The 422,202-nt window shown below is 69.8% G+C and carries 383 protein-coding genes, 1 tRNA gene and 3 pseudogenes; 232 read left to right on the forward strand and 155 right to left on the reverse strand.

All coding sequences use genetic code 11. The features are described 5' to 3' along the window. Positions 1-539 precede the first annotated feature (539 nt). The 3 genes from AC07PU_RS16890 to AC07PU_RS16900 all read left to right on the forward strand — a co-directional run bounded on the left by AC07PU_RS16890 (position 540) and on the right by AC07PU_RS16900 (position 2,201). Positions 540-824: a DUF427 domain-containing protein gene (locus AC07PU_RS16890; protein ID WP_093339974.1), complete on the forward strand. Its 285-nt coding sequence runs from the start codon at positions 540-542 to the stop codon at positions 822-824. After that, positions 821-1,564: a 2OG-Fe dioxygenase family protein gene (locus AC07PU_RS16895; RefSeq protein WP_495318943.1), complete on the forward strand. Its 744-nt coding sequence runs from the start codon at positions 821-823 to the stop codon at positions 1,562-1,564. The genes AC07PU_RS16890 and AC07PU_RS16895 overlap by 4 nt, the downstream gene beginning before the upstream one ends. Positions 1,565-1,760: 196 nt before the next feature. Beyond that, on the forward strand, positions 1,761-2,201 hold the full coding sequence (locus AC07PU_RS16900; RefSeq protein WP_057597897.1) for a universal stress protein: 441 nt from the start codon (positions 1,761-1,763) through the stop codon (positions 2,199-2,201). Between the two features lie 45 nt (positions 2,202-2,246). On the opposite strand, the gene AC07PU_RS16905 is transcribed toward AC07PU_RS16900, so the two are convergent. Then, positions 2,247-2,936 carry an RluA family pseudouridine synthase gene (locus AC07PU_RS16905; RefSeq protein WP_495318946.1) on the reverse strand — a complete coding sequence of 230 codons (690 nt, stop codon included), beginning with the start codon at positions 2,934-2,936 and terminating at the stop codon, positions 2,247-2,249. Positions 2,937-3,025: 89 nt separating this feature from the next. Here AC07PU_RS16905 and AC07PU_RS16910 point away from each other — a divergent pair, with 89 nt between their 5' ends. Next, positions 3,026-4,333: an MFS transporter gene (locus AC07PU_RS16910; protein ID WP_495318948.1), complete on the forward strand. Its 1,308-nt coding sequence runs from the start codon at positions 3,026-3,028 to the stop codon at positions 4,331-4,333. A gap of 1 nt (position 4,334) precedes the next feature. Here the strand turns inward: AC07PU_RS16910 and AC07PU_RS16915 are convergent, their stop codons facing one another. From AC07PU_RS16915 to AC07PU_RS16925, 3 genes are read right to left on the reverse strand one after another with little or no spacing between them, the layout of a single operon-like run. Continuing rightward, entirely contained in the window at positions 4,335-4,625 is a 291-nt protein-coding gene (locus AC07PU_RS16915) for a 2Fe-2S iron-sulfur cluster-binding protein (protein ID WP_209545440.1), read from the reverse strand. Then, a complete protein-coding gene (locus AC07PU_RS16920; protein ID WP_093339963.1) occupies positions 4,622-4,912 on the reverse strand; it encodes a VF530 family protein in 291 nt (96 codons plus the stop codon). The genes AC07PU_RS16915 and AC07PU_RS16920 overlap by 4 nt, the downstream gene beginning before the upstream one ends. A gap of 10 nt (positions 4,913-4,922) precedes the next feature. Beyond that, positions 4,923-5,072 carry a hypothetical protein gene (locus tag AC07PU_RS16925; RefSeq protein WP_177239215.1) on the reverse strand — a complete coding sequence of 50 codons (150 nt, stop codon included), beginning with the start codon at positions 5,070-5,072 and terminating at the stop codon, positions 4,923-4,925. 87 nt (positions 5,073-5,159) lie between these two features. On the opposite strand from AC07PU_RS16925, the gene AC07PU_RS16930 reads away from it, so the two are divergent. From AC07PU_RS16930 to AC07PU_RS16940, 3 genes are all read left to right on the forward strand, one after another. Then, positions 5,160-5,678: a GNAT family N-acetyltransferase gene (locus AC07PU_RS16930; RefSeq protein ID WP_093339960.1), complete on the forward strand. Its 519-nt coding sequence runs from the start codon at positions 5,160-5,162 to the stop codon at positions 5,676-5,678. A 1-nt stretch (position 5,679) separates the two neighbouring features. After that, on the forward strand, positions 5,680-6,363 hold the full coding sequence (locus AC07PU_RS16935; RefSeq protein ID WP_495318951.1) for a PepSY-associated TM helix domain-containing protein: 684 nt from the start codon (positions 5,680-5,682) through the stop codon (positions 6,361-6,363). 142 nt (positions 6,364-6,505) lie between these two features. Then, positions 6,506-7,402, forward strand: a complete 897-nt coding sequence (locus AC07PU_RS16940) for a DUF808 domain-containing protein (protein ID WP_495318953.1) — start codon at positions 6,506-6,508, stop codon at positions 7,400-7,402. Positions 7,403-7,414: 12 nt separating this feature from the next. On the opposite strand, the gene AC07PU_RS16945 is transcribed toward AC07PU_RS16940, so the two are convergent. Further along, entirely contained in the window at positions 7,415-7,633 is a 219-nt protein-coding gene (locus AC07PU_RS16945) for a hypothetical protein (RefSeq protein WP_057597821.1), read from the reverse strand. 117 nt (positions 7,634-7,750) lie between these two features. Here AC07PU_RS16945 and AC07PU_RS16950 point away from each other — a divergent pair, with 117 nt between their 5' ends. The 4 genes from AC07PU_RS16950 to AC07PU_RS16965 are packed head-to-tail and all read left to right on the forward strand — an operon-like array spanning position 7,751 to position 10,198. Next, complete coding sequence (locus tag AC07PU_RS16950) at positions 7,751-8,023, forward strand: DUF2164 domain-containing protein (RefSeq protein WP_093339951.1); 273 nt, start codon at positions 7,751-7,753, stop codon at positions 8,021-8,023. A 15-nt stretch (positions 8,024-8,038) separates the two neighbouring features. Then, the gene (locus AC07PU_RS16955) at positions 8,039-8,881 is read left to right on the forward strand and encodes a VOC family protein (protein ID WP_495318956.1); all 843 of its coding nucleotides are present in this window, start codon (positions 8,039-8,041) and stop codon (positions 8,879-8,881) included. Between the two features lie 38 nt (positions 8,882-8,919). Next, the gene (locus AC07PU_RS16960) at positions 8,920-9,351 is read left to right on the forward strand and encodes a hypothetical protein (protein ID WP_495318957.1); all 432 of its coding nucleotides are present in this window, start codon (positions 8,920-8,922) and stop codon (positions 9,349-9,351) included. Positions 9,352-9,400: 49 nt separating this feature from the next. Then, a complete protein-coding gene (locus AC07PU_RS16965; RefSeq protein WP_490876704.1) occupies positions 9,401-10,198 on the forward strand; it encodes an enoyl-CoA hydratase/isomerase family protein in 798 nt (265 codons plus the stop codon). Between the two features lie 12 nt (positions 10,199-10,210). Here AC07PU_RS16965 and AC07PU_RS16970 read toward each other — a convergent pair whose 3' ends face one another. Then, complete coding sequence (locus tag AC07PU_RS16970; RefSeq protein WP_495318959.1) at positions 10,211-11,320, reverse strand: M14 family metallopeptidase; 1,110 nt, start codon at positions 11,318-11,320, stop codon at positions 10,211-10,213. A 38-nt stretch (positions 11,321-11,358) separates the two neighbouring features. Next, positions 11,359-12,669, reverse strand: coding sequence for an MFS transporter (locus AC07PU_RS16975; RefSeq protein WP_093339942.1), 1,311 nt, complete (start codon positions 12,667-12,669; stop codon positions 11,359-11,361). A 152-nt stretch (positions 12,670-12,821) separates the two neighbouring features. Between AC07PU_RS16975 and AC07PU_RS16980 the strand changes: the two genes are divergently transcribed. Next, positions 12,822-13,724, forward strand: coding sequence for a LysR family transcriptional regulator (locus AC07PU_RS16980; RefSeq protein ID WP_261217476.1), 903 nt, complete (start codon positions 12,822-12,824; stop codon positions 13,722-13,724). Here the strand turns inward: AC07PU_RS16980 and AC07PU_RS16985 are convergent, their stop codons facing one another. The 5 genes from AC07PU_RS16985 to AC07PU_RS17005 form a co-directional block, all read right to left on the reverse strand. Beyond that, positions 13,725-14,504, reverse strand: coding sequence for an enoyl-CoA hydratase/isomerase family protein (locus AC07PU_RS16985; RefSeq protein WP_431509681.1), 780 nt, complete (start codon positions 14,502-14,504; stop codon positions 13,725-13,727). Next, the gene (locus AC07PU_RS16990; protein WP_490876738.1) at positions 14,501-15,718 is read right to left on the reverse strand and encodes a CaiB/BaiF CoA transferase family protein; all 1,218 of its coding nucleotides are present in this window, start codon (positions 15,716-15,718) and stop codon (positions 14,501-14,503) included. Before AC07PU_RS16990 ends, AC07PU_RS16985 begins: the two co-directional genes overlap by 4 nt. Positions 15,719-15,754: 36 nt before the next feature. Beyond that, positions 15,755-16,735 carry a tripartite tricarboxylate transporter substrate binding protein gene (locus tag AC07PU_RS16995; RefSeq protein WP_495318963.1) on the reverse strand — a complete coding sequence of 327 codons (981 nt, stop codon included), beginning with the start codon at positions 16,733-16,735 and terminating at the stop codon, positions 15,755-15,757. Between the two features lie 67 nt (positions 16,736-16,802). Next, positions 16,803-17,726, reverse strand: a complete 924-nt coding sequence (locus AC07PU_RS17000) for a LysR family transcriptional regulator (RefSeq protein ID WP_495318965.1) — start codon at positions 17,724-17,726, stop codon at positions 16,803-16,805. Beyond that, a complete protein-coding gene (locus tag AC07PU_RS17005; protein ID WP_495318967.1) occupies positions 17,723-18,352 on the reverse strand; it encodes a glutathione S-transferase in 630 nt (209 codons plus the stop codon). The genes AC07PU_RS17000 and AC07PU_RS17005 overlap by 4 nt, the downstream gene beginning before the upstream one ends. 142 nt (positions 18,353-18,494) lie before the next feature. Between AC07PU_RS17005 and zigA the strand changes: the two genes are divergently transcribed. Further along, positions 18,495-19,688, forward strand: a complete 1,194-nt coding sequence (gene zigA, locus AC07PU_RS17010) for a zinc metallochaperone GTPase ZigA (protein WP_093341203.1) — start codon at positions 18,495-18,497, stop codon at positions 19,686-19,688. Here the strand turns inward: zigA and AC07PU_RS17015 are convergent. Beyond that, positions 19,612-20,166: a Fur family transcriptional regulator gene (locus tag AC07PU_RS17015; protein ID WP_256222257.1), complete on the reverse strand. Its 555-nt coding sequence runs from the start codon at positions 20,164-20,166 to the stop codon at positions 19,612-19,614. The two genes, zigA and AC07PU_RS17015, sit on opposite strands and share 77 nt — an antisense overlap. Positions 20,167-20,318: 152 nt before the next feature. Between AC07PU_RS17015 and AC07PU_RS17020 the strand changes: the two genes are divergently transcribed. The 5 genes from AC07PU_RS17020 (at position 20,319) to AC07PU_RS17040 (ending at position 25,846) form a co-directional block, all read left to right on the forward strand. After that, positions 20,319-21,305 (forward strand): AraC family transcriptional regulator, encoded by a 987-nt coding sequence (locus tag AC07PU_RS17020; RefSeq protein ID WP_093339923.1) that lies wholly within the window; start codon positions 20,319-20,321, stop codon positions 21,303-21,305. Positions 21,306-21,441: 136 nt separating this feature from the next. Further along, entirely contained in the window at positions 21,442-22,392 is a 951-nt protein-coding gene (locus tag AC07PU_RS17025) for a tryptophan 2,3-dioxygenase (protein WP_495318970.1), read from the forward strand. A 33-nt stretch (positions 22,393-22,425) separates the two neighbouring features. Beyond that, complete coding sequence (locus AC07PU_RS17030; protein WP_495318972.1) at positions 22,426-23,589, forward strand: amino acid aminotransferase; 1,164 nt, start codon at positions 22,426-22,428, stop codon at positions 23,587-23,589. Continuing rightward, complete coding sequence (locus AC07PU_RS17035; RefSeq protein ID WP_495318974.1) at positions 23,586-24,746, forward strand: FAD-dependent oxidoreductase; 1,161 nt, start codon at positions 23,586-23,588, stop codon at positions 24,744-24,746. The genes AC07PU_RS17030 and AC07PU_RS17035 overlap by 4 nt, the downstream gene beginning before the upstream one ends. A 113-nt stretch (positions 24,747-24,859) precedes the next feature. Then, on the forward strand, positions 24,860-25,846 hold the full coding sequence (locus tag AC07PU_RS17040) for a Bug family tripartite tricarboxylate transporter substrate binding protein (protein WP_495318976.1): 987 nt from the start codon (positions 24,860-24,862) through the stop codon (positions 25,844-25,846). Positions 25,847-25,854: 8 nt separating this feature from the next. Here the strand turns inward: AC07PU_RS17040 and AC07PU_RS17045 are convergent, their stop codons facing one another. Next, positions 25,855-26,163, reverse strand: a complete 309-nt coding sequence (locus AC07PU_RS17045) for a hypothetical protein (RefSeq protein WP_495318978.1) — start codon at positions 26,161-26,163, stop codon at positions 25,855-25,857. A gap of 194 nt (positions 26,164-26,357) precedes the next feature. Here AC07PU_RS17045 and AC07PU_RS17050 point away from each other — a divergent pair, with 194 nt between their 5' ends. From AC07PU_RS17050 to AC07PU_RS17080, 7 genes are all read left to right on the forward strand, one after another. Continuing rightward, positions 26,358-27,023: an alpha/beta hydrolase gene (locus AC07PU_RS17050; protein WP_057595650.1), complete on the forward strand. Its 666-nt coding sequence runs from the start codon at positions 26,358-26,360 to the stop codon at positions 27,021-27,023. A gap of 44 nt (positions 27,024-27,067) precedes the next feature. Further along, entirely contained in the window at positions 27,068-27,415 is a 348-nt protein-coding gene (locus AC07PU_RS17055) for a putative quinol monooxygenase (protein ID WP_495318981.1), read from the forward strand. Positions 27,416-27,556: 141 nt separating this feature from the next. After that, entirely contained in the window at positions 27,557-29,116 is a 1,560-nt protein-coding gene (gene gshA / locus AC07PU_RS17060) for a glutamate--cysteine ligase (RefSeq protein WP_057595652.1), read from the forward strand. Positions 29,117-29,318: 202 nt separating this feature from the next. Continuing rightward, a complete protein-coding gene (locus AC07PU_RS17065; RefSeq protein WP_057595653.1) occupies positions 29,319-29,705 on the forward strand; it encodes a response regulator in 387 nt (128 codons plus the stop codon). A gap of 110 nt (positions 29,706-29,815) precedes the next feature. Beyond that, complete coding sequence (locus AC07PU_RS17070; protein WP_495318984.1) at positions 29,816-30,736, forward strand: SDR family NAD(P)-dependent oxidoreductase; 921 nt, start codon at positions 29,816-29,818, stop codon at positions 30,734-30,736. 108 nt (positions 30,737-30,844) lie between these two features. Further along, positions 30,845-31,282, forward strand: coding sequence for a nuclear transport factor 2 family protein (locus tag AC07PU_RS17075; RefSeq protein WP_093339900.1), 438 nt, complete (start codon positions 30,845-30,847; stop codon positions 31,280-31,282). Then, positions 31,269-31,769, forward strand: coding sequence for a MerR family transcriptional regulator (locus AC07PU_RS17080; protein WP_296781456.1), 501 nt, complete (start codon positions 31,269-31,271; stop codon positions 31,767-31,769). Before AC07PU_RS17075 ends, AC07PU_RS17080 begins: the two co-directional genes overlap by 14 nt. Before the next feature lie 14 nt (positions 31,770-31,783). Here AC07PU_RS17080 and AC07PU_RS17085 read toward each other — a convergent pair whose 3' ends face one another. From AC07PU_RS17085 to AC07PU_RS17095, 3 genes are all read right to left on the reverse strand, one after another. Next, entirely contained in the window at positions 31,784-32,149 is a 366-nt protein-coding gene (locus AC07PU_RS17085) for an HPF/RaiA family ribosome-associated protein (protein WP_495318987.1), read from the reverse strand. A gap of 139 nt (positions 32,150-32,288) precedes the next feature. Next, a complete protein-coding gene (locus tag AC07PU_RS17090) occupies positions 32,289-34,274 on the reverse strand; it encodes an O-linked N-acetylglucosamine transferase, SPINDLY family protein (protein WP_495318989.1) in 1,986 nt (661 codons plus the stop codon). A 144-nt stretch (positions 34,275-34,418) separates the two neighbouring features. Beyond that, positions 34,419-34,847: a CBS domain-containing protein gene (locus AC07PU_RS17095; protein WP_093339891.1), complete on the reverse strand. Its 429-nt coding sequence runs from the start codon at positions 34,845-34,847 to the stop codon at positions 34,419-34,421. A gap of 263 nt (positions 34,848-35,110) precedes the next feature. On the opposite strand from AC07PU_RS17095, the gene ylqF reads away from it, so the two are divergent. From ylqF to AC07PU_RS17115, 4 genes are read left to right on the forward strand one after another with little or no spacing between them, the layout of a single operon-like run. Then, positions 35,111-36,085 carry a ribosome biogenesis GTPase YlqF gene (ylqF, locus tag AC07PU_RS17100; RefSeq protein ID WP_093339888.1) on the forward strand — a complete coding sequence of 325 codons (975 nt, stop codon included), beginning with the start codon at positions 35,111-35,113 and terminating at the stop codon, positions 36,083-36,085. Between the two features lie 11 nt (positions 36,086-36,096). After that, positions 36,097-36,702: a Crp/Fnr family transcriptional regulator gene (locus tag AC07PU_RS17105; protein WP_495318992.1), complete on the forward strand. Its 606-nt coding sequence runs from the start codon at positions 36,097-36,099 to the stop codon at positions 36,700-36,702. A gap of 34 nt (positions 36,703-36,736) precedes the next feature. Further along, a complete protein-coding gene (locus AC07PU_RS17110; RefSeq protein WP_495318994.1) occupies positions 36,737-37,330 on the forward strand; it encodes an anthrone oxygenase family protein in 594 nt (197 codons plus the stop codon). Positions 37,331-37,387: 57 nt separating this feature from the next. Beyond that, positions 37,388-37,801 carry a PaaI family thioesterase gene (locus AC07PU_RS17115; protein WP_208512181.1) on the forward strand — a complete coding sequence of 138 codons (414 nt, stop codon included), beginning with the start codon at positions 37,388-37,390 and terminating at the stop codon, positions 37,799-37,801. Positions 37,802-37,806: 5 nt separating this feature from the next. Here AC07PU_RS17115 and AC07PU_RS17120 read toward each other — a convergent pair whose 3' ends face one another. Further along, complete coding sequence (locus AC07PU_RS17120; protein WP_495318997.1) at positions 37,807-39,036, reverse strand: acyltransferase family protein; 1,230 nt, start codon at positions 39,034-39,036, stop codon at positions 37,807-37,809. Positions 39,037-39,227: 191 nt separating this feature from the next. Between AC07PU_RS17120 and AC07PU_RS17125 the strand changes: the two genes are divergently transcribed. Beyond that, positions 39,228-40,199 carry a LytTR family DNA-binding domain-containing protein gene (locus AC07PU_RS17125; RefSeq protein ID WP_495318999.1) on the forward strand — a complete coding sequence of 324 codons (972 nt, stop codon included), beginning with the start codon at positions 39,228-39,230 and terminating at the stop codon, positions 40,197-40,199. Between the two features lie 204 nt (positions 40,200-40,403). Further along, positions 40,404-41,606, forward strand: coding sequence for an ammonium transporter (locus tag AC07PU_RS17130; protein ID WP_495319001.1), 1,203 nt, complete (start codon positions 40,404-40,406; stop codon positions 41,604-41,606). A 24-nt stretch (positions 41,607-41,630) separates the two neighbouring features. On the opposite strand, the gene AC07PU_RS17135 is transcribed toward AC07PU_RS17130, so the two are convergent. Beyond that, positions 41,631-41,972, reverse strand: a complete 342-nt coding sequence (locus AC07PU_RS17135) for a hypothetical protein (RefSeq protein ID WP_495319003.1) — start codon at positions 41,970-41,972, stop codon at positions 41,631-41,633. Positions 41,973-42,115: 143 nt separating this feature from the next. Here AC07PU_RS17135 and AC07PU_RS17140 point away from each other — a divergent pair, with 143 nt between their 5' ends. The 3 genes from AC07PU_RS17140 (at position 42,116) to AC07PU_RS17150 (ending at position 45,417) form a co-directional block, all read left to right on the forward strand. Further along, complete coding sequence (locus AC07PU_RS17140; RefSeq protein WP_495319005.1) at positions 42,116-43,180, forward strand: GNAT family N-acetyltransferase; 1,065 nt, start codon at positions 42,116-42,118, stop codon at positions 43,178-43,180. 91 nt (positions 43,181-43,271) lie between these two features. Next, positions 43,272-44,405, forward strand: coding sequence for a DUF4172 domain-containing protein (locus AC07PU_RS17145; protein ID WP_495319007.1), 1,134 nt, complete (start codon positions 43,272-43,274; stop codon positions 44,403-44,405). Positions 44,406-44,481: 76 nt separating this feature from the next. Continuing rightward, on the forward strand, positions 44,482-45,417 hold the full coding sequence (locus AC07PU_RS17150) for a M14 family metallopeptidase (protein ID WP_208512177.1): 936 nt from the start codon (positions 44,482-44,484) through the stop codon (positions 45,415-45,417). A gap of 12 nt (positions 45,418-45,429) precedes the next feature. Here AC07PU_RS17150 and AC07PU_RS17155 read toward each other — a convergent pair whose 3' ends face one another. The 3 genes from AC07PU_RS17155 to AC07PU_RS17165 all read right to left on the reverse strand — a co-directional run bounded on the left by AC07PU_RS17155 (position 45,430) and on the right by AC07PU_RS17165 (position 50,144). Further along, positions 45,430-47,178 (reverse strand): ORC-CDC6 family AAA ATPase, encoded by a 1,749-nt coding sequence (locus tag AC07PU_RS17155; RefSeq protein ID WP_495319009.1) that lies wholly within the window; start codon positions 47,176-47,178, stop codon positions 45,430-45,432. 149 nt (positions 47,179-47,327) lie between these two features. Further along, positions 47,328-48,227, reverse strand: coding sequence for a peptidoglycan DD-metalloendopeptidase family protein (locus tag AC07PU_RS17160; RefSeq protein ID WP_495319011.1), 900 nt, complete (start codon positions 48,225-48,227; stop codon positions 47,328-47,330). A gap of 102 nt (positions 48,228-48,329) precedes the next feature. Continuing rightward, the gene (locus AC07PU_RS17165) at positions 48,330-50,144 is read right to left on the reverse strand and encodes a glutamine--tRNA ligase/YqeY domain fusion protein (protein WP_495319013.1); all 1,815 of its coding nucleotides are present in this window, start codon (positions 50,142-50,144) and stop codon (positions 48,330-48,332) included. A gap of 137 nt (positions 50,145-50,281) precedes the next feature. Here AC07PU_RS17165 and AC07PU_RS17170 point away from each other — a divergent pair, with 137 nt between their 5' ends. Next, positions 50,282-50,629, forward strand: coding sequence for a hypothetical protein (locus AC07PU_RS17170; protein ID WP_093341198.1), 348 nt, complete (start codon positions 50,282-50,284; stop codon positions 50,627-50,629). 82 nt (positions 50,630-50,711) lie between these two features. On the opposite strand, the gene AC07PU_RS17175 is transcribed toward AC07PU_RS17170, so the two are convergent. Genes AC07PU_RS17175 through AC07PU_RS17195 form a run of 5 tightly spaced genes read right to left on the reverse strand, consistent with a single transcriptional unit; the run spans position 50,712 to position 54,493 of the window. Continuing rightward, positions 50,712-51,557, reverse strand: coding sequence for a LytR/AlgR family response regulator transcription factor (locus tag AC07PU_RS17175; protein ID WP_495319016.1), 846 nt, complete (start codon positions 51,555-51,557; stop codon positions 50,712-50,714). Then, complete coding sequence (locus AC07PU_RS17180; protein WP_495319018.1) at positions 51,554-52,678, reverse strand: sensor histidine kinase; 1,125 nt, start codon at positions 52,676-52,678, stop codon at positions 51,554-51,556. Before AC07PU_RS17180 ends, AC07PU_RS17175 begins: the two co-directional genes overlap by 4 nt. Beyond that, positions 52,675-52,968, reverse strand: a complete 294-nt coding sequence (locus AC07PU_RS17185) for a 2TM domain-containing protein (RefSeq protein WP_495319020.1) — start codon at positions 52,966-52,968, stop codon at positions 52,675-52,677. Before AC07PU_RS17185 ends, AC07PU_RS17180 begins: the two co-directional genes overlap by 4 nt. Further along, complete coding sequence (locus AC07PU_RS17190) at positions 52,965-53,918, reverse strand: sterol desaturase family protein (RefSeq protein ID WP_495319022.1); 954 nt, start codon at positions 53,916-53,918, stop codon at positions 52,965-52,967. Before AC07PU_RS17190 ends, AC07PU_RS17185 begins: the two co-directional genes overlap by 4 nt. A 53-nt stretch (positions 53,919-53,971) precedes the next feature. Further along, entirely contained in the window at positions 53,972-54,493 is a 522-nt protein-coding gene (locus AC07PU_RS17195; protein ID WP_398497245.1) for a DUF6622 family protein, read from the reverse strand. 332 nt (positions 54,494-54,825) lie between these two features. On the opposite strand from AC07PU_RS17195, the gene AC07PU_RS17200 reads away from it, so the two are divergent. The 4 genes from AC07PU_RS17200 (at position 54,826) to AC07PU_RS17215 (ending at position 65,262) form a co-directional block, all read left to right on the forward strand. After that, the gene (locus AC07PU_RS17200; RefSeq protein WP_495319025.1) at positions 54,826-56,541 is read left to right on the forward strand and encodes an efflux RND transporter periplasmic adaptor subunit; all 1,716 of its coding nucleotides are present in this window, start codon (positions 54,826-54,828) and stop codon (positions 56,539-56,541) included. Between the two features lie 69 nt (positions 56,542-56,610). After that, positions 56,611-59,739 (forward strand): efflux RND transporter permease subunit, encoded by a 3,129-nt coding sequence (locus AC07PU_RS17205; protein WP_495319027.1) that lies wholly within the window; start codon positions 56,611-56,613, stop codon positions 59,737-59,739. A 703-nt stretch (positions 59,740-60,442) separates the two neighbouring features. Next, positions 60,443-63,757: an efflux RND transporter permease subunit gene (locus tag AC07PU_RS17210; RefSeq protein WP_495319029.1), complete on the forward strand. Its 3,315-nt coding sequence runs from the start codon at positions 60,443-60,445 to the stop codon at positions 63,755-63,757. Positions 63,758-63,801: 44 nt separating this feature from the next. After that, positions 63,802-65,262 carry an efflux transporter outer membrane subunit gene (locus AC07PU_RS17215; protein ID WP_495319414.1) on the forward strand — a complete coding sequence of 487 codons (1,461 nt, stop codon included), beginning with the start codon at positions 63,802-63,804 and terminating at the stop codon, positions 65,260-65,262. A gap of 126 nt (positions 65,263-65,388) precedes the next feature. Here AC07PU_RS17215 and AC07PU_RS17220 read toward each other — a convergent pair whose 3' ends face one another. Together AC07PU_RS17220 and AC07PU_RS17225 are read right to left on the reverse strand one after the other, a co-directional pair. Then, on the reverse strand, positions 65,389-65,754 hold the full coding sequence (locus AC07PU_RS17220) for an SPW repeat protein (RefSeq protein WP_398497180.1): 366 nt from the start codon (positions 65,752-65,754) through the stop codon (positions 65,389-65,391). Positions 65,755-65,840: 86 nt separating this feature from the next. Next, positions 65,841-66,707, reverse strand: a complete 867-nt coding sequence (locus tag AC07PU_RS17225; protein WP_495319031.1) for a MurR/RpiR family transcriptional regulator — start codon at positions 66,705-66,707, stop codon at positions 65,841-65,843. 173 nt (positions 66,708-66,880) lie between these two features. Between AC07PU_RS17225 and AC07PU_RS17230 the strand changes: the two genes are divergently transcribed. Genes AC07PU_RS17230 through AC07PU_RS17240 form a run of 3 tightly spaced genes read left to right on the forward strand, consistent with a single transcriptional unit; the run spans position 66,881 to position 69,849 of the window. Continuing rightward, the gene (locus tag AC07PU_RS17230; protein WP_495319033.1) at positions 66,881-68,215 is read left to right on the forward strand and encodes an aspartate aminotransferase family protein; all 1,335 of its coding nucleotides are present in this window, start codon (positions 66,881-66,883) and stop codon (positions 68,213-68,215) included. A 55-nt stretch (positions 68,216-68,270) separates the two neighbouring features. Further along, the gene (locus AC07PU_RS17235) at positions 68,271-69,170 is read left to right on the forward strand and encodes an amino acid ABC transporter substrate-binding protein (RefSeq protein WP_495319035.1); all 900 of its coding nucleotides are present in this window, start codon (positions 68,271-68,273) and stop codon (positions 69,168-69,170) included. A gap of 16 nt (positions 69,171-69,186) precedes the next feature. Next, on the forward strand, positions 69,187-69,849 hold the full coding sequence (locus AC07PU_RS17240) for an aspartate/glutamate racemase family protein (RefSeq protein WP_495319037.1): 663 nt from the start codon (positions 69,187-69,189) through the stop codon (positions 69,847-69,849). Here AC07PU_RS17240 and AC07PU_RS17245 read toward each other — a convergent pair. Then, a complete protein-coding gene (locus AC07PU_RS17245; protein WP_093339825.1) occupies positions 69,841-70,749 on the reverse strand; it encodes a hypothetical protein in 909 nt (302 codons plus the stop codon). The two genes, AC07PU_RS17240 and AC07PU_RS17245, sit on opposite strands and share 9 nt — an antisense overlap. Positions 70,750-70,955: 206 nt before the next feature. Between AC07PU_RS17245 and AC07PU_RS17250 the strand changes: the two genes are divergently transcribed. After that, the gene (locus tag AC07PU_RS17250) at positions 70,956-71,783 is read left to right on the forward strand and encodes an undecaprenyl-diphosphate phosphatase (protein ID WP_093339823.1); all 828 of its coding nucleotides are present in this window, start codon (positions 70,956-70,958) and stop codon (positions 71,781-71,783) included. A gap of 17 nt (positions 71,784-71,800) precedes the next feature. Here the strand turns inward: AC07PU_RS17250 and AC07PU_RS17255 are convergent, their stop codons facing one another. Continuing rightward, positions 71,801-73,630 carry a sensor histidine kinase gene (locus AC07PU_RS17255; protein WP_495319040.1) on the reverse strand — a complete coding sequence of 610 codons (1,830 nt, stop codon included), beginning with the start codon at positions 73,628-73,630 and terminating at the stop codon, positions 71,801-71,803. Positions 73,631-73,632: 2 nt separating this feature from the next. Next, the gene (locus tag AC07PU_RS17260) at positions 73,633-74,415 is read right to left on the reverse strand and encodes a response regulator (protein WP_495319041.1); all 783 of its coding nucleotides are present in this window, start codon (positions 74,413-74,415) and stop codon (positions 73,633-73,635) included. A 100-nt stretch (positions 74,416-74,515) separates the two neighbouring features. Here AC07PU_RS17260 and AC07PU_RS17265 point away from each other — a divergent pair, with 100 nt between their 5' ends. Then, positions 74,516-75,031 carry an MOSC domain-containing protein gene (locus AC07PU_RS17265; protein WP_495319043.1) on the forward strand — a complete coding sequence of 172 codons (516 nt, stop codon included), beginning with the start codon at positions 74,516-74,518 and terminating at the stop codon, positions 75,029-75,031. Between the two features lies 1 nt (position 75,032). Here AC07PU_RS17265 and AC07PU_RS17270 read toward each other — a convergent pair whose 3' ends face one another. Together AC07PU_RS17270 and AC07PU_RS17275 are read right to left on the reverse strand one after the other, a co-directional pair. Beyond that, entirely contained in the window at positions 75,033-76,001 is a 969-nt protein-coding gene (locus AC07PU_RS17270; protein ID WP_495319044.1) for a tripartite tricarboxylate transporter substrate-binding protein, read from the reverse strand. Positions 76,002-76,017: 16 nt separating this feature from the next. Next, entirely contained in the window at positions 76,018-76,701 is a 684-nt protein-coding gene (locus AC07PU_RS17275; RefSeq protein WP_495319046.1) for a DJ-1/PfpI family protein, read from the reverse strand. A 148-nt stretch (positions 76,702-76,849) separates the two neighbouring features. Here AC07PU_RS17275 and AC07PU_RS17280 point away from each other — a divergent pair, with 148 nt between their 5' ends. After that, positions 76,850-77,845, forward strand: a complete 996-nt coding sequence (locus AC07PU_RS17280; protein WP_495319048.1) for a GlxA family transcriptional regulator — start codon at positions 76,850-76,852, stop codon at positions 77,843-77,845. Positions 77,846-77,852: 7 nt separating this feature from the next. Here the strand turns inward: AC07PU_RS17280 and AC07PU_RS17285 are convergent. From AC07PU_RS17285 to mutS, 3 genes and pseudogenes are all read right to left on the reverse strand, one after another. Further along, a pseudogene (locus AC07PU_RS17285) lies at positions 77,853-78,655 on the reverse strand (alpha/beta hydrolase). A gap of 5 nt (positions 78,656-78,660) precedes the next feature. Further along, entirely contained in the window at positions 78,661-79,500 is an 840-nt protein-coding gene (locus tag AC07PU_RS17290) for a proteasome-type protease (protein ID WP_057592829.1), read from the reverse strand. Between the two features lie 28 nt (positions 79,501-79,528). Further along, on the reverse strand, positions 79,529-82,126 hold the full coding sequence (gene mutS / locus AC07PU_RS17295; RefSeq protein WP_296776178.1) for a DNA mismatch repair protein MutS: 2,598 nt from the start codon (positions 82,124-82,126) through the stop codon (positions 79,529-79,531). A gap of 550 nt (positions 82,127-82,676) precedes the next feature. Here mutS and corA point away from each other — a divergent pair. The 3 genes from corA to AC07PU_RS17310 are packed head-to-tail and all read left to right on the forward strand — an operon-like array spanning position 82,677 to position 85,708. Further along, positions 82,677-83,654, forward strand: a complete 978-nt coding sequence (corA, locus tag AC07PU_RS17300) for a magnesium/cobalt transporter CorA (RefSeq protein ID WP_093339635.1) — start codon at positions 82,677-82,679, stop codon at positions 83,652-83,654. A 51-nt stretch (positions 83,655-83,705) separates the two neighbouring features. After that, complete coding sequence (locus tag AC07PU_RS17305; RefSeq protein WP_057592826.1) at positions 83,706-84,182, forward strand: MarR family winged helix-turn-helix transcriptional regulator; 477 nt, start codon at positions 83,706-83,708, stop codon at positions 84,180-84,182. After that, entirely contained in the window at positions 84,179-85,708 is a 1,530-nt protein-coding gene (locus tag AC07PU_RS17310; RefSeq protein ID WP_093339633.1) for a DHA2 family efflux MFS transporter permease subunit, read from the forward strand. The genes AC07PU_RS17305 and AC07PU_RS17310 overlap by 4 nt, the downstream gene beginning before the upstream one ends. Positions 85,709-85,730: 22 nt before the next feature. Here AC07PU_RS17310 and AC07PU_RS17315 read toward each other — a convergent pair whose 3' ends face one another. Together AC07PU_RS17315 and AC07PU_RS17320 are read right to left on the reverse strand one after the other, a co-directional pair. Beyond that, positions 85,731-86,558, reverse strand: coding sequence for a siderophore-interacting protein (locus AC07PU_RS17315; protein ID WP_093339630.1), 828 nt, complete (start codon positions 86,556-86,558; stop codon positions 85,731-85,733). A gap of 13 nt (positions 86,559-86,571) precedes the next feature. Beyond that, entirely contained in the window at positions 86,572-87,147 is a 576-nt protein-coding gene (locus AC07PU_RS17320) for a PadR family transcriptional regulator (protein WP_093339627.1), read from the reverse strand. Positions 87,148-87,328: 181 nt separating this feature from the next. On the opposite strand from AC07PU_RS17320, the gene AC07PU_RS17325 reads away from it, so the two are divergent. The 6 genes from AC07PU_RS17325 (at position 87,329) to AC07PU_RS17350 (ending at position 94,142) form a co-directional block, all read left to right on the forward strand. Further along, the gene (locus AC07PU_RS17325; RefSeq protein WP_495319052.1) at positions 87,329-87,793 is read left to right on the forward strand and encodes a Fur family transcriptional regulator; all 465 of its coding nucleotides are present in this window, start codon (positions 87,329-87,331) and stop codon (positions 87,791-87,793) included. A 99-nt stretch (positions 87,794-87,892) separates the two neighbouring features. Beyond that, positions 87,893-88,042 carry a type B 50S ribosomal protein L36 gene (ykgO, locus tag AC07PU_RS17330; protein ID WP_057592821.1) on the forward strand — a complete coding sequence of 50 codons (150 nt, stop codon included), beginning with the start codon at positions 87,893-87,895 and terminating at the stop codon, positions 88,040-88,042. Between the two features lie 199 nt (positions 88,043-88,241). Next, positions 88,242-88,949 (forward strand): ABC transporter ATP-binding protein, encoded by a 708-nt coding sequence (locus AC07PU_RS17335; RefSeq protein ID WP_093339622.1) that lies wholly within the window; start codon positions 88,242-88,244, stop codon positions 88,947-88,949. A 2-nt stretch (positions 88,950-88,951) separates the two neighbouring features. After that, the gene (locus AC07PU_RS17340) at positions 88,952-90,352 is read left to right on the forward strand and encodes an ABC transporter permease subunit (protein ID WP_203202004.1); all 1,401 of its coding nucleotides are present in this window, start codon (positions 88,952-88,954) and stop codon (positions 90,350-90,352) included. A 36-nt stretch (positions 90,353-90,388) separates the two neighbouring features. Continuing rightward, complete coding sequence (locus AC07PU_RS17345; RefSeq protein WP_495319055.1) at positions 90,389-91,879, forward strand: ABC transporter permease subunit; 1,491 nt, start codon at positions 90,389-90,391, stop codon at positions 91,877-91,879. Between the two features lie 43 nt (positions 91,880-91,922). After that, positions 91,923-94,142 (forward strand): TonB-dependent receptor, encoded by a 2,220-nt coding sequence (locus AC07PU_RS17350; protein WP_495319057.1) that lies wholly within the window; start codon positions 91,923-91,925, stop codon positions 94,140-94,142. On the opposite strand, the gene AC07PU_RS17355 is transcribed toward AC07PU_RS17350, so the two are convergent. The 3 genes from AC07PU_RS17355 to AC07PU_RS17365 form a co-directional block, all read right to left on the reverse strand. Further along, positions 94,139-94,999 carry a glycosyltransferase family protein gene (locus AC07PU_RS17355; protein WP_495319059.1) on the reverse strand — a complete coding sequence of 287 codons (861 nt, stop codon included), beginning with the start codon at positions 94,997-94,999 and terminating at the stop codon, positions 94,139-94,141. The two genes, AC07PU_RS17350 and AC07PU_RS17355, sit on opposite strands and share 4 nt — an antisense overlap. A gap of 37 nt (positions 95,000-95,036) precedes the next feature. After that, positions 95,037-95,825: an ATP-binding protein gene (locus AC07PU_RS17360; protein ID WP_495319061.1), complete on the reverse strand. Its 789-nt coding sequence runs from the start codon at positions 95,823-95,825 to the stop codon at positions 95,037-95,039. A gap of 163 nt (positions 95,826-95,988) precedes the next feature. Then, the gene (locus tag AC07PU_RS17365) at positions 95,989-97,356 is read right to left on the reverse strand and encodes a cytochrome-c peroxidase (RefSeq protein ID WP_495319063.1); all 1,368 of its coding nucleotides are present in this window, start codon (positions 97,354-97,356) and stop codon (positions 95,989-95,991) included. Positions 97,357-97,581: 225 nt separating this feature from the next. Between AC07PU_RS17365 and acpA the strand changes: the two genes are divergently transcribed. Next, entirely contained in the window at positions 97,582-99,804 is a 2,223-nt protein-coding gene (acpA, locus tag AC07PU_RS17370) for an acid phosphatase (RefSeq protein WP_495319065.1), read from the forward strand. A gap of 19 nt (positions 99,805-99,823) precedes the next feature. Here acpA and AC07PU_RS17375 read toward each other — a convergent pair whose 3' ends face one another. Then, positions 99,824-100,717 (reverse strand): LysR family transcriptional regulator, encoded by an 894-nt coding sequence (locus AC07PU_RS17375; RefSeq protein ID WP_495319067.1) that lies wholly within the window; start codon positions 100,715-100,717, stop codon positions 99,824-99,826. An 88-nt stretch (positions 100,718-100,805) separates the two neighbouring features. Here AC07PU_RS17375 and AC07PU_RS17380 point away from each other — a divergent pair, with 88 nt between their 5' ends. The 18 genes from AC07PU_RS17380 (at position 100,806) to AC07PU_RS17465 (ending at position 128,225) form a co-directional block, all read left to right on the forward strand. Further along, positions 100,806-101,999, forward strand: a complete 1,194-nt coding sequence (locus AC07PU_RS17380) for a CaiB/BaiF CoA transferase family protein (protein WP_495319069.1) — start codon at positions 100,806-100,808, stop codon at positions 101,997-101,999. Positions 102,000-102,018: 19 nt separating this feature from the next. Continuing rightward, entirely contained in the window at positions 102,019-102,525 is a 507-nt protein-coding gene (locus AC07PU_RS17385; protein WP_093339602.1) for a MaoC family dehydratase, read from the forward strand. Between the two features lie 83 nt (positions 102,526-102,608). Beyond that, entirely contained in the window at positions 102,609-103,619 is a 1,011-nt protein-coding gene (locus AC07PU_RS17390) for a Bug family tripartite tricarboxylate transporter substrate binding protein (RefSeq protein ID WP_495319071.1), read from the forward strand. A 13-nt stretch (positions 103,620-103,632) separates the two neighbouring features. Then, the gene (locus AC07PU_RS17395) at positions 103,633-104,640 is read left to right on the forward strand and encodes a Bug family tripartite tricarboxylate transporter substrate binding protein (protein WP_495319073.1); all 1,008 of its coding nucleotides are present in this window, start codon (positions 103,633-103,635) and stop codon (positions 104,638-104,640) included. 1 nt (position 104,641) lies between these two features. Next, a complete protein-coding gene (locus AC07PU_RS17400; RefSeq protein WP_495319075.1) occupies positions 104,642-105,892 on the forward strand; it encodes a CaiB/BaiF CoA transferase family protein in 1,251 nt (416 codons plus the stop codon). Next, the gene (locus AC07PU_RS17405; RefSeq protein ID WP_495319077.1) at positions 105,889-107,052 is read left to right on the forward strand and encodes an acyl-CoA dehydrogenase family protein; all 1,164 of its coding nucleotides are present in this window, start codon (positions 105,889-105,891) and stop codon (positions 107,050-107,052) included. The genes AC07PU_RS17400 and AC07PU_RS17405 overlap by 4 nt, the downstream gene beginning before the upstream one ends. A gap of 28 nt (positions 107,053-107,080) precedes the next feature. Further along, on the forward strand, positions 107,081-108,106 hold the full coding sequence (locus tag AC07PU_RS17410) for an acyl-CoA dehydrogenase family protein (protein ID WP_495319079.1): 1,026 nt from the start codon (positions 107,081-107,083) through the stop codon (positions 108,104-108,106). Positions 108,107-108,132: 26 nt separating this feature from the next. Further along, positions 108,133-108,930 (forward strand): crotonase/enoyl-CoA hydratase family protein, encoded by a 798-nt coding sequence (locus tag AC07PU_RS17415; RefSeq protein ID WP_495319081.1) that lies wholly within the window; start codon positions 108,133-108,135, stop codon positions 108,928-108,930. Between the two features lie 237 nt (positions 108,931-109,167). Then, positions 109,168-120,456: a two-partner secretion domain-containing protein gene (locus tag AC07PU_RS17420; protein ID WP_495319083.1), complete on the forward strand. Its 11,289-nt coding sequence runs from the start codon at positions 109,168-109,170 to the stop codon at positions 120,454-120,456. 16 nt (positions 120,457-120,472) lie between these two features. Then, a complete protein-coding gene (locus tag AC07PU_RS17425) occupies positions 120,473-120,871 on the forward strand; it encodes a hypothetical protein (RefSeq protein ID WP_490875988.1) in 399 nt (132 codons plus the stop codon). Positions 120,872-120,927: 56 nt separating this feature from the next. Further along, complete coding sequence (locus AC07PU_RS17430; protein WP_490875987.1) at positions 120,928-121,191, forward strand: hypothetical protein; 264 nt, start codon at positions 120,928-120,930, stop codon at positions 121,189-121,191. Between the two features lie 176 nt (positions 121,192-121,367). Further along, positions 121,368-121,988, forward strand: a complete 621-nt coding sequence (locus AC07PU_RS17435; RefSeq protein ID WP_495319085.1) for a hypothetical protein — start codon at positions 121,368-121,370, stop codon at positions 121,986-121,988. A gap of 11 nt (positions 121,989-121,999) precedes the next feature. Next, positions 122,000-123,739 carry a ShlB/FhaC/HecB family hemolysin secretion/activation protein gene (locus AC07PU_RS17440; RefSeq protein WP_495319087.1) on the forward strand — a complete coding sequence of 580 codons (1,740 nt, stop codon included), beginning with the start codon at positions 122,000-122,002 and terminating at the stop codon, positions 123,737-123,739. Between the two features lie 60 nt (positions 123,740-123,799). Beyond that, the gene (locus AC07PU_RS17445) at positions 123,800-124,639 is read left to right on the forward strand and encodes an AraC family ligand binding domain-containing protein (protein WP_495319089.1); all 840 of its coding nucleotides are present in this window, start codon (positions 123,800-123,802) and stop codon (positions 124,637-124,639) included. Positions 124,640-124,728: 89 nt separating this feature from the next. Continuing rightward, a complete protein-coding gene (locus AC07PU_RS17450; protein ID WP_495319091.1) occupies positions 124,729-125,625 on the forward strand; it encodes a DMT family transporter in 897 nt (298 codons plus the stop codon). Positions 125,626-125,649: 24 nt separating this feature from the next. Further along, on the forward strand, positions 125,650-126,375 hold the full coding sequence (locus AC07PU_RS17455; protein WP_495319093.1) for an alanyl-tRNA editing protein: 726 nt from the start codon (positions 125,650-125,652) through the stop codon (positions 126,373-126,375). Positions 126,376-126,382: 7 nt separating this feature from the next. Beyond that, on the forward strand, positions 126,383-127,519 hold the full coding sequence (gene argE / locus AC07PU_RS17460) for an acetylornithine deacetylase (RefSeq protein WP_495319095.1): 1,137 nt from the start codon (positions 126,383-126,385) through the stop codon (positions 127,517-127,519). Between the two features lie 55 nt (positions 127,520-127,574). Beyond that, entirely contained in the window at positions 127,575-128,225 is a 651-nt protein-coding gene (locus tag AC07PU_RS17465; RefSeq protein WP_495319097.1) for a DNA-3-methyladenine glycosylase I, read from the forward strand. A 201-nt stretch (positions 128,226-128,426) separates the two neighbouring features. On the opposite strand, the gene AC07PU_RS17470 is transcribed toward AC07PU_RS17465, so the two are convergent. Beyond that, positions 128,427-128,729 carry a hypothetical protein gene (locus tag AC07PU_RS17470; RefSeq protein ID WP_495319434.1) on the reverse strand — a complete coding sequence of 101 codons (303 nt, stop codon included), beginning with the start codon at positions 128,727-128,729 and terminating at the stop codon, positions 128,427-128,429. On the opposite strand from AC07PU_RS17470, the gene AC07PU_RS17475 reads away from it, so the two are divergent. Next, a complete protein-coding gene (locus AC07PU_RS17475; RefSeq protein ID WP_495319416.1) occupies positions 128,620-130,215 on the forward strand; it encodes an Ig-like domain-containing domain in 1,596 nt (531 codons plus the stop codon). The genes AC07PU_RS17470 and AC07PU_RS17475 overlap by 110 nt on opposite strands. Before the next feature lie 135 nt (positions 130,216-130,350). Beyond that, positions 130,351-131,421 carry a hypothetical protein gene (locus AC07PU_RS17480; protein ID WP_296776100.1) on the forward strand — a complete coding sequence of 357 codons (1,071 nt, stop codon included), beginning with the start codon at positions 130,351-130,353 and terminating at the stop codon, positions 131,419-131,421. A gap of 67 nt (positions 131,422-131,488) precedes the next feature. Here the strand turns inward: AC07PU_RS17480 and AC07PU_RS17485 are convergent, their stop codons facing one another. From AC07PU_RS17485 to AC07PU_RS17525, 9 genes are all read right to left on the reverse strand, one after another. Then, entirely contained in the window at positions 131,489-133,258 is a 1,770-nt protein-coding gene (locus AC07PU_RS17485) for a tannase/feruloyl esterase family alpha/beta hydrolase (protein ID WP_495319099.1), read from the reverse strand. Between the two features lie 137 nt (positions 133,259-133,395). After that, positions 133,396-134,298 (reverse strand): SDR family NAD(P)-dependent oxidoreductase, encoded by a 903-nt coding sequence (locus AC07PU_RS17490; protein WP_495319101.1) that lies wholly within the window; start codon positions 134,296-134,298, stop codon positions 133,396-133,398. 40 nt (positions 134,299-134,338) lie between these two features. Then, positions 134,339-135,280, reverse strand: a complete 942-nt coding sequence (gene kce / locus AC07PU_RS17495) for a 3,5-dioxohexanoate:acetyl-CoA acetone transferase (protein ID WP_093339561.1) — start codon at positions 135,278-135,280, stop codon at positions 134,339-134,341. A gap of 38 nt (positions 135,281-135,318) precedes the next feature. Then, on the reverse strand, positions 135,319-136,038 hold the full coding sequence (locus AC07PU_RS17500) for an ABC transporter ATP-binding protein (RefSeq protein WP_495319104.1): 720 nt from the start codon (positions 136,036-136,038) through the stop codon (positions 135,319-135,321). Continuing rightward, entirely contained in the window at positions 136,035-136,790 is a 756-nt protein-coding gene (locus AC07PU_RS17505) for an ABC transporter ATP-binding protein (protein ID WP_398492067.1), read from the reverse strand. The genes AC07PU_RS17500 and AC07PU_RS17505 overlap by 4 nt, the downstream gene beginning before the upstream one ends. Further along, positions 136,787-138,079, reverse strand: a complete 1,293-nt coding sequence (locus AC07PU_RS17510) for a branched-chain amino acid ABC transporter permease (protein ID WP_495319106.1) — start codon at positions 138,077-138,079, stop codon at positions 136,787-136,789. Before AC07PU_RS17510 ends, AC07PU_RS17505 begins: the two co-directional genes overlap by 4 nt. 17 nt (positions 138,080-138,096) lie before the next feature. Beyond that, a complete protein-coding gene (locus tag AC07PU_RS17515) occupies positions 138,097-139,038 on the reverse strand; it encodes a branched-chain amino acid ABC transporter permease (protein ID WP_208509039.1) in 942 nt (313 codons plus the stop codon). 116 nt (positions 139,039-139,154) lie between these two features. Continuing rightward, the gene (locus AC07PU_RS17520) at positions 139,155-140,417 is read right to left on the reverse strand and encodes a branched-chain amino acid ABC transporter substrate-binding protein (RefSeq protein ID WP_495319109.1); all 1,263 of its coding nucleotides are present in this window, start codon (positions 140,415-140,417) and stop codon (positions 139,155-139,157) included. Between the two features lie 49 nt (positions 140,418-140,466). Next, positions 140,467-141,258 (reverse strand): SDR family oxidoreductase, encoded by a 792-nt coding sequence (locus tag AC07PU_RS17525; RefSeq protein WP_093339545.1) that lies wholly within the window; start codon positions 141,256-141,258, stop codon positions 140,467-140,469. A 217-nt stretch (positions 141,259-141,475) separates the two neighbouring features. Here AC07PU_RS17525 and AC07PU_RS17530 point away from each other — a divergent pair, with 217 nt between their 5' ends. After that, positions 141,476-143,500: a helix-turn-helix domain-containing protein gene (locus tag AC07PU_RS17530; protein ID WP_398492075.1), complete on the forward strand. Its 2,025-nt coding sequence runs from the start codon at positions 141,476-141,478 to the stop codon at positions 143,498-143,500. A gap of 87 nt (positions 143,501-143,587) precedes the next feature. Here the strand turns inward: AC07PU_RS17530 and AC07PU_RS17535 are convergent, their stop codons facing one another. From AC07PU_RS17535 to AC07PU_RS17545, 3 genes are read right to left on the reverse strand one after another with little or no spacing between them, the layout of a single operon-like run. After that, entirely contained in the window at positions 143,588-144,916 is a 1,329-nt protein-coding gene (locus AC07PU_RS17535) for a sulfatase family protein (protein WP_495319112.1), read from the reverse strand. Between the two features lie 34 nt (positions 144,917-144,950). Then, complete coding sequence (locus AC07PU_RS17540) at positions 144,951-145,946, reverse strand: Bug family tripartite tricarboxylate transporter substrate binding protein (protein WP_495319114.1); 996 nt, start codon at positions 145,944-145,946, stop codon at positions 144,951-144,953. 31 nt (positions 145,947-145,977) lie between these two features. Beyond that, entirely contained in the window at positions 145,978-146,988 is a 1,011-nt protein-coding gene (locus AC07PU_RS17545; RefSeq protein WP_495319115.1) for a Bug family tripartite tricarboxylate transporter substrate binding protein, read from the reverse strand. Positions 146,989-147,131: 143 nt separating this feature from the next. On the opposite strand from AC07PU_RS17545, the gene AC07PU_RS17550 reads away from it, so the two are divergent. The 4 genes from AC07PU_RS17550 (at position 147,132) to AC07PU_RS17565 (ending at position 150,431) form a co-directional block, all read left to right on the forward strand. Next, complete coding sequence (locus tag AC07PU_RS17550; protein WP_495319117.1) at positions 147,132-147,686, forward strand: MarR family winged helix-turn-helix transcriptional regulator; 555 nt, start codon at positions 147,132-147,134, stop codon at positions 147,684-147,686. Positions 147,687-147,723: 37 nt separating this feature from the next. After that, on the forward strand, positions 147,724-148,452 hold the full coding sequence (locus AC07PU_RS17555) for a hypothetical protein (RefSeq protein ID WP_495319119.1): 729 nt from the start codon (positions 147,724-147,726) through the stop codon (positions 148,450-148,452). A gap of 76 nt (positions 148,453-148,528) precedes the next feature. After that, the gene (locus tag AC07PU_RS17560) at positions 148,529-149,191 is read left to right on the forward strand and encodes a suppressor of fused domain protein (protein ID WP_431509607.1); all 663 of its coding nucleotides are present in this window, start codon (positions 148,529-148,531) and stop codon (positions 149,189-149,191) included. Between the two features lie 16 nt (positions 149,192-149,207). Continuing rightward, positions 149,208-150,431: a DUF418 domain-containing protein gene (locus AC07PU_RS17565; protein WP_495319418.1), complete on the forward strand. Its 1,224-nt coding sequence runs from the start codon at positions 149,208-149,210 to the stop codon at positions 150,429-150,431. Positions 150,432-150,449: 18 nt separating this feature from the next. Here the strand turns inward: AC07PU_RS17565 and AC07PU_RS17570 are convergent, their stop codons facing one another. From AC07PU_RS17570 to AC07PU_RS17585, 4 genes are read right to left on the reverse strand one after another with little or no spacing between them, the layout of a single operon-like run. Next, on the reverse strand, positions 150,450-150,842 hold the full coding sequence (locus AC07PU_RS17570) for a YbaN family protein (RefSeq protein WP_093339520.1): 393 nt from the start codon (positions 150,840-150,842) through the stop codon (positions 150,450-150,452). Between the two features lie 29 nt (positions 150,843-150,871). Beyond that, complete coding sequence (locus AC07PU_RS17575) at positions 150,872-151,963, reverse strand: mechanosensitive ion channel family protein (protein WP_398492091.1); 1,092 nt, start codon at positions 151,961-151,963, stop codon at positions 150,872-150,874. After that, complete coding sequence (locus AC07PU_RS17580; protein ID WP_495319122.1) at positions 151,960-154,236, reverse strand: FUSC family protein; 2,277 nt, start codon at positions 154,234-154,236, stop codon at positions 151,960-151,962. The genes AC07PU_RS17575 and AC07PU_RS17580 overlap by 4 nt, the downstream gene beginning before the upstream one ends. Next, on the reverse strand, positions 154,236-155,294 hold the full coding sequence (locus tag AC07PU_RS17585) for an inositol monophosphatase family protein (protein ID WP_296776039.1): 1,059 nt from the start codon (positions 155,292-155,294) through the stop codon (positions 154,236-154,238). The genes AC07PU_RS17580 and AC07PU_RS17585 overlap by 1 nt, the downstream gene beginning before the upstream one ends. A gap of 194 nt (positions 155,295-155,488) precedes the next feature. Here AC07PU_RS17585 and AC07PU_RS17590 point away from each other — a divergent pair, with 194 nt between their 5' ends. The 3 genes from AC07PU_RS17590 (at position 155,489) to AC07PU_RS17600 (ending at position 157,834) form a co-directional block, all read left to right on the forward strand. Then, positions 155,489-156,220, forward strand: coding sequence for an RNA methyltransferase (locus AC07PU_RS17590; protein WP_431509603.1), 732 nt, complete (start codon positions 155,489-155,491; stop codon positions 156,218-156,220). A gap of 92 nt (positions 156,221-156,312) precedes the next feature. After that, positions 156,313-157,083 carry a serine O-acetyltransferase gene (cysE, locus tag AC07PU_RS17595; protein ID WP_093339507.1) on the forward strand — a complete coding sequence of 257 codons (771 nt, stop codon included), beginning with the start codon at positions 156,313-156,315 and terminating at the stop codon, positions 157,081-157,083. Between the two features lies 1 nt (position 157,084). Next, positions 157,085-157,834, forward strand: coding sequence for a DUF4303 domain-containing protein (locus tag AC07PU_RS17600; protein ID WP_495319123.1), 750 nt, complete (start codon positions 157,085-157,087; stop codon positions 157,832-157,834). Between the two features lie 16 nt (positions 157,835-157,850). On the opposite strand, the gene AC07PU_RS17605 is transcribed toward AC07PU_RS17600, so the two are convergent. Further along, positions 157,851-158,825 (reverse strand): LysR family transcriptional regulator, encoded by a 975-nt coding sequence (locus AC07PU_RS17605; RefSeq protein WP_296795866.1) that lies wholly within the window; start codon positions 158,823-158,825, stop codon positions 157,851-157,853. A 162-nt stretch (positions 158,826-158,987) separates the two neighbouring features. On the opposite strand from AC07PU_RS17605, the gene AC07PU_RS17610 reads away from it, so the two are divergent. Both AC07PU_RS17610 and AC07PU_RS17615 read left to right on the forward strand, forming a co-directional pair. Then, complete coding sequence (locus AC07PU_RS17610; protein WP_495319419.1) at positions 158,988-160,289, forward strand: MFS transporter; 1,302 nt, start codon at positions 158,988-158,990, stop codon at positions 160,287-160,289. A gap of 27 nt (positions 160,290-160,316) precedes the next feature. After that, positions 160,317-161,339 carry a histone deacetylase family protein gene (locus AC07PU_RS17615; protein ID WP_495319124.1) on the forward strand — a complete coding sequence of 341 codons (1,023 nt, stop codon included), beginning with the start codon at positions 160,317-160,319 and terminating at the stop codon, positions 161,337-161,339. Here AC07PU_RS17615 and cadR read toward each other — a convergent pair. Beyond that, complete coding sequence (gene cadR, locus AC07PU_RS17620; RefSeq protein WP_093339498.1) at positions 161,336-161,800, reverse strand: Cd(II)/Pb(II)-responsive transcriptional regulator; 465 nt, start codon at positions 161,798-161,800, stop codon at positions 161,336-161,338. The two genes, AC07PU_RS17615 and cadR, sit on opposite strands and share 4 nt — an antisense overlap. Positions 161,801-161,922: 122 nt before the next feature. On the opposite strand from cadR, the gene AC07PU_RS17625 reads away from it, so the two are divergent. Further along, the gene (locus AC07PU_RS17625) at positions 161,923-164,271 is read left to right on the forward strand and encodes a heavy metal translocating P-type ATPase (protein WP_495319125.1); all 2,349 of its coding nucleotides are present in this window, start codon (positions 161,923-161,925) and stop codon (positions 164,269-164,271) included. 1 nt (position 164,272) lies between these two features. On the opposite strand, the gene AC07PU_RS17630 is transcribed toward AC07PU_RS17625, so the two are convergent. Then, the gene (locus AC07PU_RS17630; RefSeq protein WP_495319126.1) at positions 164,273-164,836 is read right to left on the reverse strand and encodes a carboxymuconolactone decarboxylase family protein; all 564 of its coding nucleotides are present in this window, start codon (positions 164,834-164,836) and stop codon (positions 164,273-164,275) included. Between the two features lie 112 nt (positions 164,837-164,948). On the opposite strand from AC07PU_RS17630, the gene AC07PU_RS17635 reads away from it, so the two are divergent. From AC07PU_RS17635 to AC07PU_RS17660, 6 genes are all read left to right on the forward strand, one after another. Then, positions 164,949-165,266 (forward strand): winged helix-turn-helix transcriptional regulator, encoded by a 318-nt coding sequence (locus tag AC07PU_RS17635; protein WP_495319128.1) that lies wholly within the window; start codon positions 164,949-164,951, stop codon positions 165,264-165,266. A 46-nt stretch (positions 165,267-165,312) separates the two neighbouring features. Beyond that, on the forward strand, positions 165,313-167,160 hold the full coding sequence (locus AC07PU_RS17640; protein WP_495319129.1) for an ATP-binding response regulator: 1,848 nt from the start codon (positions 165,313-165,315) through the stop codon (positions 167,158-167,160). Between the two features lie 9 nt (positions 167,161-167,169). After that, positions 167,170-168,420, forward strand: coding sequence for a cation:proton antiporter domain-containing protein (locus AC07PU_RS17645; protein ID WP_398492109.1), 1,251 nt, complete (start codon positions 167,170-167,172; stop codon positions 168,418-168,420). Positions 168,421-168,707: 287 nt separating this feature from the next. Continuing rightward, complete coding sequence (locus tag AC07PU_RS17650; protein WP_495319130.1) at positions 168,708-169,544, forward strand: MipA/OmpV family protein; 837 nt, start codon at positions 168,708-168,710, stop codon at positions 169,542-169,544. Positions 169,545-169,559: 15 nt separating this feature from the next. After that, positions 169,560-170,237 carry a response regulator transcription factor gene (locus AC07PU_RS17655; RefSeq protein WP_093339483.1) on the forward strand — a complete coding sequence of 226 codons (678 nt, stop codon included), beginning with the start codon at positions 169,560-169,562 and terminating at the stop codon, positions 170,235-170,237. Beyond that, on the forward strand, positions 170,227-171,582 hold the full coding sequence (locus tag AC07PU_RS17660) for a sensor histidine kinase (RefSeq protein WP_495319131.1): 1,356 nt from the start codon (positions 170,227-170,229) through the stop codon (positions 171,580-171,582). Before AC07PU_RS17655 ends, AC07PU_RS17660 begins: the two co-directional genes overlap by 11 nt. A 6-nt stretch (positions 171,583-171,588) precedes the next feature. Here AC07PU_RS17660 and AC07PU_RS17665 read toward each other — a convergent pair whose 3' ends face one another. From AC07PU_RS17665 to AC07PU_RS17680, 4 genes are all read right to left on the reverse strand, one after another. Further along, entirely contained in the window at positions 171,589-172,530 is a 942-nt protein-coding gene (locus tag AC07PU_RS17665; protein ID WP_495319133.1) for a lipase secretion chaperone, read from the reverse strand. Further along, on the reverse strand, positions 172,527-173,483 hold the full coding sequence (locus AC07PU_RS17670; protein WP_495319135.1) for an esterase/lipase family protein: 957 nt from the start codon (positions 173,481-173,483) through the stop codon (positions 172,527-172,529). The genes AC07PU_RS17665 and AC07PU_RS17670 overlap by 4 nt, the downstream gene beginning before the upstream one ends. A 218-nt stretch (positions 173,484-173,701) precedes the next feature. After that, complete coding sequence (locus tag AC07PU_RS17675) at positions 173,702-175,042, reverse strand: heavy metal sensor histidine kinase (RefSeq protein ID WP_495319137.1); 1,341 nt, start codon at positions 175,040-175,042, stop codon at positions 173,702-173,704. Between the two features lie 34 nt (positions 175,043-175,076). After that, complete coding sequence (locus AC07PU_RS17680) at positions 175,077-175,754, reverse strand: heavy metal response regulator transcription factor (protein WP_057594849.1); 678 nt, start codon at positions 175,752-175,754, stop codon at positions 175,077-175,079. 162 nt (positions 175,755-175,916) lie between these two features. Here AC07PU_RS17680 and czcI point away from each other — a divergent pair, with 162 nt between their 5' ends. The 6 genes from czcI (at position 175,917) to AC07PU_RS17710 (ending at position 183,842) form a co-directional block, all read left to right on the forward strand. Continuing rightward, positions 175,917-176,294, forward strand: a complete 378-nt coding sequence (gene czcI / locus AC07PU_RS17685; protein WP_057594848.1) for a cation efflux protein, CzcI family — start codon at positions 175,917-175,919, stop codon at positions 176,292-176,294. 104 nt (positions 176,295-176,398) lie between these two features. Next, entirely contained in the window at positions 176,399-177,793 is a 1,395-nt protein-coding gene (locus AC07PU_RS17690; protein WP_495319139.1) for a TolC family protein, read from the forward strand. A gap of 8 nt (positions 177,794-177,801) precedes the next feature. Further along, the gene (locus AC07PU_RS17695; protein ID WP_495319141.1) at positions 177,802-179,247 is read left to right on the forward strand and encodes an efflux RND transporter periplasmic adaptor subunit; all 1,446 of its coding nucleotides are present in this window, start codon (positions 177,802-177,804) and stop codon (positions 179,245-179,247) included. Between the two features lie 9 nt (positions 179,248-179,256). Further along, positions 179,257-182,520, forward strand: a complete 3,264-nt coding sequence (locus AC07PU_RS17700; RefSeq protein WP_495319143.1) for a CusA/CzcA family heavy metal efflux RND transporter — start codon at positions 179,257-179,259, stop codon at positions 182,518-182,520. Then, a complete protein-coding gene (locus tag AC07PU_RS17705) occupies positions 182,510-183,412 on the forward strand; it encodes a cation diffusion facilitator family transporter (RefSeq protein ID WP_495319145.1) in 903 nt (300 codons plus the stop codon). Before AC07PU_RS17700 ends, AC07PU_RS17705 begins: the two co-directional genes overlap by 11 nt. A gap of 58 nt (positions 183,413-183,470) precedes the next feature. Next, a complete protein-coding gene (locus AC07PU_RS17710; protein ID WP_495319147.1) occupies positions 183,471-183,842 on the forward strand; it encodes a hypothetical protein in 372 nt (123 codons plus the stop codon). Here AC07PU_RS17710 and mog read toward each other — a convergent pair. Next, complete coding sequence (gene mog / locus AC07PU_RS17715) at positions 183,839-184,429, reverse strand: molybdopterin adenylyltransferase (RefSeq protein ID WP_495319149.1); 591 nt, start codon at positions 184,427-184,429, stop codon at positions 183,839-183,841. The two genes, AC07PU_RS17710 and mog, sit on opposite strands and share 4 nt — an antisense overlap. Before the next feature lie 61 nt (positions 184,430-184,490). After that, positions 184,491-185,147, reverse strand: a complete 657-nt coding sequence (yjgA, locus tag AC07PU_RS17720) for a ribosome biogenesis factor YjgA (RefSeq protein WP_296775977.1) — start codon at positions 185,145-185,147, stop codon at positions 184,491-184,493. Positions 185,148-185,252: 105 nt separating this feature from the next. On the opposite strand from yjgA, the gene pmbA reads away from it, so the two are divergent. From pmbA to AC07PU_RS17775, 11 genes are all read left to right on the forward strand, one after another. Beyond that, entirely contained in the window at positions 185,253-186,623 is a 1,371-nt protein-coding gene (pmbA, locus tag AC07PU_RS17725) for a metalloprotease PmbA (protein ID WP_093339457.1), read from the forward strand. A gap of 70 nt (positions 186,624-186,693) precedes the next feature. Continuing rightward, positions 186,694-187,665, forward strand: coding sequence for a helix-turn-helix domain-containing protein (locus tag AC07PU_RS17730; protein WP_398492136.1), 972 nt, complete (start codon positions 186,694-186,696; stop codon positions 187,663-187,665). A 166-nt stretch (positions 187,666-187,831) separates the two neighbouring features. Next, the gene (locus tag AC07PU_RS17735) at positions 187,832-189,124 is read left to right on the forward strand and encodes an ABC transporter substrate-binding protein (RefSeq protein WP_208513027.1); all 1,293 of its coding nucleotides are present in this window, start codon (positions 187,832-187,834) and stop codon (positions 189,122-189,124) included. 34 nt (positions 189,125-189,158) lie between these two features. Continuing rightward, positions 189,159-190,028 carry a carbohydrate ABC transporter permease gene (locus tag AC07PU_RS17740; protein ID WP_208513026.1) on the forward strand — a complete coding sequence of 290 codons (870 nt, stop codon included), beginning with the start codon at positions 189,159-189,161 and terminating at the stop codon, positions 190,026-190,028. Further along, entirely contained in the window at positions 190,025-190,924 is a 900-nt protein-coding gene (locus tag AC07PU_RS17745; protein ID WP_256222232.1) for a carbohydrate ABC transporter permease, read from the forward strand. Before AC07PU_RS17740 ends, AC07PU_RS17745 begins: the two co-directional genes overlap by 4 nt. Before the next feature lie 36 nt (positions 190,925-190,960). Further along, positions 190,961-192,064: an ABC transporter ATP-binding protein gene (locus tag AC07PU_RS17750; RefSeq protein WP_495319154.1), complete on the forward strand. Its 1,104-nt coding sequence runs from the start codon at positions 190,961-190,963 to the stop codon at positions 192,062-192,064. Between the two features lie 39 nt (positions 192,065-192,103). Next, entirely contained in the window at positions 192,104-193,150 is a 1,047-nt protein-coding gene (locus tag AC07PU_RS17755; protein ID WP_495319156.1) for an NAD(P)-dependent alcohol dehydrogenase, read from the forward strand. A gap of 106 nt (positions 193,151-193,256) precedes the next feature. Next, positions 193,257-194,105, forward strand: a complete 849-nt coding sequence (locus tag AC07PU_RS17760; RefSeq protein ID WP_495319158.1) for an SDR family oxidoreductase — start codon at positions 193,257-193,259, stop codon at positions 194,103-194,105. Positions 194,106-194,113: 8 nt separating this feature from the next. Further along, positions 194,114-195,442 (forward strand): flavin-containing monooxygenase, encoded by a 1,329-nt coding sequence (locus AC07PU_RS17765; RefSeq protein ID WP_495319160.1) that lies wholly within the window; start codon positions 194,114-194,116, stop codon positions 195,440-195,442. Between the two features lie 26 nt (positions 195,443-195,468). Further along, positions 195,469-196,371, forward strand: coding sequence for a bile acid:sodium symporter family protein (locus AC07PU_RS17770; protein ID WP_495319162.1), 903 nt, complete (start codon positions 195,469-195,471; stop codon positions 196,369-196,371). Continuing rightward, positions 196,368-197,369, forward strand: a complete 1,002-nt coding sequence (locus tag AC07PU_RS17775; protein WP_495319164.1) for an NAD-dependent epimerase/dehydratase family protein — start codon at positions 196,368-196,370, stop codon at positions 197,367-197,369. The genes AC07PU_RS17770 and AC07PU_RS17775 overlap by 4 nt, the downstream gene beginning before the upstream one ends. On the opposite strand, the gene AC07PU_RS17780 is transcribed toward AC07PU_RS17775, so the two are convergent. Further along, entirely contained in the window at positions 197,366-198,262 is an 897-nt protein-coding gene (locus AC07PU_RS17780) for a LysR family transcriptional regulator (protein WP_208513308.1), read from the reverse strand. The genes AC07PU_RS17775 and AC07PU_RS17780 overlap by 4 nt on opposite strands. A gap of 102 nt (positions 198,263-198,364) precedes the next feature. Here AC07PU_RS17780 and AC07PU_RS17785 point away from each other — a divergent pair, with 102 nt between their 5' ends. Then, entirely contained in the window at positions 198,365-199,138 is a 774-nt protein-coding gene (locus AC07PU_RS17785) for a sulfite exporter TauE/SafE family protein (RefSeq protein ID WP_495319166.1), read from the forward strand. Positions 199,139-199,154: 16 nt separating this feature from the next. On the opposite strand, the gene AC07PU_RS17790 is transcribed toward AC07PU_RS17785, so the two are convergent. From AC07PU_RS17790 to AC07PU_RS17815, 6 genes are all read right to left on the reverse strand, one after another. Next, positions 199,155-199,646, reverse strand: a complete 492-nt coding sequence (locus AC07PU_RS17790; RefSeq protein WP_093339434.1) for an NUDIX domain-containing protein — start codon at positions 199,644-199,646, stop codon at positions 199,155-199,157. Between the two features lie 5 nt (positions 199,647-199,651). Continuing rightward, positions 199,652-200,101, reverse strand: a complete 450-nt coding sequence (locus AC07PU_RS17795) for a GatB/YqeY domain-containing protein (RefSeq protein WP_093339432.1) — start codon at positions 200,099-200,101, stop codon at positions 199,652-199,654. A gap of 127 nt (positions 200,102-200,228) precedes the next feature. Next, a complete protein-coding gene (gene rpsU, locus AC07PU_RS17800; protein WP_007833691.1) occupies positions 200,229-200,441 on the reverse strand; it encodes a 30S ribosomal protein S21 in 213 nt (70 codons plus the stop codon). 112 nt (positions 200,442-200,553) lie between these two features. After that, positions 200,554-201,786, reverse strand: coding sequence for a BaiN/RdsA family NAD(P)/FAD-dependent oxidoreductase (locus AC07PU_RS17805; protein ID WP_495319169.1), 1,233 nt, complete (start codon positions 201,784-201,786; stop codon positions 200,554-200,556). A gap of 61 nt (positions 201,787-201,847) precedes the next feature. Then, a complete protein-coding gene (locus tag AC07PU_RS17810; protein WP_495319170.1) occupies positions 201,848-202,636 on the reverse strand; it encodes a YaeF family permuted papain-like enzyme in 789 nt (262 codons plus the stop codon). Then, entirely contained in the window at positions 202,636-203,760 is a 1,125-nt protein-coding gene (locus AC07PU_RS17815) for a sterol desaturase family protein (RefSeq protein WP_495319172.1), read from the reverse strand. The genes AC07PU_RS17810 and AC07PU_RS17815 overlap by 1 nt, the downstream gene beginning before the upstream one ends. Before the next feature lie 217 nt (positions 203,761-203,977). On the opposite strand from AC07PU_RS17815, the gene AC07PU_RS17820 reads away from it, so the two are divergent. After that, entirely contained in the window at positions 203,978-207,718 is a 3,741-nt protein-coding gene (locus AC07PU_RS17820; protein ID WP_495319174.1) for a M48 family metalloprotease, read from the forward strand. A gap of 12 nt (positions 207,719-207,730) precedes the next feature. On the opposite strand, the gene AC07PU_RS17825 is transcribed toward AC07PU_RS17820, so the two are convergent. From AC07PU_RS17825 to AC07PU_RS17880, 12 genes and pseudogenes are all read right to left on the reverse strand, one after another. Beyond that, complete coding sequence (locus AC07PU_RS17825; protein ID WP_495319176.1) at positions 207,731-208,621, reverse strand: ABC transporter permease; 891 nt, start codon at positions 208,619-208,621, stop codon at positions 207,731-207,733. A 296-nt stretch (positions 208,622-208,917) separates the two neighbouring features. Next, positions 208,918-209,835 (reverse strand): ABC transporter permease, encoded by a 918-nt coding sequence (locus tag AC07PU_RS17830; protein WP_093339420.1) that lies wholly within the window; start codon positions 209,833-209,835, stop codon positions 208,918-208,920. Between the two features lie 4 nt (positions 209,836-209,839). Next, positions 209,840-211,108: an ABC transporter substrate-binding protein gene (locus AC07PU_RS17835; protein WP_093339417.1), complete on the reverse strand. Its 1,269-nt coding sequence runs from the start codon at positions 211,106-211,108 to the stop codon at positions 209,840-209,842. Positions 211,109-211,166: 58 nt separating this feature from the next. Then, positions 211,167-212,270: an ABC transporter ATP-binding protein gene (locus AC07PU_RS17840; RefSeq protein ID WP_495319178.1), complete on the reverse strand. Its 1,104-nt coding sequence runs from the start codon at positions 212,268-212,270 to the stop codon at positions 211,167-211,169. A 102-nt stretch (positions 212,271-212,372) separates the two neighbouring features. Then, the gene (gene cobA / locus AC07PU_RS17845; RefSeq protein WP_495319180.1) at positions 212,373-213,185 is read right to left on the reverse strand and encodes a uroporphyrinogen-III C-methyltransferase; all 813 of its coding nucleotides are present in this window, start codon (positions 213,183-213,185) and stop codon (positions 212,373-212,375) included. Beyond that, complete coding sequence (gene ybiB, locus AC07PU_RS17850; RefSeq protein WP_495319182.1) at positions 213,182-214,087, reverse strand: DNA-binding protein YbiB; 906 nt, start codon at positions 214,085-214,087, stop codon at positions 213,182-213,184. Before ybiB ends, cobA begins: the two co-directional genes overlap by 4 nt. A 206-nt stretch (positions 214,088-214,293) precedes the next feature. Continuing rightward, positions 214,294-217,023 carry a nitrate reductase gene (locus AC07PU_RS17855; protein WP_495319421.1) on the reverse strand — a complete coding sequence of 910 codons (2,730 nt, stop codon included), beginning with the start codon at positions 217,021-217,023 and terminating at the stop codon, positions 214,294-214,296. Beyond that, positions 217,009-218,321 (reverse strand): annotated as a pseudogene (locus AC07PU_RS17860) (FAD-dependent oxidoreductase); the annotation flags it as partial. The gene AC07PU_RS17855 and the pseudogene AC07PU_RS17860, both read right to left, overlap by 15 nt. A gap of 90 nt (positions 218,322-218,411) precedes the next feature. Further along, positions 218,412-219,221, reverse strand: coding sequence for an ABC transporter ATP-binding protein (locus AC07PU_RS17865; RefSeq protein WP_093339406.1), 810 nt, complete (start codon positions 219,219-219,221; stop codon positions 218,412-218,414). Further along, complete coding sequence (ntrB, locus tag AC07PU_RS17870) at positions 219,218-220,141, reverse strand: nitrate ABC transporter permease (RefSeq protein WP_495319184.1); 924 nt, start codon at positions 220,139-220,141, stop codon at positions 219,218-219,220. Before ntrB ends, AC07PU_RS17865 begins: the two co-directional genes overlap by 4 nt. 10 nt (positions 220,142-220,151) lie before the next feature. Beyond that, positions 220,152-221,396, reverse strand: coding sequence for a CmpA/NrtA family ABC transporter substrate-binding protein (locus AC07PU_RS17875; protein ID WP_208510835.1), 1,245 nt, complete (start codon positions 221,394-221,396; stop codon positions 220,152-220,154). 339 nt (positions 221,397-221,735) lie between these two features. Continuing rightward, positions 221,736-223,028: a nitrate- and nitrite sensing domain-containing protein gene (locus AC07PU_RS17880; RefSeq protein ID WP_495319187.1), complete on the reverse strand. Its 1,293-nt coding sequence runs from the start codon at positions 223,026-223,028 to the stop codon at positions 221,736-221,738. A gap of 80 nt (positions 223,029-223,108) precedes the next feature. On the opposite strand from AC07PU_RS17880, the gene tsaD reads away from it, so the two are divergent. Next, positions 223,109-224,161, forward strand: coding sequence for a tRNA (adenosine(37)-N6)-threonylcarbamoyltransferase complex transferase subunit TsaD (gene tsaD, locus AC07PU_RS17885; protein ID WP_296775896.1), 1,053 nt, complete (start codon positions 223,109-223,111; stop codon positions 224,159-224,161). 70 nt (positions 224,162-224,231) lie between these two features. On the opposite strand, the gene AC07PU_RS17890 is transcribed toward tsaD, so the two are convergent. Further along, positions 224,232-224,606: an Hsp20/alpha crystallin family protein gene (locus AC07PU_RS17890; RefSeq protein ID WP_495319189.1), complete on the reverse strand. Its 375-nt coding sequence runs from the start codon at positions 224,604-224,606 to the stop codon at positions 224,232-224,234. A gap of 388 nt (positions 224,607-224,994) precedes the next feature. Here AC07PU_RS17890 and AC07PU_RS17895 point away from each other — a divergent pair, with 388 nt between their 5' ends. From AC07PU_RS17895 to AC07PU_RS18025, 27 genes are all read left to right on the forward strand, one after another. Next, a complete protein-coding gene (locus AC07PU_RS17895; RefSeq protein WP_495319191.1) occupies positions 224,995-226,275 on the forward strand; it encodes a branched-chain amino acid ABC transporter substrate-binding protein in 1,281 nt (426 codons plus the stop codon). After that, complete coding sequence (locus tag AC07PU_RS17900; RefSeq protein WP_495319423.1) at positions 226,272-227,480, forward strand: pyridoxal phosphate-dependent aminotransferase; 1,209 nt, start codon at positions 226,272-226,274, stop codon at positions 227,478-227,480. The genes AC07PU_RS17895 and AC07PU_RS17900 overlap by 4 nt, the downstream gene beginning before the upstream one ends. Continuing rightward, on the forward strand, positions 227,481-228,278 hold the full coding sequence (locus tag AC07PU_RS17905; RefSeq protein WP_495319193.1) for a helix-turn-helix transcriptional regulator: 798 nt from the start codon (positions 227,481-227,483) through the stop codon (positions 228,276-228,278). It begins immediately after the preceding gene. An 85-nt stretch (positions 228,279-228,363) separates the two neighbouring features. Beyond that, positions 228,364-229,281: a DMT family transporter gene (locus tag AC07PU_RS17910; RefSeq protein WP_495319195.1), complete on the forward strand. Its 918-nt coding sequence runs from the start codon at positions 228,364-228,366 to the stop codon at positions 229,279-229,281. 90 nt (positions 229,282-229,371) lie between these two features. Further along, positions 229,372-229,638, forward strand: a complete 267-nt coding sequence (gene rpsO / locus AC07PU_RS17915; protein WP_007837783.1) for a 30S ribosomal protein S15 — start codon at positions 229,372-229,374, stop codon at positions 229,636-229,638. Positions 229,639-229,844: 206 nt separating this feature from the next. Further along, entirely contained in the window at positions 229,845-232,181 is a 2,337-nt protein-coding gene (gene pnp / locus AC07PU_RS17920; RefSeq protein ID WP_495319197.1) for a polyribonucleotide nucleotidyltransferase, read from the forward strand. A gap of 96 nt (positions 232,182-232,277) precedes the next feature. Further along, a complete protein-coding gene (locus tag AC07PU_RS17925; RefSeq protein WP_398501045.1) occupies positions 232,278-233,276 on the forward strand; it encodes an NAD(P)H-quinone oxidoreductase in 999 nt (332 codons plus the stop codon). Between the two features lie 13 nt (positions 233,277-233,289). Next, positions 233,290-234,051, forward strand: a complete 762-nt coding sequence (tpiA, locus tag AC07PU_RS17930) for a triose-phosphate isomerase (protein WP_495319199.1) — start codon at positions 233,290-233,292, stop codon at positions 234,049-234,051. Between the two features lie 37 nt (positions 234,052-234,088). Beyond that, complete coding sequence (gene secG / locus AC07PU_RS17935; protein WP_057592163.1) at positions 234,089-234,493, forward strand: preprotein translocase subunit SecG; 405 nt, start codon at positions 234,089-234,091, stop codon at positions 234,491-234,493. Between the two features lie 117 nt (positions 234,494-234,610). After that, positions 234,611-234,695 (forward strand) — tRNA-Leu (locus tag AC07PU_RS17940). Positions 234,696-234,758: 63 nt separating this feature from the next. Beyond that, a complete protein-coding gene (locus AC07PU_RS17945) occupies positions 234,759-235,118 on the forward strand; it encodes an NADH-quinone oxidoreductase subunit A (RefSeq protein WP_012748607.1) in 360 nt (119 codons plus the stop codon). A gap of 12 nt (positions 235,119-235,130) precedes the next feature. Then, positions 235,131-235,610, forward strand: a complete 480-nt coding sequence (locus AC07PU_RS17950) for a NuoB/complex I 20 kDa subunit family protein (protein ID WP_057592164.1) — start codon at positions 235,131-235,133, stop codon at positions 235,608-235,610. Positions 235,611-235,622: 12 nt separating this feature from the next. Beyond that, positions 235,623-236,234, forward strand: a complete 612-nt coding sequence (locus AC07PU_RS17955; RefSeq protein ID WP_093339376.1) for an NADH-quinone oxidoreductase subunit C — start codon at positions 235,623-235,625, stop codon at positions 236,232-236,234. Between the two features lies 1 nt (position 236,235). Then, the gene (locus tag AC07PU_RS17960) at positions 236,236-237,489 is read left to right on the forward strand and encodes an NADH-quinone oxidoreductase subunit D (protein ID WP_093339373.1); all 1,254 of its coding nucleotides are present in this window, start codon (positions 236,236-236,238) and stop codon (positions 237,487-237,489) included. A 10-nt stretch (positions 237,490-237,499) separates the two neighbouring features. Beyond that, on the forward strand, positions 237,500-238,039 hold the full coding sequence (locus AC07PU_RS17965; protein ID WP_296775874.1) for an NADH-quinone oxidoreductase subunit NuoE family protein: 540 nt from the start codon (positions 237,500-237,502) through the stop codon (positions 238,037-238,039). Beyond that, the gene (nuoF, locus tag AC07PU_RS17970; RefSeq protein WP_203201910.1) at positions 238,039-239,379 is read left to right on the forward strand and encodes an NADH-quinone oxidoreductase subunit NuoF; all 1,341 of its coding nucleotides are present in this window, start codon (positions 238,039-238,041) and stop codon (positions 239,377-239,379) included. The genes AC07PU_RS17965 and nuoF overlap by 1 nt, the downstream gene beginning before the upstream one ends. A 15-nt stretch (positions 239,380-239,394) precedes the next feature. Then, complete coding sequence (gene nuoG / locus AC07PU_RS17975) at positions 239,395-241,572, forward strand: NADH-quinone oxidoreductase subunit NuoG (RefSeq protein ID WP_495319204.1); 2,178 nt, start codon at positions 239,395-239,397, stop codon at positions 241,570-241,572. After that, entirely contained in the window at positions 241,569-242,645 is a 1,077-nt protein-coding gene (gene nuoH, locus AC07PU_RS17980) for an NADH-quinone oxidoreductase subunit NuoH (protein WP_208513594.1), read from the forward strand. Before nuoG ends, nuoH begins: the two co-directional genes overlap by 4 nt. Positions 242,646-242,662: 17 nt before the next feature. Next, entirely contained in the window at positions 242,663-243,181 is a 519-nt protein-coding gene (gene nuoI / locus AC07PU_RS17985) for an NADH-quinone oxidoreductase subunit NuoI (RefSeq protein WP_208513593.1), read from the forward strand. A 34-nt stretch (positions 243,182-243,215) separates the two neighbouring features. Further along, a complete protein-coding gene (locus AC07PU_RS17990) occupies positions 243,216-243,875 on the forward strand; it encodes an NADH-quinone oxidoreductase subunit J (protein ID WP_093339360.1) in 660 nt (219 codons plus the stop codon). Beyond that, positions 243,872-244,180: an NADH-quinone oxidoreductase subunit NuoK gene (nuoK, locus tag AC07PU_RS17995; protein WP_093339357.1), complete on the forward strand. Its 309-nt coding sequence runs from the start codon at positions 243,872-243,874 to the stop codon at positions 244,178-244,180. The genes AC07PU_RS17990 and nuoK overlap by 4 nt, the downstream gene beginning before the upstream one ends. A gap of 18 nt (positions 244,181-244,198) precedes the next feature. Continuing rightward, a complete protein-coding gene (gene nuoL / locus AC07PU_RS18000; protein WP_093339355.1) occupies positions 244,199-246,238 on the forward strand; it encodes an NADH-quinone oxidoreductase subunit L in 2,040 nt (679 codons plus the stop codon). A gap of 27 nt (positions 246,239-246,265) precedes the next feature. Beyond that, positions 246,266-247,744, forward strand: a complete 1,479-nt coding sequence (locus tag AC07PU_RS18005; protein ID WP_093339352.1) for an NADH-quinone oxidoreductase subunit M — start codon at positions 246,266-246,268, stop codon at positions 247,742-247,744. Between the two features lie 24 nt (positions 247,745-247,768). Next, the gene (nuoN, locus tag AC07PU_RS18010) at positions 247,769-249,256 is read left to right on the forward strand and encodes an NADH-quinone oxidoreductase subunit NuoN (RefSeq protein ID WP_093339349.1); all 1,488 of its coding nucleotides are present in this window, start codon (positions 247,769-247,771) and stop codon (positions 249,254-249,256) included. Positions 249,257-249,283: 27 nt separating this feature from the next. Then, entirely contained in the window at positions 249,284-249,586 is a 303-nt protein-coding gene (locus AC07PU_RS18015; RefSeq protein ID WP_208513591.1) for a DUF2818 family protein, read from the forward strand. A gap of 31 nt (positions 249,587-249,617) precedes the next feature. Continuing rightward, positions 249,618-250,217, forward strand: a complete 600-nt coding sequence (locus AC07PU_RS18020) for an NUDIX domain-containing protein (RefSeq protein ID WP_495319209.1) — start codon at positions 249,618-249,620, stop codon at positions 250,215-250,217. An 8-nt stretch (positions 250,218-250,225) separates the two neighbouring features. Beyond that, on the forward strand, positions 250,226-250,690 hold the full coding sequence (locus AC07PU_RS18025) for a DUF1178 family protein (RefSeq protein WP_093339342.1): 465 nt from the start codon (positions 250,226-250,228) through the stop codon (positions 250,688-250,690). 50 nt (positions 250,691-250,740) lie between these two features. Here the strand turns inward: AC07PU_RS18025 and AC07PU_RS18030 are convergent, their stop codons facing one another. Further along, on the reverse strand, positions 250,741-252,528 hold the full coding sequence (locus AC07PU_RS18030) for an ABC transporter transmembrane domain-containing protein (RefSeq protein WP_495319211.1): 1,788 nt from the start codon (positions 252,526-252,528) through the stop codon (positions 250,741-250,743). 82 nt (positions 252,529-252,610) lie between these two features. Between AC07PU_RS18030 and AC07PU_RS18035 the strand changes: the two genes are divergently transcribed. From AC07PU_RS18035 to AC07PU_RS18055, 5 genes are all read left to right on the forward strand, one after another. Next, positions 252,611-253,147, forward strand: coding sequence for a MarR family winged helix-turn-helix transcriptional regulator (locus tag AC07PU_RS18035; protein ID WP_093339337.1), 537 nt, complete (start codon positions 252,611-252,613; stop codon positions 253,145-253,147). Further along, positions 253,140-254,642, forward strand: a complete 1,503-nt coding sequence (locus tag AC07PU_RS18040; protein WP_495319213.1) for an efflux transporter outer membrane subunit — start codon at positions 253,140-253,142, stop codon at positions 254,640-254,642. The genes AC07PU_RS18035 and AC07PU_RS18040 overlap by 8 nt, the downstream gene beginning before the upstream one ends. Before the next feature lie 29 nt (positions 254,643-254,671). Then, positions 254,672-256,012 (forward strand): HlyD family secretion protein, encoded by a 1,341-nt coding sequence (locus tag AC07PU_RS18045; RefSeq protein WP_093339332.1) that lies wholly within the window; start codon positions 254,672-254,674, stop codon positions 256,010-256,012. A 41-nt stretch (positions 256,013-256,053) separates the two neighbouring features. Next, a complete protein-coding gene (locus tag AC07PU_RS18050) occupies positions 256,054-257,619 on the forward strand; it encodes a DHA2 family efflux MFS transporter permease subunit (protein ID WP_093339330.1) in 1,566 nt (521 codons plus the stop codon). A gap of 79 nt (positions 257,620-257,698) precedes the next feature. After that, positions 257,699-258,592, forward strand: a complete 894-nt coding sequence (locus AC07PU_RS18055) for a LysR family transcriptional regulator (protein ID WP_495319215.1) — start codon at positions 257,699-257,701, stop codon at positions 258,590-258,592. Here the strand turns inward: AC07PU_RS18055 and AC07PU_RS18060 are convergent. Beyond that, positions 258,577-259,197, reverse strand: a complete 621-nt coding sequence (locus AC07PU_RS18060) for a cysteine hydrolase family protein (protein ID WP_495319217.1) — start codon at positions 259,195-259,197, stop codon at positions 258,577-258,579. The genes AC07PU_RS18055 and AC07PU_RS18060 overlap by 16 nt on opposite strands. 428 nt (positions 259,198-259,625) lie before the next feature. Between AC07PU_RS18060 and AC07PU_RS18065 the strand changes: the two genes are divergently transcribed. From AC07PU_RS18065 to AC07PU_RS18090, 6 genes are all read left to right on the forward strand, one after another. Beyond that, positions 259,626-260,396, forward strand: a complete 771-nt coding sequence (locus AC07PU_RS18065; protein ID WP_208513586.1) for an ABC transporter ATP-binding protein — start codon at positions 259,626-259,628, stop codon at positions 260,394-260,396. Then, the gene (locus tag AC07PU_RS18070) at positions 260,396-261,103 is read left to right on the forward strand and encodes an ABC transporter ATP-binding protein (protein WP_431509544.1); all 708 of its coding nucleotides are present in this window, start codon (positions 260,396-260,398) and stop codon (positions 261,101-261,103) included. Before AC07PU_RS18065 ends, AC07PU_RS18070 begins: the two co-directional genes overlap by 1 nt. A 76-nt stretch (positions 261,104-261,179) precedes the next feature. After that, entirely contained in the window at positions 261,180-262,376 is a 1,197-nt protein-coding gene (locus AC07PU_RS18075; RefSeq protein WP_492714555.1) for an ABC transporter substrate-binding protein, read from the forward strand. A gap of 56 nt (positions 262,377-262,432) precedes the next feature. Further along, a complete protein-coding gene (locus tag AC07PU_RS18080; protein ID WP_093356153.1) occupies positions 262,433-263,629 on the forward strand; it encodes an ABC transporter substrate-binding protein in 1,197 nt (398 codons plus the stop codon). A gap of 45 nt (positions 263,630-263,674) precedes the next feature. Further along, on the forward strand, positions 263,675-264,550 hold the full coding sequence (locus tag AC07PU_RS18085) for a branched-chain amino acid ABC transporter permease (RefSeq protein ID WP_203201892.1): 876 nt from the start codon (positions 263,675-263,677) through the stop codon (positions 264,548-264,550). A gap of 11 nt (positions 264,551-264,561) precedes the next feature. After that, positions 264,562-265,548 carry a branched-chain amino acid ABC transporter permease gene (locus AC07PU_RS18090; RefSeq protein ID WP_431509542.1) on the forward strand — a complete coding sequence of 329 codons (987 nt, stop codon included), beginning with the start codon at positions 264,562-264,564 and terminating at the stop codon, positions 265,546-265,548. Between the two features lie 22 nt (positions 265,549-265,570). Here the strand turns inward: AC07PU_RS18090 and AC07PU_RS18095 are convergent, their stop codons facing one another. Continuing rightward, positions 265,571-266,641, reverse strand: a complete 1,071-nt coding sequence (locus AC07PU_RS18095; protein WP_495319222.1) for a lipocalin-like domain-containing protein — start codon at positions 266,639-266,641, stop codon at positions 265,571-265,573. A 101-nt stretch (positions 266,642-266,742) separates the two neighbouring features. On the opposite strand from AC07PU_RS18095, the gene AC07PU_RS18100 reads away from it, so the two are divergent. From AC07PU_RS18100 to AC07PU_RS18110, 3 genes are all read left to right on the forward strand, one after another. Continuing rightward, entirely contained in the window at positions 266,743-269,292 is a 2,550-nt protein-coding gene (locus AC07PU_RS18100) for a penicillin acylase family protein (RefSeq protein WP_495319224.1), read from the forward strand. 50 nt (positions 269,293-269,342) lie between these two features. Further along, on the forward strand, positions 269,343-270,050 hold the full coding sequence (locus AC07PU_RS18105) for an O-methyltransferase (RefSeq protein WP_495319226.1): 708 nt from the start codon (positions 269,343-269,345) through the stop codon (positions 270,048-270,050). Positions 270,051-270,296: 246 nt separating this feature from the next. Further along, on the forward strand, positions 270,297-271,919 hold the full coding sequence (locus AC07PU_RS18110) for a carboxypeptidase regulatory-like domain-containing protein (protein WP_490878602.1): 1,623 nt from the start codon (positions 270,297-270,299) through the stop codon (positions 271,917-271,919). A gap of 156 nt (positions 271,920-272,075) precedes the next feature. On the opposite strand, the gene AC07PU_RS18115 is transcribed toward AC07PU_RS18110, so the two are convergent. Beyond that, positions 272,076-274,685, reverse strand: coding sequence for an FtsX-like permease family protein (locus AC07PU_RS18115; RefSeq protein WP_495319228.1), 2,610 nt, complete (start codon positions 274,683-274,685; stop codon positions 272,076-272,078). Between the two features lie 80 nt (positions 274,686-274,765). Here AC07PU_RS18115 and AC07PU_RS18120 point away from each other — a divergent pair, with 80 nt between their 5' ends. Next, complete coding sequence (locus tag AC07PU_RS18120; protein ID WP_495319230.1) at positions 274,766-276,208, forward strand: serine hydrolase domain-containing protein; 1,443 nt, start codon at positions 274,766-274,768, stop codon at positions 276,206-276,208. Here AC07PU_RS18120 and AC07PU_RS18125 read toward each other — a convergent pair. Together AC07PU_RS18125 and AC07PU_RS18130 are read right to left on the reverse strand one after the other, a co-directional pair. Next, on the reverse strand, positions 276,205-276,771 hold the full coding sequence (locus tag AC07PU_RS18125) for a DsbC family protein (RefSeq protein ID WP_495319232.1): 567 nt from the start codon (positions 276,769-276,771) through the stop codon (positions 276,205-276,207). The genes AC07PU_RS18120 and AC07PU_RS18125 overlap by 4 nt on opposite strands. 76 nt (positions 276,772-276,847) lie before the next feature. Next, positions 276,848-279,118 (reverse strand): aminotransferase class V-fold PLP-dependent enzyme, encoded by a 2,271-nt coding sequence (locus tag AC07PU_RS18130; RefSeq protein WP_495319234.1) that lies wholly within the window; start codon positions 279,116-279,118, stop codon positions 276,848-276,850. 101 nt (positions 279,119-279,219) lie between these two features. Here AC07PU_RS18130 and AC07PU_RS18135 point away from each other — a divergent pair, with 101 nt between their 5' ends. Continuing rightward, entirely contained in the window at positions 279,220-279,681 is a 462-nt protein-coding gene (locus AC07PU_RS18135; protein ID WP_064262233.1) for an Lrp/AsnC family transcriptional regulator, read from the forward strand. 8 nt (positions 279,682-279,689) lie between these two features. Here AC07PU_RS18135 and AC07PU_RS18140 read toward each other — a convergent pair whose 3' ends face one another. Genes AC07PU_RS18140 through AC07PU_RS18150 form a run of 3 tightly spaced genes read right to left on the reverse strand, consistent with a single transcriptional unit; the run spans position 279,690 to position 281,846 of the window. Then, positions 279,690-280,604, reverse strand: coding sequence for an ADP-ribosylglycohydrolase family protein (locus AC07PU_RS18140; RefSeq protein WP_495319236.1), 915 nt, complete (start codon positions 280,602-280,604; stop codon positions 279,690-279,692). A 4-nt stretch (positions 280,605-280,608) separates the two neighbouring features. Beyond that, a complete protein-coding gene (ybiA, locus tag AC07PU_RS18145) occupies positions 280,609-281,178 on the reverse strand; it encodes a riboflavin biosynthesis intermediates N-glycosidase (RefSeq protein ID WP_495319238.1) in 570 nt (189 codons plus the stop codon). Further along, positions 281,175-281,846, reverse strand: a complete 672-nt coding sequence (locus AC07PU_RS18150) for a DUF4291 domain-containing protein (protein WP_495319240.1) — start codon at positions 281,844-281,846, stop codon at positions 281,175-281,177. The genes ybiA and AC07PU_RS18150 overlap by 4 nt, the downstream gene beginning before the upstream one ends. A gap of 162 nt (positions 281,847-282,008) precedes the next feature. Between AC07PU_RS18150 and AC07PU_RS18155 the strand changes: the two genes are divergently transcribed. Then, positions 282,009-282,674 carry an NUDIX hydrolase gene (locus tag AC07PU_RS18155; RefSeq protein WP_371269417.1) on the forward strand — a complete coding sequence of 222 codons (666 nt, stop codon included), beginning with the start codon at positions 282,009-282,011 and terminating at the stop codon, positions 282,672-282,674. Between the two features lie 12 nt (positions 282,675-282,686). Here AC07PU_RS18155 and AC07PU_RS18160 read toward each other — a convergent pair whose 3' ends face one another. From AC07PU_RS18160 to AC07PU_RS18180, 5 genes are all read right to left on the reverse strand, one after another. Next, the gene (locus AC07PU_RS18160) at positions 282,687-283,919 is read right to left on the reverse strand and encodes an RNA polymerase sigma factor (RefSeq protein ID WP_495319242.1); all 1,233 of its coding nucleotides are present in this window, start codon (positions 283,917-283,919) and stop codon (positions 282,687-282,689) included. A gap of 19 nt (positions 283,920-283,938) precedes the next feature. Beyond that, the gene (locus AC07PU_RS18165; RefSeq protein WP_093354525.1) at positions 283,939-284,301 is read right to left on the reverse strand and encodes a YciI family protein; all 363 of its coding nucleotides are present in this window, start codon (positions 284,299-284,301) and stop codon (positions 283,939-283,941) included. Between the two features lie 282 nt (positions 284,302-284,583). Beyond that, the gene (locus tag AC07PU_RS18170; RefSeq protein WP_296777170.1) at positions 284,584-285,945 is read right to left on the reverse strand and encodes an NAD(P)H-dependent oxidoreductase; all 1,362 of its coding nucleotides are present in this window, start codon (positions 285,943-285,945) and stop codon (positions 284,584-284,586) included. A gap of 37 nt (positions 285,946-285,982) precedes the next feature. Further along, the gene (locus tag AC07PU_RS18175; protein ID WP_209543393.1) at positions 285,983-286,855 is read right to left on the reverse strand and encodes a phytanoyl-CoA dioxygenase family protein; all 873 of its coding nucleotides are present in this window, start codon (positions 286,853-286,855) and stop codon (positions 285,983-285,985) included. Further along, on the reverse strand, positions 286,852-287,583 hold the full coding sequence (locus AC07PU_RS18180; RefSeq protein WP_495319244.1) for a GntR family transcriptional regulator: 732 nt from the start codon (positions 287,581-287,583) through the stop codon (positions 286,852-286,854). Before AC07PU_RS18180 ends, AC07PU_RS18175 begins: the two co-directional genes overlap by 4 nt. A 211-nt stretch (positions 287,584-287,794) precedes the next feature. On the opposite strand from AC07PU_RS18180, the gene AC07PU_RS18185 reads away from it, so the two are divergent. From AC07PU_RS18185 to AC07PU_RS18200, 4 genes are all read left to right on the forward strand, one after another. After that, on the forward strand, positions 287,795-289,396 hold the full coding sequence (locus AC07PU_RS18185) for an efflux transporter outer membrane subunit (protein WP_495319246.1): 1,602 nt from the start codon (positions 287,795-287,797) through the stop codon (positions 289,394-289,396). Between the two features lie 74 nt (positions 289,397-289,470). Then, complete coding sequence (locus AC07PU_RS18190; RefSeq protein ID WP_495319248.1) at positions 289,471-290,670, forward strand: efflux RND transporter periplasmic adaptor subunit; 1,200 nt, start codon at positions 289,471-289,473, stop codon at positions 290,668-290,670. 10 nt (positions 290,671-290,680) lie between these two features. Further along, positions 290,681-293,755, forward strand: coding sequence for an efflux RND transporter permease subunit (locus AC07PU_RS18195; protein WP_495319250.1), 3,075 nt, complete (start codon positions 290,681-290,683; stop codon positions 293,753-293,755). 122 nt (positions 293,756-293,877) lie between these two features. Beyond that, complete coding sequence (locus AC07PU_RS18200; RefSeq protein WP_093354542.1) at positions 293,878-294,843, forward strand: threo-3-hydroxy-L-aspartate ammonia-lyase; 966 nt, start codon at positions 293,878-293,880, stop codon at positions 294,841-294,843. A 110-nt stretch (positions 294,844-294,953) separates the two neighbouring features. Here AC07PU_RS18200 and AC07PU_RS18205 read toward each other — a convergent pair whose 3' ends face one another. The 4 genes from AC07PU_RS18205 to AC07PU_RS18220 are packed head-to-tail and all read right to left on the reverse strand — an operon-like array spanning position 294,954 to position 298,269. Continuing rightward, entirely contained in the window at positions 294,954-295,682 is a 729-nt protein-coding gene (locus AC07PU_RS18205; protein WP_495319252.1) for a hypothetical protein, read from the reverse strand. Between the two features lie 3 nt (positions 295,683-295,685). Then, the gene (locus AC07PU_RS18210; protein WP_495319254.1) at positions 295,686-296,339 is read right to left on the reverse strand and encodes an ABC transporter ATP-binding protein; all 654 of its coding nucleotides are present in this window, start codon (positions 296,337-296,339) and stop codon (positions 295,686-295,688) included. After that, positions 296,336-297,310 (reverse strand): tRNA (adenosine(37)-N6)-dimethylallyltransferase MiaA, encoded by a 975-nt coding sequence (miaA, locus tag AC07PU_RS18215; protein WP_495319256.1) that lies wholly within the window; start codon positions 297,308-297,310, stop codon positions 296,336-296,338. Before miaA ends, AC07PU_RS18210 begins: the two co-directional genes overlap by 4 nt. 41 nt (positions 297,311-297,351) lie before the next feature. Then, on the reverse strand, positions 297,352-298,269 hold the full coding sequence (locus AC07PU_RS18220) for an AraC family transcriptional regulator (protein WP_495319258.1): 918 nt from the start codon (positions 298,267-298,269) through the stop codon (positions 297,352-297,354). Between the two features lie 217 nt (positions 298,270-298,486). On the opposite strand from AC07PU_RS18220, the gene AC07PU_RS18225 reads away from it, so the two are divergent. The 3 genes from AC07PU_RS18225 to AC07PU_RS18235 are packed head-to-tail and all read left to right on the forward strand — an operon-like array spanning position 298,487 to position 301,590. Next, complete coding sequence (locus AC07PU_RS18225; RefSeq protein ID WP_495319260.1) at positions 298,487-298,828, forward strand: c-type cytochrome; 342 nt, start codon at positions 298,487-298,489, stop codon at positions 298,826-298,828. A 31-nt stretch (positions 298,829-298,859) separates the two neighbouring features. Continuing rightward, a complete protein-coding gene (locus AC07PU_RS18230) occupies positions 298,860-299,333 on the forward strand; it encodes a (2Fe-2S)-binding protein (protein WP_057596845.1) in 474 nt (157 codons plus the stop codon). 10 nt (positions 299,334-299,343) lie between these two features. Further along, positions 299,344-301,590: a xanthine dehydrogenase family protein molybdopterin-binding subunit gene (locus AC07PU_RS18235; protein WP_495319262.1), complete on the forward strand. Its 2,247-nt coding sequence runs from the start codon at positions 299,344-299,346 to the stop codon at positions 301,588-301,590. 52 nt (positions 301,591-301,642) lie between these two features. Here the strand turns inward: AC07PU_RS18235 and AC07PU_RS18240 are convergent, their stop codons facing one another. Together AC07PU_RS18240 and mutL are read right to left on the reverse strand one after the other, a co-directional pair. Then, a complete protein-coding gene (locus AC07PU_RS18240; protein WP_093354797.1) occupies positions 301,643-302,611 on the reverse strand; it encodes an alpha/beta hydrolase in 969 nt (322 codons plus the stop codon). 226 nt (positions 302,612-302,837) lie between these two features. Next, the gene (mutL, locus tag AC07PU_RS18245) at positions 302,838-304,766 is read right to left on the reverse strand and encodes a DNA mismatch repair endonuclease MutL (RefSeq protein ID WP_495319264.1); all 1,929 of its coding nucleotides are present in this window, start codon (positions 304,764-304,766) and stop codon (positions 302,838-302,840) included. 160 nt (positions 304,767-304,926) lie between these two features. On the opposite strand from mutL, the gene AC07PU_RS18250 reads away from it, so the two are divergent. After that, the gene (locus tag AC07PU_RS18250) at positions 304,927-306,714 is read left to right on the forward strand and encodes an IlvD/Edd family dehydratase (RefSeq protein ID WP_495319266.1); all 1,788 of its coding nucleotides are present in this window, start codon (positions 304,927-304,929) and stop codon (positions 306,712-306,714) included. A 45-nt stretch (positions 306,715-306,759) separates the two neighbouring features. Then, the gene (locus tag AC07PU_RS18255) at positions 306,760-308,112 is read left to right on the forward strand and encodes an MFS transporter (RefSeq protein ID WP_495319268.1); all 1,353 of its coding nucleotides are present in this window, start codon (positions 306,760-306,762) and stop codon (positions 308,110-308,112) included. A gap of 7 nt (positions 308,113-308,119) precedes the next feature. Here AC07PU_RS18255 and AC07PU_RS18260 read toward each other — a convergent pair whose 3' ends face one another. From AC07PU_RS18260 to AC07PU_RS18270, 3 genes are all read right to left on the reverse strand, one after another. After that, positions 308,120-309,058: a LysR family transcriptional regulator gene (locus AC07PU_RS18260; protein ID WP_495319270.1), complete on the reverse strand. Its 939-nt coding sequence runs from the start codon at positions 309,056-309,058 to the stop codon at positions 308,120-308,122. A 13-nt stretch (positions 309,059-309,071) separates the two neighbouring features. Beyond that, positions 309,072-310,286 (reverse strand): dienelactone hydrolase family protein, encoded by a 1,215-nt coding sequence (locus AC07PU_RS18265; RefSeq protein WP_495319272.1) that lies wholly within the window; start codon positions 310,284-310,286, stop codon positions 309,072-309,074. Between the two features lie 61 nt (positions 310,287-310,347). Beyond that, entirely contained in the window at positions 310,348-310,845 is a 498-nt protein-coding gene (locus AC07PU_RS18270) for a GNAT family N-acetyltransferase (RefSeq protein ID WP_495319274.1), read from the reverse strand. 46 nt (positions 310,846-310,891) lie between these two features. On the opposite strand from AC07PU_RS18270, the gene AC07PU_RS18275 reads away from it, so the two are divergent. Then, positions 310,892-311,554 carry a DedA family protein gene (locus AC07PU_RS18275; protein ID WP_495319276.1) on the forward strand — a complete coding sequence of 221 codons (663 nt, stop codon included), beginning with the start codon at positions 310,892-310,894 and terminating at the stop codon, positions 311,552-311,554. A gap of 79 nt (positions 311,555-311,633) precedes the next feature. On the opposite strand, the gene AC07PU_RS18280 is transcribed toward AC07PU_RS18275, so the two are convergent. The 3 genes from AC07PU_RS18280 to tsaE form a co-directional block, all read right to left on the reverse strand. After that, entirely contained in the window at positions 311,634-311,918 is a 285-nt protein-coding gene (locus tag AC07PU_RS18280) for a YMGG-like glycine zipper-containing protein (RefSeq protein ID WP_057597702.1), read from the reverse strand. Positions 311,919-312,096: 178 nt separating this feature from the next. Then, positions 312,097-313,689: an N-acetylmuramoyl-L-alanine amidase gene (locus AC07PU_RS18285; RefSeq protein WP_495319279.1), complete on the reverse strand. Its 1,593-nt coding sequence runs from the start codon at positions 313,687-313,689 to the stop codon at positions 312,097-312,099. Further along, the gene (tsaE, locus tag AC07PU_RS18290; RefSeq protein WP_057597919.1) at positions 313,686-314,174 is read right to left on the reverse strand and encodes a tRNA (adenosine(37)-N6)-threonylcarbamoyltransferase complex ATPase subunit type 1 TsaE; all 489 of its coding nucleotides are present in this window, start codon (positions 314,172-314,174) and stop codon (positions 313,686-313,688) included. Before tsaE ends, AC07PU_RS18285 begins: the two co-directional genes overlap by 4 nt. Here tsaE and queG point away from each other — a divergent pair. After that, complete coding sequence (gene queG, locus AC07PU_RS18295) at positions 314,160-315,233, forward strand: tRNA epoxyqueuosine(34) reductase QueG (protein ID WP_495319426.1); 1,074 nt, start codon at positions 314,160-314,162, stop codon at positions 315,231-315,233. The two genes, tsaE and queG, sit on opposite strands and share 15 nt — an antisense overlap. A gap of 44 nt (positions 315,234-315,277) precedes the next feature. Here the strand turns inward: queG and AC07PU_RS18300 are convergent, their stop codons facing one another. Beyond that, positions 315,278-316,186 carry a LysR family transcriptional regulator gene (locus tag AC07PU_RS18300; protein ID WP_495319282.1) on the reverse strand — a complete coding sequence of 303 codons (909 nt, stop codon included), beginning with the start codon at positions 316,184-316,186 and terminating at the stop codon, positions 315,278-315,280. An 89-nt stretch (positions 316,187-316,275) separates the two neighbouring features. Here AC07PU_RS18300 and msuE point away from each other — a divergent pair, with 89 nt between their 5' ends. The 3 genes from msuE (at position 316,276) to AC07PU_RS18315 (ending at position 319,010) form a co-directional block, all read left to right on the forward strand. After that, a complete protein-coding gene (gene msuE, locus AC07PU_RS18305; RefSeq protein WP_495319428.1) occupies positions 316,276-316,857 on the forward strand; it encodes an FMN reductase in 582 nt (193 codons plus the stop codon). Between the two features lie 49 nt (positions 316,858-316,906). Beyond that, entirely contained in the window at positions 316,907-317,890 is a 984-nt protein-coding gene (locus AC07PU_RS18310) for a DUF1852 domain-containing protein (RefSeq protein ID WP_495319284.1), read from the forward strand. 94 nt (positions 317,891-317,984) lie between these two features. Continuing rightward, entirely contained in the window at positions 317,985-319,010 is a 1,026-nt protein-coding gene (locus AC07PU_RS18315) for a methionine synthase (protein WP_490876999.1), read from the forward strand. 339 nt (positions 319,011-319,349) lie between these two features. Here the strand turns inward: AC07PU_RS18315 and AC07PU_RS18320 are convergent, their stop codons facing one another. Beyond that, positions 319,350-320,267: an AEC family transporter gene (locus tag AC07PU_RS18320; RefSeq protein WP_495319286.1), complete on the reverse strand. Its 918-nt coding sequence runs from the start codon at positions 320,265-320,267 to the stop codon at positions 319,350-319,352. Positions 320,268-320,369: 102 nt separating this feature from the next. Between AC07PU_RS18320 and AC07PU_RS18325 the strand changes: the two genes are divergently transcribed. Then, positions 320,370-321,344: a tripartite tricarboxylate transporter substrate binding protein BugE gene (locus AC07PU_RS18325; RefSeq protein ID WP_495319288.1), complete on the forward strand. Its 975-nt coding sequence runs from the start codon at positions 320,370-320,372 to the stop codon at positions 321,342-321,344. Positions 321,345-321,465: 121 nt separating this feature from the next. Continuing rightward, positions 321,466-322,377 carry a site-specific tyrosine recombinase XerD gene (gene xerD, locus AC07PU_RS18330; protein WP_495319290.1) on the forward strand — a complete coding sequence of 304 codons (912 nt, stop codon included), beginning with the start codon at positions 321,466-321,468 and terminating at the stop codon, positions 322,375-322,377. Between the two features lie 9 nt (positions 322,378-322,386). On the opposite strand, the gene AC07PU_RS18335 is transcribed toward xerD, so the two are convergent. Beyond that, the gene (locus tag AC07PU_RS18335) at positions 322,387-323,286 is read right to left on the reverse strand and encodes a LysR substrate-binding domain-containing protein (RefSeq protein WP_495319292.1); all 900 of its coding nucleotides are present in this window, start codon (positions 323,284-323,286) and stop codon (positions 322,387-322,389) included. A gap of 223 nt (positions 323,287-323,509) precedes the next feature. Here AC07PU_RS18335 and phnD point away from each other — a divergent pair, with 223 nt between their 5' ends. The 9 genes from phnD to AC07PU_RS18380 all read left to right on the forward strand — a co-directional run bounded on the left by phnD (position 323,510) and on the right by AC07PU_RS18380 (position 331,668). Further along, positions 323,510-324,373 (forward strand): phosphonate ABC transporter substrate-binding protein, encoded by an 864-nt coding sequence (gene phnD, locus AC07PU_RS18340; protein WP_296777240.1) that lies wholly within the window; start codon positions 323,510-323,512, stop codon positions 324,371-324,373. After that, positions 324,370-325,200 (forward strand): phosphonate ABC transporter ATP-binding protein, encoded by an 831-nt coding sequence (gene phnC, locus AC07PU_RS18345; protein WP_495319295.1) that lies wholly within the window; start codon positions 324,370-324,372, stop codon positions 325,198-325,200. The genes phnD and phnC overlap by 4 nt, the downstream gene beginning before the upstream one ends. Beyond that, positions 325,197-326,018: a phosphonate ABC transporter, permease protein PhnE gene (gene phnE, locus AC07PU_RS18350; protein WP_143129334.1), complete on the forward strand. Its 822-nt coding sequence runs from the start codon at positions 325,197-325,199 to the stop codon at positions 326,016-326,018. Before phnC ends, phnE begins: the two co-directional genes overlap by 4 nt. Before the next feature lie 28 nt (positions 326,019-326,046). Then, positions 326,047-327,150, forward strand: coding sequence for an iron-containing alcohol dehydrogenase PsrA (gene psrA, locus AC07PU_RS18355; RefSeq protein ID WP_495319297.1), 1,104 nt, complete (start codon positions 326,047-326,049; stop codon positions 327,148-327,150). Positions 327,151-327,229: 79 nt separating this feature from the next. Beyond that, positions 327,230-328,210 (forward strand): Bug family tripartite tricarboxylate transporter substrate binding protein, encoded by a 981-nt coding sequence (locus AC07PU_RS18360; RefSeq protein WP_495319299.1) that lies wholly within the window; start codon positions 327,230-327,232, stop codon positions 328,208-328,210. Positions 328,211-328,242: 32 nt separating this feature from the next. Then, positions 328,243-329,238: a Bug family tripartite tricarboxylate transporter substrate binding protein gene (locus AC07PU_RS18365; RefSeq protein ID WP_495319301.1), complete on the forward strand. Its 996-nt coding sequence runs from the start codon at positions 328,243-328,245 to the stop codon at positions 329,236-329,238. A 74-nt stretch (positions 329,239-329,312) separates the two neighbouring features. Continuing rightward, the gene (locus tag AC07PU_RS18370) at positions 329,313-329,903 is read left to right on the forward strand and encodes a TetR/AcrR family transcriptional regulator (RefSeq protein ID WP_208513316.1); all 591 of its coding nucleotides are present in this window, start codon (positions 329,313-329,315) and stop codon (positions 329,901-329,903) included. Positions 329,904-329,993: 90 nt separating this feature from the next. After that, complete coding sequence (locus AC07PU_RS18375; protein ID WP_296799282.1) at positions 329,994-331,127, forward strand: thiolase family protein; 1,134 nt, start codon at positions 329,994-329,996, stop codon at positions 331,125-331,127. 70 nt (positions 331,128-331,197) lie between these two features. Then, positions 331,198-331,668: a MaoC family dehydratase gene (locus AC07PU_RS18380; RefSeq protein WP_495319304.1), complete on the forward strand. Its 471-nt coding sequence runs from the start codon at positions 331,198-331,200 to the stop codon at positions 331,666-331,668. A gap of 9 nt (positions 331,669-331,677) precedes the next feature. On the opposite strand, the gene AC07PU_RS18385 is transcribed toward AC07PU_RS18380, so the two are convergent. After that, the gene (locus AC07PU_RS18385; RefSeq protein ID WP_495319306.1) at positions 331,678-332,496 is read right to left on the reverse strand and encodes a ferritin-like domain-containing protein; all 819 of its coding nucleotides are present in this window, start codon (positions 332,494-332,496) and stop codon (positions 331,678-331,680) included. Between the two features lie 50 nt (positions 332,497-332,546). Here AC07PU_RS18385 and AC07PU_RS18390 point away from each other — a divergent pair, with 50 nt between their 5' ends. Together AC07PU_RS18390 and hslO are read left to right on the forward strand one after the other, a co-directional pair. Continuing rightward, on the forward strand, positions 332,547-333,071 hold the full coding sequence (locus AC07PU_RS18390) for a gamma carbonic anhydrase family protein (protein WP_057595925.1): 525 nt from the start codon (positions 332,547-332,549) through the stop codon (positions 333,069-333,071). A 37-nt stretch (positions 333,072-333,108) separates the two neighbouring features. Continuing rightward, the gene (gene hslO, locus AC07PU_RS18395) at positions 333,109-334,107 is read left to right on the forward strand and encodes an Hsp33 family molecular chaperone HslO (protein WP_057595926.1); all 999 of its coding nucleotides are present in this window, start codon (positions 333,109-333,111) and stop codon (positions 334,105-334,107) included. Between the two features lie 15 nt (positions 334,108-334,122). Here the strand turns inward: hslO and AC07PU_RS18400 are convergent, their stop codons facing one another. Both AC07PU_RS18400 and AC07PU_RS18405 read right to left on the reverse strand, forming a co-directional pair. Beyond that, positions 334,123-334,992 carry an NAD(P)-dependent oxidoreductase gene (locus AC07PU_RS18400; protein ID WP_495319309.1) on the reverse strand — a complete coding sequence of 290 codons (870 nt, stop codon included), beginning with the start codon at positions 334,990-334,992 and terminating at the stop codon, positions 334,123-334,125. Between the two features lie 31 nt (positions 334,993-335,023). After that, complete coding sequence (locus AC07PU_RS18405; protein ID WP_296799279.1) at positions 335,024-335,815, reverse strand: SDR family oxidoreductase; 792 nt, start codon at positions 335,813-335,815, stop codon at positions 335,024-335,026. A gap of 94 nt (positions 335,816-335,909) precedes the next feature. Between AC07PU_RS18405 and AC07PU_RS18410 the strand changes: the two genes are divergently transcribed. Further along, positions 335,910-336,695 carry a helix-turn-helix domain-containing protein gene (locus AC07PU_RS18410; RefSeq protein WP_495319311.1) on the forward strand — a complete coding sequence of 262 codons (786 nt, stop codon included), beginning with the start codon at positions 335,910-335,912 and terminating at the stop codon, positions 336,693-336,695. On the opposite strand, the gene AC07PU_RS18415 is transcribed toward AC07PU_RS18410, so the two are convergent. Next, the gene (locus AC07PU_RS18415; protein WP_495319313.1) at positions 336,692-337,582 is read right to left on the reverse strand and encodes a LysR family transcriptional regulator; all 891 of its coding nucleotides are present in this window, start codon (positions 337,580-337,582) and stop codon (positions 336,692-336,694) included. The two genes, AC07PU_RS18410 and AC07PU_RS18415, sit on opposite strands and share 4 nt — an antisense overlap. A gap of 123 nt (positions 337,583-337,705) precedes the next feature. Here AC07PU_RS18415 and AC07PU_RS18420 point away from each other — a divergent pair, with 123 nt between their 5' ends. Continuing rightward, the gene (locus AC07PU_RS18420) at positions 337,706-338,578 is read left to right on the forward strand and encodes an NAD(P)-dependent oxidoreductase (protein ID WP_495319315.1); all 873 of its coding nucleotides are present in this window, start codon (positions 337,706-337,708) and stop codon (positions 338,576-338,578) included. Between the two features lie 2 nt (positions 338,579-338,580). Next, entirely contained in the window at positions 338,581-339,510 is a 930-nt protein-coding gene (locus AC07PU_RS18425) for a DMT family transporter (RefSeq protein WP_495319317.1), read from the forward strand. Here the strand turns inward: AC07PU_RS18425 and AC07PU_RS18430 are convergent. The 7 genes from AC07PU_RS18430 to pyrG form a co-directional block, all read right to left on the reverse strand. Further along, entirely contained in the window at positions 339,507-340,484 is a 978-nt protein-coding gene (locus tag AC07PU_RS18430; RefSeq protein WP_495319319.1) for a hypothetical protein, read from the reverse strand. The genes AC07PU_RS18425 and AC07PU_RS18430 overlap by 4 nt on opposite strands. Before the next feature lie 110 nt (positions 340,485-340,594). Further along, positions 340,595-341,290 carry an AAA family ATPase gene (locus tag AC07PU_RS18435; RefSeq protein ID WP_495319321.1) on the reverse strand — a complete coding sequence of 232 codons (696 nt, stop codon included), beginning with the start codon at positions 341,288-341,290 and terminating at the stop codon, positions 340,595-340,597. After that, positions 341,287-341,907, reverse strand: coding sequence for a nicotinamide riboside transporter PnuC (gene pnuC, locus AC07PU_RS18440; protein ID WP_495319323.1), 621 nt, complete (start codon positions 341,905-341,907; stop codon positions 341,287-341,289). The genes AC07PU_RS18435 and pnuC overlap by 4 nt, the downstream gene beginning before the upstream one ends. A gap of 55 nt (positions 341,908-341,962) precedes the next feature. Further along, the gene (gene ftsB, locus AC07PU_RS18445) at positions 341,963-342,241 is read right to left on the reverse strand and encodes a cell division protein FtsB (RefSeq protein ID WP_093354631.1); all 279 of its coding nucleotides are present in this window, start codon (positions 342,239-342,241) and stop codon (positions 341,963-341,965) included. 116 nt (positions 342,242-342,357) lie between these two features. Beyond that, complete coding sequence (eno, locus tag AC07PU_RS18450) at positions 342,358-343,641, reverse strand: phosphopyruvate hydratase (protein ID WP_057595934.1); 1,284 nt, start codon at positions 343,639-343,641, stop codon at positions 342,358-342,360. Between the two features lie 28 nt (positions 343,642-343,669). Further along, on the reverse strand, positions 343,670-343,960 hold the full coding sequence (locus AC07PU_RS18455) for a DUF1330 domain-containing protein (RefSeq protein ID WP_296777275.1): 291 nt from the start codon (positions 343,958-343,960) through the stop codon (positions 343,670-343,672). After that, on the reverse strand, positions 343,957-345,639 hold the full coding sequence (gene pyrG, locus AC07PU_RS18460; RefSeq protein WP_208513325.1) for a CTP synthase: 1,683 nt from the start codon (positions 345,637-345,639) through the stop codon (positions 343,957-343,959). Before pyrG ends, AC07PU_RS18455 begins: the two co-directional genes overlap by 4 nt. A 179-nt stretch (positions 345,640-345,818) precedes the next feature. On the opposite strand from pyrG, the gene coaBC reads away from it, so the two are divergent. The 4 genes from coaBC (at position 345,819) to AC07PU_RS18480 (ending at position 348,654) form a co-directional block, all read left to right on the forward strand. Next, positions 345,819-347,042, forward strand: a complete 1,224-nt coding sequence (coaBC, locus tag AC07PU_RS18465) for a bifunctional phosphopantothenoylcysteine decarboxylase/phosphopantothenate--cysteine ligase CoaBC (protein WP_057595937.1) — start codon at positions 345,819-345,821, stop codon at positions 347,040-347,042. Beyond that, positions 347,042-347,506 carry a hypothetical protein gene (locus tag AC07PU_RS18470; protein WP_208513326.1) on the forward strand — a complete coding sequence of 155 codons (465 nt, stop codon included), beginning with the start codon at positions 347,042-347,044 and terminating at the stop codon, positions 347,504-347,506. The genes coaBC and AC07PU_RS18470 overlap by 1 nt, the downstream gene beginning before the upstream one ends. Then, the gene (gene dut, locus AC07PU_RS18475) at positions 347,503-347,949 is read left to right on the forward strand and encodes a dUTP diphosphatase (protein ID WP_495319328.1); all 447 of its coding nucleotides are present in this window, start codon (positions 347,503-347,505) and stop codon (positions 347,947-347,949) included. The genes AC07PU_RS18470 and dut overlap by 4 nt, the downstream gene beginning before the upstream one ends. Positions 347,950-348,153: 204 nt before the next feature. Then, on the forward strand, positions 348,154-348,654 hold the full coding sequence (locus AC07PU_RS18480; RefSeq protein ID WP_057595940.1) for an outer membrane lipoprotein: 501 nt from the start codon (positions 348,154-348,156) through the stop codon (positions 348,652-348,654). A gap of 78 nt (positions 348,655-348,732) precedes the next feature. On the opposite strand, the gene AC07PU_RS18485 is transcribed toward AC07PU_RS18480, so the two are convergent. Further along, positions 348,733-349,257: an FKBP-type peptidyl-prolyl cis-trans isomerase gene (locus AC07PU_RS18485; RefSeq protein WP_495319331.1), complete on the reverse strand. Its 525-nt coding sequence runs from the start codon at positions 349,255-349,257 to the stop codon at positions 348,733-348,735. A gap of 14 nt (positions 349,258-349,271) precedes the next feature. Here AC07PU_RS18485 and AC07PU_RS18490 point away from each other — a divergent pair, with 14 nt between their 5' ends. From AC07PU_RS18490 to AC07PU_RS18500, 3 genes are all read left to right on the forward strand, one after another. Continuing rightward, a complete protein-coding gene (locus AC07PU_RS18490) occupies positions 349,272-350,414 on the forward strand; it encodes a JmjC domain-containing protein (RefSeq protein ID WP_495319333.1) in 1,143 nt (380 codons plus the stop codon). Next, positions 350,404-350,919, forward strand: coding sequence for a hypothetical protein (locus AC07PU_RS18495; protein ID WP_495319335.1), 516 nt, complete (start codon positions 350,404-350,406; stop codon positions 350,917-350,919). Before AC07PU_RS18490 ends, AC07PU_RS18495 begins: the two co-directional genes overlap by 11 nt. Positions 350,920-351,019: 100 nt before the next feature. Beyond that, positions 351,020-351,286, forward strand: a complete 267-nt coding sequence (locus AC07PU_RS18500) for a hypothetical protein (RefSeq protein WP_495319337.1) — start codon at positions 351,020-351,022, stop codon at positions 351,284-351,286. Between the two features lie 99 nt (positions 351,287-351,385). Here the strand turns inward: AC07PU_RS18500 and AC07PU_RS18505 are convergent, their stop codons facing one another. The 8 genes from AC07PU_RS18505 to AC07PU_RS18540 form a co-directional block, all read right to left on the reverse strand. Further along, positions 351,386-352,162: an MBL fold metallo-hydrolase gene (locus AC07PU_RS18505; protein ID WP_093354658.1), complete on the reverse strand. Its 777-nt coding sequence runs from the start codon at positions 352,160-352,162 to the stop codon at positions 351,386-351,388. Positions 352,163-352,167: 5 nt separating this feature from the next. Beyond that, positions 352,168-353,250, reverse strand: a complete 1,083-nt coding sequence (gene bamC, locus AC07PU_RS18510) for an NlpB/DapX family lipoprotein (protein WP_093354660.1) — start codon at positions 353,248-353,250, stop codon at positions 352,168-352,170. 159 nt (positions 353,251-353,409) lie between these two features. After that, positions 353,410-354,300, reverse strand: coding sequence for a 4-hydroxy-tetrahydrodipicolinate synthase (gene dapA / locus AC07PU_RS18515; protein ID WP_082322177.1), 891 nt, complete (start codon positions 354,298-354,300; stop codon positions 353,410-353,412). Between the two features lie 91 nt (positions 354,301-354,391). Further along, a complete protein-coding gene (locus tag AC07PU_RS18520; protein WP_495319340.1) occupies positions 354,392-354,973 on the reverse strand; it encodes a class I SAM-dependent methyltransferase in 582 nt (193 codons plus the stop codon). A gap of 31 nt (positions 354,974-355,004) precedes the next feature. Next, positions 355,005-355,145, reverse strand: coding sequence for a hypothetical protein (locus AC07PU_RS18525; protein ID WP_172705632.1), 141 nt, complete (start codon positions 355,143-355,145; stop codon positions 355,005-355,007). A 34-nt stretch (positions 355,146-355,179) separates the two neighbouring features. Beyond that, the gene (locus tag AC07PU_RS18530; protein ID WP_495319343.1) at positions 355,180-356,409 is read right to left on the reverse strand and encodes an MFS transporter; all 1,230 of its coding nucleotides are present in this window, start codon (positions 356,407-356,409) and stop codon (positions 355,180-355,182) included. A gap of 86 nt (positions 356,410-356,495) precedes the next feature. Next, positions 356,496-357,704 (reverse strand): MFS transporter, encoded by a 1,209-nt coding sequence (locus AC07PU_RS18535; protein ID WP_495319345.1) that lies wholly within the window; start codon positions 357,702-357,704, stop codon positions 356,496-356,498. Next, entirely contained in the window at positions 357,697-358,884 is a 1,188-nt protein-coding gene (locus tag AC07PU_RS18540; protein WP_495319347.1) for a serine hydrolase domain-containing protein, read from the reverse strand. Before AC07PU_RS18540 ends, AC07PU_RS18535 begins: the two co-directional genes overlap by 8 nt. Before the next feature lie 88 nt (positions 358,885-358,972). Between AC07PU_RS18540 and AC07PU_RS18545 the strand changes: the two genes are divergently transcribed. The 6 genes from AC07PU_RS18545 to AC07PU_RS18570 all read left to right on the forward strand — a co-directional run bounded on the left by AC07PU_RS18545 (position 358,973) and on the right by AC07PU_RS18570 (position 366,660). Then, positions 358,973-359,905, forward strand: a complete 933-nt coding sequence (locus AC07PU_RS18545; RefSeq protein WP_495319349.1) for a LysR family transcriptional regulator — start codon at positions 358,973-358,975, stop codon at positions 359,903-359,905. A 15-nt stretch (positions 359,906-359,920) separates the two neighbouring features. Beyond that, positions 359,921-361,915: a DNA topoisomerase IV subunit B gene (locus AC07PU_RS18550; protein WP_495319351.1), complete on the forward strand. Its 1,995-nt coding sequence runs from the start codon at positions 359,921-359,923 to the stop codon at positions 361,913-361,915. Between the two features lie 11 nt (positions 361,916-361,926). Next, entirely contained in the window at positions 361,927-362,835 is a 909-nt protein-coding gene (locus AC07PU_RS18555) for a lytic transglycosylase domain-containing protein (protein ID WP_495319353.1), read from the forward strand. 64 nt (positions 362,836-362,899) lie between these two features. Beyond that, positions 362,900-364,018, forward strand: coding sequence for a Kelch repeat-containing protein (locus AC07PU_RS18560; RefSeq protein ID WP_093354678.1), 1,119 nt, complete (start codon positions 362,900-362,902; stop codon positions 364,016-364,018). 45 nt (positions 364,019-364,063) lie between these two features. Beyond that, a complete protein-coding gene (gene parC / locus AC07PU_RS18565; protein WP_495319355.1) occupies positions 364,064-366,472 on the forward strand; it encodes a DNA topoisomerase IV subunit A in 2,409 nt (802 codons plus the stop codon). Beyond that, positions 366,472-366,660: a hypothetical protein gene (locus AC07PU_RS18570; protein WP_093354683.1), complete on the forward strand. Its 189-nt coding sequence runs from the start codon at positions 366,472-366,474 to the stop codon at positions 366,658-366,660. Before parC ends, AC07PU_RS18570 begins: the two co-directional genes overlap by 1 nt. 14 nt (positions 366,661-366,674) lie before the next feature. Here AC07PU_RS18570 and AC07PU_RS18575 read toward each other — a convergent pair whose 3' ends face one another. Next, positions 366,675-367,790, reverse strand: a complete 1,116-nt coding sequence (locus tag AC07PU_RS18575) for an MBL fold metallo-hydrolase (RefSeq protein WP_495319357.1) — start codon at positions 367,788-367,790, stop codon at positions 366,675-366,677. A 152-nt stretch (positions 367,791-367,942) separates the two neighbouring features. Between AC07PU_RS18575 and AC07PU_RS18580 the strand changes: the two genes are divergently transcribed. Then, positions 367,943-368,479 carry a cysteine hydrolase family protein gene (locus AC07PU_RS18580; protein ID WP_093354688.1) on the forward strand — a complete coding sequence of 179 codons (537 nt, stop codon included), beginning with the start codon at positions 367,943-367,945 and terminating at the stop codon, positions 368,477-368,479. Positions 368,480-368,494: 15 nt separating this feature from the next. Here the strand turns inward: AC07PU_RS18580 and AC07PU_RS18585 are convergent, their stop codons facing one another. After that, positions 368,495-370,111: a hypothetical protein gene (locus AC07PU_RS18585; RefSeq protein ID WP_495319431.1), complete on the reverse strand. Its 1,617-nt coding sequence runs from the start codon at positions 370,109-370,111 to the stop codon at positions 368,495-368,497. A gap of 273 nt (positions 370,112-370,384) precedes the next feature. On the opposite strand from AC07PU_RS18585, the gene AC07PU_RS18590 reads away from it, so the two are divergent. The 8 genes from AC07PU_RS18590 to AC07PU_RS18625 are packed head-to-tail and all read left to right on the forward strand — an operon-like array spanning position 370,385 to position 377,114. Continuing rightward, the gene (locus AC07PU_RS18590) at positions 370,385-371,056 is read left to right on the forward strand and encodes an amino acid ABC transporter permease (RefSeq protein ID WP_057595383.1); all 672 of its coding nucleotides are present in this window, start codon (positions 370,385-370,387) and stop codon (positions 371,054-371,056) included. A 27-nt stretch (positions 371,057-371,083) separates the two neighbouring features. After that, a complete protein-coding gene (locus AC07PU_RS18595; RefSeq protein WP_495319360.1) occupies positions 371,084-371,737 on the forward strand; it encodes an amino acid ABC transporter permease in 654 nt (217 codons plus the stop codon). Positions 371,738-371,795: 58 nt separating this feature from the next. Beyond that, positions 371,796-372,593, forward strand: coding sequence for a transporter substrate-binding domain-containing protein (locus AC07PU_RS18600; RefSeq protein ID WP_093354693.1), 798 nt, complete (start codon positions 371,796-371,798; stop codon positions 372,591-372,593). A 19-nt stretch (positions 372,594-372,612) separates the two neighbouring features. Continuing rightward, a complete protein-coding gene (locus AC07PU_RS18605) occupies positions 372,613-373,365 on the forward strand; it encodes an amino acid ABC transporter ATP-binding protein (protein ID WP_495319362.1) in 753 nt (250 codons plus the stop codon). Further along, positions 373,365-374,108, forward strand: a complete 744-nt coding sequence (locus tag AC07PU_RS18610; protein ID WP_495319364.1) for a sugar phosphate isomerase/epimerase family protein — start codon at positions 373,365-373,367, stop codon at positions 374,106-374,108. Before AC07PU_RS18605 ends, AC07PU_RS18610 begins: the two co-directional genes overlap by 1 nt. A 17-nt stretch (positions 374,109-374,125) precedes the next feature. Further along, positions 374,126-375,079, forward strand: coding sequence for a sugar kinase (locus AC07PU_RS18615; protein ID WP_431509490.1), 954 nt, complete (start codon positions 374,126-374,128; stop codon positions 375,077-375,079). A gap of 5 nt (positions 375,080-375,084) precedes the next feature. Beyond that, positions 375,085-376,083, forward strand: a complete 999-nt coding sequence (locus AC07PU_RS18620; RefSeq protein ID WP_495319367.1) for a 2-hydroxyacid dehydrogenase — start codon at positions 375,085-375,087, stop codon at positions 376,081-376,083. Continuing rightward, a complete protein-coding gene (locus AC07PU_RS18625) occupies positions 376,080-377,114 on the forward strand; it encodes a LacI family DNA-binding transcriptional regulator (RefSeq protein WP_057595376.1) in 1,035 nt (344 codons plus the stop codon). The genes AC07PU_RS18620 and AC07PU_RS18625 overlap by 4 nt, the downstream gene beginning before the upstream one ends. Here AC07PU_RS18625 and AC07PU_RS18630 read toward each other — a convergent pair. Beyond that, entirely contained in the window at positions 377,005-378,750 is a 1,746-nt protein-coding gene (locus AC07PU_RS18630; RefSeq protein ID WP_495319369.1) for a GMC family oxidoreductase, read from the reverse strand. The two genes, AC07PU_RS18625 and AC07PU_RS18630, sit on opposite strands and share 110 nt — an antisense overlap. Before the next feature lie 239 nt (positions 378,751-378,989). Between AC07PU_RS18630 and AC07PU_RS18635 the strand changes: the two genes are divergently transcribed. Both AC07PU_RS18635 and AC07PU_RS18640 read left to right on the forward strand, forming a co-directional pair. Next, positions 378,990-380,570, forward strand: a complete 1,581-nt coding sequence (locus AC07PU_RS18635; RefSeq protein ID WP_495319371.1) for a serine hydrolase domain-containing protein — start codon at positions 378,990-378,992, stop codon at positions 380,568-380,570. Positions 380,571-380,720: 150 nt separating this feature from the next. Then, positions 380,721-380,903, forward strand: coding sequence for a hypothetical protein (locus tag AC07PU_RS18640; RefSeq protein ID WP_143129335.1), 183 nt, complete (start codon positions 380,721-380,723; stop codon positions 380,901-380,903). A 29-nt stretch (positions 380,904-380,932) separates the two neighbouring features. Here the strand turns inward: AC07PU_RS18640 and AC07PU_RS18645 are convergent, their stop codons facing one another. From AC07PU_RS18645 to AC07PU_RS18675, 7 genes are all read right to left on the reverse strand, one after another. Beyond that, the gene (locus tag AC07PU_RS18645; protein ID WP_398499661.1) at positions 380,933-381,262 is read right to left on the reverse strand and encodes a Rieske (2Fe-2S) protein; all 330 of its coding nucleotides are present in this window, start codon (positions 381,260-381,262) and stop codon (positions 380,933-380,935) included. A 14-nt stretch (positions 381,263-381,276) separates the two neighbouring features. Continuing rightward, positions 381,277-381,654: a c-type cytochrome gene (locus tag AC07PU_RS18650; protein ID WP_495319432.1), complete on the reverse strand. Its 378-nt coding sequence runs from the start codon at positions 381,652-381,654 to the stop codon at positions 381,277-381,279. Next, the gene (locus tag AC07PU_RS18655; protein ID WP_057595370.1) at positions 381,618-382,076 is read right to left on the reverse strand and encodes a RidA family protein; all 459 of its coding nucleotides are present in this window, start codon (positions 382,074-382,076) and stop codon (positions 381,618-381,620) included. Before AC07PU_RS18655 ends, AC07PU_RS18650 begins: the two co-directional genes overlap by 37 nt. Then, on the reverse strand, positions 382,073-383,128 hold the full coding sequence (locus tag AC07PU_RS18660) for a transglutaminase family protein (RefSeq protein ID WP_495319374.1): 1,056 nt from the start codon (positions 383,126-383,128) through the stop codon (positions 382,073-382,075). The genes AC07PU_RS18655 and AC07PU_RS18660 overlap by 4 nt, the downstream gene beginning before the upstream one ends. 15 nt (positions 383,129-383,143) lie before the next feature. Next, positions 383,144-383,953 carry a basic amino acid ABC transporter substrate-binding protein gene (locus tag AC07PU_RS18665; protein ID WP_093354723.1) on the reverse strand — a complete coding sequence of 270 codons (810 nt, stop codon included), beginning with the start codon at positions 383,951-383,953 and terminating at the stop codon, positions 383,144-383,146. 65 nt (positions 383,954-384,018) lie between these two features. Then, positions 384,019-386,808: a circularly permuted type 2 ATP-grasp protein gene (locus AC07PU_RS18670; protein WP_495319377.1), complete on the reverse strand. Its 2,790-nt coding sequence runs from the start codon at positions 386,806-386,808 to the stop codon at positions 384,019-384,021. A 143-nt stretch (positions 386,809-386,951) separates the two neighbouring features. Beyond that, positions 386,952-390,512, reverse strand: coding sequence for a transglutaminase family protein (locus tag AC07PU_RS18675; protein ID WP_495319379.1), 3,561 nt, complete (start codon positions 390,510-390,512; stop codon positions 386,952-386,954). 121 nt (positions 390,513-390,633) lie between these two features. On the opposite strand from AC07PU_RS18675, the gene AC07PU_RS18680 reads away from it, so the two are divergent. The 5 genes from AC07PU_RS18680 (at position 390,634) to AC07PU_RS18700 (ending at position 397,251) form a co-directional block, all read left to right on the forward strand. Continuing rightward, a complete protein-coding gene (locus tag AC07PU_RS18680) occupies positions 390,634-393,111 on the forward strand; it encodes a DNA internalization-related competence protein ComEC/Rec2 (protein ID WP_495319381.1) in 2,478 nt (825 codons plus the stop codon). Between the two features lie 145 nt (positions 393,112-393,256). Continuing rightward, entirely contained in the window at positions 393,257-394,114 is an 858-nt protein-coding gene (locus AC07PU_RS18685; RefSeq protein ID WP_495319383.1) for an oxepin-CoA hydrolase, alternative type, read from the forward strand. A gap of 88 nt (positions 394,115-394,202) precedes the next feature. After that, positions 394,203-395,699, forward strand: coding sequence for a circularly permuted type 2 ATP-grasp protein (locus tag AC07PU_RS18690; protein WP_093354736.1), 1,497 nt, complete (start codon positions 394,203-394,205; stop codon positions 395,697-395,699). Positions 395,700-395,722: 23 nt separating this feature from the next. After that, complete coding sequence (locus AC07PU_RS18695) at positions 395,723-396,679, forward strand: alpha-E domain-containing protein (protein WP_093354738.1); 957 nt, start codon at positions 395,723-395,725, stop codon at positions 396,677-396,679. Positions 396,680-396,708: 29 nt separating this feature from the next. After that, a complete protein-coding gene (locus AC07PU_RS18700; protein ID WP_495319385.1) occupies positions 396,709-397,251 on the forward strand; it encodes a prolyl hydroxylase family protein in 543 nt (180 codons plus the stop codon). Between the two features lie 25 nt (positions 397,252-397,276). Here AC07PU_RS18700 and AC07PU_RS18705 read toward each other — a convergent pair whose 3' ends face one another. Then, positions 397,277-398,968: a sulfatase-like hydrolase/transferase gene (locus AC07PU_RS18705; protein ID WP_495319387.1), complete on the reverse strand. Its 1,692-nt coding sequence runs from the start codon at positions 398,966-398,968 to the stop codon at positions 397,277-397,279. Between the two features lie 106 nt (positions 398,969-399,074). Next, positions 399,075-399,551 carry a hypothetical protein gene (locus tag AC07PU_RS18710; protein WP_296777378.1) on the reverse strand — a complete coding sequence of 159 codons (477 nt, stop codon included), beginning with the start codon at positions 399,549-399,551 and terminating at the stop codon, positions 399,075-399,077. A 211-nt stretch (positions 399,552-399,762) separates the two neighbouring features. On the opposite strand from AC07PU_RS18710, the gene AC07PU_RS18715 reads away from it, so the two are divergent. After that, positions 399,763-400,179 (forward strand): SH3 domain-containing protein, encoded by a 417-nt coding sequence (locus AC07PU_RS18715; protein WP_296794242.1) that lies wholly within the window; start codon positions 399,763-399,765, stop codon positions 400,177-400,179. 16 nt (positions 400,180-400,195) lie between these two features. On the opposite strand, the gene glpK is transcribed toward AC07PU_RS18715, so the two are convergent. Further along, complete coding sequence (glpK, locus tag AC07PU_RS18720) at positions 400,196-401,695, reverse strand: glycerol kinase GlpK (RefSeq protein WP_093354745.1); 1,500 nt, start codon at positions 401,693-401,695, stop codon at positions 400,196-400,198. Between the two features lie 7 nt (positions 401,696-401,702). After that, positions 401,703-402,488 (reverse strand): DeoR/GlpR family DNA-binding transcription regulator, encoded by a 786-nt coding sequence (locus tag AC07PU_RS18725; RefSeq protein ID WP_093354748.1) that lies wholly within the window; start codon positions 402,486-402,488, stop codon positions 401,703-401,705. 157 nt (positions 402,489-402,645) lie between these two features. Here AC07PU_RS18725 and glpD point away from each other — a divergent pair, with 157 nt between their 5' ends. The 16 genes from glpD to AC07PU_RS18805 all read left to right on the forward strand — a co-directional run bounded on the left by glpD (position 402,646) and on the right by AC07PU_RS18805 (position 418,071). Then, positions 402,646-404,340 (forward strand): glycerol-3-phosphate dehydrogenase, encoded by a 1,695-nt coding sequence (glpD, locus tag AC07PU_RS18730; RefSeq protein ID WP_398501307.1) that lies wholly within the window; start codon positions 402,646-402,648, stop codon positions 404,338-404,340. After that, positions 404,340-405,413 (forward strand): ABC transporter ATP-binding protein, encoded by a 1,074-nt coding sequence (locus AC07PU_RS18735; RefSeq protein WP_431509470.1) that lies wholly within the window; start codon positions 404,340-404,342, stop codon positions 405,411-405,413. Before glpD ends, AC07PU_RS18735 begins: the two co-directional genes overlap by 1 nt. Before the next feature lies 1 nt (position 405,414). After that, complete coding sequence (locus AC07PU_RS18740) at positions 405,415-406,494, forward strand: ABC transporter ATP-binding protein (protein ID WP_495319391.1); 1,080 nt, start codon at positions 405,415-405,417, stop codon at positions 406,492-406,494. Next, complete coding sequence (locus AC07PU_RS18745; protein WP_203201731.1) at positions 406,491-407,381, forward strand: carbohydrate ABC transporter permease; 891 nt, start codon at positions 406,491-406,493, stop codon at positions 407,379-407,381. The genes AC07PU_RS18740 and AC07PU_RS18745 overlap by 4 nt, the downstream gene beginning before the upstream one ends. Then, on the forward strand, positions 407,378-408,190 hold the full coding sequence (locus AC07PU_RS18750) for a carbohydrate ABC transporter permease (protein ID WP_296777404.1): 813 nt from the start codon (positions 407,378-407,380) through the stop codon (positions 408,188-408,190). Before AC07PU_RS18745 ends, AC07PU_RS18750 begins: the two co-directional genes overlap by 4 nt. A 13-nt stretch (positions 408,191-408,203) precedes the next feature. Continuing rightward, positions 408,204-408,512: a DUF2160 domain-containing protein gene (locus tag AC07PU_RS18755; RefSeq protein WP_093354762.1), complete on the forward strand. Its 309-nt coding sequence runs from the start codon at positions 408,204-408,206 to the stop codon at positions 408,510-408,512. Positions 408,513-408,615: 103 nt separating this feature from the next. Continuing rightward, positions 408,616-410,346 (forward strand): ABC transporter substrate-binding protein, encoded by a 1,731-nt coding sequence (locus AC07PU_RS18760; protein WP_093354765.1) that lies wholly within the window; start codon positions 408,616-408,618, stop codon positions 410,344-410,346. Between the two features lie 234 nt (positions 410,347-410,580). Further along, on the forward strand, positions 410,581-411,564 hold the full coding sequence (locus AC07PU_RS18765; RefSeq protein WP_495319394.1) for a dialkylresorcinol condensing enzyme: 984 nt from the start codon (positions 410,581-410,583) through the stop codon (positions 411,562-411,564). Further along, the gene (locus tag AC07PU_RS18770; protein ID WP_495319396.1) at positions 411,554-412,696 is read left to right on the forward strand and encodes a beta-ketoacyl-ACP synthase III; all 1,143 of its coding nucleotides are present in this window, start codon (positions 411,554-411,556) and stop codon (positions 412,694-412,696) included. Before AC07PU_RS18765 ends, AC07PU_RS18770 begins: the two co-directional genes overlap by 11 nt. A gap of 32 nt (positions 412,697-412,728) precedes the next feature. Beyond that, complete coding sequence (locus AC07PU_RS18775; protein ID WP_495319398.1) at positions 412,729-413,124, forward strand: DarG family dialkylresorcinol biosynthesis protein; 396 nt, start codon at positions 412,729-412,731, stop codon at positions 413,122-413,124. Continuing rightward, complete coding sequence (gene darH, locus AC07PU_RS18780) at positions 413,121-414,134, forward strand: BtrH-related acyltransferase DarH (RefSeq protein ID WP_495319400.1); 1,014 nt, start codon at positions 413,121-413,123, stop codon at positions 414,132-414,134. Before AC07PU_RS18775 ends, darH begins: the two co-directional genes overlap by 4 nt. After that, complete coding sequence (locus tag AC07PU_RS18785; RefSeq protein ID WP_495319402.1) at positions 414,134-415,042, forward strand: ABC transporter ATP-binding protein; 909 nt, start codon at positions 414,134-414,136, stop codon at positions 415,040-415,042. The genes darH and AC07PU_RS18785 overlap by 1 nt, the downstream gene beginning before the upstream one ends. 6 nt (positions 415,043-415,048) lie before the next feature. After that, positions 415,049-416,206 carry an ABC transporter permease gene (locus tag AC07PU_RS18790; protein ID WP_495319404.1) on the forward strand — a complete coding sequence of 386 codons (1,158 nt, stop codon included), beginning with the start codon at positions 415,049-415,051 and terminating at the stop codon, positions 416,204-416,206. Beyond that, positions 416,203-416,487 carry an acyl carrier protein gene (locus tag AC07PU_RS18795; RefSeq protein WP_296777425.1) on the forward strand — a complete coding sequence of 95 codons (285 nt, stop codon included), beginning with the start codon at positions 416,203-416,205 and terminating at the stop codon, positions 416,485-416,487. Before AC07PU_RS18790 ends, AC07PU_RS18795 begins: the two co-directional genes overlap by 4 nt. 7 nt (positions 416,488-416,494) lie before the next feature. Beyond that, the gene (locus AC07PU_RS18800; RefSeq protein WP_495319406.1) at positions 416,495-417,583 is read left to right on the forward strand and encodes a beta-ketoacyl synthase N-terminal-like domain-containing protein; all 1,089 of its coding nucleotides are present in this window, start codon (positions 416,495-416,497) and stop codon (positions 417,581-417,583) included. After that, positions 417,580-418,071: a hypothetical protein gene (locus tag AC07PU_RS18805; RefSeq protein ID WP_495319408.1), complete on the forward strand. Its 492-nt coding sequence runs from the start codon at positions 417,580-417,582 to the stop codon at positions 418,069-418,071. Before AC07PU_RS18800 ends, AC07PU_RS18805 begins: the two co-directional genes overlap by 4 nt. Positions 418,072-418,087: 16 nt before the next feature. Here AC07PU_RS18805 and AC07PU_RS18810 read toward each other — a convergent pair whose 3' ends face one another. The 3 genes and pseudogenes from AC07PU_RS18810 to AC07PU_RS18820 all read right to left on the reverse strand — a co-directional run bounded on the left by AC07PU_RS18810 (position 418,088) and on the right by AC07PU_RS18820 (position 422,102). Continuing rightward, positions 418,088-418,729, reverse strand: a complete 642-nt coding sequence (locus AC07PU_RS18810; protein WP_495319410.1) for an HD domain-containing protein — start codon at positions 418,727-418,729, stop codon at positions 418,088-418,090. A gap of 190 nt (positions 418,730-418,919) precedes the next feature. After that, positions 418,920-420,014: pseudogene (mltB, locus tag AC07PU_RS18815) on the reverse strand (lytic murein transglycosylase B); the annotation flags it as partial. Positions 420,015-420,071: 57 nt separating this feature from the next. Further along, positions 420,072-422,102 carry a transglutaminase TgpA family protein gene (locus AC07PU_RS18820; protein ID WP_495319412.1) on the reverse strand — a complete coding sequence of 677 codons (2,031 nt, stop codon included), beginning with the start codon at positions 422,100-422,102 and terminating at the stop codon, positions 420,072-420,074. Between the last annotated feature and the right edge of the window lie 100 nt (positions 422,103-422,202).

Genomic DNA, 422,202 nt, shown 5'->3' on the forward strand with positions numbered 1-422,202 from the left:
ATCCGCGAAACGCTGCGCTCCTCGGCGCAGCCAGAGGGGGTGGGTCGGGCCATCGCTGCGCTCGGCCGAGCAAGCCCAACGGGCCTTCGCTTCGCTCGGCCCAGTTGGAAGAAGACCCAGGGCCTACGCATGCGCACACCCCACACAAGGACGCGCCATGGCGCGTTGACCCTAGTCCCCTCTGGCTGTGCCGAGGAGCGCAGGAGAAAGCGGGATAAGGGCCGCAGCTGTCTGAGCGCAGCGCAGCGGAGCGAGTTCTGCGGACCCCCGCTTTCTCCGAGCACCGCAGGTTGCCCGTAGCGAAGCGGAGGGACACAGACAGCGGGGTCGCCTTTCTTTGCTTACTTTCTTTGGCGAGACAAAGAAAGTAAGTCGCCCGCCGGGGCGAGACCCGGCCAACGGCTTAAAGCAAAGAAAACAACCCCCATCCAACCTCAGCCTCAAAGAGCAAAAAAACCACCCCCACAAAACACCAGAAACCAAACAGTCACAATACCCCTCCGGCCAAACAAATCCCCCAGTCGGAGATCCAAATCCAAATGAAAGCCACCTGGAACGGCGCCACCATCGCCGAAAGCGACGACACCGTCCTCGTCGAGGGCAACCACTACTTCCCCATGTCGTCGCTCAACCGCGACGTCGTGACCTTCAGCAACCACAAGACCACCTGCCCCTGGAAGGGCAGCGCGAACTACTACTCGCTCCTGGTCAACGGCGAACTCAACACCGACGCCGCCTGGTACTACGCCGACCCCAAGCCCGAGGCCGAGATGGTCCGTGACCGCGTCGCGTTCTGGAAAGACGTGAAGGTCACGGCGTCGTGACCACCCCGGCCTTCGATCCGCCGTTCATCCATCCCGCGGAACTGCCGGCCGCACTGCGCGACCAGGGCTATGCGGTGCTGGGGCCCCAGGCCGTGGGCGACTGGCTCGGCCTGCCGGTCGCGCAGCTCGAGGCGTTGCATGCCGACTGGAACGATCTTCCGCCCGACGAATACCTGAAGGACGGCGGCCGCTATCGCACGCGGCGCCACGAATGCTTCACCGTCGACGGCGAGGCGATGCGGCAGGTGCCGCGCCGCGCGCACTGGCAGCCGGTCGAATACAACGCGCTGCATGGCGGCATGCAGCGCTGGTTCGCGCCGATGCTCGCGGCCACGATCGCGCAGCCGGCCTGGCAGCGATTGATCGTGCGACTGGGCGAAGCGGCGAGCCAGCTGCGCGGCGCGCAGCGCTGGTACGTGGAAGCGCATCAGTTCCGCATCGACACCGCGGGCGGCATCGGCCGGCCGACGCCCGAGGGCGCGCACCGCGATGGCGTGGACCTGGTGGCGGTGGCGCTGGTGGGCCGCCACGACATCAAGGGCGGCGAGACGCGCGTGTTCGAGGCCAACGGGCGGCGCGGCGAGCGCTTCACCATGACCGAGCCGTGGACGCTGCTCTTGCTCGACGATGCGCGCGTAATCCACGAATCGACGCCGATCCAGCCGCTCGAGGAGAACGGCACGGGCTGGCGCGACACGCTGGTGATCACCTGCCGCGCCCAGGGTTTTCAGGGCGACTGAAACCCGCGCCGCGAGGCGCTGCGCGGCCTGCAGGCGCGGGCCGCGCGCACGCGGTATCCGCGATTTCCCTGGCTGGGAGGCGTCCTACAGTTGTGTCGCAGCCTTGCGGTTAAATTCGGGGCCCGGTCTTCGGCCATCTCCAACGGCCCGTGGACTGGACCCTGTCTGCCTGCGAACGAAGAAAGCGAGGTCCGCCATGTTCAATCACATCCTGGTCCCCATCGACGGCTCCGAAACTTCCATGCTCGCGGTCAGCAAGGCCAGCGGATTGGCGCTGGCCTTCGGAAGCCGCATCACCCTGATCCACGTGATCGACAACTACCCCTTCATCGGCGTGGGCGCGGACTATGCGCTCGGCCAGAACGAGTACCTCGCCGCGGCCACCTCGAGCGCCAATGCGGCGCTCGCGCGCGGCGTGGCCGCGCTGGCGGCCGAAGGCCTGCACAGCGACCAGCGCGTGATCGACGGCCACGTGGTGCACGAAGGCATCGTGGACACGGCCATCGCCATCGCGGCCGACCTGATCGTGATGGGCTCGCACGGCCGCAGCGGCATCGAGAAGCTGCTGCTCGGCAGCGTGACGCAGCGCGTGCTGCAGGACTCGATGGTGCCGGTGCTGGTGGTCAAGGGCGGCTGAGAAGAACGCCGCGCCACCCCTTCGAATCCCGCCGATTCCCGCCGCTCACGCCGAGCCTTCTCCCGCCTCCCGCAACGCCTCGAAGCGCGGCCCGAAATCGGGCCGGCTCGCGAAGCGCATGCGCTCGCGCGTGGCCGGGTGCTCGAAGCCCAGCGCGCTCGCATGCAGCAGCAGGCGTGGCGCGCGCGCCTGCACTTCGGGACTGCCATAGAGCGCATCGCCGAGGATCGGATGGCCGATCGACGCGAGGTGCACGCGCAGCTGGTGCGAGCGGCCGGTGAGCGGCTCCAGCAGCAGGTAGCTGCAGAGCGCCTCGCCGTCGATGCCGCCCAGGGCGCGCCAGCGCGTGAGGCTGGGCTTGCCGGCGGGATCGATCTTCTGCAGCGGGCGGCGCGGCCAGTCGGCCATCAGCGGGGCGTCGATGCTGGCCCACTCTCGTGCCACGGGCAGCAGGCCGTCGACCACCGCTTCGTAGCGCTTGTCGACTTGGCGCGTGGCGAAGGCATCGCTCAGCGCGCGCTGCATCTCGAGGCCGCGCGCCATCAGCACCAGGCCGCTGGTCGCCATGTCGAGCCGGTGCACGATCAGCGCATCGGGCCACTGGCGCTGGGCACGCGCGCTCAGGCAGTCCTGCTTGTCCTCGCCGCGGCCGGGCACGCAGAGCAGGCCGGCGGGCTTGTCGAGCACCAGCAGGTGGGCGTCTTCGTGAACGGGTCGTAGCGGGGTCGGGGCCATGGGAGGGCCCGAGTGTAGAAGCGTGGCCGGGCAGGGGCGTTGGCGGGCGCTCATGCGCGGCTCACGGTGGGTGGGCTATCCTCGGACGGATGTCCGGCCCCGCCACTGGCTCCTCAGCCTCCGCCTCCTCCCCCCTCGATGCCGCCGCCGGCGCGGTGCCTTCCCCACCGAGTTTTTCCGACCTCACGCGCGAACGCCCGTTCATGCAGATGTGGGTGGCGCGCCTGTTCGGCACCGCCGCCTCGCAGATGCTGCTGGTGGCCATCGGCTGGCACATGTACGACCTGACCAACAGCGCCTGGGACCTGGGCCTGGTCGGGCTCTACCAGTTCGTGCCGGCGCTGCTGCTGGCGCTGCTCGCGGGCCACGTGGTCGATCGCCACCACCGCGGCCGCATCGTCGCGGCCTGCTTCGCGGTGCAGGGGCTGGTGGCGCTGGCGCTGCTGTTCGCGGTGCTGCGCGGCCACGACAGCCGCGCGCTGCTGCTGGGGCTGTCGCTGGTGCTGGGCGCGGTGCGCGCGTTCCAGATGCCGGCCCAGCAGGCGCTGACGCCGATGCTGGTGCCGCCGGTCATGCTGGCGCGCGCCATGGCCTTCAGCTCGGCCGGCATGCAGGGCGCGATCATCGGCGGGCCGGCGCTCGGCGGCCTGCTGTTCGTGGCGGGCATGGCGGTGGTCTACGGCGCGAGCGTGCTGTTCTTCGTGGTGGCCTGCGCGCTGGTGCTGCGGCTGCGCTATGCCTACGTGCCCAAGGCGCGCGAGCCGGTCACGCTCGGCACGGTGTTCGCGGGCGTCAACTTCATCTGGAACCGCAAGCCGGTGCTCGGCGCGGTCTCGCTCGACCTGTTCGCGGTGCTGCTGGGCGGCGCGGTGGCGCTGCTGCCGATCTATGCCAAGGACATCCTGCACACCGGCCCCTGGGGCCTGGGCCTGCTGCGCGGCGCGCCCGCGGTCGGCGCGCTGGTGATGTCGATCGCGCTCACGCGCCGGCCGATCGAACGCCGCGTGGGCCGCGCGCTGCTGATGGCGATCGCGCTGTTCGGCCTGTGCATGGTGGTGTTCGGCATCTCGCGCAGCTTCATCGTCTCGCTGGTCGCGCTCGCGGTCTCGGGCGGCGCCGACATGGTCAACGTGGTGATCCGCCAGACGCTGGTGCAGCTCGAGACGCCCGATGCCATGCGCGGGCGGGTCAGCGCGGTCAACTCGATCTTCATCGGCGCCAGCAACCAGCTCGGTGAATTCGAATCGGGCGCCACCGCGGCGCTGCTCGGGCCGGTGGGCTCGGTGGTGGTGGGCGGTGTCGGCACGATGCTGGTCGCGCTGACCTGGTTCAGGCTCTTCCCCTCGCTGGCGCAGCGCGACCGGCTGGTGGTGGCGGCGCCGGCCGTGCGCGGCTGAGTCAGGCGTCGTCGAACAGCGAGAAGGCCTGCGGCGCGTCGATCGCGATGTCGCCCAGCGCCTCGGCCACGCAGGGCAGGATCCAGCGCTCGGCCTTTTCCTCGGCGCTCAGGCCCGGCCATTCGATGGTGTGGCGCGCCTCGCCTTCGAGCAATTGGCAGATGCAGGTGCGGCAGGTGCCGTTGCGGCACGAGCTCGGCATCTCTATGCCGGCCGCCTCGGCCGCCTTCAGCACGCTGGTGCCGGCCTCGGTCTCGAAGACCAGGCCCGAGGGCTCGAGGCGGACCTTCATGGCCGCGGCGTCGACGTGCCCTGGCGGCGCTGCTCGCGCAGCATGAAGAGGTAGAGGCTCTCGACCTTCTCGCGCGCCCACGGCGTCTTGCGCAGGAAGCGCAGGCTCGAGCCCACGCTGGGTTCGTGCGTGAAACAGCGCACCGGCACCAGCTCGCCCAGCTGCTGCCAGCCGTAGTGCGCCTGCAGCGCCGTCACGATGGCTTCGAGCGTCAGCCCGTGCAGCGGATTGCGCGGCTGGGCCGGGGGCGCGGTGGGGGAGGGCGGCGAGGCCGGTGCGTCGCTCACGGGTGGCGGATCACTTGTTCTTGAGCTTGCCGCGCGGAATCACCGCCGTGGTGACGACCGCGCGCACCGGCTCGCCGCCGAGTGCCGGGGCCTTCGGCGGGGAGGTGTCCTTCTTCGGTTTCTTGCTTTCCTTGTTGGAACGTTGCTGACCCTTGGCCATGAGGTTTCTCCTGAGCTGCTGCGATGATGGGCTGGGAGTTTAGCGGTGCGGCGACAATAGGCGGTTCCATCCGTTTTTCCCGCATTCATGTCCGACCACGAAGTTCGCCCCGCCACGATGCGCGATGCCAAGGCCATCGCAGAAGTCCACGCCGCCGCCGCCAAGGCCGCCTACGAAGGCATCCTGCCCGAAGAGGAGCTGCGCGCGCTGGCGCTCGCCTCGCGCGAGGCCAAGTGGCGCGAAGCCATCGAGTTCAGCGAACCGCAGGTCCACGTGGCCGAGCTCGACGGCAAGGTCGTCGGCTTCGTCGGCTTCGACCGCTCGCGCGACCCCAAGACCCCGTCCACCGCGGGCGAGATCTGGGCCCTCTACGTCCGTCCCGAGCACTGGGACAAGGGTATCGGCGTCGCCCTCTGGGACGCCGCGCGCGAAGGCCTCGAGGAAGAGGGCTGCACCACGGTCACCATCTGGGTGCCGATCCGCAACGACCGCGCGATGCGTTTCCACGAGCTGGCCGGCTTCAAGCGCGAGATGAAGACCGCCAAGACCACGCAGATCGGCAGCGTGCGCATCGAGGAAATCCGCCTCAAACGCAACGTCGCCTGACATGGACGCCGGACACGCCCCGGGCCACGCCCGCCGGGTGCCATCGCACCAGCGCCGCACGCTCGCCGTGCAGTGGATCCGCCGCACCCATGGCTGGTTCGGCCTCTGGGGCGCGGTGCTCGGGCTGCTGTTCGGCTTCAGCGGCATCTGGCTCAACCACCGCAACGTGCTGAAGCTGCCGCAATCGCAGGAACGCAGCCGGGCCCAGCTCGCGCTGCCCGAGCCGGCGCCGGCCACGCCCGAGGCGATGGCCGCCTGGCTGCAGCAGGCCTTGCGCACCGACGGCCCGCCGCGCTCCACGCGCATCGAGCCCGCGAAGCCGGTGGCCTGGGTCGACCGCAAGGCCGATCCCGAGGCGCCCGCGCTGACCCAGCCCGCGCACTGGACCTTCAACTTCGGCGGCCCGAACCAGACCGTGCAGGCCGACTACTGGCAGGGCAACCGCTCGGTGGGTGTGGCCACCACCCACAACGGCCTCGTCGCCACCCTCACCAACATGCACAAGGGCGGCGGCATGCCGCTCGCGTGGATCCTGCTGGTCGACACGCTGGCCGGCAGCCTGATCTTCCTGTCGCTCTCGGGCGTGGCGCTGTGGATGCTCACGCACCGCCGCCGTGCCGTCGGCCTCGCGGTGTTCGGCGTCTCGCTGGCCACGATGCTGGCGATCGCGCTGAGCGCGCTCTGACGGCCCAGGGCTTCGGCCGACTGCTTTCGGCGTACATCGCGTGGCCGCGGCCGAAGGCGCGGGCCCGGCATGTGCGGATATTCACGGACCCTGCACACGGCAGCGGCTAAGCTCGCGCCTTTCATTTTCCTTTCGCCCATCCATGGCCTCCAGCCTGCTCCTGCTGCTCGACGACATCGCGACCGTGCTCGACGACGTATCGGTCCTCACCAAGGTCGCCGCCAAGAAGACGGCCGGGGTGCTCGGCGACGACCTCGCGCTCAATGCCCAGCAGGTCGCCGGCGTCAAGGCCGACCGCGAACTGCCCGTGGTCTGGGCGGTGTGCAAGGGTTCGCTGGTCAACAAGGTGATCCTGGTGCCGGCCGCGCTGGCCATCGGCACCTGGCTGCCCTGGCTGGTCACGCCGCTGCTCATGGTGGGCGGCGCCTTCCTGTGCTTCGAAGGCTGCGAGAAGCTGGCCCACAAGTTCCTGCACAAGGAAGAACACGCGGCCGACACCGCGCGCCACGAACAGGCCGTGGCCGATGCCGCGGTCGACGTGGTGGCGGTCGAGAAGGACAAGATCAAGGGCGCGGTGCGTACCGACTTCATCCTCTCGGCCGAAATCATCGCGATCACGCTGGGTACCGTGCAGGGCCAGCCCTTCACCACCCAGCTCAGCGTGCTGGTGGGCATCGCGCTGATCATGACGGTGGGCGTCTACGGCCTGGTGGCCGGCATCGTGAAGCTCGACGACGCGGGCCTCTACCTGAGCCAGCGCGGCAGTGCCGCCGCGCGCAGCGTGGGCCGCGCGATCCTCGCGGGCGCGCCCTGGCTCATGAAGGGGCTGTCGATCGCCGGCACCGCCGCGATGTTCCTGGTCGGCGGCGGCATCCTGGTGCACGGCGTGCCCGCGCTCGGCCATGCGGTCGAGGCCTGGGCCGCGACCTCGGGCGTGTTCGGCACGCTGGGTTCGATGCTGGTCAATGCCGGCGTCGGCATCGTCGCGGGCGCGGTGGTGCTCGCGGTCGTCGAACTGGTCAAGAAGCTGCGGCGCTGAGCGGCGCGCGGCTCAGCGCCGTTGCGAATCCTTGCCGCGCTTCACCAGCTCGACCACCACCAGCGCCGCGCCCAGCGCGAGCGCGAACCAGCCCACCACCGAGGCGCCCGCCACCATCTCGAACCAGCGCGTTCCCTGCAGGAAGTGCGGGCCCAGCAGCACGGCGGCGCCGATGAGCAGGCACAGGATGCCGCGTTCGAGCATGCGGGGCTGGCGGGAGGGACGGGCCATGGAGATCGATCGGTTCGGTTGGGGGAGCGGCCGCCGCATTCGCGCCGCGGCCGGGGGCCCGATTCTCCACGCATCGGCACAATGCCCTTTTCGAGCATCCAGCAAGGACCCCGCCGCATGACCATCGAGATTTCGCGCGAGCTGCGCCAGCAGGCCATCACCTCGATCGAGCGCTATTTCCGCGAGAACATGGAAGAGCCGATCGGCAATGTCGCCGCCGGCGCGCTGCTGGGCTTCTTCCTCGAGGAGGTCGGCCCCACGATCTACAACAAGGCCGTGGCCGACGTGCAGGAGCGGCTGCAGGCGCGCGTGTCGGAGGTCGACCTCGAGGTGCACGAGGACGAGTTCCGGTACTGGCACAAGTTCGACAAGCAGAAGAAGGGGCGGTAGGCCCGCGGGGCGGCCATGGCAGCGTACCGCGCGCTCGACCACGTGGTGATCCGCCTGCGCGCGGTCGAACCGCTGTGGTCGCTGCTCGCCGGCGAGTTCGGCCTGCCGGTGAGCTGGCCGCTGCAGCACAGCGCCTTCGCGAGCTTCGGCTGGATCAACGTCGGCAACACCAACCTCGAGCTCTGGGCCGCGCGCGACGACGCCGACATGCCGCCCGAGGCGCAGCCGCCGCGCGTGCAGGGCCTGGCGCTCGACCCGGCCGACCTGGAAGCGAGCATCGCCGAACTGACCGCGCGAGGTATCGCCTGCAAGCCGCCGCGCGCCTTCCGCACGCAGGACGCATCGGGCGCGTCGGTCACCAACTTCACCAACGCGGTGCTGCTCGACCTGTCCTCCGATGCCTGCTGCGTCTTCTTCTGCGCCTGGGATGCGGCCGGCACGATCTACCCGTGGCCGGAGAAGCTCGATGCGCCGCAGCGGCGTGCTCGCGATGCGGAGGTCTTCCAGGCCAGCGCGGGCGGGCCGCTGGGGATGATCGGCCTGCGGCGGATCGGCCTGGCCGTGCCCGACCAGGCCGAGGCGAGCGTGCGATGGCGCGCGCTGACGGCCTCGCCGCGGGGCCCGCTCGCGCTGATGCCCGACATCGCCGTGGCGCTGGCCCCGGGCCGGCATCCGTTCGCGACCATCGAATCGCTGTGCTTCGGCGTGCGCTCGCTGCCGCAGGCGCGCACCTTCCTGGCCGAACGGCAACTGCTCGAGGCCTCGTCGCCCGACGAGCTGGTGCTCGCGCGCCACGCCTGCGCGGGCCTCGACCTGCGCTTCGTGGAAGCGCCGCGTGGCGCCGGCGCATCGGACTGAATTCAAAACTGTCAGCAAACGTTGCAGAATCGACGGCCATGCCTCGCCATCGCACCGCCCCTTCCTCGCCGACCCACTCGCGCCCGTTGCGCGCCGCCTGCCTGCTGCCGCTGCTGCTGGGCGCCTCGCTCGCCTGTGCGCAGTCGCAGAATCCGGCCGACTTCCCGCTCGAATCGGTCGGCTACCTCAACGAGGAACTGCCGCGCATGGAGGCCGCCGTCGCCTCGAGGAACCGCGAGTTCTTCCATGGCGCGATGGCGCGCACCATCGAGTTCTCGGAACGCTGGGGCTTCAAGTCCCGGGCCAATCCGCAGCTCGCCAAGTACCCGATGTGCACCGACGCCGTGATGGACTACGTGGTGGTCGGCCTGTGCCGGCTCGATCCCGCGGGCGATGTCTGCGAGCCCGGGCTCGCGCCGCGGCTCGATGCCAACGTGAAGCGCTGCCGCGAGGTGGCGGCGCAGCGCTGAAAGAACAACGAGCGTGCGCGATCGGCGCGCACCGGAGACAGGAAAGACCATGGACTACGCCCGCTACCAGACCCTCGCCATCACGCGCCGCGGCGCCAACGGCACCGTGCTCGACATCCAGATGCGCGCGGCCAACGGCAAGCTGCCCACGGCCGGCCACGACGGCCACCGCGAACTCGCCGAGATCTGGCGCGATGTCTCGGCCGACGATTCGGTGCGCTGCGCCGTGCTGCGCGGCGAGGGCATGGGCTTCTCGGGCGGCGGCGATCTCGGCATGGTGCAGGACATGACGGCCGACGACGCGATCCGCCAGCGCGTGTGGCGCGAGGCGCGCGACCTGGTCTACAACATCATCAACTGCGACAAGCCGATCGTGAGCGCGATGCACGGCCCGGCCGTGGGCGCGGGGCTGGTGGCGGGCCTCTTGGCCGACATCTCGATCGCCACGCGCGGCGCGAAGATCGTCGACGGCCACACCCGCCTGGGCGTGGCGGCCGGCGACCATGCGGCGATCGTCTGGCCGCTGTTGTGCGGCATGGCGAAGGCCAAGTACCACCTGCTGCTGTGCGAGCCGGTCAGTGGCGAGGAGGCCGAGCGCATCGGCCTGGTGTCGCTGGCGGTCGAGGACGCGGAACTGCTGCCGCGCGCCTACGAGGTGGCCGACCGCCTCGCGGCCGGCAGCCAGAGCGCGATCCGCCTGACCAAGTACGCGCTCAACAACTGGCTGCGCCAGGCCGGGCCCACCTTCGACGCCTCGCTGGCGCTCGAATTCATGGGCTTCGCGGGCGCCGACGTGCGCGAGGGCGTGGCCTCGCTGCGCGAGAAGCGCGCGCCGAACTTCGGCTGACGCGCCCCGTCTTCAGGCCTTGCGCAGGCCCTGCAGCGTCTGCAGCAGCACCACGCGCGTCTGCCCCAGCACCATGCCTTTCCACTCGTCGTTGTCGCAGTAGAAGGCATCGCGCAGCTGGCGGCGGATCTCGCGCTGCTGTGCGTCGGAGGCTTCGGGATGGCGGCGCAGCCAGGTGTCGGCGCGCAGGCGCGTGAGCACCTCGTTGTCGGGCAGGGTGCCGAACTCGAGGCCCATGGGCGCGACGCGCGCGTTCGGGCATTCGTCGTAGGCGGTCGAGATCACCGGGCCCGAGACGTCGGCCGAGGCCGAGTCGCCCGCGAAGGGCGCGAACACGTCGGCGCCCCACCAGGCATGGGCCATGGCCAGGTCCTCGGGCGTGTTGCGGCCCGGGTAGATCTTCTCGCCGTGGCCGTAGGGGCCCAGGCCCGTGTGCACGTCGATCCAGCCGATGTGCGTGGCCGAGGCCGCGTACTTGCGCAGGATCGACCGGATGGTCCTGTTGCTCCACGAAGGCGCGGTGCCGCCGTAGAACAGGCCGTCGGGCGAAACGTACTGGCCCTTGGTGACGGCGGCGCGGAAGGCGCGCATGCCGTGCTTGTCGATGTAGGCGGCCACGGCCGCCTCGTCGGCCGGCGTCGGCGGCCAGCTCGCGGGCAGCACCAGCGGTTCCACGTCGGTGTACTCGGCGTTCACCGGCAGCGGCGCGCCGAAGTCGATGTGGTTGCGGTTGAGGTCGATGTTGTCCTCGTTGGTGCGGTGCAGGTGCGAGAAGCCGTGCGGATTGACGGCATGCACCAGCAGCAGCGCCACGCCGGCCTGCTGCAGGCGCGCGAGCAGGTCCTCGTCGTGCAGGGTCGCGACCTGCGCGCCCGAGCCGCAGAAGCCCTCGGGGCCGTGCGTGCCCGAGGTCACGAGCAGCAGCTTCTTCGCGTCGATGGCGCCGAGCAGCGCGACGTCGGTCGCGAGTTCCTCGCCGAGCGCGCCGCGATGCACTTCGTTGACGAAGGACTCGATCGAAGCGCCGCGAGCGCGCGCGGCCTCGAGGAACTTGGCGCGGGCCTCGACATAGGTGCCCGAGAAATGCCGCGTGGCGGCGGTGCTGTGGGTGAGAGCGGTCATGGAGGGATCGTGGGGAGGAATGTTCGAGACGACGGAGATCAGGCGTGCGCGCCGGCCGCGTCGATGTCGCGGCCCGTGTGGTCGCGCAGCCAGAGCAGGCCCAGCAGCGAGACCAGGGTCATGATGACCAGGTACCAGGCCGGCGCGAGCTTGCTGCCGGTGGCGTTGAGCAGCCAGGTGCTGATGAAGGGCGCGAAGCCGCCGAACAGCGCCACGCCCACGCTGTAGACCAGCGACATGCCGCTGGCGCGCACCGCCTTCGGGAACATCTCGGGCAGCATCGTGATGCCGGGCACGGTCTGGCCCACCAGGCCCAGGCTCAGCACGCCGAGCACGATGAACAGCACGGCGGGCGTGGGCGAGGCATTGAGCCAGAGGAAGCCCGGGTAGATCAGCACCACGAGGAAGACGCGGCTCCAGAGGATCAGCGGCTTGCGGCCCACGCGGTCCGACAGCAGGCCCACGAAGGGCGCGAAGGCGAACGAGATCAAGCCCGTGAGCGCGGCGCCGAACAGCGCCACCGAGGGCGTGAGGCCGAGCTCGCGCACCGCGTAGGTCGGCATGTAGAAGGTGACGACATAGGCCGCCGTGGTGCCGCCGACCAGCGCGAGGATGGCGGCCAGCACGGTCTTGCCGTGCTGCGAGCAGACGATCTTGAGGCTGCTCTCGCGGCGCGGCGCGGTGGCCGATTCGGGCGCGATCTGCAGCGATTCCTCGAGGTGGCGGCGGATGTACATGCCCACCGGCGCGATCAGCATGCCGAGGACGAAGGGCACGCGCCAGCCCCAGCTCTGCATGTTCTCGGGCGACAGCGTGAAGGTGAGCGCGCCCACCACCACCGCGCCGAGCATCACGCCCAGGCCCTGGCTCGCGAACTGCCAGCTCGCCATGTAGCCGCGGTTCTGCGGCGTGGCGTGCTCCACCAGCAGCGTGGTGGAAGCACCGACCTCGCCGCCGGCCGAGAAGCCCTGGATCAGCCGCGCCAGCACGATCAGCACCGGCGCCGCGACGCCGATGCTCGCGTAGGTGGGCGTGAAGGCGATCACCGCGCAGCCCAGCGCCATCAGGAAGATGGTCAAGGTCATGGCCTTCTTGCGGCCCGCGCGGTCGGCATAGGCGCCGATCACGATGCCGCCCAGCGGCCGCATGATGAAGCCGACACCGAAGGTCGCGACCGTGAGCAGCAGCTGGCCGTAGCCGCTGAAGGTGGGAAAGAACAGCTTGCCGATCACCAGCGCGAGGAAACCGTAGACGGTGAAGTCGAAGAACTCGAGGCCGTTGCCGATGGTGGTGGCGACGATGGTCTGGCGCCGGCTGGCGGCGCTGTGCGCGGGACGGGTGGGGCTCATGTCTCGGGGTGTTGGTGTGGTTCTGTGGGAATGCGGGTAGGTCGAAGGTCTTCGGCCGCGACGGATGCTAGAGAGTCGGTTGCTCGCTGAAAAGACAATAATTGGGCCAGTACGATAACTTTTGGTTGTCGCCCGTCCGGCACCCGTCCTCCATGAAACCCAACCAGTTGCACGCCTTCGTCGCAGTGGTCGAGCAGATGAGCATCCGCGCCGCGGCGCGCGTGCTCGGCATCTCGCAGCCCGCGGTGACCAAGATCGTGCGCGAGCTCGAGCGCGAGGTCGACGCGCCGCTGGTCGAGCGCAGCGTCAAGGGCGTGCGGCTCACGCCCTTCGGCGAGGCCTTCGCGCCGCGCGCGCGCATGCTCCTGGCCGACATGCAGCGCGCGCGCGAGGAGATCGCGCAGATCCGCGACGGGCTCACGGGCCGGGTCGCGCTGGCCGTCAGCACCTCGTTCGCGCAGACCATCCTGCCGGCGGCCTTCAAGGACTTCCATGGCCGGTTGCCGGCCGTCGACGTGCAGTTCAGCGAGGCGGTGCTGCCCTGGATGCTGGCTCGGCTGCGCGAGGGCTCGCTCGACTTCGCGGTGGCCCACGTGGTGCCGGGCCGGCTCGATCCGCAGTTCGAGGCGATCGAGCTGTTTCCGGTGAAGCTGGTGGTGGGACTGCGCGAGCGCCATCCGCTGCGCGCGAGCCGCTCGATGGCCGAGCTCGCGACCGCCGAGTGGATCCTGCCGGGCGACGATCACTTCAGCGGCCGCGAATCGATCTCGGCGCTGCTGCCGCTGGGCCTGCCGGCGCCGCAGCGCGTGATCCAGGGCCATTCGGTCACGGTCGCGCTGTCGCTGGTCGGGCAGATGGACCTGATCGGCCTGTTCGTCGAGCCGCTGGCCGCGCTGAGCTTCAAGCGCCACGGCATCCGGCGCGTGGACGTGGTCGAGACGCTGCCGACGCTCAACGTCTGCGTGGTCAAGCGCCGCGGCCAGTTGCTGACGCCGGCCGCGCAGCACTTCGTCGAATGCATCCAGCGCGCCTCGGCGCGCGCGGTCGCGACCTGATCAGCGGCCGCGCCAGGCCGGCGGCCGCCCCTCGGTGAAGGCCGCCACGCCCTCGGCGAAATCGGCGCTGCCGTAGCAGCGGCGCACCAGGTCGTCGGTGTCGGGCGCGCCCTGCGTCGTGCCGCGGCGCAGCGCCTCCTTGGCGGCCGCCTGCGTCACGGGCGCCAGCGCGGCCAGCCGTGCGCACAGCGACTGCAGCGCGCCGTCGAGCGCCTCGCTCGCGCAGACCTGCTCGAGGAAGCCGCAGGCCAGCGCCTCGTTCGCATCGAGGATCTGCGCCAGCAGCAGCATGCGCCGCACCGGCTGCAGGCCCCAGGCCGCGCGCAGCCGCGCGAAGTTCAGCGACGACAGCGTGTTGCCCAGCGTGCGCGCGATCGGCACGCCGAAGCGCGCGCCCGGCGTCGCGAGGCGGAAGTCGCAGGCGGTCGCGATCGCGAGCCCGCCGCCCACGGCCCAGCCCTCGACCACCGCCACGGTCGGCATCGGCAGCGCCTCGATCAGGCCGATGCCGGCATCGATGCGCCGCTCGTAGGCCACGCCGTCGTCGCCGCCCGCGAAGTCGCGGAACTGCGCGATGTCGGTGCCGGCCACGAAGGCCTGGCCGCCCGCGCCGCGCAGCACCGCCACGCGCACCTCGCCGGCGCGCGCGGCCAGCGATTCGCAGTGCGCGGCGAGCGACTGGTACATGGCCCAGGTCATGGCATTGCGCGCGGCCGGGCGGTCGAACACCAGCGTGGCGATGCCCGCCGTCACCGAGAGATGAACGCTGCCTTCGCTCATGATCCGAAGGCTCCGGCCGCGGCCAGCTCGCGCTGCGCCGGCGCATCGATGCCGAGCTCGGCCAGCACCTCGGCCGTGTGCTGCCCCAGCAGCGGCGGCGCGCGCCGCACCTGCTGCGGCGTGCCGCCCATCTTCACCGCGAAGCCGATGTTGGGCACCTTGCCCTCCACCGGGTGGTCGATCTCGATGCGCATGCGGCGGTGCCGGCCATGCTCGCTCTCGAAGGCCTCGGGGTAGCTGAGGATCGGCCCGGCCGGAATGCCCACGGCCAGCAGCCGGTCGATCCAGTGTTCGCAACCCTGTTGCGCGAAGCTGCGCTCGAGGCTCTCGATCAGCGCATGCCGGTTCGCGAGCCGCAGCGACACCGTCGCGAAGCGTGCGTCATCGAGCAGGTCGGGCCGTTCCAGCGTGGCGCACAGCGTCTGCCAGAGCTTCTGGTTGGTCGCGCCCATCACGAAGTGGCCGTCGGCCGCCTTCATTGCCTGGTAGGGCGCGCTCATGCGGTTGGCGGTGCCGAGCTGCTCGGGTTCGCGGCCGGTGCCCCAGTACTCGCTGATGTCCCAGATCGAGAAGGCCAGCGCGGAATCGAACAGCGAGGCATCGACGTACTGGCCGCGGCCCGTGGCCTTGGCGCCGATGTAGGCCGACAGCATGCCGTAGGTGGCGAACAGCGCGCAGCCGATGTCGGCCACCGGCACGCCGGCCTTGGCGGGCGGGCCGTCGGGATGGCCGGTCACGCTCATGATCCCCGACATCGCCTGCGCCATCAGGTCGAAGCCCGGCCGGCCGGCCCAGGGCCCGGTTTGGCCGAAGCCCGAGATGCTCACGTAGACCAGCCGCGGGTTGATCGCGCTGAGCGTCTCGTAGTCGGTGCGCAGCCGCTTCATCACGCCGGGGCGGTAGTTCTCGACCAGGATGTCGGCCTGCGCCACCAGCTTGTAGAGCACCTCGCGCCCGCTGTCGGACTTGAGGTCGAGCGCGATCGAGCGCTTGTTGCGGTTCATGTTGAGGAAGCCCATGCTGTCCGTGCCCTTGAGCTTGAAGCCCATGGCGCCGCGCGTCTGGTCGCCGCCCTGCGGCGGCTCGATCTTGATGACGTCGGCGCCGAGGTCGGCCAGCAGCATGCAGGCATAGGGGCCGGCCATGACCTGGCTCACATCGAGCACGCGCACGCCGGCCAAGGGGAGGGGACGGGAGGAGGAGGTGTCGCTCATCGGTTGGCGTCTTTCAGGGGGGAAAGGAAAATGGTCTCAAGCGTCGGCGCGCACGCCGGCTTCTTTCACGATGCGGCCCCACTTGGCGTATTCGCTCGCGATGAAGGCGCCGAACTTCTCGGGGCTGCCGCCCGCGTCTTCGGCGCCGAACTCGTCGAGCCGCTGCGCGATGTCGGGCAGGGCCAGCACGCGGTTGATGTCCTCGCTCATGCGCTGCACCATCGGCGCGGCCATGCCGCGCGGGCCGACCAGGCCGTACCACGAGGCCGCGTCCAGCCCCGGAAAGCCCGACTCGGCGAGCGTGGGCACGGTGGGATGGCTGCGCGCGCGCTGCAGCCGCGTCTGCGCGATCGCGATCACCTTGCCCTGCTTCACGAAGGGCGTGGCGGCGGTCATGGTGTCGAAGGCGTAGTCGATCTGCCCACCGAGCAGGTCGACGATCAGGGCGCTCGAGCCCTTGTAGGGCACATGAACCGCATCGACCCTGGCCTGCAGCTTGAACATCTCGAAGGCCAGGTGTTGCGCCGAGCCGATGCCCGAAGAGCCGAAGGACACGCGGCCCGGCCGCTCGCGGCACAGGGCCACGACGTCGGGCAGGGTGCGCGCCTTCTGCGCGGGCGCACAGGTCAGCATGTTCGGCGTCACCCCCACCAGGGTCAGCGGCGTGAAGTCGCGCCGCGGGTCGTAGCGCACGCCGGTCAGCAGCGCCGGCGCGATCGCGTGGCTGTTGACGTGCGCCATCAGCAGGGTGTTGCCGTCGGGCGGCTGCTTGCTCACGTAGTCGGCCGCGATCGCGCCGGTGGCGCCGGGCTTGTTCTCGACCAGCACCGAGGCGTTCCACATCGCGCCCAGCTTCTGGCCGATGACGCGCGCCAGCACGTCGGTGCCGCCGCCGGGCGCGAAGCCCACCACGATCTTCACGGGGCCGGCCGGTGGCGCCGCCTCGTTCGCGGCGCGCACCAGTGCCGGTGCGGCGAGGGCGGCCGCGGCCGCCAGGGTGAAGCTTCTGCGTTGCATGCTGCGATGTCTCCGTCGTTCTTTAGGGTCGACGGATGGTGCGCAAGGCCCGCGCCGGGCGCCATCGCTATTTGGGCGAGGCTGGATTCGCGTTTTGCGTATCCGCGAGCACGCGCGCCACGCTGGCCGCGGCACGCGACAGCGAATCCCCGGCGCGATGGCACAGCACGAACTGGCGCCGCGCCCAGTCGCCGCGGATCGGCAATCGCGCGAAGCGGCTGCCCGCTGCCACGTGGCGCGCGATCGCCGCCGGCATGACGCCGATGCCCAGGTCCTGCGCCACCAGCGCCGCGATGCTGTCGAAGCCGCCCACGCGCATGCGCATGCGCAGCAGCTGGCCGGTCTCGTCGGCCAGCCGCGCGAGCATGAGCGAGATCGCCGAGCCCTCGTTGAGCACGATCAGGTCGCAGGCCAGGATGTCCTCGAGCACCACCTCGCGCCGGCCGGCCAGCGCATGGCCGCGCGCGGTGACGGCCACCAGCCGGTCGCCGCGGTAGGGCAGCATCGGCAGGTCGATGGCGCCGAGGCTGGCCTCGTAGATGCCGATGTCGACCGTGCCGCGGCGCAGCGCCTGCTGCACCACCTGGCTGTTCATCTCCTGCAGGTCGATGCGCACGCCGGGGCAGGAGACGGCGCAGCGCTCGATGTCGCGCGGCACGAACTGGATCACCGCCGACTTCGGCGCCGCCACGCGCACCACGCCCTGTTCGCCGCCGAGGTAGGAGGCCGCGTCGTCCTGCATGCGCAGCACGGTGTGCGTGATGTTGCGCGCATGCGCGAGCATCGCGCGCCCGGCATCGGTCAGCACCATGCCGTGCGGGCGGCGCTCGAACAGCGCCACGCCGAACTGCGATTCGAGCTCGAGGATGCGGCGCGAGGCCGCGGCCGGCGCCATGTGCATGCGCTCGGCGCCGCGCGTGACGCCGCCGAGCTCGGCGGTGGCGATGAAGAGCTGGACCGTCGTGAGGTCGAAATGCAGGCGCGTGCTCATGGGAAGGCGATGCCGGCCTCGCCGCTGCGCCAGGGCGGGTTCTTGCGCATGACGCTGTCGAACAGCGGCGAGGCGATCCAGTCCGCGAGCCAGGCGCGCAGCCGTGGCCAGGGCTGGGCCTCGAACCAGGCCGGCTCGACCATCGCGTACTGGCGTACGAAGGGCATCAGCGCGGCGTCGGCCAGGGTGGCGTGGGCGCCGAGCAGGAAGGCCGAGGCGGCCAGTCGCGCCTCGAGCTCGCGCAGGAAGCGCGCGCCTTGCTCGCGGGCCTCGGCCTGCACCGCGTCGGCGAAGCGGCCCGGGTACTTGTAGCGGTCGAGCTGTGGCTTGAAGCCCTCGTCGCAGGCGGCGATCAGCGCCTCGGTGTCGCCGGGCTGCAGCCAGCGCAGCGGATCGTGGGCCGCGAGCGCCCAGCGCATGATGTCCAGGCTCTGGTCGATCACCGTGCCGTCGGCCAGCACGAGCACCGGCACCGTGCCCTTGGGCGAGGCGGCCAGCATCTCGGGCGGCTTGCGCTTGAGCTCGACCTCGCGCAGCTCGCAGCGCTGGCCGCTCGCCGCCAGCGCGAGGCGGGCGCGCATCGCATAGGGGCAACGGCGGAAGCTGTAGAGCACGGGCGGGGTCATCGGCGGCGGGAAGGCGGAGGCGGCCCCCGAGTCTATCGGCGCGGCCGGAGGCGGGAGCGGCGGGCGCTTTTCCGCTTTACATGCAACCGTGTTGCGTCGTTCATATAATGCAATGCAGTTGCATATCAACGAGACCCACGCCATGCCCCAACGCCTTCCCGTCACCGTGCTGTCCGGCTTCCTCGGCGCCGGCAAGACCACGCTGCTCAACCACATCCTGCACAACCGCGAGGGCCGGCGCGTGGCGGTGATCGTCAACGACATGAGCGAGGTCAACATCGACGCCGCGCTGGTGCGCGAGGGCGGGGCCGAGCTGTCGCGCACCGACGAGCGGCTGGTCGAGATGAGCAACGGCTGCATCTGCTGCACCTTGCGCGAGGACCTGCTGATCGAGGTCGGCCGGCTCGCGAAGGAGGGCCGCTTCGACCAGCTGGTGATCGAGTCGACCGGCATCTCCGAGCCGCTGCCGGTGGCCGAGACCTTCACCTTCGCGGGCGAGGACGGCAAGAGCCTGGCCGACGTGGCGCGGCTCGACACCATGGTCACGGTGGTCGATGCCTTCAATTTCCTGCGCGACTACGGTTCGGCCGACAGCCTGCGGCAGCGCGGCCAGTCGCTGGGCGACGAGGACGCGCGCACCGTGGTCGACCTGCTGATCGAGCAGATCGAGTTCTGCGACGTGCTGGTGCTCAACAAGACCGACCTGGTGAGCGCGGCCGAGCGCGAGCGGCTGATGGCGATCCTCAAGAGCCTGAATCCGCGCGCGCGCATCGAGCTGTCGCAGTTCGGTCGCATTTCGCTCGACCGGGTGCTCGACACCGGCCTGTTCGACTTCGCGCAGGCCGAGCAGGCACCGGGCTGGCTGGCCGAGCTGCGCGGCGAGCACCTGCCCGAGAGCGAGGCTTACGGCATCCGCAGCTTCGTCTACCGCGCGCGGCTGCCGTTCAATCCGCAGCGCTTCTGGGACCTGGTGCAGGAGGAATGGGAGGGCGTGGTGCGCTCCAAGGGTTTCTTCTGGCTCGCGAGCCGGCCCACGCGCGCGGGCAACTGGTCGCAGGCCGGGGGCGCCTGCCGCTACGGCGCGGCGGGTTTCTGGTGGGCGGCGGTGCCGCGCGAGCACTGGCCCAGCGATCCCGAGGGACTGGCGCTGATCCAGAGCCACTGGGACCCGGCCACGGGCGACGCGCGGCAGGAACTGGTGCTGATCGGCATCGGCATGGACGAAGCCGCGCTGCGCGCGCGGCTCGATGCCTGCCTGCTCACCGAGGAAGAGATGCGCTACGGCGCCTCGTGGTGGCAGAACCTGCCGGACCCTTTCCCGTCCTGGAACGTGTAGGGCGGGCGGCGGGCCGGGCCGCGGGTGCGGCTTCGGCCGGCACGCAGTCGCCGCAGGTGCCGTGCAGCGTGAGCGCGGTGCGGCGGGTGTCGATGCCCTGCTTGCGTAGCGCGCGGCCGAGCCGGCCCATGACCTTCGGCAGCTCGGGGTCGGAGGGCAGGGCCAGCACCTTGTGGCACTGGTCGCACTCGAAGGTGTTGCCCGAGGCGGCCTCGACGTGGCGCGCGAAGCGGTTCACGCGGTCGGCGCCGACGCGGCGGTCGCACAGGCCGACCTCGACCAGCCGGTCGAGCACGCGGTAGATCGTGACCCGGTCGGGTTCCTCGCCGGTGGCGGTGGTGTAGGCCGCGGCGACTTCGTCGTGCGTGAGCGGTTGGGAGGTGTGCTCGAGCAGCTCGAGCACGGTCTGGGCGGCGCGCGTGACGCGCAGTCCGCGGTCGCGCAGCTGGCTTTCGCTGTCGAAGGTTGCGTGGGCCATTCGGGGCTTCGGTTGCGAGGTCGTTGTCTTCATGCGAGCCGCCATTGTGTTGCATACCGCGCCGTCGTGGGCGCGCCGCGGCGAATCGCCCGGCTTCCATGCCAGATAATCCGCGCGAATCGGACAGACCACGGACGCCACGACGCAACAGCATGGACACGGGACGCGACGGCGACGCACTGAGCCACCTGCTCGCGGGCTACAAATCCGAGCGCGCCGTCACGGCGCGCTTCTCGCTCTCGGCGCCCTGGGCGCTGCACTCGACCGGCGTGGACGGCCCGCTGATCCGCCTGTGCACCGGCGCCCCCTACTGGATTTCGGTGGCCGATGCCGAGCCGGTGCAGGTGGCGCCGCACGACATCGCGATGCTGCCGCAGGGCGGCGCGCACACCGTGTCGTCGGCGCCGGGGCTCGAGGCGCGGCCGTTCCGCGAGCTGATCGCCGCGCATTCCACCGGCCGCCATGGCGACCACCCGATCGTGTTCTCGCACGGCGGCGGCGGTCCGGTCACCGAGCTGTTCTCGCTGCACCTGTGGCTGCCGGCCCAGGGGCTGGGCTCGATCATCGCGAGCCTGCCGCCGCTGATCGTGCTGCGCCAGGCGCAGATTCCGACCACCGCCTCGCTCGCGCTGGCGATGGAGACGCTGGTCAACGAGACCGTGGCCCAGCGCCCGGGCTGGCAGCTCTCGGCCGCGCGCATGGCCGACCTGCTGCTGGTCCACATCCTCTGCGAGCACCTGTACGCGCAGCCGTCGGCGGCGCCGGCCGGTCCCGCCGCGCCGGCCGAGCGCCTGGGCACCCTGCGCGGGCTCGACGACGAGAGCATCGCGCGCGCCATGGCGCTGATGCACGAGCGGCCCGCCCATCCGTGGTCGGTGGCGACGCTGGCGCAGGCCAGCTACCTGTCGCGCACCATCTTCAGCGAGCGCTTCCGCACGCTGGTGGGCGTGACGCCGATGCACTACCTGGGTTCCTACCGCATGACGCTGGCGGCCGAGAAGCTCAAGAACCGGCAGCTGAGCCTGCACCAGGTGGCCGAGTCGGTGGGCTACGAGTCGGAAAAGGCCTTCTCGCGCGCCTTCCAGCGCTGGACCGGGCTCACGCCCAGCGCCTACGCCCGGCGCCACGGCGCCGCCTGAACGCTGTCATCGTCCGGTCACGGACGAACGGTGACCAAATCCGGCGCGCCGGAGGTTGAGCCGCCGGCCCCGGGGCCGAAGAATCGCCGCATCCCCATCACGGTCCGCGCAGCACGCGGGCCAGAGAGACGACGACATGACGGCTTCCCCCTCGCGCCCCCGGCGGCAGCGCGTGATTCCCGCGGTGCGCGATCCCGCGCTCGAGCTGTCGCTGGTCAAGCCGATCGCGACCGGCGACAACCACCAGCGCGCGGCCACGGTGCAGGACACCGACGGCGAGCCGCTGCTGCAATTCGAGGGCCGCAGCAACCCCTACCTCGAGCACCAGCGCAACGACTTGCTGCTGAGCCTGCAGCACATGCGCAGCGAGGGCCACGACGAGATGGTCTTCATGTGCATCACCCACTGCAAGGAGCTGAGCTTCAAGGCGATCCACTACGAACTCTCGAACATGCAGCTGCGCGTGCGCGCCGACGACGTGGCCGGCGCGCTGCAGCTCGCGCCGCGGGTGCGCGCGCTGCTCGAGTTCCTGGCCAAGACCTGGGATGTGCTCTCGACCATCACGCCGCACGAGTTCAACCAGTTCCGCAACACGCTGGGCATCGCCTCGGGCCAGCAGTCCTACATGTACCGGCACGTGGAATTCATCCTCGGCAACAAGTCGATTCCGCTGGCGCGCGCGCATGCCAACAACCCCGAGGTGTGGCCCTACATGGAGCGTGCGCTGAATGCGCCCAGCCTCTACGACGACGTGCTCGCGCTGCTGCACCGGCGCGGCGTGCCGGTGCCGGCCGAGGCGCTCGAGCGCGACTGGTCGGCCAGCTATGCGCCGAACGCGGACGTGGAGGCCGCATGGCTGCAGGTCTACGGCGACCCGGCACCCGAGAACGATCTCTACCGGCTCGGCGAGGCGCTGATGGACATCGCCGACGTGTTCTCGCAATACCGCTGGCGCCATTTCGTCTCGGTCGAACGCATCCTGGGCTTCAAGCCCGGCACGGGCGGCTCGGCCGGCGTGGGCTGGCTGCGCAGCGTGGTCGACCACCGCTTCTTTCCCGAGCTGTGGTCGGTGCGCACGCGGCTCTGAGCCTTTCCTTTCGTTTTTCTTTCTGGAGCACGCGTGTTCGATCAACTGCCGGCCCATGCCGACGATCCCATCCTCGGCCTGTTCGAGGCCTACAAGGCCGACCCGCGGCCGCACAAGGTCAACCTCGGCATCGGCATCTATTGCGACGAGCAGGGCCGGGTGCCGGTGCTGGCTTCGGTGCGCGCGGCGCGCGCGCTGCTGGCCGAGGCCGATGCGCCCAGCGTCTATGCGCCGACCGAGGGGGCGCAGCCCTACCGCGACGCGGTGCGGCGGCTGGTGTTCGGCGAGGTGGCAACGGCGCCGCTCGTGGTGGTGCAGACCGTGGCCGGCACCGGCGCACTCAAGACCGGCGCGGACCTGCTGAAGGACCTGTCGCCCGAGGCCACGGTGTGGATGCCCGACCCGACCTGGGCCAACCATGCGGCGATCTTCGAGGGCGCGGGGCTGCGCGTCGATCACTATCCCTACTACGACGGCAGGACCGGCGGCTTCGACCTCGACGGCGCCATCGCCACGCTCGGCAAGCTTCCGGCCGGCGATATCGTGCTGCTGCATCCCTGTTGCCACAACCCGACCGGCGTGGACCCCTCGCACGAGGAGTGGCACGCGCTGTTCGACACCATCGCGCAGCGCGGCCTGCTGCCCTTCTTCGACACGGCCTACCAGGGTTTCGCGCAGGGCGTGGACGAGGACGCCTGGGCGGTGCGCGAATGCGTGCGGCGCGGCATCGCCTGCCTGGTGGCGAGCTCGTTCTCGAAGATCTTCTCGCTCTATGGCGAACGCGTGGGCGCGCTCGCCGTGCATGCGCCGGGCGCCGACGCGGCGCGGCTGCTGGGCCGGCTCAAGCTCGGCATCCGGCGCAGCTATTCGTGCCCGCCGGGGCAGGGCGCGGCGCTGGTGCAGGCGATCCTGTCGGACCGCGCGCTCGAGGCGCAATGGCGCGCCGAGCTCGAGGCGATGAGGCTGCGCATGCGCGCGATGCGCACGGCGCTGCATCGCGCGCTGGGGCCGGGCTCCGACTACCTGGTGGCGCAGCACGGCATGTTCAGCTACACGGGACTGGCGCCCGCGCGGATCGATGCACTGCGCGAACGCTTCGGCGTCTACCTCGTGGGCTCGGGGCGGCTGTGCGTCGCGGGGCTCAATGCCTCGAACATCGAACGGGTGAGCGCCGCGCTCGCGGCGGTGCGCGCATGACGCGGCCCGAACGCATCCTCGTCGTGGGCGCCGGCATAGCCGGCTGCTCGGCGGCGATCGCGCTGGCGAGCCGGGGCTTCGGCGTCACGCTGGTCGAGAAGCAGGTCGAATGGCGCTTCCAGAGCTCGGGCATCTTCATCTACGGCAACGGGCTCGAGGCGCTGCGCGCGGTGGGCGTGCTGCCGCGCATCCTCGAGGCCGGCTTCGCGATCGAGGACGGGCGCAACGTCTACCTCGACCACCTCGGCGCGCCGATCGTCGACGTGTTCTATCCGCGCTCGCAGGGCGGCGCGGCGCCGATCGTGGGCATCAAGCGCTCGGAGATGCATCGCGTGTTGGCAGACCAGCTGTCGGCGCTGGGCGTGGAGATCCGGCTCGCGACCACGGTGGAACGGGTCGACCCCGAGGGCGAGCGCGCGCAGGTGCTGCTGTCCGACGGCACGGCGCAGGCCTTCGACCTGGTCGTCGGTGCCGACGGCATCCGCTCGCAGCTCCGCGAACAGGTGACGGGACCGCTCGCGCCGCGCTACACCGGCTTCGGCGTCTGGCGCAGCGTGCACGAGCGGCCGCGCGCGCTGGTGGCCAAGATCATGATGATGGGCATCGGCAAGCGGCTGGGCATCATGCCGATCGCCGACGACCGGCTCTACCTGTTCGGCACCGTGGCCGAGCCGGCCGGCCGCTGGTATCCGAAGGAGGACTGGCCCGCGCGCATGCGCGAGCGCTTCGCCGAGTTCGGCGGACCGGCGCGACCCTTCCTCGACCAGCTCGGCGCGGACTCGGAGCTGCTCTACACCGCGGTCGAGGAGGTGCAGGCGCCGCTGCCCTGGCATGCGGGGCGCCTCCTGCTGATCGGCGACGCGGCCCATGCCTCGACGCCGTTCATGGGGCAGGGCGGGGCGATGGCGGTGGAGGACGCGGTGGTGCTGGCCGAGATGCTGGCCGACCACGGCATTTCCGATGCCACCTTGCGCGCCTTCGGCGAGCGCCGCTATCCGATGTGCCGTTTCGTGCAGGACGCCTCGCGCCAGGTGGGCGAGGCCGGCGCGGTGGAGGACGCCGCGAGCTGCGCCTTGCGCAACGCGGCGATGCGCGAGGGCGCGCAGCGGCAGGTCGATGCGTTCTACGGCCGACTGGACGCGCTGCGCGCGGCTTGAACCGGGCGCTTATGCCCGGATCGGCCTAAGCATCTGACGAATGGGTCGTTCGCGCGCGGGCGGCGGCGCGACAGAATCGCGCGCGTTCTCCAGCCCGTACCCGAAAGTTCTCCATGCGCGTCCCCTCCCTGTTCAAGCCGGCCCTCCTGTTGTGGGCCGGCGCGTCGATCGCCCTGGGCGCGCAGGCGCAAACCCCCGCCGCTTCCTATCCGGCCAAGGCCGTCCACATCACCGTGGCCAACACGCCCGGCAGCTCGCCCGACGTGCTCGCGCGCTACCTCTCGACGCGGCTGTCGGAGCAATGGAAGCAGCCGGTGGTGGTCGACAACAAGGCCGGCGCGGCCGGCATCCTCGCGGCCGACGGGCTCGCCAAGGCGCAGCCCGACGGCTACTCGCTGCTGGTGGGCGCCGACGGCCCGATCACCATCCTGCCGAACCTGCAGGCCAGCCTGCCCTACGACGCGCGGCGCGACCTGCTGCCGGTGGTGTCGCTGGGCCAGATCGACTTCGTGCTGGTGGCGAATCCCAAGACCGGCTATCGCAGCGTGGCCGACTTCGTGCGCGCCGCCAAGGCGCAGCCGGGCCGCATCAACTACGCCTCGGCCGGCAACGGCAGCCCGCAGCAGCTGGGCATGGAGCTGTTCAAGCAGAAGGCCGGCATCTACGTGACCCACATCCCCTACCGCGGCGGCCCGCTGGGCATGCAGGACGTGATCGCGGGCCAGGTCGACGTGATGCTGATCGCCGTGGGCCCGGCGCTGCCGCACATCCGCAGCGGCCGGCTGGTGGCGCTGGGCACGGGCGGCGAGAAGCGCCATCCGCTGCTGCCCGAGGTGCCGACCCTGGGCGAGAGCTACCCCGGCTACCGCGCCGGTACCTGGTTCGGCCTGTTCGCGCCCGCGAACACGCCGCAGCCGGTGGTCGACGCGATCGCGCAGGAGGCCGGCCGCATCGTGCGCACGCCGGCCGCGCGCGCCGACCTCGCGGCCCAGGGCATCGAGGCCACCGGTTTCGCGCAGCGCCAGTTCCAGGGCCAGGTGGCGGCCGAGTACGAGCGCTATGCGCAGATCGTGAAGGCGAACGGGATCAAGGCGGAATAAGGCGCCGGTCAGCGCACCGACTTGGCCAGCGCCCGCGCGAAGGCCGCGACATCCTCGTCGCGGCAGACCTCCGCGACCAGCGGCGCATGGCCCTGCGCCACGGCCGCCAGCGCCATCGCCTTCTTCGGGCACAGGCCCAGGCAACTGGACTGCACCACGCGCAGCCGGATCGGCACGTCGCGCAGCTCGTGCTTGAGTTCCTTGCGCACCGGCTTCGCCTGCAGCTTCGCGGGGCCGTCCTTGCGCGCCTCGCATTCGCCGCAGACCAGCACGAGGCCGCCGAGCTTGGTGTCTACCAGGGGTGGGGAATGGCTCACGCGGGGTCCTTCGCTGGGGTTCTTGCGAACCATCTTGGGGGCGTGGCCGCGCCGCGCAAGTCGGCCGAGCGGCCGTCCGGGTGCGCGGGATGCACCGGATCCCTGCGCTGGATCAATGTCCCGGGCCGCCCGAATGCGCTAAGGTCCGGCCATCCGCGCCTGTTTGGCGTACTTTTTCACGACTTTCACCGACCATGTCCCGTCCCCCCATCGAGATCGAAACCGCCCCCCATCCCACCGCCACGGTGATCGTGATGCATGGCCTGGGCGCCGACGGCAACGACTTCGTGCCCATCGCCAACGAGCTCGACCTCTCGAGCGTGGGCCCGGTGCGCTTCGTGTTCCCGAACGCGCCCGTGATCCCGGTCACCATCAACGGCGGCTACCAGATGCCGGCCTGGTACGACATCGCGGTGGCCGACCTGGTGGCGCGCGAGGACGAGGCCGGCCTGCGCCGCTCGCAGGCCACGATCGAGGCGCTGATCGCCAACGAGAAGGCGCGCGGCATCGCGGCCGAGCGCATCGTGGTGGCCGGCTTCTCGCAGGGCTGCGCGATGGCGCTGATGACCGGGCTGCGCCACGGCGAGCGGCTTGCGGGCATCGTCGGCCTTTCGGGCTACCTGCCGATCGCGGCCACCACCGCGGCCGAGCGCCATGCGGCCAACCACGACACGCCGGTGTTCCTGGCCCATGGCCGGCAGGACCCGGTGGTGCCGATCGCGCGCGCCCAGCAGTCGCGCGACGCGCTCGCGGCACTGGGCTACACCATCGAATGGCACGAGTACGCGATGGCGCACTCGGTCTGCATCGAGGAGATCGGCGACCTCAACGCCTTCCTGCTGCGCGTGCTCGCACGCTGAACCGGCGGGCCGAGGCGCCCGCGACACTCGAAAGGAGACACCCCATGATCCTCGTCATCGGCCATGCCACCGCCAAGCCCGACACCCTGCAGGCCATGCTGGCGATCAGCGTCGAGCACGTGCAGCGCTCGCGCGCCGAGCCCGGCTGCCTCTCGCACGAGGTCTCGACCGACGCGCTGCAGCCGCTGCGGCTCACCTTCGTCGAGCGCTGGAGCGACATGGCGGCGCTGCAGGTGCATTTCCGCGTCGAGGCCTCGCGCGCCTTCGGCAAGGCGCTGGCCGCGATGGCCGACGGGCCGCCGCGGATCCACGTCTACCAGTCCGAAGAGATCGACCTGGCCGGCCTCGCGGGTCGCTCGGGCGCTGCGCCACGGACCCCCGAAAAGAGCTGATCGCGTCAGCACGTCGAAAGGTGATGCTATGGAAAAAATAGCGGACCGCAGCATAGCCGGCAGCGGGTTTCCCTGCACGAGCAGCGCCCGCGCCGCCGTGCTACCTTCCAGCCCCTCAGAAGATTGATGGGTCATAACAATATGAGCAACAGATTGCAGGAGAGGCTGGGTTCGCTCTCGGCCGGGCGGTTGAAAGGCATGCGGCGCGGCATCGAGAAGGAAAGCCTGCGCGCGCTGCCCGACGGCAAGCTCGCGCTGACGCCCCATCCGCTCGCGCTCGGCTCGGCGCTGACCCATCCGCACATCACGACCGACTTCAGCGAGTCGCAGCTCGAGCTGATCACGGGCGTGCACGGCGACGCCGAGGCCGCGCTCGACGAGCTGACCCGCGTCCACCAGTTCACCTACCGCGTGCTCGACCAGCTCGGCGACGAGCGCATGTGGGTCTCGAGCATGCCCTGCGGCCTGCCGACCGACGAGACCATTCCGATCGGCCGCTACGGCTCGTCGAACGTGGGCCGCGCCAAGAGCGTCTACCGCATGGGCCTGAGCCACCGCTATGGCCGCCGCATGCAGACCATCTCGGGCATCCACTACAACTGGTCGCTGCCCGAGGTCTCGAGCGAAGCGTATTTCGCGCTGATCCGCAACTTCCGCCGCCACGCCTTCCTGCTGCTGTACCTGTTCGGCGCCTCGCCGGCGCTGTGCTCGAGCTTCGTCGCGGGCCGCCCGCACGAGCTGCAGCCGCTGGGCGACGGCAGCATGTTCATGCCGCACGGCACCTCGCTGCGCATGGGCCGCCTGGGCTACCAGAGCGACGCGCAGGCCTCGCTGGCCGTGAGCTACAACAGCCTCGAGGGCTACGGCGCCTCGCTGCAGGACGCGCTCACGCGCCCCTGGCCGGCCTACGAAGCCATCGGCATCCGCAACCTCGGCGGCGACTACAACCAGCTCGGCACCAGCCTGCTGCAGATCGAGAACGAGTTCTACGGCACGATCCGCCCCAAGCGCGTGATCAATCCCGGCGAGCGCCCGCTGCATGCGCTGCGCGAGCGCGGCGTCGAGTACGTCGAGGTGCGGCTGATGGACCTCGATCCCTTCGAGACCGTGGGCATCAACGCCCAGACCATGCGCTTCCTCGACGTGTTCCTGCTGCACTGCCTGCTCAGCGACAGCCCCGACGACACGCCGCAGGAGATCGCCGACCTGGCGCACAACCAGCACCTGACGGCCGCGCGCGGCCGCGAGCCGGGCCTGGCGCTGCTGCGCGGCGGCCAGCCGGTGTCGCTGGTCGACTGGGGCCTGGAGCTGGTCGAGCAATGCGCGCCGATCGCCGAGCGGCTCGATGCCGCGCACGGCGGCACGGCCCATGCCGAGGCGGTGCGCGCCGCGCGCGAGGCGCTGGGCAACCCCGACAGCCTGCCCTCGGCGCGCGTGCTCGCGGCCATCGAGCACGAGCATGCCAACTCCTTCATCGGCTTCATCCGCGCGCGCTCCGAGCAGACCCGCGCCGCGCTGATGGCGCTGCCCTTCTCCGACGCCCAGCGCGCCGTATTCGCGCGCATGACCGAGGACTCGATCCAGGAGCAGAAGCGCATCGAGATGGCCGACACCATGCCCTTCGAGATCTACCGCGAGCAGTACGTGTCGCCCACGCGCCTGGGCGTGGGCAAGGGCCAGCGGGTGGCCGTCGCGGCCTGACGGCGGGCCGCCCGGCCGCCGGCTGACGACAGCCGTCTTGGCCCGTGGCCTACAGGCGGTCGGTGCCGCTGGCTCACGCTGCACCGCCGCATGGCTGAGAGGATCGGACCATGCAAGCCGTCGCCCGCCAGCCGTTCCCTCCCGCCTCGTTCCGCGCCCTGGCCGATCCGCAACGGTGCGGCACTGCGCGGGGCGGGCGATCATGAGTCTCAAGGCCTATCTCGTCGAAGACAGCCCCGTGATCCGCGAGAACCTCGTGGGTTTCCTCGAGGACGTGACCGAGACCGAGGTGCTGGCCGTGGCCGGCAGCGAGGACGAGGCGGTGGCCTGGCTGCAGCGCCACCGCGACGACTGGGACCTGACCATCGTCGACCTGTTCCTCGAGCGCGGCAACGGCCTGGGCGTGCTCGACGCCTGCCGCCAGCGTTCGCCGCACCAGAAGGTGGTGGTGCTCAGCAACTACGCCACCGCGGAGATGCGCGACCGCTCGCGCCTGCTGGGCGCCGACGCCTTCTTCGACAAGTCGGCCGAGCTCGACCAGCTCGTCGCCTACTGCGAAACCCTGCACGAAACCTCGTCGCACGAGTGACTGGCGGGACCGCCCGGGTGCGTCCGCGCGGTACTTTCTGAGGTAAAACGCGCCGCGGCGCGTGCGGTTTGGACGCGTCCTCCATCCATCCTCCGAGAGACCGAGACGACATGAGCATCGACAGCAGCATCGACTTCCAGGGCCGCGTGGCCATCGTGACCGGCGCCGGCGGCGGCCTGGGCCGCCAGCATGCGCTGGCCCTCGCGGCGCGCGGCGCCAAGGTGGTGGTCAACGACCTCGGCGGCGCGCGCGACGGCTCGGGCGGCTCGGTGAGCGCGGCGCAGGCGGTGGTCGACGAGATCAAGGCCGCGGGCGGCGAGGCGATCGCCAACGGCGCCTCGGTCACCGACTTCGAGGCCGTGCAGGCCATGGTGCAGCAGGCGGTCGATGCCTGGGGCCGGGTCGACATCCTCGTGAACAACGCCGGCATCCTGCGCGACAAGAGCTTCGCCAAGATGGAACTGGCCGACTTCAAGCTGGTGGTCGACGTGCACCTGATGGGCGCCGTCAACTGCACCAAGGCCATCTGGGCGCTGATGAACGCGCAGAAGTACGGCCGCATCGTGATGACCACCTCCTCGAGCGGCCTGTACGGCAACTTCGGCCAGAGCAACTACGGCGCCGCCAAGCTGGCGCTGGTGGGCCTGATGCAGACCCTGAGCATCGAGGGCGCGAAGAACGACATCCGCGTCAACTGCCTGGCGCCCACCGCGGCCACGCGCATGACCGAGGACCTGTTTCCGCCCGACATGCTCGAGGCCTTCCAGCCCGAGGCCGTGGTGCCGGCGATGCTGGTGCTGGCGGCCGAGAACGCGCCCACGCGCGCCATCCTGTGCGCGGGCGCCGGCACCTTCGAGGCCGCGCACATCACGCTCACGCAGGGCGCCTGGATCGGCATCGGCGGCGACACGCCCGAGCAGCTGGCCGCGCGGCTCGACGAGGTGCGCGCGCGCGAGGGCGAGCAGGTGCCCCAGAGCGGCACCGCGCAGGGCGCGAACGAGGTCGCGAAGGCGAAGGCGGCGCGCGGCTGAATTCCACCCGGGCGTTCATGGCGCTTGACCTCGAGTGCACGCGAGCACTTCCAATGAAATCCACCGGGCCCTCCGGTGCTTTCCATTGACGCTCAAGAGGACATCGCCATGAACACCACCACCGCCAGCAACAAGGCGCTCATCCAGCACATCCACGCCCAGCTCGACCAGGGCAACAGCCGGCCCTTCCTCGAGGGCTTCGCCGACGACGCGACCTGGAAGCTCGAGGGCAGCACCGCCTGGTCGCGCACCTATCGCGGCAGGAAGGCGATCCGCGAGGAGCTGCTGAACCCGCTGTTCGCCCAGTTCGCCACCCCCTACACCAGCCGCACCGAGCACGTCCTGGCCGACGAGGACCGGGTGGTGGTGCAATTCAGCGGCGACGTGCTGACCCATGCCGGGCGCCGCTACAACAACCGCTATTGCTACGTCTACCGACTCGAAGGAGGCCTGGTGAAGGAACTGATCGAGTATTTCGACACCGGCCTGGTGGCCTCGGCGCTGGAAGCGCCCGGGGTCGCGGCCCCGGCCGATGCCGGCGGCTGAGGCCCGGCGCGGCGTCGCGCAGGGCACGCCGTTCCTGATCGGCGAGCTGGCTCAGCGCACCGGCCGCAGCGTGCATGCGATCCGCTGGTACGAGAGCCAGGGGCTGGTGCCCGGCGTGGTGCGCGACGCGGGCGGGCGGCGCCTGTACGGCGAGCCCCACATCGGCTGGCTCGACCTGATGGACCGGCTGCGCCGCACCGGCATGTCGATCGCCGAGATGCGCGAGTACACGGCGCTCGCGCTGCGCGGCCGCGCCACCCTGGCCGAGCGGCGCGCGCTGCTCGCGGCGCACCGCGAGCGCGTGCAGCAGACCATCGCCGAATGGAAGCGCGCGCTGTCGCTGGTCGATCGCAAGATCGACTTCTACGACGCCTGGATCGAGAGCGGGCAGCGCCCGCCGCTCATCCCCACCGGCGCGCCCGAGCCGGCGAGGCCGCCGCGCCAGCCGGACACGCCAGCGCCTTCGCGCCGCGCGCGTCGAAGCTGAAGGGCGCCGAAGGCTTATTCGGCCGCCAGCCCCATGCCGCCGTCGCGGCGGATCGACTCGCGGTCGCGGTGGTTGTGCAGCCGGCCCAGGGTGCTGTCGAGCAGGCGCTTGAGCTTGTCGGATGCGCCGCGGAAGGCCTCGTCCATGCTGGACGCGTGCTGCTTCACCGCCAGCGGCTGGTGGTGCGCGAGCCGCGCTTCCATCACGCAGCACTTGTCGCGTTCGCCGGCCTTCTCGTGGTTTTCGTCGCTCAGGTGCACTTCCACGCGTGTCACGTCGTCGGCGAAGCGCTGCAGCTGCTGCTGGATCTCGGTGTCGGCCCAGCGCTCGAGCGCTTCCTTGTTGTCGATGCCGTTGCTCGTGTTGACCTGTATCTGCATGTCCAGTGTCTCCTTCTTGGATGTCAGGTTGGAGGATCGAAACGAGTCTTCACTCTGAACGCTGGAACCGTGGCGCGCGTAGGCCAAGGCCCTGCCGGCGGGCCGGGCAGGGTTGGCGATCCGCGGGCGAAGAAACGGGCTACGCGCCCAGGCGCGGCACCACGATGTGCTCGGGCGGCAGTTGCGCGCAGTGGCGTTCCCAAGCCGCGGCGAAACCGTTTTCGAGATGGCGCGTGTAGGTCGCGGTATCGAACAGCGCGCAGTGCGCGCGCGCGGCGGCCAGCTCGGCGCGCAGCGCCGCAAGGCGCGGCGGGTCGGTGGCGAGCGCCAGGGCCAGCGCCTCGTAGGCGGCCGGGGAGTCGGTCGCGAGCTGCGGGAAACCGGCCGCGCCCAGCAGGCTGCCCGCCACGCGGCCGGCGAAGGTCTGGCCCACGCAGCTCACGAGCGGCAGCCCGGCCCACAGCGCGTCGCTGGCGGTCGTGTGGGCGTTGTAGGGCAGGTTGTCCAGGCACAGGTCGGCCAGCGCCAGGCGCTGCAGGTGAGCCGACTGCTCGGCCCAGGGCGCGAACACCAGCCGCTCGGAGGCGATGCCGTGCGCGGCGGCGCGCTCGCGCAGGTTCCGTTCGTAGGCTTCTGTGCCGCCCTTGAGCCAGAGCACGCTGCCCTCGACGCGCGCGAGCAGCCGCAACCAGATGTCGAAGAACGCGGCCGTGAGCTTCTGGCCGTTGTTGAAGTTGCAGAAGACGAAGGCCCCTTCCGGCAGGCCGGCATCGGCGCGCGACAGCGGCCCGGTGGCCGTCTCGCGGCGCGAGTCGTTGGGCTGGTAGGCGTCGGGCAGGTAGAGGATCTTCTCGCTGTAGTCCGCGCGCGCCGCCTCGGGGATCAGGAAGGGGTCGGCCACCAGGTAGTCGATGAAGGGCGCGCCCAGCGTGCCCGGGAAGCACAGGTAGCTGATCTGCAGCGGCGCCGGCCGCAGCGCCAGCACCGAGGGCCGGGCGTCGATGGTGTAGCCGCCGAGGTCCACCAGGATGTCGATGCCGAGGTCGGCGATGGCCTGCGCGGTCTCGCTGTCCGACAGCTCGTGCGCGTCGACGAAGCGGTCGAAGGCCCGCTCGAGCCGCTCGCGCATCGCGCTGCCGTCGCTCTTGCGCAGCGAGATCGCCGTGACCTCGAAGCGTTCGCGGTCGTGGCGCTCGAACACCTCGGCCACCAGGAAGGAGGTGGCGTGGCGCCCGAAGTCGGCCGAGATGTAGCCGACGCGCAGGCGCTCGCCCTCGGCGCGCACCGGCGCGTGCAGCGGTTCGGCCGCCATCGGGTAGTGGCGCTGCGCATGCAGCCGCGCCACCTGCAGCTGCTCCTGCGGCGTGGAGGGCAGGATCAGCAGCGCGAAGGGTTCGATGCATTCGCGCTGCGCGCGGATGTCCTCGCGCAGCAGCGCCATCTGGGCGTCGAAGTCCTGCCAGTCGGCGATGGCCGCGCGCGCATAGAGCAGGCCGCCGCGCGCGAAGGCGTAGTCGGCGTCGCCGGGGTGCTCGCGCAGGGTCCGGTCGTACAGCTGTGCCGCGTCCGCGAAGCGCCGCGCCTGGCATAGCGCGGTGCCGTAGTTCTCGATCAGCGTGGGATGCGCGGGCTGCAGCGCCAGCGCGCTTTCGTAGCACTGAAGTTCCTGTGCATGCAGGCGCAGCTTGCCGCAGGCCGCGCCGCGGTTCATGTGGGCCTCGAAGGCGCCCGGGCGCAATTGCACCGCGCGGTCGAAATGGGCCAGCGCTTCGGTGGCCTTGCCGAGCGCGAGCAGCGCGAGGCCCAGGTCGTGCTCGGCCTCGAACAGGTTCGGCTGGCGCTGCAGCAGCGTGCCGAAGGCCTCGGCCGCGGCGCGGTGCTGGCCCGACTTCTGGCAGGCCATGCCGAGGTAGTACCAGCTTTCGAGGGAATTCGGGTCGTAGCGCAGCGAGGCGCGCAGCCGCTCGATGGCTTGCGGGAAGTCCTGCGTCTGGCCCGCGATGAAGCCCAGCAGCCGGTTCGCGGCGGCCATGTGCTGGCCTTTTTTCAGCAGCTGCAGCAGCACTTTCTGCGCAGCGGAATACTGGCCCTGCCGGAAAAGCAGTTCGGCCGACTGCAAGCTCATTGCAGACCCTTGTGGTTCGGTGATCTTGGGGGGAGGGCCACGAGGTGGCGCCCGGCCGCGAGGGGCGGGCGCGCGCAGTCTAGCGTCGTCCGGTCGCGCCTGCCTGACGCGGGGGCCGAAAAAGGGCGGCGGCGCCGCCTTCGCTCAACTCTGGATGTAGTGCGTCAGCTGCTCGATGGTCTGCTCGTGGTCGGCAATGATGTCGTCCATCAGGTCCTGGATCGAGATCATGCCCACCACCCTGTCGCCATCGACCACCGGCAGGTGGCGGAACTTGCGCTGGCTCATCAGCGCCATGCAGGTCTGGGTGGGGGTCTGCGGGTTCACGGTCATCACGTCGGGCGTCATGATCTCCGAGACCTTGACCTCCTTGGAGTTCTTGCCCTGCAGCGCGACCTTGCGCGTGTAGTCGCGCTCGGAGAGGAAGCCGACCAGCCGGTCGCCCTCCATCACCATCAGGGCACCGACCTCGAAATGCGCCAGCGTGGCCAGCGCATCGAACACCGTGGTGCCCGGCGAGGTCCGCCAGGCCGCGGAGTCGTGACGTTTGAGCAGTTCGGAGACGGGTTTCATCGCGGCAACTCCTTGAAAAAAGTCTGGATTCGACCGACGCCGGAAGGCGCGCTCTGCGACAAATCATAGGGGCTGGCACGCGAGAGCGGCGCAAGACTTTGCAAGCGTGCGGCCATGCGCCGCGCGGCAAAGACCCCGGTATCCCCGCGCGGCGGGGGCGTATCGATCGATTCAGGTTCGCGGTTCACAATGCGCACCCCGGACCGGTGCATGCACCGTCCCATTCCATCCCGCAGCCACAAACACAAGAAAGACACGCACCGATGGCGATCCAGTGGTTCCCCGGTCACATGCATCTCACGCAGAAGGCGATCACCGAGCGCGTGAAGGACATCGACGTGGTGATCGAGCTGCTCGACGCGCGGCTGCCCGGCTCGAGCGCCAACCCGATGCTCGCGCGGCTGACCGCCAACCGGCCGGCGCTCAAGGTGCTCAACAAGCAGGACCTGGCCGACCCCGAGCGCACCGAGCGCTGGCTCGCGCACTACAACGGCCTGCCGGCCACGCGCGCGATCCCGCTCGACGCCAGCCTGTCCACACCGGCGCAGCAGATCGTGCGCGCCTGCCATGCGCTCTCGCCCAACCGCGGCGGGCTCGCCAAGCCGATGCGGGTGCTGATCTGCGGCATTCCGAACGTGGGCAAGTCGACGCTGATCAACACCCTGACCGGCGGGCGCAAGGCCAAGACCGGCGACGAGGCCGGCATCACCAAGCTCGAGCAGCGCATCACGCTGGCCGACGACTTCTACCTCTGGGACACGCCCGGCATGCTGTGGCCGCGCATCGTGGTGCCCAAGAGCGGCTACAACCTCGCGGCCAGCGGTGCGGTGGGGCGCAATGCCTTCGACGAGGAGGAGGTGGCGCTCGAGCTGCTCGGCTACCTCAAGCAGCACTACGCGGCGGGGCTGGTGGCGCGCTTCAAGCTGGTCGAGCACGAGCATGCGCCCGGGGAGCTCGCCGAGATGCGCGACGAGGCGCTGCTCGACACCATCGGCCGCAAGCGCGGCGCGCTGCTCGGCAAGGGGCGCGTGAACCTGCAGAAGGCGGCCGAGATCGTGATGCACGAGTTCCGCGCCGGCAACCTCGGGCGCATCACGCTCGAGACGCCCGAGGAGTTCGCCCAGTGGCTGGCCGAGGGCCAGCGCGCCGATGCCGAGCGCGAGGCCAAGAAGGCCGCGCGCAAGCAGCAGCGCAAGGGCGGCAAGGCCGCGGCCGCCGAGGACGACGCGGTCGCCTGAGGCAACGGACGATGCAGCAGCCGGCCGCCACCGATCCCGCCTGGCACGCGGCCCTGGCACGCCGCTTCCCCGAACTCGGTGCCGGCCCGCTGGCCGCGCTCGCCGGCGCGGCCCGCCGCGAGACGCTGGCGCCGCATGCCGTGCTGCTGGCTGCGGGCAACGCCTGGCGCCATGCCTTCTGGGTCGAGCGCGGGCTGCTGCGGCTGTACTACCTCGATGCCGAGGGCCGCGAGTCGAACAAGAACTTCCATGCCGAGGACGCCTTCGTCTGGCCCGTGACGCCGCTGCTGCGCGACGAGCCGGCGGCCTTCTTCATCGCGGCGCTCGAGCCCGCCGTGGTGCGCTGCCTGCCGTGCGACCTGCTCGAAGCGGCGGTCGCGGCGCTGCCCTCGTGGACCGCGCTGCGGCTGGCGGCGCTGGCGGGCCTGTTCGACGACAAGCTGCGGCGCGAGCAGGCCTTCCTGCAATGCGACGCGCGCGCCCGCTACGAGGCGCTGCTGCGCGAGCGGCCCGACTGGGCGCGGCGCATTCCGCTGCGCCACCTGGCGTCCTACCTCGGCATGACCGATGTCTCGCTGTCGCGGCTGCGCGCGGAGATGGGGCTTATCGCAGGTTAAGGCGGGCCGGGGCGGTGCGCGCCACAGTCGGCGCATGTCGCCACGTACCTCATCGATCTCCTTCGCGCTGTCTTTTGCTGGCTGGGGCCTGCATGGCCTCGCCGTCTTCGCCTTCGGCCTCATGGCCGGCTTCTTCTGGGCCTACGGCTTCAACGTCAGCCTCGCCACGCTGCAGATGGACGGCGCGAGCTATGCCGCGGTGCAGTCCAGTCTCAACCGCCATGTGCGGCACGCGATGTTCTTCGGCTTCTTCTTCGGCCCGCCGCTGCTGTGCGCGCTGGCGCTCGCGGCCACCTGGCGCGAATGGCGCGAATGGCGATGTGGCTGGTTCGGCCTGCTCGCGTTCGCGGGTGTGCTCTATGCGCTGGGCATCGTGGTGTTCACCGCGCAGGTGAACCTGCCGCTCAATGCCTACACCGAGTCGTGGGATCCGCGCGCGTTGCCGCCCGACTGGGCCGAGACGCGCGCACGCTGGCATGCCGCCAACCTCTGGCGGTGCGCGGCCAGCGCGCTGGCCTTCGCGCTGTCGATCGCGGCGCTCGCGCTGCGTGCGCGGGCTGTCGCCGATGCAACTGCCGCGCGCGTTCCGGTCACGGACGCGACGGGCCGGGCCGGGGGCGCTTCGTAGAGTGGGCTCGACCCATTCTGGTCGACAAGGAGAGTCCCCCTCTCGAAGGAGCATCCGATGCTAGACACCATCCAGGCCTTGAATCGAACGGCCGCATTCAACCGCTGGGCCGGCTTCGAAGTCGTGCGCGCGGAAAAGGGCGAGGCCGAGCTGCGCATGGCATGGCGCGAGGCCGACATGGGCCAGTACGCCGGCTTCCTGCATGCCGGCATGATCGGCGCGCTGCTCGACACCGTCTGCGGCTTCGCGGCCGCCACCGTGGCGGGCCGCGTGCTGGCCTCGCACTTCTCGGTCGATTGCATGGCGCCCGCGCTGGGCCGTGTCTTCGTGGCGCGCGGGCGCGTCGTGAAGGCCGGGCGCAAGCAGGTCTTCACCGCGGCCGAACTGTTCGGCGAGGCCGGGGACGGCACGCTGAAGCTGCTGGCCACGGGCAGCACGATCCTGGTGCCGGTGCCCGACGACAAGGGCTGAGGCCTTCAGCGCGCGGCCGTCAGGGCCGCCGCGGGCGCCCGATCCGGCGTCCGCTTTTCCTGCATCGGCAGGCCGAACAGCGGCCGCAGCCAGCGCACGCGGCGGATCAGCGCGTCGTTGAGCAGCCAGCAGCCGCCCAGCGTGGCCGCGAGGATCAGCGCCGGCTCGAGCACCGGGCCGAGCGCCAGCGGCGCCAGCCAGACGATCGCCAGCACGATCAGCGTCTGGTGCAGCATGTACCAGGGATAGACCGAGGCATTGGCCCAGCGCAGCCAGGGCCAGGGGCGGTTCAGGTAGCGGTGGCCATGGCCGAGGAGGGTGGCGACCGCGGCCCAGAGGTAGAGCGAGCGCAGCACGGCGTTGACTTCGTTCGGCACGCTGCCGGCGCCCAGCGTGCGCGCCGCGATGTAGGCGGCGACCACCGCCACGGCCAGCGCCAGCGACACGCGGCGCAGCCGCTCGAGCTCGCGCCAGATGCCGCTGTCGGCGCCCATCCAGTAGCCGTAGAGGAAGACGGTGAAGTAGATGCTGTGCAGGAAGGGGTCGCGCACCAGGTTGTGGGTCGGCGGGTAGTGCGGCGCCAGCAGCAGCGTGAAGGCCGCGAGCGGCAGCACCGGCAGCAGCAACAGCCAGCCGCCGCGCAGCCCGTTGAAGGCCCGGCGCAGCGCCTGGCCCGCGGCCGAACGCCACAGCGGCAGCGTGAGCGCCACCGCGGCCGTGTAGACGAACAGGTACGGCAGGTACCAGAGGTGGTTCCAGGTGATGCCGAACTCGGCGCCCGCGAAGGCGCCTTTGGGCCAGGGCTGGCTCATCGGCAGGTAGCGCAGCAGGAAGGCGCCGAAGCCCGGCGCCACCAGGCCGTTGGCCACGCCTTCGGCATAGGCCTGCCAGGGCACGACCACCGCCATGCCGAAGGCCAGCGGCAGCATCAGCCGCAGCCCGCGGCCGCGCAGCAGCGCCGCCGTGCCCTGTTGCCGGCTCAGAAAGGCCAGCGAGACGCCCGAGATCAGGAACACCAGGTCCATGCGCCAGAGGTTCAGGATCCGCATCGGCCACTGCAGCCATTCGGCCGCATGCGGGCTCTTGAGGTGCCAGGGCCAGTCGGCCACGTAGTACATCGCCACGTGGTAGACGATGACGAGCAGGAAGGCGAGGGCGCGCAGGGCGTCGATGTCGTGCCGGCGCGCTTCGGCGGCCGGCGGGACGGAGGGGCGTGGAAATCGGTCGGCGGGCATGGGGGCTCCTGGATCGGGGTGGACGAGCGGCCATGGTCCGGGCGCGGCGCGGTGGCGGCGCGGCCGGGGGGACGGACCGCCGGCACTTTGTGACGAGCGGTGGTCCCGGTGGGACGAAACAGGGGGCGAAATCCGTCCCCGGGCCGCCGCTGTCGCCCCATTCGCCACGCGGATCGCGACAATCGCCCGCCATGGCCGGCCCGCGCAAAGACCTCTACCACCGCTACGAGCCGATCCGCCGCCATGTCGAGGTCGGCTTCTGGATCGTCGTGATGGCGCTGCAGGCGCTGTTCAACACCACGGTGGCGATGGTCGACGCGCGCTCGCGCGCCGTGCCGCGCGAGACCTGGGAGATCGTGGTCTGGGAGGGCTCGAGCCACCTCGTGCTGCTGCTGCTGGTGCCGGCCATCGTGGCGCTGGAGCGGCGGCTGTCGCCGCTGGCCTCGCTCGCGCCCGGCAGGCTGGTGCGCTACCTGGGCTGGCATCTCGCGGCCAGCGTGGTGTTCAGCGTGGTCCACGTGATGGCGATGTTCGCGTTGCGCTCGCTGGCCTATGCCGCCGCCGGCGAGCACTACGCCTTTGGCGGCTGGGCCGCCCAGTGGGGCTACGAGTACCTGAAGGACGTGCGCGCCTACGTCTCGATCGTGTTCGGGATCTGGGCCTACCGGCTGTTCATGCTGCGCTGGCAGGGCGAGGCGCGGGTGCTCGACGCGCCGGACGAGGCGCCTGAAGGGCCGCAACGGCCGTCACGCCCGGCCGATGCCGAGCCAGCACCGGCCGCGGACGCGCCGCCGCCGCCGCCCGCCGAACCCGCGCCGCCCCCGGCGCCCGCGCGCCCCGAGCGCTTCCTGGTGCGCAAGCTGCGGCGCGAATTCCTGATCGCCGCCGGCGACATCGACTGGCTGCAGGCCGAGGGCAACTATGTCGGCCTGCACGTCAATGGCCACGACTACCTGCTGCGCGCCACGCTGACAGACTTCCTGACCCAGCTCGATCCCGCGCTGTTCGTGCGCGTGCACCGCAGCCATGCGGTCAATCTCTCGCGGCTGCGCGAGATCGAGCCGCTCGACGGCGGCGATGCCCGGCTGCACATGCACGACGGCAGCACCGTGCCGTGCAGCCGGCGCTACCGCGAGGCCCTGCGCGGCGCGACCGCCGCCTGAGCCGCCGCGAGGGTGCGTCATGCACCGTCAGGCGGCATCCGTTCCGGTGCGCCACGCCCGCCCATCGGGCTCACTCAGCCCCATCTCGGCCCGTTTCGCACCATTGATGAGCTTGTAGGCACCATTTTTGCTTCATTGGCCCGCCGTCCTGCTGAATTCAGGTGCGGTGCACCAAATCAATCCAAAAACCAGCAAGAAGCTCCAATGGACGCACTCAAACAGGGCGCAGACGCGCTGTTCATCCTTCTAGGCGCGATCATGGTGTTGGCCATGCATGCGGGATTCGCCTTCCTCGAACTCGGCACGGTCCGCAAGAAGAACCAGGTCAATGCGCTCGTGAAGATCCTGGTCGACTTCTCGGTCTCGACCATCGTCTACTTCCTCGTCGGCTACGGCGTGGCCTACGGCACCCACTTCTTCGTCAGCGCCACCGAGCTGTCGGCCCGCAGCGGCTACGACCTGGTGAAGTTCTTCTTCCTGCTGACCTTCGCGGCCGCCATCCCGGCCATCATCTCGGGCGGCATCGCCGAGCGCGCCAAGTTCTGGCCGCAGCTGATCGCCACCGCGGTCATCGTCGGGCTGATCTATCCCTTCTTCGAGGGCATCGCCTGGAACAAGCACTTCGGCGTCCAGGACTGGATCGCCTCGGTCACGGGCCATGAATTCCACGACTTCGCGGGCTCCGTGGTGGTGCATGCCGTGGGCGGCTGGCTCGCGCTGCCGGCCGTGCTGCTGCTGGGCGCGCGGCGCAACCGCTACCGCGGCGACGGTTCGCTGGCCGCGCATCCGCCGTCGAACATCCCGTTCCTCGCGCTCGGCGCCTGGGTGCTGTGCGTGGGCTGGTTCGGCTTCAACGTGATGAGCGCGCAGACCATCGACAAGATCTCGGGCCTGGTCGCGGTCAACTCCGTGATGGCGATGGTCGGCGGCACGCTGGTGGCGCTGGCCATGGGCAAGAACGACCCCGGCTTCGTCTACAACGGCCCGCTGGCCGGCCTGGTGGCGGTGTGCGCGGGCTCCGACCTGATGCACCCGATCGGCGCGCTGGTGGTGGGCGGCGTGGCCGGCGCCATCTTCGTCGCGATGTTCACGCTGACGCAGAACAAGTGGAAGATCGACGACGTGCTCGGCGTCTGGCCGCTGCACGGCCTGTGCGGCACCTGGGGCGGTATCGCGGCCGGCATCTTCGGCACCCAGGCACTGGGCGGCATCGGTGGCGTGAACCTCGGCGCGCAGCTCATCGGCACCGCCATGGGCGTGGTCTGGGCGCTGCTCGGCGGCGCGCTGGTCTACGGCGTGCTCAAGAAGACCGTCGGGCTGCGGCTGTCGCAGGAAGAGGAGTTCGACGGCGCCGACCTCTCGATCCACCACATCTCGGCCACGCCCGAGCGCGAAGTCAACTGGTGAGGCCGGCCGGGGCGCGTCCGCGCTTCAGCATGTCTGGAAGCGCGGGCACTCGGCCACCGCGCGGATCGCCACCACCGTGTTCTCGCCGTCGAGGTGGCGCGAGACGAACTCGACCGGCGTACCGTCGGCGATGTCGGCCGCGAGCTTGCGGTCGGCCAGCCTGAAGGTCTGGGTGGTGAACGGCAGCTTCGAGCGCGGCGGGATCTTCAGGTGCAGGTACAGCTTGCCGCCGGGCTCCTCGTGCGAGGACATCAGGCGAGCGCGCGTGTAGACGGGGTCGGTCTTCGTTTCCTCTGCGGCGGCGCCCGCGAGTGCGAGCAGGGCCGCTGCGGCCAGGACCATGCGGGACAGCGGCGGGAAGGGCATGTGCGAACTCCTCGTCGAAGGGGGCGGAAATGCCATTGTGAAGCGCCAACCTTCGGCCAAGCCAAAGATGCGCTCGCCCGCGCGCGCGACGCGACCGCGCTTCGGCACAATCGCGCCCCCGACAAAAACATGGAGGACGGGAGATGGCGAACGACACGATCGAGATCCGGCGCTTCGATGTCCATATGGACGATCCGTCCGAATGGGCGCGCTTCCACCGTTACCGGCGCCTGCGCGACGAGGAACTGCACCCCGGCGAGCCGCAGGCGGCCGATGCCGACTTCGAGCACGACGCGCGGCGCCGCATGCCCTTCCACGAGGCCGAGCGCTTCGTCGCGCGCGAGGGCGACGAGCTGGTCGGCAACCTCATCCTCTGGCGGCGCCGGCCCGACGCACCGAACAGCGAGCCGTTCGCGTTGCACGCGGAGGCCTGGCTCGGCGTGCTGGGCACGCACCGGCGTCGCGGCATCGGCAGCCGGCTGCTCGTGCCGCTGCTGGCCTTCATGCGCGAGCACGGCAAGACCGTCGCCACGATGAACACCTTCTACCCGCCGGGCCATGCCTTCCTCGAGGCCTTGGGTGCAGTCCTCAAGCACCGCGTGGTCGAGAACCGCATGCGGATCGACGGCCTCGACGCGGACGAACTCGCGCGCTGGAAGGCGCAGGGCACGGCCGGTGGCGCGCTGCGTTTCGAGATCCATCCCGGCCGCACGCCGATGGAGCGCCTCGCGCAACTGCTGGCGCCGTTCTCGGACCTGTTCAACGACATGCCGCTCGGCGAACTCGAACTGCCGCCCGCGCGCTACGAGCTCGACGGCTACGCCAACTGGTACCGCGAACTCGACCGCAGCGGCGGCGAGCACCACCTGGTGCTGCTGGTCGACGCCGACGGCACGCTGGCCGCGATGTGCGAAGCGCACTGGGACCCGCGCACCCCCGACCGCCTGCACCAGCGCCTGACCGGCGTGGCGCGCGCCTGGCGCGGCCGCTCGCTGGCCAAGGCGGTGAAGGCCGTGATGCTCGACAGCGTGCGCGCGCTGCATCCCGAACTGCGCACCGTCGTGACCTACAACTCGGAAGCCAACGCGCCGATCCTCGCGATCAACCGCCGGCTGGGGTTCGAGGTGCATCGGCGTCAGGGGGTCTATCAGCTGGGGGTCGATGCTTTGGCGGCGTGCCTCGCGCGGCGCGGGGAATCGGTGGCCTGAAGCGCGGATCCGCTGTCATCGCTTCACGGCTGAAGCGTAAATCCAGAAAATACGCTTCATTTTTGAAGCGTATTTTTCTAGAATGCGCTTCATGTGGATCTGGCAAGCCCCTCGCTGGCCGCGCTTCGAGTTCGATGCGCAGGCCTTGCAGCCTGCACTGGCCGCAGCCCGGCTGGCCCAGGGGCGGATGCTCGGCGTCGCCGGCAACCTGCAACTCGTAGACCTGACCGCGCTGCAACTGGACGAGTGGACCCAGGAGGCCATCGCCACCGCGCAGATCGAGGGCGAGACGCTGCAGCTGAATTCCGTGCGCGCCTCCGCGGCGCGCCGGTTGGGGCTCGTGCCGGCGAACCGCGCACCGAAGGACGCCCGCACCGAGGCCGTGCTCGATATCGTCGAGTCGGCGGTCGCCGACTGGGACCGGCCGCTGACCGAGGACGTTCTGTTCGGCTGGCATGCGGCCCTCTTTCCCAACGGTCGCAGCGGTATCGCGCGCATCGTCACGGGGGCCTATCGGACCCACGAGGACCCGATGCAGATCGTCACGCCGCGCCTCGGAAAGCCCGACGTGGTTCACTACGAGGCACCCCGCTCGCGCGACGTGCCGGCCCAGATGAAGGCCCTGCTCGAATGGTTCGAGGAGGGGCGCGAGCGGCCTCGCATCGACGGCATCGTGCGCAGCGCGATCGCGCACCTGTGGTTCGAGCTCGTGCATCCCTTCGAGGACGGCAACGGCCGCATCGGGCGCGCGCTCAGCGATCTCGCGCTGGCGCAGGACCTGCGCAGCAGCCAGCGGCTGTTCAGTCTCTCGCAGCAGCTCTGGCTCGACCGCGGCGGCTACTACGCGCAGTTGCAGGCCGCCTGCGCGCAGGACGGCATGGACGTCACCGAATGGATCCGCTGGTTCGCCGGCCGGGTCGAGCAGGCCTGCCTGCGCACGCTCGCGCAGATCCAGGCGGCGGGCGCCAAGGCCGGATTCTGGGCGCGGCTCGATGCGGCGCATCCGGCGCTCACGCCGAGCCAGCGCAAGGTGCTCAACAAGCTCTACGACGCGGAGAACGGCGGCTTCGTGGGCGGCATGAGCACCGAGAAGTACGCCGCCATCGCGGGCGTGTCGCGCGCTACGGCCTATCGCGAGTTGACCGACCTGGCGACCTCGGGCGTGCTCGAGCGTTCGGGTCAGGGCAGGGGCACGCGCTATGCGCTGGTGCGCGAAGGCGCATAGTGCGCGCCCAGCAAGAACGCGCCGCCTGTAGCAAACTCGCGCGACCCCGTTCCCGCCCGAGCCGCCACACCCCACCATGACCCAATCTCCACCCGCCCTCGAAGTCCTCCCGCGCGATCTCTCCGCCTACCGCCAGGGCAATGTCGGCGTCGACTACGTGCACCGCTTCGAATCGGGCAAACCGGGCCCGCACGTGCTGATCAACGCCCTGACGCACGGCAACGAGATCTGCGGCATGACGGCCGCCACGCACCTGCTCGACCACGGCGTGCGGCCGAAGATCGGCACGCTCACCGTGAGCTTCGCGAACATCGACGCCTACGAGTCCTTCACCGAGGCCGCGCCCTACGACAGCCGCCAGATCGTCCACAACCTCAACCGCATCTGGTCGCCCGAGTGGCTCGATGGCAGCGAGGACAGCCCCGAGCTGCGCCGCGCGCGCATCCTGCGGCCCGTGGTCGATGCGGCCGACCACATCCTCGACATCCATTCCACCAGCCAGCCGGTGGTGCCGTTCTGGGTCTACCCGTCCTTCGAGCGCAATGCCAAGGTGGCGATGGCCATCGGCCGGCCGCCCGTGCACCTCGTGATGCCCGACGGCCTGGGCTCGGGCACGCCGCTGATCCAGTACGGCAGCCATGGCGGACCCGACGGGAAGGGCGTCGCGATGGTGGTCGAGTGCGGCCAGCATTTCCTGCGCTCGGCCTCCGACCTGGCGACCGCCGTCACCTACGACTTCCTCGCCTACTTCGGCCTGGTCGACAAGGACCCGGCCGCTCCCGCGCCCGAGCCGCAGCGCCGCTTCAAGCTGCTGCAGACGCACGTGATCCAGAGCGAGGACTTCGCCTTCGTGCGCCCGCTGATCGGCTTCGAGACCTTCGCCAAGGGCGAGCTGATCGCCACCAACGGCCCCGACGAGATCCGCGCGCCGGTCGACGACTGCACCGTGTTCATGCCCGCGCAGCGCGTGATCGTGGGGCGCGAGGCGCTCTACCTGACGCAGCCGATCTGAGCCGGGCGCCGCTCAAGCCGCCAGCGCACTGCGCGCCGGAATCTTCTCGAAGCAGTGGTTGCACAGCGACTGCTTCACGAAGGCCGCGTGCGTGGTGTCGACCGGCTTCTTGCAGTGCTCGCACATGAAGGCCTCGCCGACCGCGAGCTGGAATTTCTGGAAGAAGGCGTCGCTCAGGTGGATGCGGCGGATGTCGCGGATGTCGTCGCGCACCTTGAGGTTCTCGAGCGTGTTGTTGTCGAGCGCGGTGCGCGTGATGTTCAGGTGGTTGTAGCAGCCGTAGTCGATCGAGTAGACGTTGAAGGTCTCGCCCGCCATGTCCTTGTGCGAGTAGCCTTTCTTGCGCAGGTGCAGTACGCGGAAATCCACAAGACCGAGGATGTGCGGATTGGCCGAGTACTTCTCGCTGATCATGAAGTGGCTCGAGTTCTTGCCGACCACGATCTCCTGCACGATCTTCTCGAGCAGGTTCTTCTCGACCGAGTGCTCGTCGACCTGCTTCTTCTTGTCGGTCTCGTACCAGCCCGAGGTGGCGGCGCGCACGTTCTTGATCGAGATGTGCTTGGAGCCCGAACTCTTGAACTGCGCGTATGAGTGGATGAAGAGGTTGATGAAATCGCGCGGGATGCCCGCGCTCGCGATCAGCAGTTCGCCCAGCGCCTTGTTGGTGAGGAAGGCGTTGATGAAGGCGTCGTTGTTCTTGCGCGAGGGCAGCAGCAGCTCGTCGGACAGGCTGGGGCTGTGCTGCTCGAGGTGCTTGCACAGCAGCTGGTTGAAGAAGTTGCGGGTCTTGGCCTTGTCGATCTCGAACACGTAGCGGTTGTCGAGCTGGTAGCCGAAGATGTCGCCGCCGTCCTCCAGGCCGTAGAACTTCTCGTCGGTCTTGTGGCCGAGGTCGGTGCGGTTCGGGATCGCGGCGATCTTGAAGCTGAAGCGGCTCGCGATGAAGGACTTCTTGACCAGTTCGGCCAGGTGCTTCTGGGCCGAGTTCGGGATCTCGGACCATTCGTCGATCAGGCAGAAGACGCGGTTCAGTTGCAGTTCCTCGCTCAGGTCCTGCAGCAGGTTCGCGATGTCGAAGACGCTGATGAACTGATCCTTGAGCCTCGACTCCTGCGACTTGGTCTGCAGGCTGCCCGAGACCTGCAGCTCGGGCGCCTTCGAGAGCTTGAGCGAGGCGCCGGCCTGCGAGATCGACTCGACGGCGAGGGCCGTTTCCTTGAGCTTGTTGAGCGAGCTGCCGTCGAGTTCGCGCTGGATGGCCTCGAGCCGGTGCTGCAGCTGGCGCTCGGCCTCGTCGTCGAGCGGATCGCGGCGCAGCGGGATGATGTCGTCCCGGCCGTGGATGGCGCGCAGGTTGGTCGAGAACGCATTCACCAGGCTGCGGATGACGTTCTTGAACAGGATGACCGCGTACTGCTCCCAGCTCAGGCCGTCGGCCTCGGCATGCGGAAGGATGGTGCGGGCATCGATGTAGACCGCGATCCGCCGCGAGGCGGGGAAGTCGTTGTTGATCTTCTCCTGCAGCGCCTTCAGCAGGTGGGTCTTGCCCGAGCCACGCCGGCCATAGATGACCTGGTTGTTGAGGTTGTGGATGTCGTGCAGCGCGTCCTCGCCCACGTACAGGCCGAGGTAGCTCTGGTCCTGGATGTTCTCGGCGCGCAGCGCGTTCGAGAGCGTCGCGACGGCCTTCTGGATCTGGACGTCGCTGATGGGCATGGCATTGCCGTTCCGGGGCGCGCTGGTCGTGTTCTTCTGCATGAGGGCTGGTGCAAGTGAAACGGACCGGCGCGCGTCCCCGAGATGGGGCCTCCCGGCGCGCGGTCTGAAAACGAATTGTTACTTGCGTCGAGCGCCTTGCCAACAGAGGCGCCCCGGCCCGGACCGCCGGCGAGGTGCCGGCGCAACGTTCAGGCGGAAATGAACAGCGCCGGATCGACCATCGCGCGGTTGAGCATCACCGACCAGTGCAGGTGCGGGCCGGTCACGCGGCCGGTGGCGCCGACCGCGGCGAGCTTCTCGCCGGTCTGGAGTACGTCGCCGACCTTCACGTCGACGCGGCTCAGGTGGCAGTACATGGTCAGCAGGCCGCCGCCATGGTCGAGCCAGACGGTGCCGCCATTGAAGAAGTAGTCGCCGGTATCGATGACCTTGCCCGGCAGCGGCGCGAGCACCGGGGTGCCGGTGCCGGCCGCGATGTCCATGCCGCTGTGGGGATTGCGCGACTGGCCGTTGAAGACGCGGCGCAGGCCGAAGGAGCTCGAGCGGCGGCCCGGCACCGGCACGCGCATCTGCAGCGCGGCATCGGGGCGAAGCTCGGTGCGGGTGGCGGTCACGGTGGCGAGGTGGTCGCGCTCGCGCTCGTAGCGCGCCTGGTCCTCGGGCGAGAGGTCGACGGTGCGCGGCGCCACGTTCAGGCGCTGCTCGCGGTACTGCTTGGGCGCGATGCTGTAGCCGAGTTGGCGCGGCGCGGCGTCGGGCCGGGCCTGCACCGAGATGCTGGCCTCGCCGGGTTCGGCCGCGAGAGGAATGCCGACGAGGGCGGTCCATTCGATGGCGTCGCCGAGCACCAGCACGGGCTGGTTGCCGTCGCCGCCGGTCGTGGCCAGCGGGCGCGCGGCCGCTGGGCCGAGCGAGAGGCGCGCGATGCCGCCCGGGACCTGGGAGGCGCGGGGCCAGACTTCGGGCGGCTGGGGCTTGGCGGCACCGGCCTTTTTGGTCGCCGCCGTGGCGGGCAGGGCGAGCAGGGCGGCGGTGCCGATCAGGAGCGTGCGGCGGCCGGAGAGCGGAGCATGAAGGATGCGTGACATGGGCCGCATTGTGGCGTCATGGCCCGCGCCCGATTGTCGGAAAGCACCATGAAAAACCGGGGCACGCAGCCCCGGTTCATGGTGCGGCAAGAGCGCCGGGGCCTACTTGCCCCAGCTGTCGCGCATGCCCGCCGCGCGGTTGAACACGCGCCGGCCGTCCTCGGCCGCCTTGGCGTCGAGCACGAAGTAGCCATGGCGCTCGAACTGGAAGGCCGCTTCGGGCTTCGCGTCGGCGAGCGAGGGCTCGACATAGGCCGCGCAGACCTCGAGGCTGTGGCGGTTGAGCTCCTCGAGCAATTCGCCGCCGCCGGGGTTGGCTTCGGAGAACAGCCGCTCGTAGAGCCGCACCTCGGCCTGCACCGCATCGGCCACGGCCACCCAGGTGATGTTGCCCTTGACCTTGATCGCGTCGGCGCCCGGGGTGCCGCTCTTGGTGTCGGGCACCAGCTTTGCCTGCACCTCGATGAGCTTGCCCTCGGCATCGCGCGTGGCGCCGGTGCACTCGATGACATGGCCGTACTTGAGCCGCACCTTGTTGCCGGGGAACAGGCGGAAGAAGCCCTTGGGCTGCACGTCCTCGTAGTCGGTGCGCTCGATCCAGACCTCGCGGCCCAGCTTGAAGGCGCGCTTGCCGAGTTCGGGATGGTGCGGATGGATCGGTGCCGAGCAGTCGTCGAGCGCAGCGTCGCCGCCCATGAGTTCACCCCAGTTGCTGATGACCAGCTTGACCGGGTCGAGCACCGCCATCGCGCGCGGCGCCACGGGGTCGAGGGTGTCGCGCAGCGCGGCCTCGAGCGCGGCGTAGTCGATCCAGCCGCCCGACTTGGTGGTGCCGCTGCGTTCGCAGAACAGGCGCAGCGCCTCGGGCGTGTAGCCGCGGCGGCGCAGGCCGGCCAGCGTGGGCATGCGCGGGTCGTCCCAGCCGTCGACATGCTTTTCCTCCACCAGCTGGCGCAGCTTGCGCTTGCTGGTGAGCACGTGCGTCACGTTGAGCCGCGCGAATTCGTACTGGCGCGGATGCGGGCTGGCGATCAGGCCGCCTTCGGCGAGGCGGTCGAGCAGCCAGTCGTAGAACGGGCGCTGGTCCTCGAACTCGAGCGTGCAGATGCTGTGGGTGATCTGCTCGAGCGCGTCCTCGATCGGGTGCGCATAGGTGTACATCGGGTAGATGCACCACTTGTCGCCGGTGTTGTGGTGCGTGGCCCGGCGGATGCGGTAGAGCGCCGGGTCGCGCATGTTGATGTTGGGGCTCGCCATGTCGATCTTGGCGCGCAGGGTGGCGGCGCCGTCGGCGAGCTTGCCGTCGCGCATCTCGCGAAAGCGCGCGAGATTCTCCTCGGGGCTGCGGCTGCGGTACGGGCTGTCGGTGCCGGGCTTGCCGAAGTCGCCGCGGTTGGCGCGCACCTCGTCGGCCGATTGCTCGTCGACATAGGCCAGACCGGCGCCGATCAGGTATTCGGCCGCGCGGTACATGAAGTCGAAGTAGTCGCTCGCGAAGTACTCGTGCGGCTGCATCACGCCGGGCGCGCTGGGGCGGTCGGCCAGGTAGGTCTCGTAGCCGAGCCACTCCACGGCGTCGCGGATCGAGTCGACGTACTCCTGCTCTTCCTTCTCGGGGTTGGTGTCGTCGAAGCGCAGGTGGCAGACGCCGCCGTATTCGCGCGCCAGCTCGAAATTCAGCCAGATGCTCTTGGCGTGGCCGATGTGCAGGTAGCCGTTGGGTTCGGGCGGAAAGCGCAGGCGGACCCGGGCCGGGTCGCTCATGCCATGGGCGTGGTGTTCGGCATCGCCCGGAGCCCCGCCCCAGCGGCGGCCGCTGTAGGCGCCCTGGGCGAGGTCGTTTTCGATCACGTGGCGCAGGAAATTGCTGGGTGCGGCGGGTGTTTTTGCGACGTCTTTGTCGGTCGGGGAGGTCATCGACGCATTCTAATTTGGGGGATCTTCAGGTTACCTTTGGCAACGCTCTTCACAATGCGGCGGGCAACCACTTTGCATTTGGCGCGTTCAATACGTACATGGGCAGTGAATGCCTTCCCTACAAGGAGTCCAACATCATGAGCGTCACCCGTTCTACCTTCTTCAAGTGGGCCGCCGCAGGCGTCGTCGCCGCCGGTGCCCTGTTCGCGGCCACCTCGGCCAGCGCTCGCGGCGACGTGAGCTGGTCCATCGGCGTCGGCGTCCCCGGCGTGGCGGTGGGCGTGGGCGGCCCCGCCTACTACCCGGCACCGGTCTATGCGCCGCCGGCCCCCGTCTACTACGCCCCGCCGCCGCCGGTGTACTACCGCCCGCCGCCGGTCTATTACCGTCCGGCCCCGGTGTACTACGCGCCGCCGGCCTACTACGGCCCGCGCTATTACGGTCGCGGCTACTACCGCGGTCATGGCCACGGCCACTGGCGCTGAAATGCCACGCTGAATGTGAGCAAATGAAAAAGCCGGTTCTTTGGAACCGGCTTTTTCTTTGGGCGACGCATCGGCCCGGATTTCACATCGCGCGAAACAGGTGGGCGTAGAGCCGGCTGACCGGTATCCGCTCGGGCCGTCCGCGCAGGTCGAGGGCGAGCTTGCCGGCCTCGTCGCGGTGCACCGCCTCGATGGCCGAGGCGCGTACCACCACCGCCCGGTGCACCTGCCAGAAGGTCTGCGCATCGAGCTGCGGCAGCAGCTGTTTGAGCGGCGTGCGGATCAGGTATTCGTGGTCCGCGGTCAGCACCCGCAGGTACTTGTCGGCGGCCTCGAAATACAGCACCTCGTCGATCGGCACCATGCGCACCGTGCTGCCGCCGGCGTCGCTGGCGGCGATCATGCGCAGCGGCGCGGCCGAGGGTTCGGGCATCGGCGCCCCGGCGCCGCCCGCGGCGGCCAGCACCTCGCGCCAGCGCGCCAGCGTGCGGTCCAGCGCCTCGTCGGCCGGGGTTTCGGCCGCCGGCCGCGCGGCCAGGGCCTGCTTCAGCCGCGCCACCGTCTTGCGCAGCCGCTCGGGTTGCACAGGCTTCAACACGTAGTCGATCGCCTGGGCCTCGAAGGCGCGCGCCGCGTACTCGTCGTAGGCGGTCACGAAGACCAGCTGCGGCATCGGCGCTTCGTCCGTGGGCCAGGCGTCGGCCAGTTCGGTGGCGGCGCCCAGGCCGTCGAGGGCCGGCATGCGGATGTCGAAGAACAGCACCTGCGGCAGCAGCCGCAGCGCCTCGCGCACGGCGCTGCGGCCGTCGCCCGCGATGGCGGCGATCTTCAGCTCGGGCCAGGCGGCGGCCAGTTCGGCCTTCAGCGCCTGCGCGAGCAGCGGTTCGTCCTCGGCGATCAGCGCGGTGGGGATGGCGGCAGTGTTCATGGCGTAGGGGCAGCGGCCGGCGCGTCGCCGGTGGAGGAAGCCTGCAGCGGAAAGCGCAAGGTGGCGCGGGTGCCCGTGTGCTCGCCGGGCGCGAGCGTCAGGGCGGCACGCGGGCCGTAGACCGTGGTCAGCCGCTCGCGCACCTGTTCGAGGCCGAAGCCGCCGCCGTCCCGCGACGTCGACGTCGACGGCAACGCGGCATCGAGCCCGATGCCCGTGTCGCTGAGTTCGATCACCAGCAGGTCGCCCTCGCGGCGCGCGCGCACCGCGATCTCGCCGCCCTCGACCTTGGGCTCGAGGCCGTGGCGGATGCTGTTCTCCACCAGCGGCTGCAGCAGCAGCGGCGGCACCGGCACCTCGCGCAGCTCGGGCGGCAGCTCGAGCGCGTAGCGCAACCGCTCGCCCATGCGCACCGACATCAGCTCGAGGTAGTCGGCCAGCCGGTCGAACTCGGCCCCCAGCGGATGCGCGAGCGTGCGCGAGCCGCTGAGGGTGACGCGCAGGTAGCTGTTGAGCCGGTCGAGCATGGCCACGGCGCGCGGCGGATCGAGCGTGATCAGCACCCGCAGGTTGGCCAGCGTGTTGAACAGCATGTGCGGTTCGAGCTGGGTCTCGAGCAGCTTGAGGCGCGCTTCGGTCGCGTCGCGCCTGGCTCTTTCGATCTGGCCCTGCAGGTGCTTGCTCTTGCCGAGGCTGTAGAAGAAGAAGCAGGCGCCGGCCGTGGCGACCAGCGTGATGGTGAGCGTGGTGGCCAGCTTGTGGCCGCGGTAGTCGAGGAAGTCGAGCAGGGGGGCGCCGCTCCAGGCGTCGCCGATCAGGTTGCCGAGCAGGAAGCCGGCGGTCACGCCGAAGCCGATCAGCGCGATGCTCTGCGTGCCATGCGGCCAGAGCACCTCGCGGTGGCCGCTCATCAGCAGCCGGCCGCCGTCGATGCACAGCCAGCTGATCAGGCCGATCGCCATCGAATAGACCATGTGGTTGGCCCAGCTGCGGCCGCTCGAGATGCTGAGCGCGGCCGCGATCAGGCAGCAGAAGACGGCGGTGATCAGCCCGTGCCGCAGCAGGTCGCGCAGGTTCTCGATGCCGAACCTGGGGCGGGCGGCGGCAGGGGCCTGGTTCAACGGCGCTCCCCGGCGGCCAGCGCGCGGCGTTCGCGTTCGACCAGGCGCTCGTAGAAGTCGCCGCCCGGCGCGATGAACCAGATCACGGCGCCGTGCACCAGCAGCCCCAGGCCCCAGCCCATCAGCGGATAGACGGCCCAGGTGTGGCCCTTCGACGCCGACAGCGCGACCAGGCCGAGGTTGACCAGCACGTAGACGAAGGCATGGATGTACCAGCCCATCTTGGCGCCGGCGCGGCGGCGGGCGCGCTTCTCGAGTTCTGCGAGAGAGGGGGAAGAGGACGTGTTCATGACAGCTCCTTGATCTGAACGGGAATGAAATCGGCAGGTGGGGAGGCGACGGGCGCCGGGGCCTCGACGGCTGCGCGCCGGCGCAGTTCCTCGGTGGTCTCGCCGGGCCCGTCGGGGTTCCAGCCCGGCGGCTTCACGAGGTAGCCGACGAAGGCGCGCACCGAACGGGCCGAGGCCAGGTCCTTGAACAGCGCGCGCCATTGGCTGAACTCGATCTCGAGCAGGTTGTACGAGGTGATCGGCTTCACGAGGCCGTAGCGGCAGGGCAGGTCGGCGCGTTCGGGGATGTAGGTGCCGAACAGGCGGTCGAACACGATCAGCACGCCGCCGTAGTTGCCGTCGAGGTACTCGAGGTTCGAGGCATGGTGCACCCGGTGCGCCGAGGGCGTGTTGAGCACCCATTCGAGCGGCCCGAGCTTCGGGATCCAGGTGGCGTGGATCCAGAACTGGTAGAGCAGGTTCAGGGTCAGCATGATCAGCACCACGCGCGGCGGCATGCCCAGCAGCGGCGCCAGCATGAAGAAGGCCAGCGTGCCGGTAAGCTTGCCGGTCCAGCCGAAGCGGTAGGCGGCCGACAGGTTCAGCTCGTTGGGCGAGTGGTGGATCGCATGGGTGCACCAGAACCAGCGCACCCGGTGCGCGGCGCGGTGGTACCAGTAGTAGCAGAACTCCTGGCCGATGAAGCAGGCGGCCCAGCCGGTCCAGTGGTCCATCGGCAGGGTGAGGAGGCGGTGCGCGTAGAGCCAGTCCATGGCGCCGGCCCAGAAGGCCAGCGGCAGCAGCCAGCGCAGCGGGTATTCGCGCACCAGGAAGTCGAACACCGAGATGCCGGCCGCCTTCCAGTTGTAGCTGCGCCAGCCGTTGCGCCACGAGAGCACCAGCGCTTCGGCCAGCGAGGCGATCAGCACCACGGACACCGAGATCTTGAGGATCAGCACGAGGACGGACATGGCGCTTCCTGCAGGCGTGGGGGAATGGGCGGGCGAAAAGGGCGGCGCCGATCTTAGGCGGCGCCGGCTTCGCTGGCCATGGCGTCGGTGGCGATCGCCAGCTTCCACAGGCGCAGGGCGCGGGCCGCGAAGACGCCGCTGAAGGCGCCGTAGAGCACGGGGATCGCGACCGCGAACACGCTGTCGTGGCGCAGCTCGGGGTGCATGACCAGCGCCACGCCCACCACGTACTTGGTGAAGAAGATGCCCATCATCAGCGCCAGCGGCACCGCGCTGCCGGCCAGGTGGAAGCGGCGCGTGGCGGCGTCGTAGCGGGTGCTCGCGGGCAGCGGGCGCCGCAGCACCAGCGCGATCATCACGGCCGCGGCGGCGGCCCAGCCGAGCAGGGCGCCGAGCGAATCGCCGAAGGCCGAGGCCACGCCCATCAGCGACAGCGCGCCCATCGCGATCGGCATCAGCGTGATGCGCGTCAGGCTCACGCTGCCCGACAGCAACTGCTTGCTGCCGAGCCAGACCAGCAGCACGAAGACGGCGAACACCCACTTGGGCGTGTGAAGAAGGATCTGGATCAGCATGGGGTGGCTCCTTGATCGGTCGAGGGTGGAAAGGCGGCCGGAAAATCCGGGAGAAACGATGGATGCCCGAGGGCGTTGGAGCGGACTTTGCCGGCGCGCTCGCAGGGCCGCCACGGCCGTGCGATGAAATGCGGGGGCGCGGCGCGAAGTGCGCGCCGGCGGCGCCAAATGCGGCCGGACGCGGCGCGCGGGCGGCACGGAATCCGGTGGGCCGCGGCCCGCCGCACCCGAAGTCGAAAGCTTTACCGTCGCTTTACGGCACAGCAAACTCTGCATACACCTTTCGGCGCTGTACTCTAGGCCGCAACCCGTTCAGGCTCTACTTGCTTCCCATGGACCCCCACACCCCTGTTCCCCCGCCGGCCGCCGCATCGCCCACGCATCCCCCGGTCCGACGCCGCCGCTGGGTCGGCAGCCTGATCGCGCTGTTATTGCTCGTGGCCCTGGGCGGCGGTGCCTGGTACCTGGTGCAACGCGCGAAGACGCCGGTGGCCGGCCCCGGTGCCGGACCGGGCGGCCCCGGTGGGCCGGGCGGTCCTGGCGGCCGGCGCGGCGGCGGTGGCGGCGGTGCCGCGTCCAGCACCGTCGGCATCGCGACCGCGCGGCAGGCCGACATCCCGATCCAGCTCGAGGCGCTCGGCACCGTCACGCCGCTGGCCAACGTCACGGTGCAGCCGCAGGTCTCGGGCGTGCTCACGCAGGTGCTGTTCCAGGAAGGGCAGATGGTCAGGAAGGGCGACGTGCTCGCCACCATCGACCCGCAGCCCTACCAGAACGCGCTGGCCCAGGCCACCGGCGCGCGCCAGCGCGACGAGGCGCAGCTCGCCGCGGCGCGCGTCACCCTGCAGCGCTACCAGACCCTGCTGGGCCAGGACTCGATCGCGCGCCAGGACGTCGACACCCAGAGCGCGCTGGTCAAGCAGCTCGAGGGCACGGTCGCTATCGACCGCGCCAACGAGAACAGCGCGCGGCTGAACCTGACCTGGACCCGCATCGCGGCGCCGGTCGGCGGCCGCATCGGCCTGCGGCCGGTGGACGTGGGCAACTACGTCTCGACCGGCACCAGCGGCGGCATCGCCGTCATCACCCAGATCGCACCGATCGACGTCGTGTTCTCGGTGCCGCAGGACCGCGTGCCCGAGGTGCAGGAGCGCCTCGCCGCCGGCGCCAAGCTGCCTGCCACCGCCTTCGACCGCACGCGCGTCAAGCAGCTCGCCACCGGCAGCTTCTCGACGCTCGACAACCTGGTCGACACCCAGACCGGCACGGTCAAGGCCAAGGCCCGCTTCGTGAATGCCGACGGCGCGCTGTTCCCGAACCAGTTCGTCAACCTGCGCCTGCTGCTGCGCACCGTGACCAGCGCCGTGGTGGTGCCGGTGACGGCGATGCGCAACGGCCCGAACGGCGACTACGTCTACGTGCTCAATGCCGACAACACGGTGTCGCAGCGCGTGGTGACGCGCGGCGAATCGAGCGTCGACAACATCGCGGTGACGGCCGGCCTGAATGCCGGCGAGGTGGTCGTGACCGAGGGTGGCGACCGCCTGAAGGATGGCGCGCGCGTGCAGACCCAGGCCGACCGGCCCGCGGTCGCGCCCGGTGCCGCCGCCAATGGCCAGCACCGTGGCGGGCGGCGCCAGCGCGAGGGCGCGCAGGGCGGCGCCCAGGGCGGGCAGGCACCGGCCGGTGGCGCCGCGTCGTCCGCCGCGCCCGCGGCCGGTGGCAACGCCGCGCCCGCGCCAGGCACGGCGCCCGCTGCTCCCGCAACGACCCCGGCCCCTGCGGCCGCGCCCGCCACTGGTGCCCAGCCGGCCGCCCCCGCCGCCGCACCCACGGCGGCCGCCCCCAAGCTTCCCACCGCCGAGCAGCGCCAGCGCATGCTCGACGCCGCCAAGGACGACCCCGAGCAGCTCGAGCGCCGCAAGCGCTTCCTCGAACAGCTCGACCGTGGCGATCCGGCCGCGCTCGAACGCTGGCAGCGCATGGCCGAGCGCCAGGGCCAGGGCGGGCAGGGCGAGGGCCGCCGCCAGGCGCCGCAAGGCCAATGACGCGCCGGCCTTCCGCCTCGGCATCCACCGCCGCGCCGCCCGCAGCGCCCTCGACGACGAATTGATCCCATGAGCCCTTCACGCCCGTTCATCCTGCGGCCGGTGGCGACCTCGCTGCTGATGGTCGCCATCGTGCTGGCCGGCCTGGTGGCGTTCCGCTTCCTGCCGCTGTCGGCGCTGCCGCAGGTCGACTACCCGACGATCCAGGTCCAGACGCTCTACCCGGGTGCCAGCCCCGAGGTGATGAGCAACACCGTCACCGCGCCGCTCGAACGCCAGTTCGGCCAGATGTCGGGGCTCGACCGCATGAGCTCCACCAGCGCGGCGGGCGTGTCGATCATCACGCTGCAGTTCACGCTGGGCCAGACGCTCGACGTCGCCGAGCAGGAGGTGCAGGCCGCGATCAACGCCGGCGGCTCGCTGCTGCCGGCCGACCTGCCGGCGCCGCCGGTCTATGCCAAGGTCAACCCGGCCGACGCGCCGGTGCTCACGCTGGCGATCACCTCCGACACCCTGCCGCTGACCGAGGTGCAGAACCTCGTCAACACGCGGCTCGCGCAGAAGATCAGCCAGGTCTCGGGCGTGGGGCTGGTGTCGCTCAGCGGCGGCCAGCGGCCGGCGGTGCGCATCCAGGCCAACACCCAGGCACTGGCGGCCAACGGCATCGGCCTCGACGCGCTGCGCACCGCGATCAGCGCGGCCAACTCCAATGGCGCCAAGGGCAGCTTCGACGGCCCCAAGCGCGCCTACACCATCAACTCGAACGACCAGCTGCTCACGGTCGACGACTACAAGAACCTGATCGTCTCGTACAAGAACGGTGCGCCGATCCGCATGGTCGACGTGGCGCGCGTGGTCAACAGCGCCGAGAACAACCAGCTTGGCGCCTGGGCCGGCACCAAGGCCACCGGCGATGCCGAAGGCACGCTCACGCCCGCGATCATCCTCAACGTGCAGCGCCAGCCCGGCGCCAACGTGATCGCCACCGTCAACGCCATCAAGGCGCAGCTGCCCGAACTGCAGGCCGGCATGCCCGCGGGCCTCAAGGTCGAGGTGCTGAGCGACCGCACGGCCGGCATCCGCTCGTCGGTCGAGCACGTGCAGATGGAGCTGGTGCTCGCCGTCGTGCTGGTGGTGCTGGTGATCTTCGCCTTCCTCGGCAGCCTGCGCGCCACCGTCATCGCCAGCATCGCGGTGCCGATCTCGCTGATCGGCACCTTCGGCCTGATGTACCTGCTGGGCTACAGCCTCAACAACCTGAGCCTGATGGCGCTGACCATCGCCACCGGCTTCGTGGTGGACGACGCGATCGTGATGATCGAGAACATCGCGCGCTACATCGAGGAGGGCGAGAAGCCCTTGCAGGCCGCGTTCAAGGGCGCCACCCAGATCGGCTTCACCATCATCTCGCTGACGGTCTCGCTGATCGCGGTGCTGATCCCGCTGCTGTTCATGGGCGACGTGGTCGGCCGGCTGTTCCGCGAGTTCGCGGTCACGCTGGCGATCACGATCCTGATCTCGGCCGTGGTGTCGCTCACGCTGGTGCCGATGATGTCGGCGCGTTGGCTCAAGCACGAACCCAAGCGCGACCCCGCCAGCCACGGCATCGCCGCGCGCGCGCAGCGTTTCTTCGACGGCGTGATGACGCGCTACGACCGCTCGCTGCACTGGGTCATCGATCACCAGGCGCTCACGCTGCTGGTCGCGCTGCTCACCCTGCTGCTGACCGTGGCGCTCTATCTCTCGATCCCCAAGGGCCTGTTCCCGACCCAGGACACGGGCCAGCTGCAGGCACGCATCGAGGCCGCGCAGGACGTCTCGTTCGACCGCATGTCGCAGCTGCAGCAGCAGGCCGCGCGCGCCGTGCTGGCCGACCCCGACGTCGAGAACCTCAGTTCCTTCGTCGGCGTCGATGCCGCCAACAACACCATGCTGCACACCGGCAGCATGCTGATCAACCTGCGCCGCGGCCACGACAGCCAGCAGGCCGTGATGGACCGCCTGCGCGAGCGCGTGCGCGGCGTGGCCGGCGTGACCCTCTACCTGCAGCCCACGCAGGACCTGACCATCGACGCCGAGACCGGCCCCACGCAGTACCGCGCCTCGCTCGAAGGCGTGGACGGCGCCGCCATCACCGACTGGATGCAGCAGCTGGTGGCCAAGCTGCAGGCCGAGCATGGCGACAAGGTGCGCAACGTCAGCAGCGATGCCGGCGCCCAGGGCCTGGCGGCCTTCGTCAACGTGAACCGCGACACCGCGGCGCGGCTGTCGATCACCGCGAGCACGGTCGACGACGCGCTCTACAGCGCCTTCGGCCAGCGCATCGTCTCGACCATCTTCACCGAGACCAACCAGTACCGCGTGATCCTCGAGGCCCAGCCCGGCATGGTGAACACGCCGCAGACGCTGGGGCAGCTCAACCTGATCGCGGGCTCGGGCACCGCGACGCCGCTCTCGGCCATCGCCGACATCAGCGAGCGACAGGCGCCGCTGCAGATCACGCACGTGGCGCAGTACCCGGCGAGCACGCTGAACTTCGATACCGCGCCGGGGGTGGCGCTGGGGTCGGCGGTCGACACGATCCGTGCGACGGCGAAGGAGATCGGGTTGCCGAAGAGCATCACGATGACCTTCCTCGGGGCTTCGGGGGCTTACGAGAAATCGTTGTCGAACCAGCTGTGGCTGATCCTGGCGGCGGTGGTGTGCGTGTACATCGTGCTGGGGGTGCTGTACGAGAGCTACGTGCATCCGCTGACGATTCTGTCGACCTTGCCTTCGGCGGGGGTGGGGGCGTTGCTGGCGTTGATGGTGACGGGCAACGACCTGGGGGTGATCGGGATCATTGGGATCATCCTGCTGATCGGGATCGTGAAGAAGAACGCGATCATGATGATCGACTTCGCTATCGATGCGGAGCGCACGGAGGGCAAGTCACCCCGGGAAGCGATTCATCAGGCGGCGTTGTTGCGGTTTCGGCCTATCTTGATGACTACGCTGGCAGCCTTGTTTGCTGCTGTGCCTTTGATGTTCAGCTTTGGGGATGGGGCTGAGCTGCGGCGTCCTTTGGGGTTGGCTATTTTTGGGGGGTTGATCGTTAGTCAACTGCTGACTTTGTTCACTACGCCGGTTATCTATTTGGCGTTTGATCGGTTGGGTGGGACTCGGCGGTCGGGGGTGGTTGAGGAGGAGGCGGTTTGAGTTTCCTCTCTCGTTCGGCTGCTTTGTGTTCTTGTGCTGCTTCTCCTGCGGGGGCTGTTGGCCGGGAATTCGCCCCGGCGGGCGAGTCACTTTCTTTTGCTTCGCCAAAAGAAAGTAACCAAAGAAAAGGCGACCCCACTGTCTGTGTCCCTCCGCTTCGCTACGGGCAACCTGCGGTGCTCGGCTACGGCGGGGGTCCGCAGAACTCGCTCCACTGCGTTCCGCTCAGACAGCTGCGGCCCTTATCCCGCCTACGCCTGCGCTCCTCGGCACAGCCAGAGGGGAGTGGTTCGGGCCATCGCTGCGCTCGGCCCAGCATGCCGAACAGGCCTTCGCTTCGCTCGGCCGGAGTGAAAGACCCAGGGCCGGCCCGTCCCTACACACCACACAAGGACGCGCCATGGCGCGTTGACCCTCATCCCCTCTGGCTGCGCCGAGGAGCGCAGCGTTTCGCGGACAAGGGCTCGCAGCTGTTTGAGCGAAGCGAGTTCTGCGAGACCCCGCGAAACGCGAGCACCGCAGGTTGCCCGCAGCTTCGCTGCGGGTCGCAGACAGTGGGGTCGCCTTCTTTTGCTTACTTTTCTTGGCGAGACAAGAAAAGTAAGTCGCCCGCCGGGGCGAGACCCGGCCAACGCCCTCTGCAAGAGGCAGACCGGCAGCAAGCCAACACACCAAAGCAGGGAATCAAAGAAGGAGGCAAGAGATGAACCTCTCCCGCCCCTTCGTCCGCCGCCCCATAGGCACAGTCCTCCTCACCATCGGCATAGCCCTGGCAGGCATCGCAGCCTTCTTCGTCCTCCCGGTCTCCCCGCTACCGCAAGTCGACTACCCCGTCATCTCGGTCCGCGCCTCCATCCCGGGCGCCAGCCCCGAGACCATGGCCACGAGCGTCGCCACGCCCCTCGAACGCCACCTGGGCACCATCGCCGGCGTCAACGAGATGACCTCGACCAGCTCGGTCGGCTCCACCCGCGTCACCTTGCAGTTCGACCTCAGCCGCAACATCGACGGCGCCGCGCGCGAGGTGCAGGCCGCGATCAACGCGAGCCGCGTCGACCTGCCCGCCACCCTGCGCAGCAACCCGACCTACCGCAAGGCCAACCCGGCCTCGTCGCCGGTCATCATCCTGGCGCTGACCTCCAAGACCAAGACCCCGGGCCAGATCTACGACGCCGTGTCGAACATCGTGAGCCAGCGGCTGTCGCAGGTCGACGGGGTGGGCGACGTGGAGATCGGCGGCGGATCGCTGCCGGCGGTGCGCATCGAGCTGCTGCCGTTCGCGCTCAACCGCTACGGCATCAGCACCGAGGACGTGCGTGCCGCGATCCAGGCCTCGAACGCGAACCGGCCCAAGGGCATGGTGCAGGGCGAGGGGCGCAAGCTGCAGGTCTACACCCAGACGCCGGCGCTGCGCGCGAGCGACTACGCCTCGATGCTGGTGGCCTGGCGCAACGGCGCGGCGGTGCGGCTGGCCGACGTGGCCGAGGTCTACGACGGCGTCGAGGACACGCGCACGCTGGGCCTGTTCAACGGCGAGCCGGCGGTGATCGTGCTGATCACGCGCCAGCCCTCGGCCAACATCATCGAGACGGTCGACGGCGTGCGCGCGCTGCTGCCCGAGCTGCAGTCGCAGCTGCCGCCCGACGTCGAGCTGCGCGTGGCCTCCGACAGCACCAGCTCGATCCGCGCCTCGCTGCACGAGGTCGAGTTCACGCTGGTGGCCTCGGTGCTGCTGGTGGTGCTGGTGGTCAGCCTGTTCCTGCGCAGCGCGCGCGCCACCGTCGTGCCTGCCGTGGCCACGGTGGTCGCGCTGCTCGGCACCTTCGGCGTGATGTACCTGCTGGGCTTCAGCCTCAACAACCTGAGCCTGATGGCGCTCACGGTGGCCACGGGCTTCGTGGTCGACGACGCGATCGTGGTGCTCGAGAACACCAGCCGCCACATCGAGGCCGGCATGACGCGCATGAAGGCCGCGCTGCTCGGCGCCAAGGAAGTGGGCTTCACGGTGCTGTCGATCAGCGTGTCGCTGGTGGCGGTGTTCATCCCGCTGCTGTTCATGGGCGGCCAGGTCGGGCGGCTGTTCCGCGAGTTCGCGGTCACGCTGTCGGCGGCGGTGATGATCTCGCTGGTCATCTCGCTGACCACCACGCCGATGATGTGCGCCTGGCTGCTCAAGCGTGGCGGCGAGGCTGACAAGACCAAGCCGCCGGGCCGCTTCGCGCGCTGGTCGGAACGCGGCTACGAGTGGGTGCTCAAGCGCTACGAGGTCATCCTCGACTGGGCGCTCGGCAGCAAGGCGCTGGTGGCGCTGATCCTGCTGGCGGTGATCGGGCTCAACGTCTACCTGTTCAGCGCGGCGCCCAAGGGCTTCTTCCCGCAGCAGGACAGCGGCCAGCTCAACGGCGGCCTGCGCGCCGACCAGAGCATCTCCTCGCAGGCGCTCGCGGCCAAGCTGCGCGAGGTGGTCGACATCATCCGGCGCGACCCCGCGGTCGACACGGTCACGGGCTTCATCGGCGGCTCGCGCGCGGGCGGCGGCTTCATGTTCGTCAACCTCAAGCCCGCGAGCCAGCGCACCGAGAGCGGCCTCGCGGTGATCGCGCGGCTGCGCCCGCAGCTCAACCAGGTGACCGGCCTGCGCGTGTTCCTGAGCCCGGTGCAGGACGTGCGCTCGGGTGGGCGCTCGAGCAACTCCACCTACCAGTACACGCTCAAGAGCGACAACCTGGCCGACCTGCGCACCTGGGCCGGCAAGCTGGCCGACGAGCTGCGGCTGCAGCCGAATCTCACGGACATCGATACCGACCAGGACCAGAACGGCGTGGAGACGGTGGCCGAGGTCGACCCCGACAGCGCGCGCCGGCTCGGCCTGACCTCGCAGGCGGTGGACAACGCGCTCTACAACGCCTTCGGCCAGCGCCAGGTGGCGACCATCTACACCGAGCTCAACCAGTACCACGTGGTGATGGAGTGGGCGCCGCGCTACACGCGCAGCCCGAATGCGCTGCGCGACGTCTACGTGCCGGCCACGCGCACCTCGGTGGTGGCGGGCCAGACCGTGACCACGCAGGTGGCGGCCAACGGCACCACCAACCAGTCGACCTCGGTGGCCACCAGCAACACGGCCACGGGCTCGAAGACCGGCACCGCGTCGACCGCCTCGAGCACCACGCCCACGGTGCCGGTGTCGGCCAACGCGGGCTCGCGCAACGCCTCCACCGGCAACGTGCTGAGCAACACGCCGACCACGCTGGTGCCGCTGTCCTCGGTGGCGAAGTTCGTCGAGCGCTCGGTCGCGACCTCGGTGAGCCACGAGGACGGCGAGCTCGCGACCACCATCTCGTTCAACCTGGCCGAGGGCGCCAACCTCGGCGATGCGCGCGAGGCGATCGCCAAGGCCGAGGCCAACATCGCGATGCCGATCAACGTGCGCGGCGCCTTCGCGGGCACGGCGCTCGCGGCGCAGCAGTCGCAGGGCCAGCAGGCGATGCTGATCCTGGCCGCGCTGGTGGTCATCTACATCGTGCTGGGCATCCTCTACGAGAGCCTGGTGCACCCGATCACCGTGCTGTCGACGCTGCCCTCGGCCGGCGTGGGCGCGGTGCTGGCGCTGCTGATGTTCCGCATGGAGTTCTCCATCATCGCGCTGATCGGCGTGTTCCTGCTGATCGGCATCGTGAAGAAGAACGCCATCCTGATCATCGACTTCGCGCTCGAGGCCGAGCGCTCGCGCGGCCTGAGTCCGCTGGAAGCGGTGCGCGAGGCCTGCCTGCTGCGCTTCCGCCCGATCCTCATGACCACCATGGCGGCCGCGCTCGGCGCGCTGCCGCTGGCGATCGGCTTCGGCGAGGGCGCCGAGCTGCGCCGGCCGCTGGGCGTGGCGATCATCGGCGGGCTGATCGCCAGCCAGGTGCTGACCCTGCTCACCACGCCGGTGGTCTACCTGCTGCTCGACAAGCTGCGCCGCCGCGGCGCCGACGAGAGCCACCTGAGCCGCACCATGGAGGTCCAGCCATGACCGCAACGACAAAGACACCACGGCCCGCACGCGCCGTTCGAAGAATGCCCGCCTCCCTGTTCCAGACTCCCTTCTTTCCGCAGCGCATCGCGCTGGCCGCGACGCTCGCCGCGCTGCTCGCGGGCTGCGCCGTCGGCCCGGCCTACCAGGTGCCGGCCGCCGTGTCGCCCGCGGGCTGGAAGGAACAGAAGACCGCCGAGGGCTGGCTGCCGGCCGCGCCGGCCGACACGCTCGAGCGCGGTGAATGGTGGAAGTTGTTCGGCGACCCGGTGCTCGACGAGCTTGCGGGCCGGGTGCAGGTGTCGAACCAGAACATCGCGGCCGCGGTCGCCAACTACGCGCAGGCCCAGGCGCTGGTGCGCGGCGAGCGCGCGGCGCTGTTCCCCTCGGTCTCGCTGAGCGGCAACGGCAAGCGCAGCGGCAACATCGGCGGCGACAGCAATGCCTCGAACGCCTTCTCGGCCACGCTCGCGGCCGACTGGTCGCCCGATGTCTGGGGCCGGCTGCGCGCGGCGGTCAGCAGCGCCCAGGCCAATGCGCAGGCCAGCGAGGCCGACCTCGCGGCGGCGCGGCTGTCGGCGGTGGGCGAGCTGGCCACCAACTACTTCTCGCTGCGCGAGGCCGATGCCGAGATGGTGCTGCTCGACGAGACCATCGAGGGCTACCAGCGCGCCTACGAGATCACCAACAACCGCTACCAGGCCGGCATCGCCGCGCAGACCGACGTGCTGCAGGCGCAGACCCAGCTCGTGAACGCGCGCGCCGACCGCGTCGGGCTGCAGCGCACGCGCGCCACCTACGAGCATGCGATCGCGGTGCTGGTGGGCGCGGCGCCGGCCGACTTCAGCCTGGCGGCCGCGAAGTGGACGCCGACGGTGCCGGGCGTGCCGACCGGCGTGCCCTCGACGCTGCTGCAGCGCCGGCCCGACATCGCGGCGGCCGAGCGCTCGGTGGCCGCGGCCAATGCGCAGATCGGCATCGCGCGCGCGGCCTACTTCCCGAACTTCGGCCTCAATGCCTCGGTGGGCAGCAACGCGAGCAAGGTCAAGGACCTGTTCAATGCCTCGAACACGCTGTGGGCGCTCGGGCTGTCGGTGGCGCAGGTGGTGTTCGACGCGGGCGCCATCGGCGCCAACGTCGATTCGGCCAAGGCCGGCCACGAAGCGGCCGTGGCGCGCTACCGCCAGACCGTGCTGACGGCCTTCCAGGCGGTCGAGGACCAGCTCAGCGCGGGTGCCACGCTGGCCCAGCAGGAAGGCCTGCGGCGCGAAGCCTCGGCCGCGGCCGACAAGACCGAGCAGCAGCTGCTCAACCGCTACCGCGCGGCGCAGGTCAGCTACACCGAGGTCGTGACCGCGCAGGTCGCCGCGCTCAATGCGCGGCGTTCGCTGGTGCAGCTGCAGGTCAACCGCCAGTCGTCGGCGATCGCGCTGATCCAGGCGCTCGGCGGCGGCTGGCAGGCCGAGTGGCTCGCGGACGCGGGCACGCAGCCGGCCACGCGCTGATCGCGTCGGCAAGGCGGCTCGGGGAAAGGTCGCGGACGCACGCGGCATCGCGCGCGTCCCTGGAGTCGCCGCCGCGCCGCAATTGATCCGGCGGCCGGCGGCGTTCGGGAAAGGACCTTCAGGGCCTCAATGGGCCGGGCGGTCCGTCATGCCGCCCAGGTAGTCCTTGTCGGTCACCAGCACCCACAGTGCCAGCACCAGGATCGCCGCGGCCACGAGCACCGCGTTGACCAGCGCCACCTCGAGCCCGCCGAAGCCCAGCACCCACGGCGACACCGCGAGCCAGACCGCGAGCGCGACCTCGGTCCACTCCTCCCAGGCCTGCGGCACGAAGGTCGCGCCCAGTGCCACGGCACCGAGCACGAGGCCGGTACCGATCGCGCTCCACATGGCGAGCGTGTGGCCCTGGAAGCCCAGGACCCAGGGCGAGACGATCAGCCAGACGCCGAGGACGGCGTTGACCGGGTCTTGCCAATGCTTCACTTGCTTCATGGTCTTTACCTCCTGTCGCGGCAACAGCAGGACGCGCGACCGCGACCGGGGTTGGACTGCCCGGCCTCGCCAGTGGTTCCGCGCGATCAGCCGCCGCGCGCCACCGGTGGCACCAGGTAGGCCCCCGACTCGAACAGCTGCGTCTCGGCCTGGTCGATGCGCCGGATCACGGCCTTGCCCGCGCGGCTCGCGAGCAGCTCGACCAGCGCCTCGGCCACGGCCACGCCGGCAGCCACCGAGGGAAAGAACGAGGGGCTGTGGATGGTGAACAGCAGGGTCTCGTCGGCGCGCAGCGAGAGCGGCGAGCCGAGGCTGTCGGTCAGCGCCACGATGCGGCTGCCCGCGGCCTTGGCGGCCTCGGCCACCTGCAGCGCCTCGCGCGAGTAGGGCGCGAAGCTCGCGATCAGCACCACGTCGCCGCGCCCGAAGGCGCGTTGCTGCATCTCGAGCGTGCCGCCCTGGCCGTCGACCAGGTGCACGCTGCCGCGAAAGAGCCGGTACACGTAGACGAAGGAGAAGGCGATCGGGTAGCAGGCGCGAAAGCCGGCCGCGTGCACCGCGGGCGCCTTCTCCATCAGCGCGCAGACCTTCTGCAGCGCCTGTTCGCTCTGCTGCTGCGTGGTCTCGAGGTTGCGGCGCTGCACCTCGAACATCTCGCCGGTCAGGCCCCGGTCGCGCGCGCGGCCCACCAGCTGCTGCGCGCGCGCGCCGTAGGCCTCCGTGCCCAGGCCCATGTCGGTGGCGAAGGCCGCCTTGAGCTGCGGCCAGCCGTCGAAGCCCAGCGTCTGGGCGAAGCGCACCAGCGTGGCGGGCGTGCTTTGCGCGCGCGTGCCGATGCCGCGCATCGAGCCCGTGACCACCTCGTTCGGATGGTCGAGCACGTAGCGCGCCACCTGCTGCAGCGCGGGGCTCAGGTCGTCGAAGCGCTGGCGGATCTGGTCTCTGGCGCCCATGGCGTCGTTCCTCTTGGTCTCTGGCGTTGGAACGAATGTACCGGAGGCGTGCCCGCTGTTCCGGGCCGCGGCTGGAACGGGTGAAACGAGCGGAACGGTTGACGGAACAAATGTTCCAAGAAATAATTCGCCCGAAACGTTGGTTCCAGTCCCCATCCGCCTGTCCTCACGCCATGACGCACGTCTTCCACCGCCATCTCCGTCAGACCCCGCCCGTCGCCACGGGCTCGCACGGCCTCTACATCCGCGACGCCGAGGGCCGCGAATACCTCGACGCCTCGGGCGGCGCGGCCGTGTCCTCGCTGGGCCATGCGCATCCCGAGGTGCTGGCCGCGATGCATGCGCAGATCGACCGGCTGGCCTATGCCCACACCAGCTTCTTCACCAGCGAGGTGGCCGAGCGCCTGGCCGAGGAATTGATCGGCGCGGCGCCCGAAGGCATGAGCCATGCCTACCTCGTGAGCGGCGGCTCCGAAGCGGTGGAGGCGGCGCTCAAGATGGCGCGCCAGTACTTCGTCGAGATCGGCCAGCCGCAGCGCACCCATTTCATCGCGCGGCGCCAGAGCTACCACGGCAACACGCTGGGCGCGCTCGCGGTCGGCGGCAATGCCTGGCGGCGCGAGCCCTTCGCGCCGATCCTGGTGCCGGCCACGCACGTGTCGCCCTGCTATCCCTACCGCGAGCAGCGCGCCGACGAGAGCCCGGCGCAGTACGGTCAGCGGCTCGCGAACGAGCTCGAGGCCGCGATCCTCGCGCAGGGTGCCGACCGCGTGATCGCCTTCGTTGCCGAGACCGTGGGCGGTGCCACCGCGGGCGTGCTGGTGCCGGTGCCGGGCTACTTCCAGGCGGTGCGCGCGGTCTGCGACAAGTACGGTGTGCTGCTGATCCTCGACGAGGTGATGTGCGGCATGGGCCGCACTGGCAGCTTGCATGCCTGCGAGCAAGAGGGCGTGGTGCCCGACCTGATGACCATCGCCAAGGGCCTGGGCGGCGGCTACCAGCCGGTGGGCGCGGTGCTCGCGCAGCGCAGGGTGGTCGAGGCGATGTCGCAGGGCAGCGGCTTCTTCCAGCATGGCCACACCTACCTCGGCCATCCGATGGCCTGCGCCGCCGCGCTCGCTGTGCAGCAGACGATCCGGCGCGAGGGTTTGGTCGCGAAGGTGCGCGAGGACGGCATCGCCTTCGGCGCGATGCTGGCCGAGGCGCTCGGCGCGCATCCGCATGTGGGCGACATCCGCGGCCGCGGCTTCTTCTGGGGCCTCGAGCTCGTGGCCGAGCGCGCGGGCAAGACGCCTTTCGATCCCGCGTTGAAGCTGCATGCGGCCGTCAAGAAGGAGGCGATGGCGCGCGGGCTGCTGTGCTATCCCTTCGGCGGCACGGTCGACGGCCGCCAGGGCGACCACGTGCTGCTCGCGCCGCCCTTCGTCGCCACGCGCGACGAGCTGCGCGAGATCGCCGCGCGGCTCGCGGATGCCATCGACGCGGTCACGTGCCGCGCCGCGGGCTGAGCCTACGCTTCTTCCTTCCCTTTTTCTTCCACCCACCGCCTCGAGGAGCACCTCCATGCCCAAGCCACGCCTGCCGTTTTCCTTCCTGCTCGCTGCCGCCCTCGTGCTGCCGGCGCTCTGCGCGAGCGCGCAGGAGAGCGACACCCTCGCCAAGATCAAGGCCAGCGGCGCCATCACCTTCGGCTACCGCGAGTCCTCGTTCGGCTTCTCGTACCTCGATGCCAACCTCAAGCCCGTGGGCTACAGCATCGAGATCTGCAAGCGCATCGTGGAGGCGGTGAAGAGCGAACTCAGGATGCCGGCGATCGAGATCCGCTACCAGGCCGTGACCTCGGCCAACCGCATCCCGCTGGTGCAGAACGGCACGGTCGACATCGAGTGCGGCTCCACCACCAACCTGGTCGAGCGCCAGAAGCTGGTGGCCTTCTCTCCCGACATCTTCCGCTACAACGTGCGCATGCTGGTGAAGGCCGATTCGGGCATCAAGAGCATCGCCGACCTGCAGGGCAAGACGGTGGTGACCACCACCGGCACCACCTCGTTCCGGCTGCTGCGCGAGGCCGACAAGGGCAAGAACCTCGAGGTCACGAGCCTCGGCGGCAAGGACCACAGCGATTCCTTCCTGCTGGTGGAGAGCGGCCGCGCGCAGGCCTTCGTGCTCGACGACATCCTGCTGGCCGGCCAGCTCGCGAACGCGCGCAACCCGAAGGACTTCCTGATCACCGGCGAGAGCCTGCGCACCGAGAACCAGTCGCTGATGTTCCGCAAGGACGATCCGGCCTTCAAGGCCATCGTCGACCGCGTGGTCTCGGGCATGATGAAGTCCGGCGAGATGGAGACGCTCTACGGCAAGTGGTTCACCTCGCCCATTCCGCCCAAGGGCATCAACATCAACTACCCGCTCAACGCCGAGACGAAGGAAGCCTTCGCCAATCCCTCGTCGAAGGGCATCTGAGCCGCATCACGTCCCCATGACCCGCATCGCCCTGATCCACGCGCTCGCGCATTCGGTCGCGCCCATCAACGACGCCTTCGCGCGCGACTGGCCGCAGGCGCTGCGCATGAACCTGCTCGACGACAGCCTGTCGGCCGATCTCGCGCGCGACGGGCGCGGGCTCGACGCGGCCATGCACGAGCGCTTCCAGCGGCTCGCGCAGTACGCGGTCGACACCGGCGCCGAGGGCATCCTTTTCACCTGCTCGGCCTTCGGTTCCTGCATCGAGGCGGTGGCGCGGCGCCATGCGGCGCTGCCGGTGCTCAAGCCCAACGAGGCGATGGTGGAGGAGGCGGTGCAGGCGCTGCGCGAGGCCGGCCCCGGCGCGCGGCTCGGGCTGATCGCGACCTTCGCGCCCACGCTGGCTTCGATGCCGCCCGAATTTCCGAGCGGCATCGCGCTGGTGCCGGCACTCGCCGAGGGCGCGCTCGAGGCGCTCAATGCGGGCGACGGGGAGCGGCACGATGCGTTGATCGCCAGGCAGGCCGAGGCCTTGCGCGCGCAGGGCTGCAGCCACATCGCGCTCGCGCAGTTCAGCATGGCCCGCGCACGCGCGGCCTGCGAACGGGCCTCGGGGCTGCCGGTGCTGACCACGGTCGACAGCGCGGTGCGCGCGCTGCGCCGACGCACCTCAGGCTGAACGGTCGCCGCGCAGCAGCGTGTAGATCGCGGTGGCCGCGATCTGCGCCGCGTCGCTGCGGCCGAGCGCGCGCATCCGGCCGGTCTCGCGGTCCACGGCCTGCAGGCCGGCGGCCATGCGGCGGTAGATCTCGGCCGAGGGCATGGCGCCGCTGGTGCCCAGCGCATCGCAGTAGGTCTCGACCAGCAGCTCGTTGAGGCGCTCGCACTCGGCGTTCGAGAGCTTCATCGCGTCGCCGTCGAACAGCGTCGCCACCGCGTGCATCAGGTAGGCCTGGGTCTCGAGAGAGAAGCCCTGCTGCCGCACGCAGTCCTCCATCGCGCTCCAGAAGTACGGGCCCGAGGTGCGGCGCCAGCTCTCGAGGATGCGGCGCGCGCGCGCCGTGAGGTCGGCCTGCGGGTCGCGCGGGCCGCAGGGCCGCAGCGCCAGGCCCTGCAGCGCCAGCGCATGGGCGGCGTCGGCACCGCCGAGCAGGAAGCTCCAGAGCTGCCAGCGCGCATACCACTTGTGGTCGTGGGCGGGGTCGAGCGCCTGCGTCAGGCCGCGTTCGATGTATTCGGCGGCGCCGGCCATCTGCCAGGCCATGTGGCCGTCTTCCAGGTCCAGCGGCTGCAGCCGCTGCGACAGCCGGTCGGCCGCGACCTGGCCCTCGGCCACCAGCGTGGCGCCGCGGCCGCAGCGGTCGATCTCGCCGAGGCAGCGCGCGAGCCGTTCGAGTTCGCCGGTCGAGGCGCCGGTGGCGCGGGCGGCGCGGCACAGCGCGGCCTGGCGTTCGGCTTCGCGGCGGCGCGCATCGTGGCGCGCATGCGCCGCATGGTCGTCGGCGGTCGACGCGTGCTCTTCGAGGCACAGCAGGTGTTCGTCGGCGTCTTTTTCGCGCTCGGGCGCGGGGGCGAGCATGCAATGTCCTTCGGTTGGCCGCCGGCGTGGGGCGTCGGCGCGGTTGGACTGTGACCGCGCCCGACGGTAGGCGCCATCCCCCAAACTAGGTATGTCATAGAACGATACGAAAATCGGCCGGAGACCGGCACCCGCGACCCTCCGGAGCCTGAACCGGACCTGACCGGCTCCCTCGCGATAATTGCCGCTCTTTCAAGGAGTACGCGTTGGATATCGTTCTGTTGGTCAAGGCCGCCGTCATGGGCATCGTGGAGGGGCTGACCGAATTTCTCCCGATCTCGTCGACCGGCCACCTGATTCTTGCGGGCTCGTTGCTCGGCGGCTTCGACGACGAGCGTGGCAAGGTGTTCGAGATCGCGATCCAGACCGGCGCGATCTTCGCGGTGATCATGGTCTATTGGCAGAAGATCCGCTCGACCGTGGTGGCGCTGCCGCGCCAGGCCAAGGCGCAGCGCTTCGCGCTCAACGTGCTGATCGGCTTCCTGCCCGCGGTGGTGCTGGGCCTGCTGTTCGGCAAGGTGATCAAGGAACACCTGTTCACGCCGGCCGTGGTGGCCAGCACCTTCATCATCGGCGGCTTCATCATCCTGTGGGCCGAGAAGCGGCCGCCGGGCTCGGTGCGGGTCGAGAACGTCGACGACATGACGCCCTGGGACGCGCTCAAGGTCGGCCTGGTGCAGTGCTTCGCGATGGTGCCGGGCACCAGCCGCAGCGGTTCCACCATCATCGGCGGCATGCTGCTGGGGCTGTCGCGCCAGGCGGCCACCGACTTCTCGTTCTTCCTCGCGATCCCGACGCTGATCGGCGCCGGCGTCTACAGCCTCTACAAGGTGCGCTCGCTGCTGTCGGTGGCCGACATCCCGCTGTTCGCGGTCGGCCTGCTGTTCTCGTTCCTCAGTGCCTGGCTGTGCGTGCGCTGGCTGCTGCGCTACATCAGCTCGCACAGCTTCATCCCGTTCGCCTGGTACCGCATTGCCTTCGGCATCCTGATCCTGGTCACCGCCTGGCAGGGCTGGATCGTCTGGGCCGAGTAAGGCCCTGGCTTTTCACCTCAGGTCGCGCCGACGGGCATCCGCAGCCCGACGCGCGTCGCGCCGGGCGCCGAGGCGATCTCGAAGGCCCCGCCCAGCCGCCGCGCCCGCGTGCGCAGGCTGCGCAGGCCGGTGCCTTCGGGCCGCGGCGGCGCTTCGGGCTCGAAGCCGCGGCCATCGTCGCGCACCTCGAGCCGCAGCTGGCCGTTCTCTTCCACCAGCGACACGTCGACCCGCCGCGCGCCGCTGTGGCGCAGCACGTTGGTCAGCGCCTCCTGCAGGAAGCGCAGCAGGTCGAGGTTCTGCGAGGGCGCGAGCGTCAGCGCCTGCAGGCCTTCCACGCGCCAGCGGCATTCGATGCCGTTGGCCTCGAGCAATTGCGTGAGCCGATGCCGCAGCGGCGCGACCAGGTCGGCGAGCGCATGCGCGCCGTCGTCGCGGCCGTTGGCGTCGATGATCAGCCGCAGGTCGTCGCGCAGCCGCTTGAGCATGGCCAGCAGCTGCGGCGCGCTCAGGTGCTCGGGCGTGCGCTCCAGCGTCGCGATGCTGCCCACCAGCATGCCGCCGAGGCCGTCGTGCAGGTCGCTCGCGAGGTTCACGCGCTCGCCGATGCGCGCATGCGCGAGCTCCAGCGCATGGCGCTGCGACAGCGTGGCCGCGAGCTCGTCCTTGGCCGCGTTCACTTCCTGGATCAGCTCGGTGTTGAAGTTCTCGATGCGGCGCAGGCTTTGCACGAAGCGCCCGGCCTGCGTCAGCGCCATGCCCAGCAGCAGCACGTACGAAGACATGGTCGTGTAGTAGAGGTTGCTGTCGATCACCTGGGTGAACACCAGCAGGTCGTGCGCGCCGGTGAGCCCCGACACCGCCATGAAGGGCGCGAGCGAACGCATCGGGCTGCCGCGGTGGCGCCAGGCGTGGACGATGGCGGCGCTGTTGACCACGATGATCGTCAGCCCGCCCACCAGCGTCCAGATCGCGCGGTGCAGCGGCAGCGCCGCGGGCGCGGCCAGCCACAGGTCGAGCACGCCGATGGCCGCGGCCAGCAGCGAAACGCCCTCGAGCAGCGGCATGCGGCGGTCGCAGAAGCGCAGCGCGAACACCGCGTAGGCGGTGCTGAAGACCAGCAGCAGCGAGGTGTTGAGCGCCTGCCAGGCCGAGGTGGTGGCGAAGGGCCAGGGGCTGGTGGCGATCTGGTTGTAGCCGAACAGCAGCCACAGCATTGACATCAGCGCGAACCAGCCGTAGGCCGTTTCGCGCCGCCGCAGCAGCCACAGCGCCGCGAAGAAGGCCGACACCGCCGCGCTGACCGCGAGACCCAGCACCTGCAGGTCGCGCCGCACCACGCGCTCGCGTTCGTAGGTGGCCTGCAGCACGGCCGGCGGCCCGACCACGACGGGCCCCAGCCCGGCCTGGTAGACCGCGAGCCCGGAGACGCGAACCAGCAGGGTGTTGGTGCCCGCGCGCAGCAGCGGCGGCGCCAGCAGCCAGTAGCGCGGCGTGTTCCAGGCCCGCGTCAACGGCTCGACCAGGCTGGCGTCGCGCGAGATCGGCGTGCCGTTGAGGTAAACCGCGCCGGCCATGTTGAGGTAGTGCAGCAGCAGGCCGGTCTCGCGCTGCTCGGCCGGCTGTTCCCAGCGCAGCCGGTACCAGGCCACGCCGTCGAAGCCGCTCCAGCGGTCGGCCCAGTTGTCGGGCAGGGCGGCGACCGGTTCCCAGCCGTCCTCGGGCGGACGCGTGTCGTGCCAGCCGGCGGCGCGCACGGCCTCGATGCGCAGCGCGGGGAAGTCCTGGGCCAGCGCGCCATGCGCGCACAGCAGCAGCGCCAGCGCCGCGGCCAGGCGGCGCAGCAAGGTCAGCGCAGCAGCCCGTGCAGCCGCGCCTGGTAGACCGCCTCGGTGCGCGATCCGACGGCCAGCTTGCGGTAGATGTTCTTGGTGTGGCATTCCACGGTCAATCGGGAGATCGAGAGCATTTCGGCCATGTCGCGGTTGCTGAGGCCCTGCGACACCAGTTCGAGGATGCGGTGCTCGCGCCGGCTCAGCAGCGCGGCGGCGGGCGCTTCCTCCTTGCGCGGCGCGAGGCCCGAAGCGGGCAGCAGCTCGCCGGGCTGGGTGTCGGCGGTCATGGCCGGGATCGGCAGCGGCGCGGGCATGGTCGCGGGCGCGGCGTTCGGCTGGTGCGTGAGCCAGCCCAGGATGCGCCGCGCGATCGCGGGATCGATCGGCGCGCCGCCCTGCTCGATGCTGCGCAGCGCGATGCTGAGCTCGAGGTCGTCGCGCTCCTTGAGCAGGTAGCCGATGGCGCCGGCGCGCAGCGCCGCGAAGATGGTTTCCTCGGTGCGGTAGGCCGAGATCACCACCGCCGGCAGCCGCGGGTGGTGCTGTTGCAGCCAGCCGATCAGGTCGACGCCGCTGCCGTCGGGCAGCCCGATGTCGACCAGCGCCACGCCGAAGCTGCGCTCGGCCAGCAGCGCCCGTGCCGAGGCCACGCTGTCGGCCCAGGCGATCTGCGGCGCGGTGCAACCCAGCGTGCCGAGCACATAGGCCAGCCGCTGCTGCATGGCCGGATCGTCCTCGACCACCAGCGCGGGGGTCAGCGACACGGGTTCGGGGGGTTCCGGAAGAGGCGTGGACATGGCGGCGGGGCGATTTCCCTGGATTGTCGCCAGTTATTGCAATTTGTATCGCCGCCGTGGTTTTGCTGGCGCGTGCGCGGTGCCACGGACAATCGCGCGCATGCCCGACCTTCGCGAACTCATGCGCCAGTTTCCGCGCGCCGGCCGCCTCGAGGCCGTCTACCTGCGGCCCGCGCGGCGCGTGCCGGTGCAGGCCGTCGAGGGCGCGCAGGCGCTCGCGGGTTTGGGACTGGAAGGCGACCGCGCGAGCGCGGCCCGGCCCGGCGGCAAGCGCCAGGTCACGCTGATCCAGGCCGAGCACCTGGGCGCGATCGCCGCGCTGGCCGGCCATGCGGCCGTCGACGCCGCGCTGCTGCGGCGCAACCTCGTGGTGTCGGGCCTGAACCTGATCGCGGCGCGCTCGCTGTTCCGCGACCAGCCGCTGGTGCTGCGGCTCGGCGACTGGGTGCGGCTCGAGATCACGGGCCCGTGCGAGCCCTGCTCGCGCATGGAGGAGCTGCTGGGCCCGGGCGGCTACAACGCGATGCGCGGCCACGGCGGGCTGACCGCGCGCGTGCTCGCGGGCGGCCCGCTGCGCACGGGCGACGCGGTGCGCTGCGAGCCCGCGGACGTCTGACTCAGAGCTTGAAGCCCGAATCCTTCACGAGCTGCCCGAGCATGCGGTCGATCTTCGCGAGCCGCTCGCCCTGGTCGGCCGGCGTGCCGGGCACGGTCGTCATGTCGAGGCCCCTGAACTTCTCCACCACCTCGGGTTGCGCCAGCACCTGCGCCAGCGCGGCGTTGTAGCGCGCCACCGTGGCCTCGGGCACGCCGGCACCCGCGTAGAGGCCCAGCAGCTCGGTGAGCTCCATGCCGGACAGGCCGGCCTCCTCGAACGACGGCACCTCGGGCAGCAGCGGCGTGCGCCGCGTCGACGCGAGGATGCGCAGCCGGCCGCTGCGGTGGTAGGGCAGGAAGTCCGACACGCTGGTGATCGCGCCGTGCAGCGTGCCGCCGAGCAGGTCGGGCAGCATCGGCGCCGAGCCCTTGTAGGGCACGGGCAGGCTCTCGACCTGGAAGTGGCGCGCGATCCGGCTCGCCATGAACTCGGGCGCGCTGGCCGCGGCCGGCACGCCGATGGCGGCATCGCCGCGGTGCGTGGCCAGCCAGCGCCCGAAGGCCGCGAGGTTCGAGGCGTTGGTGGTCGTCGGGTTGGTCGCGAGCGCCAGCTCGAAGGTGGCGACGCTGCCCACGGGCCGGAAGTCGCGCGTGGTCGAGAAGCCCGGGTTCTTCACCGTCAGCGGCACCGTCGCCACCGTGTGGGTGTTGGTCAGCATCAGCACCGAGCCGTCGGCCGGCGCGGCCTTGAGCGCGATCGCCGCGAGCTGGCCGCCGGCGCCGGGCCGGTTGTCGACCACCACCGGCTGCTGCAGCTGCAGCGCGAGCTTCTCGGCCACGATGCGCGCGGCGATGTCGGCCGGGCCGCCGGCCGCGTAGCCGACGAGGATGCGGATCGGGTTGCCTTCGGCCCGCGCGCGCAGGAAGGGCGCGGCCAGCAGGCCGGCGCCGAGGGCCAATGCCGAGCGGCGGGGCAGGGACGTGGTCATGCAGTCCTCCCCCGGTTCAGGCGGCCACCGGCGCCGCGCGCCCGATGCGCGCCAGGATCGCGCGCCGCTCGGCCACCACGCCGGCCACGCGCGCGCGCGCCGCCTCGACGATGTGGGCCGGCGCCTTGGCTGGCGCGCCGCTGTCGAACGGCGGCTGCGGGTCGTACTCGGCGAACAGCTGGATCGCGCGCGCCGTGTCGTCGTCGGTGGCCTGCGCGATCGCGCGCAGCGCGCAGTCGATGCCCGAGGTCACGCCGGCGCCGGTGATGCGGTTGCGGTCGACCACCACGCGCTGGTCGCGCGGCGTCGCGCCGACCATCGCCAGCAGTTCGTGCGAGGCCCAGTGGCAGGTGGCCTCGTAGCCCTCGAGCAGGCCGGCCACGCCCAGCAGCAGCGGGCCGGTGCAGATGCCGACCACCCAGCGCGCGCCGCGGCCCTGGCGCGCGAGGAAGTCGACCGTCTCGCGGTCCTCGAACAGCGCCGCGACGCCGGGGCCGCCGGGCACCACGAGCATGTCGAACTGCGGGCAGTCGGCCATCGCCTGCGTGGCGCGGAACTCCCAGCTGAGCTCGGTGCGGATCGGGTCGGTGTGCTTCCACACCAGCGAGAGGCTGGCGCCGGGAATGCGCACCAGCAGGTCCGCGGGCGCGACGTAGTCGGTCGCGGTGATGTCGGGAAAGACGAGCATGCCGATCTTCATGGGGAAACTCCAGGTGGGGGGATCGGCCCAGTCTAGGAAGCGAAGGGCTGGCATTCGAGACAATTGCCCCATCATTCCTGCCAGCCCTGGCGCGGCCCGCCGGCTTCGGTTCTGCTGCGTCTTTCTCCTTCGCGAAGGCAACGTCTCCATGTCGATCCTGCCCGTCTGGTTCGTGGTGTTCGAGCGCTTCCAGCTGCTCGACGTGTCGGGTCCGCTGCAGGTGTTCGCCACCGCCAACGACGAGCTGCGGCTCGCGGGCCGCGCGCCGGTCTACCGCACGCGCGTGCTGGCCGCCGAGGCGGGGCCGGTGGCGAGCTCGAGCGGGCTCGCGGTGCAGGCCGAGGCCTGGCCCGCGCGCGTGCGCCATGCCGAGGCGGGCACCAGCACCGTGGTCGCGCCCGGCGGGCCGGCCGCATGGAACCCGTCGACGCAGCTCGGCGGTGGCGGCACCGAGGCCGCCGAGGCCTGGCTGCGCCGCCATGGCGCGCGCTTCGACCGCGTCGCCTCGGTCTGCACCGGCGCCTTCGTGCTGGGCCGCGCGGGCCTGCTCGACGGCTGCCGCGCCGCCACCCACTGGGGCGCCTGCGACGCGCTGGGCGCGGCCTTTCCGCGCATCGAGGTGCAGCGCGACGCGATCTACTTTCGCGACGGCCGCCGCTGGACCTCGGCCGGCGTCACGGCCGGCATCGACATGGCGCTGGGCATGGTCGAGGCCGACCTCGGCCGCGCCCTCGCCATCGGCGTGGCGAAGAAGCTGGTGGTGTTCTACAAGCGCCCGGGCGGGCAGTCGCAGTTCAGCAGCGCGCTGCTCGCGCAGGAGGCCGAGGACCCGCGCGTCGAGTCGCTGCATGGCTGGATCGAAGAACACCTGCACGAGACGCTCGACGTGGCGCGGCTGGCCGACCGCATGGCGATGGCGCCGCGTACCTTCGCGCGCTTCTACCTGCAGCGCACCGGCGTCACGCCCGCGCACGCGGTCGAACGCATGCGGCTGGACCGCGCGACGCGGCTGCTGGAATCGTCGGGCGCGACCATCAAGGCGGTGGCGCAGCGCTGCGGCTTCGGTTCGGAGGAGATCATGCGGCGCGCGTTCCAGCGGCGCTTCGGGGTGCCGCCGCTCGATTACCGGGCGCGCTTCCGCTGAGGCCTTGTCAGCCCATCAGGTTGCGCAGCGCCGCCTCGATCGCGGCCGCCGTCGCCAGCGGCTTCTCCATCGGGAACAGGTGCGTGCCGTCGAGCATCGCGATGCGGCCCTTGGTCACCTGCTGCGTCATCGCCATGCCCACGCGCTTCATCTCGGCCGACTGGCGCCCGCCGATGAAGGCCGCCTTGCACTTGAGCGGATGGCTGCGCAGCAGCGCGCCGAGGTTGTGCGGCAGCGTGTTGTAGATGGCGGTCTCGACGTCGCGGTCGAAGCTCAGTGCGCGCGTGTCCTCGCTATCGAAGGTGCCGTGGTCGATGTAGTCGTGCAGCACCTGCTCGTCCCACTTCGCGAAGGCCTTCTTGCTGCGAAAATGCTCGAACACCGCCTCGCGGTGCTCCCAGCTGTGCGGCGCCGGCGGCTGATCGCGCCCGGCGAGATGCTCTTCATGAGCGGCGTGCGCTTCACCATGTTGAGCGTGTTGGCGCGCCAGCCGCCGAGGATCGGCGAGTCGACCAGCACCACGCCGCGCGCCAGCTCGGGATGCCGCGCGGCGCACATCAGGCTCAGGAAGCCGCCGAGCGAATGGCCGACCAGGAACACCGGGCCGCCCGCGCGTTCGGCGCGCGGCCGCGCGAAGTCGGCCAGCTGCTCGACCAGGTGCGGCCAGTTGTCGGTGACGGGATACTTCGGGTCGTGCCCGAATTTCTCGATGGCATCGACCTCGAAGCCGCGGTTGCGCAGGCTGTCGAGGACGACGCGGTAGGTGCTCGCGGGAAAGCTGTTGCCGTGCGAGAAGACGATCGGCGGCACGGGGGTCAGATGAGCTTTTCGTCGGGCGTGGAGATCTTGCGCAGCGCGCCGTGCCGCGTCGCCGGCATCTTCAGCGGATGCTCGGTGGCGCTGTCGTCCCACACCGGGTCCTCGATGCTGTCGAACACCTCGCGCAGCTTCTGGCCCCAGCTGTTGTGCACCATGCGGTAGTAGGGGTTGTCGGCGTCGATGCAGATCACGCGGTCGGTCTCGAGCTTGTTGGCCTCGTAGACCACGAGGTCCAGCGGCAGGCCGACCGAGAGGTTGGACTTCATGGTCGAGTCCATCGACACCAGCGCGCACTTGGCGGCCTCGTCGAGCGGTGTCTCGGGCGTGAGCACGCGGTCGAGCACGGGCTTGCCGTACTTCGATTCGCCGATCTGGAAGTAGGGCGTCTCGGTCGTGGCCTCGATGAAGTTGCCGGCCGCGTAGACCAGGAACAGGCGCATGCCCTCGCCCTTGACCTGGCCGCCGAAGATGAACGAGACGTTGAAGTCCAGGCCCGCGTGCTTGAGCGCCTCGGCATCGCGGTCGTAGACGTGGCGCACGGCCGAGCCGAGCACGCGCGCGGCATCGAACATGCTCTTGGCGTTCCAGATCGTGGTCGGCGTGCCGGGCTCGCCGTTCTCCTGCGTCTCGCGCAGTTCCTCGATCTGCAGGATCTCGCGCACCGACTGCGAGATGCTGAGGTTGCCCGAGGACAGCAGCACCATGACGCGGTCGCCGGGCTGTTCGTAGACGATCATCTTGCGGAAGGTGCTGATGTGGTCCACGCCCGCGTTGGTGCGCGAATCGGACAGGAACACCAGGCCGGCGTTGAGTTTGATGCCTACGCAATAAGTCATTTTTTCGTCTCGCAAGAGCAGTGCCTGCTCATGGGGCTCCGCGGTCGCGTGCATTCAGTTTCTGTAAGGCGTAGAGCGCGTCGAGGGCTTCGCGCGGGGTCATCGCGTCGGGGTCGAGCGCGGACAGCGCGGATTCTACGGCGCTGACCATGGGGGTTTCGGAGGCCGGGGGCGGTGCGAACAGGTCCACCTGTGCACGAGTTTGCGCATGCTGCGACTCGAGCGCTTCCAGCGCCTGGCGCGCATGGTTGACCACCGCGGCGGGCATGCCCGCCAGCCGCGCGACCTGGATCCCGTAGCTCTTGCTGGCCGGGCCGGGCTGCATCTCGTGCAGGAACACGATGTCGCGGCCGGCCTCGGTGGCGCTCACGTGCATGTTGACCGCGCCATGGTGCGTGGCCGGGAATTCCGTGAGCTCGAAGTAGTGGGTGGCGAACAGCGTGAAGGCCTTGGCGCGGTCGTGCAGTTGGGCCGCGATGCCCGCGGCCAGCGCCAGCCCGTCGAAGGTGCTGGTGCCGCGGCCGATCTCGTCCATCAGCACCAGCGACTGCGCGGTGGCGCCGTGCAGGATCTGCGCGGCCTCGGTCATCTCGAGCATGAAGGTCGACTGCGCGTTGGCCAGGTCGTCGGCCGCGCCGATGCGGGTGTGGATGGCGTCGATCGGCCCCAGGCGGCAGGCCGCGGCCGGCACGTGCGAGCCGATGGAGGCCAGCAGCACGATGATCGCCACCTGCCGCATGTAGGTCGACTTGCCGCCCATGTTGGGGCCGGTGATGACCTGCATGCGCTGCTGCGGGCCGAGCTGGGTGTCGTTGGCGATGAAGCCGCCCGAGGACTTCTCGGCCAGCCGAGCCTCGACCACCGGATGGCGGCCCTGCTGGATTTCGATGCACGGGTGCGAGACGAAGCTCGGCGCGCGCCAGTGCAGCGTGTGCGAGCGCTCGGCCAGCGCGCACAGCGCGTCGAGCGTGGCGAGCGCCGTGGCCAGCCGCGTGAGCGCGGGCACCGAGGCCTGCAGCGCGTCGAGCAGCTGCTCGTAGAGCCACTTCTCGCGCGCCAGCGCGCGGTCCTGCGCGCTCAGCGCCTTGTCCTCGAAGGCCTTGAGCTCGGGCGTGATGAAGCGCTCGGCGTTCTTCAGCGTCTGGCGGCGGCGGTAGTTGTCGGGCACCTTCGAGAGCGCGCTCTGCGTGACCTCGATGTAGAAGCCGTGCACCCGGTTGAACTGCACGCGCAGGTTGCTGATGCCGGTGCGCTCGCGTTCGCTGACCTCGAGCTTGAGCAGGAAGTCGTCGCAGTTCTCGCTGATCTCGCGCAGCTCGTCGAGCTCGGCGTCGTGGCCGGTGGCGATCACGCCGCCGTCGCGCACCAGCGCGGCCGGGTCGGGCTTGATCGCGCTCGCGAGCAGCTCGGCGCAGCCCGGCGGCGGCGCCAGCCGTTCGGCGATCTGCGCCAGCAGCGCCGCGGCGCCGGGCAGGGCGGGCGCGAGCTGCTCGGCCTTGGCCAGCGCCAGCCGCAGCGCCAGCAGTTCGCGCGGGCGCACCTGGCGCAGCGCGATGCGCGCCGCGATGCGTTCCACGTCGCTGGTGTTCTTGAGCTGCTCGCGCAGCGTGCGCCAGGGCGCGCCGGCGCCGCCGAGCACGGTGGCCTGCAGCGCGCCGATGGCCTCGAGCCGCGCCTGCGCATCGCCGCGCTCGCGCCGCGGCGCCAGCAGCCAGCGCTTCAGCAGGCGGCTGCCCATGCCGGTCATGCAGGTGTCGAGCAGCGAGAACAGCGTGGGCGAGTCCTCGCCGCGCAGCGTCTGCACCAGCTCGAGGTTGCGCCGCGTGGTCGGCGGCAGCTCGATCAGGTCGCCGTCGCGCTCGACCGTGAGCCGCTGCAGGTGCGACAGCGCGCGGCCCTGCGTGTGCTCGGCATAGCCCAGCAGCGCGGCGGCCGCCGCATGGGCGTTGGTCAGCGATTCGGCATTCCAGGCCGCCAGGCTCTGGCTGCCCATCTGCTCGCTGAGCTTGCGTTCGCCCAGGCCGCCGTCGAACTGCCAGGCCGGCCGCACCGACAGCGTGAAGGGCGTGGCGCTGCGCGCCGCCTTGAGCCGCTGCTCGAAGGCCGGCGTGACCTCGGCGCCGTAGAGCAGTTCGCTCGGCGCGATGCGCGCGATCCAGGCCTCGAGCGCGTCGGCCGGGCATTCGGCCAACCGCAGCTCGGCACCGGTCACGCTGAGCCAGGCCAGGCCGCAGAAATTGCGCGTGCCGGCATGCACCGCCAGCAGCGTGGCATCGGCCTTGTCGTTGAGCAGCTCGGCATCGGTCAGCGTGCCGGGCGTGACCACCCGCACCACCTTGCGCTCGACCGGGCCCTTGGAGGCGCCGACCTCGCCGACCTGCTCGCAGATCGCCACCGATTCGCCGAGCTTGATGAGCCGCCCGAGGTAGGTGTCGACCGAGTGGAAGGGCACGCCGCACATCACGACCGGCTGCCCGGCCGACTGGCCGCGCTGGGTCAGCGTGATGTCGAGCAGGCGCGCGGCCTTCTCGGCGTCGGCCCAGAAGAGTTCGTAGAAATCGCCCATCCGGTAGAAGAGCAGGGTGTCCGGATGGTCCGCTTTGAGCCGGAGGTACTGCGCCATCATGGGCGTATGACCGGCGTAATCGGGGGCGGCTGCGGCGGGGGTATCTGTCACGGAATGGGCGCGTAAGCCATTGCTGGCGTTGGAGAAAGTGCTGTCTGAGAGTTCGGGCATGGACGCATCGTCGCGGGATCCCGGCCAGGCCATGGCGCGGGGCGCCCGGTATTGTGGCCGACCCGCAAGCCGGTGGGCGGCGTGAGGCGGGATGTGGGGGAAGAGGATGCGAGCGGGCAAAAAAACACCCGCACGTGGGCGGGTGGAGTTCTTCCCTGATGGCTGTGGGCGGCTGCTCTTCTGTTTGGTGGGCGCCCCCTTTTGCGTGACAGCGAAGCGATGTTCGTGTATCGCCCGCACAACGCCTGTCAGTCTTTGCGCGGTAAGACTTGTAGGCGGGTGAAAGAAATGAGCAAAAAGTCACGCAACTAAACCCTTCGGCCGCTTGCGAGTAGCAATGTTTTAACTTTTGCGCTCCCTCTCGCGGCGGTCAGGCAGCGGAATGCGGCCCCGTGGCACCATCGGCACCCCTCAATCCAACCGCGATCCTGGAGCGCCGATGCTGATCAACTGCGTGGCTTACGAGAACGGCGCCAAGCTGGCCGACATTCCGGTCGAGAGCATCAGCGAATACATCTCGCGGCCCGGCTGCTTCGTCTGGGTGGCGCTCAGCGACGCCACGCCCGAGGAACTGGCCGTGATGCAGCTCGAGTTCGGCCTGCATCCGCTGGCCGTGGAAGACGCCCAGCACGGCCACCAGCGGCCCAAGGTCGAGGAGTACGGCAACTCGCTGTTCGTGGTGATGCACCTGGTCGAGCCCTCGGACGCCGGCGAGCAGTGCATCCATGTGGGCGAGGTCGACGTGTTCGTGGGCAGCAACTACGTGCTGTCGGTGCGCAACCGCAGCCGGCAGGGTTTCCTCGGCGTGCGCGAGCGCTGCGAACGCGAGCCCGAGCTGCTGAAGAACGGCGCCGGCTTCGTGCTCTATGCGCTGATGGACGCGGTGGTCGACCGCTACTTCCCGGTGATCGACGCGCTCGAGGACGAGCTCGAATCGATCGAGCAGCAGATCTTTGCGCAAAGCGGCGCGGCGCGCGACAAGATCAAGCAGCTCTACGAACTCAAGCGTCGCAGCATGGTGCTCAAGCGCGCCGTGGCGCCGCTGACCGAGGCGGCCGGCAAGCTGCACGGCGGGCGCGTGCCGCAGATCTGCATGGGCTCGCAGGAGTACTTCCGCGACGTGGGCGACCACCTGGGGCGCATCAACGGCTCGATCGACGCCATGCGCGACACGGTGGCCACCGCGATCCAGGTCAACCTCTCGATGGTCACGATCGAGGAGAGCGAGGTCACCAAGCGCCTCGCGGCCTGGGCCAGCATCTTTGCCGTGTGCACCGCCTTCGCGGGCGTCTGGGGCATGAACTTCGAATTCATGCCCGAGCTGAAATTCCGCTGGGGGTACCCCACGGCGCTGGCGCTGATCGCGGGCACCTGCGGCTATCTCTACTACCGGTTCCGGCGCGCGGGCTGGCTCTGAGAGCGGGCCGCTAAGGCCCAACTAATAAACATGTAGATAATCAAGTCCCTTATGAAAAGGGACTTCAGCCAGCGTTTCGGCTTCATCGTGAAGGACGTGGCCAAGCGCTACGGCGAGGCCTTCGACCGCCTCGCGCGCGAGCGCATCGGCCTGAGCAGCGCCCAGTGCCGGCTGCTCGGCGTGCTGGCCATGGAAGGCGAGGAGGCGCCGCTGTCGCAGGCCGAGCTCGCGCAGCGGCTGGAGCTCACGCCGATGGCCGTGGGCGGCCTGTGCGACCGCATGGAGGCGGCCGGCTGGATCCGCCGCGAGGCCAGCGCCACCGACCGCCGCGTGAAGCTGATCCACCTGCAGCCCAGCGCCGAGAAGGCGCTCGATGCCGCGCTCAATCTCAGCGACGGGCTCAATGCGCGCGTGATGGCGGTGCTGGCGCCCGGCGAGCGCGCCCAGCTGCTGGCGCTGCTCGGCAAGGTGCGCGGCAGCCTGCTCGAGATCACGGGCGGCAACGGCCCCGAGGGCGAGGGCAAATGACCGCCGCGCCCGGAACCGCGGTGCCGCACCGCGGGATGATCACCGTCTCGATCATGCTCGCGACCATCATGCAGGCGCTCGACACCACGATCGCCAACGTCGCGCTGCCGCACATGCAGGGCAGCCTGCAGGCCTCGCAGGACCAGATCACCTGGGTGCTGACCTCCTACATCGTGGCCTCGGCGATCGCGCTGCCGCTCACGGGCTGGCTCTGTGGTCACTGGGGCCGGCGGCGCGTGTTCATCATCTCGGTGATCGGCTTCACCATCGCCTCCGCGTTGTGCGGCCTGGCGACCTCGCTGGTGGGCATCGTCGGCGCGCGGCTGCTGCAGGGCATCTTCGGCGCGGCGCTGGTGCCACTGTCGCAGGCGGTGCTGCTGGACATCAACCCGCGCGAGAAGGTCGGCCAGGCGATGGCGATCTGGGGCGCCGGCATCATGGTCGGGCCGATCCTCGGGCCGCTGCTGGGCGGCTGGCTCACCGACAACTTCGACTGGCGCTGGGTCTTCTTCATCAACCTGCCGGTGGGCGTCTTCGCCTTCTGGGGCATCGCGCGCTACCTGCCAGAGAGCCGGCCGCAGGGCGAGAAGCTCGACATCTTCGGCTTCGTGACCCTGAGCCTCGCCATCGGCATGCTGCAGCTGTTCCTCGACCGCGGCGAGCAGCTCGACTGGTTCGACTCGTGGGAGATCCGGCTCGAGGCCGCGGCCTCGCTGGTGGCCTTCTGCTTCTTCGTGGTCCACACCTGGACCGTGCGCGGCGTCTCCTTCTTCGACCGCGACCTGCTCAAGGACCGCAACTTCGTCACCGGCCTGCTGTTCGCCTTCATCGTCGGGATGATCCTGTACGCGACCATGGCGCTGCTGCCCAACTTCCTGCAGGGGCTCATGGGCTATCCGGTGGTCTACACGGGGCAGGTCACGGCGCCGCGCGGCATCGGCACCATGATCGCGATGCTGGTGGTGGGGCGGCTGGTGCAGCGCGTGGACGTGCGCGCCATCATGGCGCTGGGCTTCGGGCTCACGGCCTTCTCGCTCTACCAGATGACGCGCATCACGCTGCAGATGGACAGCACGCTGATCATCGTCTCGGGCTTCGTGCAGGGCCTGGGCATCGGCTTCACCTTCGTGCCGCTGTCGACCGCCACCTTCGCCACGCTGGCGCCGCGGCTGCGCAACCAGGGCACGCCGATCTTCAGCCTGCTGCGCAACATCGGCAGCAGCGTGGGCATCTCGATCGTGCAGGCGCTGCTCACCGAGGGCTCGAGCGCCGCCCATGCGCAGATCGCGACCACCGTGGCGCCCGGCAATCCGGCGCTGGCCACGCTGCCTTCGATGATGTCGCCCGACAACCCGTTGGGCCTGGCCCTGCTCAACGCCGAGGTCACGCGGCAGGGCGCGCTGGTCGGCTACCTCGACGACTTCGCGATCATGATGGTGATCACGCTGGTGGCGATCCCGCTGCTGCTGCTGATCCGCAGCCCGAAGCGCGCGGCGGCCTCGGGGCCGGCGGAAGTGCCGCACTGAGCGGCACCGCGCGCGAGGCCGCTCAGTCCTCGATCGCGTCGTGCGTCGCGGCCGTGCCGCGGCGCCAGTAGCCCGAGGCCCGGATCCACTTCGGGTTGGCGCCGCGCTCGCTCACCAGGTGCGCGCGCACCGCCTTCGCCACGCCGGTCTCGCAGCCGACCCAGGCGTGGTAGTCGCCCTCGGGCAGCGCCTGCTTCTTGAGCGTCTCGAGCAGCATCGGGCTCAGGCCCGCCGACACGCCGCGGCGATGCACCCACACCAGCGTGAGCGCGGCCCGGGTCTCGAACGGGATCTCGTCCTCGGGGCCGTCGACCTCGGCCAGCACCACCACGCGCGCGCCCGCGGGCAGCTCGGCCAGCCGGCGCGAGATCGCGGGCAGCGCGGTGTCGTCGCCGATCAGCAGGTGCCAGTCGAACTCGGTCGGCACGATGAACGAGCCGCGCGGGCCGCCCACGCCGATGCGGTCGCCGGGCCTGGCGTTCTCGGCCCATTGCGTGGCGGGGCCGGCCTCGTGCAGCGCGAAGTCGATCTCGAGCGTCCTCGCGGCCGCGTCGTGGCGGCGCGGCGTGTAGTCGCGCATGGTGGGCCGGCCCTCGGGCCAGACCGGGCCTTCGGGGCCCATGGTCGGCAGGGTCAGGCGGCCGGTGGCCGGGTCGGGGAAGAACAGCTTGGCGTGGTCGTCGAAGCCAGGGCTGTGGAAGCCCTCGAGCTCGTCGCCGGTGAGCACGACGCGCAGAAGGTGCGGCGTGACGCGCTGCACGCTCTTCACCGTGAGCTGGCGAAAGCGCAGGTCGTGGCGCACGCGGCGCGGCAGGCGGTCGGGTTGGGAGGCGGTGGAGAAGTCGGTCATGTGCGGTTGACTTTCAAAGACGTTCGATCTGTTGTGCGGCGCTGTCGAGCACCGCGGCGAATTCGTGGGCTTGTTGTTCGGTGAGGGGCGTGCCCGAGAGGCGCAAGCGCATCGCGAGCTTGAGGTTCTCGATGGCGCGCGTGACCTGCGGCGGCCGGCCGCCGCGCGCGCCGGCGCCGTCGACGCCGCCGTTGAGGCGTTCCATCATCGATTCGGCGGTCTCGCGGTTGGCCGCCAGGTACTCGCGCCCGCTGTCGGTGAGGGTGTAGCGCTTGCGGCCGCCGCCCTCGGCACTGCTCTCGACGCTGAGGTGGCCCAGCTCCTCGAGCAGCGTCAGCGTGGGATAGACCACGCCGGGGCTCGGCGCATAGCTGCCGCCCAGGCGTTCCTCGATCAGCTTGATGAGCTCGTAGCCGTGCGAGGGCTTGTCGGCGATGAGCTGCAGCAGCACGAAGCGCAGGCCGCCATGGCCGAACACCCGGCCGGCGCCGAAGCCGTGGCGTCCGCCGCGGCCCCGGCCACCAGAGAGGCCGTCCTCGTGCTCGCCGCGCGGGGTGCGGTGGCAATGGTCGAAGTGGAAATGGCGCATGGGAGCCTCTCTTTCTGAATCGATATCTGTTTGTGTCTAAATTATTTTAGATATATCTAAATCGACGAGTCAAGAGGGGAGAAAGGCAAGACCGGGGCGCCGGCAGGGGCAATTTAGATAGCCTGCGCCGCAGTCCCCGGGCACCGCGAGGCGTTGTTCGCGCCGCCTTACCATCGAGGCCATGGAACGTCTTACCCGCCAGCGCGCCGCCGTGTTCTCGGCCTTCAGCGATGCCAGCCGCGTGCTCACCGCCCCCGAAATCCATGCGCATGCGCGCGAACTCGTGCCCGAGATCAGCCTGTCGACCGTCTACCGCCAGGTGTCGGCGCTGCTCGCGGACGGCGAGATCGCCAAGGTCGAGCTGCCCGGCGAGCCCGCGCGCTACGAGGTCTCGTGCCGGGAAGAGCCGCACGCGCACGGCGACCACGCCCACGAACACGAGAAGGGGCAGGGCCGCGCGGGCGACCACCACCATCACTACTTCCATTGCCTGTCGTGCGGCCAGGTGTTCCTGCTGCACGCCTGCCCGGGCCCGATGGACGACCTGGCGCCGCCGGGCTTCCAGGTCGCGAGCCACGAAGTGACCCTGCACGGCAGCTGCGCGGCCTGCGTGGCGAAGGCGGCACCGGCCGGCCGATCGCACTGAACAAGGCACCCGCGCGGGTGCTCATTCTTCTTTACAAAGTTATTGCGAATGAATTCGCAATAACTTAGACTGCTGGTTTCCATCCAACAGCGCGACGCCATGCAAGTCCTGTCCTCCCTCAAAGAAGCCAAGAAGCGGCACCGTGATTGCCAGGTGGTCACCCGGCGCGGACGCACCTACGTGATCTGCAAGTCCAACCCGCGCTTCAAGGCGCGGCAGGGCGGCGCGAAGAACAAGCGCGCCCGCTGACCGCCTGAGACCCGCGGCCCGGACGATCCGGCCGCCTCCCCGATCCGCCACGGCACCGGCCCCCGGCGCCCAGCCAATCCCCTTTTCGAACGTCACGGCATGCACCCGCATGCGCGTGAGCCTGCGCGCGTCCACCGCGGATGCATGCGGGCGTGCGCGCGCCGTTTCACCGCTTCCTCTCTTCGACCGGAACCCTCCCATGCTCAGAGCACAGGGCCTCACCAAGCAATACGGCAGCCATGTCGCGCTCGACCGCCTCGACCTCGACATCCGCGCGGGCGACATCTACTGCCTGCTCGGCGCCAACGGCGCGGGCAAGACCACCACCATCAACCTGTTCCTCCACTTCATCGCGCCCAGCGCGGGCACGGTGGAGATCAACGGCGTCGACGTCACGCGCCATCCGCTCGCGACCAAGCAGGACGTGGCGTACATCCCCGAGCACGTCACGCTCTACGGCACGCTCTCGGGCCTGGAGAACCTGCGCTTCTTCGCCGGCCTCGCGCTGGGTCGCGCGCTGCCGCGCGAACGGCTGCTCGAGCTCATGACGGCGGTGGGCCTCGACCACGCGGCGGCCGACAAGCGCGTGTCGGCCTATTCCAAGGGCATGCGCCAGAAGGTGTGGATCGCCGTGGCGCTGGCCAAGGAGGCCAAGGCGCTGCTGCTCGACGAGCCCACCTCGGGCCTCGATCCGCATGCGGCCAGCGAGTTCTCCGAGCTGCTGCGGCGCGCGGCCGACCAGGGCGTTGCCGTGCTGACCACCACGCACGACCTGTTCCATGCGCAGCAGACCGCCACGCGCGTCGGCATCATGAAGAGCGGCCGCCTCGTCGACAGCCTCGAGGGCGCGCAGCAGATCGCGCGCATCGACCTGCAGTCGCTGTACCTGCAGCACATGAGGGCCTGAGCATGTGGCGCTGGATCGCGAACCGCGAATTCACCGAACGGCTGCGCGACGGCCGCCTGCTGTGGGCCGGCGGCCTGGTGCTGGTGCTGCTGTTCACCGCGCTCGGCGTGGGCTGGGCGCACCAGCGCGAGGCGCGCGCCGAGCAGCAGGCCGCGCAGGCGCTCGACTACCGCGACTGGCTGGCGCAGGACCGGCGCCATCCGCACGACGCCGCGCACCAGGGCATGCATGCCTTCAAGCCAGAGGCGCCGCTGGCCATGGTCGACGCGGGCATCAATCCCTACATCGGCAGCACCGTGTGGCTGCAGGCGCACCGCCAGAGCGAGGTCAAGTTCAATCCCGCGCAGGACGCCACCGGCCTGCAGCGCTTCGGCAACCTCTCGGTCGGCTGGATCCTGCAGGTGCTCGGGCCGCTGCTGGTGATCGTGTTGGGCTTCAACGCCTTCGCGGGCGAGCGCGAGCAGGGCATCCTGCGCCAGACCCTGAGCCTGGGCGTCTCGCCGCTGCGCCTGCTGGCGGGCAAGGCGCTCGCGCTCGCGGCCTCGCTCGCGGTGCTGCTGGTGCCGGCCGCACTGGTCGCCGCGCTCGCGGTGGGGCTGGGCGCCGCGCCCGGCGAGCGCGCCGATGCGCTGCTGCGGCTGGCGGCCTGGAGCCTGGGCTATGCGGTCTACCTCGGCGCTTTCGTGTTCGTCGTGCTCGGCGTGTCGGCGCTGTGCGCCACCTCGCGCGCGGCCATCACCGTGCTGCTCGCGCTGTGGGTGGCGCAGGCCGTGATGGCGCCGCGCGTGCTGTCCGAGGCGGCGCGCGCGGCCTATCCGAGCCCGACCCGGCTCGAGTTCAACCAGGCGCTGCAGGCCGAGCTCAAGCAGGTCTCCGACCGCACCTGGCTGCAGGCCTTCGGCACCACCGAGCGCTGGGGCCGCGACGTGCCGCTCAGCCAGTGGGGCATCGCGCTGCGGCTCGACGACCAGGCCTCCTACCCGGTCTACGACCGCCACTACGGCCGCCTCTGGGACACCTGGGAGCGCCAGCAGCGGCTGCAGGAATGGAGCGGCCTGCTGCTGCCCCTGCTCGCGATGCGCAGCTACTCGATGGGCATGGCCGGCACCGACTTCGCGCACCACCGCAGCTTCACCACCGCGGCCGAGCTGCATCGCCGGCGGCTGCAGGACCTGATGAGCGAGGACCTGGTCGCGCATGCCGATCCGCTCGGCGACCGCCACTTCGCCTACCAGTCGGGCCCCGAGCTGTGGGCCAAGGTGCCGCCGTTCGTGCACCGGACGCCGCGCGTGGGCTGGGCCCTGCGCCACCAGCTGCGCAGCCTGGCCGTGCTGTGCGCCGGCCTGCTGCTGGCCGCGGCCTTCGCGGCCGTCGCCGTGCGCCGCCAACGCGCGCTGGCCTGAGCGCGCCTTTCAGAAAGAGCCAAGCAAGAGGAAGCCATGTCCGTCTCCATCGTCAACCCGCCCCAGGGCTTCCGGCTGCGCGCCGTCATGCGCCAGGAGCTGCGCCTGCTGCTGGCCGACCGCAGCGTCTGGGCCGTGGCCCTGCTGTTCCTGCTGCTGGTCGGCTACGCGCTCGGCAACGGCCTCGCGCAGACCGCGCAGCGCGACCGCGCGCAGGCGGCCGTGGCCCAGGCCGACCGCGACACCCGCGCGGCGCAGCGTGCGCAGCTCGAGGCCATCCTCGCGGGCCGGGCCCAGCCCACGCCGTTCGAGAACCCGGCCGATCCCTCGCGCATGGCCAGCAGCTACGGCGCGCAGCACGCGATCCTGCCGAGCGCGCCGCTCGGGCCGGTCGCGCTCGGGCGCAGCGACCTGTTCCCGAGCCAGTTCCGCGTCACGCACCAGAGCCGCGTGGCCTTCATGAACCCGAGCGACATCGAGAACCCCTGGTACTTGCTGAGCGGCCAGTTCGACCTGGCCTTCGTGCTGGTCTACCTGCTACCGCTGCTGATCTTCGTCCTCGGCTACAACCTGCTGTCGGCCGAGCGCGAGAACGGCACGCTGCGCCTGCTGCTGTCGCAACCGCTGCGCCTGCGCACGCTGCTGGCCGGCAAGCTCGCGGTGCGCGCCGCCGCGCTGCTGGTGCCCGCGGTGCTGCTGCCCGTGGGCGTGCTGCTGCTGGCGCGGCAGGCGGGCTTCGCACCTTCCGCGCCGGGCGCGGGCGCCGTCACCTTCTGGTGGGCGCTGCTGGTGGGCGCCTATGCGCTGTTCTGGTTCGCGCTGGTGGTGGCGGTCAATGCCTTCGGCGCGCCCTCGGCCACCAATGCCATGGTGCTGATGATCGCGTGGGTGCTGCTGGTGCTGGTGGCGCCGGTGCTGCTCAACCTCGCGGTCACGCAGGCCAGCCCCGCGCCCTCGCGCACCGAGCTCGCGACCCAGACGCGCACGCTCACGGCCGCGGCGATGAAGCGCCATGCCGAGCTGCTGAGCACCGACTACAAGCACGTCGGCCAGGGCGCGCTGCTGCTGCCGCGCGACGGCAAGATCGAGATCAGCGCGCGCGGCCTCGCCAACTACCGCATCGAGCGCGAGATCGACGAGGCGATCGCACCCGAGCTCGAGCGCTTCGAGCGCCAGCACGTGGGCCAGCAGCGGCTGCTCGAGCGCTTCGGCGCGCTGTCGCCCGCGGCCGTGGCCTACGAGGGCATGACCGGGCTGGCCGGCACCGGCGCGCGGCGCCATGCGCAGTTCGTCGCGCAGACGGTGGGCTTTCATCTCGCGTGGAAGCACTTCTTCTTTCCGCGCATCGAGGAACGCAGCGCGCTGATGCCGGCCGACTTCGACCGCATCCCCCGCTTTGCATGGCGCGAGGAATCGCCGCGCGAGCTGCGCGACCGTGCGCTGGCGGCCGTGCTGCAACTGCTGCTGCCGAGCCTGCTGCTGTTCGGCCTCGCGGGCTGGCGGCTGCGCCGCTTCTCGGTGGCCTGAGCACGCACGCCAAAGAACGATCAATCTCCGGAGGGAATTTCAGATGAAACACACGATGTCGGGCGTGGCCGCGGCCATCGCCGCGCTGTCCATGGCGGGCGCGCAGGCACAGGAACAACCGACGCAACAAGCGCAACAGGCGCAACAGGCGCAACAGGCATTGGGCGCGATCACGGTCGAGGGCAACCGCGACGCCGAGGGCCTGCACCTCGAGGGCAGCAGCGGCAGCGCCTCGCGCCTGGGCCTCACGGTGCGCGAGACGCCGGCTTCGGTCGAGGTGCTGTCGCAGGACCTGATCCAGCAGCGCGGCGCGCGCACCTTCAGCGAGGCGCTGCGCGGCGTCACCGGCCTCGCGGGCGGCGGGCCGCCGTCCTCGCCGACCACGCTGTCGACGCGCGGCTTCACCAGCCTGCTCTATCTCTACGACGGCGTGCGCACCTCGGGCGCGGGCGTCACCAACCGCGTGCAGGACACCTGGAACTACGACCGCATCGAGGTGCTCAAGGGCCCGGCCTCGGTGCTCGACGGCGAGGGCGCGATCGGCGGCGTCGTCAACTTCGTGACCAAGCGGCCCGACCGCAACAACCCGAACCGCGAGCTGTCGGTCGGCTACGGCAGCTTCGGCGCCACGCGGTTGGGCGTGGGCTTCGGCGGGCCGGTGGGAGAGTCGGGCGCCTACCGCCTCGACTACAGCCACAACGACAGCCGCGCCGGCAACGTGCCGGGCAGCGGCGAGCGCATGGACCACTTCACCAGCGGCCTGGCCTTCGACCTCGGCGGCTCGGTCAAGCTCGACCTGAGCTTCGACTACCTGAAGGACGACAACAAGGCCTACTGGGGTACGCCGCTGGTGCCGGCCTGGTTCGCGACCGAGCCCACGGGCGTGGTGCGCACGCCCGACGGCCGCGTGATCGACCGGCGCATCGCGCGCATCAACTACAACGTGCTCGACAACGAGAACACCTCCGAGACCTACTGGCTCAGCGCGCGCCTGAGCGGCCGCCTCGGCGACAACTGGTCGTGGCGCAACACGGTGGCGGCCAACAAGTCGCAGCGCCTGTTCCGCAACTCCGAGAGCGCCGTATTCGTCGCGCCCGCGAGCATCGCGCGCGACCAGACCCGGATCACGCACGACCAGGACTTCTGGCTCGAGCGCTTCGACGCCACCCACCATGGCACCTTCGGCGGCATGGACAACCGCTTCGTGGTCGGCGGCGAACTCAGCGGCACCCGCTTCGACAGCCAGCGCCGCTTCTCCGACGGCCAGGCCTCGACCGCCGCCGCATTGCGCGTGCCGGCGCTCGCGCCCTTCACCGGCTTCTACAGCGACGATCCGCGCCTGAGCGCCACCGGCGCGGGCAACCGCACCGACACCACCTCGCGCGTCGACGTGAGTTCGGTGTTCGTCGAGGATGCGCTCAAGCCGCTGCCTGGCCTCACGCTGGTGGGCGGCTGGCGCCACGACCGCACCAAGGTGCAGCGCGGCATCGCCGACCTCAACACCGGCGGCTACAGCCGCTTCGACACCAGCTACCGCACCGACTCGGGCCGGCTCGGCGCGGTCTACGACCTGTCACCACAATCCAGCGTCTACGCGCAGTACACCAACGCCACCGTGCCCGTGGGCTCGTTCTTCCTGCTGTCGCAGTCGAATGCCAACTTCCCGATGTCGCGCGGCAAGCAGGCCGAGATCGGCTTCAAGCACAGCCTGCCCGAGGCGCGGCTCGAGTGGACCGCCGCGCTCTACAAGATTGAGCTCGACAACGTGCTCTCGCGCGATCCCAACAAGCCCGGCGACACCGTCAACAACGGCCGCCAGTCCTCGCGCGGCGTCGAGCTCTCGGCCGTATGGCGGCCCACGCGCCAGCTCACGCTGGCGGGCAATCTCGCGGCGCTCGATGCGCGCTTCGACACGCTGGTGGAGGCCGGCGGCGTCTCGCGCGTGGGCAACACCCCGCCCAACGTGCCGCGCCACGTGGCCAACCTGTTCGCCACCTGGCGGCCCGACAACTCGAACTTCGAGTGGTTCCTCTCGCTCAACCATGCCGGCCACGTCTTCACCGACACCGCGAACCAGATCCGCATCGAGGGCTACACCACCGTCGACGCGGCCGTCAGCTACCGCCTGAAGCCTGCCCTGCTGACCTTCCGCGTGCGCAACCTCACCGACCGGCTCTACGCCACCTGGGGCGGACGCGCGGTGAGCCAGGTGCTGCTGGCGCCGGGACGCAGTTTCGAGGTGTCGGCGCGCTTCGACTTCTAGCCCGCGCCCAGGCCCGCGAAGCCGCCCGGCATCTGGCCGATCGCGGTGCGCAGGGCGTCGGCCTGGCGCCGCGACTGCATCAGCGCCAGCCCGTTGGCGCCGAGCGCTCGCCGCCGCGCATCGTCGCGCAGCAGCTCGACGCAGGTGGGCACGATGCCGTCGTACGAGGTGAAGGCCACGGCGCCCGCGTACGCGCGTTCCGCCTCGGGATCGTCGCCGGTCTCCGACACCACGCAGCAGCCATTGGCCAGCAGGTAGGACACGCGCACCACCTCGAACAGCCGGCCCTCGTAGTGGTGCAGGTTCAGCACGATGCGGCTGCGCGCGATGTAGTCGTCGCGCGCGGCGCCGTAGACGCCGAACAGCGCGACCACGCGCAGCCCGGCGTCCTCGAGGGCCCGCAGTGCGTCGCGCCGCCGGGCGTTGACCGAGCCGTAGAACAGCACGTCGATGTCCTGCGTCTCGCGCGGCACGATGCGCCGCAACGCATCGGCATGGCCCACCTCGCACAGCGTGGCCGCGATGCCCATCGAACGCAGCAGCGCCACGTTGCGCGCGCTGTAGTCCCACACCGGGCGGCGGCGCAGCAGGTCGAGGTAGCGCTCGGACCACCAGGGCGAGCCGGGCGACAGCTGCTCGAGGTTGAACAGGATCGCGCGGCGTGGCGGGCGGTCGGCGATCGCGGGCAGCAGGTTGGCGCCGAGCACGATCGTCTCGCCCTCGGGGCGGCGGTGCACGATCGGCGCGGCCACGCCGAGTTCGCGCAGGCCTTCGCTCAGCGCGAGCGCGAACTCCTCGAAGGCACCGCTGTGGGCATAGCCGGGCGGCGTGACGATCCAGATGCTGGCAGGGGGCACGCGGCGTGCTCCTTGGCGGAAAGGAGACCGATGATAGTCAGCGGTCCCCGCGGAAGCGTCCCTCGATCGACGCGCCGGCCACGAGGCGCAGTTCGCCGCGGTGCGCGTTCGCGATGGCACGCAACAGTGCCTGGCGGTGCGCGCGGGCCAGATGCTGGCCCGGCGTTTCGATGGCGTCCCGTGCTGGCGCATCGCCCGCATGCACGGCGATGCGGAAGCGCGCGCCGTCGATCTCGCTGACCACGATGCAACGGGACTTCGCCCGCGGCGCGAGCTCCTCGAGCGCGAGCCGCACGAACTGCGCGATGCGTGCCGGATCGCCGAAGCCCTCGCCATGGCCGAGCCGGTCGTGCTCGATCGCGATCGCCTCGTGCGAGGAGCGCCGCGCCTCGATCGCCTCGCCGACCACCTGATGCAGCGGGAAGCGCTTCGCGACCGTGGCGATGGGCCGCCCGGCCGCGAGCCGGCAGAAGTCCGCGAGCTCCTCGGCCTGCTCGTGGGCGCGCACGGCCGCGCTGTCGATGTGCTCGAGCACCGCGTCGGCCTCGTTCAGGTCGCCGCGCCGCGCCAGCAGGTCCACGCCGAGGCGGATCGCGGACAGCGAGTTGCGCACGCCGTGCATGGCGGCGTCCATGAGGCTGTCCATCGATGGGGCCGACGGTCGGCCGCCGGGGCCCAGGGTGGTGGCGCTCCAGGTGGACAGCGCCCAGTTCACGGCGGAGGAGCGCCGGCTGCCGGTGGAGGCCGCGGGGACAGCAGGCGGGGAAGCGGGCGGAGCACGGGGCGATGGCGGCTGCGCATCGCCGTTCGGAAGAAGGTCGGGCATGTCGTCACGCAAGGGCGCCGTCGGGAGGAATCCGGGCGGCCGACTTGGCGCGCTCGCGATGTCGGCGCGCATGCGGCGGGCGATCCGACCCGAGAATGATGCGCTGCCGCATGACGGCCCGCTGTCGGGCGAAGCGGCAGCGCGTGTAGGCGGATGCCGACGTTCAGGGCCTGCGCGCGGCCGTGCGCACCGTGCCGGGATCGGGCGCGTCGTGCTGGTCGGCATCGGTCAGCGTGCGCAGGAAGGCCGCCACATCGCGGATCTCGGCCTCGCTGAGCGCCGGCTTGCCGCCGGGCTTCTGGCCGAAGGGCGGGTCGGTGTTGACGTTGGCGTGGTACTGCGCGGGCAGGTCGTCGTACGGGTGCACCTTGCCGTCCTTGCCGCGCCCATACCAGCGCTGCGGCGCCGTGTCGCGCTGCGCATAGAAGCGGATCACTTCCTCGAGCGAATGGAACACGCCGTTGTGGAAGAAGCTCTGGCGCACCGCCACGTTGCGCAACGAGGGCGTGCGGAACAGGCCGCAGTACTCGGGATGGTCCTTCATGTCGGTACGGATCGGGCCGCACACGCCCATGTCGTGATAGTCGGGGTCGGCATTGGCCGCGAGCTTGCGGTTGCGCGGCACGCCCAGCGCGATCTGGCCGAAGTCGCTGAACAGCGGGAAGGCGCCGTCGGGCGTGCGCTCGCTGATGTGGCAGGAAGCGCAGTTGCCCTTGTCCTCGGCGTTGAAGAGGGCGAGGCCGCGCATCTCGGCGGGGCTGAGCGCCGCCTTGCCGCGCAGCGCGGCGTCGTACTTGCTGCTGAACGGGTAGAAGTCCGTCGGCGACTGCTGGAACGCTTCGAGCGCTAGTCCGGCTGCGCGAAACGCCATCTTCGGATCCGCGAACACCTCGTCGCCGAAGGCGGCGCGCATGTCACCCGCATAGGCCGTGCGTTCGAGCTTGCGCACCACGTCCTCGACCGAGGCGTTGGCCATCTCGGCCGGCGACAGCAGCGGCAGTGCCGCCTGCTCGTGGGCCGAGCCCGCGCGGCCGTCCCACATGCGCCCGCCGGTGGGACCGGCATCGACGCTGTCGTCGCCGTCGTTGTCGTGGTGGTGTTCGGTGAAGGCGGTCAGCGTCTGCAGGTAGCGCAGCGAAGGCACCGCGCGCGGGCCCTCGGTGCGGCCATCGGGGCCGGCCAGTTGCACCGACAGGGCATTCGGCGGTCCCCAGGCGTGCTTCGGGTCGTGGCAGCTCGCGCACGAGGCCTTGCCCGAAGCCGAGAGGCTGCCGTCGAAGAAGATGCGTCGGCCCAGTTCGCCGAGCTGCGCCGGCGTGGGCTGCTTGCGGCCCGGCAGCACGGCATAGGGCGCGTCGAGGTAGGCCGGGTGCGCGGGCTCGGTGGAGACCGTGGGCACCGGCGCGACTTCGGCGGGCGTTGGTGCTGGTGTCGGTGCGCTCGTGGTGGGCGCGCGCTCGCAGCCGCCGAGCAGCGCGACGAGCAGGGCGGCCGCGGCCAGCAGGGCCGCACGGCGAGGAAGACGAGACATCGGGAACACGTGGAACGGGGCAGGAGGCGCGTGCAGGGCAGGGCCGCAGGCGAGGCTAGAAGTGACGCATGTCAGAACCATGACATGCCGGCCGGAGATTTCTTAGCCCTGAATTAGGAAGGCAATTGAAAGCTTTCGCTGCAACGTCGCTGTCATCTGCCCCCGGGAGCATCGCCCGGCCGGGCTTCCGCCCTGGTTCATCCACACCTCATAACAGCACACATGATGACCGCCTCCACTCGCAGCAGCGGTGCGCTCGCCTCGGCGCGCACCTTCGTCAGCCACTTCAAACCCTGGCCCACGGCCATCGCGGCGGCGGCGCTGGTCGTCGCCTGCGGCGGCGGTTCGGACGGCGGCGGCTTCTTCCCCTTCCTCGGTGGCGCCACCACCGCGGGCGTGGTCACGGGCAGCTACTACCGCAATGCCAAGGTCTGCATCGACGCCAACAACAACGGCCGTTGCGATGCCGGCGAAGCCAGCACCGCCACCGATGCCAACGGTGCCTTCACGCTCGCGGGCCAGGGCGCCGTGGTGGCCGAGATCGGCACCGGCAGCAAGCGCTTCGATCCCGACACCGGCGTCGAGAGCGCCGTGACCCGGGCGCTGGTGTTCCGCGCACCGGCCGGCGCGAACGGCGTGGTCAATGCGATCAGCACCGAGCTCGCCGCGCTGATGGATGCCAACGGCGGCAACCTCGCCGCCGCACGCACCGCGCTCGCTACCCGCCTGGGCGTGAGCGAAAGCCAGCTGCTGACCGACCACAACAAGGTCGGAGATGCCAAGGTCAAGACCGCGCTGCAGACCGAGATCGACCAGTCGATCGAACGCATCGCCGAAGCCGTGGCCGAGGCCGGCAGCGGCGGCGACATCGTCGCGGCACTGCGCAACCGCTTCGCGCTCGACGACATCACCAACGTGGTCGTGATCTATGCCGAGAACCGCGGCTTCGACAACCTCTATGGCCTGTACCCGGGCGCCAACGGCATTCCGGGCGTGAACCCGACGTCGTCGACCAGCACGGCCGAGCCGCAGAAGGACTTCGATGGCGCGACGCTGCCGAACCTGCCGCCGGTGTGGACTGGCGTGACAGCGAGCGGGCAGACCACGGTGATCGAGCAGGGGAAGACCGTGGGCATGCCGAACCGCATGTTCCAGATCGACGACCCGAAGGGCTTCTACAACACCGGCACGGTGGTGTCGCAGAGCATCATCACGCGCGACCTGGTGCATCGCTTCTACAACAACCAGATGCAGATCAATGGCGGCAAGAACGACAAGTTCAGCGCCTATTCGGACGCCGGTGGCCTCAGCATGGGTTACTACGACGGCAGCAAGATGCAGCTCTGGCAGGTGGCGAAACAGTACACGCTGGCCGACAACTTCTTCATGGGCGCGTTCGGCGGCTCGTTCCTGAACCACCAATACCTGGTGTGCGCCTGCGCTCCGCTGTATCCGAATGCCGACGCCGACAGCTCGCCGGCCAAGGCCACCATCTCGGCCATCGATACCGATGCCAACGGCAATTTCGTGCGCCTCACCCCGGCCGACAACGCGCCGAGTTCGGTGCTCGTCGGTGCGCCCACCTACAAGAACGACAACACGCTGACGCCGAAGGATGCCGCCGGCAACTTCTACGCGGTCAACACCATGCAGCCGCCGTACCAGCCGAGCAACAACGCACCGGCGGCGAACGACGCGACCCATCACTACGCCGACACCACCAAGTCCAACACCCTCCCGCCGCAGACCCAGGCCACCATCGGCGACCTGCTCACCGCCAAGGGCCTGAGCTGGGCCTGGTACGGCGGCGCATGGAACAGCACCACCGCCATCGCCGAGGGCGACCGCAAGTTCCCGGCAGCCGTGCCGCCGGCCGCGCAGACGCCGAACTTCCAGTTCCACCACCAGCCCTTCAACTACTACGCCGCCTTCGACCCGGTGCAGCATCCCGATGCTCGCGCCGCCCACCTCAAGGACTTCGACGCCGACTTCCTGAAGGACGCCGCCAACGGCACGCTGCCGGCCGTGAGCTTCTACAAGCCGCAGGGCAACCTGAACCAGCACGCCGGCTATGCGAGCGTGGCCGACGGCGACGCCCACATCGCCGACGTGATCGCCAAGCTCAAGGCCAGCCCGCAGTGGAAGCACATGCTGGTGGTCGTGACCTACGACGAGAACGGCGGCTTCTACGACCATGCGCGCGTGCCCAAGGCCGACCGCTGGGGCCCGGGCACCCGCATCCCCGCGCTCATCGTGTCGGACTTCGCGAAGAAGGGCTTCGTCGACAAGACGCAGTACGACACCGCCTCGACCCTGCGCTTCATCACGCACCGCTGGTCGCTGCCGGTGCTGCCGGGGCTGGTCGAGCGCGACAAGGCGCTGGTGAAGAACGGCCTGCCGGCAATGGGCGACCTGACGAGCGCGCTGGACTTCAAGCAGAAGTCCTGAGTGCAACGGCACGGCGCTTCTAGGCGCCGGGCTGCTCGAGCACGCTCTCGAGGAAGCGCTGCGCCGCCGAGGTCTGCGCGCCCGGCGGCAGCGCGAGCGCGATGCCGATCACGACCTGCGCGCCCGCGCCCGAGAGCGGCTTGAACACGACGTTGCGCGCCACGTGGCGCGTGGCGACCGAGGGCACCAGCGCCACGCCCAGGCCGCTCTCGACCAGGCTGATCAGCGTCTGCACCTGCACCGCTTCCTGCTGCACATTGGGGATGAAGCCCGCCTGCTGGCAGGCCAGCAACGCCGCCGCATGCAGGCCCGGTACCTCCATCGCGCCGTACATCACGAAGGGCTCGTCGGCCAGGTCGGCCAGCGCCAGGCGACGCCGCCGCGCGAGCGGATGGTCGGCCGCGATCGCGGCCACGAACACGTCGCGCTCGGCCGGGAAGATGCGCGCATGGCAGGCGCGCCCGATCGGGAAGCGCACCAGGCCCACGTCGACATCGCCGGCCTCGACCATCTCGACGATGCGCGCGGTGGTCGATTCGCCGAGCTGCAGCTGCACGCCCGGATAGCGCGCGCGAAAGCGCGGCAGCACGCGCGGCATCAGCGCATAGGTGGCCGAGCCCACGAAGCCCACGCGCAGGATGCCGGCCTCGCCGCGCGACGCGGCCTGCGCCGCGCGCGCGAACTGCTCGGCATGGAAGACCGCGCGCCGCGCCTCCTCGAGCGCCGCCGCGCCCGCGGGCGTGAGCTCGGTGCCGCGCCGGTTGCGCACGAACAGCGGCACGCCCACCTGCTCCTCGAGCCGGCGTATCGAGGCCGACAGCGGCGGCTGCGCCATGTGCAGCCGCTCGGCCGCGCGGTGGAAGTTGAGGGTCTCGGCAAGGGCCACGAAGTGGCGCAGCTGGCGGGTGTCCATGATCTGTAAACGGTATCACAGAGCAGGTAATTGATATTGGACGGCATCCAGTCCCCTTCGCAGAATCGGCGCAGGAGACAAACAGACGATGCTTCCCCTGCAGGGCGTGAAGGTGCTCGACCTCTCGAGCGTGGTGTTCGGACCCTTGGCCAGCCAGACGCTGGCCGACTACGGCGCCGAGGTGATCAAGGTCGAGCCGCCCGAAGGCGATTCCACGCGCCACACCGGCCCCGCGGCCGAGCCCGGCATGGCGGCCGTGTTCCTGGGCAGCAACCGCAGCAAGAAGAGCGTGGCGCTCGACCTCAAGCAGAGTGCCGCGCGCGAGGCGCTGATGGCGCTGGTGGCGCAGGCCGACGTGTTCATGCACAGCATGCGGCCGCAGAAGCTCGGTGGCCTCGGCATCGATCCACAGACGCTCATCGAGCGCTTCCCGCGCCTGGTCTACGCGGGCCTGCACGGCTTCTCGCAGCACGGCCCCTACGCGGGCCGGCCGGCCTACGACGACGTGATCCAGGGCATGTCGGGCCTGGCCTCGCTGATGCAGATGCAGTCGGGCGAGGCGCGCTACCTGCCCACCATCGCGGCCGACAAGACCTGCGCGCTGGTCGCGGCCCAGGCCATCCTGGCCGCGCTGTTCCGGCGCGAGCGCACGGGGCAGGGCGGCTTCGTCGAGATCCCGATGTTCGAGACCATGGTGTCCTTCAACCTCGTGGAGCACCTCTACGGCAACCACTTCGAACCGCCGCTGGCCGAGGCCGGCTATCCGCGCGTGCTCACGCCCTGGCGCCGCCCGTGGCGCACCGCCGACGGCCACATCTGCATGATGCCGTACACCTCGCTGCACTGGCGCCGCTTCTTCGCCGAGGTGGGCGAGCCCGCGCTGGCCGACGATCCGCGCTTCGCCGATATCGCCGCGCGCACGCAGCACATCGGCGAACTGCTCGCGCTGGCCGGCGGCTTCGTCGCGCGCGGCAGCACCGCGCACTGGCTCGCCACCTGCGAGCGGCTCGAGATCCCGGCCGCGCCGGTCAGCCGCCTCGAGGACCTGCCGCGCGACCCGCACCTGGCGGCCACCGGCTTCTTCGCCGAACTCGACGACCCGCGCATGGGCCGGCTGCGCTTTCCGGGCGTGCCGGTGCGCTTCGACGGCGAGCGCGCACCCGTGCGCATGCCGCCGCGCCTGGGCGAGCACACGCGCGAGAGCCTCGTGGCGGCCGGCGTGCCGGGCGCGCATGTCGATGCGCTGATCGCCGACGGCGCCGCGATCGTCCCTTCCGCCTGAACAACGCAGCGAGAACCGCATGAACGACAAGACCGACACCTTGCCCCGCCTCACCGCCGAGGACGCCGCGCTGCCGCGCCTCGGCCAGGGCTTCGTCTGGCAGGACCTGGCGCTGGGCCAGCGTCTGCGCACCTTCCGCCGCACCATCACCGAGGCCGACCTCGTCGCCTTCATCGGCGTGACCGGCATGGTCGAGGCGATCTTCATCGACGCCGACTACGAGGCCGGCGCGATCGCCGGCCGCCCGGTGCCGGCCGCGCTGACTTACACGCTGATCGAGGGCTTCATCCTGCAGACCATGATCCAGGGCACCGGCCTCGCGATGCTCGAGCTGGTGCAGAAGATCCATGCGCCGGTGCGCGTGGGCGACCGCATCGAGGCGGTGGTCGAGGTCACCGGCATCCGTCCGACCTCGAAGGGCGGCCGCGCCATCGTCGATTCGCGCATCACCGTCTTCAACCAGCACGGCCAGTGCGTCATGCACTACGACGCGCGCCGGCTGCTCGCGGGCCGCGACCCGTCCTGAGCCCTGGCGGGGCGAGCGCTCGCAGAGCGCGATCCCGCCGCACCACCCGTTCCCAGTTCCAACGACAAATCGGAGACAAGCCCATGCATTCCAGAACCCCTGGCGCCGCGCGCCCGCCCCAGCGGCGATCGCTGCTGCTCGCCACCGCGGCCGCCATCCTCGTCGCGTCGGCGGCTCCCGCCTTCGCGCAGGGCGGCAGCTACCCGAGCAAGCCGATCACCATGGTCGTGCCCTTCCCGCCGGGCGGCCCCACCGACCTGGTGGCGCGCGTGCTCGCGCAGAAGCTCTCGGAGCAGCTGGGCCAGAACGTGCTGGTCGACAACCGCGGCGGCGCCAACGGCAACATCGGCGCGCAGCTGGTGGCGAAGGCGCCGGCCGACGGCTACACGCTGCTCTACAACACCTCCTCGATCACGCTGAGCCCCGCGCTCTACAAGAGCGTGTCGTACGACGTGCAGAAGGACTTCGCGCCCGTCGCGCTGGTGGCCGTGGTGCCGCTCGCGCTGGTCACCCATCCCTCGGTGCCGGCCAGCAACGTCAAGGAATTCGTGGCCTACGCCAAGGCGCATCCCGGCAAGCTCTCGTACGGCTCGGCGGGCAACGGCAACGTCACGCACCTGGGTGCCTTCCAGTTCGTGCAGGCCAACGGAATCGATGCCGCGCACGTGCCTTACAAGGGCAGCGCGCCGGCCGACGTCGACCTGGTCGGCGGCCAGATCCAGTTCATGACCGACACCGTCAACTCGGTGATGGCCTTCGTGCGCGACAAGCGCATGAAGATGCTCGCCGTGACCACGGCCAAGCGCATGTCGCTGTTCCCCGATGTGCCCACGCTGGCCGAGTCGGGCATGCCGGGCTTCGAGGTCGGCGCCTGGCAGGGCGTGATGGTGCCCGCCGGCACGCCCGCGCCGGTGGTCGAGCGGCTCAATGCCGAGATCGTCAAGGCGCTGAAGGCGAGCGACGTGCGCGAACGGCTCGCGCTGCAGGGCGCCGAGCCACTGGGCTCGACCCCCGCCGAGTACGGCGCCTACGTGCGCAAGGAGCTCGCGCGCTGGGCCGGCGTGGTCAAGGCCACGGGCGTGACGCTCGATTGACCGGAGACGCACCATGAGCACCACACCACGCAAGACCCGCACCGCGCGCCGCCGCGCCTTCGGCATCGCACCCGCGCTGCTGCTCGGCTGGGGCCTGCTGGGCAGCGCCGCCCCGGCCGCCGCGCAGGACTTTCCGTCGAAGCCGATCAAGTTCGTCGTGCCCTTCCCGCCGGGCAGCGGCACCGACACCTCGGCGCGCTACTTCGCGCGCAAGCTCAACGAACTCACGGGCCAGCCCGTGGTGGTCGAGAACAAGCCCGGCGCCAACGGCTTCATCGCCGTGAAGGCCGTGCTCGCTGCACCGGCCGACGGCTACACCGTGTTCGTCGGCAGCAACTCCACGCTCGCGGTCAACGTCGCGCTGTTCAGGCAGTTGCCCTACGACCCCGTTGCCGACCTCGCGCCGCTCACGATGATGATGCGTTCGCCCGCGCTGGTCGTGGTGCCCGGCAACTCCGAATACAAGACGCTGCCGGCGCTGATCGCGGGCGCCAAGGCCAAGCCCGGCGTGCTCAACTACGGCGCGGGTTCGGCCGGCTACCAGCTGATGTCGGAACTCTTCAACGACGCGGCCAGGGTACAGACCGCGCACGTGCCGTTCAAGGGCGCGGCCGAGGCCGTGATCGCGGTGGTCTCGGGCACGGTGAACTTCGCCTTCGCCGAGATCACCAGCGTGCAGGAGCTCGCGCGCTCGGGCAAGGTGCATGCGCTGGCCGTGGCCTCCGACCGGCGCGTGCCCGCGCTGCCCGAGGTGCCCACGGCGGCCGAGGCCGGCCTGCCGGGCTTCACGGCCTACACCTGGGTGGCAGGCATGGTGTCGGCGAAGACACCGAAGGCCGAGACCGAGAAGCTCGCAGCACTGCTCACGAAGATCGAGAAGATGCCCGAGACGCGCGAGTTCTACGAGCGCATCGGTGCCGAGGTGATGCAGGGCGGCCCCGAGGAGATGCGCAACTTCCAGAACGCCGAGATCCAGCTCTGGAAGCGCATCGCGGTGACGGCCCGTGTCGAGCAGCAGTGAGATGAAGAAGCCAGTTGCCGATGCGCCCGTGCCCGGCGCGCTCTCGCACATCCGCGTGCTCGATCTCTCGCGCGTGCTGGCCGGCCCCTGGGCGAGCCAGACGCTGGGCGACCTGGGCGCCGAGGTCATCAAGGTCGAGCGTCCCGGCCGTGGCGACGACACCCGCCTGTGGGGCCCGCCCTTCCTCAAGGACCGCGAGGGCGCCGACACGCGCGACTCGGCGTACTACCTGTGCGCCAACCGCAACAAGAAGTCGGTGGCCATCGACTTCACCACCGCCGCCGGCCAGGCGCTGGTGCGCGATCTCGCCAAACGCTGCGACGTGCTGATCGAGAACTTCAAGGTCGGCAGCCTCGCGCAGTACGGCCTCGACCATGCCTCGCTGCTCGCGCTCAATCCGCGGCTGGTGTATTGCTCGATCACCGGCTTCGGCCAGACCGGCCCCTATGCCGAGCGCGCCGGCTACGACTTCCTGATGCAGGGCATGGGCGGCCTCATGAGCATCACCGGCCGCGCCGACGGCGAGGAGGGCGCCGGCCCGGTCAAGGTGGGCGTGGCGCTGACCGACATCCTCACCGGCCTCTATGCGAGCACCGCCATCCTGGCCGCGCTGCAGTCGCGCGACCTCAGCGGCGTGGGTCAGCACATCGACCTCGCGCTGCTCGACGTGCAGGTGGCCTGCCTCGCCAACCAGGGCATGAACCACCTTTACGGCGGCCAGCCGAAGCGCATGGGCAACGCGCATCCCAACACCGTGCCCTACCAGGACTTCCCCACGGCCGACGGCCACATGATCCTGGCCATCGGCAACGACGGCCAGTTCGCGAGCTTCTGCCGCGCCGTGGGCCAGGCCGAATGGGCGAGCGATGCGCGCTTCGCCACCAATGCCGACCGCATCGCGAACCGCATCGCGCTGATCGCGCTGATGCGCGAGATCACGGCCACGCGCGGCACCGCCGAATGGGTGGCGCTGTTCGAGCGCGTGGGCGTACCCTGCGGTCCCATCAACACCATCGCCGACGTGTTCGAGGACCCGCAGGTGAAGGCGCGCGGCACGCAGATCCGCATGGCGCATCCGGTGGCGGGCGAGATCCCGCTGGTGGCCAGTCCGTTGCGGCTGTCGCAGACCCCCGTGCAGTACCGGCGCGCGCCGCCCACGCTCGGGCAGGACACGCGCGAAGTGCTGGGCGATCTGATGGGCCTGTCGGCGCAGCAGATCGGCGACTTGACGAACCAAGGAGTGATTGCATGAGTGGAGCCCTGAGCTCGCTGTCGATGACGGCGATTCCGCCCGAGGACGAGGCGCTGCGCGCGCCCGTGCGGGCCTTCCTGGCCGATGCGTTGAAGGACGTGCCGGCCCCCGTGCGCGCGCGTTCCTGGTCGGGCCACGACGGCGCCTTCAGCCGCGCGCTCGGCGCCAGGGGCTGGCTCGGCATCACCTTGCCGACCGAGTATGGCGGTGGCGGCCGCAGCGCCTTCGCGCGCTACGTGCTGGTGGAGGAGTTCCTCAACTTCGGCGCGCCCGTCGGCTCGCACTGGATCGCCGACCGCCAGAGCGGCCCGCTGATCCTCAAGTACGGCACCGAGGCGCAGAAGCGCTTCCACCTGCCGCGCATCTGCCGCGGCGAATCCTTCTTCTGCATCGGCATGAGCGAGCCCAACGCCGGCTCCGACCTCGCGAGCGTTCGCACGCGCGCCGTGAAGGGCGCCGACGGCTGGACGCTCAACGGCCAGAAGATCTGGACCACCAATGCGCATCACTGCCAGTACATGATCGCGCTGGTGCGCACCTCGGGCGAGCCCGAGGACCGGCACAAGGGGCTGTCGCAGCTCATCGTCGACCTCTCGCTGCCCGGCGTCACCGTGCGGCCGATCGAGGACCTCTCGGGCGACTCGCATTTCTGCGAGGTCTTCTTCGACAACGTGCAACTGCCCGCCGATGCGCTCATCGGCGCGGAGGGCCACGGCTGGGAGCAGGTCACGGCCGAGCTGGCCTTCGAGCGCAGCGGCCCCGAGCGCCTGTTCTCGAGCATCGTGCTGTTCGACGAGTGGCTGGCCTTCGTGCGCACCGAGGCCGGCCGCACGCCATCGGCGGTGCGGCTGGCGGGCCGCATCATGGGCCAGCTCGCGCCGCTGCGCGCCATGTCGCTCGCTGTCACCCGGAAGGTGGCCGAGGGCGGCAGCCCGGTGGTCGAGGCCGCGCTGGTCAAGGACTTGGGCACCGGCGTCGAGCAATTGATCCCGGCCGCCATCGCCGACGACCTCTATGGCCGCGCCGACGGCACGCCCGTGCCGCTCGAGCTGCTGCTCACCCTTGAATACGTGACCCAGGTCGCGCCCTCGTTCTCGCTGCGTGGCGGCACGCGCGACATCCTGCGCGGAATGATCGCGCGCGGCCTCGGCCTGCGCTGAGCCCGCAGCGCCAATAAGGAACCAAAGCATGGAAGACATCTACGCCGACGCCCTGCGCGGGCTGCTCGAGGACTGCTGCACCCTGCGCCATGTGCGCGAGATCGAGGCCGGCGGCCCGGCGGGTGCGCTGTGGGAAGCGATCGAGGGCTCGGGCTTCGCCAATGCGCTGCTGCCCGAATCGGTGGACGACGGCGCGGGCCTCACGCTGGCCGACGCCTTCGCGCTGCTCGAACTCTGCGGCCGCTTCGCCGTGCCCGTGCCGCTGGCCGAGACCATGACCGCGCGCGCCCTGCTCGCGCAGGCTGGCGTGCGGCGCCCCGGCGGCAGCATCGCGCTGGCCACGGGCCGGCTCCAAGCCGATGGCGCGCTGCATGGCGAGCGCGTGGTCTTCGGCCGCGTCGCCGACTGGGTGCTGGTGCAGGTCGAGGGTTCGCCGTCGCGCTGCCTGCTGCTGCCCGTCGATGGGGCCGAGGCCACGCCGGCCGTCGCGCCGCTCGATGCCGGCCTGCGCTGGCCGGCCGATGCGCTGGCGGCCGCGCCTTCCTTCGAGGGCGGCGAGGCCCTGCGCCTGCACCAGGCACGGCTGATTGCGGCCCAGCTCGCGGGCGCGCTGTCGGCCGTGTTCGAATGCACCCTGCAGTACGCCAACGAGCGCCAGCAGTTCGGCCGCGCCATCGGCAAGTTCCAGGCGATCCAGCACCAGCTCAGCGTGATGGCCGAGCATGTGTTCGCCGCGCGCATGGCCGCGCAGATGGGCTGCACCGCCGGCGGCGAGCAGGCGTTCGCGCCCGATGCGCTGCGCGTGGCCGTCGCCAAGGCGCGCACCAGCGAGGCCGCGCTCGAGGTCGCGGCCCTGAGCCATTCCATCCACGGCGCCATCGGCTTCACGGCCGAGTTCGACCTGCAGGTCTACACGCGCCGCCTGCATGCCTGGCGCCAGGCGGTCGGTGCCGAATCGCACTGGCACGATCTCATCGGCACCTTGCTCGTCGACGGCCGCTTCGAGTGCTCGCTCGACCTGCTGCGCGCCGCCACCGATCCCGTCGCGGCCTGACCGCCCTTATCCGGAGACATCACCCCATGGACAGCTTCCTCAAATCCGAGCGCGACGGCGCCATCCTCGTGCTCACCATGAGCCAGCCGCAGACGCGCAATGCGCTCACCGGCAACAGCGCGGTCGAGGAGATCGTGCAGGCCTGCGCGCAGGTCACGCGCGACCGCGGCATCCGCGTCGTCGTGCTGACCGGCGCCGACCCCGTCTTCAGCTCGGGCGGCAACGTCAAGGACATGCAGCGCTACGAAAAGGAGGGCCTCTCGCCCGAGGTCATCCGCGAGGAGTACCGCAACGGCATCCAGCGCCTGCCCAAGGCGCTCTACAACCTCGACGTGCCCGTGATCGCCGCCGTCAACGGCCCCGCGGTCGGTGCCGGCCTCGACCTCGCGTGCATGTGCGACATGCGCGTCGCCTCCGAGAAGGCCACCTTCGCCGAGAGCTTCGTCAAGGTCGGCATCGTGCCGGGCGACGGCGGCGCCTGGCTGCTGCCGCGCGTGGTCGGCATGTCGAAGGCCTCGGAGATGGCCTTCACCGGCGATGCCCTCGACGCGCAGGAAGCGCTGGCCTGCGGCCTGGTCTCGCGCGTGGTGCCGCACGAGCGATTGATGGAAGCGAGCCTGAAGCTCGCCGCGCGCGTGGCCGCCAACCCCGGCGGCGTGCTGCGCATGACCAAGCGGCTGCTGCGCGAGGGCGAGCGCAGCACGCTCGAATCGCTGCTGGAGATGTCGGCGGGCTACCAGGCCATTGCGCACATGACGAGCGATCACCGGGAAGCGGTGCGGGCGTTCATCGAGAAGCGAAAGCCGGTGTTCGGGAACGAGTGACGGCCGCCTCCATCCGGGCGACGTGCGTACGATCGCACGTGTTCACGACAGCTTTCCTGTCAGTCAATAAAGGTTCGCTCACATTCATTAGAAGAGTAGTCGATCTCTCTGAGCAATCAGTGCCATTTTTGCAACTCGGTGGCTTTACCAGAATGCTCCGATCCTGATAATCGGCACCCCCGATGAATGCGCCGACAAAAGAGCGCTGGGGGTTTGATTCAGGGAAGGACACAAGAGATGAATCGCCAGTTGCATCGCGTCATCTTCAATGCCGTCAGGGGCATGCGGATGGTGACGCAGGAGACGGCCAGGAGCACCGGCAAGGGCTCCAGCAAGGCCACATCGACCATGGCCTGCGGCGCACCGGAGGGCGCGAGCACCTGGGGCGCCAGGCTGGCCGCTATCGCGCTGGCCGGCATGTTGGCGACGCTATCGGCGCAGTCCCAGATCGTCGGAGCGCCCAACGTTCCCGGCAATCTGCGCCCCACCGTGCTGGTCGCACCCAATGGCGTTCCGCTCGTCAACATACGAACTCCGAGCGTCGCCGGCGTCTCGCGCAACGTCTACAACGCCTTCAACGTCGGTGCCAACGGCGCCATCCTCAACAACAGCCGGGGGAACGTGCAGACCCAGCTCGGCGGCTTCGTGCAGGGAAATCCCAACCTGGCCACGGGGCCCGCGCGCATCATCGTCAACGAAGTGAACGGCGGCAATCCGAGCCTGCTTCGCGGCTATCTGGAAGTCGCGGGCCAGCGCGCCGAGATCATCATCGCCAACCCGGCGGGCATCAGTGTCGATGGCGGCGGCTTCATCAACGCATCGAAGGCGACGTTGACGACAGGGACGCCACAGTTCAACGCGATCGGTGGGCTCGACAGCTTCGTCGTGCGTGGCGGCACCGTGAGCATCGATGGCGCGGGCCTCGATGCAAGAAGAACCGACTATGCGGCCATTCTCGCGCGCGCCGTGCAGGTCAACGCCGGCATCTGGGCCAGCGAGCTCAAGGTGGTGACGGGCACCAACCAGATCGGTGCCGATCATGCGCAGATCGCGCCGGCGACTGGAGCGGGCGCGACACCCGCTTTTGCTCTGGACGTCTCCCGGCTCGGCGGGATGTTCGCCCATCACATCTTCCTGAAGGGCACGGAGGCCGGCCTGGGCGTGCGCAATGCCGGCAACATCGGTGCGAGCGTCGGCCAACTGGTCGTCACGACAACGGGCCGGCTCGAGAACACCGGCACGCTCGAAGGCACGCGCGTGGAAATCGCCGGGGCAGGCGATATCGACAACCGCGGTGGGACGATTCGGCAAACCAGCGGCATAGGGCTTGTGATCGCTTCGCCGACGCTGTCCAACACGAACGGGGGCGTGATCGGTGTCGAACGGTTGCCGGCCTCGACGACTGGCGGCGCGGATGGCGGCGCGGGCGGCACCACAGGCGGCACCTCCGAACCGGGTGCGCCGGCCAATGGCTCCGACTCCGGTGGCGCTGCGGCTGCACCCGTGTCAGCACCAGCACCAGCGCCCTTCATACCCACCTCGCCCGGTGCCCTCACGGCCACGGGCGCCATCCTGAACGACGGCGGGAAGATCTACGCTGGCGGACCGATTGCGTTGCAGACCCCACGGATCAGCAATGCGGGTGGCGCGCTTTCGGTGGCCAGCATGGCGGTTATCGGCCCGGATTTCAGCAACGCGGGCGGCACACTCCATGTCAGCGACAGCTTCAGCGCCAACGTCGGTCGGTTCGACAACACGGGCGGCAAGCTGAACGCAGGCGCGTTGAACATTGCGACCAGCAACGACCTGCTCAACAACGACGGCGTATTGGCGAGCGCCACGCATGCCAGCCTCACGGTCGGTGGCAAGGCAGACAACCTGCGCGGAAGCATCTCCGCGGCAGGGGCCTTGGGTGCGACCGTGGCGGGTGCCATAAACAACAGCAGTGGCATCCTGACTTCCAACGAGGCGCTGACGCTCGATGCCGGTTCGCTGGACAACACGCAGGGCCGCATCCAGTCCGCCCAGGCCGGCGTGCGGCTCGGCGTGACTCACGTGCTGGACAACGGCGGTGGTGGCAGCATTCAGGCAGCCAGCGACCTCGGCATCCGCTCGGGCTCGCTGACCAACGGAGGGAGCCTGCGCGGCGGCAACGATGCCGATATCGTGGTCGTCGGCGCGATGACCAACGATGGCAGCGTGACCGCGAGACGGCACGCCACCATCGCGGCTGGCAGCGTGCGGAGCAGTGGCACCGCTGTGCTCGGCGCCGGCATCCGCGAAGACGGCAAGCTCGGCGGAGCCGGCGATCTGCGCGTGACCGCCGCCGGTGCGCTGGTCGCCAACGGCACCAGCCTGGCGGCCGGCGATGCAGTGCTCCAGGGGGCGAGCGTCGATCTCTCCGGCAGCCAGACCCATGCAGCCGACATCACGATCACGGCCACGCAGGGCAATGTCGTCACTACCAACGCCGCGGTGACCACTCCCGGCACGCTGGCGATCGGCGCCAACGGCAATGCCGCGCAAACCCTCGTCAACGACGCCGGCAAGCTCGGTGCTGCCCGGTTGCGGATCGGGGTCTCGAACATCGCCAATACGAACAAGGGCGAGATTGTGCAGACCGGCAACGGAGTCACCCGGATCGTGGCTTCCGGCGCCATCGACAACAGCGGCGGGACGTTGGCGAGCAACGGTGGCTTCGATCTCGTCGCGGCGAGCCTGAGCAACAGGAGCGGCATCCTGCGGGCGGCTCAGGCGTCGGACCTGGTGGTCGCGGTGGCGGGCCTCGTGAACAACCGCCAGGGCGAAATGAGCGCGGGCGGCAACGCCGCGCTTCGAGCGGGCGGTGTCGACAACGAGAACGGACGCATCGCGGTCGCTGGCGATGTATCGAGCGCCACGAGCGGCGAGATCAGCAACCGCGGCGGCACGATGGCCGCGAACGGGCGTGTCACGCTGAACGCCGCAAGCCTGGACAACACGGGCGGCAAGGTGTCCGCGCTGGACTCCTTGACGGCCAGTGTCCAGGGCGCGGTGAACAACGCCTCGGGCACGTTGGTCGCCGATCGGGAACTCGTACTCGATGGGGGCTCGCTGGCCAACGACAAGGGTGCCATCCAGTCGACGCAGGCCTCGACCCGCTTGAACGTGAGCGGTGCGTTGGCCAATGGCTCGGGCTTCGCGGGGGGCGCGACCGACCTGCGCATCGAGGCGGGCAGCCTGTCCAATGCAGGCAGCCTGCGCGCTGGCAACAATCTCGCCGTCGCGGTGGCGGGGCTGTTGGCCAACGATGGCAACATCACCGCGGGACACAACACCACCATCGCGGCTGGCAGCGTGCAAGGCGGCAGCTCGGGGGTGGTCGGCGCCGGCATCCAGAGCGACGGCAAGCTCGGTGCGGCGGGAGGCCTCGTGGTGAGCGTTAGCGGGGCGCTCGTGGCAACGGGAACCCATCTCGCGGCCGGCAACGCCACCTTGCAAGGGGCGAGCGTCGACCTCTCGAACAGCCAGGCCAGTGCCGCGAGCATCGCGCTCGTTGCAACGCAAGGCGACGTCACCACCAGCAGGGCCAAGGTACTCACCGCGGGCACGCTGGCGATCCGCGCCAACGGCAACGCCGGGCAAGCGCTCGTGAACGATGCGGGCCTGCTCAATGCCGGCCGATTGCTGATCGATGTTTCGAACCTTGCCAACACCAACGGTGGCGAGATCGTGCAGACCGGCTTAGAGGCGACCACCATCGCCATGGGTGGCACGCTGAACAACGATGGCGGGCGCCTTGCCAGCAACGGACGCGACCTCAGCCTGCGCGCCGGCGCGATCACGAACAAGGCGGGCGCCATCGAGCATGCAGGCAGCGGCGCGCTGGGCATCGCGGGCGGCAGCTTTGATGGCGAAAACGGGCGGATCACGACGAACAACGCGCTGACGGTCGAAATGTCGGGAGCCTTCGACCAAGGCGGCGGCACGACCAGCGCCAAGCGGATCACGATCGACGCCGGCTCGCTGGACAATCGCGGCGGCCAGATCCTCCAGACCGGCACCGATGCCACGCATATCGCCGTGGCCGGTACGTTCGACAACGGCAATGCGGGCGTCATCGCCAGCAATGGAGACACGACCATCGTGGCCGGCAGCCTGTCCAACCGGGGCGGCTCGATTCGTGCGGCACAGGCTGCCGGCCTCGCCGTGAACGTGAGCGGCCTGCTCGACAACGGCGACAAGGGCTCGATCGGCGCTGGCGGCGACGTTGCCGTCCGGGCCGGCAGCCTCGCGAACGACGCGGGCAGCCTGACGGCCATCGGCAACCTCGATGCCACTGTGTCGGGCGTGGCCACCAACGTCGGCGGCACGCTCGCGGCCAATGGCAACACAACGCTCACGGCCGACAGCCTGGACAACAGCGCGGGGACGGCTGCGGCCGTCAACGGCAACCTGAGCGTGATGACCACCGGGCCGACGCTCAACGTCGGCGGCATGTTGCAGGCGGGTGGCGGCACCACGCTGAGCACTGACGGCTTCGTCAATCGGGGCGGCAAGGTCTTCGGAAAGACCTTGTCCGTCGACACGCACGACAACACGCTCGATAACAGCGCGAACGGCACCATGGCCGCGACCGCCACGGTGGTCATTCGCTCCGGCACGCTCCTCAACGATGCCGGCCTGGTGCAAAGCGGCGGTGCGATGACCCTCGACACGAATGGCCGAAGCCTGAGCAATACCAACGCCGCGGGCCATGGCAGCAAGCAGGGTGGCATCGTCAGCGCCAGCACGCTCACGCTCGACACCGGCGCGCTCGACAATGCGGCCGGGTTCATCGGCGCGAAGAACGCGCTGGCGGCCAGCACGGGGGACTTTTACAACACGCGGGGCGGCATCGTTCTCGGCCAGTCCAGCGTCGCGGTCGTCACCCATGGCGCCACCTACGACAACAGCGGCGGCAAGACGCAGGCGGTGGGCGATCTCAGAATCGAGGCCGCGGATGTCCGGAACTCGGGCGGCCTCGTGCGCTCCGCCGCAACGACGACGCTGAGAGCCGGCACCGTCATCAACACCACCACGCAGGGCCAGGATCAGGGCATCGAGGGCAGGAACGTCGTTGTCGATGCCATCAACCTGGACAACGACGGGGGAGCGATCCGTGCCGACGTCGACGTCACCATTGGCAGCAGCGGCACGGTCAGCAACAGGAATGGCCTGATCTCGGCTGGTGACACGCTCGTCATCGTCGACCCTCATGCAGCGAATCCCGGCGCGAAGACACTCAATCTCATCAACACCGATGGCACGCTGGTGGCCGACAAGGGCCTGAAGATCGATGCCGCCGCGTTCAGCGGAGACGGCAAGGTCGTCTCGGGCAAGGACCTGCGCCTCGCGCTCACACAGGACATCGTCAACAACGGCGAGGTGGCTGCCAACGGAGACCTCAGCTATACCACCACCGGCCATCTCACGAACAACGGCAAGCTGCTGGCGGGCCAGACCCTCACGGTGGGCGGCAACACCATCGACAACACCGCCAATGCGGAGATGTCGGGGCAGCACACCGTCGTCCAGGCCAGTGGAACGCTCACCAACCGAGGCTTGATCGACAGCCGGGGAACGACCCGGATCGATGCGGGCGTGCTGACCAACACCGGCACCGGACGCATCTACGGCGATGCTGTCTCCATCGGCGCCGGTACGCTCGACAACGCGGCCGAAACGGTCGCAGGCGTGACCAAGGCGGGGACCATCGCGGCGCGTGGCGACCTGAACATCGGCGCGGCGAACATCCGCAACCGCGAGCATGCACTGATCTTCAGCCAGGGCAACATGTCCATCGGTGGAGCGCTCGATGCCGAGCGCAAGGCCACCGGGCAAGGTGCCGTGCTCGACAACCTCAGTGCCGACATCGAGTCCATCGGCAACATGCGCATCGCGATGGCGCAGGTCAACAACCGCGATGTGCACATCCGCAAAGGCACGCCCACGGTGACGCCCGGCGGCGCCATAGGCATTGCGCCGACGACGCCCGTGGGCAGCGGCATCGGCAGGACGACGCTCTACACCCTGGACGAGGTCAACGTCGATGCCGCCAACGGCCTTGTCTTCCGCAAGGACACCGGCGAACTCGTGGGCATCGGCGGCTATGGCATCTGGCAGAACGTCACCACGACCACGGAAGACACGGCGGCCGACGCCGCTCCCGCGCGACTCGTCGCGGGCGGCAACATGAACGTCGACGGCCGTCTCTACAACGAGAACAGCCAGGTGCTGGCCGGCGGAACGATCACCGCCACCAGCTACCAGTCTTCCCAGCTGTCGGGCACGCGCTCTGTCGTCGGCTCGGTCACTGTGATCGACAACACAGGGCAGTTGCAGACGCCGGTCCCCATACCGATCGTCATACCACCGCAGACGATCTCGCTGGGTGGCTACAAGTACCAGTCGAACCTGAACGCGACCACGGGCTACGACGCCGGGACAGCACCGGTCGGTGGCGCCACGGGCGGCGCGGCCGGCACGGGCGGTGTGAGCGGTGGCAGCGGCCCTGGCGCCATCGTCGAGGTGGCCGCCAGCGTGGGCGAGGTGATCAAGACCGATGGTCGGAGCGTGGGCAGTTCGGCGGGCTCGAGCGGACCTGGAGGCACCGCGCCGACGGAGGCCGGCGTGGGCACCACGACCGTTGCCGCGAATGGATCGGCACAGGGCACAGCGTCCTCCGCCCAGGCCGGCGCAAGCCGGACCATTCCGATGGTCGTGCGCACCAGCGCGCCGAGCACGGGCATTCCCAACGCCAGCCTGTTCAGCCTGCGCACGAGCGGCGGCTACCTGATCGAGACCGACCCGCGCTTCGCGAACTACCGCAACTGGCTCAGCAGCGACTACCTGCTGAACAACCTGGGCCTCGATCCGAACAACACGCTCAAGCGCCTGGGCGACGGTTTCTACGAGCAGAAGCTCATTCGCGAACAGGTGGCCGAGCTCACGGGCTATCGCTACCTGGAGGGCTTCAGCAACGACGACGACCAGTACACCGCGCTGATGAATGCCGGTGCGACCTTCGCCAGGCAGTACGGGTTGCGGCCTGGTGTCGCGCTGAGCGCGGCGCAGATGGCGCAACTGACCAGCGACATCGTCTGGCTGGTCGAACAGACCGTGACGCTGCCCGACGGCAGCACCCAGCGCGTACTGGTGCCGCAGGTCTATGTGCGGGTGCGGCCCGGGGACATCGATGGTTCGGGGGCGCTGCTGAGCGCCGACACCACCGTCATCGAGGGCCAGGACGACCTGGTGAACACCGGCACCATCGCCGGTCGCAGCCTGGTCAGGATCGACGCTGGAAACGTCGGCAACCTGGGTGGGCGGATCGACGGCGGCGCCATCGGCATCAACGCCCGCAACGACCTGAGCAACATCGGCGGCAGCATCACCGCGCGGGACGCCGCGGTGCTCACGGCCGGGCGCGACATCGACATCCGGACGACGACGTCGACAGCCGCTGGCAACACGGCCATCGACCGCGTGGCCGGCGTCTATGTGACCAACCCAGGCGGTACGCTCGTCGCCTCCGCAGGCCGCGACGCGAACCTCGTCGCGGCGGCCCTGGTCAGCGCCGGCGATGTGTCCGTGGACGCCCGGCGCAACATCGACCTGAGCACCGTGACCGAAGGCCATGGCATCGCGATCGTGGGCCGCAACGGCGCGGGCATCGCGTCCGAGAGCCGGGAGGTGGGTTCAGTCGTGCAGGGGCAGGGCAATGTGCGGCTCGCCGCCGACAACGACCTTCGTATTCGCGCGGGCGCGGTGGCCAGCACCGACGGTGCTCTGGTGGCCACCGCCACCAACGACATAGACGTCTCGGCGGGCCAGGCGACGAGCAGCGTGTCGACCGCCACGCAGAGGTCTTCGAAGAGCCTGTTCAGGAAGAGCAGCTCCAGCACCTTCGACAGCACCACCACCACCGAAGTGCTTTCCAGCAGCCTGAGCGGAAAGAGCGTGGTGTTGGTGGCTGGTAACGACGTCAACCTGCAGGCCGCGCAGCTTCGCTCCGAAGATGCCACCAGCCTGTCGGCGGGGCGGGACATCAACCTGAGCACGGCAAGTCGCAGCACCGTGGAACTGCATGCGGCGCAAAGCCGCAGCAGTGGCACCGTTTTCGGGCAGGCACTCGCTGCCGCGACCTTCGCCGGCGATCCGACAGCCGTGGCCATTGCCGGCAACAAGAAGTCCAGCAACAGCGCCGGCGCCAGCGTCGATACCCAGACCGTCGGCACCCAAATCTCGGCAGGCAGCCTGCAGGCCGTGAGCGGACGCGACATCGGCCTGAAGGGCGCCACGATCGTCGCGGACAAGGACGTCACCCTGATGGCCGGGCGCGATCTGCGCATCGAGAGTGCGCAAGGCACCCGTGTGGAGAACCGCTACGACGCCAGCAGCAGTTCCGGGATGATCGGCCAGTGGTACAACCCGGCCATCGGCAACGTCAAGGGCTCGCAGGCCAACGCGACCACGGGCACGACGCAGCAAGCCAGCCAGGTGGCCAGCCTGCAAGGCAACGTGACGCTGGTGGCCGGCAATGAATACCGGCAAACCGCGAGCAGCGTGTTGGCCGCCGGGCAAGCCGGTGCGCTGGCGGGCGGCGACGTCAACATCCTCGCGAAGAACGTCGTCATCAACGAGGCGTACGACACCACGCAGTCCGTCACGCTGGACAGGAGTTCCAGCACCATCGTGGGCGGCAGTGCGAACTTCATGGGGATGGGTACCGACACCATCAAGGGCGCATCCAGCACTATCAGGGCCATTGGCGAAACAAGCGACGGGCGGACGAAGGCGTTAGGCGCCATCAATCTGGCCATGAGCGGCAAGCAGACCTATGACGCGCTTAGTACCGTGGCCAACGGGTCGAAGCTGAGCTATGGCGTGAGCGTGAACGTCAGCCGCAACAGCAGCCAAAGCACGAGTTTCACCAATAGCACCCAAGCCGTAGGCTCGGGCATCGTGGGAGCAAACAACGTCAACGTCGTCGCCACGGGCGACGGCAAGAACTCCAACATCAGCGCTGTTGGCTCCACGATCACTGGGGGCAATACCGTCAATCTCGTGGCCGACAACGACATCTCGCTTAGGGCGAGCCAGAACACGGTCGTGACGGCTGGCCAGAATTCCAGCCGCGGCGCCAACGTCGGCGTGACCTTGGGTGGCGGTGCGCAAAACGGATTCAGCATCCAATTGGGTGTGAACAGCGGCAAGGGCGGGAACAACCAGAACGATGTCAGCTACAACGCCACCAACGTCAGCGGCAAGGCTGTCAACGCCATCAGCGGCGGCGACCTGAACATGCGCGGCGGCATCATCGAGGCCAACCGCATCGTGGCCGATGTGGGGCGCAACCTGAACATCGAGTCCTTGCAGGACGTGAGCGTGGGTCGGTCCCGCCAGGGCAGCTCGGGCTTGAGCCTGAACCTGTGTATCCCGCCGTTCTGCGGCGGGGTTTCCACGGTGGGTGGCGGTGCAGCCGGGGCCAAGGCCGACGGCGTCTTCGTCAGTCCGAGTGTGCAGGCGGGTATCAAGGCCGGGGATGGCGGCTTCGACGTGAAGGTGAAGGGCGACACGAATCTCATGGGCGCCGTGATCGAGAGCACGCAGGCCGCTGTTGACGATAAGAAGAACAGTTTCGATACCGGCGGCACGCTAACCACGCGCGACCTGCAGAACCTAAGCCGGTCCAGCGGCAGCAGCTACTCGGTCAGTGGGGGAGTGGGCTTCTTCGCGGGGGACGAGCAATCCCATCGGCAGGTCTTGCGCGAACGTGGTATGAGCGAAGAGGACATCAACGCATTGAGGCGCCCCTCCGGTGGTGCGGGCGTGAGCAGTTATATCGGGAAAAATCAGACCAGCACGACGAAGTCGGGCATCTCCGGCATTGCGGGCGATCAGGGCGTACGCACCGGCGATCACAACAGCACGGGCACGCTCGTGAAGGACTGGAACACGCAGACGATTCTCAAGGATGCGCAGGCGCGAGCCCAGATCGCGCAGGCTTACAACACCAACGTCGCGCGCGAGATCGGGGTCTATGCAAGCCGCCAGACGACCAAGTATCTGGTCGCCAAGGGGGTAGCCGAGTCGGCCGGCAAAGTACTGAACGATCCGGACACCAGCCCCACTGAACGGGCCCAGGCTCAGGCTCAGTTTGAAGCGGCAAGCCGGACCATCCTGACGGAGCAGCAGAACTACGACAACTGGAAGGAGGGAGGGCCCTTGCGGGCTTCCCTGCACGCAGCTGCTGCAGCGCTGAGCGGGGGCGTCGGCGGTACGCTCGGCGCCGGTCTGAGCTCGACATTGATGGGAAGCCTGGGGCCGGCGATCGACGAATTGGGGCTGTCCTCTCCGGTCAAACAAGCCCTGAGTGCCGTGACTGCCGCTGCCGTCGGGGCAACGGTCGGGGGAGCATCCGGAGCCGCCAGTGGTTTGAGCATCGATATCAACAACCGGCAACTGCGAGAGAGCGAAATCCGAAAGCTGGCGGAACTCAAGAAGGGCCGCTCAAAGGAGGAACAGGCCAGGCTGGATGACGCCGCCTGTGCCCTCATCCGCTGCGCGGCCGATCTCGACCCCAACGACCCCGAAGGCACCCAGACGCTGCAGTCGCAACTGCGCGGAGCCACCTACACCGCCGAGAAAGAGGAACTGCAAAGAACCGGCCTGTTTACATACACCCAATGGGACCAGGTGGGGGATATCGGAGGAAGGGTTCGGAATGCGGTCAGCAAGGATTCGCTGAGTGCCTATCGTGGCGCCAAGAACCTGGTGGCAATGGCCGAGAAGGAAATCGGGCTGGCACTTCAAGCCCAATCCGGCCCCAATCCTGACCTGCCGCCCGATCTCCAAGACGGCTCGAGTCCGGGTACCGGTGGGACGGCGGTTGTGACGCCGCCAATCGCTGTGCCGTGTGGGGTAATGCTTTGCTTGGTACCAGGAGTGCCCGTTCGCTCTGGGCAATATGTTCCAGACAACTTGACGTATTCGTCGTCACATACCTCTGGAGGAACTGGGGCTACGGGGGCAGGCGGTGGGTCGTCGGGGAGTGGTCCGAGTAGCCCTGTTACTACGGCGCCAGTTAACGTAACGGGTGTTCGCGCAATCGATGCTGCCCAAAGTTATGAAGTGGGCGTTCGTGGAATGTACGGGCCGACATCATTTCAACAGCGAAAATTTACCGCCATCGTCAACGGGCAGCAAGTTAATGGAATTGCGGACACCGTCACCACAGTTGCTGGAAGAGATATAGCGGTGGAGGCGAAGTTTGTGGACGATTGGGCGAGTTCTCTTAGAAACCCCAACAGTCCGGAAGGTGGTCAGTCGTGGGCCTTGGTAGAGCAGCAAAAAATGATTGACCAAGCTGCGAAATATACGGCTGCCTTTGATGGTGGCGTTGTTTATCATACCAATAGCATAGATTTGGCGCGGTATTATACCGGTCGGTTTAATGATGCTGGCATCTCTAATTTTCGTTTTGTGATTACTCCGACTAGATAATCTTAAAAGGATATATATGGCGACAGAAATGGAAAAGATTCTTGGCGGTCCAATTGGAAGAGAGGGGAATATTCCCGGTCAAGTTGATGTTGTGGGCAAAGAGTTTATTTATTTTCAGGATAGCGGAAATGACTCGGTGCATCATCAATTTGATGAATTGACTAAATTCGATGGCAATGCCGGCGCTAAGAGTGGAGGTGCAAGCACTCAAGGGGTTCGTATTGTTTTTCCTGACATGTCGATATTTCATGCAATTGGATATCGCGGAGATGTTTCGGGGTGGAGGCGGGTTATTCGAGAGAGGGCGGAAATCCTTGGAATTTTGCTGGGGAAAATTGAAGGAGAGGATATTGTGCTGTCCAATGGGCGAGTTGTCTCCCTAAAGGATTGTCAAGTGGTTTTTGAAAATGCTTGACCTGATTGGCGTTGAGTTGGCGTTTGAGAGAGCGGGGATGATTCACGAAACAGGAAATGGGCGAGATGTACGACCGGCGCGAGGCGCTGTTCAGCATTGGCGTTGAGAAATTGGAGGAGGGCTATCCTTACGTTCGTCCGGATCTCCCAGAATTGTTCGAGTCGGCAACGGTAGAGCGCCTGGCTTCGGATCCATGGCTTGATATGTCGCTGCTGGACCGAGCCGAATTTCTCGGCCCAGACTGCGGCGGCATGCGCCATGACCTGTGGGTAGACCGCAGCGCTCGCCGGTCGGTGGAATGGCGAGCGTTCTGCGACTAACTCACCTCGATCGATGGGGCCCCGACGAACAGTTGGGAGGAATCGACACTTCGTTCCGAGTCGAGGTTCTACCGATACAAGGATGAAAAGAATCCCTAACGGGGCGATATCTTGAGAAAACCGTTCTCGCCCGCGTGCGGGCCAGGGATCAGGTTTCGATTTTTACAGGGAGCAGAATGAAAAAATCTAAATGGAGTGTTGGGCTTGCCGCGATGGCAATGTGCTTGACTTCGATGGCGGTCGGTGGCTGTACCTATTCGCAAATCAACCCAGAAGCCGCGCTGGAAGACGTCCGCACCAACAACGGCTACTACGAACTGAAAAGCGTCGAGCCCGGCAGCGCGAAGCTTGTCTTGCGCACACCCGGCGTCGCTGCCGCATCGGCCGCGGCCCAGTACGCAGTCAGCACCGCCGAGGCGCCTTGCGAGGGCTTCCAGCACCTGGGCGCCGCGGCAAGTGCGGGCCACGGCGTCGTCTATCCGTGGATCGCGCGGGCCACGCGCGTGGGCTCGGGAGCCGAGCCCTTCCTGGTTCACGAGGCGACGCCGGGGCAGCCGATCCAGGTTCGCGGCATCGGTAAATGGAGCACGGGCGGCGCGAACATCGCCTTTCAGCACGGCAGTTGCGGACCGGAGGTCGTGCGCTTCACGCCTCAGGCGGACCGCGCCTACGCGGTGGAGTTCATCTGGGGCAAAGGCATGTCCTGCCGCCTCGCGGTGATGGACGCGACAGACCCCGACGCGCCTCAACCGGTGGCGTCCAGGCCCGTCCCCGGTTGCCCGGCACCCGCGCGCTGAGCGCCATCGCCATGAAGAAGCATCTGTCGGCGGCGGTGGCCGCCACCTTGCCCTTGCTCGCTTCCGCGCAGCTCGCTGCCACGCCGCAACCCTTCGTCGAGCAGCAGCGTCAGCAGGAGCGTGAACGCGCCCTGCGCGAGCAGAACGAACGCAGCGTCGACCAGCGTTCGCAGGCGGCTCCTCCAGCGCCCACGCAACGCATCCCCGAGGCCGAGGCTCCGTGCTTTCGCATCGATCGTGTGCTGCTGGCGGGCGAGCAGTCCGAACGCTTCCAGTGGGCCATCGCCGACCTGTCCGGCCCCGAGGACAACGACCCGCCGCTGGGCCGCTGCCTCGGCACGGCCGGCGTCAACGTCGTGCTCGCGCGCGCGCAGCGGGCCGTCATCGCGCGCGGCTTCGTCACCAGCCGTGTGCTGGCCGCGCCGCAAGACCTTTCCACCGGCACCCTGACGCTGTCGCTCGTGCCCGGCCGCATCGCCGCCATCCGCCTCACACCGGATTCCTCGTCGACTCTGCTCGGCGGGGGCGCCCTGCTGGCCACCGCGATCCCCGCGCGCGTCGGCGAACTGCTGAATCTGCGCGACATCGAGCAGGGGCTCGAGAACCTCAAGCGCACCCCTACCGCCGAAGCCGACATCCAGATCGAGCCTTCGACCGCGCCCAACGCCAAGCCCGGCGACAGCGACCTCGTCGTCAAGTACGTCCAGTCGAGGATATGGCGCCTGAGCTTCAACCTCGACGACAGCGGCACCGAGGCCACGGGCCGCAACCAGGCCGGTGTCACCTTGTCGCTGGACAACCCCCTGGGACTCAACGATCTCTTCTACCTCAACGCCAACCACAGCATCAACGGCCACTTCCTTTCGGAGCCGCGCTACGGCACCGAAGGCCAGACGGTGCACTACTCGCTGCCCCATGGCTATTGGATGCTGGCCTTCACGGCCTCCAACAGCCAGTACCACCAGACCGTGGCCGGCCTGAGCCAGGACTACATCTACGCCGGCAAGACCAACAACGCCGAGATCAAGCTCTCGCGCCTGATCTACCGCGACCAGCAGCGCAAGACCACGCTGGCGATCAAGGGCTGGCGTCGCGAGTCGCGCAACTTCGTCGACGCCACCGAGGTCGAGGTGCAGCACCGCGTGGTGGGCGGCTGGGAGGCCAGCCTGAACCACAAGGAGTTCATCGGCGAGGCGACACTCGACGGTACGCTGGCCTACAAGCGCGGCACCGGCGGCTTCGGCTCGCGCACCGCGCCGGAGGAGGAGTTCGGCGAAGGCACTTCGCGGCTGAAGCTCTACACGGCCGAGATCGGCCTCAGCGCTCCGTTCAAGCTCGGCGAACAGAGGCTGCGCTATTCGGGCCTGGTGCGCGCCCAATGGAATCGCACGCCGCTGACGCCGCAGGATCGCTTCGCGATCGGCGGGCGCTACACGGTGCGCGGTTTCGACGGAGAGACCAGCCTGATGGGCGAGCGCGGCTGGCTCATCCGCAATGACATCGGCTGGGCCATCCCCTGGGGCGACGGCCCGAGCGGCGTTGAACTCTACGCGGGCATGGACTACGGTCATGTGGGCGGACGCTCGACCGTCGATCTCCTGGGCCGCAGCCTGGCGGGCGCGGTCGTCGGCGTGCGCGGCCAGTGGGCCCGGCTGAGCTACGACTTCTTCGCCGGCGCGCCCATCCGCAAGCCGCAAGGCTATCGCACCGCCAAGGTGGCGCTGGGGTTCAATCTCAACGCCAGCTTCTGATGCCGGGACATGGGCCCGCGTCTCGACTTTCTTCGCCGGAGGTGATCGAATCTCGCGCAGATGGCCAAGCTCGATCCCCTGAACACCTCGCGCTACTGGCATGCCCCCGACCTGCCGGGCATGGACCTGCTGCATGCGGACTTCAGGACCCACGAGTACGCGCCGCATGTGCACTACTCCTTCGTGATCGCGGTCACCGAGGCAGGTGGCTCCGAGTTCACGAGCCGGGGCCGCACCGGCATCGCGCAGCCGCGCTCGCTGCTGGTCTTCAATCCGGCCGAGCCGCATTCGGGGCGCATGGCGGGCAGCGAGCGCTGGCGCTATCGCTCCTTCTATCTGGCCGATGCGTGCATCAGGCATCTGATGAACTCGCTGGGTCTGGACCAGACTCGCTACTTCGCATCGAACACGCTCGATGATCCGCAGCTCGTCGACAGCTTCCTCGCGCTGCACCATGCCTTCGACGGCGACGGCCTGCCCGGTGATTCGCTGCGCCGGCAGGAGTTGTTCGTGCAGGGCTTCGGCACGCTGTTCGAGCGCCATGCCCTTGCCGGGCAGCGCGCGCTGCCGATGCCCGGAGGCGCACGCGTGCTCGCGCCGGTGCTCGAACTGCTGCACGACGCCTATGCCGAGAACCTGAACCTCGAACGGATGGCGGCCGTTGCCGACCTCACGCCGTTCCAGCTGATCGGCGCCTTCAACCGCACGATCGGCCTCACGCCCCATGCGTACCTCACGCAGTTGCGGATCCGGGCCGCCATCGGCCATCTCGCGGCGGGCCGGCCGCTGACCGATGCGGCGATCGCGAGCGGCTTCTACGACCAGAGCGCGCTCACGCGGCACTTCAAGCGCACCTTCGGCATGACGCCGTTGCAGTACGTGCACGCCCGCAAGGGCTGAGCGCTTCCCGCAATTTTCGCCAATACGCCGGCGCGAACGCCGGCCAGGATGCGTGCCACGGCTTCGGCCTTTTCGCCACGGCACGCTCCATGACCACGACCCTCGCGCTTCCCGCCGCCACCCGCGGCCAGTTCCTCTCCTTTGCCGCGCTGCTGCTCGGCGCGGCCGCGCTGGCGTTGGGCGGCGTGTTCCTGCGCCACAGCGAGCTGCAGCCCACGGCCAGCGCGGTCTACCGCGTGGCGCTCGCGATCCCGGTCTTCTTCCTGCTCGATGCACTGGCGGCGCGCGCCGAACCGGCGCCCCGGGCCGCGTCGGCGTTTCCGGTCAAGCTGGTGCTGGTCGGCTTCATCTTCTCGGGCAACCTCGCGCTCTACCACTGGTCGATGACCCTGACCACGCTGGCCAATGCGAACCTGCTCGCGAACCTTGCGCCGATCTTCGTGGTGCTCGGGGCGCGGCTCTTCCTCGGCAAGAAATTCAAGCGCGGCTTTCTCGCCGGCATGCTGTGCGCGCTGGCCGGCGCCTTCCTCCTGATCGGCCACCGGCTCGACTTCGGCTCGGGCCGCATGGCCGGCAATCTGCTGGGCCTGCTGTCGGCGGTGTTCTACGGCAGCTACCTGCTCGCGGTCAGCCTCGTGCGCTCCAACCACCGCACCATGAGCGTGATGGCCTGGAGCAGCCTCGGCACGCTGGTCCTGCTGCTGCCGGTCGCGTTGCTGCGCGGCGAATCGCTGCTGCCGCACACGTTGCATGGCGTGCTGATGCTGCTCGCACTGGCGCTGGTGTCGCACGTGGGCGGGCAAGGACTGATCGCCTATGCGCTGGCCAAGCTGCCCGCGGCGCTGTCCTCGATCACGCTGCTGGTGCAGCCCGTGATCGCGACGGTGCTCGGTGGCTGGCTGTTCCACGAGTACCTGAGCCTCACCGAGTTCGCCGGCGGCGCGATCATCCTGATCGGCATCGTGACCGCGCGGCGATTTTCCTAGTCCCTCCGTCAGACCGAAGATCCGATGTCACCCTATCTCTGCCATCTAGACCCCGATTGCCTGCACTTCGAAGCCGGCGTGATTGCGCGCCGCCCCAACGCCGTGCTGCTCGACCGCTCGTATTTCTATCCGGGCGGTGGCGGCCAGCTGAGCGATCGCGGCACGCTGCAATGGAAGGGCAGCGAATTGCGTGTGGAGCGCATCGAGACGGAAGGCGCCAACGCCTGGCACTGCCTCGCCGAGGGCGAGATCGCTCCCGAGTCCGGCGAGCGTGTCGTTGCGAACGTCGACCCCGCGTTCCGCTTCCTGATGAGCCAGCTGCACACGGGCCTGCACATCCTCAATGCGCTGGTCTACCAGCGCTTCGAGGGCTCGCTGGTGACCGGCGTGCAGATGGCGGCCGACGGCACGGCGCGCATCGACTTCGACCTGCCCGCGGCCGACAACAACGCGCTGCGCGCGCTCGAACCCGAACTCAACACGCTGATCGGCGACGGCCTGCCGGTCAACGTGCTGTACCTCGATGCGGCCGCACTCGCGCGCGAGCCCGGCCTGCTGCGCAGCCGCTCGGTCGCGCCGCCGCGCCAGGACGACGGCATGACGCGCATCATCGAGATCGCGGGCCTCGACCGGCAGGCCTGCGGCGGCACCCACCTGACGAAGACCTCGCAGTCGGCGCCGCTGCGCATCCTGAAGATCGAGAACAAGGGGCAGCACAACCGGCGCATCCGCATCGGCCTGGCCGGATAGGGCCGGCATGACCACGGTCGAGATCCTGCGCGCGCTGGTCGCCTTCGACACCACCTCGCAGCGCTCCAACCTCGACCTGATCGACTGGGTGGCCGACTACCTCGCGGCCCACGGCGCGGATGTGCACCTCGTGCGCAGCGACGATGGCCGCAAGGCCAACCTGCTCGCGCGCATCGGTCCCGATGCGGCGGGCGGCATGGTGTTGTCGGGGCACAGCGACGTGGTGCCGGTGGCGGGACAGTCGTGGCGCTCCGAGCCCTTCGCGCTGGTCGAGCGCGAGGGCCGCTTCCATGGCCGTGGTGCGGCGGACATGAAGGGCTTCATCGCGGCCTGCCTGTCGGCCGTGCCCGCATGGCAGCGCGACAGGTTGAAGCGCCCGATCCATCTCGCGTTCTCGTACGACGAGGAGATCGGCTGCCTCGGCGTGCCGCGCCTCGTCGACAGCCTCAAGGCGCGCGTGCAGGCGCCCGCGCTCGCGATCGTCGGCGAGCCCACCGGCATGAGCATCGGCGTGCGGCACCGCGGCTTCTTCGGCCATCGCGCGCTGTTCAGCGGGCTGGCCGCGCATTCGAGCGATCCCTCGCTCGGCGCCAGCGCGATCGAACCCGCGGCGCATCTGGTCACGCGTCTGGCGCGGCTGCGCCGCAGCCTCGATCGGCAAGGGCAGCGGGCCACGCTCAATGTCGGGCGCATCGATGGCGGCAGCGCGATCAACATCGTGCCCGGTTGCTGCGAGGTGCTGTGGGAATTCCGCCCCGAGGACGAAGCCGCGGCCGAGCGCGTGCGCACTGCGGTGCACCGCATCCTCGCGGCCCTGCCCGCGGGCGTGAAGGTCGAGGCCGAGCAGGTCGCGGGCGTGCCCGCGTTGTCGGCGCGGGGCAACGAGCCAGCGGTCTCGATCGCGCGCACGCTCGGCGCGCTGTGGCCCGAAGCCGAATTGCCCTTCGGCACCGAGGCGGGCTTCTTCCAGCAGGCCGGCATTCCGACGGTGGTGTGCGGGCCGGGCTTCATCGCGCAGGCGCATCAGCCCGACGAATGGATCGCGGCGGATCAGTTGCGTGCGGCCGATGGCTTCATGGCCTCGGTGGGTGCGTGGGCGATGCGCGACGTGGCCGAACGGTGGCGCGCGAGCCGGGGTGAATAGAAAGACCGGAACCGGCGAGGCACGCGCGAGCGCACTTCGCGACAATGCCACCCCCATGGACCTCGCACCCGATGCCTCCCCCGCCGCCGACGACGGCCTGATCCAGTCCGCCGACGGCCAGCGCCATTGCGCCTGGCACCCGCAGATGCCCGATTACCACGCCCACGAGTGGGGCCGCCCGGTCGGCGACGATCGCGCGCTGTTCGAGAAGATCTGCCTCGAGGGTTTCCAGTCGGGCATGGCCTGGATCACCATCCTGCGCAAGCGCGAGGCCTTTCGCGCGGCCTTCGCCGACTTCGAGATCGACAAGGTGGCGGCCTTCGGCGAGAAGGACATCGAGCGGCTGATGGCCGATGCCGGCATCGTGCGCAACCGCGCGAAGATCGTCTCGGCGATCAACAACGCGAAGCGCGCGCAGGAACTGATCGCCGAGGCCGGCTCGCTGGGGGCATGGTTCTGGCGCTTCGAGCCCGCGCCGAAGGATCGGCCGGCCGTGGTCGACATCGCCTACTACCGCGCCAACCCGACCACGCCGGCGTCGGAACGCATGTCGAAGGAATTGAAGCAGCGCGGCTGGACCTATGTCGGCCCGACCACGCTCTATGCGCTCATGCAGGCGATGGGGCTGGTCAACGACCACATCGAGGGTTGCGCCTGCCGCGCGGCGGTGGAGGCGGCGCGGGAGTGCTTCAAGCGGCCGGGCTGAATCGCGCGTCGACCCAGACCTCGCCGCCCGGGCAACGTCAATCCGGGTTTGCCGCTCGGCCGCCATTTGGTTGTTTATTGCAAACAGGCGGCTTGCAATAGATAAGAAAAATCCGCTGATCTGCACACATCGGATTAATGACGTGGACTTACGCGATTACCATTCGCGACGCGCTCCGGAGAGGGAGGCGCGGTTTTCGAATTAAAAAAGAGGAGCCTTCATGTTGAAGAAGTCATTGGCGATCGCCTGCGTGGCGACGTTGCTTTCTGCCTGCGGCGGTGGTGGTGGCGGAGGCGGCGGGGCTTTTCCGCCATTCCCGGCACCTGCACCGGCACCTTCCCCGGCACCCGCGCCCGCACCGGCGCCTGCAGCCGACACGACACCGCCAAGCGTCGTGGCTTTCAATCCCACGACCAGTACCGACGTTCCCCGCAACACCGAGATATCGGCCACCTTGAGCGAAGCCTTGCTGGCAACGACGGTGACCGACAGCAATCTGCGCATTACCCGTTTGGGGGTTGCAGTTCCAGGCTCGTTGAATTACGACGCCACGAAAAACAAGATTTCCTTCGCTCCGACGAAGGCGCTGGACCTGTTGGCCAATTACACGGTGACGGCGGGGACGGGCCTGAAGGACCTGGCGGGCAACAGCCTGGCCGCGGAGAAGTCCTGGTCGTTTCGGACGGCCGATGGGAGTTGGGACGCCCCGCATGAGCTTGAAGCGGCGACGACCAACCCTGGCAATCTCGTTGCGGTCCAGGATGGTCAAGGAAATACGGTGGCGATCTGGGCTAGCCAGGTCGCAGGTGCTTTCCAGATCCGCACTGCGGTGCAGAACGCGAGTGGTGATTGGGGTGATTCCAGCAGATTGAGCACGCCCGGAAATTACCAGGCCCTGGTTCCGCAGATCCGCTTCGACAGCCAAGGCAATGGCTTGGCCATCTGGATGCAATTGGATCAAACAGGCGCTGAGGTGTGGTCATCACGCTTCGTGAAAGGAACCGGATGGCAAGCGCCGATACGACTGGACCGCACTCGCAACACAGGCTTTGGCGCGTCGCTCGCGATCGACACCGAAGGAAATGCCTTTGCTGTCTGGGGCAAGGGGGAAACGGAATACGGCAATTCGGATATCTGGGCCTCCCGCTTCACGCCGGCCGGCGGTTGGCAGGCACCGGTCAGAGTGGGCAGTTCGGCCAACATCGGCATCTACGATCAGGCCGAGCAGCCGCAGGTGGCCGTGGATGCCGCAGGCAATGCCTATGTGCTGTGGGTTCAAAGGGCCAGCGAATCGCCGGTCTGGGTCGCGCGCTATCAAGTCGGCAGCGGCTGGCAGCCTGCGGTTTCGCTGGGTGCTGCTCGACGGGGCGATCCCTACGCTCCGAGGCTCGCCGTTTCCGGCTCGGGTCAGGTGATGGCGCTGTGGAACGCTTTTGTTCCCTCGGGCACGTGGTATCGCTTCGACCTGTGGTGGAGCGCTCTCGCAACACCGGGCGGCAGTTGGACTTCGCCGGCCCTGCTGGAGAACGACGATGTGGGCGATGCCATGAATCAGGTGCTGACAGTCGACGGTGCGGGCAACTTCCATGCAATCTGGCAGCAGCAAGACGTTTCCAACTACCGCAGCGATCTCGTTCATCGCCGGTATACGCCCGGCGTGGGTTGGGAGGCGACCACGACCGTCAGTACGGCGAATGGCACCTATTTTCAGAATCGCTTCCCCAGCCTGGTGGCAGACCGCAATGGCAACTTGATGGCGCTGTGGGGCGTTTACAAATCGGGTAGCGGCGGAGCAGAGGAGGGCACGTTCGCCAGGCGCTACGTGGCCGGTGAAGGATGGCGCGCCACCGTTCGCGTAGGCGCCACGGGAGCCGCAGCAGCGGCAACCACCTCGCTGGATGTGCAAGCGGATGGCTCCATTGCAGCGACCTGGATGGAGCCTGTGGAAAACCGTGGCAACGGGCCGATATTTGCGGCTCGGTTCAAGTAACAAGCGCCCGTCCTGACGCTTCCCGAAGCGCGTTCGCGGAGCTGTCTGTCTGACGCGCAGTGCGTCCCTCGGGGTTGATGCGACCCCGGGGATGCCCCCCAAAGCACTTTGCAAAACAACCAAGAGGAGAAGAGGATGAGGAACAACACGTACCGCGCGCTAGGCATCGCGCTGCTTGCCACGTTGACCGCATGTGGAGGCGGCGGCGGTGGTGGAGGAGGCGGCGGTTTCCCGATCGCGCCGATCGCGGTCACGCCGCCACCGGCAGCCAATCCCGACCCGGTGCCCCAGGATCCCGTTCTGCCGGCCCTGTCGCTGGACTTCGAGCTGCTGACCAACGAATTCGATCCGGTGAAGCTGCTCGCCGCGCTGAATGCGGAAGGAAGCAAGGGATTCCGCTGGGTCACCTCGCCCAACTTCAAGAACGACCCGAGGCATGTGCTGTCGAAGGACACCAAGGCGACGGACAAATACATCTACGAATTCCTGGATGTGGGGCTGTCGCAGGACGACTACCTCACGCAGATCAATGCCAGGGGCGCCCATGGCTTCAAGCTGCTCAACGACGGGGCGGTGGTGCGCAACAGCGCGGTGAGCGCCTGGTACAGCTACACGCTGGAAACGAGCTTGCGAAGGAACAATTCCAATACCGATCCCAACAACGATCCGGTGAGCCTGGATGGCTTCCTGGCGCAGCTCAACGCGAAGGGCGCGCAGGGCAATCGATACGTCGGGCAAGTGCATTTCGCACCGCTGCCGGACGGCCGCTTCAACATCCAGAGCGTGTATGAGAATGCCGGCAACGGTGCCTTCCAGTACGAGATGCTGCCGAGGGCTGGAAAGGACGCCGACTTCATCGCGCAGTTGAATGCGCAGGGCGCGAGGGGATACAGGTTCAACTTCATCGCCTTCCTGAAGAGCGGCGAGGCGAAGGCCTTCTACGTGAAGGACAAGGCGCAGACGCCGAAATTCACCTACTGGATCGTCGATCGCCCCGCCGATGCGTCGGCATTCCTGGCCCAGTTGAAGGACAACGCGAGCCGCGGCAGGGCTTTCTTCATCGACAACTACGCCTCGGGGACCGACAGGGTCACGGGCCCGGGTTCGTCGGAGCCGGTGCAGAAGGTCATCTACTCGGCTTCCGCGCAATGCCAGGGCGTTCTTTGCGGCGACCTGTATGCGTTCTCGATCATGAGCATCTACTGAAGCCGACCACCGCTTCCACGCAGAAATGGCCCGACATCGGGCCATTTCCTTTTGGAGCCTCAGCGCCTCAATTCACGCACTGGAACGACCCCGCCAGATTGACGTCCCCCGACCCCTTGTACTGCGGCCACTTCGGGTAGTCGCACAGCGGCCGCGTGCGGCCCGGCACGCCGGCGGTGTCGGTCGTGACCTGGTTGCTCGGCGCGGTGCCCTTCTCGACCCAGCCCTCGAGCGCGGTGAGCGAGTCCCAGGTGGCGTTGAACACGCTGCTGACCGCATGGCCCAGGCCCGCGACCTCGTAGTAGCGCACGAAGCCGTCGACCTCCGACGGGCCCCAGCGCGACTGCAGGCGCTGGTAGTACTGCTCGGTGGCGCGCGTGCTCACGAGCACGTCGGCGAGGCCGTGGGCGAGCAGCAGCTTGCCGCCGCGGGCCTTGAAGGCCGAGATGTCGGTGCTGGCGTCGAGCTGGGTGCTCAGCGCGCTGATGCGGCTGGCCCAGGGGCCCGGGTCCTCGGGGTCGAGCGAGAGCGAATCGAAATTCGCGTCGCGCGTCACCGAGTACTTGATCCACTGGTCGGTCAGCACGCTGATGTAGGGCGCGTTGGCCGGCATCGGCCGCGTGGGCTGCGTGCTGCCGAAGGCCAGGAAAGTCACGGTGGGCTCGAGCGGCGAGGTCCAGGTGCTGATGCCGGGATCGGCGCCCCAGATGTTGTAGCCCGGGTACTGGGTCTCGCCGCTGGCCAGCGCGAAGCGGAAGTTGGTCGCGGTGTTGATGCTCTTCATGGCCGCGATCTGCGCATCCGACAGGCAGCTGTTGCCGGTGTCGGCGCCGCCCGCGCAGCGCACGGGCGCGCCCTTGAGCATGGCGGTGGCCGGATCGAAGCGCGCGTTGCACAGGGTCTGGTTGCTGATCAGGCCGTCGGCCACGCCGTCGAGCGCGTCGCAGGCCTCCATGGCGGCGTTGTAGAGCAGCTCGCGCTTGGCGGCGTTGGGGTAGGCGCCGGGCTGCGCCAGGGCGCGGCTCATGCGGTGGCCGCCGAGCAGCGCGGCGGCGTCGTTCCAGGCCGGGTACCAGGCGATCGCGCCGTCCCAGTCGGCGGGCCAGCGCTGGATGGCGGTGACGGCCTCGCGCCCGCCGGTGGAGCCACCCGCGAAGTAGGACTTCGAGGGGCTGGCCGCGTAGCGTGCCTGGACGATCGCGAGCGCGGCGTCGTGCGTCTTCTTGAGCGCATCGCCGCCGAAGTTGCGCACGGCCTCGTCGCTGAGGCCGAAGCGGCCGTCCTGCGAGCCGAGCGCATTGGCCTGGTGGCCCGAGTCGCTCGCGAAGGTGGCATAGCCGCGGGCCAGCGGCACGGGCTGGTCGACCGGGCCGTTGGGCACGTTGCCCTTGACGCTGGGAATGCTGCCGTTGAAGCCGCCGCCGCCGAACATCACGACCTTGCGGTTCCAGCTCGTGGGCAGGGCCACGGTGAAGCGGATGTCGGGCGCGCTGGCGTCGACCGGCGAAATCTTGCCCGACACCTCGCAGTACTCGGGCAGCGCGGCCACGCCGGTGCCGGCGGCCGGCACGGTCTTGGTGGCCGTGACGGTGGCGCCCGAGGTCGGCAGGCCGATGGCCGCGGCCGGCACGCTCAAGCCCGGCAGCTGCTCGCAGCTCAGCGCGGCGCTCGATGGCGGCGGAGCGGGGGGTGGGGGCGGCGGCGCGGGCGGCGGGTTGCCCGAGATGGGCAGCAGGAAGCCGTTGCCGCCACCGCCTCCGCCGCAGCCCACGAGCGTGGCGCTGACGGCGATGCAGGCGGCGACGGCCAGGACGATGTCGCGATGGCTGGATGTCATGGGTCTCCGATGTCGTTGGTGTTGGGACGCGGCACAGTCTCTCGCGCGCGGGTCCCGAATCCAATGTGCGGGCCGGACACAGCAGGCCGCGTTCCTGTGTGCGCGGCCCATGCCGCGTAAACCCTGAGCGGCGGCCTTCAGTGCGGCAGCGGTACCTCGAAGCCGGCCTTCGAAAGCTCCCACTGGTACTGCTCGAAGCCCGTGCCCGGCACGCGCTCGTCGGCGCGGTCGCGGATCTCGTCCATGCGCGCCGCGACCTCGGCCGCGGTGTCGGCGCTGCCGTCGATGAAGATGCCGCGCGTCATCGTGAGGTGGGCGCTCTCGAAGCTGCCCGCGCCCGCGAGCAGGATGGTGCGCGTGGGCGCGTTCTCGCCCACCAGCGCGACCAGCCCGGGGCTCACGTAGTCGGGCTGCAGCCGCGCCAGCGCCTCGGGCGGCAGTACGCCCTCGGTCATGGCGGTGGCGGCGGTGGGCGCGAGGCAGTTCACGCGGATGTCCTGCCGCTCGCCCTCGAGCGCGAGGGTCTGCATCAGGCCGACCAGCGCCATCTTGGCCGCGCTGTAGTTCGACTGGCCGAAGTTGCCGTACAGGCCCGAGGAAGAGGTGGTCATCACGATGCGGCCATAGCGCTGCGCGCGCATGGTCTCCCACACGGCCTTCACGGCATGTACGCTGCCCATCAGGTGCACGTCCATCACGCGGCGGAAGTCCTCGAGCGTCATCTTCGAGAAGCTCCTGTCGCGCAGCACGCCGGCGTTGTTGACGAGGATGTCGACGCGGCCCCATTCGGCCACGGCGCGCGCGGCCATCGTCTCCATGGCCGCGAAGTCGGTGACGTCGCCGCCGTCCGCGATGGCGCTGCCGCCCGCGCGCACGATCTCGTCGGCCACGGCGCGGCCCGGCGATCCTTCATGCGCGCCGGCCACGTCGTTGACCACCACGCGCGCACCGTGGCGTGCGAGCGCCAGCGCATGGGCGCGGCCGAGGCCGCTGCCCGCGCCGGTGACGATGGCCACGCGGCCGTCCAGTGTCTTGTTCATTGCTGTTCCCGATGAATGAAGAAAAAAAGAGGAGCGGGGCTCAGAACGCGACCGCGTCCCTGCCCTTGAGGCCCAGCATCGCGCGCGCCTCGTCGGGGCTCGCGATCTCGAGCGAGAGCTCCTCGAGGATCCGGCGGATCTTGCGCACCTGCTCGGCGCAGGACTTCGCGAGCTGGCCGCGGGCGAGGTAGAGGCTGTCCTCGAGGCCCACGCGCACGTTGCCGCCCATCACCGCGCCCATGGTCAAGAGCGGCATCTGGTGGCGGCCCGCGCCGAGGATCGAGAAGCGGTAGCCGTCGCGGCCGAACAGCCGGTCGGCGGTGGCGCGCATGGTCACGAGGTTCTCGGGATCGGGCCCGAGGCCGCCGAGGATGCCGTAGATGCTCTGGATGAACAGCGGGCCCTTGACGAGGCCCTCGTCGACGAAGTGCGCGAGGTTGTAGAGATGGCCGACGTCGTAGCACTCGAATTCGAAGCGCGTGCCGCAGTCCTCGCCGAGCACCTGCAGGATGTGCTTGATGTCGCGGAAGGTGTTGCGGAAGATCAGGTCCTCCATGCCCTCGACATAGGGCTGCTCCCAGTCGTGCTTCCACTCCGGGATGCGCCGCGCCGCCGTGTGGATCGAGAAGTTCATCGAGCCCATGTTGAGCGAGCACATCTCGGGCTTGGCCTGCAACGGGTAGGCCAGCCGCTCGGCCAGCGTCATGCGCGTGCTGCCGCCGGTGGTGATGTTGATCACCGCATCGGTGGCGGCCTTGATGCGCGGCACGAACTGGTCGAAGACCTTGGGGTCGGCCGAGGGGCGGCCATCGACGGGATCGCGCGCATGCAGGTGGAGGATGGCCGCGCCGGCCTCGGCCGCTGCTATCGCCTGCTCGGCGATCTGGTCGGGCGTGAGCGGCAGGTGCTCGGACATGCTCGGCGTATGGACCGAGCCGGTGACCGCGCAGGAAATGATGACTTTGTCTTGGGTGCTTGCCATGGGATGTGTGGAAGGGATGAAGGATGGGTGGCGCCGCGTCAGACCGCGAGCCACTCCGAGACGAGTTGCTGGTCGGCCTTGAGCGCCTGCGGCGTGCCCTCGAACACGATGCGGCCGTGGCCCATCACGCAGACCCGGGTCGAGACCTTGAGCGCGATCGCGAGCTTCTGCTCGACCAGCACCACCGACAGCCCCTTGCGGTGCATGTCGACGATGCATTCGCCGACTTGGGCCACGATCTTGGGCGCCAGGCCCTCGGTGGGCTCGTCGATCAGCATCAGGAGCGGATTGCCCAGCAGCGAGCGGCACATGGTCAGCATCTGCTGCTCGCCGCCCGACATGCTGCCGGCCTTGGTGTTGCGGCGCTCCTTGAGACGCGGGAAGTAGTCGAACATCTGCTCGACGGTCCAGCGGTGCGCGCCGGGCACGGCACGCTGCTCGCCCATGCGCAGGTTCTCGTCGACCGTGAGGTTGGCGAACACCTCGCGCTCCTCGGGCACGTAGCCGATGCCGGCGCGGCACACGGCATAGGGCCGCGCGCCGGCCAGTTCGCGCTCGCGCAGCCGGATGCTGCCCGCGGATGGCGGCACCAGGCCCATGATGGCCTTCATGGTGGTGGAGCGGCCCGAGCCGTTGCGTCCGAGCAGGCTGATGACCTCGTTGCGTCCGACGCGCAGGTCGACGCCATGCAGCACGTGGCTCTTGCCGTAGTGGACGTGGAGGTCCTCGACGCTCAGCAGCGTGTCGCCGGTGTTCATGCCGCCACCTCCTCGCCGAGGTAGGCCTCTTTCACGCTGGCATTGGCGCGGATCTCCTGCGGCGTGCCGGTGGCGATCACCTGGCCGTAGACCAGCACGCTGATGCGGTCGCTCAGCGAGAACACCACGTCCATGTCGTGCTCCACGATCATCAGCGCGCGGCCCTTCGTGACCTCGCGGATCAGCTCGGCCGTGTAGTGCGTCTCCTCGGTCGACATGCCGGCCATCGGCTCGTCGAGCAGGATCACCTTGGGGTCGGAGGCCAGCGTCATCGCGATCTCGAGCGAGCGCTGTTCCGAATAGGCCATCTCGCCCGCGATCGTCGCGGCGCGCGCCTGCAGGCGCACCAGCTCGAGCAGCCGCTCGGTCTCCTCGCGGATGGCGCGGTCGCGGTCGATGAAGCGCCAGAAGACGTACTGCAGCCCATGGCGGCGCATGACCGCGAGGCGGATGTTCTCGAACACGGTGAGCTTGGGAAAGATGTTGGTGATCTGGAACGAGCGCGCGAGCCCGAGCCGGTTGATGGCCTGCGGCGTGCGCCCGGCGATCGACTGGCCGTCGAAGTGGATGCTGCCGGCCGTCGGCGCGAGCTGGCCCGAGATCAGGTGGAACAGCGTGGACTTGCCCGCGCCATTGGGGCCGATCAGCGCATGGCGCTCGGCGCCCAGCAGGTCGAGGTCGACGCCGCGCATGATCTCGGTGGGGCCGAAGGACTTGCGCAGGCCGCGGATGCTCAGGATCGGGTCGTTCATGCGGCGCCTCCGGTGCGCTCGGTGAGGGGCGCGGCCTGCGCCGCGGTGGGGCCGTCGGCTTCGCGCTGGGCCAGGGTTCGCAGCCGTTGCCGCGCGAAGCGCGCGAGCAGCCCGCCGACGGCGAGCAGCGCGAGCGGCACGGCCCAGGTCGCGAACGACAGCGGCAGCCAGGCGCGACCCAGGAACTGGATCGGCGGCCAGCCGCCACCCGGTTGCAGGTTGGCGAGCGAGCGGTAGTCCTGCGAGAAGGCGCGCTGCAGCATCTCGATCGCGAAGGCGCCGCCGAAGCTCAGCAGCAGCGCCGCGCCGATCGACAGCGCCGCCACCGGCAGCAGCGGGGCCAAGCCGAAGCGCTGGCGCAGCCGCGCGGTGGTGCCCACCAGGCCCGCGAGGCCGGCCGGCATGAACATCATCACCAGCACGAACAGGATGCCCTGGTAGAGCAGCCACGAGCGCGTGAGGTCCGACACGGCGTAGCCGAAGAAGGTCATGAGCGCGGCGCCCAGCGCCGGGCCCAGGAACACCTGCACGCCGCCGATGTAGGTGTTGAGCACCACCGCGGCCGACAGCGCGGGATCGAACACCACGTAGTTCGCCGATTCGTTCGACACCACCTGCAGCCCGCCCGCGATGCCCGAGAACATGGCCGAGACCGCGAACACCAGCACGCCGAGGCCGTGCACGTTGTAGCCGAGGAAGCGCAGCCGGTGGCTGTTCTCGCGCAGGCCGCAGGTCAGCCGGCCCAGCGGCGTGCGGGTGTAGAGGTAGAGCAGCGCGAGCGACAGCAGCACCCAGCCCAGCGTGAGGTAGTAGACCTCGGTGGTCGTGCCGAAGCCGAAGCCCCAGGCGGGCATGCGCATGGTCGACACGCCGGCCTCGCCGCCGAACAGGCCCTTGAGGTGCGGCGCCAGCGAATGGATCAGCTCGGCGATGGCCAGCGTGATCATCGCGAAGTAGGTGCCGCTGCGCTGGGTGGCGAACCAGCCCGCGATGCCGCCGATGGCCAGGCCGCAGACCGCGCCGGCCAGCGGCATCAGTGGGGTGGGCAGCAGGCCGGCTCCGCCGAGCGCGTTCATCGCATGCACGGTGCCGAAGGCGCCGACGCCGAAGTAGGCCGCATGGCCGAAGGACAGCATGCCGGCCTGGCCGCACAGCAGGTTGTAGGCGCTGGCGAACAGCGCGGCGATCAGCATCTGGATGGCCGCGTTGAGCAGCCCCTGCGACAGCAGGAAGGGCAGGGCCAGCAGCAGCGCGACGCCGGCGGCGAGCAGGGAGAGGGTGGTCTTCATCGTTTCGGCCCTCCCGCTCAGTTCTTCTCGCCCATCAGCCCGCTCGGGCGCACCAGCAGAATCAGCAGCATCAGCGCGAACGGAATGGTGGCCGACAGGCTCGAGAGCTTGAGCGTCATCAGCCCGCCGACGCCGCGCGCCCAGTCGCCAGCGCCGACCAGCGCGAACAGGTCGGCCAGGCTGCGGTCGATGCCCACGGCCAGCGAGGTGATGACGCCGATCAGCAGCGAGGCCAGCATCGCGCCGCCCAGCGAACCGAGGCCGCCGACCACCACCACCACGAACACCATCACGCCGAGCTCGAGCGCCATGTTGGGGTTGGTGGTGTAGAAGGCACCGGCCACCGCGCCCGCCAGGCCCGCGAGGCCGGCGCCGACGCCGAACACGCCCATGAACACCAGCGGCACGTTGTGGCCCAGCGCCTCGGCCATGCGCGGCTTGTAGATCGCAGAGCGCACCACGATGCCGACGCGGGTGCGCGTGAGCAGCAGGTAGATGGCCACGAACATCGCGATCGCGATGCCGCCCATCAGCAGGCGGTAGGCCGGGTACTGCGCGCCGCCGATGGCGAAGGCCGGCACGTCGAGCGTGGGCGGGATGCGGTAGTCGACCGGGAAGTTGCCGAAGAACAGCTTGATGGTCTCGGCGATGATGAACGACAGGCCGAAGGTCAGCAGCAGTTCGTGCGCATGGCCGTGGTGGTGCACGCGGCGCAGGAAGAAGCGCTCGACCACCACGCCGATCAGGCCGACCAGGATCGGCGCGGCGATCACGGCGGCCCAGAAGCCGATGGTGCCCTGCAGCGTGTAGGCGAAGTAGGCGCCCAGCATGTAGAACGAGGCATGCGCGAAATTGAGCACGCCCATCATTCCGAAGATGAGCGTGAGGCCGGCCGACACCATGAACAGCAGCAGTCCGTAGACGATGCCGTTCATGAGCGAGACGATGAGCTGGTCCATGGGTGTCCTTGCGAGCAGCCGAGGCTGCGCCGGCGGGACGCGCGCGTCCCGCCGGGGAGGGGATTCAGGGAACGGGGCCGCGCGGCGCGGCCCCGGGGAGAGGAGCGCGCGGGCGCTCAGCCCGGACGCTTCATCGCGCAGCTCGACTGCGCGGGCGTCGAGGCTTCCTCGGCCGTGAAGCGCTTCACCGGCTTGAAGCCCATGTCGGTGTCGTCGGCCTTGTAGCGCGCGTCCTTGGTCACGGTCGACACCACCATCGGCAGCAGCGCCTGGTGGTCGGCCGCGCGCATGCTCATCTCGCCCATCGGGGTCTTGATCTTCGCGGTCTCGATCGCGCGGGCCAGCGCATTGACGTTGAGCGCGCCGTTCTCGGGCTTGGTGCGCTTGAGCGCATCGGCCACCATCGCCATGCCGAACACGGTCTGCGGCTCGATGAAGGCCGGCGCGTGGCCGGTCTTGGCCTTGTAGTCGGCCACGAAGCGCTCGCCCTCGGCACCGGCGGCTTCGGCGTTGAAGGTGTGGGCCACGAAATGGCCGACCGCGAGATCGCCCGCGTTCGCGATGTTGCCGGGCTGATCGAGGAACACCGTGCCGAAGCGCACCTTGAGGCCGGCCGACTTCGAGGCTTTCATCAGCAGCAGCAGGTCGTTCGACCAGTTGCCGGTGAGCACCGAGTCGGCCTTGGCGGCGCTGATCTTCGCCACGTAGGGCGCGAAGTCCTGCACCTTGTTGACGTCGTGCAGGGTCTTCTCCACCACCTGGTAGCCGCCGGCCGATGCGTTGTCGACGATGGCGCGCTCCATGTCCTGGCCCCAGGAGTAGTTCTGGTTGATCGCATAGACGCGGGTGCCGAGTGCGTTGGCCTGCTTCATCGCGCTGACCAGGGCCTTGGTGCGGATCTGCGCGTCGCCGCTGAAGCGGAAGTGGTGGAAGTTGCACTTCTCGCCCGTGAGCTCCAGCGCCTCGGCGCCCACGTTGATGTAGATCATCTCCTTGCCGGGATTGCGCAGGTTGTACTTGCGGATGTCCTCGGTGATCTGGCCGCCGATGGCCGAGGAGGCGCCCTGCACGATCAGCTGCACGCCGTCGGCCGCGGCCGCCTTGAGCTTGTCGGCCGCGCCCGCGGGGCCGCCCTGGTTGTCGTACTCGAGCAGCTGCACCGGCTCGCCGTTCCAGCCGCCGGCCGCGTTGATCTGGTCGATCGCGAAGCGCACGGCCGTGCGGTAGGCCTGGCCCGACGAGGCCTGCGGGCCCGACAGCGTCTCGAGCACGCCGATCTTCACGGGCGCGGCGGAGGCGCCGGCCGACAGCAGGGCCAGCGAGCAGGCCAGGGCCGACGCGGCGGCGTTGAACGAGAGGGGGAAGGGGGATGTGCGCATTGATGTCTCCATGCTTCTTGAAAAAAAGGGGTGGGCCGCTCGTCGGCGTTCAGAGGTATTCCATGTTCCCGTCGACGCTGATCGCCTGGCCCGTGAGGTTGCGGGCCGCGCTCGAACAGAGGAACAGCGCCATCGCCGCCACGTCGTCGAGCGTGACCATGCGGCGCAGCGAGATCTTCTGCAGGTACTCGGCGCGCATGGCCTCGACCGACACGCCCGCGGTGGCGGCGCGCGCGCCGATCACGCTGTTCATGCGCTCGCCCTCGACCGTGCCCGGCAGGATCGCGTTGACGCGCACGCCATGCGGGCCGAGCTCGATGGCCAGCGACTTCATGAGGCCGACGATGGCCCACTTGGTCGATGCATAGGGCGTGCGGAACGGATAACCGAGCCGGCCCGCGACCGAGCTCATCGCGATCAGGCTAGGGTTGGCCTGCGAGCGCTTGAGCAGCGGGATCGCGCGCTGCGCGAAATAGAACTGGCTGTGCAGGTTGACAGCCACCGTGCGCTCCCAGTCGCCGCGCTGCAGGTCCTGCAGCGCGCCGGTGGGGCCGGCGATGCCGACGTTGTTGATCAGCACGTCGAGCCCGCCGAGCGCGCCTTCCACGTCGTCGAACACGCGCGCCACGTCCTCGGGCACCGAGGCGTCGGCCATGCTCGAGGTGATCTCGGGCGCCTCGCGTGCCATGCGGTCGAGCGCGAGGCGGTCGATGTCGCAGACATGCACGCGCGCGCCGGTCTCGCGAAAGGCCAGCGCGATGGCCGCGCCGATGCCGGACGCGCCCGCGCTGATCAGCACCCGCAGGCCCGGCGCGGGCCGCAGTGAATCGATGATGCTCATGGGTTCCTGTGGTGTCTCGTTGTGTCCATGCGGGCGCCATGGCGCTCTCGCTTCATCGGCAGTGTCTTGAAAGCCCCGCGTCAAAACTATGTGCGTCGCGCACACTGGCAACCCCCTGTCGATGTGATGCGGTGTTCGCGATCGCCATCGCGGCGCCAGGGGAGAGGGATCGGACCCATGGGCATGGCCGCATCGTTCTGCTAGCCTTCGCGGCCCTATGTCATCCCTGTCCACCGAACGACCGCGCGCGGCGGGCTCCTCGCGCGATGCGAGCGAGCAGGCGGCCGACGAGATCGCCGCCGAACTGATCGGCCTGCTGCACCGGAATGCGCCCGCGGAAGAATTCGCCGGCCGGCTCGCGGCCGTGGAGGCCCTGCCCGATGCATTGCGGCGCAAGTCCAGCCTGGTCGAGCTGGTGCGCATGGCGATGGCGCTGCGCAACCGGCTCGAGCTGCACGAGCAGCGCGAGCGCGGCATGCTCGCCGTGATCGAATCGGCGCAGGACCTCTCGGGCCGGCTCGACCTCACGGGCCTGCTCAAGACCATCGTGAAGCGCGCGCGCCACCTGATGGGCTCGCACCTGTGCTGGCTCACGGTCTACGACACCGCGACCGGCGCGTTCCAGGTGGTGGTGGCCGACGGCGCGATCTCGGACCGCACCGGCCGCATGACCGTGGGCCGCAACCTCGGCATCGCGGGCATCGTGATGAGCACGCGGCTGCCCTTCTTCACGCCCGACTACCTGCACGACAACCGCTTCGTGCACGACCCCACGCTCGACGACATCTTCCGCGACGAGGGCGTGGCCGCGCTGGTGGGCGCGCCGCTGATGCGCGACGACGAGGTGATCGGCCTGCTGTTCGTGGCCGACCGCTACCACCGCACGCACACCGCGCTCAACGTGTCGATCCTCTGCACGCTGGCCGCGCATGCGGCGGTCGCGATCGAGAACGCCAAGGCCTTCGCGGAGGCGAAGGATGCGCTCGCGCATGCCGACCAGGCGCGCGGCGAACTCGAGCGGCATGTGCGCGACGTGCAGGGCGCGGCCGAGGCGCACGAGCAGCTGACCTCGCTGCTGGCCAAGGGCGCGTCGCTGGGCGCGCTGTGCGAGTCGATCGCGCAACTGCTCAACGGCGGCGTGCTGGTGCTCGACGAGGCCCACCAGGTCATCGGCCGCGCGCTGGCGCCGGGCTACGAGGGCACGGCGGCCGACGCTTATGCACCGAACGACGAACACAGCGCCGCGCTCGCGAAGGCGCTGCGCGAGAGCCGGCAGGCTGGCCGCTCGGTGGTGGCCTACGAGCGCGACGGCGAGCTGTGCCGCGCCATCGCGGTGCTCGGCGGCAACGAGGTGCTGGGCGCCGTGCTGCTGTTCCGGCACCAGGACCTGCGCGAGACCTCGCTGCGCACCTTCGAGCGCAGCTCCAGCATCATCGGCATCGTGCTGCTGTCACAGGAGCGCGTGGAGGCCGGCAAGAGCCGCGAGGTGGCGGCGCTGCTGCGCACCCTGATCTCGCCGCGCCAGGACGAGCCCGCGCTCACGCGCGACCGCGCCGAGCGCTTCGGGCTCGACCTGTCGCAGCCGATCTCGCTGATGGTGGTCGAGATGGCCGAGCCCCGGCCCGGCTTCTGGGCCCGGCGCCTGCGCGCCGGCGCGCCGATGTCCGAGCAGGTGTTCGACGAGGTCGACGGCGCCCTCGCCATCGTCTGCGCCGCGACCCGCGCGCAGGACGTGCTGGAGGCCGTCACCGCCTTCGCGCGGCGCGAGCTCGGCGATGCCTACCGCGGCGTGCTGTCGCGTCCGGTGCAGTCGCCGGCCGAGATGCCCGCGCTGTATGCCGCGCTGCGCCGCGCGCTGCCCGTGCTGGGGCGGCTTGGCATGCGCGGCGCCATCGTCGGGCAGAACGAGATGGCGCTCTATTCGGTGCTGTTCGAGACCCACGACCAGGGCAGCCTCAACACCTTCCTCGACGCCACCATCGGCGCGCTCACGAGCCATGATCGCAAGCGCGGCGCGGAACTCACGTCGACCCTGCTGGCCTACTTCGACTGCAACCAGAACGCGAAGACCACCGCGGCGCGCATGGGCATCCATGTGAACACCGTGCGCCAGCGGCTCGCGAGCGTGGAGGAACTGCTGGGGCACTGGGGCAGCGCGAGCCGGGCGCTGGAGATCCACGTGGCGCTGCGGTTGTGGAGCCTGGGGATGTCCAGCGCGCGCGGCGACGCCGGGAGCGAGTAGCGGGCGTGGCCTCGGACCCGCATTTGAATTTGTCCGAGTTGTCGTAGCGGGACTACGACAACCGGGACAAATCGAAGCGCGCAGCGCTCAGCGCTGCGGCATGTCCTTCACCGAATACCCCAGGCTCACCGTCGCATCCTCCGGAATCGGCGGCATGGTCGCGTTCCAGGCCAGCCAGTCCTCGCGCATCGCCGCCAGCCGTTCGGGCTCCTGCTTCGCGCGGTTGGCGCGCTCGCGCTCGTCGGACGGGATGTTGAACAGGTACTCGTTGCCGTCGACCTTCAGGTACTTCCAGTCGCCGTCGCGCAGCGCCTGCTGGCCGCGGTGGTTCATGCGCCAGTGCAGCGGGCGGCGGAAGCCGTGCTTCGCGTCTTTCAGCACGGGCATCAGCGAGACGCCGTCGAGCGGATAGGCCGGGTCGGCCTGCACGCCGGCCGCGTCGAGCATGGTGGCCGACCAGTCCATGGTCAGGCAGTGCTGGGCGCTCTCGCCGCCGGGCGCGATGACGGCGGGCCAGTGGGCGATCCATGGCACGCGGATGCCGCCTTCGGTCAGGTCCATCTTGCCGCCGACCAGCGGCCAGTTGTCGGAGAAGCGTTCGCCGCCGTTGTCGCTGGTGAAGACCACCAGCGTGTTCTCGGCCATGCCGTGCTTCTCGAGCGCGGCCATGATCCAGCCGATGCCCTCGTCCATGTGATGGATCATGCGGCGGTAGACGTGGATGTTGCCGCCCGCGAGGTCGAACAGGTTGTCCTTCACCAGCGGCGCCTTGTCGGCATCGTCGCGCGTTTCCCACGGCCAGTGCGGCGCGGTGTAGTGCAGGCTCAGGAAGAAGGGCTTGGCCTCTTCCGAGGGCTGTTGCGCCATGCGCTCGACGAAGTCGACGGCGCGCTTCGAGAGGATGTCGGTGAGGTAGCCCTCTTCCTGCTTGTCCTCCTCGCCGTACCAGAGGTCGTGGCGGCCGCTCGAGTCGCAGTGGGTGAAGTAGTCGACCCCGCCCGACATCGGGCCGAAGAACTCCTCGTAGCCCGAGCGCAGCGGGCCGAAGCTCGGCGGATAGCCGAGGTGCCACTTGCCGATCAGCGCGGTGCGGTAGCCGCTGTCCTTGAGCAGCGAGGGCAGGGTGGGATGGTCGACCGGCAGGCCCAGCGTGCTGCTGCCGCGGCTCTTGCTGTTGATCGGCTCCTCGGCCGCGCCGCGCAGCCGGTACTGGTAGCGCGCGGTGATCATCGCGAAGCGCGTGGGCGAGCACACGGGCGAGTTCGCGTAGCCCTGCGTGAGCTTGAGGCCCTTGGCGGCCAGGCCGTCGAGCACCGGCGAGACCGGGCCGAAGACGGCGTCGCGGCCGCCGTAGCAGCCGAGGTCGGCATAGCCGAGGTCGTCGGCGACGATGAAGATGATGTTGGGTCTTGTCATGGTGTCTCGAGGGCCTGCAGGGCCGGGAAAAAGGTCAGGGCTGGTAGCCCGATTTCTGCACCACCGGACCCCATTGCAGCCGGTAGGCCTTGAGCATCGCGGCGGTCTGCGCCGGGGTGCTGACCACCGGCGTCATCTTCGAGTCGGTGAACTTGCGCACCGTGTCGGGGTCCTGCATCACCTCGCGGATCGCGGTGGCGAGGCGCTCGACCTTCTCGCGCGGCATGGTGGCGGGCGCGAAGAAGGTGTTCCAGCCGCTGGCCGAGAGGTCGAGGCCGGCTTCCTTGAAGGTGGGCACCGAGGGCGCGAAGGGCGAGCGCTTGGCGCCCGAGATCGCGAGGATGCGCAGCTTGCCGCCCTCGTGCTGCGGGATCACCACGTCCTCGGTGTCGACCGCGATCGGCACCTGGCCGCCGATCAGGTCGTTGAGCAGCGGCGCCGAGCCGCGGTAGCCGATGACCTGGGTCTGGACCTTGGCCTTCTCGCCGACCATGAGGCCGAAGAAGTGCGGCAGGCTGCCGGTGGCCGGCACGCCGACGTTGGCCTGCTTGGGATTGGCGCGCATCCAGGCCAGCAGGTGGTTGAGCTCGCGCACCGGCAGCGTGGGCGATACGGCGAGCGCGAAGTCGTAGTCGTTGACGTGCGAGACCGGCACGAAGTCGCGCTCGGGGTCGTAGCCGTTGTCCTTGAACACCAGCGGCGCCACCACCATCACGGCGGGGTTGGCGAGCATCAGCACGTTCTGGTTCGCGGGCGTGGCCCTGGCCTGCTGCGCCGCGAGGCGACCGCCCGCGCCGGGCTTGTTGTCGACGATGACCGGCACGCCGAGCTTGGGCGCGAGCTTGTCGCCGACGATGCGCGCGACGCGGTCGGTGGCGCCGCCGGGCGCATAGCCGACGACGATGTGCAGCGGGCCGTCGAGCGCCTGCGCGGCGGCGCCGGTGGCCGTCAGGGCCGTCAGAGCCGTCATGAGGCCGGCGATGGCCATCAGGCCGGCGAGGCGGCGGGTGATCGGGTGCGTGGGTTGCATGGGTTCCTCCTTGCGTTTCATGTAATGGGGTTCAGTCGTTGGCCTGGAAATTCACGGCCTTCATGATGCCGGCCCAGCGTGCCGTGTCCTCGCGCATGGTCTTCACGAGCGCGTCGCCCGTGTCGGCCACCGGGTACATGCCGTTCTGCAGCAGCATCTGGCGCACCTCGCGCTTGTTGACGGCGCGCGCGAACTCGGCGCGCAGCTTCTCGACCACGGGCTGCGGCGTCTTGAGCGGCGCGTAGTAGGCGAACCAGGCGGTGGCGACCACGTCCTTGTAGCCGGCCTCGACGAAGCTCGGCAGGTTGGGCATCAGCGGCGAGCGCTTCTCGCCGCTGGTGGCCAGCACCTTGACGCGGCCCGAGGGCAGCATCTGCTGCGCGCCGCCCACGGTGTCGAAGTAGACCGGCACGGTGCCGCCCATCACGTCCTGCCGCGCGGGCGTGGAGCCGCGGTAGGGCACGTGCACCATCTTCAGCCCGGCCGCGCGGTTGAGCATCTCGCCGAGGAAGTGCGAGGGCGTGCCGGCGCCGTACGAGGCGAAGCTGGCCTTGTCGCCCTGCGCCCTGGCCCAGGCGATGAACTCGGGCAGCGTGTTCGCGGGCACGTCCTTGTTGAGCACCAGCGCGAGCTCGAAGCGCGCCGCGTTGAGGATCGGCACGAAGTCCTTAATCGGGTCGTACGAGAGGTTGCGGTAGGCGCTCGGGAACATGGTCATCATGCCGGCCGTGCCCAGCAGCAGCGTGTGGCCGTCGGGCGCCGCGGTCTTGACCGTCTCGACCGCGATGCGGCCGGCCGCGCCCGAGCGGTTGTCGATGATCAGCGGGCCGAGGCTGTCGCGCACCTCGTGCGCGATGGCGCGCGTGAGCACGTCCTGCGTGCCGCCCGCGGGCACGCCGATCAGCACCTTGATCGGCTGGCCCGGCGCGAAACCCTGGGCGCGCGACAGCGCGGGCGCGAGCGCGAGGCCGCCGAGCGCGGCGACCAGCCGGCGGCGGCCGGGGGCGGGCAGGTGGGAAGCGTGCGAGGGGCGGGAAGGCATGGGGCGAAGTCTCCGAAAGGCGCCGGGTCGGCGGGGCGTGGTCCCGCGGCTGCGGACGATTCTGGAGACGCTACAGTCGATTGATCAAATCAACCATTCCCCGGATTAACCCGAGCGCGATGCCCCAGCCCATCGATGTGCCCGTGAAAGCGACCGCTCGCAAGACGGCCAAGGCCACCATCAAGGCGGCCGAGGACGCCAGCCTCGCGTTGCCGCGCCGCCCGCTCGACGACCTGCTGCTCTACCGCCTCTCGCGCCTGCTCGCGGTGGCCGGCAGCATGGTGATCCGCCTGTGCGAGGGCCGCTTCGGCATCACGCGCCGCGAATGGCGGCTGATCGCCACGCTCGCGAGCCGCGGCGAGCTCGGCTCCTCGCAACTGGCCGAGCATGCGCAGCTCGACCGCGCGCGCACCTCGAAGGCCGTGGGCTCGCTGGTCGAAAAGAAACTGCTTTCGCGCGTGGCGCGCGCGGGCGATCGGCGCCATGTGCAGCTGCGGCTCACCGACAGCGGGCAGGCGCTGTACGACGCGCTCTTTCCGCTCGTGACGGCGATCAACGGCGAGCTGATGGGCGCGCTCGATGCCGGCGAGGCCGAGCGCTTCGATGCGGCGCTGCATCGCTTGCAGGAGCGGGCCGAGCGCATGGTGGCGCAGGCGGTGCTGCCGAAGGCGGACCGGGGCAGGCACGCGGTGCGTTGAGACCGGGCACCGGGATCCAACGAGAGAAGAGGACATCATGTTCGAGAAGATCAAGGCGCTGTTCGGCGCGCGACCGGCGGCGGTAACCACGCAGGCGCCCACACCAACCCCAGCGCCGGCAGCGGCGGCGCCCCAGGCCCCCGCCCCGCCCGACGAGGCGGTGCGGCTGCTGTCCGCCGACGATCCAGCGAATCCGTTCGTCTTCGAGGGCTACGACTGCGCGGCCTTCGCGCGGTCGATGATCTCCACCACGAAGGACCCGGGCATCGCGGCCCAGTTCTCGGCCGGGCGGACGGACCCGGGTTCGGCCCACATCGGCCAGCTTCCCGCGCAGCCCGTAGCACTGGAATGCAGCCTGGCCTACGACTCGAAGGAGTCTCCGACCGAAGGCGTGCTGTTCAAGGCCTCGGCCATGGAGGAGAAGTGGGACATCTATCTCTACGGCGGCCGCCTCTATTTCGCGCGCAGCTGGACGGCCGCGCTGGCTTTCGTGGCCGAGTTCGAGATGGGCGAGGGACGGCTGAGGATCCCGCGTGTGTGGGCATCGGCCGGCAACGAGGAGCTCGCGGTTCGGCAAGTGGACTACCTGATCAAGAGCCACCTGCAACGGCGCGTCGTGCCGCATCCGCTGCCGGCCGGCTTCGAGCGCGATCCCCACACGGTGGGGCTCTATTCGTTCAGCCAGTACGGCCGCGTCTGCTGGTTCGGCACCTTCGCCGACACGCTGGTCGACCGGCCGTTAAAGGCCACCGGCGCGACGGCCTGAGTCACTTTCTGTCTTGGACGCGGGGCAGAATGGCCCGAGACCGAGACCCGGTCGGCAAACCACGAGGAGCAGCCCGATGAGCTCGATGGAAGAAGTCTGGAAATACCGCGAGGAAGTGCTCTATCCGCAGCTCTTCGGCGAGAAGCGCAAGGGCATCTTCGTGCTGGGCGCCGATGACTTCTCGGCGCTGGGCGCGCAGGACATCGATCCGCGCTGGCTGCACCTGGGCGTGTTCGAGTTCGAGCCGACGCCCGTGCGCAACTCCTGGCTCTACGTGACCTCGGGCGGATCGACGCCCTGGGAGGGCGAGCCCGCCGACTACGACCCCGAGGACTACTCGTGGATCGGCTCCGAACTGGTGCTCGAGGTGCCGTCGCAGGCCGGCGAGACCTGGCCGATCAAGCTGCTGCAGAAGCTGCTGGCCTACAACGTGCTGCTCGCGCATGGCCGCTTCGGCGAGGACAAGCCGCCGCTGGACTACGGCGACCGCATCCCGCTGGGCGGGCCGATCGGGCAGAAGGCCGCGTCGGCGCTGCGCCACGTGCTGCTGGCGCAGCCGAAGCACTATCCGGCGACGGCGCAGCTCGACTCGGGCAAGTTCGATTTCCTGCACGTGGTGGGCATCACGGACACCGAACGCGACTGGGCCAAGGCGCGCAGCTCCGAGGACCTGGTGCGGCTGCTCGAGGTGCATGGCCACTGCCCGGTGACCGACCCGAAGCGCGCGCCAGTGGCCTGAGCGCCGCATGCAGGGAATGGACGAGGCCGAAGCGCCTTCCTCACCGCCCGCGCCACCCGCGCCTCATGCGCCGCAGCGCCAGACCACGGTCGATGCATTGCGCGGCTTCGCGCTGCTGGGCATCCTGGTGGTCAACATCGCGACCTTCGCCTCGACCTACTACGGCATGGGGCTGCCCGATCCGCTCGCGAACTCGCTGCCCGAGCGGCTCGCGGTGTTCGTGCGCACCTTCGTCTTCGAGACCAAGTTCTACCTGCTGTTCTCGTTCCTGTTCGGCTACAGCTTCCTGCTGCAGAAGGAGGCCGCGCAGCGCGCAGGCCGCGCGTTCGCGCCGCGCATGGCGCGCCGGCTGCTGGGGCTGTGGCTGCTGGGCGTGGCGCACGGGGTGCTGCTCTACCAGGGCGACATCCTCACGACCTATGGCGTGATCGGCATGGTGCTGCTGATGCTGCACCGGCGCGGCGACCGCTTCCTGCTGGGCGCCGGCATCGCGCTGGTGGTGGGCACCGCGCTGCTGTGGGCGGCCTTCAGCGCGCTGCTGTCGTTCGCGCTGGGCGGCGGCCCGATGGACCTGCGCAGCGCCTATGCGGAAGCCGTCTCCGCGTTGGCGGCCTACCGCGGCACGCCGATGACGGTCATCGTGCAGCACCTGCGCGAGCTGTCGCAGATCTGGTGGCTCACGGCGCTGGTGCAGGCACCGACGGCGCTCGCGATGTTCTTCGCGGGCTTCGTCGCGGGGCGGCATGCGCTGCTGGCCGATACCGGCGCGCACCTGCCGCTGTTCCGGCGCATGCTGGCCTGGGGTCTGGTGGTGGGACTGCCGGGCGCGGCCTTCTATGCCCAGTCGGCGATGCGCGTCGATGGCTCGGTGCGCGACTTCCTCGGGCTCTCGGCCACGCTGCTCACGGCACCGTTCCTGAGCGCCGCCTATGCCTGCGCGCTGGTGCTGCTGTTCCGCACGCCGCGCGGCCGCGTGCTCGAAGGCTGGCTCGCGCCCGCGGGGCGCATGGCGCTGTCGAACTACCTGCTGCAGTCGGCCGTGTGCGCGTGGCTGTTCCTGGCCTACGGGCTGCGCTGGATCGGCGCGACGCCGCCGCTCGCGGCGATGGGAATCGCCTTCGCGATCTTCAGTTGCCAGCTGCCGCTGAGCCGCTGGTGGATGGGGCGCTTCGCCTACGGGCCCGTCGAGTGGCTGCTGCGGGCGTTCACGAACCTCGCATGGCCACCGCTGCGGCCCTGAGCCCGCGGCGTACGCCGATCAGGGCGGCGGCAGCGGCCGCGACCACAGCCAGGCCAGCACCACCGCCATGCAGCCGATCGCGAGCACAGCGGTCCAGGCCCGGTGCGCGGTGTACGAGATGATCACGGCGCACAGCGCCATGGTGACGGTGGCGCTCCACTTGGCGCGCCGGCTCACGGTGCGGCCGTGGGCCCAGTTGTGCAGCAGCGGCCCGAAGATGCGGTGGCCGAGCAGCCAGGCATGCAGCCGCGGCGAGCTGCGCGCCGCGGCCCAGGCGGCCAGCAGGATGAAGACGGTGGTCGGCATGCCCGGCACCACCACGCCGATGAGCCCGAGCACCAGGCACAGCACGGCGAAGGCATAGAGCAGGGCGCGTACCAGCGGGCCTCTGGGTTCGGGATCGGGCTTCAACGCGGCACGCTCGGGACGAAGGAGGCCGCTCAGGCCACGGCCTGCGGCTGCAGCGGCCCGGGCTCGCGCTCGGCCGGATGGTCGTTGCCCACGCGCACCTTCGGCAGGTGCTGCGGGTACTCGCGCTGCATGAAGTCGATCAGCCCCTCGCGCACGTTGCAGCGCAGGTCGAAGGCCAGGCCCGAGGTGGCGGCGGTGCACAGCACGCGGATCTGCATGGTGCGTTCGGTGGCGTCGGTCACGCGCAGGTTGAAGAAGCGGCCGTCCCATTCGGGCGAGGCCTTCACGATGCGCTCGACCTCGGCGCGCAGCGGTGCCAGCGGCATGCCGTAGTCGGCATAGACGAACACCGAGCCGAGGATCTGCGACGAATGGCGGGTCCAGTTCTGGAACGGCTTCTCGATGAAGTAGGTCAGCGGCAGGATCAGCCGGCGCTCGTCCCAGATCTTGAGCACGACGAAGGTGCCGGTGATCTCCTCGACGCGGCCCCATTCGCCCTCGACCACGAGCACGTCGTCGATGCGGATCGGCTGCGCGAGCGCGAGCTGCAGGCCGGCGATGAGGTTGCTGAACACCGGCTTGGCCGCGAGGCCGGCCACGATGCCGATCACGCCGGCCGAGGCCAGCAGGCTGGCGCCGACCTGGCGCGCGCCCGGGAAGGTCATGAGCATCATCGCGCCGCCGGCCACCACCACCACGGTCATGGCGGTGCGCGCGAGCACGCGGGTCTGCGTGAGCACGCGGCGCGCCTGCAGGTTGTCGGCCACGTCCGACGGATGCTGCGCGAGCACGCCGTCGGCGAAGCCGCCGATGGCCTTGAGCGCGAGCCAGGTGGTGGCCGCGATCAGCAGCAGGCCGTTGAGGTGGCGCACGCTCGCGATGTAGCGCAGGTCTTCGGGCGTGGCCTGCCACACCATCTGCAGCGCGATCAGCGGCAGCACCACGCGCGCGGGCGCATGGCAGGCCAGCACCATGGCATGGATGGCGGGCGCGGGGCGCGTGATGCGCTTGAGCACCATGCCGCCGATGCGGTGCACGGCGAGGGCGACGGGAATAGCGATGACGGCGGCCAGCCAGGTGCCGAACCAGGGATGGGAGAGGATGGATTGCAACAGGGTCATGCCGATGCGAGTCCCGAAGCTTCCTGTTCGTTCAATGCCTGGAGGATCCGGGCCGCATCGTCTCGCAATTGGGTCGACAGCGCGGTCGCCAGGTCGAGCCGGCGCAGCAGCCAGGGACTGATGTCGTTGTCGAAGGGATCGGGCAGCGGGATCGGGCCGCCGACGGCGGTGGAGGCCGTGCTCTCGGGCTGCGAGGGCCCCGAGGTGGGCACCGCGCCGATCGCGGCCTCGATGCGCTGCGTGGTGCGCGCGAGCGGCCCCTCGACCTCGCCGGGCGTGAGGCGGTCGCGCCGCAGCACCAGCATCGACTTGACCGCGCTGAGCTGCGCCAGCAGCTGGTAGCTGTGGGCCTGCAGGTGCTCGAGCGGCTCGACCGGCGGCTGCACCGCGCGCGGTTCGGACAGCGAACGCTGCGTGGCCTGCACCAGTGCCGAGAGGCTGTCGAAGGCCTCGCGGCGCGCCAGCCGCCATTCGAGCTCGGGGCTGCTGTCGACGGTCTGCAATTGGCCCAGGCCGAGCGCGAGCCGCGCATGGCGTGCCTGCGCGGTCAGCACGCGCGCCACCAGCGCCGGGATCTGGCCGCGCTCCCACGAGGGCAGCACGTAGCAGAAGGCCCAGGCGAGCGCGGCGCCGATCAGCGTGTCGGCGATGCGCTCGAACAGCGCGAACAGCGGTGCCGCGCCGGTGTTGAGCATGTGGGCCTGCAGCAGGCCCAGCACGGTGGCGGCCACCGCGGTGATCAGGTAGCGCCGCACCGCGAAGCTGTGGGCGATGGCCTGCGCCACGGTGAGCACGGCCAGCAGCCCGAGCGCCGAGAGGTGCGCCGACAGCAGCCCGACCGCGAGCACGCAGCCCAGCAGGGTGCCGGCCACGCGGTGGTTGCGCCGCTCCAGCGTCTGCGAGAGGCTGCCGCGCAGCACCACCACGATGGTCAGCAGGATCCAGTAATCGTGCGAGCCCCAGGGCATCGACACCGCGACCGCGTAGCCGGCCGCGATCGCGAGCGCGGCGCGGATCGCGTGGCGCAGCGGCGGCGCGTCCCAGCGCCACAGGGTGAAGAAGGGGCGCCACGACCAGTCGGTGGGGCTCACGAACATCTGCCAGTTGGCGCGCACCACGGCGAGGTTGGGCTCGGCGTCGCCGCGCGCCATGGCCGACAGGCGCAGCACCTCGTCGTTGATGTGGCCGATGCGGCTCGCGAGGCCACGCGCGAGCATGGCGGCGTTGGGGCCGGGCAGCATGGGATGCGGGTGGCCGGCCGAATCCTCGCCGTCGACGTGGATCGCCGCGAGGCGCGGCCGGCGGTCGGCCACGAGGTGCGGGTGGCGGCCCATGAGCAGCGCGTCGGCCAGCGCGATGGTGTCCTCGGCCAGTTCCTCGAGCACGCAGCGCATCTCGACCAGCGCATCGGCATGGGCGGGGTGGGTCTTGAGGGCATCGAGGTCGAGCTCGCTCGCGAGCAGCTGGTCGCGCATCTCGAGCACGATCACCAGCATCGCGGCCAGCCGCTGGCGGCGCGGCGTGCGCGGCGACTCGAGCACGATGTCGCGCGTGGCCTGCAGCTGGTCGGCCAGCGCGGCCTGCTCGCGCAGCAGGCGGCCCAGCATCGGCGCGGGGGTCTCGCGCACGTCGCCGGTCTCGTCCTTGGGCGTGAACTGGCTGGCCTCGGTGCGCATCAGCGCGGCCAGCGAATACAGCACGTCGGCCACCGACTGCACGCGAAAGCGCGTGTTGAGGATCAGGTTGGCGAGCACCGACCACACCACGTACAGCCCGGCGCCGAGGCCGAAGTGCCAGGTGCGCTCGATGGCTTCGGCCATGCCGTGCGGCGTGGGCGTGGCCATCGAGAAGATCATCGAGAACATCACGGCGATCGCGATCGGGATGCCGCGCTTGCCCCAGGCCATGGCCAGGAAGGCGAAGAAGGTGGCCGGCACCAGCAGCAGGCCGAGCCGGATCGGCGCGGCGTGCAGCAGCTGCACGGCGAAAAACAGCGGCAGCCCGATCAGCGGCGCCGGCAGCATCTGCCAGAACTTGCCGCGGCGCGGGCCCGGCAGGTCGGGCGGCGCGGTGACGATCACGCCGACCGCGGCCGAGGAGGCCGCGATGGTGCCGAGCCAGAAATGCACGCCGCCCGAGATGAACAGCAGGCCGAGCGCGACCGTGAGGCCGCTGGCGACGTAGTGGCTCAGCGCGATGCGCAGCGCGGCGCGCAGGCGCTGCTGCAGCACCGAGGCCTGGGTCTCGCCGCCGATGGCGCGGGCCCCTGCCATCACTTGGCGGAAGCGTCGCCCTCGAACGGGCCGGTGGCGGCGGGGGCGTCGCGGCGGATGCGGGTGAGCTTGCGCTTGGCCGGGGCGGCGGTGGCGGCGGGTGCCTCCGCGTTCTGGTCGTCCTCGGCCGGGCCCATCTCGGTCACGGTGCTGCGCGCGTAGATGTAGTCCGAGCCCTCGGTCTGGGGCTTGCTCGCGGCGGCGATCGCGCGCACGCGGTCGCTGGCGCGCAGCTTGTCGTCGACGCTCGCGAACTTCGAGTACTTGGCCAAGAGCGGCACCAGCTGGCCGTAGATGCGCGGCGCGCCGGCCAGGCATTCGCGCTGGTCGATGAAGTCGGGCTCGCCCGTGAAGTTGCCGATCAGGCCGCCGGCCTCGGTCACCAGCAGCGAGCCGGCCGCCACGTCCCAGGGGTTGAGGCCGGTCTCGAAGAAGGCATCGGTGAAGCCGGCCGCCACGTAGGCGAGGTCGAGCGCGGCGGCGCCGGGGCGGCGCAGGCCGGCCATGCGCGGCATCAGGTCGGCCATGATGGCCAGGTACTGCTTGAAGTTGTCGCCGGTGCGGAACGGGAAGCCGGTGGCCACCAGCGATTCGGACAGCCGGGTGCGCTTGGACACGCGGATGCGGCGGTCGTTGACATAGGCGCCGCGGCCCTTGGTGGCGGTGAACAGGTCGTTGCGCGTGGGGTCGTAGACCACGGCCTGCTCGATCTTGCCGCGCACCGACAGCGCGATCGACACGCAGTAGAACGGGAAGCCGTGGATGAAGTTGGTGGTGCCGTCGAGCGGATCGATGATCCAGACGTAGTCGGAATCCTTGGCGCCGTGCTCGGAGCCCGATTCCTCGGCCAGGATGCCGTGCCCCGGATACGCCGTGAGAAGCGTTTCGATGATGGCCTGCTCGCTCGCGTGGTCGATCTCGGTGACGAAATCGTTCACATGCTTCTGGGAGATGCGCACGGCCTCGACGTCGAGCGCGGCGCGGTTGATGATGGCGCCGGCGGCGCGAGCGGCCTTCACGGCCACGTTGAGCATGGGATGCAGGTTGGGGGACGACATTCTGAATTGTGAGCGTGAGCGGAACGCCTGCGCGGACCCGGCAAAGGCCCGGGTGGCCACGGCTGTCGTTCCTGACTGACTGGAAGAACTGGGGGTGGGACCCTGAAGGACCCGGAAACCGGCCCGGCGATGCGGGCGGCGAGAATCGGGGGATTTTAACGGCTCGGCCGGTCCCTGTCTCCCCACCCCTTTTCATGCGCACCCGTTTCATCCTGATCCAGACCAGCCACGCCGGCAACGTGGGCGCCGCCGCCCGCGCCATGAAGACCATGGGTTTCGGCGAACTCGTGCTGGTGGCGCCGCGCTGGGCCAACGTGCTGCGGCGCGAGGAAACCATCCAGCGCGCGAGCGGCGCGCTCGACGTGCTGGCCAATGCGCGCATCGTCGAGACGCTCGACGAGGCCCTCGACGGCGTGACCCACCTGTGCGCCACCGCGATGGTGCCGCGCGACTTCGGCCCGCCCACGCGCACCCCGCGCGAGCACCTCGGAGCGCTGGCCGCGCAGGGCGAGGCGCACGTGGCCTTCCTGTTCGGCTCCGAGCGCTTCGGCATGCGCAACGAGGACGTCTACCGCTGCCATGTCGCCCTGAGCATTCCCACCGACCCGAACTTCGGCTCGCTCAACCTCGGCGCCGCGATCCAGGTGATCGCCTACGAATGGCGGCTCGCGCTCGGCGGCTTCGAGGTGCGCGACGCGGTGGCGCCGCCGCCGGCGGCCGATGCCCAGGCCGTGGCCGGCATGCTCGAGCACTGGGAGCGCTCGCTGGTGGAGGTGGGCTTTCTCGACCCCGAGGCGCCCAAGAAGCTGATGCCGCGGCTGCAGCAGCTGTTCAACCGGGCCCAGCCCACGGCCGAGGAGATCCACATCCTGCGCGGCATCGCCAAGGCGATGAGCGAGGCTGCGGCCGGCAAGATCCGGCGCTGAGCGGACCTAAAACCCCATCGCCCGTACGCGATGAGGGCCGGCTATAGACTGCGCGGCCCCCATCGTCATAACCAAAATATCCGAAGGCAGCGATGTTCTCTCGCCTGCGCGCCGACATCCGGTGCATCCTCGAACGCGACCCGGCCGCGCGCAGCGCCTGGGAGGTGCTCACGGTCTATCCGGGCCTGCATGCCGTGGTGCTGCATCGCTGGGCGCATGCCTGTTGGAACCATGGCTTCAAGTGGCCCGCGCGTTTCATCGCGCACATGGCGCGCTGGCTCACCGGCATCGAGATCCACCCGGCCGCCAAGATCGGCCGCGAGGTGTTCTTCGACCACGCCATGGGCGTGGTGATCGGCGAGACCGCCGAGGTCGGCGACGGCTGCACCATCTACCAGGGCGTGACCCTGGGCGGCACCTCGCTCTACAAGGGGACCAAGCGCCATCCGACGCTGGGCCGCAACGTGGTGGTGAGCGCCGGCGCCAAGGTGCTGGGCGGCTTCGTGGTGGGCGACGGCGCCAAGATCGGCAGCAACGCGGTGGTCATCAAGCCGGTGCCGGCCGGCGCGACCGCGGTCGGCATCCCGGCGCGCATCATCCCCTCGAAGGCCGGCGAGAGCGCCGACGTGACCGTGCCGCAGAAATTCAGCGCCTACGGCATCACGCAGGACGACGACCCGCTGAGCCAGGCGATGCGCGGCCTGATCGACAACGCCTCGAGCCAGGAGCACCAGATCGCGCTGCTGTGGCAGGCGATCGAGAAGCTCTCGGCCCATCCCGGCACCAAGGACTGCGTGCCCGGCGACGCGGCGCGCGACGAGTGCTTCGAGGCCGAGAAGCTCACGCAGCTGGTGGGGAAGTGACGTGAGCTGGGCGCTGTTCCATCGTTTCGAGGACGAGCGGCCCACAGACTTCCACGAGCTGCGCCAGTTCGGCAATTCGCTGTGGGCCGCGAGCGGCAAGGTGCAGACCTGGGGGCGCTCCAGCGTCGCCGAGTTCGCCAGTCCCCAGGCCGCCGAGGAGGCCCTGGCGCAGCGCGGCCGCGAGATCGAGGCCCAGGGCTACGTGCGGGTGCGCCAGGGCATCCACGACCCGGCCCGCGTCGACTTCGCGCTGCTCACGGACGAGATTCGCGAGGGCGCGCGCCGCGCCTTCGGGGCCATTCGCGCGGCCGAGCCCGAGCGGACCTTCCGGCTTTTCGCGCTGGGCAGCGACGAGAGCGCGATGACCATCGTGCATGCCGCCAGCGACCTCGCCCTGGGCGAACCGGGCGAGATGGAGGACGAGAGCGAGATCTGGAGCTCCGGCGAGTGGTCCCACGACGATGGCGGCGAGTTCTTCGACATCGCCTACCGCATGATCCTGGCCTGCCATCGCGAGGACCTGCCCTGCGGCGTCGATTTCGACGTGCTGCACGACGGCCTCTTCGAGGCCTGCATCGCCGCGATGGCACAGCTCGATGGCGAGGGATTCTTCGGCACCGGCGTCGCACGCGAAGAGGTGGTGCTGCTGTGCCAGGTCGAGGGCGGCGAGGACATGGAAGGCTCGGTCGCCCGGCTCAACACCGCGCGCGTGGCGGGTCGGCTCCAGCGCTGGATCAAGCTCTGCGAATGAGCGCCGGGCCGGGCCTTCAGCCCGGCACCATGCTCAGCCGCTCGGTCAGCGAGTAGCGCTGCATCGTGCGCTCCATGGCCTCGAGGAAGGCCTGCTCCGCGGCGTTCATCTTGCGCGCGCGCAGCCACATCAGCTGGATGTCGACGTCGGTCACGCCCTCGTCGGGCGGCAGGCGCCACAGGCGCTGCTGCGCGAGGTCCTCGCGCACGATGTGCTCGGGCAGGCAGCCGATGCCGAAGCCCGCGAAGATCATGCGCCGCACCTCGTCCAGGCTCGACGAGGCGGCCACGATGCGGCCCGTGAAGCCGCGCGTGTCGCGGAACACCGTGAGCGGCGAGAGGCTGTCGCCGAGCTGGTCGCTGGTGAAGGAGACGAAGTTCTCGGCCAGCAGGTCGTTCGTCGTCAGCCCGTGGCGGCCGAACAGCCGGTGGTGGCGGCCGCAGAAGATCGCATAGCGCTGGCGCATGAAGCAGCGCAGGTTCAGCCGCTCGTCGGGCGCGCGGCACAGCCCGAGGCCGACGGTCGCGGTCTTCTGCAGCAGCGAGGAGATGATGTCCGAGGAGCGCATGACCTCGATCTGCAGTTCGATGCGCGGATAGGTCTGGTGGAAGTCGGCCAGGAACTGGTCGTAGACGGCCGACTGCATGCGGCTGAGCGACAGCAGCCGCACCGAGCCCGCGACCTCGTCGCGCCGCTCGTCGAGCTCGCTCTCCAGCCGCGACACGTGGCCGTAGATGTCGCTCGCGATGCGAAACACCTCCTCGCCCGCGCGCGTGGGCTCGAAGCGCGCGCCGTGGCGCTGGATCAGGCGGCAATCCAGCGACTCCTCGAGCCGCTTGAGCGCCTGGCTTACCGCGGGCTGCGTGACGTGCAGGCGCGCGGCGGCCCGGCTCACGCCGCGCTCCTGCACGATCACGAGGAAGGTGCGCAGCAGGTTCCAGTCGAGCCGGTCGTTGAGGAAGCGGGCCTTGTCGAGGGTGGGCGAGGTCATGGGCGGGGGTTCTCCGCCTTCAAGATTAGCTCAACTTATGTGAAAAATAAAAAACAGAAATTTGACTGATATTTGGGCGCTGACGATAGTCCGGGCTCGCCTGCGGCCTTCGCCGCGGCACCCGGAGGAGACACCTTGAACACAGCCAACCCGGCGGCCTCGATGCCGTCCGCCGCCCCGGTCCGTCAACCCGCCCGCGCGGCGGCCGCGGCCTTCGTCGGAACCATGATCGAGTGGTACGACTTCTACATCTACGCCACGGCCGCCGCGCTGGTCTTCGGCGCGCTGTACTTCCCCTCGCAGGACCCGTTTCTGAGCACGATGGCCTCGTTCGGCACCTTCGCCGTCGGCTTCTTCGCGCGACCGCTGGGCGCCGTGGTCTTCGGCCACATCGGCGACCGGATCGGCCGCAAGAAGGCGCTGATGGCCACCATCGTGATGATGGGCATCGCCACCGTCTGCATCGGCCTGCTGCCCACCTACGGCCAGATCGGCGTGCTGGCGCCGGTGCTGCTGATCGTGCTGCGCGTCGTGCAGGGCATCGCGGTCGGCGGCGAATGGGGCGGGGCGGTGCTGATGGCCGGCGAACACGCGCCCAAGGGCCGCCGCACCTTCTTCGCCTCGTTCGCGCAGCTCGGCAGCCCGGCCGGGCTGATCCTCTCGCTGGTCGCGTTCCGCCTGGTCTCGACCATGGACCCGGCCGACTTCCTCTCGTGGGGCTGGCGCCTGCCGTTCCTGGCCAGCGCCGTGCTGCTGCTGGTGGGCGCCTGCATCCGCCTCGGCGTGCACGAGTCGCCCGAGTTCGAACAGGAGAAGCGCTCGCGGCTCACGGTGAAGCTGCCCATTGCCGAGGTGTTCCGTTCCTCGGGACTGCTGGTGGCGCTGTGCATCGGCGCCAACACGCTCGGCGTGGCCGGCGTGTACTTCACCAACACCTTCATGATCGCCTACACGACCACCTACCTGGGCGTGACGAAGTCGGTGATCCTCGACTGCCTGTTCCTGGTCGCGATCATCCAGTTCGTGGCGCAGCCGCTGGCCGCGCTGCTGGCCGAGAAGATCGGCGGCGCGCGCTTCCTCAAGCTCAGCGCCTTCCTCGCGATGCTCTCGCCCTATCCGATGTTCCTGCTGGTGCAGGGCGCCAGCGTGCCGTCGATGGTGCTGGGCATCGCGCTCGCGGTGGTCTGCCTGTCGAGCTTCTATTCGGTGATCGCGGGCTTCGTGAGCGGCGTGTTCCCGACGCGCGTGCGCTACTCGGCGATCTCGATCGGCTACCACGTCTGCGGCGCGATCGCGGGCGGCCTGACGCCGCTGGTGGGCACCTACCTGGCGCACCGCTTCGTCGGCCAGTGGTGGCCGCTGGCCGTCTTCTTCACGGGCCTGGCCGGCGTGTCGCTGCTCTGCGTGGTGGCGCTCGATGCGCTCAAGCACCGCCGCGCCGATGCCGGCGCGCCCGAGCACTGATCCCGCAACGACACCGACCCGATTCCGATGCTGACCTACTTCCATCCCGAGCAACTGAAGCACCATCCGCAGAGCTACCTCTCGCGCGGCCGCATGCGCACGCCGCAGGAGGTGCCCGAGCGCGCGCTGCGGCTGCTGCGAGCCGTGCGCGCGCTGGGCTTCGAGGTGCGCGAGCCCGCCGACCACGGCACCGCGCCGCTCGCGGCCGTGCATGGCATGAACTACCTGCGCTTCCTCGAGGAGGCCCATGCCGAGTGGCGGGCCGTGGGCCCCGACTGGGGCGACGAGGTGATGTCGAACATCTACGTGCGCGAAGGCAACGCGCTGCGCGGCGTGCTCGCGCAGGCCGCGCGCTACCTGACCGACGGCAGCTGCCCCGTGGGCGCGCAGACCTGGCGCTCGGCTTACGGGTCCGCGCAGTCGGCGCTGGCCGGCGCGCAGGCGCTGCTGGCGGGCGAGCGCGAGGCCTATGCGCTGTGCCGCCCGCCCGGCCACCATGCGCGCGCCGAGGGCGCCGGCGGCTTCTGCTACCTGAACAACGCAGCCATCGCGGCGCAGGCGCTGCGCGCGCAGCATGCGCGCGTGGCGGTGCTCGACACCGACATGCACCACGGCCAGGGCGTGCAGGAGATCTTCTACGAGCGCGCCGACGTGCTCTACGTCTCGATCCATGGCGACCCGACCAATTTCTACCCGGTGGTCGCGGGCCACGAGGACGAGTGCGGCGCCGGTGCCGGCCTGGGCTTCAACCTCAACCTGCCGATGCCCCATGGCGCCAGCGAGGCGCTGTTCTTCGACCGGCTCGACGCGGCGGCCCGCGCGCTGCGGCGCTACCAGCCCGATGCGCTGGTGCTGGCGCTGGGCTTCGACATCTACCACGAGGATCCGCAGTCGCGCGTCGCGGTGACCACGCCGGGCTTCGCCCGCCTGGGCGAGGCGATCGGCGGGTTGAAGCTGCCGACCCTGATCGTGCAGGAGGGCGGCTACCACCTCGACAGCCTCGAACGGAACGCGGCCGCGTTCTTCGGAGGCTTCGCGCGCGAGCGCTAGCGCCGCGCGGGCGCGTGCAGCGCGCCGTGCACGTGGCCCGCGTGCTGGCCGAAGCCCTCGGGCTCGAGCGCGACCGCGTCGAGCTCCTGGATGATCCCGCAGGGCTGGGCCGAATCGGCGCCGCCGCATTGCTGGCGCAGCGCCTTCAACTGCTTCTCGAGCGTGCGCAGCTCGGCGATGCGCGCCGCCACGTGGCCGATGTGGTCGTCGAGCAGCTGGTTGACCTCGCCGCAGTCCTCCTGCGGCGCATCGCGGAATTTCAGCAGGCTGCGGATCTCGTCGAGCGTCATGTCGAGCGAGCGGCAGCGGCGCACGAAGCCCAGGCGCTGCGCGTGGTCCTCGCCGTAGATGCGGTAGTTGCCCTCGGTGCGCGCGGGCGCGGGCAGCAGGCCTTCGCGCTCGTAGTAGCGGATGGTCTCGACGGGCGTGTTCGCGGCCTTGGCCAGATCACCGATTTTCATGATGCGGCAGATGGATGAAGGGCTGGCGGGCGGGCCGGGCCGTGGTGGTCGGCGAAGCCCCGCCAGCGGGTGGGGGAACTGCGTTTGACTCTACACCTGCTTCAGGGTTTTCAATCGAGCCCATGACGAACCAGAACACGCTCGACAGGGATATTCGGGGGGGCACGGCGCCCGCCGACGCGCACGGCCACGACCATGGCCACGCGCACGATCACGGCCATGCGTCCGCGGCCGCGCCGCCCGCGCACGACGCCTGCTGCAGCCACACGGGCTGCGGCTCGGCCTCGGTGTCGGCCTTCGTGTCGGCGCCGGAGCCGGCCGACCTGCCCAAAGGCGCGACGCTGTTCCGCATTCCCACCATGGACTGCGCGGTCGAGGAGTCCGAGATCCGCCGCGCGCTCGAGCCCGTGGCCGGCATCGGCGCGCTGCGCTTCCGGCTCGGCGAACGCACGATGGCGATCACCGCCGACGCAGCGGCGCTGGCCGAGGCCCTGGCGGCGATCCGCAAGGCCGGCTTCAAGCCCGAGCCGGTGGCCGCGCCCGCGCCGGGGGCGGCGCGCAGCATCGAGCCCGCGGGCTGGAAGAGCGCCGGCCTCGCGCGCCTGGTCGCGGCGCTGGTGCTCGCCATCGGCGCCGAGTCCGTCTCCTTCCTCGCGCTCGAGGGCCGGGGCTTCATGGTCTTCGAGATGGGGCTCGCGCTCGCGGCCATCGCGCTCGCGGGCCTCGACACCTACAAGAAGGGCTTCGCGGCGCTGGTGCGCGGCCGGCTCAACATCAATGCGCTGATGGCGGTGGCCGTGACCGGCGCCTTCTTCATCGGCCAGTGGCCCGAGGCCGCGATGGTGATGGCGCTCTATGCGATCGCCGAGCTGATCGAGGCGCGCGCCGTGGACCGCGCGCGCAACGCGATCCAGAGCCTGCTGGCGCTGGCGCCCGAGCAGGCCGAGGTGCGCCAGCCCGATGGCGGCTGGCAGACCGTGGCCGCGAGCGAGGTGCCGCTGGGCGCGGTGGTGCGCATCCGCCCCGGCGAGCGCGTGGCGCTCGACGGCGTGGTCACGGCCGGCAGCAGCGCGATCGACCAGGCGCCGGTCACGGGCGAGAGCATCCCGGTCGACAAGACCGTGGGCGACACCGTCTTCGCCGGCACCATCAACCAGACCGCGGGGCTCGAGTTCCGCGTCACCGCGGTGGCCGCCAACACCACGCTGGCGCGCATCATCCACGCGGTGGAGGAGGCGCAGGGCACGCGCGCGCCCACGCAGCGCTTCGTCGACCGCTTCGCCGCGATCTACACGCCGGCCGTGTTCGCGATCGCGCTGGCCATCGCGCTGTTCACGCCCTGGGCCATGGGCTGGACCTGGCTCGAGGCGATCTACAAGGCGCTGGTGCTGCTGGTCATCGCCTGCCCCTGCGCGCTGGTGATCTCCACGCCGGTGACGGTGGTGAGCGCGCTGGCCTCGGCCGCGCGGCGCGGCATCCTGATCAAGGGCGGCACCTACCTCGAGGAGGCGCGCAAGCTCAAGGCGGTGGCACTCGACAAGACCGGCACCATCACCGAGGGCAAGCCCAGGCTGGTCGAGTCCGAGGTGCTCGGCGCCACGGCCGGCGGCGACGCGGCCGTGCTCGCCATCGCGGCCAGCATCGCGGGGCGCTCCGACCACCCGGTGTCCAAGGCCATCGCCGAGGGACTGAAGTCGGTCGACCATGCGCTCGAGGAGGTGCAGGACTTCGCCGCGCTGCCCGGCCGTGGCGTGGAAGCCGTGCACGGCGGCCAACGCTATGCGCTGGCCAACCACCGGCTGATCGAGGAACGTGGCCTGTGCACGCCCGCGATCGAGGCCGCGCTGAAGCGCCACGAGGAAGCCGGCCGCACCGTCACCCTGCTGGCCTCGGAACAGGCGGTGCTCGCGCTGTTCGCGGTGGCCGACACCATCAAGCCCTCGTCGCAGGCCGCGGTCGCCGAACTGCGCGCGCTCGGCGTGGTGCCGGTGATGCTGACCGGCGACAACGCCGCCACCGCCCGGACCATCGGCGCGCATGCCGGCATCGAGGACGTGCGCGGCAACCTGCTGCCCGAGGAGAAGCTCGATGCCGTGAAGGCGATGCAGCAGCGCTACGGCATGGCCGCCATGACCGGCGACGGCATCAACGACGCGCCCGCGCTCGCGCAGGCCGACATCGGCTTCGCGATGGGCGGCGCCGGCACCGACACCGCGATGGAAGCCGCCGACGTGGTCATCATGAACGACGACCTGCGCCGCATTCCCGAGACCATCCGGCTGTCGCGCCGCGCGCATGCGGTGCTGTGGCAGAACATCACGCTGGCGCTCGGCATCAAGGGCGTGTTCTTCGTGCTCGCGGTGTTCGGCAGCGCGACCATGTGGATGGCCGTGTTCGCCGACATGGGCGCGAGCCTGCTGGTGGTGGCGAACGGGCTGCGCCTGATGCGCGCCGAGAAGAACAACGCCTGAGCTACCAGCGCGCGCCCCAGCGCTCGAGCGGCACGCGCGCCGCGTTGCAGACGTAGCTCACCGCGTGGTACCAGCCCGCGAGCATCATCAGCTCGAGGCACTGCGCATGGTCCCAGTGCTCGCCGAGAGCGAGCCACAGCGCATCGTCGATGTCGCCCGTGTCGTGCAGCTGGTCGACCATGCGCAGCAGCAGGGCGTCGCGCGGCTGCAGCGCGCCCAGGTCCGCATCGCGCTCGGCGGTCGCGCGCCGCTCGGCCTCGCCGAGGCCGGCCGCGTCGGCGAAGCCGCTCCAGTGCACGCCCCATTCGTACTCGGCGCCGCAGCGCGCACACACGCGCAGGATCACGAGCTCGCGCTCGCGCAGCGAGATCGAGGCCTTGCGGCCGAGGAAGTGGCGGCCCAGCTCGAGCGTGCGCTCGGCGAGCCGGGGATTCACGGCCATCACCCGGAACAGGCTCAGCACCTCGGGGGCCTGCGGTGGCGTCATGCGCGTGAGCAGTTCGGCGATGCCTTCGGGGTAGGGCGCCTCGAGCGGCGGGATGCGGGGCGCGGTCTCTGCAGTCATGGGGACTCCTTGCATAGAATGGCTTGAAATCGCTACGAAATCCGTAGCGATGATCCAGTCTATCGCTACGAAATGCGTAGCGCAGTAACGCACGCGACTCGCCCGCCGAACCATGCAAGAGAACGATCCCGCCGAAGCCCCCACGGTGCACCGCCGTCCCGTCATGCGGCTGCTCGAGCAGCTCGGCCGCAAGGGCACCCTGCGCGTGCTGTGGGAGCTGCGCGACGGCCAGCCGCAGAGCTTTCGCGCGCTGCGCACCAGCTGCGGCGAGATGTCGCCCTCGGTGCTCAACGATCGCCTGAAGGAATTGCGCGCCACCGAAATCGTGGCGCTGGTCGACGCGGGCTATGCGCTGACCGAGTCGGGCGCCGAGCTGGTGCGGCGGCTGAAGCCGCTCAACCAGTGGGCCGACCGCTGGTTCGTCCCATGACTTAGGGCACTTCCGAGCGCCGGGGTCGGTCCCCAGAATCGCCCCGATGACCAGCGCCGCAGCCCGCGATCCGAACGGCGAGCCCCTCGACCGTGCCCTCGCGCAGCGTGTGCTGCGCGAGCACCTGGCGTCGTTCTATGCCTCGCGCAACGTCTCGGTCGCCACCCACATCGGCTTCGCGATCGCGCTCGGCGTCGCGACCTTCGAGCGCAGCTCGATCCTCGCGCTGCTGTGGCTGGGGCTGGTGGTCGCCACCGATCTCGCGGTGCTGCTGGCGCCGCGCTGGCATGCCGGCATCCCCGATGCCATGAGCGCGACCTGGGCGCGCCGCTATGCCGCGCAGGTCACGCTGCTGAGCGTCGTCGCGGCGCCGGTGCCGGCCTTCTTCATGGCGCGCGACGACCTGGTGACGACCACGCTGCTGGTGGTGGTCATCATGAGCGGCTGGACCCGCTCGATGCAGTCGCTGTGCTCGCTCAAGCCCGCCTTGTTCGGCTACGGCATCCCGATGATGGCGGGGCTGGTGCTCGCGCTGGCCTGGCAGGGCGACGGCGTGCACCTGTTCCTCGCGGTCTTCGGCGCGGTGCACCTCGTGCTGACCTTGCGCATCGCGACGCGCCAGCACCGCGTGCTCGACGAGGCGCTGCGGCTGCGCTTTCGCAACGAGGTGCTGGCCGCGCGCCTGGGCGAGCAGGTGGTGGCCACCGAGCGCGCGAGCCAGGAGAAGAGCCGCTTCCTCGGCACCGCCAGCCACGACCTGCGCCAGCCGCTGCATGCCATCGCGCTGTTCGGTGCCGCGCTCGAGAACGAGCTGCGCAACCGCCCCGAGGGCCGCAACGCCGAGCGGCTGATGCGCGCGGTGCATGCGCTGGGCCATTCGCTCGACACCATGCTCGACGTCTCGCGGCTCGATGCCGGCGTGGTCGCGCCGGCGCTCGACGCGGTGCCGCTCGATGCGCTGTTCCTGCCGCTCAACCACACCTTCTCGGCCCAGGCCGAGCAGCGCCAGCTGCAGCTGCGCGTGCGCGCCAGCGGCCTGTGGGTGCGCAGCGATCCGCAACTGCTGCACCGCATGCTGTCGAACCTGATGGACAACGCGCTCAAGTACACCTGGCGCGGCGGGGTGACGGTGATCGCGCGCGACCGCGGCGAGGTGGTGTGGATCGAAGTGCGCGACACCGGCATCGGCATCGCGCCCGAGCAGTCGGGCCGGATCTTCGAGGAGTTCTACCAGATCGACAACCCGGGCCGCGACCGCTCGCGCGGGCTCGGCATCGGGCTGGCGATCGTGCAGCGTCTGTCGCGCCTGCTCGGTCATCCGGTGCAGGTGCATTCGCGCCTGGGCCGCGGCACGCACGTGCGCGTGGTGGTGCCCGCCGCGCCGGCGCGCGACGAGGCCTGCGCGCCCGCCGCCGCGGCCGCGCCGCCGTGGCGCCAGTCCTTCACGCCCGCGCCTTCGTTCGGGCCGCGCGCGCCGATGCCGCGCATGGAACCGATGCCGCGCCGCGTGCTGCTGGTCGACGACGAGGCCGACATCCGCGATGCCATGACCGGCCTGCTGCGCCAGCACGCGATCGACCTGCACGCGGTGGCCGACGAGGCCGCCGCCGCGCAGGCGCTGGCGCGCGCCGGCGCCGAGGGCCGGCCCTACGACCTGCTGCTGTGCGACTACCGGCTGGCCGACGGCTCCGACGGCCTCGATGCCGGGCTGCGCCTGCGCCGGAGCCAGGGCGGCCGGCTGCCGCTGCTGCTGGTGACCGGCGAGACCGCGCCGCCGCGGCTGCAGCGCGTGCGCGAGTCGGGCGTGCCGGTGCTGTTCAAGCCGGTGGTCGAGGAGTCGCTGCTGCGCGCCATGGCCGCGCTGTGGACCGAGGCCGAGCGCGGCGGGACTTAACATCCGGCCATGTCCGCCACGACGCTGCTGCTGCAACTGATCGTCATCCTCGGCACGGCCCGCGTCTGCGGATGGGTGCTGCGCCACCTCGGCCAACCGGGCGTGGTCGGCGAGATGGCCGCCGGCCTGATGCTGGGGCCGGCCGTCATGGGCGCGCTGTTCCCCTCGCTGCATGGCCAGATCTTCGCGAAGGAGTCGCTGGGCGGCCTGTCGGCGCTCGCCACCGTGGGGCTGGTGCTGTTCATGTTCGTGGTCGGCCTCGAGCTGCGCGCCTCGCAGGGCGTGAAGGCGCAGCTCAAGTCGGCCGGCTGGGTCGGTATCGCCAGCGTGATCGCGCCGCTGGGCCTGGGCCTGGCGATCGCGCCCGCGCTGCATCCTTCGCTGGCACCGGCCGGCGTGGGCTTCTGGCCCTTCGCGCTGTTCATCGCGGCGGCGCTGTCGATCACCGCGTTCCCCGTGATGGCGCGCATCCTCAAGGACCGCGGCCTGACGCGCACCCCCTTCGGCCAGCTCTCGCTGGGCGCGGCCGCGGTGGTCGATGTCTTCGCCTGGGTGCTGCTGGCCTTCGTGGTGGCGCTGGCCGGCGCGGGCGAGGGCTACCTCGGGCTGCTGCGCACCGGCGGCGGCGCGGTGGCGCTGTTCGCCTTTTTGTTCCTCGGCCTGAAGCCGGCCTATGCCTGGCTGCTGCGCACCCGCGCGCCCGACGGCGAGCCCTCGACCACGGTGCTGGCCTCGCTGATGATCGGCCTGCTGGTCTCGGCCCTGCTCACCGAATGGCTGCACCTGCACGCGGTGTTCGGCGCCTTCCTGTTCGGTGCCTGCCTGCCGCGCGACGACCGCCTGCTGCGCTCGCTGCAAGAGCGCATCGAGCCGCTCTCGATCGTGCTGCTGATGCCGCTGTTCTTCGCGCTCGCGGGGCTGGGCACCACGGCCAGCGCCTTCTCGGGCGCGGGCATCGGCGCGCTGCTGCTGATCGTCGCGGTCGCCAGCATCGGCAAGCTGGCCGGCGGCGCGATCGGCGCGCGCCTGGCCGGCTACGGCTGGCGCGACAGCCTCGCGACCGGCGCGCTGATGAACGCGCGCGGGCTGATGGAGCTGATCGTCATCAAGATCGGCCTCGACGTCGGCCTGATCGGCCCCGAGCTCTTCACCATGCTGCTGGTGATGGCGCTGGCGACCACGGCGATGACGGGGCCGCTGATCAACCTCGTGATGGGGCGCAAGGCGCGCGCAGCCGAGGCGGCGCGCGTGGAGTCCTAGGCGCAGGCGGGGGCGCCGGTGCGGCCGGGGGCACGCGCGCCGGCGCCTTGCGCGCGGACCAGGGCGAGGGCACCCAGGGCGCGGGCATCAGCGCGGCGTGCTGCATCGCGCAGCCGGGTGTGGGTTCAACAAAAGCATGGGCATCGGCGGCTCCGGTTCGAAGAGGCGCGCATCCTCGGCCCGCCCGTCTTTCCGCGGGCTTACCGTACGGACGCGGGCCGGTAAGACCGCGGTAAGACTGCCGCATCGAGCATCCGGGCTTCCCTGACAACCCGATTGGCTCCGCCATGCCGCGTGCTTCCTCGCTCTCTTCCTTCTCCCGTTGCCTGCCCGTGCTCGCGGGCCTGTCGCTGACCCCGTGGGCCGTGCCCGCCTGGGCGCAGGACACGGCCCTCGAACAGCCGCTCGCCGAGCCTTCCGCCGCCCCGTCCGACGACCGCGCCCGCTGGGGCCTGGGCCTCGCTGCCGGCGTCAGGCAGCAGCCCTACACCGACGCCGGCAACAAGTCGCAGGGCCTGCCGCTGGTCTACTTCGAGAACCGCCATGTGCGCGTGTTCGGCACCGGCGCGGAACTCAAGCTGCCGGCGCTCGAGCTGGGCGGCCGCTCCTCGCTGTCCTTCGGCCTGCGCGCCCGCTACGGCCTGGGCGGCTACAAGCCCGACGATGCGCCCGTGCTCTCGGGCATGGAAGAGCGCAAGGGCAGCATCTGGCTCGGCGCCGGCCTCGTCTGGCGCAACGAGCTGGCCGACGTCTCGCTCGAATGGCTTGGCGATGCCTCGGGCAAGAGCAAGGGTCAGCACCTGCGCCTGGGCATGCAGCGCGACTTCCGCGCCGGCCGCTTCACCTTCACGCCGCGCCTCGAGGCCGTGTGGGTCGACGACAAGTACGTGGACTACTACTACGGCGTGCGCGCGCAGGAGGTCCGCATCGGGCGTCCGCTCTACCTGGGCCGCTCGAGCGTCAACACCGAGATCGGCCTGCGCGTGGGCTATGCGATCGACCGCCACCAGTCGGTGTTCCTCGACGTCGGCTCCACCCAGCTGGGCAAGCAGATCAAGAACAGCCCGCTGGTGAACCGCTCGAGCCTGGGTTCGGCCTCGGTCGGCTATCTCTACCGTTTCTGAGGCATCCTCGGGCGCATGAACCGGATCGCGCTGATCGAAGACCACGAACGCATGGCCGCGCTGGTCTGCAAGGCGCTGTCGGGCGCGGGCATCGAGGCCGATGTCTTCGGCCGCATCGACAGCGCCGCGCATGCGCTGCGCGACACCGCCTATGCGGCGCTGGTGGTCGACCGCGGCCTGCCCGATGGCGACGGCCTGGAGCTGGTGCGCCGGCTGCGCGCGGCCGGCACGCGCACGCCGTGCCTGATGCTGACCTCGCGCGATGCGCTGCACGACCGCGTCGATGGCCTCGAGTCCGGCGCCGACGACTACCTGGCCAAGCCCTTCTCGATGGAGGAACTGGTGGCGCGCGTGCGCGCGCTGCTGCGCCGGCCGGTGCAGCTGCAGAGCCTGTCGCCGGCCCATGGCGACATCCGCATCCAGCCCGACAGCGGCACGCTGGCCTGCGGCCCCGAGGCGGTCACGCTGGCGCCGGCCGAGCTGCAGATCATGCTGTGCCTGGTGCGCGCCGGCGGGCAGACCGTGCGGCGCGGCGCGCTCGAGTCGGCCGCCTGGGGCCTGTCGGAAGCGGTCACGCCCAATGCGCTCGACGTGGCCCTGCACCGGCTGCGCAGGAAGCTGCAGGCCGTGGACTCGCGCTTGCAGATCGCCAACGTGAGAGGCCACGGCTATGCGCTTCGCGATGCCGCGTAGCCTCGGCACGCGCCTGCTGGTCACCTACGTGGCGGGCGTGCTCGTGTGCATCGTGCTGATCGCCGCGGGCGGTGCCGTGGCGTTCGCGCTGCGCGGCCAGGTGTTCAACGAGAGCATCGCCAACCATGCGCGCCTGATCGCTCGCGCGCTGCGCTTCGACGCGGCCGGGCAGCCGGTGGGCCTGGACGAATCCCGCCTCACGATGTGGCTCTATGCGGGCCTGGGCCGCGAGACCTCGGTGCGCGTGCTCGACGCGGCGGGCCGGGTCGTGCTGCCCGCGGGGCAGGGCCTGGCGACGCTGCGCGCGGACAACGGCAGCTTCGAGCCGGAAGGCCGCTCCTTCGACGCGGTGGCGGACGGCCTGCCGATGCGGGTCGCGACCGAGGCCATCGAGCATGGCGGCCGGCGCTGGTACGTGCAGGTGGCGATCAGCCGGCGCTTCATCGAGGTCATGGAGCGCGCCGTCGGCCTGCCGGCGCTGGGGCAGGGCATGCTGTTCGCGAGCCTGGCCTCGGTGCTGGTGTTCGCCGTCGCCATGTACTTCACGCTCGGCCGCATGCTGCGGCCGCTGCGCGCGGCGTCCGACAGCGCCGCCTGCATCACGCCGCGCACGCTCGATGCGCGGCTCGAGGTGCGCGGGCTGCCGTCCGAGATGCTGCCGCTGATCGAGGCCTTCAACCGCGCGCTCGACCGGCTCGAGCGCGGCTATGTCGCGCAGCAGGATTTCCTCGGCACGGTGGCGCACGAGCTCAAGACCCCGCTGGCGCTGATCCGCGCCCAGATCGAGCTGCATGGCGCGGGCGATGCCGGCTTCGATCGCGAGGCCCTGCTGCGCGACGTCGACCAGATGGCGCGGCACGTGAACCAGCTGCTGCACCTGGCCGAGGCCACCGAGCTGCGCAACTACGAGATCGGCCTGGTGCACCTGGCCGCGCTGGTGGACGAGGTGGGCGACTACCTGGCCCGCCTGGCCGAGCGCCGCCAGGTGCGGCTCGACCTGCGCGTGGCCTCCGAGTCGCTCGGCTGGCGCGCCGATCGCGGCGCGCTGTTCACGCTGCTGAAGAACCTGCTCGAGAACGCGATCCAGCATTCGCCGCCGAACGCGACGGTGCGGCTGGTGGCCGATGAGCAGCGAATCTCGGTGTGCGACCAGGGACCCGGGCTGAGCGCCACCGAGTTGCCGAAAGTCTTCGAGCGCTTCTGGCGCGGCGCCGGACGGCGCGACGAAGGCTCGGGCCTGGGGCTCGCGATCTGCCAGGAGATCGCGCTCGCGCATGGCTGGCAACTGACGGTGCGCAGCGCGGCGCCGGGCGCCGAGTTCGTCGTCGCGCGCGAAAGCGCCTAGCGTGCCCTAGCGCGGTGTCATCGACGGCGCCGCGGCCGCCGCCTGCGCGCGCAACTGCAGCGCCGCTTCCAGCCGCAGCCGTTCCTCGGGCGTGAAGAGCTGCTGCTTCATCTGCTCGAGCGACTGCGCATCGGCCTTGCCCGACTGCAGCGCCGCGTACTGCGCGAGCCGTCCCTGCCAGTCGCGTTCCTCGCGGTCGAGCTGCGCGAGCTGCTGCGCGGCCGGCGCGCCGTACTGCGCGCTGCGTTCGGCGAAGCGTTCCTGGTCGCTGGCGCCACGCGCCTCGAGCGCCGCGGTCTGCGAGGCCACCTGGAGCTGGGCCACGGTCTGGGCGCGCTGGGCGCGCTGCGTCTCGCCGAGACTGCGCTCGTTGTCCTCGAGCGCGGCCTGGCGCTGCGCGGGCGTGAGGGCGGTGTTGCGCTCGATCTCGAGCCGCGCGAGGCTGTAGCGGTCGAAGTCGTCGTCGGCACCGAACAGCGCCTGGTACTCGTCGGGCATGAAGTGTTGTTCGCGCACCCGGCGGCGCGCCTCGACCGTGTCGCGCAGCGCGCGCGGGTCGCCGAGGTCGGCCGGCAGCTGCAGCGCGCCGAGCGCCACGCGGTAGTCGACGTAGCGGCCCAGCAGCGCGCGGGCACGGGCCGCCTCGTGCGGCGCGAAGTGCGCGGGCACCAGCGCCTCGACGCGGCGCTTGAGGTCCTCGGGGCTCGCGGCCTCGCCGGCCTCGAGCAAGAGCGCCTCGATGCGGTCGCGCAGGTGCGGCGTGAGGAAGCTGTCGGCGATGGCGGCGGGCTCGGTGGCCGCGGGTGCCTGCGGCAGCGGCGCGGGGCCGGCCGATGTCGCCTCGCCTGTGCGCGCCTCGCTGTCCGCCGGGCCCGACGCGCCGAACCACCAGCCGCCGAGCGCCACCACCGCGGCCGCGGCCAGAACCAGGGGCCAGCGGCGCGTCACAGGCCGATCTGCTTGAGGCGGGTGGCGTGCTGGCGGTACAGCGCGACCGGATCGGGCGCAAGCCAGTCGCGCACGCCGAGCAGCTGGTTCACCTCGTCGAGGTGGTTCTGGCGGTAGTCGCCCAGGTGCTTGCCCAGGCGCGAGGAGCACACGGCCACCAGGCCGTCGTTGGTCTCGCCGAAGCTCAGGCTCAGCAGGCCGAGCGAAGCGTCGCTGGGATCGAGCAGGTTGGTCACGGGCTGCTTGCCGGTCCACGAGTAGTAGCGCACGCCACCGACCACCTCGGCGCCGTCGCCGCAGCCCGTGGGCACGGCCTGCGGGAAGCGGCGCGTGAAGTCGGCCGAGCCGGCCGCGGTCAGCGAGTTCAGCGCGGCCACCGGCATCTGCGGCAGGCCGGTGCCGCCCGAGCCGAGGTTGATGAGCGCGACGAAGGCATTCACCGCGCCGTTGAGCACGGTCTCGCTGAGCGAGCCGGCCGGCACGGTGCCGCGCAGGATGTCGGCCACGCGCGAGCCCTTGTTCGGGCCGGCCACCGAGGTGACCGAGGCCACGAGCTGCGGCGCCACGCCGGCCACGTAGCGGATGGTCGGACCGCCATGCGAATGGCCCACCAGGTTGACCTTGGCGGCCCCGGTGATCGCCATGATGTTCTTCACCTGCGCGAGCAGCTGCTCGCCGCGCACCTCGGTGCTGTTGGCGGCCGACACCTGTGCCACGAACACGCGCGCGCCGCTGCGCTGCAGTGCCGAGGGAATGCCGTACCAGTAGTCGACGCCGAACAGCGAATCGAAACCGAACAGGCCGTGCACGAGCACGATCGGGTAGCGGGTCTGCGTGGCGTTGTCCTGCGCCTGCGCGGGGGCCGCGAGGCCGAGAAGGCTCAGGGGGCCCAGCAGGGCGAAGACCGTCGTAAGCGCCAGGCGGCGCAGCAGACCACCGAAAAATCCATTCATGCTCATCTCCTTGAGTGCCGGTTAATAAAACGAACGTCCGTGCTTTTTATTGAGGGCGGATTCTTGGGGGAGCAACGCCTGCGCCGTATCGGGATAAACCCGGCTCGGCCGACGAAAGGTACGCGCAGTTCCGCGAAGGAAGCCCAAAGTTCTCGGGCGTTGCGTGCGCGATGAAGAAGAAAGGCGTCAGCGGCCCGCGGCGGCCGGACGCCCGCGCATCACGGGTGCGTTGGCACCGTGAAGCCGATGCGCGTCGTGCCGTCCTGGCTGGAGGCGAACACGCGGCCGCCGTGCATGCGCGCGATCGCCTCGACGATAGCCAGGCCCAGCCCATGGTGGCGGGCCGAGCCGTCGCGCGCCGGGGCCGCGCGGTAGAAGCGCTCGAACAGCCGCGGCAGCACCTCGGGCGCGATGGCGGCGCCGCGGTTGACGAGCACCAGCGCGATCGCGTCGCGCTGGCTGCCCGGGCCGGTGTCGGGCCCGATCTCGATCGCGATGGCCGAGCCCGGCGCCGCGAAGCGGATGGCATTGCCCAGCAGGTTCGACAGCGCGCGGCGCACCAGTGCCGCATCGACATCGACCCTGGCATCGCCTTCGACGCGCGCCTGCAGCCCGGCCTCCTCGAGCATGGCGTCGTGGAAGTCGATCACGTCCACCGCCTGCGCCGCCAGGCTCACGGTCGCGCGCGAGCGCGTCGCGCCGCCGCGCTCGGCCTGCGAGAGGAACAGCATGTCGGTCACGATGCCCGAGAGGCGGCCGATCTCCTCGAGGTTGGAGGCCAGCACGGCCTGCAGCTCCTCGTTGCCGCGCGGCCGGGTCAGCGCGAGCTCGGTCGAGCCGATCAGGTTGGCCAGCGGCGTGCGCAGCTCGTGCGCCACGTCGGCATTGAAGGATTCGAGCTGCACGTAGGCGCCCTGCACACGCAACAGCAGTGCGTTGAACTGCGTGATCCAGGGCCGCAGCTCCTCGGCGAAGGCCAGCGCGTCGATCGGCTCGTTGGGCCGGTCGGGCGCCATCGCCGCGGTGCGCTCGGCCAGCGCCTTGAGCGGCCGCAGACCGCGCCGCACCAGCCAGAAGCCGGTCAGCGAGACCAGCGCCGTGCCCAGCAGCACCGCGCCCAGCAGGGTCCAGGCCAGGCGCTCGAGCAGGCGCGCGTCGTTGGCCACGCTGATGCCGATGGAGACCGTGAGCGGCGCAGTCTGCGCGCCCGGCGCGCGCCACGGCATCTGCCGGTCGCTGCGCACCCAGCGCCCGCCCGTGGGCGGCGCGGAGCGGAAGATGGTGTCGCCCGTGGCCGTGACGATGGAGAGGCTGAACTCGTCCTCCATCGAGAAGAAGTCCTCGAGCTTGTGCCGCAGGGTCGAGAGATCGCCGGCCTTCTCGCCCTCGGCCAACAGGTGCTGCACCAGCTCGGCCTTGTGCGCGATCTCGGTGTCCTGCTTGGCGCCGAAGTTCCAGGCCGTGACCAGGTAGACCGCGAGGCACACCACGCTGAGGCCGAAGAAGGTCTGGGCCGCGAACCAGAGCGAGAGCCTGCGGCGTATCGAGGGGGCACGCATGCTCGCCGGAGAGAAGGGAGCGGGGACCGGGCCCTCAGGCCCAGGAGCGGTCTTCGAGCACGTAGCCCATGCCGCGCACCGTGTGCAGCAGCTTCACCTCGAAGGGATCGTCGATCTTGCCGCGCAGCCGGCGGATCGCCACCTCGACCACGTTGGTGTCGCTGTCGAAGTTCATGTCCCACACCTGCTCGGCCAGCGTGGTGCGCGAGAGGATCTGGCCGCGCCGGCGCAGCAGCACCGTCAGCAGCATGAATTCCTTCGAGGTCAGGTCGACGCGCTTGCGCGCGCGCTGGCACTTGCGGCTCGCGAGGTCGAGCTCGAGATCGGCCAGACGCAACACGGTGGCGTCTTGGGCCTGGCCGCGGCGCAGCAGGGCCTGGATGCGCGCGAGCAGTTCCGAGAACGAGAAAGGCTTGACCAGGTAGTCGTCGGCGCCCTGCTGCAGGCCGTTGACGCGGTCCTCGACCTTGTCGCGCGCGGTCAGCACCAGCACCGGGACGTTCTTGGTGCGGCGTATCGCCTTGAGCACCGCGAATCCGTCGATGCCCGGGAGCATCACGTCGAGCAGGATCAGGCCGTAGTCGCCCTCGGTGGCCAGGTAGCGGCCTTCGATGCCGTCGCGCGCGATGTCGACGACGTAACCGTTCTCCTCCAGGCCTTTCTTGAGGTAGTCGCCCAGCTTGGGCTCGTCCTCGATGACAAGAATTCGCATCGCCGGATGGTAATGAAACAGGGGCTCCGCAGGGGGTTACAAATTCGTAATCCGCTTGACGGACAAAGCCCTGTCGAGGCGTCGTACAGTGCGCTGCACCCGCGTTCCGTGGGGTCTTGAAAGCCTCGGTGCCGCAGGTGCCGTCGATATACTCCCGCTCCCATGCGCCGCTGGCTGTTGATCTTCCTGGTGTTCCTGCTTCCGCTCCAGTACAGCTGGGCGATGTCGGCCGCCTATTGCGCGCACGAGCAGGACGCGCAGACACAGCACTGGGGCCACCACGAGCATCCGGGCAACGCGGCCGAAGACCGCAGCCACGCCGATGCGGGTACGTCGAAGGACGCCGGCAACGTGCCGAATCCCGCGATCGGCGACTGTGCCCTGTGCCACTTCGGTCATGCGCAGCATGCGGTGGCGGCGCCTGCCGAAGTGCCCGGCATCGCCTTCGTTCCGCAGGGCCCGCGCGCCGTGCTCGCCGAGTCCTTCGACTCCCACATCCCCGAAGTGCCCGTGCGCCCCGCATGGACTCTCGCCGCCTGATCCGGCGAGAGCACGCCTTCATTCCCTTTTCGCACTGACACCGTTCATGCACTGAGCTCTCGCCGGATTTTCCCGTTCGTTGTTTCGCAACCCAGGAGAATCCGATGCGCACGCTCTTCGTGCCGCTGGCCGTGTTGGCCTTGGCGGTACCCCCGGTCTTCGCCCAGCCTTCGCTGCCCACGCAGCAGGCCGCGACCGGCACTTCCACTTCTGCTGCCTCATCGCAGGCCTCCGTCAGCCTCGAGCCCGCGGGCCCGCTGACCCTGCGCAGCGCGCTCGCGCTGGCGTTCCAGGCCAACTCGGGCCTGTTCGCGGCCCGGCGCGAGCGCGAGGCCACCGATGGCGCGCTGGTGCAGGCCGGCGCCTGGCCCAATCCCACGCTCGACGTGACGCTCGAGGACACGCGGCGCGACAACCGCACCACCACGGTCCAGCTGAGCCAGCCGATCGAGCTCGGCGGCAAGCGCGCGGCGCGCGTGAGCGCGGCCGAACGCGCACGCGACCAGGCCGAATCCGCGCTCGCGGCCAAGCGCGCCGAGCTGCGCGCCACCGCGATCACGCTGTTCTTCGAGGTGCTCTCGGCGCAGGAGCGGCTGCGGCTGGCGCAGGACTCGGTCGGCCTCGCGCAGGCGGCCACGCGCGCCGCGGCCAACCGCGTGGCGGCCGGCAAGGTCTCGCCGCTCGAGGAAACCCGCTCGCGCGTGGCCGAGGCCGGCATCCGCGTCGAGCTGATGCAGGCCGAGGGCACCCTGCGCACGGCGCGCCAGCAACTCGCGGCGCTGTGGGGCAATCCGGCGCCGCGCTTCACGCAGGTCGACGGCGCGGTCGACCGCCTGCCGCAGCCCCTGGGCGAGCAGGAGGTGGCGCTGCGCCGTGCCGAGGCACCGGCGCTGCGCCAGGCGCGGCTCGAGGTCGAGCGCCGGCGCGCGCTGTCCGAGCTGGAGCGCGCCAAGCGCATTCCCGACGTGACCGTGTCGCTGGGCGCCAAGCGCGTGCCGGCCTCCGAGGGCGAGGGCGGTGCCGGCAGTTCGCGCCGTGACCAAGTGGTGCTGGGCCTGTCGGTGCCGCTGCCGATCTTCGACACCAACCGCGGCAACCTCGCCGAGGCCCTGAGCCGCGAGGAGAAGGCGCGCGACGAGCTCGCCGCGGCCGAACTGCAGCTGGGCGCCGACCTGGCCCAGGCGAGCGAACGGCTGCGTTCGGCGCGTGCCACCGCCGAGACCCTGCAGCGCGACGCGCTGCCCGGCGCGGCCGAGGCCTGGCGCGCGGCCACCAAGGGCTTCGAGCTCGGCAAGTTCAGCTTCCTCGAGGCGCTCGATGCGCAGCGCACGCTGTTCCAGGTGCGCGCGCAGTACCTGCTGGCGCTGGCCGAGGCGCACCGCGCCGCGGGCGAACTCGACCGGCTGCTCGGCACCGAGGGCCTGTCCGACGACCTCGCCACCCCGGCCCCCATGGCCGCCATTCCCGCCGCCACCCCCCATTCCGCTGTCACCCGCTGAGGTTTCCCATGAGCATCGAACAAGAACGCAAGAACGCCGCGCCCGCCGTGGGCCGCAAGCAATGGATCGCGATCGCCGTCGTGCTGGCCGTGGGGCTGGCCGTCGGCGCGCTGATCCTGCGCACCGGAGGACCGTCGAAGCCCGCCGGCGGCCACGCCGAGTCGGCCGCGCATGCCGACGAGGAGCACCACGAGAGCGGCAAGGAGGCCGCCGGCCATGGCCATGACCACGAGGAGGCGAAGGGCCATGCCGATGGCGAGCACCACGAGGAGGAGGGCAAGGGCGAGAAGAAGGCCGAGGCCGGCGATGACGGCCACGGGCACGGGGCCAAGGAGGAGGCCAAGGGCGAAGCAAAGGGCGAAGCGAAGGGCGAGATCAAGGCCGAGCCCAAGGCCGCCGCCGGCGGGCACGAGGGCGAGGACCGCAGGATCGCCTTCACCGAGGCCCAGATCAAGGCCGCCGGCGTGGCGATCGAGACCACCGGCCCCGCGAACATCCGCACCGCGCTGCAGCTGCCGGGCGAGATCCGCTTCAACGAGGACCGCACGGCGCACGTGGTGCCGCGCGTGCCGGGCGTGGTCGACAGCGTGCCCGCCAACCTCGGGCAGGAGGTCAAGCGCGGCCAGGTGCTGGCGGTGATCTCGAGCCCGGCGCTGTCGGAGCAGCGCAGCGAGCTGCAGTCGGCGCAGCGCCGGCTCGAGCTGGCGCGCAGCACCTACGAGCGCGAGAAGAAGCTGTGGGAGGAGAAGATCTCGCCGCAGCAGGACTACCTGCAGGCGCAGCAGCTGATGCAGGAGGCGCAGATCGCGGTCGCCAACGCGAACCAGAAGCTGCTGGCGCTCGGCGCCGTGCCGGGCTCGGGCGGCGGCTCGCTGGGCCGCTACGAGCTGCGCGCGCCCTTCGACGGGCTGGTGGTCGAGAAGCACATCTCGCTCGGCGAATCGGTCAAGGAAGACGCCAACGTCTTCACCGTGTCCGACCTGTCCACCGTCTGGGCCGAGATCAGCGTGCCGGCGCAGCACCTGCCGCTGGTGCGCACCGGCGAGACGGTCCGCATCCGTTCCACCGCCTTCGACCAGGTGGCGCAGGGCAAGGTCTCGTACGTGGGCGCGCTGCTCGGCGCGCAGACGCGCACCGCGACCGCGCGCGTGACGCTGACCAACCCGCAGCGCGTGTGGCGCCCGGGGCTGTTCGTCAATGTCGAGCTGGTGGCCTCCGAGCTGCAGGCGCCGGTCACGGTGTCGGCCGAGGCGGTGCAGAGCGTGGAGGACAAGCCCACCGTGTTCCTGCGCGTGCCGGGCGGCTTCCTGCCGCAGGCGGTGCAGACCGGGCGCAGCGACGGACAGCGCATCGAGATCACCGGCGGGCTGAAGCCGGGCCAGGCCTATGCCGCCGCGGGCAGCTTCGTCGTCAAGTCGCAGCAGGGCAAGGCCTCTGCGACCCACACCCACTGAGGACGCACGATGTTCGAACGTGTGATCCGATTCGCCATCGAGCAGCGCTGGCTGGTGCTGCTCGCGGTGCTGGGCATGGCCGCGCTCGGCGTGTTCAGCTACCAGAAGCTGCCCATCGATGCGGTGCCCGACATCACCAACGTGCAGGTGCAGATCAACACCGCCGCGCCCGGCTACTCGCCGCTCGAGACCGAACAGCGCGTGACCTACCCGATCGAGACCGTGATGGCCGGCCTGCCGGGCCTGCAGCAGACGCGTTCGCTGTCGCGCTACGGGCTGTCGCAGGTGACCGTGATCTTCAAGGACGGCACCGACATCTACTTCGCGCGCCAGCTCGTCAACGAGCGCATCCAGTCGGCGCGCGAGAAGATGCCCGAGGGGATCTCGCCGGTGGTGGGGCCGATCTCCACCGGCCTGGGCGAGATCTACCTCTGGACCGTGGAGACGGAGGAGGGCGCGAAGCGGCCCGATGGCCAGCCCTACACGTCCACCGACCTGCGCGAGATCCAGGACTGGATCATCAAGCCGCAGCTGCGCAACGTGCCGGGCGTGACCGAGATCAACTCCATCGGCGGCTATGCCAAGGAGTTCCAGATCGCGCCCGATCCCGCCAAGCTGCTCGCGCACGGCCTCACGATGACCGACATCGTGACCGCGCTCGAGCGCAACAACGCCAACGTGGGCGCGGGCTACATCGAGAAGCGCGGCGAGCAGTACCTGATCCGCGCGCCGGGCCAGGTGAAGTCGGCCGAGGACATCGGCAACGTGATCCTCGGCAACGCGCAGGGCGTGCCGCTGCGCGTGTCCGACGTGGCGCAGGTCGGCATCGGCCAGGAGCTGCGCACGGGCGCCGCCACCGACAACGGCCGCGAGGTGGTGCTCGGCACGGTGTTCATGCTGATCGGCGAGAACAGCCGCAGCGTCTCGCAGGCGGTCGACCGCAAGATGCAGGAGATCAACCGCACCCTGCCCGAGGGCGTGAAGGCGGTGACGGTGTACGACCGCACGGTGCTGGTCGACAAGGCCATCGCCACCGTGAAGAAGAACCTGCTCGAGGGCGCGGTGCTGGTGATCGCGATCCTGTTCCTGTTCCTCGGCAACATCCGCGCGGCCATCATCACCGCGCTGGTGATCCCGCTGTCGATGCTGTTCACCTTCACCGGCATGGTGAACCAGCGCATCAGCGCCAACCTCATGAGCCTGGGCGCGCTCGACTTCGGCATCATCATCGACGGCGCGGTGGTGATCGTGGAGAACTGCGTGCGGCGCCTGGCCCATGCGCAGGCCCACAAGGGCCGGCCGCTCACGCGCAGCGAGCGCTTCCACGAGGTCTTCGCGGCCTCGCAGGAGGCGCGCCGGCCGCTGCTGTTCGGCCAGCTGATCATCATGATCGTGTACCTGCCGATCTTCGCGCTCACCGGCGTCGAGGGAAAGCTGTTCCACCCGATGGCCTTCACCGTGGTGATCGCGCTGCTGGGCGCGATGATCCTGTCGATCACCTTCATTCCCGCGGCCGTGGCGCTGTTCATCGGCAGCAAGGTCGGCGAGAAGGAGAACCGGCTGATGTCGTGGGCGCGCCGCGCCTATGCGCCGCTGCTGGCGCGCGTCATGAACGCCAAGCCGCTGGTGATCACGCTGGCCTCGGTGGCGGTGGTGCTGTCGGGCCTGCTGGCCACGCGCCTGGGCACCGAGTTCGTGCCCAGCCTCAGCGAGGGCGACTTCGCGATCCAGGCGCTGCGCATCCCGGGCACCAGCCTCACGCAGTCGGTCGAGATGCAGCAGCAGCTCGAGCGCACGCTGAAGGCGAAATTCCCCGAGATCGAGCGCGTGTTCGCGCGCACCGGCACGGCCGAGATCGCTTCCGACCCGATGCCGCCGAACATCTCCGACGGCTACATCATGCTCAAGCCCGAGAGCGATTGGCCCACGCCCCGGCGCAGCCGCGCCGAGCTGCTGGTGGCGGTGCAGGAGGAGGTCGAGAAGCTGCCGGGCAACAACTACGAGTTCTCGCAACCGATACAGCTGCGCTTCAACGAGCTGATCTCGGGCGTGCGCAGCGACGTGGCGGTGAAGATCTTCGGCGACGACATGGCGGTGCTCGAGAAGACCGCCGCGCAGGTGGCCGGCGTGCTCAACGGCATCGGCGGCGCGGCCGAGGTCAAGGTCGAGCAGACCACGGGCCTGCCGATGCTCACGGTGGAGATCGACCGCGGCAAGACCGCGCGCTACGGCCTCAACGTGGGCGACGTGCAGGACGCGGTCTCGACCGCGGTCGGCGGCCGCGAAGCGGGCATCCTGTTCGACGGCGACCGGCGCTTCGGCATCGTGGTGCGCCTGCCCGAGAACCTGCGCACCGACCTGGAGGCGATCCAGCGGCTGCCGATCGCGCTGCCGCGCGGCACGGCGGCGCCCGCGGGCATCGCCGGCAGCACGGTGCAGGGCGCCACCGGCGCCGCGCCCGAGGGCCAGCGCCTGAGCTTCATCCCGCTCGGCGAGGTCGCCACCCTGTCGGTCGCGCCCGGTCCCAACCAGATCAGCCGCGAGGACGGCAAGCGCCGCATCGTGGTCAGCGCCAACGTGCGCGGGCGCGACCTCGGCTCCTTCGTGGCCGAGGCCGAGCAGGCGATGCAGTCGGTGCGCATTCCCGTGGGCTACTGGACCGACTGGGGCGGCCAGTACGAGAACCTCGAGTCGGCCACCCAGCGGCTGCAGATCGTGGTGCCGGTGTCGCTGCTCCTGGTGTTCGTGCTGCTGTTCGCGATGTTCGGCAACCTCAAGGACGGCCTGCTGGTCTTCACCGGCATCCCGTTCGCGCTCACCGGCGGCATCGTGGCGCTGTGGCTGCGCGACATCCCGCTGTCGATCTCGGCCGCGGTGGGCTTCATCGCGCTGTCGGGCGTGGCGGTGCTCAACGGGCTGGTGATGCTGTCGTTCATCCGCAACCTGCGCGAGGGCGGCCTGCCGCTCGATGCCGCGATCCGCGAGGGTGCGCTGACCCGGCTGCGGCCGGTGCTGATGACCGCGCTGGTGGCCTCGCTGGGCTTCGTGCCGATGGCCATCGCCACCGGCACCGGCGCCGAGGTGCAGCGGCCGTTGGCCACGGTGGTGATCGGCGGTATCCTGTCCTCGACCGCGCTCACGCTGCTGGTGCTTCCGCTGCTCTACCGCATCGCGCACCGGCGCGACGAGGAAGAGACCGAGGAGGAAGCCCGCGAACGGCAGCAGGGCGCGCCGATCGACCCCGAACCGCGAGCCGCATCCCATGGCCCATGAGCATTCGCACGGCGCCGGCGCGAACGAGAAGGCACTGCGCTGGGCGCTGCTGCTGACCTCGACCTACCTCGTGGCGGAGGTGGTCGGCGGGCTGGTCTCGGGCAGCCTCGCGCTGCTGTCCGATGCCGCCCACATGTTCACCGACACGGTGGCGCTGGCGATCTCGCTGGCCGCCATCCGCATCGGCCAGCGGCCGGCCGACCGGCGCCGCACCTTCGGCTACCACCGTTTCGAGATCCTCGCGGCGGTGCTCAACGCGGTGCTGCTGTTCCTGGTGGCGATCTACGTGCTCTACGAGGCCTGGCGGCGCATCGCGGCGCCGGCCGAGATCCAGTCGACCATGATGCTGCTGGTGGCCGCGGGCGGGCTGGTCGTCAACCTGATCGGCATGCGCCTGCTGGCCAGCGGCAAGGACAAGAGCCTCAACGTCAAGGGCGCCTACCTCGAGGTCTGGGCCGACATGCTCGGCTCGGTGGGCGTGATCGTCGGCGCCCTGGCGATCCGCTACACCGGCTGGGCCTGGGTCGATTCGCTGATCGCGGTGGCCATCGGCCTGTGGGTGCTGCCGCGCACCTGGCGCCTGCTGCGCGAGAGCCTCAACGTGCTGCTCGAGGGCGTGCCCGACGAGGTCGACCTGCCCGAGGTCGAGCGCGCGCTGCTCGCGAGCGAGGGCGTGGCCAGCCTGCACGACCTGCACGTGTGGGCGCTGTCCAGCGGCAAGGTGAGCCTCAGCGTGCACGTGGTGAGCGCGCCCGGTGTCGACGACCTCGCGCCGCTGGTGCAGCGGCTGCGCGCGCTGCTGGCCGAGCGCTTCGACATCCACCATTCGACCGTGCAGGCCGAGCGCGTGCCTTGCGAGCAGGCGGGGGAGACGCACGGCTTCGGCGCCTGAGCGGTTCGTGACTCGCGGATGGCGCACAATCCGCCGCGAATCACAGCACACAGGACCGATGAGCCGCAGCCACCGCCAGTCTTATTCGCCCGCCATCGAGGCCGCCGCCCGCGCGCCGCGCCGCCGCAAGGCCAGCCCATCCGCGCATTCGCCGATGGCCTTCGACGCGGCAGCGGCGCCCGCGGATTCCGCTCCCTCCACGAGGACCTGGCGCTCGACGGTGGTCGGCGCCGCCATCGGCTTCGGCATCGTGCTGGCGCTGGCCATGCAATGGCTCATGACCTGGCAGATCGACAACGCGCAGCAGCGCCGCGAGCAGCAGAAGCAGCTGCGCGCGGCCGCCTCGCGCTGCTACGAGCAGGTTTCGAATGCCGCGGTGCAGGCCTGCCTCAAGGAGGTCGAGGCCCGAAGCGCGGCGGCCCAGCCCTAGCGCGCGGGCCGGATCGCCGATTTGGGCCGGAAGGCCTTGCAGACCGAATCGTCGGTCTCGAGGTAGGGCCCGCCGATCAGGTCGATGCAGTAGGGCACGGCCGCGAAGATGCCGGGCACGAGCTGCGTGCCCTCGGCGTCCTTCAGGCCTTCGAGCGTTTCCGCGATCGACTTGGGCTGGCCCGGCAGGTTGATGATCAGGCTCTTGTCGCGGATCACCGCGACCTGGCGCGAGAGGATCGCGGTCGGCACGAAGCGCAGGCTGATCTGGCGCATCTGCTCGCCGAAGCCCGGCATCTCCTTGTGCGCCACGGCCAGCGTGGCCTCGGGCGTCACGTCGCGCAGCGCGGGGCCGGTGCCGCCGGTGGTCAGCACCAGCGAGCAGCCGGCGTCGACCAGCTCGATCAGCGCGGCGCTGATGCCGGGTGCTTCGTCGGGAATGAGCCGGGGCTCGAAGTCGATCGGATTCCTGAGCGCGCGGCGCAGCCAGTCCTGCAGCGCGGGCAGGCCCTTGTCTTCATAGGCGCCGCTCGAGGCGCGGTCGCTGATCGAGACGATGCCGATGCGTACCGGATCGAAACCGCTCATTGAAACACCTCCGTGCTTCGCACTGCGGTGCGAGCTTGCTTGGGGCGGCCCGGCGCGGCGCTCATGCATCCTCCTCCCGGCCCTGTTCCGCCGCGGCCGCCGCATGGTCGTCGCCGCCATGCACCGCGAGCTGCTCGCGCACGAGCTGGAACACCTCGCGGTAGGCCTTGCCCTGGCGCGGCGCCTCGCCGGCCGGGCCAGCCTTGATGTCCTTGCGCGCCTGGCGCACGAGGGCGCGCAGCTGCTGGGCATCGGTGGCCGGGTGGGTCTCGATCCAGCCGCCGAGCGCATCGTCGTCGGCGATCAGGCGGTCGCGCCAGCGTTCGGCCTCGTGCAGCAGCGCGGTCTCGGCGGCCGGGCCGCTGGACTGCTCGGCCAGCGCGGCGCGGATCGCCTCGATGGTGGGCTCGTCGAGCTTGCGCATCAGCTTGCCGATGAACTGCATCTGGCGGCGCTTGCCCTCGAAATTGGTGATGCGCTTGGCCTCGTGGATCGCCTCGACCAGCTTCTCGCCGAGCGGCAGCGCGTCGAACAGCGCGGCGCGCAGGGTCATGAGCTCTTCGCCGAGCTTCTGCAGTTCGGCGCTCTCGCGCTTGAGGTCGGTGCGGCTGGCATCGTCGGTGCCCTTGAGCTCGCGCTTGAGCTCCAGGTCGAGTTCGCTGCCTTCGGCGACGAACTGGCCGCGGACGAAGTAGCCTTTTTTGGGTTTGCGGGACATGGGGATGGATTCTGTGCCGCGCCGCGCGGCGGTGCAACGCGGCGGGACCGAGGGGAAAACGGTGCCAAACGGGAAACGGGGGGCGCAAGTATCATAGCCACCCACATGACGACCTCTTCCTCGCGCGCCGACTCCGGCTTCGCCTACAGCCGCTCCTTCTTCGAAAACCTGGTCGATTCGGCCCTGGCCCACGCCAAGAAGCTGGGGGCCACCAACGCGGGGGCCGAAGCTTCCGAGGGCTGCGGCCTCAGCGTCTCGGTGCGCAAGGGCGAACTCGAGAACGTCGAGCGCAACCGCGACAAGTCGCTGGGCGTCACCGTCTACGTCGGCCACCGGCGCGGCAATGCCAGCACCTCCGACTTCTCCGAGGCGGCCATCGCGCAGACCGTGCAGGCGGCCTACGACATCGCGCGCTTCACGGCCGAGGACCCGGTCAGCGGCCTGCCCGACGAGGCCGACATCGCCAAGGAGCATCCCGACCTCGACCTGTTCCACCCCTGGGAGGTCACGAGCGAGCAGGCCGCCAAGCTGGCGCTCGAGTGCGAGGCGGCCGCGCTGTCGACCGACAAGCGCATCACCAACAGCGAGGGCGCGGGCGTCTCGGCCCAGCAGAGCCACTTCTTCAGCGCCCATACCCACGGTTTCCGCGGCGGCTACGCGAGTTCGCGCCACTCGATCTCGGTGGCGCCGATCGCCGGCAAGGGCGACAACATGCAGCGCGACGCCTGGTACAGCTCGATGCGCTCGGCCGACGAGCTCGCGAGCCCGCAGGCCGTGGGCCGCTATGCCGCCGAGCGCGCGCTGAGCCGCCTGAAGTCGCGCAAGATCAAGACGGTGGAATGCCCGGTGCTGTTCGAGTCGCCGCTGGCCGCGGGCCTGCTCGGCGGGCTGGTGCAGGCCACCAGCGGCGGCGCGCTCTACCGCAAGAGCACCTTCCTGCTCGACTCGCTCGGCAAGCCGGTGCTGCCTTCGCACGTCGACGTCAGCGAAGATCCGCACGTGCTGCGCGGCAAGGGCAGCTCGCCCTTCGACGACGAGGGCGTGGTCACGCGGGCGCGCAAGGTGGTCGACGCGGGCCGGCTCGAGGGCTACTTCCTCTCGACCTACTCGGCGCGCAAGCTCGGCATGAAGACCACCGGCAATGCCGGCGGCTCGCACAACCTGGTGCTGAGCTCGCGCCTCACGCAGGCCGGCGACGACCTCGACGCCATGCTGCAGAAGCTGGGCACCGGCCTGTTCGTCATCGAGCTGATGGGGCAGGGCGTGAACTACGTGACCGGCGACTACTCGCGCGGCGCCAGCGGCTTCTGGGTCGAGAAGGGCCGCATCGCGTTCCCGGTGGAGGAGATCACCATCGCCGGCAACCTCAAGGACATGCTGATGGGGATTGAAGCCATCGGGGCCGATGCTTACACTTTCGGCGCCAAGACGACGGGCTCGCTGCTGGTCAACCGCATGAAGGTCGCTGGCGCCTGAGCCCACGCGGCACGGGCGCCGCGGCGGCGGCACCGGGGTTCGAGCCTCGTCGATCCCCGGGGAGACAACAATGAGCAGAACACAGCGCGCCGCCCGCAAACCCGAACTCGAACACGAACTGCTGCGCGACCCGCGCCTGGGCTTCGAGCCCGCGGGCGGCGGCACCGTGCGCTGCCTGCAGCACGGCGTGCCCTGGCCCTTCGACTGCTGGCACTACCACGACGAGTACGAGCTGCAGATCATCAACCGCACCACCGGCCAGGCCTTCGTGGGCAACCACATTGGCCGCTTCGAGCCCGGCTACGTGGCGCTGGTGGGTTCGCGGCTGCCGCACACCTGGATCTCCGACGACGTGCCGGCCGACGGCATCGCCGACCGCAGCATGGTGATCCACTTCCGCGAGGAGCCGCTGCGCAAGGGCTCGGCGCTGTTCCCCGAGATCGACGCGGTGCTGCCGATGCTCGACCGCGCGCGCCGCGGCATCGAGTTCTTCGGCATCGGCGAAGTGGCGCGCGAGCGCTTCCAGCGCGTGCAGGCGCACGAGGGCATGGCGCGGCTGGCGGAGTTCATCGGCCTGCTGCACGAGCTCGCGCGCTGGGAGGACTGGCGCCTGATCTCGAGCGAGGACGAGCCCTCCGACGGCGACCCCGCCACCAGCACGCGCATGCGCCGCGTGCTCGACCACCTCGACGAGCACCTGGCCGAGGAGATCTCGCTGGCCTCGGTCAGCGCCATCGCGAACATGGCCGAGAGCAGCTTCTCGCGCTACTTCCACCGCCAGATGGGCAGCACCTTCACCGAGTTCGTGACCCGGCTGCGCATCGCCAAGGCCTGCCAGATGCTGCAGACCTCGGACCGCCTGGTCAGCGACATCTGCTACGAGGTCGGCTTCTTCAACATCGCCAACTTCAACCGCCGCTTCCTGCAGCACAAGGGCATGACGCCCAGCGCCTACCGCCAGCAGGCGCAGGAGCGCTTCGGGCTGCGCACGGTCCACTACCCGCCCACGACCCCGGTAAAACCCCAGTCGGCCTGGTCATGAAAGTACCAGTACCCCGGTTGGGGGGTACGCGGCACCGCTGAGCCGCTGCATACGCTTCACCCCGTCCCGTCGCTGTCGCGCCGCCCCCCGAAAAGGGCGCCCGGCACGGCGGGCTTGTTCCCCGGCTTCGGCCGGCGATCCGCAACAAGTTCAACGGAGACAAGCGATGTTCAAAGAATCCGCAGGGAGGCGCGTCCGGGTCCGCACGCTGCTCGTGGCGCTGCTGGCGGCCGGTGCCGCCGGTGCCGCACTGGCGCAGGCCGCGTCGTGCAAGGAGGACGTGCGGGTGCTGGCGCAGCCGCGTGACGGCCTGACCCTGCTCGAAAAGTACAAGGACGAGTTCAAGACCCTGGCCGGCGCCTCGTTCAGCATCGACAACCTCAACGAGAACGACCGCCGCACCAAGACGCGCGCCGATGCCTCGACCGTGGGCAAGTACCACGTCTACTACGTGGACGAGGCCAACGTGCCGCTGTTCGCGCAGTCGAAGTGGATCGTGCCGCTCGCGAAGTACTACCCGGCCGACTACGACTACGCCGACTTCGATCCCGGCCGCCAGAAGGTCGCCACCTACGCGGGCGAGGCCTGGTTCGCGCCGCTGACCGGCGGCGGCGACCTGATGGTCTACCGCAAGGACCTGCTCGAGAAGGCCGGCATCAAGCCGCCGGCCACGCTCGAGGAGTTCGTGGCCGCCGCGAAGAAGCTCAACGACCCGGCCAACGGGGTCTATGGCGTGGCGCTGCGCGGCCAGCGCGGCTCGGGCGCCAACGTGTGGCGCTGGATGCCCTACTTCCGCGGCTACGGCGGCCAGTGGTTCGACGGCGACAAGCCGGTGTTCGACTCGCCCGCCGCGCTCAAGGCCACGCAGACCTACCTCGAGCTCTTCAAGTACTCGGCGCCCGGCACCAAGACCGGCGGCTGGGACGAGGCCACCGGCGCCTTCCTCGCGGGCAAGGTCGCGATGCTGGTCGAGTCGACCCCGCTCGCGGGCAACGCGCTCGATCCCAAGATGTCGACCGTGATCGGCAAGATCGCCTATGCCACGCCGCCCGCGCCGCTGACCGGCGGCGGCTACGGCCACGGCCTGGCGATCGGCGCCAAGGCCAACAAGAGCGAGGAGGCGAAGAAGTGCGCCGGCCTCTTCATCGCCTGGGCCACCTCGAAGAAGAACGAGCAGCGCCGTCTCGCCGAGGGCCAGTTCGGCGAACTGAACCGCACCAGCGTGCTGGGCAGTCCCGAGTTCTCCAAGCGCTATGGCGCCGACCTCGGCAAGGCGCTGGCCGACACCGGCAAGCTCACCGCGGTCAACTTCTGGCAGGACCCGGCCTGGCCCGACCTCGGCGACCGCTGGGGGATCATCCTCGAGGAGCTGATCACCGGTTCGCGCACCGACATCCAGGCCGGCCTCGACGAGCTCGACGGCTACGCCAAGCAGCTGATCGCGCGGCGCCGCAAGTGAGCCGCCCGGCCCCGCGTTCCTTGCGAGTCCTGCGATGACCCTTCACAAGACCCGACTGCCGCTCGTCTTCATCGGCCCCGGCCTGCTCGTGCTCGCGGTGCTGGCGCTGGTGCCCACCGTGTTCGCCATCGCCGTGTCGCTGCAGGACCGCGAGCTCGGCCAGTCCGACATCGGCTGGGTGTGGTTCTCCAACTACCTGCAGCTGTTCTCGGACCGGCGCTTCCTCAACTCGGTCGGCGTCTCGCTGACCTGGGAGCTGCTGACCGTGAGCGCCACCATGGGGCTCGCGGTGCTGCTCGGCGTGCTGCTGTTCCAGAGCGCCACGCCGCGCTGGCGCAACCTGCTGTGCATGCTGTTCATCGTGCCGGTGCTGCTGCCGCGCGTGTCGGCCGCCTTCGTCTGGAAGTTCGCCTTCCATCCGCTGTTCGGGCTCTTGACCTGGCCCTACAAGGCGATCACCGGCGAGCCGCTGGACCTGCTCGCGCAGCCGCTCACGGCGCTGCTCACGGTGGCCTTCGTCGACGTCTGGCAGTGGGGCCTGTTCTTCGCGGTGATCGTGCTCAAGCTGCTCGAGACCCTGCCGCCGCAGCCCTTCGAGGCGGCGCGCATGGACCATGCGAAGCCCTGGGAGGTCTACGCCTTCGTCGCGCTGCCGATGCTGCGCGCGCCGCTGATCAGCCTGACGTTCGTGAAGATGATCGAGTCGCTGCGCGCCTTCGACCTGATCTACGTGATGACGCGCGGCGGCCCCGGCATCTCGACCGAGACCCTCGACATGTACGCCTTCTCGCAGGGCTTCATCGAGTCGGGCCGCATCTCCTACGCCTCGAGCATGGCCGTGCTGATGATGGTGGCCTCGACCGTGGCCTTCACCTACCTCTGGAAATGGACCCGGCCCGCATGACCCCCGCCACGACTTCCGCCGCGCCCGTCTTGCGTGCCGGCGATGCGCCCGCCATCCGCCCGGCCGCGCGCCGGCGCCCGGGCCTCGGCACCCTGGTGGCGCGGCTGGTGCTGGCCGCCGCCGCGCTCTCGGCGCTGGTGCCGGTGCTCTGGACCTTCCTCAACTCGTTCAAGAACCGGGTCGACATCGTCTCGGCGACGCCGAAGTTCCTCTTCACGCCCACGCTCGAGAACTACGCCTACGTGCTGGGCCGCGAGGCGGTCGCGCAGGGGCTCGTCAACTCGCTCGTGGTGGTGGGCTCGGCGGTGCTGATCGGCGCGCTGCTGGGCCTGCCCGCGGCCTATGCGCTGGCGCGCTACCCGGTGCGGCGCGCCGACGACATCCAGTTCTTCGTGCTGTCGATGCGCTTTCTGCCGCCGGTGGCGGTGGCGATCCCGCTGATGGTGATCTGGCTGCAGCTCGAGCTCTACGACACGCGCATCGCGCTGATCGTGACCTACACGCTGCTCACGCTGTCGACCGTGATCTGGCTCGCGATCCCGGCCTTCAAGGCGGTGCCCCGGGAGGTGGAGGAGGCCGGCCGCGTCGACGGCTACGGTCCCTACGCGATCTTCTTCAAGGTGGCGCTGCCGATCGCCGCGCGCTCGCTGGTCGGTGCCATCGCCTTCGGCTTCGTGCTGGTGTGGAACGAGTTCCTGATCGCGCTGATGCTGACCACCTCGGACGCCAAGACGCTGCCCATCGTGGCCTCGGAGCTGAGCCAGCTCGGGCGCGACGTGCCCTGGGGCATCTTGAATGCCTCCGTGATCCTGCTGTCGCTGCCGCCGCTCCTGATGATCGGCGTGCTCAGCGGCTTCCTCAACGCGGCCTTCAAGCGCAAGCGCGACGCCGCATGAAGACCGCGCGCCCCCCTTTCCGAGAGAAGCAACAACATGTCCGCAATCAGCTGTCACAAGATCATCAAGCGCTACGGCGACACGCAGGTGGTGCACCAGTTCGACCTCGACGTCTCGGACAACGAGTTCGTCGTCTTCCTCGGCCCCTCGGGCTGCGGCAAGTCGACCATCCTGCGCATGCTCGCGGGCCTGGAGGACATCAGCGGCGGCGAGCTGCTGATCGGCGGCACGCGCGTCAACGACCTGCCGCCGCAGGAGCGCGGCATCGCGATGGTGTTCCAGAACTACGCGCTCTATCCGCACATGAGCGTGCGCGACAACATCGCCTTCGGGCTCAAGCGCCTCAAGGTGCCGAAGAGCGAGATCGCGCGCCGCGTCAAGGAGGTGTCGGACACGCTGGGCCTGGAGCGCTACCTCGAGCGCCGGCCGACCGAGCTCTCGGGCGGCCAGCAGCAGCGCGTGGCGATTGCGCGCGCGATGATCAAGACGCCCAAGGTGTTCCTGTTCGACGAGCCGCTGTCGAACCTCGACGCCAAGCTGCGCAACCACATGCGCGTCGAGATCGCGCGGCTGCACCAGACGCTGCGCACCACCACGGTCTACGTCACGCACGACCAGCACGAGGCCATGACCCTGGCCGACCGCATCGTGCTGCTGCGCGACGGCCGCATCGAGCAGGTGGGCTCGCCGCGCGAGATCTACGAGAACCCGCGCTCTGCCTTCGTGGCCGGCTTCATCGGCACGCCGCCGATGAACCTGCTCGAGATGACGGTGGCGCACGGAGACGGCGGCGCCGTGCTGCGCGGGCACGGCGGCACGGTGCGCGTGGATGCGCGCCGCTTCGCGCTCGAGGGGCGCGAGCGCGTCACGCTCGGCATCCGGCCGGCCCACCTGCTGGCGCTGCCCGACGACGCGGGCGCCTTCGTGGGCGAGGTGCAGCTGGTGGAGTACCTGGGCAACGAGGTGCTCGTGAGCATCGGTGACGAACCCGGCAGCGAGATCGCCGCGCTGGTGCATTCGGCGCGCGCGCCGCGGCTCGGCGAGCGCGTGCGCTTCGGCATCGACGCGGCCCAGCTCCACCTGTTCGACGCGCAGACCGGCGGCTCGCTGCGGCGCGACGCGGTGGCGCCGCTGCACTGAACCCCTTCATCGACTTCCCCTCAGAAACACCCGTTCTCCATGAAAGCCCTTGTCCTCGAGAAAGCCCACGAACTCGCGCTGCGCGAGATCGAGCTGCCGCCGCAGCCCTTCGGTCCGCGCGACGTGAAGATCCGCATGCACACGGTCGGCGTCTGCGGCAGCGACGTCCACTACTACCAGCACGGCGGCATCGGGCCCTACGTGGTCGACGCGCCGATGATCCTCGGCCACGAGGCCTCGGGCACGGTGGCCGAGGTCGGCTGCGAGGTCACGCACCTGCGGCCCGGCGACCGGGTCTGCATGGAGCCCGGCATTCCGCAGCTCGACTCGCGCGCCGTGCGCGAGGGCATCTACAACCTCGATCCGGCCGTGCGCTTCTGGGCCACGCCGCCGATCCACGGCTGCCTCACGCCCTACGTGGTGCATCCGGCGGCCTTCACCTTCCGCCTGCCCGACAACGTGAGCTTCGCCGAGGGCGCGATCGTCGAGCCGCTGGCGATCGGCCTGCAGGCCGCGAAGAAGGCCGCGCTCAAGCCCGGCGACGTGGCGGTGGTGGTGGGCGCCGGCACCATCGGCGCGATGACCGTGCTGGCCGCGCTCGCGGGCGGCGCGGCGCGCGTGATCCTGGCCGACCTGGTGCCCGAGAAGCTCGCGCTGTTCGCCGGCAACCCGGCCGTGAGCACGGTGAACATCCGCGAGCGCAAGCTGGCCGACGCGGTGCGCGAGCTGACCGACGGCTGGGGCGCCAACGCGGTGTTCGAGGCCAGCGGCAGCGTGCGCGCCTTCGAGGGCATCTTCGAGCTCGCCTGCCCCGGCGGCTGCGTGGTGCTGGTGGGCATTCCACCGGCGCCGGTGGCCTTCGACATCGTCGCGATCCAGGCCAAGGAGCTGCGCATCGAGTCGGTGTTCCGCTACGCCAACATCTTCCCGCGCGCGCTCGCGCTGATCGCCTCGGGCCAGGTCGACGTCAAGCCCTTCATCTCGCGCACCTTCGCGTTCGAGGACGGCATCCGCGCCTTCGAGGAGGCCGCGGCGGGGCGGGCGACGGACGTGAAGATCCAGATCGAGTTTCCGGCCGAGGCTTGAGCGGCGCCGGCCCCCGCGGCCCGGCGTGCAAGGGAAAACGCCGGGGCGGCGCGGCAAAACGCGCCGCTACATTGGGGCGCATCTTTTTTCGAGCTGCGCTTCCCCGATGCCCCCTCGCTTTCGCAATGCCGTGCTGACGGGCGCCTGTGGCGGCCTGGGCCAGGCCTTGGCGCGCGGGCTGATCGCCGACGGCACGCAGGTGGCGCTGGTGGGGCTCGACCGCGAACGGCTGCGCGCGCTCGAGGCGCTGGCGCCCGAGCGCTGCGCGGTCTACACGCCCGACGTGGCCGACACGGTGGCGATGCAGGCCATGGCCGCCGACTGGATGGCCCGGGCCGGCACGCCCGACCTGGTGATCGCCAACGCGGGCGTGGCCGGCGGCTTCGACACCGCGCAGGCCGAGGACCTCGCGGTGCTGCGCCGCATGCTCGAGATCAACCTGCTGGGCGCCGCGACCACTTTCCAGCCCTTCGTGGCCGCGATGCGCGGCGAGGCGCGCGGCGCGCTGGTCGGCATGGCCAGCATCGCGGGCTGGCGCGGCATGCCGGGCAACGGCGCCTACTGCGCGAGCAAGGCCGGGCTGATCCGCTACCTCGAGAGCCTGCGCGCCGAGCTGCGCGGCACCGGCGTCGGGGTGCACACGGTGAGCCCGGGCTACATCCGCACCGCGCTGACCGCCGGCAACCGCTTCGCGATGCCGGGGCTGCTCGAGCCCGAGGAGGCCGCGCGCCGCACGCTCGCGGCGGTGGCTGCGGGCCGCGAGCGCATCGTGCTGCCGCGGCGCATCGGCTGGCTCTCGAAGGCGCTGGCTTGCCTGCCCGAGGCACTGCACGACCGGCTCTTGCGCGGCCAGCCGCGCAAGCCGCGCGCGGGCGAGGCCGGCGCCACGCCGATCCCCGGGCTGCCACCTTTTTCATCACCGCCCTCGCCGAAGGAAGGCTCGCCGCCAACGTGACAGTGACAGTGCCTACCCACGAACAGATCGCGCTGATCGGCGCCGGCCCCTCGGGCCTCGCCGGTGCCCGCAACCTGCAGAAGCACGGCATTCCCTTCCAGGGTTTCGAGGCGCACAGCGACGTGGGCGGGCTGTGGGACATCGCGAACCCGCGCTCCACGGTCTACCACTCGGCGCACCTGATCTCGAGCAAGAGGACCACCGAGTTCAGCGAATTCCCGATGCCCGACACGGTGGCCGACTACCCGAGCCACCGCGAGCTGCGCCGCTACTTCAGCGACTTCGCCACCCGTTTCGGGCTGCGCGAGCACTACCGCTTCGGCACGCGCGTGCTGCGCGTGGAGCCGACCTCGGACGCGCCCGACACCACCTGGCAGGTGAGCGTGGGCCCGGCCGACGGCGATGGCGAGGAGGGCGTGGAGACCTTCGAATTCAAGGGCGTGGTGATCGCCAACGGCACGCTGTCGGAGCCCAAGCATCCGCGTTTCGACGGCCACTTCGAGGGCGAGCTGCTGCACACCAGCGACTACAAGCATGCCGAGATCTTCAAGGGCAAGCGGGTGCTGATCGTGGGCGCGGGCAACTCGGGCTGCGACATCGCGGTCGACGCGGTGCACTACGCGAAGTGCGTGGACATCTCGGTGCGGCGCGGCTACTACTTCGTGCCCAAGTACGTGTTCGGCAAGCCGGCCGACACGCTCGGCGGCAGCAAGCCGCTGCCGCCATGGCTCAAGCAGCGGCTGGACGCCAAGGTGCTGCAGTGGTTCACCGGCGACCCCACGCGCTTCGGCTTTCCGAAGCCCGACTACCGCATGTACGAGTCGCACCCGATCGTCAATTCGCTGATCCTGCACCACATCGGCCATGGCGACATCGCGGTGCGCGCCGACGTCGAGCGGCTGGCCGGCCACACCGTCTACTTCAAGGACGGCGGCACGCACGACTACGACCTGATCCTCACCGCCACCGGCTATGCGCTGCACTATCCGTTCATCGACCGCGCGCTGCTCGACTGGCAGGGCATGGCGCCGCGGCTGCACCTCAACATCTTCTCGCCGCGCTTCGAGAACCTCGCGGTGCTCGGCATGATCGAGGCCAGCGGCATCGGCTGGCAGGGGCGCTACGAGCAGGCCGAACTGGTGGCGCGCTACCTGCGCGCGCAGGCGGCGGGCTCGCCCAAGGCCGCGGCGCTGCGCGCGGCCGCGAAGGGACCGCCGCCCGACCTCTCGGGCGGCTACAAGTACCTGCAGCTCGAGCGCATGGCCTATTACGTGCACAAGGACACCTACCGCGCCGCGGTGCGCGGCGCCTCGGCGGCGCTGGCCGATCCTTCCTGAGCTGACGAAAAAAGGACACGCGCCCCATGCTGCCCGTCGACGAGATCCGCCTGCACTTCAATCCGGCCTCGCTGGTGCTGCTCAACGTGGTGCTGGGCTTCCTGATGTTCGGCATCGCGCTCGATACGCGCATCGAGGACTTCAAGCGCGTGGCGCGCATGCCCGGCGCGATGGCGGTGGGCATCGGCGCGCAGTTCATCGTGCTGCCGGCCGTGACCTTCGCGCTCACGCTGGTCCTGAAGCCGGCCCCGAGCATCGCGCTCGGCATGATCCTGGTGGCCTGCTGCCCGCCAGGCAACATCTCGCAGATCCTCACGCACCGCGCGGGCGGCAACGTGGCGCTGTCGGTGTCGATGACCGCGATCTCGAACGCGCTGTCGATCGTGCTGATGCCGCTGAACTTCGCCTTCTGGGGCGGGCTGCATCCGACCGCCGCGCCGCTGCTCCAGACCATCGCGCTCGATCCGCTCGACATGCTGGGCCACATCGTGATGATCATCGGCATTCCCTTCGTGCTCGGCGTGGCCTGCGCGCACCGGCTGCCGGGGCTCACGGCGCGCATCAAGAAGCCGGCGCGGATCCTGAGCTTCCTCGCGCTGATCGCCTTCATCGTCGGCGCGATCGCGGGCAACTGGCGCTACTTCCTCGACTATGTGGGGCTGGTGCTGCTGGCCGTGGTGCTGCACGACGCACTGGCCTTCGGCACCGGCTACCTCTGCGCGCGGCTGTCGAGGCTGGCCGACTACGACCGGCGCGCGGTGGCGATCGAGGTCGGCATCCGCAACGCGGGGCTCGGGCTGGTGCTGATCTTCAGCTTCTTCGGCGGGCTCGGCGGCATGGCGGTGGTGGCCGGCGTCTGGGGCTTCTGGGACATCATCGCGGGCCTCGCGCTCGCGAGCTGGTGGGGCCGCCGGCCCGCCGTGCCATGACGGCCGCCGCGCGCCGCGTGCTGGTGACGGGCGCCGACGGCTTCCTGGGCCGCGGCGTGCTGGCCGCGCTCGCGCCGCGGCTCGGCCATGGGCAGCTCGAGGGCCTGGTGGCGCTCGACGTGCGCGAGGTGCCGCCCGCGCGCCGGCTGCCGGGCGTGGCCTACCTGGCGCAGGACGTGCGCGAGGCCGGCATCGGCAAGGCCTTCGCCGACCATGCCATCGACACCGTGGTGCACCTGGCCTCGATCGTCACGCCGGGCAGGGACTCGAACCGCGACTTCGAGCATTCGGTCGACGTGGGCGGCACGCGCAACGTGCTCAAGGCCTGCACCATGTACCGGGTCGCGCACATCGTGGTGTCGTCGAGCGGCGCGGCCTACGGCTACCACGCAGACAACCCGGCCTGGATCGACGAGCGCCAGCCGCTGCGCGGCAACGCGGTGTTCGCCTATGCCGACCACAAGCGCCAGGTCGAGGAGCTGCTGGCCGACTGGCGCGCGCGCCATCCCTCGCTGGCGCAGACGGTGCTGCGCATCGGCACCATCCTCGGCGAGCGCGTCGACAACCAGATCACGGCGCTGTTCGAGAAGCGGCGGCTGATCGCGATCCGCGGCAGCGCGAGTCCCTTCGTCTTCGTCTGGGACGAGGACGTGACCGGCGCCATCGCCCATGCGCTCGAGGGCGGCGCGCCGGCCGGGTGCTACAACCTCGCGGGCGATGGGGCGCTGCCGATCCACGAGATCGCGGCGCGCCTGGGCAAGCGCACCATCGACTTTCCCGCGGGCGTGCTGAAGACGGCACTGTCAGTGGGCTCGGCGCTCGGCGTGAGCCGCTACGGGCCCGAGCAGCTCGACTTCTTGCGCTACCGGCCGGTGCTGTCGAACACCGCGCTGAAGGAGCGCTTCGGCTACCGCCCGCGCAAGACCAGCGCCGAGGCCTTCGAGGCCTTCGTGGCGGCGCGCGCGGCGCAGGGGCGGCCGGTCACGCGCGGGGCTTAAGGCTTCTCCACCGGCTCCAGCAGGTAGGCGAGCATGCGCCGCGCGTTCAGCGGCAGCTCTTCGGAATTGCGCACGCAGGCCATCAAGGTGCGCTCGGCCCAGGCATCGGCCAGCGAGGCGCGCGCGATCTTCATCGAACGCGCGCAGCGCGCGGCCGCGGTCTGCGGCAGGATGCCCACGCCGATGCCCTGCTCGACCATGCGGCACACGGCCTCGAAGTTGCGCACCCGCACGCGGTAGGACAGGTGGCGCCCGAGCGCGCGCGCATGCATGGTCACGAGCTGCTGCAGCGCGCTGTCGGCGGGCAGGCCGACGAACTCGCTGTCGACCACCTCGGCCAGCTTCACGCGCCGGCGCCCGGCCAGCGCATGGCCGCGCGGCATCACCAGCACCAGGTCGTCGCGCCGGAACGGATGGCATTCGAGGCCCTCGGTGTCGATGGCGTCGGAGACGATGCCGATGTCGCACAGGCCGGCGCGCAGCGCCTCCACGGTGTCGGGGCTGGGCCGTTCCTCGAGGTCGATCGACACCCGCGGATGCTGCGCCAGGAATCGCGCCAGCACCTCGGGCAGGTGCTCGGTCAGCGCCGAGGTGCCGCAGAGGAAGCGCACATGGCCCTTGAGGCCCTGGCCGTATTCGCCGAGTTCGCCGCGCAGCCGCTCCATCTGCTGCAGCACCACGCGCGCATGGTGCAGCAGGGTGCGGCCGGCCTCGGTGGGGCGCACGCCCTGCGCATGGCGCGTGAGCAGCGGGGTGCCGAGCGCATCCTCCATGCCGCGCACGCGCTGGCTGGCCGAGGCCAGCGTCATGTGCGAGCGCTGCGCGCCGGCGGTCAGGCTGCCGGCCTCGACGACGTGGAGGAAGAGCCGCAGGTCGGTGAGATCGAATCGCATGGTGAGCCCGCAAGGTAGCACGCCGGCCTCAGTCTGTGCCTGAGGCTCGCTGCGCGAATGCCGGATTCCCGGCCGGCGCCACGGCCGGCAGACTGCGCGCCGATGACGTCTTCCTCCTTCTCGAACGAACTGGCCGGCCTCGCGGGGCATGGCATCGCCGCCGCGGCGGTCTTCCTGCTGGCCGGCGTGATCAAGGGCGTGATCGGCCTCGGGCTGCCCACGGTGTCGATGGGGCTGCTTGCGCTGTGGATGCGGCCGGTGCAGGCGGCGGCGCTGCTGATCGTGCCCTCGCTGGTGACCAACGTCTGGCAGACCGGGCCGCGCGCGACTTTCCTGCCGGTGCTGCGGCGCATCGGCGGCATGCAGGCCGGCATCGTGGCGGGCACGCTGGGCGGCGCCTGGTGGCTGGGCGTGCCGGCCGGCGCCTGGGCCTCGGTGGCGCTCGGCGTGGCGCTGGTGGCCTATGCGCTGTGGGGGCTGACTGGGCGGCAACTGAAGGTGGCGCCCGCGCACGAGCGCTGGCTCGGGCCGCTGGTCGGCATCGCGACCGGGCTGGTGACGGCAGTGACCGGGGTGTTCGTGGTGCCGGCCGTGCCCTACCTGCAGGCGCTGGGCTTCCAGCGCGACGCGCTGATCCAGGCGATGGGCATCTCGTTCACCACCTCGACCGTGGTGCTGGCGATCGGGCTCGCGGGCAACGGCGGCTACCCGCTGGCGGTGCTCGGCGGCTCGGCGCTGATGCTGGTGCCGGCGATCGTGGGGATGGTGCTGGGCACCTGGCTGCGCCAGCGGCTGCCGGTGCCGGTGTTCAGGCGCTGCTTCCTGGTCGGGCTGGGGCTGCTGGGCGCCTACATGGCCGTGCGGGCCATGGGATGAGCGCGCGGGGGGTCGTTCAGCCCGCGGCCACGGGCTGGGCGGCTGCCAGGGCCTGCGCGGCGCGCACGCGCTCGATGGCCTGGCGGTAGGGCAGGGCGTAGCCGTCGATCGGATCCTCGGGCGCCAGCCAGCTGAACGAGAACACCAGGCCGTCCTCTTCGGGGCTGCCCATGGCCACGTGGTCGAAGTGCTCGGGCAGCGGCCCTTCGGCGTGGATCAGGAACAGGTGCCACAGCTGCGGATGGCGGTGGGTGTTGCCCTCGACGCCGGCCTCGCAGTCGCGCTGCAGGGTGCCCAGCGAGACCAGCGCGCCGGCATGGTCGATGCCCGATTCCTCGAGCAGCTCGCGCCGCACCGCGAACTCTGGCGATTCGCCCGGTTCGATGGTGCCCTTGGGCAGCTGCATGTTGCCGTCCTCGGGATGGCGGAACACCAGCAGCCGGCCGCGCGCGTCGACCAGGCAGGCGCAGGCCTTCGGGATCGCGGCGGTCTCGGTGCCGGCGGTCATGGCGATCAGGCGCCGGTCAGCGCGGCCTTGACCGCGGCGCTCACCAGGCCCATGTCGGCCTTGCCGGCCAGGCGCGTCTTGACCGCGCCCATCACCTTGCCCATGTCGCCCGGGCCCGCGGCACCGAGCTCGGCCACGATGGCCTTGACCTCGGCGGCGATCTCGTCGGCGCCCAGGCGCTGCGGCAGGTAGACCTCGAGCACCTTGATCTCGGCGGCTTCCTTGTCGGCCAGGTCGGTGCGGCCGCCCTGGGTGAAGGCGGTGACCGAGTCCTTGCGCTGCTTCACCAGCTTGTCGACGATGGCCACGACCATGGCGTCGTCGAGCTCGACGCGCTCGTCGACTTCCTTCTGCTTGAGCGCGGCCAGCAGCAGCCGGATCGTGCCCAGGCGCTCGGAGTCCTTGGCGCGCATCGCGGTCTTCATGTCTTCGGTGATCTGTTCTTTGAGGCTCATGGGGTCTCCTGCGGGAAAAAACAAAGCCGCGGCAGGTTTCCCTGGCGCGGCTGGAAGGCAGTTGGCGGGGCGGAGGGCGGCGGGTTCGGGTTGTCGAATCGGCCGCTGTCTCCGGTGCCAGGGTGCGTCAGTACAGCTTCTTGGGCAGCTGCATGCTGCGAACGCGCTTGTAATGGCGCTTCACGGCGGCTGCCTTCTTGCGCTTGCGCTCGGCAGTCGGCTTTTCGTAGAACTCGCGGGCGCGCAGGTCGGTCAGCAGGCCGAGCTTTTCGATGGTGCGCTTGAAACGGCGCAGGGCGACGTCGAAGGGCTCGTTTTCTTTAACGCGGATGGTGGTCATCAGGAATCGTTGATTTGAAATTTGGCCGGGGGAGGATCGAGAGCCCCAGGCCGGGGTTCCTCAACAAGAAAAAGTGTGTGGCCGTTGAGGGAAGGCCAAAGTTAGCCGGCGATTATAGCGCGTTTGCGCAGGCGTGGGCACTCGCCCAGGCCCATTGGAAGTTGTAGCCGCCCAGCCAGCCGGTCACGTCGACCACTTCGCCGATGAAATACAGGCCCGGATGCTTCGATTCCATCGTCTGGGACGACAGGTCGCGCGTGTCGACGCCGCCGGCCGTGACCTCGGCCTTCTTGTAGCCCTCGGTGCCCGAGGGCACGATCTGCCAGCGCGCGATGCGCTCGGCCAGCGCGGCCAGCGCGCGGTCGGCCGCCTCGTTGATCGGCCGCTGCAGCGCGCCGTCCTGGCCGACCCAGGCATCGGCCAGCCGCGAGGGCACCAGGGCGGCGAGTTCGTTGGCGATGCGCTTCCTCGAGCGCAGCTTGGCCTCGGCGAAGGCCGCGGCCACGTCCACGCCGGGCGCGAAATCCAGCGTGAGCGGCGCGCCGGGCTTCCAGTAGCTCGAGATCTGCAGCACGGCCGGGCCCGAGAGGCCGCGGTGGGTGAACAGCAGGTCCTCCAGGAAGGCCATCTTCTCCTTCTTGGCCCCGGTCTCGATGCGCACCGGCAGCGCCAGCCCGGCCAGTTCGGCATAGGGCGCCCAGGCCTCGCCGCCGAAGGTCAGCGGCACCAGCGCCGGGCGCGGCGCGACCATGCGCAGGCCGAACTGCTCGGCGATGCGGTAGCCGAAGTCGCTGGCGCCGATCTGCGGAATCGACAGGCCGCCGGTGGCGACCACGATCTTCGGCGTCTCGATCGGGCCGCGGCTGCTCTCGATTCGATAGCTGCCGACGCTCGTCCCATCTGCGTTTTCGGCCGAAAACGTGATCTGCCCGATGCGGCAGGGCTGCCAGCGCTCGACCCCGCCGGCCGCGCATTCGGCCAGCAGCATGTCGACGATCTGCTGCGAGGAGCCGTCGCAGAACAGCTGCCCCTTGTGCTTCTCGTGGAAGGCGATGCCGTGCTTCTGCACGAGTTCGACGAACTGCTGCGGCGCATAGCGCGAAAGCGCCGAGCGGCAGAAATTCGGGTTCTCGCCGATGAAATGGCGCTGCGGCGCGCGCACGTCGAGGTCGCGGTTGGTGAAGTTGGCGCGGCCGCCGCCCGAGATGCGGATCTTCTCGCCCACCTTCTCGCTGTGGTCGAGCAGCAGCACCCTGAGCCCACGCTGGCCGGCCACGCCCGCGCAGAACAGGCCGGCGGCACCGGCGCCGATCACCACGGCGTCGAAACGCGAGACCTCGCTCACTGAAGTACCTCCGTGCTTCGCACTGCGGTGCGAGCTTGCTTGGGGCGGCCCGGCGCGGCGCTCATGGCCCGTCGGCCGCCAGCACCGGCGGCGGGTTGTACTTGAGGTGGCCCACGTAGCGCAGCGGCTGGGTGGCGGCGATCGAGGGCACGTCGCCCTCGCGCATGTGCAGCAGGTCGGCCGGGCTGACCCAGCGTGGGTCGGCGCTGGTGATCGGCAGGCCGGCCTGGTTGTAGGCCTCGAGCACGAACTGCGAGCAGAAGAACTGGTCGTCGCGGCTCGCGCCCAGCTGCACCATGGCCATGCCGCTCATGCAGTAGTGGCTGACCGCGCCCGGCATCAGCGGCAGCTCGCACAGCCGGCGGTTCAGCACGAAGGGGGCGTTGAGCAGCACGCCCACGGTGTTGTAGCGCACGCCGACCTGCGACAGCGCCCAGGCGCGCATGCGTTCGGCGCCGGCCGCGTCCACGCCGGGCACGCGGAAGGCCACCACCATCTGTTCCTCGTCGACCACCTCGGCCAGCGCCCGCGCGCGCACGCCGGTGCCCACGGCCTCGGCGATCTGGCCGTCGCCGAGGTAGAGCACCGCATGGCTCACGGGCGAGAAGGTGCCCAGCCGGATGCCGAAGGAGTTCACCGTGGCGATCGAGGTCAGCAGGATGTCGCCGGGCTCCAGCGCATCGGCCGCGATCAGCTCGCCACCATTGCCCGGCGCGATCACCGAGCTCTGCACCCGCAGGCGCAGGCCGCTGTCTTGCGAGGGCAGGTCGAGGCGGGTGGCGCAGGCCCCGAGCAGCAGGGCGGCGCCCGCGGCAGCGAGGGCCGCGCAGGTCTGGCGGAACACGCGCATCAGCCCTTCCAGAGGAACGGGAACTTCAACTGCTTGAAGAAGCCGTTGGGCACGTAGTCGCCCAGCACGCCGTACTTCTCGGGCCACAGCTTGGTGGTCTTCACGGCCGTGCCGAACAGGTAGTCGAGGAAGGCGTAGTGCGCCGCATAGTTCTTGTCGAGCGCTTCCTGGTCCTGGCTGTGGTGCCAGTGGTGGAAGTTGGGCGTGACGATCACGTAGCGCAGCGGGCCGAGCCGCACGCTCACGTTGCAGTGGTTGAACACCGCCTGGAAGCCCACCACCACGATGTAGGCGTCGATCACTTCCTTGCTGAAGCCCAGCACGTAGATCGGCGCCAGCACCAGGGTGCGCGTGATCAGCAGCTCGAGGATGTGCTGGCGCGAGCCGGCCATCCAGTCCATGCTCTTCACGCTGTGGTGCACCGCGTGCAGCCGCCACAGCACGGGCACCTCGTGGTAGGCGCGATGGGTCCAGTACTGCACCAGGTCGGCCACCAGGATGATCAGCAGCAGCCCGGCCCAGAACGGCAGGTTGCCGACCCAGCCGCGGATGCCGTCGTTGGCGGCCCAGCCGAACAGCTTGTGCACCATGAGGTTGGTGGCCAGCAGCACGAAGCCCACGATCATGTGGTTGACCACGAAGTGGTGGAAGTCGGTCTGCCACTCGGCGCGGAACACGGGCTGGTCCTTGCGCAGCGCGAACAGCTTCTCGATGAAGATGAAGATCAGCGAGGAGCCGAGCAGGTCGAGGATGAACCAGTCGAGGCCGATGTAGGGGGTGTTGTCGGCGAAGTCGTTGACCGGGACCTTGTGGCCGCCGAGCAGGGCCGAGGCCGCCACCAGCAGGAACGCGGCCGACGACAGCCAGCGCGAGCGGTTGAAGATGATGTTGACCAGTGAGAGCCCGCCGGAGATGACGAGCGCCGCCAGCAGGATCAGCCGCATCACGTCGACGTTGTAGCTCTTGCGCAGCTCGGGCGTGCTCAGGTACTGGGGAAAGTGGAACACCAGCACCCCGAGAAAACACAGGATGCCCAGGCTCAGCGCGATGGTCCCGGTGACCAGCCCCCGTCCGCGGCGCAGCTCGCCATGGCTCTCCGTGAATTCGTTGAGTTTCTCGAGCACGTTTCCCCTCTTGATGTTTTGTTTGCAAATGTAAGAATCTGCCAGGATTGAGGATTATCGGTCGCAAGGATCGATGGGTGTCGAACACCGCGGCGAACAAGAGAGAAACCTGAGGGAGGAACACATGTCGGATGCGCTCTATCCAGCGGGCCCGGGAGGGGCCGCGAGTCAACTTGCGAAAGCGTCGCCGGCCTACCGCCGCCATGCATGGTTCGCCATGCTGGCGCTGCTGGGATTCGTGGCCGCCTACCTGCTGTTCTCGGGCTGGCTCGCCTGGAAGGCCTATCTGTCGATGCGCGCGGCGATCTATGGTTCGCGCGACGGCTTCCTGCTGCTCGCGGTCGGCCTGGGCGCCGGCTTCCTCGCGGTGTTCATGCTGAAGGCGCTGGTGTTCGTGCGGCGCGGGCAGCATGGCGGGCTGACGGAGATCACGGCCACCGAGCAGCCGCGGCTGTTCGCCTTCCTCTACAGGCTGGCCGACGAGGCGCGGGCACCTCGGCCCGCCAGGGTCTACGTGTCCTCGCGCGTCAACGCGGCGGTCTTCTACGACCTGTCGCTGCTGAACTTCTTCCTGCCCTCGAAGAAGAACCTGGAGATCGGCCTGCCGCTGCTCAACGTGCTGAGCGTCTCCGAGTTCAAGGCCGTGCTGGCGCACGAGTTCGGGCATTTCGCGCAGCGCAGCATGGCGGTGGGGCGCTGGGTGTACCTGGCGCAGCAGATCGCCGGCCACATCGTGGCCAAGCGCGACGGGCTCGATCGCTTCCTCGAGGGCCTGTCGCGCACCGACGTGCGCATCGCTTGGGTCGGCTGGCTGTTCTCGCTGCTGGTGTGGTCGATCCGCTCGGTGGTCGACACCTTGTTCCGGCTGGTGGTGCTGGCCGATCGCGCGTTGTCGCGCGAGATGGAATTCCAGGCCGATCGGGTGTCCGTGAGCCTGGCGGGCAGCGACGCCCTCATCGACGCGCTCTACCGCATCCAGTCGGCCGACGCGGCCTGGGACCGCACGCTGGCCTTCGCCAACCAGCAACTGCACAAGGGCACGGCGGTGCCCGACCTGTACGAGCTGCAGTCTGCGGTGCTGCGCAAGCTGCGCGTCATCTACGACGATCCGGACTACGGGGTGCCGCCGGCGTCGGCCGGCGACCGTGCCGCCCACCGCATCTTCAAGCGCGACCGGGTTTCGGTCTCGCGCATGTGGGCAACCCACCCGGCCAGCCACGAGCGCGAGGAGAACGCGAAGAAGGTCTACCTCGCCGCCGAGGCCAGTGCCGACCCCGCGTGGAACCTGTTCGACGACGCGCAGGCCTTCCGCGAGCGCATCTGCGGCCAGCTGATCAGCCACATCGTGCCGCCGCCGGCCACGGCGACGCGCGAGGCCGCGTTGCAGACGCTCCATGCCGAGTACGACCGCGAGTCCTACAAGCGGCGCTATCGCGGCGTCTACCTCGGGCGGGCCGTCACGCGTTCGCAGCACACGGCCGAGCAGTTGTTCGACCGCATCGGTGCTTCGGAGGCCGCGGCGGCGCTGCCGGGGCTCTATCCCGAAGCGCTGTCGGGCATGCTCGAGCGGCTCGATGCGCTGCGGCACGAGCGGGCCGCCCTGCAGGCCGTGCGCGACGGCATCGCGAGGAGCGAGGGCCCGCGCCTGGAACATCGCGGCAAGGCCATCCGCAAGCGCGACATCGCCGGCGCCATCGAAGAGGTCGCCCGCGACATCGTGGCCGCCGAGCGCGATCTCGATGCCCACGACCGGCGCTGCCGCTCCACGCTGCGCGCGCTGGCCGCGGTACTGGGCTCCGAGTGGGAGGCCGGCTGGCTGGCGCAGCTGCGGCTGCTGCACTACGCCGAGCACACCGAGGCGAACCTGGTCGACCTGCAGGCCGCGATGCTCAACACCTTCGCCATGGTGACCGCCAAGCGCAAGACCAGCGAGGCCGAAGCGCAGCGCGTGCTGGCGCATGCCAGCGCGCTCTTCACCGGCATGGCCGAGATCGCGAAGGACGCGCCGGCGATCGATGTCGGGCCGCAGGCGCTCGCGCTGATGGGCAGCCAGAGCTGGGCGGCCATGATCGGTGAATTCAGCTTCGGCTATCCGACGCGCGAGAACATCAACGAGTGGCTGCGCGCCTCCGACAGCTGGGTGCGCCCGATGGTGGAGGCGCTCGGCGCGCTGCGCCGGGCCGCGCTCGACCAACTGCTGGGCACCGAGGCGCGCCTGGCCGATGCATCGGGCCGGCCCGATGCCGTGGGCGAGGCACCGGCGGCGCCGGCGGTGCAGGGAAGCTACCCGACGCTGACGAACGGGCAGGAGCGCCCGCGGCAGAAGAAGCTCGATGCCTGGTCGAGATTCCAGACCGCCGACGGCTGGTGGGCCGGTGGCGCGCGCCTCGTGGTCGCGGGCGGCGTGATCGCCGCGCTCATGGGCGTCAGCACCACCCTCGGCAGTGCCACGGTGATCGCCTACAACGGGCTCGACCGCGAGGTGGAAGTCTGCGTGGGCGGGCGCAGCGCGGTGGTCGCGCCGGGCGCCAAGCGGCACTTCGAGGTGGAGGCCGACAAGACGATCGAGATCGCCGCGCGCACGACCGAAGGGCGCCAGATCGAATCGTTCTCGGCCAACCCCGAACTGATCGGCATGCACTACGTCTACAACGTGGCCGCCGCGGCGCCGCTGGTGGCATGGACGGCGGTGTATGGACAGAGCAGCGCGCCGCCCGAAAGGAAGCTCGGCGCGCCGCGCTGGTCGGCGCAGTCGGCCGACGCGCTGTTCGAGCCGCCGCCCCGGCAGATCACGACCAGCAAGGGCAGCAGCGGTGGCACGCGTTCGGTCATCAGCGGACCCGATACACGATCGGCGAGCAATGTGCTGACCATGGTCGATGGCGATGACGAGCGCAAGGCGCTCATCGAGGTGCATGCCAGCTGGGATTCGGGACAGTCGGCCCACCTGCTCGAATGGTTCGCGGCGGCCGACCAGCACGCGCCCGACAGCCGCGCGAGGATCGTCGCCGCGCGGCTGGCGAGCGCGCCGCTCGAGATCGCCTCGCTGCGCGAACAGCAGAACCAGGCCGCCACGCCCGCGGACCGCGAGCGGGTCTGCGCCCAGCATCGCGCGCTCGCCCAGGCGCATCCGGCGCAGGCGGACCTCGCCTACCTGGTGGTGCGCTGCATGAGCGATGGCGCGCAGAAGGACGCGGCGTTCAAGAAGGGCGCGGCGCAGTATCCGGACAGTGCCTGGTTCGCCTACGCGGCCGGTCACGCCTGGGCCGGCGAGCAGTCCTGGGCGGAGGCGCGCCGTGCCTACGAACGGGCCGGAGCCAAGGCGCCATTGCTGACCACCGCCACGGTCGACGACCTGGCGCGCATCCGGCGCATCGAGCAGGGCGAGAGCGCGTCGCTCGACGACCTGGCGGCCAAATCGACCTTCCTGCAGATTCAGCAGATGCTGAACTCCGGCAAGGGCATCCCCGCGGACAGCTCGGCGTTCGGCTATCTCGAGATGAGCCGCGGCAATCTCGAGAAGGCCTCCGGCATCGCGAACGCGGGCACCGCGCCGCCCGTTCGCCTGCTGGTGTTCATCGGGGCGTCGGAAGGGGCGAACCAGAGGCAGGTGGCGAAGGCGCTCGAGGCCTCACGCGCGATGACGGCGCAGGATTTCGAGGCGCTGATGCCCGGCGTGGGCCTGGCCATCCGGCACGGGCAGCCGGTCGACAGGCTGCTGGAGCTCCTCAAGTACATGTCGCCCGAGGATGCGCAGCGCCTGCGCGCCTTCGTGACCGTGCTGCAGACCAGCAAGGATCCGCGCCAGGCCGAGCAGGCGGCCGAAGGATTGACGCCGCAGTACCGCGCGCATGCCTACAGCGCGGGCCTGGTCGTGCTGGGTGCGCGCGCGCCGGCGCAGTGGCGCAGCTTCGTGAAGCGGGCGCTGTTTCCGGTCGAGCACCCTTATTTCGGGTGAGGCCCGCCGTGCTCAGCGCTGCCGCACCGACCGCCGCCGCAGCAGCGCAGCCGCGCCCAGCGCCGCCGCCATGACCAGCAGCGACACCACGGTCGTCACCGTGCCGAGGGCATAGATCGAAGGGGTGGTCACGGTCGAGGTCAGGCCCTGCAGCTCGAGCGGCAGGGTGTTGACGTCGCCGATGGCCTGCGAGGTGCGCGCGATCTCGTCCCACGAGAGGGTGAAGCCGAACATGCCGATGCCCACGATCGAGGGGCCGATCAGCGGCAGCACGACGAAGCGGAAGGTCTGCCAGGGCGTGGCGCCAAGGTCGCGCGCGGCCTCCTCGTAGGCCGGGTTGAAGCGATTGAAGACCGCGAACATGATGAGCAACCCGAAGGGCAGGGTCCAGGTGAGGTGGGCGCCGAGGGCGGAGCTGAACAGGCCGAGCGCGGTGCCGTAGCCCTCGAGCAGGGTGGTGGCGTCCATGGCGGTCAGCAGGGCCTTGATGCCGGTGTCGAGCAGCCGGAACTGCAGGCCGATGCCCAGCGAGATGATGATCGACGGCATGATCAGGCTCGCGACCGTGACGAAGAACAGGGTGTTGCCGCCCGCGAGCTTCTTGCGGAACGCGAGGCCGGCGAGCACCGAGAGCACGACGGTGAAGCCCATGACCACGGCGCCCAGCGCGAGCGAACGCCGGAACGCGGCGCCGATGTCGACCGTGCCCAGGCCCTCGGCGAGCTTGTAAAACCAGTGCAGCGAGACGCCCCGCAGCGGGAAGGTCAGGCCGCCTTCGGGGCCCTGGAAGCTCAGCACGAAGATCGTGATCATCGGGCCGTAGAGGAACAGCACGAAGAGGGCGAAGACGGTGGCCAGGGGCCAGAAGCCCTTAGGGCGTTTTTCTCGGATGTGGTCGGTCATGGCATGTCTTTTTTCGGGGCGGATGCACGGGGCACCGGGTACTCCCCTCCGCGAATGTCCCCCGCCCTTCGGGCTCCTCCTTGATTTCGCTGCGGGGAGTACCCGGTACCCCGTGCATCTGGACGCGACCGTGGAGCCTGGCCCGTCATCACGGCCGTGCCTCGCTCGCGTCGATGGGGTGCTCTGCGCAGCGAAATCAAGGAGGAGGCCGAAGGCCGGGGGACATTCGCGGAGCAGAGCACCCCGTCGGCGCGAGCGCGCCCCGCAGGTCGAAATCGGCAACGCAAGAACACCACCTAGAGCTCCTTGCGTATGTCCACCAGCCGCGTCAGCCCCCAGATGATCATCAGCACCACGGCCAGCAGGATCATCGCGTTGGCCGCCGCCAGCGGGAACTGCAGGTACGAGGTCTGCACCTGGATGATCTTGCCGATCGAGGCGATCTGCTGGCCGCCCATCACGCCGATGGTCACGAAGTCGCCCATCACGATGGTGATGACGAAGATCGAGCCGATCAGGATGCCGGTGCGCGACAGCGGCACCACCACGTTCCACAGCGTCTGCCAGCCCGAGGCGCCCGCGTCGTTCGCGGCCTCGAGCAGCGAGCGGTCGATGCGCATCATGCTGTTGAAGATCGGCACGATCATGAACATCGTGTAGAGGTGCACGAAGGCCAGCACCACCGAGAAGTCGGAGAACAGCAGCCACTCCACCGGCTGCTGCACCAGCCCCAGGCCCATCAGCGCCTGGTTCACCAGCCCGTTGCGGCCCAGAAGCGGCACCCACGAGATCATGCGGATCACGTTCGAGGTCCAGAACGGCACCGTGCACAGCACGAACAGCACCGTCTGCATCGTCGAAGAGCGCACGTGGAAGGCCAGGAAGTAGGCCACCGAGAAACCGATCAGCAGCGTGATGCCCCAGACCAGCAGGCAGAACTTGAAGGTGCTCAGGTAAGTGTTGAGCGTCACGCAGAGGTCGCCGTTGTCAGTCAGCCGCGAACAGCCCTCGAACAGGCTCAGGTAGTTGCGCAGCGTGAACGCCGGAATCAGCTCGTACTCGTTGAAGTTCCACAGGCTCACCATCGCCACCAGCGCCAGCGGAACCAGGAAGAACAGCAGGAACACCAGCGCGAACGGCGCCGCCTGCCACCATGCCTTCACGGCATGCAGCGGCTCGGTGGCGGCGTTCGCGCGGGCGGTGGGTGCACTCACGGGATCAGGCCGCGACGAACTCGTTCCACTTCCTCACCATGTACTCGTTCTCGTCCATCACCGCGTTCCAGCAGGCGATGCCGCCCATGCGCTGCTCGTAGCTGCCGCCGTCGCGCACCGCGCCGGCCTTGGCGATCACGTCGCCCTGCGGGCTCTTGATGTCCTGCGCCGCGGGCTTGCCCTCCATCCAGTAGGCCCACTCGTAGGCTTCCATCTTGGCCTTCGCCGTGTCGAGCACCGCGCTGTAGTAGCCCTGGCGGTTGAGGTAGGCGCCGGCCCAACCGTCGAGGAACCAGTTGATGAACTCGTAGGCCGCGTCGAGCTTCTTGCCCGACAGCGTGGCCGGCAGGCCGAAGCCCGAGGCCCAGGCGCGATAGCCTTCCTTGAGCGGCTGGAAGGTGCAGTCGATGCCCTTGCTGCGCACGGCCGTCACGGCCGGCGACCACATCGACTGGATCACCACCTCGCCCGAGGCCATCAGGTTCACCGACTCGTTGAAGTCCTTCCACAGCGCGCGGAACTGGCCGGCCTTCTTGGCCTCGATCAAGGTCTTGATCGTGAGGTCGATCTCGGCCTTGGTCATGTTGCCCTTGTCGGCGTACTTGTGGATGCCCTTGGCCTCCACCACCATCGCCGCGTCCATGATGCCGATCGAGGGGATGTTGAGGATCGCGGTCTTGCCCTTGAACTCGGGGTTCAGCAGCTCGGCCCAGGAGCCGATCGGGCGCTTGATGAGGTCGGGGCGGATGCCCAGCGTGTCGGCGTTGTAGGTGGTCGGGATCAGCGACATGAACTGCGTGGCCGACTTGGCGAAGGCCTTGCTCTTCTCGCCCTCGAGGTAGATCACCTTCACGGGCGCCGTGCCCTGGTCGCCGACCTTCTTGCCCGCGACCTCGCCCTTGGTGAACAGCGAGGTGATCTTGTCGGCGTTCTTCACGCGCTTGCTGTCGATGCCCTTGAGGTTGCCGGTCGGCACGATCTTCTTGAGCGAGAAGAACTCGGTGTCGATCAGGTCGAAGCTGTTGGGCGCCGTCACCGCGCGCTTGGTCACGTCGTCGGTGGTCACGGCCACGTACTGGATCTCGATGCCGGTGTCGGCCTTGAACTTCTCGGCGATCGCCTTGTCCTGGTTCACGGCCGTGCCGAGGTAGCGCAGCACCACCTTGTCCTGCGCATGCACGAAGGGCGCGATGCCCGTGGCCAGGATGCCGGCCGTGCCTTGCAGCAAGGTGCGGCGCTTGAGTCCGAGGGTCGGGTCGATGATGTCGGTCATGCTGAGTCTCCTGAAAGAAAGGGGAGGAACGCGGAAGGGAAGAAAGAAAAGAGGGGGCTCAGAGCGTCATCGCGAGCGCGGCCGTGTCGTCGCGCAGCGCGGCGGCGGGCTCCGGCGCGCGTTCGCCCGGCGGCTTGGCGCCCGGCCCGAGCACGCGCGCATCGGCGTCGGCCCACGACAGCCGCACGGCCTCGCCGAGCGCGTAGGGCTGCGCGAGGAAGGCGGCCTCGCCGAGCTGCACCGAGACGTTCGCGCGCCCGGGCGCGGCCGCGTCGAGCGCGAGGCCCAGCAGCACGTAGGTGCCCTGGTATTCGACGTCGGTCACGGTGGCGGCCAGGCCTTCGGCCGTCTCGGCGGCCGGCGCGATCCGCATGCGGTCGTTGCGCACCGCGATCGGGCCGGCGGGCGTGTCGAGCACGTTGTGTCCGCCCATGAAGCGCGCCACGAATTCGCTGGCCGGATGGTTGTAGACCGCGTGCGGCGAACCGACCTGCTCGATCACGCCGTGGTTCATCACCACCATGGTGTCGGCCAGCGCCATCGCCTCCTCCTGCGAGTGCGTGACGTGCACGAAGGTCAGGCCCAGCTCCTTCTGCCAGCGCCGCAGCTCGGCGCGCATCTGGATGCGCAGGAAGGGGTCGAGCGCCGACAGCGGCTCGTCGAGCAGCAGCACGCGCGGCTCGGTGATCAGCGCGCGCGCCAGCGCCACGCGCTGCTGCTGGCCGCCCGAGAGCTCGCCGGGCTTGCGCGCGGCCAGGTGGCCCATCGCGACGCGCTCGAGCAGCGCATTGGCGCGCTGCTGGCGCTCGGCCTTGGCCACGCCCTTCATCTTGAGGCTGAAGGCCACGTTGTCGGTGGCCGACAGGTGCGGGAACAGCGCGAAGCTCTGGAACATCATCGCCGTGCCGCGCGCGGCGGCCGGCAGGTCGGTGATGTTGCGGTTGTCGAGCAGGATGTCGCCGCTGGTCACCGACTCGTGGCCCGCGATCATGCGCAGCGTGGTGCTCTTGCCGCAGCCCGAGGGGCCGAGCAGGCAGCAGTAGCTGCCGCTGGCGATGCGCAGGTCGATCCGGTCGACGGCGGCCGGGGTGCCCGGGGCGTAGCGCTTGCTCAGCGCGACGATCTCGATGGCGGCGGGGACGGGCGTGGCGACGGCATTCATTGCCCGTGGCCGAGCACGATCCATGCCACGCGCTCGGGCGCGCGGGCCGCCTGGTTCGCCGCTACGCCTTAGGGCGTACGGCGCGCACGGCCCGTGTGGGGATCAGGTGCCGAAGCGGTCCGCGTCCGCCGGCAGGCCGGCGGCGGCCAGGCCGCGCAGCACGTCCCCCACCACGATCACGGCCGGGCTCGCGAGGCCGGCCTCGGCGATGCCGCGCTGCAATTGGCCCAAAGTGGTCGCGACGTGGCGCTGCTGCGGCAGGCTTGCATGCTGGATCACGGCCACCGGCGTGCCGGCCGGCAGGCCGTGCAGCAGCTCGCGCTCGATGCGGGCCGCGCCCGATACGCCCATGTAGATCACCAGCGTGAGCCGCGCTGCATGCGCGGTCGCGGCCAGCGTGCGCCAGTCGGTCGGATCGTCGGCGGCGCCGGCACCCGTCTTGGCATGGCCGGTGACGAACACCACGCCCTGTGCATGGTCGCGGTGCGTGAGCGGCACGCCCAGCGCGGTGACGGCCGCGAGGCCGGCCGTGATGCCGTTGACCACCGCGCATTCGATGCCGGCCTCGCGCAGGTGCTCGACCTCCTCGCCGCCGCGGCCGAAGATGAAGGGGTCGCCGCCCTTGAGCCGCACCACCGTCTCGCCCTCGCGCACCGCGGTGATCATCAGCCGCTCGATGAAGGCCTGCGGCGTGCTCTTGCAGCCGCCGCGCTTGCCCACATGCACGATGCGCGCATCGGGCCGGGCATAAGCCTGCACGATGGCGTCGTTCACGAGGTCGTCGACCAGCAGCACCGTGGCGGCCTGGATCGCCTTCACGGCCTTGACGGTCAGCAGCTCGGGGTCGCCCGGGCCGGCGCCCACCAGCGTGCAGCGGCCGGCGATGAGGGAAGGGGTGGGGGCGTTCGTTGTCATGCGTGGGATGCCAGTTGCGTGATGTACCGGACCTGCGTGGCGATCGCCTCGGGCACGGGGAGCTCGCCCGCCAGCACGCGGCGCGTGTAGTCGGCCGTGGTCGCGACGTCGATGTCCTTCGGCAGGCCGGGCACCTCGGGGTCGGTGCCGGGCTGCTGGGCCTGCAGTTCGGTGCGCACGCCGCGCACGAAGCCGTCGATCTGGGCCGTGCGGCGCGGGTCCGACACCACCTCGCCCTCGAGGCCGCGCGACAGCAGCGCCGTCATGCCGGTGAGCTCGAAGGTGTCGGCCATGACGCGCGCGTATTCGGGATGGGTGTAGCTGCCGACCACCACGCAGGCACCGGCGCCCGGCTGCATCAGCTTGACCACGCTGTGGCCCGGGTTGCGCAGGCCGACCACGCGGCGCACGTCGAGCAGCCGCTTGAGGCCCGGGCTCATCAGCTCGGTGGCGGCGAAGGCGGCCTCGCCGGCGGCGATTTCGCGCACCGCGGCCAGCGGCGCGATGCCCAGCGCCTCGAGCACGTTGGAGGCCAGCACGCGCGCGGTTTCGGTGGCGCTGCCGTGCACCAGCACCGGCAGGCCCTCGCGCGCCAGCAGCAGCGCCAGCAGCGGCGTGAGCACCGGCAGCTTGCGCGCGCCGTTGTAGCTGGGCAGCACGACCAGCGGGCGTTCGGTGGCGGGAAAGCGCACCAGCCGCGCATGCGTGGCATCGAGGAAGCCGGCCATCTCCTCGGGCGTTTCGCCCTTGATGCGCATCGCGAGGCAGAAGCCGCCGATCTCGAGGTCGGTGACGGTGCCGTCGAGCACCTGGCCGAACAGGTCGCAGGCCTGTTCGCGCGACAGCGGCCGGGCGCCGCGCGCGCCCCGGCCGATTTCCTTGATGTAGTGGCTGATTCCCATGGGTAGGCGGATTGTCCCGCAAGGCTTATGCCGGAATGAGAGTTCGCTTATGCCTGTCCTGGGCACGGGGGCTTGTGCTCCCTCCCCCGCTGGGGGAGGGTTGGGGTGGGGGCGCCGGGCGCTGGATGCGTGCCCGGCGATGGCACGGCCCGCTGCCCCCATCCCCGCCTTCCCCCAGCGGGGGAAGGAGCAAGGCAGGGCACGGCTCACGCCAGCGCCTCCACCGGCGTCGAGCGCACCCGCCGCTTGAGCTCGGGAATGCACGACCCGCAGTTGGTGCCGCATCTCAGCGCCCCCTGCAGCGCGGCCAGCCGTTCCGCGGGCGAGCCGTCGCAGTGCCGCAGCTGGCGCTCGATCGCGAGGTCGGTCACGTTGAAGCAGGTGCAGACCGGCTTGCCGCGCGACTGCACCGCCACCGGGGCGCGCGCGCCGGGCGACAGCAGCAGCCGGCCGTAGTCCTGCGCCGGCAGCTCCTCGCGCAGCACGGTGGCGATCCAGGCCTCGGCGCTGGTGTCGCCGCCCAAAAGGAAGGCCTCGAGCCGCGCGCCGTCGGCCCGGCGCGCCAGCCGCGCCGCGCGGCGCTGGCCGCGGCGGCGGTCGGCATAGCGCAGGGTGTCGGGCGCCTGCAGGCCCAGCAGGCCCTCGATGCGCGAGAGCAGGGCGTCGTCGGGCGCCTCGTGGGCGGCGGCGCGGAACAGCAGGCCGCCGCGGCTGCCGTCGGCGCCCGAGAAGGGCACGCAGGCCGCGAACGGGAAGGCCGCCATCAGCGCCTGCAGCGCGCGGCGCGCGGCCAGCGCGTCGTCGTCGGGCAGCCAGGCCATGGCCAGCAGCGACCAGGGCAGCTCGGCCTTGAGGATCTTGACCGGCACGTGCTTGAGCTCGGGCTGCTTCGAAGTTGGGCAGTAGGCCGGCGTGGTCAGCGCGTTGATGCCCGCGAGCGGCGTACCCGTGGAGGACGAACCGCCCAGGTACTCGCCGCCCCAGTGCATCGCGACGAAGGCCTGGTCGGGCGCAATCTCCTCGCTGGCGCGCGCGGGCAGCAGGATCGAGCCGCGCCGCGAGCTCAGGTGCACCAGGTCGCCCTCGCGCAGCGCGCGCCGCGCCATGTCCTGCGGATTCATCTGCACCGCGGGCTCGGCCACGTGGCCGAACAGCCGGCCGACGTTGCCGGTGCGACTCATGCCGTGCCACTGGTCGCGCAGCCGGCCGGTGTTGAGCGAGAACGGCCAGCGCGGCTCGCGCGGCTCGGCCAGCGGGCGGAAGACGGTGTCGACGAAGCGCGCGCGGCCGTCGGGCGTGGGGAACACGCCGTCCTCGTAGAGGCGGGCGCGGCCGACCGTTTCGCCCTCGCGCAGCGGCCATTGCTGCGGGCCGGCATGCTCGAGCATCGTCCAGCTCAGGCCGGTGATGTCGAGGTCGCGCCCGCGCGTCGATTCGCGGTGCTCGTTCCAGACCGACTCGGCGTTCTCGTAGGCGAACAGCGTGGCCGCGCGGCCCAGCCTCGCCTCGAGCCGGCGCGCGAATTCGGCAGCGATCGACCAGTCGTGGCGCGCCTCGCCGGCCGGCGGCACGGCGGGGCGCACGCGCGAGATGCGGCGTTCGCTGTTGGTGACCGTGCCTTCCTTCTCGCCCCAGGTGGTGGCCGGCAGCAGCAGGTCGGCGTAGGCGCAGGTGGCGGTGGTGGCGAAGGCTTCCTGCACCACCACGAACTCGGCGCGCTCGAGCGCGCGGCGTACCGTGGCCTGATCGGGCATCGACTGGGCCGGATTGGTGCAGGCGATCCACAGCGCGCGGATCTCGCCGTCGGCCGCGGCCTGGAACATCTCGACCGCCGTCTTGCCGGGCCGCGCGGGCACCGAGGGCACGCCCCAGAGCGCCGCCACCTCGGCGCGGTGCGCGGGGTTCGCGAGATCGCGGTGCGCGCTCAGCAGGTTCGCGAGGCCGCCGACCTCGCGCCCGCCCATCGCATTGGGCTGGCCGGTCAGGGAGAACGGCCCCGCGCCCGCGCGCCCGATCTGGCCCGTGGCCAGGTGCAGGTTGATCAGCGCGGCATTCTTCGCGGTGCCGCTCGAGGACTGGTTGAGGCCCTGGCAGTACAGGCTCAGCGTGGCCGGCGAGGTGGCGAACAGCCGGGCCGCCTCGAACAGCTGCGCGGTCGACAGGCCGCAGACCCGTGCCACCGTCTCGGGCGTGCAGTCGCCCACCGTGGCCTTCAGCGCCTCGAAGCCGCTGGTATGGGCCGCGATGTAGTCGGCGGCGATCCAGCCTTCGCGCAGCATCAGGTGCAGCATGCCGTTGAACAGCATCACGTCGGTGCCTGGCTGCAGCGGCAGGAACAGGTCGGCGATCTCCACCGTGTCGGTGCGGCGCGGGTCGGCCACCACGATCTTCAGCGCCGGGTTGGCGGCCTTCGCGTCCTCGATGCGCCTGAACAGGATCGGATGGGCCCAGGCGGTGTTGCTGCCGACGATGAACAGGCACTGCGCATGCCGCAGGTCGTCGTAGCAGGCAGGCGGCGCGTCGGCGCCCAGCGTCTGCTTGTAGCCGGCCACCGCGCTGCTCATGCACAGGCGCGAGTTGGTGTCGATGTTGTTGGTGCCGACCAGGCCCTTGGCGAGCTTGTTGAAGACGTAGTAGTCCTCGGTCAGCAGCTGGCCCGAGACGTAGAAGCCGACCGCGTCGGCGCCGTGCGCCTGCACGATACCGGCGAAGCGGCCGGCCGCATCGTCGAGCGCCGCGTCCCAGCCCAGCGGCTGCGGCGCCTCGCCGCGGCGCGCGCGCTGCATCGGGCGCAGCAGCCGCGTCTGGCGCGTGATCGGCGCGCTGGCCGTCAGGTGCAGGGTCGAGCCCTTGGTGCAGAGGCGGCCGAAGTTGGCGGGGTGATCGGGGTCGCCGCGCACGCCCGTGATCTGCGCGCCCTCGGACTCGATGATCACGCCGCAGCCGACACCGCAGTAGGGGCAGGTGGAACGGGTGTCGGTCATGAGGCCGCCTTGGGTTCGCCCTCGCCACCGGCATCGCCGGCCAGGGCTTCACCGAACATCAGCCGGTCGCGGATCTCCTGCACGCTGCGTCCCTCGCGCACCAGCGCGTAGTACCAGCTGCCGTCCACCGTGTCGCCGTAGAGGCAGGCGCCCACCAGCTTGTCGTCCTTGAGCACCAGCTTCTTGTAGACGCCGCCGAAGGGATCGCTCAGCACGATCTCCTCGGTGCCTTCGCCGCCCATGAACTCGCCCGCGCTGAACAGGTCGATGCCCGTGACCTTGAGCTTGGTCGAGGTCAGCGAGCCCTGGTAGCGGCCGATGCCGAACTGCGCGAGGTGGTTGGCCGCCACCTTGGCCTGCTCGAACAGCGGCGCCACCAGGCCGTAGGCGATGCCGCGGTGCGCCGCGCATTCGCCGACCGCGTAGATGCGCGCGTCGGTCACGGTCTGCAGGGTATCGGTGACCACGATGCCGCGGTGGCAGTGCAGCCGCATGCGCTCGGCCAGCTCGACGTTGGGGCGGATGCCCACGGCCATCACGACCAGGTCGGCCGGGACCTCGCTGCCGTCCTTGAAGCGGATCGCGGTGACGCGGCCCTGCTCGCCGCCGACCAGTTCCTGCGTCTGCGCGCCCATCCTGAACTTCAGGCCGCGTTCCTCGAGCGACTGCTGCAGCAGCCGGGCCGCGGCCTCGTCGAGCTGGCGTTCCATGAGCCAGGGCATGACGTGCACCACGGTCACCTCCATGCCGCGCCGCATCAGGCCGTTGGCGGCCTCGAGGCCCAGCAGGCCGCCGCCGATCACCACCGCATGGCGGTGCGTGCGCGCGGTCTCGATCATGCAGTCGGTGTCGGCGATGTCGCGGTAGGCGATCACGCCCTCGAGCTCCTTGCCGGGCACCGGCAGCATGAAGGGGGTGGAGCCGGTGCAGACCAGCAGGCGGTCGTAGGCGGCCTCGGTGCCGTCGTCGGCGCGCACGATCCGCTTCACGCGGTCGACCTCGACCACCTTCTTTCCGGCATGCACCGCGATGCCATGGTCGCGGTACCAGTCCCAGCCGTTGAGCACGATCTCGTCGAGCGTCTGCTCGCCCGCGAGCACCGGCGACAGCATGATGCGGTTGTAGTTGGGATGCGGCTCGGCGCCGAACACCGTGATGTCGTAGAGGCCGGGCGCGATCTTCAGCAGCTCCTCGAGCGTGCGCACGCCGGCCATGCCGTTGCCGATCAGCACGAGTTTCATCTTCTTCATGGGGCCCTGCCTTTCTGCGACCGAGCGGATATCGAGCGGGCGAGGCGCTGGTGCGCACCCATGCGCCGGGCGGCCCGGCGCGCACCCGAGTCAGGCCGCGGCCTTCTCCACGTGCCCCTGGCGCGTGTAGAGGAAGTCGATCACGGCCTTGCGCGCATGCACGTAGGCCGGGTCCTCCGCGAGCTCGACGCGGTTGCGCGGGCGGGGGATGTCGACCGTGAGCACCTCGCCGATGGTGGCGGCCGGGCCGTTGGTCAGCATCACGATGCGGTCGCTCAGCAGCACGGCCTCGTCCACGTCGTGCGTGACCATCACGACCGTGCTGCGGGTCTTCTGCACGATCGCCAGCAGCTCGTCCTGCAGCTTGGCGCGCGTGAGGGCGTCGAGCGCGCCGAAGGGCTCGTCCATCAGCAGCACCTTGGGTTCCATCGACAGCGCACGCGCGATGCCCACGCGCTGCTTCATGCCACCCGAGATCTCGCCGGGGCGCTTCTGCGCCGCCGGCGTGAGGCCGACCAGCGCCAGCGCCGCGTCGGTGCGCGCGCGCAGCTGCGCCTTGTTCTCGGTGGCGGCGAACACGCGCTCGACCGCGAGGTAGACGTTCTCGAAGCAGGTGAGCCAGGGCAGCAGCGAATGGTTCTGGAACACCACCGCGCGCTCGGGGCCCGGGCCCTTGATCTCCTTGTTGGCGCACAGCAGCGCGCCGGCGGTGGGCGTGGTGAGGCCGGCGATCAGGTTCAGCAGCGTGGACTTGCCGCAGCCCGAATGGCCGATCAGCGTGATGAACTCGCCCTTGGCCACACCGAGGTGGACGTCGCGCAGCGCGACGAAGCGGCCCTTGGGCGTCTTGAAGGCTTGCTCGACGCCGTGGATCTCGATGTACTTCGATTCGTCGATCATGATTTCACCTCTTCGAACGTGAAGGCCGTCGCGAGCTTGATCAGCGCGAACTCGAGCACCAGGCCGACGATGCCGATCACGAAGATCGCGATGATGATGTTGGCGACGTTGAGGTTGTTCCACTCGTCCCAGACCCAGAAGCCGATGCCCACGCCGCCGGTCAGCATCTCGGCCGCCACGATCACCAGCCAGGCGGTGCCCACGGCCAGCCGCACGCCGGTCAGCATGTAGGGCAGCACGGCGGGGAACAGGATCTTGGTGAGGATCTTCCATTCGCTGAGGTTCAGCACCTTGGCCACGTTCATGTAGTCGCTCGGCACGCGCTGCACGCCCACGGCGGTGTTGATCACCATCGGCCAGATCGAGCAGATGAAGATGGTCCAGATCGCGGCCGGGTTGGCGCCCTTGAACACCAAGAGGCCGATCGGCAGCCAGGCCAGCGGCGAGACCGGGCGCAGCAGGCTGATCAGCGGATTGAACATGCGCGAAAGGAACTCGAAGCGCCCGATCGCGAAGCCGGCCGGAATGCCGACCAGCGCCGCGAGGCCGAAGCCCAGCGCCACGCGCTGCAGCGAGGACAGCACGTTCCAGCCCACGCCCTGGTCGTTGGGTCCCTTGCTGTAGAAGGGATCGCTGAACACTGTGAGCGCCTGCTGCCAGACCGCCAGCGGCGAGGGAAAGCCGGTGGTGCTGCGCATGGCCACGATCTCCCACACCAGCAGCAGCAGGCCGAAGCCCGCGAGCGGCGGCAGCACGCGCATCCAGAAGGCGCGCAGGTCGAGCGGGGTGCGCGCCTTGGGCTCGCGCGCGGGCACGGGGCGAACGGGTGCCGCGGTGGCGGCGGCGGGCTTGGCCGCGATGGCTGGAGCCGAGGGCGCTGCGACCGCCTCGAGCGGCGAATGGAAGACTGCGCTGACCATGGTGTTCTCCCTATGCATGAAGCTTGAAGGACTCGGCGTACTTCTTCGGGTCCTTGCCGTCCCAGACCGAACCGTCGAACAGCTTGCTGCTGCGCATCGGGTCCTTGGGCACCGGCGTCTGCGTGGCGGCGGCCGCCTGCTTGTAGATGTCGATGCGGTTGATCTCGGTGGCGACCTTGAGATAGTCGGGATGCTCCTTGAGCAGGCCCCAGCGCTTGTGCTGCGTGAGGAACCACATGCCGTCCGACAGGTAGGGGAAGGTGACCGCGCCGCCGTTGTAGAACTTCATGTGGTTGGGGTCGTCCCAGCTCTTGCCCAGGCCGTTGACATAGCGGCCCAGGATGCGCTGGTTGATCGCGTCCACGCTGGTGTTGACGTAGCTCTTGTCGGCGATGGTCTCGGCCATCTTGTTCTTGTTCTGCAGGCCGGTGTCGATCCACTTGCCGGCCTCGAGCACGGCGGCGGTCACGGCGCGCGCGGTGTTCGGGTACTTCTTCGCGAACTCGGCCGTGGTGCCGAGCACCTTCTCGGGATGGTCCTTCCAGATGTCCTGCGTGGTGATGGCCGTGATGCCGATGCCGTCCATGATCGCGCGCTGGCCCCAGGGCTCGCCGACGCAGTAGCCGTCCATGTTGCCCACGCGCATGTTGGCCACCATCTGCGGCGGCGGCACGGTGATGTTCTTGACGTCCTTGAACGGGTCGATGCCGGCCGAGGCGAGCCAGTAGTAGAGCCACATCGCGTGGGTGCCGGTCGGGAAGGTCTGGGCGAAGGTGTATTCGCGCTTCTCGCTGGCGATCAGCTTGGCGAGCGAGGCCGCGTCGACCGCGCCCTTGTCGGCCAGCTTCTTCGACAGCGTGATCGCCTGGCCGTTGTTGTTGAGGGTCATGAGCACGGCCATGTCCTTCTTCGGGCCGCTCAGGCCGAGGTGCATGCCGTAGACCAGGCCGTAGAGCACGTGGGCCATGTCGAGGTCGCCGTTGGCCAGCTTGTCGCGCACGCCGGCCCAACTGGCCTCCTTGCTCGGCACGATCTTCACGCCGTACTTCTTGTCGATACCCAGCACCGAGGCCATCACCACGCTGGCGCAGTCGGTCAGCGGGATGAAGCCGATCTTGACTTCCTCCTTCTCGGGCTTGTCGGAGCCCTGGGCCCAGACGGCGGCGCGCAGCGCGGGATCGATCCCGACGGCGCCGATGGCGGCGGCCTGCAGCACGCGGCGCCGGCTCAGTTTGGTTTGCAGCGGATCGGACATGGGGCGGACTCCTGCGAAGAGAAAGGCGGAAGACAAAAACGAAAAGGCGTCCTCACCACCGCAGGGGGCTGCTCGCAAACGAGCCAGCCCCGCGGGATAAGGACGCCTTTGTCCGGGTCGGTGGACGGCCCCCGCCATTGGGGGCCCTCTGCCTGGAGGCCCGAAGGCCTCATGCACTGTCTTGAGCAAAGCGCGTGCCAGCCTCGGCGCGCGTGGTTTTGCTATGGCTTTGCTAGCTCGATGCGCCGTATGGGTGCGCCCGGGCCTTCGATTCGGTGGGGAAGGGCGGCCGGCGCCTCAGAAGGCACGGTTGTTGTGCACTGCACCAGAGCGGACCGATCAGCGTGGCAGGTAGTCGGCCATCGCGAGCACCGACTCGGCCACGTCGACCAGCCGGCGGTTCTGGTTCATCGCGGTCTGGCGCAGCATCTTGTGCGCCTCTTCCTCGCTCATCCGGCGGTGCGCCATCAGCAGGCCCTTGGCGCGCTCGACCAGCTTGCGCTCGTTGAGCGAGGCGCGCACGGTCTCGAGCTCGTCGCCCATGGCCTGCAGCCGGCGCGACTGGGCCTGCACCATGTCGAGCACCGAGCGCTCGAGCGTGCGGCCGTAGAGCGTGGCGGCCTCGGGCGCGGCGAGACGCGCGGCGGCCGGTACCGGCGCCAGCACGTCGTCGAAGAAGCGCTCGCCGTCGTCGCGCGGCGCCAGGGTGTCGAGCAGGCGCCGGTAGTCCTCGAGCTCGCGCCGCGCCTGTTCGGTCTTGTGGCCGCACTGCAGCCGCAGGTCATCGGCCAACCGGTCTTCGACGGTGCGCATGGCGTCGATGCGCGCGCTGCAGCAGTCGAACCAGGCCTGGCTCAGCCGCGGGTCGGGCAGGCCGCCCGCGGGCGCCGCGCCCGGATGCACGGTGCCGATGCGGCGCATGCGCTCGAGCCCGGCCAAGGTGCTGTCGCTCTGGCTCTGGCGCCACAGCGCGAGCAGCGCGGGATTGGAGAACTCGGTGAAGACCTGGAAGCAGCGCTCCTGCGACTCGACCAGGTGCAGCCACTGGGCCCGCTGCGCGTCGTCGACGCGGCCCGTGGCGAGGGCGGCGGCGCCGAGGGCGCGCTCCTGGCCCGCGAACTCCTTGCCCTGCATGAAGTTGAACAGCGCCACCAGCAGGCGCGAGATCTCGGGGTCGGTGGCGCCGTCGGCGGCCTCGAACACCACCGACAGCAGCCCCGCGACCAGCTTGGCGAAGGCCGCGGTGGCCTGCGCGGGCTGCAGTTCGAGCGCGCCGATGCGCCGGCGCAGGGCCGGCAGGCCATCGAGGCCCGGCAGCACCCAGGCGATGCGGCTGAACAGCCGCGTGTGGTTGCCGTCGCCCGCGCGGCCTTGCGCCTCGGCCTCGAGCCGGTCGAAGCCCAGCCGCACCGCCTGCTCGAGCGCCACGCACTCGGCGATCTGCGGATCGCGCTGGTCGCGGAAGCGCGCGCCGCGCGAGGCCAGGAAGACATTCGACAGGCCGCGCTCGCGCTGCAGCGCATGCACGAGCCGGCCGACGGCGCCGACCAGCTCGCTGGTGCGCGCGAGCTGCTCGAGCGCGTCGATCTCGCTGCGCCGCGCGGCGATCAGGAAGTGCAGTCCGGATTTCATGGGGTGCCGGGCGAGCAGCAACATCCGTGCCGTACCCCCGCGCCAGCACCCCCTACCGCCCGCCGCCTACACTCGCGGCCATGCTGCTTCTAGGAATCGAATCCTCCTGCGACGAGACCGGCGTGGCGCTGGTCGAGTCGCATGGCGACGCGCTGCCGGTGCTGCGCTCGCATGCGCTGCACAGCCAGATCGCGATGCACCAGGCCTATGGCGGCGTGGTGCCCGAACTCGCGAGCCGCGACCACATCCGCCGCGTGCTGCCGCTGACCGATGCCGTGATGGCCGAGGCCGGGCGCACGCTGGCCGAGGTCGACGTGGTCGCCTACACGCGCGGCCCCGGCCTCGCGGGCGCGCTGCTCGTGGGCGCGGGCGTGGCCTGCGCGCTGGGCGCGGCGCTCGGCAAGCCGGTGCTCGGCGTGCACCACCTCGAGGGCCACCTGCTGTCGCCGTTCCTGAGCGCCGACCCGCCCGAGTTCCCCTTCGTGGCGCTGCTGGTCTCGGGCGGCCACACCCAGCTCATGCGCGTGGACGGCGTGGGCCGCTACGAGCTGCTCGGCGAGACCATCGACGACGCGGCCGGCGAGGCCTTCGACAAGAGCGCCAAGCTCATGGGACTGCCGTACCCCGGCGGCCCCTGGCTCGCCAAGCTGGCCGAGGGCGGCGATCCGGCGGCCTTCAAGCTGCCGCGCCCGCTGCTGCACAGCGGCGACCTCGACTTCTCCTTCGCCGGCCTCAAGACGGCCGTGCTCACGCAGGCCAAGAAGCTCGGCGACGCGCTCGAGGCGCGCAAGCCCGACCTCGCTGCTTCCACGCAGGCGGCGATCGTCGAGGTGCTGCTGAAGAAATCGCTGGCCGCGCTCGACCAGGCCGGTCTCAAGCGGCTGGTGGTGGCCGGTGGCGTGGGCGCGAACCGCATGCTGCGCGAGCAGTTGAATGCGGCCTGCGCCAAGCGTGGCGTGCGCGTGCACTACCCCGAGCTGCACCTGTGCACCGACAACGGCGCGATGATCGCGATGGCCGCGGCGATGCGGCTGCAGTCGGGGCTGTCGCAGCCTACCGAGCGCTATGCCTTCGACGTGAAGCCGCGCTGGCCGATGGCCTCGCTGTCGGCGGACCTGCCCGCCACCGCCTGAGAGCGCCCATGAAAAAGCCCGCGCGGCTCGTCGCTGCGCGGGCTTTTTCGCAGGTCGGTTGCGTCTGTGATCAGTTGATCTGCAGCTGCGAGACCTGGCTGACCGGCACCACCTTGGCGAGCTTCAGGGTCAGCACGCCGTTCTCGAGCTTGGCTTCGCTGGCAGCCGCGTCGATGTCCAGCGGCAGCTCGTAGGCGGCCTTGAACTGGCGCTTGGCGTCGGCCTTGCTCTCGATGCGGACCACGGCGCCTTCGATGCCGATGCCCAGGTCTTCACGGGCGAAGCCGGGCACGTCTAGCGACAGGGTCCAGCTCTTGTCGTCCTGCTCGACCAGCGGCGAGCGGCGCGCGGTGCCGGCGAAGGCATCGTTCACGAAGCGTTCGAAGGCGCGATCATGGGCGCGGGGGGTGAAGCGGGTGGCGCGGAGAGCGGGTGCGAAAAACATGGAAGTACTCCTGAATGAACACAATGGGGACATGGAATGTGTGTCCCTTACACTGCGCGGCCGTTCAATCCTGAGTGCCGCTTGAAACCTCATCTGGGGGCCTGCTATCACTATGCAAGGGGTCGCGAAGCTCGCCAATGCCCGCCCGTCAAGGCGCGTGACGACGCGTGTGCGTCCGCACACGCTAGGAGCGCAACGCCGAGGGGCGGGCATTGGCGAGCTTCCCTCCGGGCTGCTGCGCCAAGGGGCCGTCTGCGGCGTTGCCCGCGCTTGCAAGGCATGAGCCTTGCTGCGCACGGGCGCCTTGCATCCAGCCCCTTGGCGCATCAGCGCGACCCCTTGCATAGTGATAGCAGGCCCCGAGCCCAGCGGCGCGCGTTTCAAGTCAATGAATTCCAGCTTTTTCGAGCGCCGCCAGGCCTTGAAATTCGCGGCACTGTCGCTATGCGCGAGGCCCTTCGCGGCGCTCGCGCAGACCCCGCCCGCACCCATCCGCCTCGCGCTGATCGAGAGCATGAGCGGCCCGTTCGCCAACACCGGCGAGGCGGTGTTCCGCAACCTGCTGTGGGCCGTGGAGCGCGTGAATGCGCGCGGCGGCATCAGGCTGCCGGGCGGCGCGCGGCCGCTGCAGCTCGACCGCTACGACAGCAAGGGGCAGAACGAGGAAGCGCTATCGGCGCTGCGCGCCGCGATCGACGATGGCGCGCGCATCGTGCTGCAGGGCAACTCCTCGGCCACCGCGGCGGCGCTGATCGATGCGATCGACAAGAACAACGAGCGCGACCCGCAGCGGCGCATGCTGTTCCTCAACTACGCGGCGGTCGAGCCCTCGCTGACCAACGAGCGCTGCAGCTTCTGGCACTTCCGCTTCGACGCCCATGCCGACATGCGCGTGGCCGCGCTGATGGACGTGGTGAAGGACGATGCCGCGCTCAAGCGCATCTACCTGCTGGGACAGGACTACAGCTTCGGCCAGGCGGTGCTGCGCGAATCGCGGCGCCAGCTCGGCGCGCTGCGGCCCGACGTGGAGATCGTCGGCGACGAGCTGCATCCGTTGGGCAAGGTGAAGGACTTCGCGCCCTACGCCAGCAAGATCATCGCGAGCGGCGCGCAGGCGGTGGTCACGGGCAACTGGGGCAACGACCTCACGCTGCTCGTGAAGGCCGCGCGCGAGGCCGGCTTCAACGGCACCTTCTACACCTTCTACGGCAATGCGCTGGGCGCGCCCGCGGCCATCGGCGATGCCGGCATCGGCCGCGTGATCGCGGTGGCCGACTGGTTGCCGAATGTGCAGACGCCGCAGTCGGAGGCCTTCTACCGCGCTTTCCGCACGCGCTTTCCGAAGCCCGCGGACGATTACGTCCACATGCGCATGCAGCTCTTGATCGAGTCGCTGGCGCAGGCGCTCGAGCGCGCGGGCAGCACCGACACCGTGGCGGTGGCGCGCGCGCTCGAGCAGGCCGACGTCACGCTGTATGGCCAGCGCGGGCGCATGCGCGCGGCCGATCACCAGTTCCAGCAGCAGCTCGTGGTCGGCGTGATGGACAAGCAGGGCCGTCCGGGCGTGCAGTTCGACGTCGAGGGCTCGGGCTACGGCTTCCGCGTGATCAAGACCATTGCCCCCGAGCGCGCGGAGCTGCCGACTTCGTGCAAGATGAAGCGCCCCTGAAGGCACGAAGCGAAGACACGACGACAACGAAAGAAAAACACAGCATGCGCCAAGCCATCCACAACCTCGAAGCCTCCAAGATCCGCGAAGTCGCCAATGCCGGCCTCGGCCGCAGCGACGTGCTCGCCTTCTGGTTCGGCGAGAGCGACGAGGTCACGCCCGAAGTCATCCGCCAGGCGGCGATCGATTCGCTGCAGCGCGGCGAGACCTTCTATGCCCACAACCTCGGCCTGCCCGAGCTGCGCGCGGCGATCGCGCGCTACACCAGCAGCCTGCATCCCGCGGTCGATGCTTCGCGCATCGCCGTCACTTCGGGCGGCGTGAGCGCGCTGATGCTCGCGGTGCAGGCGCTGGTCGATGCCGGCGACGAGGTGGTCGCGGTGACGCCCGTGTGGCCCAACCTCACGGCACAGCCCGCGATCCTCGGCGCGACGGTGCGCACGGTGCCGCTGGTGCCGGTGCAGGGCGAATGGACGCTGGACCTGCAGGCGCTGCGCGCGGCGGTCACGTCGACCACCAAGCTGCTGATAGTCAACGCGCCGAACAATCCGACCGGCTGGACGATGACGCGCGAGGAGCAGCAGGCCGTGCTCGACCATTGCCGCGAGACCGGCACCTGGATCCTCGCGGACGAGGTCTACGAGCGCCTGTACTTCGAGCCCACGGCCAACGGCTGCGCGCCGAGCTTCCTCGACATCGCCCGGCCCGACGACCGGCTGGTGGTCACGCACAGCTTCTCGAAGAGCTTCCTGATGACCGGCTGGCGCCTGGGCTGGCTGGTGCTGCCGCCCGCGCTGGTCGATGGCATCGGCAAGCTGATCGAGTTCAACACCTCGTGCGCGAGCGTGTTCACGCAGCGCGCCGGGGTGGTGGCGATCGAGCACACGGCCGAGATCACGCCGCGCGTGGTGGCGCACCTCAAGCACTGCCGCGACACGCTGGTGCCGCTGCTCGCGGCCGTGCCGGGCGTGCAGGTGGCACCGGCCAAGGGCGGCATGTATGCCTTCTTCCGGCTCGAGGGTTTCGACGATTCCTTCGAGGTGGCGAAGCGGCTGGTGGTCGAGGCCGGGCTCGGGCTCGCGCCCGGCAATGCCTTCGCGCCCGAGGGTCAGGGCTGGCTGCGCTGGTGCTTCGCCTCGAAGGATCCGCAGCGGCTGGTGCAGGGCGTGGAGCGCCTGCGCGGCTGGCTCGCCAAGCAGGGCTGAATGACGCCGAGGCCCGTGCCCGTCGACGCCGTGCGCGTCCGCGGCTCGGCGCTGCCGGGCCTGCAGACGATCGCGGCCGAATCGGCGCGCAGCTTTCCGCGCCACATGCACGACGTCTACGGCATCGGCGTGATCGACCGCGGCGGCCAGCGCTCGGCCAGCGGCCGCGGTGCGGTCGAGGCGGTGCGCGGGGACGTCATCACGGTCAACCCCGGCGAGGTGCACGACGGCGTCGCGCTGCGCGGCGAGGCGCGCGCCTGGCGCATGCTGCACCTGGCGCCCGCGTTGCTGGCCGATGCCGCGCCCGGGCTCGAGCTGACGCGGCCGGTGCTCAACGATCCGGCGCTGCGGCACGGGGTCGAGCGGCTGTTCGCGGGCGTGGCCGAGGGCGCCGATGCGCTGGCGCTCGAGCAGGGCGTGCTCGAGTTGCTGCGCGATGCACCGGGCGCGCTGGCGCCGGAGCCCGTGCCTCGCATCGCCTCCGTGGCGCTGGAGCGCGCGCGGGCACGCATCGCCGACGACTGCGTGGCCGCGCCCACGCTCGCCGAGCTCGCGCACGAGGCCGGCCTGAGTCGCTGGCAACTGCTGCGCGGCTTCGCGGCCGCCTTCGGGCTGCCGCCGCATGCCTGGCTGCAGCAGTGCCGGTTGTCGCGCGCGCGGCGGCTGATCGCGCAGGGCCGGGCGCTGGCCGATGCCGCGGCCGGCGCCGGCTTTGCCGACCAGAGCCACATGACGCGGGCTTTCGTCCGTTTCTTGGGCTTCACGCCTGGCGCATACGCGGCCGCGCACGGCGCCTGAGCCGGTCCTGCAATTTCGTTCAAGACCGCCGTGCCGCCGGCGGGAGACGCTCGCTCTTTCTGCAAATGAAAGAAGGGCGAAAAGCATGTCGGAACGCAGCAAGGGGATGTGGCTGTGCGCGCTCGCGATGGTCACGGTCGGCAGCACGGTGGTCGCGAGCAAGCTGATCGCGAGCGGCCTGCCGCCGTTCACGGCGACCGCGCTGCGCTTCGCGCTGGCGCTGCCGGTGTTCGTGGTACTGATGCGGTGGATGCGCGTGCGCTGGCCGCGCCCGGACCGGCACGATGCCTGGCTGCTGCTGTGCCAGGCGGCCGCGGGCAGCGTGGGCTACACGGTGCTGCTGATCCTGGGCCTGCGCTGGGCGCCGGCGGCCGACGCGGGCGTGGTGGCCGGCACCCTGCCGGCCATCGCCGCGCTGGTGGCGGTGCTCGCGCTGCGCGAGCGGCCCGGGCGCTACCTGCTGGGCGGGATCGTGCTCGCGAGCCTGGGCGTGCTGGCGATCACGCTGCGACCGGGCGGGGAGGGCGGCGCGCGCACGCCGGCCGCGCTGCTCGGCAACCTGCTGGTGCTGGGTGCGGTGGCCTTCGAATCGCTGTTCATCCTGCTCAACAAGCGGCTGCGCGTGCCGCTGCCGCCGCTCGCGCAGTCGAGCGCGATGACCGCGCTGGGGCTGCTGCTGTCGCTGCTGCCCGCGCTGCTGGAGCGTGCCTGGCTGCAGCCCGTGCCGGCCGCGGCGCTGACCGGTGTGGCCTACTACGCGCTGGTGCCGACGGTGGCGGGCTTCCTGCTCTGGTACGCGGGCGCGGCCCGGCTGAGCGGCGCCGAGGCGGCGCTGTTCACGGCGCTGATGCCGGTGTCGGCACTGGCCCTCGCGGCCTGGTGGCTCGGCGAACCGGTGGGCTGGCCCCAGATCGCCGGCGCGATCTGCGTGCTGGGGGCGGTGGCGCTGGTCTCGCTCGACGGGCGGCACCGGGAAGGGGCGCCCAGGACGGCCGATGTATAATCCCAAGGCTTTGCATGCCGCAAGGCGCACGGTGAGCGCAGTTCCAGCACCCACCGCAAGTCAAACACCACCGGAACAAAGGAAAAACCAATGATCGCAGCCTCCATCAAGGCCGAAGTCGTCAAGGACAACGCCCGCGCCGCCAACGACACCGGCAGCCCCGAAGTGCAAGTCGCACTGCTGACCGCCCGCATCAACGAGCTCACCCCCCACTTCAAGACGCACGCCAAGGACCACCACGGCCGTCGCGGCCTGCTGCGCATGGTGAGCCGCCGTCGCAAGCTGCTCGACTACCTGAAGTCCAAGGACGCCGACCGTTACACCGCGCTGATCGCCAAGCTGGGCCTGCGCAAGTAAGCCGAATCGCATGAAAAAACGCCTGGGTTAGTCCGCTAGCTCAGGCGTTTTTTACTTCGCGAACCACTTTCGGGGTGCCCTACAGAGCGAAGCTGTGTCATTCCAGGGAAGTTCGAATCGAGCTTCGCTGGAATGGCATCGTGTTCTGAAAAAGCCCTCCGAGCCGTGCGGATCTTCGATGATCTGCTACTAAAACAGGAGCAAACATGAGCCTCTTCAACAAAGTCACCAAGTCCTTCCAATGGGGCGACAAGACCGTCGTCATGGAAACGGGCGAAATCGCCCGCCAGGCCACGGGCGCCGTGCTGGTCGACATCGACGGCACCGTCGTGCTGGCCACCGTGGTCGCTTCCAAGACCGCCAAGCCGGGCCAGGACTTCTTCCCGCTGACCGTCGACTACATCGAGAAGACCTATGCCGCCGGCAAGATCCCCGGCAGCTTCTTCAAGCGCGAAGCCAAGCCCAGCGAGCACGAAACCCTGACCAGCCGCCTGATCGACCGCCCGATCCGTCCGCTGTTCCCCGAGGGCTTCCTCAACGAAGTGCACGTGGTGATCCACACCGTGTCGCTGAACCCCGAAGTCGACGCCGACATCGCCGCGATGATCGCCGTGAGCGCCGCCCTGTCGGTCTCGGGCATTCCGTTCGACGGCCCGATCGGCGCCGCGCGCGTGGGCTACATCAACGGCCAATACGTGCTGAACCCGGGCCAGACCGCGCGCAAGGATTCGCAGATGGACCTCGTCGTGGCCGGCACCGAAGCCGCCGTGCTGATGGTCGAGTCCGAAGCCCAGCAGCTGGCCGAAGACATCATGCTCGGCGCCGTGGTCTTCGGCCACGAGCAGGGCAAGCTGGCGATCAACGCCATCCACGAACTGGTGCGCGAAGCCGGCAAGCCGCTGTGGCTCAAGGAAGGCACCTGGGCGCCCGAAGCCAAGGACGAGGACTTCATCGCCAAGGTCAACGGCCTGGCCGAAGAGAAGCTGCGCGCCGTCTACCAGATCCGCAGCAAGCAGGCCCGCACCCAGGCCCTGCGCGAAGCCAATGCCAGCGTCTACGAGGCCCTGAAGGCCGAAGGCGCCGCATTCGACGCGGGTAAGGTCAGCGACCTGCTGTTCGCGATCGAGGCGCGCATCGTGCGCAGCCAGATCCTGCAAGGCGAGCCGCGCATCGACGGCCGCGACACGCGCACCGTGCGCCCGATCGAGATCCGCAACTCGGTGCTGCCGCGCACCCACGGCTCGGCGCTGTTCACGCGCGGCGAGACCCAGGCGCTGGTCGTGACCACGCTGGGTACCGAACGCGACGCGCAGCGCATCGACGCGCTGGCCGGCGAGTTCGAAGACCGCTTCCTGTTCCACTACAACATGCCTCCCTTCGCCACCGGTGAAGTCGGCCGCATGGGCTCGACCAAGCGCCGTGAAGTCGGCCACGGCCGCCTCGCCAAGCGCGCGCTCGTCGCCGTGCTGCCGAACAAGGAAGAATTTCCCTACACCGTGCGCGTGGTGTCGGAGATCACCGAGTCGAACGGCTCCTCGTCGATGGCTTCGGTCTGCGGCGGCTGCCTCTCGATGATGGACGCCGGCGTGCCGATGAAGGCCCACGTGGCCGGCATCGCCATGGGCCTGATCAAGGAAGACAACCGCTTCGCGGTGCTGACCGACATCCTGGGCGACGAGGACCACCTCGGCGACATGGACTTCAAGGTGGCCGGCACGACCAACGGCATCACCGCGCTGCAGATGGACATCAAGATCCAGGGCATCACCAAGGAAATCATGCAGGTGGCGCTGGCGCAGGCCAAGGAAGCGCGCATGCACATCCTGGGCAAGATGCAGGAAGCGATGGGCGAGGCCAAGGCCGACGTGTCGCAGTTCGCACCGCGCCTGACCACGCTGAAGATCAATCCCGAGAAGATCCGCGACGTGATCGGCAAGGGCGGCGCGGTCATCCGCGGCCTGCAGGAAGAAACCGGCACGCAGATCAACATCGACGAAGACGGCACCATCACCATCGCGTCGACCGATCCGGCCAAGGCCGAAGAGGCCAAGAAGCGCATCGAGCAGATCACGGCCGAGGTCGAGATCGGCAAGATCTACGAAGGCCCGGTCACCAAGATCCTGGACTTCGGCGCGCTGATCAACCTGCTGCCCGGCAAGGACGGCCTGCTGCACATCAGCCAGATCGCGCACGAACGCGTCGAGAAGGTGACCGACTACCTGAGCGAAGGCCAGATCGTGAAGGTCAAGGTCCTCGAGACCGACGACAAGGGTCGCGTCAAGCTGTCGATGAAGGCGCTGACCGAGCGTCCGGCCGGCATGGAATACAGCGAGCGCCCGCCGCGCGAAGACCGTGGTGACCGTGGCGGCGAGCGCCGTGACCGCGGCGACCGTGGTGGTGATCGCGGCGATCGCGGTGATCGCGGCGGCGACCGTGGCGAGCGCGCTCCGCGCTTCAACAACGACCAGCAGCAGCCGCGCAACGACCAGGCTCCGGCCGGCGAGTCGCAGCAGCCGCAGGCTCCGCGCGAGTCGCAGGAGTAAGAAGGCCATGGCGGCCGCGGCATGCGCCGCGCGCCGCCTTTGCCTTTCCGATTGCTGAATGCGCCCGTCGCACGGGCGGCTGGAGGCCAGGAGACCATGAAAGCCATTGAAATCGCTTCGTACGGCGCCCCCGAGGTGCTGCGCGTCACGGATCGTCCCGATCCGGTCGCCGGCGCGGGCGAGTTGCTGATCCGCGTGTCGGCCAGCGGTGTCAACCGCCCCGACGTGCTGCAGCGCATGGGCCACTATCCGGTGCCGCCCGGCGCTTCCGACCTGCCGGGCCTCGAAGTGGCCGGCGAGATCGTGTCGGGCGATGCCGCGGCATTGGCCGAGGCGGGCTTCGCGATCGGCGACCGCGTCTGCGCGCTGATCGCCGGCGGCGGCTATGCCCAGCTGTGCGTGGCGCCCGTGGCGCAGTGCTTGCCGGTGCCCAAGGGCTGGAGCGACGTCGAGGCGGCTTCGCTGCCCGAGACCTTCTTCACCGTCTGGAGCAACGTGTTCGAGCGCGGCCGCCTGCAAAAGGGCGAAACCCTGCTGATCCAGGGCGGCTCGAGCGGCATCGGCGTCACGGCGATCCAGATCGCCAAGGCGCTGGGCGCGACCGTGATCGTCACGGCCGGCAGCGACGACAAGTGCGAGGCCTGCCTGAAACTCGGCGCCGACCACGCGATCAACTACCGCACGGCCGATTTCGTCGAAGTGGCGAAGTCGCTGACGGGCGGCAAGGGCGTGGACGTCATCCTCGACATGGTCGCGGGCGACTACGTGGCGCGCGAGGTCGAATGCCTGGCCGAGGACGGCCGGCTGGTGATCATCGCGGTGCAGGGCGGCGTCAAGAGCCAGATCAACGCGGGTCTGGTGCTGCGCAAGCGGCTCACGATCACGGGGTCGACGCTGCGTCCGCGGCCGGTGGCATTCAAGGGTGCGATCGCCAAGGCGCTGCGCGAGAAGGTGTGGCCGCTGCTCGAGAGCGGCGCGGTCAAGCCGGTGATCCACAGCACCTTCGCGGCGGCCGGCGAGCCCAGCGGTGCGGCGCAGGCGCATGCGTTGATGGAATCGAATCAGCACATCGGCAAGATCGTGCTGACCTGGTGACGAGACGAGCACGATGACGACCCACAAGAAACTGATCGCAGGGAACTGGAAGATGAATGGCAGCCTGGCTGCCAACGAGGCGCTGGTGACGGCGCTGCGGCAGGGGCTCGCGGCGAATGCGCCCGCGTGCGACATCGCGCTGTGCGCGCCCGCGCCGTATTTCGCGCAACTGCAGTCGCTGCTGGCGGGTTCGCCGATGGCGCTGGGCGCGCAGGACATTTCCGCGCAGGCGCAGGGCGCCTTCACGGGCGAGCAGTCGGCGGCGATGCTGAAGGACTTCGGTGTGCGCTATGCCATCGTCGGCCATTCGGAGCGCCGCCAGTACCACGGCGAGACCGACGACGCCGTGGCCGCGAAGGCTGCGGCCGCGCTGGCCAACGGCATCACGCCGATCGTCTGCGTCGGCGAGACGCTGGCGCAGCGCGAGGCGGGCCAGACCGAGGAAGTGGTGAAGCGCCAGCTGGCGGCCGTCATCCACGTGAACGGCCACTGCATCAGCGAGATCGTGGTCGCCTACGAACCCGTGTGGGCCATCGGCACCGGCAAGACCGCCACGCCCGAGCAGGCGCAGGCGGTGCACGCGGTGCTGCGTGCGCAACTGCACCATGCCGCGAGCGAGCACGCGGCCGGCATCAAGATCCTCTACGGCGGCAGCATGAATGCCGCCAACGCGGCCGAACTGTTGGCGCAAGCCGACATCGACGGCGGCCTGATCGGCGGCGCTTCCCTGAAGGCCCCCGACTTTTTGCAGATCATTTCCGCCGCCGCCCGCTGAAGCGGGCAGGGCAGGCATCAATTAGGAGTAAGAACGAATGAACGTGGTCCTCAACCTTCTGGTCGGCGTGCAGATGCTGTCGGCGCTGGTGATGATCGGGCTGATCCTGATCCAGCACGGCAAGGGCGCCGACATGGGCGCGGCCTTCGGCAGCGGCAGCGCCGGCAGCCTGTTCGGCGCCAGCGGCAGCGCGAACTTCCTCTCGCGCACCACGGCCGTGCTGGCCGCGGTGTTCTTCGCCTGCACGCTGCTGCTGGCCTACTTCAGCCATGCACGCCCCACGGGCGGCGGCAGCCTGCTGGAGCGCGCAGCCATCGGCGTGCCGGCCACGCCGGCTTCGGGCGCGGCAGGCCAGATTCCTTCGGGCCAGTCGGGCGCGGCACCTGCTGCGGCACCCGCGAGCGCGCCCGCGGCTGGTGCGGGACAGATTCCCAGCAAGTAACTCTGATGTTTTCAGAGTGACCCGTAAGAAATGGCTTCATTTCAGGGTAAACTCTAAAGCTGTTCGGAAAGCCAAACCTCTTCGTAGGAACCTCATGCCATCCGAACAGAAAAAACCGCGGTCGTGGTGAAATTGGTAGACACGCTATCTTGAGGGGGTAGTGGCGAAAGCTGTGCGAGTTCGAGTCTCGCCGACCGCACCAAATCTCACCGACAGGACGCCTCATGAAGGTGCTTCTGTCGGTGGCAAGCGGTGAAAGCTCCCGATGAACCTCGATTCCTACCTTCCCGTCCTTTTGTTCATTCTGGTCGGGGTCGGCGTAGGCGTCGCTCCACAGGTCATCGGATACATCCTCGGCCCCAATCGGCCTGACGCAGCCAAGAACGCACCTTACGAGTGCGGCTTCGAGGCCTTCGAGGATGCGCGCATGAAGTTCGACGTGCGCTATTACCTGGTTGCCATTCTCTTCATCCTGTTCGATCTGGAGATTGCCTTTCTCTTCCCATGGGCCATTGCGCTCAAGGAGATCGGTGCTGTCGGCTTCTGGGCCATGATGATCTTTCTCGCCATCCTCGTCGTGGGCTTCGCCTACGAGTGGAAAAAAGGCGCGCTCGACTGGGAATAAGGAAGCTACACGATGGCCATTGAAGGCGTTCTCAAGGAAGGCTTCGTCACGACCACCTACGACTCGGTGGTGAACTGGGCGAAGACCGGATCTCTGTGGCCGATGACGTTCGGTCTGGCCTGCTGTGCGGTCGAAATGATGCACGCCGGCGCAGCCCGCTACGACATCGACCGTTTCGGCATGCTGTTCCGCCCGAGCCCGCGTCAGTCCGATCTGATGATCGTGGCCGGCACGCTGTGCAACAAGATGGCGCCGGCGCTGCGCAAGGTCTACGACCAGATGCCCGAGCCTCGCTGGGTGCTCTCGATGGGTTCGTGCGCCAACGGCGGCGGCTACTACCACTACAGCTATTCGGTGGTGCGCGGCTGCGACCGGATCGTTCCGGTCGACGTCTACGTGCCGGGCTGCCCGCCCACCGCTGAAGCGCTGCTCTACGGGATCATCCAGCTGCAGCAGAAGATCCGCCGCACCAACACCATTGCGCGTGCCTGAGGAATTGCCGAGATGACCGACTTTGCAATTTCTCCGGAGGCGCTGCAGGCGACTCTGGTGCAGACCCTGGGCGACAAGGCCAGGAGCGTGACCGTCGCGCTCGGCGAGGTGACCGTGGTGGTGAGTGCCGCGAACTACATCGACGCGGCGCTGCTGCTGCGCGATGCGCCGGGTTGCCGCTTCGAGCAGCTGATCGACCTCTGCGGCATGGACTATTCCGACTACCGCGAAGGCGAGTGGGAAGGCGAACGCTACGGCGTCGTCTCGCACCTGCTGTCGGTGAGCCTCAACCAGCGCGTGCGCCTGCGGGTGTTCGCGCCCAGCGAGGACCTGCCGGTGGTGGATTCGCTGCAGCCCGTGTGGAACGCGGCAACCTGGTTCGAGCGCGAAGCCTTCGACCTCTACGGCATCGTGTTCGAGGGTCACGACGACCTGCGCCGCATCCTGACCGACTACGGCTTCATTGGCCATCCGTTCCGCAAGGACTTCCCGGTGTCGGGTCACGTCGAGATGCGCTACGACGAAGAACAGAAGCGCGTGGTCTACCAGCCGGTATCGATCGAGCCGCGCGAGATCACGCCGCGCGTGATCCGCGAAGACAACTACGGCGGCGGACTCCACTGACATGGCCGAAATCAAGAACTACACCCTCAACTTCGGTCCCCAGCATCCGGCCGCGCACGGCGTGCTGCGCCTGGTGCTCGAGCTCGACGGCGAAGTGATCCAGCGCGCCGATCCGCACATCGGCCTGCTGCACCGCGCGACCGAAAAGCTCGCCGAATCGCGCACCTTCATCCAGTCGCTGCCCTACATGGACCGTCTCGACTACGTGTCGATGATGTCCAACGAGCACGCCTACTGCCTCGCCATCGAGAAGATGATGGGCCTCGAGGTGCCGATCCGCGCGCAGTACATCCGCGTCATGTTCGCCGAGATCACCCGGCTGCTGAACCACCTGCTGTGGCTCGGCGCGCACGGCCTCGATTGCGGTGCGATGAACATGCTCATCTACTGCTTCCGCGAACGCGAAGACCTGTTCGACATGTACGAGGCGGTGTCGGGCGCGCGCATGCACGCGGCCTACTTCCGTCCGGGCGGCGTGTACCGCGATCTGCCGGACGTGATGCCGCAGTACAAGGTCAGCAAGATCAAGAACGCGAAGGCGATCGAGAAGCTCAACGAGAACCGCCAGGGCTCGCTGCTCGACTTCGTCGACGATTTCTGCAAGCGCTTCCCGAAGATGGTCGACGAGTACGAGACGCTGCTCACCGACAACCGCATCTGGAAGCAGCGCACCGTGGGCATCGGCGTGGTCACGCCGGAGCGTGCGCTGAACCTCGGCTTCACCGGCCCGATGCTGCGTGGCTCGGGCGTCGAATGGGACCTGCGCAAGAAGCAGCCCTACGACGTCTACGACCGGATGCAGTTCGACATTCCGCTCGGCAAGACGGGCGACTGCTACGACCGCTACCTGGTGCGCGTCGAGGAGATGCGCCAGGCCAACAAGATCATCCAGCAGTGCTCGGCCTGGCTGCGCGCCAACCCCGGCCCGGTGATCACCGACAACCACAAGGTCGCCGCGCCCGCGCGCGAATCGATGAAGGCGAACATGGAGGAGCTGATCCACCATTTCAAGCTCTTCACCGAAGGCTTCCACGTGCCCGAAGGCGAGGCCTATGCCGCCGTCGAGCATCCGAAGGGCGAGTTCGGCATCTATCTCGTGAGCGACGGCGCCAACAAGCCGTACCGCCTGAAGATCCGCGCCCCTGGCTTCCCGCACCTCGCCGCCCTCGACGAAATGTCGCGCGGTCACATGATCGCCGACGCTGTCGCGGTGATCGGCACGATGGACATCGTGTTCGGCGAAATCGACAGGTGAGAAAGAGCGAATGACTTCCTCTACCCATGACACTCACGCGGCGCCTTCGGCGCCGCTGAAGCCTGCGACCCTCGAACGCTTCGCGCGCGAGGTGGCCAAGTACCCCGAGGCCGGCAAGCAGTCGGCCGTGATGGCCTGCCTGGCGATCGTGCAGCAGGACGAGGGCTTCGTGAGCACCCAGCGCGAGCGCGAGATTGCCGAGTACCTCGGCATGGCGCCGATCGCGGTGCACGAGGTCACGACCTTCTACAACATGTACAACCAGCATCCGGTGGGCAAGTACAAGCTCAACGTCTGCACCAATCTGCCGTGCCAGCTGCGCGATGGCGTCACCGCCCTCGTGCATCTCGAGAAGAAGCTCGGCATCAAGATGGGCGAGACCACGGCCGACGGCCTGTTCACGCTGCAGCAGAGCGAATGCCTGGGCGCCTGCGCCGATTCGCCGGTGATGCTGGTCAACGACCGCACGATGTGCAGCTTCATGAGCAACGACAAGCTCGATCAGCTCGTCGATGGCCTGCGCAGTGCAACCTCCGGGGAGGCTTCGTGATGACGCCCGATCAGGTTCTTTCGCAGTTCCGCGCCACCGGCGTGCAGACCTGCTTCCATGACCGCCACATCGGCGCGCAGATCTATGCCGGCCTCGACGGCACCAACTGGCACCTCGCCGACTACGAGGCGCGCGGCGGCTACCAGGCGCTGCGCAAGATCCTCACCGAGGGCCTGACGCCCGACCAGGTGATCGCCGAAGTCAAGGCCTCGGGCCTGCGCGGCCGTGGCGGCGCCGGTTTCCCGACCGGCCTGAAGTGGAGCTTCATGCCGCGCCAGTTCCCGGGCCAGAAGTACCTGGTCTGCAATTCGGACGAAGGCGAGCCGGGTACCTGCAAGGACCGCGACATCCTGCAGTTCAACCCGCACATCGTGATCGAAGGCATGGCCATCGCCGCTTACGCGATGGGCATCAGCGTGGGCTACAACTACATCCACGGCGAGATCTTCCAGAGCTACGACCGCTTCGAGGAAGCCCTCGAGGAGGCGCGCGCCGCCGGTTATCTCGGCGACAAGATCATGGGCAGCACGTACAACTTCCAGTTGCACGCCGCCCACGGCTTCGGCGCCTACATCTGCGGCGAGGAAACCGCGCTGCTCGAATCGCTCGAGGGCAAGAAGGGCCAGCCGCGCTTCAAGCCGCCGTTCCCGGCCAGCTTCGGCCTGTACGGCAAGCCGACCACCATCAACAACACCGAGACCTTCGCGGCGGTGCCCTGGATCATCCGCAACGGCGGCCCGGCCTACCTCGAGTGCGGCAAGCCGAACAACGGCGGCACCAAGATCTACTCGGTCAGCGGCGACGTCGAACTGCCGGGCAACTACGAAGTGCCGATGGGCACGCCGTTCTCCAAGCTGCTCGAACTGGCCGGCGGCGTGCGCAAGGGCCGCACGCTCAAGGCCGTGATCCCCGGCGGCTCGTCGGCACCGGTGCTGCCGGCCGACATCATGATGCAGTGCACGATGGACTACGACTCCATCTCGAAGGCCGGCTCCATGCTGGGTTCGGGCGCGGTGATCGTGATGGACGACAGCCGCTCGATGGTCGAGTCGCTCAAGCGCCTCTCGTACTTCTACATGCACGAATCCTGCGGCCAGTGCACGCCGTGCCGCGAAGGCACGGGCTGGCTCTACCGCGTGGTCGACCGCATCCACAACGGCCAGGGCAAGCCCAGCGACCTGCAGTTGCTGGACTCCGTCGCCGGCGACATCATGGGCCGCACCATCTGCGCCCTCGGCGACGCGGCGGCCATGCCGGTGCGCGCCATGATCAAGCACTTCCGCCACGAGTTCGAAGCCTTGATCCCGGGCTACGTCCCGAAGGCAACGGTCCAGGCCTGAGCGCGAGAAAGACATATGGTTGAAATCGAACTCGACGGCAAGAAGGTCGAAGTGGCCGAAGGCAGCATGGTCATGCATGCTGCCGACAAGGCCGGCACCTACATCCCGCACTTCTGCTATCACAAGAAGCTCAGCATCGCGGCCAACTGCCGCATGTGCCTGGTCGACGTCGAAAAGGCGCCCAAGCCGATGCCGGCCTGCGCCACGCCCGTCACGCAGGGCATGATCGTTCGCACCAAGAGCGAGAAGGCGATCAAGGCCCAGCAGTCGGTCATGGAGTTCCTGCTGATCAACCACCCGCTGGACTGCCCGATCTGCGACCAGGGCGGCGAGTGCCAGCTGCAGGACCTGGCCGTGGGCTACGGCGGTTCCTCCTCGCGCTACGAGGAAGAAAAGCGCGTCGTGTTCCACAAGGACGTGGGCCCGCTGATCAGCATGGAAGAGATGAGCCGCTGCATCCACTGCACGCGCTGCGTCCGCTTCGGCCAGGAAGTGGCCGGCGTGATGGAGCTCGGCATGTCGCACCGCGGCGAGCACTCCGAGATCGAGACCTTCCTCGGCGACTCGGTCGACTCCGAGCTCTCGGGCAACATGATCGACATCTGCCCGGTCGGCGCGCTCACGAGCAAGCCGTTCCGCTACAGCGCCCGCACCTGGGAACTGTCGCGCCGCAAGTCGGTGAGCCCGCACGACTCCACCGGTGCCAACCTGATCGTCCAGGTCAAGAACAACCGCGTGATGCGCGTGGTGCCGCTCGAGAACGAAGACGTCAACGAATGCTGGATCGCCGACCGCGACCGCTTCTCGTACGAAGCGCTCAACGGGACCGAGCGCCTGACGCAGCCCATGCTCAAGCAGGGCGGCCAATGGCAGCAGGTCGACTGGCAGACCGCGCTCGAGTACGTGGCCAACGGCCTCAAGCAGATCAAGGCCGACCATGGCGCGCAGAGCATCGGCACGCTGGTCAGCCCGCACAGCACGCTCGAGGAGCTGCAGCTCGCCGCACTGCTCACGCGTGAGCTCGGCAGCGACAACATTGACTACCGCCTGCGCAACGCCGAATTCACGGCCTTCGAAGGCATCCGCTGGCTCGGCACCTCGATCGCCTCGCTGACGCAGCTGCAGCGCGCCTTCGTCGTCGGTTCGAACCTGCGCAAGGACCATCCGCTGTTCGCGCAGCGCATCCGCCAGGCCGTGCGCAAGGGCGCCGCGCTCAGCGTGCTGACCTCGAAGAAGCTGATGGCCGACGCCGAAGCCTGGGCCATCCAGCCCGCGCAGGCCGCCATCGTCGATGCCGGTCAATGGATCGAAGTGCTGGCCGCGATCGCGACCGTGGTGGGCCAGTCCACCGGCGCCGCCGCGCCGCTGGCACCCGCCAACGAGCCCGACGCCACCGCGCAGGCCATCGCCGCGTCGCTGCTGAGCGGCGAGCGCAAGGCCATCCTGCTGGGCAACGCCGCCGCGCACCATGCGCAGGCCGGCAGCCTGCTCGCGCTGGCCAACTGGATCGGCGCGCAGACCGGCGCCAGCGTCGGCTACCTGACCGAAGCCGCCAACACCGTGGGCGCGCAACTCGTGGGCGCGTTCCCGAAGAACGGCGGCCTCCACGCCGGCCAGATGCTCGCCGCCGGCTCCGGCCTCAAGGCCGTGCTGCTGCTGAACACCGAGCCGGTGTTCGACTCGGCCGCCGGCGCCGCCGCGGCCGACACCATCGGCAATGCGCAGATGGTGGTCACGCTGAGCCCGTTCAAGGCCAACCTCGAATTCAGCGACGTGCTGCTGCCGATCGCGCCGTTCACCGAAACGCCCGGCAGCTTCGTCAATGCCGAAGGCCGCCTGCAGAGCTTCCACGCCGTGGTGAAGCCGCAGGGCGAAGCCCGTCCGGCCTGGAAGGTGCTGCGCGTGCTCGCCAACCTGCTGGGCCTGCAAGGCTTCTCGTTCGAGTCCACCGCCGACGTGCTGCGCACGGTGGGCGACAACGGCGCGCTGCCGGCCGATGCGCTGCGCAACGCCACAAGCGCTGCCGCCGTGGCCGCCAACGGTGCGCCCGCGCCCGTGGTCGCGAGCATCTACCAGCTCGATTCGATCGTGCGCCGCGCGCCGTCGCTGCAACTGACCGCCGACGCACGCAACGCGGGCCACGGCATCGGTGCCGCGCCCGCCAGCGTGCAGGCCGAGGAGGTGTCGGCATGATCGACGCCATTCACGGCTTCGGCCAGGGTCTCGTCGCCGCCGGCTGGTGGACCGGCGTGGTCTGGCCCGTCATCTGGACGCTGATCAAGATCATCGTCGTGGTCATCCCGCTGATGCTGGCGGTGGCCTACCTCACGCTGTGGGAACGCAAGGCCATCGGCTTCACGCAGATCCGCGTGGGCCCGAACCGCATCGGGCCGCTGGGCCTGCTGCAGCCGATCGCCGACGCGCTCAAGCTGATGACCAAGGAAATCATCGTTCCGACGGTCGCCAACAAGGGCCTGTTTCTGCTCGGCCCGATCATGACCATCATGCCGGCGCTCGCCGCCTGGGCCGTGATTCCCTTCGGTCCCGACGTCGCGCTTGCCAACATCAACGCCGGCCTGCTGTTCGTGATGGCCATCACCTCGCTCGAGGTCTACGGCGTGATCATCGCGGGCTGGGCCTCGAACTCGAAGTACGCCTTCCTGGGCGCGCTGCGCGCCTCGGCCCAGATGGTGAGCTACGAAATCGCGATGGGCTTCTGCTTCGTCGTGGTGCTGATGGTCACCGGCAGCCTGAACATGAGCGAGATCGTGAACGTGCAGGGCAAGGGCATGTTCGCCAACCTCGGCGTCGGCTTCCTGTCGTGGAACTGGCTGCCGCTGCTGCCGATCTTCGTCGTCTACTTCATCTCGGGCCTGGCCGAGACCAACCGCCACCCCTTCGACGTGGTGGAAGGCGAATCGGAAATCGTCGCGGGCCACATGATCGAGTACTCGGGCATGAGCTTCGCGATGTTCTTCCTGGCCGAATACGCGAACATGTGGCTGGTCTCGATCCTGACCGTCGTGCTGTTCCTCGGCGGCTGGCTGCCCCCGTTCGAGTTCCTGAGCTTCATCCCGGGCTGGATCTGGCTCGGCGCGAAGACCTTCTGCGTGGTCACCATGTTCCTGTGGGTGCGCTCGACGTTCCCGCGCTTCCGCTATGACCAGATCATGCGTCTGGGCTGGAAGATCTTCATTCCCGTCACCCTCGTGTGGCTGGTCGTGGTCGGTGGCTGGATGCAGACGCCGTTCAACATCTGGAAATAACTGGAAGCGCCAACACCATGTCTGCGCACACCGCAACCCCGTCCGCGCCGTTCTCGCTCAAGGACTTCCTCGGCAGCTTCATGCTGTTCGAGCTGTTCAAGGGCCTGGCCATCACGGGCAAGTACGCCTTCAGCCGCAAGATCACGGTGCAGTTCCCCGAAGAGAAGACGCCGCTGTCGCCGCGCTTCCGCGGCCTGCATGCGCTGCGCCGCTACGAGAACGGCGAGGAACGCTGCATCGCCTGCAAGCTCTGCGAGGCCGTGTGCCCGGCGCTCGCGATCACCATCGAATCCGATGTGCGCGACGACGGCTCGCGCCGCACCACGCGCTACGACATCGACCTGACGAAGTGCATCTTCTGCGGCTTCTGCGAAGAGAGCTGCCCGGTCGACTCGATCGTGGAAACCCACATCTTCGAATACCACGGCGAAAAGCGCGGCGACCTGTACTTCACCAAGGACATGCTGCTGGCCGTGGGCGACCGTTACGAAAAAGAAATCGCGGCGAACAAGGCGGCTGACGCCAAGTACCGCTGACCCGGCCTGGCCTGAACCCTACGAATTCGAACTCATGGACGTCAAGACCGGTCTGTTCTATCTGTTTGCCGCGGTGCTGCTGTTCGCATCGTTCCGCGTCATCACCGCCCGCAACCCCGTGTACGCGGCGCTGTACCTCGTGCTGGCCTTCTTCCAGGCTTCGGCCATCTGGCTGCTGCTGCGCGCCGAGTTCCTCGCGATCTCGCTCGTGCTGGTCTACGTGGGCGCGGTGATGGTGCTGTTCCTGTTCGTCGTGATGATGCTCGACATCAACGTCGACAGCCTGCGGCAGGGCTTCTGGAAGCACTTCCCTCTGGCCGCGGCCGTCGGCGCGCTCATCGCGCTCGAAATGGCGGCGGTGCTGATGGGCGGCTTCCGCCTCGGCGAGGCACCGCGCGCGGTGGCGGCGGCCAACAGCTCCAACACGCTCGAGCTGGGCAAGCTGCTGTATTCCGAATACCTCTATCCGCTGGAAATCGCGGCCGTCATCCTGCTGGTGGCCATCATCGCCGCCATCGCCCTGACCCTGCGCACCCGCAAGGACAGCAAGTACGTCGACCCGGCCGACCAGGTGCGCGTGAAGGCGCGCGACCGCGTGCGCGTGGTGCAGATGCCGGTCACCCGCGCGGCGGAGCCCGTGGTGGAAGCCCCGGCCGAAGCGGCCGCGACGGCAGCAAAGGAGAACAAGGCATGACGCTCACCCTCGGACACTTCCTCTCGCTGGGCGCGATGCTGTTCGCGCTGTCGGTGATCGGCATCTTCCTGAACCGCAAGAACCTGATCGTGCTGCTGATGGCCATCGAGCTGATGCTGCTCGCGGTCAACATGAACTTCGTCGCCTTCTCGCACTTCCTGGGCGACATGCACGGACAGATCTTCGTGTTCTTCATCCTGACGGTGGCCGCGGCCGAGTCGGCCATCGGCCTCGCGCTGCTGGTGCTGCTGTTCCGCAACAAGTCGAGCATCAACGTCGACGAACTCAACTCGCTCAAGGGCTGATCCAAGGCTGACACCAGAATGAGCGCAACCCTTTCTGCATCCACGCTGCTGGCCGTTCCGATGGCCCCCCTGGTCGGGGCGGTCCTGGCCGGCATCTTCGGCACCAAGTTCGGCGGCAACCACATCGGCCGCAAGATCACGCACTCGCTGACCATCCTCGGCGTGTTCGTGGCCTTCGTCATCTCGGCACTGACGCTCAAGTCGGTCATCGTCGACGGCGCCCGCTTCAACCAGACCCTCTACGAATGGATGGTCGTCGGCGGCCTCAAGATGGAAGTCGGCTTCATGGTCGACGGCCTCACCGCGATGATGATGTGCGTCGTGACCTTCGTGTCGCTGATGGTCCACATCTACACCATCGGCTACATGGAAGAGGACGAGGGCTACAACCGCTTCTTCTCGTACATCTCGCTGTTCACCTTCTCCATGCTGATGCTCGTCATGAGCAACAACATGCTGCAGCTGTTCTTCGGCTGGGAAGCGGTGGGCCTGGTGTCGTACCTGCTGATCGGCTTCTGGTTCAACAAGCCGACCGCGATCTTCGCCAACATGAAGGCCTTCCTGGTCAACCGCGTGGGCGACTTCGGCTTCATCCTCGGCATCGGCCTGATCGCGGCCTACGCCGGCACGCTCAACTACACCGAAGCCTTCGCCAAGGCCGGCACGCTCGGCGGCATCACCTTCCCGGGCACCGACTGGATGCTGATCACCGTGATCTGCATCTGCCTGTTCATCGGCGCGATGGGCAAGAGCGCGCAGTTCCCGCTGCACGTGTGGCTGCCCGACTCGATGGAAGGCCCGACCCCGATCTCGGCGCTGATCCACGCGGCGACCATGGTGACGGCCGGCATCTTCATGGTGGCGCGCATGTCGCCGCTGTTCGAACTGAGCGACACGGCCCTGAGCTTCATCCTCGTGATCGGCGCCATCACCGCGCTGTTCATGGGCTTCCTCGGCATCATCCAGAACGACATCAAGCGCGTGGTGGCGTACTCCACGCTGTCGCAGCTGGGCTACATGACGGTGGCGCTCGGTGCCTCGGCCTACTCGGTCGCGGTGTTCCACCTGATGACCCACGCCTTCTTCAAGGCGCTGCTGTTCCTCGGTGCCGGCTCGGTGATCATCGGCATGCACCACAACCAGGACATCCGCTGGATGGGCGGCGTGCGCAAGTACATGCCGATCACCTGGATCACCTCGCTGCTGGGCTCGCTGGCGCTGATCGGCACGCCGCTGTTCTCGGGCTTCTACTCGAAGGACAGCATCATCGAGGCGGTGAAGGAAAGCCATCTGTGGGGCGCGAACTTCGCCTACTACGCGGTGTTGATCGGCGTGTTCGTCACGGCCTTCTATTCGTTCCGCATGTACTTCCTGGTCTTCCACGGCAAGGAACGCTACGACCAGAACCCCGACGCGCACCACGACGATCATCACGCGCACGACGACCACGGCCATGGCCACGGTCACGACGACCACAAGCCGCACGAATCGCCCTGGGTGGTGTGGCTGCCACTGGTGCTGCTCGCGATCCCCTCGGTGGTCATCGGCTACCTGACGATCCACCCGATGCTCTACGGCGAATTCTTCAAGGACGCGATCTTCGTCGACGCCACGAAGCACCACGCCATGAAGGAGCTCGAAGAGGCCTTCCACGGTGCCGGCGCGATGGCCATCCACGGCCTGCAGACCATGCCGTTCTGGCTCGCGCTCGCGGGCGTGGCGCTGTCCTACTACATGTACATGGTCAACCCGGCGCTGCCGGCCGCGATCAAGCGCGCCTTCGGCCCCGTGTACCGCCTGCTCGAGAACAAGTACTACCTCGACTGGATCAACGAGAACATCATCGCGCGCGGCGCTCGCGCCCTGGGCATGGGCCTGTGGAAGGGCGGCGATCAGGCACTGATCGACGGCGCGGTCGTCAATGGCTCGTGGAAGCTGGTGGGCCGCATCTCTGGCGTGGTCCGCTGGCTGCAGTCGGGCTACATCTACCACTACGCCTTCGCGATGCTGCTCGGGATCTTCGTCCTGATGACGTACTTCGTCTGGTTCAAACGCTAAGCCGCAAAGCGCTGGAGTAAAAGAAAAATGGGTTTGTTGAGCCTTGCCATCTGGGTGCCGATCGCATTCGGTGCCGTGCTGCTGGCGTTCGGTCGCGACGAGCACGCCAAGGGCGTGCGCTGGGTGGCGCTCGTCGGGTCGATCGTGAGCTTCCTGGTCACGCTGCCGCTGATCTCGCGGTTCCAGAACGGCAGCGCCGCGATGCAATTCGTGGAGAAGGCGCCCTGGATCGAGCGCTTCAACATCAACTACAACCTGGGCGTCGACGGCCTGTCGGTGTGGTTCGTGCTGCTGACCGCCTTCATCACCATCATCGTGGTGATCTCGGCCTGGGAAGTGATCACCGAGCGCGTCAACCAGTACATGGGCGCGTTCCTGATCCTGTCGGGCCTGATGATCGGCGTGTTCTCGGCCATCGACGGCCTGCTGTTCTACGTCTTCTTCGAAGCCACGCTGATCCCGATGTACCTGATCATCGGCATCTGGGGCGGCCCGAACAAGATCTACGCGGCCTTCAAGTTCTTCCTCTACACGCTGCTCGGCTCGCTCTTGATGCTGGTGGCGCTGATCTACCTGTACAACACCTCGGGCGGCAGCTTCGACATCCTGACCTGGCACAAGCTGCCGCTGAGCGGCCACGCCCAGACGCTGCTGTTCTTCGCCTTCTTCGCGGCCTTCGCGGTCAAGGTGCCGATGTGGCCGGTCCACACCTGGTTGCCCGACGTGCACGTCGAGGCCCCGACCGGCGGTTCCGCCGTGCTGGCCGCGATCATGCTGAAGCTCGGTGCCTACGGCTTCCTGCGCTTCTCGATGCCGATCGCGCCCGATGCCGCGCACGAATGGGCCTGGCTCATGATCGCGCTGTCGCTGATCGCCGTGATCTACGTCGGCCTGGTCGCGATGGTGCAGCAGGACATGAAGAAGCTCGTGGCCTATTCGTCGGTCGCCCACATGGGCTTCGTGACGCTCGGCTTCTTCATCTTCAACGAACTCGGCGTGTCCGGCGGCATCGTGCAGATGATCGCCCACGGCTTCGTGTCGGGCGCCATGTTCCTCGGCATCGGCGTGCTCTACGACCGCGTGCATTCGCGCCAGATCGCCGACTACGGCGGCGTGGTCAACACCATGCCCAAGTTCGCCGCCTTCATGCTGCTGTTCGCGATGGCCAACTGCGGCCTGCCGGGCACCGCCGGTTTCGTCGGCGAGTGGATGGTGATCCTGGGCGCGGTCAAGGCCAACTTCTGGATCGGCCTGGCCTCGGCCACCGCGCTGATCTTCGGCGCCGCCTACACGCTGTGGATGTACAAGCGCGTCTACCTCGGCCCGGTCGGCAACGACCACGTGAAGGAACTCAGCGACATCAATGCGCGCGAGTTCGTGATGCTGGCGCTGCTGGCGATCGCGGTGCTGTGGATGGGCCTGTTCCCCAAGCCCTTCACCGACGTGATGGACGCCTCCGTGACCCAGCTGCTGCGTCATGTCGCGGTGTCGAAGATCCCCTCCTGATGGCTGGCTGAAGAAGAGAACGAGATGATTGACAAACTCAGCTGGGTCACGATCTACCCTGAAATCGTGTTGCTGGTCATGGCCTGCATCATCGCGCTGGTCGACCTGTCGGACACCAGCGCGCGCCGCACCCGCACCTACGTCCTGACCTTGATCACGCTGGCCGTGGTGGCCGCGATGACCGGCATGGCCGCGAGCGGCGGCAAGACCATCTACGGCTTCGGCAACATGGTCGTGAGCGACCCGATGGGCAACTGGCTCAAGTGCTTCGCCTCGCTGGCGCTGATGGTCACGCTGGTCTACGGCCGTCCCTACGCGGCCGACCGCGACATGCTGCGCGGCGGCGAGATGTTCACGCTGGGCATGTTCGCGCTGCTGGGCATGTTCGTGATGATGTCGGGCAGCAACTTCCTGCTGATCTACCTGGGCCTCGAACTGCTGACGCTCTCGAGCTACGCGCTGGTGGCGCTGCGCCGCGACAACGCGGTCGCCAGCGAAGCCGCCATGAAGTACTTCGTGCTCGGCGCCATGGCCAGCGGCTTCCTGCTCTACGGCCTGTCGATGATGTACGGCGCCACCGGTTCGCTCGACGTGAACGAGGTGTTCAAGGCCATCGCGAGCGGGAAGGTCAACCACCAGGTGCTGGTGTTCGGCCTGGTGTTCATCGTGGCCGGCCTGGCGTTCAAGGTCGGTGCCGCTCCCTTCCACATGTGGGTGCCCGACGTCTACCAGGGCGCGCCCACGGCGATCACGCTGATGATCGGCGCCGCGCCCGAGCTCGCGGCCTTCGCGATCATCATCCGCCTGCTGGTCGAAGGCCTGCTGCCGCTGGCGATCGACTGGCAGCAGATGCTCGCGCTGCTGGCCATCGCCTCGCTGCTGGTCGGCAACCTGGCCGCCATCGCGCAGACCAACCTCAAGCGCATGCTGGCCTACTCGACCATCTCGCAGATGGGCTTCGTGCTGCTCGGCCTGGTGGCCGGCGTGGTCAACGGCAACACCTACAACGCCCAGTTCGCCTACAGCGCCTCGATGTTCTACATCGTGACCTACGTGCTCACGACGCTGGCGAGCTTCGGCACCATCCTGCTCTTGGCGCGCGAAGGCTTCGAGAGCGAGGAGATCACCGACCTGGCCGGCCTCAACCAGCGCAGCCCGCTGTATGCCGGCGTGATGGCGATCACCATGTTCTCGCTCGCGGGCATTCCGCCGCTGGTCGGCTTCTATGCCAAGCTGGCGGTGCTGCAGGCGCTGATCGCCTCGGGCCAGGCCCTCTACATCGGCCTGGCCGTGTTCGCGGTGCTGATGTCGCTGGTGGGCGCCTTCTACTACCTGCGCGTGGTCAAGGTCATGTACTTCGACGCACCGGTCACGGCCAGCACCGTGTCGGCGCCGCGCGACGTGCGCACCGTGCTGACGATCAACGGGGCGCTGATCCTGATCCTCGGCATCGTGCCGGGCGGCCTGATGACGCTGTGCGCCAAGGCCATCGTCGCCACGCTGGCGAACTGACGCGCCGCGCGCCAGGGCCCGCACAAGGTGTCGCAGACGGCTTCGGTCTGGGTGGTGTTGCTGCTGGCCCTGCTGGCGGCCAACCTGCCGTTCCTCAACGACCGGCTGTTCGGCGCCGTGGCGATCGGCATGCGCAAGACGCTGGCCATGCGCTTCGGCGAGCTGGTGGTGCTGTACTTCCTGGCCGGCGGCATCGGCCTGCTGTTCGAACGCAGGGCAGGGCAGATCGCCACGCAGGGCTGGGAGTTCTATGCGGTGACCGGCGCGCTGTTCATCGTGCTGGCCTTCCCGGGCTTCACCTGGCGCTACCTGATGAAGCATCGGCACTGAGCGCGCCACCCACCCGACCACGGAGCGGACCATGACATCCAGCATCCCCGCAGACGCGCACCTGCGCGAAGAACTCACCTCGCGCGAATCGCTTGCCAAGGGCAACTTCCTCGAAGTCCGCCGCGACACCGTGAAGCTGCCCGATGGCCACAGCGCCACGCGCGAGTACGTCGTGCATCCGGGCGCGGTGGTGGTGATCCCGCTGCTCGACGATGGCCGCGTGGTGCTCGAGCGCCAGTTCCGCTACCCGGTGGGCCGGGTGATGATCGAGTTTCCCGCGGGCAAGCTCGACGCGGGCGAGGATCCGCTGGTCTGCGGCCAGCGTGAGCTGCTCGAGGAAACCGGCTACCGCGCGCGCGAATGGGCGCGTGCCGGCGCGATGCACCTGGCCGTGGGCTATTCGACCGAGATCATCCACATCTACTTCGCGCGCGGCCTCTCGCTCGGCGAGCGCCAGCTCGACCACGGCGAATTCCTCGACGTGTTCACCGCCACGCCCGAAGAGCTTCTGGGCTGGTGCCGCGACGGCTCGGTCACCGACGCCAAGACCCTGGCCTGCGCGCTGTGGCTGCAGAACACGGGCTCGGGCGCATGGGCCCTCGACTGGCAGGGCGACTCGGCCCAGGGATAATCGCGCGCATGAAGGTCCTCGATCTCCAATGCGCGCACGGCCACGGCTTCGAAGGCTGGTTCGGGTCCAATGAGGACTTCGAGAGCCAGCTCGCGCGCGGACTGGTCGAGTGCCCGGTCTGCGCCGACACCGCGATCGTCAAGCTGCTGAGCGCGCCGCGCCTGAACCTCGGCAACGCGAAGGCGCCCGAGGCCGAGCGCTCGAACCCGGCGGCCGCATCGGCGCCTGCCCACCTGCCGGCCGAGATGTCGCCCGAGGCGCGCTGGATGCGCGCCGTGCGCGAGGTGCTGGCCAAGACCGAGGACGTCGGCGACCGCTTCGCCGACGAGGCCCGCCGCATGCACTATGGCGAGACCAAGGAGCGCGGCATCCGCGGCCAGGCCACGCCCGAGCAGACCGAGGCGCTGCTCGACGAGGGGATCGCGGTGATGCCGCTGCCGATCCCGGCGGGGCTCAAGGAAACCCTGCAATAAAAAAGGAGAGCCTCGGCTCTCCTTTTTGCTTTCCGGGACCCGGGTCGCTCTCAGCTCGTGAACTGCAGCGCCGCCAGCCGCGCATAGACGCCGCCCTGCGCCACCAGCGCCGCATGCGTGCCCTGTTCGACGATGCCGCCGTGGTCGAGCACGACGATGCGGTCGGCCTTCTGCACCGTGGCCAGCCGGTGCGCGATCACCACCGTCGTGCGGCCTTCCATCGCCGATTCGAGCGCGGCCTGCACCATGCGTTCGCTCTCGGCGTCGAGCGCGCTCGTGGCCTCGTCGAGCAGCAGCAGCGGTGGGTTCTTGAGCATTGCGCGCGCGATCGCGATGCGCTGGCGCTGGCCACCCGACAGCCGCACGCCGCGTTCGCCTAGGAAGGTGTCGTAGCCCTGCGGCAGCGCCTGCAGGAAGTCGTGCGCGAAGGCGGCGCGGGCGGCCGCGTGCACCTCCTCGACGCTGGCCTCGGGCCGGCCGTAGCGGATGTTCTCGAGCGCGCTGGCCGAGAAGATCACGGCGTCCTGCGGCACCAGGCCGATGCGCGTGCGCAGGTCGTGCAGCGCCAGCGAGGCCAGCGGCGCGTCGTCGAGCAGCAGCTGGCCCGACTGCGGGTCGTAGTAGCGCAGCAGCAGCTGGAACACGGTGCTCTTGCCGGCGCCGCTCGAGCCGACCAGCGCCACCGTCTCGCCCGGCGTCACGGCCAGCGAGAAGTCCCGCAGCGCCGGCGTGTCGGGCCGCGAGGGGTAGTGGAAGGTGATCCTGTCGAACACGATCGCGCTGCCCGCGGCGGGCACGGGCGAGCGCACCGGCGCGGCGGGCGAGACGATGGCCGCGGGCGCATGCAGCAGCTCCATCAGGCGCTCGGTGGCGCCGGCGGCGCGCAGCAGGTCGCCGTAGACCTCGCCGAGCACCGCGGTGGCGCTCGCGAGGATCGCCACGTAGACCACGGTCTGGCCCAGGTGGCCGGCCGTGATGTCGCCGCGCAGCACCGCCTGCGTGCCTTGGTACAGGCCCCACAGCAGCGCCGCCGAGGTCGCGATGATGATGAAGGCGACCAGCACCGAGCGCGCCTTGGTGCGGCGCACGGCGGTGCGGAACGCGCTCTCGGTCGAGCCCTCGAAGCGGCCGGCCTCGCGGTCCTCGGCGGTGTAGCTCTGCACCACGGGGATCGCGTTCAGCACCTCGGCCGCGATCGCGCTCGAGTCGGCCACGCGATCCTGGCTGGCGCGCGACAGCCGGCGCACGCGGCGGCCGAACCACATGCTCGGCAGCACCACCACCACCAGCAGGCCGAGCACCTGCACCATCACGTAGGGATTGGTCCAGATCAGCATCGCGAGCGCGCCCACGCCCATCACCGCGTTGCGCAGGCCCATGCTCAGCGAGGAGCCGACCACCGTCTGCACCAGCGTCGTGTCGGCCGTCAGGCGCGACAGCACCTCGCCGGTCTGGGTGGTCTCGAAGAACACCGGGCTCTGGCGCAGCACCCGGCTGTAGACCGCGTTGCGCAGGTCGGCCGTGACGCGCTCGCCGAGCCAGCTCACCGTGTAGAAGCGCGCCGCCGAGAACAGCCCGAGCGCGACCGCGACCGCGAACAAGGCGCCGAAGTGCTCGCGCAGCGCCATCGTCTGGGCGCCCTTGTCGGGGTTGACCAGACCGCCGTCGATCAGGCTGCGCAGGGCCATCGGGAAGATCAGCGTCGTGACCGCCGCCATGACCAGGAAGACGGCGGCCAGCGTGATCTGCACACGGTAGGGACGAAGAAAAGGGCCCAGTCCCGACAGCGATCGGGGCGAGCCCTTGGCCGTGGAGGCCGGCGAGGGGGAGGATGCCATGGGCCGCGATTCTAGCGAGAGAACCTTTGCCTTCACAAAGGTCGCCTTGACAATAATTGCCATGGCAGCTAATATTCGGGCCATGAACGATGCCACTGCTCCCGATGACGCTCCGGTTGCACCGGACGAGGTGCGTCGTGCGCCCGATTTCTACCGGGCGGAGTCGTATTCGACCGAGGAAAGCATCGGCTACCTGATGCGCCGGATCGTCACGACGGTGGCGCAGTCGGTGGAAACCCGCATGTGCGAGCCCGGCAGCCCGACCTATCCGCAGTGGGTGCCGCTCTACAAGCTGCACATCGGCGCGGCCACCACGGTGGCCGAACTGGCGCGCGCCTGCGAGCTCGACACCGGCGCCATGACGCGCCTGCTCGACCGGCTCGAAGCCAAGGGCCTGTGCCGGCGCGTGCGTTCGCTCGAAGACCGGCGCGTGGTCAACATCGAGCTCACCGACGAAGGCCGCGCGGCCGCCAAGGAAGTGCCCCACGTCCTGAGCCGCGTGCAGAACGAATTGCTGGCGGACTTCACCGCCGATGAATGGGGGCAGCTCAAGTCCTACTTGCGCCGCATCCTCGACAACGCACAGGCCCTCGCGGCCCGTGGAGGAAAAAATGACTGATTCATTCGCCGTGCGTGCCCTGCGCCGCACCCCCGTCGTCGCCGCCGCGCTGCTGGTGGTCGCGCTGGCCGGCTGTGCCGACATGGCCGGCATCGGCGGCCATGCCAAGCTGCGCGATGCCGGCTCGCTGGGCATCGCCTCGGCCGACAAGGCCGCCGCTCCCGCCCTCGACAGCCAATGGTGGCTGGCCTTCGGCGACGCGCAGCTCAACGGCCTGGTCGACCAGGCCGTGGCCGGCAACCCCAACCTGCAGGTCGCGCAGGCCCGCCTCGCGCGCGCGCAGGCCAACGCCGGCGTCGCGGGCGCGGCGCTCAAGCCCCAGGTCGGGCTCGACTTCGACGCCACGCGCCAGAAGTTCAACACCAACTACATCTACCCCGAACCGCTGGGCGGCTCGATCCAGAACGTCGGCCTGCTGCAGCTCGGCGCGAGCTGGGAGCTCGACTTCTTCGGCAAGAACCGCACCGCGCTCGACGCCGCGATCGGCGCCGCCAATGCGGCCGCCGCCGATGCCGACGCGGCCCGCGTGCTGCTCGCGAGCAACGTGGCGCGCAGCTACTTCCAGTGGGCGCGCCTCAACGACCAGCTCGCGGTGGCGCAGCGCACGCTTGCGCAGCGCGACGAAACCCTGAAGCTGGTGCGCGACCGCGTGTCGGCCGGCCTCGACACCCGGCTCGAACTGCGCCAGAGCGAAGGCGGCCTGCCCGAGGCGCGCCAGCAGATCGAGGCGCTCAACGAGCAGATCGCGATCGCCAAACACGCGCTCGACGCGCTCGTGGGCCAGCCCGGCGCCAGCGACGCGCTCAAGCCGCCGCTGATCGCGGGCGTCAAGCCGATCGGCCTGCAAGCCTCCATTCCGGCCGACCTGCTGGGCCGCCGCGCCGACATCGCGGCCGCGCGCTGGCGCGTCGAGGCCGCCACCAGCGACGTGGCCAATGCCAAGACGCTGTTCTATCCCAACGTCAACCTCACGGCCTTCGTCGGCTTCCAGAGCCTGGGCTTCGGCAAGCTGCTGAAGTCGGGCAGCGAGCAGTGGGGCGTGGGTCCGGCGATCCACCTGCCGATCTTCGAGGGCGGCCAGCTGCGCGCCAACCTGCGCGGCAAGTCGGCCGACCTCGATGCCGCGGTCGAGAGCTACAACGCCACCGTGATCGACGCCGTGCGCGACGCGGCCGACCAGGTCACCAGCATCCAGTCGATCGCGCGCCAGCAGGCCGAACAGCGCGCCGCGCAGACGGCCGCCGAGGGCGCCTACGACATCGCCGTGCAGCGCTACCGCGCGGGCCTCGGCAACTACCTCAACGTGCTGACCGCCGAGACCTCGGTGCTGGCGCAGCGCCGGCTCGCCGTCGACCTCGCCGCGCGCGCGCTCGACACCCAGGTCGCGCTGGCGCGGGCGCTCGGCGGCGGCTGGCAGCCGCCGTCGAACACCGCGAGCGCCGCTTCCGGCGCCACCACCACGGCATCCGCGACCCCGTCGGCCGCGACCCACTGAATCTCTCTTTCGAATCCGGAAAGACCATCATGAGCGACAACAACACACAGACCACCGCTGCTCCTTCCTCCGCCGCGGTCCCCGAAGCAGGCAACGGCAAGCGCCGCCGCGCACTCACCGCGCTCACCGCCGCGGTGGTCGTGGTCGGCGGCGGCTGGGGCCTCTACGAATGGCTGGTGGCCAGCCACTACGAGGACACCGACAACGCCTACGTGCAGGGCAACGTGATCCAGATCACGCCGCAGATCGGCGGCACCGTGATGGCGATCAACGCCGACGACACCGACTACGTGAAGGCCGGCCAGCCGCTGGTGCAGCTCGACCCGGCCGATGCCAAGGTCGCGCTCGAACAGGCCGAGGCCGCGCTCGCGCAGACCGTGCGCCAGACCCGCACGCTGTACGCCAACAACGGCTCGCTGGCCGCGCAGGTCACGCTGCGCCAGAGCGACATCGTCAAGGCGCAGAGCGACATCGCCAAGGCCCAGGACGACCTGCAGCGCCGCCGCGCGCTGTCGGGCAACGGCGCGGTGTCGAAGGAAGAACTCAACCATGCCGAGACCACGCTCGCCAACGCCAAGAGCGCGCTGGCCGCGGCGCAGGCCGGCGTGATCGCCGCGCGCGAGCAGCTCGCCAGCAACCAGTCGCTGACCGAGGGCACCAGCGTGGCCGAGCACCCGAGCGTGCTGGCCGCCGCCGCCAAGGTGCGCGAGGCCTACCTCGCCACGCAGCGCGTCGCCATGCCCGCGCCGGTCGACGGCTACGTCGCCAAGCGCACCGTGCAGCTCGGCCAGCGCGTCGCGGCCGGCACGCCGATGATGTCGATCGTGCCGCTCAACCAGCTGTGGGTCGACGCCAACTTCAAGGAAGTGCAGCTGCGCAACATCCGCATCGACCAGCCGGTGAAGCTCACCGCCGACGTCTACGGCAAGAAGGTCGAGTACACGGGCAAGGTCGCCGGCCTCGGCGTGGGCACCGGCAGCGCGTTCGCGCTGCTGCCCGCGCAGAACGCCACCGGCAACTGGATCAAGGTGGTGCAGCGCGTGCCGGTGCGCATCGCGCTCGATGCCGAGCAGCTCAAGGCCAACCCGCTGCGCATCGGCCTGTCGATGGACGTCGAGGTCGACATCACGCAGAAGGCCGGCAAGATGCTGGCCGACGCGCCGCGCGCCGCCGCGCTCACGCAGACGCAGGTCTACAGCCAGCTCGATCGCGGCGCCGACGCCGAGGTCGACCGCATCGTGGCCGCCAACCTCGGCAACAGCGCGACCGCCAAGGCGGTGCACGTGCCCTCGGTGCCCGCCAACCGCGCCGCGCCCGCGATCTCGCCGGCCTCGGCCGCGCAGATCCCCGCACAAGGCCAGCCCGGTTGATCGCCACGGCGCTTTCGTTCCGACCGCTGTCGCGCTGAACCATGGCCACCGCCGCCGCACCCGCCTACGTCGCACCGCCTCCGCTCGAGGGCTCCGCCCGCGTGTGGGGGACGATCGCGCTTTCGGCCGCCACCTTCATGAACGTGCTCGATTCGTCGATCGCGAACGTGTCGCTGCCGGCCATCTCGGGCGACCTTGGCGTGAGCACCACGCAAGGCACCTGGGTCATCACCAGCTTCGCGGTGGCCAATGCCATCGCGGTGCCGCTCACCGGCTTCATGACGCAGCGCTTCGGCCAGGTCCGCCTGTTCGTGGCGAGCGTGATCCTGTTCATGATCAGCTCGCTGCTGTGCGGCCTGGCGCCGAACATGACCACGCTGATCGCGTTCCGCGCGTTGCAGGGCTTCGTCGCGGGACCGATGATCCCGCTGTCGCAGACGCTGCTGCTGTCGAGCTATCCGCGCGCCAAGGCCGGCCTCGCGATGGCCATGTGGTCGATGACCACGCTGGTCGCGCCCGTGATGGGGCCGCTGCTCGGCGGCTGGATCACCGACAACATCTCCTGGCCCTGGATCTTCTACATCAACATCCCGGTGGGCATCGTCGCCGCGGCCATCACCTGGGTGCTGTACCGCAAGCGCGAGAGCCTGACCCACAAGGTACCGATCGACGCCATCGGCCTCGCGTTGCTGGTGATCTGGGTCGGCGCGCTGCAGCTCATGCTCGACAAGGGCAAGGAGCTCGACTGGTTCCACTCGGCGCAGATCGTCACGCTCGCGGTGGTGGCCGTCGTCGGCTTCGCCTTCTTCCTGATCTGGGAGCTGACCGAGAAGCATCCGGTGGTCGACCTGTCGCTGTTCAAGCGCCGCAACTTCTGGTCGGGCGCGGTCGCCACCGCGGTGGCCTACGGCCTGTTCTTCGGCAACGTGGTGCTGCTGCCGCTGTGGCTGCAGCAGTGGATGGGCTACACCGCGACCCAGGCCGGCATGGTGATGGCGCCGGTGGGGCTGCTGGCGATCTTCCTGTCGCCGGTGGTGGGGCTGACCATCGCCAAGGTCGACCCGCGCCGCTACGCCACCTTCTCGTTCCTGGTGTTTGCGCTGGTGCTGTGGATGCGGTCGAACTTCAACACCCAGGCCGATTTCGGGACCATCATGATCCCGACCTTCATCCAGGGCATCGCGATGGCGTTCTTCTTCATCCCGCTGGTGACGGTCACGCTCTCGGGCCTCACGCCCGACCGCATCCCGGCCGCCTCGGGCCTGTCGAACTTCCTGCGCATCACGGCCGGCGCCATGGGCACCTCGATCGCCACCACGCTGTGGGAGAACCGCGCGACGCTGCACCACGCGCAGCTCGCGGAGTCGATCAACCAGGGCAACATCGCCGCCACCAGCGCGATGTCCGGCCTCGCGAGCAACGGCTTCAGCACCGAGCAGGTAATGGGCCAGATCAATCGCCTGGTCGACCAGCAGTCCTTCATGCTGGCCTCGAACGACATCTTCTATGCATCGGCCGTGCTGTTCCTGCTGCTGATTCCGCTGGTGTGGTTCGCACGGCCGCAATCGGGCGGCGCGGGCAGCGACGCGGCGGCCGGCGCGCACTGAGCCCGCTTTCACCGCATCACCCACGGACCCCCAGGTTTCGCAAGAGGCCTGGGGGTTTCGTTCGCATACAGTCGCGCGCATGGATCAGTTCGCCGCCTTGAAGGCATTTCGCGCCGTGGTCGAGGCCGGCGGCTTCACGGCCGCGGCCGAGGCCATGGATGTCTCGCACACCGTCGTCTCGCGCCAGGTCAAGCAGCTCGAGGCCGCGCTCGGCGTGCAGCTGCTCAACCGCACCACGCGCCGCTTCGCGCTCACCGAGGCCGGCCAGACCTACTACCAGCACAGCCGCCAGATCCTCGACCAGCTCGAGGCTGCGGCGCTGGCCGTCGCACGGCACCAGGTCGAGCCCACGGGCCTGCTGCGCATCAACGCGCCGATGTCCTTCGGGCTCGAGGCGCTCGCGCAATGGCTGCCGGCTTTTCTCGAAGCGCATCCGCAGCTCAGGGTCGACCTGGTGTGCAACGACCGCTTCGTCGACCTGATCGAGGAGGGCTTCGACGTGGGCCTGCGGCTGGCCTATGGGCTGTCGGACTCGACGCTGGTCGTCAAGCGGCTCGCCAGCTTCGAGGAGTGGTGGGTGGCCTCGCCCGACTACCTGCGGCGGCGCGGCACGCCGGTCGTGCCCGCGGACCTCGCGGCGCACGAGTGCCTCAACTACTCGCTCGCGGGCAAGGCGGGGCAGCCGAGCTTCACGGCGCGCGACGGCAGCGTGCACACGGTCGAGGTCGGCGGCCGCTTGCAGGCCAACAGCGGGATCGTGCTGCGCACGGCCGCGCTGGCCGGCACCGGGCTCGCGCTCTCGCCGGCCTTCCTGCTGCGCGACCACCTCGCGCGCGGCGAGCTGGTGCGCGTGCTGCCGGACTTCAGCCAGCCGGCGTTGAACCTCTATGCGCTCTATCCGCAGAACCGGCACCTGTCGCCCAAGGTGCGCGCCTTCGTCGATTTCGCGGCGGAGCGTTACAGCGCCGGCTGATCGAGCAGCCGCAGCAGCTCATCGGTCGAGCGCACCTCGGCCACCACGTCCGACACGCCGCGCAGCGCCGCACGATGCAGTTCGCGATGGCCGAGCACGCCGCCGTCCTCCAGGTCGAGGTCGCGCGTCGCGCAGGCATCGCCCGCGATCAGGTTCTGGTAGCCGCGCGGCGCGGCATCGAAGGCGGTGGCCGACACGCACATGTGGGTCATGAGGCCGGTGAGGATCAAGGTGCGGATGCCGCGTGCCTGCAGCTCGGTGTCGAGCGAGGTGCCCGCGAAGGCGCTCGGCGTCGCCTTCGTCAGCACCGCGTGCCGCGCGTCGGGGCGCAGCTCGGAATGGATGTCGAAGGCCGCGCTGCCCTGCGCGAAGATCGGGCTGTCGGCGGGCGCGAGGTGCTGCACATGGAACACCGGCATCGCATGCCGGTCCGCCGCCTCGATCAGCCGCCGGGCCTGGCGCAATGCCGGAAGGCCATCGGGGATCGGCATGCGGCCGTCGAAGTACTCGTTCTGGAAGTCGATCGCGATCAGCGCCGTGGTGGCGGGATCGAGGCGGGTGGTCGGCTGCGCGCCGGTGAGCGTGCGGATGCTGGGATGCTGCATGGACTTCTCTGTGTGACTGAAGAAGACCGAAGCGTACGAAGCACGGGCGTGCCGGTGTAGATGCGCCGCCGCACAAGACTTGTGCGAATCGCGAAGGTCGGCGCGCGCGGGCCGAAGCCACCTGCCTGTTGCCGATGGACCGCGGGCGATGCAGCCGCGATGTAGTTCGGAAGTGCGCGCGAAAAAGCAGCGATCGCGTGCGCGCGCCATGCTGCGGTGCACATGCTTTGTCGTTGCGGCGACAGTGTGCCGATGGCATGCATGCCGGACATGCGTCACCGTTCGAGAAGGTTGCACTGCAGCATAGGCATTTGCCCCAGTATGCAAGCGAGAGGCGCCCCCCAACAATCGGTCCGCGCTCGATGGTGGCGCTGTGAGAACAAACGCATGACAGACTTTTTCGGTCACTACCCGGGCGGCTTCGCGAGATGAGCGACGTCATTCTCGAAACACGCCAGCTCACCAAGGAATTCAAGGGTTTCACCGCGGTCAGCAAGGTCAATCTCTCGGTCGTGCGCGGTTCGATCCACGCGCTCATCGGCCCCAACGGCGCAGGCAAGACGACCTGCTTCAACCTGCTCACGAAGTTCCTCGAGCCCACCAGCGGCACGATCCTGTTCAACGGCCAGGACATCACGGGCGAGCGCCCCGCGCAGATCGCGCGGCGCGGCATCATCCGCTCGTTCCAGATCTCGGCCGTGTTCCCGCACCTCACGCTGCTGGAGAACGTGCGCCTGGGGCTGCAGCGCCGCCTGGGCACCTCGTACCACTTCTGGAAGAGCGAGAAGTCGCTCGAGCCGCTCAACGCCCGGGCGCGCGAGCTGCTCGCGGAGGTGGGCCTCGAAGAACTCGCCGAAGAGCAGACCGTGAACCTGCCCTATGGCCGCAAGCGCGCGCTCGAGATCGCGACCACGCTCGCGATGGAGCCCGAGCTGATGCTGCTGGACGAGCCCACGCAGGGCATGGGCCACGAGGACGTGCACCGCGTGGCCGAGCTGATCAAGCGCGTGTCGGCGGGCCGCACCATCCTGATGGTCGAGCACAACATGAGCGTGGTCTCGACCATTGCCGACACCATCACCGTGCTGCAGCGTGGCGCGGTGCTGGCCGAGGGGCCCTACGCCGAGGTCTCGAAGAACCCGCAGGTCATGGAGGCCTACATGGGCACCACGGACGGCCAACTGCAAGGGGCTCACTGATGACCGCCGCACTCGAGATCAAGGGCCTGCAGGCCTGGTACGGCGAATCGCATGTGCTGCATGGCGTCGACATGGTCGTGCAGCCCGGCGAGGTCGTGACGCTGCTGGGACGCAATGGCGCGGGCCGCACCACCACGCTGCGCGCGATCATGGGCCTGACCGGCGCGCGCAAGGGCAGCATCGAGGTCAATGGCCGCGAGACGATCGCGATGCCCACGCACCGCATCGCGCACCTGGGCATCGGCTATTGCCCCGAGGAGCGGGGCATCTTCGCGAGCCTGTCGTGCGAGGAGAACCTGATGCTGCCGCCGGAGCTGAAAGGCGCGGGGCAGGGCATGTCGGTCGACGAGATCTACGCGATGTTCCCGAACCTGGCGGAGCGCCGCCACAGTCAAGGCACGCGGCTATCGGGTGGCGAGCAGCAGATGCTGGCCGTGGCGCGCATCCTGCGCACGGGCGCCAAGCTGCTGTTGCTCGACGAGATCTCCGAAGGCCTGGCGCCGGTGATCGTGCAGGCGCTCGCTCGCATGATCACCACGCTGCGTTCCAAGGGCTACACCATCGTGATGGTGGAGCAGAACTTCCGCTTCGCGGCGCCGCTGGCCGATCGCTTCTACGTGATGGAGCACGGCCGCATCGTCGAAAAGTTCGGCGCCGCGGAACTCGAAGCCAAGATGCCCGTGCTCAACGAGCTGCTGGGCGTCTGAATCCCTTTCCCCTTCCGTCCACAAGACCCCGACGTTCCCGTCCTCATCTCACAAAGATTCTTTCAGGAGACTTCGCATGCAAAAGAAACTCGGCCTCATCGCAGGTGCCATCGCCGTCCTCGCCCTCGCAGCCACCGGCGCGCAGGCCCAGGAAAAGGTCAAGATCGGTTTCGTCACCGACCTGTCGAGCCTGTACGCCGACCTCGAAGGCAAGGGTGGCGCCACCGCCATCCAGATGGCCATCGACGACTTCGGCGGCAAGGTGCTGGGCCAGCCGATCGAGCTGCTGACCGCCGACCACCAGAACAAGGCCGACATCGCCGCCTCGAAGGCGCGCGAATGGATCGACACCGCCGGCGTGACCATGGTCTTCGGCGGCACCAACTCGGGCGTGGCGCTGGCCACGGCCAAGGTGGCCGAAGAGAAGAAGCGCGTGTACTTCAACAACGGCGCGGGCAGCTCGGTGCTGACCAACGAGCAGTGCAGCCCCTACACCATCCACTACGCCTACGACACGGTCGCGCTGGCCAAGGGCACGGGCGCGGCGGTGGTCGACCGCGGCGGCAAGAGCTGGTTCTTCCTGACGGCCGACTACGCCTTCGGCCATGCGCTCGAAGCCGACACCACCAAGGTGGTGAAGGAGAAGGGCGGCTCGGTGGTGGGCTCGGTGCGCCATCCGCTCAATGCCTCGGACTTCTCGTCCTTCCTGCTGCAGGCGCAGAACTCGAAGGCGCAGATCCTCGGCCTGGCCAACGCCGGCGGCGACACCATCAACGCGATCAAGGCGGCCAAGGAATTCGGCATCAACAAGACGATGAAGACCGCCGGCCTGCTGGTGTTCCTCAGCGACATCCACAGCCTGGGTCTCAAGAACACCGAAGGCCTGCTGCACACCACGAGCTGGTACTGGGACCTCAACGACGACACGCGCAAGTTCGCCAACCGCTTCTTCGAGAAGACCAAGCGCATGCCGACCGACGTGCAGGCCGCCGACTACTCGGCCACGATGACCTACCTGAAGGCCGTGGCCGCCGCCAAGACCACCGATTCCGACAAGGTGATGGCGCAGCTCAAGAGCATGAAGATCGACGACTTCTACGGCAAGGGCCAGATCCGCGCCGACGGCAGCTTCATCCACGACATGTACCTGGTGGAAGCGAAGTCGCCGGCCGAGTCGAAGAAGCCCTGGGACTACCTGAAGGTGCTCAAGACCCTGCCGGGCGACCAGGTCTTCACGACCAAGGCCGAAACCAAGTGCGCGCTCTGGAAGTGAAGAGCGCCTGAGACCGCCCCGCCGAAGAACACGAGACCACCACGAGGATCACCACCATGAAACGCAGCGCCATCGCTTCCGCCTGTCTGCTCGCCACTGCCTTCGTGGCGGCGGGCGCCGCCCAGGCGCAGGACAAGGTCAAGATCGGTTTCGTCACCGACATGTCCAGTCTCTACGCCGACGTGGAGGGCAAGAATGGCGCGGTGGCGATCCAGATGGCCATCGACGACTTCGGCGGCAAGGTCAACGGCCTGCCGATCGAGCTCTTGACCGCCGACCACCAGAACAAGGCCGACATCGCGGCCTCGAAGGCGCGCGAGTGGATCGACACGCAGGGCCTGACCATGCTGTTCGGCGGCACCAACTCGGGCACGGGTCTCGCGATGGCCAAGGTGGCGCAGGAGAAGAAGCGCGTGTTCGTGGTCAACGGCGCCGGTACCTCGGCGCTCACCAACGAGCAGTGCAGCCCCTACACCGTGCACTACGCCTACGACACCGTCGCGCTCGCCAAGGGCACCGGCGGCGCCGTGGTGGAGCAGGGCGGCAAGAACTGGTTCTTCCTGACCGCCGACTACGCCTTCGGTGCCGCGCTCGAGGCCGACACAGCGAAGGTGGTGAAGGAGAAGGGCGGCACCGTGGTCGGCGGCGTCAAACATCCGCTCAACGCCTCCGACTTCTCGTCCTTCCTGCTGCAGGCGCAGAACTCCAAAGCGCAGATCCTGGGTCTTGCCAACGCGGGCGGCGACACCATCAACGCGATCAAGGCGGCCAAGGAATTCGGCATCACCAAGTCGATGAAGATGGCCGGCCTGCTGGTGTTCATCACCGACATCCACAGCCTGGGCCTGAAGAACACCGAGGGCCTGCTGCTCACCACCAGTTGGGACTGGAACCTCGACGAACGCACGCGCGCCTTCGGCCGCAAGTTCTTCGACAAGACCAAGCGCATGCCCACCGACATCCAGGCCGCCGACTACTCGGCCACCATGACCTACCTGAAGGCGGTGCAGGCGGCCAAGACCACCGATGCCGACAAGGTGATGGAGCAGATCAAGAAGATGCCCATCGACGACTTCTACGCCAAGGGCACCGTGCGTGCCGACGGCCGCTTCGTGCACGACATGTACCTGATGCAGGTCAAGGCGCCGTCCGAGTCGCGCCAGCCCTGGGACTACTACAAGGTCGTGGCCAAGCTGCCGGGCGACCAGGTCTTCACGACCAAGGCCGAGAGCAAGTGCGCGCTCTGGAAATGACCGACCCCCGCGGGCCCGCTCGGGCCCGCGCCTGCTGAATCCCCTATGACCATTTCCCTTCCCGCCTTGTTGAGCCAGCTCCTCCTGGGGCTGGTCAACGGCTCCTTCTATGCCATCCTGAGCCTCGGGCTGGCCGTCATCTTCGGCCTGCTCAACGTCATCAACTTCGCGCACGGCGCGCTGTTCATGCTCGGCGCGGTGCTCACCTGGATGGCGATGGAATATTTCGGCATCAACTACTGGGTGATGCTGATCGCCGCACCCATCGTCATCGGTCTGTTCGGCGTGCTGATCGAGCGGCTGCTGCTGCGCTGGATCTACAAGCTCGACCACCTCTACGGCCTGCTGCTCACCCTGGGCCTCACGCTGCTCATCGAGGGCGTGTTCCGCTCCATCTACGGCGTCTCGGGCCTGGCCTACGACGCGCCGGAGGCGCTGTCGAGCGCCACCGACCTGGGCTTCATGGTGCTGCCCAACTACCGCGCCTGGGTGGTCGTGGCCTCGCTGGTCGTGTGCATCGCCACCTGGTTCGTGATCGAGAAGACCCGCATCGGCGCCTACCTGCGCGCGGGCACCGAGAACCCGCGCCTGGTGGAGGCCTTCGGCGTCAACGTGCCGCTGATGATCACGCTGACCTATGCCTTCGGCGCGGGCCTGGCGGCCTTCGCGGGCGTGCTGGCCGCGCCGGTGATCCAGGTCTCGCCGCTGATGGGCCAGAACCTGATCATCGTGGTGTTCGCCGTCGTCGTGATCGGCGGCATGGGCTCGATCATGGGCGCCATCCTCACCGGGCTGGGGCTGGGCGTGATCGAGGGCTTCACCAAGGTCTTCTATCCCGAGGCCTCGTCCACCGTCGTGTTCGTGATCATGGTCATCGTGCTGCTGGTGCGTCCTGCCGGCCTGTTCGGCAAAGAGAAGTGAGAGCAGGCGGCATGAACATGAAAAAGATCTCCACCGTCTTCTACGGCCTGCTGCTCGTCGCGCTGGTGCTGGCGCCGTTCTTCGGCGCCTACCCGGTGTTCGTGATGAAGCTGCTGTGCTTCGCGCTGTTCGCCTCGGCCTTCAACCTGCTGCTGGGCTTCACCGGGCTCCTGTCCTTCGGCCATGCGGCCTTCCTCGGCGGCTCGGCCTACGTGGCCGGCCATGCGATCAAGGTCTGGGGCCTCACGCCCGAGCTGGGCCTGATCGCGGGCACGCTGGTGGGCGCGCTGCTGGGCTGGCTGTTCGGCGTGCTGGCCATCCGGCGCCAGGGCATCTACTTCGCGATGATCACCCTGGCGCTGGCGCAGATGATGTTCTTCGTCGCGCTGCAGGCGAAGTTCACCGGCGGCGAGGACGGGCTGCAGGGCGTGCCGCGCGGCAAGCTGTTCGGCCTGCTCGACCTGAGCAACGACCTGACGATGTACTACGTCGCGCTGGCGATCGTGGCGGCCGCCTTCCTGCTGATCGTGCGCACCATCCACTCGCCGTTCGGGCAGGTGCTCAAGGGCATCAAGGAGAACGAGCCGCGCGCGCTGTCGCTGGGCTACGACGTGGCGCGCTTCAAGCTGCTGGCCTTCGTGATCTCGGCGGCGCTGTCGGGCCTGGCGGGTTCGCTCAAGACGCTGGTGCTGGGCTTCGCGACCCTGTCGGACGTGCACTGGACGGCCTCGGGCCAGGTGATCCTGATGACGCTGGTGGGCGGGCTGGGCACCTTGTCGGGTCCGCTGGTGGGCTCGGCCGTGGTCGTGCTGCTGGAGAACAAGATCGGCGAGCTGGGCAACCTGCTCGCGCGCATCACCACCATCGACTGGTTCAACACGCTGGGCGAGTCGGTGACCATGGTCACGGGCCTGATCTTCGTGATCTGCGTGCTCGCCTTCCGCAAGGGGATCATGGGCGAGATCATCGCCTTCATCGATCGGCGCAAGGCCCGATGAAGGCGCGGGGTCGGGCGCTCGCCTAGAGCTTCAGCGGCGCCACGTACCCCGTCATCTCCAGGTAGCCGCGCCCCAGGCGCTTGCCCTGGCCGTCGAGCAGGTCGCTCAGGCCTTCCCAGTACACGCCGCCGGTCGAGCCGCGGCTGTCGAGTTCCTGGTCGTCGAGCAGCGCGCGCACCTCGAACTCGCCCGCGGGCGTGCGCACGCGCCACTGCACGGGGTAGCGCGCCTGCGTGCGCGGGCTGTTCCAGGAGCGGCCGGCCTCGAAGCGCACCTCGTCGGGTCCGAACACGCGCAGCGTGCCGTCGCCCGCGCGGAACGAACCGCCCGACCACAGCGCGCTGCCGTCGGCGCGGCGCAGGTGGAAGGCCGTGAGCGCGCCGCCGTCGTCGAGGTTCATGCCGATCCAGTCCCAGCCCACGGCCTCGGGGTGCAGCAGCGCCTCGCTCCATTCGTGGTCGAGCCAGGCCTTGCCGCGCACCGCGAAGGGCCGGCCGTCGAGCACGATGCGGCCCTGCGCCGCGAGCTGCGGTTCGCTGTAGTAGTAGCTGGCCTGGGCCTCGTCGGGCCCCTTGCGCGAGAGGCCCGCGCGGCCCTGCAGCAGCACCGGCTGGGTGGGCGCGAAGCGCAGCTCGAGCGTGAAGCCGCTGGCGGGAATGCGCGCCGTGTAGCCGTCCGCGGCGCGCAGCAGCGACCAGTCGCGCAAACGCAGCGCGGTGTCGGTTTCGCTGGCCGAAGCCCCGCCGAGGCCCGCGCGCGCGATGCGCTGGTCGTGTCGCAGCGCGCGGCCCTCGAGGTCGGTGACGGCCGCGTGCGCGAACACCAGCTGCTGCGCCGCGAACTTCGAGCGCATGCCCTGCGTGGCGTCGACGCGCGAGCGGAAGAAGGTGACCTGGAAGCCGAAGGCGCGATCGCCCTCGGCCTGCGCATGGCCCGTGATGTACCACCACTCGGTGCGCAGCTCGGGATGGCTGCCGAAGTCGCGCGGGAACTGCAGCGTGCGCGGCGGCAGGGCCCAGGCGGGCGCGAGGCCTGAAGAGGCAGCGAGCGCCGCGAGCAGGAGGTCGCGGCGCGACAGGAGGGCGGGTGGCATGGCCGCACGAGTCTACAAGCGCCCTCGTCACGCGTTGTAACCCACGCGCGTGCGAAAGCGATTACCGTGGGCCGGCCCATAAAAAGAAGGAGACGAGATCCATGAAGCGCACGCCCAGCCCGCGCCCCGTCGCGCGGCGCATCGCATCCCCCCGTTCCGGTTCCCTCGCCCCGAGGCTCGTGCCGCTGGCCGTGCTGCTCGCGCTCGCGGGCTGCGCTTCTGGACCGCCCGCCGAAGCGCCGCCGTCGGCGAGCACGCCGCCACGCGCGCCCTCGTCCTTCGCCGTGCCGGGCCTCGAGAAGCCGGCCGAGGTGCTGGTCGACCGCTGGGGCGTGCCGCACCTCTACGCGGGCACGCTCTACGACGCCTTCGTCGCGCAGGGCTTCATCGCGGCGCGCGATCGGCTCTGGCAGATGGACCTGTGGCGCAAGCGCGGCCTCGGCGAGATGGCGCAGGACTTCGGTCCCGCCTGGGTCGAGAGCGACCGCGCCGCGCGCGCCGTGCTCTATCGCGGCGACATGTACCGCGAGTGGTTGGCCTACGGCTCTGACGCCAAGCGCGTGGCCGAGGCCTTCACGGCCGGCGTCAATGCCTACGTGGCGCAGGTGCGCGCGCAGCCCGACCTGCTGCCGCCGGAGTTCAGGCTGCTCGGCTACCAGCCCGCGACCTGGTCGCCCGAGGACGTGGTGCGCATCCGCCACCATGGCCTCACGCTCAACCTCACCTCCGAGATCGAACGCGCGCGTGCCTACTGCGCGGGCGGCCCCGGCATCAAGGCCGACTGGCTGCGACGCGAGCTCGACCCGCCCGTCAACCCGCGCGTGCCGCCCGGGCTCGATCCCTGCACCGTGCCCGCCGCCGAGCTGCGCGCGGCCTATCTGCGCGCCACCGAGGCACCGCAGTTCACCAAGGCCAACACGCCGTTGCCGCAGCAGGGCGCGGGCCCCGGCAGCTTCGCGGTGTCGCAGGCAGGCGACGAGGCACAGGCCGACAAGGCAGATCAAGGCGACCCCACGGCCGCCTACGGCAGCAACAACTGGGTGATCGCGCCCAAGCTCAGCGCCACCGGCCGGCCGATCCTCGCGAACGATCCGCACCGCGCGCACGGCGCGCCGAGCCTGCGCTACATGACGCACCTGAGCGCGCCGGGCATGGATGCCATCGGTGCCGGCGAGCCCTTCCTGCCGGGCCTGTCGATCGGCCACAACGGCACCATCGCCTTCGGCCTCACGCGCTTCTACATGGACCAGGAGGACCTCTACGTCTACCAGCTCAATCCGCGCAATCCCAACGAGTACCGCTACCAGGGCCGCTGGGAGCCGATGGTGCGCGTGACCGAGCGCATCGCGGTCAAGGGCGAGCGCGTGCCGCGCGAGCTGGTCAACAGCTTCACGCGCCACGGGCCGGTGCTGCTGTCGGAGCCCGGCAAGCGCCGCGCCTATGCGTTGCGCGCGGCCTGGCTCGAGCCCGGCATGGCGCCGTACTTCGGTTCGATGGACTACATGCGCGCGCAGAACTGGGACCAGTTCCGCGCCGCCATGAACCGCTGGGGCGCGCCCGGCGAGAACCAGGTCTATGCAGACCGCAACGGCAACATCGGCTGGATTCCCGGCGGCCTCACGCCGATCCGCCCGAACTGGGATGGCCTGATGCCGGTGCCGGGCGACGGCCGCTACGAGTGGTCGGGCTTTCGCAACGGCGACGAGCTGCCCTCCGAGTTCAATCCCGCGCGCGGCTACGTGGTGACCGCGAACGAGAACAACATCCCGAGCGAGCATCCGGCCGCGAAGAAGGGCATCGGCTACGAATGGAGCGACGCGGCGCGCGCGCGGCGCCTGAAGGAGTTGTTCGCGGGCAAGGTGGCCGCGGGCCAGCGTTTCACGCTCGAGGATTCGCAGCGCATGCAGAACGACATCGTCGCCACGCCGGCGCAGCGCCTGCTCAAGCTGCTCGCGGGGCTGGGCAGCAGCGATGCGCAGACCGCGGCCGGCCTCGCGCTGCTGCAGGGCTGGGACGGCACCATGGACCGCGACAGCGCGGCCGCCGCGCTCTACGAGGTGTGGAGCAGCAAGCCGCTGCGCCAGGCCGTGCTCAAGGCCGGCGCGGGCGAGTCGGCCATGCAGTACGCGCTGCCGGGCGACAACACGCGCATGGTCCTGCTGCTCGAGAACCCGTTCGGCTGGGTCAGCAACGCGCAGCGCGATGCGATCCTGGTGCAGACCATCGCGCCCGCCATGCAGGAACTGAGCAACAAGCTCGGCCCCGACCCCGCGGCCTGGAAGTGGGGCGCGCTGCACCGTGCCGAGTTCCGCCATCCGCTCGGCGGCATCGTCGATGCGGCCACGCGCAGGAAGCTCGACGTGGGCGACTGGCCGATGTCGGGCTCGGCCTTCACGCCGATGGCCGCGAGCTACCGCGCGAGCGACTATCGGCTGACCTCGGGTGCGTCCTTCCGCATGGTGCTCGACGTGGGCAACTGGGATGCCTCGCGCGTCATCAACACGCCGGGCCAGTCGGGCAACCCCGACAGCCCCAACTACCGCGACCTCGCGCCGCTGTGGCTCGAAGGCAAGTACGTGCCGCTGGTCTACAGCCGCGCGGCCGTGGAAAAGGAAACGGTGGAGCGGATTCGTTTGACGCCCGCGCCGTGAAGCCGCGCAGCGGGGCCTAGACTGCGCTTTTCTTGCATCGGGCCCGCACCATGACCTTCGACGAACTCCAGCGCCGACTCGCCGAGGTACCGGCGCGCCACAAGGAGATCTCGGTCATCGCGAGCCTCGATGACGAGCCCGCGCGGCCCAGCGCGCGCCTGCTCGACATCGCGCTGCGCGCCGCCTCGGCCGCGCGCGAGATCGCGCTGAGCGTCTACGACGGCCGCACCTCGAGCGAGCCGCACTGGTTCGACACCTGGCCCGGCGAGCACTACCGCCTGCTCGCCGCGTTGGTGCGCACGCTGAAGCCGATGCGCGTCGTCGAGATCGGCACCTTCACCGGCATGGGCACGCTCGCGCTCGCGCAGGAATTGCCCGCGGGCGGCAGCGTGACCACCTTCGACCTGCATCCCTGGCACGGCTTCGAACAGACCTGGCTCGCGCCCGGCGATTTCGAGCAGGGGCGCGTGCGCCAGGTGCTGCACGACATCTCCGCGCCCGGCGGCATCGAGGCGCATCGCGCGCTGTTCGAGGCGGCCGACCTGGTCTTCGTCGACGGACCCAAGGACGGCCACACCGAGGCAAGGATGCTCGACAACCTCGCCACGCTGAACTTGCCCGCGCATGCGCTGGTCGTGTTCGACGACATCCGCGTGATGAACATGGTCGCGACCTGGCGCCGCATCGCACGGCCCAAGCTCGATCTCACGTCGTTCGGCCATTGGAGCGGCACCGGCCTGATCGACTGGAACGCTTAGCGCAATCGGGTTGCATTGCCTGCGCGCGGCGATGCACGCATGCCGCGAAGTCTTCCGTATTCACTTCCCCTTGTCGCATGCAACGCCCGTTGCATGCGCATGACTTTTGGCACTGTTGGATGCGATCCGCGATGCATACGCTCGGTCCCCTTCGATGCATGGCCTGCGATGCCGCGCATCGGAATCCGACGCCGCTGCATTGCAGCCGCATTCATCGACCAGTTGCTACAGAGGGGGAGAGAACCCATGAGATTCAAATTTGCAGTGGCCGCCGTGGCGGTCGCATTGGCTGTTGCCGCGTGCGGCGGCGGGGGCGGAGGCTCGGGCTTCGGGTTCCTGCCGCCCGGCCAGAACGGCGGTGACCCGGGTGACCCGGGCGGCCCTGGCGGTCCCGGCACGCCCGCACGCAAGGATGCGAAGGTCACGGGCCGCGTGACCAATGCGCTCGACGGCGCCGGCATCGCGCAGGTCAAGGTCACGGCCGGCGGCGTCAGTGCCACGACCGCGGACGATGGCTCCTACACGCTCGAGGGCATCACCAACGGCGCCTCGGTGCTGCTGAGCTACGAGAAGAACGGCTTCGCACCGCAGAGCCGTTCGACCGCCGCGCTCGCGCCGGCCGAAGCCAGCACCGTCATCAACATTCCGATGCTGCCGGTGGCGTTCAGCGACACCTTCAACCCGGGCGCCGCGCGCGACCTCGCGGTGCCGGGCTCGACCGCCATGGTGCGCCTGCCCGCCAACGCGCTGCGCCGCGCCGACGGCAGCACGCCCACCGGCCAGGTCACCGGCCGCCTCACGCCGATCGCACCCGCGACCAACGTCAACCTGATGCCCGGCAACTACCTCGCGGCCACCAGCGGCGAGCCGGCGGCGATGGAGAGCTTCGGCGCGCTCGACGCCAGCTTCGTCGATGCGGACGGCGCCCCGCTGCAGCTCGCGCAGGGCGTGAGCGCCACCGTGCGCATCGCGCCGTCGTCGCGCAGCGCCGCGCTGCCGCCGACGGTGCCGCTGTTCTTCTACAACACGGCCACCGGCCTGTGGGTGGAAGAGGGCAGCGCGAGCCTGCAGGGCACCGCGCCCAACCAGTACTACGAAGGCACGGTCACGCACTTCACGACCTGGAACGCCGACCAGATCTACAACACGGTGCGCGTCAACGGCTGCGTGCAGAACGCGGCGGGCGAACGCGTCGCGGGTGCGGTGGTTGCGTCGGAAGGCAAGTCGTACAGCGGTGTCGGCTCGGCCGTCACCAATGCCAACGGCGAGTTCTCGGTGCCGGCCAAGCGCAGCAGCGAAGCCTTCGTGGTGGCGAGCAAGAATGCCGAACTCTCCAATGCGGCGAATGCGACGCTGGGCGACCAGGACATCACGCTCGGCGGGTGCCTCACGCTGACGAGCTCGGCCATGTCGATCAAGCTGACCTGGGGTGAACGGCCCTACGACCTCGATTCCCACACGATGGGCGCGAATGTCGGTGAAGAGGTCTACTACGCCAACAAGGGCTCGCTCGCGGCCGCGCCGTTCATCGGCCTTGACGTGGACGACGTGGACAGCTTCGGTCCCGAGTACACGACCTTCGCGAAGCTCGCGCGCAATCGCACCTACCGCTTCTTCGTCTACAACTTCTCCGACACCTACGACCCAGGTCAGACCGGATCGCCCGCGCGCGTGGAACTGAGCAACCGCGGCGCCCAGTCGGTCTTCTCGCCGCCGGCAGGCGAGGTGACGGATTCGACGCGCTACTGGCACGTCTTCGACCTGCGCACCGACGACAACTGCAACGCCACGGTCGTGCCGGTCCAGAAGTTCCTGGCCAACAAGCCGCCGGAAGTCAACACCGACGCGAACGCCCAGTACTGCAACTGAGCGGCATGAACGATGGCCGGCGCGAGCCGGTCGTCTTCAGCCGAAGAAGAAAAGGGAGCAGGGGGAAAAGGCGCGCAGACAAAGCGCCGGCAGGCACGGGACCGCGGACATCCGCAGGTCGCGTGCCTGCTTTTTTTTGCCCGCGCGAAGCGGCGCCTACCAATCTTCCTTCACCGCCAGCACCGCATCCTTGCCGGCCGCGGCCCGCCCCGCCATCCACGCGGTGACGGTGCCCGCGGCCACCACGGCCGCGCACAGCGCGAGCAGCCGGCCCCAGGGCAGCAGCAGGTCCATGGTCCAGTGGAAGCTCTGCGGATTGACCACCTTCACCAGCACCACCGACACCGCGAGGCCCAGGCCCAGTCCGGCCACCGCGCCGATGGCGGTCCAGGCGGCGCCTTCGCCGGCCACCACCGCGAGCACCTGCGCGCGCGTGAAGCCCAGGTGCGCGAGCAGGCCGAACTCCTTGCGCCGCGCGAGCACCTGCGCGCTGAAGCTCGCGGCGATGCCGAACAGCCCGATCGCGATCGCCACCGCCTGCAGCCAGTAGGTGACGGCGAAGCTGCGATCGAAGATGCGCAACGAGACCGCGCGGATCTGCCCCACGGATGCGATCTCCACGTCCGAACCCCCGCGTTGCGCCGCCAGTGCGCGCACCGCTTCCTGCACCGCGCCTTCCGAGGCGCCGGGCGCGAGCCACAGCGCGACGTCGCTGACGTCGCGATCGCCGGTCAGGCGCTCGAAGTCGCGCGCCTCGATCGCGATGGCGCCGAACTGCCGCGCATAGTCGCGCCATACGCCGGCCACGAAGAAGGTGGCCGGTGCGCCGCCCGCGGCGGGCGCCAGCGCGTTCGACAGCGGCGCGAAGACGCTGCCGGGCCTGGCGCCGTAGAGCTCGACCATCGGCTCGCTCACGTAGATGCCGATCTGCCCCTCGGGCACCGGCAGCGCGCGGCCCACCAGCGGCAGCGCCTGCGCCACGCCGCCTTCGAGGTGGCGCGAGATCAGGGTCACCGCGGGCTGCGCCGTATCGAGCTGCAGCGAGCGCGTGCGCAGCGTGCCGCTGCGTTCCACGCCGGGCAGCCGCGACATCGCCTGCACGAGCTCGGGCGCGAAGGTCGCGGTGTCGGTGCTGCTCTCGGCACCGCTGTTGCCGCCGCGCCCGCTCGAGGTGGCGCGCACATAGAGGTCGGCCGGCAGCACGATGTCGAGCCAGTGCGTGACCGAATCGCGGAAGCTCGCGACCATCACCGTGAGCGCGACCGCGAGGCTCAGGCTCGCGACCACGCCGCTGACCGCCACCGCCGCGGTGCCTCGCATGCGGCGCGCGCGCTCGATCGCGAGCATCGGCAGCACGCGGCGCGACAGCAGCGGCGCGATGCGGTCGTAGAGCAGCGCGATCAGCCAGGGCAGCGCGGTGATGCCGCCGACCAGCAGGCAGGCCACCGACAGGTAGGCCGCCACCGGCACGCCGCGGATCGCGGGCAGGTTGGCGAGCGCCACGCCCAGCGCGATCAGGCCCAGCGCCAGCCAGTGGCTGCGGCCCTGCGCGGGCGGCGCGCCCAGGCCCTTGAGCGTCTGCGCCTCGGGCAGCGCCTGCGCCGCGCGCGCGGGCCACCAGCCGCCCACCAGCGCGGCCGCCACGCCGAGCGCGCCGTAGAGCAGGGCCGAGGCGCTGCTCCAGTGCAGCGTGGGCGCCACGCCCTCGAAGTAGCCGCCGCCGAGGTCGCCGCCGAGCACGCGCAGCGCGACATCGGCCAGCGCGGTGCCGAGCGCGAGCCCGGCCATGCTGCCGATCAGCCCGAGCACCAGCGACTCGGCCAGCACCAGCCGCAGCCGCTGGCGTGGCGTGAGGCCCAGCACGCCGAGCAGCGCGAACTGCTGCGCGCGCTTGGCGACGCTGAGCGCGAGCACCGAGAACACCAGGAAGGCGCCGGTGAACAGCGCCACCAGCGCCAGCACCGTGAGGTTGACGCGATAGGCGCGCGAGAGGTTGCTCACGCGCTCGGCCGAATCGCCGGGCTCGGCGAACTGCAGGCCGGCGGGCCAGCCCGGCGTGGCCTGCAGCGCCGCGATGAAGGCCGCGCGGTCGGTGCCGGCGGCCAGCCGCAGGTCGATGCGGCTGAGCTGGCCGAGGCGGCCGAAACGCTCCTGCGCGGTGGCGATGTCCATCACCGCGATCGCACCGCCGCCGGCCGCCACATGCCCGGCCACGCGCAGCCGCTGCCAGTCGGCGCCGCTGCGCAGCTGCACGCTCTCCTCGGCACCGGCCGGCGCCTGCGCGGGCAGGCCGAGGGCACTGCGCGCGGCGGCATTGAGGAACACCAGGCCGGGCGCGAACAGCGCGAAGCGTTCGGCGTTCGCATCGGGCTGCGGCATCAGCGCCGGCGCGATCGCGGGCAGCGCGAGGGCATCGACGCCGATCGCGCGCAGTGGCACCTGCCGTTCCTCGCCATCGGGCGTTGCGACGACCAGCGCGAGCGCCTGGAACTCGAGCACCGGGCTCGCCAGCGTCACCTGCGGATGGCGCGCCAGCGTCTCGAACACCGCCTCGTCGAAGCCGCCCTGCGGCGCGCGCAGCTCGAGGTCGGGCTGGCCGTTGACCGAGCGCACCGCGCTCGAGAACTCATCGAGCGCCGAGGCGTTGATGAGCTGCACCGAGAACGCGAGCGCCACGCCCAGCATCACGGCCAGCACCGCCGCCGCGTTGCGCCAGGGGTGGTGGCGCAGTTCCTGCCAGGAGAAGGTGGTGAGCAATGCACGCATGGGGCGATTGTGGCGGGGCGGGGCAAGGCCTTCGCGGCGTGGCACCATCCGGGCCTGTGTCCCTGCCCGAGGAATCGACGATGCGGCTTCTCTCCCGCGGCCCCCAAGCCTCGCTCCGGCGCCTGGCGCTGCTGTCCATGGCCTCGGCGCTGGCGCTGTTGCTGGCCGGCCCCGCCGCCGCGCAGTCGCCGCCCGGCGCCGCGCTCTCGCTCGCGAGCGACCCGGCCCTGATCGCGCGCACCGCGCTCGACGCCGAGCGCGGCACCGTGGTGGTGGGCCTGCTGCGCGGCGGCAAGGCCAGCTACGGCGCGGCCTACAACCCCGAGCCGCCCACGCCGCCGCGCGCGCTGTCTTCCGAGAGCGCCGAGCAGCCGATGTTCGAGATCGGCTCGGTCACCAAGGTCTTCACCGGCCTGCTGCTCGCGCAGGCGGTGGAGCGCGGCGACATGAAGCTCGACGACAACCTGGGCCAGCTGATGGCCGGCAGGATCAAGGCGCCGCTGTCGCCGGCGGTGGCCTCGGTCACGCTGCGGCAGCTGGTGACCCACACCGGCTGCATGCCGGTGATGGCCGACGGCGTGACCGGCGGCCCGGCGCTGGCCTCGCAGATGCGCGCCTTCGAACGCCAGGAGCTCTACGACGCGCTGCCGCGCATCAAGCTGCTGGGCGCCGCGCCGCCCTGCGCGGGCGCGTACAGCAACTACGGCATGGCGCTGGTCGGCCTGCTGGTGGCCGACCGCTACAACACCACCTGGAGCGAACTGGTGCGCGCGCGCATCACCGAGCCTTTGGGCATGAACGACACCGTGATCCTGCTCGGCGACAAGGCCTCGCGCATGGCGCCGGCCTTCGCGGGCGACCGGCGCCAGTCGCTGCTCGACATGAAGGCCTATGCGCCGATCGCCGCGCTGCGTTCCACCGCGGCCGACATGATGGTCTTCAGCCGCGCCATCCTCGCCGGCGCCAGCGGTCCGTTCGGGCCGGCCGCGGTGCGGCTGCTCACGCCGCTGGCCAGTTACGAGGGCGCCGAGATCGGCTATGCGGTGATGGTGCGCGGCGCCGAGGGCGCTCGTCGCACCTACTACCACGCGGGCGTCACCGAGGGCTACCGCACCCTGTGGCTGCTCGCGCCCGACACCGGCGAGGCCATGATCCTCCTGAGCAGCAACACGCGCGCGCCGCTGCAGCGCGTGATGCTGGCGATCGGCAAGAGCCGCTACCCGGTGCCCACGGTCGAGGTGCCGGTCGATGCCGACAAACTGGCCGAGTACCGCGGCGAGTACCGCGTCACCAAGTCCAAGTCGCTCGACTTCACCGTGCGCGGCGGCCGCCTGCTGGTGCGCGAGAGCGGCCGTGGCTACAACCCGCTCAAGCCGATCGGCACCGACCGCTTCACGGTGGGCGAGATCGGCGCGCAGGTCGTGTTCCAGCGCGAGGGCGGGCAGGTGGTGGGCGTGACGCTGTCGCAGGGCGGCGCGCAGGTCGTCGGGCGCAGGGTGCGCGAAGGCGCGCTGGTGGACTAGCTGGTGGGCTGAGGTCGGTCGGCGGCGTCGAGCAACTGCTCGATCCACGCCGCCCGTATCGCGCCCGGCACGCGCGTGCCGTCGCCGAAGATCAGCGTGGGCGTGCCGCTCACGTCGTAGCGCTTGCCCAGCGCCGCGTTGCGCTGCAGCGCCGAGGCATCGCAGCGGCCCGCGGGCGCTCCGGGGTCGATGCCCTTCTCGATCCATTGCTCCCAGTTCATGGCCGGTCGGGCGCTGCACAGGATGTTGCGCGCCTTGGCCACCGATTCCTCGCCGAGCACCGGGTAGGGGAAGACATGGACAGTGACGTTGCCGATCGCCTTCAGGTCCTTGTCGACGCGCTGGCAGTGGCCGCAGCGCGGATCGGAGAACACCGCGATGCGGCGCTTGCCGTTGCCATGGACCAGCGTGATCGCGTCCCGGAGCGGCAGCTTGTCGAAGTCGAAGCCCTCGATCTTCTTGAAGCGGCCCACGACATCGTCGCGCCGCGTCTGGGCATGGCCGATGGTGGCGGTGGCGCCCCAGGTGCAGGTGGCGAGCAGAAGGCGGCGGCGGAGGTTCATCGAGACGGTCCCTGACATCGTTGTGAGCGTGGATGCGGTTCGGGCAAGCGGCGAAGGTTCCCCGACCGCGCGCGCATCAATGCACTGCGTCGTGCAAGGTGCGCACTTCGTCCGCGCCATGGCGCGGCCACAGCGCGAGACCGCCCGCAAGGCTCCAGGCCTGCGCATGGCCGAGGCGGCGCAGCGCGCGTGCCGCCTGCGCGCTGCGGTTGCCGCTGCGGCAGAAGAACAGGATCGGCGTTTCGTTCGGCAGCGCCAGCCAGTCGGGCAGGGCGTTGAGCAGCCGCGAGAGCGGCACGGCCTGGCGTCGCGCGGCATCGAGCACGCCCGGCTGGCCGAGCCGCTGCTCGTAGGGCTCGCGCACGTCGACCAGCAGCAGGCCCGGATGCTTGCGCAGCAGCGCGGCCGAGGCCTCGGGCGACAGCTCGGGCGTGCCGCTGCCGGCGCAGCGGTCGACCCGCGCGCCGCAGGCCATGGTCCGGTACTCGGTGAGCCCGAGGTCGCGCTCGAGCGCCGCCTTCGCGCTCGCGAAGCCCTCCGCGTCGAGGTGGCCGTCGAGCACGTCGTCGAGCAGCGGCTGGGCCATGCGCTCGGTGACCAGCGTGCTCGCGAAGCGGTCGTCGTAGTCGTGGCCCGGCAGCAGCAGCGTGTCGGGCTTGAGGGCGCGCTGCAGCTTCAGCAGCGACGGGCCGAAGGCCAGCGGCCGGCTCTGCGCGAAATCGCTGCGGCCCAGCGCGCCGGGCATCACGGTGTCGCCGACGAAGGCCAGGCGCAGCCCCTTGGCGTCGCGCAGCAGGTAGACGGTGGAGTCGGCGGTGTGGCCCGGCACGGCCAGTCGCGTGAGGCGCAGGGCGCCGAGCGCGATCTGCGTCGCGCCTTCGGGCCAGCCGAGCGCATCCACCGCGCCCGGTGCCAGTTGCTGCGCCGGCACGGCGGCGCGCAGTTCGGGCCCCGAGGAGGCATGGTCGCCATGGCTGTGGGTGTCAAGCACGGCCGCCAGCGTGTAGCCGTGGCAGCCCAGCCATTGGGTCAGTTGCGCGTTCAGTTCGGGCAGCGGATCGATGACCACGCAGCGCCGGCTCTCGGCATCGGCCAGCAGGTAGCAGCAGGCGCCGTCCACCACGAAGCGGGTCAGGCGCTCGGGTGGCTGCGCCTCGTTCTGCGGCACCGGGCCCAGGCAGCTCTGGCGCAGCGACTCGCCGCAGGCGCGGATGCGCGCGCAGGCCTCGTCGATGAAGGCATCGTCGCTGGCCGGGCCGAAGGACAGCCGCACCGCCGACGCGGTCTGCCAGGCGGGCAGCCCCATCGCCTCGAGCACGTAGCTGGGCCGGGCCTTCGCCGCGCCGCAGGCCGAGCCGCCGCTCACGCGCATGTCGGCCGCGTCGAACAGGTCCAGCAGCAGCTTGGAGCTCAGGCCCGGCACCGAGAAGTTCAGCGTGGTCGGCAGGCTGAGCGCGCTCGGCGCGTTGAAGACCAGGCCCGGGAAGGCCTCGGCCAGCGCGGCGGCCAGCCGGTCGCGGCAGGCCGCGAGCGCGTCGGCGCGGCGGAAGGTGAAGCCTTCTTCCAGCGCGGCCAGCACCGCGCCGAGCGCGGCGATGCCCGACATGTTCTCGGTGCCCGAGCGCAGCGAATCCTCCTGGCCGCCGCCGGCCATCAGCGGCGTGAAGGGCGCGCCCTCGCGCACGTAGAGCAGGCCGATGCCCTTGGGCGCATAGAGCTTGTGGCCCGAGAAGGGCGCGTAGTCGATCGGCCGCTCGCCCAGGCGCAGCGGCAGCTTGCCGAGCGCCTGCACGCTGTCGACCATCCACAGCGCCGGGCTGCAGACCAGCGCGGCCGCGATGCCGTCGAGGTCGCTGACCACGCCGGTCTCGTTGTTGGCGGCCATGGTGCAGACCATGCCGGCGCGCGGTGCGTGCGCGCGCAGCCAGTCCAGGTCGTGGCGGCCGTTGCGGCCCACGGGAATCGCCAGCACCTCGAGGTCGAGCCCCAGCAGCGCGTTCCAGTGGCGCAGCGCCTCGGGCACGGCCTTGTGCTCGGTCGCGCCGTAGAGCAGCAGCTCGGGCACGCTCTCGCCGGCCTGGCGCCGCGCGCGCAGCGCGTTCAGGGCCGACAGCACGGCGGTCTGGATGCCCTCGGTCGCGCCGCTGAGGAACAGCAGCCGCCCCGTGGGCGCGCCGATCGCGCGGCGGGCGCGCTCACGCACCGCGTCCATCAGCGCCCGGGCCTTGAGGCCGGTGTTGTGGATGCTGCTGGGGTTGCCGAAATCGCCGGCCATGGCGGCCAGCGCGGCCTCGCGGGCCTGGGGCAGAACGGGGGTGGTGGCGTTGGCGTCGAGGTAGATGTCCATGCCTCGATTCTGCGAAGCCGCGACAGGAAAAGGCTTGCGTTGTAGACTTGATTTCCCTGTATTTTGAGAATCAAATTCTATTTTTTATGGCAAAGATAAAACTGGACGCCATAGACAGGAAGATTCTCGAGCTGCTGCAGCTCGACGCCGGGCGCCAGATCGCCGATCTCGCGAGCCAGGTCGGCCTGTCGCAGACGCCGTGCTGGCGCCGCATCCAGCGGCTCAAGGAGGCCGGCGTGATCACGCGCAACGTGATGCTGGTCGATCCGCAGAAGGTCAACGTCGGCGTGACGGTGTTCGTCGCCGTGCGCACCAGCACCCACACGCAGGCCTGGTTCGATCGCTTCAAGGCCGTGGTCGACGTGATCCCCGAGATCGTCGAGTTCTATCGCATGAGCGGCGAGATCGACTACCTGCTGCGCGTGGTGGTGCCCGACATCGCGGCCTACGACAAGGTCTACAAGCGGCTGATCGCCGACACCGAGCTGTTCGACGTCAGCTCCAGCTTCGCGATGGAGGAGATCAAGTTCACGACCGCGCTGCCGCTGTCTTACGCGCAGTAGCGAAGGGATCAGGCCGGGTGGGCGAGCGCGAGCAGCGCGCGCGCCATCGCGTCGATCTCGTCGCGCATCGCGAGCGTAACCAGCCATGGTGTCGGAATGCCCGCCACGCCGTGGAACGCGCCCGCGAGCTGGCCGCAGATGGCGGCCGTGGTGTCGGCGTCGTCGCCGAGGTTGGCGGCCGCGAGGATCGCTTCCTCGAAGGAGTCGGCCTGCGCGAAGCACCACAGCGCCGCCTCGAGCGATTCCACGCAATAGCCCGAGCCCTTGATCGCGTCGCGCGGCTTGTCGCGCCAGCGGCCGGCCGCGAGCGCGGCCACGCCGGGGCTCGGTGCTTCGCCGATGTCGCGCGGCGCGAGGATCGACGCCTTGTCCTCGCCGCGCAGCGCGGCCTGCAGCTGCAGCGCGAACAGGCGCGAGCAGGCGATGGCTTCGGCCGCGCCGTGCGTGGTGCGCGTGCTGTCGGCGGCAAGCCGCAGCAGTGCGGGCGTCTCGGCCACGCCGAACATCGCGACCGGCGCGAGCCGCATCAGCGCGCCGTTGCCGGCCGTGCGCGGATCCGGATCGCCCGCGAAGGGATCGCCGTTCGCGAGGTAGCGCGAGAGCGCGTTCGACACCGTGATGCCGATGTCGAAGCAGCGGCCGTTGCTGCTCATGTAGCCCACGCTGCGCCAGTTGCAGTAGCGGTTCATCTGGTCGACGGCATCGAAGCCGCGGCAATGGATCAGGCTGGCCGCGAGGCACAGCGCCATCGAGGTGTCGTCGGTCCATTCGCCGGGCGCGAGGTCGAAGGGCCCGCCGCCCTGCATGCCGGTGACGGGCACGAAGCTGCCGCGCGGGCTGAATTCCACGCGCGTGCCCACGGCATCGCCGCAGGCCAGGCCGAGCAGGGCGCCGCGGAAGCGGTCTTCCATCGAGGTCGTCATGGTTTCAGCCCGCCCGCAGCCGGTCGCGCACGGCCATGAGCGCGAAGCCCAGCAGGTTCTGGCCGCGCCAGCGCGCCGGCTCGCGCGCGTCGGCATGGCTCGCGGCCATGCCGATGCCCCAGATCGCGTCGTAGGGACTGGCCTCCACCAGCACCTGCTCGCCGGTGCGCAGCAGGAATTCGCCCATCGCTGCGTGCTGCGAGAACTTCGCGAGGTTGCCCTGCACGATCAGGTCGAAGGCCGCATTCGTCCATGCGGCGTCGTCGAAACCGCGCACCGCGCGGCCCAGCTTCTTGGCCTCGGCCGGCGTGCACGCGGCGAGCACCTGGCCCAGGACCTCGGTGTCGCCGAACAGCCGCGCCTTGCCGGCCATCATGAAGTGCTCGGCCGTCGCGTAGCGCACGCCCTCGATCTCGAACGGCGCCTCGAACCATTGGCTGAAGCAGCCTTTGCCGGCGCTGCCGTCCTTCTCGGGCTGGTGGCCCCAGAACAGCAGGTAGCGGGGTTCGAAGCCTTGGGCGATGCGCTCGATCAGGGCGGTGCGGGTGTGGCGGTGGGCGGTCTCGTTGCTCATCGTGTTTCCTCGTCGGTGGCTTTCTGCAGGCTCCGGCCGTCGTCGGGCAGGAGGTCGAGGGGGTGCTCCTCGGGTGTGCGCAGTTCGGGGTCCTGGTTGTGTTGTGCATGCGGCCGCTGCGCGTCCACGAAGGCGCGCATGTCGATCACCTCGAGCAGTTCCTCGTGCGCGAAGGCCGCGAGCGTGCGTCCGCGCAGGCCCAACTGGATCGCGCGGCGTTCGAGCTTCGCGCCGTTGGGCGCATGGTCGGGATCCCATTGCAGCCGCACCTCCGAACGTCCCACCGCGGCCTGCCAGGCATCGCGGTCGGCGAAGCGCGCGGGATCGAAGGTCGAGGGCACGGCCTCGCGCACCACCCGTTCGAAGAACGCGCGTCGCAGCCGCAGGCCGAGCGTGACTTCCTGGCCCGGCTTCGTGCCCCAGCCCGAGCGGTACATCATCCAGAGGAAGTTCGGCTTGATCCAGCTCATGCGCGCGAGGCTGAAGTCGGGGCCGTCGAGCCGGCCGTGCGCGATCGCGTACTCGCCGATCGCGGGCCGGTAGGCCTGGTAGACGACGACCGATCGCGCGTCGTGGTGGGCGAGGATGACGCGGCCGTTGCGGGGCCAGCGTTCGCATTGTTCGAGGTGTCGCTGCACGGGCAGCGGAGTGATGCGGATGTCGTTCATTCTTGATTTCCCTTGTTGTTGTTCTGATGGTTGCTCTGTACAACTAATTGAGGGTTGTATAGTACAACTAATCGATCTAGAGTCAAGCCACCCGTGTCCACATTCCCGTCCACATTCCCCGCGCTGACTTTCCCCCGCCCCCTCGTCACCGTCGACGTGGCGATGTTCACCGTGCTCGACGACGCGCTGCAGGTCCTGCTGGTGCGCCGCCCCGCCGACAGCGCCGAACCCTATCCGGGACGCTGGGCGCTGCCTGGCGGCTTCGTGAACGTCGACGAGGACGCGACGCTGCTCGACTGCGCGCTGCGCAAGCTGCGCGAGAAGACCGGCGTGGTCACGCCCTACCTCGAGCAGCTCGGCAGCTGGGGTGGGGCGAAGCGCGATCCGCGCGGCTGGTCGGCCACGCATTGCTTCTATGCGCTGATCCCGGCGCAGGCGATGCAGCTGCGTGGCGGTGCCAACGCGGCCGAGGTGGCGTGGTTCGAGGTCGAGGCGGCGCTGCGCAAGCGGCTGGCCTTCGACCATGGCGAGCTGCTCGCGGCGGCGGTGGCGCGGTTGCGCAGCAAGGTCGAATACACCTCGCTGCCGGCCTTCCTGCTCGAGGAGCCGTTCACGCTGCCGGCGCTGCAGCACACCTACGAGGTCGTGCTCGGGCGCCCGGTCGACAAGAGCGCGTTCCGCAAGCGCATGCTCGACGGCGGCTTCATGGAGGAGGCCGGCATGCTCGCGGGCGGGCCGGGTCGCCCGGCGATGAGCTACCGGCTGCGCGACCGTTCGCAGGCGGCGCTGTTCCCGCGCACCTTCAATGCCCGGCCCGACGCGGGCTGAGCGCACCGCGCCTCACAGGCGCAGCATCATCGCGCCGAGGTAGGTGCGCACCGCCGCGCTGCTCGCGAGGCCGATCGCGCGCTCGTAGGCCTGGCGCGCCGCGGCACGCGCGCCGCCGGCCGCCAGCAGGTGCGCGCGCGCGGCCCAGAAGGGCTGGTAGTTCGCGACGTCCTCGGCGGGGATGGCATCGAGCGTGCGCAGGCCCGCGTCGGGTCCGCGCGCGTTGGCGAGCGCGCAGGCCAGGCTCACCTGCGCGCCGATGCTCGGCCGCAGCGCGAGCAGGCCCTCGTAGAGCGACACCAGCGCCTCGGGCGGCACCGGCGCGCCGACGCGGCGCTCGCAGTGCGCCGACTGGATCGCGGCCTCGAGCTGGTAGGCGCCCAGGCGCTGCATGGCCGAGGCGCGGCGCAGGCAGGCCTCGGCCTCGGCGAGCAGGTCGGGGTCCCAGCGCGCGGTGTCCTGCTGGTCGAGCGGCACGTAGGCGCCGGTGTCGCTGCGGCGCGCCTCGGCGCGGCTCTCGCAGAACAGCATCAGCGCGAGCAGACCCAGCGGCTCGGGCTCCTCGGGCATCAGCGCGCAGAGGATGCGGCCGAGGTCGATCGCCTCGGTGGTCAGGCCGTCGGGCCGCGCGTCGGCGCCGTCGACGTCGTCCCAGCCGGTGCCGTAGGCGGCATAGATGCCGTCGAGCACGTCCTGCAGCCGCTGCGGCAGCTCGCGCTGCTGCGGGTATTCGAAGGGCACGCGGGCGCTGCGGATGCGCGTCTTGGCGCGCACCAGCCGCTGGCTCAAGGTGGCGGGCGAGGTGAGGAAGGCGCCGGCCATGCGCGCGGCGTCGAGGCCCAGCACGGTCTGCAGCATCAGCGGCGTGCGCGCGGCGGCGTCGATGGCCGGATGGGCGCAGACGAAGAACAGGCGCAGCCGGTCGTCGGGCACCGCATGGCCCTCGGCCTCGGCGGTGTCCATCTCGCCGGCCAGCAACAGCAGGGTCTGGGTGGCGTCGTCCTGCACTCGGGTGTGGCGCCAGGCATCGAGCCGGCGGTTGCGCGCGACGCTCAGCAGCCAGGCGTCGGGCCGCTCGGGCACGCCATCGGACGGCCAGCGCTCGAGCGCGCGCGCGAAGGCATCGGCCAGCGCGTCCTCGGAGCCGGCGATGTCGTGCGTGCGTGCCGAGAGGATCGCGAGCAGCCGGCCATAGGACTGGCGGGCCGCTCGCTCGGCAGCCTCGCGGGCGGCCGTGTCGTTCATGGCGCGTGCCTCGGCGGCCTCAACCGCCCTGGGCGCTGGCGGTGAAGGCCGGACGGACTTCCACGCCGCCGGTGGCGGCGCAGGGCGCGCGCGCGGCCCATTCGAGCGCGGCGTCGAGGTCGGGGACGTCGATCACGAAGTAGCCGCCGAGCTGCTCCTTGGTGTCGGCGAAGGGGCCGTCCTGCACCTGGCGCTTGTCGCCGCGGATGCGCAGGGTGGTGCCGGTCATCGGCGGCATCAGGCCGTGGCCGCCGAGCGCGAGGCCCGACTGGCGCACCGCGTCGGCGTAGGCCACCCAGCTCGCGCGCCGGGCCTGCGCGGACGCATCGTCGCGCTGCTCGAATTCGGCAGGCGTCTGATAGAACAAAAGCATGTACTGCATGGTGCAACTCCGTCATGAAAAGCGGACCGAGCAAGATCGCTCACACCAATGACGGCCGGCCAACCGGCATTTCGACAGCGAGTTGCATATTCTTTTACGACCCGGCCGGCAGCGCAATGCCGGTCGCCCGTACCTTCAGCCTGGGCGCGATGCGGCCGGCCGAATCGATCTTCGACGCGAAGTTGCTGTTGCTGCTGCGGTTCGGCGCGCTCGGCGGGCTCGTGCCGTGGCACGAGGTCTGCCTGCCGGTGGCGGACGCGGCCCGAGCCGCGTCGCTCGGGTTCAGGCCGCCCGGGCCTGTTCCTTCGGCGCGAACATCGCCTCGAGTTCGCTGCGCAGCTTGAAGGCGTGGGTGCCGGTGTCCATCGCCACGTCGGCCCAGGTCAGGCTCTGGCCCTTGCGCACCGGGCGCACCAGCTTGATGCCGTGCGCCAGCCCCAGCGGCAGGCCGCCGATGCGCAGCGAGCGCTCGGCCGGCAGCAGCTTGCCCCAGACCGTGTAGCCGCCTTCGCCGTCGAGCAGCTCGCCGGGCGCGAGGTCGCGCTTGGCGGTGGCGACCACGTCGGCGTTCCAGCAGGTGGCCACGCCCGTGGGTTCGCCGCGCAGCGCCACGCTCGCGACCGACAGGCCGACCTCGAGCCCGATCAGGTGCCAGCGCTTGTAGAGCGTGAAGTAGCGCCCGCTCGGGTCGGTGTGGGCGTTGTATTCCTCGAAGCAGTTCTTGATGTAGTCGGTCTCGGCCTCGACCGTGACCCACACGCCCATGCGGATGTCGTAGGGGATCCTGCGGCCGTCGGCCTCGAGCGAGGAGACCACCTCGACCATGCCCTTGCGCTCGAGCACGCCGCCCTCGCTGCGCGGGCGGGTCACGAACGGGATGTCCTCCACGCTGGCCGGCGGATAGAGCAGGCCGTCGGAGGGCACGCCCAGCCCGGTGGCATTGGCCACGGCCGAGCTCTCGATCGAGGGCTTGGAACCGTCGAGGAAGCTGTTGAACATCTTCGGGTTGAGCCCGCCGCGCTGCGCCTGCTCGGGCGTGAGGCCGTAGTTGCCCCACACGGTCTCGGGCGTGGATTCGCTGAAATGCGGCAGCCACTTGTGGCCGCGCCCGGCCGCCACCACCGGAAAGCCGCAGGTGCGGGCCCAGTCCACCAGGTCGCAGATCAGCGCGGGCTGGTCGCCGAAGGCCAGCGAATAGACCACGCCGGCCTGCTGCGCGCGGCGTGCCAGCAGCGGGCCGCAGAAAGCATCGGCCTCGACCGTCACGTTGACCACGTGCTTGCCGTGCGCGAAGGCATCGAGGCAGTGGTCGACCGCGGCCACGGGGTTGCCGGTGCACTCGACCACGATGTCGATCGACGGCTCGCGCGTCACGGCCTGCCAGTCCTCGGTGATCCAGGTGGCGCCGGACTTCAGCGCCTCCTGCACCGAAGTTGCGTTGGCGCGCGCGGCCTCCCAGCCCACGCGCTCGAGGTTGGCGCGCGCGGCCGCGGGCGAGAGGTCGGCGATCGCGACCAGCTGCACGCCCGGCGTGCGCGGGATCTGCGCGAGGTACATCGAACCGAACTTGCCGGCGCCGATCAGGCCGATGCGGATCGGGCGGCCTTCGGCGGCGCGCTGCTGGAGTTTCTGGTGGAGGCTCATGGAAGGGGCTTGGTCTCGGTGGTTCTTCTGGACGGAATCAGGCGACGGCTTCGAGCGTCTCGGTCGAGGTGCGCAGCGCGCTCTCGGGCAGGCCGTTCTTCCACGGCAGGTCGACCGGGTAGGGCCGCAGCAGGCAGTCGTCGGGCAGCATTTCGATCGGCGCGAAGTCGCGGTGCGCGATGTATTCGGGGCGCTTGTGGCGGCGGATGTGGTTGCTGACCGCGCACAGGCTCAGGTAGACGGCCACGCGGTTGAACGGCGACAGGTTGCTGCCCGAGGCATGCACCAGGCAGCTGTGGAACAGGATCATCGAGCCGGCCGGGCCCTTGGGCGAGACGATGCCGCCGTCCTTGCCGCCGGCGCGATCCACGAGCTGGCGGATCAGCGCGTTGTCGACCGTCCACAGCGGGTAGCTGGTGGTCGTGAGGTCGTGCTTGGCGTCGACCACGCCCTTGCGGTGGCTGCCCGGGATGAACATCAGCGGGCCGTTGTGCTCGTTCACGTCGTCGAGAAAGATCGCGACGTTCATCGCGCGCTCGGTCGGCATCAGGTCGTCGTTGAGCCAGGTGCCGTAGTCCTGGTGCCATTGCCAGACGTCGCCCTCGAAGGCCATCTTGCCGTTGATCTTGAACTGGTGCATGTAGACCTCCTCCTCGAAGAGGTCGCGCACCGGGCCCACCATGCGCGGATGGCGCGCGAGCTTCGCGAAGGGCTCGCTGTAGAGGTGGGCCGCGAAGTTCGTGCGCACCGCGTCCGATCCCTTCTCGCGCACGTTGAAGGCCTCGCGGCGGCCGTAGAGCTCGGGCACCGCGTCGGTCAGCACGCGGGTCTCGTCGGGGGAGAAATGGCCGGGAAAGAACAGGTAGCCGTCGCGCTCGAACTGCGCGCGTTGCTCGGGGGTCAGCTTCATGCGGTGTCTCCTTGGGTCGTGCGGGGGTGGGAAGGGGAAGAGGGGGCCGATGCGGGTGAGGCTGCGCGCGCGAGTTGCGCGGCCAGGCGCCGGCCCAGCGCCTCGCTGGCCCGCGCCACGTGCTCCTCGCTCAGGCGCGCGGCCTGCTCGGCGTCGCCCGCGGCGATGGCGGCCGCGATGGCCTCGTGTTCGTCCCACAGCGATTCGCGCTGCGGCTCGGCCTGCAGCACCGCGCCCATCGCGCGGCGCAGGTGGCGCCAGTGCTGGTCGGCGCTCTGCGCGATCAGCGGATTGCCCGAGGCCGCGTAGATGGCCTGGTGGAAGGCCATGTCGGCATCGATCATGGCCTCGACGTTGCGCCCGCGCGCGGCGCGGCGTCCGCGCTCCATCAGCTTGGGATCGATGCGAAAGCGCTCGGCCGCCGCGAGCCGCGCGGCCAGCACGTCGAGCGCGCCGCGCACCTGGTAGACCTTGCGCATCCAGTCGGCGTCGAGCGGCGCCACCAGCACGCCGCGGCCCGGCGCGTCGTGCACGAAGCCGTCCTTCTTGAGCAGCCGCAGCGCCTGCAGCACCGGCTGGCGCGACACCGAAAGCCGCTGCGCGATGTCCTCCTGCGTGAGCCGCTCGCCGGGCGCGAGCTCGCCGCTGCTGATCGCGCCGAGCAGGGCGCGGTACACCTGGTCGACGAGGTCGGGCGCGACCTCGATGCTGACGAGCTGGGCGGGCATGGAAGGACTCCGTTTCTGAACTCTGTATACAGAGTACGAAATCCGGAGCGGCTGCGCAGCTAGGGTTTTCACCGGAACGGCCGGCAGCGTTCGCAATGCTCGCGTAACGCCGGGCCAGACAATCCGGCCCGGTTCCGCCCCGGTTCCGGCCGGCCTTTCTTTCTTTTCAGGTCAGCTTTTCGTGACGTTCCGGGTGTACAACCCTCGCCCAATGCAAAACCAAGAAAACAACGCACCGCAGGATCCTCCCCCCCGCCGCTGGCAGGCCGACCCGGTGCGCAGGCGCGCAGGCTGGCCCCGCCAGGGCGCCGTTCTCGGGGCTGCCTTGCTGCTGAGCGCCTGCACGCTCGGCCCCGACTTCAAGACACCGGGCCTGCCGGCCGCCGCGCAGGGCGCCGACTACACGCCCTCGCCGATGCCCGAGCGCACCGCGCAGGCGCCGGTTCCGGGCGGCCAGTCGCAGCAACTGCTGCCGGGCCGCGACATCCCCGCGCAGTGGTGGGCCGTGTTCCGCTCCGAGCCGCTCGACCGCCTGATCCGCGACGCGCTCGCGCAGAGCCCCACGCTGGCCTCGGCCCAGGCCACCTTGCGCGAGGCGCAGGCCAACTACGAGGCGCAGTCGGGCAGCCTGCTGTGGCCGCAGGTCAACGGCACGCTGGGCGGCACGCGCCAGCGCGCCTCGCAGGTCTCGACCCAGGTGCCGGGCGGCCAGCTGCTCACGCTTTACAACGCGCAGGTCAACGTCAGCTATGCGCTCGACGTCTTCGGCGGCAACCGCCGCGCGCTCGAGGGCGCGCAGGCCACGCTCGAGGCGCAGCGCTACCAGGTCGAGGCGGTCTACCTGACGCTGACTGGCAACCTCGTGACCACCGCGATCCGCGAGGCCGCGCTGCGCGCGCAGCTGCAGGCCACGCGCGAGGTGCTGCAGGCGCAGCAGCAGCAGCTCGACGTGATCGAAAAGCAGTTCGACACCGGCGCGATCCCCAAGTCGACCGTGCTGCAGCAGCGCACCCAGCTCGCGCAGACGCTGGCCACGATTCCCGCGATCGAGAAGTCGCTCGCGCAGACGCGCCATCAGCTCGCGGTCTACGCGGGCCGGCTGCCGAGCGAGGCCGGCCTGCCCGAATTCGATCTCGCGAGCCTGAGCCTGCCCGCCGAGCTGCCGCTGTCGCTGCCCTCCGAGCTCGCGCGCCAGCGGCCCGACGTGCGCGCCAGCGAGGCCCGGCTGCACGCGGCCAGCGCCGAGATCGGCGTGGCCACCGCCAACCTCTATCCGAAGTTCAACCTGACCGGCAGCTACGGCAGCAGCGCCACGCGCACGCGCGAGCTGTTCCGCTCGGCCAGCGACTTCTGGAGCGTGGGCGCGGCGCTCGCGCAGCCGATCTTCGACGGCGGCTCGCTGCGCGCGCAGAAGCGCGCGGCGGTCGCGGCCTACGACGCGGCGGCGGGCCAGTACCGCGACACCGTGCTCGGTGCCTTCCAGAACGTGGCCGATGCCCTGCGCGCGCTCGAGATCGACGCCACCGCGCTGCAGACCCAGGCCACGGCCGAGTCGCTCGCGCGGCAGTCGCTCGACCTGACGACGACGCAGTTCCGCGCCGGCGCCGTCAGCTACGTGCAGCTGCTGACCGCGCAGCAGGCCTGGCTGCAGACGCACACCGCGCTGGTGCAGGCCCAGGCCGCGCGCTATGCCGACACGGCGGCCCTGTTCCAGGCGCTGGGCGGCGGCTGGTGGAACCGCGGCGAACTCGCCGACGCCACCATCGCCCCGGCCGCCGACGCCACGCCCGCAGCGGCGCCGGCGCAGAACTGAACCCCGCCGCGGCACGACGTCATCCTGCCGCGGCACCTCACCCCTTCATCCATAACTCGAAGAGAAGCCTACCCATGACCCGGAGAATGATCATCATGATCGGCTGCGTGCTGCTGCTGGTCGCCGCCCTGGCGCTCGGCAAGTTCCTGCAGATCCGCGCGTTGATTGCCGCCGTGCCCAAGCCGGGCCCGCAGACCGTGTCGACGGTCGAGGTGCAGAAGCTGCAGTGGCAATCGCAGTTCTCCGCGGTCGGCACGCTGAACCCGGTGCGGGGTGCCGACCTCAGCACCGAGGTGGCCGGGCTGGTGCGCCAGGTGCACTTCAAGTCCGGGCAGGACGTGAAGGCCGGCGCGCTGCTGGTCGAGCTCAACGCCGACTCCGACATCGCGCTGCTGCATGCCGCCGAAGCCGCGGCCGCGCAGGCCGCCACCGTGCTCAAGCGCGACCAGGCGCAACTCGCGGTGCAGGCCGTGAGCCAGGCGCAGATCGATGCCGACACCAACGACCTCAAGGCCAAGCGCGCGCAGGTCGAGCAGCAGGTCGCCGTGGTGGCGAAGAAGTCGATCCGCGCGCCGTTCGCGGGCCGCCTGGGCATCACCACGCTGAACCCGGGCCAGTACGTGAACGCGGGCGACAAGCTGGTCACCTTGCAGACGCTGGACCCGATCTATGTCGACTTCACGCTGCCGCAGCAGCAGCTCGCTGGCCTCGCTGTCGGCCAGATGGTGAACCTCGGGGTCGATGCCTTCACTGGCCAGGCCTTCAGCGGAAAGATCAACGCGATCAGCCCCAAGGTGGACGCCACCACGCGCAACGTGCAGGTGCAGGCCACCGTCTCGAACCCGAAGCAGCAACTGCTGCCGGGCATGTTCGCCACCGTGAAGATCGACATCGGCGGCGCGCGCGAACAGCTCACGCTGCCGTCCACCGCCGTCACCTACAACCCCTACGGCTCGACGGTGTTCGTCGTGAAGACGGCCGATGCCTTCAAGGCCGCGACCGCGCCCGCCGCCTCGGCATCGGGCGCCGCACCGGCCGCGCCGGCGGCAGCGGCCAACGCCAATGCGCCGAGCGGACAGCAGCTCGTCGCGCAGCAGGTCTTCGTCGAGACCGGCCCGACGCGCGGCGACCAGATCGCCATCGTCAAGGGCCTGGAGGCCGGCCAGGTGGTGGTGAGCAGCGGACAGAACAAGCTGAAGAACGGCACGCCGGTCACGGTCGACAACAGCGTCCAGCCGACCAACAGCCCGAACCCGACGCCGCAGGAAAAATGAGGTCGCACGCATGAACTTCACCGACATCTTCATCCGCCGGCCCGTGCTGGCGATGGTGGTGAGCCTGCTGATCGTGGTGCTGGGGCTGCGCGCGCTGTCCGGCCTGCCGGTCAACCAGTACCCGAAGACCGAGAACGGCGTGGTCACCATCAGCACCGCCTACTACGGTGCCGACGCCGCCACGGTCGCGGGCTTCATCACGCAGCCGCTCGAGGCCGCCGTGTCGCAGGCCCAGGGCATCGACTACCTGTCGTCGTCGAGCAGCCTGGGCGTGTCGACCATCACCGCCACCCTGCGGCTGAACTACGACTCGAACCGCGCGCTGACCGAGATCAACACCCAGGTCAACTCGGTGCGCAACCAGCTGCCGCCGCAGGCGCAGCAGCCGGTGCTGACCGTGGCCACCGGCCAGACCACCGATGCCATGTACATCGGCTTCTACAGCGACACGCTGCCCAACAACAACGTCACCGACTTCCTGGTGCGCGTGGTGCAGCCCAAGCTCAATGCCATTCCCGGCGTGCAGACCGCCGAGATCCTGGGCGCGCGCACCTTCGCGCTGCGCGCCTGGCTCGACGCGCAGAAGATGGCCGCCTACGGCGTGACAGCCACCGACGTGAGCGCCGCGCTGGCCGCCAACAACTACCTCGCCGCCGTCGGCCAGAGCAAGGGCCAGATGGTGAGCGTGCCGCTCACCGCGGGCACCTCGCTGCACAGCGTGGACGAGTTCAAGCAGCTGTCCATCAAGAGCAGCAACGGCGCCATCGTGCGGCTGCAGGACGTGGCCAACGTGACGCTGGGTTCCGAGAACTACGACTTCAACGTCGCCTTCAACGGCGTGCGCTCGGTGTTCATCGGCATCAAGGTCGCGCCCGAGGCCAACATCCTCGACGTGGCCAAGCAGGTGCGCACCACCTTCCCCGAGCTGCAGGCCCAGCTGCCCAGCGGGCTGACCGGCAAGATCGTCTACGACTCGACCGACTTCATCAACACCTCGATCAGCGAGGTGATCAAGACGCTGGTCGAGGCGCTGCTGATCGTGACGGTGGTGATCTACCTGTTCCTGGGCAGCCTGCGCGCGGTGCTGGTGCCGGTGATCGCGATGCCGCTGTCGCTGATCGGCACCTTCTTCGTGATGCTGGTGCTCGGCTACTCGATCAACCTGCTCACCTTGCTGGCGCTGGTGCTGGCGATCGGGCTGGTGGTGGACGACGCCATCATCGTGGTGGAGAACGTCGACCGCCACATGCGCGAGGGCAAGACGCCGATGCAGGCCGCGCTGCTCGCGGCGCGCGAGCTCGGCGGGCCCATCCTCGCGATGACCGTGGTGCTGGTGGCGGTGTACGTGCCCATCGGCTTCCAGGGCGGGCTGACCGGCTCGCTGTTCACCGAGTTCGCCTTCACGCTCGCGGGCGCCGTGGTGGTGTCGGGCGTGGTCGCGCTCACGTTGTCGCCGATGATGTGCTCGCGCATCTTCAAGCCCGAGCAGGACAGCGGCAAGTTCGCGTCGAAGATCGAGCACGTCTTCGAGCGCGTGCACCACCGCTACGAGCTGATCCTGCGCGGCGTGCTGCGCACCTGGCCGGTGATGATCGTGATGGGGGTGATCCTCATCGGGTTGCTGTTCGTGATGTTCAAGATGTCGAAGTCCGAGCTGGCGCCCGAGGAGGACCAGGGCATCGTGCTGTCGCAGGTGGTGGGCGCGCCCACGGCCACCATCACGCAGATGCAGACCTATGCCGACCAGATCTTCAAGGTCGCGCACGACACGCCCGAGTACGCGCAGCTGTTCCAGCTGACCGGCGTGCCGAGCACCAATGCGGGCATCGCCGGCGTGCTGCTCAAGCCCTGGGACGAGCGCACGCGCAGCGCGCACGACATCCAGGCCGACCTGCAGCGGCGCTGGAACGGCATCGCCGGCGCCAAGGTGGTGGCCTTCCAGTTCCCGGCGCTGCCGGGCGCCTCGGGGCTGCCGGTGCAGTTCGTGATCAAGACCACCGAGCCGTTCGAGAACCTCAACACGCTCGCGCAGCAGATCATGGACAAGGCGCGCGCCGAAGGAAAGTTCTACTACATCGACGCCGACCTGAAGATCGACCTGCCGCAGGCCACCGTGGTGGTCGACCGCGACAAGATCGCCTCGCTCGGCATCACGCAGCAGGACGTGGGCAACGCGCTGGGCGCGGCGCTCGGCGGCGGCTACGTCAACTACTTCTCGATCTCGGGCCGCTCCTACAAGGTGATCCCGCAGGTGCAGCAGGTCGACCGGCTCAACCCCTCGGACGTGCTGAACTTCTACATCAAGACGCCCAACGGCGTGGTGCCGGCCAGCACGGTCGCGAGCCTGAAGTACAGCGTGCAGCCCGAGACGGTGAACCACTTCCAGCAACTCAACTCGGTGACCATCCAGGGCGTGCCCAGCGGCACGCAGGGCGAGACGCTCGAGTACCTGCGCGGCGTGGTGCAGCAGCTCGCGCCCAGCGGCTACACGGTCGACTACGCGGGCCAGTCGCGCCAGTTCGTGCAGGAGTCGGGCAACTTCGCGATCACCTTCGTGTTCGCGCTGATCATCGTGTTCCTGGCGCTGGCGGCGCAGTTCGAGAGCTTCCGCGACCCGATCGTGATCCTGGTGTCGGTGCCGCTGGCGCTGTTCGGCGCCATGATCTTCATCTTCTGGGGCTTCGCCTCGATGAACATCTACACGCAGGTCGGGCTGGTCACGCTGATGGGCCTCATCAGCAAGCACGGCATCCTGATCGTGGAGGTAGCGAACCGGCTGCAGAAGCAGGGCCTGAGCAAGCTCGACGCCATCGTCGAGGCCTCGGGCACGCGGCTGCGCCCGATCCTGATGACGACCGCCGCCATGGTGTTCGGCGTGCTGCCGCTGGTGATCGCCTCGGGCGCCGGTGCCGCCGGCCGCCAGGCCATGGGCATCGTGATCTTCAGCGGGCTGTCGATCGGCACGCTGTTCACGCTGTTCGTGGTGCCGGCGATGTACCTGTTCATCGCGGCGCGGCACGAGAAGGAAGAGACGCGCCAGGCCGACGTCGTCGCGCCGCAGGGGCAGGTGGCACCCGAGGCCTGAGCCTCGCGCCCCTGCGATGAAGCGCCCGCGGTCGTGACGACCGCGGGTTTCTTTTTTTGGGGGCTGCCTTCCCGCCTCCGACAGCCTTGCCCGCGCGCTTTCAACTGCGCGACACTAGGCCCATGCAACTCCCCACCTACGACGACGTCACCGCCGCGGCCGCGCGGCTCGAAGGCCATGCCCACCGCACGCCGGTGCTGCGATCCAGCACTGCCGATGCCCGCTGGGGCGCCCAGTTCTTCTTCAAGTGCGAGAACTTCCAGCGCATGGGCGCCTTCAAGTTCCGCGGCGCCTTCAATGCCTTGTCGAAGTTCGACGCCGAGCAGCGCAAGGGCGGCGTGATCGCCTTCTCGTCGGGCAACCATGCGCAGGCCATCGCGCTGGCCGCGCGCCTGCTGGCCATGCCCGCGGTGATCGTGATGCCCAAGGACGCGCCGGCCGCCAAGCTTGCGGCCACGCGCGGCTACGGTGCCGAGGTGGTGCAGTACGACCGCTTCACCGAGGACCGCGAGGCGCTGACCCGCCGGCTCGCCACCGAGCGCGGCATGACGCTGATCCCGCCCTACGACCATCCCGACGTGCTCAGCGGCCAGGGCACGGCCGTGAAGGAACTGATCGAGGAGACGGGCCCGCTCGACCACCTGTTCGTCTGCCTCGGCGGCGGCGGGCTGCTGTCGGGCTCGGCCCTGTCGGCGCGCGCGCTCGCGCCCGGCTGCAAGGTCTACGGTGTCGAGCCCGAGGCCGGCAATGACGGCCAGCAATCGTTCCGCGCGGGCAGCATCGTGCACATCGACACGCCCAAGACCATCGCCGACGGCGCGCAGACGCAGCACCTGGGCGAGTACACCTTCGGCATCATCCGGCGCGACGTCGACGACATCTTCACGGTGAGCGATGCGCAGCTGGTGGAGGCGATGCGCTTCTTCGCCGAGCGCATGAAGATGGTGGTCGAGCCCACGGGCTGCCTCGCGTTCGCGGCCGCCTGCGCGGCGGGCCCGCTGATCGCCGGCCAGCGCGTGGGCGTGCTGATCAGCGGCGGCAACGTGGACCTGGGGCGCTACGCGGCGCTGCTCGGCGGCACGGCCTGACAAGGTGTGAATAAACCTACTGCGCGCCCCGATCTCGCACCTGCGGTCCTCACCGTACAAGGTACGGCTCCGGTCCTCGGCGCGACCTCGGGGCGCTCGCTACGGTTTCTTCACACCTTGTGAGGCCTGCGCCAGACGACGCGGCGCGCGTTCTCTCCGCATTCGAGCAACTGCCGGTAGGCCGGCGCATCGAAGCCCGGCAGCTCGAACAGCCAGGCCTCGAAGCGCGCGAAGCCGCCGGCCAGCGTGGTGACCGCCGTCAGTGGCTGCGTGCCGTCGCGCTGCGCACAGGGCTCGATCCACACGCGCGGCAGGCCCTCGGCCATCGTTTGCGAGCGCACCGCGATGGCATCGATGGACGCGAGCTCGACACGGGTCTGCACGCTGCCCTGGCGCACCAGCATCAGCGCATCGCTGCCGAGCGCGATGCGCGCGCCGTCATAGGGCGATTGCGACGGAGCGGCCGGCCCCTTGCCGCGCAGCGCGCCACGCGCCTGCTGGAACGCCCGCAGTGAGCGGCTGCCGAAGATGTAGGCCGTGCCCACCGCATAGAAGACGGCCTGGAAGCCGATGAAGGCGATCGTCGCCGGGCCCACGCCGTTGGCGTTGCGCGTGGAAATCAAGGTCCAGAGCGCGAAGGCGCTGGCGACGGCCGCGACCGCGCTGATCGCGCCCCAGAGCCAGGCCGCCGCGCGGCTGCCGCGCAGCGCGGCCAGGAACACCAGCGCATAGACGGCCAGCCGGATGCCGATCATCGAACTGGGCCGCGCGGCCACCTGCCACAGCTCGGTGGCGACGTAGATCGCCGCGATCGCGGCCAGCGGCCAGGGCGCGCGCACCGTTCAGCCGACGCGGATGCCCGCGGCCGTGAGGTGCAGCAGCCGGTCGGCGCGCGCGGCCGCGCTCTCCGAATGCGTGACCAGCACCAGCGAGGCGCCATGCTCGCGTGTCTGCGCGATCAAGAGTTCCATGACCTTGGCGGCGGTCGAGGGGTCGAGGTTGCCCGTGGGCTCGTCGGCCAGCAGCAGCGCGGGCCGGTGCACCAGCGCGCGCGCGATCGCCACGCGCTGCAGCTGGCCGCCCGAGAGCGTCTGCGGCAGCCGCGCGCCCATGCCCGGCAGGCCCACGGCCTCGAGCATGCGCGCGATGCGCTCCTCGTCGCGGCGCTCGCCGAGCAGCATCAGCGGCAGCGCGACGTTCTGCGCCACGTCGAGGTGCGGCAGCACGTGGAAGGCCTGGAACACGAAGCCCACGTGGCGCCGGCGCCAGAGCGCGCAGGCCTCGCCGTCGAGCGCGCCGATGTCGGTGCCGTCGTGCACCACGCTGCCGGTGTCCCAGCGGTCGAGGCCGGCCATGCAGTTGAGCAGCGTGGACTTGCCGACGCCCGATTCGCCGACGATGGCGACGAACTCGCCGGGCTCGATCGCGAGGCTGACGTGCTCGAACACCGGCGCCTGGCCGTAGTGCTTGCCCAGATCGGAGATGCGCAGGGTCATGGGATAAGCGTGGGCGCGATGAGGCGCACCGCGGCCTGCAGCGCGTCGGGCGCGTCGCAGGCGATCACGGTGCGGTGGGGCATGCCGCGCAGCCAGGTGACCTGGCGCTTGGCGAGCTGGCGCGTGGCGGCGATGCCGCGCTCGCGCAGGTCCTGCAGGGCGGCGGCATCGGGCGGGTCGGCGGCGTCGAGGGTCTCCCAGGCCTGCCGATAGCCCACGCAGCGCATCGAGGGCAGCTCGGGCGAGAGGTCGCCGCGCGCGCGCAGCGCACGCACCTCGTCGAGCAGGCCCGAGGCCAGCATGGCGTCGAAGCGCTGCGCGATGCGCGCATGCAGCCAGGCGCGGTCGGCGGGCTCGAGCGAGAACAGCCGGCCGCCTTCGACCCCGCGCGTGGACTTGCTGTCGCTGGCGTGGAAGTGCGACAGCGGCTGGCCGCTGCTCTCGTAGACCTCGAGCGCGCGCTGGATGCGCTGGCTGTCCTGCGGCGCGAGCCGCGCGGCCGTGACCGGATCGACCTGCGCGAGCCGCGCATGCATCGCGGGCCAGCCGAGTTCGGCGGCCTCGGCATCGATGCGCGCGCGCACCGCGGCATCGGCCGCGGGCATCGCGTCGATGCCGTCGAACAGCGCCTTGAAATACAGCATCGTGCCGCCGACCAGCAGCGGCATCGCGCCGCGCGCGCGGATCTCGTCGATCAGCCGCGCCGCATCGGCCACGAAGGCCGCGGCGCTGTAGCTCTCGCGCGCATCGAGGATGTCGATCAGGTGGTGCGGCGCCGCGCGCAGCTCGTCGGCGCTGGGCTTGGCGGTGCCGATGTCCATGCCGCGGTAGACCAGCGCCGAATCGACGCTGACGATCTCCACCGGGTGTTCGCGTGCGAGCGCCAGCGCGACGGCGGTCTTGCCCGAGGCGGTGGGGCCGGCGAGGGCGATGAAGCGCGGAGGACCGGGAGGCGAGGAAGAAGAACCCATGAGGGGTCGAGCGTAGCAAATGGCCCGACCCCGATTCCGTGTCAGCTCGTCTCGCGCATGCGCCGTATGTCGCGCAGCGGCGGCGCCCCGAACAGCCGCGCGTACTCGCGGCTGAACTGCGAGGCGCTCTCGTAGCCCACGCGCACGCCCGCGGTGCCGGCGTCGATGCCCTGGTTCAGCATCAGCTGTCGGGCTTCCTGCAGCCGCAGCTGCTTGAGGTATTGCATCGGGCTCATGCCCGCCACGGCGCGGAAGTGCTGGCGGAAGGTCGAGGGGCTCATGTTCGCGGAGGCGGCCAGTTCGTCGGCCAGCACGTTGCGCGTGAAGTTGAGCTTGAGCCAGGCCATGCTCTGCGCCACCTGCTGGCTCGGCGAGCCGATCGCCACCAGGCGCTGCAGCTGCGGTCCGTGGCGGCCCGCGAGCAGCCGCACCATGATCTCGCGCTGCAGCAGCGGCGCGAGCTGCGGGATCAGCCGCGGCTCGGCGAGCAGGTCGACCAGCCGCGTCACCGCGCCGAGCAGCGTGGGGTCGAGGTCGCCGAGCGACATGGCGCGCTGGTTGCCGTCCCGGGTCGGCGGGGGCAGCGCCATCTCGGCGGCCAGTTGCACGACCGCGCGCGGATCGAGCTGCAGCGCCAGGCCGACGAAGGGCTGCGCCGCGCTGGCGCGGGTGATGTGCGAGACCACGGGCAGGTCGGCCGTCGTCAGCAGCGACTGGCCCGCCGCGTAATCGAACACCTCGCCGCCGAGCGCCACCCGCTTCTGCCCGCTGACCGTGATGCCGAGGCCGAAGCCGTAGAGGCAGTGCAGCGGCGCGGTCGCGGCGCTGCGGCGGTGCAGCGAGAGCGCGGGAATGGCCGTGAGGTAATCGCCGTCGGCATGGGCGGTGCGCGCCACGGCGCGCTGCAGGTCGTCGAGCACGGCCGGGGAATCCAGCCGCGCGGGTTCTGCGAGGTCCATCTGGATCCTTTCGAAGTACAGGTCGCGAAAAGTCTAGCCCGCCGCTTTCGCGTGGCGCGCATTTCCGTCGCAGTCTCGGTGTTTCAGGCAAGAACGCGAGCGAATCAGGCAAACGCGCGGCCGGTCTTCGCCCCACACTCGCCGGCGGTGGGCCCGCGGTCATGCGGCGTCATGCGCCACGGGCCCGCCGTCGAATCAGGCAACCCTCCTTTCCACGATGAACACAGAAAAGATCACCTCCATCGCAGCACCGCTCGTGCTGGCCCTGGCCGTCGGCGCCGGCGCGCTGTGGCCGCGGCAGGCCGATGCCAGCCTCGCGCTGGCCCAGAAGTACGCCTGCGTCGCCTGCCATCAACCCGCCACCAAGGTGGTGGGCCCGTCCTGGAAGGACATCGGCGCGAAGTACGGCGACGGCAAGGGCACGGCCGCGCAGCTCGCGGCCAGCATCAAGGCCGGCAGCTCGGGCAAATGGGGCCCGATGCCGATGCCGCCGCAGGCCCAGGTGCCCGACGCTGACCTGCAGGCGCTCGCGCAATGGCTGCTCGACGGCGCCAAGTGAATTCCATCCACCCCCCACGGAGAAAGAAGCAATGACAGCGCTCCACGTCAATGGCCGTGACCACACGGTCGATGCCGACCCCGGCACGCCCATCCTCTGGGCCCTGCGCGACACGCTGGGCATGACCGGCACCAAGTTCGGCTGCGGCGCCGCGCTGTGCGGCGCCTGCACCGTGCACCTCGACGGCCAGGCGATCCGCTCGTGCATCACGCCGATCGCCGCCGCCGACGGCAAGAAGATCACCACCATCGAACGCATGACCGACGGCAGCGACCGCGTCGGCGCCGCCGTGCACGCCGCCTGGGTGCGGCACGACGTCGCGCAGTGCGGCTACTGCCAGAGCGGCCAGATCATGAGCGCGACCGCCTTCCTGCAGTCGCTGCCCGCGGGCAAGCAGCCCAGCGCCGACGAGATCGACTCGGCCATGGCCGGCAACATCTGTCGATGCGGCACCTATGCGCGCATCCGCGCCGCCGTGGCCGATGCAGCCCGCAACCTCGCCTGAAGGAAAAGCCATGCTGCCCCACATCGACTACCACGACCTGCCGCGTTCGCTGCAACGCCTGATGGCCCGCCCCGCGGCCGACGAGCCCGCCGCGCTGCCGCGCCGCAGCTTCCTCAAGATCGTCGGCGCGAGCGGTTTCGCGCTCGGCACCTTCCCGCACCTCGCCCTGGCGCAGGCCGGTGGCGCGGCCCCGGCGGCCGGCGGCCTCAAGCCGACGCAACAGCCGCTGGCCTTCGTGCAGATCGCGCCCAACGGCGAGGTCATGGTGACCATCAACCGGCTCGAGTTCGGCCAGGGCGTGCAGACCGGCCTGCCGATGATCCTGGCCGAGGAGCTCGACGCCGACTGGGCCCTGGTGCGCAGCCGCAGCGGCACGAACGACGCCGCCTACGCCGATCCCTTCTTCGGCATGCACCTGACCGGCGGCTCGAACACCATCAAGAACAGCTTCGTGCAGTACCGCGAGCTCGGCGCCCGCGCGCGCGCCATGCTGCTGTCGGCCGCGGCGGCGCGCTGGAAGGTCGATGCCTCCACCTTGCGCACGCAGGCCGGCACGGTGCTCGGCCCGGGCGGGCGCAAGGCGAGCTATGGCGAACTGGCCGAGGCGGCGATGGCGCTGCCGGTGCCCGAGAAGGTGGTGCTCAAGGACCCGAAGGACTTCCGCATCATCGGCCGCCCGACCCAGCGCCTCGACGCGGCCGCCAAGAGCAGCGGCCGGCAGGACTTCGGCATCGACGTCAAGCATCCGGGCCAGCTCACGGCGGTGGTGGCCCATCCGCCGGTGTTCGGCGCCCGCCTGGCTTCGGTCGACGACAGCGCCGCGCGCGCCGTCAAGGGCGTGAAGGCCGTCGTGCGCATTCCGCTGGACCGCGGCGCCGAGGGCGTGGCGGTGGTGGCCGACGGCTACTGGCCCGCCAAGCTGGGCCGCGACGCGCTCAAGCTGCAATGGGACACGGCGGCCGTCGAGAAGGTCGACTCCGACAAGCAGCTGGCCCAGTACCGCGAACTGGCAGGCCGCCCCGGCCCGCGCAAGTTCGACGCCGACATGGCGCCGCTGGCCAATGCGCCGCGCAAGCTCGAGGCCGAGTTCGTGTTTCCCTACCTGGCGCACGCGCCGATGGAGCCGCTGAACTGCACGGTGAAGCTGTCGGACGGTCGCGCCGAGCTGTGGGTCGGCACCCAGTCCGCCGACCTCGACGGCTTCGCCGCGGCGCGCGCGCTGAAGCTCGAGCCCGCGCAGGTGAAGGTCAACGTGCAGATGGCGGGCGGCGGCTTCGGCCGGCGCTTCGTGAGCACCAGCGACTTCGTGGTCGAGGCCTGCGAGATCGCCAAGGCCACGCGCGCGGCCGGCCTCGACGTGCCGGTGCGGCTGCTGTGGAGCCGCGAGGACGACATCAAGGGCGGCTACTACCGGCCGATGCACCTGCATCGCGCGCGCATCGGCTTCGACGAGCGCGGCAAGATCCTCGCCTGGGACCACGTCATCGTGGGCCAGTCCATCACCGCGGGCACGGTGTTCGCCGGCGCCATGGTGAAGGACGGCATCGACGCCACGGCGGTCGAGGGCATGCGCGATCCCTATCCGCTGCCGATGCGCCTGACGGTGCACCATCCGCAGCTCAACGTGCCGGTGCTGTGGTGGCGCAGCGTGGGTTCGACCCACACCGCCTTCGTGATGGAGACGCTGATCGACGAGATCGCGCGCAGCACGAAGCAGGATCCGGTGGCCTACCGCATGCAGCTGTTCGGCGACAAGCATCCGCGCCATCGCGCCGCGCTGCAGCTTGCGGTCGACAAGAGCGGCTACGGCAAGAAGAAGCTCGCGGACGGCCGCGCCTGGGGCGTGGCGGTGCACGAGTCCTTCGAATCGGTGGTGGCCTACGTGGTGGAAGCCTCGGTCAAGGACGGCCAGCCGGTGCTGCACCGCGTGACCAGCGGCGTGCACTGCAACCTGGCCGTCAATCCGCGCAGCGTGGAAGCGCAGGTGCAGGGCGCGGCGGTGATGGGGCTGTCGACCTGCCTGCCGGGCAGCGCGATCACCCTGAAGGACGGCGTGGTGCAGCAGGGCAACTTCGGCGACTTCACGGTGGCGCGCATCACGCAGGTGCCGGAGTTCGACATCCACATCGTGCCGAGCGCCGATGCGCCCAAGGGGATGGGGGAGCCGGGCCTGCCGCCGCTGGCGCCCGCGTTCGCCAATGCCGTGGCGCAGCTGACGGGCAAGCCGCTGCGGCAGTTGCCGTTCGACCTGGCCTGAAAACGGTGCGGTGAGAAAGGTCCGTGCCCTCGGGCACGGACCGGCGACGCTGCTAGATCGCCGCGGGCGCGGTGCTCGCGCGCGCTTCGCCGCGCACGTCCTGCGGCGACACCGCGGGCGGCAGCGCCGGCGAGGGCGGCGACAGCTTGGGCTGGTTGCGCGCCACCATGTTGTCCGGCTTCATGCGGAACAGCTGCGTGAGCGCCGCGCGGTACTGGGCCTCGCCGACCGAGTTGGTGTTGTGGTGCGAGCCGCCTTCCACCAGCACGAAGAGCTTGGGCACGGTGGCCGCGTCGTAGAGCTTGCGGCCCAGGGTCGGGTTGATCAGGCTGTCGGCGGTGCCGTGCACCACCAGCAGCGGCGCGCCGATGTCCTTGACCTTGTCGATGGCCTCGAAGCGCTGGGTGATGAAGGGCCGGAAGGGCAGCCAGCCCCACTTGAAGCTGCCGACCACGTCGGCGATCGAGGTGAAGGTGCTCTCGACGATGGTGCCGCTCTCGTCGTTCACGCGTGCGGCCAGGTCGATGCCGATGGCGCCGCCCAGCGAGTGGCCGAAGATGTAGCGGTGCTGGCGCGGATGGCGCGCGGCCAGCCAGGTCCAGGCGGCGCGGGCGTCCTCGCGCGCCGATTCCTCCGAGGGCAGGCCCTTGGAGCTCTTGCCGAAGCCGCGGTAGTCGATGGCCAGCACCGAGAAGCCCAGCTCGTGCATGCGCTGGATGCGCGGGGCCGAGCCGGCCACGTTGTAGCGTGCGCCGTGTAGGTACAGCAGCACCGGGGTGTCGGTGGTCTCGGGCTCGCCGCCGAGCCACAGGCCGTGCAGGCGCGCGGGCTCGCCCGTGATGGAGGACTGGAAGTCGATCCACACGTCCTGCATGCCCTGGGCCATGGTGGCGGTGTTGCCCCAGCTGCGGTCGCTGGGCTGGAAGATCCATTCACGCTGCTGCTCGTCGAAGGTCGAGCAGCCGGCGGCAAGAATGGCGCAAAGCGAAAGGACTGACGCGAGGAGGGTCCAGCGTTTCATCATGGGAATGAGGGACAGCGAAGCCGGCGAAAAAGTTCATCTGCTTTCTGCCGAAACACGCCGACGTGCATTTCGACACCTCCCTGGCCAGCGCTTCATGGCGTCTTTGGCGAACTCACCATGCAACGTGCGTGCCCGCCATGCGGATGACGGCCCGAAACCCGGAAAAACCCTCAAAAAGCCGCCAGTTGGCGGCTTTTGGGATGGCTTTTGGTGCGGATTTGGCTCAGCGACCGCGCATGAACAGGGCGTCGAGTTCCCGGATCGAGAGCTGGCGCCAGGTCGGACGGCCGTGGTTGCACTGGTCCGAACGCTCGGTCGCCTCCATCTGGCGTAACAGGGCGTTCATCTCGTCGAGCGTGAGCTTGCGGTTGGCGCGCACCGCGCCGTGGCAGGCCATGGTCGACAGCAATTCGTTCTGGGCCCGCTGCACCACGGTGCTTGCGTCGTGCTGCGACAGCTCGGCCAGCACGCTGCGCGCGAGCTCGACCGGGTCGCCGTCGGCCAGCGTGCCGGGCACCGCGCGCACCGCCAAGGTGCGCGGCGAGAAGGGCGTGATCTCCAGGCCCAGCGTGGCCAGCACGCCGGTGCAGGCCTCGGCCGTGGCCACTTCCTGGGGCGTGGCGGCGAAGGTGGCCGGGATCAGCAGCGGCTGGCTCGAGATGGCGGCGCCGTCGAGCTGGGTCTTCAGGCGCTCGTAGACGATGCGCTCGTGGGCCGCGTGCATGTCGACCACGATCAGGCCCTGGCTGTTCTCGGCCAGGATGTAGATGCCCTGCAACTGCGCCAGCGCGCGGCCCAGCGGCCAGGCTTCGTCGTTGTGGGCCAGCGCCTGGGACTCGGCCGCGAGGCCCGCGGGAGCCTGGAACGGCGCGGCCGGGGCCTGGGTGCCGAAGGTGGCGGCGGGCGCCGCGCCGACGCCGGAATCGGACAGCACGGGCCAGTGGGCCGAAGACGATTCCGGCGCCAGCAGGGTCTCGCTGGCGCGTCGCGGCCACATGGCCTCGAAATCGCCGGCGCCGCGCTCGGCGGCCCTGAAATTGATGGCGGGCTGCGACCACGAGCCGGTCGTGACCGGCGACACCGGCTTGAAGAAGGGCTGCTGCGCCTGGGCCGCCTGCGTGGCGTCGCCGGCGCGGGGCGCGGCCAGCGCGTTCTCGACCGCATGGCGCACCGCCTGGTGCACCTCGCGGCCGTCGCGGAAGCGCACCTCGATCTTGGTCGGGTGCACGTTCACGTCGACGCGCGCGGGGTCGATCTCGAGGTAGAGCACGTAGACCGGCTGGCGCTGGCCGTGCAGCACGTCCTCGTAGGCACTGCGCACCGCGTGCGACAGCACCTTGTCGCGCACGAAACGGCCGTTGACGTAGAAGAACTGGTGGTCGGCGCGCGAGCGCGCGGCATCGGGAATGCCGGCGCGGCCGACCACGCGCACCGGGCCGCCGACGTGCTCGACGACCACGCTCTGCGCCACGAAATCCTCGCTGAGCGCATCGCCCAGGCGCTGTTCGCGCTGCTCGCTGGCGCGCCACTGCTCGACCAGCTTGCCGTCGTGCCAGACCGAGAAGCCCACGTCGGGTCGCGCCAGCGCATGGCGGCGCACCGCCTCGATGCAGTGGGCGAGCTCGGTGGCATCGGTCTTGAGGAACTTGCGCCGCGCCGGGGTCGCGAAGAACAGCTCGCGCACCTCGACGGTGGTGCCGCGCGAACGCGCCACCGGGCGCAGCTCGCCGGTGCGGCCGTCGAGCGACCAGGCGCCGTCGGCACCCACCGCGCGCGACTGCAGGCTCAGCTCGGCGATCGCGTTGATGGCGGCCAGCGCCTCGCCGCGAAAGCCCATGGTGCCGACCGTCTCGAGGTCGTTGAGGCTCGCGATCTTGCTGGTGGCATGGCGCCGCAGCGCCACCACGAGTTCCTCGCGCGGGATGCCCAGGCCGTCGTCCTCGATCGAGATCAGCCGCACGCCGCCGGCCGCCAGCCGCACCGTGACCTGCGTCGCGCCCGCGTCGAGCGCGTTGTCGAGCAGCTCGCGCACCACCGAGGCCGGGCGCTCGACCACCTCGCCCGCGGCGATCTGGCTGATCAGCTCGTCGGGGAGTTCGCGGATCGGGCGGCGTTCGGCGGGCGGGAGGGAGGAGGTGGGAAGGGCGCTCACCGAACCATTCTAGAAGCTGGCCCGGACCGGACCCCCGGGCGGGGCATCGGCTGTATTTGCAGCGCTTATACGGCCTCGCAACCGATCTCATTGGCGCTCGCGCGGCGCTCTCCCTAAGCTCCGGCCGCTCCACGAGAACGCCCTTCGAGAAAGACCTCCAATGACCACCCGCCCCCTCCGTTCCGCCGCCTGGTTCGACAACCCCGAGCACAGCGAACTCTCGGTCCTCCACCTGGCCTGGTACCTCAACTACGGCCTGACGCGCGAGGAGCTGCAGTCCGGCCGGCCCATCATCGCGATCGCGCAGAGCGGCTCCGACCTGACGCCGTGCAACCGGCACCACCGCGAGCTCGCGCAGCGGGTGCGCGACGGCATCCGCGAGATGGGCGGCATCGCGATGGAATTCCCGATGCACCCGATCCAGGAGAACGGCCGCCGGCCCACGGCCGCGCTCGACCGCAACCTGGCCTACCTGGGCCTGGTCGAGACGCTGACCGGCTACCCGATCGACGGCGTGGTGCTGACCACCGGCTGCGACAAGACCACCCCGGCCGCGCTGATGGCCGCGGCCACCGCGAACATCCCGGCCATCGTGCTGTCGGGCGGGCCGATGCTCAACGGCTGGCACGACGGCCAGCGCACCGGCACCGGCACCACGCTGTTCAAGGCGCGCGAGCTGTTCGCCAAGGGCAGCATCGATTTCCCGGGCTACATCGACCTGGTCGGCTCCACCGTGCCCTCGATCGGCCATTGCAACGTGATGGGCACGGCCTCGACCATGAACGCGCTGGCCGAGGCGCTGGGCATGAGCCTGCCGGGCTGCGCCGCGATTCCGGCGCCGTACCGCGAGCGCGGGCAGATGGCTTACGAGACCGGGCGGCGCATCGTGCAGATGGTGCGCGAGGACCTCAAGCCCTCGGACATCCTCACGCGCGCGGCTTTCGAGAACGCGATCGTCGTCAACTCGGCGATCGGCGGCTCGACCAATGCGCCGATCCACCTGATCGCGATCGCCAAGCATGCGGGCGTGGACCTGGTCATCCAGGACTGGGAAGGCGTGGGGCTCGAGGTGCCGCTGCTGCTCGACATGCAGCCGGCCGGCAAGTACCTGGGCGAGGAGTTCTACCGCGCCGGCGGCGTGCCGGCCGTGGTGGCCGAGCTGCATCGCCACGGCCTGATCCGCGAGGGCGCGCTCACGGTCACGGGCCGCACGCTGGCGCAGAACTGCGCGCAGGCGCCGGTGAAGGACACCGACGTGATCCGCCCCTTCGAGGCGCCGCTGCGACAGAACGCCGGCTTCCTCGTGATGTCGGGCAACCTGTTCGACAGCGCGATCATGAAGACCAGCGTGATCTCCGACGAGTTCAGGGCGCGCTACCTGAGCGCGCCCGGCGACCCCGATGCCTTCGTCGGCCGCGCCATCGTGTTCGACGGCCCCGAGGACTACGAGCGCCGCATCGAGGACCCGGCGTTGGACATCGACGCCTCCTGCATCCTCTTCATGCGCGGCGTGGGACCGATCGGGCACCCGGGCTCGTCGGAGGTGGTGAACATGCGCGCGCCCGCGCACCTGCTCAAGAGCGGCGTCTCGGCGCTGCCCTGCATCGGCGATGGCCGGCAGTCGGGCACCTCGGGCTCGCCCTCGATCCTCAATGCCTCGCCCGAGGCCGCGGCGGGCGCGGGCCTGGCGCTGCTGCGCACCGGCGACCGCGTGCGCGTGGACCTGAAGGCGCGTCGCGTCGACATGCTCGTGGACGACGAGGAACTGCGCTCCCGCGCGCGCCAGCTCGAGGCCGCGGGCGGCTACCCGATCCCCGCGAGCCAGACGCCGTGGCAGGAGATCCAGCGCGCGATGGTCGACACGCTGTCCGAGGGCATGGTGCTCAAGCTGGCCGTCAAGTACCAGCGCGTGGCGCAGACCGCGGGGATTCCGCGCCGCAACCACTAGCCAGAACGCGCTTCATCCCGAGAATTTTTTCAGGAGACAACAACGATGAATCCCTACAGCCCCCTGGTCGGCGCCGCCGTCCACAAGGCGCGCTGGCGCCTGCTGCCGATGCTGATCCTCATGTACATCATGTCGATCCTCGACCGCGTCAACGTCGGCTTCGCGAAGAACGCGCTGCAGATCGACACCGGCCTCAGCGACGGCGCCTTCGCGCTCGGCGCCGGCATCTTCTTCGTGAGCTACGCCATCTTCGAGGTGCCGAGCAACGTGATCATGACGCGTGTCGGCCCGCGCATCTGGCTCAGCCGGATCATGGTGAGCTGGGGCCTGGTGGCCTCGGCCATGATGTTCGCGACCACCGAGACCTCGTTCTACCTGCTGCGCTTCCTGCTCGGCATCGCCGAGGCCGGCTTCTATCCGGGCGTGCTGCTCACGCTGACCTACTGGTTCCCGGCCAAGGTGCGGGCGCAGGCCAACGGCATCCTGCTGTTCGGCTTCGCGGGCGCGCTGGTGATCGGCGGGCCGGTGTCGGGCGCGCTGCTCGAGATGCACGGCATCGGCGGGCTCAAGGGCTGGGAGTGGATGTTCCTGATCGAGGGCGCGATGGCGGTGGTGGTCGGCATCGCGGCCTTCTTCGTGATCGTCGACCGGCCGCATGCCGCGAAGTGGCTCGCGCCCGCGGAGCAGGATGCGCTGCAGGCCGTGCTCGACCAGGAGGCGGCACAGAAGGCGGCCGGCAGCCCGCACACCGTGATGCAGACGCTGCGCAACCCGAAGGTGATGTTCTTCGCGCTGAACTTCTTCATCGTGCAGATCGCGGCCTACGGCCTGATCTTCTACCTGCCGAGCCAGGTGTCGCAGATCCTCGGCCAGAAGATCGGGCTGATGGTGGGCTTCGTCACCAGCATCCCGTGGCTGCTGGCGTTGTTCGTCGTCTATTTCGTCACGCGCTGGTCGGACCGGCACCACGAGCGGCGGCGCCTCACGGTGGCCTCGCTCTACACGGTGTTCGGCGTGTGCGTCTGCCTGTCGGCGCACGGTTCGCCGATCTTCGCGATCGCGGCCTTGTCGATCGGTGCCTCGACCTATCTGTCGGGCACGCCGATCTTCTATGCCTTCCTGTCGGAGCGCCTGTCGGGCCTGGGCATCGCCACCGGCATTGCGCTGGTGAATTCCATCGGCAACCTCGGCGGCTTCGTGGCGCCGAGCCTGCGCACCTACGTCGAGCAGAACCATGGCGGCTCGGCCGCCGGCCTCTACACGCTGGGCGGCGCGGCGCTGCTCGCGGCCTTGATGCTGGCGCTGATGCCCAGGGGCTGGCGCACGGTGGCCGCCGCGCCGCGCGAGGCCTCGCGGCCCGGCACGGCGCTCGAAGGCTCGGCGCTGCCGCGCGCCTGAGGCCGGTTCAGAGCGACAGCCGCCAGGCGCGCGCGAGCGCCTGCATCGCGCAGTCGACCTCGGGGCGCCGCAGCGCGCCCGCGAGGCAGACGAAGCGCAGGTCGCTCTCGATGCCGACCTGGTCAGCGATCACCAGCCCGTCGCGCTGGCTGGCGCGCAGCGCCACCGCGTCGCGCGCCAGCGAGATGCCCACGCCCGCGCGCACCAGCGCGAGCATCGACGACTCCTGGTCGGCCTGCGCCGCCTTCTTCAGCACCAGCCCGCGCGCCTGCAGCACCGGCGCCAGCAGCCGCGAATGCGAGGAGGTCGCCGGCGCCAGCACCCAGGGCAGGCAGCTCAGGTCGGGCCAGTCGCGGCCCATCACCTGCGGTCCCCAGCCCGGCGGGCCGATCACCTGGTAGCTGAAGCGCGTGAGCACGATCGAATGGAAGGCCTTGCCCTCGCTGCGGCGCGAGGCCGAGCTGGCCTGCGGCAGGTCGCTCGCGTCGGGATCGCCGAGGTAGAAGCCGACGTCGACTTCCTTGTTCAGCAGCTTGGCGAGCACCTCGCCGCTGGTGCCGTGGTGCAGCTCGGTCTCGAGCTCGGGCGCCAGCGTCACCAGCTCCTTGAGCAGGCCGCTCAGGCGCGTGAACTCGGGGTCGAGGATGGTGCCGATGCGCAGCGCGCCGCGCACGCCACCCTTCATGCGCTCGGCGGCGATCGCGAAATCGTTGAGGCCTTCGAGCGCGTGTTCCGCGTGGTTCAGCAGCGCCGCGCCGTCGCGCGTCAGCAGCAGGCCGGTGGGCGTGCGCTGGAACAGCTCGAGCTCGACCAGCGCGCCGAGCTCCTTGAGCTGCAGGCTGACCGCCGGCTGCGTGAGGAACAGGCGTTGCGCGCCTTTGGACACCGATCCCTCGCGCGCGACGGCCACGAAGGCCTGCAGCAGCCGCGGGTCGATCTTCTTCATGCGGCGCGCGTGCTCAGGGCATGAGCGTGTTCGAGGGCAGGGTCTCGTCGAGCAGCTTGCGCGCCGTCTCGATGCCGGCCACCGGCAGCAGCTTCGGGTCGAGCAGCCCCACCTGCACCAGCACGCTGGCCTGGTCCCAGTAGATGTGCTCGTGGTAGAGCTTGTCGCCGCGGAACTTGATGACCGCGAGCAGCGGCACCTCCACGCGCCGGCCCGTGGGCGCCACGCCCGGCAGCATCCACGGGATCTCGGTGGTGTGGGTGAACGAGAACAGCAGCTCGTCGACCACCTGCGTCGCGCCGACGGTGCGCGAGATCGAGGTCAGCGCGGTGTCGGGCGGATTGCTGTTGACGAAGTGGTTGGTATAGAAGGCATGCAGGTTCCTGTAGCCCACGCCGCCGGTCATGGTCGGGATGTGGTTGACGTAGGGCTCGGCCACCATGGTCGACATGGTGTCGTCGACGTTGCGGGTGCCGAACTCGTACTCGCAGTGCTTGTCCCACAGCGCCGAGAGGTCGTAGTGCGGGCCGATCGCGGCCTTGAGCGCGGCGATGCTGCGCTCGTGCGCCATCAGTGCCGAGGGCTTGTGGAAGTGGTCACCGCCCGCGCGCGCGAAGGCGTGGTCGACGCCCGGATAGACGTGCAGCGCCACCTTCGGATGGCCCTTGAGCGCCTGCACGATGCGCTCGCGCGCCTCGGGCGGGCAGAACTTGTCGAGCTCGGCCACGTGCAGCAGCAGTGGCTTGCGGATGTTCTTCGCTTCCTCGAGCGCCGCGTCGATGCCCACGCCGTAGTAGCCCACCGACACGTCGGCATCGGTGCGGCAGGCCGCGAGGTAGGCCAGCTTGCCGCCGAGGCAGAAGCCCAGCACGCCAGCCTGGCGCTCGACCACCTCGGGCCGGTCGCGCAGCACGTCGAGCGCGGCCTGGATGTCCTCCATGCCCTTGGCCTCGTCGAAGCCGCCGTAGAACTTGAAGGCCTGCTGCCAGTCGGCCTCGCTGTAGCCCAGTTCCACGTCGGGCTGCTGGCGCCAGAACAGGTCGGGCACCAGCGCCACGTAGCCTTCCTCGGCGTAGTAGTCGGCCACGTCGCGCATGGTCTTGTTCACGCCGAAGATCTCCTGCGCGATCACCAGGCCGGGCCCGTGGCCCGAGGCCGGCACGGCGAGGTAGCCGCGGAAGCTGCCGCTGCCGTCTTTGGCGGCGAGCTGGATGTATTGACCTGTCATGGGTGTCTCCAAGTGGGGGTGGGTGAGTGGCGCTGCATGCCGCGCGCCCGGGCCCGAAGGCTCAGGCCGGCTGCAACTGCTTGTACATGACGAAGGCGTCGACGAAACCTTGTCGCGGATGCCGGAAGGCTCCTGGCAGCGTGCCGACGATGGCGAAGCCCAGCTTCTGCCAGAGATGGACTGCGGGCGCGTTGGCCGAGACCACGAAGTTGAACTGCATCGCGAGGAAGCCGCGTGCGACGGCCTCGCGCTGCGAGTGCTCGCACATCGCCGAGGCGACGCCCAGGCCGCGCGCCGCGTCGGACACCACGTAGCCGCAGTTGGCCACGTGCGCGCCCTGGCCCGGCTGGTTGGCCTTGAGCACGTAGGTGCCGAGCACCGCGCCCTGCGCATCGCAGGCCACGTAGGTGGCCAAGCGCGGGTTGAGCCACAGCGAGTGCGCTTCGTCCTCGGGAATGTCGGTCGCGAAGGTGTAGGTGTCGCCGCGGCGGAAGGTGGGCTCGAGCACCGACCAGATCGCGGGCCAGTCGGCGGGTTCGGCGAGGCGCAGTTGCAGCATGGGGTCTTCGGTCGGGGGGCGGACGCTGCAAGGATAATCCGCCCCCATGGAAATCATCAGCTTTCTCGTCGACTTCATCCTGCATGTCGACAAGCACCTCGAGGCCTTCGTCATCGCCTACGGCCCCTGGGTCTACGCGCTCCTGTTCCTGATCGTGTTCGTCGAGACGGGGGTGGTGGTGATGCCCTTCCTGCCCGGCGATTCGCTGCTGTTCATCGTGGGTGCGCTGTGCGGCGTGGGGCTGATGAGCTTTCCGATCGCCTGCACCTTGCTGTTGATCGCGGCCATCCTCGGCGACCAGTGCAACTACAGCATCGGCCGCTACTTCGGGCCCAAGGTGTTCCAGTGGGAGAGTTCGCGCTTCTTCAACCGCAAGGCCTTCGACCAGGCCCATGCCTTCTACGAACGCTACGGCGGCATCACCATCGTGCTCGCGCGCTTCATGCCCTTCATCCGCACCTTCGCGCCCTTCGTGGCCGGCGTGGCCGAGATGAGCCGCGCCAAGTTCAGCATGTTCAACGTCGGCGGTGCGCTGCTGTGGGTGCTGGGCATCGCGACCGCGGGCTACTTCTTCGGCAACCTGCCGCTGGTGCGCCAGCACCTCGACAAGATCATCTGGGCGCTGATCTTCGTGCCGGGCCTGCTCGCGATCTTCGGCGCCTGGCGCGCGGCGCGGGCCGAGAAGGCGCGCGCGCAGCAGGGCGCCTGAGGCCGCGTCCCACGAAAAAAGAGCGCCCCGCGGGGCGCTCTTTTCGTTCAGGCAGTGCGGGTGGCAAGCACCCGGCCGATCAATAGTTCGGGCCGTTGCGCGGGTAGTAGTTGCCCTGCGGGTAGCGCTGCTGGTTGTAGTAGTTGCGTTCGTCGGCATTGCGGCCGACCTGATTGCCGATGATCCCGCCGATGGCGGCACCACCCACGGTGCTGGCGGTGTTGCCGCCGATCGCATTGCCGACCAGCGCGCCACCGACCGCGCCGACGCCCGTGCCCAGGTTCTGGTTCGGGCCCGACGCGCAGCCTGCCAGCGCCATCACGGAGGTGGCCGCCGCAGCGGCAATCCAGATGCGTGCTTTCATGATGTCCACCTTTCTGTTTAAAAATCGATGGAGTGATCTTCTGCAAAACGGCGTTCCATCCTGTGTAGGAGCCCGCCGCGCCTGCCTGTGCGGGGCGCCGGGCCGCAGCGTGGGAAGGGGAGCCTGCGCGGGGTCGGCGCTGCCCACGCCGCCCTCTGAAAACAGGGCCGCAGACCGCTCAGAGCTGCCGGCTGCGCGCCAGCGGCGGGTTCTGCGCGAAATAGCGCTGGATGCCGCGCATCAGCGCGTCGGCCAGGTCTTCCTGGTACTGCACGCGGCGCAGGTTGGCTTCTTCCTCGGGGTTGCTGATGAAGGCGGTCTCGACCAGCACGCTCGGGATGTCGGGCGCCTTCAGCACCGCGAAGCCGGCCTGCTCGACCTGGCCCTTGTGCAGCCGCGCGCCGATGCCCTTGATCTCGCCGAGCATCGCGCCGCCGAGCTTGAGGCTGTCGTTGATCTGCGCCGTGGTGCTCATGTCGAGCAGCGCGCGCTGCACCTGCGCCTCGTGGTTGCCCACGTTCACGCCGCCGACCTTGTCGGCGTCGTTCTCCTTGTTGGCGAGCCAGCGCGCGGCGCTGCTCGAGGCGCCGCTCTGGCTCAGCGCGAACACGCTGGCGCCGCGCGCGGCCGGCGTGGTGAAGGCGTCGGCGTGGATGCTCACGAACAGGTCGGCCTGCACGCGCCGCGCCTTCTGCACGCGCACGCCCAGCGGCACGAAGAAGTCGGCATCGCGCGTGAGGAAGGCGCGCATCGGGTTGCCGTTGATGCTGCTGGCGTTGATGCGGTCGCGCAGGCGGAACGCGACCTGCAACACGATGTCTTTTTCGCGCGTGCCGGCCGGGCCGATGGCGCCGGGGTCCTCGCCGCCATGGCCGGGGTCGAGCGCGACGATGATGATGCGGTCGGTGCGGCTGGTGGTGGCACCGCCGCGCGCGACCGCCACCGGCGGCGGTGGAGCCACGGGGCGGGGCGCTGCCGCGGGCGGGCTCGGCGGCATCGGCAGCGGGCGGTTCTCCGCGACCACCGGCGGCGGCGTCGCGGGACCGGGCCGCATCGACTGCTGCGCCATGAGATCGCCCAGCGGATCCTGCACGGGAGGCGGCGCGGTCGCGACGACGGGTGGGCGCGCGGGCGGCGCGACGGGCGTGGGAACGGGCCGCGGGGCCGGCACGTTGGGCGAGGGCCGCACGAGGATCGGCGGCCCGCCATCGGGTGCCAGGCCCGAGGGCGGCGTCGCAGGCGGCGGCACCGCGGGCGCGCTGGCCACCGAGGTGTCGTTGCTGCCGCTGGTGCGCGGGGCGTCGCGCAGGCGCTCGGTGATCAGCGCCTCCATCGGGTCGATGGCCTTCTCGGGATAGAGGTCGAGCACCAGCCGGTGCTTGTAGGCGGCGATGGGCGCCAGCGAGAACACCTGCGGCGCCACGGTCTGCTTGAGGTCGAACACGATGCGCACCACCTTCGGTGCGTTCTGTCCCACGCGCAGGCCGTTGATGTAGGGGTCGCCGGGCTTGATCTTGCCGACCAGCTCGCGCAGTTCGCTGCTGAGGTCGATGCCCTCGATGTCGACCGCGAGCCGCGGCGGGTTGCCGACCACGAGCTGCTGCGAATGCAGGCGCACGTCGGACTCGATGGTCACGCGCGTGTAGTCGGCCGCGGGCCAGACGCGCACCGCGAGGATGCTGGCGCCGCGCGCGATCTGATGGACGCCGAGCACCAGCGCGAGGCTGCCGCCCTGCAGCAGCACGCGCCGCTTGAGGCCGCCCGCCTTCATGCGGCGGCGTGGGACAGCAGGTCGCCGCCGCGAGGTGTGTTCGCCAGGAGTGTCACGCTGCGTGTGTCGTCGGTCATTGCTTCGATTTTAATAGCTAGGTCCGCAATTGGAGTGCGCCCCGCCGCGTTTTCGGGCCATTCCGCCAGCTTGAGGCCCGGGCCCGCGAAGATGTCACGGAAGCCCGCGTCCTCCCATTCGCGCGGATCGCTGAAGCGGTAGAAGTCGAAGTGGAAGATCGCGAGGCCGTCGGGCGCCTCGTGCGGCTCGACCACCGCATAGGTCGGGCTCTTGATGCGACCCGTGATGCCGAGCGCGCGCAGCAGGTGCCGCACGAAGGTGGTCTTGCCGGCCCCGAGGTCGCCGTGCAGTTCGACGAAGGCATCGCGCAGGGCGGGGGAGGCCGCGAGCGAGCGAGCGAAGGCCTCGGTGTCGGCCTCGTCGCGCCAGCGCATTTCTACAATCGGCAAGTGATCGTCAGCAGCCATCCACTCGTTGTGCGTATTCAGGCCTTGGCCCGGGAACTCGGATTCTCCCAAATCGGAATCGCGGGCGTCGATCTGTCGAGCGCCGAGGACGGTCTGATGCAATGGCTGGCCCATGGGTTCCATGGCGAGATGGATTACATGGCCGCGCACGGCACGCGGCGCGCGCGGCCCGCCGAGCTGGTGCCCGGTACCGTGAGCGTGATCACCGCGCGCATGGACTACCTGCCGCGCGACACCGATCCCGACTGGCAGGCGATCGAGTTCGAACGCCTGCGCCGGCCCGGCGAGGCGATCGTCTCGGTGTATGCGCGCGGCCGCGACTATCACAAGGTGCTGCGCAACCGGCTCGCGAAACTGGCCGAGCGCATCGCGCAGGAGGTCGGGCCTTTCGGGCATCGCGCCTTCACCGATTCGGCGCCGGTGCTCGAGGCCGAGCTGGCCTCGCGCAGCGGCCAGGGCTGGCGCGGCAAGCACACGCTGGTGCTCGATCGCAACGCGGGCTCGATGTTCTTTCTCGGCGAGATCTACGTCGACATGGTCCTGCCCGAGAGCGAGCCGGTGAGCTCGCACTGCGGCAGTTGCAGCGCCTGCATCGACGTATGCCCGACGCAGGCGATCGTGGCGCCACGGCGGCTCGATGCGCGGCGGTGCATCTCCTACCTCACGATCGAGCATGGGGGAGCGATCCCGGTCGAGCTGCGGACGTTGATGGGCAACCGGATCTATGGTTGCGATGACTGCCAGCTGATCTGTCCGTGGAACAAGTTCGCGAAGAAGAGTTCGTTGCCGGACTTCGATGCGAGGGAAGGGTTGACGGGGCGCGGCCTGGCCGAGTTGTTTGCCTGGACCGAGGAAGAGTTCCTGCGCAGGACCGAGGGCAGTCCGATTCGCCGGATCGGCCATGAGCGGTGGCTGCGGAACATCGCGGTGGCGCTGGGGAATGCGCTGAGGGCTGGCGAGGAGGGGGCTCGCGAGGCCCTGGTGTCCCGCAAGGACGGCTCCAGTGCCCTGGTTCGGGAGCACGTGGAGTGGGCCTTGGGGGCCATCGCTCCCGAGTAGGTTCTTTCTTTGGAGTGGCCGGCTGCGTTCGACCTTGGTGTTCGTCAGCCGGCTTCTCGCGCCACGGCGATGGCGGGCTGACGGGCCAGCTCGATGAATGCCCGCACGTAGTCGATGGCGGTGTCCGCCTCGCGTGCCCCGAGGAAGATCTGCTTGGCGATGCCGCGCGGGCCGAGCCGCACCGGCACCACGTCCATCTTGGCCGCGTATTCCTCGACCAGCCAGCGCGGCAGCGCGGCCACGCCGCGGCCGCTGGCCACCATCTGCAGCATGATGTCTGTGGTCTCGATGGCCTTGTGGCGCTTGGGCGTGACACCGGCCGGCAACAGGAAGTGGTTGTAGATGTCCAGGCGCTCGACGTCCACGGGATAGCTGATGAGCACCTCCTCGGTCAACTGCCGCGGCTTCACGTAAGGCGCCGAAGCCAGCGCATGGCCCCGGGCCACGACCAGCACCTGCTCGTAGTCGAACACGGGCTCGAACTTCAGGCCCGGCTTGTAGAGCGGGTCGGGCGTGACCAGCAGGTCGATCTCGTAGCCGAACAGCGCGCCGATCCCGCCGAACTGGAATTTCTGCTTCACGTCCACATCCACGTCGGGCCATGCGGCCAGATAGGGTGAAACCACCTTGAGCAGCCACTGGTAGCAAGGGTGGCATTCCATGCCGATGCGCAACGCACCGCGCTCGCCCTGCGCGAACTGGCCCAGGCGCTCCTCGGCCAGGTCCAGTTGCGGCAGCACGCGGTTCGCCACCGCCAGCAGGTATTGGCCGGCCTGCGTCAGGCGCAGGCTTCGGCCTTCGCGCAACCAGATGTCGGTGCCCAGCTGCTGCTCCAGCTTCTTCATGCTGTGGCTCAGGGCCGACTGGGTCAGGTTCAGCACGCCCGCGGCGGCCGTCAGCGACCCTTGCTGTTCGACCTGCCGAACGATGCTGAGGTGGAGGCGTTCAAGCATTCACATGACTCCCGCTCATGGATTGTTGAAATAAAACCATTTTACGTCATCGATTCCCCTGACTAGCATCCATCCAGATGAAAGAAGAAATGACACGTCCACTCCGTCTCGTCGCTGTTTCCGGCGGACTGCAACGCCCATCGAAGTCCGCCGCGCTGGCAGAGCACCTGATGGAGCTGATCGCCGACGCGTTCCCTTGCGAACAGCGCCTGATCGAACTCGGCCCCCTCGCGCCGCAGTTCGCCGGTGCGCTCTGGCGTTCCCAACTGCCCGAAACGGTGGAGCGGGAACTGACGGCGATCGAGCGGGCCGACGTGCTGGTCGTGGCAACGCCGGTCTATCGCGGCTCCTACACGGGACTGTTCAAGCACTTCTTCGACTTCATCGATCAGGACGCCCTGATCGACAAGCCCGTGCTGTTGGCCGCCACCGGCGGCAGCGAGCGCCACGCCCTGGTGATCGACCACCAGCTGCGACCGTTGTTCAGCTTCTTTCAGGCGCGCACCTTGCCGTTGGGTGTCTACGCGACCGACAACGACTTCGTCGACCACCGCCTGCGGAACCCGGCCCTCATCGAGCGGTCGAGGCTGGCGGTCCAACGGGCCTTGCCATTGCTCGAATTGCTGCGCCACACCTCGCCCTCCGCCGCCGAGGAAGTGGCTCTGGCCTGAAACAGGAATTCGTCTTCTCTCTCAAAAAAAATCAGATCGCCGGATCCCAATGAACAAAGAACTCGCCTTCAACCTCAAGAGCATCCGTTTCGATGAGAACTACCAGCCATCGGACAGCACGCGCATCACCACCAACTTCGCCAACCTGGCCCGGGGAGCGAGCCGGCAACAGAACCTGCGCAACACCTTGAGGATGATCGACAACCGCTTCAACGACCTGGCGCACTGGGACAACCCAATGGGAGATCGCTACGCCGTCGAGCTCGAGATCATCTCCGTGGAGATGAGCATGGATGCCGAAAGCGGCAATGCCCTGTTTCCGCTGATCGAGATACTGAAGACCTGCGTCCTCGACAAGAAGACGAACAAGCGCATCGACGGCATCGCGGGGAACAACTTCTCTTCCTACGTGCGCGACTACGACTTCAGCGTGCTGCTCCCGGAATACAACGCCCATCGGGCGGAATTCGGCACGCCGGAGGATTTCGGTGACCTGCACGGAAAGCTGTTCCAGCAGTTCGCCAACTCGCGCATCTACAAGGAGCGTTTCGGCAAGCCGCCTGTCATCTGCATCAGCGCCTCGACCAGCAAGACCTATCAGCGGACCGGAAACCAGCACCCGGTACTGGGTGCCGAGTACCAGCAGAACGAACTGTCCTCGACCGACCAGTACTTCGCCAAGATGGGGATGCAGGTTCGCTTCTTCATGCCGCCCAATGGCGTGGCGCCCCTGGCTTTCTATTTCCATGGCGACCTGCTGGGCGACTACACGAGTCTCGAGCTGATCGGCACCATCAGCACGATGGAAACCTTCCAGAAGATCTATCGCCCCGAGATCTACAACGCGAATTCCTCGGCCGGAACAATCTACAGCCCGAGCCTGAAGAACCAGGACTACTCGTTGACGCAGATCGTCTACGACCGGGAAGAACGCAGCCAGCTGGCGGTCAAGCAGGGGAAGTTCGCGGAGGAGCATTTCATCAAGCCCTACAGGAACGTTCTCGAGCAGTGGGTTGCCGATCGCGTTGTCTGACCCCCATCCCCATGCCATCGAGCGGCTGCGCGGCCCCACAGGCCCCGCAGTACGCTCGCCATCCCGTCTTCGCTTGAAAAAAAGGAAAATCCAGATGTTCGAAACCTCCATCGCCGGCAGCCTGCCGAAGCCAGCCTGGCTCGCTGAAACCAACAAGCTGTGGCCTCAATGGGCCGCCGAAGGCGATGCGCTCCGCCAAGCCAAGGCCGACGCGACCCTGCTGTGGATCAAGGCCCAGGAGGATGCGGGCCTGGACATCGTGTGCGACGGCGAGCAGTCGCGCCAGCACTTCGTGCACGGCTTCCTCGAGCAGGTCGAGGGCATCGACTTCGAGCACAAGGTGAAGATGGGCATCCGCGACAACCGCTACGACGCGATGGTGCCGCAGGTGGTCTCGGCCCTGCGCCTGAAGGGCCGCGTGCATGCCTTCGAGGCACAGCTGGCGCGTGCGCACACGAAGAAGAAGCTCAAGTTCACCCTGCCGGGCCCGATGACCATCGTCGACACCGTCGCCGATCGTTTCTACGGCGACAAGGTGAAGATGGCCTTCGCTTTCGCCGAGTTGCTCAACCAGGAGGCCCTGGCGCTGCAGGCCGATGGCGTGGACATCATCCAGTTCGACGAGCCCGCCTTCAATGTCTACATGAAGGATGCCGCCGACTGGGGCGTGCAGGCGCTAGAGCGCGCGGCGCAGGGCCTGACCTGCACGACGGCGGTGCATATCTGCTACGGCTACGGCATCAAGGCCAACACGGACTGGAAGAGCACCCTCGGCGAAGAATGGCGCCAGTACGAGCTGGTGTTCCCCGCACTTGCCAAGAGCCGAATCGATCAGGTGAGCCTGGAATGCATCCACTCCCACGTACCGCCCGACCTGATGAGCCTGTTGGCCGGCAAGGACGTGATGGTCGGCGTGATCGATGTGGCCAGCGAGGCGATCGAGACCCCCGAGGAAGTGGCCGACACCATCGGCCGCGCCCTGCAGTTCGTCCCGAAGGAGCGCCTGTTCCCGTGCACGAACTGCGGCCTGGCCCCGATGGGCAGGGACGTCGCATGGCGCAAGCTCAAAGCCCTCGCAGAAGGCACCAAGCTGGCAAAGGAGCGGCTAGCCACGGCGTAACACCAACCAGAAGGACGCGCCACACAACGCTCCCCCACACACAAGGACGCGCCACGGCGCGTTGACCCTCATCCCCTCTGGCTGTGCCGAGGAGCGCAGGAGAAAGCGGGATCAGGGTCGCAGCTGTCTGAGCGGAACGAAGTGCAGCGAGTTCTGCGGACCCCCGCTTTCTCCGAGCACCGCAGGTTGCCCGTAGCGAAGCGGAGGGACACAGACAGTGGGGTCGCCTTCTCTTTGGTTACTTTCTCTTGGCGAGACAAGAGAAAGTGACTCGCCCGCCGGGGCGAGACCCGGCCAACAGCGCAACCAAAGCAACCCATCGAAGATCGACCAAGAAGATCAACGAGGCAAAGCCAAGGCAAACGGCAAACTCACCACCCCCAACACCGTAGACATAGTCACCAACCCCGCCACAAACGCCCCGTTGTACCCCATCCTCTGCGCCAACACATAAGCACTCGAAGCCGTAGGAACCGCAGAAAAAGCCATCAACACAGAAGCCTGCGCCGCATCCAGCCGCAACCACCGAGCCAGCCCCCAAGCCACCAGCGGCAAGATGAAGTGCCGAATCGAAAGCACCGAAGCGGCCAGCACCTTCCCCCGCCCCAACGTGGCGAACTGCATCCCCGCCCCCGCCGCCAGCAGCCCGAGCGCCAACGAAGCCGCCCCGATCCGCGACAAGGTCGGCGTGAGCCAGCCAGGCACCGTGAACCCCAGCACGTTCGCCAGCAACCCCGCCACCGTCGCCACGATCAGCGGATTGCGCACCAGCTGCCGCGCGAACCCGGTCTGCGCATGCCGCGTCATCGGCCACACCGCCGCGATGTTCATCATCGGCACGCACACCCCGATCAGCACCGCGATCAGCAGCAGGCCTTCGGGTCCCGCGAGCCGCTCGGCCATCGCGAGGCAGATGAAGGAGTTGAAGCGGAACGCGACCTGCACGCTCGCCGCGTGGTCGCGCCGGTCGAGGTGCGAGCCGATGCCCGGCACCCAGGGCAGGGCATAGGCCAGCGCCACGCCGCACAGGCTCACGCCCACGCCCGCAATCAGCAGGCTCGAGGTCGCACCGAAATCGAGCGGGCTGCGCACGATCGAATGGAACAGCAGCGTGGGAAAAAGAAAGTAGTAGACGAGGCTCTCGACCTGGTCCCAGACCTTGCGGTCCAGCGCGGTGTAGCGGCACAGGAGCCAGCCGATGGCGATCAGGGAGAAGTCGGGGAAAAGCAGCTGCGCGTAGTTCACCGCGCCGAGCATAAACCGCCCAAACCATGGGTATTCCACAGCCCGGGTCGCAGCGGCGAGCCGCTAGCATCGCTGCTTTCGCAATTTTCGTCCCCATCGTTCAAGGAGTAATCGATGCAACGTCGTCAATGGAGTGCCTTCGTCGGTGCCGCCGCGCTGGTCGCGGTCGCGGGCCCGGCCTTCGCCCAGGGCTATCCCAACAAGCCGGTCGAACTGAGCGTTCCCTTCGCCCCGGGCGGTACGACGGACATCGTGGCGCGCGTGGTGGCCGATCCGCTGGGCAAGGTGCTGGGCCAGCCGGTGGTGGTGATCAACCGCGCCGGCGGCGGCGGCATCGTGGGCGCGGCCGAGACGGCGCGCTCGGCGCCCGACGGCTACAAGCTCGGCGTGGCCACGGTGTCGAGCACCGCGGCCAACCCGGCCATCAACCCGAAGACGCCGTACGACCCGATCAACGACTTCACGCCGATCATCAACATCGCGGCCACGCCGAACATCATCGCGGTCAACCCGAGCTTCCCGGCGAAGAACTACGCCGAGTTCGTGGCCGAACTGAAGAAGAACCCCGGCAAGTACTCGTACGCCTCGTCGGGCACGGGCGGCATCGGCCACCTGCTGATGGAGCTCTACAAGAGCCTCACCAACACCTTCGTCACGCACATCCCGTACCGCGGCGCGGGCCCGGCACTCAACGACGTGGTGGCCGGCCAGGTGCCGATCATGTTCGACAACATCCCCTCGGCCATGCCCTTCATCCAGAGCGGCCGCCTGATCCCGATCGTGGTGTCGGCGCCGCAGCGCCTGGCCGCGCTGCCGAACGTGCCGACCTTCAAGGAAGTCGGCCTCGAGCCGGTCAACCGCATGGCCTACTACGGCATCCTCGGCCCGAAGGGCCTGCCGAAGGAAGTGGTCGACAAGATCAGCGCCGGCGTGAAGAAGGCGGTGGAAGACCCGGCCGTGAAGAAGCGCATCGAGGAAACCGGCTCGCTGATCGTGGCCAACACGCCCGAGCAGTTCTCGGCCCAGATCAAGGCCGAGTACGAGGTCTACAAGGACGTCGTGGCCAAGCAGAAGCTCAAGCTCGACTGATCCTGCCCGATCCCGAAGGGGCCGTTCCCTGCAGAGGGGAGCGGCCTTTTTTCATGGCCATCGCCATGGTTGTCGCCCAGGCTCGGCGCGGGGCCCGCGCTTTTTGCTATCTTGCCCACCCATGACCGAGGCCGCCGCCGCACCCACCTCCGACATCGACGAATTCATCGACGCCCTCTGGCTCGAGGACGGCCTGTCGAAGAACACGCTCGCCGCCTACCGGCGCGACCTCGCGCTGTTCGCGCACTGGCTCGACCAGCAGCGCGGCGGCATGAAGCTCGGCGCGGCGCAGGAGTCCGACCTGCAGGCCTACATGGGCGTGCGGCTGTCGGCCAAGGGCAAGGCCACCTCGGCCAACCGGCGGCTCACGGTGTTCAAGCGCTACTACCGCTGGGCGCTGCGCGAGCGCCGCATCGTGGCCGACCCCAGCCTGCGGCTGATGCCCGCGCGCCAGATGCCGCGCGCGATCAAGCTGCTGTCGGAGAAGCAGGTCGACGACCTGCTCGGCGCGCCCGACGTCGACACGCCGCTGGGCCTGCGCGATCGCGCGATGCTCGAGCTGATGTATGCGAGCGGGCTGCGCGTGAGCGAGCTGGTGTCGCTCAAGGTGATCGACATCAGCCTCAACGACGGCGTGCTGCGCGTGCTCGGCAAGGGCAGCAAGGAGCGGCTGGTGCCCTTCGGCGGCGAGGCGCGGCGCTGGATCGAGCGCTACATCGAGGAGTCGCGCCCCGTGATCCTCGACGGCCAGCAGACGCCCGACCTGTTCGTGACCGCGCGCGGCGCGGGCATGACGCGCGTGATGTTCTGGGTCATCGTGAAGAAGCAGGCGGCCGCGGCCGGCATCCACGTGCCGCTGTCGCCGCACACGCTGCGCCATGCCTTCGCGACCCACCTGCTGAACCACGGCGCCGACCTGCGCGCGGTGCAGATGCTGCTGGGCCATGCCGACATCTCGACCACCACCATCTACACCCACGTGGCGCGCGAGCGGCTCAAGCAGCTGCACGCGCAGCACCATCCGCGCGGCTGAGTCCGCCGGTCAGTGGCTCCTGCGGCGCCGGCCCTCGGGCGCGGCGGAGAGCGCGGGCGAGAGGGTGTCGAAGAAGGCGCTGACCATGCGCATGTCGCGCCGCTCGGCCAGGCACAGCGCATGGGCCGAGGTGAAGATCTCGGTGTCGCTGATCGCCACGCGGTGCAGGTCGGGCGCGGGCACGTACTCGACCTCCGACACCGCGGCGATGCCCAGGCCCTGCAGCACGGCTTCGCGGATCACCTCGCGGCTGCCGATCTCCATCACCACGTCGGCCCGGATGCGCGCCTTGTCGAGCGCGAGCTCGAGCGCCTTGCGCGTGGTCGAGCCCTGCTCGCGCATGATCAGCCGCTCGCCCTCGAGCTCGGCCAGCCGGATCGCGCGGCGGCGCGCGAAGCGGTGCGAGGAGGGCACGAAGACCACCACCGGCTGCTTCATGAAGGGCACCGAGAGGAAGCGCTCGTCGCGCACCATCTGCGCGAGCACGCCCACGTCGGCGCTGTAGTCGAGCAGCTGGTTCAGCACGTCCTGCGAGTTGCCGGTGCTCACCGTCACCTTGATGCCGGGATAGCGCTGGTTGAAGTCGACCAGCATCTTCGTCACGTGGTAGGGCCCCACGGCCGCCACGCGCAGGTGGCCGGTGCGCAGCTCGCCCGCGTCGCCCAGCAGGTTCACGGCGTCGGCCTCGAGGCTGAAGATCTGCTGCGCGAGCTGCATCAGCTGCTCGCCCATCACCGTGAGCTGCACGCGCCGGCCGCGGCGGTGGAACAGCTCCACCTTGTAGGCCTCCTCGAGAAAGCGCACCTGCGTCGTGATGGTGGGCTGGCTCACGTGCAGGCTCTCGGCGGCGCGCGTGAAGCTGCCTTCGCGGGCCACCGCGAAGAAGGAACGAAGCTGGGTCAGGCGCATGCGGCGGCTCCGGAAAAAGCGGGATTCTCGATGAATCCGACTATAGGTTCATTGAATACATCGACGAAAAAATTTGAATTGGATCGATGTATGGGCCGGTGATGTACTCGCCGCCAGGCGCTCCAGGTCGGCATCCAAAAGACGACCGGAACGCCACGAATCCCCGGGCCGCCACGACGGCGGCGCGGGGGACCGGAACCGCAGAAGACTGGAGACACAGATGATGAAACGCAGAAGCTTGCTGTTCGGAGCTGCCGCCGGCGTGGGCGCGGCCTTCCTTCCACCGGCGCGGGCGCAGCAGGCGCTCACGGTCGGGCTGATTCCTTCCGAGGATTCGCGCGCGATGATCGCCAACAGCCAGCGCATGATGGACATGCTGGCCCAGGGCCTCGGCATGCCGGTCAAGCCCTTCGTGGCGGCCGACTACAACGGCGTGATCGAGGCGCTGCGCTCGAAGCGGCTCGACGTGGCCTACCTCGGCCCGTTCTCGTACGTGCTGGGCACCACGGTGGCCGACATCGAGGCCTTCGCGGTCGCCGAGACCAAGAAGGCCGGCCGCACCTTCTATTACAGCCAGGTGGTGGCCCACAAGGACAGCGGCATCAAGAGCGTGAAGGACTTGAAGGGCCGCACCTTCGCCTTCGTCGACCCCAGCTCCACCTCGGGCCACCTGTTCCCCAAGGCGGGGCTGATGAAGGCCGGCTTCGATCCCGACAAGGACTTCGGCCGCGTGATCTTCTCGGGCTCGCACGACTCGAGCGCGATCGCGGTGCAGAACCGCAAGGTCGACGCGGCCGCCATCGCCGATCGCATCCTCGATGCCGCGGTGGCGAAGGGGCTGGTCAAGCGCGAGGACCTGGTCGAGGTCTGGCGCTCGGATCCGATCCCCGAGTCGCCCACGGTCTGGCGCAAGGACCTCGGTGCCGATCTCAAGCAGCGCGTGCAGGCGGCCTTCCTGCAGGTGAAGGACATCCCCTGGTCCGACCAGGGCCTGCTCAACGGCTTCCATCCGACCAACGACGCGGCCTACAACGTGATCCGCGACACGGCCAAGATCCTGAAGCTCGACCTGGGGAAGATGAAATGATCGAGATCCGCGGCCTTTGCAAGCGCTACGGCGACTTCACCGCGCTCCACCAGGTCGACCTCGCGGTCGGCAAGGGTGAGTTCGTCGTCATCCTCGGTGCCTCGGGCGCCGGCAAGTCGACCCTGCTTCGCTGCATCAACCAGCTCGCCGAGCCCACGCAGGGCGAGGTGCGCGTGGACGGCGCGCCCGTGCGGCGCGATCGCGCGGGGCTGCGCCGCGTGCGCCGCGACGTGGCGATGATCTTCCAGCACTACAACGTGGTGCCGCGCCTGTCGGTGCTGAAGAACGTGCTGACCGGGCGCCTGGGCTCGATGCCGGCGCTGGCCTCGTGGTTCCAGGTCTTCCCGGCGCGCGACATCGCGATCGCGCGCGAACGCCTGCGCCGCGTCGAGCTCGACCACAAGGCCGACCTGCGCACCGACACGCTCTCGGGCGGCCAGAAGCAGCGCGTGGGCATCGCGCGGGCGCTGGCGCAACGGCCCAAGGTGATCCTGGCCGACGAGCCGGTGGCCAGCCTCGATCCGAAGACCTCGCGCAAGGTGCTGAACTACCTGCGGCAGGCCAGCCGCGAGGACGGCATCACCGTGATCTGCAACCTGCACCAGGTCGACTACGCGCGCGAGTTCGCGCAGCGCGTGATCGGCGTGGCGGGCGGGCGCGTGGTGTTCGAGGGCCGGCCCGATGAGCTCACGGACGAGGTGCTGCAGCGCATCTATCCGGGCGGCCTCGAGCCCGACCCGGGAGAACCGAAGGAAGACGCGGCCGTGGCCGCGGTGCACGCGCCGGCGATGCCGCCGGTCCAGCAACTCGCCCTGGAGCAGCCATGATCGCGATCGGACGCTACAACCTGTTGATCGCCCGCAGCGGCGGCAACCCCGGCTGGTGGAAGTACCTGGTCGCCGCGGCGGCCGGGCTCGGCGTGCTCTGGTGGGCCGCGATCGGCGCGCAGGTGAGCTTCGGCGAACTCGCCAAGGGCATGCCCTGGATCGCCGACTTCCTCGGCCGCATGCTGCCGCCCAACTGGGAGTTCATGGGCAAGCTGGTGAAGCCCGCCATCGAGACGGTGCAGATCGCGCTCTGGGGCACGCTGCTGGCGGTGGTGCTCGCGGTGCCGCTGTGCTTCTTCGCGGCGCGCAACATCTCGCCGAACCCGGCGGTGTTCCATGCGATGCGGCAGGTGCTCAACATCACGCGCGGCATCAACGAGATCATCCTCGCGCTGATCTTCGTGGCGGCCGTCGGCCTCGGGCCCTTTCCGGGCGTGCTGGCGCTGGCGCTGCATGGCGCGGGCATGCTCGGCAAGTTCTTCGCCGAGTCGATCGAGGAGATCGACCAGGGGCCGATCGAGGCGCTGCGCTCCACGGGCGCGGGCCCGATCCAGACCATCGTCTTCGGCGTGATCCCGCAGGTCGTGACGGCATGGATCGGCGTCATCGTCTACCGCTTCGAGACCAACCTGCGCCAGGCCACCGTGCTGGGCATGGTGGGCGCGGGCGGCATCGGCTTCGAGCTGGTGGGCAGCATGAAGCTGTTCCAGTACCAGGACACGGCGACCTGCATCCTGGTCATCGTGGTCATGGTGATGACCGCCGACTACCTCTCGACCCGGCTGCGCGCCTGGATCCAGCAGGGCAGCCGTTCCTGAGGCCGCGCGCCGACGACCGACCCCGACCATGACCTTCCACTACTTCAACCCCGTGCAGAGCACGTACGGGGCCGGGGCCCTGTCGTCCCTGCCGAAGCTGCTCGCGGGCCGCCGCGCTGCGCTGGTGACCTTCCAGGAGGCCCGCGCGATCGGGCTGCTGGGCCGGCTCGAGGCAGTGCTCGGCGATGCGCTGGCCTGCGTGATCGACAAAGTGCGGCCCAACCCCGACGTGGCCGAGCTGGCCGCGACCTACGCGCAGTTCTGGCGCGCGCATCCGCAGGTGGAGGCGATCGTGGCGGTCGGCGGCGGCAGCGTCATCGACACCGCGAAGGCGCTGATGGTGGCGGGCGAGGGCGCGCGCTTCGACGACCTGGTGGCCGGCCTGGCCGGCGAGCGGCCCTTCGTGCCGGTGCACGCCAAGATGCTGATCGCCGTGCCGACCACCGCGGGCACCGGCAGCGAGGTCACGCCCTGGGCCACGATCTGGGACCGCGGCCGGCAGCGCAAGTATTCGCTGCACCTGGCGCAGACCTGGCCGCGCCATGCGCTGATCGATCCCGAGCTGATGCTGTCGCTGCCCGCGGCGGTCACCTTGCAGAGCGGGCTCGATGCGCTCTCGCATGCGCTCGAGTCGATCTGGAACGTGAATGCCAACCCGGTGTCGGACACCTTCGCGGTGGCCGCGGTGCGCGACACGCTCGAGGTGCTGCCGCAGCTGATGGGGCGGCTCGACGACGTGGCGCTGCGCGGGCGCATGGCGCTGGCCGCGCTGAAGGCGGGCATGGCCTTCTCCAACACCAAGACCGCGCTGGCGCACTCGATCTCCTACGAGATGACGCTGCGCTACGGCCTGCCGCACGGCATCGCCTGCTCGTTCCCGCTGCCGCTGGTGCTCGAGCGCGCGATAGGCCGGCGCGCCGACCGCGACGCGGTGCTGGCGCAGGCGCTGGGCCTGCCGCTCGCGGAGGCGCCGCGCCGGCTCGCGGCCTTCATCGAATCGCTGGGCGTTAAGACCCGCTTCGCCGACTACGGCGTGGGCGAGGACGAGGCGCAGCGGATGCTGCTGCAGGCCCTGAGCGGCGCGCGCGGGCGCAACTTCATCGGCGGCGCGATCGCGCAGGACACCGCCTGAGCGGGCGGGGCGCGGCGAATCCCGGGTCGCTCGCGGCTTGCCGCAGAATCGGCGGCTTCCGAACACGAGAGACATCGACATGAGGATCCACCGCGTCTTCCTCGCCGGCCTCGCGCTGGCCGCGACCGCCGCCACCATCGGCCCCGCCCTGGCCCAGGGCTACCCTTCCGCCAAGCCCATCCGCCTGATCGTCGGCTACCCGCCCGGCGGCGGCATCGACTTCGCGGCGCGCACGGTGCAGGTGCCGCTGCAGGAGGCGCTCAAGCAGCAGCTGGTGGTCGACTACAAGCCCGGCGCGAGCGGCATGATCGCGGCCACCGAGCTCACGCGCCAGCCGGCCGACGGCTACACGCTGCTGCTGGCCAACACCGGGCCGTTCGCGATCGCGCCGTACCTGCAGAGCAAGCCGCCCTACGACCCCATCAAGCAGTTCACCTACATCGGCCAGATCAGCCAGGGCAGCTACATCGCGGTGACGCGGCCCGACCATCCGGCCAAGGACCTCAAGGCCTTCGTGGCCTGGGCCAAGGGCCAGCCCGGCAAGGTCAACTTCGCCTCGGGCGGCAACGGCACCTCGACGCACCTCAACGGCGAGCTGATGAACCAGGTCACGGGCCTGGACATGACGCACGTGCCCTACAAGGGCAGCGCGCCCGCGGTGCAGGACCTGATCGGCGGGCAGACGCAGATCCTGATCGACGCCGGCAGCGTGCTGCTGCCGCAGGTGAAGGGCGGCAAGCTCAAGGCGCTGGCCGTGACCGGGCCGCAGCGCGATCCGCAGCTGCCCGACGTGCCGACCGTGAAGGAACTGGGCCTCGCGGGCATGGAGTCGGTGGGCTTCCAGGGCCTGGTGGGACCGGCGGGCATGCCGAAGGAAGTGGTGGACCGTCTCGCGGGCGAACTCGCCAAGGCGCTGGCGCAGCCGGCGATCCGCGCCAAGTTCGCCGCGGCGGGCGCCGAGGTCCATTCGCTGGGCCCGGTGGAGTTCGCGGCCTTCGTGAAGGCCGACAACGAGAAATGGTCGAAGCTGATCCGCGAGCGCAAGCTGCAGCTCGACTGATGGAGGCAGACTCGAGCGCCATGACGAATCCGATGCATTCCTTCCTCTTCCCGACGCGCCGCACCGCGGTGCTCGCCTCGCTGGCCGCGGCCGGCGCCTTCCTCTGCGGCATCGCGGCGGCCCAGACCCCGGCCGTGCCCAAGACCCTGCGGCTGATCGTGGCCTATCCGGCCGGCGGCGTCAGCGACGTGGTCGCGCGCGCGCTCGGCGACCGGCTCGCGGCGCAGCTCGGCACCACGGTGGTGGTCGAGAACCGCGCGGGCGCCAGCGGCGCGATCGGCATGGACGCGGTGGCCAAGGCCGCGCCCGACGGCGCGACCCTGGGCTTCTCGGCGATCAGCCCGCTGGTGCTGAGCCCGCACCTGGGCAAGCTGCCCTTCGATCCGCTGAAGGACGTGGCGCCGGTGGCCAGCGTGATGTATTCGCCGGTGCTGCTGATCGCCACGCCCGCGAGCAAGGCGAAGGACTTCCGCGCGCTGCTCGACGACGCCAGGGCCCATCCGGGCGCGGTGCGCTGGGCCACCTCGGGGCCGGCCTCGCTCGGGCACATCGTGCTCGAGCAGCTGCGCTCGGCCGCCAACGTCGACATCACGCACGTGCCCTACAAGGGCGGCGGCCAGCAGCTCAACGATGCGCTGGGCGGGCAGTTCGAGATCCTCTCGACCAACGCCAGCCCCACGCTGGGCGCGCACATCCAGTCGGGCAAGCTGCGGCCGCTCGCGGTGGGCGCGCCGGCGCGGCTCGAGAGCCTGCCGCAGGTGCCCACGCTGGGCGAGCTGGGCTACAAGGCGGCCAACATCAACTCGCTGTTCGGCGTGTTCGCGCCGGCCGCCACGCCGCCGGCGCTGCTCGCGCGCTATAACGCGGAGATCAACAAGGCGCTGGCCAGCCCCGAGCTGCGCGCCAAGCTCACGGCCACCGACAACGTGCCCACGGGCGGCTCCGCGGCCGACTTCGCGAAAGAGATCGCCAGCGAGTTCGAGAGCAATGGCAGGATCGTGAAGGCGGCCGGCATCAAGGCCGACTGAGAACCCCACCGGCCGCGCGGGCTTGTCGCCCGCGCGATAGCCACTCCGATTTCCCTACCTTATAGTAGGTAGCCATGCGCAGCGTTTCCTCCGCAGCCCTCGCCACCGGCAGCACGCGCGACCAGATCCTGGGCGCGGCGCGCGAGCTCATCGCCACGCGCTCCTACCTGGGCTTCAGCTTCCAGGACGTGGCCGACGCGGTCGGCGTGCGCAAGGCCAGCCTCTACCACCACTTCCCGTCCAAGGAGGCGCTGGGCGTGGCCGTGCTGCGCGACGCGATCCAGGGCTTCCGCCGCTGGGACGAGGCCAAGGCCCGCACGCCGCGCGAGTCGCTCGACGCCTATTTCCGCATGTACCGCAACGGCCTGCGCGCCGGCTCGGCGGTCTGTCCAGCGGGGGCGCTGGCGCCGGGCTGGGACTGCATCAACGACGAGCTGCGCCGCACGGTGCAGGAGCTGCGCCAGATGCAGGTGCTGTGGCTGACCGGCGTGCTCGGCGCGCTGGTGTCCGAGCGCGCCCAGGGTGCCGGCAGCGCGGGCCCCGCGGCGCTCGCGGCCTATGTGTTCGCGGTCTGCCAGGGCGCGCTGATCGCGGCGCGCATGACCGGCCGCGTGGAGGATTTCGACGACGCGGTCGCGCAACTGAGGAGTTCGCTGCCCGTCTGACGCCCCGGCATCCACCCGAAGGCACGCCCCGCGTGCCTCTTTTTTGACCTGTCAGCCTACCGATTGGATGGTAGTTTTTAGGAGCACACCATGAAAGCCGTCATTTCCGCCTATGCCCGTTCGCCGTTCCATTTCGCGAAGAAGGGCGCGCTGGCCGAGGTGCGTCCCGACACGCTGGCCGCCGGCGTGGTCCGGGGCCTGCTGCAGCGCACCGACCTCGATCCCGCGCTGCTCGAGGACATCGTCCTGGGCTGCGCCTATCCCGAGGCCTCGCAGGGCAACAACCTCGCGCGCATCGTCGGCCTGCTGGCCGGCCTGCCGCACGAGGTGGGCGGCATGACCGTCAACCGCTTCTGCGGCTCGTCGATGCAGGCGGTGCACATCGCGGCCGCGCAGATCGAGGCCGGCATGGGCGAGGCCTTCCTCTGCGTGGGCGTCGAGTCGATGAGCATGGTGCCGCAGGGCGGCTTCAACTTCTCGCCGAGCCCGGAGCTGCTGGCCGACACCGATGCCTACATCTCGATGGGCGAGACCGCCGAGAACGTGGCGCAGCGCTGGAACGTGAGCCGCGCCGACCAGGAGGCGCTGGCGGTCGAGTCGCACCGCAAGGCCGCGGCCGCGCGCGAGCAGGGCCGCCTGGCCGGCGAGATCGTGCCGGTGCGCCTGGCCTCGGGCGAACTGGTCGAGGCCGACGGCTGCATCCGTCCCACCACCTCGGCCGAGGCACTGGCCAACCTCAAGCCGGCCTTCCGTCCCGATGGCGTGGTGACGGCCGGCACCTCGTCGCCGCTGACCGACGGCGCGGCCGCGGTGCTGGTGACCAGCGATGCCTTTGCCGCGCGCCATGGGCTGAAGGCGCTGGCGCGCATCAGGTCCTTCGCCACCGTGGGTGTCGACCCGGCCATCATGGGCATCGGCCCGATCCCCGCCACGCGCAAGGCGCTGGCGCGCGCCGGCCTGACGGTGGCCGACCTCGACGTGGTCGAGATCAACGAGGCCTTCTCCTCGCAGGCGCTGGCCTGCATCCGCGACCTCGGGCTCGACCCGGCCACGGTCAACCTCGACGGCGGCGGCCTCTCGATCGGCCATCCGCTGGGCGCGACCGGCGCGCGCATCACGGGCAAGGCGGCCTCGCTGCTGGCGCGCGAGAACGGCCGCTATGCGCTGGCCACGCAGTGCATCGGCGGCGGGCAGGGCATCGCGACCATCCTCGAGCGCGTCTGAGCGCCGGCGCGACACGACGCGGCACGGTGGCGACAATGCCGCCGTGCCATCAGCGAAGGAGGAACGCACCATGACCGACACCACCACCCCCCGCGCCAAGCTCTACCTCGACGACCTCTCCGTGGGCGACCGCTTCACCAGCGGCGAATACGCGCTCGACGCCGAGAAGATCAAGGCCTTCGCGCTGCAGTTCGACCCGCAGCCCTTCCACACCGACGAGGAGGCCGCCAAGCGCACCTTCTTCGGCGGCCTGGCCGCGAGCGGCTGGCACACGGCGGCCGTGACCATGCGCCTGCTGGTCGACAGCGGCATCCCGCTGGCCGACGGCATCATCGGATCGGGCGGCGACGAGATCCGCTGGCCGCAGCCCACGCGGCCCGGCGATGTGCTGCACGTGGTCAGCGAGATCGTCGAGATCGTGCCTTCGCGCTCCAAGCCGGGCCGCGCCATGGTCCGCGTGCGCTGCGAGACGCGCAACCAGCGTGGCGAGGTGCTGCAGCACTTCTCGCCCAAGCTGGTGGTGATGAAGAAGCCGGATTGACTTCGGGCGCTAGGGGGCTGAGCCGCTGCCGCCGCCCAGCGCCTTCAGCTCCTCGTCGCTGAAGCCCGCGCGCGTGCGCGCCTCGAGGTTGAACGGCGGCTTGAGCCGCGGCGCCTCGTAGCGCGCCACGAGCCCGGGGTAGGCGGCCTCGGCGTCGATGCCCGCGCGCTCGCAGAGCCAGCGGTACCAGTGGTTGCCGATCGCCACGTGGCCCACCTCGTCGCGCAGGATGATGTCGAGGATCTCGACCGCGCGCAGCGCATCGGGCGTGTTCACGCGCTTGAGCTTGGCCTGGATCAGCGGCGTGGCGTCGAGCCCGCGCGCCTCGAGCGTGCGCGGCACCAGCGCCATGCGCGCGAGCACGTCGTCGCGCGTCTTCTCGCACATGCTCCACAGGCCGTCGTGGCCCGTGAAGTCGCCGTAGCGCCAGCCCATGGTCCGCAGGTGCGCATGCAGCAGGGTGAAGTGCTGCGCCTCCTCGTCGGCCACGCGCAGCCAGTCCTGGTAGTAGCGCGCGGGCATGCCGTCGTAGCGCCAAACGGCGTCGAGCGCGAGGTTGATGGCGTTGAACTCGATGTGGCAGATCGAATGGACCAGCGCCGCGCGGCCCTCGGTGTTGAACGGCGAGCGCTTGCCCACCGCCATGGCCGACACGCGCAGCGGGCGCTCGGGCCGGCCCGGCACGCCGAGCTCGTCGCCGGGCACGCGCACGGGTTCGTCTGCTATGGTTTCGCTAGCGATGTGCGTTGCCAGCGCGCGGGTTGCCGCCACTTTCTCTTCGGGATCGGTGAGGCGCAGCGCGGCCAGGGCGCTCAATCGGGGGTGCATCCCTACAATTCTAGGTTTCACCCCTCTTTCCCTTTCCGGAGACTCCCACGATGGCCCTCTATGAACTCGACGGCGTGGCGCCGCAACTCGGCGACGGCGCCTGGGTCGCCGACAGCGCCGAGGTGATGGGGCGCGTGACGCTGGCCGAGAACGCGAACGTCTGGTTCGGCGCCGTGCTGCGCGGCGACACCGAGGCCATGACCATCGGGCGCAACAGCAACATCCAGGACCTGTCGGTGCTCCATTGCGACATCGGCTGCCCGCTGACCGTGGGCGAGAACGTCACCGTGGGCCACCAGGTCATGCTGCATGGCTGCACCATCGGCGACAACACGCTGATCGGCATGCAGGCGGTGGTCTTGAATAACGCGAAGATCGGCCGCAACTCGATCGTCGGCGCCGGTGCGCTCGTGACCGAGGGTTCGGAATTCCCCGACAACTCGATGATCCTGGGATCGCCCGCCAAGGTGGTGCGCACGCTCGACGAAGCGGCCGCCGCCAAGCTGCGCCAGGGTGCGGAGCACTACGTCAAGAACGCCCGCCGCTTTGCGGCCGGCCTGAAGAAGATCGCCTGAGCCTGCGCGCGAGGGCACCCGAAGAAAGAACCCCGTTGTGAGCGAGCTGCATAAATTCCTGTTCGATGGCCTGCCGGTGCGCGGCATGATCGTGCGCCTGACGGACGCCTGGCAGGAGATCCTCGCGCGGCGCGCCTCCAACACCGCCACCGGCGCCTATCCGCCGCCGGTGGTCGAGCTGCTCGGCGAGATGACGGCCGCGGCCACGCTGATGCAGGCCAACATCAAGTTCAACGGCGCGCTGATCCTGCAGATCTTCGGAGACGGCCCGGTGAAGGTGGCCGTGGCCGAGGTCAAGCCCGACCTGAGCCTGCGCGCCACCGCCAAGACCATCGGCGAGCTGCCGGCCGATGCGCGGCTGCCCGACATGGTCAACGTGAACAACAAGGGCCGCTGCGCGATCACGCTCGACCCCAAGGACAAGCTGCCCGGCCAGCAGCCCTACCAGGGCGTGGTGCCGCTGTTCGGCGACGAGGGCGAGAAGCTCGGCAAGCTCAGCGAGGTGCTGCAGCACTACATGCTGCAGAGCGAGCAGCTCGACACCACGTTGGTGCTGGCGGCCGACGACAAGGTGGCCGCGGGCCTGCTGATCCAGCGCCTGCCGGTCAAGGGCGAGGGCAACCTCGAGGGCACCTCGCCGGCCGATCGCGACCAGGCGAACGAGGACCAGATCGGCCGTAACGAGGACTACAACCGGATCTCGATCCTAGCCTCGACGCTCACGCGCGAGGAACTGCTTACGCTCGACGTCGAGACCATCCTGCGGCGCCTGTTCTGGGAAGAGAAGCTGCTGCGCTTCGAGCCGCAGCGCGGCATGCTGGGCCCGCACTTCGCCTGCACCTGCGGCCGCGAGCGCGTCGCGCAGATGATCCGCGGCCTCGGCGCCGAGGAGGCCGAGAGCATCCTCGCCGAGCGCGGCGACATCGAGGTGGGCTGCGACTTCTGCGGCAAGCAGTACCGCTTCGACGCGGTCGATGCGGCGCAGATCTTCCGCCCGCCGGGCGACCAGATTCCCGGCACGCCGGTGGTGCAGTAAGTCGGTGCCGGGCGCTCAGCCCGGCTGCCGCAGCACCTTGACCATCGCCGCGAGCCGCTCGTTCGCATAGCCGGCCGCGAGCGCGCGGTCGAACCAGCCCATCAGGAAATCGGGAAAGCCCGTGTCGAGCCGCGCCTCGCGTGCCTGCCGCACGAACAGCCGGCCCGAGCCCGCGCAAGTCGCCATCGAGCTCTCGGGTTCGCCATAGCTCCGGTCGTGGATGCTCTCGCCCTCGGCGCGGATCATCTCGCCGAGCACGGGCGAGATGGTGCCGATCATTTGTGCAAAGTCCCGCACCGGCAACTGCTCCGATTCGAAGATGCGCACGCCGTGGAAGAAGCCGGCCATCGCGCCGAACATGCACGAGAGCGTGGCCAGGTCCCAGGCGGCGGCGTTGCCGATCGGCTCGCCCAGGTAGGCGATGTGGCCCGCGATGGCCTCGAGCACCGGCCGGCAGGCCGCGAGCGCGCGCTCCTCGCCCGAGACGAACAGCGGCGTGTCGGGCCGGCCGATCTGCGAGGGCGTGGCGAGCAGCGCGCCGTCGAGGTAGGCCACGCCGTCGAGTCGCGCCCAGTCGTCGCGCGCATCCTGCGGCGTGCCGGTGCTCAGCTGCACCAGCACCTTGCCGCGCAGTGCCTCGGCCACGCCCGGCTGCGCGAGGATCGCGCGCCAGGCCGCGTAGTCGGCCACGCAGACCAGCACGATGGGGCTCGCGGCGACGGCGGCGCGCGCATCGGCGGCGAGCACGGTGCCCTGGCCGAGCAGCGCTTCGGCGCGGCTCGGCGTGCGGTTCCACAGCGTGAGCGTGTGGCCACGCTGCAGGGCGCGCGCGAGCGCGATGCCCATCGGGCCGAGGCCGATGAGGGAGACGTCGGTGGGGGTCATGGTTGCTTCCTGCATGGATCGGGGATGCGGTTCAGTCGTGCGCCGGGCTGAGGTTCTGGCCCAGGCCGCCGTCGACCGTGAGCCGCGCGCCGGTGGTGAAGGTGGCGTCGAAGGCCAGGAACAGCACCGCGCGCGCCACTTCCTCGGCGCTGCCGTGGCGCCGCATCGGCGTGATCTGGTCGCCCAGGCGCACGAACTCCGCGCGCTCGGCGGGCGTGGCATCGGCCACGCCGAGCGTGGGCGTGTCGATGAAGCCCGGGCTCACCACGTTGACGCGGATGCCGCGCCCGACCAGCTCGGCCGCGAAGCCCGAGGCGAAGGAGCGCAGCGCGGCCTTGGTCGCGCTGTAGACGCCCATGCCGTGCATGCCGCCCTCGTCGGCGATCGACGAGGTGAAGACGATGGACGCGCCGGGCTTCATCAGCGGCGCGAGCTTCTGCACCGTGAAGAAGGCGCCCTTGGTGTTGATCGCGAAGGCGCGGTCGTAGCCGGCCTCGGTGACCTGCTCGAAGGGCTCGAGCGTGGCGATGCCGGCGTTGATGTGCAGCAGGTCGACGTGGCCCAGCGTCTCGCGCGCGGTGGCCGCGAGCGCATCGATGTCGGCCAGCGAGGCGGCGTCGCTCGCCAGCACCTGCGCCTGCGGGCCGAGCGCGTGTCGCGCGGCCTCGAGGTTCTTCGGATTGCGCCCGGTCAGGATCACGCGGGCGCCGCCCGCGAGCAGGGCCTGGGCCGTGGCCAGGCCCATGCCGATGGTGCCGCCCGTGATGACGGCGGTCTTGCCGCGGTAGCGGGTGTTGCTGTCTTGGTGGAGAGTGGTGTTCATGGCCACGATGATTCCGCGCGCATCGCGCACGGTCGCGCACGATCGGGCAGCCCCGAGCACGAACGGACGACGGCGCGCGGCCGATAATGGCCCGATGAGCGACACCGACCTGCGCATCGAACTGCGGCAGACGCCCGCCGGCATCGTCGGCTACGAGCCGCTGCCCGAGCACCGCATCAAGCTCCACGTGGGCGCGCCGGTGGCCGGCGCCTGCCAGTTCCACCGCTTCCTCTACACGCGCGGCGACCTCGACATCGTGCCCGCGGGCGTGAGCGACGTGTGGCACGAGGAGGCAGCGAGCACCTCGCTGATGCTGCGCGTGTCGACCGTGCTGCTGCGTCGCACGGCCGACGAGATGGGGCTGCCCGCCGAGTGCGCCACGCTCGCGCAGCGCCACCAGTTCCGCGATGCCCACATCGAGCACATCGCCTGGGCCCTCGACGCCGAACGCCGCGCGGGCTTTCCCAACGGCACCCTGTACGCCGACAGCCTCGGCACCGCGCTCGCCGTGCACCTGCTGAGCGGCCAGCGCCGCCCCGAGCCCGTGCTCGCGCGCGGCCTCACGCGGCCGCAGCTGCGCCGCGTGACCGAGCACATCGAGGCTCACCTCGACGGCGATCTTTCGCTGTCCTCATTGGCCGACGTGGCGGGCCTCAGCGCCTCGCACCTCAAGACCCTGTTCAAGCGCTCGACCGGCCTGCCGGTGCACGAGTACGTGGTGCACCGCCGCGTCGACCGCGCGCGCGGCCTGCTGCTGCGCAGCGACCTGCCCGCGAGCCAGGTGGCGCTGGAGAGCGGCTTCTCGCACCAGAGCCACATGGCGCGCTGCATGCGGCGCGTGCTCGGCGTGACGCCGGGCGAGGTGCGGCGCGCGGGCTAGGCGTCGTCCGACGGGGCGTTCTTCGTCGCGTTGCTTTCCAGCAGCACGGAAGACAGCGCGAGGATCTTGGTCTGGGGCGCGTCGCGCAACCAGACCAGTCTCGTCTTGGCACGGCCGAACTTCGCTGGCAGCGGATGGACGCTGAGCCGGTCGCGCTCGGCGTAGCTGTAGAGCACGCTGTGCGGAATCAGCGCGATGCCCATGCCGACCGCGACGCAGCCCAGGATCAGGTGGTAGGAGCCCGCCTCCACGATCCGGCCCGGCGTGACGCGGCCGCGCAGGAACCAGTCCTCGAGCCGCTTGCGGTGCGGGCAGCCGGGGTGGAAGGCGAGGATCGTCTTCGACGACAGGTCCTTCGGCGATGCGATGCTGCCGTGCTTTGCTTCGGCGACGATCACCAGTTCCTCGTCATAGATCGCGAGGGTTTCCAGTCTGCGGTCCGGGATCGGATCGGTGATGAGGGCCGCGTCGAGATCCGTGCAGAGGACCTGCTTGATCAGCTCGCGCGGATCGCCCGAATAGAGTTCGAGGGCCACGTCCGGATAGCGATCGTGGAAGCGCCCCAGCGGCTCCGGCAGGCGGGCAGCGGCCGTGCTTTCCATCGCGCCCAGGCGCAGCACGCCGCTGGGCCGATCGGACTGGATCGCCTGCACCGCTTCCTTCGCGAGATCGAGCATGCGGTCCGCGTAGCCGACCAGTATCTTGCCCGCGGGCGAAAGCTGAAGGCGGCGCCCTTCGCGCAGGAACAGCTGGACGCCCAGTTTTTCTTCGAGCACCTGGATGCGCGCGGTCACGCTCGACTGTGCGCGGTGAAGGGTTTCCGCCGCCCGCACCACGCCGCCGGTGCGGACCACGGTCCTGAAGATCTGCAGATCCGAGAACTCCATACATCGCCCTCCCTGAACGGTTCGTTCTCTATTTGTCGTTTTCTTGTGAGCGTCATTCTCTTTAGAGTTCTCTGCAACTTCAACAAGGCAATGGTTTCCTGAACCGGGAGGCGATGAAGCATCATGAAAATCGGAGTCATTGGAATCGGGGTCATGGGAGAGCCCATTGCGAGGAATCTCGCAAAGGCCGGGCATGGCGTGACAGTCTTCAGTCGCACACTGGCGCGCTGCGATGCGTTGCGCCCGCTCGACATACAGATCGCCGAGACCGCGAACCAGGTATTTGAAGCGGCGGAAACCGTAGTCATCATGGTGCCCAGCCACCTGGAGGTCGATGAGGTCCTCGGACGCATCTGCCCGGGAAGTATCTCGGCGCCGGTGGCAGGGCGTACGGTCGTCCTGATGGCAACGGTCGCGCCGGCTTATTCGGAAGCGCTAGGTGCCGATCTCGCGCTTGCAGGCGCCCGGTATGTGGAGGCACCGGTTTCTGGATCTAGACAGCCTGCTGAGGCGGGGCAACTCGTGATTCTTGCCGCCGCCAAAGAGCAGGGGCATATCGACGAGGTCCAACCGCTGTTCGACGCGATCGGCAAGAAGACGGTTCGTTGCGGCTTGGTGCCGATGGCAATGCGAATGAAGTTGGCCAACCAGCTCTTGCTGATTGCGTGTTTCGAAGCCGTTTCCGAGGCAACGCATTTTGCGACGGGCATCGGCCTCGACGCGCAAGCATTTCTCGACATGGCTCAAGCGGGGCCACTTGCCAACGATGTGCTTCGTTCGAAGGTGGCCAAGCTGGTCGCCGACGATTTCACCCAGCAGGCTCCGATTCGCCACGTTGCCAAGGATATTGGACTGGTTTGTGATGAGGCGGAGCAGCGCGGTGTATGGCTTCCTATCGCGTCTGCCAATCGAGCACTTTTTTCCGAAGCGATGCGGGCCGGACAATCCCAGGACGATGTCATCGGCATCATCAAGATCTTGCGGCGGGGCCGCTGATCGTGGCCACCGCACCCATTGCGCTGGCAACGCCGGCGGGGCATCAGTCGCTGGCCATCGGCGCACTCTGCGGCCTTGCGGTTGCGTTGATCTGGTCGAGCTGGTCGGTCGCCACGCGGTTCGCCGTAACCACCAGCCTTGGGCCGCACGATGTGACCTTCCTGCGCTTCGGCGTCTCGGCGCTTTTCTTGTGGCCGGTGCTCGCCCGGAAGGGGTTGGGCGTTGCACAGATCGGCATGGTTCGCCTGTCGATCATGGTCCTCGGCGCGGGCGTGCCCTTCATGCTGCTGGGTTCGGTGGGCATGCAGTTCGCACCGGCCTCGCATGTCGCCACGCTCATGATCGGAACGATGCCGATCTGGGTGGCGGTGCTGTCGGGCCTGCTGTTCGGTGAGCGATTCACGCGGCGGCAACTGGGCGGGATGTCCGTCGTCGTCGCCGGTGTGCTGTGCATCGGCGGCTATGCACTGCTGGCCGATCGCGCTGCGGGAGAGTGGCGAGGAGACCTGCTGTTCCTGCTCGCGGGCCTTTGCTTCGCGAGCTTCACAGTCGCGCAGCGCCGTTCGGGCATCAGTCCCTGGCATGCGACGGCGCTCGTCAACGTGTGCTCCGCCGTGCTGTTCACGCCGGTCTACTTCTTCGGGTTCACGCCGAACATCTTCACGGCGCCGCCATCGGCCGTCGGCTTCCAGGTCGTCGCGCAAGGGATCCTGGTTGCGATCCTCGGGATGTATTTCTACACGGAGGCCGTGCGTCGATTGGGGGCGCCCAGGGCCGCCATCTTCGGTGCGCTCGCGCCCGCGCTGGCCGTGCTGATCGGCGCGGTGTTCCTCGGGGAGGTACCGGCCTGGCTCACGCTGGTGGGAATCGGGCTCGTGATGAGCGGTGTTGCTCTGGTGGTGACGGGCGCGGCGCGGCGCGTCGCTAGCTAGCGAAGGCTGCTGTCGAAACCCCCGAAGAAGATGTCCGGCGCGCTCGTGTTGTGCTTCGATGGCAGGCTGCGGCCGAAGCGGAACTGCGTGCCCTCGAGCGTCTTCACCTCGGGCAGCGGCGTCGCGACCGGCGGCGCATCGGGCGTGGCCTGCCAGCGTACTTCGCTGACGTCGGCGTTGTCGGGCGTCACGTACATCGAGCGCAGCACCGCGAAGGGCCGCGCCTCGCGCGTGGGGGCCGAGAAGCGCACGTCGAGCGCGGTGCGTTCGCGGCTGATCTCCTCGACGTTGGCGACGGCGCTGCCGCCGCGCGCGAAGCGCAGGTGGATCGACAGCGGCTTCGGCACGATGCGGATCGAGGCGATGTCGACCACCGGCCGGCCGGCCTGCTCGACCGGGCCGAGCAGGAACGAGGAGCCGTAGACGCCGTCGCCGAAGCGCGCCTCGGGCAGGGGCTTGATGCGCCAGTAGCCGTCGGAGGGATAGAGCACCAGCGCCTCGAGCGCCTTGCCGTTTTCCTTACGGAACACCTGCAGCAGGTGGACGCCGCGGTCGCTGACGGTGCCCACGCGCACCGGCACGCGTTGCGGTCGCCAGAAGCTCGCCAGCGTCATGCCGACAATGCGCCACTGCGCGTTGTCGAGCAGCACCACGGTGCGGGGCTCGAAGCGGTGCGCGGGGTCGGTGGGATGCTCGCCGCCGTCGAAGTTGCAGCCCGAGAAGTCGGGCTCGGTGACGTCGTTGCCGATGCTGTCGAGGTAGGACGGCTGCAGCGCCTCGATGCGCAGCCGCCGTATGCCTTCGCCGCGCAGCACCAGCGAGACGTTGTCCTCCTCGGCGCAGGCGGTGGGCGTGGTGCCGTTCTCGACCGCGGCGCGCAACGGGGCCGCGCTGGCGGCGGCGCCGACCAGCACCGAGGCCGCGAGGGCGGCGGCGAGGAGGGCGGCGGTGCGGAAGCGGCGGCGAAGAGGCATCGGGTCTCCAGGCAAGAGGAAGAGGAAAACGGCAACGGACGCCGAAGCTTAGAGGATGGCGCAGCGCCAGCCGGCCCCATGTCGGAGGGCACCGCGCGGGCGCGGCGGCCTCACTCGCGGCGCGCGAGCAGGTCGGTGAACAGGCGGTGCTCGCATTCGGGATCGGAGCACTTGTCGCAGGACCAGGTCCAGCCTTCTCCCGCCGTGGCCGTGCCGCGATCGGGCACCACGGCATCGCGTCCGCCGTCTCGGGCCAGGCCGCCGCGGTCGGCCACGCTCTGGATCGCGCGCCATGCGCTTGCCAGCCGCTCGCTGCCGCTGCCGTGCACCACGGTGTAGGCCACGCCCGCGCTGGCGAGCGCGCGGCGCACCATCGCGTCGACCGGTTCGCGCACATGCGGGCCGTCGCGCATCTCGTCGGCCACCCAGGGCAGGTCGAGCGCGGTCAGCAGGGTGATCGCGCAGCGCTGCTGAGCCGCGAGCGCATCGGGGTAGAGGGTGGTGTCGGCGAACAGCAGCTCGCTGTAGACGGCGGTCATGACGGCCGTAGTGTCGGCCACCGCCACGCCGAGCGCGGCCGCGGCATCGATGCGGCGGGTCTGCTCCTCGGCGATGGCCTGCTGCTCGTCGGCACGCGGCGTGCGGCCTTCGCGCTCGCACCATTCGCGCAGGTACTCGCCGACGAAGATGGAGTGGATGCCGCGCTCCTTCATGCGCTGCACGAGGGCGCGCGCGAGCTCGGTCTTGCCGGTGCTCTCGGCGCCGAGCAGCGCGACGATGCAGCCGGTGGGCAGCACGGGCGTCATGCGGCGGCGGCCTTCGGCAGCCGCTGGCGCCAGGCCAGGTAGCCGGCCACGCTGAGCGCCGCGAACACGGCGTACAGCCCGACCGTGAGCCACAGGCCCTTGTGGACGAAGAGGCCGATGCTGACCAGGTTAACGGCCAGCCACACGACCCAGTTCTCGATGAACTTGCGCCCGAGCAGGAACTGGCCGACCAGGCTCAGGCCGGTGGCGAAGCCGTCCCACCAGGGCACGTCGGTGTCGGTGAAGCGGCGCAGGAAGAGGGCTACCGCGGGCCAGGCCAGCGCGCAGGCCAGCAGCGCGAGCGCGAGGCCGCGGCGCGAGAGGCGGCTCACGCGCAGCGCCGAGCCGTCGGCCCGGTGGCCGCGCAGCCATTGCAGCCAGCCCCAGAAGGCGACGACGGCGAAGAAGACCTGCAGCGAGGCGTCGCCATAGATCTTCGCCTGCGCGAACACGCCCACGTAGAGCAGCGAGCTGACGATCGCCAGCGGCCAGCCCCAGTGGATCTCGCGCATGTTGCAGCCGACCATGGCCAATGCCAGCACGGCGGCCACGCATTCGAGCCAGGTGACGGGAGAGCCCCAGAGCGCGAAGGCGGGGGCGGAGAGGAGTTCGGGCATCGGCTGGGCGGCGTGCGCGGCGCGCCGAGGGCTCGGCGAGAGCGGCCCGCGTGGATCAGTGGGCGATCTGGACGAAGACCTCGTTGGGCTTGACCATGCCCAGCTCCTGGCGGGCACGTTCCTCGACCATCTCGAGGCCGTCCTTGAGGTCGTTGACCTCGGAGGCCAGCCGCTCGTTGGTGATGGCGGCCTTGGCGTTCGACTCCTTCTGCGAGGCCAGCTTGGCCTGCAGCTGCGCCACGTCGCGCACGCTGCCGCGCCCGTTCCACAGCTGCCACTGGAGGATGGCCAGCAGCACGAGCAGAACGATGGGAGGAATGAAGCGCGCGCGCATGGTCCGCGGACTTTACCCGCGCTCCCCGCACGGCCCGCCAGGGACGGCGCATCGCCGATCCGCGAAATGCGGAAAAAGCGGCAATGCGTGCGGCTCTTCGGGCCGGGGAGGGGGCATCACTTGAGGTTGTAGAACGCGCCGCGGCCCGGGTAGACGGCGATGTCGCCGAGGTCTTCCTCGATGCGCAGCAGCTGGTTGTACTTGGCGATGCGGTCCGAACGCGAGAGCGAGCCGGTCTTGATCTGGCCGGCGTTGGTGCCCACGGCGATGTCGGCGATGGTGCTGTCCTCGGTTTCGCCCGAGCGGTGCGAGATCACGGCCGTGTAGCCGGCGCGCTTGGCCATCTCGATCGCGGCGAAGGTCTCGGTCAGGGTGCCGATCTGGTTGATCTTGATCAGGATCGAGTTGGCGATGCCCTTCTCGATGCCTTCCTGCAGGATCTTGGTGTTGGTGACGAACAGGTCGTCGCCCACCAGCTGCACGCGCTTGCCCAGGCGTTCGGTCAGGTGCTTCCAGCCGTCCCAGTCGCCTTCGTGCATGCCGTCCTCGATGCTGATGATCGGGTACTTGTCGACCCAGGTCGCCAGCATGTCGGTCCAGTTCTCGGCCGACAGCGAGAGGTTCTCGCCCGACAGCACGTACTTGCCGTCCTTGTAGAACTCGCTGGCGGCGCAGTCCAAGCCCAGCGCGATCTGCTCGCCAGCCACGTAGCCGGCCTTGTCGATGGCTTCGAGGATCAGCTGGATCGCCGCTTCGTGGCTCTCGACGCTCGGCGCGAAACCGCCTTCGTCGCCCACGGCGGTGCTGATGCCGCGGTCGCCCAGGATCTTCTTGAGCGCATGGAACACCTCGGCGCCATAGCGCACGGCTTCGCGGAAGCTCGGCGCGCCCACGGGGATGATCATGAACTCCTGCAGGTCCAGGCTGTTGTTGGCGTGCGCGCCGCCGTTGATGACGTTCATCATCGGCACCGGCATCTGCATGCCGCCCATGCCGCCGAAGTAGCGGTACAGCGGCAGGCCCGATTCCTCGGCGGCCGCGCGGGCCACGGCCATCGACACGGCCAGCGTGGCGTTGGCGCCCAGGCGGCCCTTGTTGTCGGTGCCGTCGAGGTCGATCATCGTGCGGTCGAGGAAGGCCTGTTCGCTGGCATCGAGGCCGAGCACGGCTTCGGAGATCTCGGTGTTGATGTTCTCCACCGCCTTGAGCACGCCCTTGCCGAGGTAGCGCTTCTTGTCGCCGTCGCGCAGCTCGATGGCTTCGCGCGAACCGGTGGATGCGCCCGAGGGCACGGCCGCGCGGCCCATGGTGCCCGATTCGAGCAGCACGTCGCACTCGACGGTGGGATTGCCGCGGCTGTCGAGGATCTCGCGGCCGACGATGTCAACGATTGCACTCATCTTCTTTTCTTTCTCCAGTAAAAACGGATCACAGACCTTCGACGACGACCATGCGCATGATCGCGGCGCCCTGGCGCGATTCGCGCGCCTTGCCGTATTCGGGCGAACTGTTGAACTGCTTCGCGGCCTCGACGCTCGGGAACTTGAGGATCACGATGCGCTGCGGCGCCCAGTCGCCCTCGAGCACCTCGACCTTACCGCCACGCACGCAGACCTCGGCGCCATGCGCCTGCATGGCGGCGGTCGACCACTTCTTGTACTCCTCGTACTGGGTCGGGTTCGTGACTTCGACGTTGGCGATGATGTAGGCGCTGGTCACGCAACGGCCTTCAGTGTCTTGCCCGCATTGCCGGCGCCCTGGCCCTTGTGGTCGAGCGCGGCCTTGATGAAGGCGTTGAACAGCGGATGGCCGCTCCACGGCGTGGACTTGAACTCGGGGTGGAACTGCACGCCCATGAACCAGGGGTGCACGTCCTGCGGCAGCTCGACGATCTCGGTGAGCTGCTCGCGCTGCGTGAGCGCGGAGATCACGAGGCCGGCCTTGCGCAGCTGGTCGAGGTAGTTGACGTTGGCTTCGTAGCGATGGCGATGGCGCTCGGTGACCACGTCGCCGTAGATGCTGTGGGCCAGCGTGCCGTCGGTCACGTCGGAACTCTGCGCGCCCAGGCGCATGGTGCCGCCGAGGTCGGACTTCTCGTTGCGCACCTTGATCGTGCCGTCGGCGTCCTTCCACTCGGTGATCAGCGCGATCACGGGGCAGGAGGTCTCGGGGTCGAACTCGGTGCTGTTGGCATCGGGCAGGCCGGCCACGTGGCGCGCGTACTCGATGGTGGCGACCTGCATGCCCAGGCAGATGCCGAGGTAGGGCACCTTGCCTTCGCGCGCGAAGCGGGCCGCGAGGATCTTGCCCTCGACGCCGCGCTGGCCGAAGCCGCCGGGCACGAGGATGGCGTCGTACTTGGCCAGGCGCGAGACGTCCTGCGCGGTGATGGTCTCGGAGTCGACGTAGTCGATCTTCACGCGCGCATGGTTCTTCATGCCGGCGTGGCGCAGCGCCTCGTTGAGCGACTTGTAGCTGTCCGACAGGTCGACGTACTTGCCGACCATGGCGATCGCCACTTCCTGCTGCGGATGCTCGACCTCGTAGACCAGTTCGTCCCAGCGCGAGAGCTTGGCCGGCGGCGTGTTGATGCGCAGCTTGTCGCAGATCAGGCCGTCGAGGCCCTGCTCGTGCAGCATGCGCGGCACCTTGTAGATGGTGTCCACGTCCCACATCGAGATCACGCCCCATTCGGGCACGTTCGAGAACAGCGAGATCTTGGCGCGCTCGTCGTCGGGGATCGGGCGGTCGGCGCGGCACAGCAGGGCGTCGGCCTGGATGCCGATCTCGCGCAGCTTCTGCGCCGTGTGCTGCGTGGGCTTGGTCTTGAGCTCGCCGGCGGCGGCGATCCAGGGCACGTAGCTCAGGTGCACGAAGGCCGAGTTGTTCGGGCCCATGCGCAGGCTCATCTGGCGCACGGCCTCGAGGAAGGGCAGCGACTCGATGTCGCCCACGGTGCCGCCGATCTCGACGATGGCCACGTCGACCTCATGCGCGGTGCCGATGCCGGCGCCGCGCTTGACGTATTCCTGGATCTCGTTGGTGATGTGCGGGATCACCTGCACCGTCTTGCCGAGGTAGTCGCCGCGGCGTTCCTTCTCGAGCACGGTCTTGTAGATCTGGCCGGTCGTGAAGTTGTTGGCCTTGCGCATGCGCGTCGTGATGAAGCGCTCGTAGTGGCCGAGGTCGAGGTCGGTTTCAGCGCCGTCGTCGGTGACGAACACCTCGCCGTGCTGGAACGGCGACATCGTGCCGGGGTCGACGTTGATGTAGGGATCGAGCTTGATGAGGGTGACTTTGAGGCCGCGCGATTCGAGGATCGCGGCCAGCGAGGCGGAGGCGATTCCCTTGCCGAGGGAAGACACCACACCACCGGTGACGAAGACAAATTTGGTCATGCCAGTTCCGGACGCGAGGACCGGGCAGTGGGAAATTGAGATTATAGGTGTGCCCCCGGCGACACCCGGCGCGGGTGGACACTGTTACCTCGCCCGGCGCGGGACATCGGGGGCGCCGCGAACGACCGTTCGCCCCAGGGCGCGGCGGGGATGCGCGGGTCATTACACTCCGCCCCACCATGCAAGACCTCGCCGGCAAACACATCGTTCTGGGACTCACGGGCGGCATCGCCTGCTACAAATCGGCCGAGCTGTGCCGGCTGTTCGTGAAGGCGGGGGCCACGGTCCAGGTCGTCATGACCGAATCGGCCGAGCAGTTCATGACGCCGGTCACGATGCAGGCGCTGTCGGGCCGCCCCGTCTACACCTCGCAGTGGGACGCGCGCGAGCCCAACAACATGCCGCACATCAACCTGAGCCGCGAGGCCGACGCGATCGTGCTCGCGCCCTGCAGCGCCGACTTCATCGCGCGCCTGGTGCAGGGCCGCTCCGACGAGCTGTTGAGCCTGCTGTGCCTGGCGCGTCCGCGCGACCGCGTGCCGCTGCTTCTCGCGCCCGCCATGAACCGCGAGATGTGGATGCATCCCGCGACCCAGCGCAACCTGGCGCAGGTGGCGGCCGATGGCGCCACCGTGCTCGGCGTGGGCAACGGCTGGCAGGCCTGCGGCGAGACCGGCGACGGCCGCATGCTCGAGCCGGCCCAATTGCTGGAAGACATCACCGCCTTCTTCCATCCCAAGCTGCTCGCGGGCCAGCACCTGCTGGTGACGGCCGGACCGACCTTCGAGGCGCTCGACCCGATCCGCGGCATCACCAACCACTCGTCGGGCAAGATGGGTTTTGCCATCGCCCGCGCCGCGCGCGAAGCCGGCGCCGAGGTCACGCTGGTGGCCGGGCCGGTGCACCTGCCGACGCCGCGCGGCGTCACCCGCATCGACGTGCGCTCGGCGCAGGAGATGCTCGCGGCGACCGTCGGTGCATCCTCGCGTGCTAGCGTTTTCGTAGCAACGGCGGCGGTCGCCGACTGGCGCCCCGCGACCCAGAGCGACCAGAAGATCAAGAAGGACGGCAGCGGCAAGACGCCGGTGCTCGAGTTCGTCGAGAACCCCGACATCCTGCTGACCGTGGCGCGCAGCGAGCGCGCGCAGGCGAAGAAGCTGTTCTGCGTGGGCTTCGCGGCCGAGAGCGAGAACCTCGTCGCGCATGCCAAGGCCAAGCGCGAGCGCAAGGGCATCCCCTTGCTGGTGGGCAATATCGGCCCGCTGACCTTCGGCCAGGACGACAATGCGCTGCTGCTCGTGGACGCCGATGGCGTGCGCGAACTGCCTCGCGCGCCCAAGCTCACGCTGGCGCGCGAGCTCATGACGGAGATCGCGGCGCGGCTGCCCGACTGGAGGGTCTGATGAAGGCTGAATGGAACACCCCGCCCAATGGCGACTTCGTGCGCTATGTCGAGGGGCTGACGGCCCAGGCCGCGAGGAACCTCGGGCGCGGCCAGACGGACGTGACCGGCGAACACGGGCTCGACGTCGGCATGACGCCGAGCGCGGGACCGGGCGCGGTGGTGCCGCCGGCACAGGCCCGCGCGCGCGCCGCGGCCACCAATGCCGCCAAGTCCGAATCTGCGCAGGGCGGGCCCTTCGGCGCGCTCACCAAGCCCCTGCTCGGCGCGGCCGGCGTGGCCTTCGTGATCCTGTGGTCGGTCGGCGTGCCGATCTACGTGCTGGTGGTGCTGGCCGGCCTGGCGTTCTGGTTCGCCGGCAAGCTCAAGACGCTGGCCTTCCCGGGCGCGGCCAAGTGGCAGCAGGTGCTCGAGCAGGCGAACCGCCGCGAGACAGAATCTCAACAAGGAAAAGCAAGCAAGTGAAAGTCGACGTCCGCATCCTCGATCCCCGCATGGTGGAGCAGTTGCCCACCTACGCCACACCCGGCAGCGCGGGGCTCGATCTCAGGGCCTGCATCGATGCGCCCGTCACGCTGGAGCCCAATGCCTGGCAACTGGTGGGCACCGGCATCGCGATCCATCTCGGCGACCCGGCCTATGCGGCGATGATCCTGCCGCGCTCGGGCCTGGGCCACAAGCACGGCATCGTGCTGGGCAACCTGGTCGGGCTGATCGACAGCGACTACCAGGGCGAACTCAAGATCAGCGCCTGGAACCGCAGCGGCACGCCCTTCGTGCTGCAGCCGATGGAGCGGCTCGCGCAGCTGGTCATCGTGCCGGTGGTGCAGGCGAAGTTCCATGTCGTCACCGAGTTCGCGCCCACGCAGCGCGGCGAGGGCGGCTACGGTTCCACCGGCAAGCACTGACCGGCAGCTGACTGCAGCGATGCGCAACCGCGCGCAACGGCGCGTATCGCGGCGGTAAAGAAAGGAACCTCGGAAGCGGGGCGGGGCTCACAGGTTTCAGCTTGTGTCCTTGCGTCATCGCCGTGGCCACTGCGGCGTTGAACACACAGGCGGGTGCGCCGCTCCATCGCATGGCGCACCGTTCTTTCCGAGGAGCCTTTCAACATGAAGATCTCAATGCGCTTCGTTTCCGTCACCGCATCCGTGCTGGCCCTGGCCACGCTCACCGCCTGCGTGGCACCCGCACCGGTCTACCAGACCTCCCGCTATCCCTACCAGCCGCCGCCGCAGGCCGTGCCCTACCGCGAGGCCGCCTACGTCGAGTACGGCCACGTGGCGAACATCGAGGTGCTGCGCAGCGAGACCGCCGGCACCGGCACCACCGGTGGCGGTGCCGTGGCCGGTGGCGTCATCGGCGGCGTGGTGGGCAACCAGTTCGGCCGTGGCAACGGCCGTGCGGCCGCCACCGCGCTCGGCGTGATCGGCGGCGCGCTGCTGGGCAACACCATCGAGGCGCAGCAGAACGGTCCGCGTGCCTACGAGAGCTATCGCATCTCGGTGCAGACCGACCGCGGCGGCTACCGTGCCTTCGACGTGCAGCACCCGGGCGACCTGCGCATCGGCGACCGCGTGCGCATCGACAACGGCCAGCTCTCGCGCATGTAGGTCGGCATCGGCGTCACGTCGCGCCAGCCAAGGAAAAGCCGGGCAATGCCCGGCTTTGTCGTTGATACGCCGAGGGACTCAGTGCAGCGTGTCGTTGCCCGGCGAGAGCGGCTGCACCTTGAAGAAGGCCGTGCCCGCGGTGCCGCGGCCGATCTCTTCCTCGGTGGCTTCGCGCACCGAGCGCACGAGGATGTCGAGCCGGATCGCGATGCCCGCCAGCGGATGGTTGCCGTCGAGCACGAGGTGCTCGGGGTAGATCTCGGACACCGTGTACATCGCATCCTTCGGGATGTTCTCGCTCACGCCCGCGGGCAGCGCGCTGCCCTCGAAGCTCATGCCTTCCTCGGTGCCCTCGGGGAAGAGGGCGCGCGGCTCGAGGAAGAGCAACTGGTCGTTGAAGTCGCCGAAGCCCTGTTCGGGCTCGACCTGCAGCTGGATGCGGTCGCCGGGCTCATGGCCCTGCAGGGCCGCCTCGATCACGTCGAACAGATCGTCGCCACCGATCAGGAATTCGACCGGTTCGTCGAGCACGTCCAGCACATCGCCGAGCGTGTCTTTCAGGGTCCAGGTCAGGCCGACCACGCATTGTTCAGAGATTTCCATTGCAGAATTCTCCCATGGAGATCACAACACCGCTGCCCCTGCTGGGCGGCCTGAGCGCCGCGCAGTTCATGCGGCGGCACTGGCAGAAGAAACCGCTGCTGGTGCGACAGGCGGTACCCGACATGGTGCCACCCATCGACCGTTCCGCGCTGTTCGCGCTGGCCGAACGCGAGGAGGTCGAGTCCCGGCTGATCCGCCATGGCAAGACCGGCTGGAGCCTGAAGCACGGCCCGCTGCCGCGCCGCTCGCTGCCCTCGCTGAAGCAGGCCGCCTGGACCCTGCTGGTGCAGGGCGTCGACCTGCACCACGAGGGCATCCATGCGCTGCTGCGGCAGTTCAGCTTCCTGCCCGACGCGCGGCTCGACGACCTGATGATCAGCTACGCGAGCGACGGCGGCGGCGTGGGCGCGCATTTCGACAGCTATGACGTGTTCCTGCTGCAGGCGCAGGGCCGGCGCCGCTGGTCCATCGGCAAGCAGGGCGACCTGCGGCTGCAGCCCGGCGTGCCGCTCAAGATCCTCGAGCGCTTCGAGCCCGAGCAGAGCTTCGTGCTCGAACCCGGCGACATGCTCTACCTGCCGCCGCGCTATGCGCACGACGGCGTGGCGGTCGGCGGCGACTGCATGACCTTCTCGATCGGGCTGCGTTCGCCGTCCGCGGGCGAGCTCGGCGCCGACCTGCTGGCGCGCATCGCGCAGGCCCATGCCGACGAACTCGAGGACTCGGGCCCGTCGGCCGCCGTGCGCTACCGCGACCCCGCGCAGCCCGCGGTCGAGGCGCCCGGCGCCATGCCCGCCGCGCTGCAGGCCTTCGCGCGCAAGGCGGTCGAGATGGCGCTGCGCGATCCCGATGCGATCGACCGCGCGCTCGGCGAGTCGCTGACCGAGCCCAAGGCCAGCACCTGGTTCGACGAAGGCGGCGAGGCGCCCGACGCGTTGCGCGCGGTGCGGCTGGACCGCCGCACGCGCATGCTCTACGACGCGCGTCATCTCTACATCAACGGCGAGAGCTTTCGCGCGGGCGGGGCCGATGCCACGCTGATGCGGCGCCTCGCCGACCGGCGCGCGCTCGGGCCGCGCGAGCTCGCGAAGGCCAGCGACGATGCGCTGTCGCTGCTGGCCGAATGGTGCGAGGCGGGCTGGCTGCATGCCGAGTGACGCCGCGTTGCCGTCGCCGCTGCCCGAGGGCCGCTTCGACGGCCGCGAGGATTTCGACCGGCTGCTGCGCACCGCGCTCGCGTCGGCTGCGCAGCAAGGCTGGAAGGAACTGATCTTCAGCGACCCCGACTTCGCCGACTGGCCGCTGGGCGAGCGCGCGAGCATCGAGGCGCTGCAGGCTTGGTCGGCCAGCGGCCGCAGGCTGGTGCTGCTGGCCGAGCGTTTCGATGGCGTGGAGCGCCGGCATGCGCGCTTCGTCGGCTGGCGCCGAACCTGGGACCACATCGTCGAATGCCGCGCGTTGCGCGTGTCGCCGGCGCAGGCCGGCAGCGGCGTGCCGAGCGCGCTGTGGACACCGTCGTGGTTCCTCCATCGCATCGACGTCGAGCGCGGCCGCGGTCTCGCCAGTGCCGATGCGCGCACGCGCAGCGCGCTGCGCGAATCGATCGAGGAATGCTGGCGCCAGGCCCGGCCCGCCTTTCCCGCGAGCACGCTGGGCTTGTAAGCCAATGCCGCGAATCCCGCGGCCAGACATAAGAGGGACAGCATGCGGGTCTAGAATTTTTTTCGTCCCTCAAGACCTTCATTGCCAAAGGAGCCTTTTCATGAAGAAGACAACGTCCGTCCTGCTCGCCTCGCTGCTCGCCGCTTCCGCCCTGGTGGCTTGCGGCAAGAAGGAGGATGCGGCGCCCGCCGTGACCACGCCGCCGCCCGCGCCCGTGACCGAGCCCGCACCGGCCCCCGCGCCCGCACCTGCCGCATCGGCGCCGTCGATGGGCGCCTCGGCACCATCGGCCGCCGCATCGTCGGCACTCGATGCGGCCAATGCCGCGACCGAAGCCGCCAAGAAGAGCGAAGCGCCGAGCAAGTAAGCCGTCGCCGCACACGAAGCAAAGCCGCCTCCAGGGCGGCTTTCTTCATGGGGCTTTCAATCGCCTTTCAATCGGCTGCCGATCGCGCGGCGCGCGCGCTCAGACGTCGAGCCAGGGTGAGCCTTCGGCCGCGCTCGCGGTGAGCATCTCGGCCTCGTTGCCGCCGAGCGCCTGTGCCATCAGCTGGCGCACGATCTCGGGCCGGTTGTTCTGCTCGCTCAGGTGCGCCGCGACCACGTGGCGCAGCCCGTCGTGCAGCACGGCGCGTGCAATCTCCGCGGCGGCCTGGTTCGAGAGGTGGCCGTAGTTGCCGCCCACGCGCATCTTCAGGAACGGTGGATAGGCCGAGTTGGCCAGCAGCTCGCTGTCGTGGTTGAACTCCAGCAGCAGCGAGTGCGCGCCGCTCAGGCGCGCGAGCACGTGGGCGGTGGCATGGCCGAGATCGGTCAGCACGCCGAGCGTGCGGTTGCCGTCGGTGCAGCGCAACTGCAGCGGCTCGCGCGCGTCGTGCGGCACGGTGAAGGGATGCACCGACAGCTCGCCGACCGCGAAATCCTCGTCGTCGCGCGCGATGTGCAGCTGCCCTTCGAAGTCGCGCCCGCCCGTGGCCAGCCAGGTGCCTTCGCTCATCCAGACGGGAATGCGGTTGCGCCGCGACAGGGTGTGGGCGCAGCCGATGTGATCGCCGTGTTCGTGCGTGACGAAGATGGCATCGATGTCGCTCGCGGCGAGCCCGGCGCGGGCCAGCCGCTGATCGAGCTGGCGGATGCCGAAGCCGCAGTCGATCAGGAGCCGGGAGGTGCGGCCGCCGCTGGTCGCCTCGACCAGCGCGGCATTGCCCGTGCTGCCGCTGCCGAGGCTTCGGAAGCGGAGCATGGGACTTACTTCAGGTCGTCGGCGATGACCTTGACGATGCGCTCGGCATTGGCCGAGGTCTCGGGCGCGCCGGCTTCGTTCTGCACCGACACCGTGCTGCTCTCGCCCTGGCTCTTGATCAGGATGCGGAACTTGAGCGGCGACTCGGTCTTGCTCGAGCTGAACAGCTTGCCGAAGAAGCCGGGCTCCTTCTTGTCGGGGTTCGGCGGCACGTAGCGCACGAAGTAGACGCCGGCGCTGCGGTCGCGGTCTTCCACCGTGAAGCCGGTGCGGTCGAGCGCGAGGCCGACGCGGCGCCATGCGCGGTCGAAGCCGTCGCTGAGCTGCACGATCGGCTGGCCGCCGACGTTGGCCACGCGCGCGGTCTGCACCGGTGCCGCGGCGGCGGTGGCCGCGACCTGCTTGGCCTGCTCCTGCGAGACGCCGAGCTTGACCATCAGGCGGCGCAGGAATTCGGCTTCGAGCTCGGGGTCGGACGGACGCGGCTGCCAGACGGTCTGGTCCTGGCGCGTGTTGGTGTAGACCTCCTGCATGCCGCGGTGGCTGATGTAGATCTCGGTGCCGTTCGCCGTGCGCTCCATGCGGGTGCGGAAGCGGTCGAGTTCGCCGGTGGAGTAGATCGAGTCGACCAGCTTGCCCAGCGTGCCGCGGATGATATCCTGCGGCAGCTTGGCGCGGTTCTCGGCCCAGTCGGTTTCCATGATGCCGAGGTTGCGCTGCTCGGTGGTCAGCAGGAAGCCGCTTTCCTGCCAGAAGTCCTTGACCGGCTCCCAGAGCTGGTCGGGCGAGCGGTTGACGACCAGCCAGCGCTGCGTGCCGGTGCGTTCCAGGCGCACGTCGCCGAGGTTCGAGACGGCGGTGGGCACGCCCGGCGCGTTGGCGACGCCGGTCTGGTAGGCATTGGCGGTCACGGCACCGCCGGGGATGTTGTAGCGGTTGTCACGCGAGAGCTGCGACAGGTCGGGCGGCACTTCGAGCGTCGGGGCCTTGCCGGCGCTCTTGTAGTCGATCTTGTCGCTCTCGAGAACGGAGCAGGCGGCGAGGCTGGCGACGAGGGCCAGGAGTGCGAATCGCGAGAGGTACTTCAACGTCGTCTTCCTTGTTGGAATGGTTCGGTCAATCGATGGGCCGCTGTGCCCGCCCGTTCTGAGCTCGGTTCAGGCAAAAGGTTGCTTAACCTCGGACGCGGCAGGGTAAAAGAAGATCGTGGAGGGAATGTGGAGGTGGCGAGGGCGCGGTGGCGCGCATCAGTCCTTGAGCAGCCCGGTCGCGCGCAGCGCGGCCTCGACCGCCGGACGGCTGGCCTCGGAGAGCTCGGTCAGCGGCAGCCGCAGCGCACCGCCGCAGAGGCCGAGGCGGGACATGGCCCACTTGAGCGGAATCGGATTGGGTTCGACGAACAGGTTGCGGTGCAGCGGCATCAGTTCGAACTGGATCTGCATCGCGCGCTTCACGTCGCCCGCGAGCGCGGCCACGCACAGCTCGTGCATCTTGCGCGGCGCCACGTTGGCCGTGACGCTGATGTTGCCCTTGCCGCCGCACAGCATGAGCGCCACGGCGGTCGGGTCGTCGCCCGAGTACACGGCGAAGCGCTCGGGCAGGTCGCGGATCAGCCACTGGGCGCGTTCGATGTTGCCGGTGGCTTCCTTGATGCCGATGATGCCGGGCACCTGGGCCAGGCGCAGCACGGTGTCGTGCGCCATATCGGCGACGGTGCGGCCGGGCACGTTGTACAGCACGGTGGGCAGGTCGCCCACGGCTTCGGCGATGGCCTTGAAATGCTGGTACTGGCCCTCTTGCGTGGGCTTGTTGTAGTAGGGGACGACCTGGAGCTGGGAATTGGCGCCCACGCCCTTGGCGAACTTGGCGAGCTCGATCGCTTCCTTGGTCGAGTTGGCGCCGCAGCCGGCCATGACGGGCACGCGGCCCCGGGCCTGTTCGACCGACACGCGGATGATTTCGCAGTGCTCTTCCACGTCGACCGTGGGCGATTCGCCGGTGGTGCCGACGACGCCGAGGCAGTCGGTGCCTTCGTCGATATGCCAGTCGATCAGCCGGCGCAGCGCGGGATAGTCAACGCTGCCGTCGTCGTGCATCGGCGTGGCCAGCGCGACGATGCTGCCTGTGAGTTGCTCCAAGGGGGAATCTCTTTGTCGTGGACGAAAGCACGCATTCTAATAGCGCACCCCCTGCCCGCCACCCGGGCGGCCCCGGGTCCCGAGGGGGTGGTCAGGCGGCCTTCAGCGGATGGCGCGCCGGCAGGTCCGCCGCGGCGGCGGGCGCCCGGACCGCCGCGATGCGCTGCACGAAACGCGCCGGCTCGCTCAGGAAGCCGTCCTCGTAGGCCACCACGCGCAGCCCGTCGCAGGCGGTCAGCAGCTCGCCCGGGCGCAGCAGGAAGTCGGGCCGCGAGGGCTTGCCCACGCTCTCGTTGCCCGCCGCGAAGGTCTCGTAGAGCAGCACGCCGCCGGGCGCCACGGCCGCGACGATGTCGGGCAGCCGCGCCCGCCACAGGTAGTTGGTGACGACGACCGCGCCGAAGCCCCGGCCGGCGAAGGGCCAGGGGCCGTCCTCGATGTCGGCGGTGACGACCGTGCCGAAGGCGGCTGCCGCGGCGGTGGCCTCGGGCGAGCGGTCGACGCCCGTGACCGGGTGCCCGCGCTGCGCGAACCAGTGCATGTGGCGCCCGGCGCCGCAGGCCACGTCGAGCACGGTGGCGCCCGGCGCGAGCAGGTGGCTCCAGCGCACGATCCATTCCGAGGGCGCCGACAGGCCGTGGACCGGGGAAAGGGGATTGGTTACATCTTTCATGGCGCCTTGCGCCCGCCGGGCGCGCGATCGGTCAGAAGCACGACCAGATCTGGTCGACCAGCATCACCGCGAATTCGGGGTGGGTGTAGAGGCTGAACACGCCCGCCAGCGCCAGCGCCGCGGCGGCGAACCAGCCGGTGCGTGCGAGCCGTTGGCGCGAGAGGGGTGTCATGGCCGCCATTGTGATCCCGGCATCAGCCCGCGTATCAGCCCGCGTGCGCGGCGGGCCGGCCCACCGGCCGCGCGATCGCGGTCTCGCGCACCGGCAGGTTGACCAGCGCCGCGAACACGCCGAGCGCGATCGCCAGGTACCAGACCACGTCGTAGCTGCCCGTGGTGTCGTAGAGATAGCCGCCCAGCCAGACGCCGAGGAAGGAGCCGACCTGGTGGCTCAGGAACACGAAGCCGCTGAGCATCGAGAGGTGGGCCACGCCGAAGATGCCCGCCACGATCGCGTTGGTGGCCGGCACGGTCGAGAGCCAGAGGAATCCCATCGCGGCCGAGAACAGGTAGACGCTCAGCGGCGAGGTCGGCACCACGAGGAACAGCGCGATCGATACCGCCCGCGCGAAGTAGATCGCGGCCAGGATCTTGCGCTTGGCGAGCTTCTGGCCCAGCAGCCCCACGGTGTAGGTGCCGAACACGTTGAACAGGCCGATCAGCGCCAGCGCATAGCCGGCCACGTCGGCCGGCAGGCTCTTGTCGCGCAGGTAGGTCGGCATGTGGATGCCGATGAAGGCGAGCTGGAAGCCGCAGACGAAGTAGCCGGCCATCAGCAGGCCGAAGCTCGGATAGCGGAAGGCCTCGCCCACGGCCTGCAGCACCGACTGCTCGCGCTGCGCGGCCGCCGCTTCGCGCCGGGGCTCGCGCAGGCCGAAGGCCAGCGGCACGATCACCAGCACCAGCACCGCGACCACCGCCAGCGCGGTCTGCCAGCCGAACTGGCCGATCAGCCGGCCCTCGACCGGCGCCATCAGGAACTGGCCGAAGGAGCCGGCCGCCGCCGCCACGCCCATCGCCCACGAGCGCCGCTCGGCCGGGATCTGCCGCCCGATCACGCCGTAGATCACCGCGTAGGTGGTGCCGGCCTGGGCCGCGCCGATCAGCAGGCCCGCGCTCAGCGTGAACAGCAGCGGCGTCGGCGAATGCGCCATGCCCAGCAGGCCCAGCGCATAGAACACCGCCCCGCCGATCAGCACCCGGAACGCCCCGAAGCGGTCGGCCAGCATGCCCGCGAACACCCCGAAGATGCCCCACGAGAGGTTCTGTATCGCCAGCGCGAACGAGAAGGTCTGCCGGCTCCAGTCCTGCGCCTGCGTGATCGGCTGCAGCCAGAGCCCGAAGCCATGGCGGATGCCCATCGAGAGCGTGACGATCATGGCGCCGCAGAACAGCACCTGCCTGATCGAGAGGGTGGGAGTGGAAGGCGATTGCATGCGGCGACTGTAGCCAAGAGCCGGCTTTGGCATGCGCGCCGCCGGCGACAGCCATTGATGATTTATCGGCGGCGTTTCAATGCGTTTCAGGCATCAAAGCCGGCCGGCGCGATGGCCCGCGCGCCTGGAAAGCCATGGGCGCAGGCGCGCCAGGCCAGCCACAGCGCCGGCACCAGCAGCACGAGCAGCGACCATGGCAGCGCGCCGGCGCCGCGGCCCTGCAGCAGCAGGCCGCCGATCAGCCCGCCGCCCGCGATGGCGCTGTTCCAGGCCGTGACCACCATTGACTGCGCCACGTCGGCGGCCTCGCCGGCCGCCTGCGCCGAAGCGGTCTGGAACAGGGTCGCGGCGCCGCCGAAGCTCAGTCCCCAGACGGCGACGGCGAGGAACACCGCCGGCGCGGAAGCCGTGGCCACGCCCAGCAGCAGCGCCGCCCCGCCGAAGGCCGCGGTGCTCGCCAGCACCAGCTCGCGCAGCCAGCAGTCGATCAGCACGCCGGTGAGCCAGATGCCCGCCAGCGAGGCGGCGCCGAAGGTCAGCAGCACCAGGTCGACCCGTTCGCCGAGCCCCGCATGGGCGAGAAAGGGCGCGATGTAGGTGTAGAGGATGTTGTGCGCCAGCACGAAGGCCAGCATCACCGCGAGCACGGGGCGCACGCCCGGCAGCACGAACACCTGCTGCACGCGCTGCCGGCGACCGGCCGCCTGGCCGGGGAAGTCGGGCACGCGCCAGCGCACCCAGGCCAGCAGCAGCACGGACAGCACCGACATGCACAGGAAGGCCGCGCGCCAGCCCACGCTGTGGCCCAGCAGCGTGCCGGCCGGAATGCCCAGCGACAGCGCCAGCGGCGCGCCGAGCATCGCCACCGCGGTTGCGCGGCCGCGCAGCGCGGGCGCCACCATGCGGCCCGCATGGCCGGCGACCAGCGCCCACAGCAGGCCCGCGAACACGCCGGCGAAGAAGCGCGCGACCAGCGTCAGCGCGTAATCGTGCGACAGCGCGGTCACCGTGTTGACGACCGCGAAGCCGCCGATGGCCAGCATCAGCAGCGGCCGCCGCCGCCAGCCCTGGGTCAGGGCGACCAGCGGGATCGCCGCCACCAGCGAGCCGATCGCATAGACCGTGACCCACTGGCCGACCAGCGCGGGCGCGATGTCCAGGCTGGCGCCGATCTGCGGCAGCAGGCCGGCCGGCATGGCCTCGGTCAGGATCGTGACGAAGCCGGCGGCGGCCAGCGCCAGCAGGCCGGACAGGGGCAGCCGGGCCTCGGGCGAAGGGGTGGTGCGCTCAGCCATGGACGGCGTCCCGCAGTTCGTTCACGAAGCCGCCCGACACGCCTTCGTAGAGCGTGTTGGTGAAGGCCACCACGCTGAGGCCGCGGGCGCGGTCCACGAACCACGAGTGCCCGTAGGCGCCGCCCCAGCGCCAGGTGCCGACGGACTCGGGCGAGGCCGCCGCCACCGGATCGTGCAGCACCGAGAAGCCGAGCCCGAAGCCGTAGCCCGGCGCGTCGGCCGGGCCCCAGGCGCCGGTGTGGTTGCGGCCCATCTCGTCGACCGAGGCGCGCGGCAGCAGCGGCGCGCCGCCCTCGCGCAGGGTCTCGAGCAGGCGCAGGAAGTCGTGCGCGCTGCCGACCATGCCCGCGCCGCCCGAGGGGAAGGCATCGGGGTCGAAGGCGCGCGCGGGATCGAAACGGATGCCGATGGCGCCGTCGAACGGCGTCGCGACGATCGGGCCGTCCATGCGCCGCGGTGCCGCGCCGGGAACGTTGACGTAGGGCACGGCGAGCCGGGCTTCGTCCGGCGCGACGCCGAAGCCGGTGTCGCGCAGGGCCAGCGGAGCGGTCACGAGCCGGCGCACCGCCGCGGCCAGCGGCTGGCCGCTCGCGGCCTCGATCACGCCGCCGAGCACGTCGATCGCCAGCGAATAGAACCAGCCCGTGCCCGGCGCATGGAGCAGCGGCACCCGTGCGATGCGACGCAGGTTCTCGGCCAGGTCGATGCCGCTGCGGTCCATGCCGTCGGACACGCCGGCCCGCGCGTAGGGACCGTCGTCGCTGGCCTCGAAGAAGCGATAGCCGAGCCCGGCGGTGTGGGTGAGCAGCTGTCGCAGCGTGATGACCGGCTCGCTGCCGTCGGGCAGGCGCGGGCGGAAGTCCGGCAGCCAGCGCGTGACCGCGTCGTCGAGCGCGAGCCGGCCCTGCGCCGCGAGCACCATCGCGGCCGTCGAGACGATGGGCTTGGACACCGAGGCCAGCCGGAACAGCGCGTCCTCGCGCATCGGGCGGCCGGCCTCGCGGTCCGCCAGGCCGGCTGCGCGGCGGTGCACGGGGCGCCCGTCGTGGGCCACCAGCACCACCGCGCCGACCAGCCGCTGCTCGGCCAATGCGCGATCGATGGCCGCGTCGATGCGCGCCGGGTCGGGGCCGCGCCAGCGGGCGGCGGAACAGGATGGTTTTTCGTGGGCGAATGACATGGCGCCAACGATAGGAACAAGCCGACTGCGGAAAAAGGGGGATAGAGTTCCGCTCAGTGCGGACGTCGGTGTCCGCAATGGAGCCTTTATGGACAGCCTCAGCGGCTTTTCCGTTTTCGTCCAGGTCGCCGAGACCCGCAGCTTCGTCGCCGCCGGGCGTGCCCTCGGCGTGTCCGCCTCGGCCGTGGGCAAGCGCGTGGCGCGGCTGGAGGAGCGCCTGGGCGTGCAGCTGTTCCACCGCAGCACGCGCAGCATCACGCTCACGGCCGAGGGCACGCTGTTCCTCGCGCACAGCCGGCGCGTGCTGGCCGAGATCGAGGCCGCGGAGCAGGAGCTCTCGCACTCGGCGCTCGCGCCGCGCGGCAAGCTGCGCGTCAGCCTGCCGCTGATCAGCTCGCTGGTGCTGCCGGTGCTGGCCGGCTTCATGCGCGAGCACCCGGCCATCGAGCTCGACCTGGACTTCAGCGACCGGCTGGTCGACGTGGTCGAGGAGGGCTTCGACGCCGTGGTGCGCACCGGCGAGCTGGCCGATTCGCGGCTCTCGGTGCGCCGGCTGGGCGCGTTCTCGCAACTGCTTGTGGCCTCGCCCGACTACCTCGAGCGCCACGGCACGCCGGTCTCGATCGCCGAACTCGCCGCGCACGCCTGCCTGCACTACCGCTTTCCCGCCACGGGCAAGGTGGAGGTCTGGCCGCTCGTGCCGCTGCCCGACGGCAGCGAGTTCAAGCCGCCGGTCGCCATGATCTGCAACACCATGGAAGCCCGCCTGTGCTTCGCCGAGCGCGGCCGCGGCATCGCCTGCCTGCCCGACTTCAGCGTGCGCGAGGCCCTGGCCGCCGGGCGGCTGCGCAGCGTGCTGCCCGAATCCGTGCGGCCCCACACCATCGGCCTGGGCGTGCTGTGGCCGTCGGGGCGCCATCCCGCGCCCAAGCTGCGGGCCTTCATCGACCACCTGAGTGCCCACCTGTTCACGCCGCCGCCGGCTTCCTGTACGGGCATCCAGTTGTTTGGCGGCGACTGACTACAATCCGCCCCCATGGCGACTCCCCCCAAGACTCCAACCAGTTCCTCCGACGCCTCCGGCTACTCCGAAGGCTCGATCCGCGTGCTCAAGGGCCTCGAGCCCGTCAAGCAGCGCCCGGGCATGTACACCCGCACGGACAACCCGCTGCACATCATCCAGGAAGTGCTCGACAACGCGGCCGACGAAGCGCTCGCGGGCCACGGCAAGAAGATCAAGGTCACGCTGCACGCCGACGGCTCGGTCAGCATCGAGGACGACGGCCGCGGCATTCCGTTCGGCCTGCATCCCGAAGAGAAGGCGCCCGTGATCGAGCTGGTCTACACCCGGCTGCACGCGGGCGGCAAGTTCGACAAGGGCTCGGGCGGCGCCTACAGCTTCTCGGGCGGCCTGCACGGCGTGGGCGTGTCGGTGACCAATGCGCTGTCGAAGCGGCTCGAGGTGGCGACGCACCGCGAAGGCTCGGTGGCGAAGCTGGCCTTCAGCGGCGGCGACGTGATCGAGGCGCTCGAGGTCCGCAAGCTCGAGGCCGGCGAGCGCAAGCAGGGCACCACGGTGCGCGCCTGGCCCGACTCCAAGTACTTCGAGACCGTCGCGCTGCCGATGGGCGAGATCACCCACCTGCTGCGCAGCAAGGCGGTGCTGATGCCCGGCGTGAGCGTCACGCTGGTCAACGAGAAGACCAAGGAAACGCAGCAGTGGCTCTACAAGGGCGGCCTCAGCGACTACCTGATGCAGACGCTCAACGGCGATCCGGTGATCCCGCTGTTCGAAGGCAGCGGCCATGCCGACAAGAACGCCGACAACTTCGCCGAGGGCGAGGGCGCCGACTGGTGCGTGGCCTTCACCGAGGACGGCCAGCCGGTGCGCGAGAGCTACGTCAACCTGATTCCCACCAGCGCCGGCGGCACGCACGAGAGCGGCCTGCGCGACGGCCTGTTCACGGCGGTCAAGGGCTTCATCGAGCTGCACTCGCTGCTGCCCAAGGGCGTGAAGCTGCTGCCCGAGGACGTGTTCGCGCGCGCTTCCTACGTGCTGAGCGCCAAGGTGCTCGATCCGCAATTCCAGGGCCAGATCAAGGAGCGGCTGAACTCGCGCGACGCGGTGCGGCTGGTGTCGAGCTTCGTGCGCCCGGCGCTCGAGCTGTGGCTCAACCAGCACGTCGACTACGGCCGCAAGCTCGCCGAACTGGCGATCAAGGCCGCGCAGACGCGCCAGCGCGCGGGCCAGAAGGTCGAGAAGCGCAAGGGCTCGGGCGTGGCCGTGCTGCCCGGCAAGCTGACCGACTGCGAGAGCAAGGACATCAGCCACAACGAGGTCTTCCTGGTCGAGGGCGACTCGGCCGGCGGCAGCGCCAAGATGGGCCGCGACAAGGAAAGCCAGGCCATCCTGCCGCTGCGCGGCAAGGTGCTCAACACCTGGGAGGTCGAGCGCGACCGGCTGTTCGCCAACACCGAAATCCACGACATCTCGGTGGCCGTGGGCGTCGATCCGCACGGCCCCGACGAAACGCCTGACCTCAGCGGCCTGCGCTACGGCAAGATCTGCATCCTTTCCGATGCCGACGTGGACGGCTCGCACATCCAGGTGCTGCTGCTCACGCTGTTCTTCCGCCACTTCCCGAAGCTGATCGAAACCGGCCACGTGTATGTCGCGAAGCCGCCATTGTTCCGGGTCGACGCGCCCGCGCGCGGCAAGAAGCCGGCCTCCAAGGTCTATGCGCTCGACGAGGGCGAACTGACCGCCACGCTCGACAAGCTGCGCAAGGACGGCGTGCGCGAAGGCGCCTGGAGCATCAGCCGCTTCAAGGGCCTGGGCGAAATGAGCGCGGAACAATTGTGGGAAACCACGCTCAATCCAGACACCCGGCGCCTGATGCAGGTCCAATTGGGCCGTTTCGACTTCAGCGCCACCCAGGGCGAGATCACCAAGCTCATGGGCAAGGGCGAAGCGGCGGCGCGGCGCGAACTGATGGAACTGCGCGCCGACGACGTCGACATCGATGTTTGATTCCACCCCGCATGTCTCTCCTCAAGCCTTCGCTGCTCCTGGCCTTCCTGCTGCTCGCGCTGCAGGGGCCGGCGCGCGCCGCTGACGTCTACGGCTACATCGACGCCAACGGCGTGGCGCACTTCGCGGCCGAGAAGGTCGACGAGCGCTACCAGGTGTTCTTCCGCGACGGCCAGAGCTTCGACACCACGCAGGGCATCTCGCCGTTGAGCCGGTTGGGCCGCGGCGACCGCAAGCTCGATGGCAAGGTGTCTCCGGCCTCGCAGACGCTGCTGGCCATGTTCGAGGCCTCGCCGAGCTACAAGATCGCCAAGAGCGCGCTGCGCGATGCCTCGAACAAGCATGCGATCGACTACGAGCTGCTGCAGGCGCTGATCGCCACCGAGTCGGGCTTCGACGCGCAGGCCGTCTCGCCCAAGGGCGCGCGCGGGCTGATGCAGCTGATGCCCGGCACCGCGCAGCGCTACGGCGTGGCGGGCGACCAGCGCGCGAGCCTCGAGAAGAAGCTGTTCGACCCGCGCATCAACATCGCCGCCGGCTCGCACTACCTGCGCGACCTGATCGCGATGTTCCCGGGCCAGATCGAGCTGGCGCTGGCGGCCTACAACGCGGGCGAGGGCGCGGTGCAGCGCGCGGGCAACAAGATCCCGAACTACAAGGAAACGCAGAACTACGTGCAGACGGTGCTGCAGCTCTATGCCTACCTCAAGCCCTCGGTGGCCCGGGGCGGCGGCCTGCGCGGCGGCAAGACGCCGGGGCGCATCCGCATGGAGATGACGGTGCCCGCCGGCGGCGCGATCGGCCGCGGCAACATGCCCCCGGATTCGCCGCGCAGCCTGCCGGCGATGCCGGTCGTGCCCGAGTCGGCCGCGCCGCCCGCGGCCGATGCCGGCGAGCGATCCGCCGCGCCGCTCTCGTGAGCACGGCGTCCCGCGAGCGAGCGCCTTCGCCCGCCCCGACCACCCCAAGAACGAGGAGACCGCGATGCAACGCCGAGATTTCGTCCTGGCCGGCGCCGCCGCGCTGAGCGGCGCCGCGCGCGCCCAGCATCCGGCCTCGCACGCGGCGCCGCAGCCCGTGCCGTCCTCGGCCGAGCCCTATGCGCGGCTGCAGGGCGGCGTGCCGCATCACATGACGCCCGAGCAGGAGGCGCAGCGCGTCACCGACAGCCCCGCGCCGCGCGGCCCGCAGGGGCGCTGGGCGGCGCGCGCGGCGCTGCCGATCCCGCGCAGCGAGATGGCCTGGGCCACGGCCGCGCAGGGCCGCATGCACGTGGTGGGCGGTTACGGCGAGGGCGCGGTCAACCGCGACTACCACCACATCTACGATCCGCAGGCCGACCGCTGGCTCGACGGCGCACCGCTGCCGCGCGGCGCCAATCACGTGGCCGTGGCGGCCGATGGCGGCCGGGTCTATGCGCTCGGCGGCTTCGTCGAGCAGAACCGGCGCTCCGACACGAATGCCTACGTCTACGAGATCGCGGCCAATCGCTGGACCGCCATCGCGCCGCTGCCGCGCCCGCGCGGCGCGGCAGCCGCGGTGGTGCTCGACGGGCAGCTGCACCTGATCGGCGGCGCCTCCGAGCCCGCGGCCGAACGCGCCAGCGTGGGCTGGCACGAGGTCTATGACCCGAAGGCCGACCGCTGGAGCGCGCGCAAGCCGCTGCCCGGCGCGCGCGACCACGTGGGCTGCGTGGCGCACGGCGGCCTGATCCACGTGGTGGGCGGCCGCTTCAACACCTTCGAATACAACACCGACCTGCACCACGTCTACCTTCCCGCGCGCGACACCTGGGAGCCGCGTTCGCCGCTGCCCACCGCGCGCTCGGGCCATGGCCTGGTGGTCTATCGCGACCGCTTCTTCGCCATGGGCGGCGAGGGCGGTTTCCTCGTCGGCGGCGTGCCGCGCCAGGCCAAGGTCTTCGGCCAGATGGAAAGCTACGATCCCGTGGCCGATAGCTGGCAGCGCCATGCGCCCATGACCACGCCGCGCCATGCCGTCGGTGCCGCCGTCATCGGCGACTGGATCTACGTGGCCGGCGGCGGTGCCGTGCTCGGCGGCTCGGTGCAGTCGGCGGTGCACGAGGCCTTCACGCTGGGCTGAGCGCCTTCGTCGCCCCTTCTTTTTCGTTTTCTCACCCGCTCTTTCATGGACTCCCAACCCCCGCTCGATCTCCTGCCTCCCGGCGACGACAACAACGGCGGCGACGACACCTCGCTCACGCTCGCCGACTATGCCCAGACCGCCTACCTCGAATACGCGCTGAGCGTGGTCAAGGGCCGCGCGCTGCCCGACGTGTCGGACGGCCAGAAGCCGGTGCAGCGGCGCATCCTCTATTCGATGTCGCGCATGGGCCTGGGCTTCGGCGGCACCAACGGCACCGTGGGCGCCAAGCCCGTGAAGAGCGCGCGCGTGGTCGGCGACGTGCTCGGCCGCTTCCATCCGCACAGCGACCAGGCCGCCTACGACGCGCTGGTGCGCATGGCGCAGGACTTCTCGCAGCGCTATCCGCTGGTCGACGGCCAGGGCAACTTCGGCAGCCGCGACGGCGACGGTGCCGCGGCCATGCGCTACACCGAGGCGCGCCTCGCGCGCATCACCAGCCTGCTGCTCGACGAGATCGACGAAGGCACGGTCGACTTCATCCCCAACTACGACGGCAGCACCGAGGAGCCGCGCCTCCTGCCCGCGCGGCTGCCGTTCACGCTGCTCAATGGCGCCAGCGGCATCGCGGTCGGCCTGGCCACCGAGATCCCGAGCCACAACCTGCGCGAGATCGCCGATGCCTGCGTGGCGCTGATCAAGTCGAACGGCAAGCTCAGCGAGGAAGAGTTGTTCGCCATCGTGCCCGGCCCCGACTATCCGGGCGGCGCGCAGATCATCAGCAGCGCGGGCGACATCGCCGATGCCTACCGCAGCGGCCGCGGCTCGCTCAAGGTGCGCGCGCGCTGGAAGATCGAGGATCTCGCGCGCGGCCAGTGGCAGCTGGTGGTCAACGAGCTGCCGCCGGGCGTGAGCACGCAGAAGGTGCTCGAGGAGATCGAGGAGATCACCAACCCCAAGGTCAAGGCCGGCAAGAAGGCGCTGAGCACCGAGCAGACCCAGGTCAAGGCCGCGATGCTCTCGGTGCTCGACGTGGTGCGCGACGAGTCGAGCAAGGACGCCGCCGTGCGCCTGGTGTTCGAGCCCAAGACCTCGCGCATCAGCCAGGAGGAATTCATCACCACGCTGCTGGCGCAGACCTCGCTCGAGACCTCGTCGTCGATCAACCTCACGATGGTGGGCATCGACGGCAAGCCGACGCAGAAGTCGCTGCGCCAGATGCTCAACGAGTGGATCGCGTTCCGCGAGATCACCGTCGAGAAGCGCACGCGCTTCCGCCTCAACAAGGTGATGGACCGCATCCACATCCTCGAAGGCCGGCAGCTCGTGCTGCTCAACGTCGACGAGGTGATCGCGATCATCCGTGCGGCCGAGGACCCGAAGGCCGCGCTGATCGAGCGCTTCAAGCTCAGCGAGATCCAGGCTGAGGACATCCTCGAAATCCGCTTGCGCCAATTGGCGCGGCTCGAGGCCATCAAGATCCAGCAGCAGCTCGACGAGCATCGCATCGAGCAGAAGAAGCTCGAGGACATCCTCGCCAACCCTGCCACGCTGCGCCGCCTGCTCGTCAAGGAGATCGAAGCCGACGCCAAGACCTTCGAAGACCCGCGCCGCACGCTGATCCAGGCCGAGAAGCGCGCCGTGGCCGAGGTCAAGGTGGTCGACGAGCCGGTCACCGTGATCGTCTCGCAGAAGGGCTGGGTGCGCGCGCAGAAGGGCTGGGCCAGCGAGAAGGCCACGGGCAACGGCGCCGCGGCGCCCGAGTACAGCTTCAAGTCGGGCGACTCGCTCTACGGCGCCTTCGAATGCCGCAGCGTCGACACGCTGCTGGTGTTCGGCTCCGCCAAGGACAAGAGCGTGCGCGTCTACACCGTGCCCGTGGCCTCGCTGCCGGGCGCGCGCGGCGACGGCCAGCCGGTCACCACGCTGATCGAGCTCGATGCGGGCACGCATGTCACGCACTACTTCGCGGGCCCGGTCGCGGCCAGCCTGCTGCTGGCCAACTCGGGCGGCTACGGCTTCATCGCCACGGTCGAGAACATGATGTCGCGCCAGCGCGGCGGCAAGGCCTTCATCGACGTGGGCGAGGGCGAGCAGCTGTGCCGACCCTCGCTGGTGGGCGGTGCCGGCGGCGCCGAGCCGATGCCCATGGCCACGCACGTGGCCTGCGCCTCCACGGGCGGGCGCATCCTGACCTTCGAGATCGCCGAGCTCAAGAGCCTGCCCAAGGGCGGCCGCGGCCTCACGCTGATCGACCTCGAGCCCAAGGACACCCTCGCGGGTGCCGCGGCCTACACGCGCAGCGTGAAGATCGAGGGCATCGGCCGCGGCGGCAAGGAGCGCGACGAGACGCTCGAGATCCGCACCCTCAACAACGCACGCGGCGCCCGCGCGCGCAAGGGCAAGGCGGCCGACCTGGGCTTCAAGCCGACCAGCATCGTGCGGGTACTCTGATGGGCGGCCTCGACATCAGCACCATCGGCTTCGTCATCGCGATCGTGACCGGCATCGGGAGCTTTCTCGTGGGCCGGCACTTCCGCGGCAAGCGCGCCGAGAAGAAGCGCGCGAAGGACCGCGTGGCGGCGCAGGCGCTAGAGACGCGCCAGCAGCGCCGCGCGCGCGAGCGGCGCGAGCGCGGCTAGCCGCTCGCTGCCCGTTACTTCAGGCCTTCCCACCAGCGCACGTTGGTGCGCGCCTGGCCCACCGTCAGCACCTCGCCGATCACCGGCGTGGCCAGTTCGATCTTGCGCTCCTGCGTGAGCTTCGCGATGCGGTCCAGCGGGTCGTGCCAGCTGTGGAAGGCGAGGTCGAAGGTGCTGTTGTGCACCGAGTACAGCACCTTGCCGCGCAGGTCCTGGAAGGCCTGCACGCTCTGCTCGGGCGTCATGTGGACCGCGGGCCAGTAGGCGTCGTAGGCGCCGTTCTCCATCAGCGCGAGGTCGAAGCCGCCGAAGCGCTCGCCGATCTGCTTGAAGCCCGGGAAGTAGCCCGAGTCGCCGCTGTAGAAGATGCGCTGCTCGCCGCTTTGCACCACCCACGAGGCCCACAGCGTGCGACCGCGGTCGGTCAGCGAGCGGCCCGAGAAATGCTGCGCCGGCGTGGCCGTGAGCTTCACGCCGTCGTGCTCGCCGCCCTGCCACCAGTCGAGCTCGCTGATGCGCTCGGGCGGCACGCCCATCGCGACCAGCCGGGCCTTCACGCCCAGCGGCACGAAGTAGTGCTGCACCCGCTTCGCGAGGTACTCGATGGTGTAGACGTCGAGGTGGTCGTAGTGGTCGTGCGAGAGGATCAGGCCCTCGATCGGCGGCAGGTCCTGCAGCGCGATCGGCGGCTGGTGGAAGCGCTTGGGCCCCGCGAACGAGAACGGCGACACGCGCTCGCCGAACACCGGGTCGATCAGCCAGTACTTGCCGCGCAGCTTGAGCAGGTGCGAGGAATGGCCCAGGCGCACCACGTGGTTGGCCTGCGCATCGAGCGCCGCCAGCGCGGCCGGCGTCAGCGGCTTCACGGGGATCGCATCGGTGGGCACCGAGTCGGTCTTGGTCTCGAAGAAGAAGCGGGTCCAGATCTTCCACGTGCTCTGGTTGGGCAGCACGTCGGGGTTGTCCATGTTCTCGAAGGTGCAGCCCTTGAACTGCGGCGAGGCGTCGTAGCGGACCTCGCAGCCGCTGTTGCTGCTGCAGCCGGCCAGCAGCGCGCAGGCGGCCGCGAAGGCGGCGGTGGCGCGCCTGCGCAGGCGCTGCGAAAGGGAAGGAGCGTTGGGGTCGGTCATGGCAGGTGTTGTGTGGTTCTGCGGGCGGCGCGAGCTTAGCGGCGGGTGCGCGGGCAATGGTTTCAACGTCAGAAACATTCGCCGGGCAGGGGCATTGGTGCGTCCTGTGCGATCCTTCGGCCCTGCCGTCCCGCGCACCAGAAAGGGTTCCCATGACACTCGCCGTCCTCGTCATCGACATGCAGCGCGGCCTCGTCGACGACGCCCCGCGTCCGCACGAAGCCGCCGCGGTGATCGAGCGCATCAACGCGCTCACCGAGCGTGCCCGCGCGGCCGGCGTGCCGGTGGCCTTCATCCAGCACGAGAACGAGGTCGACCTGGTGTTCGACTCCGAGCGCTGGCAGCTCGCCGGCGCGCTCAACACCGACACGCGCGACGCGCGGCTGCGCAAGACCACGCCCGATTCCTTCCTGCGCACGTCGCTCGATGCCTGGCTCTCGGAGCGCGGCGTGAAGCGCGTGGTGGTCTGCGGCTATTCGTCGGAGTTCTGCGTCGACACCACGGTGCGCCGCGCGGCCGGGCTCGGCTACGCGGTGACGCTCGCGGCCGACGCCCACACCTCGCACGACAAGCCGCATGCCACGGGCGCACGGATCCGCGCCCACCACAACGCCACGCTGGCGGACATCACGAGCTTCGGCGTGCCGATCCGCGCGGTCGACAGCGCGCAGGTGTCGTTCGGCGGTTGAAGCCGGCGCGGGGCTTCAGTCCGCTCCCGGCCGCCACACCCGCACCAGCGCCCCGAGCTTCTCCCGGAAGCTCATGCGGTCGTTCGACAGCACGTCGATGAAGTCCGACAGCCGCTGCGACTTGACCATGGTGTAGACCGTGAGCCAGGTCGTGAACACCAGCACCACGCCGAACCAGATCGCCTTGCGCCACAGCGGCGCCTCGGCCTCGGCCAGCAGGTTCATGCCGAGGAAGCCGGTGGTGATGGTGCCGATCAGGCCGAACAGGGTCACGACCGTGAGCCGCACCACGGTGTTGGCCTGGCGCCGCAGGCTGTCGGCGTCGAGGTAGGTGTTCATGTCGGCGATGCGCTCCTTGACCTCGTCGTAGAGCGGATCGAGCCCGAGGTGGGTGGCGCACAGGTGCGACAGCGCGCGCACCTGCGCCTGCTCCGAGATCTCGTGGAACCAGTAGCGGTGCGTGAAGCGCAGGAAGCGCTCGAAGCTGGCGCGGATCGCGCGCTTGAAGCGCTTCACGCTCGGCGTGCTGCGGATGTCCAGCCGCTTGAGCGCCTCCACCAGCTGGTCCGAGAACATCAGCAGCGAGGCCTTCTGGAAGTGCGCGATCAGGAACAGCAGGAAGTGCTGGTGGCGGAACTGCGCGAGCACGCCGCGGTCGCGGCAGCAGAAGAACTCGGAGCGCGCATCGCCCACCACGATCAGCGCATGGCCGTTGCACAGGTAGCGCGTGTTCGGGGCCGCGCCGGCATCGACCCAGAAGCGGTCGTAGCAGTAGCGGCTCTCGAAGTCGGCGAGGTGGTGGTCGGCGTAGGGCAGGTGGTCCTGGCGTCCCGCGAGCGCCGCCTCGGCCTCGCCCGCGCCCGTGACCAGCCCGAGGCGGATGAAGTCGTTGCGCGTGAGCCGCTTCGGATCGTCGAGCGACAGGTAGGCCATCACCGGCATGCGGTAGTACTCGATCTGCCGGTAGCGCAGCGCGCCCTTGTCCTCCGAATGGTCGCTCACCAGCGGCTGCATCAGGTAGGCCCAGTGGGCCGCGATGCGCGGCGCGCGGTGCTGCGCCACGTGCGAGATGAAGGCCTCGCTGTGCTGTGCGTCCGAGCTGGCGAGCACGCGGCCGTCGGCGGCCAGCCATTCGACGCTGGCCATGCAGTGCAGCGCGCCGCCCTCGGCATCCCAGCCCGCGGGATAGGCGCGGCCGAAGCGGTAGAGCAGCTCCTGCGCCTGCGCCAGGCTCAGGTCGTTCACGCCGACCTCGAGGTTCAGCAGCACCACGTCGACGTCGAAGAAGAAGTAGAGGTCGCAGTGCACCACCTCGAGCGTGATCGGCGCCTCGCCGGCGCGCGTGACCACGCGCACCGCGGCGATGTCGTGGCGGCGGAAGATGCGCATCGGCGAATCGCCGTCGCTGCCCGATTCAGGCCCGCCGGCCTGCGCGCGCGAGCGGCCCTCGCCGTAGAGGAAGCGCTGCACATAGGGCAGGAAGCTCACGAACTCGTTGTAGTGGCGCTGGTGGAAGCGGCTGCTGTCGCCGGTGTATTCGTCGATCTCCTCGCGCCACGGCGAGGCCTCGCCCATCTCGCGCAGCAAGTGCCATGGCGCCTGGTGCGCGGACTTCGCATCGCGCACCGGCATCAGCCGCACCGGCCACAGCAGGGCCTGCCGCAGGTGCTTCACGGCGGGGGCGTGGGCGGAGGTCTCGGCAAGCATGGCGCCGGGGTCTTCGGCCATGTCGTCCAGCTGCGCGGTCGTGGGGTTGGCCAGGGGTGTGAGCATCGCGGAAGTGTAGGCAGCGGCCCCCCGCAAAGGCCGACTAGGGTAATCCCTGGGTCATCGTGAAACCGGTTTCATATAAGCTGCAAGCATTGCTTTTCCACTGTGCGCGTGCACCCGCGCCGCAGCCGGACCATGAACTACCAGTTTCAATTCGACGCCGTCTTCGCCGCCTGGCCGCTGCTGCTCAAGGGCACGTGGATCACCGTCCAGCTGTCGCTGGTCGCCACCGTGCTCGGGCTGGTGGTGGCCATCTTCTGCGCCTGGGGCAAGACCTCGGGACCGGGCTGGCTGCGCTTCGTGATCAACGCCTACATCGAGGTGATCCGCAACACGCCGTTCCTGGTGCAGCTGTTCTTCTTCTTCTTCGCGCTGCCGGCCATCGGCCTGCGCTGGTCGCCGCAGACGGCCGCGCTGGTGGCGATGGTGGTGAACCTCGGCGCCTATGCCACCGAGATCATCCGCGCCGGCATCGAATCCATTCCCAAGGGCCAGATCGAGGCGGGCCGCGCGCTCAACCTCAAGTCCTGGGAGATCTTCCGCTTCATCATCATCAAGCCCGCGCTCAAGGCCATCTACCCGGCGCTCACCAGCCAGTTCATCCTGCTGATGCTGAGCTCGGCGGTGGTCTCGGTGATCTCGGCCGACGACCTGACCTCGGTGGCCGCCAACCTGCAGTCGCAGACCTTCCGCAGCTTCGAGATCTACATCGTGGTCGCGGCCATCTACCTCGCGCTGGCGCTCGCCTTCTCGGCGATGTTCAAGCTGATCTACAAGCGCACGCTCAACTACCCGGACCGCCGGTAAGCGTCGACCGACGGAGACCACCACACCATGCGCACCTTCGGCTTTCCCGAATTCCTGTTCATCCTCGAAGCGGCCCAATGGACGCTCGCGCTGTCGGCCATCGCCTTCGTGGGCGGCGCGATCCTGGGGCTCGCGATCGCGCTCATGCGCACGTCCGAATCGGCGTGGGCACGCGGCGTCTCGACCACCTTCATCCAGATCTTCCAGGGCACGCCGCTGCTGCTGCAGCTGTTCCTGGTGTTCTTCGGCGCGCCGGTGCTGGGGCTGGACATCAACCCCTGGGTCGCCGCGGGCGTGGCGCTGGTGCTCAACAGCGCGGCCTTCCTCGGCGAGATCTGGCGCGGCTGCATCGAGGCCATTCCGCGCGGCCAGTGGGAAGCGGCGCAGGCGCTGAGCCTGAGCTACAGCGCGCGCATGCGCGACGTGGTGCTGCCGCAGGCCTTCAGGATCGCGCTCGCGCCCACCGTGGGCTACCTGGTGCAGATCATCAAGGGCACCTCACTCGCGGCCATCATCGGCTTCGTCGAGGTCACGCGCGCCGGCCAGATCGTCAACAACGCCACCTTCCAGCCGCTCATCGTGTTCTCGGTGGTGGCCGCCCTCTACTTCGTCATCTGCTGGCCGCTGTCGCTTTTGGCCGCGCGCATGGAGCGCAAGCGCGCACGCGCGCTGGCCCGCTGATTTCCCGTTCGCTTTCGTTTTTTCCGTCGCTTCCTTTCTTTTTCAGGAGACACATCCCATGACCCGCACCACCACCCGCCGCGCAGCGATCGCAGCCCTCGGCCTCGGAGCCGCCCTCACCGTGTTCGCCCCCTTCGCCTCGGCGCAGAGCGTGGCCGACATCAAGAAGAAGGGCGAGATCACCATCGGCATGCTGGTCGACTTCCCGCCCTACGGCACCACCGATGCGAAGAACCAGCCCGACGGCTACGACGCCGACGTGGCCAAGCTCTTGGCCAAGGACTGGGGCGTGAAGGCCAACATCGTGCCGGTGACCGGCCCGAACCGCATTCCCTTCCTGCTGACCAACAAGGTCGACCTGCTGGTCGCCTCGCTGGCCATCACGCCCGAGCGCGCGAAGCAGGTGCAGTTCTCGCAGCCCTACGCGGCCGCCACCATCGTGCTGTACGGCGCGACCAAGACCCCGATCAAGGCTGCCGGTGACCTCAAGGGCCTGCGCGTGGGCGTGGCCCGTGCGTCGACCCAGGACGTGGCCGTGACCAAGGCCGCGCCCGAAGGCACCGAGATCCGCCGCTTCGACGACGACGCCTCGGCCATGCAGGCACTGATCTCGGGCCAGGTCGACGCCATCGGCTGCTCGGTGACCGTGGCCGCCCAGATCGCCAAGCGCGTGCCCGCCGGCACCTACGAAAACAAGTTCACGCTGGTGCAGCAATCGATGGGCATCGCGCTGCGTCCGGGCCAGGACGAGCTGACCAAGGCCGTCAACGACTTCGTGGCGAAGAACACCGCCAACGGCGAGCTCAACAAGCTCTACCAGAAGTGGCTGCAGGCCGACCTGCCGAAGATGCAGTAAGCCGGGAGCGGAACACCTCATGACCGACCCCATCATCCGCATGGAAGCCATCAACAAGTGGTACGGCGACTTCCAGGTGCTGACCGGCATCGACCTCAGCGTGCGCGCGGGCGAGCGCATCGTGATCTGCGGGCCCTCGGGCTCGGGCAAGTCGACGCTGATCCGCTGCATCAACCGGCTCGAGACGGTGCAGAAAGGCCGCATCGAGGTCGACGGCATCGATCTCACGGCCGGCGGCAAGAACGTCGACGCGGTGCGGGCCGAGGTCGGCATGGTGTTCCAGCAGTTCAACCTGTTCCCGCACCTCACGATCCTGCAGAACTGCACGCTGGCGCCGATGCGCTCGCGCGGCATGACGCAGGCGCAGGCCGAGGAGGTGGCGATGAAGTACCTCACGCGCGTGCGCATTCCCGAGCAGGCGAACAAGTACCCGAGCCAGCTCTCGGGCGGCCAGCAGCAGCGCGTGGCGATCGCGCGCGCGCTGTGCATGACGCCCAAGATCATGCTGTTCGACGAGCCCACCTCCGCGCTCGACCCCGAGATGGTCAAGGAAGTGCTCGACACCATGATCGGGCTGGCCGAGGACGGCATGACCATGCTGTGCGTGACGCACGAGATGGGCTTCGCGCGCAGCGTGGCCGACCGCGTGATCTTCATGGCCGAGGGCAAGATCGTGGAGCAGGCGCCGCCCGAGGAATTCTTCGGCAATCCCCAGAACGAGAAGACCCGGCAGTTCCTGGGCCAGATCCTCAGCTCGCACCAGGCCCACTGATGTCCTTCGAGGTCCTGATTTCCTTGTCCTCCTTCGGCGCGGCCGAGGTGGGACGCCATGGCCAGCTCTGGTGCTCGCAGCTGTCGAAGCGCGCGGGCGCCGATTCTGTGGAAGTGCGCGGCGAGATGCTGCGCCACGCCGAGACCGAACTGCCGGCGCTCAACGGCCTGGCCTCGGTCTACTCCAGCCCCGAGGGCCTCTGGGCCCAGGGCGGCTGGCTCGACAGCGCCGCGCTCAAGCGCGGCATCGCGGCCGCCACGCGCGTGGGCGCGAAGCGGCTGAAGATGTCGATCGGCGACTTCCAGCCGTCCTCGCACGGCTCGCTCTGGGGCCTCAAGGTCGAGCTGGCCGAAACCCGCGTCGAGCTCGTGATCGAGAACGACCAGAGCGTGCGCGCCGGCACCGTGCCCGCGCTGCTGGCCTTCTTCGAAGCCGCCGACCGCGCGGGCGTGTCGCTGGGCATGACCTTCGACATGGGCAACTGGCACTGGGTCGGCGAATGTCCGCTGCAGGCCGCGCAGGCGCTCGGCCAGCGCGTGCGCTACGTGCACTGCAAGGGCGCGCAGCGCCTGCCGCACAAGTGGGTGGCGGTGCCGCTCGGCGACTCGGTGGCACCCTGGCGCGCCGTGCTGCGCGCGCTGCCGGCCGACGTGCCGCATGCCATCGAATACCCGCTCGTGGGCGACGACCTCGAGGCCGTCGTCCGCACGCAGATCGACTTCATCCGCGCCGCGCGCGCGTAGCGAAACCACTCACACCGATGACAGAACCCACCGCCTTCGACGTCGCCCTGTTCGGCGAGGCCATGCTGCTGCTCGTGGCCGACCGGCCGGGGCCGATCGAGGATGCGCAGTCCTTCCACAAGCGCACCGCCGGCGCCGAGACCAACGTGGCCATCGGCCTGTCGCGCCTGGGCCTGAAGGTGGGCTGGGCCAGCCGGCTCGGCACCGACTCGATGGGCCGCGCGCTGCTCAATGCGATGCGCGCCGAAGGCATCGACTGCTCGCACGTGATCGCCGATGCCGCGCAGCGCACCGGCTTCCAGTTCAAGGGCCGCGTCACCGACGGCAGCGACCCGCCGATCGAATACCACCGCAAGGGCTCGGCCGCGAGCCACATGGGCCCGGCCGACATCGACGAGCCCTGGCTGCGCTCGGCGCGCCACCTGCATGCCACGGGCGTGTTCGCGGCCATCTCCGAGACCAGCCTGCAGGCCGCGCTGCGTTCGATGGACGTGATGCGCGCCGCGGGCCGCACCATCTCCTTCGACACCAACCTGCGCCCGACGCTGTGGTCCTCGAAGGAGACCATGCGCCACTGGATCAACGAGCTGGCCGCGCGCGCCGACTGGGTGCTGCCCGGCATCGAGGAGGGCCTGCTGCTCACCGGCCACGACCAGCCCGAGGACGTGGCGCGCTTCTACCGCGAGCGCGGCGCGAAGCTGGTGGTGGTCAAGCTCGGCGCCGAGGGCGCCTACTACGACAGCGACGTGGCCGGCACCGGTCGCGTCGAGGGCTTCCCGGTCAAGGAAGTGATCGACACCGTGGGCGCGGGCGACGGCTTCGCGGCCGGCGTGGTCAGCGCGCTGCTCGAGGGCCGCAGCGTGCCCGAGGCGGTACGGCGCGGCGCCTGGATCGGCGCGCGCGCGGTGCAGGTGCTCGGCGACACCGAGGGCCTGCCGACGCGGGCCGAACTCGAAGCGGCGGGGCTGTGAACGCCATGGCTTCCTCTTCGTCTTCCTCCCGCAAGAACGTCCTCGTCTTCCGCACCCTGCCCGAGGACCAGCTGGCACGCCTGCAGGCCGCGCACGAGGTCGTCGTGGCCGACGCGCGCCAGTCGCCCGAGGCCTTCGCGGCCGCGCTGCCGGCGGCGCAGGGCCTGATCGGCTCGAGCGTCAACTTCAATGCCTCGATGCTCGACGCGGCGCCCCGGCTCGAGGTGATCTCGAGCGTCTCGGTCGGTGTCGACAACTACCCGCTGACCGAGCTGCGCCGCCGCAACATCGTGCTGTGCCACACGCCCGACGTGCTGACCGAGACCGTGGCCGACACCATGTTCGCGATCCTCCTGGCCACCCAGCGCCGCGTGGTCGAGCTCTCGACGCTGGTGCGCGAGGGCCGCTGGACGAAGAACATCGGCGAGGACCTGTTCGGCACCGACGTGCATGGCAAGACGCTCGGCATCCTCGGCTTCGGCCGCATCGGCCAGGCCGTGGCGCGCCGCGCCGCCCTGGGCTTCGGCATGCCGGTGCTCTACCACGCGCGCCGCGCGGTCGACCTGGCCGCGCAGGCGCCCGAGCTGCAGGGCCGCGCCACGCACACGCCGCTCGACGACCTGCTGGCGCGCGCCGACATCGTGCTCGCGATGCTGCCGCTGACCGAGGCCACGCGCGACATGGCCGACGCCGCCTTCTTCGCGCGCATGAAGCCCGGCGCCGCCTTCATCAACGGCGGCCGCGGCGCGACCGTGAACGAGCAGGCGCTGCTCGACGCGCTCGACAAGGGCACGCTGCGCGCGGCCGGCCTCGACGTGTTCGCCAAGGAGCCGCTGCCGGCCGATTCGCCGCTGCGCACCCATCCGCGCGTGACGCCGCTGCCGCACATCGGCTCGGCCACGCACGAGACCCGGCATGCGATGGCCGAGCTCGCGACCACCAACCTGCTGCAGGTGCTGGCCGGGGAGAGGCCGACCGCGCCCTACGACACGGCCAGCGCATGAAACCCACGGGCCGCGCCACCATCGCCGACGTGGCGCAGGCCGCGGGCGTCTCCAAGGCCACGGTCTCGCGCTTCCTCAACCACCGCGAGCGGCTGCTGAGCCCCGACATCGCCGCGCGCGTCGAGGCCGCGATCGCCCAACTCGCCTATTCGCCGAGCCCGATGGCGCAGGCGCTGAGCCACGGCCGCTCGCGCCTCATCGGCCTGATCGTGGCCGACATCACCAACCCCTATTCGGTGGCGGTGCTGCGCGGCGCCGAGAAGGCCTGCCAGGACGCCGGCTACCTCGTGATGCTGTTCAACCTCGGCAACGAGAGCGAACGCGAGCGCGAGGCCATCGACGCGCTCGCGGGCTACCAGGTCGACGGCTTCATCCTCAACACCCTGGGCCGCGGCAGCGGCGTGTTCGACGCGGTCGCGCTGCACGGCAAGCCCGCGGTGCTGGTCGACCGGCGCCACGCGGGCATGCACACCGACTTCGTCTCGCTCGACAACGAGGCCGCGATGAAGGCCACCTGCGACCACCTGGTCGAGGGCGGCTTTCGCGAGTTGCTCTACGTGACCGAGCCGCTCGCGGGCGTGAGCTCGCGGCGCGAGCGGACCGCGGCCTTCGGCGCCTGCGTGACCGCGAACGGGCCGCGCATGGCGGGCGAGGTGTTCGAGAGCGTGGAGGGCGAACAGCAGGCGCTCGACGATGCCCTGGCGGCGCTGCGCAAGCGCGCCAGGCGCGGCCGGCGCGCCGCCGTGGTGGCGGGCAATGCGGTCGTCACGCTGCGCGTGGCGCAGGCGATGGCGCGGCTGGGCTGGCAGTTCGGCGCCGACCTCGGCTTCGTCGGCTTCGACGATCCCGAATGGGCCTCGCTGATCGGCCCGGGCTTGAGCACCGTGGCCCAGCCCACCGACGACATCGGCCGCGCCGCCGCTAGCTGCCTGATCGACCGGCTGCGGGGGCTCGAAAGCCCGCCGCGGCAGTTGCTGCTGCCGGGGCAGTTGCAGGTGCGGGGCTCGTCGAAGGCGCCTGTCCCCGCGTAGCCGGATCGGCTTCGGCCGCGAAGCGCGCAGGCCCGCGCATCCAGTCGGCCGCGCGCTCGGCGATCATCACCGTGGGCGCGTTGGTGTTGCCGCCGATCAAGGTCGGCATCACCGAGGCATCGACCACGCGCAGGCCCTCGATGCCGCGCACGCGCAGCCGAGGATCGACCACCGCCCCCGCGTCGTTGGGCGCGCCCATGCGGCAGGTGCCGACCGGGTGGTAGATGGTGTCGGCGCGCGCGCGGATCTGGCGCACCAGGTCCTCGTCGCTGCGCGCATCGGCCGTGTAGAGCTCGCGCTGGCGGTACCTGGCGAGCGGCGCCGCCTCCATGATCTCGCGCGTCTTCTTCACGCCCTGCAGCAGCAGCGCGAGGTCCTCGGGGTCGGACAGGAAGCGCGGATCGATGCGTGGCGCCGAGGCCGGGTTGGCATCGGCCAGCCGCACCTCGCCGCGGCTCTTCGGCCGCAGCACGCAGACGTGGCACGAGAAGCCGTAGCCCACATGCAGCTTGCGCGCATGGTCGTCGGTGATGGCGATCACGAAGTGCAGCTGCAGGTCGGGCCGGCGCAGCTCGGGCGAGGACTTCACGAAGGCACCGCCCTCGGCGAAGGGCGTGGCGACCAGGCCGGTGCCGGTCCTGCGCCACAACAGCGCCTGGCGCAGCAGGGTCCAGCTCGCGCCGAGGCCGATGCCGAACAGGTCGCGGTGCTTCGAGCGGTAGGCGAGGATGAAGTCGAGGTGGTCCTGCAGGTTGCGCCCCACGCCGGGCAGCGTCTGCTGCACCGCGATGCCGTGCTGCTGCAGCTGCGCGGGGTCGCCGATGCCCGAGAGCATCAGCAGCTGCGGCGAATGGAAGGCGCCGCCGCACAGCGCCACCTCGCGCCGCGCATGGATGCGCTCGACGTTGCCGCCGCGGCGCACCTCCACGCCCACGGCGCGGCCATGCTCGATCACCACGCGCAGCGCCTGCGTGTGCGTGAGCACCGCGAGGTTGGGGCGCGTCATCGCCGGGTGCAGGTAGGCGGCCGCGGCCGAGCAGCGCTCGCCGTTCCTCGCACCGCCATGGAACTGCGTGACCTGGTAGAGGCCCGCGCCTTCCTGCTCGATGCCGTTGAAGTCGTCGTTGAAGGGCACGCCCGACTGCACCGCGGCGCGCACGAAGTCCTCGCTGATGGCGCGCGGCGTCTGCTGGTCGGCCACCTGCAGCGGACCGTCGGCCCCGTGCAGCGGGCTCGCGCCGCGCTGGTTGCCCTCGGCGCGGCGGAACCAGGGCAGCACGTCGCCGAAGGACCAGCCGCTGCAGCCGGCGCGCTCCCAGTCGTCGTAGTCCTCGCGGTGGCCGCGCACGTAGAGCATGGCGTTGATCGCGCTCGAGCCGCCGAGGCAGCGTCCGCGCGGCTGGTAGCCGCGGCGGCCGTCCAGGCCCGGCTGCGGCTCGGTGCGCAGCGCGTAGTTGTTGATCGGCGGGCGGCCCGGCAGCATCGCCACCGTGGCGGCCGGCGCGCGCACCAGGATGCCGCGGCCGTCGCCGCCGGCCTCGATCAGGCACACGCGCACGCGCGCGTCCTCGCTGAGCCGCGCGGCGAGCGTGGCGCCCCCGGAGCCGCCACCGACGATCACGTAGTCGAACTCCATCGCCCCGCGTCCTTTCCTGCTTCTTCTTCGATTGCGCCGATGCCGGCCCGTGGACTGTAGGAACGAAACGGGGCAGGGCGCCTAGCGTTTTCCCGTCGGACCAAAGTGGCACTGTCGCGTGCGCGACGCGTGTAATAGGAACCTCCGACGGGGTTTCCCCTGGCGGGGCCGACAGGCGAATGACAGTTGCGCGGTCCACACTCGGCGAAGAACAACGACAGCTCCCGGAGACCGCCGCCATGCCGCCACTTTCTTCTTCCTCCTCCTCTTCTTCCTTCCCCGCGCTCTCGCGCCGCGGCGCGCTGCGCCTGTCGCTCGGCGGCATGGCGATGGCCTCGGTGCCCGGCCTCGGCTGGGCCGCCACCGGGCTGGCCGCGCCGGTGCCCGCCGACGGCCTGCCGCGCGGGCGGCCCGAGGCGCAGGGCGTATCGTCGGCGGCGATCCTGGCCTTCCTCGACGAGGCCGAGCGCGGCGCCTTCGAACTGCACGGCTTCATGCTGTGGCGCCGCGGCCAGGTGCTGGCCGAGGGCTGGTGGGAGCCCTACGGTCCGCAGCGCCGCCACATGACGCATTCGCTGACCAAGAGCGTGACCGTCTGCGCGGTCGGCATGGCGGTGGCCGAGGGGCGCTTCGGGCTCGACGACAAGGTGGTGTCCTTCTTCCCCGAGCACCTGCCGCCGGTGGTGAGCCCGAACCTCGCGGCGATGACGGTGCGCGACCTGCTGACCATGCGCACCGGCCATGCCGCCATGACCTCGGGCTCGGTGTGGCGCCAGATCCGCACCAGCTGGATCGCCGAGTTCTTCAAGATCCCGGTGGTGAATCCGCCCGGCACGCAGTTCGTCTACACCAGTGCCGCCACCTACATGCTGTCGGCCATCGTGACCAAGACCACGGGCCAGCCGGTGGCCGACTACCTGAAGCCGCGCTTCTTCGATCCGCTGGGCATCACGGGCTACGAATGGGAGGTCGGGCCCGAGGGCATTTCGCCGGGTGCCAACGGCCTGAGCTGGAAGACCGTCGATTCGCTCAAGCTCGGCATCCTGCATGCGCAGAACGGCCTGTGGAACGGCAGGCAGGTGCTCACGAAGGAATGGGTCGATGCGGTGCACCAGCCGCACACCAAGGACAAGTACGGCTACCAGTGGTGGCTGGGCCCGAACGGCGCCTACAACGCCGACGGGCTGTTCGGCCAGTACGCGGTGGTGTTCCCCGCGCACGACGCGGTGCTCGCGATCAATGCGGCGCTGCCGCCGAAGGCCGGCTTCAACGCGGGGCTGCTCTACAAGCATTTCCCGGCCGCGTTCGAGAACGCACCGGCCGACGGCGGCCAGGCCAGCGCCGCGCTGCGCCGGCGCATGGCGGGCCTGCGCCTGCTGCCGCCGGTGCGGCCGACCGCGTCGCCGGTGGCCGCGGCCGTGTCGGGCCAGCGCTACGAGTTTCCCGACAACCCCGACCGGATCAAGGCCGCGCGCCTGGACTTCGGCGCCGAGGCCTGCAGCTTCACGCTCGAGGACGAGCGCGGCACGCACACGGTGCAGGTGGGCCTCAGGAAGCCGATCGAGGGCGACACCACCATGACCGGCAACCGCCTGCATCACGAGTACCAGCCCGCCGTTATGCGCGTGGTGGCCAGCGGCGAATGGCTCGACGAGCGCACCTTCGTCATGAGCTGGACCTTCGTCGAGTCGGCCTTCCGAGATACGGTGACCTGCCGCTTCGCCTCGCGCTACCTGCGGCTCGACCGCAGCGTCAACGTGAACTCGAGCGCGACCGAGATGCCGACGCTGACTGGCGCGCGCACGGTGAAGGCGGCCTGACAACTACGGAAGGTCGTAGGCCTTGCAGGCGCGGCACGGCGGCGGCGATGGCCTGTTGTCCTGCATGCGGCGGCGGCATCCGCAACCTTTGGCGACACGCTGCGACGGATTAAAACCTCTGGTATCGAAAACCAAATGGAGGCCCGATCCGTGAATGAAGAACATCACTACCTCGACCAGTTCGAAAGCTTTCTGAAGCGCCGCGAGCAGGCGGCCGACATCTCGGTCAGCGTCACGGTCGAGATCGAGGAGCGGCAGCCGCGCGGCGTGCCCGAGAACTTCTGGACCGGCGCCGAGGCACGCACGGCTGAACGCGGCGTGGCCGCGCATTAGATCCTCGATGCCGGGGTGCCCGCTCCGGCTCAGGCCGCGCGCAGCCAGACCTTGCCGTCGGCCGACTCTTCCACCGCCAGGGGCACCAGGCGCGCACCCTTGCAGGGGCCGCCCACGCACAAACCCGTGTCGGGCTCGTAGATCGCGCCGTGCCGCGCGCACATCAGGAAGCGGCCCGAGCGCTCGAGCACCTGGCCCTCGAAGTCGATCGGTCCGCCCACGTGCGCGCACTGGTTGAGGTAGCCATGGACCCGGCCGTGCCAGCGCACGACGAAGGCCGGCCCGCGGCCCGGCGCCTCGAACTTCACCGCGTCGCGGGATTCGGGCAGCACGTCGCAGATCAGCAGTGCATCGGTCATGGTCGCGAAGACATTCAGGGTGGGGAGGGCTGCGACAGCACCCATTGCGCGAGCTGGCGCGATTCGTCGAGGCTCATGTGGGGCTGGCGCGGCATGATGACGCGGCCCCAGGCACCGACGCTGCCGTCGCGCAGCTTGTCGGCCAGCCGGGCCGGTGCCTCGGGATCATGGCGGTAACGCGCCGCGATCTGCGCGAAGCCCGGGCCCACCTGCTTGCGCACCATGCCGTGGCAGCTGAGGCAGGCATAGCGCGCGACCGGCTCGCGCAGCGGCGCCGGGATCTCGTCGGCCGCGGCCGCCAGCGGCGCGATGGCCGCGAGCGGCAGTGCCAGCCACAGGGACCGCGGCAGGCGAATCAGCCGATCTCCGCGATCAGTTCGATCTCGACGCAGGCGCCCATCGGGATCTGCGCCACGCCGAAGGCGCTGCGCGCATGCGCGCCCTTCTCGGGGCCGAAGACCTCGGCGAACAGTTCGCTCGCGCCGTTGGTCACGAGGTGCTGCTCGGTGAAGCTGCCGACCGAATTGACGAGGCTCATCACCTTGACGATGCGCTTGACCTTGTTGAGGTCGCCCACGGCCGCGTGCAGCGTGCCCAGCAGGTCGATGGCGACCGCGCGCGCGGCCTGCTTGCCCTGTTCGGTGCTGACGTCGGCGCCGAGCTGGCCGGTCCAGACCTTGCCGTCCTTCTTGGCGATGTGGCCCGACAGGAACACGAGGTTGCCGGTCTGCACGAAAGGCACGTAGGCGGCGGCCGGAACCGAGACCGGCGGGAGGGTGATGCCGAGGCTGGAAAGCTTATCGTAGACGCTCATGAAGAAGGCTCCTGTTGGGACGGTGGTGAAGGCGGCCGCGCGGAGTGCGGCTGCGGGGAATCGACCGGCGTTTGTACCGGCGAAGCCGCGATCGTAGGCGACGCCGCGGCCGAAGGCCCTGCACCGCCGGGGGCTTGCGGCGACTCGAGCTCGTAGACCGGCTGCACCGTCACGCCCACGTGCAGCGTGTGGCGCGCGCCGCCGTGCAGCACGCCGCGCATCGGCGAGACGTCGGAGTAGTCGCGGCCGATCGCCAGCGTCACGTAGTCCTCGCCGGGCTGGCGGCCGTTGGTGGGATCGAAGTCGGCCCAGTCGCCGGCGCTGTCGGGGCCGTCGCCTTCGCCGGGCAGGTAGACCGAGACCCAGGCGTGCGAGGCATCGGCGCCGATCAGCCGCGGTTGGCCCGGCGCGGGCTGCGTCAGCAGGTAGCCGCTGACGTAGCGCGCCGGCAGGCCCATCCCGCGGAAGCACGCGATCATGATGTGCGCGAAGTCCTGGCACACGCCCTTGCGCTGGGCCAGCGCCTCGACCGCGGGCGTGTTGATCTCGGTGCTGTCGGCGTCGTAGTCGAAGTCGCGGTGGATGCGCTCGGTGAGGTCCATCGCCACGTCGAAGGCCGGGCGGCCCGGCGCGAAGCTCGCGCGCGCATAGGCGACGAAGTCGTCGTGGCGCGGCACGTAGGGCGAGGGGAAGACGAACTCCGAGGCCGGGTCGAACAGCGCGTCCTTGCGGAAGCGGAAGCGCTCGCGCACCGACTCCCACGGCAACTCGCGCGCCACCGCGCTCGAGAGCACGGGCGCCGAGGTCTCGACCACGCTCTCGGCCGTGACCACCAGGCTGTCGTGCGTGGTGTCGAGCGCGAAGAAGGCGCGCACGTTGCCGTAGAGGTCGGCCTGCTCGACGCGCTGCGCGGGCGCGGGCTCGATCGCGAGCCGGTGGCTCACGAGCCGCTGCGAGGGCGTGGCCAGCGGCCGCAGGTGCGCGAGATGCTGCGCGGTCTCGACCGGCGGCGAGTACTCGTAGCGGGTTTCGTGGGTGACGTGGAGTCGCATGGCGCGGGTGCGAGATTACTTCGACGCGGCGCCGAAGTGCGCGGCGTAGATGCGGTCGTAGCTGCCGTCGGCCTTGATCTCGGCCAGGCCCTTGTCGAGCTTGGCGAGCAGCTCGGCATTGCCCTTCTTCACGGCGAGGCCGTACTGCTCGGTCGCGAAGCCGGCATCGCTCACGGTCTTGAAGCCCGCGCCCGCATTGTTCGCGAGGTAGTGCGCCACCACGCCGTTGTCGGCCACCACTGCCTGCACGCCGCCGGCCTCGAGTTCCTTGAGCGCGAGCGGCGTCGATTCGAAGCGCTTGATGTTGGCGCTCGATTTGCCCAGCAGCTTGCCGACCACCTCGTCGCCGGTGGTGCCGTTCTGCACGCCGACCTTGAGCGTCTTCAGGTCCTCGAAGCGGGTCACGCTCGCATCGCTCTTGATCGCGATCAGCTGGCGCGCGTCGAAGTAGGGCTGCGAGAAGTCCATGGTCTGGCGGCGCTCGGGCGTGATGGTGATGGCCGACACCAGGAAGTCGCGGTCGCCCTGGTCCAGCGTGTTGAAGATGCCTTCCCACGGCGTGTTGACGAACTTCACCTCGATGCCGGCCTTCTTCGCGACGGCGTTCACGATGTCGATGTCGAAGCCCACGATCTCGCCCTTCTCGTTCTGCGATTCGAAGGGGGTGTAGGCGGCATCGGTGCCCACCACCAGCACGCGCGCGGCGGGCGGCGCTGCCGAGGCGGCGGCGGGCGCGGCGGCTTCCTGCTTGCCGCAGCCGGCGAGCGCGAGGACCGCGGCGAGGCCGGCGGCGGCCCGTGCGAAACGTCGGTGGATGATGGTCATGGGGAGCCCTCCTGAGGTCGTCGTTGTTGCTGGATGGTCGGTCGCGCGGCGCGCGCAGCGCGGGCTCAGGCGCCCACGGAGCGCAGCGATTCGGAGGTCAGCGTGAAGTAGCGGATGCCGATGGCATCGGACACGTGGTAGGCCGCGGCCTCGCAGTGCGCGAGCAGCGCGGCCAGCGCCGCATAGGGGCCGTCCTCGCCGTCGGCGGGGCCGGGGTCGCACAGGTGCTCGAGCGTCCAGGTGGCCGGGTCGGGCAGCTCGTACGACAGCGCCGTGAGCTTGCCGGGCGCGCTGCCCGCGAGCCGCGCGATGCGCCCGCGCAGGGTCTGCGTGACCCAGGCCAGCGAGCGCGGGTTCTCGGCGTCGAGCACCAGCAGGTCGACCAGCGTGGCGACGTCGCGGCGCTGCTGGTAGCGTGCATGGAAGGTGATGGTGCTGTCGAACAGCGCGACCATCGCCTCGAAGCCGCTGACCTCGTGCACCGCGTGGTTCTGGAAACCCGCGAGCAGGGCGTTGGCGAGGAAGCTCAGGCGCTCGATGTGGCGGCCGATCGACAGCAGCCGCCAGGCATCGTCGCGCGTCATGCGGTCGGTCTGCGCGCCGGTCATGGCCGACAGCGCCGAGCTCGCCGATTCGAGCGAGCGCAGCGCCGCGCCGGTGGCGAAGCTGCCTTCGCCGGCCTGCTCGGCGGCGCGGCGCAGGAAGTCGGCCTCGGCGCGCACGATCTGGTTCCAGTGGTCGGGCGAGAGCCGCTCGCGCACCGCGGCCGCGGCCTGGCGGATGCTGCGCAGGCTGTAGCCCACGCTGCCGCCCTGCGCCACGTCGCCGAGCTCGGCAATCAGCGCGCGCTCGAACACGCGGCGCGACTGCGGCGCGCTCGGCACGCCGGCCGGCACCAGCGCATTGCGCGCCGCCATGCGGTGCAGCCATTCGAGCAGCGGGCGCGAGGACTGGTCCTCGCCGCCCAGGATGTTGAGCGTGAGGCGCGCCAGGCGCACCGCGTTCTCGGCACGCTCGGTGTAGCGGCCGAGCCAGAACATGTTCTCGGCCGCGCGGCTGGTGACCGGCGCGCGGTGCCGCGCCAGCGAGGCCGGCGTGGCCTGCGGCTGCAGCAGCGTGGTGCGGTCGACCTCGCCATGGGTCTGCACCCAGACGTCGGCGCTGCTGCCGCCGCGCTGCATCGAGGCGATCTGCGCATCGGGCCCCGCGAGCCGCGCCAGCCCGCCGGGCAGCACGCGCCACGACTGCGCGCCGTCGCTGACCGCGAACACGCGCAGCAGCACCGCGCGCGGCGCGATGTGGCCGGGCCCGAGGTCGCTGGCCCAGGTCGGCATCTGCGACAGCGGCAGGTAGCTCTGCACCGTGTGGGCCTCGCCCTCGCGCACGATGCGCCCGGCCCATTCGTCGAGTTCGCGGCGCCCGAGCTGGCGGCCCAGCACCGCGTCGAAGCTCTCGCGGCCGTCGATGCCCGGGTAGGTGGGCTTGATGAAGCAGTCGCCGAGCTGCGGCAGCACGGCCTCGAGCGCCGCGCGCTCGCCGCACCACCAGGTGGGCAGCGCGGGCAGCAGCAGCTTCTCGTCGAGCAGGTGGCGCGCCAGGCCGGGCAGGAAGCCCAGCAGCGCCGGCGATTCGAGGAAGGCCGAGCCCGGCATGTTCGCCACCAGCACGTTGCCGGCGCGGATCGCCTGCAGCAGGCCCGGCACGCCGAGCGTGGAGTCGGGGCGCAGCTCGAGCGGGTCGAGGAACTGGTCGTCGAGCCGCTTGATGAGCCCGTGCACGGGGCGCAGGCCCTGCAGCGTCTTGAGGTACAGGCGCTGGTCGCGCACCGTGAGGTCGCTGCCCTCGACCAGCGTGACGCCGAGGTAGCGCGCTAGGTAGGCGTGCTCGAAGTAGGTCTCGTTGTAGGGGCCGGGCGTGAGCAGCGCGATGTGCGGCGGCACGCCGGCCGGGCACATGCGCTGCAGGCCATCCATCATGGCGCTGTAGGTGGCGGCCAGCCGCTGCACGTGCAGCGCCTCGAAGGCCTGCGGGAACTGGCGCGTGATGGCGAGCCGGTTCTCGAGCAGGTAGCCCAGGCCCGAGGGCGCCTGGGTGCGCTGCGAGACCACCCACCAGTTGCCGTCGGGGCCGCGCGCGAGGTCGAAGGCCGCGATGTGCAGCCAGGTGTCGCCCGGCGGCTTCACGCCATGCAGCGCGCGCAGGTAGCCCGGATGGCCGCGCACCAGCGCGGGCGGCAGCAGGCCTTCGGCGAGCAGGCGCTGCGGGCCGTAGACGTCGGCCATCACGCGGTCGAGCACGCGCATGCGCTGCAGCACGCCGGTCTCGATCTGCGCCCAGCTCTCGGGCGAGACGATCAGCGGGAACAGGTCGAGCGACCAGGGCCGCTGCGGGCCGTTGGCGTCGGCGTAGACGTTGTAGGTGACGCCGTTGTCGCGGATCTGGCGCTCCAGGCTGACCGCGCGCCGCGGCAGGTCGCCGAAGCCATCGGGGCCGAGCTGTTCGAAGAAGGCATGCCAGGGCGGCAGCAGCGGGGGCTTGTCGCCGGGGGCGGCGGCCGACGAGGCGGGGTCGGCGGAGGGCGCGCGAGGGGATGCGGATTGCGACTGCGACTGGGTCGGAACGGACCCGGCGCCCTGGGTCTGGGACTGGCTCTGCGTGCCCGCCGTCGCGTCGTGCAGGTGCGGCCCCGCGGGCGCCGCCGGCCCGGCGGCGGGCCGTGCCGCGGCCTCGGGCGTCGCCGTGCCGCGCAGCTCGTCGAAGTGGCCGGGCAGGGCGGCCGGGGCGAGCGCCGACGCCAGGGCGGCTGGAAAATCCAGCGCCTGGGCATCGAACAGGGATTCGTTGAGGGGTTCCACAGGGTTGGGATTGTCACATTGCCGTCACCGGCCCCGGTGGCGATGGCGTGCGAAATGCCCGCCGCAGCCATCGGTGTGGGCGCCACGACACAGCCGGCCGCCCGGCCCGCCACCCCGAAGGGCCGGCGGGCGCGCGGCGCCGCTCAGCGCCGCAGGTCGAGCGTGAACGGGAATTCGCGGCTGCCGGGCACCTCGATGGTGGCGGCCGGCGTGCGCATCAGCCCCGGCGTGTGGCCGGTGCGCGTGAAGCGCGACAGGCGCCGGCTCTCGGCCTCGTAGGCATTGACCGGGAAGGTCTCGTAGTTGCGTCCGCCCGGATGGGCCACGAAGTACTGGCAGCCGCCCAGCGAGCGCTTCATCCAGGTGTCGACCAGGTCCACGGTCAGCGGCGCATGGGCCTTGATGCTCGGATGCAGCGCCGAGGGCGGGTTCCAGGCCTTGTAGCGCACGCCGGCCACGAACTCGCCGGTCACGCCCGTGGGCTGCAGCGGCAGCACGCGGCCGTTGACGGTGACCACGTGGCGGCTCTCGTTGAGGCCGGTCACGCGCACCTCGATGCGCTCGAGCGAGGAGTCGACGTAGCGCACCGTGCCGCCGGCCGAGCCTTCCTCGCCCATCACGTGCCAGGGCTCGAGCGCGTTGCGCAGCGAGAGCTCGACGCCCATCGCCTGCACCTGGCCCACGAGCGGGAAGCGGAACTCGAAGTGCGGCGCGAACCAGTCGGGATCGAAGGCGAAGCCGGCCTGGCGCATCTCGCTGATGACGTCGTCGAAGTCCATCTTGACGAAGGTCGGCAGCAGGAAGCGGTCGTGCAGCTCGGTGCCCCAGCGCGTGACGGGCGCCTTGTAGGGGTCGTCCCAGAAGCGCGCCACCAGCGCGCGGATCAGCAGCTGCTGGGCGATGCTCATGCGCGCATGCGGCGGCATCTCGAAGGCGCGCAGCTCGAGCAGGCCGAGGCGGCCGGTGCTGGAGTCGGGCGAGTAGAGCTTGTCGATGCAGAACTCGCTGCGGTGCGTGTTGCCCGAGACGTCGATCAGGATGTTGCGCAGGGTGCGGTCGACCAGCCAGGCCGGCATGTGCTGGCCGTAGAGCTCGCGGTTCTTCGCGATCTCCTTGAGCGCGATCTCGAGCTCGTAGACCTGGTCGTTGCGCGCTTCGTCGACGCGTGGCGCCTGGCTGGTCGGGCCGATGAACATGCCCGAGAACAGGTAGCTCAGCGAGGGATGGTTGTGCCAGTACAGCAGCAGGCTGGCCAGCAGCTCGGGCCGGCGCAGGAAGGGGCTGTCGGCCGGCGTGGCGCCGCCCATCACGAAATGGTTGCCGCCGCCGGTGCCGGTGTGGCGGCCGTCGGTCATGAACTTCTCGGCCGACAGCCGGGTCTCGAACGCGGCCTGGTAGAGGAATTCGGTGTGGTCGACCAGTTCCTTCCAGTTGTGGGCCGGATGGATGTTGACCTCGATCACGCCGGGGTCGGGCGTGACCTGCAGCATCTTCAGGCGCGGATCGCGCGGCGGCGGATAGCCTTCCATCACGATGCGCACGCCGAGCTCGCGCGCGGTGGCTTCGACGGCGGCGACCAGGTCGAGGTAGTCCTCGAGGCGCGCCAGCGGCGGCATGAAGACGTAGAGCACGCCCGAGGCGCTGCCCTTCTTCTCGGCCGCCGGGCCGTTGGCGCGGCGCGGGTCGCGCACCTCGACGCACAGCGCGGTGCGCGTGACCCAGTGGGCCGATTCGCCGCGCAGCGGCTGGCGCGTGGCGGAGACGCGCGAGGAATCGCCGGCATCGCCATCGGCCCCATCACCGGTGTTGCCCGCATTACCGGCATCGCCCTGGCCCGGCTTGCCGTCGAGTCCTTCGCCGCTACCCGGCCCCTGCATGCGCAGCGCGGCGGGCACGGCCGCGGGCGTGCCGAAGGCATAGGGCACGGCGCCGAGGTCGGCACCGGTGCCGCCGGTCGCGCCCACGGTGTAGCGCGCGCGGTAGTCGGCCGCGCTCGGCAGCGCGCCGCGCGCGGCGGTCGGGTCGCGCTCGATCAGGTAGGGGTAGTCGCCCTTGCTGGCCCAGGGTTGCGAGTCGAGCGGCAGGCGGTAGCCCATCGGCGAATCGCCGGGGATCAGGTAGAGGCGGTCGTCGCGCAGGAACCAGGGGCCGGTCTTCCAGGCCGGGCCCTCGAGCGCGGGCGCGTCGCGGTTCGCGTTGCCGGGCTCGATCGGCAGCATGTAGCCGATCACCGCGTCGAGCTTCTGCGTGAACACGCGGCGCAGGCGCACGCGTTCGAGTTCGTCGTCGAGCTTCGAGTCGAAGGGGTCGACGTTGACCGGCAGGCGGCGTTCGCGCCACAGGTAGTAGTAGATGTCCTCGAAGCCCGGCTGCACGTAGCGGTCGGTCAGGCCGAGCTTGCGCGCCAGCAGGCTGGTGAAGCGGCGCGCGTCCTCGCTGGTGTAGTGGGTCGGAAAGCGCTCGTCGGCGAACAGCTCGGGGTCGTGCCACAGCGTCTGGCCGTCGGCGCGCCAGAAGATCGACAGCGCCCAGCGCGGCAGCTGCTCGCCCGGGTACCACTTGCCCTGGCCGAAATGCAGGAAGCCGCCCTGGCCGTACTCGGCGCGCAGCTTGTGGACCAGCTCGGTGGCGTAGCCGCGCTTGGTGGGGCCGAGCGCGTCGGTGTTCCACTCGGGCGCGTCGCGGTCGCTGGTGGCCACGTAGGTGGGCTCGCCGCCCATCGTGAGGCGCACGTCGCCGGCCTGCAGCCGCGCGTCGACCGCGTCGCCCAGGGTCAGCACCTCGGCCCACTGCTCCTCGGTGTAGGGCTTGGTCACGCGCGGCGATTCGTAGATGCGCGTGACCTTCATGTCATGGCCGAATTCGACCTTCGACTCGTCGACGCCGCCTTCGATGGGCGCTGCGCTCGAGGGCGTGGGCGTGCAGGCCAGCGGGATGTGGCCCTCGCCGGCCAGCAGGCCCGAGGTGGCATCGAGGCCGATCCATCCGGCGCCCGGCAGGAACACCTCGCACCAGGCGTGCAGGTCGGTGAAGTCGACCGTGGTGCCGCTCGGGCCATCGAGCGCCTTCACATCGGGCGTGAGCTGGATCAGGTAGCCCGAGACGAAGCGCGCGGCCAGGCCGCAGTGGCGCAGCAGCTGCACCAGCAGCCAGCCCGAGTCGCGGCAGGAGCCGCTGCCGTTGGTGAGCGTTTCTTCCGGCGTCTGCACGCCGGGCTCCATGCGGATCAGGTAGTTGACGTCCTGCTGCACCTGCTGGTTGATGCCGACCAGGAAGTCGATGGTGCGCTGTTCCTTGCGGTCGATCTTGTCGAGGTAGGCCGCGAGCAGCGGCGTGGGTTCCTCGGTGACGAGATAGGGCGCGAGCTCCTCGGCCTGCGAGGGCGTGTAGGCGAAAGGAAAGTTCTCGGCCTGCGGCTCGAGGAAGAAGTCGAAGGGGTTGTAGACCGCCATCTCGACCACGAGGTCGACCGTGACCTTGAACTCGCGCGTCTTCTCGGGGAACACGAGCCGCGCCTGGTAGTTGGCGAATGGGTCCTGCATCCAGTTGACGAAGTGATCCGCGGGTTCGACGCGCAGCGAGTACGAGATGACGTTGCTGCGGCAATGCGGTGCCGGGCGCAGCCGGACGACCTGCGGGCCGAGTTGCACCAGGCGGTCGTATTTGTAGTGGGTGACGTGGTGGAGCGCGGCGTGGATGGACATGCGTTTTTGTGTGCAGTACTGGCAGATTGCATCGAAAAGATGTCTCTGGTGAGACGCATACTAGCCCAGAAGACAAAGCAATTAGCGCGCCACGGAGCGTCGTTGGGGGAGGGTTTGCATCATGGTCGCCAAGGGTGTGCGAGACGCATCCGATGCCGTCTTGCGTGCGCGCTGCGCGTTCGTCGCGCTCGCGGCGGCGCTCGTGGGCGTGGCGCTGCAACTGCGGCAGCCGGTGCTGTGGGACGGCATGGCTTACGCGGGCGGACTGCTCGCGGGCATCGCAGGTCTCATCGGGGTTTGGCGCATGCCGCGGCATGCGCGCGTCGCCTGGGTCTGCGCCGCGCTGGCCGGTGCGGCGATCGGCGCGGGGCTCGCGGGCGCACGGGCCACGGTCTACGCGGCGGGCGCGCTCGATCCCGCGCTCGAGGGGCGCGACCTGCAGCTCGTGGGCGTGGTGTCGCAGATGCCGCAGCGCGGCGAGGCTGGAACGCGCTTCCGTTTCGCCGTCGAGTCCGCGCGCTGGGCCGACCCTGCCATGGCCGGATCGCCCGCGGTGCCCGACCGCATCGCGCTCGGCTGGTATGCCGAGGGCAGCAGCCTCTGGAACGATCCGGCCGATGCATCCGCACCGACGCTCCTGCCCGAGAGCCCGGTGCATGCCGGCGAGCGCTGGCGCCTGACCGTGCGTCTCAAGGCGCCGCACGGCCATCGCAACCCGCATGGCTTCGACAGCGAGCTGTGGATGTGGGAGCAGGGCCTGCGTGCCAGCGGCCATGTGCGCCTCGGCGCGCGCGACGAGGCGCCCGCGCGGCTGGCCCTCACGGGGCGGCACCCGATCGAACGCGCGCGCGAGGCCGTGCGCGATGCTATCTTCGAACGCGTGCCCGAGCGCTTTGCCGCGGGCGTGATCGCCGCGCTGGTCACGGGCGACCAGGGTGCGATCGACCGCGAGGGCTGGGACGTCTTCCGCGCCACCGGCGTGGCCCACCTGATGTCGATCTCGGGCCTGCACGTGACCTTGTTCGCATGGCTTGCCGCGCACATCGTCGGCGCGCTCTGGCGCCGCAGCCCGCGGCTGATGCTGCGCCTGCCGGCGCAGCGCGCGGCGCTCGTGGGCGGCGTGCTGCTGGCCACGCTCTATGCGCTGTTCAGCGGCTGGGGCGTGCCATCGCAGCGCACGGTCTGGATGCTCGCGACCGTCGCGCTGCTGCGTCTCACGGGGCGACGCTGGCCCTGGCCGCACGGCTGGCTGCTGACCGCGGCGGTGGTGGTCGCGCTCGATCCCTGGGCCCTGACGCAGGCCGGCTTCTGGCTCAGCTTCGTCGCGGTGGGCGTGCTGTTCGCCACCGACGCGGGCTGGCCCGGCGACACCCGCCCGGGCCTGCGCGCGCGGCTGTGGCGGCTGCTGCGCGAGCAATGGACGATCACGCTGGCGCTCACGCCCTTGAGCCTGCTGCTGTTCCAGCAGGTGTCGCTGGTCGGGCTGGTGGCCAACCTGGTCGCGATTCCCTGGGTCACGCTGGTGATCACGCCGCTGGCGATGCTCGGCACCGTCGCCGCGCCGCTGTGGGACCTCGCGGCGCGCGCGGTGCAGGGGCTCGGGCTGCTGCTGTCGTGGCTCGCGGCGCTGCCGTTCGCCAGCATCTCGATGGCCGCGCCGCCGGCGTGGCTGGCTGCCTGCGGCGTGGCCGGCGGCGTGCTGGTCGCGATGCGGCTGCCGTGGTCGCTGCGCGCGCTGGGCCTGCCGCTGCTGCTGCCGGTGCTGCTGTGGCAGCAGCCGCGTCCCGCCCTCGGCGAGTTCGAGCTGCTCGCGGCCGACGTCGGCCAGGGCAATGCGGTGCTGGTGCGCACCGCGAACCACAGCCTGCTCTACGACAGCGGCCCGCGCTACAGCCTCGAGAGCGATGCCGGCCACCGCGTGCTGGTGCCGCTGCTGCGCGCCCTGGGCGAGCGGCTCGACCTGCTGGTGCTGAGCCACCGCGACAGCGACCACACGGGCGGCGCGAGCGCCGTGCTCGCGATGCATCCGCGCGCCGAGCTGCTGAGCTCGATCGAGGCCGGGCACCCGCTGCAGTCGCAACGCCCCGCGCGGCGCTGCGAGGCGGGCCGGCGCTGGACCTGGGACGGCGTGGACTTCGAGCTGCTGCACCCGCGCTCCGGCGACTACCTGTTCTTCACGCGGCCCAATGCCATCTCGTGCGTGCTGCGCATCGGCAATGGGCGCGCGACCGCGCTGCTGGCCGGCGACATCGAGCGGCTGCAGGAGGCCGCGCTGCTCGAGCGCATGCCCGAACGGCTGCGCGCCGACGTGCTGCTGGTGCCGCACCACGGCAGCAAGACCTCGTCGAGCGCGGCCTTCCTCGATGCGGTGCGCCCGCGCATCGGCCTGGTCCAGGCCGGCTACCGCAACCGCTTCGGCCATCCGGTGCCCGAGGTGGTGGCGCGGCATGCCGAGCGCGACGTGCGCCTGGTCGAGAACGTGCGCTGCGGCGCCGCGCACTGGGCCAGCGCCCGCCCGGCCGGGGTGGACTGCGAGCGCGAACGCTCGCCGCGCTACTGGCAGCACCGGCCGGCCGTTGAGGTTAAAACTGTGAACTAGTTGTTAAAAATTTTCCGGACGAACCCTTGCCAGGTCGGGCGCGGCGGCGTCCCATGCGTTGTAGCGAAAGACAACGACGCAGGGGACCCATGAAATCGCATCACCGCCAGGCTTCCTTCCCGCGCTCGCCCGCGGGCACCGCGCCATGACCGCCGCCGTCCCCGCCATCACCAGCAGCCACGTCGGCGGCAGCTCCGCCGCGCGGCTCAAGACGCACCGTGACGGCCCGGTGCTGGTGCTGACGCTCAGCAACCCCGGCGCGCGCAACGCGCTCAGCCCCTCGGTCTATCGCGCCGCGGCCAAGGTCATGCGTGACGCCGCTGGCTTTCGCACCGTGCGCGCCATCGTGCTGTGCGGCGAGGGCGAACACTTCAGCGGCGGCGGCGACCTGCGGCGCCTGTCGCGGCAGCGCCGGCTGCCCGCGGCCGAGCAGCACGACCACCTGGCGGCGCTGCACGACTGGATCCTCGCGATCGAGGCGGCGCCGCAGCCGGTCATCGCCGCGGTCGAGGGCGCGGCGGCCGGAGGCGGCTTCTCGCTGGCCCTGGCCTGCGACCTGGTCGTGGCGGCCGAGGACGCGAAGTTCTTCACCTCCTTCGTGAGCATGGGCCTGACGCCCGACGGCGGCGCCACCGACTCGCTGGCCCGCGCGCTGCCGCCGCAGGCCGCGCTCGAGCTGCTGCTCGACGACGAGCCTTGCACGGCGCGGCGGCTGCACGGCTGGGGCGTGGTCAACAAGGTGGTGCCGCCCGGCGAGGCCTGCGCGGAGGCGATCGCGTGGGCCCAGCGGCTCGCGCGCGGCCCCTTCGAGGCGCAGGCGCGCACCAAGCAGCTCGTGCATGCAGCGCGCGGGCGCAGCCGGCGCGAGCAGCTCGATGCCGAGCGCGAGTCCTCGGTCGCCAGCCTCTATGGCGAGGAGAGCGGGGAGCGCATCAAGGCCTTCCTGTCGCCGCGCAAGAAACGCGCGGCCGACGCGGAACCTGTTCCCGAAGTGCGGGAATAAATCCGACCGTCGCCTTGGCGGGCTTGGCATCAGGGGTTCTACTGGCCTCGAACTTGCTAAGCTATGGCTCAAGGAGATTGGTCGTTCCATGCACAAATTCGACGAGATGTATGAGCAGCTCCCCTATGCGGGAGCCGCGATCCGGCAGCACTACAAGCGATACGACCAATGGCTAGCGAAGCAACCCGGCGAGGTGATGCGTTCGCGGCGCGAAGAGGCGGAAATGATCTTCCGCCGGGTCGGTATCACCTTCGCCGTGTACGGCGCCAAGGACGAGGACGGTTCGGGCACCGAGCGGCTGATCCCGTTCGACCTGCTGCCCCGGATCATTCCGGCGCACGAGTGGGACAGCATGGAGAAGGGGCTGGTGCAGCGCGTCACGGCGCTCAACCGCTTCCTGCATGACGTCTACCACGATCAGGAAATCATCAAGGCCGGCATCATCCCGGCCGAGCAGATCCTCAACAACGCCCAGTTCCGCCCCGAGATGATGGGCGTGAGCGTGCCGCACAACGTCTACTCGAACATCTCGGGCATCGACATCGTGCGCGCGCCCGACGCCAGCGGCAACGGCGAGTACTACGTGCTCGAGGACAACCTGCGCGTGCCCAGCGGCGTGAGCTACATGCTCGAGAACCGCAAGATGATGATGCGGCTGTTCCCCGAGCTGTTCAACCAGAACCGCATCGCGCCGGTGGCGCACTACCCCGACCTGCTGCTCGAGACCCTGCGCGCCAGCGCGCCGGCCGCGACGGCCGAGCCCACGGTGGTGGTGCTCACGCCCGGCATGTACAACAGCGCCTACTTCGAGCACGCCTTCCTCGCGCAGCAGATGGGCGTCGAGCTGGTCGAGGGGCAGGACCTGTTCGTGCGCGACAACTTCGTCTACATGCGCACCACGCGCGGGCCGAAGCGCGTCGACGTGATCTACCGCCGCGTCGACGACGACTTCCTCGACCCCGAGGTGTTCCGCCCGAGCTCCACGCTCGGCTGCGCGGGCCTGATGCGCGCCTACCGCGACGGCAACGTCGTGATCTGCAATGCCGTGGGCACCGGCGTGGCCGACGACAAGTCGATCTATCCGTACGTGCCGAAGATGATCGAGTTCTACCTCGGCGAGCAGCCGATCCTCAAGAACGTGCCGACCTACATGTGCCGCAACAAGGACGAGCTGCAGTACACGCTCGACAACATGAAGGACCTGGTGGTCAAGGAAGTGCACGGCGCCGGCGGCTACGGCATGCTGATCGGCCCGGCCGCCACGCAGGCCGAGATCGAGGACTTCAAGAAGGCCGTGATCGCCAAGCCCGACGGCTACATCGCCCAGCCCACGCTGAGCCTGTCGACCTCGCCGACCTTCGTCGACGCCGGCATCGCGCCGCGCCACATCGACCTGCGGCCCTTCGTGCTCTCGGGCAGCGAGGTGCAGATGGTGCCCGGCGGCCTCACGCGCGTGGCGCTCAAGGAAGGCTCGCTGGTGGTCAATTCCTCGCAGGGCGGCGGCACCAAGGACACCTGGATCCTCGAGGCCGACCGCACGGCCAAGCCGAAGACGCAGTCCCAGTCGCAGAGCCAGTCGGCCTGAGTGCAAGAAGCCCGGAGAACCACATGCTGTCCCGCACCGCAGACCACCTCTACTGGATGTCCCGCTACACCGAGCGCGCCGAGAACACCGCGCGCATGCTCGACGTCAACTACCAGACCTCGCTGCTGCCGCAGTCGGCCGAGGTCGCCAAGTACGGCTGGCAGGGCGTGCTCTCGATCAGCGAGCTGCTGCCCTCGTACAACCAGAAGTACGACCAGATCGCGCCCAACGAGGTGATGGAGTTCATGGTCAAGGACGAGAGCAATCCGTCCTCGATCGTCTCCTGCCTCAAGGCCGCGCGCGAGAACGCCCGCGCGGTGCGCGGCGCGCTCACCACCGAGGCCTGGGAAACACAGAACACCACCTGGCTCGAGGTCAACCGCATGCTGCGCGCGGGCGACTTCGAGCGCGATCCCGGCCAGTTCTTCGAATGGGTCAAGTTCCGCTCGCACCTCTCGCGCGGCGTCACGCTGGGCACGATGCTGCAGGACGAGGCCTTCTACTTCTCGCGCCTGGGCACCTTCCTCGAACGCGCCGACAACACGGCGCGGCTGGTCGACGTGAAGTTCCACGCGCTCAACAGCGAGTTCTTCGGCGCCGCCACCGAGGAGGACCAGGAGTACGACTTCTATCACTGGAGCGCGATCCTGCGCAGCGTCTCGGCCTTCGAGGTCTACCGCAAAGTCTACCGCGACGTGATCAAGCCCGAGCGCGTGGCCGAACTGCTGATCCTGCGCGCCGACATGCCGCGCTCGCTGCATGCGAGCCTGGCCGAGGTGGTGGCCAACCTCGCGAAGGTGCAGAACGAGCAGAGCGCCGAAACCCAGCGCCGCGCCGGCAAGCTGCTGGCCGACCTGCAGTACGCGCGCGTCGACGAGATCCTCGCCACCGGCCTGCATGCCTACCTCACGCAGTTCCTCGACCGCGTGAACGAGCTCGGCGTGCGCATCAGCCAGGACTTCCTGGTGCCGGCCCACTGAACGGCGACCTCCCGGAGCGAAAGCGGCGAATGAACCTCGTGGTCCATTCGCCGCGCGCGTTTTCGGTCGAGCGATTTCTTTGCGTCGACGAATGCGCGGCGCTGATCGCGCTGGCCGAGCGCGAGGGCTTCGCGGCGGCCGGCGTGCGCACCGCCGACGGCCCGAAGGCGATGCCCGCGATCCGCAACAACGAGCGCGCGATGCTCGCGGCGCCCGAATGGGTGGCGCTGATCTGGCAGCGCCTTCGCCAGGTCGAGCTGCCGCAGCTCGAGGGCGAATCGGCGCTGGCGCTGCCGCGCGAGCTGCGCTTCTACAAGTACCTGCCGGGCCAGCGCTTCAAGATGCACAAGGACGGCCCCTGGCGCGAGGACGGCCGCACGAGCCGGCTCACGCTGCTGGTCTATCTCAACGACGGCTTCACGGGCGGCGACACCGATTTCCGCGACTTCCGCGTGAAGCCCGAGGCCGGCGCGGCACTGCTGTTCGTGCACGACACCTGGCACGAGGGCCCGGCCATCGAGGCCGGCACGAAGTACGTGCTGCGTTCCGACGTGATGTACGGCGCGGCCTGAGCGCACCGCCGCCACCGCTTCAAGCTCAGCGCTCGAACGACTCCACCGCCACCGGCAGCACGGGCGCCTCCCAGCGGTAGCCGGCGCCGAGCACGTCGCGCTCGGGCCGCTGGCCGTTCCAGCGGATGTCGAGCAGGTTCATCAGCGTCCAGCCGGCCCAGTCGGCGCGGAACGGTTGCGCCGATTGCTGCGGCGCGTGGCCCGCGAACGGCGTCTGCGGATGGCGCCAGATCACGGTCGGGATGCGGTAGCCCGAGGCGGTCGCGGGGCTGTGGCCCGCGCGGTCGCTGCCGTGGCCCACTTCCTGGCCATGGTCCGACAGGTACATCCAGGCGCGGTGCTCCTGCGGCAAGCCCGCGCTGCGCGTCTGCTGCAGCAGCTCGGACACCACGAAGTCGTGATAGAGCAGGGCGGCGTCGTACTCGTGGCGGTAGTGGCGCACCCAGGCCGAGCGGCCGTTCTTCACCAGGCCGGTCTCGACCGCGTCGATGTTGTCGTCGAAGGGATTGGCGTCGGGCGGAAAGCGCAGGCTGTAGTGCGGATGGGCGCCCATCAGGTGCACCACGATCAGCTTGCGTTCGGCGCTGGTGTCGGCCAGCGCTTCCTGCATGCAGTCGAGGATCTCGCCGTCGAGCGAGGCGCTCGCGCGGCCCGGCGTGCGGTTGACCATGTCGACCACGTCGGCGTAGCGCGCGTGCTGCTGCTCGATCGCGAGGTCGTCGTGGTTGCTGATCCACCAGACCTTGTAGCCGGCCGCGCGCGCGAGCGCGATCAGGTGCGGCGGGTTCTCGCTCTCGGGCAGGCCGAAATGGAACATGCTGCGCAGCGCGGGCACGGTGGTGGCATCGACCGACCAGGCGTTGCGCAGCACCTCCATGTGCGCGCCCGCCTGCGCCTTGTGGGCCAGCAGGCGCGGCGTGGTCGGGCGGCCATAGCCGTAGAGCCCCATGTTGTCGCGGTTGATGCTGTCGGTGATCACCAGCACCACGGTCGACGGGCCCGCGCGCTCGACCACGGGCGCGATGGCCTTGGCGCGCGCGAGCATCTGCTTGCGCGTGCGTTCCTGGTCGGCCCAGAGGCCGCGCAGCGCATGCACCGACTGCGCCCACTGCGACCAGAAGGCCACCGGATGCAGCCGGCGCCAGGGCTTGCTGGCATAGCCGACGCAGGCGACCAGCAGCAGCACGGCGATCAGCGCCGTGGCCCAGGCCGGCGGGCGCGTGCGCGGGCCGTCGTTCGCCGCGGTGGCGCCGCGCCGCGCGAAGGCGGCCACCAGCAGGGCGGCCGCGGCCGCCGCGCCGCTCCACAGCAGCGCCGAGCGCCAGTGCATCTGCAGGTACTCGCCGCTCTCGCGCGCATTGGTGTTGGCCGCGGCGCTCAGCACCATGGCGCCGTCGGGCGCGGCCTGGTAGGTGTCGAGCAGGTAGGCGCGCAAGGCGCCGTCGAAGGCGAAGGCCAGGGTCCAGGCGCAGGCCAGCACGGTGCGCCAGCGGCGCACGCGCGTGCTGCGCACCGGCCAGGCCAGCCACAGCACCATCGGCAGCGCCAGCACCGCGAGCTGCGCGATGCGGCGCCCGTCGTGGCCGAGCACGATCACCGCGAGCAGGGTGGCGGCCACCACGCCGCAGGCGAGCAGGCCGTTGCTGCGCGCGGTATCGGGGGAGGGAATGGCCGGCGCCTGGAGCAGGTCGGGGGCTTGGGCGGGCGGCTGGGTCAAGCGGGGCAGACGAAGGATGGGTCGCGGGCGGATTCTGCCGCTCCGCGCCGGCGCCGCCGGGAGTGCCCCCGCCGCCCGCGAGGACTTCGCCCGTCCCCGAGGAAGGCTACGCGGCCGCGGCGCCCTCGCTGATCTCGCGGCAGTTCATCTGCAATTGCTGGAAGTGCGAGCGCCAGGCGACCGCATCGATCCAGCGATCGAGGTCGAGCTTGAGCCGGACCTCGCGCTCGCCGTCCTCCAGGTGCTGCGCGAGCTTCACGCGCAGGCCGCTGCCGGTGGGCTGGGTGGCGATCTCCACGCTGGTCTCGAGCAGCGGGATCACGATGCGCTGGACCTGGCCGGCCTCGCGGCGCTTCTTGAGCACCACGTGGCAGTCGTCCTGGCTCACGAGCTTGCGGTGCACGGTGCCGCTCGCGGTCGCGCCGAGCGCGAGGTAGCCGTTGAGGGCGCGCAGATGCTGGTCGCCCGTCATGTGGCGCACGTTCGGCGCATCCTCGCTCGGGTAGCCGTCGGTGCAGCCCGACACGAGCAGGCCGAGGGCGAGCAGCGCGGCCGTGGCGGCCCATGCAAGGGGGCGCGGCACTCGCCGCGCACGGTCGTTTCGATGATTCCTGGGAGGCGGAGGCATCGCGCAAGTATCGACCAGCCATCGATCGATCGCGGAACTTCTGCGGCGCACGCGGCCCAGAAAGGCTCGCGCCGGCCTCGCCGGCCCTCTGGAAAACCCTTGCGCTCGAGAAAGGAAACCCTCCTCCATGAACGGATTCAGCCGACTGCCCGCACTCCTCCTCGTCATGACCCTGCTGCTCGTCTCGGCCCCGGCCGCGTGGGCGCGCGAGATGGTCAGTTCCGCGGTCAAGACGCTCAATCTGCGCAGCGGCCCGGGCGTGGGCAACCCCGCGCACTGGACTGTGACGCACGGCTATCCGTTCCAGGTGCTCCAGCGCAAGGGCGACTGGCTGCAGGTGCGCGACTTCGAGGGCGACCGCGCCTGGGTCTACCGCTCGATGACCAACAAGGTGCCGCACCGCGTGGTGAAGGCGCAGGTGGCGAACCTGCGGCGCGCGCCGGGCGCGCGCAGCCCGATCGTGAAGAAGGCCGGCTATGGCGACGTGCTGCGCACGCTCGAGCGGCGCGGCAAGTGGACCAAGGTGCGCCACGAGGGCGGCGCCGTTGGCTGGGTGTCGACCAGCCTCACCTGGGGCTGGTAAGCACTGCTCGGGTGGCTCAGGCCTGCGTGGCCTGGCGCACCGCGCGCTCCCAGCGCGCCATCGATTCCTCGGCCTGCGCGCGGCCCATGGTGGGCATGAAGCGGCGCTCCACCTTCCACAGCTTCGAGAGCTGGCCGACGTCGCCGTAGACGCCGGTCGACAGTCCCGCGAGGTAGGCCGCGCCGAGCGCGGTGGTCTCGACCACCTCGGGCCGCACCACCGGGATACCCAGCAGGTCGGCCTGGAACTGCATCAGCAGGTCGTTCACGCTGGCGCCGCCATCGACGCGCAGCTCGGCCACCGGCTTGCCGCCCGCGGCCACCGCGTCGCGGCTCATGGCCTGCAGCAGCGCGGCGCTTTGGTACGCAATGCTCTCGAGCGCGGCGCGCGCGATGTGGGCCACGGTGGTGCCGCGCGTGAGGCCGGTGATGGTGCCGCGCGCGTCGGCGTTCCAGTAGGGCGCGCCCAGGCCGGTGAAGGCCGGCACCATCATCACGCCGCCCGCGTCGGGCACGCTCTCGGCCAGCGACTGCACCTCGGCGCTGCCCTTGATCGCCTTGAGGCCGTCGCGCAGCCACTGCACCACGGCGCCGCCCACGAACACGCTGCCTTCCATCGCGTACTGCGGCTGCGTGCCGGTCTGCGCCGCACTGGTCACGAGCAGGCCGTTGCTCGAGGGCTGGAAGGCCTCGCCCGTGTGCATCAGCAGGAAGCAGCCGGTGCCGTAGGTGTTCTTGGCCATGCCGGCCTCGAAGCAGGCCTGGCCGAACAGCGCGCTCTGCTGGTCGCCGGCCACGCCGCCCACGGGCAGCGAGCGGCCCAGCAGCGCGGCGTCGGTGTCGACGAAGTGCGAGGCCGAGGGCTGCACCGCCGGCATCAGCGCGGCGGGGATGTGCAGCGCCGCCAGCAGCTCGGCATCCCATTCGTTGCGATGCACGTTGAACAGCATGGTGCGCGAGGCATTGCTCACGTCGGTCACGTGCTTGCGTCCGCCCGTGAGCTGCCACATCAGCCAGCTGTCGATGGTGCCGAAGGCGAGCTCGCCGCGCTCGGCCTGCTCGCGGGCGCCGGGCACGTTGTCGAGCAGCCAGCGCAGCTTGGTGCCCGAGAAGTAGGCATCGATCACGAGGCCGGTCTTCTCGCGGATGGTGTCGGCCAGGCCCTCTTCGCGCAGCTGCGCGCACAGCGGCTCGGCGCGCCGGTCCTGCCACACGATCGCGTGGTGCACCGGCTTGCCCGTCTTGCGGTTCCACAGCACGGTGGTCTCGCGCTGGTTGGTGATGCCGATGGCATGGATGTCCTCGGGCCGCAGCTTCGCCTTGGCGATGACCTCGCGCGCGGTCGCGAGCTGGCTGTCCCAGATCTCGAGCGGATCGTGCTCGACCCAGCCCGGCTGCGGATAGATCTGTTTGAGTTCCTTCTGCGCGATGGCCACCACGTGGCCGCCGCGGTCGAACACGATGCTGCGCGAGCTGGAGGTGCCCTGGTCGAGGGCGAGCAGGTAGGTGGTCGTCATGCGGGAGTCATTCCTTCGGGGTCTGATGGGGCCGGGCGATCTCGAGCCGCACCTGCGCGTCGCGCAGCAGCGTCGGGAAGGGATCGGGCGGTTCCGCATCGGTGAAGAGGCGGTCGATCTGAGACAGGGTACCGAGCTGGATCATCGCGGGACGGTTGAACTTGCTCGCGTCGGCCGCGAGCCAGACCTCGCGCGCCTGCGCGATGATGGTCTGCGCCACCTTCACTTCGCGCAGGTCGAAGTCGCGCAGCGAGCCGTCGGACTCGATGCTCGACACGCCGATCAGCGCGATGTCGACCTTGAACTGCCGGATGAAATCGATCGTGGCCTCGCCCACGACGGCGCGGTCGCGCGCGCGCACCGAGCCGCCCGCCACGATCACCTCGCACTGGCTGTTGCCGCTCAGGATGGTCGCCACGTTCAGGTTGTTGGTGATCACGCGCAGGCCGCTGTGGCGCATCAGCGCCTTCGCGATCGCCTCGGTCGTGGTGCCGATGTTGAGGATCAGCGAGCAGTCGTTCGGCACCAGTTCGGCCACGCGCCGCGCGATGCGCGCCTTGCCGTCGGCATGCAGCGTCTCGCGCTGCTGGTAGCCGATGTTCTCGGTGGTCGAGCTCGGCACGCGCACGCCGCCGTGGAAGCGGGTCAGCAGGCCTTCGTCGGCCAGCCGCTGCACGTCGCGCCGCACGGTCTGCAGGGTCACGCCGAGCATGTCGGCGAGCTGCTCGACCGTGACCGAGCCGCGTGCGCGCACGGTGTCGAGGAGATTGATCTGGCGAGGGTTGGAATTCACTGAGTGGGGGCGAAAACGAATGAAAGTAAGCCGAGAGTACGCAAAAAAACGCGCCTGGAACGGTGGCGCGGCATCGGGTGCGTCACTTTATAGAACGAAAAAAAACGAACATTCATCAGGGAAAACTCGGAGGAAAATCGCGCCATAAGGAACTCAAATGAAAAAAACCGAAAATACAATGGCCGCCTTCGGTGACTTTGGTCACGCATCGAAACAACAAGAGACGGGCGAAAGGACGGGTGGCATTCCAGTGAGCGATCTCTCCCAGAATCCGCCGGCACCGGCCACCGACTGCGATGTGCTGATCGTCGGCGGCGGCATCAATGGCTGCGGCATCGCGCGCGATCTCGCGGGCCGCGGCTGGCGCGTGGTGCTGTGCGAGAAGGACGATCTCGCTTCCCATACCTCGTCTTCTTCCACCAAGCTGATCCACGGCGGGCTGCGCTACCTCGAGTACTACGAGTTCTCGCTGGTGCGCAAGGCGCTGCAGGAGCGCGAGGTGCTGCTCAAGAGCGCGCCGCACATCATGTGGCCGCTGCGCTTCGTGATGCCGCACGACCCCTCGATGCGCCCGGCCTGGATGATCCGCATCGGCCTGTTCCTCTACGACCACCTCGCCAAACGCGAGGTGCTGCCGGCCTCGCGCGGCGTGGACCTGCGCACCCATGCCGCGGGCGCGCCGCTCAAGCCGCAGTTCAAGCGCGGCTTCGTCTATTCGGACGGCTGGGTCGACGACGCGCGGCTGGTGGTGCTCAATGCGCTCGATGCGCGCGCACGCGGCGCCGAGGTGCTCACGCGCACACGCTGCGTGCATGCGCGGCGCGAGGCCGACGGCTGGACCGCGGTGCTCGAGGGCCCCGACGGCACGCACCGCACGGTGCGCGCCCGCGCGGTCGTGAATGCCGCCGGGCCCTGGGCCGAATCCTTCCTGCGCGGCGTGGCGAAGCCCGCCAACGGCGAGGCGCTGGCCACCAAGAGCCTGCGGCTCGTGAAGGGCAGCCACATCGTGGTGCCGCGCGTGTTCGCGCACGACCACGCCTACATCTTCCAGAACCCCGACAAGCGGATCATCTTCGCGATCCCCTACCAGGACGACTTCACGCTGATCGGCACCACCGACATCGAGCTGCATGGCGACGATCCGGGCGCGGCGCGCATCGCCGACGAGGAGGTCGAGTACCTCTGCACCCAGGCCAGCCGCTATTTCGAGCAGCCGATCGCGCCGAGCGACGTGGTGTGGACCTACTCGGGCGTGCGCCCGCTGCTCGACGATGCCTCGGGCGATCCGTCGGCGGTCACGCGCGACTACATGCTCGAGTCGAACACCGCCGCCGCGCCGCTGCTGTCGGTGTGGGGCGGCAAGATCACCACCTTCCGCAAGCTGGCCGAGGACGCCGCCGACGAGGTCGGCCGCATGCTGGGCCAGCCGAACAGCCAGCGCCCGGCCTGGACCGAGGGCGCCTTCCTCGCGGGCGGCGACCTGTCGGCCTGGATCGGCGCTGCGCAGCGGCCCGATGGCGATTTCGAACGCTTCCTGGCCGCCGTGCAGCAGCGCTACGGCTGGCTCGACGCCAAGCTCGCGCGGCGCCTCGCGCGTGCCTACGGTGCACGCATCGGCGAGCTGCTCGGCGATGCCGCATCGATGGCCGACCTCGGCGCCGAGGTGGCGCCCGGCCTGCACGAGCGCGAACTGCGCTTCCTGCAGCGCGACGAATGGGTGGTGAGTGCCGACGACGTGCTGTGGCGCCGCTCCAAGCTCGGGCTGCGCTACACGCCGCAGCAACGTCGGCAGGTGGCCGACTGGCTGGACGCGCAGCGCGAGATTCTGGACATGCAAGGGAGGGAAGGCTGATGCAGCTGTCACTGGAGCGCGTGACCAAGAAGGTCGGCGCGCAAACCTGGCTCTACGAGCAGAGCATCGCGCCCAAGAGCGGCGCGGTGACCGTGCTGCTCGGCGCCACGCAGGCCGGCAAGACCAGCCTGATGCGGCTGATGGCCGGCCTCGACACGCCCACCGAGGGCCGGGTGCTGGTCGACGGCCAGGACGTCACCGGCATGCCGGTGCGCGAACGCAACGTGGCGATGGTCTACCAGCAGTTCATCAACTACCCCTCGCTGAAGGTGGCCGACAACATCGCCTCGCCGCTCAAGCTGCGCGGCGAATCGAACATCGACGCGCGCGTGCGCGCGCTGGCCGACAAGCTGTCCATCGGCATGTTCCTCGACCGCTATCCGCAGGAGCTCTCGGGTGGCCAGCAGCAGCGCGTGGCGCTGGCACGCGCGCTGGCCAAGAACGCACCGCTGATGCTGCTCGACGAGCCGCTGGTGAACCTCGACTACAAGCTGCGCGAAGGCCTGCGCGAGGAACTCACGCAACTGTTCGCGGCCGGCGACTCGACCGTGATCTACGCCACCACCGAGCCCGGCGAGGCGCTGCTGCTCGGCGGCCACACCGCGGTGATGGATGCCGGCGAGCTGCTGCAGTACGGCCCGACCGCCGAGGTGTTCCATGCGCCGCAGTCGCTGCGCGTGGCGCGCGCCTTCAGCGATCCGCCGATGAACCTGCTGGCCGGTACTGCCGCCGCGGGCAGCGTGCAGCTGGCGCGCGGGCCGGCGCTGGCGCTCGCGCTGCCCGAGTCGGTGGCGGGCGCGGTCACCATCGGGCTGCGCGCGAGCGCGCTCGACGTGGAAGCGGGCGAGGGCGACATCGCGCTGCCCGGCACCGTGGAGCTGGCGGAGATCTCGGGCTCCGACACCTTCGTGCACGTGGAGACCGCGGTCGGCGAACTGGTGGCGCAGCTCACCGGCGTGCACCGCTTCGAGCTGGGGGCCTCGATCACGCTGTACTTCAGCGCGGCGCGGGCCTATGTGTTCGATGCCGGCGAGAAGCTGGCGCGCGCGCCGGCATGGCGCAAAGGAAACTGAGATGGCCCGCATCGACCTCGACCTGGCCCACGCCTACCGCCCGAACCCGACGCAGGACAGCGACTATGCGCTGCTGCCGCTCAAGATGAGCTTTCGCGACGGCGGTGCCTATGCCTTGCTCGGCCCCTCGGGCTGCGGCAAGACCACCATGCTCAACATCGTCTCGGGCCTGCTCGTGCCCTCGCAAGGCACGGTCAGGTTCGACGGCCGCGACGTGACGCAGGCCACGCCGCAGGAGCGCAACATCGCGCAGGTGTTCCAGTTTCCGGTGATCTACGACACGATGACCGTGGCCGAGAACCTCGCGTTCCCGCTGCGCAACCGCAAGATGCCGGCCGACCAGATCAAGAAGCGCGTCGGCGAGATCGCCGAGATGCTCGACATGAGCGGCCAGCTCAACCAGCGCGCCGCGGGCCTCGCGGCCGATGCCAAGCAGAAGATCTCGCTGGGCCGCGGCCTGGTGCGCAGCGACGTCTCGGCGGTGCTGTTCGACGAGCCGCTGACCGTGATCGACCCGCACCTCAAATGGCAGCTGCGGCGCAAGCTCAAGCAGATCCACCGCGAGCTCAAGCTCACGCTGATCTACGTCACGCACGACCAGGTCGAGGCGCTGACCTTCGCCGAGGAGGTGGTGGTGATGACGCGCGGCAAGGCGGTGCAGGTGGGCAGCGCCGACGCGCTGTTCGAGCGCCCGGCCCACACCTTCGTCGGCCACTTCATCGGCTCGCCGGGCATGAATTTCCTCGCGGCCCGCAGCGCCAACGGCACCATCGAGGTGGCGGGCACGCCGCTGGTGCCCACGCGCGAACTGCCGGCGGGCGAACTCAAGATCGGCATCCGTCCCGAGTACCTGCGGCTGGCCCCGGCCGGTGCCGGCGGCGCCGTGCCCGCGACGGTGGCGCAGGTGCAGGACGTGGGCACCTACACGATGGTGAGCGCCCGTACCGAGGGCGGCGACGGCAGCCCGCTCAAGGTGCGCCTGCATCCCGACGAGCAGCCGCCCGCGGTGGGCGACACGGTGTGGCTGCGCGTGCTGGATGCGCACACCTGCTACTACAAGGACGAGGAGCTGGTCGCATGAACGCCACCAACAAACCGATCAACCAGAAAGCCTGGTGGCTCGTGCTGCCGGTGCTGATCTGCGTCGCCTTCTCGGCCATCGTGCCGCTGATGACGGTGGTGAACTACTCGGTGCAGGACATCATCTCGCCCGAGCGCCGCGTCTTCGTCGGCACCGAATGGTTCGCCGCCGTGATGCGCGACGACGAGCTGCACCAGGCGCTGTGGCGCCAGCTCGGCTTCTCGCTCGCGGTGCTGCTGGTCGAGATCCCGCTGGGCATCGCGCTGGCGCTGTCGATGCCGGCCAAGGGCTGGAAGTCCTCGGCCGTGCTGGTGGTGGTCGCGCTCTCGCTGCTGATTCCGTGGAACGTGGTCGGCACCATCTGGCAGATCTACGGCCGCGCCGACATCGGCCTCTTGGGCCACGCGCTGCAGAAGCTCGGCGTGGACTACAACTACACCGGCAGCGCCACCGACGCCTGGCTCACGGTGCTGGTGATGGACGTCTGGCACTGGACGCCGCTGGTGGCGCTGCTGTGCTATGCCGGCCTGCGCTCGATCCCCGATGCCTACTACCAGGCCGCGCGCATCGACGGCGCCAGCAAGTTCGCGGTGTTCCGCTACATCCAGCTGCCCAAGATGCGCGGGGTGCTGATGATCGCAGTGCTGCTGCGCTTCATGGACAGCTTCATGATCTACACCGAGCCCTTCGTGCTGACGGGCGGCGGGCCGGGCAATGCCACCACCTTCCTGAGCCAGTACCTGACGCAGAAGGCCGTGGGCCAGTTCGACCTGGGACCGGCGGCGGCGTTCTCGCTGATCTATTTCCTCATCATCCTGCTGCTGTGCTTCGTGCTCTACAACTGGATGCAGCGGGTGGGTACGCAAGAGGTGGAGAAAGAACAATGAACGACAAGCGGTTCCACAAGCGCAGCATCTTCCTGGTGCTGTACATCCTGTTCGCGCTGTTGCCCATCTACTGGATGATCAACATGAGCTTCAAGACGAACGAGGAGATCCTCTCGAGCTTCTCGTTCTTCCCGCAGCAGCTCACCTGGGCCAACTACGCGCGCATCTTCACCGACGAGTCGTGGTACTCGGGCTACATCAACAGCCTGATCTACGTGGCGATCAACACGGTGATCTCGCTGACCGTGGCACTGCCGGCGGCCTATGCCTTCTCGCGCTACTCGTTCCTCGGCGACAAGCACGTGTTCTTCTGGCTGCTGACGAACCGCATGACGCCGCCCGCGGTGTTCCTGCTGCCCTTCTTCCAGCTCTACAGCACGGTCGGCCTGATGGACACGCACCTGGGCGTGGCGCTCGCGCACCTGCTGTTCAACGTGCCGCTCGCGGTCTGGATCCTCGAAGGCTTCATGAGCGGCATCCCGCGCGAGATCGACGAGACCGCCTACATCGACGGCTACTCGTTCCCGCGCTTCTTCCTCACCATCTTCCTGCCGCTGATCAAGGCCGGCGTGGGCGTGGCGGCCTTCTTCTGCTTCATGTTCAGCTGGGTCGAGCTGCTGCTGGCGCGCACGCTCACGAGCGTGAACGCCAAGCCGATCGTGGCGACGATGACGCGCACCGTGAGCGCCTCGGGCATGGACTGGGCGACCCTGGCGGCGGCCGGCGTGCTGACCATCGTGCCGGGCGCGATCGTGATCTGGTTCGTGCGCCACTACATCGCGAAGGGTTTCGCGATGGGCCGCGTCTGAGGAGACAACAGAGATGTTCGACTGGATGGTCTGGACCACCCCGGTGGCCGTTTTCTTCATCTGCATCGTGCTCATGCTGGCCGGCATGACGGTGTGGGAGCTCAAGTCGCCGACCACGCTGCGCCGCGGCTGGCTGCCGATCGCCACCACGCGCGGCGACCGGCTGTTCATCGGCCTGCTGTCGGCGGCCTACGTCAACCTGGCCTTCGTCGGCCTGGCCGACAAGTTCCAGGCCTGGTTCAGCCTCGAGGCCGAGCCCTCGGTCTGGATCAGCTTCGTGCTGTCGATGGCGCTGCTCGCGCTGATCCTGCGCAAGGGTTGAACGCGGCACGCCTTCTTTTCTTTCCACAACGAATCCGGCTCTCCGCCTCCCCGGAGCCGCGATCGACAAAGCCGGGGAAGCAATCAACCGAGGAGACACGTTCATGAAGATGCGCTACACAGCGTTGGCGTTGGCGGCTGCGATGTTCGCCGCGCACGGTGCGTCGGCCGGGGAGGCCGAAGCCAAGAAATGGATCGACAGCGAGTTCCAGCCTTCGACCTTGTCCAAGGACAAGCAGATGGAGGAAATGAAGTGGTTCATCGAGGCCGCGAAGAAGCTGCAGGCCAAGGGCGTGAAGGAGGTGTCGGTCGTTTCCGAAACGCTGACCACCCATGAATACGAATCGAAGACGCTGGCCAAGGCCTTCGAGGAGATCACCGGCATCAAGGTCAAGCACGACCTGATCCAGGAAGGCGACGTGGTCGAGAAGCTGCAGACCTCGATGCAGTCGGGCAAGTCGATCTACGACGGCTGGGTCTCCGACTCCGACCTGATCGGCACCCACTACCGCTACGGCAAGATCATGTCGCTGACCGAGTACATGGGCGGCGCGGGCAAGGAGTTCACCAACCCCGGCCTCGACCTCAAGGACTTCATCGGCACCAGCTTCACGACCGCGCCCGACGGCCAGCTCTACCAGCTGCCCGACCAGCAGTTCGCCAACCTCTACTGGTTCCGCGCCGACCTGTTCGCGCGCAAGGACCTGCAGGACAAGTTCAAGGCCAAGTACGGCTACGACCTGGGCGTGCCGCTGAACTGGAGTGCTTATGAAGACATCGCCGAGTTCTTCAGCACCGACGTGAAGACCATCGACGGCAAGCCGATCTATGGCCACATGGACTACGGCAAGAAGGACCCGTCGCTGGGCTGGCGCTTCACCGATGCCTGGCTGTCGATGGCCGGCGCGGCCGACAAGGGCATCCCGAACGGCATGCCGATCGACGAATGGGGCATCCGCGTGGCGGCCGACAAGTGCACGCCGACCGGTGCCTCCGTTTCGCGCGGCGGTGCGACCAATTCGCCGGCCGCCGTGTACGCGCTCACCAAGTACATCGACTGGATGAAGAAGTACGCGCCCAAGGAAGCCATGGGCATGACCTTCGGCGAATCCGGTCCGGTGCCGGCGCAGGGCCAGATCGCGCAGCAGATCTTCTGGTACACGGCCTTCACCGCCGACATGACCAAGAAGGGCCTGCCGGTCGTCAACGAGGACGGCTCGCCCAAGTGGCGCATGGCCCCCGGCCCGAACGGCCCGTACTGGAAGCAGGGCATGCAGAACGGCTACCAGGACGTGGGCTCGTGGACCTTCTTCAAGGGCCACGACGCCAACAAGACTGCCGCGGCCTGGCTCTACGCGCAGTTCATCACCGCCAAGACCACCTCGCTGAAGAAGTCGATCACCGGCCTGACCTTCATCCGCGACAGCGACATCCGCTCGGACTACTTCACGCAGAACGCCAACAAGTACGGCGGCCTGATCGAGTTCTACCGCAGCCCGGCGCGCGTGGCCTGGACCCCGACCGGCACCAACGTGCCCGACTATCCGAAGCTCGCGCAGCTGTGGTGGAAGAACGTGGCCGAGGCCGTGACCGGCGAGAAGACCCCGCAGAAGGCGATGGACAACCTGGCCGACGAGATGGACAACGTGATGGCCCGCCTCGAGCGCGCCGGCATGGCCAAGTGCGCGCCCAAGCTCAATCCCAAGGGCGACCCGGCCAAGTACCTGAGCGACGACCACGCGCCGTGGAAGAAGCTGGCCAACGAGAAGCCCAAGGGTGAGACCATCGACTACAACAAGCTGCTGACGGCCTGGAAGGAAGGCAAGGTTCGCTGATCGGGACGATCGCCCGAACCCTGCCTGAACCAGGCTCGAAGGGGCCGTGCCGCGAGGCGCGGCCCCTTTTTTGCATGCGCGCCCGGCATGCGGCCCCGGGGCCTACGAGTCCTCGTACGCCGCGCGTCGCCGGTTGGCCGCATCCTTTCGATGCATGACCTATGGCAGATGCGCGATGCCGGGGCATCGCGTACATTCGACGGCCCTTCGAACCGCCCACCCGTGAATTCCAGCTTGTCCAGCCCTTCCGAGGCCGTCGCGCCCCCCATCGCCAAGCGCGTGCTCGTGATCCACTATTCGCAGACCGGCCAGCTCGGCAGCGTCGCCGAGCGGATCGTGGCGCCGCTGCGCGACGACCCGGCGATCGCGGTGCACGTGGAGACGCTGCGGCCGGTGCGGCCCTTTCCGTTCCCCTGGGGCTTCATCCGCTTCTTCGACGCCTTCCCCGAGACCGCGCACATGAAACCGCCCGCGCTGCAGCCGCTGACGCTCACGGGCGAGGAGGACTTCGACCTCGTGATCCTGCCCTACCAGGTGTGGTTCCTCGCGCCCTCGCAGCCGATCACGGCCTTCCTCAAGCACCCGGTGGCGGCGCGCCTGCTCCAGGGCAAGCCCGTGGTCACGGTGATTGCCTGCCGCAACATGTGGCACCTCGCGCACGAGAAGCTCAAGGGCCTGCTGGCCGCCATCGATGCGCGGCTGATCGACAACGTGGTGCTGATCGATCCGGGCCCCACGCTCGCGACCTTCTTCACCACCCCGGCCTGGCTGGTCTGGGGCCGCAAGCGCGGCTTCTGGGGCATGCCCGACGCGGGCCTCGAGCCGGGCCAGATCGCGCGCACCGTGCGCTTCGGCCGCGCGCTGCGCGATGCGCTGCACCAGGGGCTCGAGCGCGGCACCGCGCCGCTGCTCGCGGGCCTGGGCGCGGTCAACGCCAATGCGCGGCTCCTGGTCAGCGAGAAGGCCGGCACGCGCAGCTTCTTCCTCTGGGGCAAGCTCTTGATGGCCGCCGGCGGTCCCGGGGCCTGGCAGCGCAAGCCGCTGCTGGTGCTGTACGTGCTGTTCCTGCTCGCGCTGATCGTCACCGTGGTCCCGGTGAGCCTCACGCTGCAGGCGCTGCTGCGCCCTCTGCTGCGAGGGTGGCTGACTAGAATGACCGCCCATTTCGAGTGGCCCTCCGGCTCGGCCACGGACCGTTCCCATCTCTATGACGACTGATGTCTTCCTGACCCGTACCGCCGCCTTCCTGCCTTTTGCTCCGGTCAGCAACGAAGACATCGAAGAAGTCCTGGGCCGCGTCGGCGATCGGGTGTCGCGTGCGCGACGCCTGATCCTGCGCAGCAACGGCATCCAGTCGCGCCACTATGCGATCGACCGCGCGACCGGGCTGCAGGCCATGAGCAATGCCGAGCTCACCGCCGCGGCGATCCGCAACCTGGGCACGCCCGAGGAACTGGGGCGCATCGACTGCCTGGTCACCGGCACCTCGATGCCCGACCAGCTGATGCCCAACCATGCGGTGATGGTGCACGGCGAGCTCGGCTGGCCGCGGCTCGAGGTGGTGGCCTGCGCGGGCATCTGCCTGGCCGGCGCCACCGCCCTCAAGCACGCCTGGCTCTCGGTGCGCGCGGGCGACGCCGAGCGCGCCGTGGCCACCGGCTCGGAGCTGGCCTCGCCGCTGATGCGCGGCTCGCGCTTCGAGGCCGAGATCGAGCACCGCATCGACCTGCTCGAGACGAATCCCGAGATCGCGTTCGAGAAGGACTTCCTGCGCTGGATGCTGTCGGACGGCGCGGGCGCCGTGCTGCTGGAGCGCGCGCCGCGCGGGCCGCTGTCGCTCAAGGTCGAATGGATCGACCTCTCCTCGGCCGCGCACGAGCTGCCGGTGTGCATGTATGCCGGCGCCGACCGCAATGCCGACGGCAGCCTCACCGGCTGGGCCCGCACCGCGCCGCGCGACTGGCACCGCGACTCCACCTTCGCGATCAAGCAGGACGTGCGGCTGCTCAACGAGAACATCGTGCGCGCCACGCTCGGCGAGCCGCTCGCGGCCATCGTCGAGAAGCGCGGCCTGCGGCCCGACGACGTCGACTGGTTCCTGCCGCACCTGTCGTCGAGCTACTTCGTGGAGCCGGTGGCACGCTGCCTCGAGCAGATGGGCTTCGCGATTCCGCGCGAGCGCTGGTTCAGCAACCTGGTGCGCAAGGGCAACACCGGTTCCGCCTCGCCCTACATCATGCTCGACGAGCTGTTCCGCTCGGGCCGCATCCGGCCCGGCCACAAGCTCCTGATGTTCGTGCCAGAGAGCGGCCGCTTCTCGAGCGGTTTCATCTACCTCGAGGCCGTCTGACACGAAGCCGATGGCGAAGGAGAGACGCTGACATGGACCTCGACGCAGTTCCCCAGGAAGGCAACGCCACGCTCGCGGGCCACGCCAAGCTGATGTACGCGCGCGATGCGCAGGGCCGCGTGGTCACGACCACCTCGCGCGGCTGGGAGGCCGAGGAGATCGTCACCACCCATGCGGTCGACACGCTGGTGGCGCAGGCTGCAATCGCTCGCGAGCGCGTGGCGCAGGGCCTGGCCTCGCCGCTCGAATACTGGATGTACGACCGCCGCATGGACGTCGCGCTGCTGTCGCAGACCAGCGGCTTCTGGCAATGGCGCGTGCGGCGCCACCTGCAGCCGCAGCACTTCGCGGCGCTCTCCGGGGACCAGCTCGCGCGCTATGCGCAGGCGCTGGGCCTGTCCGTCGCCGCGCTCAAGGAACTGCCATGAATGCCATCGCCGCACCGGTTGCCGAAGCCGGCTTCCGCCACAGCCAGGCCGCCCACTGCGAGAGCGGCGTGATCTCGAGCCTGATGCGCCACCACGGCGTGCCCGCGATGACCGAGAGCATGGCGCTGGGCCTGTCCTCGGGCCTCTCGTTCGCCTACCTGCCGTTCATCAAGCTCTCGGGCCTGCCGCTGATCTCCTACCGCATGCCGCCGCGCGCGATGATCAAGGGCCTGCTCGCGCCGATGGCCGCGCGCTTTCGCTTCGAGACCTTCAGAAGCCCCGAGGACGGCCAGCGCCGGCTCGACGCGCTGCTCGCCGACGGCCACCTCGTGGGCCTGCAGACCTCGGTCTACTGGCTGCCGTACTTCCCGCCCAACATGCGCTTCCACTTCAATGCGCACAACCTGCTGGTCTACGGCAAGGAGGGCGACGACTACCTGATCAGCGACCCGGTGTTCGAGGAGCCGGTGCGCTGCGCCAGCGCCGACCTGGCGCGCGCGCGCTTCGCCAAGGGCGTGCTCGCGCCCAAGGGGCTCATGTACTACCCGCAGGCGATCGAGCGCAAGGCGGTCGACGCGGGCGCGGTGCGCAAGGCGATCCTGAAGACCGTGCGCAACATGCTCGCGCCGGTGCCCATCGTCGGCGTGCGCGGCATGCGCACCCTGGCCGGCCGCATCGCGAAGCTCGCGCCCGCCGATCCGCGCACCGTGGCCTTCATTGGCCACCTGGTGCGCATGCAGGAGGAGATCGGCACCGGCGGCGCCGGCTTCCGCTTCATCTACGCGGCCTTCCTGCAGGAGGCCGCCGCGCTGCTCGGCAAGCCGCAGCTGCTGCAGATGTCCGACCGCCTCACGGCCATCGGCGACGACTGGCGCGCCTTCGCGCTCAAGGCCGCGCGCATGGTCAAGGGGCGCGAGGCGGTCGATCCGGCGACGCTCGCGGCGCTGCTGCGCGAGCAGGCGCAGCGCGAGCAGAGCTTCTTCCGCGACCTCAAGGCCGCCGTGTCCTGATGCTCGAACTGCAGGGGCTGAGCCACCGCTACCCGTACGCCCAGGCGAACGCGCTCGACGCGGTGTCGCTGGCCGTGCCGCGCGGCTGCGTGCTCGGCCTGCTCGGGCCCAACGGCGCGGGCAAGACCACCCTGATCTCGCACCTGTCGGGCGCGCTCGCGGTGCAGTCGGGCCAGATCCGCATCGATGGCGTGCCGCTCGCGCAGGTGCGCGCGCAGGCGCCCACGCGCATCGCGGTGGCGCCGCAGGACCATGCCTTCTACCCGATGCTCACCGTGGCCGAGAACCTGGCCTGCTTCGCCGCCGCGGGCCGGCTCGCGGGCGCGCGCAAGCGCGAGCGCATCGCGGCCTGCCTGGCGTTCGCGCAGCTGGAGGCCTTCGCGGGCACGCGCGCCGAGCGGCTCTCGGGCGGCCTCAAGCGCCGGCTCAACCTCGCGATCGCGCTCCTGCCCGAACCCGAGCTGATGCTGTTCGACGAGCCCACCGTCGGCGTCGACCCGCAGTCGCGCGCCTTCGTGCTCGACGCCATCAAGGGCCTGGCGCGCGCGGGCGCGGCGGTGATCTATGCCTCGCACTACATGGAGGAGATCGAGGCCATCGCCGACCGCGTGGCGATCCTCGACCACGGCCGGGTGCTGCGCGAGGGTTCGCTCGAGGAACTGCTGTCGAAGAACGCGATGCTGCTCACGCTGGCGGCCGACGGGCTCGATGCGCAAATGCTCTCGCGCTTCGGCACGGTGGAGCAGGGCGGCGTGCACTGGCGCATCCACCTGCATCCGGGCACTGGCCCGGCCCCGGTGCTGGCGGCGCTCGAAGCCGCGGGCATCGAGGTGCGCCATGCCGAGTTCGGCCGCCACGACCTGGAGCAGCTGTTCATGGCGCTCACCCACCGCTCGCTGCGGGACTGACCACCGATGCTTTGGGCCCTCATCAAGAAGGAACTGCTCGCGCTGCGGCGCGACATGCACGGCCTGGCCGCGCTGTTCCTGATGCCGATGATCTTCATCGTGCTGATGTCGCTGACGCTCAAGGACATCTACCGCCCGCCGCTGGCCGCGCTGAACTATGCGGTCGACGTGCGCGACAACGGCACGCCCGCGCAGTGGCTGCTGCAGCTGTGGCGCAAGGCCCATGGCGCGCCCGAGCCGCTGGGCGCCGACTGGCAGGCGCGGCTGCGCCGCGGCGAGCTCAAGTACGTGATCGTGCTGCGGCCGGGGCTGTCGGACGAGCTCGAATCGGTGGCGCTCTCGACGCGCCCCTACGTCCAGCTGCTGACCGAGCCCGGCATCGACAGCAACCTGCACAACGCGCTGCGCGCCGAGCTGGTCGGCGCCTCGGGCGAGCTCAAGGCGCGGCTCGCGCTGCAGGTGCCGGGCACCGCGGGGCCGGCGCAGGGCGCGTCGATCCAGGCGCTGGTGCAGGCCGAGCGCTTCGCGAGCAGCGGGCCGCGGCCGACCTCGGTGCAGCAGAACGTGCCGGCCTGGCTGGTGTTCGGCATGTTCTTCGTGGTGGCCTCGCTCTCGAGCCTGCTGGTGCAGGAGCGCGGCTCGGGCGCGCTGGGCCGGCTGCAGAGCCTGGGCGTCTCGCGCGCCATGCTGCTGGCCTCGAAGGCCTTGCCCTATCTCGCGGTGAACGCGCTGCAGGCCGCGCTGATGCTGGCCGCGGGCATCTGGCTGATGCCGCTGATCGGCGGCGATGCGCTCTCGCTCGCGGGCATCGACTGGGGCGCGCTGCTGGTCGCGCTGGGCGCGGTGAGCCTCGCGGCCGTGAGCCTCTCGCTGGCGCTGGCCTGCGCGGTGCGCAGCCATGCGCAGGCCGCCACCATCGGGCCGATGGTCAACGTGCTGATGGCGGCCGCGGGCGGGATCATGGTGCCCAAATTCGTGATGCCGGGCTTCATGCAGCGGCTGGTCGAACTCTCGCCGATGAACTGGGGCCTCGAGGCCCTGCTGACCGTGCTGCTGCGCGGCGGCGGCGTGGCCGACACGCTGCCGCAGGTCGGGCGGCTGGTGGTGTTCGCGGCCGCCATGTTCGTGCTCGCGGTCCTTCTCTTTCGCAGGCGCACGCCATGAACCTCGTCACTCCCGAATTCATCGCCCGGCTCAAGACGCTGGTGCTCGAGGCCGTCGAGAAGGAGCCGCCGCCCGGCGGCCTGTCGGACGACGAGGCCCTGTTCGGCCCCGAGGCGCGGCTGGACCTCGACTCGCTCGATGCGCTGCAGGTGTCGATGGCGATCCAGCAGGCCTTCGGCGTGCGCATGCCCGACAGCAAGGAGACGCGCCGCGCGCTGAGCTCGGTGGCGCACCTGGCCGAGCACCTGGCCGAGCACCTGCTGCGCGAGCAGAAGGCATGAACGCGCGATGAGGGCGGTGTACCTCGGCGGCGTGGGGTTGGCCTGCGCGCTGGGCGACGACCTGGACGCGGCGCTCGCCACCCTGGGCGCGGGCGGCGTGCGGCCCGTTCCAGTGGCCGTGTCGGCGCAGGCGCAGTGGCCCGTCTACCGGTTGTCGGCGAGCGATGGCGGGTGGGACGAACGCGTGCGCCGGCGCGCGCGCGCGGTGGTGGCGCAGGCCGATCGCGCGGGCGGCGCGGTGTCGCGCGACGCGCCGCTGTTCGTCGCCTCGTCCTCGCTCGACATCGGCCACATGGAGCACGAGAAGGAGGACCGCCGGCTCGGCGGCGACCTGCTCGACTTCGCCGAGATCGTGGCCGGCGCGCTCGGCTGGCGCGGCCCGGTCTTCACCGTGTCGACGGCCTGCACCTCGGCGCTCCATGCGATCCTCGCGGCCTCGGACTTGCTGCGCGGCGGCGGGGCCGAGGAGGCGCTGGTGATCGGCGCCGAGCCCGACAACCGCTTCACCGTGGCCGGCTTCGGCGCGATGCAGCTGCTGTCGCCCGATGGCGCGCGGCCCTTTGGCGCCGGCCGCGACGGGCTGGTGCTCGGCGAGGCCTTCGCGGCGCTGCAGCTGCGCACGCGGCCCGCGCGCTGGCGCGTCGCGGGCGGCGCGAACAGGGTCGACGGCAGCAACCCCGCGGGCAACGAGGCGGGCGCGGTGCGCGCCGTGTGCGAGGCCGCGCTCGCGCAGGCCGGGCTGCGGCCGCGCGACATCGGCCTTGTCAAGGTGCAGGCCGCGGGCAGCCCCGGCAACGACGCGGTGGAGGCGCAGGCGCTGCGCGCGCTGTTCGATCCGCTGCCGCCGCTGGTGTCGTTCAAGACCGCGATCGGCCACACGCTCGGCGCCTCGGGCGCGGCCGAGCTGGCCTTGCTGACCGGCTGCATCGCGCACGGCGCCTGGCCGGTGGCGACGCATGCGCCCGACGCGGCGCTGGGCCTGGCGCTGAGTGCCTCGGCGCCGCGCGGGCTGCGGCATCTGCTGTTCAACGTGCTGGGCTTCGGCGGCGGCCATGCGGCGCTGGTGCTCGAGGATGCGGGGGAGGGCACGCCATGATCGAGGGCTGGCGCATCGTCGCGCATGTCGGTGCCGATCCCTTGGCCGAAGACTGGCACGCGCAGCTGGTGCAGCGGCTCGGCTACCGGCCGCGCCGCGTCGGCACCTGGACCGAGCTCGCGATGCATGGCGCGCTGCGCTGCATCGACGCGGCCGGCGAGGCCGCGCTGCCAGCCGGTGCGCGCCTGCGCGTCGGCAGCCGGCGCGGACCCTGGGCCGCGACCTGCACCGGGCTCGAGCAGCTCGATGCGGGGCTCACCATGCCCTTCACCTTCATGCAGAGCCAGCCCGCGCTGGCGCTGGCCGAGGTCGGCCGCTGCCTGGGCTGGCGCGGCGACGGCAGCTTCGTGCTGAACCGCGATGCGGAGCAACTGCTGCGACTGGTGGTGCATGGCGCGGGGGCCGATGGCCTGCTGCTGGGCCAGGTCGAGGAGGCCGGTGGCGCCTTGCCGATGCGCTCGGAATGGTGGCGGCTGCTGCCGGCCTGAGAGACCGGCGGCGCGCTCAGCCCGCGATCGACCGGCGCAGGTTCTCGCGCGCGCGGACCTCGAGCAGGGCGTGCATGCGCGGTGTGGCGTAGATCGCGTCGCGGTCGAGGAAGCGTTGCAGGATCTCGCGCCGGCGCGGCAGGCGGATCTCGAGCGGCACGAAGGCGTATTCACGCCCGACCTGCTCTTCGTACTCATCGAAGCGCGCGCGTTCGGCGCCGAGGATCGAGAGGTCGATGTCGATCAGCAGCTCGGCATCGCGGCCCTCGGGCACGGCATCGTGGCGCGTGGCCATCACGAGGTCGTGCACGCGCTGCGCCGCGTCCTCGCCGGCCTCGAAGCTGCGCAGCGCCTCGAGCGCCCAGGCCGCGCTGCGTGCCTCGTTGTCGTGCGCATGCACGTCGTAGATCGCGTCATGGAACCACAGCGCGAGCGCCACTTCGCCGGGGCGTTGCGCGGCGGCCTGCTCGCGCTCGAACCAGGCCAGGCATTCGCCGAGGTGCTGCAGCGTGTGGTAGTGGCGCTGCGGCTCGGCGTAGCGGCGCTGCAGTTCGTCGCACAGCGCATCGCGCTCGGGCGTGCCGGGTTGCGCGATGCCGAGCGTGTGCCAGGCGGCGTGCCAGTTGGCCCGCAGGGCCGCGCTCGACAGGGGCGTCATCGCGCGGCCCTCACTGCGGCAGCGGCATCGGTTGCCGCGGCGAGGAGGCGGGGGGCAGCGGTTGCGAGGCCGTCGGCTCGGTCGGCGTCGATTGCAGGGGCAACGGCATCGGTTGCGCATCGAGCCTCGGCTGCGAGCGCAGCGGCGCGGGGGCCGGCGCGAGTACCGGCTGCGGCGCCGGCGCATAGCCCATGGCCGCCTTGACCTCGTTGCCGAGGTCGAGCACCGACATCGCGTAGTAGCTGCTCCAGTTGTAGCGCGTGATCACGTAGAAGTTGCGCGTGCCCGCCACGTAGGTCGGCGCGGCGTTGGCGCCGTTCTGCAGTTCGATCAGCGCGAGCAGGCCGCGATGGCGCTGGCCCTCGCCGTCGGGCACTGCGCCCGCGGCCACGAAGCTGTCGGCGCTGAAGCTCGGCAGGATGTCGGGCGCCAGCAGGATGTCCTTGCGCAGCCGCGACTCGTCGAAGCGCACCGGGTAGATCGCGGGCATGCCCGGCTGCCAGCCGAAGGCCTTGAAGTAGCTGGCCACCGAGCCGATCACGTCGGCCGTGTTGTTGACCAGGTCGATGCGGCCGTCGCCGTCGAAGTCGACCGCGTACTTGGCGATGCTGCTCGGCATGAACTGCGGCATGCCCATCGCGCCCGCATAGCTGCCCAGCGGCACCATCGGGTCGTCGGCGGTGCGGCTCTCGGTGCTCAGGAAGCTCTCGAGCTCGCCGCGGAAGAAGGCCTGGCGCTCGGCCGCGCGCGGATGGCCCTGCGGGAAGTCGAAGGCCAGCGTGGCGAGCGCATCGATGACGCGGAAGTTGCCCATGTTGCGGCCGTAGATGGTCTCCACGCCCACGATGCCCACGACGATCTCGGGCGGCACGCCGTAGGTGGCCTCGGCGCGCGCCAGCAGGTCGGCATTGGCGCGCCAGAAGCGCACGCCCGCGGCGATGCGCGTGGCATCGATGAAGCGGCTGCGGTAGACCTGCCAGTTCTTCACCGTGCCTACCGGTCCCGGCAGCATCAGCCGCGGCACGTTGGGCAGGAAGCGCGCACCGCCGATGGTGGCGCGCACCCATTGGCGGTCCAGGCCCCGGCGCGCCGCGACCTCGTCGGCGAAGCGCATCGCGTCGTCGCGCGTGGCGTAGGGCGTGCTGCCGACCACGGCTTTGACCGGGGGGCGGGACTGGGCCGCGGCCTGCGTGGCGAACCCGGCGGCACAGACGGCACAGGCAGCGAAGAGGGCGAGGGCGGCGGCGCGGACCGGCTGGCACCGCGGGGAGAGGGAAGATCGCATCGGCCGATTGTGCCGCCCGGCCGCGCGCGGGCCGGCGGGCGACACATGTGGTTGCGTTCAGCCGGGCTGCAGGAGTGCGGGCCCGGCCTTGCGCGCAGGCCATGGCAGGCGACGGAACTCGGCGCGCAGCGCGGCCGGCGTCCCGGGGCCGGCCGGTGCATAGCGCTGCGCCTCGAGCTTCAGCAGCCAGTCGCGCAGCGGCGCGCTTTCATCGATGCCGAAGAAGGCCTCGGTCAGCGCCGCCATCTGGCGCGGCGGCGCGGTGTCGGGCACCGCGAGGCCGGCCTTCGCGAGCCGCGCGCGCGCACGGCCGAGCAGGCGCAGCCAGGGATCGTGCTGGCTGCGTTCCCACAGCGTCCAGAGCGCGCCCGCCAGGCTCGCGCCCACCAGCAGGTAGAGCAGCACATAGGCCAGGTCCTCGAGGCTCGGCGCCTCGAAGCCGATGTTCTTCAGCAGGTCGAGCTGGCGGCTCTGCGTGTAGTTGAGCACCCACTGGTTCCAGCCGTTGTTGACGGCCTCCCAGGTCGCGCGCAGGTTCTGCGCGAAGGTCGGGCTCATCGCGATCACCGCGCCCGCGAACAGACCCGGCGCCTGCACGAGGCGCATCGACTGGCCGACGCGTCCGGGCGCCACCGCGCCCGTCGGATCGACGCGCACCCAGCCCTTGCCGGCCTCCCAGACTTCGGCCCAGGCATGGGCATCGCTCTGGCGCAGCACCCAGTAGCCGTCGATGCCGTTGAGCTCGCCGCCCTGGTAGCCGGTGACGATGCGCGCCGGCACGTTCATGCCGCGCATCAGCACCACGAAGGCCGAGGCGATGTGCTCGCAGAAGCCCTCCTTGCGGTCGAACCAGAACTCGTCGGCGGTGTCGTTGCCGTAGACGCCGGGCTCGAGCGTGTAGCTGTAGCCGCCGGTGCGCAGCCGCTGCAGCACCGCCTGCACCAGCGCAGGCGTGGCGGCGCCGGCCAGGGCCGGGTCGGCGAGCATCTCGCGCGCGAGCGCGGCGGTGCGCGGGTTCGATGCGGGCGGCAGCGCGAGGTAGGCGCGCAGCGTGTTCGCGCTGTTCGCGGGGCCGCTCTCGAAGCGCGTGTAGCTCTGGGCGCGGTAGCGCACCAGGTCCGACAGCGGCCGGTTCACGAACCATTGCAGGTCCGAACTGCCCGTGACCTCGTAGCCCAGCAGCTCGGGCGCGCGTGGTGCGGCGTCGAGCGTGAGCAGCCACGGGCGGCTGCTGGGCTCGAGGGTGATCTCGTAGCTCAGCGGCTCGCCGCTGGTGCGCAGTTCGGAGCCGCTCGCGCCGCGGCGCCAGGACGGCAGCGCGGTCCATTCGCGGCCGTCGAATTGCGCGAGCACCGGGCCGCGGAAGTAGAGCTGGCTCTGCGGCGGCGCGCGGTTGCCGTCGAACTTGATGCGTGCCGCCACGCGCTCGTCGAGCGCGAGCTCGGCGATGGTGCCCACGCGCATCGTGTTCGACAGCCCGCTGCGGCCGGCCATCGCGTCGGTCGGCGTGCCCCACAGCGGCGCGAGGCGCGGGAACAGCAGGAACAGCGCGAACATGATCGGCGCGCCCGCGAGCGCCATCCACCCCGCGGTGCGCGCCGCCTGCGCGAGCGGCGGCCGGCCCACCGGCATGTGGGCGTTGACCAGCGCGGTCAGCAGGCCCAGCAGCGCGAGCAGCATCGTGATGGCGGTGGCGAGCGATTGCGAATAGAAGAAGTTCGTGAGCATCGCGAAGAAGCCCAGGAAGAAGACGACGAAGGCGTCGCGGCGCGCGCGCAGCTCGAGCGTCTTGAGTGCGAGCAGGATCACGATGAGGGTGACGCCGGCGTCGCGGCCCAGCAGGGTGCGGTGGGTGGCGAAGGTGGCGGCTACTGTCACCACGAGCAGGGCTATGCGCCACCAGCGGGAGGGGAGGGGTTTGGATTGGACGGCGAGGGTGCCGCGCCAGATCAAAACCGCTGTGGTGAGGGTGGTGCACCACCAGGGGAGGTGGTCTACCTGGGGGAGGATGATGAGGGCTATGACTGCCAGGAGGAAGAGGGTGTCTCTTGTGTCTCTTGGCAATGTGGCCATCGTGAGCTTCTTCATTGGGTGCTCTTCTTTTTTAGGCCGTTGGCCGGGTCTCGCCCCGGCGGGCGAGTCACTTTCTTTTGCTTCGCCAAAAGAAAGTAACCAAAGAAAAGGCGAC

Source organism: Variovorax sp. GW821-FHT10D07 (assembly GCF_059415325.1).

Coding starts and splice junctions, on each gene's coding strand:
- AC07PU_RS16890 (WP_093339974.1), top strand. CDS start 540: ATGAAAGCCACCTGGAACGGCGCCACCATCGCCGAAAGCGACGACACC.
- AC07PU_RS16900 (WP_057597897.1), top strand. CDS start 1,761: ATGTTCAATCACATCCTGGTCCCCATCGACGGCTCCGAAACTTCCATG.
- AC07PU_RS16905 (WP_495318946.1), bottom strand. CDS start 2,936: ATGGCCCCGACCCCGCTACGACCCGTTCACGAAGACGCCCACCTGCTG.
- AC07PU_RS16910 (WP_495318948.1), top strand. CDS start 3,026: ATGTCCGGCCCCGCCACTGGCTCCTCAGCCTCCGCCTCCTCCCCCCTC.
- AC07PU_RS16915 (WP_209545440.1), bottom strand. CDS start 4,625: ATGAAGGTCCGCCTCGAGCCCTCGGGCCTGGTCTTCGAGACCGAGGCC.
- AC07PU_RS16925 (WP_177239215.1), bottom strand. CDS start 5,072: ATGGCCAAGGGTCAGCAACGTTCCAACAAGGAAAGCAAGAAACCGAAG.
- AC07PU_RS16930 (WP_093339960.1), top strand. CDS start 5,160: ATGTCCGACCACGAAGTTCGCCCCGCCACGATGCGCGATGCCAAGGCC.
- AC07PU_RS16935 (WP_495318951.1), top strand. CDS start 5,680: ATGGACGCCGGACACGCCCCGGGCCACGCCCGCCGGGTGCCATCGCAC.
- AC07PU_RS16940 (WP_495318953.1), top strand. CDS start 6,506: ATGGCCTCCAGCCTGCTCCTGCTGCTCGACGACATCGCGACCGTGCTC.
- AC07PU_RS16945 (WP_057597821.1), bottom strand. CDS start 7,633: ATGGCCCGTCCCTCCCGCCAGCCCCGCATGCTCGAACGCGGCATCCTG.
- AC07PU_RS16950 (WP_093339951.1), top strand. CDS start 7,751: ATGACCATCGAGATTTCGCGCGAGCTGCGCCAGCAGGCCATCACCTCG.
- AC07PU_RS16955 (WP_495318956.1), top strand. CDS start 8,039: ATGGCAGCGTACCGCGCGCTCGACCACGTGGTGATCCGCCTGCGCGCG.
- AC07PU_RS16960 (WP_495318957.1), top strand. CDS start 8,920: ATGCCTCGCCATCGCACCGCCCCTTCCTCGCCGACCCACTCGCGCCCG.
- AC07PU_RS16965 (WP_490876704.1), top strand. CDS start 9,401: ATGGACTACGCCCGCTACCAGACCCTCGCCATCACGCGCCGCGGCGCC.
- AC07PU_RS16970 (WP_495318959.1), bottom strand. CDS start 11,320: ATGACCGCTCTCACCCACAGCACCGCCGCCACGCGGCATTTCTCGGGC.
- AC07PU_RS16975 (WP_093339942.1), bottom strand. CDS start 12,669: ATGAGCCCCACCCGTCCCGCGCACAGCGCCGCCAGCCGGCGCCAGACC.
- AC07PU_RS16980 (WP_261217476.1), top strand. CDS start 12,822: ATGAAACCCAACCAGTTGCACGCCTTCGTCGCAGTGGTCGAGCAGATG.
- AC07PU_RS16985 (WP_431509681.1), bottom strand. CDS start 14,504: ATGAGCGAAGGCAGCGTTCATCTCTCGGTGACGGCGGGCATCGCCACG.
- AC07PU_RS16990 (WP_490876738.1), bottom strand. CDS start 15,718: ATGAGCGACACCTCCTCCTCCCGTCCCCTCCCCTTGGCCGGCGTGCGC.
- AC07PU_RS16995 (WP_495318963.1), bottom strand. CDS start 16,735: ATGCAACGCAGAAGCTTCACCCTGGCGGCCGCGGCCGCCCTCGCCGCA.
- AC07PU_RS17000 (WP_495318965.1), bottom strand. CDS start 17,726: ATGAGCACGCGCCTGCATTTCGACCTCACGACGGTCCAGCTCTTCATC.
- AC07PU_RS17005 (WP_495318967.1), bottom strand. CDS start 18,352: ATGACCCCGCCCGTGCTCTACAGCTTCCGCCGTTGCCCCTATGCGATG.
- zigA (WP_093341203.1), top strand. CDS start 18,495: ATGCCCCAACGCCTTCCCGTCACCGTGCTGTCCGGCTTCCTCGGCGCC.
- AC07PU_RS17015 (WP_256222257.1), bottom strand. CDS start 20,166: ATGGCCCACGCAACCTTCGACAGCGAAAGCCAGCTGCGCGACCGCGGA.
- AC07PU_RS17020 (WP_093339923.1), top strand. CDS start 20,319: ATGGACACGGGACGCGACGGCGACGCACTGAGCCACCTGCTCGCGGGC.
- AC07PU_RS17025 (WP_495318970.1), top strand. CDS start 21,442: ATGACGGCTTCCCCCTCGCGCCCCCGGCGGCAGCGCGTGATTCCCGCG.
- AC07PU_RS17035 (WP_495318974.1), top strand. CDS start 23,586: ATGACGCGGCCCGAACGCATCCTCGTCGTGGGCGCCGGCATAGCCGGC.
- AC07PU_RS17040 (WP_495318976.1), top strand. CDS start 24,860: ATGCGCGTCCCCTCCCTGTTCAAGCCGGCCCTCCTGTTGTGGGCCGGC.
- AC07PU_RS17050 (WP_057595650.1), top strand. CDS start 26,358: ATGTCCCGTCCCCCCATCGAGATCGAAACCGCCCCCCATCCCACCGCC.
- AC07PU_RS17055 (WP_495318981.1), top strand. CDS start 27,068: ATGATCCTCGTCATCGGCCATGCCACCGCCAAGCCCGACACCCTGCAG.
- gshA (WP_057595652.1), top strand. CDS start 27,557: ATGAGCAACAGATTGCAGGAGAGGCTGGGTTCGCTCTCGGCCGGGCGG.
- AC07PU_RS17065 (WP_057595653.1), top strand. CDS start 29,319: ATGAGTCTCAAGGCCTATCTCGTCGAAGACAGCCCCGTGATCCGCGAG.
- AC07PU_RS17070 (WP_495318984.1), top strand. CDS start 29,816: ATGAGCATCGACAGCAGCATCGACTTCCAGGGCCGCGTGGCCATCGTG.
- AC07PU_RS17075 (WP_093339900.1), top strand. CDS start 30,845: ATGAACACCACCACCGCCAGCAACAAGGCGCTCATCCAGCACATCCAC.
- AC07PU_RS17080 (WP_296781456.1), top strand. CDS start 31,269: ATGCCGGCGGCTGAGGCCCGGCGCGGCGTCGCGCAGGGCACGCCGTTC.
- AC07PU_RS17085 (WP_495318987.1), bottom strand. CDS start 32,149: ATGCAGATACAGGTCAACACGAGCAACGGCATCGACAACAAGGAAGCG.
- AC07PU_RS17090 (WP_495318989.1), bottom strand. CDS start 34,274: ATGAGCTTGCAGTCGGCCGAACTGCTTTTCCGGCAGGGCCAGTATTCC.
- AC07PU_RS17095 (WP_093339891.1), bottom strand. CDS start 34,847: ATGAAACCCGTCTCCGAACTGCTCAAACGTCACGACTCCGCGGCCTGG.
- ylqF (WP_093339888.1), top strand. CDS start 35,111: ATGGCGATCCAGTGGTTCCCCGGTCACATGCATCTCACGCAGAAGGCG.
- AC07PU_RS17105 (WP_495318992.1), top strand. CDS start 36,097: ATGCAGCAGCCGGCCGCCACCGATCCCGCCTGGCACGCGGCCCTGGCA.
- AC07PU_RS17110 (WP_495318994.1), top strand. CDS start 36,737: ATGTCGCCACGTACCTCATCGATCTCCTTCGCGCTGTCTTTTGCTGGC.
- AC07PU_RS17115 (WP_208512181.1), top strand. CDS start 37,388: ATGCTAGACACCATCCAGGCCTTGAATCGAACGGCCGCATTCAACCGC.
- AC07PU_RS17120 (WP_495318997.1), bottom strand. CDS start 39,036: ATGCCCGCCGACCGATTTCCACGCCCCTCCGTCCCGCCGGCCGCCGAA.
- AC07PU_RS17125 (WP_495318999.1), top strand. CDS start 39,228: ATGGCCGGCCCGCGCAAAGACCTCTACCACCGCTACGAGCCGATCCGC.
- AC07PU_RS17130 (WP_495319001.1), top strand. CDS start 40,404: ATGGACGCACTCAAACAGGGCGCAGACGCGCTGTTCATCCTTCTAGGC.
- AC07PU_RS17135 (WP_495319003.1), bottom strand. CDS start 41,972: ATGCCCTTCCCGCCGCTGTCCCGCATGGTCCTGGCCGCAGCGGCCCTG.
- AC07PU_RS17140 (WP_495319005.1), top strand. CDS start 42,116: ATGGCGAACGACACGATCGAGATCCGGCGCTTCGATGTCCATATGGAC.
- AC07PU_RS17145 (WP_495319007.1), top strand. CDS start 43,272: ATGTGGATCTGGCAAGCCCCTCGCTGGCCGCGCTTCGAGTTCGATGCG.
- AC07PU_RS17150 (WP_208512177.1), top strand. CDS start 44,482: ATGACCCAATCTCCACCCGCCCTCGAAGTCCTCCCGCGCGATCTCTCC.
- AC07PU_RS17155 (WP_495319009.1), bottom strand. CDS start 47,178: ATGCAGAAGAACACGACCAGCGCGCCCCGGAACGGCAATGCCATGCCC.
- AC07PU_RS17160 (WP_495319011.1), bottom strand. CDS start 48,227: ATGTCACGCATCCTTCATGCTCCGCTCTCCGGCCGCCGCACGCTCCTG.
- AC07PU_RS17165 (WP_495319013.1), bottom strand. CDS start 50,144: ATGACCTCCCCGACCGACAAAGACGTCGCAAAAACACCCGCCGCACCC.
- AC07PU_RS17170 (WP_093341198.1), top strand. CDS start 50,282: ATGAGCGTCACCCGTTCTACCTTCTTCAAGTGGGCCGCCGCAGGCGTC.
- AC07PU_RS17175 (WP_495319016.1), bottom strand. CDS start 51,557: ATGAACACTGCCGCCATCCCCACCGCGCTGATCGCCGAGGACGAACCG.
- AC07PU_RS17185 (WP_495319020.1), bottom strand. CDS start 52,968: ATGAACACGTCCTCTTCCCCCTCTCTCGCAGAACTCGAGAAGCGCGCC.
- AC07PU_RS17190 (WP_495319022.1), bottom strand. CDS start 53,918: ATGTCCGTCCTCGTGCTGATCCTCAAGATCTCGGTGTCCGTGGTGCTG.
- AC07PU_RS17195 (WP_398497245.1), bottom strand. CDS start 54,493: ATGCTGATCCAGATCCTTCTTCACACGCCCAAGTGGGTGTTCGCCGTC.
- AC07PU_RS17200 (WP_495319025.1), top strand. CDS start 54,826: ATGGACCCCCACACCCCTGTTCCCCCGCCGGCCGCCGCATCGCCCACG.
- AC07PU_RS17205 (WP_495319027.1), top strand. CDS start 56,611: ATGAGCCCTTCACGCCCGTTCATCCTGCGGCCGGTGGCGACCTCGCTG.
- AC07PU_RS17210 (WP_495319029.1), top strand. CDS start 60,443: ATGAACCTCTCCCGCCCCTTCGTCCGCCGCCCCATAGGCACAGTCCTC.
- AC07PU_RS17215 (WP_495319414.1), top strand. CDS start 63,802: ATGCCCGCCTCCCTGTTCCAGACTCCCTTCTTTCCGCAGCGCATCGCG.
- AC07PU_RS17220 (WP_398497180.1), bottom strand. CDS start 65,754: ATGAAGCAAGTGAAGCATTGGCAAGACCCGGTCAACGCCGTCCTCGGC.
- AC07PU_RS17225 (WP_495319031.1), bottom strand. CDS start 66,707: ATGGGCGCCAGAGACCAGATCCGCCAGCGCTTCGACGACCTGAGCCCC.
- AC07PU_RS17230 (WP_495319033.1), top strand. CDS start 66,881: ATGACGCACGTCTTCCACCGCCATCTCCGTCAGACCCCGCCCGTCGCC.
- AC07PU_RS17235 (WP_495319035.1), top strand. CDS start 68,271: ATGCCCAAGCCACGCCTGCCGTTTTCCTTCCTGCTCGCTGCCGCCCTC.
- AC07PU_RS17240 (WP_495319037.1), top strand. CDS start 69,187: ATGACCCGCATCGCCCTGATCCACGCGCTCGCGCATTCGGTCGCGCCC.
- AC07PU_RS17245 (WP_093339825.1), bottom strand. CDS start 70,749: ATGCTCGCCCCCGCGCCCGAGCGCGAAAAAGACGCCGACGAACACCTG.
- AC07PU_RS17260 (WP_495319041.1), bottom strand. CDS start 74,415: ATGTCCACGCCTCTTCCGGAACCCCCCGAACCCGTGTCGCTGACCCCC.
- AC07PU_RS17265 (WP_495319043.1), top strand. CDS start 74,516: ATGCCCGACCTTCGCGAACTCATGCGCCAGTTTCCGCGCGCCGGCCGC.
- AC07PU_RS17270 (WP_495319044.1), bottom strand. CDS start 76,001: ATGACCACGTCCCTGCCCCGCCGCTCGGCATTGGCCCTCGGCGCCGGC.
- AC07PU_RS17275 (WP_495319046.1), bottom strand. CDS start 76,701: ATGAAGATCGGCATGCTCGTCTTTCCCGACATCACCGCGACCGACTAC.
- AC07PU_RS17280 (WP_495319048.1), top strand. CDS start 76,850: ATGTCGATCCTGCCCGTCTGGTTCGTGGTGTTCGAGCGCTTCCAGCTG.
- AC07PU_RS17290 (WP_057592829.1), bottom strand. CDS start 79,500: ATGACTTATTGCGTAGGCATCAAACTCAACGCCGGCCTGGTGTTCCTG.
- mutS (WP_296776178.1), bottom strand. CDS start 82,126: ATGATGGCGCAGTACCTCCGGCTCAAAGCGGACCATCCGGACACCCTG.
- corA (WP_093339635.1), top strand. CDS start 82,677: ATGCTGATCAACTGCGTGGCTTACGAGAACGGCGCCAAGCTGGCCGAC.
- AC07PU_RS17305 (WP_057592826.1), top strand. CDS start 83,706: ATGAAAAGGGACTTCAGCCAGCGTTTCGGCTTCATCGTGAAGGACGTG.
- AC07PU_RS17310 (WP_093339633.1), top strand. CDS start 84,179: ATGACCGCCGCGCCCGGAACCGCGGTGCCGCACCGCGGGATGATCACC.
- AC07PU_RS17315 (WP_093339630.1), bottom strand. CDS start 86,558: ATGACCGACTTCTCCACCGCCTCCCAACCCGACCGCCTGCCGCGCCGC.
- AC07PU_RS17320 (WP_093339627.1), bottom strand. CDS start 87,147: ATGCGCCATTTCCACTTCGACCATTGCCACCGCACCCCGCGCGGCGAG.
- AC07PU_RS17325 (WP_495319052.1), top strand. CDS start 87,329: ATGGAACGTCTTACCCGCCAGCGCGCCGCCGTGTTCTCGGCCTTCAGC.
- ykgO (WP_057592821.1), top strand. CDS start 87,893: ATGCAAGTCCTGTCCTCCCTCAAAGAAGCCAAGAAGCGGCACCGTGAT.
- AC07PU_RS17335 (WP_093339622.1), top strand. CDS start 88,242: ATGCTCAGAGCACAGGGCCTCACCAAGCAATACGGCAGCCATGTCGCG.
- AC07PU_RS17340 (WP_203202004.1), top strand. CDS start 88,952: ATGTGGCGCTGGATCGCGAACCGCGAATTCACCGAACGGCTGCGCGAC.
- AC07PU_RS17345 (WP_495319055.1), top strand. CDS start 90,389: ATGTCCGTCTCCATCGTCAACCCGCCCCAGGGCTTCCGGCTGCGCGCC.
- AC07PU_RS17350 (WP_495319057.1), top strand. CDS start 91,923: ATGAAACACACGATGTCGGGCGTGGCCGCGGCCATCGCCGCGCTGTCC.
- AC07PU_RS17360 (WP_495319061.1), bottom strand. CDS start 95,825: ATGCCCGACCTTCTTCCGAACGGCGATGCGCAGCCGCCATCGCCCCGT.
- AC07PU_RS17365 (WP_495319063.1), bottom strand. CDS start 97,356: ATGTCTCGTCTTCCTCGCCGTGCGGCCCTGCTGGCCGCGGCCGCCCTG.
- acpA (WP_495319065.1), top strand. CDS start 97,582: ATGACCGCCTCCACTCGCAGCAGCGGTGCGCTCGCCTCGGCGCGCACC.
- AC07PU_RS17375 (WP_495319067.1), bottom strand. CDS start 100,717: ATGGACACCCGCCAGCTGCGCCACTTCGTGGCCCTTGCCGAGACCCTC.
- AC07PU_RS17380 (WP_495319069.1), top strand. CDS start 100,806: ATGCTTCCCCTGCAGGGCGTGAAGGTGCTCGACCTCTCGAGCGTGGTG.
- AC07PU_RS17385 (WP_093339602.1), top strand. CDS start 102,019: ATGAACGACAAGACCGACACCTTGCCCCGCCTCACCGCCGAGGACGCC.
- AC07PU_RS17390 (WP_495319071.1), top strand. CDS start 102,609: ATGCATTCCAGAACCCCTGGCGCCGCGCGCCCGCCCCAGCGGCGATCG.
- AC07PU_RS17395 (WP_495319073.1), top strand. CDS start 103,633: ATGAGCACCACACCACGCAAGACCCGCACCGCGCGCCGCCGCGCCTTC.
- AC07PU_RS17400 (WP_495319075.1), top strand. CDS start 104,642: ATGAAGAAGCCAGTTGCCGATGCGCCCGTGCCCGGCGCGCTCTCGCAC.
- AC07PU_RS17405 (WP_495319077.1), top strand. CDS start 105,889: ATGAGTGGAGCCCTGAGCTCGCTGTCGATGACGGCGATTCCGCCCGAG.
- AC07PU_RS17410 (WP_495319079.1), top strand. CDS start 107,081: ATGGAAGACATCTACGCCGACGCCCTGCGCGGGCTGCTCGAGGACTGC.
- AC07PU_RS17415 (WP_495319081.1), top strand. CDS start 108,133: ATGGACAGCTTCCTCAAATCCGAGCGCGACGGCGCCATCCTCGTGCTC.
- AC07PU_RS17420 (WP_495319083.1), top strand. CDS start 109,168: ATGAATCGCCAGTTGCATCGCGTCATCTTCAATGCCGTCAGGGGCATG.
- AC07PU_RS17425 (WP_490875988.1), top strand. CDS start 120,473: ATGGCGACAGAAATGGAAAAGATTCTTGGCGGTCCAATTGGAAGAGAG.
- AC07PU_RS17430 (WP_490875987.1), top strand. CDS start 120,928: ATGGGCGAGATGTACGACCGGCGCGAGGCGCTGTTCAGCATTGGCGTT.
- AC07PU_RS17435 (WP_495319085.1), top strand. CDS start 121,368: ATGAAAAAATCTAAATGGAGTGTTGGGCTTGCCGCGATGGCAATGTGC.
- AC07PU_RS17440 (WP_495319087.1), top strand. CDS start 122,000: ATGAAGAAGCATCTGTCGGCGGCGGTGGCCGCCACCTTGCCCTTGCTC.
- AC07PU_RS17445 (WP_495319089.1), top strand. CDS start 123,800: ATGGCCAAGCTCGATCCCCTGAACACCTCGCGCTACTGGCATGCCCCC.
- AC07PU_RS17450 (WP_495319091.1), top strand. CDS start 124,729: ATGACCACGACCCTCGCGCTTCCCGCCGCCACCCGCGGCCAGTTCCTC.
- AC07PU_RS17455 (WP_495319093.1), top strand. CDS start 125,650: ATGTCACCCTATCTCTGCCATCTAGACCCCGATTGCCTGCACTTCGAA.
- argE (WP_495319095.1), top strand. CDS start 126,383: ATGACCACGGTCGAGATCCTGCGCGCGCTGGTCGCCTTCGACACCACC.
- AC07PU_RS17465 (WP_495319097.1), top strand. CDS start 127,575: ATGGACCTCGCACCCGATGCCTCCCCCGCCGCCGACGACGGCCTGATC.
- AC07PU_RS17470 (WP_495319434.1), bottom strand. CDS start 128,729: ATGCGCAGATTGCTGTCGGTCACCGTCGTTGCCAGCAAGGCTTCGCTC.
- AC07PU_RS17480 (WP_296776100.1), top strand. CDS start 130,351: ATGAGGAACAACACGTACCGCGCGCTAGGCATCGCGCTGCTTGCCACG.
- AC07PU_RS17485 (WP_495319099.1), bottom strand. CDS start 133,258: ATGACATCCAGCCATCGCGACATCGTCCTGGCCGTCGCCGCCTGCATC.
- AC07PU_RS17490 (WP_495319101.1), bottom strand. CDS start 134,298: ATGAACAAGACACTGGACGGCCGCGTGGCCATCGTCACCGGCGCGGGC.
- kce (WP_093339561.1), bottom strand. CDS start 135,280: ATGGCAAGCACCCAAGACAAAGTCATCATTTCCTGCGCGGTCACCGGC.
- AC07PU_RS17500 (WP_495319104.1), bottom strand. CDS start 136,038: ATGAACACCGGCGACACGCTGCTGAGCGTCGAGGACCTCCACGTCCAC.
- AC07PU_RS17505 (WP_398492067.1), bottom strand. CDS start 136,790: ATGAACGACCCGATCCTGAGCATCCGCGGCCTGCGCAAGTCCTTCGGC.
- AC07PU_RS17510 (WP_495319106.1), bottom strand. CDS start 138,079: ATGAAGACCACCCTCTCCCTGCTCGCCGCCGGCGTCGCGCTGCTGCTG.
- AC07PU_RS17515 (WP_208509039.1), bottom strand. CDS start 139,038: ATGGACCAGCTCATCGTCTCGCTCATGAACGGCATCGTCTACGGACTG.
- AC07PU_RS17520 (WP_495319109.1), bottom strand. CDS start 140,417: ATGCGCACATCCCCCTTCCCCCTCTCGTTCAACGCCGCCGCGTCGGCC.
- AC07PU_RS17525 (WP_093339545.1), bottom strand. CDS start 141,258: ATGAGCATCATCGATTCACTGCGGCCCGCGCCGGGCCTGCGGGTGCTG.
- AC07PU_RS17530 (WP_398492075.1), top strand. CDS start 141,476: ATGTCATCCCTGTCCACCGAACGACCGCGCGCGGCGGGCTCCTCGCGC.
- AC07PU_RS17535 (WP_495319112.1), bottom strand. CDS start 144,916: ATGACAAGACCCAACATCATCTTCATCGTCGCCGACGACCTCGGCTAT.
- AC07PU_RS17540 (WP_495319114.1), bottom strand. CDS start 145,946: ATGCAACCCACGCACCCGATCACCCGCCGCCTCGCCGGCCTGATGGCC.
- AC07PU_RS17545 (WP_495319115.1), bottom strand. CDS start 146,988: ATGCCTTCCCGCCCCTCGCACGCTTCCCACCTGCCCGCCCCCGGCCGC.
- AC07PU_RS17555 (WP_495319119.1), top strand. CDS start 147,724: ATGTTCGAGAAGATCAAGGCGCTGTTCGGCGCGCGACCGGCGGCGGTA.
- AC07PU_RS17560 (WP_431509607.1), top strand. CDS start 148,529: ATGAGCTCGATGGAAGAAGTCTGGAAATACCGCGAGGAAGTGCTCTAT.
- AC07PU_RS17565 (WP_495319418.1), top strand. CDS start 149,208: ATGGACGAGGCCGAAGCGCCTTCCTCACCGCCCGCGCCACCCGCGCCT.
- AC07PU_RS17575 (WP_398492091.1), bottom strand. CDS start 151,963: ATGACCCTGTTGCAATCCATCCTCTCCCATCCCTGGTTCGGCACCTGG.
- AC07PU_RS17580 (WP_495319122.1), bottom strand. CDS start 154,236: ATGGCAGGGGCCCGCGCCATCGGCGGCGAGACCCAGGCCTCGGTGCTG.
- AC07PU_RS17585 (WP_296776039.1), bottom strand. CDS start 155,294: ATGTCGTCCCCCAACCTGCATCCCATGCTCAACGTGGCCGTGAAGGCC.
- AC07PU_RS17590 (WP_431509603.1), top strand. CDS start 155,489: ATGCGCACCCGTTTCATCCTGATCCAGACCAGCCACGCCGGCAACGTG.
- cysE (WP_093339507.1), top strand. CDS start 156,313: ATGTTCTCTCGCCTGCGCGCCGACATCCGGTGCATCCTCGAACGCGAC.
- AC07PU_RS17605 (WP_296795866.1), bottom strand. CDS start 158,825: ATGACCTCGCCCACCCTCGACAAGGCCCGCTTCCTCAACGACCGGCTC.
- AC07PU_RS17610 (WP_495319419.1), top strand. CDS start 158,988: ATGCCGTCCGCCGCCCCGGTCCGTCAACCCGCCCGCGCGGCGGCCGCG.
- AC07PU_RS17615 (WP_495319124.1), top strand. CDS start 160,317: ATGCTGACCTACTTCCATCCCGAGCAACTGAAGCACCATCCGCAGAGC.
- cadR (WP_093339498.1), bottom strand. CDS start 161,800: ATGAAAATCGGTGATCTGGCCAAGGCCGCGAACACGCCCGTCGAGACC.
- AC07PU_RS17625 (WP_495319125.1), top strand. CDS start 161,923: ATGACGAACCAGAACACGCTCGACAGGGATATTCGGGGGGGCACGGCG.
- AC07PU_RS17630 (WP_495319126.1), bottom strand. CDS start 164,836: ATGACTGCAGAGACCGCGCCCCGCATCCCGCCGCTCGAGGCGCCCTAC.
- AC07PU_RS17635 (WP_495319128.1), top strand. CDS start 164,949: ATGCAAGAGAACGATCCCGCCGAAGCCCCCACGGTGCACCGCCGTCCC.
- AC07PU_RS17640 (WP_495319129.1), top strand. CDS start 165,313: ATGACCAGCGCCGCAGCCCGCGATCCGAACGGCGAGCCCCTCGACCGT.
- AC07PU_RS17645 (WP_398492109.1), top strand. CDS start 167,170: ATGTCCGCCACGACGCTGCTGCTGCAACTGATCGTCATCCTCGGCACG.
- AC07PU_RS17650 (WP_495319130.1), top strand. CDS start 168,708: ATGCCGCGTGCTTCCTCGCTCTCTTCCTTCTCCCGTTGCCTGCCCGTG.
- AC07PU_RS17655 (WP_093339483.1), top strand. CDS start 169,560: ATGAACCGGATCGCGCTGATCGAAGACCACGAACGCATGGCCGCGCTG.
- AC07PU_RS17660 (WP_495319131.1), top strand. CDS start 170,227: ATGCCGCGTAGCCTCGGCACGCGCCTGCTGGTCACCTACGTGGCGGGC.
- AC07PU_RS17670 (WP_495319135.1), bottom strand. CDS start 173,483: ATGAATGGATTTTTCGGTGGTCTGCTGCGCCGCCTGGCGCTTACGACG.
- AC07PU_RS17675 (WP_495319137.1), bottom strand. CDS start 175,042: ATGCGTGCCCCCTCGATACGCCGCAGGCTCTCGCTCTGGTTCGCGGCC.
- AC07PU_RS17680 (WP_057594849.1), bottom strand. CDS start 175,754: ATGCGAATTCTTGTCATCGAGGACGAGCCCAAGCTGGGCGACTACCTC.
- czcI (WP_057594848.1), top strand. CDS start 175,917: ATGCGCCGCTGGCTGTTGATCTTCCTGGTGTTCCTGCTTCCGCTCCAG.
- AC07PU_RS17690 (WP_495319139.1), top strand. CDS start 176,399: ATGCGCACGCTCTTCGTGCCGCTGGCCGTGTTGGCCTTGGCGGTACCC.
- AC07PU_RS17695 (WP_495319141.1), top strand. CDS start 177,802: ATGAGCATCGAACAAGAACGCAAGAACGCCGCGCCCGCCGTGGGCCGC.
- AC07PU_RS17700 (WP_495319143.1), top strand. CDS start 179,257: ATGTTCGAACGTGTGATCCGATTCGCCATCGAGCAGCGCTGGCTGGTG.
- AC07PU_RS17705 (WP_495319145.1), top strand. CDS start 182,510: ATGGCCCATGAGCATTCGCACGGCGCCGGCGCGAACGAGAAGGCACTG.
- AC07PU_RS17710 (WP_495319147.1), top strand. CDS start 183,471: ATGAGCCGCAGCCACCGCCAGTCTTATTCGCCCGCCATCGAGGCCGCC.
- mog (WP_495319149.1), bottom strand. CDS start 184,429: ATGAGCGGTTTCGATCCGGTACGCATCGGCATCGTCTCGATCAGCGAC.
- yjgA (WP_296775977.1), bottom strand. CDS start 185,147: ATGTCCCGCAAACCCAAAAAAGGCTACTTCGTCCGCGGCCAGTTCGTC.
- pmbA (WP_093339457.1), top strand. CDS start 185,253: ATGACGACCTCTTCCTCGCGCGCCGACTCCGGCTTCGCCTACAGCCGC.
- AC07PU_RS17730 (WP_398492136.1), top strand. CDS start 186,694: ATGAGCAGAACACAGCGCGCCGCCCGCAAACCCGAACTCGAACACGAA.
- AC07PU_RS17735 (WP_208513027.1), top strand. CDS start 187,832: ATGTTCAAAGAATCCGCAGGGAGGCGCGTCCGGGTCCGCACGCTGCTC.
- AC07PU_RS17740 (WP_208513026.1), top strand. CDS start 189,159: ATGACCCTTCACAAGACCCGACTGCCGCTCGTCTTCATCGGCCCCGGC.
- AC07PU_RS17745 (WP_256222232.1), top strand. CDS start 190,025: ATGACCCCCGCCACGACTTCCGCCGCGCCCGTCTTGCGTGCCGGCGAT.
- AC07PU_RS17750 (WP_495319154.1), top strand. CDS start 190,961: ATGTCCGCAATCAGCTGTCACAAGATCATCAAGCGCTACGGCGACACG.
- AC07PU_RS17755 (WP_495319156.1), top strand. CDS start 192,104: ATGAAAGCCCTTGTCCTCGAGAAAGCCCACGAACTCGCGCTGCGCGAG.
- AC07PU_RS17760 (WP_495319158.1), top strand. CDS start 193,257: ATGCCCCCTCGCTTTCGCAATGCCGTGCTGACGGGCGCCTGTGGCGGC.
- AC07PU_RS17770 (WP_495319162.1), top strand. CDS start 195,469: ATGCTGCCCGTCGACGAGATCCGCCTGCACTTCAATCCGGCCTCGCTG.
- AC07PU_RS17775 (WP_495319164.1), top strand. CDS start 196,368: ATGACGGCCGCCGCGCGCCGCGTGCTGGTGACGGGCGCCGACGGCTTC.
- AC07PU_RS17780 (WP_208513308.1), bottom strand. CDS start 198,262: ATGCGATTCGATCTCACCGACCTGCGGCTCTTCCTCCACGTCGTCGAG.
- AC07PU_RS17785 (WP_495319166.1), top strand. CDS start 198,365: ATGACGTCTTCCTCCTTCTCGAACGAACTGGCCGGCCTCGCGGGGCAT.
- AC07PU_RS17790 (WP_093339434.1), bottom strand. CDS start 199,646: ATGACCGCCGGCACCGAGACCGCCGCGATCCCGAAGGCCTGCGCCTGC.
- AC07PU_RS17795 (WP_093339432.1), bottom strand. CDS start 200,101: ATGAGCCTCAAAGAACAGATCACCGAAGACATGAAGACCGCGATGCGC.
- rpsU (WP_007833691.1), bottom strand. CDS start 200,441: ATGACCACCATCCGCGTTAAAGAAAACGAGCCCTTCGACGTCGCCCTG.
- AC07PU_RS17810 (WP_495319170.1), bottom strand. CDS start 202,636: ATGCGCGTGTTCCGCCAGACCTGCGCGGCCCTCGCTGCCGCGGGCGCC.
- AC07PU_RS17820 (WP_495319174.1), top strand. CDS start 203,978: ATGCTGGCGCTGCTGGGATTCGTGGCCGCCTACCTGCTGTTCTCGGGC.
- AC07PU_RS17825 (WP_495319176.1), bottom strand. CDS start 208,621: ATGACCGACCACATCCGAGAAAAACGCCCTAAGGGCTTCTGGCCCCTG.
- AC07PU_RS17835 (WP_093339417.1), bottom strand. CDS start 211,108: ATGACCGACATCATCGACCCGACCCTCGGACTCAAGCGCCGCACCTTG.
- AC07PU_RS17840 (WP_495319178.1), bottom strand. CDS start 212,270: ATGAATGCCGTCGCCACGCCCGTCCCCGCCGCCATCGAGATCGTCGCG.
- cobA (WP_495319180.1), bottom strand. CDS start 213,185: ATGACAACGAACGCCCCCACCCCTTCCCTCATCGCCGGCCGCTGCACG.
- ybiB (WP_495319182.1), bottom strand. CDS start 214,087: ATGGGAATCAGCCACTACATCAAGGAAATCGGCCGGGGCGCGCGCGGC.
- AC07PU_RS17865 (WP_093339406.1), bottom strand. CDS start 219,221: ATGATCGACGAATCGAAGTACATCGAGATCCACGGCGTCGAGCAAGCC.
- ntrB (WP_495319184.1), bottom strand. CDS start 220,141: ATGGTCAGCGCAGTCTTCCATTCGCCGCTCGAGGCGGTCGCAGCGCCC.
- AC07PU_RS17875 (WP_208510835.1), bottom strand. CDS start 221,396: ATGTCCGATCCGCTGCAAACCAAACTGAGCCGGCGCCGCGTGCTGCAG.
- AC07PU_RS17880 (WP_495319187.1), bottom strand. CDS start 223,028: ATGAAATCCGGACTGCACTTCCTGATCGCCGCGCGGCGCAGCGAGATC.
- tsaD (WP_296775896.1), top strand. CDS start 223,109: ATGCTGCTTCTAGGAATCGAATCCTCCTGCGACGAGACCGGCGTGGCG.
- AC07PU_RS17890 (WP_495319189.1), bottom strand. CDS start 224,606: ATGTTTTTCGCACCCGCTCTCCGCGCCACCCGCTTCACCCCCCGCGCC.
- AC07PU_RS17895 (WP_495319191.1), top strand. CDS start 224,995: ATGAATTCCAGCTTTTTCGAGCGCCGCCAGGCCTTGAAATTCGCGGCA.
- AC07PU_RS17905 (WP_495319193.1), top strand. CDS start 227,481: ATGACGCCGAGGCCCGTGCCCGTCGACGCCGTGCGCGTCCGCGGCTCG.
- AC07PU_RS17910 (WP_495319195.1), top strand. CDS start 228,364: ATGTCGGAACGCAGCAAGGGGATGTGGCTGTGCGCGCTCGCGATGGTC.
- rpsO (WP_007837783.1), top strand. CDS start 229,372: ATGATCGCAGCCTCCATCAAGGCCGAAGTCGTCAAGGACAACGCCCGC.
- pnp (WP_495319197.1), top strand. CDS start 229,845: ATGAGCCTCTTCAACAAAGTCACCAAGTCCTTCCAATGGGGCGACAAG.
- AC07PU_RS17925 (WP_398501045.1), top strand. CDS start 232,278: ATGAAAGCCATTGAAATCGCTTCGTACGGCGCCCCCGAGGTGCTGCGC.
- tpiA (WP_495319199.1), top strand. CDS start 233,290: ATGACGACCCACAAGAAACTGATCGCAGGGAACTGGAAGATGAATGGC.
- secG (WP_057592163.1), top strand. CDS start 234,089: ATGAACGTGGTCCTCAACCTTCTGGTCGGCGTGCAGATGCTGTCGGCG.
- AC07PU_RS17945 (WP_012748607.1), top strand. CDS start 234,759: ATGAACCTCGATTCCTACCTTCCCGTCCTTTTGTTCATTCTGGTCGGG.
- AC07PU_RS17950 (WP_057592164.1), top strand. CDS start 235,131: ATGGCCATTGAAGGCGTTCTCAAGGAAGGCTTCGTCACGACCACCTAC.
- AC07PU_RS17955 (WP_093339376.1), top strand. CDS start 235,623: ATGACCGACTTTGCAATTTCTCCGGAGGCGCTGCAGGCGACTCTGGTG.
- AC07PU_RS17960 (WP_093339373.1), top strand. CDS start 236,236: ATGGCCGAAATCAAGAACTACACCCTCAACTTCGGTCCCCAGCATCCG.
- AC07PU_RS17965 (WP_296775874.1), top strand. CDS start 237,500: ATGACTTCCTCTACCCATGACACTCACGCGGCGCCTTCGGCGCCGCTG.
- nuoF (WP_203201910.1), top strand. CDS start 238,039: ATGACGCCCGATCAGGTTCTTTCGCAGTTCCGCGCCACCGGCGTGCAG.
- nuoG (WP_495319204.1), top strand. CDS start 239,395: ATGGTTGAAATCGAACTCGACGGCAAGAAGGTCGAAGTGGCCGAAGGC.
- nuoH (WP_208513594.1), top strand. CDS start 241,569: ATGATCGACGCCATTCACGGCTTCGGCCAGGGTCTCGTCGCCGCCGGC.
- nuoI (WP_208513593.1), top strand. CDS start 242,663: ATGTCTGCGCACACCGCAACCCCGTCCGCGCCGTTCTCGCTCAAGGAC.
- AC07PU_RS17990 (WP_093339360.1), top strand. CDS start 243,216: ATGGACGTCAAGACCGGTCTGTTCTATCTGTTTGCCGCGGTGCTGCTG.
- nuoK (WP_093339357.1), top strand. CDS start 243,872: ATGACGCTCACCCTCGGACACTTCCTCTCGCTGGGCGCGATGCTGTTC.
- nuoL (WP_093339355.1), top strand. CDS start 244,199: ATGAGCGCAACCCTTTCTGCATCCACGCTGCTGGCCGTTCCGATGGCC.
- AC07PU_RS18005 (WP_093339352.1), top strand. CDS start 246,266: ATGGGTTTGTTGAGCCTTGCCATCTGGGTGCCGATCGCATTCGGTGCC.
- nuoN (WP_093339349.1), top strand. CDS start 247,769: ATGATTGACAAACTCAGCTGGGTCACGATCTACCCTGAAATCGTGTTG.
- AC07PU_RS18020 (WP_495319209.1), top strand. CDS start 249,618: ATGACATCCAGCATCCCCGCAGACGCGCACCTGCGCGAAGAACTCACC.
- AC07PU_RS18025 (WP_093339342.1), top strand. CDS start 250,226: ATGAAGGTCCTCGATCTCCAATGCGCGCACGGCCACGGCTTCGAAGGC.
- AC07PU_RS18030 (WP_495319211.1), bottom strand. CDS start 252,528: ATGGCATCCTCCCCCTCGCCGGCCTCCACGGCCAAGGGCTCGCCCCGA.
- AC07PU_RS18035 (WP_093339337.1), top strand. CDS start 252,611: ATGAACGATGCCACTGCTCCCGATGACGCTCCGGTTGCACCGGACGAG.
- AC07PU_RS18040 (WP_495319213.1), top strand. CDS start 253,140: ATGACTGATTCATTCGCCGTGCGTGCCCTGCGCCGCACCCCCGTCGTC.
- AC07PU_RS18045 (WP_093339332.1), top strand. CDS start 254,672: ATGAGCGACAACAACACACAGACCACCGCTGCTCCTTCCTCCGCCGCG.
- AC07PU_RS18050 (WP_093339330.1), top strand. CDS start 256,054: ATGGCCACCGCCGCCGCACCCGCCTACGTCGCACCGCCTCCGCTCGAG.
- AC07PU_RS18055 (WP_495319215.1), top strand. CDS start 257,699: ATGGATCAGTTCGCCGCCTTGAAGGCATTTCGCGCCGTGGTCGAGGCC.
- AC07PU_RS18060 (WP_495319217.1), bottom strand. CDS start 259,197: ATGCAGCATCCCAGCATCCGCACGCTCACCGGCGCGCAGCCGACCACC.
- AC07PU_RS18065 (WP_208513586.1), top strand. CDS start 259,626: ATGAGCGACGTCATTCTCGAAACACGCCAGCTCACCAAGGAATTCAAG.
- AC07PU_RS18070 (WP_431509544.1), top strand. CDS start 260,396: ATGACCGCCGCACTCGAGATCAAGGGCCTGCAGGCCTGGTACGGCGAA.
- AC07PU_RS18075 (WP_492714555.1), top strand. CDS start 261,180: ATGCAAAAGAAACTCGGCCTCATCGCAGGTGCCATCGCCGTCCTCGCC.
- AC07PU_RS18080 (WP_093356153.1), top strand. CDS start 262,433: ATGAAACGCAGCGCCATCGCTTCCGCCTGTCTGCTCGCCACTGCCTTC.
- AC07PU_RS18085 (WP_203201892.1), top strand. CDS start 263,675: ATGACCATTTCCCTTCCCGCCTTGTTGAGCCAGCTCCTCCTGGGGCTG.
- AC07PU_RS18090 (WP_431509542.1), top strand. CDS start 264,562: ATGAACATGAAAAAGATCTCCACCGTCTTCTACGGCCTGCTGCTCGTC.
- AC07PU_RS18095 (WP_495319222.1), bottom strand. CDS start 266,641: ATGCCACCCGCCCTCCTGTCGCGCCGCGACCTCCTGCTCGCGGCGCTC.
- AC07PU_RS18100 (WP_495319224.1), top strand. CDS start 266,743: ATGAAGCGCACGCCCAGCCCGCGCCCCGTCGCGCGGCGCATCGCATCC.
- AC07PU_RS18105 (WP_495319226.1), top strand. CDS start 269,343: ATGACCTTCGACGAACTCCAGCGCCGACTCGCCGAGGTACCGGCGCGC.
- AC07PU_RS18110 (WP_490878602.1), top strand. CDS start 270,297: ATGAGATTCAAATTTGCAGTGGCCGCCGTGGCGGTCGCATTGGCTGTT.
- AC07PU_RS18115 (WP_495319228.1), bottom strand. CDS start 274,685: ATGCGTGCATTGCTCACCACCTTCTCCTGGCAGGAACTGCGCCACCAC.
- AC07PU_RS18120 (WP_495319230.1), top strand. CDS start 274,766: ATGCGGCTTCTCTCCCGCGGCCCCCAAGCCTCGCTCCGGCGCCTGGCG.
- AC07PU_RS18125 (WP_495319232.1), bottom strand. CDS start 276,771: ATGAACCTCCGCCGCCGCCTTCTGCTCGCCACCTGCACCTGGGGCGCC.
- AC07PU_RS18130 (WP_495319234.1), bottom strand. CDS start 279,118: ATGGACATCTACCTCGACGCCAACGCCACCACCCCCGTTCTGCCCCAG.
- AC07PU_RS18140 (WP_495319236.1), bottom strand. CDS start 280,604: ATGACGACCTCGATGGAAGACCGCTTCCGCGGCGCCCTGCTCGGCCTG.
- ybiA (WP_495319238.1), bottom strand. CDS start 281,178: ATGAGCAACGAGACCGCCCACCGCCACACCCGCACCGCCCTGATCGAG.
- AC07PU_RS18150 (WP_495319240.1), bottom strand. CDS start 281,846: ATGAACGACATCCGCATCACTCCGCTGCCCGTGCAGCGACACCTCGAA.
- AC07PU_RS18155 (WP_371269417.1), top strand. CDS start 282,009: ATGTTCACCGTGCTCGACGACGCGCTGCAGGTCCTGCTGGTGCGCCGC.
- AC07PU_RS18160 (WP_495319242.1), bottom strand. CDS start 283,919: ATGAACGACACGGCCGCCCGCGAGGCTGCCGAGCGAGCGGCCCGCCAG.
- AC07PU_RS18165 (WP_093354525.1), bottom strand. CDS start 284,301: ATGCAGTACATGCTTTTGTTCTATCAGACGCCTGCCGAATTCGAGCAG.
- AC07PU_RS18170 (WP_296777170.1), bottom strand. CDS start 285,945: ATGAGCCTCCACCAGAAACTCCAGCAGCGCGCCGCCGAAGGCCGCCCG.
- AC07PU_RS18175 (WP_209543393.1), bottom strand. CDS start 286,855: ATGAAGCTGACCCCCGAGCAACGCGCGCAGTTCGAGCGCGACGGCTAC.
- AC07PU_RS18180 (WP_495319244.1), bottom strand. CDS start 287,583: ATGCCCGCCCAGCTCGTCAGCATCGAGGTCGCGCCCGACCTCGTCGAC.
- AC07PU_RS18185 (WP_495319246.1), top strand. CDS start 287,795: ATGCAAAACCAAGAAAACAACGCACCGCAGGATCCTCCCCCCCGCCGC.
- AC07PU_RS18190 (WP_495319248.1), top strand. CDS start 289,471: ATGACCCGGAGAATGATCATCATGATCGGCTGCGTGCTGCTGCTGGTC.
- AC07PU_RS18195 (WP_495319250.1), top strand. CDS start 290,681: ATGAACTTCACCGACATCTTCATCCGCCGGCCCGTGCTGGCGATGGTG.
- AC07PU_RS18200 (WP_093354542.1), top strand. CDS start 293,878: ATGCAACTCCCCACCTACGACGACGTCACCGCCGCGGCCGCGCGGCTC.
- AC07PU_RS18210 (WP_495319254.1), bottom strand. CDS start 296,339: ATGACCCTGCGCATCTCCGATCTGGGCAAGCACTACGGCCAGGCGCCG.
- miaA (WP_495319256.1), bottom strand. CDS start 297,310: ATGGGTTCTTCTTCCTCGCCTCCCGGTCCTCCGCGCTTCATCGCCCTC.
- AC07PU_RS18220 (WP_495319258.1), bottom strand. CDS start 298,269: ATGGACCTCGCAGAACCCGCGCGGCTGGATTCCCCGGCCGTGCTCGAC.
- AC07PU_RS18225 (WP_495319260.1), top strand. CDS start 298,487: ATGAACACAGAAAAGATCACCTCCATCGCAGCACCGCTCGTGCTGGCC.
- AC07PU_RS18230 (WP_057596845.1), top strand. CDS start 298,860: ATGACAGCGCTCCACGTCAATGGCCGTGACCACACGGTCGATGCCGAC.
- AC07PU_RS18235 (WP_495319262.1), top strand. CDS start 299,344: ATGCTGCCCCACATCGACTACCACGACCTGCCGCGTTCGCTGCAACGC.
- AC07PU_RS18240 (WP_093354797.1), bottom strand. CDS start 302,611: ATGAAACGCTGGACCCTCCTCGCGTCAGTCCTTTCGCTTTGCGCCATT.
- AC07PU_RS18250 (WP_495319266.1), top strand. CDS start 304,927: ATGACCACCCGCCCCCTCCGTTCCGCCGCCTGGTTCGACAACCCCGAG.
- AC07PU_RS18255 (WP_495319268.1), top strand. CDS start 306,760: ATGAATCCCTACAGCCCCCTGGTCGGCGCCGCCGTCCACAAGGCGCGC.
- AC07PU_RS18260 (WP_495319270.1), bottom strand. CDS start 309,058: ATGAAGAAGATCGACCCGCGGCTGCTGCAGGCCTTCGTGGCCGTCGCG.
- AC07PU_RS18265 (WP_495319272.1), bottom strand. CDS start 310,286: ATGACAGGTCAATACATCCAGCTCGCCGCCAAAGACGGCAGCGGCAGC.
- AC07PU_RS18270 (WP_495319274.1), bottom strand. CDS start 310,845: ATGCTGCAACTGCGCCTCGCCGAACCCGCCGACTGGCCCGCGATCTGG.
- AC07PU_RS18275 (WP_495319276.1), top strand. CDS start 310,892: ATGGAAATCATCAGCTTTCTCGTCGACTTCATCCTGCATGTCGACAAG.
- AC07PU_RS18280 (WP_057597702.1), bottom strand. CDS start 311,918: ATGAAAGCACGCATCTGGATTGCCGCTGCGGCGGCCACCTCCGTGATG.
- AC07PU_RS18285 (WP_495319279.1), bottom strand. CDS start 313,689: ATGAAGGCGGGCGGCCTCAAGCGGCGCGTGCTGCTGCAGGGCGGCAGC.
- tsaE (WP_057597919.1), bottom strand. CDS start 314,174: ATGGCTGCTGACGATCACTTGCCGATTGTAGAAATGCGCTGGCGCGAC.
- AC07PU_RS18300 (WP_495319282.1), bottom strand. CDS start 316,186: ATGCTTGAACGCCTCCACCTCAGCATCGTTCGGCAGGTCGAACAGCAA.
- msuE (WP_495319428.1), top strand. CDS start 316,276: ATGACACGTCCACTCCGTCTCGTCGCTGTTTCCGGCGGACTGCAACGC.
- AC07PU_RS18310 (WP_495319284.1), top strand. CDS start 316,907: ATGAACAAAGAACTCGCCTTCAACCTCAAGAGCATCCGTTTCGATGAG.
- AC07PU_RS18315 (WP_490876999.1), top strand. CDS start 317,985: ATGTTCGAAACCTCCATCGCCGGCAGCCTGCCGAAGCCAGCCTGGCTC.
- AC07PU_RS18320 (WP_495319286.1), bottom strand. CDS start 320,267: ATGCTCGGCGCGGTGAACTACGCGCAGCTGCTTTTCCCCGACTTCTCC.
- AC07PU_RS18325 (WP_495319288.1), top strand. CDS start 320,370: ATGCAACGTCGTCAATGGAGTGCCTTCGTCGGTGCCGCCGCGCTGGTC.
- xerD (WP_495319290.1), top strand. CDS start 321,466: ATGACCGAGGCCGCCGCCGCACCCACCTCCGACATCGACGAATTCATC.
- AC07PU_RS18335 (WP_495319292.1), bottom strand. CDS start 323,286: ATGCGCCTGACCCAGCTTCGTTCCTTCTTCGCGGTGGCCCGCGAAGGC.
- phnD (WP_296777240.1), top strand. CDS start 323,510: ATGAAACGCAGAAGCTTGCTGTTCGGAGCTGCCGCCGGCGTGGGCGCG.
- phnC (WP_495319295.1), top strand. CDS start 324,370: ATGATCGAGATCCGCGGCCTTTGCAAGCGCTACGGCGACTTCACCGCG.
- phnE (WP_143129334.1), top strand. CDS start 325,197: ATGATCGCGATCGGACGCTACAACCTGTTGATCGCCCGCAGCGGCGGC.
- psrA (WP_495319297.1), top strand. CDS start 326,047: ATGACCTTCCACTACTTCAACCCCGTGCAGAGCACGTACGGGGCCGGG.
- AC07PU_RS18360 (WP_495319299.1), top strand. CDS start 327,230: ATGAGGATCCACCGCGTCTTCCTCGCCGGCCTCGCGCTGGCCGCGACC.
- AC07PU_RS18365 (WP_495319301.1), top strand. CDS start 328,243: ATGCATTCCTTCCTCTTCCCGACGCGCCGCACCGCGGTGCTCGCCTCG.
- AC07PU_RS18370 (WP_208513316.1), top strand. CDS start 329,313: ATGCGCAGCGTTTCCTCCGCAGCCCTCGCCACCGGCAGCACGCGCGAC.
- AC07PU_RS18375 (WP_296799282.1), top strand. CDS start 329,994: ATGAAAGCCGTCATTTCCGCCTATGCCCGTTCGCCGTTCCATTTCGCG.
- AC07PU_RS18380 (WP_495319304.1), top strand. CDS start 331,198: ATGACCGACACCACCACCCCCCGCGCCAAGCTCTACCTCGACGACCTC.
- AC07PU_RS18385 (WP_495319306.1), bottom strand. CDS start 332,496: ATGCACCCCCGATTGAGCGCCCTGGCCGCGCTGCGCCTCACCGATCCC.
- AC07PU_RS18390 (WP_057595925.1), top strand. CDS start 332,547: ATGGCCCTCTATGAACTCGACGGCGTGGCGCCGCAACTCGGCGACGGC.
- AC07PU_RS18400 (WP_495319309.1), bottom strand. CDS start 334,992: ATGACCCCCACCGACGTCTCCCTCATCGGCCTCGGCCCGATGGGCATC.
- AC07PU_RS18405 (WP_296799279.1), bottom strand. CDS start 335,815: ATGAACACCACTCTCCACCAAGACAGCAACACCCGCTACCGCGGCAAG.
- AC07PU_RS18410 (WP_495319311.1), top strand. CDS start 335,910: ATGAGCGACACCGACCTGCGCATCGAACTGCGGCAGACGCCCGCCGGC.
- AC07PU_RS18415 (WP_495319313.1), bottom strand. CDS start 337,582: ATGGAGTTCTCGGATCTGCAGATCTTCAGGACCGTGGTCCGCACCGGC.
- AC07PU_RS18420 (WP_495319315.1), top strand. CDS start 337,706: ATGAAAATCGGAGTCATTGGAATCGGGGTCATGGGAGAGCCCATTGCG.
- AC07PU_RS18430 (WP_495319319.1), bottom strand. CDS start 340,484: ATGCCTCTTCGCCGCCGCTTCCGCACCGCCGCCCTCCTCGCCGCCGCC.
- AC07PU_RS18435 (WP_495319321.1), bottom strand. CDS start 341,290: ATGACGCCCGTGCTGCCCACCGGCTGCATCGTCGCGCTGCTCGGCGCC.
- pnuC (WP_495319323.1), bottom strand. CDS start 341,907: ATGCCCGAACTCCTCTCCGCCCCCGCCTTCGCGCTCTGGGGCTCTCCC.
- ftsB (WP_093354631.1), bottom strand. CDS start 342,241: ATGCGCGCGCGCTTCATTCCTCCCATCGTTCTGCTCGTGCTGCTGGCC.
- eno (WP_057595934.1), bottom strand. CDS start 343,641: ATGAGTGCAATCGTTGACATCGTCGGCCGCGAGATCCTCGACAGCCGC.
- pyrG (WP_208513325.1), bottom strand. CDS start 345,639: ATGACCAAATTTGTCTTCGTCACCGGTGGTGTGGTGTCTTCCCTCGGC.
- coaBC (WP_057595937.1), top strand. CDS start 345,819: ATGCAAGACCTCGCCGGCAAACACATCGTTCTGGGACTCACGGGCGGC.
- AC07PU_RS18470 (WP_208513326.1), top strand. CDS start 347,042: ATGAAGGCTGAATGGAACACCCCGCCCAATGGCGACTTCGTGCGCTAT.
- AC07PU_RS18480 (WP_057595940.1), top strand. CDS start 348,154: ATGAAGATCTCAATGCGCTTCGTTTCCGTCACCGCATCCGTGCTGGCC.
- AC07PU_RS18485 (WP_495319331.1), bottom strand. CDS start 349,257: ATGGAAATCTCTGAACAATGCGTGGTCGGCCTGACCTGGACCCTGAAA.
- AC07PU_RS18490 (WP_495319333.1), top strand. CDS start 349,272: ATGGAGATCACAACACCGCTGCCCCTGCTGGGCGGCCTGAGCGCCGCG.
- AC07PU_RS18495 (WP_495319335.1), top strand. CDS start 350,404: ATGCCGAGTGACGCCGCGTTGCCGTCGCCGCTGCCCGAGGGCCGCTTC.
- AC07PU_RS18500 (WP_495319337.1), top strand. CDS start 351,020: ATGAAGAAGACAACGTCCGTCCTGCTCGCCTCGCTGCTCGCCGCTTCC.
- AC07PU_RS18505 (WP_093354658.1), bottom strand. CDS start 352,162: ATGCTCCGCTTCCGAAGCCTCGGCAGCGGCAGCACGGGCAATGCCGCG.
- AC07PU_RS18520 (WP_495319340.1), bottom strand. CDS start 354,973: ATGAAAGATGTAACCAATCCCCTTTCCCCGGTCCACGGCCTGTCGGCG.
- AC07PU_RS18525 (WP_172705632.1), bottom strand. CDS start 355,145: ATGACACCCCTCTCGCGCCAACGGCTCGCACGCACCGGCTGGTTCGCC.
- AC07PU_RS18530 (WP_495319343.1), bottom strand. CDS start 356,409: ATGCAATCGCCTTCCACTCCCACCCTCTCGATCAGGCAGGTGCTGTTC.
- AC07PU_RS18535 (WP_495319345.1), bottom strand. CDS start 357,704: ATGGCTGAGCGCACCACCCCTTCGCCCGAGGCCCGGCTGCCCCTGTCC.
- AC07PU_RS18540 (WP_495319347.1), bottom strand. CDS start 358,884: ATGTCATTCGCCCACGAAAAACCATCCTGTTCCGCCGCCCGCTGGCGC.
- AC07PU_RS18545 (WP_495319349.1), top strand. CDS start 358,973: ATGGACAGCCTCAGCGGCTTTTCCGTTTTCGTCCAGGTCGCCGAGACC.
- AC07PU_RS18550 (WP_495319351.1), top strand. CDS start 359,921: ATGGCGACTCCCCCCAAGACTCCAACCAGTTCCTCCGACGCCTCCGGC.
- AC07PU_RS18555 (WP_495319353.1), top strand. CDS start 361,927: ATGTCTCTCCTCAAGCCTTCGCTGCTCCTGGCCTTCCTGCTGCTCGCG.
- AC07PU_RS18560 (WP_093354678.1), top strand. CDS start 362,900: ATGCAACGCCGAGATTTCGTCCTGGCCGGCGCCGCCGCGCTGAGCGGC.
- parC (WP_495319355.1), top strand. CDS start 364,064: ATGGACTCCCAACCCCCGCTCGATCTCCTGCCTCCCGGCGACGACAAC.
- AC07PU_RS18570 (WP_093354683.1), top strand. CDS start 366,472: ATGGGCGGCCTCGACATCAGCACCATCGGCTTCGTCATCGCGATCGTG.
- AC07PU_RS18575 (WP_495319357.1), bottom strand. CDS start 367,790: ATGACCGACCCCAACGCTCCTTCCCTTTCGCAGCGCCTGCGCAGGCGC.
- AC07PU_RS18580 (WP_093354688.1), top strand. CDS start 367,943: ATGACACTCGCCGTCCTCGTCATCGACATGCAGCGCGGCCTCGTCGAC.
- AC07PU_RS18585 (WP_495319431.1), bottom strand. CDS start 370,111: ATGCCGGTGCGCGATGCGAAGTCCGCGCACCAGGCGCCATGGCACTTG.
- AC07PU_RS18590 (WP_057595383.1), top strand. CDS start 370,385: ATGAACTACCAGTTTCAATTCGACGCCGTCTTCGCCGCCTGGCCGCTG.
- AC07PU_RS18595 (WP_495319360.1), top strand. CDS start 371,084: ATGCGCACCTTCGGCTTTCCCGAATTCCTGTTCATCCTCGAAGCGGCC.
- AC07PU_RS18600 (WP_093354693.1), top strand. CDS start 371,796: ATGACCCGCACCACCACCCGCCGCGCAGCGATCGCAGCCCTCGGCCTC.
- AC07PU_RS18605 (WP_495319362.1), top strand. CDS start 372,613: ATGACCGACCCCATCATCCGCATGGAAGCCATCAACAAGTGGTACGGC.
- AC07PU_RS18610 (WP_495319364.1), top strand. CDS start 373,365: ATGTCCTTCGAGGTCCTGATTTCCTTGTCCTCCTTCGGCGCGGCCGAG.
- AC07PU_RS18615 (WP_431509490.1), top strand. CDS start 374,126: ATGACAGAACCCACCGCCTTCGACGTCGCCCTGTTCGGCGAGGCCATG.
- AC07PU_RS18620 (WP_495319367.1), top strand. CDS start 375,085: ATGGCTTCCTCTTCGTCTTCCTCCCGCAAGAACGTCCTCGTCTTCCGC.
- AC07PU_RS18625 (WP_057595376.1), top strand. CDS start 376,080: ATGAAACCCACGGGCCGCGCCACCATCGCCGACGTGGCGCAGGCCGCG.
- AC07PU_RS18630 (WP_495319369.1), bottom strand. CDS start 378,750: ATGGAGTTCGACTACGTGATCGTCGGTGGCGGCTCCGGGGGCGCCACG.
- AC07PU_RS18635 (WP_495319371.1), top strand. CDS start 378,990: ATGCCGCCACTTTCTTCTTCCTCCTCCTCTTCTTCCTTCCCCGCGCTC.
- AC07PU_RS18645 (WP_398499661.1), bottom strand. CDS start 381,262: ATGACCGATGCACTGCTGATCTGCGACGTGCTGCCCGAATCCCGCGAC.
- AC07PU_RS18655 (WP_057595370.1), bottom strand. CDS start 382,076: ATGAGCGTCTACGATAAGCTTTCCAGCCTCGGCATCACCCTCCCGCCG.
- AC07PU_RS18660 (WP_495319374.1), bottom strand. CDS start 383,128: ATGCGACTCCACGTCACCCACGAAACCCGCTACGAGTACTCGCCGCCG.
- AC07PU_RS18665 (WP_093354723.1), bottom strand. CDS start 383,953: ATGACCATCATCCACCGACGTTTCGCACGGGCCGCCGCCGGCCTCGCC.
- AC07PU_RS18675 (WP_495319379.1), bottom strand. CDS start 390,512: ATGTCCATCCACGCCGCGCTCCACCACGTCACCCACTACAAATACGAC.
- AC07PU_RS18680 (WP_495319381.1), top strand. CDS start 390,634: ATGGTCGCCAAGGGTGTGCGAGACGCATCCGATGCCGTCTTGCGTGCG.
- AC07PU_RS18685 (WP_495319383.1), top strand. CDS start 393,257: ATGACCGCCGCCGTCCCCGCCATCACCAGCAGCCACGTCGGCGGCAGC.
- AC07PU_RS18690 (WP_093354736.1), top strand. CDS start 394,203: ATGCACAAATTCGACGAGATGTATGAGCAGCTCCCCTATGCGGGAGCC.
- AC07PU_RS18695 (WP_093354738.1), top strand. CDS start 395,723: ATGCTGTCCCGCACCGCAGACCACCTCTACTGGATGTCCCGCTACACC.
- AC07PU_RS18700 (WP_495319385.1), top strand. CDS start 396,709: ATGAACCTCGTGGTCCATTCGCCGCGCGCGTTTTCGGTCGAGCGATTT.
- AC07PU_RS18715 (WP_296794242.1), top strand. CDS start 399,763: ATGACCCTGCTGCTCGTCTCGGCCCCGGCCGCGTGGGCGCGCGAGATG.
- glpK (WP_093354745.1), bottom strand. CDS start 401,695: ATGACGACCACCTACCTGCTCGCCCTCGACCAGGGCACCTCCAGCTCG.
- glpD (WP_398501307.1), top strand. CDS start 402,646: ATGAAAAAAACCGAAAATACAATGGCCGCCTTCGGTGACTTTGGTCAC.
- AC07PU_RS18735 (WP_431509470.1), top strand. CDS start 404,340: ATGCAGCTGTCACTGGAGCGCGTGACCAAGAAGGTCGGCGCGCAAACC.
- AC07PU_RS18740 (WP_495319391.1), top strand. CDS start 405,415: ATGGCCCGCATCGACCTCGACCTGGCCCACGCCTACCGCCCGAACCCG.
- AC07PU_RS18745 (WP_203201731.1), top strand. CDS start 406,491: ATGAACGCCACCAACAAACCGATCAACCAGAAAGCCTGGTGGCTCGTG.
- AC07PU_RS18750 (WP_296777404.1), top strand. CDS start 407,378: ATGAACGACAAGCGGTTCCACAAGCGCAGCATCTTCCTGGTGCTGTAC.
- AC07PU_RS18755 (WP_093354762.1), top strand. CDS start 408,204: ATGTTCGACTGGATGGTCTGGACCACCCCGGTGGCCGTTTTCTTCATC.
- AC07PU_RS18760 (WP_093354765.1), top strand. CDS start 408,616: ATGAAGATGCGCTACACAGCGTTGGCGTTGGCGGCTGCGATGTTCGCC.
- AC07PU_RS18770 (WP_495319396.1), top strand. CDS start 411,554: ATGACGACTGATGTCTTCCTGACCCGTACCGCCGCCTTCCTGCCTTTT.
- AC07PU_RS18775 (WP_495319398.1), top strand. CDS start 412,729: ATGGACCTCGACGCAGTTCCCCAGGAAGGCAACGCCACGCTCGCGGGC.
- darH (WP_495319400.1), top strand. CDS start 413,121: ATGAATGCCATCGCCGCACCGGTTGCCGAAGCCGGCTTCCGCCACAGC.
- AC07PU_RS18785 (WP_495319402.1), top strand. CDS start 414,134: ATGCTCGAACTGCAGGGGCTGAGCCACCGCTACCCGTACGCCCAGGCG.
- AC07PU_RS18790 (WP_495319404.1), top strand. CDS start 415,049: ATGCTTTGGGCCCTCATCAAGAAGGAACTGCTCGCGCTGCGGCGCGAC.
- AC07PU_RS18795 (WP_296777425.1), top strand. CDS start 416,203: ATGAACCTCGTCACTCCCGAATTCATCGCCCGGCTCAAGACGCTGGTG.
- AC07PU_RS18800 (WP_495319406.1), top strand. CDS start 416,495: ATGAGGGCGGTGTACCTCGGCGGCGTGGGGTTGGCCTGCGCGCTGGGC.
- AC07PU_RS18805 (WP_495319408.1), top strand. CDS start 417,580: ATGATCGAGGGCTGGCGCATCGTCGCGCATGTCGGTGCCGATCCCTTG.
- AC07PU_RS18810 (WP_495319410.1), bottom strand. CDS start 418,729: ATGACGCCCCTGTCGAGCGCGGCCCTGCGGGCCAACTGGCACGCCGCC.
- AC07PU_RS18820 (WP_495319412.1), bottom strand. CDS start 422,102: ATGAAGAAGCTCACGATGGCCACATTGCCAAGAGACACAAGAGACACC.